Genomic DNA, 458,891 nt, shown 5'->3' on the forward strand with positions numbered 1-458,891 from the left:
CAATACCCCCGCCCATTGCGGAGAAAGGCAAGGAAACCACAAATAGTCCAGCACCAAGGACTGTTGCACCGATCAACAGAGGACGAGCAATCACCAAATCAGCTGCCATGGAAAAAGCACCAGGTGCTTCAACTGTATATAGCGGGTCACCACTGACGTTTTGTTGTGCCTGCGCCGGCAATGCCAACAAGCCCATAAGCAGCGACATGGCGGCTGCGGTCATGCGGAACGGGTTCATAGTGCAGTCCTTCAAATTATTCGGGAAAGTGCCATTAACTATAACAGCGCATTGATAATTGTCAGCGTGACGGACGTCAATCGCCGTGAAAGGCGTATTCCGGCTTTTTCGGTACATAAGGACGGAAGAACGCCAGCATCGTGGCCAGATCGGCCTTCTCGTCACCCGTTGGCTGAAAAGTCGGACCGATCACCACGCGGCGGTTCTGGTAGTCCAGCGCCCCGAGCACGATGGGCACGCCTGCGCCCAGAGCTATATGGTAGAAGCCCATCTTCCAGCGCTCGACCTTCTTACGTGTGCCCTCGGGCGAGAGCACCAGAATGAACTCGTCATGCTCGCGAAAGGCCTGAATGGCCTGTTCGACGGTATTCAACTGACGATCCCGACGAATCGCGATACCGCCCCAACTGCGCATCAAGCCACCGAAAGGCCAACTGAAGATACTGTGCTTGCCGAACCAGCGAGCGTTGAGGCACAGTACGAATTTCAGCGCGATGAAAATCACGAAGTCCCAGTTGGACGTGTGATGAGCGCCGATGGCGACGAACTTGTCGAGCTTGGGCAACTCGCCCTCGATACGCCAGCCCATCAGCTTCAGCACGCTGCGCCCAAGCCATTCGGCGGCCGGATTGGGCGGCAAGTAGTTACCGGACATCGATCAACCTCGGTATTTCTTGTTCTTGTATCTGTGTAGGGCGGGTGCAACCCGCCATTGGCATTGCGGCGGGTTACACCCGCCCTACGGTTTGATCAGGCGCGGGCTCGCTCAGCGTTGGCACTTGGGACAGTACACACTCGCGCGCTGCCCCAGCTTGACCTCACGCAGCGTGCTGCCACAGACCTTGCAGAACTCGCCGCCGCGACCATAGGCGAACAGTTCCTGCTGGAAGTATCCGGGCTGACCATCGCCACCGACGAAGTCGCGCAGCGTGGTGCCGCCACGCTCGATGGCATGGGCGAGGATACGTTTGATCTCCTCGGCCAGGCGCAGGTAACGCGCACGCGAGACTGAGCCTGCCTCGCGGCGTGGATCGATGCCGGCAGCGAACAGCGCTTCGGTGGCGTAGATGTTGCCCACGCCCACCACCACGGCGTTATCCATGATGAACGGTTTGACCGCCATGCTGCGCCCACGCGACATCTGGAACAGACGCTCACCGTCGAACAACCCGCCCAACGGCTCCGGCCCGAGTTTGCTGAGCAATACGTGAGTCAGCGGGTCCTCACTCCACAGCAGTGCACCGAAACGCCGCGGATCGGTGTAACGCAGGGCAAGGCCGGACTCCAGCTCGATATCCACATGCTCATGCTTGGCCGCAGCCAGGCCACATTCGACCAAGCGCAGACTGCCGGACATGCCCAAGTGACTGATCAGACTGCCGACTTCGGCCTTGATCAGCAGGTACTTGGCACGCCGCTCGACGCACTCGATTCGCTGGCCGGACAGGCGCACGTCCAGGTCTTCGGGGATCGGCCAACGCAGGCGGCGCTCACGCACGATCACGCGGCTGACGCGTTGGCCCTCCAGATAGGGGGCGATACCGCGGCGGGTAGTTTCGACTTCAGGCAATTCGGGCATGGCAATACGGCAGAGAAACGGCGGTGCGCCACCTTAGCAGGAGCGACCCGCAAAGCGGTAGAGCGCCGCCGCGCGAACGCTGGCACAGCGCGAAGACTCAGAGCACGGCTAGATCGCGGATGCTCTCACGCAGGTTTTCGAAGTCGTACTCCGAGAGCCCCACATACTCCAGGATCGGCTGCGAAATGTACTGCCACTCCATGTCGACGGCCTGCCCCCCCAGCACACGATGGCTTTCGCAGATATGCTCGGCCATCTTCAGGATGCCCAGCAGCGTCTTGAGCTGCGCTTCGCGTCCGGAGTCATCGCTGAAGATCGACAGGGCGTTGTGGTGGTTGGCGATGACCTCGCACAGGTGCCCCGGCAACCGCCAGGAACGCGCGGTGAAGTAACCCACTACCGCGTGGTTGGTGGTCAGCAGACGGTTCTCGGTATCGACCACACGACGCTCGTCGCTGGTACTGGCGTAGGCTTCCTCCAGCACCTGCATGTAATTGGGGAAGCGCTTGAGCATCAGCGGAATGCCGCAATCGTGGAACAGCCCCAGACTGTAGGCCTCGTCAGGCGAGTGATAACCGAGGCGCTTGGCCAGGGTCAGGCAGGTCATTGCCACATCCTGGGCGCTGTCCCAGAAACGGTTCAGCACCAGGATCGCCTCGTCGGTCAGCTCACCTTTGATCGACTGCGCGTTGATCAAGTTGATCACGGTGTTGCAACCCAGCAGGTTGACCGCCTGCTGGATCGACGCGATGCGATTGGCCAGGCCGAAATGCGGGGAGTTGACGATTTTCAGCAGCGAGCCAGACAGCCCCGGGTCCTGACTGATCAGCTTGGCGATGCTACGCAGATCCGGACTGGGCATGATCTGCTCCATCTGCAGGTCGACCATGATCTGCGGTTGCGGCGGTACGCTGATCCCCTGCAGGACTTGCTGGATCTGTTCGGCGGTGAGTTCGTAGGTCATGGAAAGGGGATCGTGCAGGATGAGAAGTAGGGCACAGTCTAGCCAAAGCACCGACCTGCTCGCAGCCGACTTTTGTAAACGCCGGCCCGGCGCGCAAACCGCTATAATCCCGCTCTTTTCCCCGCGGAGCCCGAACTCATGTCTTCCCTGCCCAGTCTGCGCCTGAAAGCCAACGCCGACCGACGCCTGCGCGCCGGCCACCTGTGGGTATACAGCAACGAGATCGATGTCGCTGCCACCCCGCTGCATGGTTTCGCTGCCGGCGACCAGGCAGTCCTGGAAGCGGCCGGCGGCAAGCCGCTGGGCATCGTCGCCATGAGTCCGAACAACCTGATCTGCGCCCGCCTGCTGTCGCGCGACGTCAAGCACGTGCTGGACAAGTCACTGCTGGTGCATCGCCTCAACGTCGCCCTGAGCCTGCGCGAGCGCCTGTTCGATCAGCCCTGCTACCGCCTGGTGTATGGCGATTCCGACCTGCTGCCGGGGCTGGTAGTCGACCGCTTCTTCGACATTCTGGTGGTCCAACTGGCTTCCGCCACCATGGAGGCGCACAAGGATGACGTACTCGCCGCGCTGATCCAAGTGTGCAAGCCCAGCGGCATCCTGTTCAAAAACGACTCCGCCGCACGCGACGCCGAAGGCCTCGAGCGCTACGTCGACACCGCCTTCGGCGTGGTGCCGGAGTGGGTCGCCCTGGAAGAGAACGGCGTGAAATTCGAAGCACCGGTGATCGAAGGGCAGAAAACCGGCTGGTTCTATGACCACCGCATGAACCGTGCGCGCCTGGCGCCCTACGTCAAAGGCAAGCGCGTACTCGACCTGTTCAGCTACATCGGCGGCTGGGGCGTGCAGGCCGCGGCGTTCGGCGCCAGCGAAGTGTTCTGCGTAGATGCCTCGGCCTTCGCCCTCGACGGCGTTGAGCGTAATGCCACGCTCAACGGTTTCGCCGAGAAGGTCACCTGCGTCGAAGGTGATGTGTTCGCCGCGCTACGCGAACTGAAATCCGCAGAAGAGCGCTTCGACGTGGTGATCGCCGATCCACCCGCCTTCATCAAGCGCAAGAAAGACATCAAGAACGGCGAAGCGGCCTATCGTCGTCTCAACGAAACCGCGATGCGCCTACTGAGCAAGGACGGCATCCTGGTCAGCGCCAGCTGCTCTATGCACCTGGAGGAAGACAACCTGCAGAACATCCTGCTGACCAGCGCTCGCCACCTGGACCGCAACATCCAGTTGCTCGAGCGCGGCGCCCAGGGCCCGGATCACCCGGTACACCCGGCCATCAGTGAGACCCGCTACATCAAGAGCCTGACCGTACGCCTGCTGCCCAACAGCTGAGCAAGCTGCACCTGCCGAGTGCGTGTCGGCAGGTGCCTCTTCCCCCTTCCGCTGTTACCTCCTCTCACACCCCGCCTCGCATCTCGCCCAGCATGGACTAGGCTTGAGCATGCATAGCAGAGCGCTATCAGGCAGTCAGCCGTAATCTGGCTTGCTTATTGCTTTTAGCTATCGACATAACGATCGCCTCCCACGAAGGGGGTGAATCGACTCAGAAGTTGGAGCCTTGGCCACGAGCTGACTCCACATTGCGGATAGCGGGGAGGACTATGACTGCGCAGGCTGGGAACGACGCGTTCCTGCGATTCACCAACGTCAAGAAGACCTACGATCACAAGACCCTGGTGGTCAAGGACTTCAACCTCAATGTGGCCAAGGGCGAATTCATCACCCTGCTCGGCCCCTCCGGTTCCGGCAAGACCACCTGCCTGATGATGCTAGCCGGCTTCGAGGACGTGACCAGCGGCGAGATCCTGATCAACGGCCGCAACGTCACCAGCATCGCCCCCTACGATCGCAACATCGGCATGGTCTTCCAGCAGTACGCGCTGTTCCCGCACATGACCATCCGCGAGAACCTGGCCTACCCGCTGAAGATCCGCAAACTACCCAAGGACGAGATTCGCGCCAAGGTCGAGGAGTACCTCGCCCTGGTCGAACTGCAGGCCTTTGGCGGTCGCTACCCCGGCCAGCTCTCCGGTGGCCAGCGCCAGCGTGTGGCACTGGCCCGCGCCCTGATCTTCGCCCCGGACATCGTGTTGATGGACGAGCCCCTCGGCGCGCTGGACAAGAAGCTGCGCGAGCAGATGCAGTTCGAGATCAAGCGCCTGCACGAGCAGCTCGGTTTCACTGTGATCTATGTGACCCACGACCAGACCGAAGCGCTGACCATGAGCGACCGTATCGCCGTGTTCAACAACGGCGTGGTGCAGCAATGCGCGCCGCCCCACGTACTTTACGAGCGCCCGGCCAACATGTTCGTCGCCGACTTCATCGGTGAAAGCAACAAGCTGCCCGGCGTGATCGAGAGCGTTGGCGAAGAGCGCGTCGAAGTGCGCCTGCAGGATGGCGGCCTGGTCAGCACCTTGAAGGCCAACTGCACGGAAATAGGCCAACCCACCACCGTCTCGGTGCGCCCGGAAAAACTCAACTTCACCGACTGCCTTGGCGCCGCCGGCAATCAGGTCAAGGCCCGCTTCGTCACCCGCCACTACGTCGGTGAATACATCCGCTACCACTTCGAAACCGCCAGCGGCAGCGAGCTGGTGGTGAAGAACCTGAACGACAGTTCAGCCCCGCAACTCAACACTCAGGAAGAGGTCGCCCTGGCCTGGCTGCCGGAAGACAGCCAGGCCCTGGATTGATCGGAAGTCCCCACCCACAACTAGTAGAAGCAAATGGAGCACAGCAATGGCTAGATCACTGACTACCAGCGTTTCCACCTTCGCCCTGGTGGCGGCACTGGGACTGGCAACGGGCAGCGCCACCGCCCAGGACAGCCTTACCGTGGTTTCCTGGGGCGGGTCCTACGGCGCCGCGCAGAAGAAACACGTCATCGACCCGTACCAGGCGGAATCCGGCGTCAAGGTCCTGTTCGAGGACTACTCGGGTGGCGTTGCCGAGATCAAGGCTCAGGTCGAATCCGGCAACATCCAGTGGGACGTGGTTGACTTCGAAGTGATCGACCTCGAGCGCGCCTGCTCCGAAGGCTTGCTGGAAACCCTCGACCACAGCGTGTTGCCGGCCGGTATCGACGGCACCGCAGCAGCACAGGACTTCATTCCCGAAGCACTGGCCAGTGAGTGCGCGGTGGGCAACATCGTCTGGTCGGTGGTGTTCGCCTTCAACGACAACACCATCGGCGGCACCAAGGCCACCAGCATTGGCGACTTCTTCGACACCACCAAGATTCCGGGCAAGCGCGCCATGCGCAAACGCCCGCAGGTGAACATGGAGTGGGCGCTGATGGCCGATGGCGTTGCGCCTGAGGAAGTCTACGAAGTACTGGCCACGCCGGAAGGCCAACAACGCGCCTTCGACAAGCTGGCCAGCATCAAGAAAGACATCGTCTGGTTCGACTCTTGGTCGCAGGCGCCACAACTGCTCAACGACGGCGGCGCAGTGCTGGTGCAGTCGGCCAATGGCCGCTTCTACGACGCCATCGTGCAGGAGAAGAAGCCCTTCGAAATCGTCTGGGACGGCCACGTCTACGACCTCGACGCCTGGGCCATCGTCAAAGGCTCGAAGAAGAAAGACCTGGCTATGGAATTCATCAAGTACGCCACTGGCTCCAAGCCGCTGGCCGGCATGCCGGACGTGGCCTACGGCCCGACCCGCAAGTCGTCCATGCCACTGGCTGACCAGAACGCTGCGCCGCACCTGCCGACCGCCCACCTGGACAAAGGCATCCAGGCCGGCTCCGAGTTCTGGGCTGACTATGGCGAGTCGCTGGGCGAGAAGTTCAACGAGTGGCTGTTGAAGTAAAGGCCATCAGCTCCCCTCTCCCACTTGTGGGAGAGGGGTTGGGGGAGAGGGTGAATCTGTCACCCTCTCCCCAGCCCTCTCCCGTAAACGGGAGAGGGAGCTACTGATCGACACTTGCTGTGCGCCCTGTTTTACGGAGTAACACCTTGTCATCCCTGACCACCAGCGAAGCCGGCCAAGCCGCCAGCGCCCGTCGCAAGAAACGCCTCGCCGCCTTTCTCTTCGTGGTGCCGCTGCTGCTGTTCATCATCGTCACCTTCGTCGCCCCCATCGGTACCATGCTGTGGCGCAGCGTGTATCACCCGACCGTGGCCGAACTGATTCCGCAGACCCTGGCCGAGCTCGAACGCTGGGACGATCACAAGCAACTGCCGGACGAGAAGACCCTGCAGGTATTCGTCAGCGAACTGCACGCGCTAAACGAGCAACGCCTGTCAGGTAAGCTGTCCGAGGAGTTCAACCGCGCCTATACGGGCATGTCCAGCGTGGTCAAATCCACCGTGCGGCGCATCGGCCGGATGGATGCCGAAGCGCTGTCCTCCGAGGGCGTCGAAGCCCTGCTCGCCAGCCATCGCAACTGGAGCAAACCCGAGCTGTGGTACGCCATCGAGCGTTCCGGCAAGGTCTACACCTACGACTACTACCTGACGGCCCTGGATCTGGAACTGCACCCCGACGATGGCATCCAGGTGCGGCAGGACACGCAGATTTACCTGCAGCTGTATTCCAAGACCCTGAACATGGCGCTGGTCATCACCCTGCTCTGCGCCCTGCTCGGCTATCCGCTGGCCTACTACCTCGCCGGCCTGCCGTCGAACCGCGCCAACCTGCTGCTGGTGCTGGTGCTGCTGCCGTTCTGGACCTCGCTGCTGGTGCGCACCACCTCGTGGATCGCGCTGCTGCAGACCAACGGCGTGATCAACTCCTTCCTCATGGGCATCGGTATCATCAGCCAGCCCTTCGAGATGCTCTACACCTCGTTCGCCACCGTGGTGGCGATGACCCACATCCTGCTGCCGTTCATGATCCTGCCGCTGTACAGCGTGATGCGCGGCATCGACCCCAGCTACATGCGCGCCGCACTCAGCCTGGGCGACAAGCCAATACCGGCGTTCGCCCGCATCTACTTCCCGATGACCCTGCCCGGCCTGAGTGCCGGGGCGCTGCTGGTGTTCATCATCTCGGTCGGCTACTACATCACCCCGGCGCTGGTCGGTGGCACCGACGGGCAGATGATCAGCAACATCATCGCCTTCCACATGCAGCGCTCGAACAACTGGGAGCTGGCCGCCGCGCTGGGCTCGCTGCTGCTCGGGCTGATCCTGCTGCTGTACTGGGTGTACGACCGCTTCGTCGGCGCCAGCAACATCAAGTTGGGATGATGAGACGATGAAGATCCCCGCCTACTACGGTTTCTGGCACCACCTCGGACACTGGCTGCTCAAGGCCAGCTCCCGGCTGGTGTTGCTGTTCCTGATCCTGCCGATCCTGGTGATCGTGCCGCTGTCGTTCAACGCCGAGCCGTTCTTCAGCTTCACCGAAGGCATGCTCACCCTCGAACCCGAGGCCTATTCGCTGCGCTGGTACCGGGAGATATTCAACGATCCGAAATGGATACTGGCGATCAAGAACAGCTTCTTCATCGGCATCCTCTCGACCATCCTCGCCACCATTCTGGGCACCTGCGCCGCCATAGGCCTGGCCCGCGATGAGATGCCGTTTCGCCGCTTCATCACCGCCCTGCTGCTATCGCCAATGATCGTGCCGCTGATCATCACCGCCGCCGGCATGTTCTTCTTCTACTCCAACCTCGGCCTGGCCGGTGGCTACCTCGGGGTGATCCTGGCGCACGCCGCGCTGGGCACGCCGTTCGTCATCATCACCGTCACCGCCACGCTGACCGGCTTCGACTACAGCCTGGCACGCGCAGCGCTGAACCTCGGCGCCACACCGATTCGCGTGTTCTTCGACGTGATCATGCCGCTGATTCGCCCCGGCGTGATTTCCGGCGCACTGTTCGCCTTCATCACCTCGTTCGATGAAGTGGTGGTGATCCTGTTCATGGCCGGGCCACAGCAACGCACCATTCCGCGGCAGATGTTTTCGGGCCTGCGCGAGCAGATCAACCCGAGCATCCTGGCCATCGCCACCCTGCTGATCCTGGTCTCCATCGCTCTGCTGGTCACCCTGGAACTGCTACGCCGACGTGCCGAGCGGATGCGCGGGATCGAAATACCGCATTGAGCCGTCACGGACCTGCGCACGACCGGCAACCTTCCCCCGCCAGCCCTGGCGGGCGTAGAATCGCCCCATTCCCCGCCCGGCATCCTCCGGCGGGCCTGTGAGCCCCGGCCGTACGAACGGTGATCCCGTTTCGTCATGCAGCCTCCTGACACCGCGGCGATCTGCCGCTCGACGACGCTCACCGCACACACAACCGAATTAGTCGCAGGAATACCGTCATGCCCGATTACCGCTCGAAGACCTCCACCCACGGCCGCAACATGGCCGGCGCCCGCGCCCTGTGGCGCGCCACAGGGATGAAGGACGAAGACTTCAAGAAACCGATCATCGCCATCGCCAACTCCTTCACCCAGTTCGTGCCCGGCCACGTGCACCTGAAGGACCTGGGTCAGCTGGTCGCCCGCGAGATCGAGAAAGCCGGCGGCGTGGCCAAGGAATTCAACACCATCGCCGTCGACGACGGCATCGCCATGGGCCACGACGGCATGCTCTATTCGCTGCCGAGCCGCGAGATCATCGCCGACTCCGTGGAGTACATGGTCAACGCCCACTGCGCCGACGCCATCGTCTGCATCAGCAACTGCGACAAGATCACCCCCGGCATGCTGATGGCCGCCCTGCGCCTGAACATCCCGGTGGTGTTCGTTTCCGGCGGGCCGATGGAAGCGGGTAAAACCAAGCTGGCCAGCCATGGCCTGGATCTGGTCGATGCCATGGTCATCGCCGCCGACTCCAGCGCCTCCGACGAAAAGGTCGCCGAGTACGAGCGCAGCGCCTGCCCGACCTGCGGCAGCTGCTCCGGCATGTTCACCGCCAACTCGATGAACTGCCTGACCGAAGCACTGGGCCTGTCCCTGCCGGGCAACGGTTCGACCCTGGCCACCCACAGCGACCGCGAGCAGCTGTTCCTGCGCGCCGGCCGCCTGGCCGTCGAGCTGTGCCAGCGCTACTACGGCGAAGGCGACGAGTCGGTACTGCCGCGCAACATCGCCAACTTCAAGGCGTTCGAGAACGCCATGATGCTCGACATCGCCATGGGCGGTTCGACCAACACCATCCTGCACCTGCTGGCCGCCGCCCAGGAAGGTGAAGTCGCCTTCGACCTGCGCGACATCGACCGCCTGTCGCGCAAGGTGCCGCAGCTGTGCAAAGTCGCACCGAACATCCAGAAGTACCACATGGAAGACGTGCACCGCGCTGGCGGCATCTTCTCTATCCTCGGCGAACTGGCCCGTGGCGGCCTGCTGCACACCGATGTAGCCACCGTCCATAGCCCGAACATGGCTGAGGCCATCGCCCAGTGGGACATCACCCAGACCAACGACGAAGCGGTTCACCACTTCTTCAAGGCAGGTCCAGCCGGTATCCCCACCCAGACCGCGTTCAGCCAGAGCACCCGCTGGGACAGCCTGGATGATGACCGCGAGAATGGTTGTATTCGCAGCGTCGAGCACGCTTATTCCCAAGAGGGTGGACTTGCGGTGCTGTACGGCAACATCGCCCTCGATGGCTGTGTGGTGAAAACCGCTGGCGTGGACGAATCCATCCACGTCTTCGAAGGCTCCGCCAAGGTCTTTGAAAGTCAGGACAGCGCGGTGCGCGGCATCCTCAATGACGAAGTGAAGGAAGGTGACATCGTCATCATCCGCTACGAAGGTCCGAAAGGCGGCCCGGGCATGCAGGAAATGCTCTATCCGACCAGCTACCTGAAGTCCAAAGGACTGGGCAAGGCCTGCGCCCTGCTCACCGACGGGCGTTTCTCCGGCGGCACCAGCGGCCTGTCCATCGGCCACGCCTCGCCGGAAGCGGCAGCAGGCGGCGCCATTGGCCTGGTCAACGACGGCGACAAGATCCTCATCGACATCCCCAACCGCAGCATCAACCTGCTGGTCAGCGACGAAGAACTGGCCACCCGCCGTGCCGAGCAGGACAAGAAAGGCTGGAAGCCGGCCGCACCGCGCACCCGCAAGGTGACCACCGCGCTCAAGGCCTACGCCCTGCTCGCCACCAGCGCCGACAAGGGCGCGGTGCGCAACAAGGCGATGCTCGACGACTGATTCGTCAGCGTTGCTGCAGCGAAAAGCCCGGCCTGGTTTGCCGGGCTTTTTGTTGTCGGAGGGTTTGCACCTGACGCTGATCGCCAGCAAGCTGGCTCCTACATCTCATGCTCAGGACCTCATCATGCGCATTGGTCTGATCGCCGACACCCACAACCTGCTGCGCCCCGAAGCGCTGGCAGCGCTGCAAGGCGTCGATCATCTGATCCATGCCGGCGATATCGGCGGGCCGCACATCCTGACCGAACTGGAACGCATCGCGCCGCTGTCGGTGGTGCGCGGCAATAACGACCAGGAGGCTTGGGCCGATGACATTCCCGAGACGCTGACGCTGCGCTTCGAAGACACCACGCTCTATGTCCTGCACGACCTGAAGCAACTGAACATCGACCCCAGAGCGCTTGAAATCGATGTAGTAATCGCCGGCCATTCGCACAAGCCACTGCACGAAGAGCGCAACGGCGTGCTCTACCTCAACCCCGGCAGCGCCGGGCCACGGCGCTTCAAGCTGCCCATCGGCGTGGGCATCCTGCATATCGAGGATCGGCGAGTACAGGCCGAGCTGATCACGCTGCCGGTCTGATGACCATCGTGGACGACGCTTCATCCGTCCACCGCCCCGCCAACCTTCGCTCTGACACGGACCGGAGGAGCGCCTAGGCGGCAGTCCGTTTCAGCCGCGATGCTTCGCGCCCTCAAGCCAATCGCGCCTGAAGCCGCTCCTACAAACGCCCCGGCATCGCTGCTTGATCAAGGTCACGCCCTTGAAAAACGTGGCCACCGCGCCCATATAGCTAGATAGAGCCTTTTCCCGCCTGATGGAGAACCCCATGACCCTCGACGAGCTCAACGCCATCCCCGGCGTGACCGCCAAGCCCGACGTTGCCACCGCCGACTTCGTCTACAACCACACCATGATCCGCGTGAAGGATCTGACCAAATCGCTGGATTTCTACACCCGCGTGCTGGGCTTCACCCTGCTGGAGAAGAAGGACTTCCCTGACGCTGAGTTCAGCCTGTACTTCCTCGCCCTGATCAACGACAAGTCGCAGATCCCGGTTGACCCGGCTGCTCGCCATCAATGGCGCAAGTCGATCCCCGGCGTGCTGGAGCTGACCTACAACTACGGCACCGAGAAAGACCCGGAATTTTCCTACCACAGCGGCAACAGCGACCCACGTGGCTTCGGCCACCTGTGCGTGTCGGTGCCGGACATCAAGGCGGCCTGCCAGCGCTTCGAAGACCTCGGAGTGGATTTCCAGAAACGTCTGACCGACGGCCGCATGCGCGATATCGCCTTCATCAAGGACCCGGACGGCTACTGGGTCGAGATCATCCAGTTCACCGAAGTGATCTGATTCTCGCCTCCGCGAAAACCAACGAGGGGCTGCCTCCAGCGAAGCAGCCCCTCGTTCGTTGCCGGGTTCAACTGACGCCGACGTAGCGGTCCGCCCGGTGATTGATCGCCAGCACCAGATTGAGCACTACCGCCCCCAGCACCGAGAGCAGCACCTTGTCTGGCGACACCACGAAAATCGCCGCCAGGACGATGCTCGCGTCGATGGCCATCTGCACGGTGCCAGCGCGGAAACCGAAGCGCTCCTGCATATACAGCGCGAGAATGTTAACCCCGCCCAGGCTGGCGCGGTGGCGGAACAGCATGAGCAAGCCCAGCCCCATCGCAGCGCCACCGAACAGCGCGGCATACACGGCGCTTAGATGAGCGAAGGCGACCCAGTGCGGCGTCAGCTCGGCCAGTAGCGAAACCAGCATCACCGCGCAGCCCGTGCGCAAGGTGAAAGCCCAGCCCATACGCCAGATACCGAGCAGGTAGAACGGCAGATTGACCAGGCAGAACACCAGACCGAACGACCAGCCGGCCTGGTAATTGGCCAGAAAGGCGATGCCGACAGTGCCACCGGTGAGCAGGCCGGCATGCGTGTAAAAGGCGATACCCAGCGCCACCAGCGCGGTGCCGAACAGCAGGGCCAGCGCATCTTCCCAGAGTGGATGGCGCACGAAGAGTGCAGCGACGGCGCTCGGGCGCTCGTCGACGGGCGATTGCTCAGACATGTAAAAACCTGCATCAGGATGCACGAAAGAAAATTACGGCAGAGGCAAGGCAGTGGCCGTCCCGCCGCGCAGGAGAATCTGGCGGCAGAAATGGCCGGAACGCCAGGCAGGATTATGCGCCGCGGCGCTCCCACACTTCGAAGGCGTAAGACGGTGTCTCGGCCGAAGCCGGGTGCTCGACGCTGGAGGTCATACGCCAGGTGGCCTCGTCGACCTCGGGGAAGAAGGCATCACCCTCGGGATCCAGGCCGACACGCGTCAAGTAAAGACGATCAGCCTGGGCCAGGCCCAGCTCATAGAGCTGCGCGCCGCCGATCAGCATCAGTTCCTCGGCATTCTCTTCACGCGCCCAGGCGTCAGCTCGTTCGATAGCCTCTTCCAGCGTCGCGAATACCTCGGCACCTTCCAGGGTCAGGCCGGCCTGACGGCTGACCACGATATTGAGCCGGCCCGGCAACGGGCGCCCGAGCGAATCCCAGGTTTTGCGCCCCATGATGATCGGCTTGCCGAGCGTCATCGCCTTGAAGTGCTTGAGATCCGCCGGCAGGTGCCAGGGCAGTTGGTTGTCGCGGCCAATCACGCGGTTGTGCGCGAGCGCGGCGATCAGAGAAAGAGGTAGAGTCGTTTTCATGGCCGCGAGCATAACAGAGCCCCCAGCGGCCTCGCAGCCCATCAGTGGCTGCAGCAGCGCTGTCGTCGTATCGTCATATTCGCCGTAGCAGGCTAAGGGCTGACTCTACGAGCAAGGAGCCAGCATCATGTCGACATCACTCTCTGCCTGGGTATTGGGCGTCACTCTGCTGCCACTGGCGGTCTTCGCCAGCCCGACTCCGGATAACATCCAGGCCGCCATCGACTGGGCCCAGCAGCAGCCCAGTGCAGGGCAACCCCAGACCTGGGACAGCAAGGCGCCACTGGTGATCGCCCACCGGGGCGCCAGCGGTTACGCGCCCGAGCACACACTGGCGGCATACGCGCTGGCAGCCTTTCAAGGCGCCGACTACATCGAGCCCGACTTGGTGATGACTCGCGATGGCCAGTTGGTCGCCCGCCACGACAACGAACTGGGGCTGACCACCGACGTGGCGCAGCGCCCCGAATTCGCTGACCGCAAACGCACCCAGAGCGTCGACGGGCGCAGCCTGGAAGGCTGGTTCAGTGAGGACTTCACCCTGGCCGAGCTGAAAACCCTGCGCGCGATCGAACGTATCCCGCAGCAGCGGCCGGACAATACCCGTTTCGATGGCCAGTTCGAGATTCCCACGCTGCAGGAGATCATCGATCTGGTGAAACGCCTGGAAGCCCTTCAGCAACGGCCCCTGGGTTTGTACCCGGAAACCAAGCACCCCACCCACTTCCAGCGACTAGACCTGGCCATGGAAAAACCGCTGCTGGCGGTGCTCGAACGCAACGGCTATGACAGCGCCGACGCGCCCGTTTTCATCCAGTCCTTCGAAGTGGCAAACCTCAAGACGCTGAGCACGCTGACACCAATCCGCCTGGTGCAGCTGCTGTGGGTAGAAGGCCGACCCTACGATCAGCAGGTACTGGGCAGTGACCTTGGCTATCAACAGATGATCACGCCAGAAGGTCTGAAAAACATCGCGCGTTACGCCAGCGGCATCGGCCCGGAGAAAGGCATGATCATCCCGCGTGATACCACCGGTAACCTCACAGAGCCGACCAGCCTGGTACGTGACGCCCATGCGGCCGGGCTCAAGGTGCATCCCTACACCTTCCGCGCTGAAAACGCCTTCCTGCCCACCCGTCTGCGTAACGGCAGCGAACCGAGCGAGCGCGGCGATATCAACGCCGAGCTGCGTGCCTTCCTCGCCACCGGTATCGATGGCCTGTTCATCGACCAGCCGGATATCGCCGTGCGTTTGCGCGAGCAGCGCTGATTCGCACCGAAGCGTATCAGGGGTTATTCTCAACCCCTGATACGAATGACGAGACGCCCCGTGACAGACGCCTCCTCCCCTACCCCCTTCCAACGCCTCTGGCTCAGCGAAACCATTCGCCTGCGCGAGGACCATGCCGGCCCGCTCGAAGACAGCGAGGCCAATCGCCTGGCCCGTGCCGAGCAGGTTGACCTGGCCGAGCGTATCCAGCATCGCGCCCTGCACCTGGCCCGCCGTGATGGTCAGTGGCAGGCGCTGTTGCACTGGTTGCAGGGCGCACGCCTGGCCGGTGTGCTGCTGGCACTGCTGGCCCTGCTCAGCGGCTTCGGCCTGGCCCTGGCCGCACTCGGTGACGGCAGCCGCCCGATCAACGTGTTCTGGGCACTAGGCAGTCTGCTCGGGCTCAACCTGCTGATGCTGCTCGGCTGGCTGCTGGGCCTGCTGCTGACCCGTGACAACCCAGGCGCGCTGGGTCGCCTGTGGCTGTGGCTCAGCGAAAAACTGGCGCGTGATGCCAGCGCTGCGCAACTGGCCCCGGCTCTGCTGCTGATGCTGCAACGCCAGCATCTGACCCGCTGGGGACTGGGCCTGATGGTCAACGGTCTGTGGGCGCTGGCCATGCTCGCGGCGCTGGCCACCCTGCTATTGCTACTCGCTACGCGCCGCTACGGCTTCGTCTGGGAAACCACCATTCTTGGTGGCGACACCTTCATCGCCCTGACCCAGGCCATCGGCGCCCTGCCCGCGCTGCTCGGCTTCAGCTTGCCAGACATCGACGTCATTCGCGCCAGCGGCGATGCCGCTATCGCCAGCGAAGCAGCCCGGCAGAGCTGGGCCGGCTGGCTGGTCGGCGTGGTGCTGGTCTACGGCCTGCTGCCACGCCTGCTACTGACACTGCTATGCCTATGGCGCTGGCAGTCCGGCAAAGGCGCGCTGCGCCTGGATCTCGACCTGACCGGCTATGGCCTGCTGCGCCAACGCCTGCAACCGGACAGCGAACGCCTGGGCATCTGTGACCTGGCGCCCGCCGCCCTGCACCAACCGCAAGGCGGCGCCAGCGCGCAACCTAGCAGCGGCGCGCTGCTGCTCGGCATCGAACTGGACGAGCGCCGCCCCTGGCCGCCTGCGTCGCTGCCCAAGGGCGTGGCCGATGCCGGGGTGATCGACAGCCGCGAACAGCGCCGTCAGTTACTCGAACAGCTGACCCGCTTCCCGCCCGAGCGCCTGGCCATCGCCTGCGACCCGCGCCGCTCACCGGATCGTGGCACCTTGGCGCTGATCGGCGAACTGGCGCGCTCGGCCTCGGCTACGCGCATTTGGCTGCTGCCGCCGACACCCGGTGAGAGCCTGGACAGCGCCCGCCTGACGGACTGGCATCAGGCGATCGCCAGCCTGGAACTGCAGCATGGCGATACGGCACCGCTGAACTGGCTGGAGAGCGGACATGACTGAGCCACTGAAACTGGCCCTGGTCGGCCACACCAACGTCGGCAAGACCTCGCTGTTGCGCACCCTGACCCGCGACATCGACTTCGGCGAAGTCTCGCCCCGCGCCAGCACCACCCGCCATGTCGAAGGTGCGCGCCTGTCGGTGGATGGCCAGGCGCTGCTGGAGCTGTACGACACCCCAGGCCTGGAAGACGCTATCGCCCTGCTCGACTACCTGGAACGTCTCGACCGCCCCGGCGAGCGGCTGGACGGCCCGGCACGTCTGGCGCGTTTTCTCGAAGGCAGCGAGGCGCGCCAGCGCTACGAACAGGAAGCCAAGGTGCTGCGCCAGCTCATGGCCTCCGACGCCGGCCTGTATGTGATTGATGTGCGTGAGCCGGTGCTGGCCAAGTACCGCGACGAACTGGCGGTGCTGACCATGTGCGGCCGGCCGCTGCTGCCGGTGCTCAATTTCGTCGCCAGCGCCAGCCATCGCGAAGGTGAATGGCGCGAAGCCCTGGCCCGCCTCGGCCTGCATGCTCTGGTGGCGTTCGACAGCGTGGCACCACCTGCAGACGGCGAACGACGTCTGTACGAAAGCCTGGCCCTGCTACTGGAGCGTTCGCGCCCGCAGCTGCAACGACTGATCGAGGATCACGAAGCCCAGCGCCAGGCCCGGCGCCAGGCCGGCAACCGTCTGATCGCCGAGCTGCTGATCGACTGCGCCGCCTGCCGCCGCAGCGTCGCCGCCCAACCCGTGCTGGAGCAGGGCGCCATCAGCGAGCTGCGCACGGCCATTCGCCAGCGCGAGCAGCGTTGCGTCGAGGCCCTGCTACGCCTGTACGCTTTCCGCAGCAGTGACGCCAAAGCGGCTGACCTGCCGCTGCTCGACGGCCGCTGGGGCGATGATCTGTTCAACCCGGAAACACTGAAGCAGCTCGGCATCAAGGTCGGCGGCGGCATGGCAGCCGGCGCCGCCACGGGCGTCGGCGTCGATCTGCTGGTCGGCGGCCTCACCATGGGCGCAGCTGCCGCATTGGGCGCAGTGATCGGCGGCAGCGCGCAGACCCTGCGTAACTACGGGGAGCGCTTGAAGGGAAAACTCAAGGGCCAGCGCGAACTGACCGTCGACGACGCCGTGCTGCGCCTGCTCGCCCTGCGTCAGCAGCAATTGCTGGCCGCACTGGACGTGCGCGGACACGCCGCGATGGACGCCATCAGCCTCAACGTCCCGCAGGAAACCCTGTGGCGTCAGGGCAAGCTGCCTGCCCCGCTGAACGTGGCACGCGCTCACCCGCAATGGTCATCGCTCAATCCCGGCGCGCGCCTGGAAGAGGCCGAACGCGCCGAACAGGTAGAGCGCCTGCGCAGCGACCTTTCCATGCAACCGCTGGGCTGAAGCGGAAAACGCGCAGCCCCCGCTTGCCTACACTGCCACCGGCGCCTTGATATGCGGGTGCGCTTCGTAATCCACCAGTTCGAAGTCCCCGAATTTGAAGGCCAACAGGTCCTTCACCTCAGGATTGAGCTTCATGGTCGGTAGCGGCAGCGGCTGGCGGGTCAGCTGCAGGTCGGTCTGCTCGATATGGTTGGCGTACAGGTGGCAGTCGCCGCCGGTCCAAATGAACTCACCCGGCTGCAAGCCGCAAACCTGCGCCACCATCAGCGTCAGCAGCGCATAACTGGCGATGTTGAAGGGCACGCCGAGGAAGATGTCGGCCGAACGCTGATAGAGCTGACAGCTGAGCTTGCCGTCGGCGACGTAGAACTGGAACAGCGCGTGGCACGGTGGCAGCGCCATCTGCTCGACCAACGCGGGGTTCCAGGCCGAGACGATCAGGCGACGCGAATCCGGGTTCTTCTTGATCATCTCGATCAGCTTGGCGATCTGATCGATGGACTCGCCGTTGGGCGCCGGCCAGCTGCGCCACTGGTAACCGTAGACAGGGCCAAGGTTGCCATTCTCGTCGGCCCACTCGTCCCAGATGCTGACGCCGTTGTCCTTGAGGTACTTGATGTTGGTGTCACCCTGCAGGAACCACAGCAGCTCGTGGATGATCGAGCGCAGGTGGCACTTCTTGGTGGTGACGATGGGGAAGCCGTCAGCCAGGTCGAAGCGCATCTGGTAGCCGAACACGCTGTAGGTGCCGGTGCCGGTGCGGTCTTCCTTGAAGGTACCGTGCTCGCGCACGTGGCGCATCAGGTCGAGGTACTGTTTCATCAGACGGCTCCTTGTACGGGCTGGCGCTTGTAGGCGTAGGCAATCAGGCCGATACCGCCGAGGATCATTGGCAGGCAGAGAATCTGACCCATGGTCAGCCAGCCCCAGGCCAGGTAGCCGAGCTGAGCATCGGGCACACGGACGAACTCGACGATGAAGCGGAACACCCCGTAGCAAGCGGCGAACATGCCGGAAACGGCCATGGTCGGGCGCGGTTTGCGCGAATAGAACCAGAGGATGATGAACAGCGCCACGCCTTCCAGGGCGAACTGGTAGAGCTGCGACGGATGACGCGCCAACTGCTGCGGGTCGGTAGGGAAGATCATCGCCCAAGGCACGTCGCTGGCCTTGCCCCACAACTCGGCGTTGATGAAGTTACCGATGCGCCCGGCACCCAGACCGATCGGCACCAGCGGTGCGATGAAGTCCATCAGCTCGAAGAAGCTCTTGCCGTTGCGCTTGCCGAACCACCAGGTCGCCAGCATCACCCCGATCAGGCCGCCATGGAAGGACATACCGCCCTCCCAAACCCGCAGGATCTTCGCCGGTTCGGCGATATAGGCGGCAAAATCATAGAAAAATACATAGCCCAGACGCCCACCGAGAATCACCCCCATGGCCACCCAGAACACCAGGTCGGACAGCTTGTCCTTGGTCCAGGTCGCATCGAAACGCTCCAGCCGGCGCGATGCCAGTAGCCAGGCACCACCGATGCCGACCAGGTACATCAGGCCGTACCAATGGATTTTCAGGGGGCCGAGGGCAATGGCCACCGGGTCGATCTGCGGATAAGGCAGCATCCAGGACTCCTTAGATGAAAAAACTCAGGCCCACACTGAACAGCAGCAGGGCGAACAGACGCTTGAGCAACAGTGGCGACAGGCGATGGGCCAGGCGCGCACCCAAACGGGCAAAGAACATGCTGGTCACAGCAATACCCAGCAACGCCGGGAGATAGACGAAACCGACACTCCACGGCGGCAGATGCGCATTCCCCCAGCCGGTGAACATGAAACTCAGCGCACCAGCGATGGCGATCGGCAATCCACAAGCCGCCGAGGTTGCCACCGCCTGTTGGATCGGCACGCTGCGCCAGACCAGATAGGGCACGGTCAACGAACCACCACCGATTCCGAAAATTGCCGAGGCCCAGCCAATCACTCCGCCGGCCACCGTCAGCGCCGGCTTGCCTGGGACATCGCGGCTGGCCTTGGGTTTCAGGTCCAGCGCCATCTGCACCGCCACGACAATGGCGAACGTACCGATGATCTTCTGCAACAACGGCCCCTGTATCAACGCCGCCGTCATCGCACCTAACGCTGCACCGAGCAGGATACCGACGGCCAGCCAACGAAACAGCGGCCAACGCACCGCGCCGTTGCGATGATGTTCGAGCAACGAATTGATCGAGGTGAATACGATGGTCGCCAGGGACGTGCCCACTGCCAGATGGGTGAGGATTTCCGTTGCCATTCCCTGGGAGGTGAAGCTCAACACCAGCACCGGCACGATGATCAGGCCGCCACCCACGCCGAACAGGCCGGCCAGCACACCGGCAGCCGAACCCAGCACCAGATAGAGCAGCAGTTCCATCGACACCCCCAAAAACAAAGCGGCATGGTAGCGGAAATGCCCACTCAACGGCATACGGGTCGACGGAACGGTTGCCGCCCCTGGCTGAGCTCGCTAGCCTGCCAGACTCCGCCACCGGAGGAATGCGCATGTGCCTGATCGTCTTTGCCTGGCAGCCCGAAAACCAGACGGTGCTGCGCCTTGCAGCCAATCGCGACGAGTTCTACGAGCGCCCCAGCGCCGCACTGGGTGAATGGCAGGACGCCCCTGGCGTATTTGCCGGCCGCGACCTGCAGGCCGGCGGCACCTGGCTCGGCGTTACTGCGCAAGGTCGCTTCGCGGCGCTGACCAACATCCGCGACCCCAGGCAAAAAGCCGGGCCGCGCTCACGCGGTGCGCTGACGGCTGACTACCTGCTGGGCCAGGAGTCGGCACCGGCCTATCTCGACAGAATCATGCGCGACTCGGCAGCCCATGCCGGATTCAACCTGCTGGTTGGCGACCGCCACCAGCTCTGGCACTTCAACTCTGCGGAAGGCCGGCCCCGGCAACTGCAGAGCGGCATCTACGGCATGTCCAATGCCAATCTCGACACGCCCTGGCCGAAGCTGCTGCGTGCCAAGAATGCCTTGAGCGATCAAGTCGAGAGCGGGGATGAAGCGCTATTGGGGCTGCTGAGCGACGGTAGCCAGCCGGACGATCAGCTGCTGCCGGATACGGGCGTGGGGTTGGCCACGGAGCGCCTGCTGTCGAGCGTCTTCATCGCCAGCGCCGCCTATGGCACTCGCGCCAGCACGGTGCTGAGCCTTGAGCGCAATGGCGGCTGGAGCATCATCGAGCGCAGTTTCGGCCAGCATGGCGCCGTGCTAGGCGAGGTCGCCTTAAGCGGGTAAGCAGCGCGGCGGGAGCGAGCCCTGCTCGCGAATCCTGGGGCACAAAAGCTTCGCGAGCAGAGCTCGCTCCTACAGACGAATCAGGCCTGGATATTGGACGCCGGATTGATCACCCGGCCCAGGCCGAGATTGCGCAACGCCAGGTGCAGGGTGCTATAGATCAGGTGCGGGTTATCCATGGTCATCACCTGGCCCAACAGTTCCTTGGCCTTGCTCTGGGTGATCTGCCGCAGTAGCCATTTCACCTTGGGCAAGTTGGTGGCGTTCATGGACAGCGAATCGAAGCCCATGGCCAGCAGCAGCACGGCCGCCGCCGGATCCCCGGCCATCTCGCCACAGATGCTCACCGGCTTGCCTTCCAGATGGGCGTCATGCACCACCTTCTGCAATGCCTGCAGCACCGCCGGGTGAAGGAAGTCGTAGAGGTCGGCGACCCGCGGGTTGTTACGATCCACCGCTAGCAGGTACTGGGTCAGGTCATTGGAACCCACCGAGAGGAAATCCACCTGCCGCGCCAGCTCGCGGGTTTGGTACACCGCCGCGGGAATTTCAATCATCAGGCCGATGGGCGGCAGCGGTACATCGGTGCCTTCGTCACGCACCTCGCCCCAGGCTCTGTGGATCAGGTGCAACGCCTCTTCCAACTCCTGAATGCCGGAAATCATCGGCAGCAGGATGCGCAGATTATTCAGCCCCTCGCTGGCCTTGAGCATGGCGCGGGTCTGCACCAGAAAGATTTCCGGATGGTCGAGCGTGACGCGGATACCGCGCCAGCCGAGGAAGGGGTTCTCTTCCTTGATCGGGAAATAGGACAGCGCCTTGTCACCACCGATATCCAGGGTGCGCATCGTCACCGGCAGCGGGTGGAAGGCCTGCAACTGTTCGCGGTAGGTAGCAAGCTGCTCCTTCTCGCTGGGGAAGCGCTCGTTGATCATGAACGGCACTTCGGTGCGATACAGGCCGACACCCTCGGCACCACGCTGCTGGGCACGGGCCACGTCGGCGAGCAGGCCGGTGTTAACCCATAGAGGCATGCGATGGCCATCGAGCGTTTCGCAGGGTAACGCACGCAGGGCGTCGAGGCCCTCGGTGAGCTGGCGCTCCTCCTCGACCACATCGGCGTACTGCTTGCTCAGCAGCTCGCTGGGGTTGGTGAAGACTTCGCCGTGGTAGCCGTCGACAATCAGTTTGATGCCGTCGATCTTCGAATACGGCAGGTCGACCACGCCCATCACCGTGGGAATACCCATGGCGCGGGCGAAGATCGCCACATGGGAGTTACCCGAGCCAGTCACCGAGATCAGGCCGACCAGCTTGCCTTCCGGGACTTCGCCAAGCATCGCCGGCGAAAGCTCCTCACTGACCAGAATGGTGTTGTCGGGATAGACCAGCGAGGTCTTGCGCTCTTCCTGCAGGTAGGCCAGCAGGCGGCGACCCAGGTCGCGCACATCGCTGGCGCGCTCGCGCAGGTAGGCATCATCCATCAGCTCGAAGCGCTTGACGTGGTCGAGCACCACCTGGCGCAAGGCGCCCTGCGCCCACTGGCCGGTGCGGATGATCTTGCGCACCTCGTTACCCAGTGCGGCGTCCTCGAGCATCATCAGGTAAACGTCGAATAGCGCGCGCTCTTCCTTGCGCAGTTGGGTGGCGAGCTTCTCGGACAGCTCCTGCATGTCCTCGCGCACCCAACCCAGCGCCTTGTCGAACAGTTCCAGTTCGGCGGCTATGTCATCGACGCTTCGGTCTGGAACTACATTGAGATCGGCCGGGGGCAGCACCACGACAGCGGTTCCGACCGCTGCCCCCGGCGCACCCGGCACGCCGACGAACTTGGCCTCCTGCACGCCTTTGCCCTGGCGCCCCAGGCCGCGAATCGAACCGGTCGCCTCGGCATGGGCGATGACCCCGGCGAGCTGCGCGCTCATGGTGACCAGGAAGGCTTCTTCGCCCTCGTCGAACTGGCGGCGCTCCTTCTGCTGCACGACGAGCACGCCCATCACGCGGCGGTGGTGGATGATCGGTGCACCGAGGAAGGATGCATAGCGCTCCTCGCCGGTCTCGGCGAAGTAGCGATAGCGCGGGTGGCCTGCGGCATCTTCGAGGTTCAGGGGTTCCTCGCGGCTACCGACCAGGCCGACCAGACCCTCGCTGGGCGCCATGCTGACCTTGCCGATGGAGCGCTTGTTGAGGCCGTCGGTAGCCATCAGCACAAAGCGGTTGCTTTCCGGATCGAGCAGGTAGACCGAGCAGACCTGACTGCCCATCGCTTCCTTCACCCGTTGCACAATGATCGTCAATGCCGCCTTGAGATCCTTGGCGGCATTCACTTCCTGGACGATCTTGCGCAGCGTATTGAGCATGCTCGATTGGGGTCCGTATCAGTCGCGCACTATCAGGCGCGGGGCGAGTTCCTTGAGCGCACGGCGATACACCTCGCGCTTGAATGTGACCACCTGACCCAGCGGGTACCAGTAACTGACCCAGCGCCAACCATCGAATTCGGGCTTGCCGGTCAGGTCCATGCGTACGCGGTCTTCAGCTCCGGTCAGACGCAGCAGAAACCACTTCTGCTTCTGTCCGATGCACAGCGGCTGGCTGTGCGTGCGCACCAGACGCTGCGGCAAACGATAACGCAACCAGCCTCGGGTGCAGGCGAGGATATTCACATCCTGCTCTTCGAGCCCGACCTCTTCATTCAGTTCACGGTAAAGCGCCTCTTCCGGCGATTCACGATCATTAATGCCGCCCTGGGGAAACTGCCACGCATCCTGGTTGATACGCCTGGCCCAGAGCACCTGGCCGAAATCATTGGTCAGGATGATGCCGACATTCGGGCGGAAACCATCAGAATCGATCACGGCAAGCAACCTCGTACACGCAAGTTCCGGCATTGTTCCACAAAGCCGGCGACAGCAGCAACGCGGGTTTAGGTGCAGTTTGAAACCCCCGGCAAAGCGGCTATTCTGGCGCGCCTCCCCTTTCTACAGAACAGGTAACGAACCGTGCGCTTGGCCCTTTTCGATCTCGACAACACCCTGCTGGCTGGCGACAGCGACCACAGCTGGGGCGAATTCGTCTGCCAGCGCGGCCTGGTCGACGCAGCCGAGTACCTGGCACGCAACGATGCCTTCTATGCCGATTACTGTGCCGGCAAACTGGATGTGGTGGCCTATCAGAATTTCAGCCAGGCCATTCTCGGCCGCCACGACATGGCGCAACTGGCGCAGTGGCACCGCGAGTTCATGGCCGAGGTGATCGAGCCGATCATTCTGGCCAAGGGCGAGGCACTGCTGGCCGAGCACCGCGCCGCGGGCGACAAGCTGGTGATCATCACCGCCACCAACCGTTTCGTCACCGCGCCCATCGCCGAACGTCTGGGCGTGGAGACGCTGATCGCTACCGAATGCGGCATGCAGGACGGCCGCTACACCGGACAGATCACCGGCACGCCGTGCTACCAGGACGGCAAGGTGACGCGGCTGAACGAGTGGCTGGCAGAGACGGGGTACAACCTCGACGGGGCCTACTTCTATAGCGACTCACGCAATGACCTGCCACTGCTCGAAGCGGTGGCCAATCCCGTGGCAGTCGACCCGGACGACGTGCTGCGCGCCACCGCCATCGAGCGCGGCTGGCCGGTGATCTCGCTGCGTTGAGATGAAGCACTGAACACGCAGCTGTAGGAGCGGCTTCAGCCGCGAAATCTTTGATAGCGGCAATCGCGGCTGAAGCGCAATGCCGCCCTGCCGCCCTGCCGCTCCTGCAGGCGAAAAGCAGACGCAGCCGGTAAAACGTAGGGCGGTCTCGCGAGCGAAGCGAGCAGCCCGCCGACCTGCTCAAGCCGGCTTGGCTCCCATCAACGCCATGATGGCGATCAGCAATACCAGAATCAGTCCGGCATAGATCAGGCACAGACGCTTCAACGCTGTTGGCGCTGGCGCATCACCCAGCGCGCGCCAAACGGCCAGGCGACCGGCCAGCAGCAAACCGAGCAGCATCATCAGTGCATAGAGAATGCTGCCCAGCAGCAGCCAGGTCTGCCCCAGCGGCCAGCCGGCAGTGTCCACCAGCCAGTAGCCAGTGACCGGCAGGCTCAGCGCCAGCACGGCGAACGCTGGAAAGCTGAACAGCAGTGTGACCCGCAGTTTGCGCGCCAACACAGCCGCATCACCACCACGCTGCGCCTTGAACAGCATGACGCCATGAGCGATCAGGCCGAGCAGCAGCAACACGCCCGGGGCGCTGTGGAGAATACGGACCAGCAGATAGTGTTCCATCAGGGGCTTCCTTGGTTATCAGGCGATTACGTAGGGCGGGTGTAACCCGCCAGCGCGCTTTGGCGGGTTACACCCGCCCTACGGTTCGAAGGCAGCTTTCAACCCAGAAACAGGCGATAAGCGGGGTTGTCACTTTCATCCCAGTAGGGATAACCGATGGCGTCCAGCGCCGCCGGCACCAGATGGCGTTCGTCCGCTGGCACCTGCAGGGCGGCCAGCACGCGGCCATCGGCAGCGCCGTGATTGCGGTAGTGGAACATCGAGATATTCCAGCGCCCGCCCAGTTTCTGCAGGAAATTGAACAGGGCGCCCGGCCGCTCGGGGAATTCGAAGCGCAGCACCATCTCGTTACCGACACCAGCGGCATGACCACCGACCATATGGCGGATATGCAATTTGGCCAGTTCGTTATCGGTCAGGTCCAGCACCGGGAAGCCCTGCGCACGCAGGCCCTCGACCAACGCCTGGCGTGGGTCGTTCTCCGGATGGGTCTGCACGCCGACGAAGATGTGCGCCTCGCGGTCAGTGTGATAGCGATAGTTGAACTCGGTGATCTGGCGCTTGCCCACTGCCTCGCAGAAGGCCTTGAAGCTGCCCGGCTGCTCGGGGATGGTCACGGCGATGATCGCTTCGCGCTTCTCGCCCAGTTCGGCGCGCTCGGCGACATGGCGCAGGCGGTCGAAGTTGACGTTGGCGCCGGAATCGATACCCACCAGCACTTCGCCATTGGCGCCCTGGCGCTCGACGTACTTCTTGATCCCGGCCACGGCCAGCGCGCCGGCCGGCTCGGTGATCGAACGGGTATCGTCGTAGATATCCTTGATCGCCGCGCAGATTTCGTCGGTGCTGACGGTGATCACCTCGTCGACGTGATGCTTGCAGATATCGAAGGTGTGCTGGCCGATCTGCGCCACCGCCACGCCATCGGCGAACAGCCCGACGGTCGGCAGTACCACGCGCTCACCCGCCGCCATCGCCTGCTGCAGGCAGTTGGAGTCGTCCGGCTCGACGCCGACCACCTTGATCTCCGGGCGCAGGTACTTCACGTACGCGGCGATACCGGCGATCAGGCCGCCGCCACCGACCGGGACGAAGATGGCATCGATATGCCCCTGGTGCTGACGCAGCACTTCCATGGCCACGGTGCCCTGCCCGGCGATCACCAGCGGATCATCGTACGGGTGGATGTAGGTGTAGCCCTTCTCCTCCACCAGCTTCAGCGAATGTGCCAGCGCCTCGGGGAAAGCATCGCCGTGCAGCACCACCTTGCCACCGCGCGAACGCACACCCTGCACCTTCAACTCCGGCGTGGTGCGCGGCATGACGATGGTCGCTTTCACGCCCAGGTGCTTGGCCGCCAGGGCCAGGCCCTGCGCATGATTGCCAGCCGAGGCGGTGACCACGCCGCGCGCCAGCTCTTCCGGGGACAGTTGCGCCAGCTTGTTGTAGGCGCCGCGAATCTTGAACGAGTACACCGGCTGCAGATCTTCGCGCTTGAGCAGAATCTGGCTACCCAGCCGCTCACTGAGCTGACGGGCGGGTTGCAGCGGGGTTTCCACCGCGACGTCATAAACGCGCGAGGTGAGGATCTTCTTCACGTACTGTTCGAGCATGGCGATTTCGCAGGTGTTCGGGCTTTGAGAGGACTGCCGAGTCTACCCCAGCGCCGCGCCGGACGACCATACGAAAGGCGCGGGTTCTGCCCCGTCAGCACACCACTTGCGGCTATAATTCGCGGCTTAACTCTCTACCTTCCCAGGCATTCCCCCGCGATGAACCAGGATCAGTTGAAACAGGCCGTGGCCCAGGCCGCCGTCGACCACATTCTCCCGCGCCTCGACAGCAAGAGCATCGTCGGCGTCGGCACCGGCTCCACCGCTAACTTCTTCATCGACGCGCTGGCCAAGCACAAGATGGACTTCGATGGCGCCGTCGCCAGCTCCGAAGCCACCGCCGCACGCCTGAAAGGCCATGGCATCCCGGTCTACGACCTCAACAGCACCGCCGAACTGGAGTTCTACGTCGACGGCGCCGACGAGAGCGACGAGCGTCTGCACCTGATCAAGGGCGGCGGCGCAGCGCTGACCCGCGAAAAGATCGTCGCCGCCGTGGCCAAGACCTTCATCTGCATCGCCGACGCCAGCAAGCTGGTGCCGGTGCTGGGCAACTTCCCACTGCCGGTCGAAGTCATTCCCATGGCCCGCAGCCATGTGGCGCGCGAGCTGGTAAAGCTGGGCGGCGACCCGGTATACCGCGAAGGCGTGCTGACCGATAACGGCAACGTCATCCTCGACGTGCACAACCTGTCGATCAACGATCCGGTAAAACTGGAGGCGGACATCAACGCCATCGTCGGCGTGGTCACCAATGGCCTGTTCGCCGCCCGCCCGGCCGATCTGCTGCTGCTCGGCACCGCCGAAGGCGTGAAGACGCTCAAGCGCTGAATCGGTGGGAGGCGCTTCAGGGGCGATTGTCGCGGCTGAAGCCCCTCCCACAGAGTCCTTTGTTCCACCCACTCTGATTTGCGCAGTCGGTGGCCCGAGTGCAATCCGAGTCTGCTGCGATTCGCCATGCGCACCGGAAACTGGCTACGGGTCGGGTGTTCACTTGCGCAACAAGCGCAAGCCGTTGAACACCACCATCAGGCTCACGCCCATGTCGGCGAACACGGCCATCCACATGGTCGCCTCGCCCGTCAGGGTCATGACCAGGAAAACGGCCTTGATGCCCAGCGCCAGGACGATGTTCTGCACCAGGATGGCGTGGGTCTGCCGCGACAGGCGCACGAAGGCCGGAATCTTGCGCAGATCATCGTCCATCAATGCCACATCGGCGGTCTCGATAGCGGTATCGGTGCCGGCAGCGCCCATGGCGAAGCCGATCTCGGCCTTGGCCAGCGCCGGAGCATCGTTGATGCCATCGCCAACCATGCCCACTACCTTGCCTTGTGCCTGGCGCGCCTCGACCCAGGCCAGTTTGTCCGCGGGCAGCAGATCGCCACGCGCCTCGTCGACACCCACCTGTTCAGCGATGGCCGCCGCGGTGTGGGCGTTGTCACCGGTGAGCATGCAGGTGCGTACGCCCAGTTCGTGCAGTTCGGCGACCGCCTCGCGGCTGGTCTGACGCACCGTGTCAGCGACGGCGAAAAGCATCAGCGCGCGCTGTTCGTCGCACAACACCACCACGCTCTTGCCCTGACGCTCCAGCGCCTCCAGACGCTCTTCCAGCTGCACAGAGCAGAGCCCTAGGTCTTCGACCAGGCGATGGTTGCCTATATAAAGCAGCGTGCCATCGACCATGCCCTTGGTACCGCGCCCAGGCAGCGCCTCGAAGTCCTTGACCTCGTGCAGCGCCTGCCCTTGCTCTGCGGCGTGCTGAGCCAATGCCCGGGAAACCGGATGGTCGGAGCGCGCGGCCAGGCTCGCTGCCCAGGCGGCGTGCAGCGGCTCATCCACTTCCAGCAGATGGAAGCTGTCGGTTTGCACCGGCTTGCCGTGAGTCAAAGTGCCGGTCTTGTCCAGCGCCAGCAGCGCCAGATGCCGGCCGTTCTCCAGATACACGCCGCCCTTGATCAGGATGCCCTTGCGCGCAGCGGCCGCCAGACCACTGACAATGGTCACCGGCGTGGAGATCACCAGCGCACAGGGGCAGGCCACCACCAGCAGCACCAGGGCACGATAGACCCAGTCGAGCCAGGCACCGCCCATCAGCAACGGTGGCAGCACGGCGACAGCCAGGGCGAAAGCGAACACTGCCGGGGTATAGATGCGCGAGAACTGATCGACGAAACGCTGGGTCGGTGCACGCGAGCCCTGCGCCTCCTCGACCGCATGGATGATCCGCGCCAGGGTGGTGTCGCGTGCCGCCGCCGTTACGCGGAACTCCAGCGAGCCGGCCTCGTTGATGGTGCCCGCGAACACCGGATCGCCGACACCCTTCTCTACCGGCAGGCTTTCCCCGGTAATCGGCGCCTGGTTGACGGTCGAGCTGCCGCCGACCACCTCGCCATCGAGGCTGATGCGTTCACCGGGGCGTACACGCACCACCGTGCCCAGGCCGATGGACTGTACGTCCACGTCCTGCCAGGCACCATCGGCCTGCTTTACCGTCGCGCGAGGTGGTGCCAGATCCATCAGCCCGCGAATCGCATTGCGCGCCCGGTCTAGCGAGCGTGCCTCGATCAGTTCGGCCAGGGTGAACAGCACCATCACCATCGCCGCTTCCGGCCACTGGCCGATCAGCACGGCGCCGGTCACGGCGATGCTCATCAGGGCATTGATGTTGAGGTTGCGATTCTTCAGGGAGATCCAGCCCTTCTTGTAGGTGTTCAGCCCGCACATCAGGATGGCGGCCACCGCCAGCAGTGCCACCAGCCAGTCCGGACCGAGCTCGGCAAAATGCACGACCTCGGAAGCGGTCGCCACCACCCCGGCCAACGCCAGCGGCCACCAGGGCTTTTGCACGGGTGGCGCCGCGGACTGATCAGCGGTGCTTTCGTCCTCTACCTGCGCAGTGAAGCCCAGCGCACGAATCGCCGGCACCACCTGCGCCAGCGCCCCTTCGCCATGGCTGACGGTAAGCACGCGCTGCAGCAGGTTGAATTGCAGGCCCGCCACGCCCGGTAGCCGACCCAGTGCATCACGGATCAGGCGTTCTTCCGTGGGACAGTCCATCTGCTCGATACGAATGCGGGTGTTCAGTGGGCCACTCAGCGGCTCGTCCATGGACTGCTGATGAGCATCGTGATCATGCCCGGCGTAGTCGTGGGCATGGTCGTGGTGGGCAGGCGGCTGTTCGTGCGAGTGGTCGCAGCAACGGCTCATGGCAAGTCTCCGTCGGGTATCTGTTGCCGAGTACACACCCTGTAGTCACTATAGGGTCAAGCACTCACGAAGGCGAACCCATGAAAATCGGAGAATTGGCGAAAAAGGCCGGCTGCCAGGTGGAAACCGTGCGCTATTACGAGCGCGAAGGGTTACTCCCGGCGCCCGCACGCAGCGAAGGTAACTACCGCCTGTATGGCGCTCCGCACCTGGAGCGCCTGGTATTCATCCGCAACTGCCGGACGCTGGACATGACCCTGGAAGAGATCCAGCGGCTGCTGGCCCTGCGTGACCTGCCGCACGAGAACTGTGCCGGGATCAACAGCCTGGTGGACGAACATATCGAACATGTTCAGGCGCGAATCGACAGCCTGCAGGCGCTACGCGGCCAACTCACCGAGTTGCGCGACCGCTGCAACGGCCCCAAGGAGGCGGAAGACTGCGGCATCCTGCGCCAGCTCAACGTCAGCGGTGGCGTGCAACCACTGCCGGACGATGGCCATACCCATGTCGGCAAGAGCCACTCGCATTTATGAACTACGCTTGCAGGGCACCGCTCCGGTATCTCACCGGACGCTCAGGGAGAAACGAAAATGGCTGGAAAGTTCGAACTGAAGAAGGCCAAAGACGGCCAGTTCCACTTCAACCTGCTGGCGAGCAATGGCCAGGTCATCCTCAGCAGTGAGATGTACAAGGCCAAGGATTCAGCGCTCAACGGCATCGAATCGGTGAAGAAGAACTCACAACGCGACGGCGCCTTCGAGAGCAAAACCTCGAGCAACGACAAACATTACTTCCTGCTCATGGCCACCAACGGCCAAGTGGTCGGGCAAAGTCAGATGTATGCCAGTGCCGCCAGTTGCAAGAATGGCATCGAGTCGGTGCAAAACAATGCACCGGGCGCGCCGACCGACGACCAGACGAATTAGTCGCTCTGCTTCTTGAACACGTAGAACAGATTCGGCTCGCTGATCAGGTACAGGTTGCCATCGTCGTCCGTTGCCACGCCCTCGGCCTGCGGCACGCCGCGCTGCAGGCCATGTTGCCCACGCAGCAGCGACAGGGTGCTGACCGGCTTGCCATCGGCGTTCAGCTCGATCACCAGGCGTGATTCGTCCGACAGCGCCAGCATGTGGCCCGTTGCCGCATCGAAATCAAGGCTGGAAAGATCGCGCACGAACAAGCGGGCATCACGCTTCGGGTCGGTATTGACCTGCAGCGCCAACGGCTTGCTCTCATCGACGTGGGGGAAACCAAGCACCTCGAAGATACGTACCGGATCGCGCTCCTTGGCCACCAGCAGACGCTGATTCTTCGCATCGTAGGCCAAACCCTCGAAACCCTTGTTGCCGTTGCGGCCGATCCCCAGGGAAAGCTGCTGGAAGTCAGCGGCATCGATCACTCGCGTGGCGTCGTCTATGCGTACCTTGACCAGACGCTGCTCGCGCTCGTCGGCGATCACGTAGACACCGGGCGCCACGTACTCGATAGCCTCAGGATCACCAAAACCCTCAAGGTCGATAGTACGCTTGAGCTCACCGTCCAGGCTCATCTCGATCACCTTGGCCGGCTTATTGGTGACACTGAACAGGCTGCGCCGATCCGGATCGTAGGTCAGCGCCGAGACATCACTGATATCGGCAATAGGCTTGGCCTCGATCACCACGCGGTAGTCGCCTAGCCACAGTGACTGCTCGCGCCACTGCGCACCGTGCTGCCACTCTTGCACGGAGAACCAGGCTCGCTCGAACAATCGATACTGCTGGCCCAGCACGACTCCAATCAACAGCACGAACAACAGCAGATAAAGCCAGGGGTTGATGGAGAGCAGACGACGCATGATGAGTTTCTCTGACTACCACGGAAAAGCCCGCCACGGGCTTAACGTGGCGGGCGGGCGGGATATCGCGATCAGTTGATCAGTTCGACGCGATCGACATCGATCTCATGACTATTGAGGTCCTTGTCGACTTCACCGGTCAGGCGCACCTTGGCGGTTTCAGAAACTTTCTGGCCCGGCCAGTCTTCGTCGTCGATTTCCACCTGGATGGTGCCAGTAGCGTCCTTGAACTCGTAGAGCTCATCCTGCAGGCGCTTGACGATCTGCCCTTCCAGAACAACATGGGTGTCGTCAGCAGCTTCCAGCGCGGCAGCCACGGTAGTGACCTGCGGGGTGGCGCCAGGGCCGGTGTAACCAGTGGCGAAAGCAGCGGTGCTGAGCAGCGGCAGAACCATCAGAGCGAGAGCAGTACGTTTCATGGTGTGAACCTCGTTGTTCGTAAGTGACGGGGTCAGATTAGTGTCGCTAGCTGAAGCCAGACTGAATCGACGCTTAAGCGAAACTGAATCCGTCACGGGCGCTCATCCGGCATCCGGCACCGGTTTACTGAAGACATAGAACAGGTTGGGCTCGGCGACGATATAGATGTTGCCCTCTTCATCCATAGCCACCCCCTCGGCCTGCTTGATGCCTTGCTCCAGACCATTGAAACCCGCATTGAGACTGAGGAAGCTGACCGGCTGACCAGCGCGATCGATCTCCAGCAACATGCGCGACTCATCGGAGAGCACCAGCACGTGGCCCGTGCGCTCATCGACGCTCAATGAGGAAATGTCGCGCAGGCCGAGGTTACCGGATGCCAACGGGTGCAAGCCCCCAACGTCATCGTCAGCTCCCGGGAACGGCATGCTGAATAACCCCAGCGGACTGCGCTCCTTGCCAAGCAGCAGGCTATGGCTACGTGAGTCCCAGCCCAGCCCTTCGAAACCCTTGTTGCCTGACTCGGCGAAGCCCAGGTCGAAGCCGGGAAAATCGGCCGCATTCAATTCAAGATCGTCGTCGCCCAGGGTGAACGTGGTGAGCTGACGACGCCGCTCATCGACGATGGCCATCCGACCGTTGTCCATCATCTCCACGCCCTCAGGGTCGGCGAAACCCTTGAGCTCGATGCGCCGCAGGACTTCACCCTCACGCGACAGCTCCACCAGCAGAGGATTCTTGCCGGTGACGGTGAACAAGGTGCCGGTCTGCGGGTTATAGGTCAGCCCCGAGGTCTCGTCCTTTTCCAGGCCGGCCAGTGCCTTGGCCTGGATCACCGCGCGGTAACCCGGCAACCAGACACTGGCCAGGCGATCAACCAATGGCGTCGAGCGTTCCTGCAGCCATAACTGGGCGCGGTCATCCCAGTGCTGGGTCTGCGTCAGCGCACCCAAGGCGACGACTGCCAGGCCTGAAAGCCAGTAGCGGGGGCGGCGAATCTTACGAAGGAGAGCGGACATCGGCTACGGCTCGGCTGCATGATGGCAATCCGACATCCGCTGTCGAGAGGAGTTCCGCCGTCCAGAGAGGAGGACGGCGGCTGGCTTCAGCGCTCAGGCGCTGAGCGCGTCTTATAGCACGCGGCTGATGAAGCGACTGTGACCGACCAGCTCCAACACCAGCTCGTCGCCCTTGTTCAGCGCACCCACGCCGACCGGCGTACCGGTGAGGATGACGTCGCCCGGCTGCAGGGCAAAGTGCCCGGCCATGTGCTGGATCATCGACACGATGGGGTTGAGCATGTCGCGGCTATTGCCATCTTGGCGGGTTTCACCGTTGATCACCAGGCGAATGCCGATATCGGCCAGATCCTCGATGGCATCGCCAGGCACGAAAGGCGCCAGCACGCAGGCACCGTCGAAACTCTTGGCGATTTCCCAGGGATAGCCCTTCTCCTTGAGCTTGGCCTGCACGTCGCGCAGGGTCAGATCCAGCGCGGGGGCGAAGCCGCTGATGGCGTCTCGCACTTCCTCGGCGTCCGGCTTCTTCGACAGCGGCTTGCCGATCAGTACAGCGATCTCCGCCTCGTAATGCACCGAACCGCGATCATCGGGAATGCTGAAACCGCCATCGAGCGGCACCACACAGGAGCCCGGTTTGATGAACAGCAAGGGTTCGCTGGGCACCGGGTTATTCAGTTCCTTGGCGTGCTCGGCGTAGTTACGGCCGATGCACACGACCTTGCCAAGGGGAAAGTGGACGGTGGTTCCGTCGACGTACTGGTGCTGATAGCTCATCACCGACTCCTGTGTTGTTTATATTGTGGGCATGGCGGCTTGTGGCCGGTGCCGTACCTTAACCGACGCAGGGCCGGATACGAAAACGCCCGCTGTCAGGCGGGCGTCTGCGATCAGGCGAAGATCTTGCCGGGGTTCATGATCCCGTTGGGATCGAACACCGCCTTGATCGCCTTCATATAAGCAATTTCGGCAGCCGAGCGGCTGTATTGCAGGTAATCGCGCTTGGTCATGCCAACACCGTGTTCGGCGCTGATCGAGCCGTTGTATTTCTCGACGATCTCGAACACCCACTTGTTGACCACCGCGCACTTGGCGAAGAAGTCTTCCTTGGCCAGCGCTTCGGGCTTGAGGATGTTCAGGTGCAGGTTGCCGTCACCGATATGGCCGTACCAGAGCACGTCGAAATCCGGGTAGTTGGCCGAAACGATATCGTCGATGTCCTTGAGGAAGGCCGGTACCTGGCCGACGGTGACGGAGATGTCGTTCTTGTAAGGAACCCAGTGGCTGATGGTCTCGGAGATGTATTCGCGCAGCTTCCAAAGGTTCTGCAGTTGCTGCTCACTCTGGCTCATCACGCCGTCGAGCACCCAGCCCTGCTCGACGCAGTGCTCGAAGGTCGCCAGTGCTTCGTTGGCCACATCCTCGTTCAGCGCCTCGAACTCCAGCAGGGCATAGAACGGCGTGCGGCTCTCGAACGGCGCCGGCACGTCACCACGGCCGAGGATTTTCTCCAGGCAGCGGTCGGAGAAGAACTCGAAGGCGGTCAGGTCGAGCTTGCCCTGGAAGGCGTGCAGCACCGGCATGATCGAATCGAAATCCGGCGTGCCGAGCACCATCGCGGTGAGGTTCTTCGGCGCACGCTCCAGGCGCATGGTGGCCTCGACGACGAAGCCCAGCGTGCCTTCGGCGCCGATGAACAGCTGGCGCAGGTCGTAGCCGGTGGCGTTCTTGATCAGGTCGCGGTTCAGCTCAAGCAGTTCGCCAGTGCCGGTGACCACTTTCAGGCCGGCGACCCAGTTACGGGTCATGCCATAGCGAATCACCTTGATTCCACCGGCATTGGTGCCGATGTTGCCACCAATCTGGCTGGAACCGCTTGAGGCGAAATCCACCGGGTAATAAAGGCCCTTCTCTTCAGCGAACAGTTGCAGCTGCTTGGTCACCACGCCCGGCTGGCAGACGACGGTGCGGTCGTACTCGTTGAACTCGACGATGCGGTTCATGTAGTCGAACGACACCACCACCTCGCCATTGGCAGCCACCGCAGCGGCGGACAGCCCCGTGCGGCCGCCCGACGGCACCAGGGCGATCTTGTGCTGATTGGCCCAGCGCACGATGGCCTGCACCTGCTCGGTGGTCTTGGGGAAGACGATGGCCGAAGGTGCCGGAGCGAACTGCTTGGTCCAATCCTTGCCGTAGGTTTCCAGGGAATCGGCGTCGGTCAGTACCTTGCCGGGTTCAACCAGGGTCTTCAGCTCTTCGATCTGGGCAGGGGTGGTCATCTACTGAACTCTCAAAGGATTCATGGTCGCCCTGAGAACCATTCAGGTCGCAACCGAGCATTGAAAAAGGCGAACATGCTAGCATACGCACCCCGTGAATCGAGCTATGCGGTGATCTACGGGCGCTGGCTGAGCTTCTCAGCCCTTCCCTGAAAACATCCCTGGGACAACAGGTACTCCGATGAGCAAGACCTCTCTCGACAAGAGCAAGATCAAGTTCCTTCTTCTCGAAGGCGTCCACCAGAATGCCGTGGACACTCTGAAGGCCGCCGGCTATAGCAACATCGAGTACCTCAAGGGCGCGCTGTCAGGCGAAGAGCTGAAAGAAAAGATCGCCGATGCGCACTTCATCGGTATTCGCTCACGCACCCAGCTGACCGCCGAGGTCTTCGACTGTGCGAAGAAGCTGGTCGCTGTCGGTTGCTTCTGCATCGGTACCAACCAGGTCGACCTGGACGCTGCCCGCGAGCGCGGTATCGCCGTATTCAACGCGCCCTACTCCAACACCCGATCGGTGGCCGAGCTGGTACTGGCCCAGGCCATCCTGCTGCTGCGCGGCATTCCCGAGAAGAACGCCTCCTGCCACCGTGGTGGCTGGATCAAGTCGGCGGCCAACTCCTTCGAAATCCGCGGCAAGAAGCTGGGCATCGTCGGCTACGGCTCGATCGGCACCCAGCTCTCGGTACTGGCCGAGGCTCTCGGCATGCAGGTATTCTTCTACGACACCGTGACCAAGCTGCCGCTGGGCAACGCTACACAGATCGGCGATCTGTATGAGCTGCTGGGTCTGTGCGACATCGTCTCCCTGCACGTACCTGAGCTGCCATCCACCCAGTGGATGATCGGCGAGAAGGAAATCCGTGCGATGAAGAAGGGCGGCATCCTGATCAACGCCGCACGCGGCACCGTGGTCGAGCTGGACCACCTGGCCAATGCGATCAAGGACGAACACCTGATCGGCGCGGCCATCGACGTGTTCCCGGTCGAGCCCAAATCCAACGACGAAGAGTTCGAAAGCCCGCTGCGTGGCCTGGATCGCGTGATCCTGACCCCGCACATCGGTGGTTCCACCGCCGAAGCTCAGGCCAACATCGGCCTGGAAGTAGCCGAGAAGCTGGTCAAGTACAGCGACAACGGCACCTCGGTGTCCTCGGTCAACTTCCCGGAAGTGGCCCTGCCGGCGCACCCGGGCAAACACCGCCTGCTGCACATCCACAAGAACGTTCCGGGTGTGATGAGCGAGATCAACAAGGTGTTCGCCGACAACGGCATCAACATCTCCGGCCAATTCCTGCAGACCAACGACAAGGTCGGCTACGTGGTGATCGACGTCGACGCCGAGTACTCCGACCTGGCTCTGGAGAAACTGCAGCACGTCAACGGCACGATCCGCAGCCGCGTTCTGTTCTAAACCGGAGCGGCTGCGCGTCGGCGGTATGCAGAAATGAACAAAGGGAGGCTTTGGCCCAAGGCGTTGGCTTAATCTGTTGATGCAGATCGCTAACGTCATGATCTGAAAGCCAAAAAGCAAAAGTCCCCAGCAGAAAATATCTCGGCTGGGGATTTTTGCTTATAGGGCCCCTAACCGCAGGCCATCGGGGAATCTTTCAACAGATTTCCCCAACGGCTAGCCTTCGGCCTCCCTTTTCTTTATCTGCAACACGTCAGCGGGCAGACCTGTAGGAGCGAGCTCTGCTCGCGAAGTGGACCATGTTCGCGAGCAGAGCTCGCTCCTACGACTCTAAAGCGCCGCCTTTTTCCAAACGCGTCAACTCGGCGGCCGCTTCGTGCAACTGCATTTCGTTGTACACCTTCACCCCTGCTCGTTTCAGCAGGGCTGCTGTCACACCTTCGCCCGGCACCCGCACACCACTGAAGCTGCCGTCGTAGTTTTCAAGATTGCCGCACGAAGGGCTGCGCGCCTTGAGCAGGGCAAGCTGGATGCAGTGTTCACGCACCAGCGCCAGCGCCTGTTCGGCGCCATCGACGAACGCAACCGTGACATCCTCGCCCTCGATCGTCAGTACTGGCAGCCGACCATCCAACACCGCACTGCCCCGACCACCGCTTACCTCCGCAGGTGCACGTGGCGTCGGCAGGCCGCCCGCCACCTCTGGGCACAGCGCCACCACCCGCCCCTCGTCCAGCCACTGCTGAAGCTGATCGAAGGGACCATGTGCACCACCGTCGTAACGCACCCGATGCCCAAGCAGGCAGCGGCTGACCAGTATCTTCTGCATCGACGTCCTCCCGCGCGCTCAGAGCACGTCGGTGCCGCGGCGCCTGAACCAGCCAGTCAGCGAGCGGCGCTCGCGGGTGGCCGGCAGCACTTCATGGGGTATATCGCCGGAAAGGAACAGCGCCAAGGTGCCGGCCTGCGGCAATACGTCATGCTCACGCCCATCACTCAGATACAGGCGCAACGCGCCACCCTGGTCGGCCTGCCAGCTTTCATTCAGATAAAGCACGGCCGAGACCGTGCGCCGATCGTCGTCGCGGAAACGGTCGAGATGGCGCAGGTAGAAGGCACCCGGCTCGTAGGAGGCGAAATGGCACTCGAAATCCTCGAGCCCCAGAAACAGCTCTCGATTGAGGGCCAGGCGCAAATTATCCATCAGTTGCAGATAGCGGTCACAGGCCTCGCTCTGGCCCGTCTCCAGCCATTGGATGCGGTCACCACGAATGCCCTCCTGCACCTGCTGCGCGCTGCCACGACCAACGCTGGCAGCACTCAGCTCGCCGCTGCGCTCACGCTTACGGCACTCGGCGGCCAGTTCGCGGGTCAGAACCTCTGGGGCGAATAGCTCCAGCAACGACCAACGCTGGCTGGCAAGGTCGTCGATAAGATTGGCAAAGCTGTGTTGCAGGTCAGTGTCGTTCATGGCGCGATTGTACAGCGGCGGAAGGCCCGCTAGACATAGCTCGACAAGCCCCTTTCAGCCACCGAAAATAGCGGGCCGCAGCACCCTGCGGCCGGCCAGGAAAGTTTGCCAAGGAGTTCTCGATGCGCGTTCTGTTTGCCCTGTTGCTGATTGGCCTGACCTTGCCGGCCCTGGCAGACGACCACCTGCGCCTGTATCAGGCTGCCGGTTGGCCGCAACAGCGCGAACATTTCAACCAGGCACTCGACGCCGCCCAGCAGCGCTACCGCAGCACCCTGCCACCGGCGGTTTTCCAGGCCCTGGTGGATAACAGCAATCGCCGCTTCGCCGCTGCCGCCATCGACCAACGCGCGCAGCACAGCCTGGGCATGGAGCTGGCCGACCCGCAGCCGGCGCTGGCCTTCTTCGAATCCGAACTGGGGCGCAAGATCGTCGCCGCCGAAACGCTGGCCACGCGTCGCGATCAGTTGGCCAAGTACGAGAATGGCCTGCCGCGCACCGACGCGGATGCCACCCGGCGCCTGCTGATTCGCCATCTGGCACAGGCACTGCCAGCCAAGGAAGCCGGCGCCGAAGTCAGCCTGGCGCTGGCCGGCGTGGCGGCCGACAGCCTCAGCCAGATGCTTCCCGGCCTGCTCGGTGGCGGCCAGGCCCAGGGGCTGCTCAATGGCCAGCGCGAACGCCTGATGACGCAGATCGAACAAGACCTCGACAACACCCTGCTGCATGTCTACCGCGAATTGAGCGACCCCGAGCTGGAGCAGTTCGTCGAATTCGCCCAGTCGGATGCGGGCAAAGCCTATTACCAGGCCGCGCTGCAGGCTCTGCGTGCCGGCCTCGCCGTGGGCATGAGTACCAATTAGCTGGCGCCAGCGCCGCAGGGCATCTAAGCCAGGCGCTCGCGCAGGAAATCGAAGTACCGCTGGCGCAGCCCCTCGTTCTCATTGGCCAGGTGGTGACGCGCCTCTGTCAGGCGCAGGATCTGCGGCTGATTGAATTTGCTCTGCAGCACCTCAAGGTTGTAGCGCCAGTCCACCGTCATGTCCGCCTCACCCTGAATGATCAGCGGGCTGTGCGCGCTGCGCCCGGCCGCCTCGATATGCGGCACCCACTTGGCCAACGCCCCCACCCAGGCAGTGGGCAAACTGCGTGGCTGCAGGGGGTCGAGGTTGTGCACGAAGTCGATGAAGGTGGCGTCGCTGGAGTTATCGCTGAAGCGCCGTGGAATTTCCCGGACGAACCGGCTGAGCACCCGATAGCTGAGTTTCGACCAGCCCCAGGCACGCGGTCGCACCAGCGGCGCCAGGAGAATGCTTTGCCCCAGTTCCGGACGCTTGCCGTCCGCGAGCAGATAATCCAGCAGGATCGCCCCGCCGGTGCTCTGCCCGCACAGGTGCCAGGGCTGCGGCAGCCCCAGCTCGCTGGCCTGCTCGAACAAGCCGCCCAGCACCTGCTGATATTCGGCGAAATCACCGATGCTGGCGCGCGCGCCGCTGGACAGTCCGTGCCCCGGCAAGTCGCAGGCGAGCACGGCGAAGTTCATGCTCAGCGCCCAGTCGACCACATGCCGGTACAAGCCCATATGGTCGTAATAGCCGTGCAACAGCAGCAGCGTGCCGCGCGGTTCGGCCGGCGCCCACAGCTGCACGGCGATCTGGTAGCCGGCGGCATTGAAGCTGCCGAGGCGGTTGTCCAACCCGGCAAAACGCGCAGCCAGGTCAAAACCGTAGAAGCTGCGGTACGCCTGCAACGCCGGCAAGTCCAGACGCGCTGCGGCCAAGGGTCGCAGCAGGGGGCGCAATTGATCGGGCTGAAACGGCTCTGACATAGGGCTTTCCATAAGTTGCGCGAGGCGCGCGGTCGATACCGACGCCATCGTCTCGAATGCTGCGATATTCAGCTGCCCGACGCATCGTGGCAAGCTACACGCCCTTTTTACCCCCGGCCCGCGCCATGCCCCGCCTGTCCCGCAAGAACCTGCTCATCACCCTGCTCGCCCTGGCCTGGCTGGCCGGCATGGTGCTGGCCTACCGCTGGTTCGAAACGCGTTACCTGCGCACCTTCGACGAGCGCGCGGCGGTGTTCTCCGGCGCCGAACTGCAGCTGCCCACTGCACTGAGCGGCCCCGGTGCGATCCGCCTGGTGCATTTCTGGGACCCGGCCTGCCCATGCAATGTCGGCAACCAGCAGCACCTGGCCGAGCTGATCGAACACTACACGCCACAGGGCGTGCAATTTCACGTCGTCCAGAAGCCCGGCAGCCAGGGCCGCCTGCCCGCCGAACTGGCCGCGCTACAGGTCATTGACGAGCTGCCCGGCAGCGCCAACCTGCCAGCCAGCCCCGCCGTGGCGATCTGGGACAAACAGGGCCAGCTGGCCTACTTCGGCCCCTATAGCGAAGGCCTGGTCTGCAACTCGAGCAACAGCTTCATCGAACCCATACTCGAAGCGCTGGCGGCTGGGCGCAAGGTGAATGCCAGCAATACCCTGGCAGTGGGCTGCTTCTGCGAATGGGCCAAGCCGAGCAACGACTGACCTCGGGGGGGGGGTTAGCCACGCTTCAGGTGAATCGAGAAACATCGCGCAGGTGGGGCGTCGCGTAACCCACCAGACGGTAGATCGCCTTGCGCCGGCGGTGGGTTACGCCGCAGCTAATATGGCGAGTCGACTGATAAACGCAACAGGCGGCTAACCCACCCGGAAGCGCCTCAACCGCCATTCGAGCCGTGGCGCGATACCAGACCACGTGGCGTGCCGCCCTGCCAGCGGCGAAACGCCCGATAGAACGGCGACAGCTCGGCAAAGCCGCAAGCCCGCGCCACTTCGCGCACACCAAGCCCCTGATCCAGCAGGCGCAACGCACGCAGACGCCGCACTTCGTCGTGCAATGCACGAAAACTGCTGCCCTGCTCGCTCAATGAGCGCTGCAAGGCGCTGCGATTGCTGCCCAGGGCCAGCGCACAGGCCTCCAAACTGCAGGTAGCACTACCCAGGTTGACCTCAAGCCAATAGCGCACCCGTACCAGCAACTGGTTTTCCACCAAACCGGCCAACTGCTTCTCGGCTTCCTCACTGAGCACTTCGAACAGTCGCGGGCTGGCACTGCGCGAGGGCCGCGAGAGCAGCGCCCGGGGCAGGATCAGCACGTCGTGCGGCCGCGAGAAAAGCGGCTCGACACCGAGCAGGCGACGATGCTCGGCAAGTTTGCGCGGCGCGCGATGGCGAAACTCCACCCCCAACAGCGGCAGCTCGCCGCCTGCGGACGCCAGCATTTTAGTCAGCAGCACGGCCAGGCATTCCATCTGCTGACGTAACGAGCCCACCTCGCGGTAGTTGAGGTCGATCACCAGCCGCGCTTCATCGCCCTGCTCCTCCAGCCGTGCGGCAAAACCGCCTGAGAGGATGTGCTGGAAGCGCACGAAAGCCTGCAGGCCCTGACGCAGATCACGCGCCGCCAACAGCAGGTAGCTGACCACATCCATCGGCCGTGGCTGCATCACCTCACCCAGGTGCAGGCCGATATCGACATCCCCGCTGATGCCCTCCAGCGCCTGCCAGAAGCGCGGCGCGTTGTCGTGCTCCTCTCGCGCGTCCAGCAGCGGTGCCGCCAGCGCCACGCCGGCGTAGGCGCGGCGGTAGGTGTCGGTCGGGTCGAACCCCAGCGCGGCCAACGCCTCGTAGAGCAGGCGGCGCAAGGTAGAGGAGTGCGTGAGGGCGACGAACGCGTTATCGGGCATGGGGACTCCAGCAGGCTTTGACCATAGACTTTCAGCATCGAGGCATATGGTCAATGCCGACACCAAGGCGCCCGCGCAAAATGCTCGCACGCTTGCCCCACAACAATAAGGATCGCTGGATGAAACGCTCCCTGACCGCCCTTGCCCTGCTGGTTGCCGCCGCAGCAGGCGGCCTGACCTGGTACCTGCACGACAAGCAACCGCAGCGCGATGGCGAGTTGGTACTCGCCGCCCTGCAGGCGCCGGTCACGGTCGACTACGACGAACGCGGCGTGCCGCACATCCGCGCCGAGAGCGAGGCGGACATGTACCGCGCTCTGGGTTTCGTGCACGCCCAGGATCGTCTGTTCCAGATGGAGCTGCTGCGGCGTCTGGCGCGCGGTGAACTGGCCGAAGTGCTCGGCGAAAAGCTGGTGCCCACTGACCGTCTGTTCCGTACCCTGGAAATCGGCCGCCATGCCGATGCCTATGCCGCTCGGCTGGATCCCAACAGCCCGTCCACCCAGGCGCTGAAGCACTATCTGGAAGGGGTCAACCAGTACCAGGCCAGCCGCCCACGGCCACTGGAGTTCGACCTGCTGAGCATCGAGTCGCGCCCGTTCACCGCAGCCGATACGCTCAGCGTCGCCGGTTACATGGCCTACAGCTTCGCCGCAGCCCTGCGCACCGAACCGCTGATGACTCATATTCGTGACGAGCTGGGCGCGGACTATCTCAAGCTGTTCGACCTCGACTGGCATCCGCAGGGCGTGCTTGGCACCTCCCTGGCCGCCGGCGACTGGCAGGATCTTTCCGCCCTCGCCCAACTCAGCAACAGCGCTCTGGAGGGCACTGGCCTGCCGCAGTTCGAAGGCAGCAATGCCTGGGTGGTATCCGGCAGCCGCACCGCCAGCGGCAAACCGCTGCTGGCAGGCGACCCGCACATTCGCTTTTCGCTGCCGGCCGTCTGGTACGAAGCGCACCTGCAGGCGCCTGGTTACGAGCTGTATGGCTACTACCATGCACTGATTCCCAGCGCCATGCTTGGCCACAATCGTGACTTCGCCTGGAGCCTGACCATGTTCCAGAACGACGACCTCGACCTGATCGCCGAGCGCACTAATCCAGACAACCCCAACCAGGTCTGGTACCAGGGCAACTGGGTCGACCTCGAACAACGTACGGAGAGCATCAAGGTCAAGGGCGCCGAGCCGGTGCAAATCACCCTGCGCCGCTCGCCGCACGGGCCGATCATCAACGACGCCCTGGGCCAGACCAGCGGTAGCACGCCGATCGCCATGTGGTGGGCCTTCCTCGAAACCGACAACCCGATGCTCGACGCCTTCTACCAGTTGGGCCGCGCCGACAGCCTGGACAAGGCCCGCGCCGCCGTCGAGAAGATCGAGGCCCCCGGCCTCAACGTGCTCTGGGCCAGCGCCAGCGGTGACATCGCCTGGTGGGCCGCGGCCAAGCTGCCGCTGCGCCCGGAGGGCGTCAACCCGACCTTCATTCTCGATGGCGCCAGCGCTGAAGCGGACAAACTCGGCTATCACCCCTTCAGCGCCAACCCGCAGGAAGAGAACCCAGAGCGCGGCTATATCCTCTCGGCCAACTACCAGCCCGTACCGGCCAGCGGCATCGAGATTCCCGGTTACTACAACCTGCCCGATCGCGGTCAGCGCCTCAACCAGCGCCTGAGCGATGCCTCGGTGAAATGGGACACGCAAAACAGCCAGGCACTGCAGCTCGATCCAGGTACCGGCTATGGTCCGCGCTTGCTGGCGCCGATCCTCGACGAGCTGCGCGCAGCAGCGGCGAACGATGAGGAGCGCGCACTGGTGGAGCAACTGGCCAAGTGGAATGGCGACCACGAGCTCGACTCCGTGGCCGCCACCCTGTTCAACCAGCTGACCTATCAGCTTGCCCACGAAGCCATGGCCGACGAGCTGGGCGAGGTGTTCTTCGACAGCCTGCTGCAGACCCGCGTGCTCGACACGGCCCTGCCGCGCCTGACCGCCAATGCCGATTCACCCTGGTGGAATCGGCAGGGCAGCGAGCAACGCGAGAGCCGCGCGCAGATCGTCGCAGAGTCGTGGCGCGCCAGCCTGGAGCACCTGCGCAGTGTTCTCGGCGATGATCCCGCAGCCTGGGTCTGGGGCCGTGGTCATACCCTTACTCATAGCCACCCGCTTGGCCAACAGCAGCCACTGGCCTGGCTACTGAACGTTGGCCCGCTGGCCGCACCGGGCGGCCATGAGACGCCGAACAACCTGTCGCACAAGGTAGGGCCAGCGCCCTGGCCTGTGGTTTACGGCCCCTCGACCCGGCGTCTGGTCGACCTGGGTGATGCCGGCAAGGCTCTGGGTGGCATCCCCGTGGGCCAGAGCGGCGTGCCGTTCGATGCCCACTATGGCGACCAGGCGGGCGCCCACGTGGCGGGCGAATATCAGCCACAGCACCTGAGCGACGCCGACGTCAAAGCCAACAGCCAGGGCACCCTGCAGCTACTGCCGCGCTAACAGCGGGAACACAGCGTGGTGCGCCAACGGTGCATTACGCTGCACGCTGGTGCACAGCGGCGCTGAGAATAGCGCCGCAGGCCCTCGCCCGAGGGCCTCAACCCCGAAAAACCGCGACTTGCGGCGCTGGTAATAAAACTGGCACACGCCCTGCATAGGCTAAGGCAATCCCAGTTTCGGGGACCTTGGTACAGGCAGGCCGGGGAATCCCCTTCTTTATTCGACGCCACCGCGCGTCATGTGTAACGCGCCACTGCTCGGCCAACGAGCACGGCGCCACCCGTTTCGGGGACCTTGGTACAGGCAGGCCGGGGAATCCCCTTCTTTATTTGGGACGCAGTGTCAGTCGCGCACGCCAACGTCCATCCTCTTGCGCACTGCGCCACTCCCCGTCCAGCGGACGGGGCGATACCAGCACCAGCAGCAGATCCCGCCCGTCGCGCTCCACCCGCCAGTTCACCAGGCCCAGCGGCAGTTTCAGCTGCCCCTCGCGCACCCGCCCGTAGGCATCTTCATAGCGATACACCAGAGCACCGTCGACATGCTCGGCCTGGCCCACCGGCTCACGGTTGAACCAGAGCTGCAACCCCTGCTCCCAAGCCTCGACGTCCTCGATACGCAGGCGCGGCGGATCGAATACCCGGCCGATCATCATGCCGACGAGAAAGGCGATCAGCATCACCGATGCCATAAAACGCCAGCGCAAACGCGGCCGTGGATCTTCAGGCGGCGTAGAATGGCGCTCGTCCCAGCGCTCGGAGTGTTGCATGTTCCACGTCATCCTCTTTCAACCGGAAATTCCGCCCAATACCGGCAACATTATCAGGCTGTGCGCCAACAGCGGCTGCCAGCTGCATTTGATCGAGCCACTGGGCTTCGAGCTGGATGACAAACGGCTGCGCCGCGCCGGCCTGGACTATCACGAATACGCCACGCTCAAGCGCCACCCGGACCTGCAGAGCTGCCTCGAGAGCCTCGGCCAGCCGCGCCTGTTCGCCTTCACCACCAAGGGTTCGCAACCGTTCCACGAGATCGCCTACCAGCCCGGCGACGCCTTCCTGTTCGGCCCGGAAAGCCGTGGCCTGCCAGAAGAGGTGCGCAACGCCCTGCCACCCGAGCAGCGCGTACGCCTACCCATGCGCGCCGGCTGCCGCAGTCTGAATCTATCCAATACCGTGGCCGTTACCGTTTACGAGGCCTGGCGGCAGAACGGCTTCGCTGGCGCCGACTAAGGCCGCGAGCGGACACAAAAAAGCGCCCCGAGACAGAGCGTGTGAAAACGCACTGACGCCAGAAAAATCCAACGCCCCGACTGGTTCGGGGCGTTGGTGTTTTTGATGCTTGGAAATGGAAGGCGGGATTTACCCCAACAGCTCGATCAGCCGACGGGCACCCATCACATTGATGGCACGCTTCAGGTTGTAGGCGTTGACCGCCAGGGCCATTTCCGTCCGAGCGCCCTGCAGTTGTCGGAGCAGGAAGCGACCATTACCCAAAATCCATTGCTTCAGGTTGCCGAAGGGATGTTCGACGATGGATCGGCGCCTGACCATCATCTCTGGATGCGCCTGCATCCGCTGATGCATGCGCTCGAATGCGGCCTCATGGACATGCCGAGTCACGTGTCGACGTTTAGCCTTGGTGCAGCGTGATTTCAATGGACAAGCCGTGCAGTCGCCGCGTAGAGCATAAATGCGCTGTAGGCCGTTTACCTGCTTGAGCGGTAACCATTGGCCTGCAGGGCATTGGTACTGGTCGTTTTCTGCGTCGTAGCTGAAGGCGCTGCGATCGAATAGCGGCGTGTCGTCGCCCTTGTTATTTATGCCCCGATTCTCCGGCACATAGGCCGTAATCCCAGCATCATCACACGCTTGAAACTGCTCACCATTGGAGTAGCCGGCATCGGCTGTAACCGTCAGCTCTTCCTGCGCCAGGATCGCCTGGGCAGCCTTGGCCATAGGTTCCAGTTGTTGGTTATCGCTGCCATCCTGAGTGACAGCATGATGCACGATCAGCCCATGCTCGCCATCCACCGCGTTTTGCACGTTATAAGCCACGCGAGCCCCCTGGTGGGTACGCATCATGCGCGCCTCGCTCTCACCCACGACGAACTGCTCCAGCCCCTGTACCTCCATCAACGCCTGGGCTGTCAGGTTATCGGCATGTCGGCTCTCCAGCTGCTGCAGCGCAGCCTTGACCGCACTGCGATCAACCACTTCAGCGGCCTCACTGCGGTCAGCCTCGTCCAGTTCGGCCAGATAACGGGCGATCTGCGCCTCCAGCTTGCCTTGTTGACGCTTGAGCTTCGTCAGGCTCAGATGCTTGCGTTGCGACGCTACCGCCTGAAACTTGCTGCCATCGATGGCCACGAGTTGCCCGCTGATCAGCCCCACCTGGCGACAGAACCGGACGAAGGTGCGGCAGGTCGCCTGAAAAGCAGCGCTGTTGTCCTTGCGAAAATCAGCAATGGTCTTGAAATCCGGTGCCAATCGGCCCAGCAGCCACATCACCTCGACATTGCGTTGGCACTCAGCTTCCAGGCGCCGGGAGGAGCGGATGCGCTGGAAGTAACCGTACAGATAAAGCTTGAGTAGATCCGCTGGATCATAGCCAGGACGTCCAGTCTTGAGTGGTTCGGCCTTGCTGAAACCCAGAGTCTGCAGATCCAGGCGGGCGACATAGGCCTCGATCACCCGTACCAGGTGATCCTCCGGCACCAGCTCCTCCAATGTGGGAGGAAACAGGCTGCTTTGCTGACGACCTTCGCCCTGGATGTAGCCCATAAACGACAATGCCCCCATCGACTGATGGAGGCATTGTCTTCAGCTTGCTCTCAGACTGCTAGGTTTTCACACAGTCTGGAGAGGCGCTTTTTCATGCAACCGAGCCGCACTTAGTGAGCAGTGGTTTCGCCGGCTTGCTGCATGCGCTGCAGCTCCTGGGCGTACAGCGCGTCGAAGTTCACCGGCGACAGCATCAGCGCCGGGAACGAGCCACGGGTCACCAGGCTGTCCAGCGCTTCGCGAGCGTACGGGAACAGGATGTTCGGGCAGAAGGCGCCGAGGGTGTGGCTCATCGAGGCAGCGTCGAGGCCCTTGATCAGGAAGATGCCAGCCTGCTGCACTTCTGCGATGAAGGCGACTTCTTCGCCATTCTTCACGGTCACCGACAGGGTCAGCACGACTTCGTGGAAGTCACCTTCCAGCGCTTTCTGGCGGGTGTTCAGATCCAGGCCAACGCTCGGCGTCCACTCCTGGCGGAAGATTTCCGGGCTTTTCGGCGCTTCGAAGGACAGGTCCTTGACGTAGATGCGCTGCAGGGAGAATTGCGGATTCTGCGAATCGTCAGCGGCTGCGCCGCTGTTGGCTTGCTCGGTCATGGCGTTTGCCTTCCTTAACGTTGAGGTTTCAAGCGGGGCTCTGCAGCAGCGCATCGAGCTTGCCGGCGCGCTCCAGGGCATAGAGGTCGTCACAGCCACCCACATGGGTGCTGCCGATCCAGATTTGCGGCACCGAGGTGCGCCCGGCCTTGCGGGTCATCTCCGCGCGGATGGCCGGCTGGCCGTCGACGCGGATTTCCTCGAAGTCCACCCCTTTGCTGGCCAGCAGTTGCTTGGCACGCATGCAGTAGGGGCACCAATCGCTGGAGTAGACGACCACACTGGCCATGTCACTTCACCAGCGGCAGGTTGTCGCCACGCCAGGTGGCGATACCACCGGACAGCTTGGCGGCGGTAAAACCGGCCTTCTTCAGTTCGCGGGCGATGCTGCCGGCGTGCTGGCCCATGGCGTCGACCACGACAATGGTCTTGGCCTTGTGCTTCTCCAGCTCGGCGATGCGTGCCACCACCTTGTCGTAGGGGATGTGCAGGGAGTCGACGATATGGCCGGCGGAGAAATCCTTCTGCGCACGCACGTCGAGCACCACGCCCTTGTCGCTGTTGACCAGCGCAGTGAGCTCGCGGCTCGACAGGCTCTGCCCGCCCTTGCGCATTTCGGTGACGATCAGCAACACCAGCAGAACGGCGAACATTCCACTCAGTACGTAGTGGTTGATGATGAATTCAATCAGGTTGGCGAACATCTATATGGCCCAGGACGGTAAAATGCCGGCCAGTATACACAGGCCCACAGGTCGGCCAAACCCCGTCTGGCAGTGACGCGCCAGGCGCTTGGCCCTAAAATGTCGGGCTGTTCCATTGCCCCCTCAGACGCAGAGCGAGCCAGTTTAATGAGTGCCACGCCAAAACCCTTGGTTCTGATCATCCTCGACGGCTTCGGTCACAGCGACAAACCCGAGTACAACGCCATCTACGCTGCCAACACGCCGGTGTACGACCGCCTGCGCGCCACCTACCCGCACGGCCTGATCTCCGGCAGCGGCATGGACGTCGGCCTGCCGGACGGGCAGATGGGCAACTCCGAAGTCGGCCACATGAACCTCGGCGCTGGCCGCGTGGTGTATCAGGACTTCACCCGCGTGACCAAGGCGATTCGTGACGGTGAGTTCTTCGACAACGCCACGATCAACCAGGCCGTGGACAAGGCCGTGGCCGCCGGCAAGGCCGTGCACATCCTCGGCCTGCTCTCCGATGGCGGCGTGCACAGCCACCAGGATCATATCGTCGCCATGGCCGAACTGGCCGCCAAGCGCGGCGCCAAGAAGATCTACCTGCACGCCTTCCTCGATGGCCGCGACACCCCACCGAAAAGCGCGCAGCCATCCATCGAATTGCTAGACGCAGCCTTCGCCCGCCTCGGCAAGGGCCGTATCGCCAGCCTCACCGGCCGCTACTTCGCCATGGACCGCGACAACCGCTGGGATCGCGTGCAGCAAGCCTACGAGCTGATCGTCGACGGCGCTGGCCAGTTCAACGCCGCCACTGCCGTTGAAGGCCTGCAGGCTGCCTATGAGCGCGGCGAGAGCGACGAATTCGTCAAGGCCACCACCGTCGGCACGCCGGTACAGGTCGAGGACGGCGACGCCGTGGTGTTCATGAACTTCCGCGCCGACCGCGCCCGTGAGCTGACTCGCGCCTTCGTCGAGCCCGGCTTCAAGGAGTTCGAGCGCAAGCGCGCGCCGCAGGTCGGTTTCGTCATGCTCACCCAGTACGCGGCGAGCATCAAAGCGCCCAGCGCCTTCGCCCCGGAAGCGCTGACCAACGTGCTCGGCGAATACCTGGCGAAGAACGGCAAGACCCAACTGCGCATCGCCGAGACAGAGAAATACGCCCACGTCACCTTCTTCTTCTCCGGCGGCCGCGAAGAGCCGTTCGAGGGCGAAGAGCGCATTCTGATTCCGTCGCCGAACGTCGCCACCTACGACCTGCAGCCAGAAATGAGCGCGCCGGCAGTCACCGACAAGATCGTCGATGCGATCGAAAATCAGCGCTATGACGTGATCATCGTCAACTACGCCAATGGCGACATGGTCGGCCATACCGGTGTGTTCGAGGCGGCGGTCAAGGCCGTGGAAACTCTCGATACCTGCGTCGGCCGCATCACCGAGGCGCTGGAGAAGGTCGGCGGCGAGGCGCTGATCACCGCCGACCACGGCAACGTCGAACAGATGGAAGACGAGTGCACCGGCCAGGCGCACACCGCGCACACCTGCGAGCCGGTGCCGTTCATCTACGTCGGCAAGCGCCCGGCGCGCATCCGCGAAGGCGGCGTGCTGGCCGACGTGGCGCCTACCCTGCTCAAGCTGATGGGCCTGGAACAACCGGCCGAAATGACCGGCAAGACCATCGTCGAGCTGCAGTAATCGGCATAAAACAAGAAACGCCCCGCGCCATCAGGCCTGGGGCGTTTTTTTTGCCCGGCAGCACGGGCATACTAGGCCTCAATTCGCCCTCCGGTGTCGCCTCGCCCATGCTTCGCATCCTAGCCCTGATTCTGCTCAGCAGCCTGATCGCTCCGGCCATCGCCGACGAGCGTGCCGATACCCAGCGCCAGCTGGAAGCAGCACGTCAGGACGTGGCCGAGTTGCAGAAGCTGCTGAAAAAGCTGCAGGAGGAAAAATCCAGCGTGCAGCAGCAGTTGAAGAAGACCGAGACCGAGATGGGCGACCTGGAAGGCCAGGTCAAGGAACTGCAGCGCGAACTCAAGGGCAGCGAGCAGGAAATCCAGCGCCTGGATCAGGAGAAAAAAAAACTCCAGGGCGCGCGCACTGAACAGCAACGGCTAATCGCCATCCAGGCCCGCGCCGCCTATCAGAGCGGCCGCCAGGAATACGTCAAGCTGCTGCTCAACCAGCAGAACCCGGAAAAATTCTCGCGCACCCTCACCTATTACGACTACCTCAGTCAGGCCCGCCTCGAGCAGCTCGCAGCATTCAACGAGACGCTGCGCCAACTGGCCAACGTCGAGCAGGAAATCACCAGCCACCAGGCCCAGTTGCAGGCACAGAAGGCCGGCCTGGACGAGCGTCACGCCAAGCTTGCCGAGGCGCGCAAGGAGCGCCAGCAGGCCCTGGCCAAACTCAACAGCGACTTCGCCACCCGTGACCAGCGACTCAAGGCGCGCCAGCAAGAGCAGGCCGAACTGGGCCGCGTGCTGAAGACTATCGAGGAAACCCTGGCCCGCCAGGCGCGCGAAGCAGAGGAAGCGCGCAAGCGCGCCCTGGCAGCACAACAGGCAGAACAGGCGCGGCCTGGCAGACAGCAGAGCAGCCAACCAAGCGGTCCGCTGGTGACGTCCGGCGCCATCTACGGCGGACCTTTCGCCAGCGCACGCGGCAAGCTGCCGTGGCCCGTCGACGGTCGATTGGTAGCACGCTACGGAACCCCACGTGGCGGCGACGCTCGTACTAAATGGGACGGCGTACTGATCGGCGCACCCGCCGGCAGCCAGGTACGCGCCGTGCATGGTGGTCGAGTGGTATTCGCCGACTGGTTGCGTGGCGCCGGTCTGTTGGTCATTCTCGACCATGGCAATGGTTATCTGAGCCTGTATGGCCACAACCAGAACCTGCTCAAGAGTGCCGGAGATGTGGTCAAAGCCGGCGAGCCCATCGCCACCGTTGGTAGCAGCGGTGGTCAGGATACATCGGCACTGTACTTCGCCATTCGCCAGAACGGTCGTCCGAGTGATCCGGCACAGTGGTGCCGCGCGCAGGGATAATCAGGTTGCAGCCTGGTGGCGCCTCATTTACCTAGGAGTTGTCTTCATGTCTCATCGCTTCCGCCCCACCTGCCTGGCCCTGGTCCTCGGGCTGCTGCTCGGCGCTCCAGCCCTGCATGCCGCCGAGCCGGCCACTGCGCCGGCAGCAACGGCGAGCGGCAAGGCTCCGCTGCCACTGGATGATCTGCGCACCTTCGCCGAGGTGATGGACCGCATAAAGGCCGCCTATGTCGAGCCGGTGAGCGACAAGACCCTGCTGGAAAATGCCATCAAGGGCATGCTCAGCAACCTCGACCCGCATTCGGCCTACCTTGAGCCGGAAGCCTTCGCCGAGCTGCAGGAAAGCACCAGCGGTGAATTCGGCGGCCTGGGCATCGAGGTCGGCATGGAGGACGGCTTCGTCAAGGTGGTTTCCCCCATCGACGACACGCCAGCCTCGAAAGCCGGCATCCAGCCTGGCGACCTGATCGTCAAGATCGACGGCCAGCCGACCAAGGGCCTGTCGATGATGGAAGCCGTGGACAAGATGCGCGGCAAGGCCGGCAGCAAGATCGAGCTGACACTGGTGCGTGACGGCGGTCGCCCGTTCGACCTGACCCTGACCCGTGCGGTGATCAAGGTGCGCAGCGTGAAGAGCCAGATGCTCGAAGACGGCTACGGCTATCTGCGCGTCTCGCAATTCCAGGTCAACACCGGCGAGGAAGTGGGCAAGGCGCTGACCAAACTGCGCCAGGAAAACGGCAACAAGAAGCTGCGCGGCCTGGTCATGGACCTGCGCAACAACCCGGGCGGTGTGCTGCAGGCAGCAGTGGAAGTGACCGACCACTTCCTCAAGAGCGGCCTGATCGTCTACACCGAAGGCCGCCTGGCCAACTCCGAACTGCGTTTCAACGCCGACCCGGCCGACGCCAGCGAAGGCGTACCACTGGTGGTGCTGATCAACGGCGGCAGTGCCTCGGCCTCGGAAATCGTCGCTGGCGCCCTGCAGGACCACAAGCGCGCGGTACTGATGGGCACCGACAGCTTCGGCAAGGGCTCGGTGCAGACCGTGCTGCCGCTGAACAACGACCGCGCGCTGAAGCTGACCACGGCGCTGTACTTCACCCCCAACGGCCGCTCGATCCAGGCTCAGGGCATCATCCCTGACATCGAAGTGGCGCGCGCCAAGCTCACCCGCGAGCAGGACAGCGAGGGCATCAAGGAAGCTGACCTGCAGGGCCACCTGGGCAATGGCAACGGCGGTGCCGACCGCCCGAGCAAGGCCGCACAGGCCGCGCGCGCCGAGCGCCCGCAGGACGACGACTACCAGCTGAGCCAGGCACTGAACCTGCTCAAGGGGCTGAGCGTCACACGCGGCAACTGAGACGATACGGCAATACGAAAAAGCCCGGACAACTGTCCGGGCTTTTTCATGTCGACGCGCTTTGCGCGCGACCTACACACCTCGTAGGGTGCGCTATGCGCACCGAGCCCGACGCCAGGGCCGGGGCTCTAGAGCCACAGAGGTTACAGATAGCTCTCGGTAATATCGTCGATGAAGCCTTCGCTGCGCAGCTCGTCCAGCGCCTTCTGCAAACGCTCGACCACCTCGTCCGGGGTGTCCTTGTTCAGGGCCAGATACAGCTCGGCATCCCTGAAGCGCAGCACAGTATTGAGACCGGTGACGTCCTCCTGCTTGGCCAGATAACGGCCAACCGGGTCGGTAGTGGCCCACAGGTCGATTTGCCCACGCACCAGCTTCTTCACGTTCTCCTGATCACGCAGGGCGTTGATCGGCGCCAGGCCCTGGCTCTCCAGGTTCTGGCTGACGGCATCGTTCTTGTAGGCACCGATACGATACTTGGCCGCGTCCTGCAGACTCGACACCTTGATGTCGTTGCCCGGCGCAGCGAGCAACACCCAGCCGGTCTTGGCCAGCGGGCCAACCCACTTGAACAGCGGCTTGCGCTCCTCGGTGTAGGTGGTGGAGAACAGACCGTAGTTGGGTTTGTCCAGCGTCAGGCGATACAGGCGGTCCCAGGGGAAACGCAGGGTCAGGGTGTAGCCAATGCCGGCACGCTTGAACATCTCACGCACGATGTCGGCGCTGATGCCGTCGATGCCGTCGTCACGGGCGAAGTTCTTGTCGTCCACCGCCATGTTGAAGGGCGGGAAATTCTCGGTCAGCAGCACCACCTTGTAATCCTGCGGCAACTCCGCATGCGCGGAACCACAGAGCATGAACAAGGCGACAAACAGGCTTTTCTTCAGAGTATTCAGCATAAGACGTACCGCTCGCATGATTTTGGTTATGGCTAGCGACATCCTTGCATGGGCCCGAGCCCGATCATTGGCACTCAGTGGCTCTGCCATCCATGGCAAGCGACCGGCTCGTGGCCGGTCGCGTGTTCAGTGCTTACAGGTAGTTGTTCAGCGTCGCGTCGACGAAGCCTTCGCTGCGCATCTGATCCAGCGCCGCCTGCAGCTTGGCGACGATCTCGTCAGGCATTTCCTTGTTCAGCGCCAGGTACAGCTCGGCGCTGTCGAAGCGCAACACCGTGCGTAGACCGGAGACACCCTCTTGCTTGGCCAGGTAGCGGCCGGCAGGGTCGCCCGTGGCCCAGAGGTCGATTTGCCCGGCCACCAGCTTGCGTGCATTTTCCTGGTCACGCAACGAGGTGCTGTGCTCCACGCCCTTGTCGGTCAGGTATTCGGAGATGGCATCGCCTTTATAGGCACCGATGCGATACTGCTTGGCCTCATCCAGGCTGGTCAGATTGATCGAGCTGTCAGCCTTGGCCAGCAGTACCCAGTCGTCAGGACCGATAGGGCCAACCCACTTGAACAGTTGCTCACGCTCCGGCAGGCGCGCGGTAACGAACACGCCATAACCCGGTTTTTCCAGCGCCAGCTTGTAGATGCGATCCCAGGGGAAACGCAGGGTCAGGTTGTACTTGACCCCGGCACGCTTGAACATCTCTCTGACCACATCCGCGGCGATGCCGTCGATATTGTCTTCCTGAGCGAAGTTCTTACCGTTGATCGCCATGTTGTAGGGCGGGAAGTTCTCGGTCAGCAGGACCACGGTGTAGTTTGGGTCCACTTCGGCGCGCACCGCACCAGCGAGCACCATAAGGGTGCCAGCGAACGCGGTCAGCAGACGTTTGAACATGACATTTCTCTTTCTGTGAAAAGGCAGACCGCATCAGGATAACCGCCGTGCCCTCCCCGGCCCAGCGATTACTGGCAGTTTGCCTCAGTAGCGCGCCTCGATATTCTTCAGCGCACCCTCGGCTCGCAGCGAATCCAGTGCACTTTGCAACTTCTGCACCAGCTCGTCAGAGGTCTGCAGGTTGAGCGCCAGGTAGAGATCGGCAGTGTGCAGCTTCTGCACCATCTTGAGGTTCTCCACGCCTTCCTGGCGCGCGACGAAACGCCCCGCCTGATCAGAAGTGACCCACAAATCGATCTGCCCGCGCTCCAGCTTGCGCACGTTCTCGGTATCACGCAGCGCCGTTTGCACCTCTATGCCCTTGTCGAGCAAAAAACGAGTCTTGGCATCGCCCTTGTAGCCACCAATGCGGTAACGCCGGGCATCCTCCAGCGAGCCCAACTGGATGGCGCTGTCACCCTTGGCGAACAGCACCCAATCGTTGCTCGCGATCGGCCCGACCCACTTGAACAGCTTTTCACGCTCGGCCGTGCGCGCCGTCGAGAACAGACCATAACCGGCATCATCCAGGGTCTGCTGGTAAACGCGCTGCCAGGGGAAGCGCAGGATCAGTTTGCAATCGACTTCGGCTCGCTCGCAGACGGCGCGCAGGATATCGGCACTGATACCGGTAACGTTGTCGTCACGCGCGAAGTTGTTACCACCAACCGACATGTTGAACGGCGGCAGGTTCTCTGTAAGCAGTACCAGCGGCTCTGCGCGCGCCAGGCTGAGGCCGCAGGTAAGGGCCAGGATGGTCACGAATCGAAGAAGGAACATGCAGACTCCGTGTCGAAAATGTTCAGCAAAAGATGACCCTCCGCAATCGCGGGAGCCAAGGATTCAGGGATGTGAAGTCAATGGTAGCCAGATCGCTGGCACTTTGCCGTCGACTCGCCCGCAGCTTTGCCCGAAAGCAGCGTCATTCGGGCGATACGGGGCGCTCAGAGCCGCTTGCGGCCCGGGCGCCACATACCGATCAGCGCACCACGATACCGCGACTGGCCAGGTAGGCCTTGGCTTCGGGCACGGTGTATTCGCCGAAGTGGAAGATGCTCGCAGCCAGCACGGCATCGGCCTTGCCTTCCAGGATGCCGTCGGCCAGGTGCTGCAGGTTGCCGACGCCGCCAGAGGCGATCACCGGCACGCGCACGGCCTCGCTGATGGCGCGAGTCACGCCCAGGTCGTAGCCGCTCTTGACGCCATCCTGATCCATGCTGGTGAGCAGGATCTCACCGGCGCCCAGCTCTTCCATCTTGCGCGCCCACATCACGGCATCCAGGCCGGTCGGTTTGCGCCCGCCATGGGTGAAGATTTCCCAGCGGCCCGGCTCGCCCGGCGCGGAAACACGCTTGGCGTCGATGGCGACGACGATGCACTGCGAGCCGAAACGTGCAGCGGCTTCACCGACGAACTCAGGGTTGAATACGGCGGCAGTGTTGATCGACACCTTGTCGGCACCGGCATTGAGCAGATTGCGAATGTCCTGCACGGTGCGCACGCCGCCACCAACGGTCAGCGGGATGAATACCTGGCTGGCCATGCGCTCGACGGTGTGCAGGGTGGTGTCACGGCCATCGACGCTGGCGGTGATATCGAGGAAGGTGATCTCGTCGGCACCCTGCTCATCGTAGCGACGAGCGATTTCCACCGGGTCACCGGCATCGCGGATGTTCTCGAACTTGACGCCCTTGACCACGCGGCCGTTGTCCACGTCCAGGCAAGGAATGATGCGTTTGGCCAATGCCATGCTGAAACCCTCTCTAACCGGCTGCGCCGCACATCCGCGGCGTTGCGTGGCGCTCGCTCCTCGCCGTACTACAGTACTGTCTCGTCGCTGCGCGCCACGCGCCTTGCGTCTGAAGCGGCTCGCTCGCTTAGCGAGGGCTTCAGAGCGTGCTTAACCCTTGAAGCTGTCGCAGAAGGCCTGGGCCTCAGCCACATCCAGGGTGCCTTCGTAGATGGCACGGCCGGTAATGGCGCCGATGATGCCGGGCGAACGCGCCAGCAGCAGCTTCTCGATGTCGCCGAGGTTGTGGATGCCGCCGGAAGCGATCACCGGAATCTTGCTGGCGGCAGCCAGCGCAGCGGTGGCTTCGACGTTGCAGCCCTGCATCATGCCGTCTTTGGCGATGTCGGTATAAACGATGGCGGACACGCCGTCAGCCTCGAAGCGCTTGGCCAGGTCGGTAGCCTGCACGCTGGAGACTTCCGCCCAGCCATCGGTGGCGACGAAACCGTCCTTGGCATCCAGGCCAACGATGACCTTGCCGGGGAAGGCCTTGCACGCCTCGGTGACGAACTCCGGCTCTTTAACCGCCTTGGTGCCGATGATCACGTAGCTGACGCCGGCACGCACGTAGTGCTCGATGGTTTCCAGGGTGCGGATGCCGCCGCCGATCTGGATTGGCAGGGTCGGGTAGCGCTTGGCGATGGCGGTGACGACTTCGCCGTTGACCGGCTGGCCTTCGAAGGCGCCGTTCAGATCGACCAGATGCAGACGACGGCAGCCACCCTCGACCCACTTGGCGGCCATGCTCACCGGATCATCGGAAAAGACGGTGGAGTCTTCCATGCGGCCTTGACGCAGACGCACGCAAGCGCCGTCCTTGAGATCGATAGCGGGGATAATCAGCATCGGTTGAACCTGCTCAAGTTTGAATTCGGTAAGACGCTCAGCTCTTTTCGAGCGCCCAGAGGTCGCTCTCGATGCTTTCGAACCTGTCTTTCAGGTGCGCCTGAACATCGAGAATCGCCTTGTTGTAGTAGTGCGGTGCCAGCTCGCGGGTGATCTGGTCGAGCACTTCCTGCACTTCGAAGGTGCCCAGTTGCAGCTCGAAACGCTCGTCGAGAAAGCGCTGCAGCATCAGCAGCGCGGCCTGCTCCTGGGCAGGCTCGAGCGCGAGACTGGGGACCTTGTTGCGCGCCATTACCAGCGACCATCCCAGGCGGCGAAGTTCTGCAGCAACTGCAGGCCGTGGGTATGGCTCTTCTCCGGGTGGAACTGCACGGCAAAACGCGAGCCCTCGGCCAGCGCGGCGGCGAAGTCCTTGCCGTAGTGGCCACGACCGACCACCTGCTGCGGCTTGCCGGCCTCGATGTAGTAGCTGTGCACGAAGTAGAAGCGCGCCTGGTCGGGAATGTCGTGCCAAAGCGGGTGCTTCACCGCCTGGCCAACCTCGTTCCAGCCCATGTGCGGCACCTTCAGGCGCTCACCATCTTCGTTCAGATCCTTGCCGAAGAAGCGCACCTGACCGGGGAACAGACCGATGCAATCGACGCCGTCATTCTCTTCGCTGCGCTCGAGCAGCGCCTGCATACCGACGCAGATGCCGAGAAACGGACGGTCAGTGCTGACTTCACGCACCAGCTCGTCGAAACCCAGGCGCCTGATCTCGGCCATGCAGTCGCGAATCGCGCCGACGCCAGGGAACACCACACGGTCCGCCTCGCGGATCACCTTGGCGTCCGAGGTCACCAGCACGCGGCCGGCGCCAACGTGCTCCAGCGCCTTGGCCACCGAGTGCAGGTTGCCCATGCCATAGTCGATTACGGCTACCGTCTGCATTTACAGACAGCCTTTTGTAGATGGCATCTGCCCAGCCATGCGCGGGTCCAGCTCCACGGCCATGCGCAGCGCGCGGCCGAAGGCCTTGAACACGGTTTCGATCTGGTGGTGGGTGTTGTGCCCACGCAGGTTGTCGATGTGCAGGCTGACCAGCGCGTGATTGACGAAGCCCTGGAAGAACTCCTGGAACAAGTCGACGTCGAAGTTGCCGACCACCGCGCGGGTGAACGGCACGTGCATCTGCAGGCCGGGACGACCGGAGAAGTCGATCACCACGCGCGACAGCGCTTCGTCCAGCGGCACGTAGGAATGGCCGTAACGGGTCATGCCCTTCTTGTCACCGATAGCCTTGGTGAAGGCCTGGCCAAGGGTGATGCCGACGTCCTCGACGGTGTGGTGGTCGTCGATATGCAGATCGCCCTTGCACTCGATGTCGAGGTCGATCAGACCGTGACGGGCGATCTGGTCGAGCATGTGCTCGAGAAAGGGCACACCGATATCGAAGCGCGCCTTACCGGTGCCATCCAGGTTGATCGAGACCTTGACCTGAGTCTCCAGGGTGTTGCGCTCGACGAATGCCGTACGTTCGGCCATCACCAGCTCCACAAATTGCCAACGGAAAAAGGCCAGCATTATAGGCGGGCCGGGGCAGCAACGGCTACCGGCGATGGTCGGACGGGCAGAAACGAAAAAGCCCGCACAGGCACGAGGCCTGAGCGGGCTTTTTCAGAAGCGCAGCGTTACTGGAACAGCACGAGCGTCTTCTGCAGGGTGATCCACACACCCCAGGCCAGCGGAACACCCACCACCAACCAGGCGAACGCCACCACCGGCTTGCTCGACGGGTCAGCCGACCACTCCAGTTCGCTCGCTGCCGGTGCCGATTTCTCGCCATGGGCGCGCTCGGCGGCCAGCTCGGCCTCGGTCATGAAGTACTTAGGCGCCACCGGACGCACCAGGGCGTTGCAGATGAAGCCCAGCACCAGTAGACCGGCAAGGATGTACAAAGTGATGTCGTAGGCCGCAGCCTTCTCCACACCGATGCTCAACTGGTACTCGCGCAGGTAGTTGACCAGCACCGGGCCGAGCACACCAGCCACCGCCCAGGCAGTCAGCAGGCGACCGTGGATCGCACCAACCATCTGCGTGCCGAACAGGTCGGCCAGGTAGGCCGGCACGGTGGCAAAACCACCGCCGTACATCGACAGGATGATGCAGAACGCCAACACGAACAGCGCCAAGCTACCCAGCTGACCGAGCATCGGCACCGACGCGTAGAGCGCGAAACCCAGGCCGAAGAACACGAAGTAGGTGCCCTTGCGCCCGATGAAGTCCGAGCAGGAAGCCCAGAAGAAGCGGCCACCAATGTTGAACAGACTGAGCAGACCGGTGAACCCGGCGGCGATGGCGGCGATCTCGACCAGTTGCGCAGAGCTGAGCTCGTTGAACGACAGGTCGACACCGATCAGCTTGCCGGCGAAGACTTCCTGCAGCAGCGGCGAAGCCATGCCGATGATGCCGATACCGGCCGACACGTTCAGGCACAGCACGGCCCAGACCAGCCAGAACTGCGGGGTCTTCCACGCGGTGTTCACGTGCACGTGACCCTTGGTGATCATCGCGTTGTTGGCCTTGGTAGCCGGCGCGGTCCAGCCCGCCGGTTTCCAGCCGGTCGGCGGTACGCGGTAGGACAGCGCACCGCCCATCATGAAGATGAAGTAGATCACCGCCATGACCACGAAGCTCTGCCAGACGCCAACACCTTCAGCCGACGCGAAGTGATTCATCAGAATCGCCGCCAGCGGCGCACCGACCATCGCACCACCGCCGAAGCCCATGATCGCCATGCCGGTGGCCATGCCGCGCTTGTCCGGGAACCACTTGATCAGGGTCGAAACCGGCGAGATGTAGCCCAGGCCGAGACCGATACCGCCGATTACCCCCGAGCCCAGCCATAGCAGCCAGATCTGGTGGGTATAGATACCCAGCGCGGAAATCAGCAGACCGCCGCACCAGCACAGCGCGGAGACCACGCCCGCCTTGCGCGGGCCAGCATGCTCCAGCCAGCCACCCCAGATGGCAGCCGAGCAGCCGAGGAAAACGAAGAACAGGGTGTAGATCCAGCCGAGCATGGAGATCTGCCAGTCGCAGTTGCTGGCGAAAATCTGCTCGAAGAAGCCCATTTCCGGGGCACAGGCCGTGGCAGCGGTGATACCGACCGCCTTCGACAGCGGCAACCAGAACACCGAGAAGCCGTAGGCCATGCCGATACACAAGTGAATGGCGAGAGCGGCTGGCGGAACCAACCAACGGTTGAAACCGGGGCGCGCGATGATGCGCTCCTTGGACAGAAATGCAGGCTTCGCCGCATCGCCGTCCAATACAAAGGCGTCAGTCATAGATAGGTCTCTTTTTATGGTTACGAGCAAGCAAGGGCAATCGCATAGACTCGCCGAGGTAAAAGCTTGCGGAGAGTAGCACCAGGGCGCGACAAATCGCCGCGCAAGAAGTCAATTTTTATCAATTTATGCAGATTTTTTGCTTTTTACGCAAAAACCTAAAAGACCTCATCTATTGCGTGATAGACGGCGTCGATCCGGCCGCCAATCCGCTGCACGGCGCAGCTGCGGGGAACCGCTCGAACCTATTCCGATCCAAGCTCGAGCCGATCCCTGTTCACCGCCTCAAGCAGGCGCCTGGACATGGCGGCATGACGCTATAATCGGCAGTCTTCTGCACACCGCCATTCCAGCTCTCGAAACCAAGGACCCGTTCATGAAAGCGTTAGGCAAGATCCTGGGCCTTTTCTTTCTCGGCTTGCTGCTGATCGTAGTGGCGCTGCTGTTCGCCCTGACTCATCTGTTCGACCCCAACGACTACAAGGACGAGATCCGCCAGATCGCCCGCGACAAGGCCAACCTCGAGCTGCAGCTCAGGGGCGACATCGGCTGGAGCCTGTTCCCCTGGCTGGGCCTGGAGCTGACCGACGCCACCCTGGCCAGCGCCGACACGCCGGACAAGCCGTTCGCCGACCTGCGCATGATCGGCCTTTCCGTCCGCGTGATGCCGTTGCTGCGCAAGGAAGTGCAGATGAGCGACATCCGCGTCGACGGTCTCAATCTCAACCTGCAGCGCGACGACAAAGGCCGTGGTAACTGGGAAGGCGTCGGACGCCCCACCCAGGCCAGCGTGCCGCAGCAAACACCCAGCGAGCCAGCGCCGAGCGAAGAAACACCGCCGAGCCAGCCGAGTGACAAACCGGCCAGTCAGCCGGTCAAGCTGGATATCGACAGTCTGACTCTGAGCAACTCGCGCATCGACTACAGCGACGCGCAGAAAGGCCAGCAATTCACCGTCGAGAATATCGAACTGAAAACCGGCGCTATCCGCGAAGGCGCCAGCATCCCGGTCAAACTCAGTGCCTTCTTCGGCACCAACCAGCCGGTACTGCGCGCACGCAGCGAGGTTGAAGGCCAGCTGCGCTTCGACCGCGTGCTCAAGCGCTACCAGTTCGAAGACCTAAAACTGGCTGGCGAAGCCTCGGGCGAGCCGCTCAAGGGCAAGACCCTCAACTTCTCCGCCCAGGGCCAACTGCTGGTCGACCTGGCCGCCAACGTCGCCGAATGGAATGGTCTGAAGCTCTCCGCCAACCAGCTGCGCGCCCTCGGCGAGATCAAGGCACGCGAGCTGGGCAAGGACGCCAAGATTTCCGGCGGCCTGTCCATCGCCTCGCTCAACCTGCGCGAGTTCCTCGAAGGCGTGGGCGTCGAACTACCGGCCATGCAGGCCAGCGATAGCCTCAACCAGTTCGAACTGGTCAGCCGCCTGAATGGCTCGAGCAAGGGCATGATGTTCGAAGAGCTCAACCTCAAGCTCGACGGCAGCACCTTCACCGGCAAGCTCGGCGTGAGCGACTTCGCCAAGCAGGCGCTGCGCGCCGATCTCAAGGGTGACAAGCTCGACCTGAACCGCTATCTGCCGCCCAAAACCCAGGACAGCGCCGCTGCAGCGCGCAAGGCGGAGGTCAAGGACAGCATCGCCGGCGCCGGCAAGGACGGCTCCACCCCACTGCCCAACAAACCCACCCAGCAGGCCTGGAGCGACGACAAAGTGCTGCCGGTGGATCAGTTGCGCAAACTCGACCTGCAACTGGCGCTCAGCCTCGCCCAGCTCACCTACGACAAGCATCAGTTCAGCGACGTCAATCTCAAGGCCAATGGCCGTGGCGGCCTGATCACGGTGGAAGAGGCGCGCGGCAAACTGCAAGGCGGCAGCTTCGTCAGCAGCGGTCGCATCGATGTGCGTCAGGCCGAGCCGATGCTCAGCCTGGAACAGCGCCTCAGCCGCATGCCGCTGGAACCGCTGCTGAAGAAGGATGACCAGCCCTCGCCGATCAAGGGCCAGCTCGACCTCGACGCCAAGTTCAACACCCGCGGCAACAGCCAGAAGGCCTGGATCGAAGCGCTCAATGGCAATGCCAGTTTCGTCCTCAACGACGGCGTGCTGGTCGACGCCAACCTCGAACAACAACTGTGCCGCGGCATCGCCACCCTCAACCGCAAGGCGCTGAGCAACCCGCCAACCGGCAAGGACACCCCCTTCCGCGAACTCAAGGGCAGCCTCAGCGTGCGCGACGGCGTCGCCCACAACCCGGACCTCAAGGCCCAGGTGCCGGGCCTGGCGGTCAGCGGCAATGGCGACCTCGACCTGCGCGTGCTCGGCCTCGACTACAAGGTCGGCATCACCCTGGAAGGCGACCAGCGCGAGATGCCGGACCCGGCCTGCCAGGTCAACGAGCGCTACGTCGGCATCGAATGGCCGCTGCGCTGCCGCGGCCCACTGGAACTCGGCGCCAAGGCTTGCCGCCTGGATCAGGACGGCCTCGGCAAGATCGCCGCGCGCCTGGCCGGCAACAAGCTGACCGAGAAGCTGGAAGAGAAGCTCGGCGACAAGGTCAGCCCGGATCTGAAAGACGCACTCAAGGGCCTGTTCAACCGATGAGCCCCGAGCAGTTCAACGGCGCCGTGCTGGCCTGGTACGACCAGCACGGGCGCAAAGATCTGCCCTGGCAGCAGAACATCACGCCGTACCGCGTCTGGGTTTCGGAAATCATGCTGCAGCAGACCCAGGTCAGCACCGTGCTCGGCTACTTCGACCGCTTCATGACCGCCCTGCCGACCGTGAAGGACCTGGCCGAAGCTCCCGAGGATGAAGTGCTGCACCTGTGGACCGGCCTGGGTTACTACACCCGCGCGCGCAACCTGCAGAAGACCGCGCAGATCGTCATGCGCGAGCATGGCGGCGAGTTCCCCCGCAGCGTCGATGCCCTTAGCGAACTGCCGGGCATCGGCCGCTCCACCGCCGGCGCCATCGCCAGCCTGAGCATGGGCGTACGCGCACCGATCCTCGACGGCAACGTCAAGCGCGTATTGGCACGCTACGTGGCGCAGGAGGGCTATCCCGGCGAGCCGAAAGTGGCCAAACAGCTGTGGGACGTGGCCGAGCGCTTCACCCCGCACGAGCGGGTCAACCACTACACCCAGGCGATGATGGACCTCGGCGCCACCCTCTGCACCCGCAGCAAACCCACCTGCCTGCTGTGCCCGGTGCGCAGCGGCTGCCAGGCGCACCTGCTCGGCCTGGAAATCCGCTACCCGGTGTCCAAGCCGCGCAAGGCACTGCCGCAGAAACGCACCCTGATGCCGCTGCTGGTCAATGACGCCGGCGACATCCTGCTCTACCGCCGCCCCTCCACCGGGCTGTGGGGCGGACTGTGGAGCCTGCCGGAGCTGGACGACCTCGCCCAGCTCGACGAGCTCGGCAGACAACAACAGCTCCAACTCGGCGAGCGCCGCGAGCTGGAAGGCCTGACTCACACCTTCAGCCACTTCCAGCTGGCCATCGAACCCTGGCTGATCGAGGCAACCGAACAGCCAGGTCGCGTGGCCGAGGCCGACTGGCTCTGGTATAACCTCGCCACCCCGCCGCGCCTGGGCCTCGCAGCCCCGGTGAAGAAGCTGCTGAAACGCGCGGCGCAAGTCATTACCGCTGGAGAACCGACATGACCCGCACCGTACAGTGCCGCAAATACAAACAGGAACTGCCCGGCCTGGATCGCGCGCCCTACCCCGGCCCCAAAGGCGAAGACATCTTCACCAACGTGTCCAAGCAGGCCTGGGACGAGTGGCAGAAACACCAGACCATGCTGATCAACGAGCGTCGCCTGAACATGATGAACGCCGAGGATCGCAAGTTCCTGCAAGCCGAAATGGACAAGTTCCTCTCCGGCGAGGAATACGCCCAGGCCGAAGGCTACGTACCGCCGAGCGAGTGACGGCACCTGTGGGAGGGGCTTCAGCCGCGACAAGGACTGGTATCCCCGCACACCAGCCGCCAGGCTCTCGATAGCGGTGCGCACGGCGCACTCTACCCGTCACGAGCCTAAGCGCCCGAAATAATTAAATATTTTTCAAACCCGCGCTTGACACTGATCCTTCAAATCCGTCTAATAGCGCCCCGTTGGCCCAGGTAGCTCAGTTGGTAGAGCAGGGGATTGAAAATCCCCGTGTCGGCGGTTCGATTCCGTCCCTGGGCACCATATACAGACTTCAGATGGTTTAAGCACCTTCTGAAGGCAATAAAAAACCGGCCTTTGAGCCGGTTTTTTATTGCCTGCGTTTTCACGGGAAGCCGCCTAAGCCAGCGGCCCCGCCACCATCACTCTTCGGCGAAATAGTCGCTGTCGAGCTGCTTCACCTCGTACACCTGCTTGACGCTCACCCCCAGGTTGTTCTCCACCATCAAGCGCGCCAGCTCAACGCCGTCGATCAGCACCACTTTGATATCCAGCCCCAAGGCTGCTTCGCGTGCGCCCGTGGAGAAGTCCGAAGTAGTTATGAAAACACCCTTGCGAGCTCGCTGGCGCGTCAGAGCACCGATGAACTTGTCGATTTCGGGCCGGTGTACGGTGTTGCTCCAGCGCTTGGCCTGCAGATAGATCACGTCAAGGCCGAGCTTGTCTTCCTTGATGATGCCGTCGATACCATCATCGTTGGTGGCCTGGGTCGCCTTGCCGGCTTCCTTGCGCGAGCCGCCGTAACCCATGGCCAACATCAGATCGACCACCAGCTGCTCGAAGAAGCCTGGCGTCGCCGCCCGCACCTGCGCCAAAAGCTCATCGGCCAGCGACTGCACAAGAGCCTGATGAGCCTCGGCCAATTGCTCATCCGGCGTCGTCTCTGCGGCATCGAGCGCCAAAATGGCCGGTGCATCAGTAGCCTGCGGCTTGGCGGTATGGAAGTCGGCGAACTCAGGGAATTGCTTCAACCAGCTCACAGTGATGCGCTGCGGACCGCTGAGAAGGGTATCCCGGCCACGCGCGGTAATCTGCACCATGCCCTTGGCCGGAATACACAACAGGCCGGCCTTGTTCAGGTAGGTACGCGCCCAGCCCACACGGTTGTTGATCACCGTCTGATGGCCTGAGGGAAGGCGCTCCTTGCGCTCTTCCTCGGTCAGCTGAAAATGCTCGGCCACGCGCTCACGCAACTCGTTGAGCGGCAGCGGCGCACCATCCTGCACAGTGGCCAGCACGGGGCGCATCACGCTCTGAAAATCCGGAATCGCCATCTCTACTCCCTTTCCCCCGTCGGCGCTCACACACCGCGCAGGTGGCTTTCTTCCAAGCCAGTCTGTTGCGTCAGCATCTTCAAAATCACCAACGCAAACGCCCGGTTCTTGGTCTCGTTATCCAGCACTTCCAGCGACATCTTTTCGTTGTCGGTCATGGCATCCAACACGGAGTCCAACACACGCTTGGGGAACAGGCCATGCATCACCTGCTCGACCGAGTGGTTGTTGACCTGAGCCATCACATCTTCCTGGCGGCTGATGCGCCTGGCGATGCCAGTGAGGAACTGCAGCTGGTCTTCATCGCTCACCTCCGCACCGAATATATCGTTCAGCGCATCGATGATTTCCGATAGCCGCCTTTTCTCCGGGTCATGGGCCTTGCCACTGCCTAGCGCACTCGCTGGGTCGAGCCCGTAATGGCCTTGCTCCTCGCTCAGCCGCAACTGATGTTCGGCGCGTTTGCGAAGGCGGTAATGGCTCAACTGCAGCTCACCAAGGTCTACGTCATCCTGATCCAGGCGATCAATACGCAGCAGCGGATACAGATGCTTGGCATACACGCACAGTTGCTCCAGCTCGCGATCCTCATAGGGAATGATCTGCGAGAGGAACTCGTACAGGCGCACGAAGCTCTGCAGGTTCTTCCGGAACAGATCGAGCTGATCGATCTGCTCGCCGGCTTCCTTGATTGCCGCCTCAGCCTTCTTCAAGCCCACGCTGTCGCCGCTGCGCTCGGCGGTACGTTTGAAGTCCAGCGCATGCTGGCGTGACTCCTGGGCCAACTTGTAGCGCTTGGCAAAACGCTCCTTGGCCGGCGCGCAGTAATAACTGAGCTTGCTGGCGGCGGCCTTGGGGTCGAAAAAGGCGATGGCGAACGCCGCCACTTCTTCCCAGTGGTAGACGCCCTCGGCATCCAGCTTCTTCTGCAGGTCATAGATGAGCTGCGGGTCGGTCACATCGGTCAGCTCGGCCTTGGTGTAGTACGGCAGGAAGGCCTCGAGAATGTCCTTGGCGTCGTTGAAGAAGTCGAGGATGAAGGTCGGCTTGCTGTCGCCAAAGGTACGATTCAGGCGCGACAAGGTTTGTACGCAGTCCACGCCTTGGAGCTTCTTGTCCACGTACATGGCGCACAGCTTGGGCTGATCGAAGCCGGTCTGGTACTTGTTGGCGGCGATCATCACGTTGAAGTCCTGGGTCTCGAAGGCTTCCGCCAGATCACGCCCGTTCAGGCCGGGATTGAGCAGGCTGCTGCTTTCCGTCACCTCGTCGGGGATCACCCCATCCGGCAGCACGCTGCCGGAGAAGGCCACCAGCGGATGCACGTCGCCGTAGCCCATCTGCTTCACGTAGGCCTGCACCGCCAGTTGGTAGCGAACCGCCTCCTGCCGGCTGCCGGTGACCACCATGGCCTTGGCCTGGCCGCCCAGCAGGTGGCGGATATTGGCGCGGAAGTGCTCGACGATCACCTCCACTTTCTGGCTGATGTTGTACGGGTGCAGGCGCACCCAGCGCGCCAGTTTCATGCGCGCCTTTTTCGAGTCCACTTCCTCGTCGTCGCCATCCGGGTGGGCGATCTTCCAGGCGGTGCTGTAGGTGGTGTAGTTGCGCAGCACATCGAGGATGAAACCTTCCTCGATAGCCTGGCGCATGGAGTACAGGTGAAAGGCCTCGGGCTTGTTGTCGGCACTGGGCGGCAATGTCGGGTCGGGTACGCGCCCGAACAGCTCCAGAGTCTTGGGCTTGGGCGTAGCGGTAAAGGCGTAGTAGCTGATGCGCTCGCTGGGCGCACGCGCAGCCACAGCGGCGTCTAACAGTTCTTCGGCGCTGATCTCCTCAGGTTCTGCTTTATCAGAGCCGGAGGCATCGCTGCCGAGAATCTGCTTGAGCTTGCTGGCCGACGAGCCGGTCTGTGAGGAATGCGCCTCGTCGGCGATCACCGCATAGCGGCCGCTGGCCAGCTTGGGATATTTGTCCAGTGCGTCGAACAGCGCCGGGAAGGTCTGGATGGTGACGATGATGATGCGCGTCTGCTCGACCAACGCCTCGGCCAGTTGTTCGGACTTGCTCAGGCTGCCGACATCGCGGGTGATGCATTTGACCACGCCCTGGGCATGCTCGAACTGGTAGATGGTGTCCTGCAGTTGCTTGTCCAGCACGGTGCGGTCGGTAATCACGATCACCGAGTTGAACAGGCGCTGGCCCTCCGCATCGTAAAGCGAAGCCAGTTGATGCGCCGTCCAGGCAATGGAGTTGGACTTGCCCGAGCCGGCGCTGTGCTGGATCAGGTAACGCTTGCCTGGCCCCTCATTGCGGGTGGTCTCGATCAGCCTGTTGACCACTTCCCACTGGTGGTAGCGCGGGAAGATCAGGGTCTCCTTGGTGATGCGCTGGCCGTCGGCATCTTCCTTCACGCTCTTCTGCAGGTGCAGGAAGCGCCCCAGCACCTTGAGCCAGGCATCGGGATGAAACAGGCGCTGCCACAGGTAGCCGGTGGCGTACTGGCTGTCATCCGGCGCAGGCGGGTTGCCGGCACCGCCGTCGAGGCTGCCCAGGTTGAACGGCAGGAAGAAGGTGTCCTTGCCGGCCAGCTGGGTGGTCATCGCCACCTCATCCTGGCTCACAGCAAAGTGCACCAGCGCACCGCGCTTGAAGCTCAAGAGCGGCTCGGGCTTGCGCGTCAGCGGGTCTTTCACCGGGCGGTCGTAGCGGTACTGGCGTTTGGCGTTTTCCACGCTCTGCTTGAACTCGCTTTTCAGCTCCAGCGTGGCGACGGGGATGCCGTTGACGAACAGCACCAGATCCAGACGGGGGTTGTATTCACCCTCGCGATAGTGAGGCGAATAGGACACCTCCGGCACCACGCGCAGGCGGTTGCACTGGTAGCGCTTGAGGGTGTCCGGGTTCATGCCGTGGTCGGGCTTGAAGCTGCACACCTCAATCTTTACCCCCGGCAGCTTGAAGCCATGACGCAGCACATCCAGGGTGCCGTCCTGCTCCAGCTCGCGCACCAGCTTCTGCACCAGCACCGTTTCCGGATTGTTCGGGTTGGCTTTGGCGAACTTGTCCCAGCGCTCCGGCCAAGCGTCCTTGAAGTAGCCGAGAAAGTCCTCGGTATACAGCGCCGTGCGCCGTTCATAGCCGCTGGCCGGGCCGGTGAGCCAACCCTGGGCGACCATGGCGGTGATGATGTCCTGCTGGAACTGGGCTTCCTTGCTGTCCGCCATTTATACGGCCTCTGCTACTTCAAATTCTGGGGCTTGAGTGCTGACCGGGGGCTGCCAGCCGCGCACATCAATCTTGCCGGTGACGGCGGCGGAGATTAGGGCGGAGCGGCGCTCTTGGAGTAGCTCGACAGTCAATACAGCCACAGCAGTTAGCTCCTCATGCCTAATGCGGTCTGCTTCGAGATAAGTCAGGATTTCCAGTTGCTCCTTCTCGGAAGGAATCGGTAACGCCAGACTCATGACATTACTTGCGGATATGGACGCAAGATTGGTGCTCTGCTTAGAGTTCAAATAAAAATAAGTCCGCGCCTGCTCTGCCTGCGTAAAGGCTGCCAACCATTCTGCTCTCAGCAAACCATTAGGCCGGATTGCGAACACATGATTTTGGTGGAGACATGGATCTATTTGAGCCTGCCAAACCGTGCCGCGCCCTAACTTATCGTTGTCGCCGCCTTCGTTCATAAGCACGTCACCAGCTCGAAGCCTGTAACGCTCGACCTCAGATTCAAGTACGGCTATTTCTTTTACCTCAGCTAAATCCACGTAGCCATTCTGCACATTTGCCACGCGCAGGTAGGGCATAACCACGGTTTCGCGCCCCTCATAATCCTTACCCTTTGCCACACCTCCCTGGATGGTCGCGTACCAACGAAGAGTGCCAACATTCCAGTGCGCCGGCACCTCGCCCAGCCACTCCACGCCGGAGTCTTTCATCGGCACCGTCGGGTCGAGGCCTTTGGTGACGGCGTGGGAGATCACAGCCTGGCGCTTTTCCTTGAGCAGTTCGATCAGGCGCTGCTGCTCTTCGATCAGCGCGTCGATGCGGGCAGTTTCGTGGTCAAGGAAGAGGGCGATTTTGGTTTGTTCTGATCGTGATGGCCTGGGAAAGAAAAAGTCTTTGAATTCCTCTGCTGGTAACCGCCAGCGTCCAAGGTGTGCAGATCCCTGTCCGAATGGAAAGAACAGCTTTTGGTGGTAAGCGTTCTGAAGCAATCGCAACATGAATCTAGGGCTATCCAACTCGGGATGTGCGGCACTAAAAACACGGTAATCAGGGCTTGTCACGCCATCAAATGCTGAGATATCTACATAGCCTGTAACCAAGTCCATGTGATTCATTGCGAACTCACCCTTCATGACTAGCTGATACTTGCTGTAGTCACTAGAAAGCTGGCCGTCACCGCTTTCTATATCTTTAACCTTTACCCCTTTATTGGTAATGGAAAGAACGTCAAAACCAAGCTTCCCGGCAATTCTCTTTTGAATTAAGAAGATATTTCTCAGGCGAACAACATCCCAGTGCTCTGGGACATTACCTATCCACTGAACCCCGGAATCCTTGTAAGCCGGATACGTCGAAAAGCTCATGCCGACAGCCCCTCGATCATCCGCTTGATGCGGTCGGTACAGGCTTTCAGGTCGCGGTCGATTTCCTCCAGCGGACGCGGCGGCTGGAACACATAGAAGTGACGGTTAAAGGGAATTTCGAAGCCAACGATGCCGACTTCGCCATCCTGATCATCCCGCTTGCTCTCGTCGATCCAGGCATCCGGCACATGGGGTTTCACTTCGCGCTCGAAGTAGTCGTACACCGACTCGCCCAGCGGCACGTTCTCGTTATCGCGCAGGCCGGCATCGGCTTCCGGCTGGCCTTTGACCATGCAGATATCGGCTTCCGGGTCGCGCTCGCTCAGGGCGCTGAGGATGGCTTTCAGCTCCGGTGTGCTGGGGAATACGTCGTGGGCGTTGAGTGCCTTTTTCAGCAGTTTGCTGAACTGCTCGCGATTGCGGTGCAGCACGCTGGCGTCCATGGCCTGCAGGGCTTCGATCAACCGCTGGCGTGCCGGGGCGTCCATCTTCTCGATGGCTTTTTCTGCCAGCACCTTTTCGATGCGCTCGGGACTGGCCTGGAAGTTCAGGCGCAGCGGACGCTCGACGGTGATGCGCCGGTAGCCGAAGGCTTCGACGGGGAAGATCTTGCTCTGCGCGGTTTGCTCGAAGCGGCCATACAGACGCACCAGTTCGTCGATCTGATCCTCGGTGATGTACTGGCGCTTGCTGCCGAGGGACTTGCGCATCTTGGCGAAGTGCTGGCTACCGTCGATCAGTTGCACCTTGCCTTGGCGCACGGAGGCCTTGTGGTTGCTCAGCACCCACACATAGGTGGCGATACCGGTGTTGTAGAACATATCGGTGGGCAGGGCGATGATCGCTTCGACCAGATCGTTCTGCAGCAGGTAGCGGCGAATTTCCGACTCGCCCGAACCGGCGCCACCGGTAAACAGCGGCGAGCCGTTGAGGATGATGCCGATACGCGAGCCACCCTCACGCGGATCACGCATCTTGCTGACCAGGTGCAGCAGAAACAGCAGCGAGCCATCAGACACACGCGGCAGGCCCGGACCGAAGCGGCCGTTGAAGCCCTTCTCGCTGTGCTCGTCGGTGATCTGCTTCTGTACCTTCTTCCACTCCACACCGAATGGCGGGTTGCTGAGCATGAAGTCGAAGCGGTGCTCGGGGCCGGCCAGTTGGTCGTTGGACAGGGTGTTACCGAGCTTGATGTTCTCGACCTTCTGCCCCTTGATCAGCATGTCCGCCTTGCAGATGGCGTAAGACTCGGGGTTGAGCTCCTGACCATGCAGCGACACGGTGACCTGGTCGCTGATCGACTGAATGTACTCGTCGCCCTCGGAGAGAAAGCCGCCGGTGCCCGCCGTCGGGTCGTAGATGGTGACGATGCGGTTGGGCGCCAGCTTGTGATCCTGATCGGCGATCACCAGCGAGGTGGTCAGGTGCACGATATCGCGCGGGGTGAAGTGCTCCCCGGCGGTTTCGTTGGAGCTTTCGGCGAACTTGCGGATCAACTCTTCGAAGATGATGCCCATGCCGAAGTTGCTGATGCGCTGGGGGCTGAGGTCGGCGGCGGCGAAACGCTGGGTTACCTGGTACAGCAGGTTGCCGCTGGCCAGCTGCTGGACGAAGTCCTCGAAATGGAAGTGCTCGAATATCTCGCGGGCGTCCTTGCTGAAGGACTGCACGTAGCTCAGCAGGTCGTCGGCCGTCTGTTTGTCCGAAAGCGTGTCGAGGGTCAGTTTCGAGGCGTTGAAGAAGGGCTGGCCGGCGGCGCGCAGGAGAAGCATCTCGCGCACATGATCGGGGCGACCTTCCTGCGCATAAGACTCACGAACCACTGCCTCCTTGGTCGGCTCCAGCACGCACTCCATGCGCCGCAGCAGGGTGAACGGCAGGATGATGCGGCCGTACTGCGACTGCTTGAAGTCACCGCGTAGCAGGTCGGCAATCGACCAGAGAAAGGCGGCAGTCTGGGAATGATTCTCCGTGTTCACGCAACAACTCCAAATACGCGGAAAAATAAAACCGCAAGACTACCCGCTGACCTATCGGCCGCCCAGCCTTAAATCCAGCGTAGTGCCAGGGGCTGGCCGCCCCGTAGCCAGCAGCCGAATAATCGCTATCTCGCCTCAAATACGGGTGAGCTCAGCGGCATATACAGGTGACTTACCCTGTAAATACGAGTGACCTCTCCAACGCATTGCTCAAAACATGAGCAGCATCTCGATAACGGGTCGAGCTGTATTTGAACGACGCAAGCTGATCGACCCGTTTTGCATCTGCGCGACAACCTGCTGTAACCAGGCGACACCCTGACCGCAGAGCAAGCCATAGGCCAGCAAACGGCTTGGCGGTCACGGAAACGCTATGCTAGCTTGGCCGCCAGCCAGGACGGCCCGCCGTACGCCGGAGTGCATTCGAAGAAGAAGAGGACACCACCCCATGGCCGAGGCGACGCCCGCGCTGGAAATCCGCAACCTGCACAAACGCTACGGCGATCTCGAAGTGCTCAAGGGTATTTCCCTGACGGCCAAAGACGGCGACGTCATCTCCATTCTCGGCTCCTCCGGCTCCGGCAAGTCCACCTTCCTGCGCTGCATAAATCTGCTGGAAAACCCGCATCAGGGTCAGATTTTCGTCGCCGGTGAAGAGCTCAAGCTCAAGGCCGCGAAGAACGGCGATCTGGTTGCTGCCGACAACAGGCAGATCAATCGCCTGCGCAGCGAAATCGGTTTCGTCTTCCAGAATTTCAATCTGTGGCCGCATATGAGCGTGCTCGACAACATCATCGAGGCGCCGCGCCGCGTGCTCGGCCAGAGCAAGGCCGAGGCCATCGAAGTGGCCGAGGCGCTGCTGGCCAAGGTTGGCATCGCCGACAAACGTCACGTCTACCCCAACCAGCTTTCGGGCGGTCAGCAGCAGCGCGCAGCCATTGCCCGTACCCTCGCCATGCAGCCGAAGGTAATCCTGTTCGACGAGCCGACCTCGGCACTTGACCCGGAGATGGTACAAGAAGTGCTTAATGTGATTCGCGCGCTTGCCGATGAGGGTCGCACCATGCTGCTGGTTACCCATGAAATGAGTTTCGCTCGCCAGGTTTCCAGCGAGGTGGTGTTTCTCCACCAGGGCCTGGTCGAGGAACAGGGGCCACCCGCTCAGGTGTTCGACAACCCGAACTCGGCACGCTGTAAACAATTCATGTCCAGCAATCGCTAACACGGAGCAACATGCATGCAGAACTATAAGAAGATCCTGCTGGCCGCAGCCGCTACCCTGGCTTTCGGCACCAGCGCTGTCGCAGCTGACAAACTGAAACTCGGCACCGAAGGCGCCTACCCGCCCTTCAACCTGATCGACGCCAGCGGCAAGGTCACCGGCTTCGACGTGGAAATCGGCCAGGCGCTGTGCGCCAAGATGCAGGCCGAATGTGAAGTGGTCACCTCCGACTGGGATGGCATCATCCCGGCGCTGAACGCCAAGAAGTTCGACTTCCTGATCGCTTCGATGTCGATCACCGAAGAGCGTAAGGCCGCGGTCGATTTCACCGAGCCGTACTACACCAACAAGCTGCAGTTCATCGCACCGAAGTCGGCCGACTTCAAGACCGATGCCAGCAGCCTCAAGGGCAAGGTGATCGGTGCGCAGCGCGCTACCATCGCCGGCACCTGGCTGGAAGACAACCTGGACAAGGTGGTCGACATCAAGCTGTATGACACCCAGGAAAACGCCTACCTCGACCTGTCCTCGGGCCGTCTCGATGGCGTGCTGGCCGACACCTTCGTCAACTGGGAATGGCTCAAGAGTGATGCCGGCAAAGAGTTCGAATTCAAGGGCGACCCAGTATTCGACAACGACAAGATCGGCATCGCCGTGCGCAAGGGCGACCCGCTGCGCGAGAAGCTGAACACCGCTCTGCAGGCCATCATCGAAGACGGCACCTACAAGCAGATCAACGACAAGTACTTCCCGTTCAGCATCTATTGATGACCTGAAGGCACTGCGCCGCCCATTGGGCGGCGCAATTGCCCGAGCCCTCCGATGATTTTCGAACTCCACGGATTCGGCCCCGCCCTGGCCGCCGGCACCCTGATGACCATCCAACTGGCGCTTTGCGCGCTGGCTGTAGGTCTGGTGCTTGGCTTGCTCGGCGCACTGGCCAAGACTTCGCCGTACAAGCCACTGCAGTGGCTCGGCGGCAGCTATTCCACCATCGTGCGCGGCGTACCCGAACTGCTCTGGGTGCTGCTGATCTATTTCGGCACGGTTGGCCTGATGCGCAGCCTGGCTGACCTGCTCGGCGTCGAGAGCCTTGAGCTCTCCGCCTTCGCTGCGGGCACCATCGCCCTCGGCCTGTGTTTCGGCGCCTACGCCACCGAGGTGTTCCGTGGCGCCATCCTGGCCATACCCAAGGGCCACCGCGAAGCCGGTCAGGCACTCGGCATGTCCAAGGCGCGCATTCTCTGGAAGTTGATCCTGCCGCAGATGTGGCGTATCGCCCTGCCCGGCCTGGGCAATCTGTTCATGATTCTGATGAAGGATACAGCGCTGGTATCAGTGATCGGCCTGGAGGAGATCATGCGCCGCTCGCAAATCGCGGTGACCTCCAGCAAGGAGCCCTTCACTTTCTATATGGTTGCGGCCTTCATCTACCTGGGCCTGACCGTTCTCGCCATGATCGGCCTGCATTTCCTCGAGAAGCGCGCTAGCCGCGGCTTCGTCCGGAGCGCCTCATGAACTGGGAAGTCATCATCAAGTGGCTGCCGCGCCTGTCCGAAGGCGCGCTGCTGACCCTGGAGCTGGTGGCCATCGCCGTCATCGCCGGCCTGATCCTCGCACTGCCCTTGGGTATCGCCCGCGCGTCCAAACACTGGTATGTGCGCGCCCTGCCCTATGGCTACATCTTCTTTTTCCGCGGCACGCCGCTGCTGGTGCAGCTGTTCCTGGTCTACTACGGCCTGGCGCAATTCGACGCCGTGCGCCAAGGCCCGCTCTGGCCCTACCTGCGCTCGCCTTACTGGTGCGCGATCATCACCATGACCCTGCACACCGCCGCCTATATCGCCGAGATCCTGCGCGGCGCCATCCAGGCCGTGCCGCCCGGTGAAGTGGAAGCGGCGCGCGCACTGGGCATGTCGCGGGCCAAGACCATGTTCTATATCGTCCTGCCGCGCGCTGCGCGCATCGGCTTGCCGGCCTACAGCAACGAAGTGATCCTGATGCTCAAGGCAAGCGCCCTGGCCAGCACCGTGACGCTGCTGGAACTGACCGGCATGGCACGCACCATCATCGCGCGCACCTATCTGCCGGTGGAGATTTTCTTCGCTGCCGGCCTGTTCTACCTGGCCATCGCCTTCGTTCTGGTGCGCGCCTTCCGCCTGCTGGAGCGCTGGCTGCGCGTCGACGCCTGCCAGGGTCGCTAAGCCAACCGGGCGGCCACTTGGCGGCCCGGCTCAACCAGACGCATGAGCGCCATGTCCGAGCCCATTCTTACCTCAGGCGATCTGCTCGCCCGTTTCCAGGCCCTGGACAGCTTTCTCCTGCAGCACCAGGCTCTGTGGCGCCCACGGCCGTTTCATTACCTGCAACTGCCCTGGGAAGCGGAGCTGGCGGAACTGGCTATCTGGCTGCGCAGCCGCTCTCTGGAACAGGCTGAAGCCAGCGACAACAGCCCCTTCGCCCTCCCTGCACCAGCGCCCTTTACCGACCTGGCCCACCAAGCGCAAGCGCTTAGCCTGCTGGGCGAGATTCCGAGCCTGGACAGTCCGCCGCGTGCACACGCCCTCAGCGTCGATGTGCCCGGTAGAAAGCTGGCGCAGATACAGGCCTTTGCCAGCCACCTACAGTTTCGCCAGCGCCCCACGCACTGGCTCGACTGGTGTTCCGGCAAGGGCTACCTCGGTCGTTGGCTGACTCAGGATGATCAACACCTGACCTGCCTGGAGTACGATCTGGCGCTGATCGAGTCTGGTAACGCACTGAGCAAACGCCTGGGACTGGACGCCGCACACCTACAGCAGGATGTGCTGGCCGATGATTGCAGCCAGCGGCTGACGAAAGAACACACCCCGGTGGCCTTGCACGCCTGCGGCGACCTGCATGTACGTCTGCTGCAGCTGGCCAGCCGCAACGGATGCTCACAGCTGGCGGTCGCGCCCTGCTGCTACAACCGCATCGCCGCCATGCAGTACCAGCCGCTGTCGACGGCCGCGCAGGGCTCGGACCTGCTGCTATCACGCGACGACCTCGGCCTGCCGCTGAGCGAAACCGTCACGGCAGGTGCCCGCGTGCGCAGACAACGCAATCAGTCGATGGCCTGGCGCCTGGCCTTCGATCTGCTGCAACGCCAGCTACGCGGCATCGATGAATACCTGCCAACGCCATCGCTACCCAGCGACTGGTTCAGCAAACCTTTCGCCAACTTCTGCCATGACCTCGCCGAGCTGCGTGAAGTACCGTCGCCTGGCGAGCAGGACTGGCGCGCACTGGAGGCGCGCGGCTGGCAACGCCTGGCTGAAGTGCGCAATCTGGAGTTGCCGCGCAACCTGTTCCGCCGGTCGCTGGAACTCTGGTTGCTGCTCGACCGTGCCCTGTATCTGCAGGAGCAAGGCTACAGGGTGAAGCTGGGTACCTTCTGCGATTACCAGTTGAGCCCGCGCAACCTGCTGCTGCTGGCCGAGCGCGCCTAAGTTGCACACAGAAGCTGTGGATAACTCTGTTGATCCTTTCTGGGCAAATGCTGCAAAGCCACTTGGCAATTGCCTCGTAGACATCTGATCATTTTTCGAACAGCCTTCGAAGCCCTAGCAAAAACAATAACTTGCGAAAAATAGTGATCGAATGCACAGAGCCGGTGCGCGACCGTCGCGCGCGCCTTCTCTTTGTGCATAAGCCAAAAGCTGCTGATAGCCGAGTCCGGAAAAACCTAGCTCGAAGGTGGCTTTACTCAGGCCGATGAATGGATATAATGGCGCCCCCACCTAGCCGGTATAGCTCAGCTGGTAGAGCAACTGACTTGTAATCAGTAGGTCCCGGGTTCGACTCCTGGTGCCGGCACCATATAAAACAACGACTTAGGCTCACCTCGCGGTGGGCCTTTTTCGTTTTTGGGCATTTCAGGGACCACTACAGGGACCACTTCTCAAAAGCACTCCGAACTGGCTTTACCTGCATTACAGGTGGCGATGCCGATCCTGACGTCATTCAGCGGCCCGGTGGTGCTAATGTCAGAGGCGCAACCTAGCCACCTGGAAGCAGCAATGGACAAGGCAGACAACCGAGCCAAGGAGAAGGAAGGCGGCAAGCCGGATGATCTGTCTTACCTCGGCAGGCCAACGATATACACCGGGCCACGCACGATACCGACGCCACCGTCACGATTCATGGCCTGGCTACGAGGCATCTTTCGAGGACGGGCCAAGTTCTGACAGGCCTCGGTTCCTGATTTCCGGTACAAAACAAAACAACGATTTAGACTCACCGCACGGTGACCCTTTTTCGTTTCTGGGCCGATAGCAAAACGACACTATCTCGGCTTAGTATTTGTTTCTGTCCAGAACGACCGTGCCACTCTCAAAAATTCATTATCTTTAAGCGATTCCCACATGAATCATATTTATCGTTTGGTATTCAATCGTTCCCTCGGTCACCTGCAGACGGCTTCGGAAGTCAGTGCTGCGCATGGCAAATCCGGTAGCGTGGGTGCTGTCGCCATATCGCTATCCCGGTCTACCGAAATCCCTATGTCGCGAGTGCGATATATAGTCGCGGCGACCACGTTGGCGCTCGGCGGCCTCTCTGTACCCGCTATGGCTGACACCACACTTACCACGGGCGGCGCTCAGACGCTGACTCAGGCTGGAAGCACGTACGGCTTGCCGGATGGCGAGACAATCAGCGGCACGATGGGTACTACCGGGGGTAACGCCAGCGGCAACTTAAGTACAGCCGGTAATGGTACCGATGGTGGTGTAGCGCTGACTGGTATCGATTACGTGCTGGCCAATTATGGCCACGTTGTTGGTGGCACAGGCGGGAACGGCGGTATCGCATCTGGCATCTTTAGCCGCAGCGGAAATGGCGGGACGGGCGGCGCTGGGGTTTCCGGCACAGACTTCAATCTCACCAATACCGGTACGGTAAGTGGTGGTCTAGGCGGCAGTGCCGGCGGTTCTGGCTGGGGCTACGGCGGTGATGGTGGCAACGGTGGTGCGGCTGTTAGTGGTGCCGGGTTTACGCTGATCAACTCAGGCATTATCACCGGAGGCAATGGTCTGGGAGGCGGCAACGCATCTTTCGAAGGTGGTAAAGGTGGCAATGGTGGTGCCGGTGTCGTTGCGACAGGTAATGCGACGATTTACAACGCGGGCACCATCAATGGCGGTACGCCGGGAAACGAAGGTCCCGGTCAGATTAACGCGGGTGCCGGCACTGCCGGCAGCGCGATTGAGTTGTCTGGTGGTGGCAACACTCTGGTGCTGCAGGACAATTCGGTCATTACCGGCAACCTTGTTAGTACCAGCGGCAGTATCAACGGCGGAGATGCGCTGATTCTGGAAGGTACCCAGAGCAATGCTCTCGATGCGACGGGCATTCAGGGTTTTGCGAGCTATACCAAGCGCGGCATCGGTACATGGTCTCTGACAGGCGCTCCCGCTCCAATCGTTACCATGACCACGGTAATGGTTCCCATGGACCCCATGGACTGCAGTATGTTTGGGCCTCCCTGTCCGGACACTCCAACCCAGGTGCCCGTGTACTTGCCTAACGTGACCTCCTGGAATATTGAGGCGGGTACGCTGAGTATCGGCAGCGACTCTAACCTCGGCGATGTCAGCGGTGGCCTGACTCTGAGCGGCGGCACATTGTTGACCACGGCCGATGTCAGCAGCACGCGCGATATTACGCTAACGCAAAACACGGTCAGCAGCATCGATAACGGTGGCCATAACGACATCTTCGCTGGGGAGATCTCCGGGGGGGGGGGGCTGACTTTTGCCGGCAGTGGCAAGACCACACTGACTGGAGGGAACACCTATGCTGGTACGACCAGCATTTCCAACGGAACATTGTTTGGTGGCGCCACCGATACGTTCAGCGCCTCCAGCGCGACAACGGTCAATGCGGCTGGCGTCCTCGACCTCGGTGGCTTCGCGCAGACGATCAACAGCGTTGCCCTCCTCGGCGATAATACAAATCCGGGCGGAACAATCCAAAACGGCTCTTTGACCGGCGCTATCACTTCGACAGGCGGCAACGTCAACAGCATCGGAGGCTCAGCCAGCCTGACGGTGGCGGTGGGAAACACTAGTCTGACGGGCGCGAACACCTATACCGGGACGACAACCGTCAACAACGGCGTGTTGATGGCCTACGGTGTGAACGCCTTCAGTGCGGCCAGCGCGACGACAGTGAACGCGGGCGGCACGCTCAATCTCAACCAGGATGCGCAGACGATCAACAACGTCACGCTGGCGGGCGGCACCATCACCAGCGGTGCGTTGACGGGTGCCATTTCCTCGACGGGCGGCACGCTCGATAATATCGGCGGCAGCGCAAATCTGACGACGACAGCGGGCACGACGCTGCTCGGGGCAAACAGCTCCTTGGGCGCCGTCACCGTTGGCGGCGGCACGCTGCGGATGAATCAAACCGGTGTGCTCACGGCAGCGAGCTATACGACCGCGAACGGCGCGACCACTGCTATGGGCGCTGCTTCGCAACTCAACGTGACCGGCATCTTCACGCAGGCTGCGGGTTCGACGCTGAACGTCGCCATTGGCGCGAACGATCCAGCGATCACAGCCGCGACTGCAGCTCTCGACGGGACGCTGAATGTCTCCGGCTATGCGGGCACGCAGTTCACGGTGCTCCACACCACGGGCGGCATCACCGGCGATTTCTTCGGCGGTCTGAACATCGGCGGGGCGTCGGCCTCGTCGGTGGACTATCTAAAGGTGAGCGGGAGCAAGACCGCCAACGGCAATGACTATGTCGTCGATCTTGGCCTGAGCTGGAACGCCACCCCGGCCGACGCGCATGGAACCTTCACTCTGGCGAGTGCCAGCGAAACCTTCACGGTCTCCGAAGGGCTCGGCAACCGGAGCGGGATCATCGGCGGCTGGGGCGGCGAGAGCCTGCACAAGGCCGGTGCCGGCACGCTGATCCTCTCGGCGGACAACACCTATACCGGCGACACGACGATCTCGGCGGGCAGGCTGCAACTGGGCGACGGCGGGACGAGCGGCTCGATCCTGGGCAACGTGCTCAACGATGGGACTCTGGTGTTCAACCGCTCCGATGCACTGACCTTTGCAGGCGTGATCTCCGGCAGTGGCGCGGTCGAGCAGATCGGTAGCGGCACGACCCTCATGACGGGTGCCAACAGCTATACTGGAGTGACCTCTATCAGCGGCGGCACGTTGGCGATTGGTGCGAGTGCAAGCGTCATCTCAAATGTCGTCAACCATGCGGCCTTCGAGAATGCGGGCACGGTGGGTGGCAGCGTCAGCAATGGCGCCGGCGCTACCTTCACCCAGACCGGCGGCAGCGTGGCAGGCGGCCTGAGCAACAATGGTACGGTCAACGCCAATGGCGGCACGCTGGATGGGGCCATCGCCAACAACACCGACGGCCGTTTCACGGTTGGTGGCGTGGTAACGAGCAACGGCGTCTTCGACAACACCCAAGACGCCATCTTGGAGGTGCTTAACGCCGGTGACTACCGGCTCGGAGGTCTGTTGACGAACGCCGGCGATGTCACCATCTCGGCCGGCGGCACCTTGACGGCGGGCGGCATCCGCAACACGGCCAGCGGCAGCATCACCAATGACGGTACGGTCAACGACGATCTCGACAACGCGGGCCTGTACACCAACAACGCAATTCAGAATGCTCGGGTCGCGTCCAACACCGGTACCTTGGTCAACAGCCAGGGCGCAACCTGGACGGGCGATTTCGCCACGGCGGGCATCGTCAACAATGACGGCACTATCAACGGCAGCCTGACGCAGAGCGCGGGCACCACCACCAACAATGGCCGCATCAGCGGGGCAGTACTGATCAATGGTGGCCTCTATAGTGGCAGTGGCTCCACCGGGGCGTTGACGGTCGGCAATGGCGCGACCTTCCAGCCGGGCAGTGGTACGGCGGGGAGCAGCGCGACGGTGAATGGCGAACTTGTCTTCCAGTCCGGCTCTACCTACCGGGTGAACCTCGATACGTCGGGTGCTTCTCTGACGACGGCAACCGGCTTGGCGACCCTCAATGGGGGCACGGTCGATGTGCAGGCGGGCTCGGGCAACTACGCGCCGGCCACAGGTTACACCATCCTCAGCGCCAATGGCGTGACGGGTAGGTTCGCAGATGTTTCGTCCAATCTCGCGTTCCTCACCCCCTCGCTGAGCTACGCTGCCAACAGCGTTACGCTGCAGATGACCCGCAACGACACCGGTTTCGCAACGGTCAGCGACACGCGCAACCAGCGGGCGGCAGCGGGCGCGCTCGACCGGCTGGGGATGGGCAATCCGGTTTATGACGCGGTGGTCCAGCTCGACGCCGCCGGCGCCCGGCAGGCGTTCGACCAGCTCGGCGGGGAAGCGCACGCTTCGGCGCAGACGGCGCTGATTGAGGACGGCCGGTTCGTGCGTGAAGCAGCGTTGGATCGGTTGCGTCCAGGGGCGTGCGGTATCTCCGGCGCCACTACCACGCTGGGGGCTAATGACCGCGAGAGCACGGTGGATACCGGGTGCGATGCCGACCAGAGCGTGACCTGGATGCGGGCCTTCGGTTCCTGGGGCAGCGTTGCTAGCGATGGCAACGCTGCCGGGCTCGACCACTCGACCGGAGGCGTGCTGCTGGGCGCCGATCGGGAGATGGAAAACGGTGCGCGCATCGGCGTGCTCGGCGGTTTCAGTCACACCAATATCGATGTGAACGATCGTCATACCTCGGGCAAGAGCGAGAACTACCATCTGGGTGTCTATGCCGGGAAGCAGTGGGGCGCTCTCGCTCTGCGTTCTGGCGTGGCCTATACGTGGCACGACCTTTCGAGCCGTCGCTCGGTCGAATTTGGCGGCTTCAGCGACAGTCTAAGGAGTGACGACCACGCCGAGACGGCGCAGGTATTCGGAGAATTGGGCTACGCGTTGGAAGCCGGCGTCGTGACGCTGGAGCCCTTTGTCAACCTGGCCTACGTGGGCCTGCACACGGGCGGTTTTACCGAGCGGGGTGGGGCGGCGGCTCTATCGGCCAAGGGCGGGAACAGCGACACCACCTTCTCGACGCTGGGCCTGCACGGCTCCACTGGGCTCGACCTCGGCGGGGTCAGGACGAATGCCACCGGCTCGCTGGGCTGGCGTCACGCCTTCGGCGACACCACGCCGACCTCGAGCCTGTCGTTCGCCAGCGGCTCGTCGTCGTTCTTCACCGCCGGTGTGCCGATCGCCAAGGACGTAGCAGTCGTTGATTTGGGGTTGGACTTCAGCGTCGGCAAGAACACCACCCTCGGTGTCTCCTACAGCGGCCAGTTTGGCAGTGGGGTCACCGATAACGGTGTGCGGGGCAACTTCAAACTAGAGTTCTGATCGTAGTCGATATTTCCTTTGTTCCGCGACGAAGCGCCCTGGGTGGTCTGTGCGCAAGGCCATAGCTAGACGGAGCTGACTGTGCCAAACCACCCTGCCTCCGGGCAAGGTGGTCAAGGCCAATCCAAAATGGTGGTCATGGCAAGGCATAAGCTGAATAGATTCTCTTGCTTAAAAGCACAGAGTTTTGTTAATAGGGGGCTCACTATCGGGGGGCCGGGCAAACGTGAGGTAAAGGTGGCTTCTAGGACACGCTTGGACCAGCAATAGCAATGGTCGCTAACCGGTCCAGAGTGTGTAAAAACGTCCGGAGAAAGAGGTGGCCAGAGCAGTACTCGTGATTCCCTGGTATGTAGAGAACAGGGCAGGAGAAAACCTCGACGGCCCAGTCGACGCACCTCCCTTTCATATGAATGTCGCCTGCGAGCACTACCACATCAGCATCCATGACAGGCGGCTCGAAGGGCTCAAATTCGAGGTGTAAATCTGACAGCAGATAAATCCGCATCCAGCTACTCCATGGCTTAAATCAGGCATGTGATGGTGTCGGCGCTGGCACTCTTACGAGAGGCGGGGCCCAATAGCAGGTACACCGAGTTGAGCGTCTTGAAATGAAACCCCTTGCTGAGCTGATGCAGTAGCGAGGTTCTCACGAAGTCGCCCACGTCCCATCGTCGCCCGTTCTCGAAGACAACCTGGTGCGCATAGATCAAGGCCGGCTGGCGTTGTGTTTTCTCCAGCGCGTGGCGTTGCGCATCGGTGGTCTCTATATCGAGCCACAGCCAGTCACGCACCAGGCAAAAATTTCCATAGGGAAAGTTCTTTCGGGCATAGCTGAGCGCCTCTTCGTCGGACATGGGGCTGCCGGGCATGGGCGCTCTCGCTGCGTACAACAGCTCTGTGATTTCTCCCAGTGAACTCATGGTTGATCGATCTGCGCCCCCTGAGGATGACTGGTGACATTCCGGGTAGTAGCTGGGGTAGCTAGCTGCCCAGTACGGCTCATGCCGTCTGCTGCATGTTGCAGGCCTGACGATGCTGCTGCTCCAAGTCGATGCCACAGAGCAGGGCGGCGAAGTCCGCATCAGGTAAATGCATACGTTGTGTGTGACGTGCTGGTTGGCCATCGCGATTATCGACGAATACCTGGCCGGACCGCCTGAGCAGTTCACAGAGAGGGAGGCGGAGCAGCTGCTCGTGAATATCTTCCGCCCCCTGCTGGACGAGATGCAGCTTCACCAAAAGGAGATCTGTTCGAACCTCGACGGTAAGCACGCTATTAACTTCCGCCAGCATATTCTGATCGACTTTGAGCGAGTGGTTATTGTTGGCTTCAAAAGCTACATCGCAGGCTATCCCTTCAAAGGCTTTGTCAGCGCCGAATACATGGTTGGTGGCGTTTTCTACGCATTATTGTCCCAGTCCGCTGTTGGTGATGACACGGAAAGCCAGCTAGTTCTGGATGCTCTCCGCCGATCTAGTACCGCCTTGACTGGTGCAGGGGAAAGCGAACTGGGTGAATACCTGCGTGGTCTTTCGCCGGAAGCGCTGAGAGGTGTTGGGGCGAATGTGAAGGGTATTTATCACGAGCTGCTCTTCGTTCATAACTACAACGCCGCCCATACAGATACATATGCCGAGGTCTTTGGCGCAACTAATCATCCTGGAGCAGATATCCAGATCCGGGATGCTGATACGCAAGAGCTCGTTGAGGAGGTTCAGCTTAAAGCGGTTATGGCTGCAGCCAAGATCGATGAGCACCTTGAGAAATATCCGGATATCTCAGTGCTGGCGACTAACGAAGTGGCAGAGCAATTCGCCGATGTACGTGTAGGCAGCAGCGGTCATGACAACGAGGCCCTGCAGGGGCAGATCAGTGGGAACTTTGCAGCCTTGGCAGAAAACTCCATCGGCAATCGCGGAGGCGATGCCGCCCTGATGGCAGCTGGTATCGCCTCAGCACGCGAACTGATGGAAATGCTGCGCGGAGAACGGAATTTTCCGGATGCCACAATCAACGTTGTGAAGCATGCAGGCACTGCTGGGGCGGCGACAGTGCTGACGGCCTATCTGTTCGGGTAGATTCCTCTACACGCGCTTCACCTGCAGTCGAGCGGCGGGCAACCCGCCAGCTAGTTTTTTATTGAGTAGGCTCACTGAGAGCGTTGCAGCGAGCACGAACCGAAACTAATCAAGAAGGCTCAGTGAATATTTAACCGGCTGACACGATCTACCATGCGGGATGAGCACTGGCCGGTTTCGCCCTTTTTGACGAGCTCGCCGGGTTATTAGCCGCGAGCCACGATGATTCATGCTTATGCTGCCTGGCTGGCCATTCATCCGGTTTTATTCACGCAACAGGTTTCGGCGGCTGCTCTCCTGCTCGCGCAGTTCCTTTGCCAGTTCTCTTAGCAGTGGCCGGCAACCACCTTTCCAGGCATTGCACGATGAGGTGCTCTTACCCTCTGGGCTTTTTGGCCCGGTGCTGTTTTGCCATGGACTCCATTGCCTGATCAGCGCTGCCTGACGAGCCCTTCGCTCGGGTGTCCAACCGTTTGCCATGCTGCACCTCCAATAGTTCGTTTGGCGCTTTTGAGTTTTTCCGCGTGCGCGTACGCGCGGTGCTGCTGTCGTTATTGACCTGCACTTGGTTGCCAATATTGGCCTGCTTGACGAATGCGACCTGCTTCGGCGCCTTCAGCTCACCCAGGGTTTGCAGGGTTGCCCGCGCCTGGTTTTGCGCCTTGAGCGCAAGACGCATGTAGGACTCCAGGTCATCAAGTTGCCGGGTGCGCAGCGCTCGGCCGGCAAACTGGGCAAATAGGCTGTCCAGTGTATGAGCCTGCGCAAGCAGCATGGACTCCGCGCGGCTCATGTCGCCACTGTTAAGCGCAGCGGTCTGCAGGCGTAGCTCATCCACGACCGCAGTGACATCAAGCGCGCCCATCATCTTGCTATCGAGAAGCACCATTGCACTGAGACATTCAGGCGTCAGACTCACACGGGCCATGGCCTGTGAAGATGTTTCACCTTCGCGCCGGGATATCTTGGACTTATCGCTCATACATTCGCCTTCTCTGAAATGCTGTTGTAGTTGTGGCGCAGGTCCCTGCCGTTAACGCAGTAGCGCTCTGAAGGCGCATTACAGGCCCGACAGGTTGTCAGGTGCTGATAGAAATGGTCGCGCGCGCGCAACCACTCCATCGACGCAGTTACGCTGGTATTTGCCGCGTGCTGGTGTTCGGCATTGCCCTCAAACACCATCACAGCCTCGGGCGACACGAAAGGTTTTGCGCGCTTGATCCAGGCAGGGCTGCTCCGAATCGCATCGGCCGCCAGAGACGCATTACTGCCAGCCAACTCAACAAGATCGTGCGACTGTAGATACCCACCATCCAGCAACTCGGCCGGACGAGTACCGAGCAAACGGGCAACTCGGGCCAGCCAGATACTCGACGGCTGAGGTAGAGGTGCTGGCGCAGCTAGAGTGCCGGCCAATGCTTCGGCGATCTCTGACTTACTGAGCGGTCGTTCGTAGTCTGGAACAGCTAGCACTCTGAGCAGTTCATTCCCGAATCGTCGTTTGGCGTCATCCTCAACGATGACAGTGGCTTGCTCGCCGCATCGCTGGATCACGCGACCATCGGCAAAAACCAGTAGGTGAAGCCAGCACTTTGGCTGCGGGTCGTTGGTGGTGACCACTAGCTCAACCTGTTTTTTTTCCAGGAAATTGCCGGCCGGCGTACAGACAAAACTGACACAACCCGGTTCTGTCGGTTTTGTCGGTGCATCGCCAGGGAGTTTTCGTGCGTTCTCAAGCCAACGGCCCATCGTTGCCAGCCTCCCCAATCCAGCGGTATGCCTTAGTCGGACGACCACCTATCGCAGTCGACGAAACCTCCATTTCCAGCAGAAACCCGTAATCGACCAGGACCTCCAATGCGCTGGCGACTTCTTCGGGTGATGAGAGACCAGGCCACCCTTTACGCTGAATCTCTCGACCCTTGAATGGGTTTGATAGCTTCGCCTTGCGTTTCAGGATCAGCCGCGCGCCCTCGATATCACCCTGCGTGGCAGCGCTGTAAAGACGGTTGGCATGACCACGCAGATAGTCAGCCCATTCCAGTGCTCGAGCCGTCGCGATCTCGCTGACCGCCTCAGTGCCACCCTCGAGCAACTCAAAGAGCAGTGCCAGCCCTGCAACGGTCTTGGGCATTTTAAGTAGATGACTTTGCACCGCCTCCGGCATGTCACCGCTTCGAGCCTCGGCCTGAAGCTCTTCCATCCATTCAATGAACATGGTCTGTGCCTGCGGGGTGAAGTGCAGGCAGGGGGGGCCATCCTCATTGCACGGCAGCTCTAGGTTATGAAGGCGCTCGAATGCATCGAAGTAGCGGGTGCGGGCACCTGGATCTGGTGCTCGATCAATCCAGCGCCAGTGTTTCTTCGGGTCAGGCCAGACGGCGAGTTGCATGCGCTGAATCAGACCGTCATCGGCGGTACCACGGACTGCACCGCGCACCAAAGACGTGATCTTGCTTGGCTGAATGCCGCCAATAACCGACAAGGTGCAGTGCTCGATTCGAACCGTCCCACGACCGATGCGGTCATAGGTGAAGCTGGCGTTACCGTTGAACGCCTCCAGGAAGAAAGCCCGATCAGACTGATGATCCTCCTGCATCATTAGGCTTATCCAGCCCGATAGTTCGTCGCGCACCAGAAGCAGGCCGTTCGGGTTTTCCCGCAGCCTCTCGCCCAGCGCTTCGACCGAGGCGTCGTTGACGATGATACGAGGCAGAGCAGGTGCATCTTCGATGCTATCGGCGGCTGCCAAGTACATTACGGCCTCTTCCTTGCGACCATCCTCGATAAGTTTTTTGGCAGTACGTTTGGCCAGTCCAGCTTCAATGTCTGCTGCCTCGGCCTCCGCCTTGTGCAACTTGATCCGCTCACCCCACTCGGCAGCCGCGCTCGATTCGATGCCCTGAACCGGCTTGATCATCTCTGCCAGGCTCGGGGATTTCATGGTCGACGGGCCGCCAATTACAGCGCCCCAAGCGGTAGGGGTCACAGTCCAGTCGTCATATTGCTTGGGACGAATCAACACCTTGCGTCCCAGCACCGCCGATAGTGCGCAAACGGCCACTACTGCCGCATAGTCAGGGGCGGACTGCATACGCTGCGAAACGTCCATCACATAGCCGCGAATAGTCTCGGGCAGCATCTCAGGGTCAAAAGACGGTACAGGCGGCAAGGAATCAGGCAGAGGACGCGGCTCAGGCCATGGTGAAATTTTCTCCGTCATCAGAGAGGCGCTCATAACCGGCCCTCCAGCCACAGGGCCAGATCATTGAAGTCACTCAAATGATCAGGTGCATCCTCCGGCCAAGCCGGCAGCACGTATGCACAATTGAGCCGGCTCGCAGCGTTAATCGCCGCCAACTTGCCTGCGTTGGCCTTACCCTCGGTTTCCTTGGCACGGTCATCGTCGCCAGCAATTACCAGTACGGCATTGGGATAGCGATGCCGTAGCTCCTCACCAACAGGCAACAGATTCCCGGCACTCATTGCAGCGGCCACCGGCTGGCCGGTTTGCTCGTGCAAGGTGGCTGCGGTGGCTATGCCCTCGACGATCAGAAGCTCGACGCCAGCCTCGATACGCCCGAACGGACAGTAGCAGCCAGTGATCCGCCCACCGGGCAGAAACCGCTTGGAGCCATCGGCGGTGATGCGCTGGAGATTCACCAAGCATCCACGCCGGAAGATCGGGGCGAGCAGCACGTCACCGAGCTGACGCAAGGGGCCGGGCTTAATACGCTTGCGTGTTAGGTACGGGTGATCAGGATCAGGCGAACCAGCAATAGAAAAGTCCTGACATGCTCGGCCGGCGGAGCGATCCCATCTGGCTTGGCGCTCCACATCGGCTTTGTGCTGGCGCTGGTCACGCTGAAAGACGATGCGCTGCCGCTCGGCTTCCTCAGCGAGCAGGTCGCGCTTGGGTAGGTCGCCGCCGAACGCCACCCCGAGTTGAGCGGCGATCATGCGGGCGGCATCCATTTGCCGGCAACCGCGAAGGTAGGCCATCAGCGAAACAAGATCACCGCCTTTATCGCCGCTGGCGAAGTCGTGCCAGGTGCCTGTGGTCGTGCTGATGCTGAAGCTGCCCGGTTGGCGGTCGCCACGAACTGGATTGATCGGCCAGTATTCTTTGCCCTTGCGGGTACCATCCGGTAACCAGTCGGCGAGTAGGATGTCGGCTTGCTGAAGGGCAGCATCGGCGATTCGCTGAATCTCGAAGTGAAGACGCGTCATTGCAGCCCCTCCAGCAAAGCGACCGCTGCGGCAGATATCCGCAGATCGGCAGACAGTGGACGAAAGTGGAGCCTGGCTGCGGCTTTCTCCTGGCCGAACGCTGCAGGCCCGCACAGTATTGCGGGTTGCTGGATGCGCATGGGTTACGGCTCCTGCTGAGTCAGGAAGGCTTCAACGGCGTTGCCATCCCAGCGAACCGAGCGGCCGAAACGCAAGGCACGCGGGAATTTTTCATCTTGCGACCAACGCCACCAGGTTGTACGACTTACTTGATAACGCTCACACATCTGAGCGGTGGTGGCGAAGGCACCTGGGATTGGTAAGTTGGGTACTACGAGACTGAGTGAGGTTTCGGTAGTAACGTTGACGTGCGACTGGCTGCGTTTCTCTTCGGGGATCGTGGCCTTTTTCATTTCAGACCACCCCGCCCAATTTCGTGGCGATCCATACCTCGATTTCCCGCGAATCCCAGCCGATAGCATGTGCGCCTGCCATGCGATGGGACTTCGGAAATCGGACTTTCCTGCATCAAATCATAATTTGTGGTTTGCCCCAGACGTGCGCGAGCCTGCCCAGTAGGCAGGCGGTAGATACAGCGGAGGGGTTGAACGGTTGCGGCCATCGTCGTTACCTCTTGGTACCCCCCCCGAAGTAGGGCGGACGATGTGCAAGATATGCGGCATGAAATGCCAGAAAAACTCACCTGCCGTAACGGATATGGGGTTATCCGTAATGAAAAATGGGTTATCCGATACGCTCAGGGGGTTTTTCGGGGGCGGCCACCTTTACGCGCATAGCTAGGCGCGATTGCTTTAATCCAATCCTTGATGCCCTCGGGCAGTTCAGGCAGCAACGCGGTAAGGCCCTCATCAACGAGAACCCCATAAACCTTATTTGCCATCTCCCCAGTTCGGATTCTCTGCGCAGTGTCAGCCAGCCACAGTTCGGTGGCGATAGCTCGAGCACGAGCGATAGCGGTGGTCTTTGCACTGTTTAAAGCCTGGAGCCCAGCCATCCTTTTTCGAGCATCTTTTTTCCTGACAGCATCAATCAACCGCATAGAGCGCTCGACTTCTTTTCTCGCCATCAGCTTATCTTCCAGTTCAGCTGACCTCTTTCGCTCCTCGTAAAACCGCTCAAGAACATTCGCATAAAGCATGTGGCTGGCGGCAATTTCTGCAATTTCTTTCGGCGTATGCTCCCCCTGAAGCTCGTCAGCCAACATGCTGATCACTTGGCTGTATTCTTCCTCAGTCGTGATATCTACACTCTGCCACCACTGTTGCCGATGCTGCTTCTCCATCCGCCACGTCCTCCCAGACGCTCCCACTTCCTGAATAGATCGACTGGCCAAGCGGGTCGTATATCCGCTTTTCGCCCCGGTGGGCTAGGCCAGCCAAATGCGTTAAGCCTTACGTTTGAGACTCACTTCTTACGCACCAGCCTAACCACGTTGTCGGCCGGGGCCTCCCCCAGCACCTTGGCGAGTGCCCGTTCGAACAATTCGACGGCGCGCCGCTTCTCCGGCAATGCCGCCTCGGGGTTGTTGCGATAGTGCAGATTCGCCACGCCGGTCTGCCCATGCGCTTGCAGCAGGTCGGACAGTTGGTCACTGATACCGTGCTTCTGCATTAGCTGGGTGCAGGTGCGGCGCAGATCACGCGGCGAGAAGCTGGGTATCTGCTGGCCTTCGATAATCGCATGCTCGGACTTCAGCCAGTCGGCCACCGCATGAGTCGGGCTGCCGACGACGATGTGCTGCTTGCCGGTAGTAGTCCACGGCCAAGGGTGGCAACCGTTGATCTCTCTCACGCGCTCCAGAATGGCGACAGCACGCGGCGACAGCGGTACAAGGTGTGGCCTGCTCATTGTCTGGCCACCGCGCCCCTTGCGGTGGATCAGGCGCACGGTGCCTGCCTCCAAGTCGTAATCGTCCCAAGTGGTTTGGCAGATATTGAAGATGCGCTGTCCACCCGTGGCGATGACGAACTTGAACAGCATCGCCATAACCGGCCCGACGCCTTGAGTGTGCCCGATGGTTGCCCAGAACTGGCGCAGTTCAGCATCAGACAACGCTCGTGTGGCCGGTGCCGATACCTTATCGACCGCAACCACAATTGCCGGGTTGCTCTCTAGGTTGTAGCTCTTGGCACTCGACCGGCCGACCGCGTTCTCGGCTTTCAGCCCATAATTGAATGCCGCCGACAGGAACGAACGCATGCGCTCGGCCTGAACCTTTGCGCCGCGCTCCCATATCGGATTGAGAATGGCCAGGATATGGTCGGGGCGAATATCGCGCGCTTTCATCCTCATGATGATCGGCTGCGGCCCAAGCATGTTTTTCTGATAAAGCCGCTCCAACTCCTTGACGACTCCGGTCGTAGCCTTCTCCCGGCGCGACTCTATGTAGTCAAGGAACAGATCACCAAAGGTGCCACGTGATGCTTCGATCTCGGCCAGGCGCTGCCGCTCGGCCCGCCCTGCAGCTACGACAGCTTCCTGCTCCTCGATGTACGCCTTAACGTTGCCGTGCTCTTTGGCAATCAAAGCCAGTCGCTGCGCCTCTTCACGAATGATGGACAAGGTCAGGCCGGCATCCCGACTGCCAGCCTTGAAGTTACCTATCGGGTACTTCAACCGCCTTCCGTCACACATGTAGCGATAGACGGCCGTCACCACGCCAGACTGCAGACGCTCGAATAGGACCGCACCATTACCGCGCCCTGGCACAGAGTCAGTTGCTGTTTCGCCAGGCTTGAGCGCTCGTAGTCGCGCATCCGTAACCAGCTTGGCAGAGTTGCTAGCGCTTCCCATTTTGACCTCGCATTCCCGACCACTAGAGGGACCACTACAGGGACCACTTCTCTTGAAATCGAAGGGTACAAGTTGAAACGAAGGAAAACAATAAATTGCCTGAAAGGCCCGTATATCAAGGATCTAGAGGCATAATTGGCAACTCTGAGAAACGCAAAAAAACATCAAGAAAAGCCGCTTGTAATCAGTAGGTCCCGGGTTCGACTCCTGGTGCCGGCACCATTTACATCAAGCCTACGGGCTTTGGAATTTCCTAACCCCGTAATCATATGTTCCCGAGGCAGAGTTTCGGTACAGCCCCGTACCGAGTACACCTCGGAGAACATATGGCGACCCTCGTAAACCCCTTCTGACACCTGGAAAGCAGTCATCCGCAAGACTGGCTGGGCAACCTGCTCCAATTCCTTCCGAACCAAGCGTGATGCCGAAGACTGGGCACGCCGCACCGAAGACAAGAGGGGCGTGGCGTCTATATCGAGCGCAGCAGCTCGGAGTGCATGGCGAGCGCCCCCATCGCTACCTCACCGACGCCTTTTGGGTCCCAGATTCCCCTATACCTTGACCTAGCTGGTTAGCTGTATGTGATGGCGTTCGAGCGATTTGCACCGCTCACCCTCGGCTAGACAGCTAGCACCATTATGAGAAGCAAGACTTCACGTTCAGCATGGTCGCCATGCTGCGCGCCGGTGGACTGATCCATCAAGCGGCCATGCCAGAATGCCTCTAAACGCCACAACAAGCGGCTGGCAGAGACGGCGTCGAGTCTTCATTTGGCAGTACGGGCGACACTTACAACAAAGCCGTGGTTAAGGCCCTTAAATGTACAAGGCCGGGCTGGTTGTCGCTTAGGAGGAGCCACGAGACAACTAGTAAAACTACCGACGCCTCCTGAACTCAAAGCGACAACTTCGCCTGTGGAGGCGAGCCCAACCCCGCTAGCAAAAAAACAACAAACAGGTCAGGCCTTAGTGGCCTGACCTAAACAAATAAACCTAAAAATCCGGAGCAACTCAAATCCAACCGTATATTACAAAACCCTTCTCTTATTCTGATACCTGACTGACTGTCGCCTTTTTCAATTTTTTTTATTCTTTTTCTTCCAAACAGGCAAGTACATCACACGCAAAAAACTAAATCGCTTAATAAATTCACCAATCAGCAAGGAAGCAATCACGGTAAACACAAGCGCAATAGCGGCACCTAAATGGTCAGGAACAGAAAACCATCTCAGCAAGGCGAAGCTTTTGTTTTGAATCTCACCATGGAAGATCAGGATAATCAGAGTCGATTGCCCGATATATGTCATAGCTTTGGAAAGCCAGCTCCAATGTGTCATCAGACCTGACAACGCCCAACAGATATACACCCCCAGAACCGCCAACAACGTGGTCCACAGCCAATGATCATAACGTCGTTGCGCCAAATCCATAGTGACGGGATGAAAAAAGAAAATCATGCCGAACAATACGACGCTGACTAATAGACCTATCACCGAGGTTTTATGTGCACGCAGAGCCGAGCGTAATAGATAGCCAAGCAAGAAGTATGCGCTACTGATAAAAACAACATCGGCACTGAACGGCAGCCCAGGTATGCTATAGGAGTGGCCCAAAAAGGTGACCGGCGAATGCCACGACCAGCCAAGCAGCCAGATTCCCAGCAGCATCTGAACGACCACGACAAGCCACATGATCAGAGCGGGGCACCGCAACGATTCAAGCAGGCGCAACAACAACCAGCTGTATAGAATTGCCAACCAGAAGTGCGGCAGGAACCATAATGCTTGCCAGGGCAGTGTGCTGACCGAGGCATAGAACAAGCCTCCGATATCCGGTAGCAGGGGCTGCCCTCGCAACACATCACGCACCACGACATACAACAACATCGTGAAGAAGAAAGGTTTGAGCAGAGCATCGGCCTTGCCAATAGCCGTTTCAGCGAAGGTACCAGTGGTTTTGAAGAAAACCCCAGAGAGAAAGAAAAACAGCGGCAGAATGAAGGACGCCAGCAGCGGATAGAGAAAATCCGGCGAGCTGGCCACGAACCATCCATGCCCGAACACAATGATCAGGATACCCACGCCCTTGGCGATATCCATCTGAATCCAGCGCTGCTCCACCCTGCTTCCCCTTCAAGAAAGCCCGCTACGGGGCTCTGACTGTTCGTGTGTGTTCGTGAGACGTACCCGCACCGCTCAGGCGACACGCCAGGGCCGCAGTATCAATGCCATGCCGGCGAGCGTCGCCGCCGCGAACAGCGTACTCAGCCCCAGTTGCAACCAGGTGTCTGCCACGCCGAAAAGACCTCCTGCGCTGATACCCAGCAACAAGCCCGCGCACAGCCAGTACCGCACCCAGGCCAACTGGCCCAGAAGCGCCTGGCGGCGCATGAGCGCCAGGGCCGTGACCAGCACGCCTGCCACGGCTGCCAGCGGTATGCCGGCCAACCCCAGCCACCAGGGCAGCGCCAGCAACAACAGCGCGTTGACGCCGCTGCCCAGAAGTTCGCAGTACAGCGGCTGAACCGTGTCGCCGGTTGAATAGGCATAACGGGCGAGCAAGGCATTCCAACAACCGAACACCAGCGGCAGGGCAAACCAGGCAAGCAGCGCCGGTAGCGGATCAGCCCCCAGCGATGACGGCAGCAGCAATGCCACCAGCGCAGGGGCGGCGCCCACCAGGCCGATGCCGGCCGGCAACGCGAGCAGGCTTGCCGTCTCGACCCCACGTCTGAGCAGAGGAATACGCTGCGTATCGGCTCGGCTACTCATCAGGCCCAGCAGCACCTGATTGAGGCTCATCAATGCCACAAGCGGAAGGTTCACCAGCTTGCGGGCCAGGTTGACCCAGGTAACAGCGCCCTCCCCGAGCAGCGACGCGACTGAACGCTCAAGCAGGGCAAGCCCCTGGCTAGCCGCGTTGCTGCCAACCAACGGCAACATGCGCTGCCCCAGTAGCCGAAGTGCCTGCAGGGAGCCGTTGCTGCGCCATGGCCTCCAGCCCTGTTTCCATTGCCAGGGCAGCAGCGAGCCGGCCATCAGCACGCTGCCCAGCACGCAGGCCTCGGCTACACCGGAGACACTGCTTTGCGCCCCCATGCTTGCCAGATAGACCACGGGCGGTGCGTTGAACAGCACCGAGCCCAATCCCGCCATCACGAAGCGCTCGCTGGCCTGCAGCGGCACACTGAGCAGCGCATGCAGCACGAAACCCGGTATGCACCACGCAAGCAGCCGCAAGGTGTCACCTGCCTGGACCTGCCCGGCATCGCTCAGGCCCAGGCCGATCACACCGACAATCCATGGAGCCGTAACGAGCACCAGCAGCGCGACGGCCAGACCGATCAACGCAAGCTGCGGCAACAGCGCCCCCATCCAGCGACGACGCCCCACCTCGTCCTCGGCCAGATAAAGAGGCAACGCGGCGGCACTGAGCAGCCCACCGGTCAGCGACATGCGAACCGCCTCCGGCAGAAACAGTGCGACAAGGAAGGCATCGCTCTGCGCGCCAGCGCCCCATGCGCTGACCAGCAGCCACTCACGGGCAAAGCCCAGCGCCAGGCCGAACAGGGTAACCAGGGTGAGCGACGCGGCGGAGCCAAGCATGGTCGCCCTCAGCCTCGCTCGTTGACCACGACACCCAGGCGCTGGCGCTGCAATCCGCGATGGAGCTTGCGAGCAGGGAACAGCCGCCTGGCCTCCAGCAGATTGATACCCACCAGCAACCAGAACACGCCGATCATCACCACCGCGAAGCTGAAGTAATGGTCGAACAGACCGCTTATCAGCGCTGCCAGCACACCACCCAGGCTACCCAGCCAGATCGCATTGTCCCGCGTCAGCACGATAGCCCCCTGCTCAGGCCGGCTCTCGCGCCACCAGCACCAGGTGACGGCGATGAACAACAGCATGCCGCCAAGCCCCAGCTTGTACATGAAGTTGAGCCACAGGTTGGAGATGCCGATCAGGTCAGTGCCTTCGATAGGCGGCTCCAGCTTGAAGCCCAGACCGAACGGGTAGCCAAGCACCGCCCTGGGGAACATCCGGTATTCGTCGAATCGCTCCTGTGTACTGGCGTTATCCGAGGAGAAGATCGTCGCCAGGCGTTCCTGCAGAGGCGGGTAACTCATCACCAGCGCAACGACAAGCACGGCACCGAGCATCAACAGGCGACCGGTATAGGGAACTCGCCGTCCCGCCATCCAGATCAGTACCACGGTCAGGCTCAGCATCGCCCCGCGCGAACTGCACAGCAGCAGTGCCGCAGCCCCCAGCAAGGCGACGCACAGCCCCAGCCAGCGCCGCCAGCCTTCATTGGCAAGGCCAAAACACAGCGCCAGGGGCAACAACAGCGCCATGATGCCGCCCGTGGCATTGGGGTGCATCCAGGGCGAGCCCATGCGCGATGAAAGCGCATTCAGGGCGAAGCCGAGCATATCCAGGTTGCCGTAACTGAAGAACGTCAGCACCGGCAGCATGCCGGAAGCCGAGCGGGTCCTCAGGAATACCGCGATCGACAGGAGCAGCATCGCCAACGTGCCGAGCAACAGGCAGACAACCAGCAACTCCCGGTTTTTGCGCTCCTGCAGCAGCTTGGCAGCGAGGAACACGACGGAAAGGTTGAGCAACCAGCGCAGCCAGTTGGACAGACCGCTGGCGGTGCCTTGTGTGGTGAGCTGCCCCACCACGAAGGGCAGGATACTGAACAGCATCAGCACCATGAGCCAGCGCTCGGTGGTGCCGGTGACCGCGACCCGGGAGGCCGGGGAAATGAACGCCTGCCACAGCAAGGCACCCCAGGTCAGCGCCAGCAGCGCCTCGCTGACGGTGGTACGAATTCCCAGGTTGACCGTCGCGTAGGGCATGAAGGTGGCAAGCAGCGCGAACAGCAGCAGCCCCCACAACGGAAAGCGCAGTACGCTCAGGGCCACCGCCACGGCGAAGACGGCCGCCACGGCCTTGACCGGGGACAGAAACAGCAGCAGCGCACCAAATACGGCGCCAACGACGATGGCAATTAGCTTTCCTGGCATTACGAACTCACTTCCGCGATCAATTCAATCAGGCGATTACGATAGGTTGCCGGGCCGAATCGCTCAGCCCACTGACGCAACAGTTGTGGGTCCTCGGCCGGCTCCGCAGACAGCCCTAGCATGAGCTGTACCAGTGCCGGCCCATCACTGGGCGAGAAACGCGGGCTGTTCGCAGGCGCCACCTCTTCGAGGGAGGAGCCGCGAGCCACGGCCACCGGCACCCCCAGGCTCAAGGCCTCGACAACCGGCAGACCGAATCCTTCGGCGTATGAGGGCTGCCAGAGCCGCTGCGCTCGCGCATACACGGCGTGAAGCTGCGCATCATCGAGTCCCGACAAGGCATGCAGGCCTGGCAGGTCACGCTGCGCCTGAGGCAAGTGGTCCAGGCTGCCGACCATCATCAGATCAGGAGTTTCAGCAGACTCACGCCTGGCCTGCGCCCAGGCTTCGACGAACCATGGGATGTTCTTGCGCAACTCCCGCGTGCCCACCACCAGCCAGTAACGTGAAGGCAATGGCCGGGCAAGCGCCGCAGGTTGCCCACTGAAACCTTCTACCAGGTTGGGCAGCACCCGAACCTTGTCGGCTACGCCAGGAAACAACCGCACCGCCTCGTCGGCAGTGAAGCGCGAAGGAGTCCAGATCTGATCGGCCGCCCGCACCGCATAGCTGATCGAAAGGCGGTCGCAGGCACGGTAGACCGCAGCCTTGAAAGCGTTGGCGTGGTAATTCTTGAGCGTGATCTGAAACAGATCGTGCAGCAACAGCGCGTAACGCGTGCCCTTGGGACGCGGAGGCAGGGGCAGCCCCATGTTGAAGTTCGCGATGTACAGATCTATACCCTGCCTGCGCAGTTCGCCCGGCAGAAAACAGGCCTCGAAGCGCAGCCGGTTGTGAGGCTGGTGCATCGAAGCCGAGGCGCAATCCCAGGGCGGACAGCAAACCTGCTGGCGCAGCTCGGCCCCTGACGGCGCAACGGCATAGCGGGTGAGGGTTACATCGGGAAGTTCGCGCAGCACGCGCTCCATCGCCAGCACCTGACGACTGATGCCCGACATCGGCGCAGACGCCACCATCCGATAGTCGAGGCCTATGCGCATGACGCCTCCGACACCGGCTGGCGCGCCAGGTCTTGGTAGATGGCCTGCAACTGGCTGGCAGCGACCGCCCAGTCGTGATGGACACGGACATACTCGCGCCCGGCCTGGCCGAGTCGCGCGGCATCCGCCGGCTGGTCCAGCACCTCGGACAACGCCACGGCCAGTTGCTGCGCCGTCTCGCCAGCCAGATAGTCGCGCCCCGGCTCCAGCGCCAGGCCGGAAACCCCCTGCGCGGTACTCACCAGCGGCAGGCCGGCGGCAAGGGCCTCCAGCACTTTGAGCTTCGAGCCACCGCCATGGCGCAACGGGGCAAGAAACACCGACGACTGCGACTGCAGCGCCGGGAGATCGCGGACGAACCCCTGCCACTCGATTCGCTTGTCAGGCCAGCGCTCAGGCCATTGGGCCGGCAGCGCATGCCCGCAGATGCTGATGACGGCACGCGGGTTGCGTTGCCACAGCAGCGGCATGATCTCGTCCAGCGCCCACCGCACGGCATCGACGTTCGGCGAGTACTCGTAATTGCCGAGAAACAGGACCCTCTGGCAAGCATTGTCGGGCGTTGCGCCAGCGAACTGAGCGCAGTCCACGCCATTCACCACCACGGCCACCGGTTGCCCCGCCAGACGCTGCATCACGGCCGCATCCGCTTCGGTCACGGCGACCACACGTGCCGCCTGCCTGAGCACCTGGCGCTCCCAGCGCCGGTAACGCCACTGGTCGAACCAGACGAAAGGCCGCGCCCAGCTCGGAAAGCGGGAATAGGTGGCCGCCCCCAGCGATGACTCGACATTGTGCTCGGTCAGTACGAACGGCTGCCGGTGTTCACGGAGCGGCTTTCGCAACGGCTCGATGGTATAGCTGTGCTCCACCTGCACGACATCCCATCGTTGCTGCAGCAACTCGACGAACGCGGCCTGCATGCGTGGGGCATAGCCATTCACGCCAGCCAGCAGAGGGGCTGGCGCGAACAGCGCCACGAACAGGCTTGCGAAGCTGCGCAGCGGGCGGCGCGGCACGACGATCAGTTGCTCGAGCAAAGGCTCGAGCATCGCCCGGTCGTCGGCGCTCAGTGGTTCCTTGCTCTGCACCAGCAACGTGATGCGGTGCCCACGTTCGGCCAGACTGCGCAGCAGGTTGTACTGGCGGGTCTTGCCACCGCTGGTGGTGGGCCAGGGCGAATAAGGGAGAACCCACAATAAACGCATCTAGGTTCAGTCCCAGGTCAGTATCTGCAGCGACGGTTTGGTCTTCACCTTCACCCAGCTGCCATTGCCGAGCGCCGTTTCGCGCCCCGTGAGCGGATCGTGGAGAACGGCGCGAGTGACTCCCGGAAGCTCAAGCTCAGCGCCCTTCTCCGCCCAGAACATCAGCAGGTTGCGTCCCTTCTCGTCCTTCCAGGCGATGTTGTAGAGCCCGTCGATCTTCTTTGCGATCTGCGGAGGCTCGGCGGGTACCAGGCGCGGCCCGGTGATTTTCAGGAACCGTTGCAGCGCCAGGTAGACGGGCTTGGGATTGCCTTCAAGATCAAGCAACCCATAGTCACGGTCCCTGACGGTTGCGCGGGTGTCGAGGTCATTGAGGGTGAAGAGAAACACCCGGTCGAAATCCTGCGTACTCATCAAGGCCAGACGCCGCAGAACGTAATCGGCCTGGCCGTTTCGGCCGATGATGTCCTGGGCCTCCTTGGGCCCCGAATAGCTGGACCAGCCCCACTCCGTCGCCCAGATGGCGGGTACACCGGAGCGGCGCAACACATCGTTGAGCTCGCGTGTGCGCAGGGCGAAATCGTTGCTGCCGCGCATGTTGCCTTCCGGCAGCTGGGTGTAGGGGTGATAGGCAACGATGGTGTTCAGCCGCTGCACACCCAGTTGGCCGAGCTGCTCGAACATGCTCGCGCCACCGGGCAGATCGCTGAAGAATGCCAGCCCGGCGCCCACCACCGGTTTGTCGGGGGCGACGCTGCGCAGAGCCCGGGTGCTGGCTTCGAGCAGGCGGGCGTAGCCAGCCGCATCTGCCTCGGGGCGCCAGAAACCGATCAGATTCGGTTCGTTCCAGACCTGCCAGGCATCGACACTGGGGTAACGCATGGCCAGCAGCGCCATGCGCTGGGCGAAAACCTCCGGGTCGCGCGGCGGATACTGATCCTGGTACGGAGACTCCGGCGGGGCCGTGGTGATGAAGCGGGCCGAGCCCACCAGATAGAAAACGGACTTGAGCTGCTGGCGCTCCAGATCACGTACCAGCACATCCAGGGCCGCGACGTTGTATTGGTCCTCAGCCAGTTCGATCTGGTCCCAGTGCAGATCCAGGCGCACCCACTGCAAACCAAGCGCCTTCAGACGCTCCATCTGCTGGTTGTACCGCTCCGGGCTGAACCACAGGAACTGTGCATTGACGCCCAGGAAATCCTTCCAGACCACCTCACGCGGCGCCTTGAGCGCGTGCATCTGGGCATCCACCCGCATCCCCCACATCAGCAGGCTTCCAAGCAGAACGATCATCAAGGCGGCGGCTATCTTTCTCATGGCATCGGCTCCTGTCTGCACAGTTCGTCGAAGTGCTCGTGAAAACGCCGCCCAATATTGCTCCACCGGCGCTCACGCCCGATCGAGCTTGCCCGGTCCGCCCAGGCCGCAGCCAGTTGTGGCTGACGAGCGATACCCTGCAACGCCTGCGCGAGCGCCTCGACATTTCCCTGAGCATAGGTCATGCCGTTTCCGCTACTGACCTCTTCGGCAAATGCCCTGGCGTCCGAGGTAATCGCTCCACGACCGCAGGCCGCAGCCCAGGAAAGTGCACCACTGGTGCCACGTTGCTCACCCAGGATGCGCAGCTTCTGCGACTCCCGGTACGGCAGCACCATGACATGGTGCTGCTGAATGACTTGGGCGATTTCCTCGCGCGGCAGGTCCAGGCGCCAGTCGATGCTGTCCTGCAGTTGAAGGCGACCGATCAACTCGCGAAGCTCGTCGAGGTAGTCGTTACGCCCGCCAAATGCCATCTCGGCTGCGGTACCGCCAGCGAGCGTGAGGCGCAGGCGTCCGTGCAGCGACTCGTCGGCCTGCAGAACCCTGGCCAGGGCCTGCAGAAGATCCTCGATGCCCTTGCCCCGGTAGATGAAGCCGAAATACAGCAGACGTATCACTCCCAGCTCCGGCAGGGCAGCCGGCGCTATGTCGAGATTGCCGTGCGGGACCACGGCGACCCGCCCGTCGGCAAGCCCCATGCGCTGGCGCAGGCAGGATGCGCCGAGCCCTGTCAGGGTGAACAGGCGATTCATGCCGTGCGCCAGCTTGCGCTCCTGACGCAACGTGAACGGGTCATTCAGCACCACCGCCGCCTGCTGCAGCAGGCCCGGAAAACGTTCCGTCCAGGCCAGGACGCGCGGCAACTTCGCCGGGCGCCATACCAGGCGCTCGGGATCGTGGATGGTCGCCGTCAACGGCAGCGCGGGATAACGCATGCGCAGCAGCTCCAGCGCATGGAACTCACGCAGACGCCCACCGCCAAGCTCGCCATGAACCAGGTCGACGCCGCTCCAATCGAACGATGACACCCGGGCATTGACGGCCTCCGGCTCTGCGCCACACCCGGCCAGCGGGGTCAGTACTTCGACCCCGTCGGCTTCCAGCGCCGCCTTGAAATGCCCCGCGTAATCGGCAATGCCGTTCTTCTCGGGGGGCAACGGCGCCAGCAGGGCAATGCGCATCAGAACGCGCCTCGGAAACGATCGATCACTTTCAGAACCTTGCCCGGCACCTCGAAGCAACGACGGTTGATGATGATGCCGTCCACCTTGCCGAACGCGGTGGTGAGAATCGACAGCACGTGCTGGACCACTGGAATGGAGCTTTGTCGTGCCTCTACCACCAGCGCGATCATGTCCGCGCGGCGCAGCGTGACAAACGCCTCGCGGCTGTCGAGCAGAGCAGACGCATCGAGCAGCACGACCTCGCCGGGTTGGGCCGGCTCTGCGCCGCCTACGCGTACATTAAGGCCATTCTCTTCAAGCAACTGACGCATCTGCTCGATGACGAAGCCGACCCCTTCGCCATGACGTGCCGAGGTCAGGCCAAGCATCAAACCATCGCTGGCGATGCGCTTGAGCGGCATGAAACCATACAGCCGGTAGACACTGGCAGCGAAGGCATTGCTAGTCTGGGCACTGGAATTGTTCCGCTCGGGAAGCGTCGTCCACAGGGGCAGGCCAAAGCGCGACTCCACTAGGCCGCCATCATGGATGCGCTGATCCAGCAAGTAGCACACATAGACCACCAGCAAGCCCACCAGCGCCGAGAATGGCAAAGCCAGCAGCAGCATCACCAGCGTCTTGGGGAAGACCCGGGCAGGGTTTAGCGTCGCGGCCTCGATGACTGCGATGTTGCTGATCTGACTGTTGTCCAGTTCGCGATCAATCCGGGACTTCTCCAGGCTGTCGGTATAGAGCACATAGTTCTTCTCTGCCGCATCCAGCTCACGCTGCAGGCGAGCCACTTCAGGCTCCTCGCGCATCGCCTCGTTGCGCTGCGCCTCGAGTTCATGCAGTTGAGATTCCTGAGCCGCGAGCTGAGCGCGCAATGCCTTGTTATTGCTGGTTTCGTCGAGCAGAACACGCTGCAGGTGAATGGACAGCGTATTAGGGGCACGGTCCTCGGAGCTCTGCACCGTATCCCCCTCATCGGCCACCTGCTTCTCCAGCGAGGCGATCGACTCGTCGAGCGCCCGCACGGGCTCGGCGGTGGTCATATAGGTGCGCAGCATATCGACGCGCTCGAGACGCTTCTGATTGAGCAGACGACGCAGGTCCTGCTGGGCCGGGTTCAGGGCGATCTGACGAACCGTTACGACCTCCTGAGGCAGCCCCTTCAGTTGATTGCGAGTGTTTTCCAGAACGCTGTCCGAAGAACTGATCAGGCGCTGGGTATTGAAGCGTTCGCCACGCAGGATGTTGATACGCTCCGACAGGTCCTCCAAACGGTCGGTGATGCTGGCGGCGCCGAGCCCGGTCATCTTCTGCAGCAACTGTTCTTTGTAGCTCTTGATCTGCAGGGCACTGGCCGCACTCTGCGCTTCGTAGAACGTGAACAGGCTCTTTCGGCCAAGCGCATCGGTACGCTGGCGCTGATAGATTTCGATCCAGTGCTCGACGATGGCTTGCGCCACATCCGGCTCGTTCCAGGTGAAGCGAATCTCCATAACGCTCGAACCCAGCGCATGGTCGACCTCGAAGTTCTTCTCCAAGGCACGTGCCAGACGCTCGACGTCGGTCTGTTCCTCGATCACGCCGATGGTTTCGAAGACCGTGCGCACCCCATCGATAACCGCACCGACAACGCTCTTCACTTCATATTTAATGCGCTTCCATACCCACGGCGGAGGCGGCTGGTTGGCCAGCACTTCCAGGTAATGCTCAGCCACCTCGCGGACGATCGGCCGGCCGGTGAGCATGCGCTCTTCGTCGACAATCGGATCACGCTGGCTGATGGGCATCACCATAGCCTGGCGATCGCTGATTTCCAGCGGTAAGGCAGCATCACGCCCCGGCTTCACCAGCAATCGCGCATTGGACTCGTATTTGGCGGGCAGCAGGAATGCGCCCAGCAGGATCACAACCAGGGTTATCCCCATCGCCCACTTAAATTCTCGCAAGAATATAAACAGCAGACGCAGCAGGTCGCGAAAGGAACGAATTTCGATCATGAGTGTGTCGCTCCTCAGCGATTGATTGTGTAACTGGCGCCGATTCCCATCGACTTGGTAAAAGGAATGAGCTGGTTCAGATAGACGTCCACGCCCTCGATTCGCTCGCCGACCGCCGACTTGGGCACGAAGACGATATCGCCGCGCTGCAGCCCGACTGTCTTGCGCCCGTGCTCTCCGGTGACGAGCAGTTGGCTGTAGTCGAGGAAATAGGCGTGATAGGCCCCCTCGGAATCCTCTCGCAGCAAGGCGACCTTGCGGCTGTCCGCCGTGGGAAGCACGCCACCGGCCCCGATGATGGCCTGCTGGATGTTGTTGGCCGCCGGAATCGGCACGGCAGAGGGATTGCGCACCGCACCACCGACGAAAACGGTATTGCCCGGCGCGTTGTTGATGTTCACCGTTACCTTGGGCTGGCGGTAGACCTCCTTAAGCCGCTCGGTGAGGGATTCGGCGATTTCGCCGGGCGTGCGACGCGCCGCCTGCACGTTGCCGATGAACGGGTAATAGATTGAACCGTCATTGAGTACGGTGAACAGCGTCAGCTCGTAGATGGTGCTGACATTGAAGGCAGATAACGTCGGCATCTCACCGGCATCGCGGACGATGCGTAACGTATCGCCCACCCGCACACGCTCTTGCGGTGGTGGCACCAGGGCAAGCTGATCGAGCGCCTGCTGCCCGGCCTCTATGGTGTCCGTATCAGGCAGCATAACCCTCGCAGGTGTGGTGCATGCCCCCAGCATCACGACGGATAACAACAAGATCACATGTTTCATTTATCGAACTTCCTGTAGCAAAGTAGGGGCTAACGCCAGTACCCGGAAAACATACTGACGCGACGCTTGAGGGTTGATGGCAAAGACATTTCCACCTGACCAAGACGGTAACCAGTCAGCTTCATCGCACTGCGCAGAAAGACTTCAGGCAAACGGTAGAGACAGCCGGCCGCGCGCAGCGCTGCCATCTCGGCCTTCACATAACGCATGCCTTCGCCACCGGCCGAACCGAACGCCTGCCTGATCCAGCGCTCACGTCCGTAAAAAACACCGATATCGAAGTAACGACGAAACTCCTCGAGCACGCTGTAATCGTGCGAGTGATACACCTCGGCGGTCGCTGCATAACGCACGGCATAACCGCCGAGCAGCATGCGGGCCGCAACGTAGGCGTCTTCGCTGCCGATCACGTCCTCGGGAAAGCCGCCCACGGCGACCAGCGCGTCACGCCGGTAGGCCGAAAACGAATCGGAGCTGAAACAGGTTTTGATCCCCAACTCAGGTGCATCACTCATGCGCTTGGTGCGGCTCTGCGGCGGATAGTTGAAACGACGCGACTGCGCGCCCAGCAGGCCTGCATCCGGGTGCGGCAGTTGTCGCCCATAGGCAACCCCGATATCGGCCTCGCCCTGCAGGTCGGCGATGATGTTGGCGAAGGTACCGGCGTCGGCCGGAATCGCGTCCTGGGTCAGGTAGATCAGCGCGTCCGCGTCGACCTGCTCGCTCGCCCAACGGCGGGTACCGCCATGATTGAACTGCGCCGGTTCGATCACCTCGACCTGCGCACCAGCAGCGCGAAAGCGCGCCACCGTATCGTCACGCGAGGCGCTGTCGACCACCAGGAACTCGTCCGGCTGCAACGTCTGCATGGCGAGCGCCGGCAGCAGGCGATCAAGATGAGCGCCAGCGTTGCGGGTCGGGATGATCAGGGCCACACGCATCAGCTGGTTTTCTCGCTCGCGGGTGCACGACCGTAGATATCGTTGAAGCGGACAATGTCGTCCTCGCCCAGATACTCGCCGCTCTGCACCTCGATCATCACCAGATCGATCACTCCCGGATTGACCAGGCGATGGCGGTGGCCGGCCGGGATGAAGGTCGACTCATTGGTATTCAGCAAAAAGTCGCGTTCACTGTTGACCACCCGTGCCATACCACTGACGACGATCCAGTGCTCACTGCGGTGATGATGCATCTGCAGTGACAATGACTCGCCAGGGCGCACCATGATGCGCTTGATCTTGAAGCGCGCACCCTCCTCCAGCACGGTGTAGGTGCCCCACGGACGGGTCACGGTGCGATGCAGGCGATAGGCTTCGTGGCCTCGCTTCTTCAGTTCCTGGGCAACGTACTTGACGTCCTGTGTGCTGTTGGCATCGGCGATCAGCAGCGCATCGGGCGTGTCCACCACAACCAGGTCACGCACGCCCACGGCGCCAATCAGGCGCTTGGGCGAGTCGATATAGCAGCCCTGCACGTTGTGCAGCACCACCTCGCCATTGATCTGGTTGCCGTTGGCATCGGCGGCGGTGAGTTCGCGCAGCGCCTGCCACGAACCGATGTCGCTCCAACCCAGGTCACAGGGCACCACGGCCACCTTGGGCGAGCGCTCCATCAGGGCGTAGTCGATGGAAATGTCGGTCACTTCGGCGAAGCTCGCCGCGTCCAGCTCGCACTGCACGCCCTGCTTGCCTGCCGTGGGCACGCTCAGAGCCAGGCATTTCTCCACGCCTTCGACGACCTGCGGCGCATGCTCGCGCAGCTCGCGCAACAGTACGTCCACGCGGAAACAGAACATGCCAGCGTTCCACAGATGCCGGCCACCGGCCAGGTAGGCCTCGGCCGTCGCCATATCGGGTTTCTCGACGAAACTGGCGACGCGGTAACCGCCCTCCAGGCTCTCGCCTTGCTGGATATAGCCATAGCCGGTCTCGGCATGATCCGGCTGAATACCGAAAGTCACCAGCCAGCCGGCCTCGGCCAGTGCTCGCGCCTGTGCGATAGCGGCGACGAAAGCAGCCTGATCGCGAATCAGATGATCGGCAGGCAACACCAGTAACTGGGCCTCCTCGCCGTAATGATGCGCGACGTGCAACGCTGCAGCCGCAATCGCCGGAGCGGTATTGCGCCCCGTGGGTTCGAGGAGAAAGTCCAGCCCCACACGCCCCCGATTCTGCGCGCGATAGTCATCCAGCGTGCGAAACAAAAGATCCCGGTTGATCACCGTCAGCAATCGGGCAACGTCATCCAGGCCGGCGACGCGCTCGAAGGTCTTCTGCAACAGGCTGCGGCCATCGGCCAGGCGCATGAACGGCTTGGGCATGGCCTCGCGGGAAACCGGCCACAGGCGCGTGCCGGCACCACCGGCAATGATACAGGGGATCAGGACGCTCATTCAGTAGGCCTCGCGGGTGAAGATGACCGCAGGCAAGGTGCGGAAGAGGATGTACAGGTCGAACCAGACCGACCAGTTCTCGATGTACTGCAGGTCAAACTCGACACGTTTCTCGATCTTTTCCAGCGTATCGGTTTCGCCGCGATAGCCATTGATCTGCGCCCAGCCGGTAATACCGGGCTTCACACGATGCCGGGCGGTGTATTCCTTCACCGCATCTTCAAAAAGGATGCCAGCCGCCTTGGTCGCCGTGGCATGCGGGCGCGGGCCAACCATGGACATGCTGCCGAGCAATACGTTGAACAGCTGCGGCAACTCATCCAGGCTGGTCTTGCGGATAACGCGCCCGACTCGAGTGATGCGGTCGTCATTGCGCGTGGCCTGCCGCTCTGCGTTGGCGTCGGCGCGGTCACAGTACATAGAACGAAACTTGAACACTTCAATCAGCTTGTTGTTGTAGCCGTAACGTTTCTGGCGAAACAGCACAGGCCCAGGGGAGTCGAGCTTGATCGCCAGCGCGACCAGGATCATCAGGGGTAGAGCGAAAGCCAGAGCCAGCAGCGCCAAAAGCAGGTCCTCACTGCGCTTGATCAAAGGCGACCATCCGTCGAGCGGCCTTTCCGAGACGTTGAACATCGGCAGCCCGGCCACCTCGGTGATGCGGTTGCGCGCATGCCGGAAAGCGAGCATGTCCGGCACCAGCAGAACGTTTACCGGAAGTTTGCGCAATTCGCGCACGATCTGGCCGATGCGATTCTCGGCTGACCAAGGCAGTGCGACCAGCACTTGCGTCACTCGCTCATCCCGCACCAGGCGCTCCAAGGCATTGCTGTCGCCCAACAACGGTAGACCACCCAACGTATCGGGCAAGCGACCGATACGGTCATCTATAAAACCGATCAAACCAGAACGAATGTCGCTATGGCGCTGCATGAATTCCGATAGCCGCAGGCCATTCTCGGTCGCCCCGAGGATGACCGCGCTCTGCAGAAATTGTCCGGCACGCATCCAATACCGATAGAGAGCGAGCAACGCCAAACGCTCGGCGCCGAACGCGAAGAGGCTGGCCAGAAACCAGAGGCTGAGGAAATGCCATTCCATGAAGCTGAACATTGCCAGCGCCTGATGCATGAAGAGCAACAGACAGAACGCCGCAGACCAGGCAAAGAACATCATGCGAAAGCGCAACAGGCTACTGAATATCTCCTCGGAGTAAACGCCCAGGGCTTGAAACATCATTACCGTAAGAACGCCAAAGAAGAGCAGTACCGTGGCGTAGCTTTGTGTCAGCACGGGCTCGTCCGATAGCCATACCAGAAGCGCAAACCCAGGCAAAATGGCGGTAATGCCATGAACCAGGCGAATGGCCGCCAAGAAATATTCGATGAACCCAGGACGCGCCAGCAAGGAACCACCGGCTGATTGCAGAAGCATGAAAAGTCACTCCCCACCTTAATTTTCGCTCATGAACATCCGGTGTCGTCAAAAAACAGGCAGAAAATGCAAAAAATAAAAATTTCCGACAAAATATCGTCAAATTGTTTTATGCCGTGACTTAACCACTTTTATGATGGCATTTCAATATACGCACTGATGAATAACACAGTTAATTTCTGGCGCCAGAAAGCCAGCAAAAAAGCAGCTTTGTTGAAGAACGCCATGTGCTCGTACTACCGCCAAAAAGACTCGCGCAACCGAAACGGGTTGATGTACAAAATGCGCCATCAACCATTCAGGCTTATGGCTATTGAGCCTCTACGTGGCCTGCTGCGCCACGGCTTCCGCGACTTTCAATTGATCCAGGGCCTCGCCTGCCGTCACTCATTGCCAAGGACACAGTAAATGCGCATTCTTGTTACCGGCGGCGCCGGCTTCATCGGTTCGGCTCTGATTCGTCATCTGATTCAGAACACCGAACATGAGGTACTCAACCTCGACAAACTGACCTACGCCGGCAACCTGGAGTCGCTCACCCCCGTTGATGACAACCCGCGCTACCGCTTCGTCCAGGGCGACATTGGCGACAGCGAATGCGTTGCGGCGATACTGGCCGAGTTCCAGCCGGACGCCATCATGCACCTGGCCGCCGAGTCCCACGTCGACCGCTCCATCGATGGCCCGGCCGCGTTCATCCAGACCAATATCGTCGGCACCTATGGCCTGCTAGAAAGCACCCGCGCCTACTGGCTTGGCCTGAGCGCTGAGCGCAAGGCGGCCTTTCGCTTTCATCACATTTCCACCGACGAGGTGTATGGCGACCTGCATGGCGTCGACGATCTCTTCACCGAAACTACCCCCTACGCGCCCAGCTCGCCTTATTCGGCGAGCAAGGCGGCGTCCGACCATCTGGTGCGCGCCTGGCAACGCACCTATGGCCTGCCGGTGCTGATCACCAACTGCTCGAACAACTACGGCCCCTACCATTTCCCCGAGAAGCTGATTCCACTGATGATCCTTAACGCCCTGGCGGGCAAACCGCTGCCGGTGTACGGCAACGGTCAGCAGGTACGCGACTGGCTGTACGTGGAAGACCACGCGCGCGCCCTGCTCAAGGTGGTCAGCGAAGGACAGGTCGGCGAGACCTACAACATCGGCGGCCATAATGAGCAGAAGAATCTCGACGTGGTGCTCGCCATCTGCGCATTGCTGGAGGAGCTGGCACCACAGAAACCCACCGGTATCGCGCGCTATGAAGACCTGATCACCTATGTGCAGGATCGCCCGGGCCACGATCTGCGCTACGCCATCGACGCCGGAAAGATCGAGCGCGAGCTGGGCTGGGTACCGCAGGAAACCTTCGAAACCGGCCTGCGCAAGACGGTGCAGTGGTACCTGGACAATCTCGACTGGTGCCGCCGCGTGCAGGATGGCAGCTATCAGGGCCAGCGACTCGGCGCACTCTAAGGAGCAGGAACAATGAAAGGCATCATCCTCGCCGGCGGTTCTGGCACTCGCTTGCACCCCATCACCCTCGGTGTGTCCAAGCAGCTGCTGCCGATCTATGACAAGCCGATGATCTACTACCCGTTGTCGGTGCTGATGCTGGCCGGCATTCGCGAGATTCTGATCATCTCCACCCCCGAGGATTTGCCCAACTTCCAGAAGATGCTGGGCGACGGCAGCCAGTTTGGCATCGAACTGCAATATGCCGAGCAACCCTCTCCTGATGGTCTGGCCCAGGCCTTCCTGATCGGCGAGTCGTTCATTGGCGACGACTCGGTGTGCCTGATCCTCGGCGACAACATTTTCCACGGTCAGCATTTCACCGAGAAACTGCTGCGCGCAGCCACCCACAATAGCGGTGCCACAGTCTTCGGCTACTGGGTCAGCGACCCGGAGCGTTTCGGCGTGGTCGAGTTCGACGCCGCCGGCAATGCGCTGTCGATTGAGGAAAAGCCGGCAAAACCCAAGTCCAGCTTCGCCGTGACCGGCCTGTATTTCTACGACAACGACGTGGTGCAGATCGCAAAGGCGGTGAAACCCTCGCCACGCGGTGAGCTGGAAATCACTGACGTCAACAACGCCTATCTGGCCCGCGGCGACCTGCGCGTGGAGCGTTTCGGCCGTGGCTTCGCCTGGCTCGACACCGGCACCCACGACAGCCTGCTCGATGCCTCGCACTACGTGCAGACAGTGGAAAAGCGCCAGGGCCTGAAGGTCGCCTGCCTCGAAGAGATCGCCTATCAGCAGGGCTGGATCGACCGCGACCAACTGCTCGCGTGCGCCAAGGCGCTGGGCAAGACCGGCTACGGCCAGTACCTGTACAAACTGGCGGAGGAGTCGCTGTGAAAGTGATCGCAACCGCACTGCCGGAAGTGCTGATTCTCGAACCCCAGGTATTCGGTGACGAGCGTGGCTTCTTCTACGAGAGCTTCAACGCACGGCGCTTTGCCGAAGCCACCGGGGTAACCCGCGAATTCGTCCAGGACAACCATTCGCGCTCCGCCCGCGGCGTGCTGCGCGGCCTGCACTATCAACTGCAGCAGGCCCAGGGCAAGCTGGTGCGTGTCAGTGCCGGCGAGGTCTATGACGTCGCGGTCGACGTACGCCGCAGCTCGGCGAATTTCGGCAAGTGGGTCGGCGTGCATCTGTCCGCCGAGAACAAGCGCCAGCTGTGGGTGCCGGAAGGCTTCGCGCATGGCTTCCTAGTGCTCAGCGAATACGCCGAGTTCCTCTACAAGACCACCGACTACTATGCCCCGGCCCACGAGCGCTGCATCCGCTGGGATGATCCACAACTGGCCATCGACTGGCCGCTCGACGGTCTGACGCTGCAACTCTCGGCCAAGGACCAGCAGGGTATGAGCCTGACCGAAGCCGAGACCTTCGCATGAAGATTCTTATCAGCGGCCACACCGGCCAGGTCGCCCGTGAACTGCAACTGGCCTTGCGCGAGCACGAACTGATCAGCCTCGGCCGGCAGGCATTCGACCTGTCGCGCCCGGACAACCTGCGCGAAACCATGCTGCGCGAGCGTCCCGCGCTGGTGATCAATGCCGCCGCGTACACCGCCGTCGACCAGGCCGAACAGGAGCGCGAGCTGGCCTTCGCCATCAATGCCGAGGCGCCACGTGCCATCGCCGATGCCTGCTTCGAACTGGACATTCCGCTGATTCACTACTCCACCGACTACGTCTTCGATGGCAGCAAGGCCAGGCCTTACCGTGAAGCCGATACGCCACATCCGTTGGGCGTCTATGGCGCCAGCAAGGCGGCCGGTGAACAGGCGCTGCGCATCAGCGGCTGCGATCACCTGATCCTGCGCACCAGCTGGGTCTACTCACAGCACGGGCGTAACTTCTTGCTGACCATGCAGCGCCTGCTGCAGGAGCGCGACGAGCTCAGCGTGGTCGACGACCAGATCGGCGCACCGACCTGGGCTGGCAGTATCGCCAGCGCTACCGCAGAGCTGATCGACAAGTGGCAGCAGGGGCGTCATCACTGGGGCACCTACCACCTGACCTGCCAAGGCGAGACCAGCTGGTTCGGCTTCGCCAGTGCCATCGCCGAGCGCCTGCGTGCAGCCGGCAAGCCCTGCGCCAGGCTGCGTCCTATCCCCAGCGGCGAGTACCCGACGCCGGCGCAGCGCCCACTCAACTCACGCCTGGATGGCAACCGCCTGGAGCAGGATTGGCAGGTTCGCCTACCGGACTGGCACACCGCCCTGGACGCCTGCCTGCAACGCATGAACTGAGCCCCTGCGTTTCATCCGCGCGGCCAGTGCCCATCACCGGCCGCGCGCTTAACGTGCATAATGCGCCGATCATTTCTGCACGGTTTGCCATGAGCACGAACACTGCCACTCCCCGTCGCCTGCGCTGGCGCAGCCTCGTGCTGTTGGCGCTGCTGCTTGCGCCACTGCTGTGGCCGGTCCACTTCCTGGCCGAGCGCTACTACCGCGAAGTGCTGATCGAACAAAATCGGCAAACCCTCGATCTGTATGTGGCCAACCTGCTCGGCACGCTGCGCCGCTACGAAGTGCTGCCGCAGATTCTCGGCGATCTGCCAGGCCTGCGCGCCGCCCTGCATGCCCCTGAAGACCCCGGCGCGCTGGACAACGCCAACCGCTTGCTGGCCCGCGTGAAGAGCCAGACCGGCGCCGACGTGATCTACCTGATGAACCCGCGCGGCGTCACCCTGGCCGCCTCCAACTGGGACAAACCCGACAGCTTCGTCGCCGGCAACTTCGCCTTCCGTCCGTATTTCCGCGAAGCATTGGCCGGGCGCCTGGGGCGCTTCTTCGGCCTGGGTACAACGTCTGGAAAGCGCGGTTACTACTTCGCCTACCCGGTGCGCGAGGACGAGCACAACATCGGCGCACTGGTGGTCAAGGTCGACCTCGACCACACCGAGACCCTCTGGGGTAACACGCCGGAACAGTTGCTGGTGACCGACACCAACGGCGTGGTCATTCTTACCTCGCGCCCGGATTGGCGCTTCCACTCCAGCCGTCCGCTGGACCGCGTCGAGCAGTCGGCCATCGCCGCCAACCAACCCTACCCGACCCAGGCACCGCCCGCACTCGACCTTGATCCCAATGCCTGGTTGACGCAAAGCCGAGCCCTGGAAGAAACCGGCTGGACGGTAAGTATTCTCGCCCCACGCATCCTGCTCGATCGCCCCGTGCGCAGCGCCGTGGCCGTAGGAGCGGCTGCCCTGCTGGCCCTGCTGCTGCTGCTCGGCCTGATGATCCTGCGCCGCCGTCACTACCTCGAACGCATCGCCCTCGACGCTCGCGCCAAGGCCGAACTGGAGCAGCGCGTCGCAGAACGAACGCATGATCTGGAACTGCTCAACAGCCGCCTCAAGCAGGAAGTGCTCGAGCGTGAACAGGCTCAGCAGGAGCTGGTGCGCGCTCAGGACGAGCTGGTCCAGGCCGGTAAACTGTCGGCGCTCGGCACCATGAGCGCCAGCATCAGTCACGAACTCAACCAGCCGCTCGGGGCGATCCGCAGCTACGCGGAGAACGCCAGCACCCTGCTTGACCATCAGCGTAGCGACGATGCTCGCGCCAACCTCAAGCTGATCAGCGAGCTGACCGAGCGCATGGCTTCGATCATCACCCATTTGCGCTCCTTTGCCCGCCGCGACCGCCACGCGCCGGAGCGGGTTGCCCTGCAACCAGCGCTGGACGATGCCCTGGCGCTACTGGCCAAACGCCGCCGGGCGATGGATGTAGAGCTGATCCGCGACCTGCCGGACGCCACGCTCTGGGTCCAGGCCGGCGAGACGCGCCTGCGCCAGGTGCTCGGTAATCTGCTCGGCAATGCGCTCGATGCGCTGATCGATAAAGCCCCTCCTAGGCGCATCTGGATCAGCATCGAGCCTCAAGCCGAGCACCTCCACCTGCTGCTGCGTGACAATGGCCCAGGCTTCTCGCCCGAATCACTGGCGCGCGCGCGCGAGCCCTTCTTCACCACCAAGACCAGCGCCCAGGGCCTGGGGCTGGGCCTGGCCATCTGCGATAGTCTGGTGCGTGCGCTGGACGGCGAACTGCTGCTGGCCAATCATCCGGCCGGCGGTGCACTGATCACCCTGCGCCTGCGCCTGGCCAGCCCCGGCGTCAACCTGCAACCTTCAGAGGACCCCTCGCCATGACCAGCGACAGCGCCATCGACAGCCGCATTCAGGTACTGCTGGTCGACGACGACGCCCATCTGCGCCAGGCACTCAGCCAGACGCTCGACCTGGCCGGGCTCAAGGTCATCAGCCTGGGCGATGCGCAGGGCCTCGCCGCGCGCATTCCCGCTGGCTGGCCAGGCGTGGTAGTCAGCGATATCCGCATGCCCGGCATCGATGGCCTGCAACTGCTGCAGCAATTGCGCGAGCGTGATGCCGAGCTGCCCGTGCTGCTGATCACCGGCCATGGTGACGTGCCGCTGGCCGTGCAGGCGATGCGCGCTGGCGCCTACGACTTCCTGGAAAAACCTTTCGCCAACGATGACCTGCTCGACAGCGTACGCCGTGCGCTGGAGCTGCGCCGCCTGGTGCTGGACAACCGCAGCCTGCGCATGGCGCTCAATGACCGCCAGCAACTGTCCAGCCGCCTGGTTGGCCAATCGCCGGCCATGCAGCGCCTGCGCGAGCAGATCGGTGCACTTGCCAGCATCGCCACCGACGTACTGATTCTCGGCGAGACCGGAGCCGGCAAAGAGGTGGTCGCACGCGCTCTGCACGACCTGTCCAACCGCCGCGAAGGCCCCTTCGTCGCCATCAACGCCGGTGCACTGGCCGAGTCGGTGGTGGAAAGCGAGCTGTTCGGTCATGAGGCCGGCGCCTTCACCGGCGCGCAGAAGCGGCGCATCGGCAAGTTCGAGTTCGCCAACGGTGGCACCCTGTTCCTCGACGAGATCGAGAGCATGAGCATGGATGTGCAGGTCAAGCTGCTGCGCCTGCTGCAGGAGCGCGTAGTCGAGCGCCTCGGTGGTAATCAGCTGATCCCACTGGATATCCGCGTGATCGCCGCGACCAAGGAAGATCTGCGTCAGGCCGCCGATGCCGGGCGTTTCCGCGCCGACCTTTACTACCGCCTCAACGTCGCACCGTTGTCCATCCCACCGCTGCGCGAGCGCGGCGAGGACGCCCTGCTGCTTTTCCAGCACTTCGCCGATGGGGCGGCCGCCCGCCACGCCTTGGCGCCGCGAGAGCTCCAGCCGGGACAGCGCGCCTTGCTGCTGCGTCATCCGTGGCCAGGCAACGTGCGTGAGTTGCAAAACGCCGCCGAACGCTTCGCCCTGGGCCTGGAGCTGGCGCTCGACAGCAACGCGCCAAATCTGCCGCCGGTCAACGGCGGGCTCAGCGAACAAGTCGAAGCCTTCGAACGCGCCTTGATCGCCGCAGAGCTGAGTCGCCCGCACGGTTCGCTGCGCAGCCTGGCCGAAGCTCTGGGCGTGCCGCGCAAGACCCTGCACGACAAACTGCGCAAACATGGGTTGAATTTCTCAGGCGCTGGCGGAAGCTCGCCAGAGGACTTCGACTGACTGGCGGCAAACCGCCAGTTCCCTCCCTGCCGATCTGTCGCTGGCGGGTTCATACGCCCGCCCGATGCTCGGCAAAAAGCCATCAAAACCCACTGCCATGGGCCTTTGCACGGCACGCAAGGTTGGCGCATAGCAGACTGGCACAAGGGTTGCTCTAGGCTAACCTCAAGCGAACCCACAAGTACAAGTCCAGGCCTCGCTGATGCCAACGGCGTTTTTCCCCAAGCCGCCTAGACTTGCTCTTGTCCGTTCGCCAGCAGCGCCCCGGCGCAAATGCGATAAACACAACAAGAGGAAGCATCCGCATGTTCAAACTGACTGCCAAGGCGCTGGCTTGCGCCCTGTCCCTGTCCATCGCTGGCGTGGTTCACGCTGCCGACCCGATCGTCATCAAGTTCTCCCACGTGGTTGCCGAGCACACCCCGAAAGGTCAGGGTGCCGTGCTGTTCAAGCAACTGGCAGAAGAGCGCCTGGGCGACAAGGTCAAGGTCGAGGTCTATCCGAACTCCTCGCTGTTCGGCGATGGCAAGGAAATGGAAGCGCTGCTGCTCGGCGACGTCCAGATGATCGCCCCGTCCCTGGCCAAGTTCGAGCATTACACCAAGCAGCTGCAGGTATTCGATCTGCCGTTCCTGTTCGACGACATGGCTGCAGTCGACCGCTTCCAGAAGAGCGCTGAAGGCCAGAAGCTGCTGACCTCCATGACCGACAAGGGCATCACCGGCCTGGCCTACTGGCACAACGGCCTGAAGCAGCTGTCGGCCAACAAGGCGCTGCTGGAGCCGAAAGACGCCCGCGGCCTGAAATTCCGCGTACAGGCTTCCGCCGTACTGGAAGAGCAGTTCAAGGCCGTGCGCGCCAACCCGCGCAAGATGAGCTTCGCCGAGGTTTACCAGGGCCTGCAGACTGGCGTGGTCAACGGTGCCGAGAACCCCTACTCGAACATCTACAGCCAGAAGATGCACGAAGTGCAGAAGTACATCACCGAGTCCAACCATGGCCTGCTGGACTACATGCTGATCACCAACACCAAGTTCTGGGACGGTCTGCCGGCTGACGTACGCGACGAGCTGAACAAAATCATCGACGAGGTCACCGTCGAGGTGAACAAGCAGGCTGACGCCCTCAACGAAGGCGACAAGCAGCGCATCGTCGATGCAGGCAGCACCGAAATCCTGACTCTGACTCCGGAGCAGCGTAACCAGTGGCGCGAAGCCATGCAGCCGGTGTGGAGCAAGTTCGAAGGCGAAATCGGTGCCGACCTGATCAAGGCAGCCCAAGCCGCCAACCAGCAGTAAGGCCGGAGAGCCGTAGGGTGGGCAGTATCGCCAGATACTGACCCACCGCGGCGTCACCGACGCCGACATGCTGCAACTGGTGGGTCGGCCGCATTCGTACCGCCCCACCCTACGCCCTTTCCATTCGGGAGAACCGACCATGAACGCCTTGCGGCGCGGCTGGGAGCACTTCGAGGAAGGCTTTATCGCTTTCCTCCTGGCGACCATGACGCTGATCACTTTCGTCTACGTGATCCTCAACAACTTCTACACCCTGTTCTACTGGCTGGGTGACTATTTCGGCGGTAACGAGACCCTGCTCGCTATCGGCGACTCCATTCTCGACATGGCCCAGGCGATGACCTGGAGCAATGCCCTGACCAAGGCGCTGTTCGGCTGGCTGATCTTCTTCGGCCTGGCCTATGGCGTGCGTACCGCCGGCCACATCGGCGTCGACGCTCTGGTCAAACTCGCCCCGCGCGGCATCCAGCGCATCATCGGTGTGATCGCCTGCTCGGCCTGCCTGGGCTACGCCGGCCTGATCGCCGTTGGTAGCTTCGACTGGGTGCGCACCCTGTTCACCGCCGGTATCGGCGCCGAAGACCTCGGTCACTACGGCATCCAGCAATGGCATATCGGCATGATCGTGCCCTTCGGCTACGCCATGGTGTTCGTCCGCTTCCTGGAAATCCTCGTCCGTATCCTGCGCAACGAGCAGACCGGCCTCGGTCTGGCCGACGAAGCGGCCGATGCCCTGAAGGTCAATGAGCACGAGGAGCCCAAGCAATGACCGTCCTGTTCCTCTTCCTGCTGCTGTTCCTGCTGATGTTCATCGGCGTGCCGATCGCCGCGTCGCTCGGCCTGGCCGGTTCGATCACCATCATGCTGTTCAGCCCCGACTCGGTGCGCTCGCTGGCGATTAAGCTGTTCGAGACCAGCGAGCATTACACCCTGCTGGCGATTCCGTTCTTCCTCTTGTCCGGTGCCTTCATGACCACCGGCGGCGTGGCCAAGCGTCTGATCGACTTCGCCAACGCCTGCGTCGGCCACATCCGTGGCGGCCTGGCCATCGGTGCGGTGCTGGCGTGCATGCTGTTCGCCGCGCTGTCCGGCTCCTCGCCAGCCACCGTGGCGGCGGTCGGCTCGATCGCCATCGCCGGCATGGTGCGCTCCGGTTATCCGCAGGCGTTCGGCGCCGGCATCGTGTGTAACGCCGGTACCCTGGGCATCCTGATTCCGCCGTCGATCGTGATGGTGGTGTACGCCGCCGCTACCGAGCAGTCGGTGGGCAAGCTGTTCATGGCCGGTGTGATCCCGGGCGTGATGCTCGGCCTGGCGCTGATGATCGCGATCTACATCGTCGCGCGCATCAAGAAGCTGCCAGCCCTGCCGCGCGCCAGCTTCCGCGAGTGGCTGCGCGCCGCGCGTGAGGCGTTCTGGGGCCTGCTGCTGATGGTGATCATCCTCGGCGGTATCTACACCGGCATGTTCACCCCGACCGAGGCTGCGGCCGTGGCGGCGGTCTACGCCGGCTTCGTCGCCCTGTTCGTGTACAAGGACCTGACCATCCGCGAGTGCCCGAGGGTGCTGCTGGAGTCCGGCAAGCTGACCATCATGCTGATGTTCATCATTGCCAACGCCATGCTCTTCGCCCACGTGCTGACCACCGAGCAGATCCCGCAACAGATCACCGCCTGGGTGGTGGATCTGGGCCTGCAGCCGTGGCAGTTCCTGCTGGTGGTGAACATCGTGCTGCTGATCGCCGGTGCCTTCATGGAGCCGTCGGCGATCATCCTGATCCTGGCGCCGATCCTCTTCCCGATCGCCATGCAACTGGGCATCGACCCGATCCACCTGGGCATCATCATGGTGGTGAACATGGAGATCGGTCTGATCACGCCACCGGTAGGGCTGAACCTGTTCGTCACCTCGGCGGTGACGGGGATGCCGCTGACCTCGGTGATCAAAGCGGCCTGGCCGTGGCTGATGCTGTTGCTGAGCTTCCTGATGATCATTACCTACATCCCCGCCGTGTCCATGGCCTTGCCGAATCTGCTCGGCATGTAGCCGCTCAAACCAACGCTGCTACTTCGGTACCTCGTGTACCCACTCCGCCCGGCCTTAGTGCCGGGCTTTTTTTGCTCGAAACAATCTGACGAAAAGTGCTGTAGCCATTTCGCCGACCACGCACACGGGCAAGACTGCCCAGAATTGCCGTGCCTGGCGTAAAGTCACCGCCAAGATCGTCAAGGAAACCGCTACATGCTCAGACGCAGCCTGAAATCCGTCGTTACCACCTGGCTGACGGGCCTCCTCGCGCTACTGCCGCTGGCACTGACCCTGGCATTGCTTGCCTGGATATTCAGCCTGCTCAATCGCCTGGTCGGACCTTCGACCCTGATCGGCCAATTGTTCGCAGCCCTCGGCCAACCCTTCTCCAGCAATAGTTATCTGGCTTACATGCTGGGCAGTCTGGTGCTGCTGGCCAGCCTCTACCCACTTGGCCTGGCGGTACAACTGGGCTTGCGCCGCCCGCTGTCCTGGCTGATCGATCGCACCCTGCGGCGTACGCCGCTGATCGGCAATTTCTACAACCTGGCTGATCGATTCGTTGGCCTGCTGGACAAGAGCAAGAACCCCGATATCACCACCATGGCACCGGTCTGGTGCTTCTTCGGCGGCGACGGCGCAGCGGTGCTCGCCCTGCGCCCGAGTTCGGAAAGCGTCGAACTGGAGGGCCGCGCCTACTGCGCCATCCTCATCCCCACCGCGCCGATTCCGGTCGGTGGCGGCCTGCTTTACGTACCAGAAGAATGGATACGCCCTGCCGACATGGGCGTCGATCAACTGACCAGCATCTATGTGTCCATGGGGCTCACGCCACCCAGCAGGCGCAACGTCGAGCAATCGTCGCCAGTGGTGATCAAGCCTTAAGTGAGCGGCAGGCTGGTGGTGGACTTGATCTCCGATAACGCCACGATCGAGTTCACCTCCTGGATCCCTGGTACCAGCGACAGCTTCTCGAAGAAGAAGCGCTCATAGGCCTCGATATCGCGGGTGACGATGCGCAGCATGAAGTCCACCGCGCCCATAAGCACGTGACACTCCAGCACCTCGGGAAACTCGCGCATGGCTTCGGCGAACTCGGTCAGGTTGGAGCGCCCGTGGGCGTTGAGTTTGACCTGGGCGAACACCTGCGTATGCAGGCCGATGCGCTTGCGATCGAGCAGGGTCACCTGCTTGCGAATCACCCCTTCCTCCTTGAGCCGCTGGATACGTCGCCAGCAGGGCGACTGCGACAGACCGATGCGCTCGGCGATCTCCGCCGTGGAGAGGCCTGCATCCTCCTGTAGCAAAGCAAGAATGCGTTGATCGTAGGCATCCAGCGAAATGGACATAAAAATTCCTCACCAGCCACTTATTCAGGTAAGTCTATCCACATAAACGCCATCAACACAGCAAACCAGGCAGAACTTTTGCCGAAATAAGGCGGAAACTTAGGCAAAACCTGCCTGAGCTGCCGCCATGCCTGATACCACGCCATTTCCGTCCGCCCATAATCGCCGCGATCCCTGGCAGGATCGCCCCGATGCTTGTGTCGAATACCAACTGCGCACCGACGCCGAGGCCGACGTCATGTGCCGGCTGCTCGGCCTGTTCGCACAATTGCAGTTGCTCCCCGAAGCCCTGCACATGCAGCGCCTGCAAGATGACCTGCATATCAGCCTGCGCCTGCCTGGTATCTCGCTGCATCGAGCCGGCGTGCTGGCCCAGAAACTGCGCGGCCTGGTGTGCGTATGGGAGGTCACCTGGCAGCACCTGGATCACAACCTGGTGACGGAGGTGGCCTGAAGCGGGCGATCGATCACGTCGGGCACTTCGCCCTGGTGCCACTTTTCGGGCATCCTAGCTCGGCTAAAAGGTCGTTGAAGAACGACCTGCTACCCTTGTTCAGGCCGACCCCGAGGAGCCCGCATGTCCGCCTTCACTGCCACTGCCCCCGACCGTGTACTGGATCTTGGCGACCTGCTGCGCGAGCTGGTGGCCCAGGGCCGGGTGGATCAGGATGTAGCTGAGCAGTGCCTGGCGATCCGCCGCAGCTCACTGAACAACGCCCAGCATCCACTGGAGTTTCTGGCCGCGCAGCAGGTGGACGATCAGCAAAAGCCGGGCAAGAAACTCGACCTGGAAACCCTCACCATCTGGCTGGCCAACTTCGCCGGGCAACCGTACTTGCGCATCGACCCGCTGAAGATCGACGTGCCGGCCATCACCCCGCTGATGTCCTACGCCTTCGCCCAGCGTCACAAGATCCTCGCCGTGGCAGTGGACAGCGAAAGCGTTACCATCGCCAGTAGCCAGCCACTGGTGCATAGCTGGGAAGCCAACCTGGTACACGTGCTCAAGCGCCCGATCAAGCGCGTGGTAGCCAACCCCAGCGACATTCAGCGCTTCACCACCGAGTTCTATCGCCTGGCCCGCTCGGTCAGCGGCGCCACCGCCACCGACCAGAAGGTCAGCGGCGTCGGCAACTTCGAACAACTGCTCAGCCTCGGCGCCCAGGACCAGGAGCCGGACGCCAACGATGCGCACATCGTCAACATCGTCGACTGGCTGTTCCAGTACGCCTTCCAGCAACGCGCCAGCGATATTCATATCGAGCCGCGCCGCGAACAGGGCACCGTGCGCTTTCGCATCGACGGCGTGCTGCACACCGTCTACCAGTTCCCCGCGCAGGTCACCATGGCAGTGGTCAGCCGCCTGAAGAACCTCGGCCGCATGAACATCGCCGAGAAGCGCAAACCGCAGGATGGCCGGGTCAAGACCAAGACCCCGGATGGCAACGAAGTGGAGTTGCGCCTATCCACACTGCCGACCGCCTTCGGCGAGAAGATGGTGATGCGTATCTTCGACCCGGAAGTGCTGCTGAAAAGCCCGGATCAACTCGGGTTTTCCCCCGAGGACCTGCGCCGCTGGGCCAGCATGACCAGCCAGCCCAACGGCATCATCCTGGTTACCGGCCCCACCGGCTCGGGCAAGACCACCACGCTCTACACCACGCTCAAGCAGCTGGCGACCGAGGAGGTGAACGTCTGCACCATCGAAGACCCGATCGAGATGATCGAAGGCGCCTTCAACCAGATGCAGGTGCAGCACAACATCGACCTGAACTTCGCCAGCGGTGTGCGCGCGCTGATGCGCCAGGACCCCGACATCATCATGGTCGGCGAGATCCGCGACCTGGAAACCGCGGAAATGGCCATCCAGGCGGCGCTGACCGGCCACCTGGTGCTGTCCACCCTGCACACCAACGATGCCCCCAGCGCCATCACCCGCCTGCTCGAACTGGGCGTGCCGCACTACCTGCTCAAGGCCACCATCCTCGGCGTCATGGCCCAGCGCCTGGTGCGTACCCTGTGCCCGCACTGCAAGGCGCCCGTGCAACTGGACGAAGACACCTGGAACGGTCTGACCCGGCCCTGGAGCTCGCCGCCGCCGAGTCAGGCGCATCACGCCGTCGGCTGCCTGGAATGCCGCGAAACCGGCTACCGGGGTCGCGCTGGCGTCTACGAGATCATGCTGATCAACGATGCCATCAAGCCACTGATCAACGCTGACACCGACCTTACCGCCCTGCGCCGCGCCGCGTTCAAGGACGGCATGCGCAGCCTGCGTCTGTCCGGCGCGCAGAAGGTCGCAGCTGGGCTGACCACCATCGAGGAAGTGCTACGCGTCACTCCGCAGAGCGAGCAACGCTGACGCTCGCACAATCGCGATAGCGCTCATCGCTTATCTGAGGATGCCAGGCGAACAGGTACTGGCCATCCTTGAGCTGATCCACCAACACCCGAATCACCTACTGCTGCACCGCAGGACAGCCCAGGCTACGCCCCATGCGCCCGTGTTTCTCGGCCCAGGCCGGCGCCACGTAATCAGCACCATGGATCACCAGCGCCCGGGCTCGCGCCTGATCATTCAGGCCGGGCTCCAGACCATCGAGGCGCAGCGAATGCCCATGCCGCCCCTTGTAGCTTTCAGCGCCGCGAAACAGGCCTAGGCTGGTCTGATTACTGCCAGGCAGATTGGAGAAATGCTCGGCAAACGATTCACCAGACTGGCGACCATGGGCCACGAATTCACGCTGCAGCAGGCGCCCGCGCGCCAGATCGAAAACCCATAGGCGCCGCTCCAGCGAAGAGCGCGAGTAATCGATCACCGCCAACCGTCTGCCTTCACCCGCACCTTCGCGCTCGGCGCACCGCAGCGCCTGTAGCGCTCCCTGCAACGCACGCGGCTCCAACTGCGGCGCTGCACGGTGCAGGGCATTCAGCAGCTCACCGGCCACAGTGCCCTTTCCAGCCAGCAACAGAACGCTAAGCAAAAACACCATCAGCGAACGCGTAAACATGCCCCGGCTCCCACGGATGACCTGGCATCTGACAACCTTGCGAAGGGGTCGGCGGCAGAGCCCAGGCGACTGTGCTTAGATTGATTAATCTGGCAATGGAGTCTATGCGATGCACACCGAAGGGCGATCAGCGAACAGTCTGAGTATGGGTAGCCGCGCCTTCCCATGATCACCTACCTGCAACATCTGTCGTTCTGGGACTGGCTGGCCCTGGCCACCCTGCTGCTGATTCTCGAGGTGTTCGGCGCCGGAGGCTACTTGCTATGGATCGGCCTGGTAGCCGTCGCGGTCGGTGCACTGACTTATCTGTTCCCGGACCTGCCCTGGGTTTGGCAATTTCTGCTGTTCGGCGCACTGGCAATACTCTCGGCATTGCTCTGGTGGCGCCACCAGCATCGGGCGCGCAAGCTCAGCAACTGATCGGCCTGGCAACCGGCCATCGCCTGTAAGGAACCACCAGCGGCTTGCGCGACTCCTAGGAGAGGAGCCACCCCTAAGGAGTTTCATCATGCGTGTAACGAGCCGTGCCGCACTGGCGTTCAGTGCCTTTCTGATCGCCCAGACCGCAGCAGCCGATGGCATGCTGCGCGACATTCTTTCGTCAGGCGCAACCACCGCCTCGACCTACCTGACCTTCAAGGATCGCAAGCTGGTCGCCGCGGCCGAAGAGGACGCGAGCAGCTTCGTCGCCAGTAACGGCGAAATCCGCGGCCCGCACCTGGAAGCCGCGATGCAGCAACTGCGTAGCGCCAACCCGCAGTTGCAGAAGGCCGACGACATGGCGCTGGCCAGCGCCATTCTCGCGACTTCGGCAGCACCAGTTGACAGCCCACGCTGAGCCATCCCGGTCGCGCATAAAAAATGCCCGCATCCATAGGATGCGGGCATTTTTGATTGGCTTTCGGGACTCAGGCCTTGGCAAGCCTCCCGAAACCTTTCGTCTTACATCAGCGGCAGGGTGTAGCTGACGATCAGGCGGTTCTGGTCGGCGTCGGTTGCGGCGTTGCCACGCAGCACGCCATAACGCCAGCCCAGACCCAGGCCTTTCAGAGCACCCTCCTGGAGCACGTAGTCGACGGCAACATCGCGTTCCCACTCTTTGTTCTGCTCACCGTTGGCACGCTGGATGTTGGTACCTTTCAGATAAGCAACCGAAGCCTTCAGGCCAGGCACACCGACACCAGCGAAATCGTAGGTGTATTGACCGAAGGTAGTACGCTCACCGGCGCGGGTGAAGCTGTTGGCCAGACGGTCAGTCAGCAGATAGACGCTGGCGCCTGCGGAACCTTCAATGCCACCCTGGTTCAGCTGGACGAAGTTGCTATTCTCGGAAACACGCTGATAGCCCAGCATAAGCGCATGGCTCTGCAGGGTGTAGGTGAAGGCTGCGCTCCAGGTGTTGTTGTCGACCTCACCAGTGCCATCACCAAAGGTAGTGTTAGCTGTATAGCCTGCAGCACGCCCGGCCGCGCTACCGTTCTTGCCGTCGGATGTAGTGCGGAAATAGCGCAGATCGGTTTTCAGACTACCTTCACCCAGTGCCAAATTGTGGCCCAAACCGGCGAAGTGCTGCTTGTAGAAATCGTCCAGATTCGCGTAGTAGTACTGGGCAGTCAGATCTTTGGTGACTTTCCAGTCCCCGCCGCCGAAGTAGAATTTGTTGGAGTCAGCCTGGCCAACAGCACGGCCATCGATCGACAAACTGGTGCTATTGCTCGAGGCACGGCCTACGGCGTGCTCAATCTGACCCGCGGTCAGGGTCAGGTTGTCGATCTCGTTGGAGGTGATCATGCCGCCTTCAAACATCTGCGGCAGCAAGCGACCGTCGTTGGAGGTCAAGATCGGCAGCTTAGGCATCAGGGTACCGACGCGAGCCTCGGTCTTGGAGAAACGAACTTTGGCGGTAGCACCGGCCTTGCTGAAATCATCAACAGCGCTGTTGTCGGTCTCGCGTGGAAAAAGCTGACCCGGGGTGCGATCCCGATCAACCTTACTGCTGCGACCACCACCATCCAGACGCACGCCCAGCATACCTACTGCATCAAGACCAAAGCCCACGGTGCCTTCGGTAAAGCCAGAGGTGTAGTTGAGAATAAAACCTTGACCCCATTCACGAGCTGCGGAGTTGTTTTTGTAGTTGGCGTCGGTAGTGCTGCCAGTGCTGACGGTGTTCTTGACGTCATTGTCGAAGTAGAAATTGCGCATGGTCAGGCTGGCTTTGCTGTCACCGATGAAATCGGCAAAGGCTACTTGGCTCAGGCCCAGGGTGCTGGCGGCTACGGCCAGTGCCAGGGAGGTCTTTCTCATTATGTTTCTCTCCAGTGTGTTTAAGGTGACGCATCGTCCGGCGCAGACTTCGGCACGAAGAGGCAGGCCGGAACGAATAGGGCACACACGCCCATGAGCCATGGCACGGCAAAGCCGGGCTCGAATGGGCGCATGAAAATTCAGGAAGAACGAAACAACGGCGAACGCAGCGGGACGGCCGGAATGAGGCGGGCAGAGTGGCGCATGGTGAGTGCTCTCGTCGTTGTTATTGTGCGCCGACATTCTAGCCGGCATCTTTCGGGGCCTATGCAGATAGCGCGCCAGCTTGGCAAAGTCGGCGCACAAGGCTTCTAGAACAGTAGGTTACATTTTTTCGACAAGTCGGTGGCTAACCGATGACAGCACATGATCGGCAATTTTCCGCCCATGAGAACCAGGTATCAGGCGAAAAACCGCCAACCATCACCCTAGCACGATCTGATTCTTGCCTTGGCGCTTGGCCATGTACATCGCCGCATCGGCGCGCGCGTAGAGCGCATCGAGGCTGACATCAGTGGCTAGCAGGCTGGTCAGCCCCTGACTGACTGTAATGCCGAAGTGCCGACCTTCATGCTGGAAGCCGAGGCGTTGCACCTCGCGCTGTAGCCGTTCAGCCACCTGCAATGCCACATCCTGCTCACAGCCGGGGAACAGCGCCGCGAACTCCTCACCACCGATACGTCCGAACAGATCGCCGCGCCTCAAGGCATTGCTGCCGCACTGCGCCAGGCGCCGCAACACCTCATCGCCAATCTGGTGGCCGTACTGGTCATTGATCGTCTTGAAGTCATCGAGATCGAGCAGCAGGAAAGCCAACGGGCTGCCGAACTTGCGCGCGTGCTCGAACTCACGGCGAGCGCATTCGAAGAAGTGCCGCCGGTTGCTGCTCTGGGTCAGCACATCGGTGGTTGCCAGGCGATGCAACTCGCCCTCCAGGCGCTTCTTCTCGGTGATGTCTTCAGCAATACCGACGATCACATGCCCCTGCTCGGTGCCCAGCCGGGGGCTGACGAAACACTTGTCGCTGAGCCAGCGCAATTGGCCATCGGCGCGAATGATGCGGTACTCACGCGACTCCACCGCGCCAGTTTCCAATACCTTGGCCAGGCTTTCAGCGGCGTAGTCGATATCGTCGGGATAGATGCTGTTACGCCACTCGCCATAGTCGGCCAACAGTAACGCGGCGGAACGACCGAAGATTCGCTCATAAGCAGGGCTGACATAAATCATCCGCTGCTCGCTCCAATCGAAGGCCCAGAGCACGGCATTGACGCTGCCAAGCAAGCTACTGAACAGTTGCTCGCGCGCACCCAGACGCTCCACTTCGGCACGGCTGTGCAGTAGAGCCAAGGTCAGTTCTTCCAACTCGGAAACAGCCTTGCCTTGATCGTCCATTACAGCGGCCATCCGTCCTTCGCCTCGCATTGAAATTGAGCATAGTGCGAGGCGTTGGACAAACACAAAGGCCCGCCAGTTCGGCGGGCCTTTGCTTGTAACGAGCGGCGGTCAGGCAGTGGCGCTGGACGGTCGCAGCGAGTAGGTCTTGAGCTGCTCGGCGAACTCGCGCAGCGACTGGATGCCGCTGGCCTCGGCCTCGTGGACCCACTGCTTCATGGCTTCGAGCATGTCGTGGCCGTTGCTGCTGGTCTTCACCCAGATTTGCTGCAGCGCCAGGCGCTTCTCGTAGATCACCTTCAGTGCCTGGCTTTGCGCCAGCATATCGGCGATGTGCGCATGATGCTGCTCTTCCAGCAGGCTCGGTTCACGTGACAAGAGGCGTTTCGCTCGACGGAAAAGGTGACGAACGGACTCGTCGGCCTTGGCCACTTCCTGCTTGACCAACGGCACGATCACCAACTTGCGGTATTGCGCCATGATCTGGAAACGGTTGTTGAGGATGGCCATGGCAGTGTCCATGTCCAGACTGGCCTTGCCCTCGACCCGATGCGCAATCGGCGCCACGCGCTGCACCTTCGCCAGGCCGAGGAAGCTGAACAGCTTGATCCAGGCCCAACCCATGTCGAACTCCCACTTCTTCACCGACAGCTTGGCGCTGTTAGGGTAAGTGTGATGGTTATTGTGCAGCTCCTCACCGCCGATCAGGATGCCCCAGGGCACCAGATTGGTGGCAGCGTCGCGGCATTCGAAGTTGCGATAGCCGACAGCATGACCAAGACCGTTGATGACACCCGCGGCCCATACCGGAATCCACATCATCTGGATCGCCCAGACGGTGATGCCGGCCACACCGAACAGCAACAGGTCGATCACCGCCATCAGCGTCACACCACCGATGGGGAAACGGCTGTAGACATTGCGTTCGACCCAGTCATCCGGGCAGTTCTTGCCGTAAATGCGCAGCGTTTCCTGGTTCTTCGCCTCTTCCTGATAGAGTTCGGCACCTTTACGCAGCACGGTGCTCAGCCCCTTGATGACCGGGCTATGCGGGTCGTCAACGGTTTCGCACTTGGCGTGATGTTTACGGTGAATCGCGGTCCACTCGCGGGTGTTCTGGCCCGTGGTCAACCACAGCCAGAAGCGGAAGAAATGCTTGAGCGCGGGGTGCAGTTCCAGTGCACGGTGCGCAGAGTAGCGGTGCAGATAGACAGTCACGCTGACGATGGTCACGTGTGTCATCAGCAAAGTCGCAGCCACCAGCTGCCAGACCGACAGGTCGAGTAAACCGTTGTACCACATGGGCGCTATTGCCTCTTGAAGGGGGAACGCGATTTGTCCTACAAGGACGAACCTGTTCACATTATCCCTGACCCATGCCAGAAAACCAGTTGGTCTTTTAGATGAGAATGTTTCAGCCCAACCCTCTTCTATACTGACCCACATTAACAGGGAGCGTAGTAGCCCACCCATGCGTATCGACACCGCCGCCCTGCGTTTTACTCTGGGCTATCTGTTGCTGGCCTGCCTCTGGATACTGCTGAGCGACCGACTGCTGACAGCCCTCGGCCTGTCCATGGCGCAACTGGAGCGCTTGCAATCTTTCAAGGGCCTGCTGTTCGTCGCGCTCACCAGTTCACTGCTTTATCTGGTGCTACACCGTCACGCTCAACAATATCGACGCGCGCGCCTGGCGCTGGCCGGCAACGAGGAGCGCCTGCGCCTGGCGCTAGATGCCACGCGCGACGGCCTGTGGGATTGGGACGTGAGCAACCGCCGAGTGTTCTTCTCCGAGGGCTATGCCAGGCTGCTAGGCCTCACCCCGCAAACCCTGGGCAACACCCGCGAAGATTGGGCCGCACGCCTGCATCCGGATGACGTGGAGCGCGCGCTGCATGCGCTCAACGCCGAGTTGAGCGAGCAGCCCTATGAAAACATCTACCGTCTGCGCCACGCCGACGGCAGCTATCGCTGGATTCATTCACGCGGCCGCCTGCTGCGTGACGAGGAAGGCCAACCGCAGCGCTTCATCGGTATCGCCAGCGACATCACCCAGCAACGCGCCACCGACGATAGCCTGCGCCAGGCCGCTGCGGTGTTCGATGCGACTCAGGAAGGGGTACTGGTCACCAATGCCGAGCAGCGCATCGTTCACGTCAACCCGGCCTTCAGCCGCATCACCGGCTACAGCAGCGAGGAAATCCTCGGCCAGCACCCCGGCCTGCTCAAGTCCGGCCGCCATGACGCCGCCTTCTATCAGAGCCTGTGGCAGGCACTGCAGAACCGTGGAGCCTGGAGTGGCGAGGTGTGGAACCGGCGCAAAAGTGGGGAGATTTACCCGCAGTGGCAGTGCATCCGAGTCATTCGCGATGAACAAGGGCGAGTCAGCCACTATGTGGCGGTGTTCTCCGACATCACCGCACTCAAGCGCTCGCAACGCGAGCTGGACTACCTGGCCCACCACGACCCGCTGAGCAACCTGCCCAACCGCCTGTTGTTCACCGAGCGCGTCGCTCATGCGCTGGAGCGCAGCAAGATCGAGGCGCTGCGCGGCGCAGTACTACTGATCGATCTGGACCACTTCAAACACATCAATGAAAGCCTCGGCCACAACGTCGGTGATCTGTTGCTCAAGGCGGTCGGCGAGCGTTTGCAGCAAGGTTTACCCACTGGCACCACCCTAGCCCGGCTAGGCGGCGACGAGTTCGGCCTACTCAGCGAAAACTGCGCCGACGCCGCCCAGGCAGCCGAACTGGCACAAAGCCTGCTGCGCAGCCTGGAAACATCCTTTCGTCTCGACGGCCACGAGCTCTACATCGGCGCCAGCATCGGCATCAGTCTGTTCCCCGAAGATGCCGACAGCGTCGAGCAAATCCTGCGTAACGCCGACTCGGCGCTGTTCAAGGCCAAGAACAGCGGTCGCGAAGGCTATGCCTTCTACGTGCAGGAGCTTACCGACTACGCCCGGCAGCGCGTGGAGCTGGCCAGCAGCCTGCGTCATGCATTGGACAACAACGAGCTGCGCGTGTACTACCAGCCGCTGCACGACCTGCGTGACGGTCGCCAGGTAGGCATGGAGGCGCTGGTGCGCTGGCAACACCCGCAACGCGGGCTGATTCCCCCTGGCGAATTCATTCCGATTGCCGAGGACAACGGCATGATCGGCGCTATCGATACCTGGGTTCTGGAACAGGCCTGCCGCCAGATGATGCGCTGGAACGCCGAAGGGCATGCGCTGAGCTTCGTTGCAGTGAACGTCTCCAGCCGGCTGTTCAGTCGCGGTGAACTCGATATGAAAGTGGCACAGGTACTGGCAGAAACAGGCCTGCCGCCTGAGCAGCTGGAGCTGGAGGTCACCGAGAGCGCGATCATGGAAGACCCGGATGCAGCGCAGAAACTGCTCATCAGTCTGCGTGCCCTGGGCGTACGCCTGGCCATCGACGACTTCGGAACGGGGTATAGCTCTCTGGCGCGCCTCAAGCGCCTGCCCGTGGACAAGCTCAAGCTCGATCAGAGCTTCGTGCGCGGCCTGCCCAACGACGCTGAAGACGCCGCCATCGCTCGCGCCGTGATCGCACTGGGCAAAAGCCTGGGCCTCAAGGTCCTTGCCGAAGGTATCGAACAACCAGCCCAGGCCGATTTTCTGCGTGAGCTAGGCTGCAACTATGGTCAGGGCTATCACTTCGGTCGCCCACAGCCGGTGCCCGTCAACACCGCTGACGCCAACACCCCAGGTGAAACGCAGGGCAGTCACCCCAGCACCAGGAACTGAGCATGCGCGTGCTGATTCTCGAAGACGATCCCTGGATAGCCGACCTGCTCAAACAGATCGTCCTCAGCCTGTGCCCAGGCGCCCAGGTCGACTGTCAGAGCCGCGTCGTCGATGCCCTTGCAGCCTGGAAGCGGCAGGCGGCCCAGTTGGTCATCGCCGACTGGCACCTGCCCGACGGTAACGGCACCCAGTTGCTGGAAGCTGTGCGTCAACGCAGCCAGGATATCCCGCTGGTCATGGTCACGGCCCGCGCCGACCGTGACAGCGTGCTAGCCATACGCCCGTTGAATATCAGCGCCTTCATCAGCAAGCCCTTTCAGGTGCCCAAGGTGATCGCCAGCCTGCAGCCACTATTGGCGAATGCCCAAAGCATCGCCGGTGAAGTCGACCACGCTGGGGATTTCCTCCAGCAACTTGCACGCCTGACCGATGACGCACTCGAACTGCCGCTGCGTGAATCCCTGTACCAGCGTCTGCGCGATGTGCCTCAACCCTTCGATAACCTGCAACAGCTTGGCGACCTCTGGCAGAACGACCCAGCCGTTCACGCGCGGTTGATCGCAGCGGCCAACAGTGGCAACTACAACAGCGCCGGGCAGCCCTGCGTCACCCTCAACGAAGCCGTGCAACGCCTCGGTCAGGCCACTGCAATCAATCTGGTTCAAGGCCTCGCGCTTCGGCCGCAGGCGGTACTGAGCGACCCCGAGCTGCAGCGCCAGGGCGATGCGCATTTCGTTCATGCCCTGCGCCTGCGCAAGCGTATTGCTGAGCTGGCGCGTAGCAGCCGGGTTGATCCGGCGCCGCTGCACAGCGCCGCACTGCTACAACGCATGGGCGAACTGGCCCTGCTGGATCAGGCGCAACGCTGGCGCAGTGCCGGCCGAGAGCTGGACGAACAGACCCTGAACACCGCCCTGCAGCGTCATAGCAGCCAACTGGCCAATCGACTCAAGGCGCACTGGCGCCTGCCTATCGCGCTACGCGAGTTGATCGGTGCCTGCTACGCCCTACCCCCCGGCAATACACGACGTGACACGGTGGTGATGCGCCTGGCCAGTGCCGAACTGCTGGGCGCCGAAGCGCCGGAAATCGAGCGTCTTAGGCGTCTCGCTGGCCTGGCGCGGACAGGCGCACGATGACCAGCAATTCGCGGCCGATTGCCATTCGCTGGATCGTGGTCGGCGGCAGTCTTTGTCTGGCGCTGCTCTTCGCCTTCCTCGGGCGCCAGGCACTGCACGAGCGTGAGGCGCTGTGGCAATTGCAGATGAACAAGCAGGCCGAGGCGCAACGTCTGGCACTGCAAAGCGTTCAGCACGGCCTGCGCGAGCGTGCACAGTTGCTGGCCGAGGCCATCGCCGCCGACGCCTGGGTAGCCGAGCTGGTGCGTCAGGCGTCAGTCCTGCCCAAGGATGACCAGGGCGGTCTGGCCAGCATCCGCAACCAGCTCTACACCCGCTTGGCGCCGCGCTGGCGCAACATGCAGGTGCACCGGCCGTTTCGCCTCTACGTCCATCTGCCAGACGACGCACGCATCCTGCTGCGGGTACACGAGCCGCAGCGTTTTGGTGACACCCAGGAGGCCATGCGCCCGTTATTGCTGCAAGCCCTGCGCACTGGCGACAGCCGTGCAGAACTGAACCTTGCTAACAAAAGCATCGGCATTCGTGCCGCGGCGCCGCTGCTGATCGATACGCAAAACGGTCAGCGCCAGGTTGGCGCCATCAGCGTGGCAATGGATGTGCTCGAGGATCTGCTGCAACTGGATCGGGATCTCGGCGCCGGCATCGCGCTACTACTCAACGCAGCGGCCGAGGTCGGTACGCAAGCCGATCACGCCCCCGCCTGGCGCCTGATCGAGCAGACACGCCCGCAGGCGCAGATCTGGCTGCAAGCGGATCTTCTGCCCTCTCCCAGCGAAGGTAACAGCCAGCGTCTGCTGGAGGATGGCGGGCAACACTACCTGCTCAGCCAGCTGTCGATGGCGACCTCGCCACAGCCCGGCTCTGCGGCCATGGCCACGGTGCTGACCTGGCGTGACGTCAGCGAACTCTATGCCGTGCATGAACGCGACAAGCGCTGGCTGGTAGTCAAATGGCTGCTGGCCTGGTGCGGCGCCGAAGCCTTGCTGATGATCCTGCTACACGCGACACATCGCAGTACCCAGCGCCTGATGCAACGCCAACAGAGCGCGCTGCACGCGCTCAACGAGATTTCTGCGCTATCGAGCCTGAGCAGCAAGGAACAGCTGCGCGAAGCGCTGCGCATGGGGGCCAACTATTTCGACATGCCGCTCGGCGTAATCGGCATGATTGACGCCGATCACTATCGCGTCCTGGTCCAGGTCTGTCCTGACACGCAGCTCGAGGACGGCCAGACCTTCGCCCTCAACGAAACCTATTGCAGCCTGACCTACGCCCAGGACGACATTCTCAGTATCGAGCGCATGGCCAGCTCACCTTATCGAGAGCACGCCTGCTACACCCGCTTCGCCCTGGAAAGCTATATCGGTACGGCGATCTGGGTCGATGGCCGCAGAGTCGGCACTTTGGCCTTCTGCGACCAGCGATCCCGTGACCGCCAGTTCGACGAGAACGAGCGCGAATTCCTGCGCCTGTTCGCTCGCTGGGTCGGCGCCACCCTGGAGCGCGAGCAGCAGCAGCAGGCACGGCAAAACCTGCTCGAACGCCTTGCCAGCATCATCGAAGGCACCGACGTCGGCACCTGGGTGTGGAATGTGCAGAGCGGCGCCACCGTGTTCAACGAGCGCTGGGCGCAGATGCTCGGCTACCAACTCCAGGAACTGCAGCCCACCAGTGTCGAAACCTGGAAGCGCTTCTGTCACCCGGATGATCGCGAGCCCAGCGAACGCATGCTGCGACGCCACTTCGCTGGCGAGTTAGCCTTCTACAACCGGCAGATACGCATGCAGCACCGAGACGGGCGCTGGCTGTGGGTACAGGTGCGCGGCCGCCTCTCCAGCCGCGACGAGCAAGGCCGGCCGCTGCTGATGTATGGCACCCACACGGACATCAGCGCAGCGCGTCAGCGCGAGGATGCGGTGATCGAGGCGCGAGCGTTCCTGCAGACCGTACTGGATTCGGCCAGCGGCGTTGCCATCATCGCCACCGACCCGAACGGCCTGGTCACCCTCTTCAACTCTGGCGCAGAGCGCCTGCTGGGCTATAGCAGCGACGCCGTGATCGGCCAGATGACACCCGAACGCTTCCATCTGCCCAGCGAAATCGACGCTCGGGCCGAGCAGCTCAGCATCAGTTGCGGGCATCTGGTCAGCGGCTTCCAGATCTTCACTCACAACGTACGTAATGGCGAGTCGGAAACCCGCCAATGGACATACGTGCACAAGGACGGCAGCCAGCGCCTGGTCAACCTCACCACCAACGCCATCTTCGACGCCAGCGGACAGATCACCGGTTTTCTCGGCATCGCCAGCGACATCAGCGCCCTGCAGCAGGCCACTCGCGCACTGCAGCAGAGCGAAAGTCGCTTCCGTGGCCTGGTCGCCAACCTGCCCGGCGTGGTCTATCGCTGCGCCAACGACAGCGACTGGAGCATGCGTTACGTCAGCGACGAGATTCTCAGCCTGACTGGCTACCCGCCCAGCGACTTCATCGACAATCGCGTGCGCAGCTTCTCCAGCATCGTCCATCCCGACGACCTGCCGAGCACCTACCTCGCCAACGAAAGCATCGCTCGCCAGGAAACCTTCGAGTTGACCTACCGCCTGCGTCATGCCGATGGCCACAGCGTCTGGGTGCGCGAGAAAGGTCGCGGCGAGCACGACGCCCAGGGGCGCCTGATCTGGGTCGACGGGTTCATCTGGGACATCAGCGAGCGCAAGGTCATGGAAGACGACCTGCGCCTGAGCCAGCAGCTGTTCAGCAGCGCCTTTGCCACCGCGCCGCAGGGCATGGCGCTGGTGGCCATCGACGGACGCTGGCTGGAGGTCAACGACGAGCTGTGCCGCATGCTCGGCTACAGCCGCGAGGAAATGCTCACCCTCGATTTTCAGCGCATCACCCACCCCGACGACCTCGGTGCGGACCTGCGCAACGTCGACGATCTGCTGGCCGGGCGCATCAGCGCCTACCAGATGGAAAAGCGTTATCTGGACAAACAGGGCCAGGTGCTCTGGGTACTGCTCAGCAGCGCGCTGGTGCGCAACGCCCAAGGCCAGCCCGTGCATCTGGTCGCGCAGATCCAGGACTTCAGCGATCGGGTTGCCGCCGAGCGCGCGATTCGCGAACGCGAGCATTACCTGCGCACCCTGCTCGACAACGTCATCGATGCCATCGTCACTCTCGATGACGAGGGCCATATCGAAACCTTCAATCACGCGGCCGAACGCATCTTTGCCTACAGCCAGGCCGAGGTCGCCGGGCGTGACATCGCCACGCTGATTCCAGGCATGGCCAGTGACACCCTGCGCCAAGGCTGCGCCAGCGACCAGATTCGCGAGATGGAAGGCCTGCGCCTGGGCGGCGAACGCTTCCCGCTGGAACTGGCGATGTCGCAGATCAGCCACCAGGGCCAGGTGCGCTTCATCGCGGTGATTCGTGACATCGCCGAGCGCAAACGCATCGAGCAGATGAAGAACGAGTTCGTCTCCACCGTCAGCCACGAACTGCGCACACCGCTGACCGCCATCGCCGGCTCGCTGGGCCTGATCAACGGCGGCGCACTCGGCGCCGTGCCGCAGGCCATGGCGCACATGCTGAGCATCGCCGAGGCCAACAGCCAGCGCCTGAGCACGCTGATCAATGACCTGCTGGACATGGAAAAGCTGGTCGCCGGCAAGATGCATTTCGACCTCCAGCGCAGGCCACTCAAACCACTGCTGGAACTGGCACTGCTGCATAACCAGCCGTATGCCGACCAGCATCAGGTACGCCTCGAACTGCACGCAGAGCATGATGTCGAAGTCCGGGTCGATACCCAGCGCCTGGCTCAGGTGCTGGCCAATCTGCTGTCCAACGCCGCCAAGTTCTCACCGGCTGGGGCCGTGGTGCAGGTGAGTCTGGAGACAATGGCTGACAAGCTGCGAGTCAACGTGCGCGATCATGGCCCGGGTATCCCTGCGGCATTCCATTCGCGCATCTTCGCCAAGTTCTCTCAGGCCGACGCCGGCGATACCCGGCAGAAAGGCGGCACCGGCCTGGGTCTGGCGATCTGCAAGGAAATCATCGAGCGCATGCACGGGCGTATCGGTTTCCACTCGGTGCCTGGCCAGGGCGCGACCTTCTGGTTCGAACTGCCGCGCGTCGATGAAGGCGAGACATGACGCCTACGCAAGGCTAACAAAGCTGTACCACACTGCAGATAGCAGCCAACGGCCGGGGAGACCGTGATGACTGAGCTCAAACGCATCCTGCATGTCGAGGACGATCCCTCGATCCAGGCCGTGGCCAAGGTCGCGCTGGAGGCCGTCGGCGGCTTTCAGGTATTGAGCTGTGCCAGTGGCCAGGAGGCGCTCGACCAGGTGCAGGGCTTCGCGCCGGATTTCATTCTGCTCGACGTGATGATGCCCGACATGGATGGGCCCAAGACCCTGGAGCTGATTGGCCAGCTGGTCGATACCGCACGCATTCCGGTGGCCTTCATGACCGCCAAGGTGCAGCCTGACGAGGTCGCCCACTACCACAGCCTCGGCGCCCATGGCGTGATCATCAAACCATTCGACCCGATGCAGCTCGCCGCTCAGGTACGGCAGATCTGGAACCAGCGTAATGGATAAACACGAAGGCAGCGCCATCCCGCAGGCGCTGCAACAACACTTGCAACAGCTCGGTCAGCAATTCAGTGAGCGCCTGAGCCAGGAGCTGCCCCAGCTGGCGCAACAGGCAAGGCAACTGCTGGAGGCCGATGAAGCCGAACGCACCCGCCTGCTGCAGGAGCTGCGTGATCAGTTGCACCGTCTGGCTGGCAGTGCCGGCACCTTCGGTTTCAGCCAGCTTGGCCAGCAGGCGCGCGAACTGGAGCAGCATGCCGAGCGCTGGATGGAGCGTCTGCTACGGCAACAACAGAGCCTCAACGAGTTCGTCGCTGCCTTGCAGGCACTCGGTGAGCAGCCGACCAGCGCTGGGGCCGTCACTGAACAGGCAGGCAAAACGCGCAAGCTGCCGCGCCAGGAAGACGGCAGCCGCACCATCTACATCCTCGAAGGCGAAGCCGCGTTTGGCGAGAACATGCGCCAGACGCTGAGCAACTTCGGTTACCGCGCCGAGCATTTCAATTCCACCGCAGGGCTCGACGCCGCGCTGCAGCAGCACCTGCCCGATGCGCTGATCATCGACGCCAAGCTGCCCGGCGAAGCCAGTTGCGGTCTGGATTACGCCCACCAGTTGCGCGAACGCCTGGACGAACCACTGCCGCTGCTGGTGCTCACCGACCAGCAGGATGACTTCGCTACCCAGCTGCATGCGGTGCGCGCCGGCGCCATGGGCCTGTTCAGCAAGCCGGTGGACATCCCGCAGCTGGAAAGCCGCCTCGAACGCTGCTTCTCGCAACAGCACGGCGAACCCTACCGCGTGCTGATCGCCGACGACGACCAGGACCTGGCCAGCCGCTACAGTCTGGTGCTGCGCGATGCCGGCATGCTGGTGGAGATACTCAGCGAACCGGCGCGGATCTTCACCCACCTGCGCGACTTCAACCCCGAGGTGGTGCTACTCGACGTCAACATGCCGCACTGCACCAGCCCCGAACTGGCGCAGATCATCCGCTGCAATGACGACTGGCTGCGCATCCCGATCATCTACCTGTCGGCGGAAACCGATATCGGCAAACAGATGAACGCGCTGATCAAGGCCGGCGACGACTTCGTCACCAAACCGATTTCCGACAATGCTCTAGTGGCTACCGTGTTCTCCCGTGCCCAGCGCGCACGCTTGCTCTCCGACGCCCTGGCGCGCGACAGCCTCACCGGCCTGCTCAAGCACGCCGACATCAAAGAGCAAGTGGCCATCGAACTGGAGCGCGCCCTGCGCAGCGGTGACCGCGCCAGCGTGGTGATGCTGGATATCGACCACTTCAAGCGGGTCAATGACGAGCACGGTCACGCGGCCGGCGACAACGTCATCCGCGCCCTGGCCAACCTGCTGCGCCAACGTCTGCGCCGGGTCGACAGCCTGGGCCGCTACGGCGGCGAGGAGTTTCTTGCGGTGCTGCCGGACTGCACACCGCAGCAGGCAGGTTTGATCGTCGACGAGATTCGTCAGCGCTTCGCCGAGCTGCGCTTCATCGCCGATGGTGGCGAATTCTCCTGCACCCTGAGTGCCGGTATCGCCGGCACCGATGTGCACAGCGATGCCGAGCAACTGCGTGAGCGCGCCGACAAGGCGCTGTATGCGGCCAAATACAACGGGCGCAATCAGGTGCAGATAGCGGCGTCGGAAGAACATCGCGGCTGAAGCCGCTCCTACGGAGCACAGATGCAACTGTAGGAGCGGCTTCAGCCGCGAAACTCTACGCTATTCAGGCGCAGGTCACGCCTCGGCGCGCTGCATCAGGCGGCGCTGACGCCACTCCATGAAGGTCTTGAGGAACAACGTGAGCAGCGCCATGCAGGCCAGCAGACCTGCCGCGGTGAAGGCTGCCGCGGGCTTGTAATCGTTGTTGAGCTGGTCGACCAGCAGCGGCAGGGTCAGGGTTTGGTTGATGATGCTGCCGGACACCACCGACACCGCACCGAACTCACCGACTGCGCGCGCGTTGGTCACCACCACGCCATACAGCAGCGCCCACTTGATCTTCGGCAGGCTGATGCGACGGAAGATCTGCCAGCCGCTGGCCCCCAGGCACATTGCAGCAGCTTCTTCGTCCTGACCCTGAGCCTGCATCACCGGAATCAGGATACGCGCCACGTACGGCGCAGTGACGAACACGGTGACCATGACGATGCCCGGCCAGGCGAACATCAGTTGCATGCCGTTATCGTAGAACCAGCGGCCGATGAAGCTCTCCAGGCCGTAGACCACCAGGTAACAGAGACCGGCGACCACTGGCGACACCGCGTAGGGAATGTCGATCAGTGTGGTCAGCAGCTTGCGCCCGCGAAAATCGTAGTGGGTCACGCACCAGGCCAGGCAGATGCCGAAGCACAGGTTCAGCGGCACGGTGATCACTGCCACCAGCAGGGTCAGGCCGATGGCGTGGAGCATGTAGTCCTCGCCGAGGTTGCTCCACAGCAGGTCGAGCCCGCCAGCCAGCGCCTTGCTGAAAATCAATGCCAGCGGCACCAGCAGAATCAGCGCCACCACCAACAGACCGAGGGTTACCAGCGCCCACTGGCGCCAATCTTGGGGCTTTTTCATCGACCTTGCCGTTGCCAAGCGAACAGACGCCCCTGCACGACCTGCAGGAGGAAAAGAAGAGCCAGCGACGCGAGCAGGATCACCGAAGCGATGGCCGCCGCCGCCGGATAATTGAATTCCTGCAGACGGACGAAAATCATCAGCGAGCTGACCTCCGTCTGATAGGGAATGTTGCCGGCGATCATGATCACCGCGCCGAACTCACCGAGGCTACGAATGAATGCCTGCGAACCACCGGTGACCAGTGCCGGCGCCAGGGTCGGCAGGATCACCTTGCGGAAGGTCTGCACGCGGCTGGCGCCGAGGGTGCGCGCGGCCTCTTCGTATTCCGAGCCTAGGTCCTGCAGCACCGGCTGCACCGTGCGCACCACGAAGGGAATGCTGGTGAACACCATCGCCACCACGATACCGGCGTAAGCATAGGCCACCTTGAAGCCCAGCCACTGGCCGATCCAGCCGTTGGGCACCAGCAGCGCGGCGAGGGTCAGGCCGGCCACCGAAGTCGGCAGGGCGAACGGCAAATCGATCAACGCATCGACGATACGCCGGCCGGGGAAGTCGTAGCGGGCGATGATCCAGGCCAGCAGCAGGCCGATCACCAGCACCGCCAGGGTCGAGTAGAACGCCGCCGAGATGGTCACCTTGTAGGTCTGCACCACACGCGGGTCGCTGATCGCGAACCAGTACTGAGCCCAGGTCATGTCGCTGACGTACAGCAGCAGCGCAGACAGCGGCAGCAGGATCACCAGCGAGAGGTACAACACGCTGACGCCGAAGCTCAGGCCGAAGCCTGGCAGCAGCGGAGTCTGCAGGAAGAACAGCGTTGGTTTACTCACGAAAAGCTCGGCTCTACAAATGCAGTTGGCCGCCAATAAGGCGGCCAATTGACCATTACGATGCTCGCATTCATGGCTGGCGGGTTGCACCCGCCCTACGCCAGACCGCCGCTATCAGCGACCCTCTGCGAGAAGCTGGTCAAGAATACCACCGTTGTCGAAGTGCTTGGCGGTGATGTCATCCCAGCTACCGAGGATCTCGTTCGGGTTGATCAGACGCACCGGCGCGAACTGAGCCTTGGTCGCCTCGACCACTTCCGGGTTGTGCACACGGTAGTTGTAGCGGGTCAGCAGTTGTTGAATGTCCTTGCTGTACTGGAAGTCGAGGAAGGCCTTGGCCTGCTCGCGGGTACCGCGCTCGTCGGCAACCTTGTCGACGATGGCGACCGGGAACTCGGCCAGCACGCTGACTTCCGGCACCACGATTTCCAGGTTGGCGGATTTGAACTCGTCGCCCTTGGCGATGTTGATCACTTCCGATTCGAAGGTCAGCAGCACGTCGCCCTGGCCGTTCTGGGCGAAGGCCACAGTGGCGCCACGACCGCCGGTGGGGAAGTTCTCGACGTTCTTCAGCAGCTTGCCGACGAAGGCTTTGACCTTCTCCTCGTCACCGTTGAATTTCTCGTTGGCGAACAGCCAGGCGCCCAGGTAGCTGTAGCGGGCATTGCCGGAGGTTTTCGGGTTGGGGAACACCAGTTTCACGTCATCGCGAATCAGATCGTCCCAGCTCTTGATGTTCTTCGGGTTGCCTTCGCGCACCAGGAAGGCGGTGGTGCTGTAGTACGGCGAGGCGTTGTTGGGGAACTGCTTGGCCCAGTCTTCGCGCAGCAGGCCGCGCTTGGCCAGGATGTCCACGTCGGAAACCTGGTTGAAGGTCACCACGTCGACCTTCTTGCCCTGGATGATGTCCTGCGCCTGGCGCGAGGTGCCGGCGAAGGACTGGATGATCTTCACTTCCTTGCCGCTCTGCTGCTTCCAGTGCTCGACGAACAGCGGGTTGATCTCGCCGAACAGTTCGCGGGCGATGTCGTAGGAAGCGTTGTGGAACGGGGTGTCGGCAGCAGCATGGCTCAGCGAGCCGGTAAGCAGGGTGGCGCTGGCCACGGTGGCCAGAACGATCTTCTTCAGCATCTATGGCGTCCTTCTTATCGCGAGAGGAACCTGCAGGCAGGCTATTTGATGGCGCGATTCTGCAGAAAAATCATATAGCTGAAAAATATCTTTTTATTCGCCTCTTATAACCAGTATCTCTTTGCCTGCGAAAACACCCTGCAGCTCTCGTATCCGAAGGCTACTTAGGCAACCACTCTTAGAACCTGTTCACGATCTTTATGTGCCTGAAAACTACAAGGCAAAAGCGTCCGGTGAATATGTAGGAGGGGCTTCAGCCCCGAGCTTTATTGGGGCGCAAAGAGCTCGCGGCTAAAGCCGCTCCTACAAGATCGCAAGTGCCTTATTTCGCCAGTTGGCTGCCAAAATCGACGAAAATTGGCTGAAAAATATGAAAAGGTTCTTATAGCTTGGCGATGGACACTTCGGTGGATTTCACGAAGGCGATCACTTCGCTACCCACCTGCAGTTCCAGCTCACGCACGGAGCGGGTGGTGATCACCGAGGTGACGATGCCGGCAGCGGTCTGCACGTCGATTTCCGACAGTACGTCGCCGATGACGATTTCCTTGATGTTGCCCTTGAACTGGTTACGCACGTTGATGGCTTTGATGGTCATGGTGTTTCTCCTCAGGTCGTTTTACAGGTAGCCCGGTGCAATCCGGGAAATTCTCGAGCCGCTCCCGGGTTGCCTCCGGGCTACGGCGTCAAAGCGCCCAACGCAATTGCGTGGGCAGGGGTGATACGGGTTCGGGCGGTGTCGGTAATTCCGGCTGCGCCAGCACGCGGTCGAGCACGCGCGCCTCCAGTGCCGCCAGTAGCGGCGAGCCATGTGGACGCGGGCGTACCAGTTGCACATCGAGGTCAAGGCCGATCTGACCGTCCTCGATCAGGATCACCCGATCCGCCACGGCCACGGCTTCGGCCACGTCGTGGGTGACCAGCAGTACGGTGAAGCCATGCTGCTGCCACAGGCGTTCGATCAGTTGCTGCATCTCGATGCGGGTCAAGGCATCCAGTGCTCCCAGCGGCTCGTCGAGCAGCAGCAGGCGCGGCCGATGGATCAATGCACGGGCCAGGGCCACGCGCTGCTTCTGTCCACCGGACAGTGCTGCCGGCCATTCATTGGCGCGATCCGCCAGGCCGACCGCCGCCAGCGCTTCCTCGGCCTGCTGGCGCCAGTTGCCGGAAAGACCAAGGCCGACGTTATCGATCACCCGTTTCCAGGGCAGCAGACGCGAGTCCTGGAACATCAGGCGAATGTCTTCACGCACCGCGTTGAGCGAGCCATTGCCGGCCAGCAACTGACCGCCGCTGGGTTGATCCAGCCCGGCCAGCAGACGCAGCAAGGTGCTCTTGCCACAGCCGCTACGGCCAACCACGGCGACGAACTGACCAGCCGGGATATGCAGGTCGATGCCCTTGAGCACCTGGCGCTCGCCGAAGGACTTCTCGATGTTCTCAATCGCCAGCGGAACGCCGCCCGGCGGAATGCCCTGACGAATGTTATGCAGCGCTGTCATTGGCCACCTGCCTTGGCCTGATAGGCCGGGTGCCAGCGCAGCCAGACGCGCTCAAGACCTCGGGCGGCGACGTCGGCCAGCTTGCCGAGCACCGCGTAGAGCAGGATCGCCAGCACCACCACGTTGGTCTGCAGGAATTCACGGGCGTTCATCGCCAGGTAGCCGATGCCGCTGCTGGCGGAAATGGTCTCCGCGACGATCAACGTCAGCCACATGAAGCCGAGGGCGAAACGCACGCCAACCAGGATCGACGGCAACGCACCGGGCAGGATCACCTGACGGAACAGCGAGAAGCCGGACAAGCCATAGCTGCGCGCCATTTCCACCAGCGCCGGGTCGACGTTGCGGATGCCGTGGTAGGTGTTGAGGTAGATCGGGAACAGGGTGCCGAGCGCGACCAGGAACACCTTGGCCGCCTCATCGATGCCGAACCAGAGGATTACCAGCGGGATCAGCGCCAGGTGCGGCACGTTGCGGATCATCTGCACCGAGCTGTCGAGAAAGCGCTCGCCCCATTTGGACAGGCCGGTGATAAAGCCCAGCAGCAGGCCGATGCCACCACCGATGGCGAAGCCGATCCCGGCGCGTTGGCCACTGATCGCCAGGTGCTGCCAGATTTCGCCGGAGGCCAGCAACTGCCAGCCGGCGGCGAGCACGGCACTGGGCGCCGGCAGGATGCGGCTGGACAGCCAGCCACTGGCCACAGCCAGTTGCCAGGCGGCCAACAGCCCCAGCGGCAAGGCCCAGGGCGCAGCGCGCAGCGCCAGTTTGTGAAGAGTCGTGTCGCTCATGGTTGCCTCGAAAAATTCTGTGTGTCTGTTCCCCGGATTGCATCCGGGCTACATCTGCCCTCTCCCCCAGCCCCTCTCCCGCAAGCGGGAGAGGGGAGCCGAGCCGTACCACAGGGCAACCCAGCGGCGCCGATCAGCCCCCTCTCCCATTCATGGGAGAGGGCTGGGGAGAGGGCGCTTTTCAGTACGTAGCCTGGATGCAAGCCGGGAAACCTATGCCTGCGCCACCCTCAACTCGCCGAAGCCGCCTTAGGCAGGATGTCGCTGGAGATCATTTCGCCGAACGGGCTGACATAACCGCGACTTTCCGGACGCTGCGGCTGGGCCACATCCAGATGCGGGAACAGCAGTTCGGCGACCCGGTACGACTCCTCCAGATGCGGGTAACCGGAGAAGATGAAGGTATCAATGCCGAGGTCGGCGTATTCCTTGACCCGCGCCGCCACAGTCGGGCCATCGCCGACCAGCGCAGTGCCGGCGCCGCCGCGCACCAGACCGACACCGGCCCAGAGGTTCGGCGACACTTCCAGGTTGTCGGTCTTGCCGCCGTGCAGGGCGGCCATGCGCTGTTGGCCGACCGAGTCGAAGCGCGCCAGCGACGCCTGGGCGCGGTCGATGGTGTCCTGATCCAGATGGCTGATCAGACGATCCGCCGCGGCCCAGGCTTCCTCATTGGTCTCGCGCACGATCACGTGCAGACGAATGCCAAAGCGCACTTCGCGGCCCTGCGCAGCAGCCTTCTCGCGCACCTGAGCGATTTTCTCGGCCACGGCGGCCGGCGGCTCGCCCCAGGTCAGGTACAGCTCGACCTGCTCGGCGGCCAAGTCTTGCGCGGCGTCGGAGGAACCACCGAAATACAGCGGCGGACGCGGCTGCTGGATCGGCGGGTAGAGCAGCTTGGCGCCCTTCACCTGGATGTGCTTGCCGTCGTAGTCGACGGTTTCGCCTTCCAGCACACGGCGCCAGATGCGGGTGAATTCGACAGATGCCTCATAGCGCTCGGCATGCGACAGGTGCAGGCCATCGCCGGCCAGCTCGTCCGGGTCGCCACCGGTCACCAGGTTGAACAGCGCACGACCGTTCGACAGCCGATCCAGAGTCGCTGCCTGGCGCGCAGCCACGGTCGGCGAAATGATCCCTGGACGCAGGGCGACGAGGAACTTCAGGTTCTGCGTGAGCGGGATCAGCGAGGCTGCCACCAGCCAGGAGTCCTCGCAGGAACGCCCGGTGGGAATCAGCACGCCACCGTAACCGAGGCGGTCAGCCGCCTGGGCGACCTGCGCCAGGTAGCCGTGGTCGACTGCGCGCGCGCCCTCGGAGGTGCCCAGGTACTTGCCATCACCATGGGTAGGCAGGAACCAGAAGATGTTGAGGCTCATGGAGTTGTCTCCTTGGATTCGCTCCCCTCTCCCACCGGGAGAGGGGCTGGGCTAGGGTTTACTGGGCCTGCGCGACCTTGGCCGGCGGATTCCAGATCACATCCCTGATGGTCAGTTTCTTGGGGATCAGCTTCAGCTCGGTGAAGGTGTCGGCGATCTTCTGCTGCGCCTCGACCACCTCCGGGGTGATGAACTGCGCGCCGTAACCCTGGCGCTCAACGGCCTGACGGGTGATCTCCGGGGACAGGCCGATCAGCGGCGCGACCTGGTCGGTGGCCTCGTCGAGGTTGCCCTTGACCCACTCGCCAACGCCGCGGATTTCCTCGACCAGCGTGCCGATCACCTGTGGGTGCTGCTCGGCATAGGTGCGGGTCGCCAGGTAGAACTGGTGGTTGTCCACCAGGCCAGTGCCATCACGCAGGCTGCGGGCCTGCAGTTGCTTCTCGGCGGCGGACTGGAACGGGTCCCAGATCACCCAGGCATCGACGCTGCCACGCTCGAAGGCAGCGCGGGCATCGGCCGGCGGTAGGTAGACCGGGGTGATGTCGCCGTATTTGAGGCCGGCGTCTTCCAGTGCACGCACCAGCAGGTAATGCACGTTGGAACCCTTGTTCAGAACGACCTTCTTGCCCTTGAGCTCGGCTACCGATTTGATCGGCGAATCTTTCGGCACGAGGATCGCCTCGCCCGTCGGAGCCGGCGGCTCATGGGCCACGTAAAGCAGGTCGGCGCCAGCCGCCTGAGCGAATACCGGCGGGGTTTCACCAGTGACGCCAAAGTCCACGGAGCCGACATTGAGGCCTTCGAGCAGTTGCGGGCCGCCCGGGAACTCCGTCCACTTGACCTCCACGCCCTGCTCGGCCAGGCGTTTTTCCAGGGTGCCCTTGGCCTTGAGCAGCACCAGGGTGCCGTATTTCTGATAGCCGATACGCAATGTCTCGGCTTGAGCTTGAGTGATGGCGCCGAAGGAAATGGCCGCGGCAAACAGGGCGACCAGGCTTCGACGCAAAGTAATGGTGCGCATGGCGCTCTCCCTTTGCGGTGATGTCTTGGTTGGCTACCTGCTTGCCTGTTGGCGGGCGAGTAAGGCGGGGTATTACAGATGGATCAGATGCTCCAGCGGGCGTTCACCAGCCGGTCGTTCAATACGTTCGGATCGATCGGCCTCGGCCGTCGCGCCAGAGCTGCGCCCAGTTGTTCCAGTGCCTCGTCGAGGCGTTCGCGCAATTCGTCGTCGATCTGCGCGGGCCTGTCCCCTTCCGGGTAGGCAATCTGTTTGTCCACGGCGAACACGCCGGAGAGCATTTCCTGCGCCTTCAGCGCGGCCAGTACCGGCTTGAGCGCGTAGTCCACCGCCAGCAGGTGCGCCGGGCTGCCGCCACTGGCCAGTGGCAGAACCACCTTATGCGCCAGAGCGCGCTCGGGTAGCAGATCCAGCAGCACCTTCAAGGCACCGGTGAACGACGCCTTGTACACCGGCGTACCGACCACCAGACCATCAGCGCTGGCCACCACGGCCTGCAACTGCTGCACTGCCGGGCTGTCGAAGCGCGCATGCAGCAGATCCTCGGCGGGGAAGTCGCGCACCTTGAGCAGGCTCACTTCCACCTGCTGCGCCTCCAAGCGCTGGTGCACGTAATCCAGCAGCACCTCGGTGCGCGAACGCGCCGCAGGGCTGCCGGAAAGCAACACAACATGCATGATCGATCCTTAGCGATGGTCTGAAGTAGTCGTCATTCCCGCGCAGGCGGGAAACCAGCCCCCGCAGTACATGGACTCCCGCCTGCGCGAGAGTGACGAGGTATAGCTTTTTTCAGCGTTTCATTAGCGATTCGGCTGCGGGGTCAGGCGCAGATAGGGTTTCACCGCGCGATAACCTTTCGGGAAGCGTTGGGCGATCTCGGCTTCGTCCTTCAGCGACGGCACGATCACCACCTCATCACCATCCTGCCAGTTGGCCGGGGTGGCCACCTTGTAGTTGTCGGTCAATTGCAGGGAGTCGACGACGCGCAGAATTTCGTTGAAATTGCGCCCGGTACTGGCCGGATAGGTGATGGTCAGGCGCACCTTCTTGTTCGGGTCGATGACGAACAGCGAACGCACGGTCAGGGTGTCGTTGGCATTCGGGTGGATCAGGTCGTAGAGGTCGGACACCTTGCGGTCGGCATCGGCGATGATTGGGAAGTTGACCGCCGTGTTCTGCGTCTCGTTGATGTCGTCGATCCATTTGATGTGCGAATCCACCGGGTCGACGGACAGGGCGATGGCCTTGACGCCGCGCTTGGCGAATTCATCCTTGAGCTTGGCAGTGAAGCCCAGTTCGGTGGTGCAAACCGGGGTGAAGTCAGCCGGGTGGGAAAAGAGGATGCCCCAACTGTCGCCCAGCCACTCGTGGAAACGAATGCGGCCTTCGCTGGAATCCTGTTCAAAGTCGGGGGCGATGTCGCCCAGGCGGATGGTCATGATCGTGCTCCTTGGCAGTAGATTGCGTGGCGCTCACTATGCTCAGGAACAAAGAGAAACAAAAAGAATAAATAATGATTTATTTATAACCAAAACATCTTTAAAAAAGACCGTCATGACCTCTCCAACCTTGCACGAGATTCCCAGCGAACAGGCGCCCATGGCGCTGCTGCTGGAAGCCGATCCCAGCACCGCCCTCATCGCCGGTTATTTACAGGACGGTCATTGTGTTGTCGCGCGCCAGAGCGACGTAACCGTTGGCGTCTACGTGATCAAGGCACTGGCGGCCAACACCTGGGAACTGATGAACATCGCCGTGGCGCCCGAGCGCCAGGGCGAGGGCATCGGCGCCCTGCTACTGCGCCACGCCATCGACCAGGCCCGGCAATTGGGGGCGAAGCGTCTGGAACTAGGCACCGGCAGCTTCGGCCATCAACTGACGTTCTACCAGCGCGCCGGCTTTCGCGTGGTGGCGGTGGAACCGGACTACTTCCTGCAGCACTACCCCGAGCCGTTGTTCGAGAATGGCCTGCAGCATCGGGATCGCTTGCGTCTGGCGTTGACGCTATAGCGCCAAGTGCACCGTCAGGCCGACCAGCGCACAGGCCACCAACGTCTCGATCACCCCGCGTTTGAAGCCCAGCAACGCCACGCCCGCACCCAGGGTGATCAATGCCGACACCCAATCGAACGCCCCAGCGAAACCCTGCGGCCAGAGCACGTGATAACCAAAGAACAGCGCCAGATTGAGGATCACCCCGACCACGGCGGCGGTGATTCCGGTCAACGGCGCGGTGAACGTCAACTTCCCATGGGTCGACTCCACCAGCGGCCCGCCAGCGAGGATGAACAGAAACGACGGCAGAAAGGTGAACCAGGTGACCAGCACCGCCGCCAACGCCCCACTGACGAAGGCCGAATCGCCACCGAACACCGGCTGGCCGTAGGCACCGACGAAAGCGACGAACGCCACCAGCATGATCAGCGGCCCCGGCGTGGTTTCACCCAGCGCCAGGCCATCGATCATCTGCCGGGGCGACAGCCAGCCGTAGTGCTCGATGGCGCCCTGGTACACATAGGGCAGCACCGCATAAGCGCCACCGAAGGTGAGCAGCGCCGCCTTGGTGAAGAACCAACCCATCTGCGTCAGCGTGTCCTGCCAGCCGAACGCCAGGGTCAGCAGGCCCATCGGCAGCAGCCAGAGCACCGCACCGGCCAGCAGGATCAACGCCAGCCGGCTGGAGCGAAAATGCGTGTGCGCCAGGCGCGTCTCATCATCGATCAATGCCGGCGCATGCACCCCACCCGCCTCGCCATGCCCGGCGCCGACCGCGAAGTGCTGCGGCGCTAGCCGCCCACCGAGGTAACCCACCAGCGCGGCACCGAGCACGATCAGCGGGAACGGCAGCTGCAAGGCGAAGATGGCGACGAACGCCGCCGCCGCGATGGCCCACAGCCAGGCATTCTTCAACACCCGCCCGCCGATACGCCAGGCCGCCTGCAGCACGATGGCCGTCACCGCCGGCTTGATGCCATAGAAAATCCCGGCCACCAGCGGCACATCACCGAACACCAGATAAACCCAGGACAGCGCGATCAGGATAAACAGCGACGGCAACACGAACAGCGCACCAGCGATCACCCCACCCCAGGTGCGGTGCATCAACCAGCCGATATAAGTGGCCAATTGCTGCGCCTCCGGCCCTGGCAGCAACATGCAGTAGTTCAGCGCATGCAGAAAGCGCCGCTCGGACAACCAACGGCGCTTCTCCACCAGTTCCTGATGCATGATCGAAATTTGCCCCGCCGGCCCACCGAAACTGATCAGCCCCAGCTTCAACCAGAACCAGAAAGCCTGCAGCAAACTGACCGGGGTGGGACGTTCAGACGAGTCGGACATTAGAGGCTCCAGCGGCTGCAAATCGACCGGCCACTATAGCCACGAAACATGACAGTCGCGCGACACCGCACGAAAAATCACCAGCCAAGCGCAGCCCTTGCCCCACCTGGCCTGGACGAGTTTTCCCGCATCTTATCCACAACGCTTTCCCCAGATTCTGTGCACGACACCCGGCAACCCACTCCCGACCTGCCCTGCTGTTGAAAACTCGAGCCAAGTGATTGATTAAACGCGATATTCCGCCTGGCGATAACGCCAGCAGAGCGTCATTGGATAAAAACTGAACGGCCTGCCGAGGCCCGCTTGAATGCTAGGCGCGGAGGGCTTTTGCAAAGGTTATCCACAGCGGTATTAACAGAATTTGTGGGCGGGGTTGGGAAGGGCCTGGATCGCACCTCTGGCACGAGAAACGCGTAGGACGTACCGGTACGCCGGCCGCTCGGAAGCAGTACGCCGATGATGTGTTGGACGCAGGTTACTGTCTCGGTACGGCCTGGCGGGCTGCTCGCTTCGCGAGCGAGGCCGCCCTACGTCAGGCCACTTTACTCGGCGAGGCATCCTCGAAACGGTCGACCTTGCGCAGGCTCTTGAAGCCAAGCATCCAACCGCCGGTCACGGTCAGGGTGCAGGCGCAACCGATCAGCGCAGCCGGCACCACGCCGAACCAGGCGGCGCTGGTGCCGGCACGAAATTCGCCCAGTTCGTTGGAAGAGCCGATGAACAGCATGTTCACCGCATTGACCCGACCACGCATGGCGTCTGGGGTGGAGAACTGCACCAGCGAGGAACGGATGTACATGCTCACCATATCCGCGCCGCCAGCCACCACCAGCGCGGCGAACGACAACCAGAACAGGCTGGACAGGGCGAACACCAGATTGGCCAGGCCGAACAACGCCACCGCGCCGAACATCACCAGGCCGACATGGCGGTTGAAGGGCTTCATGCTCAGGTAAAGGCCGACGGAAACCTCACCGATGGCCATGGCGCTGCGCAGCAGGCCGAGGCCCGTCGGGCCGACTTCCAGCACTTCCTGGGCGTAGATCGGCAGCAAGGCCACTACGCCGCCAAGCAGTACGGCGAACAGGTCCAGCGAGATGGTGCCGAGGATGATCGGTCGTGTGCGGATGAAGTGAATACCGGCAGTGAAGCGCGCCCAGGCGGTGGATTCCAGCGCCTGCATCTTCTCGGCATAGCGCACCGGCACCCGCTGCAGCAGCACGCAGCCGGCGAGGAAGCAGGCCAGGCACACCGAGTAGGTCAGCCCACCGCCACCGATGGCGTACAGACCACCACCGATCACCGGCCCGGAAATGGTCGCGCCGCGCATGATCATGCTATTGGCAGCGATGGCCGCAGCCAGGCGCTCGCGCGGCACGATCTGCGGCAGCAGGCTCGACAGCGCCGGGCCGGTGAAGGCGCGGCCACAGCCGTACAGCACCAGCACGGCGTAGTACCAGGCGACCGGTGCGCCACTCAGCGACAACCATAACAGCGCCCCGGCGCACACGCCTTCGACCAGCCAACTGAGCATCAGGATCAGCTTGCGATCGTAACGGTCGATCAGATCGCCGGCCGGCATCAACAGCACCAGCATGGGAATGAATTGAGCCAGGCCGACATAGGCCAGCGACAGCGGGTCGCGCGTCAGGTCGTAAACCTGCCAGGCCACGACGATGGCCTGAATCTGTACGGCGAACACCACCACGATGCGGGCAATGAGAAACGGCAGGAAACCGGGAAGCCGGTAGACGGAAACGGGGGCAACGGACACGGCAGAAACCTCGAGGCATGACCGGCCAGTGCCGGTCGAGGTGAGCCGGCCAATTTACGTCATGGCCCTGCGGTGGGGCAAACGGATGAACAGCCTGTTGCGCAGATCGAACCCAAGGAAACCCGGAGCGTTCGTAGAAGTGAACCGTGGGTGATGACTGTAGGAGCGCCGCCCCGGCGCGAAGATGGATGCAGCCATATCGCAATATCGAGTTGCCGGCTCCGTTCGCCGCGGGGCGCGGCTCCTACAGATGTTGGCAGCGCGGGCGGATGCGGGAGGTCATCCTGCCCGCCAATATCCAGGCTAGACGAATGCCTGATCGCCGAAACCGCGCGGCAGGCGCTGGCGCCCCGGCAAGGCTGTCAGGCGCGCCTCCCAGGAGGTGCGCCAGTCATTGACGGCACGCGCGGCTTTCTCACGGCGGGCGGCCCGGCGCGCAGCGTTACGGGCGTTACGACGAGCTTCGGTGAAGACTTCGGTCTTGCGGCAATTGCGGCATTTGACCTTGCCCAGCTCGGTGGTGGAAGGCAGTTTTTCACCATGAGAGCCACAGGCAAGGTGGCCAGAGACTTTGTAGTGCGTAACCATCGCGTTATCTCCTTGATTGTGGGCGCCCGGCTGCAGCCAGCCGATTTACACCCCTCGGAAAATGTGACTATTAAAGCGCAGCGGTGGTTCATTAACGGCCAGGAGACATAAGCCGTCTCGCTAGCCACCGGTCCCCCGAGCGGGTCTAATGCCTCCTTTTGCCGGAACATCGCGATGCCCCTGAGCCCCGACGAACTCGCGCAGATCAGCGCCCTCACCCTGGCCCACTACCAAAGCAGCGCCGAGGATTTTCGCGAGGGCACGCGCGACCATGACGTGAGCCAGAACATCGCCGCGCTGCTGCGTCATATCGAGGGCGAAAAGCCCTGGCGCATCCTCGATTTCGGCTGTGGCCCAGGGCGTGATCTGCGCACCTTCAGCGGCCTCGGCCATACCGCCATCGGCCTCGATGGCTGCGCAGAGTTCGTCACCATGGCTCGCGCCGACAGCGGCTGCGAAGTCTGGCAGCAAAGTTTTCTAGAGCTGGATCTGCCGGCCGGCCACTTCGATGGCATCTTCGCCAACGCCAGCCTGTTCCATGTGCCCGATCAGGAGCTGCCGCGCGTGCTCGGTCAGTTGCAGGCAGCGCTGAAACCAGGCGGCGTGCTGTTCAGCTCCAACCCGCGCGGCGAGAATCAGGAAGGCTGGAACGGCCCGCGCTACGGCAGCTACCACGACCTGGAACGCTGGCGCGCGCGGCTCACGGCGGCGGGCTTCGTCGAGCTGGAACACTACTACCGCCCCGCCGGCCTGCCACGCGACCAGCAGCCCTGGCTGGCCAGCGTGTGGCGGCGTGTCGATTAATGGGACTTCAGCGACGGCAACAACGCAGTGAGGATACCCAGCAGCGGCAGGAAGGAGCAGATCAGGAACACCTCCTCGATGCCGTGGATGTCCGCCAGGTAACCGAGCAGCGCCCCGCCGATGCCGCCGAAGCCGAACATCAGGCCGAAGAACAGCCCGGCAATCATGCCGACGTTGCCCGGCATCAGTTCCTGGGCGAAGACCACGATGGCGGAGAACGCCGAGGCGAGGATGAAGCCGATCACCATGCTCAGCACGCCCGTCCAGAACAGGTCGACGTGCGGCAGCAGCAGGGAGAACGGCGCCACGCCGAGGATGGAGAACCAGATCACCTGCTTGCGCCCGATACGATCGCCAATCGGCCCGCCGAAGAAGGTGCCGGCCGCCACCGCGCCGAGGAACAGGAACAGGTAGAGCTGCGAGCTGGCCACCGACAGGTCGAACTTCTCGATCAGGAAGAAGGTGAAGTAGCTGGTGAAGCTGGCCATGTAGAAGTACTTGGAGAACACCAGCAGCGCCAGGATCAGCAGGGCGAACTTCACCCGCCCGGCTGACAGGCCGTGAGTGGCCACACCGCCCTGCTTGAGCTTGAACAACGTCAGGTGGTGGCGATACCAGCGGCTCAGGCCGTACAGCACGACGATGGCGAAGGCGGCGAACAGGCCGAACCAGGCGACGTTGCCCTGGCCGTAGGGAATGATGATCGCCGCCGCCAGCAGCGGGCCGAAGGCGGTGCCGGCATTGCCGCCGACCTGGAAGGTGGACTGTGCCAGCCCGTAGCGCCCGCCCGAAGCCAGACGAGCGATGCGAGACGCCTCGGGGTGGAAGGTCGACGAGCCGACGCCCACCAACGCCGAAGCCAGGAGGATCGCCGGGAAGCTGCCAACGAAGGCCAGCATGAGGATGCCGACCAGGGTGCACAGCGAGCCGGCCGGCAGCAGCCAGGGCTTGGGATGGCGGTCGGTGTGGTAGCCCACCCAGGGCTGCAGCAGCGAGGCGGTGAGCTGAAAGGTCAGGGTGATCAGGCCGATCTGGGCGAAGCTCAGGCCGTAGTTGAGCTTGAGCATCGGGTAGATGGCGGGCAACACCGCCTGGATCAGGTCGTTGATCAGGTGCGCCAGGGCGCAGGCGCCGATCACGCGCATCACCAGAGGGCTGGCCTGGCTGACGGGCGACGCGCCGGCCAGGGAGGTAGCGGCAGGGCTGCTGGACATGCTTGAAGCTTCCGAACGAGATGAGGAACGCCGCTATGCTAGGCTGCGCCCAACCGCCTGTCTCACGAAGATAGGGAAACAACCCTCGCAAAAAAGGCAGCCTCATGCGCTTAGCCGATAAATTACTGGCCGAGATCGACGCATCACCCTGGCTGGTCAGCAGCAGCGCCACCGATTACCCGGTCAACGCCGTCATCGAGCCGCACTCGCACCGCAACAAGCACCAGCTGATCTACGCCATTTCCGGGGTGATGGTGGTGACGTCGGCGCTGAACCAGTGGACGGTGCCGCCGAGCCGCGGCATCTGGATGCCCTGCGGCCAGGTGCACGCGATTCGTTGCATAGGCAGCGTGCGGATGCGCAGCGTCTTCGTACGCCCCGACAGCCTGCCGGACATGCCCGCCGAGTGCCGCGCCGTGGCCATCTCGCCGCTGCTGGGCGAGCTGATCCGTGCCGCCGTGGACATCACCCAGCCCTACGCCGACGACTCGCGCGAGGCACGGGTGATGCGCCTGATCCTCGATGAGCTGCGTATCCTGCCGACCCTGCCGCTGCACCTGCCGCAGCCGGCCGACCCTCGCATCCAGCCAATCTGCACGACACTGCAGGACGACCCCGGCGACGCCTCCACGCTGGCCGACTGGAGCATCCGCCTGGGCCTGGACGAGAAGACCATTCAGCGCCTGTTCCAGAAAGGTACCGGCATGACCTTCGGCCAGTGGCGCCAGCAGGCGCGCCTGTTGCTGGCGCTGGAGCGCATCGCCCTGGGTGAGAAGATCATCGATATTGCCGGGGAGCTGGGCTACGACAGCCCCAGCGCCTTCACCACCATGTTCAAGAAGCAGTTCGGCACCACGCCCAGCCAGTTCTTCAAGTAAACCGGGCAAGAGCACTCAAGACTTCATGCGCAGGATGTCAGGGGTTATGCCCTGTAAGTTCGTTTGCCCACAGAACGCCATGGATAGGTCGAGCTCTTCCCGAATGATGTGCAAGGCCTTGCTGACACCCTGCTCTCCAAGAGCTCCCAGCCCGTAAAGCATGGCTCGCCCGATATAGGTGCCTTTGGCCCCCAGAGCGATGGCCTTGAGCACGTCTTGGCCGCAACGGATACCGCTATCGAAGTGCACCTCCGTCTGTCCACCCACCGCATCCACGATCTCCGGCAGAGTCGTGATAGATGAGGACGCACCATCCAGTTGGCGCCCGCCGTGGTTGGACACGACCACGGCATCGGCACCGCAACTCACCGCGAGACGAGCATCCTCAGGGTGCTGAATGCCCTTGATGATCAGTCGGCCGCTCCAGCGCTTGCGTATCCACTCGATATCCTGCCAAGACAAGGTCGGGTCGAATTGCTCACGCGTCCACTCCACCAACGACTGGATGTTATCAACACCCTTGGCATGGCCAACGATATTGCCGAACTGACGATGCTGCGTACCCAGCATTCCCAGACACCAGCGCGGCTTGCTCAGCATGTTGGCGATGTTGCGCAGGGTCGGCTTGGGGGGCATGGACAGGCCATTCTTCTTGTCCTTGTGGCGCTGACCGAAAACCTGCAGATCCATCGTCACCACCAGCGCCGAACAATTGGCGGCCTCGGCCCGAGCGATGAGGCTCTCGACGAATGCGCGATCACGCATGACGTAGAGCTGAAACCAGAACGGGTGATGCCCGGTCGCCTTGGCCACCGCTTCAAGCGAGCAAATACTCATGGTGGACAGGGTGAAGGGAATGCCGAACTGCTTGGCCGCTCGTGCGGCGAGAATCTCGCCATCGGCATGCTGCATACCGGTCAAGCCCGTTGGCGCGATGGCCACCGGCATGCTGACAGGTACGCCGACCATGGTGCTGGCCGTGTCGCGATGGGTGATATCACAGGCAACCCGCTGGCGGAATTCGATACGCTGAAAGTCCACCTCGTTGGCTCGGTAGGTGTACTCACTCCATGAGCCGCCATCGACATAATCGTAAAACATTCGCGGCACACGCTTTCTCGCCAGGCGGCGCATATCTTCTATGCAGGTTATTTCAGCCATGACATGCCTGTATGTTTATATCGCGGACAATCGAAACTGCCGAAGCTGACAACTTCGGCAGCACGCAAGGTTAATGATGATACTTGCCAGCCTGGCTTCAGACCTTGTCGTAAGCCATATAGGCGTTTTGCAAGACAATATGGTCTGCAATGTACTTGGCGTCATGCCAAACACCATAAATGAAGGACGAGGCACGATTCACCAAATTAGGCAAGCCAACAAAGTAAATGCCACTTTCCGCAGAGATGCCGCGCTTGTGAAACGGCATGCCCTTGTCATCGAACGCGTTGACTTTCAGCCAACTAAAATCGAACTTGAAGCCCGTCGCCCAGATGATGGAGGTGATGCCGGCCTGCTCCAGATCCAGCTGGAGAATCGGATTCTTGATGCACTCAGGGTCCTCGAGCAGGTTCCAGGCCTCCGGCTCGGGCGGGAATGGCAGACCGTTCTGCTCGATGTAGGCATCGGCCTCTCGCAGTACATCGAAATAAGCCTGATCACCATCTGCGATGTTCTTCGCCAGGCCTTCTTGGAACTCTACAACACCGTCATTCCAGGCCTTGGTCAGACCTACCAGGGTGATGCCGGAATGAGCAAGGCGGCGGAAATCCACAGTCTTGCCACCTTCGTAGCCACTGACGGCGAAGGCGACATGCTCTTTCTTCGGACGGATCTTGACCTCATCCCACAGGCCCAGCGCCCCCAGCCACCAGCAATAGTCACGGCCGCGGTAGGAGCGCGGCGGCCGGTAATGCTCGCCAACCGATAGGTAGACACGTTTGCCCGCACGCTGCAGCTCCTCGGCGATCTGCGAGCCCGAGGCACCTGCCCCCACGACCAGAACAGCGCCATCGGCCAACTGCCCGGGGTTCTTGTACAGCGACGAGTGCAACTGCTGAACCTTGGCACTCTGCGGCACGATCTGCGGGAAGGTAGGCTTCTGGAACGGGCCGGTTGCCGCCACCACATTCGCCGCCTCGATCACACCCTCCGAGGTGGTGACCTTGAAACCGGGACGGGCAACGAGTCGCTCCACCTGCAAGACCTCCACCCCCGTACGAATGGGGGCCTTGAGCATCGCGGCATAATCCTCGAAGTATTTCGCCATGCGCTCTTTCGGCGGAAAGGCCTCGGGCGAGATGTTGTCGAATTTCATGCTAGGAAAACGGTCATGCCACGCCGGGCCATTGGCCACCAGAGAATCCCAGCGTTCCGAGCGCCAGCGCTCTGCAATGCGGCTGCGCTCCAGAACGACATGGGGCACGTCCATCAGTGAGAGATGTTCACTCATGGCAATACCGGCCTGGCCGGCACCGATCACCAACGTGTTGATTTTTTCAACGGACATTTGCGAATTTCCTAAAGGGCGTCGAGCCTGTGAAATGTTGTTGGCGCCTGGAGCCAACAGACGGTCGAAGAAGTACAGGCGCCCCATACAAAGCATTCAACGACCGTAATAAGTCTGCGTAAGTCTGAAACTTTTGAGAATCACGCTTTTTAAATGCAACGCTTCAGAAAAAAAGAAGCGCGCCACTAAATCCACCCGCTTTTATTGCTCTAACTTATTTATTTCAGGCAGCCGAGCGGGCCACAGCGAAGTTAAACTTCAGTGCGGTTTGAATCACATGCGAAACATAGTGGTCAGCCGTTCGAGCATGGCATCACATGCCTCAAGTTGCGTGGCATGAATGAACTCATCGGGTTTATGCCCCTGGTCCATACTGCCTGGGCCACAGACCACGGTGGCGATACCAATGCTGTCGAACAACCCGCCCTCGGTACCGAAAGCGACCGTGGTGAAGTCGTCCGAACCACAGATGTCTGCGATCAGCCGCGCCGCATCGCTCTGCGCATCCGTGGTAAGCCCCGGATAGGCGGAGAGCTCGGCAAAGCGAATGTCGCTTCCTGCCGCCACCGTACGCATTCTTGGCAGTACTTCCTGCTGCGCATAGCGCTGCAACTGCTGCGCGACAGCTTGTGGATCGGTATCCGGCAGTGCGCGTACCTCGAAGTCGAAGCGACACTCTGCCGGCACGATGTTCAACGCCTTGCCACCGCTAATAACGCCCGTCTGCACCGTGCTGAAGGGCGGGTCGAAACGCGAATCGCACAACTCTGGCGCCTGCAACTGGCGACCAATACGGCCCAGCTCGCTAATCAACTCCGCGGCGTATTCGATGGCATTGACCCCTTGCGGGGCATAGGCGGAATGACAGGCAGCACCGTGCACGTCGCAGCGCATGGCCAGCTTGCCCTTGTGGCCGAGCACCGGCTGCAATTGGGTCGGTTCGCCGATGATGCACAAGCGAGGTTTGCAGGGCAGCTCGGCCAGGCGCGCGATCAGATCACGAACACCCAGACAACCGACTTCTTCGTCGTAGGACAGCGCAATGTGAATGGGCAGGCGCAGTGGCTGCGCCAGACACCCCGGCACGGCCGCCAACACGCTGGCGATAAAGCCCTTCATGTCGGTAGTGCCGCGGCCATAGAGCTTGCCGTCACGCTCGCTCAACTGGAACGGTGGCACCGACCAGGCCTGACCATCTACCGGGACGACATCGGTATGCCCGGACAAGACGATACCGGGCACGTCGGCCGGTCCGATGGTGGCGAAGAGATTGGCCTTGCTGCGCTCTTCGTTGAAGATCAGCTCGCTGGAAACGTTCAGCTGCGCCAGGTACTCACGCACGAAGGCGATCAGTTGCAGGTTGGATTCACGGCTCGTGGTGTCGAACGAGACCAAGGTGGCCAGTAGCTCTTTGCTGTTCATTCACTCGTCTCCAGGAACCCCGTAGCTAGGTGCTTTGGTCGGGTCGAGCGCGCGCGTGATGTAGTCCTGCATCTGTGGCTGATAGGCGCGCCACAGCTGCTCCAACGCGCCAATAGGGTCCTCGTCGGCCCAGTCGACGCGCAGGTCGACGATGGGCCATGCCTGCTCACCCACCACGATCAGCGCGGCCGAGTGCACCGGCCCAGCCTCGCCGCCTGCGGCCATGGCTGCCTGCATCGCACTGAGCAGGCGCTCGGCCAGGCAGCCTTCACTGGTTTCGAAGCCCCGCACCAGGGCCTCGATGACCGCCTGATTGGCCAGCAGGTTACCGGCACCGACGCACTGCTCCCCGGAGACGGCATGGTGGCAACCCAGGGTCTCGCTACCACTGAAATGTGCGGTACGCCCCTGATGGTCGATCAGCGCCAACTGGCGGTACTGGCGGTACTCGTCACTGGCCAATGCCAAGTCACGCGCCTGTTCCGGCGAGCAGCCAAGTGCGAGTTGCTCCAGTGCCCGATCGCCCAGAGCCGGCAGAGTGACGTTCTGCGTGGAAACCGCACCCACGCCTGGACGCAACCAGGGGCAGCGGGCGCCCACCGCGATACTCGACGAACTGATGGCGATACCCAGTTGCCCGGTCTTGGCGCAGCGGCCGGTGATGGAGAAGGTCATGGTCTGCGGTGATCCTGTTGGTAATTGATTCTGTCGGGGCCAGAAGCGGGCTGCGAAAGCCCGCGCAAGCGAGCGTCAGCGTGGCGACTCGACATTCAGCACTCGTCCAAGGCCAAGAAAGCGGTTGGCCAATGTCAGCAGGGAGGCCGTCGTGGCGATGTAGATCACCGACAGCGCCGCCAACGTAGGGTCGGCGAACTCACGCACGTAGTTGTACATGGCCACCGGCAGCGTCTGAGTCGCCTGCGTAGTCACGAACAGCGAGGCGGTGAACTCGTTGAACGACAGGATCGCGGCGAATAGCCAGCCACCGAACAAGCCAGGCAGCATCAGCGGCACGGTGATGGTCCAGACGACACGTAGCGGTGAGGCACCCAGACTGGCAGCAGCCAACTCGATCCGCTGCTCCAGGTTGTGCAACGACACGTAGAGGCTGCGCAGCACGAAGGGCAGCACCAGCACCACGTGACAGAAGATCACCAGGGCATAACCACGGCTCAGGTCGAGCTGCGCCACCAGCATCAGCAGGCCGAGACCGATGGTGAAATGCGGAATGAACAGCGGCGACATCAGCACGCCTTCGATCAGGCTCTTGAAGCGAAACTCGTAGCGATTGATGGCGATGGCCAGGGTCGTACCGATCACCACCGCCAGAGTCGAGGCCCAGGCGGTGACGATCAGCCCGGCATAGAAGCCGTTCTTGAAGTCGCTGTAATTCAGCGCCCGCTCGAACCAGCGCAGCGACCAGCCCTTGGGCGGGAAGAACAACACCGAGGTGCTGCTGAACGAGGAGATGAACACCACCACCGTCGGCAGCAGCACGAACATCAGGATCAGCGCGACCAGCAGTCGGCCCGCGTATCCCAGCCATTTATCGTGATTGGAACGCGTCATCTCAGTGCTCTCCAACGCGCTGCAGCGAGCGGCTCATGCGTTTCAGAGCAGCCAGCAGCAACAGGGTCATGATCAGACCGGCGACGCTCAAGGCCGCGGCGAACGGGAAGTTCAGCGAGGAGAAACCCAGTTGGTAGACCAGTGTGGCTACCGTGCTGACCTTGCCACCACCGATCAGCTGCGGTGTGGCGAACGCACTGAAGGTCCAGGCAAAAGCAGTGGTAACGCTGGCGACGATACCCGGCAGGGAAAGCGGCAGAGTGATGGTCAGGAACGTGTTGATCGGGCCAGCCCCCAGACTGGTGGCCGCCTTCTCATACGCGGTGTCGATGTGGGAAAGGCCGGTGGCGAGCATCAGCACCATGATCGGCATGGTCACATGCACCAGCGCCAGCACCACGCCGGTGTTGGTGAACATCAGTTGCAGCGGTTTGTCGATCAGCCCCATCGCCATCAGCAGGCTGTTGAGGAAGCCGCTGTTGCCCAGGACGATGATCCAGGAATAGGTGCGGACCACCTCGCCGAGAAACAGCGGGGTAATGGCGATGATCAGGATGCAGGACTTCAACCATGCGGTCTGGGTACGCACCAGCGCATAGGCCAGCGGATAACTCAGCAACAGACCGAACAACGCAGTCTTGAAGCTCAGGACGACCGTGTTGATGAAGGCATCGGCATACAGGCTCTTGAGCATGCCCTGGAAGTTGGCCAGGGTAAAACCACCGACCTCCAGCGAGCCTGGAATGTATGCGCGGACGCTGTACTGCAGCACGGTCAGCATGGCGATCGTCAGACCAAGAGCGGTCAGCGCCGATGGCAGCACGAACCACCGGACAAACGCAGGATTACGAGTCATGGGCGTTTCCGTTGAAAGCGGCCACATGCAGTGGCCGCGCAAAAGGACTCAGAGAAAGAAGGCGCGGGCATCGCCCGCGCCTGGACTGGCGATCAATGCGCCATGACGTTCTCAGAGAACCACTTGCGCCATTCAGCGGTTTTTTCCGCGCGCAGTTTCGGGTCGATATTCAGCGTCGCATCCCACTGCTCGGCCGTGGTCAGCATGCCCGGCAGCTTGGCGATTTCCGGGTCGACGGTGGCATTGGTGACCACCGGGCTGCCGCGGTTGATCTCGGCAATCTTCGCCTGTACTTCCGGCGACAGGGCGATGTTCATGAAGGTGTAGGCAAGGTCAGCGTGCTTGCTGCCCTTGTTGATGCCCATGGCATCAACACCCAGCACCGCGCCTTCCTTGGGCATGGCCAGCTTGATGTCCACGCCTTCCTCGATCATGTGATAAGCGTTCATCGACAGCAGCACCTGTACCGGGGTTTCACCAGTGGCGATGAGCTGCTGACTGTTGGCGTCGTTGGTGTAGAACGACTTGATGCTGGGCACCAGCGCCTTGAGCTTGTCCTGGCCTTTTTCCCAAGTGCTGGCATCAGCCCCGGACAGCTTGGCGGACACCGCGATGATATGGCTGGGATCGAAGTCAGGCAGCGCCAGGGTGGCCTTCAGCTCGGGCCGCCACAGGTCTGCCCAGGTCTCGAAGGTCTCGCCTTCCGGCACCAGATCCGGACGGTAACCGATGGTGTAGACGTAGCCCCAGACACCGATGTGGTTCGGGCTCAGTTGCGCCTGATGCACCAGGTTCTTGGCGTTGGGGATCTTGGCCATGTCCAGGTCTTCGAACAGCCCGTCGTTGGCGTACAACCAACCGACATGCGAGGTGGTGAAGGTCAGGTCGCTCTCGGCGGTGCCGGCCAGCTTGGCCTTGTTCAAGCGGTCGATGGTGCCGCCAGTGACGTACTCGACTTCGACGCCAGTCTGCTTGGTGAATTCGCGGCCGATGGCCTGATCGATCAGGTCACGGAAACTGCCGCCCCAAGTGCTGACAACCAGTTTGTCTGCAGCACTGGCGCTCACGGTCGCCAGCAAGCTGGCACTCAGCACGGTCAAGGCAAGGGCTTTACGCATCATTTTTCTGCTCCGGTTATGGGTCGTGCGTTCTGGCTTGTAAGGACATCGCGACGCGGTCTGATCTTCGTGCGGATCGGTTAGCGCCAGCGCCGCCCCGAAATGGGGCACAGGTAGGCATAACGTGGTGAATTCATAATGGCGGGGGCGTTCATTCGGGTAAAACAACCTTTACCCGTGCTCTTGCGTAAGAATTTCCTATGCAGCCACAAGCTGCGATCTGACAAGCTTCCAGGCCTGTCGCAGGCATATCCGCCAATGGCTCGGCAGTGAAATCAGCCTTTCTACCGCTCAGGCCACCGGCACGGACCTTGCGTTAGTGAGCGCTGACCAAGGCGCTGCCTGGTTCTGCCAAACCATTGCTCAGAGAGTTCTTATGCTTAGTCGAATCACCCAACGACAACTGGAGTACTTCGTCGCGTCAGGCGAGGCCGGCAGTCTGCTCGGGGCATCGGAACGCCTCCATGTATCGTCCCCGTCGATCTCGGCGGCAGTCAGTCACATCGAGTCAGAACTGGGTGTGCAGCTGTTCGTACGCCATCATGCCCAAGGCGTTTCACTGACCGCGGTCGGCCGTCAGGTGATGAAAGAGGCCAAGCTGATCCTCGACCAGGTGAACAACCTGTACACCATCGCCTCGGAGTCGCTGAACAGCATTCGCGGCCCCTTGCGCGTCGGCTGCCTGGAGTCGCTGGCACCGATGATCACGCCAGACCTGGTGTTCGGCTTTGGCCGCGCATTTCCCGGCGTTCGTATCAGCCAGTACGAGGGCAACCATGAGGAGCTACTGAGCAAACTGCGCAACGCCGATATCGATATCGCCCTGACCTATGACCTGACCGCCAGCGACGACATTGAATTCCAGGCACTGGCGCAGCTGCCGCCCTATGTGATGGTTGGCGAACACCACCCACTTGCGAACCTGCCCGCAGTGACGCTGGACGATCTGGAAACCCACCCGATGGTCCTGCTGGACATCCCGGTAAGCCGCGAATATTTCCTCGGCCTGTTCATGCCCGCCGGTGTCACGCCAAACATCGTGATGCGCTCGAGCAACCTCGAGGTAGTAAGGGCGATGGTCGCCAATGGCGTGGGCTACAGCATCGCCAACGTGCGACCGAAGGCCAATCTGTCACAGGATGGCAAGCGCCTGATCCGCGTCCGCCTGGCCGGTGAGCATCGGCCCATGCGCCTGGGCTACGCGGTGACCAGGAACACGCAACTGTCACGTGTCGTCAGCGCCTTCGCCGAACGTTGCCGGATGTTCATTTCCGATCAATACATCCCAGGCATGGCGGCACCGAGCTTTTTCGACCCGCACTCGGTGCGCATGCTCAAGGATGTGAGCTGATCACGGCCTTGGCAGACCCTAGTAGCCGCGTGCAGGGTCGACCTGATGCAGCACTGCCTCGCCACGCTGAAGACGCAGGATATTGTCGGCAATCTGCCTGGCCGCCGACTCGGGTATGGCCACAGAGGCCAGATGCGGAGTGATCAGCACATTTGTCATCCCCCAGAGCGGATCTTCAGGCGGTAATGGCTCGCGATCGAAGACATCCAAGGTCGCCTCGGCGATCCGCCCACTCCCCAGCGCCTCTGTCAGCGCCTGCTGATCGACCACGGCCCCGCGCGAGACATTGATGAAGCAACTGCCAGGCGGTAGCAGCGCGAGCCGGCGAGCATCCAGCAAGCCACGAGTCTCCGAGGTCAGCGGCAGCATCACAACGAGTATTTCACTATCAGCGATGAAGCTGTCCAGGCAATCCAGACCGCTGTAGCAACGCACGCCTTCGAGCTGCTTGGCCGAACGCGACCAACCACTCACAGTGAACCCCTGACGCACCAACTCAGCGGCGGCGTAGGCGCCCAGTTCACCTAGACCAAGTACACCGACCCGCACGCTTTGCGGCAGGCGTGGGTGCAGATAATGCCAGCGCCGCTGACGCTGAGCCTGTTCGAAAGCCGGGATGTCACGGGTATAGCGCAGTACGGCGAACAGCACATAGCTGGCCATCATGCGCCCCATGTTCGGGTCGGACAGGCGAGTAATCGGAATGGCTGGGAGATCGTCTCGACCGACCAGCGAGTCGACACCTGCGCCCAGGTTTATCAGCAGTTGCAGGTTGCGGTAACGGGCGAAGAAACCCAGAGGCGGCTTCCAGGCAAGGGCATAGAGCACGCTGTCCGGATCCTCTACATCCTGCTCCTGACAGATGCGTATCTCCGGTAGCAAGGGTGCGAGCAACGCCTGCCATTGCTCGAAACTATCGAACTGACTGTAGAACACCAATGTCGGGCTCATGCCTGTTCCTCCAGCAGTTCAGCCACGCTGGACAACGCCAGGCGATAGCCCCGCACGCCCAGACCAGCGATGACACCTGTAGCAGCCTTGGACACATAGGAGTGATGACGAAAGCTCTCGCGCTTCCAGATATTGCTCATGTGCACCTCGATGATCGGTCCCTCGAAAGCAAGCAGCGCATCGAGAATCGGCACCGAGCTGTAAGTCAGCCCAGCAGCGTTGATGATGACGGCGTCGGCACTCAGGCGTGCCTCCTGAATCCAGTCCACCAGCACACCTTCATGGTTGCTCTGGCGAAACTCCAGTTGCAGCCCCAGCTGCGCAGCGTGGGCCTGGCAACGTTGCTCGATGCTGGCGAAGCTCTCGCTGCCATAGGTGCCGTTCTTGTCCAGCCCATAGAGGTTGGCATTCGGGCCATTGAGGAAAAATACGCGGTACAACATGGACACTCCTGGGTCAGGCCACCGGCCGGGTGGCAAACATGGCCGGGTGTTGTTCAAATTCGGCGAACCACTTGGCAGTGGCCGGGTGCTCGCTGCGCCAGTCGAACTCGGCGAAACGGAAGTCCAGATAGCCCAGCCCGCAACCAATGGTGATCAAGCCGATGTCATCCGGCTCGCTGCGCCAATGCGCGGCTTGAGTTTCGATCTCACCCAGGACGGCGTTGATCTTGCCCAACTGGGCCTCGACCCATGCGGACCAGTGTTTTTCCGGAGGTCGGGCAGTAGCCTCGTAACGGGCCAGCAGCGCCGCATCGAGCAGGCCATCACCCAGTGCCTGACGAACCAGACTGGTCCAGCGCTCAGGTCCTTTGGCGGGAAACAAGGCACCGTCGACCGAGGCGTTCAGGTATTCGCAGATCACCCGGCTGTCGTACAGCGACACACCGTCGGGGGTCTGCAGGGCCGGGATCTTGGCCAGCGGGTTGAAACGCGCGATGCGCTCGTCACGCTGGATCGGATGAGCCGCCGAGTCGAGTTTCTCGATTTGCTCAATCAGGCCCAGGACGTGGGCGACGACCATGACCTTACGCACATAGGGGGAGGTCGAGGCGTAATACAGTTTGTACATGGGGGTTCCTGTCGTAAGCCGACGTTGCGGGCCGATCCTGTTACAGCGAATCCGGGATCAGTAGCACCTTGCCGATGTTCTCGTTCGCTTCCAGCACGCGATGAGCTTCGGCCGCCTGCTGCAAGGGCAAGCGAGCATGAATCAGCGGACGCACCTTGCCTGCTGCCAGCCAGGGCAGCATCTGCTCGGTGATGGCAGTAGCCAGGCGCGCTTTCTCGGCGCTGCTCTTGGGCCGCAAGGTCGATGAGGTCAGGCTGAGGCTCTTGCGCATCAGCAGCAGCAGATCCAGCTCGATCTTCGCCCCCTGCATGAACGACAGACTGATATGACGCCCGCCCGCCGCCATCGCAGCCAGGTTGCGCGCCACGTAGTCGCCGCCGACGTTATCCAGCACCACGTCGACGCCATGGCCCTCGGTGCACTGCTCGACCACTTCGACGAAATCTTCCTCGTAGCGGTCAACGGCCCGCCACACGCCCAGCGCTTTCAGTGCCTCCACCTTCTGCGCCCCACCTGCGGTGGCAATCACCTTGGCACCTGCCGCATGGGCACACTGAATGGCAAAGGTGCCGACGCCACTGGCTGCGCCATGAATCAGCAGCACCTCGCCGGCTTGCAGGCGGCCTAGCTCGAACAGGTTGTGCCAGACCGTGAATGCAGCTTCCGGCACGCCGGCGGCCTCTGCCAGATCTAGCTCTGCCGGAACAGGCAAACAGTGTGCAGCCGTGGCAATGCAATATTGCGCATAGCCGCCACCGTTGAGCAGCGCCATGACCCGGTCACCCGGAGTAAAGCCGCTCACGCCCTCGCCTACCGCGACCACTGTGCCTGCAGCTTCGAGCCCGAGAATATCGGGCGCGCCAGGTGGCAACGGTGCTCCGCTGCGCTGCATCAGATCCGGGCGATTGACCCCCGCAGCCGCGACCTTGATCAGCAGCTCGCCGGCGCCCACTGCAGGTAACTGGCGCAGCACGCCATCGAGCACTTCAGGACCACCCGGCTCGCGGGCAATCACGGCGTTCATCGTTTCAGCAATCACAGGACTGTCCATTTCAATGGGTAGGCTGGGTTTCAGCCGCGAAGGCGCAGACGCCTTCGTTATCGAACGCCAAACCACTGACCGCACCAACCGGCCAGCGGGTGAGGGATTCCAGACCGGACTGGCGCACGAACAGGCGCGTATTGCCCAGCGACGGAACATCCAGATGGATATCGACGTGATCGCCCTGGAACACATGATTGACCACCGTGCCACTGAGCAGAGCCTCAGCGCCTAGCGGCACCAGGCGGATATTCTCCGGCCGCGCGTAGACGTCCAGACGCGAGCCGACCGGGCCATGGACATGCGTGGCAGGCAGGCGCAGGGTGGCGTCACCCAGTTCCACACAGGCGCTGTCATCACGACTCAGGTAACGGCCAGGCAGAATGTTGGCATCGCCGACGAAGCTGGCCACGAACGGATCTTCAGGGTTGCGATAGATCGCGTCTGGCGTGCCGATCTGACGGATATGACCAGCCGACATGACCACCACTCGGTCGCTCATGCTCAAGGCTTCACCCTGATCATGGGTCACGAATACCGTGGTTACGCCCAGCTTGCGCTGGATGTCCTTGAGCTCGATCTGCATCGACAGCCTGAGGTTCTTGTCCAGTGCCGAGAAAGGCTCATCGAGCAACAACACCTTGGGCCGAATGACCAACGCACGGGCCAGCGCGACACGCTGCTGCTGACCACCGGAGAGCTCACGCGGCTTGCGCTCGCCGTAACCACTCAGCTTCACCAGTGCCAAGGCCTGTTCCACACGCTCGGCGATTTCGGCCTTTGCCACACCACGCATGCGCAGGCCGTAGCCGACGTTCTTCGCCACGTTCATATGCGGAAACAGGGCATAGTTCTGGAAGACGATGCCGATCTCGCGCTGATAAGGCGGCGTCTCGGTAACCAGTTGGCCATCGATGAATATCTCGCCGTTATCGGCCTCGGCGAAGCCTGCCATGAGGTTCAACAGCGTGGTCTTGCCACAGCCGGATGGCCCCAGGAGGGTGATGAATTCCCCTTCCTGGATTTTCAGGGACACTTTCTGCAGGGCAATCGAATTGCCGAAGCGCTTCAACACACCATCGAGCTGAACCGCGACATTGCTACTGGGCGCCGTGGCTGCTTCGGTATCGGGTGTTGGATAGAGAGTCTTGATCTGTGCAGTCGCCATGGGCGCTCCGATTTACGAATGGGCTAACGAGTCAGGCTACGGGCCAGTCATCCGGGATAACGGCAATCACATCGATCTCCATCAGCCACTGCGGCTGGGCGAGCCCCGACACCACCAGCCCGGTGGAGATCGGAAAGACGCCCTTGAGCCATTTGCCGACCTCCTTGTAGACGGCCTCGCGGTATCGCGGGTCGATGATGTAGGTGGTCGTCTTGACGACATGGGAGAGGTCCGAACCCGCTTCCTCGAGCAGTTGCTTGACGTTCTTCATCGCCTGTTCGGCCTGAGCCTGCGGATCTCCAAGGCCAACGAGATTGCCTTCGAAGTCGGTACCGACCTGACCGCGCACGTAGACTGTGTTGCCGGCACGCACGGCCTGGCACAGGTCGTTGTCGAGCGACTGATTGGGGTAGGTCTGCTTGGTGTTGAACATGCGAATACGGGTATGGGTGGGCATGCCTGGCGACTCTGCTATGACGTGTTCAGCCAAGCTTCACATTGCTGACAGACCAGAGAAACCAGCATTTGCCGCGAGTGGTGATTAGGAAAATCTGAACCGCACTCGCACCGTAGCGCATCGGATCTACGCCATCGCCAGAGAGCAGGGCTAGGACAGCCCCAGCGCCTTCACCGCCCTGTTCGGTCAGCCTGGCGGCCAGCCAGTTCTTCAAGTGATTCGCGGTGGGCGGTTCTTGAGCGGCGCTTGTCGCGGCTACGACTGCATGGATGCAGGAGGTAGAGCGAAGCAGGATGCCAGAGCCGAAAGCCCCTCCCACACTGCACGCGTCAACACCGGAACGCAGCCGCTCAAGCCTCCTACGTCATACGTCCAGGCTGTCGCCGGATGGCGGCTCGGGGGAGAGGTAGCTGACCAGTTGCCGCGCATGGGATGACAGTACCTCCCAGCTGCGCACGCACAGGCGTAATTCGCGGGTGGCCCAGACATCCTCCAGCATCACCACCGTCACCGGCAGTTCCTGGGCGAAGCGGGTCGCGGCCACCTCGGGCAGCATGGACACGCCAACGCCCTGCGCCACCAGTTGGGCGATGGCGTCGAAGCTCGGCGCGCGCACGCGCACCTTCAGCGGCAAGGCGTTGCGCACCGCCATGTACTCGATGAAACGCTGCATCGCGCGCTCGGCGGGCAGGCAGACGAAGGGGTAGTTGAGTGCACTGCGCAGCGAGGCCGGGCGTTGCTCGATCAACGCATGGCCATGCGGTACCAGCAGCACCAGGCGGTCGTTGCGAAATGGCAGCGACAGCAGGTCATCGGTGGCCAGGTTGCCGTCGTAGACACCGATGTCGATGCTGCCTTCCCGCGCGGCCTGCAGCACATCCTTGCTGTTGTACTCGGCCAGTTGCAGATCCACCTCGGGGTAGTCGGCCAGGAACGGTCCGAGCGCCGCCGGCAGGAAGGTGCTGTTGGCCACCGTGGAGGCCGCCAGGCGCAGGGTGATGCGCCGCTCGCCGTTGAGTTCCTGCAGGGTTTCGCTGAACTGGCGGGCCTCCTTCAGCACGCCCTGGCAGGCTTCCAGCACCAGGCGTCCGGCGGGGGTCAGGCTCATGCCATCGCTGCTGCGCACGAACAGCGTCAGCCCGCAGCGTTCCTCGAACAGGCGCAGGCGGGTGCTGGCCGCCGACACGGCAACGGGAAAGGTCGCCGCCGCCTTGCTCAGGCTGCCGGTTGCAGCAACCGCCGCGATCAGGCGGAGGTCGGGCAAGTCGAAATGCATGAAGCCTTCTCCAAAACAGAAAGCCATCTTCGTGAAATTGCGATTCTGGCCGCGTAGCTTTCCACTCAGAATAACAGCTCACTCCCCTGCCGCAGCCCTGCTCATGAATGCTCTGACCGCCTCGTACCGACGCAGCCTGGACAACGGCGTGCTGTTCGCCGTGCTCTCGGCCACCGGCTTCAGCCTGAAAGCCGTGTTCGTCAAACTCGCCTACGCCGCCGCGCCGGTGGACGCCATCACCGTATTGAGTCTGCGCATGGGCCTGGCCCTACCACTATTCGCCTGGCTGCTGTGGCTGAGCCGTGGCACCGGGCAAGCGCGGCTGTCAGCGAAGGACTGGGCGCACGTTCTGCTGCTGGGGATGCTCGGTTACTACCTGTCGAGCCTGTTCGACTTCTACGGCCTGCAATACATCAGCGCCGGGCTGGAGCGGCTGATCCTGTTCACCTATCCGACGCTGGTGCTGCTGTTGCAGATGCTGGCGCTGGGCGAGCGACCGGGCCCGCGTACCTTCCTGGCCATGGGCCTGTGCTACCTGGGCCTGGGCATCGCCCTGGTGCATGACATCCGCGTGGAAGGCGACAGCGAGCAGATTCTGCTGGGGGCCGCCTGGGTGTTCGCCAGCGCGGTGACCTACGCCTTGTATTACCTGGGCACAGGCGTGGTGATTCGACGGGTCGGCTCTATGCGCCTGGCCGGGCTGGCCGGCGGCTCCTCGGCGATCATGGTGCTGATCCACTACGCCATCAGCGGTGAGCCGACGCAACTGGCGAGCCTGCCGAGCCAGGTATGGCTGTACAGCGCGCTGATGGCGGTGCTGTCGACGGTGCTGCCGATCTACTGGATGGCGCTGGCCATCCAGCGCATGGGCGCCAGCCATACCGCGGTGTTCGGCAACCTGGGCCCGGTGCTGACGATGTTCGCCGCCTGGACGCTGCTCGGCGAGGCCATCAGCCTGTACCAGATCGCCGGCCTGGCGCTGGTGCTATTGGGTGTCTCGCGCCTGTCGGCGAGCAAGCGCAAGACGGGCTGAGCCAGGGTCAGCCCTGGCGGATCAGATCGGCCGCCTTCTCGCCGACATGATGTACGACGCGTTGGTGTTGCCTTTGATCAGCGTCGGCATGATCGAGGCGTCGGCCACTCCGTCGCGCAGCAGGCGCTCGACTTCGCAGCGGTGCGCACGAATATCGTCCACGGGAACAGACCTCAATAGCGCTATATACAAAAAAACATAACGATGTAGGATTGCCGCATTCAGACCTGCCGCCAGGGTCGAGCCAACACCCGATAACGATAAGGAATTCCCATGCTCAAGCCTCTCCAGCACGGTTTACTCGCCCTCGGTCTGATCTTCACCAGCGGCGCCATCGCCGATGAAGTGAAGGTCGCGGTCGCCGCCAACTTCACCGCCCCCATGCAGGCCATCGCCCCGGCGTTCGAGAAAGCCACCGGGCACAGCCTGGTGGCCTCCTTCGGCGCCACCGGGCAGTTCTATGCGCAGATCCAGAACGGCGCGCCGTTCGATGTGCTGCTCAGCGCCGACGACACAACACCGGCCAAGCTGGAAAGCGAAGGGGTGACGGTGCCCGGCTCGCGCTTCACCTACGCCATCGGCAGCCTGGTGCTGTGGTCGGCTGACGCCCACTACCTCGACGGTACGGGCGCGGCATTGAAAGCCGGGCAGTTCAAGCACCTGTCCATCGCCAACCCGAAGGCCGCGCCCTATGGCCTGGCGGCGACCCAGGTGCTGGCCAAGCTAGGGCTGAGCGAGGCGGTCAAGGGCAAGCTGGTGGAAGGCCAGAACATCACCCAGGCGCACCAGTTCGTCTCCACCGGCAACGCCGAACTGGGCTTCGTCGCCCTGTCGCAGGTGTACAAGGGCGGTCAGGTCAGCAGCGGCTCGGCCTGGATCGTCCCGGACGATATGTACGACCCGATCAAACAGGACGCGGTGATTCTCAAGCAGGGCGCGAACAATCCGGCAGCGGCGGCACTGGTGGAGTACCTGAAAGGCCCGGAAGCGGCCAAGGTGATCAAGTCGTTCGGTTATAAGCTGTAATAGCCGTGGCCCGGATCGCATCCGGGCCACGTCTGCCACTTCCGGAATTTCTGCATGACGCTGTCGAAGAATGACCTCGACGCCATCCTCCTGACTCTGGAGTTGGCCTCACTGACCACCGTACTGCTGCTGATCATCGGCACGCCGATTGCCCTGTGGCTGGCGCGCACCGACTCCTGGCTCAAGCGCCCGGTCGGCGCGGTGGTGGCGCTACCGCTGGTGCTGCCGCCGACGGTGATCGGTTTCTACCTGCTGGTGAGCATGGGGCCCAATGGTTTCTTCGGTCAGCTGACGCAGAGCCTCGGTCTCGGTACCTTCACCTTCACGTTCACCGGCCTGCTGATCGGCTCGATCTTCTATTCGCTGCCCTTCGTCGTGCAGCCGTTGCAGAACGCTTTCGAGGCCATCGGCCGTGGCCCGCTGGAAGCGGCCGCGACCTTGCGCGCCAACCCCTGGGACAGTTTCTTCAGCGTGGTGCTGCCACTGGCCCGCCCAGGCTTCATCACCGCCGCCATTCTCAGCTTTGCCCATACCGTCGGTGAGTTCGGCGTGGTGCTGATGATCGGTGGCAACATCCCCGGCAAGACCCAGGTGGTGTCTGTGCAGATCTACAACCACGTGGAAACCATGAACTACGCCCAGGCGCACTGGCTGGCTGGCGGCATGGTGGCGTTTTCCTTCATCGTTCTGCTCACGCTGTACAGCGGGCGCAGTAGCCGGATGAGGGCACTGTGATGTTCGGTTTCGGCAAAGCCCCACCACCTGCCGTTCACGACGACGGGCGCATTCGCGCGCGCTTTGTGGTCAAGCATCCGGGCTTCGCTCTGGATGTCGATCTCGACCTGCCTGGGCGCGGCGTCAGTGCGCTGTTCGGCCACTCCGGCTCGGGCAAGACCAGCTGCCTGCGCTGCTTCGCCGGGCTGGATCGCCCGCAGCAGGGCTACCTGCAGGTAGCCGGTGAGCTCTGGCAGGACAGCAAGCGCGGTTTCTTCCTCCCCGCGCACAAGCGCGCCATCGGCTACGTGTTCCAGGACGCCAACCTGTTCCCGCACCTGAGCGTGCGCAAGAATCTGGAATACGGTCAGCGGCGCATCCCTGCCTCGCAACGCAAAGTGGCGCTGGAGCAGGCGCTGCAGTTGCTGGGCATCGGCCACCTGCTCGAGCGCATGCCCTCGGCGCTGTCCGGCGGCGAACGCCAGCGCGTCGGCATCGCACGCGCGCTGGTCACCAGCCCGCGCCTGCTGCTGATGGACGAACCGCTGGCTTCGCTCGACCTCAAACGCAAGCACGAAGTCCTGCCGTATCTGCAGCGGCTGCACGAGGAGCTGGACATCCCCGTGCTCTATGTCAGCCATGCGCCAGACGAAGTTGCGCGCCTGGCAGACCATCTGGTGCTGCTCGACGAAGGCCAGGTGCGCGCCAGCGGCCCGCTCAAGGAGACCCTGTTGCGCGCCGATCTGCCGTTCGCCAGCGATGACGAGGCCGAAGCGGTGATCGACGGCCAGGTCTGTGGCCACGATGCCGCCTACGATCTGCTGCAACTGAACCTTCCCGGCAGCGAAGCCCGCCTGCGCCTACCCCATGCAGCGCTGCCCAGCGGGCATCGGGTACGGGTGAAGATCAAGGCGCGCGACGTCAGTCTCAGCCTGCAACGTGCCGAAGGCAGCAGCCTGCTCAACCTGCTGCCGGTGCGGGTCGATGGCTGGCAGGCGCTGGACGCGCAGATGCTGTTGACCCTGCGCATCGGCGATCAGCGCCTGCTGGCGCGAATCACCCGCTACTCCTTCGATCAGTTAGGCATTCACGCCGGCCAGGCGCTGTGGGCGCAGATCAAGTCGGTGTCGCTGCTGGCGCCGTAATTCTTGGCTGTGCGACCGCGGAGCCCCCGGTGCGCATGGCGCACCCTACGCTGAAGCCGTCACACCCCGTAGGGTGCGCCGCGCACACCGGCCACGCGTAGGTTGATAGCTCCCACGCGCAGCGCGAGGAAGCTCGGCCTCACCCATTCATTACGCAATACCCGGCAGCTCCAGATGCTCCGGCCCGATTTCAGCGTTCCCCGCCAGCAGCAGGGCGAAGTGGATGACGTTCTCCAGCTCGCGGGTATTGCCCGGCCAGCGGTGCGCCTCCAGCACTGCCTGCGCCGCCGGACTGATCGACGGAATGGCCAGGCCCAGGCGCAGGGCGTGGATGCCGAGGAAGTATTCGGCCAACGGCAGGATATCGCCGACGCGCTGACGCAGCACCGGAAACAGCAGCTGGCCATCGCACAGGTAGGCGTACAAGCGCTCATCGAAAGTGCCGGCGGCCACCGCGCGGGATAGCTCAATGCTGCTCGCCGCCACCAGGCGTACATCCACCGGCAACGCCTGGCTGGCGCCAACGCGATACACCTCGCGGGTTTCCAGCGCGGACAGCAGCTTGCTCTGCAACGGGCGCGCGAGGTCGGCGATCTCGTCGAGGTAGAGCGTGCCGCCGTTGGCCGAACCGAACCAGCCGGCACGGCTGCTGGCGGCGCCGACATGAGCGCCGCCAACATGACCGAACAGCTCGGCCTCGCCCCATTGCGGGCTGATCGCCGCGCAGCTCACCGCCACGAACAGGCCAGCACGCTCACTGTGGCGATGGATATAGCGCGCCAGCAACTCCTTGCCGGTACCGGTCTCGCCAAGGATCAGCAACGGCTGGCCGTTACCCGCCAGCGCCTCGGCGCGCTCGCGCAATTGACGCGAACGGGCGTCGACGAATACCAGCGCCTTGGCCCGAATGCTCAGTGGGCTCTTGTCCGAATCGGCGAAGGTCAATGGCGGTGGGAAGCCTGGTGGAAAACTCATGACGTGCAGCTCCTGAGCCACACCTCACCGGCGCAGCCTGTACGCGAATAAAAAATTGCCTTGAGCAACTGCTCCGCAACGGCTCGAAGGGTGGCCGCCATGGCTGGCAGGCGATAAAAAAGAGCGGGCGGCTGCCTGGCGCGACCCCGCTCTGAAAATGGTGTGACGTGGTGACCGGCTCAGGCGCGCAAGCGCGACTGCTGTTCGATGCGGCTCTGCAGGCGATACAGATAACCGAAGCCCTGCTCCCAATATCGATGCCCGGACTTCACGTTGATATGCCCGGCACCGGTCAAGATCGCTGCCTCGCTGCCCCAGGCCCGCGCCAGTTCCATGGCACGCAGGGCACTGGCCGCCGCGTCGTTGTCGGAGCCCACTAGCAGGCTGGGAAAGGGCAGCAGATCACGCGGTATCGGCGCGAAGTTCTGCAACGGTACGGGGCAGCCTGGCCGCTCGACATCGGCCGGCGCCACCAGCAGCGCGCCGCGCACACGGCGCAGCAACTCGACCGGCGCCTGCGCCGCCCAGTGCGCCACCGTCACGCAGCCCAGGCTATGAGCGATGAGGATAATCGGGCGCGGATCAGCGGCAATCGCCTGGTTCAAGGCAGCAACCCAATCGCCCCGTTGCGGGTTGAGCCAGTCCTTCTGTTCGACCCGCGCACTGTTGGGCAGGCTGCGCTGCCAGTGGCTTTGCCAGTGTTCCTCGGATGAGCCCTGCCAGCCCGGCAGGATCAGATAACGGATTGCTTCGCTGCCCATGACGGCACTCCTTGAATCGAATGGCGCCAGTCTAGGCAGCGCAAACCGACTACAAAAAGAATAAGAATTTATTTGCTTATTCCATAAATGCAAAGCAAACACGCGACGTCTTATATTTCAAAAAAGAATATAAATGTTCTTAAACAGTATTTTTAAGAATATTTCAGCCTCTCTACTATCCGCTCCACGCCAGCGTCGGTAGTCCATCCCGCCGCCGTGGCGACCTATTCATAAGGAGCCTGGAAATGACTGCGACGCTGAGAAACCTCGAAGGCCAGGATGAAGCCAGCATCCTGCGCGAGATCCAGACCGCCCTGCATGGCCTGAAATTCGGTTCGGTGGAAATCACCGTGCACAACGGCCAGGTCGTGCAGATCGAGCGCAAGGAAAAGATTCGCCTGCAACAACCGAACACCAAGAACAGCTGACAGAACACCGACCTCATGATGCAGCCCGACTGGACCACCAGAGGGCTCGAAACAGTTCGCCTCGCCTGACACCCAATACGCCAACACAAGAATTCAACAGTTAGGAGCTGCACCATGTCCATTCGTCGTTTCGCCCTGGCCGCCCTGGCCAGCACCCTGATCGCCGGCCCGGCCATCGCCCAGCCGCTGCTCAACGTGTCCTACGACCCGACCCGTGAGCTGTACGTCGAGTACAACGCCGCCTTCAACAAATTCTGGCAAGCCAAGGGCAACCCCGCCGTCGCCATCCAGCAGTCCCACGGTGGCTCGGGCAAGCAGGCCCGTGCGGTGATCGATGGCCTGCGCGCTGACGTGGTGACCCTGGCCCTGTCCGGCGACATCGACGCGATCAACCTCAACCAGCAGCTGATCGACCCGAACTGGCAGGCGCGCCTGCCGGACAACAGCACCCCCTACACCTCGACCATCGTGTTCCTGGTGCGCAAGGGCAACCCGAAAGGCATCAAGGACTGGGATGACCTGGTCAAAGATGGCGTGGAAGTCATCACCCCGAACCCGAAAACCTCCGGCGGCGCACGCTGGAACTTCCTCGCCGCCTGGGCCTATGCCCGCGAGAAATTCGGCAGCGAAGACAAGGCCCTGGAGTTCGTAACCGAGCTGTACCGTCACGCGCCGGTGCTGGATACCGGCGCACGCGGCTCGACCATCAGCTTCGTCCAGCGTGGCCTGGGTGACGTGCTGCTGGCCTGGGAAAACGAGGCCTACCTGTCGCTGGCCGAAGAAGGCGGCGATCAGCTGGAGATCGTCACCCCGTCGCTGTCGATCCTCGCCGAACCGCCGGTTGCGGTGGTCGATGCCAACGTCGACCGCAAAGGCACCCGCGCCGTGGCCGAAGCCTACCTCGAGCACCTGTACAGCGAAGAAGGCCAGCGCATCGCCGCGAAGAACTTCTATCGCCCACGCAACGAGAAGGTCGCCGCCGAGTTCAAGGACCAGTTCCAGGACCTCAAGCTGGTGACCATCGACAAGGATTTCGGCGGCTGGAAAGAAGCCCAGCCGAAGTACTTCGGTGACGGCGCGGTGTTCGATCAGATCTTCACCAAGATCAACCAGTAATCCCGGTTTGATCGCTCAGGCTCTCCACCCTCCGGGGTGGAGAGCCTTGTTTAGCGCCGGCTAAAAGTCTCGCGAACCAGCGCCAGTTCCAACACCGCATGGCCAAGACGCAGCAGACTTTTAACCAGCTCTTGTCGCGGACCTGAGCCAAAGGACACCCCATGTCTCGTCGAACTTCCTCGGTCATACCCGGCTTCGGGCTGACTCTGGGCTACACCCTTACTTACCTGGCGTTGATCGTGCTGATTCCGCTGGGTGCAATGTTCCTCTTCTCCTTCCAGCTGACCAGCGAGCAATGGTGGGCCCTGCTCAACAACCGTCAGTTGCAGTTCTCGCTGAAACTGTCGTTCGGCACTGCTCTAGCCGCCGCCGTACTCAACGGTATTCTCGGCACCATAATCGCCTGGGTGCTGGTGCGCTACAGCTTTCCTGGCCGGCGCATCATCGACGCCATGGTCGACATGCCCTTCGCCCTGCCCACCGCCGTGGCCGGTATCGCGCTCACCGCGCTGTACGCACCCAACGGTCTGATCGGCTCGCTGTTCCCGTTCAAGATTGCCTATACCCCGCTGGGCATCACCCTGGCGCTGGTGTTCGTCACCCTGCCATTCGTGGTGCGCACGCTGCAGCCGGTGCTGGCCGACATTCCCAAGGAAGTCGAAGAAGCCGCCGCCTGCCTGGGTGCCAAGCCGTTGCAGGTGTTCCGCCACGTACTGCTGCCGAGCCTGCTGCCGGCCTGGTTGACCGGTTTCGCCCTGGCCTTCGCCCGCGGTGTCGGTGAGTACGGCTCGGTGGTGTTCATTGCCGGCAACATCCCGCTGAAGACCGAGATCCTGCCGCTGCTGATCGTCTCCAAGCTGGACCAGTACGACTACCCGGGCGCCACCGCCATCGGTGTGATCATGCTGGTGGTCTCGTTCATCCTGCTGCTGCTGATCAACATCCTGCAGCGCCGCATTCAGCCGCAACTCTGAGGAGCCCGTCATGAGCCTTGCAACCCTCGGCAAGAACGCGGCTGCGCGTCCGGCCAGTCGCTCCCCCGGCGCCATCGCCCTGATCGTCATCGCCTGGGCGGTGTTCGCGGTGATCCTGCTGCTACCGCTTTATATGGTGCTCAGCCAGGGCCTTAGCCGTGGTCTGGAGTTCTTCTGGCAGGCGATCAGCGAGCCGGATGCCATTTCCGCACTCAAGCTGACCTTGCTCGCCACCGCCATCTCGGTGCCGCTTAACCTGGTGTTCGGCGTTGCCGCTGCCTGGGCGGTGACCAAGTTCGAATTCCGCGGCAAGAGCATCCTGATCACCCTGATCGACATGCCGTTCTCGGTGTCGCCAGTGGTCGCCGGCTTGATCTACGTGCTGCTGTTCGGCTCGCAGAGTTTTCTCGCGCCGTATCTCGACTCGCAAAACCTGCAGATCGTCTACGCCGTGCCGGGCATCGTCCTGGCCACCATCTTCGTCACCCTCCCCTTCGTCGCCCGCGAGCTGATCCCGCTGATGGAGGAACAGGGCACCACCGAGGAAGAGGCCGCGCGCCTGCTCGGTGCCAATGGTTGGCAGATGTTCTGGCATGTCACGCTGCCTAACGTAAAATGGGCGCTGATTTACGGCGTGGTGCTGTGCACCGCGCGGGCGATGGGCGAATTCGGCGCAGTTTCGGTGGTTTCCGGGCATATTCGCGGGTACACCAACACCCTGCCGCTGCACATCGAGATTCTCTACAACGAGTACAACATCGTCGCCGCCTTCAGCGTGGCGATCCTGCTGCTCGTCATGGCCCTGGTGGTGCTGCTGCTTCGCCAATGGAGCGAAGCGCGTCTGAGCCGCCAGCTACAAGCCAACCGAGAAGACTGACAGCCGTAGCGCCGCCTGAAAGCGGCCCGGCCCACGGAACCACCAGGGGTAAGCCATGAGTATCGAAGTCAAAGGCGTCAACAAGCAGTTCGGCCAGTTCAAGGCGCTGAACGAGATCAACCTGAGCATCCAGAGCGGCGAGCTGGTCGCCCTGCTCGGCCCATCCGGCTGCGGCAAGACCACCCTGCTGCGCATCATCGCCGGCCTGGAAACCCCGGACAGCGGCACCATCGGCTTCCACGGCGAGGACGTGTCCGAGCACGATGTGCGTGATCGCAACGTCGGCTTCGTGTTCCAGCACTACGCGCTGTTCCGCCACATGACGGTGTTCGACAACGTCGCCTTCGGCTTGCGCATGAAGCCCAAGCGCGAGCGCCCGAGCGAAGAGGTGATCCAGCAGAAGGTGCACGAGCTGCTCAACCTGGTGCAACTCGACTGGCTCGGCGACCGCTACCCGGAGCAGCTGTCCGGCGGCCAGCGCCAGCGTATCGCCCTGGCACGCGCCCTGGCGGTAGAGCCGAAAGTATTGCTGCTCGACGAACCCTTCGGCGCGTTGGACGCCAAGGTGCGCAAGGAGCTGCGCCGCTGGCTGGCGCGCCTGCACGAAGAAGTGCACCTGACCAGCGTATTCGTCACCCACGACCAGGAAGAAGCCATGGAAGTGGCCGACCGCATCGTGGTGATGAACAAGGGCGTGATCGAGCAGATCGGCACCCCGGCCGAGGTCTACGAGCACCCGGCCAGCGATTTCGTCTACCACTTCCTCGGTGACGCCAACCGCCTCTACGTCGGCAATGACCACCACGTGCTGTTCCGCCCGCACGAGGTCGACCTGTCCAGCGAACCGAGCCCGGAGCACAAGGCCGGCGAAGTGCGCGACATCCGCCTGCTCGGCGCCATCACCCGCATCACCCTCAAGGTCGAGGGCCAGGACGAGCTGATCGAAGCGGAAGTGGCCAAGGACCACGCCAGCCTGGACAACCTGGCGCGCGGCACCACCCTGTACTTCAAGCCCAAGGGTGGCAAGCCGGTCAGCGCCCAGGCCTGAGAGCCGCGAACGGCTCTAGCGCCTACTCCAGGGCGATCGCCATGATCGCCTTGCGTCCTTGCGCTGATACCTGCAGGGCACGCGAATCCTGGCTGCGCTGCAGCCAGCCGTGCCCTTCGAACAGCGCCAGCAATGCCGCGCCCAGCGCGCCACCCAGATGCGGCTTGCGCTCGCTCCAGTCGGGGCAGGCACACAGACGCTGGCGGCGCTGCCGTTGCACCTGCGGCCAATCGATCCCCAATGCCTGCAGGTGCTGTTCGCCCGTTGCCGTGACGGCCAGCGCGCCATCCTGCTCCAGCAGCCAGTCGGCTGCGCACATGCGCGCAAACATCCCCACCGCCAGCTCGCCGGCCAGATGGTCGTAGCAGGTGCGTGCCTCACGCATCGCCTGCGGCGTACCGCGCGACGCCGGCAGCGGGCGAGCCTGACGTGGCTGTGCGGCGAGCGCCGCATTGGCCAGCGCCTCCACCAACTGACCCACTTCCGGCCCGGCCAGGCGGTAAAAGCGATTACGCCCGTGGCGCTGTTGCACCAGCAGGCCGCCCTCCACCAGCTTGGCCAGGTGCGCGCTGGTCGACGAAGGCGACAGCCCCGCCAGCAAGGCCAGCTCGCCGGCCGGCCGTGCACTACCGTCCATCAGTGCCCAGACCATGCTGGCGCGTCCGGCATCGGCGAGCAGCGCGGCAATCGAACTGAAACCCGGTGCGTATTCCATCGTTCACCTCATGACGAAACATGGCGTGCAGTAAATGTGGATACTGGCAGGCAATGTCCGTCAGAGCCAGCCAGGGAGAAACCGATGCTCGCCGTGATCTTCGAAGTTGAGGCCAAGCCAGGCCTGCAGCAGGACTATCTTGACCTCGCCGGCGAGTTGCGCCCGCTACTCGCCGAGCAGCCGGGCTTCATCTCCATCGAACGCTTCCAGAGCCTGACCCAGCCGGGGAAGATCCTGTCTCTGTCGTTCTGGCAGGACGAAGCCTCGGTCCAGGCCTGGCGCCAGCGCGATGAACACCGACGCGCACAGACGGCAGGACGCGACGAGGTCTTCAGTCACTACCGTCTGCGCGTGGCCCAGGTGCTGCGCGACTACGGCATGCAGGAACGCAACGAGGCGCCTGCCGACAGCCGGGCGATCCACGAACAGGGGGCGGCACGATGACCGAGCATTTGCCGCTTATCCTCGTCACCTTCCTGCTCGCCGGCATGGTCAAGGGCGTGGTCGGCCTCGGTCTGCCGACCATCGCCGTCGGTCTGCTCGGCTTGGTGATGGCGCCATTGCAAGCCGCCGCACTGCTGATCATCCCATCGATGGTGACCAACATCTGGCAGCTATGCGACGGCCGCAGCCCGCTACCGATGCTGCGCCGGCTGTGGCCAATGCTGCTGGGGATTCTGTTCGGCACGCTGCTGATCGCCGGCTTGCTGCAGAGTCTCGACCTGCCCGGCGCCACCCGCTGGCTGGGCGTCGCCCTGGTGCTCTACGCAGTGCTTGGCCTGGCCAAGGTGCACTTCCGCGTGGAACGGACCAAGGAAGGCTGGCTGAGCCCGGTGATCGGCGCCATCACCGGTGCGATTACCGCGGTTACCGGCGTGTTCGTGATTCCCGCCGTGCCCTTTCTTCAGGCCATCGGCCTGGAGAAGGACGATCTGGTTCAGGCCCTGGGGCTGTCCTTCAGCGTCTCCACCCTGGCCCTGGCGGCAGCGCTCGGTCACAGCGGTGAACTGCTGCAACCGGCGGTGCTGGGTGTATCGGCCCTGGCCCTGCTGCCCGCGCTGCTGGGCATGGCCGCCGGCCAGTGGTTGCGCAAACGCATCAGCGCGGAGCGCTTCAAGCGCTGGTTCTTCGTCGGCCTGTTGCTGCTCGGCGCCGAGCTGGCGCTGCGTGGTCTCTGAGACGACGCCATCAGATCACGGCAGCCTGCGAGTGCTTGAGGCCGAACCACTGCAGCTCGGCCAGCAGCCCGACCGCCAGCGCCTGAGCGATGACGAAGGCGTAACCGAACAGGTTCGGCGATACCCAGCCGATCACCAGTAGCAGCAGGCTGTCGATCACCCACAGCGCGTTGACCGCGATCACCGCCCAGATGGCCTGGCGGCTGATTTCAGCGCGGTTGGACAACCACACCAGCAGCGCGGCGAAGGGCAACAGCGCGCTACCGGCGACCAGCAACAGCAGGCGCGGCAGTTCGAGGAAGGCGCCCAGCCAGCCGGCCGCCAGGACCAGCAGCAGACCGGTGACGCCGCTGAGCAGGCCATCGAGCAAGAGAGCGTTGCGCAGCATCGGGGTGGGTTGCAGTGCGTTCATGGCAAATCCTCCGTAGGGGCACCGGACTGGTGCCTGGCCTACAGATTTCGCCGAAACGCGCGGGGCGTCGATTACCTGCCAGGTAATGGCCGACATGACCTGGCTGAACTATCGTGCTGACCATGAACACTACCCAGACCGCCGGCGCCCTGTTGCGCCAATGGCGCCAGCGGCGCCGCCTGAGCCAGCTCGACCTCGCCTGCGAGGCGGAGATATCCACCCGCCACCTGAGCTTCGTCGAAACCGGACGCGCCCAACCCAGCCGCGAGATGCTGCTGCACCTGGCCGAGCAGTTGGATATCCCCCTGCGCGAGCGCAATCGCCTGCTCAGTGCCGCCGGCTTCGCCCCGCTGTACAGCCAGCACGAGCTGAGCGATCCGGCACTGGCTCCAGCCCGCCAGGCCATCGAGCAATTGCTCAAGGCCCATGAGCCCTATCCGGCACTGGCCATCGACCGACAGTGGAATCTGCTGGCAGCCAACGCCTCGGTCAGCCCCTTTCTCGCCGGCATGCCGGATTTCCTGCTCGGCCCGCCGCTCAATGTGATGCGCCTGTCGCTACACCCTGAAGGCCTGGCCCCGCGCATCGCCAACCTGGCGCTGTGGCGCGCGCACCTACTGATGCGCCTGCAACGTGACGCGGAGATCAGCGGCGACGAAGCCCTTTTCGCGCTGCTCGATGAGCTGCGCGGCTATCCAGCGCCGGCGGAAGTCCCTGCGCCCCCGAGCGAGGCCGTACTGGTGCCGCTGCAACTGCACAGCGAGCAAGGCGTACTCAGTCTGATCAGCACCATCACGGTGTTCGGCACGCCGAATGACGTGACCCTGGCCGAGCTGGCACTGGAGACCTTCTTCCCCGCCGACGCCTGCACCGCCGAGTACCTGCGCAATCTGAATAAAAGCCCCTGAACGGTAGCGATTTCCGACGAAATCACTCTTTCGGGTCATGCTCCGCTACGCTTGGCGCAGTAGTCTTGGCGCTGCGTCGTTGACGCTGCCAATGCATACCTGCTCAAAACAATAACAAGGAGCACCCCGGATGCGCTGTAAAGCACTGTTGCGTCATGCTTTTCTCTGGTCGCTCGGACTTTTCGTCGGGCTCTCGCCAATGGCCTTCGCCGAGGCCGTCAGCCCGCAGGAACAGATTCAGGTACACGCCAGCCGTGCCACCAGTAGCCTGATGCTGTTACGTGGTGAAGGCTTCCAGAAGACCCATCAGCAGCGCCTGGAAGCCGACCTGGCCGCGCTGGCCGGTGCCATGCAGAGCCTGCCGCAGGGCAGCGCCGAACTCACCAACGCCCATCAGGCACTCGTTACCCAATTGCGCAACGGTGTTTCCTATGGCCCCGGTGACGAGAACGTGCCCTGGCGCTTCCCCGAAGACCTAAGCCGTGCCCTGCGCGATTTTCTCAGCGCAGCCCGGGCCCTGCCGAGCGCCGAAGGCCAGAGCGAACTGGCGGCCAAGGTCGAGTACCTCAGCGTGCAATACCTCAGCCGCTCCTACCTGGGCACCTTCGAGATCGCCCGGGAACAACCCGGCACCTACCTCGGCCAGGACGAACGCCTGCTGCTGCCGGCCATCGACAGTGAACTGCAGGCACTCAAGGACCAATCCGACCCACAGGTGAGCAAGCTGCAGACACGCTGGAGTTACCTGCGCGCCGCGCTGGCCGACATGAACAGCCAGAGCAACACCCTGCAGAGCGTTTCCGGCCGTCCCTTCGCCCCCATCACCGTGGATCGTCACGCACGCTCGATGACGGCGCAGTGGATGGAGATGTTCTAGAAAGGCTCGCGGCTAAAGCCCCTCCCACAAAACCGAGGGAGCGTGGGGGGGCTTTAGCCGCGACGAACAGCAGCAGCTCAGGCTCAGGCCAGCGCCTTCTTCTCGCGGATGCAGGTCGGGCCGGCGATCTCCACCACGGCATGTTCGACTTCCTTGCGCAGGCCGAGCAGGAAAACCAGTTCAGCGGCCACGAACAGCGGACCAACGATCAGTCCCATGACGTCATCGACGAACGCCGGCTTGCGCCCTTCGTAGTAATGGCCGACGAACTGGATCACCCAACCGACCACGAACAGACCAATGCCTGCCGTCAGCCACAAAGCCGTGGAGGCGACCGCCAGGCTGGCACCGGCCCACAGGCACAGCCCCAGCAGCACAGCCATGAGCAGGCCGAAGCGGGTATCCAGACGCAGATAGAACACGGCGGCAGCCAGCGCCGTCAGCGTGGCAGGCGCCAGCCACAGGCCAGCGATTTCGAAACCTGGCCGCGACAGCAGCACGGCGACGGCCAACACGATCATCGGGATGCCGATGAAATGACTGGCGATATTGCGTCGGTCGCGGTGGTAGGCGGCATACTGCGCCAGGTGATCGACGAGGGTTTTCATTGTTATCGTCCTCATGTGTGAAACGGGCCCGAGCATGATCACCTCGCCGTGGCTCGTCGCACTGTCGGCTAGCCGACAATGGCAGGGAAGGCCACACCGCCGCGCAACCTCACAGGAGCCGCAATGCCCGATCCCCGCCATTACCTCAGCCAACTGAACCAGGGGCACTGGTTCGCCGCCTTGCCAGCCGCGCTGAGCCAGAGCCTTTTGGACATGGCCCAGGTGCAGCGCCTGGACGCCGGCCAGCGGCTGTTTCGCCGTGGCGACAAACCCAGCGGGCTGTATGCGGTGGTCGAAGGCGCCGTGCGCGTCGGCGCAGTCAGCGAGAACGGCAAGGAGGCGCTGCTGACACTGGTCGAGCCTCCTTACTGGTTCGGCGAGATTTCCCTGTTCGATGGCCTGCCGCGCACCCACGATGCCTTCACCGAAAGCGCCAGCACCCTGCTGCTGTTGCCACAGGCCGAGCTGCTCGCCCTGCTCGAACGCCAGCCGCAACACTGGCGCGACTTTGCCCTGCTGATGAGCCACAAGCTGCGCCTGGCCTTCCTCGCCCTGGAAGACATGAGCCTGCTGCCCGCCGCGCCGCGCCTGGCCCGCCGCCTGCTGCTGATCGCCGAAAACTACGGTGACAGCCAACCTCGCCGGGTGCTGCACCTGGCCCAGGAACAGCTGGCGCTGATGCTCTCACTGTCACGTCAGACCACCAACCAGATCCTCAAGGAGCTGCAGGCACAAGGCGTGGTGCAACTGACCTACGGCGAAATCGAAATTCTCGACATCGAGCACCTGCGCCAGCTGGCCTCCTGAACCGCTGGCGTCCTGCCACTGTCCAACCCCTGTTGATTTATCCGCAGGAAGTACCGTGCCGATGCCAGACAATGCCTCCGCTCCGCTGCCCGATGTGCTCGCCGGCCCGCTGCTGCGCCGCCTGGAGCCCGGCCGCCTGGTACTGTGGCTGGTGGCGAGTCGCGAGCTGAGCCTGCAACTGTGGCTGCAGCCCGAAGGCCAGACGCAGCAGACACATGCACTGGACGAACACTGCCAGCAACTGCCGCTCGGCCGACACGCCGTGCTGCATCTGATCGACCTGCCCCTTACGCAGGTCCTGCCGCAAGACGTACGCATCGCCTATGACCTGCAGATCGTCGCTGACGATGATCCGCAAGGCATGCGCGACTGGGCACCGCACCTGATGCATGACGGCGCCGAGTATGCCGATTTTGTCCTGCGCTCGCGTGTCGATCACCTGCTCCATGGCTCCTGCCGCAAGCCGCACCACGCTGCCGATGACGGCCTGCTCTGCGCCGACCGCCTGCTGGCAAGTCAGCCCGAAGCCAAGCAGCGCCCGGCCCTGCTGCTGATGAGCGGCGACCAGGTCTATGTCGACGATGTCGCCGGCCCGCTGCTGTGCGCCATCCACCAACTGATCGCCCGCCTCGGCCTGTTCGACGAATTTCTCGAAGGTGCCGTGGTCGAGGACAGCCAGGCGCTCTACGCCAACCCGGTCGGCTACTACCAGCGCGCCGAACTACTGCCCGCGGTGAAGAGCAACCAGACCCTGCGCGACAAGTTCTTCGGCGGTGTGGAAAAGCCGGTCTTTACCAGCAACAGTGCCGACAACCACCTGGTGACCTTCGCCGAGATGATCGCCATGTACCTGCTGGTCTGGTCGCCGGTGCCCTGGACACTGATCAGCGAAAAGCAGCCGCCGCTGGATGAAGAACAACAGCAGCGTTACGCCAACGAGCGCGAGCGTATCGATGCGTTCCGCCGGAATCTCGGCCAGGTCGCGCGGGTATTCGCCCACCTGCCGACATTGATGATCTTCGACGACCACGACGTCACCGATGACTGGAACCTCTCCGCGCGCTGGGAGCAGACCGCTTATGGCCATCCGTTCTCCAAGCGCATCATCGGCAACGCCCTGCTTGCCTACCTGCTGTGCCAGGGCTGGGGCAACAACCCGGACGTGTTCGAGGAACCGCTGCAGGCCTTTCGCGAACTGCTTGAGCAGCGCCAGGACGACCATCTGCAGGCCAAGGCGCAGGATGCGCTGATCGACCAGTTGCTGCATTTCGAACAGTGGCACTACGTGCTGCCGAGCACGCCGGCGCTGCTGGTACTGGATACCCGCACGCGGCGTTGGCGCAGCGAAGGGCACCTGTCGAAACCCTCGGGGCTGATGGACTGGGAAGCGCTGTGCGACTTCCAGCAGGCACTGCTCGATCACCCCAGCTGCATCATCGTTTCAGCAGCGCCCATGTTCGGAGTGAAACTGATCGAGGGCATCCAGAAACTCTTCACACTCGCCGGCCACCCGCTGATGGTCGATGCGGAAAACTGGATGGCCCATCGCGGCGCGGCCAGCGTGATGATGAACATCTTCCGCCATTCGCGTACGCCAAGGGATTTCGTCATCCTCTCCGGCGACGTGCACTACTCCTTCGTCTACCGCGTGAACATCCGCCACCGGCGCGCCAGCCCGACCATCTGGCAGATCACCAGCAGCGGTATCAAGAACGAATTCCCGGCCGACCTGCTGGACTGGTTCGACCGCCTCAATCGCTGGCTCTACGCGCCCTGGTCGCCGCTCAACTGGCTGACCAAGCGCCGCCGCATGCGCGTCACCCCGCTGATCCCCGACCGTAGCCGCTCGGGTGAACGCCTGTGGAACAGCGCCGGCCTCGGCCAGGTGTTCTTCGACGAACAGGGCCGGCCCAAGCGCATCCTGCAGCTCAACGCCGATGGATCGAAGCCGGTGACGTTCATCAGCGAACGCGAAGAGCAGCCGGCCCACGCCACTACGCCTCGCAGTCGCAATGCTGCGCCTTAGGCTATGCACGAAAAGGGCCTGCGTTTGGTGATGCTGCGTTGAAAACGGGCTCGTGCGTGAGCCCGAGCAATCAGCTCGACGACCTCTCGCCCAGCCCTCAGGAAAACTACCCATCACAGGTGAGGGCTTGCGGCACTCAGCGCAGCTTCTCCAGCATCTGGTAGTACCACATGCCCGCCGCCAGCATCGGGTTGCCGAGCTGGTCACCCAGCGGCACCTTGATGTGTTTGCAGGCGGCGAAGGTGTCGTACTGCTCCAGGTCGCCGGTGATGGCCTTGGCCATGATCTCGCCCATAATGTGCGTGGTGGCCACGCCGTGGCCGGAGTAGCCCTGGCAGTACCAGACGTTGGACGAGAGCTTGCCCAGCTGCGGGATGCGGTTCATCACGATGCCCATGGCGCAGCTCCACTGGAAGTCGATCTGCACACCCTTGAGCTGTGGGAAGGTGCGCTCGATGCACGGGCGCAGTTCACCGGCGATGTCGCGCGAGTCGCGTCCGGAGTAGTTGGCGCCGCCCCCGAACAGCAGGCGGCCGTCACCGGTCAGGCGGTAATAGTCGAGCACGAAGCGGCAGTCGTACACCGCGAGGTCATGCGGGTTGATCGCCTCGATCAGCTCGGCGCCCAGTGGCGCGGTGGTGACGATGCCGCCCATGGCCGGGAAGATCATGCCCTTGAGCTTGCGCCGCTCCAGCTTGTGGTAGACGTCACCAGCCAGCAGCACCTGCTTGGCCTCGATACGCCCGCCCCTGGTGACCACCGCCGGGCGCGGCCCGTGGACGATATCCAGCACTTCGGAGTGCTCGAAGATCAGCGCGCCCAGGCTCTCGGCGGCCTTGGCCTCGCCGAGGCACAGGTTGAGCGGGTGCAAATGCATGTTGCGGGTGTTCTTCAGCGCACCGCAGTACAGCTCGCTGCCCAGCTGCGCACGCACGCCAGCCGCGTCGAGCAGGGTGACATCGGCGCCCATACCGCGACGCAGCGCTTCGTCGTAGGTCGCCTTGAGCTCGTCCATATGGCTGGCTTTCATCGCCGTATGCAGATGACCGTGCTTGAGGTCGCAGTCGATGCCGTACTTGGCCACGCGGTTCTTGATGATCTCGTGGCCGCGCCAGCGCAGGTGCCAGATGAAGTCGTCCACCTCGTCGCCGAGGGTGTTGCGCATCTGCTTGCGCATGGCCTCGTCGCCGGAGAGGCTGCCAGTGACCTGGCCGCCGTTGCGCCCGCTGGCGCCCCAGCCGACCTTGTTGGTTTCCACCACGGCGACCTTGAGGCCGCGCTCGGCCAGCTCCACCGCCGTGGCGATGCCGGTGAAACCGCCGCCGATGATGGCCACGTCTACGGTCACACTGCCCTGTAGTGTCGGGTAGTCGCTCTCGAAGTTGAGCGAGGCCGAGTAGTAAGACGGCGCACGTTCGGCGGCGGGTTTGACGGGTTGCTTGATCGCGTTCATTGCATGTCCTTGGGGTGCGTTTGCACCGATGAATCTGGGATCGCGGCTGAAGCCGCTCCTACGATTCCGACGTGGTAGGAGCGGCTGGGCGGTACTTCGCTTCAGCCGCGATGCTGTTCAGTCAGGCGTTGCTCAGGTACCAGCGCCAATCCTGCTCACCGACTTCACCCATGAACTGGCGATACTCGGCACGCTTGACGGCGAGAAAGACCTTGAGGAATTCGGCACCAAAGGCATCACGCGCCCAGCTGGAGCGCTCCAGCGCCTGGATCGCCGCCGACCACTGGGTCGGCAGGTACTCCGTGGCCTGGGCATAACCGTTACCTTCGATCGGCGCACCGGGATCGAGGTGGTCACGAATGCCACGGTGAATCCCGGCGAGGATCGCCGCAGCCGCCAGATAAGGGTTGGCATCGGCGCCACAGATACGATGCTCGACATGCCGGGTATTGGCGGGCCCGCCCGGCACGCGCAGGCTGACGGTGCGGTTGTCCACACCCCAGGTCGGCGCCAGCGGCGCATAGCTGTTGGCCTGGAAACGTCGGTAGGAGTTGGCGTTGGGGCAGAACAGCAGCAGCGAGTCGAGCAGGCTGGCTAGCATGCCGCCCACTGACTCGCGCAGCAGCGGCGTACCTGCCGGATCCTCACTGGCGAACAGGTTATTGCCCTGCGCGTCGGCCAGGCTCACATGCATATGCATGCCGGTGCCGGCCAGGTGGTCGAACGGCTTGGCCATGAAGCAGGCCTGCATGCCATGACGGTGCGCCACACCCTTGACCAGGCGCTTGTAGCGTACCGCCTGATCCATCGCCGCCAGCACCGGGCCGTGCTCCAGGGTGATCTCCACCTGGCCGGGGGCGTATTCGGAAATCGCCGTGCGCGCGGGAATGCCCTGCGCCTTGCAGGCGGCATAGAGGTCGCGCAGGAAGGGTTCGATCTGTTCCAGTTCGCGCAGGCCGTAGACCTGGGTCTGCCGTGGACGGCCACCGTCGGCGTCCAGCGCCGGCTGTGGGCGCCCCTCGGCATCACGCTTCTGGTCGAGCAGATAGAACTCCAGCTCGCAGGCCATCACCGGGTAATACCCCTCGGCTTCGAGCTGCTCGATCACGCGGATCAGCAACTGACGTGGATCAGCCGGCGTGGCCGGCAGGCCTTCAGTCGGGTGCATCGACACCTGCACGGCGGCGGTGGGCATCTGCCGCCAGGGCAGGCGAACCAGGCTGCCGGGCAGCGGATAGGCGCGGCAATCGATATCGCCCACCTCCCAGACCAGGCCGGAGTCCTCGACATCCTCGCCCTGGATGGACAGGCCGAGCATGGTGCTCGGCAGCGGCCGGCCGCTCTGGTACAGCGCCAGCAATTCCTCGCGGTGCAGCAGCTTGCCGCGCGGCACGCCATTGGCGTCGAGAATGAATAGCTCGATCAGCTCGATATCGGGATTGTTCGTCAGGAAGTCCTGAGCTTCCTGCACGGTGGCGAAAGTCGTCATGTTGCGCTCGCTTGCGCCAGTTCGGCGCTCGGTGTCCGCACGGCCCGTTCGATTCGTGAACAGGTTGCACAGGCAGACAAGGTGATAGCAGCGGCTGCGGGCATGGCGCAGCCATCGGTATTCAGCGGGCGGGGACGGCGTCCGGCGGGCGGGCGTGGCGGCAATGCCACAGCGCCCAGAAGGCGAGAATGATCGTCAGCAGCGGGTTTAACCGCTCCAACAAGCGCCGCCGCGCGGGAGCGCGGTACAGCGGAACATGGACTTGGCAGGCCAGGGAGATCATGGTTTGGCAGCGTCGCACAGGGTTTGAGGTGCGTTAAATCGGGTTTTTCATACGTTTGGTTATGCGCCAGCTAAACAATTCACCGACTAACCGACACCGCCCCGTAGGGTGCGCCGTGCGCACCGGCCTTCATTGCACGATAGATCGCGGCGCGAGCCCTACGGCTCCGGCCGATAGCCCAGACGCAAACCGCCCCAATGCTTGCCCAGCACCATGATCGGCACTGATAAGTCGTGCATCAGCTCGCCGGTATCGCGCATGTAGGTCTGCAGCAGCAGCGCCTGCTTGTGGCTGCCGCAGCGGATGCCGGTGCGGTCGTTGAACAGGCGTTTGCCACGGCTGCGGGTCGCGTCCACCGCCGGGTCGCCGCTGGGCGGATGGTTGAACGCGGTGTTATGGGTCGGCACATAGCCTTCCGGAGTGGTGGAGATGGCGAAAACCAGCCCTTCATGGCGCTTGAGCAAGGGCTCCTGCAACGCCGGCAGCACCTGATCGGCATACTGATCAAAGCGCGTGCGGTACTTCTGAGGCTGGGTGCCGGCGATCGGCTGGTAACGACGATCGAACAGGTCGTCGAGGCCGATGCGACCGGCCTGCAGGTCCTGCTCGAACTGCGCCGCGATGGCAGCGGCGCCTTCACGGGCCAGGTCAAAGGCGCGCTGGTGGTAATCATCCAGGCCCACTTCGGCGAGCTGCTCGCTGACCGTCTCGGCCTGGCCGACCAACTGTTCGGCAGCATCGGCCAGTTGCCGCGTCTGCCCTTCGCTGCCCTGCACGTCGTCCTGCAATTGCAGCGCAGCAGCCGACAGGCTGGCCAGACGCTGGTGGTTGTCCGCCGTGCCGGCGCTGATCTGCGCCACCTGCTGCTCGACTTCCTCGGCCTGGTCGGCAATACCGTGCAGGCGGCTGCCGGCCGTCTCGATCTGCTGCGCCGCCAGCTCCAGCTCGACGCTCTGACGCTGGATATGCGCAACCACCGCCGTGCTCTGCTGGCGAATGTCGGCGATCATCTGGCTGACTTCCTCGGTGGCACTGGCGGTGCGCGCAGCGAGGTTGCGCACCTCGTCGGCGACCACGGCAAAGCCCCGGCCCATCTCACCGGCGCGCGCGGCCTCGATGGCCGCATTGAGTGCCAGCAGGTTGGTCTGGCTGGCGATGGACTGGATCACCTGGGTGACCTGTTCGATCTGTTCGGTACGGCTGCCGAGACCGTCGATCAGCTCACGGCTGGCCAGGGTCTGCGCGCTGAGTTGCTGCATGCGTTCGATGGCCTGATTGAGTTCGGCCTGACCGTTAGCGCTGGCATCACGCACATGGCGGGCCGCACTCAAGGTGTGCTCGGCACGAGCGGCGCTGTCCTGCTCGGTGTGGGTGATGGCCTCGGCGGCCTGGCTGACCTGCTGCACCGCCGTCAGTTGCGATTGCAGGCGTCCGGCCAGGTGCTTGACCGCATGGGCCACCTTGGCTGCTGACAGCGCGTTGTGACAGGTATGGCGCGACAGCCCGCGGCTGAGCTCGACGAAGTCAGCGCTGGCGACCTGCTCCGTGGCAGGCGAACCGTCGTCGCGGCGCTGCCATGGTCCCAGCCAGGGCCACAGCGCCAGCAGCAGGAAAGACAACACGCTGACATAGGGCGGTAGCTGCACCTGCTGGTAGACCAGCATCAAAGCAGCCAGCCCCAGGGCGTGGAGAAGACAGGCAACAGGTGAACGGACAAAGGCAGCTTGCATGACCGACCTCAGAGTTCTTGTTCTGGTGCGCGGCGAGGCGCTGTAGGCGGACGGGGTCACGGCGGGTTCTCTCCTTGAATATCCCACGCAACCTGGGCAGCAGGCTACGTGTACGACAGGCCCGACGGAAAATCAGCGTATGCAGACCGGGCACCATGACCGGGATTCGAGCAGCTTGGAAGCACCAGCACCATAAAACTTTGGTAGCACACTGCCATGAATTTAGACGGTCAGGCCCGTGGTAGGCTGATAGAACACGCCGCCAGCGCAACCTTTGCCAGGTGTCCATCCACTGTATCGACGCCTAACCGTGCGACATTAGCGAACGGCGGCAAGAGCAATGCCCCTCGGCTTCCATGGCCGGCTACCCCACCATGCGATGGCGTTTCACGAAACGCCGGTCCAGCCAGTCCTTGCAATGACCGTACAGCTGCCCGCCTGCACTCCAGTCGTGCCACCCGAGCAGCGCTCCGCCGTCGCCAGTGGCGAGCAGAGCCAGACTCTGCCACTGCGCGCGATATGGACGTAACGGACGCCCCTGAAGCGCGGCCTGCAAATTGAAGCTCAGTACCGGTGCCTGGCGCACCGCGAAACGGCCGCTGCGGCGCATACCATCGAGGCTGGCGCTATCGCCGACGGCGAATATCTGCGCGTGGGACTCGCACTGCAGGGTCGGACGAATGGCGATGAAGCCGGCGGCGTCGCTGGCCAGTTGGCTCGCCGTCAGCCATGGCCATGGGCGTGCACCACTGGCCAGCAACAGGCGCCGTCCACGCCACACCGGTTCATCGCCGCTGAGCAGCCAGTCGTCTTCGATGCGGCCGATTGGGCAATGCTCGCGCACCTGCACGCCGCGCTGGCGCAAGTGCCCCAGCGCGCGCAGGCGCAGCCCGGGGGCCAGCCCGTCGAGCAACGATCCGCCACAGAACAGCGCCAGCGCCGGCACCTTGTCGGCCAGCGCCAGGGCCAGTTCCACCCCACCAGCGCCACCACCGAGAATCGCCATGCGGCGTGGCTCGGCCTGCCACTGCTGCCAGCCTTCGAGCAGCCGCTCGATGGGTCTGGCAGCCAGCACCTGCATGCCATCGCCCTGCTGCGGAGGAATGGCCATACCGGCACCGACGTTGAGCGACAACCACTCGCTCTGCAGGCTACGACCATCGCCGAGTTGCAGGATGCGCGCATCGGCATCGAGCGCAGCGATCTCGCCCTCGATCAGGTCTACCTTGGCCGCGCGGCACAGTGGCTGCAGCTCCACGCGGCAATCTGCCGGGCTGAAACGGCCACTGATCAGCCCCGGCAGCATGCCGGCGTACCAGGCTTCCGGGCCCGGGCTGAGCAAGGCGATACGGCCTGGCGGGCGCTCCACCAACGCCCAGCGGCGCAACACACCAAGGTGGGCATGGCCGGCCCCGGCCAGAATCAGGTCGTACTGGGTCATGCGTTAATTGCATCCGTCGCGGTACTGGCTCGGCACTTGTCCGGCACAGCATTTGAAAGCTCGATAGTCCAATTCATGCTCGTGCAGCAGGGCAGACCATTCTGCGGGCTCTGACGCCTGCCACGACACAGCAAAGTCACACTCGGGCAAAGAGAGTGTCGTTACACCTGCGTAACCGCAACCGTTGACCGCAAGAAACTTGTGACGTGCTGTAAGCCGTCATTCGTCGCGCGATCCAGACGGATGAGACTCGCAGCGCAATCATCACGCCAGTAGTCGGCTAGAATCCACATGCGCCCGACCGCTCCTCAGACAGAACAGTGTCCATCGGACTTCGGCGCCCTCGTAGTAGCCATGAGGCGCCCTGGATGCTCCGCCCGTTTCGCTCACTGCTATTGCTGCTCTGCCTGGCCTGCGTCATACCTGCCTGGGCGGATAACGCGCTGCCGTTGCTCAAGCTCAGTGCCGCCGACCTGGTATCGCCAGTGAGCATCGAGCGCAGTGTGCTGCTGGAAGACCCCAGCGGCCATTTGACCGCCAGCGAAGTATTGCAGCGCATCGGCAAGGAAGGCCAAGAGGTGCACGGCACTGCGCGCATCGGCTACACCCGCAGCGCCTGGTGGCTTGCCGTGCAGTTGCAGACACCGCCGGCAGAACGTTTGCAACTGATCATTGGCCAGACCTTCCTCGATGACCTGGAGATCTGGCTGTTCGACGGCGACACGCCGCTCGGCCCGCTGTACAGCGGCGCAAAACGTCCGTTCGCCCAGCGTGGCGAGCCCTATCCCCAGTTCCTGCTCAACCTGCCACGTCTGGGCGAAGGCCCTCACAGCCTGCTGCTGCGCGTAGAGAGTCATTCGGCGATCAACCTGCCGCTGCAGGTAGTCGGCGCCGCACAGGGCCAACAACTGATCGCCTACAGCTGGCTACAGAGCGGCCTGCTGATCGGTGCACTGCTCGCCCTGGCGCTGTTCTATCTGGTCAAGTACAGCACCTTGCGCGAAGCGCAACTGGCCTACTTCAGCCTCACCTCGTTGTGCGTGGCGCTGTACAACGCCAGCCTGTACAACCTGGCCGGCCTGCTCTGGCCGCAGTGGTCACTGCTGCCCAAGTTGCTGGTCAACCTGCCCACCGCCGGGATGATGATCTTCAGCTCACTGTTCATCGCCAGTGCCCTGGGCCTGCACCTGGGTCGTTTGCGCTGGCTGCGCAACGTCTTGTTCGCGGCCACCTTGCTGGTCAGCCTCGGCGGCGTCTTCGTCGACCACCCCCACGCCTATCAGACCCTCAACCTGCTGACCCTGGCCACCGGGCTGTACCAACTGCTGCTGATGGTGCTTGGCGTCCATCAGCGCCGCCCCTACGCGCCCGGCTACCTGGTGTGCTGGAGCGCGGCGCTGGTGCTGATGCTGCTGGTGCCGCTGAGCCGCGCCGGACTGATTCCGCTACCTGCTGGCTTCTATGCGCTGTATGCCTACCTGCCAGCGCTAAGCATGCTGCTGTTCGGCGCCCTGCTCGACAAGCAGCTGGAACGCGTACGCCGCGTGCTGCTGAGCAGCCAGGAGCAGGCCATCGACAATCTGGAGCAGTACCAGGCGCTGTTCCGCCACAGCGGCGAAGGCATCTTCCGCTGCCAGCGCGACGGCCAGTTGCTGGAAGCCAACCCGAGCCTGGCGCGCCTGCTTGGCAGCGAGACCCTGCCGGACGATCTCAGCCAGCTGTCCTTGCAGAGCCTGGTGGGGGAAACTCAGTGGCGCTGGTTGCTGCTGCAACTCGACGTGCAGGCCGGCGCGGTCAGTTGCGAATGCCAGCTGTACGACCTCGAGCAGCGCCCCCGATGGGTCTACCTGTCGCTGCACCTGCGCCCGCATCAGGAGTCCATCGAAGGCATCGTGGTCGACCTCAGCGAGCGCCGGGCGCTGGAAGAACGCCTGCAACAGCTGGCCGCCCACGATGCCCTGACCGGCCTGCTGAATCGTCGCGAGCTGGAAAGACTGCTTTCGGAAACTCTCAGCGGCGCAGCCAAACGGCGCTTCAGCCACCTGCTGCTGCTGGGGCTGGATCGCTTCAAGCAGGTCAACGACCTGTTCGGCCATTCGGCCGGCGACCAGTTGCTGAAACAGCTGGCCGGCCAGTTGCTGCACCAGCTACCGCGCCATGCCGAGCTGGCCCGCGTTGGCGGCGACGAGTTCGCCATTCTCCTGCGTGAAGTCGATGACGACGCTGCGCTGAGCCAGGCCGAGCAGTTGCGCCGCGCCGTCGAACAGTTCGTCTTCACCTGGCAGGGCCGACCCTTCCGCCTGCACGCCAGTATCGGCATGCTCGCGCTCAGCTCCGGCGTACGCGACTGGGAAACCGCGCTGAACTGGGCCAGCAGCGCCAGCCAGTTGGCCAAGCATCAGGGCCGCAACCGTGTGCAGCAGTTCAACCCGGCCGACGGCGCCCTGCTCGAACATCAACGCCAGCTGCAGTGGATCACCCGCCTGCGCGAGGCCACCGAGCGCGGTCATTTCGAGCTGTTCTTCCAACCGGTCCAGGCGCTGCAGAACGCGGCCAGCGGCCTGCACTATGAAGTGCTGCTGCGTTACCGCGACCCACAGAGCGGCGAGTGGATCAGCCCGGCGCAGTTTCTCGACGCGGCGGCGCGCTACGATTTTCTCGGCGCCATCGACCGCTGGGTCGTCCAACATCTGTGCGCCTGGCTGGCAGCCAACCCACGGCACCTGGCACAACTGGCCCAGGTCAACGTCAACCTCAGCGCCAGCTCGCTGCTCGACTGCACCTTCCATCGCCTGCTGCAGGACGAACTGCAGCACCACGGCTTGCCGCCCGGCAAACTGTGTATCGAGGTGACGGAAATGGTCGCCCTGGGTGAGCTGGGCGTCTCCGCGCAGTGGATCGAGGGGCTACGCAGCAAGGGGCTGAAAGTCGCCCTGGATGACTTTGGCAGCGGCTTCGCCTCCTACGCTTATCTGCGTCACTTGCCGCTGGATATTCTCAAGATCGACGGCAGCTTCATCAGTGGCATCGAGAACGACCCGATCAACCAGGCCATGGTCGGCTCCATGCGCCAGATCGCCGGACAACTGGGGCTGCTCACCGTCGCCGAGTTCGTCGAAACCCAGGCCAGCCTGGACTGCCTGCGCCGCCTGGGTATCGACTACGCTCAGGGTTACTTCGTTGGTCGCCCGCAGCCCTTGCGGCAACTGGCCGACGATGCGCGTCGCCACGGCACTCAGGAAGCCTGATAGAGGGCCGCCGGCAGGCGCTCGAGCAGCGCAGGGTCCAATCGCAACATGCGCACGCAACGCGCCTCGACCAGGCTTTTAGGGGCTTCGCTGGCCGGCAGCGCCAGCAGCAAGCCGCTGAGGTTGAGCACCAGTGCCTCACGCGAGAACACGCCACTGCCCAGGCCGTAGAACGCCGCGATCAACTCGCGCAGACCGAAGGGCAGACGCCAGCGGATACGCAAGGCCGAGCCGAAGCTCGCCGAGCGGCGCGGCATCGCATCGGCGATCTGCTCATCGCTCAACTCACCGCCAGCTTCCTGCCAGTCCTGCAGGCTGCGCAGCAGCGCCAGCTCCCCCAGGTTGTGCAGCAGGCCAGCGGTGTAACACAACTCCGCATCCAGCTTCAGCTCCAACGCCAGCCAGCGCGCCAGCTCGGCACTGCGCCGCGCCTGTTGCCAGGTGTGGCTGGCCAGCTCGGCCAGGCGCGGGTCACGCAACTGGGCGTTGCGCTGCACCGCCAGACCGAGCACCAGGTTCAGCGTGCGCGCCACGCCCAAACGATGCAGTGCCTGGGCCAGGGTATGACAAGGCACGCCCTGATGCTGCGCGGCGCTACTGGCAGCGGCGATCAGCAACGCGGTGATCTGCGGGTCACTGCCGAACACGGCCTCCAGCTCGCCAAGGTCCTGCTCGCCGGTCTGCAACCCCTGACTCACGGCATTGCGCACATCGCTGAGCAACGGCGCACCCTGCCCCTCTTCGCGCACAGTATCGAGAAAGTCGCGCAGGTCGCTGACCAGCAGCGGCTGATGCACCACTACCGCTGCCGCTGGCGAGGGCAACAATGCCAGCAGACGCTGACGCAGGCTTTCAGCATTGAAGGGTTTGCCCAGGTAAGCACTGGGCGCCAGCGGCCTTGCGGCCCGCACGCTGCTGGCATCCAGGCGGCCGCTGATCAGTACGAACGGCAGCACCGGTGTACGTGGATGCCGACGCAGTTGTCGCAGCAACTCCAGACCATCGAGCCCCGGCAGCTCGCCATCAGCGATCACCAGATCAGGCAGGCGACGTTTGCAGCGCGCCAGTGCTGCCTGGCCATCGCTGAACTGCAGCACGTGGGCATCACTGCACACGTCGAGCACCAACTGCTGCAACAGGTTGGACGTCCAGGGGTCAGCCTCGGCGATCAGAACTTCCACACGGTGAGCTGAAGCGGTCATGCGAGCCTCTGGACGATAGCGAAGGGGGAGCGCTTGCGCCGGCACTCCGTGCAAACCTGAGAAAGAGGTCAGCTCCATGGTAGCGGCGCAGTCTAAACCGCGGCTTTACGCGAAGTCAGCCAGCATTGGCAGACTGCCCTGAAAATTGCCCAACGACAAAAACCTCAGGCATAAAAAAGCCCGCCGAAAAGGCGGGCTTCTTCGTCAGGCAGCCGATCAATTACTTGATCTTGGCTTCCTTGTACATCACGTGCTTGCGTACGACCGGATCGAATTTCTTGATTTCGATCTTGTCGGGGGTGGTGCGCTTGTTCTTGTCGGTGGTGTAGAAGTGGCCGGTACCGGCGCTGGACACCAAACGGATCAGTTCACGCATGACTCTCTCCTTAAACCTTTTCGCCGCGAGCGCGCAGCTCGGACAGCACTACATCGATGCCACGCTTGTCGATAACACGCATGCCTTTGGCAGATACGCGCAGACGCACGAAGCGCTTCTCGGACTCGACCCAGAAGCGATGGTGCTGCAGGTTCGGCAGGAAACGACGACGGGTTTTGTTGTTTGCGTGGGAAATGTTGTTCCCGGTTACCGGACCCTTACCGGTAACTTGACAGACTCTCGACATGCCTCAGCCCTCTAAAACCACATGCCCAACCCGGCATGGGTTGGCCGCTTAAACTCAATGTCATTGGCGCTCGGCGCCGCGTTTCTCGAGGGTCTTACCGGGCGCACTGGATAGCGCAAGAACCGGGCCCCTAGAAAAGAGCGCTGCTTTATACCAGAAAGCCCTGGGAGCAACAAGGAAAACTGCAGGATAAAACACAACCCCGGGTCAGCAGACCCGCCGGGGGCCGGCCCGTTGGGGCCTGATCAAGATTTGACCGCTCGTCGCCTCGATCAGGTATTCAGCGCCCGGCAAATCGACTAGGGTTGCAAGCTTGCCGTCAACGCCAGGAATGAGGACCTCACCATGCGCCTGTTGCTCGCTGCTCTACTGTGCACCCCGATCCTGACCCAGGCTGCCACCCTCAGCGTATGCACCGAAGCCAGCCCAGAGGGTTTCGACGTGGTGCAGTACAACTCGCTGACCACTACCAATGCCTCGGCAGACATGCTGATGAACCGCCTGGTCGAATTCGACGCCGAACAAGGCAAGCTGCTGCCGAGCCTGGCGCGCAGCTGGTCGATCTCCGCCGACGGCCTGGTCTACGACTTCACGCTGCGCGACGACGTGCAATTTCACCACAGCGCCGACTTCACGCCCAGCCGCCACCTCGATTCTCAGGACGTGCTGTTCAGCTTCCAGCGTATGCTCGACGAGCAGCACCCCTGGCATGCGGTGGCCGCCAGCGGTTACCCACACGCCCAGTCGATGCAGTGGCCCAGCCTGATCGCCAAGGTCGAGGCGCCGGATGCCCACAGCGTGCGCATTACCCTGAATCGCCGCGACGCCACCTTCCTCGCCACCCTGAGCATGGGCTTCGCCTCGATCTATTCCGCCGAATACGCCGACAAGCTGATGGCCGCCGGCACCCCGCAGAAGCTCAATAGCGCGCCGGTGGGCAGCGGTCCGTTCGTCTTCGAGCGTTTCCAGAAGGATGCCGTGGTGCGCTACCGCGCCAACCCGGACTACTTCGCTGGCAAGCCGGGGGTGGACCGAGTGATCTTCGCCATCACCCCGGATAGCAACGTGCGCCTGCAGAAGCTGCGCCGCGGCGAATGCCAGATCGCCCTGTCACCGAAACCGCAGGACGTGCAGGCCATCGCTGGCGACGCCAAGCTGAAAAGCGCGCAGACCGCCGCCTTCATGACCGCCTTCGTCGGCATCAACAGCCAGCATACGCCGCTGGACAAGCCGCAGGTGCGCCAGGCGATCAACCTGGCGTTCGACAAGGCCAGCTACGTCAAGGCCGTGTTCGAAGGCAGCGCCGAGCCGGCCAACGGCCCCTACCCACCGAACACCTGGAGTTACGCCAGCGAACTGCCCGGCTACGCGCACGAGCCGGCAAAAGCACGCGCCTTGCTGGCCGAGGCAGGCCTGGCTGACGGTTTCAAGACCACCATCTGGACGCGCCCCAGCGGCAGCCTGCTCAACCCCAACCCGAGCCTCGGCGCGCAATTGCTGCAGGCAGACCTGGCCAAGGTCGGCATCGACGCGGAAATCCGCGTGATCGAGTGGGGCGAACTGATCCGCCGCGCCAAGGCCGGCGAACACGACCTGCTATTCATGGGCTGGGCGGGCGACAACGGCGACCCGGACAACTTCCTCACTCCGCAGTTTTCCTGCGCTTCGGTCGAGTCAGGCCTGAACTTCGCCCGTTTTTGCGATGAGGCGCTGGACAAGCTGATCGCCGATGGCAAGACCAGCAGCGACCAGAGCGAGCGCAGCCGCCTCTATCACCAGGCGCAGCAGATCATTCAGGAGCAGGCGCTGTGGCTGCCGTTGGCCCACCCGACCGCCTTCGCGCTGCTCAGCAGCAAGGTCGAGGGCTACAAGGTCAGCCCGTTCGGCCGGCAGAACTTCGCCTCGGTGCAGATCGCACCATAAGGCGCCATCGTGGTGGGATACGACACGTAGGGCGGGTGCAACCCGCCACCCTCAATGCGGCGGGTTGCACCCGCCCTACGCCCCCGCTACATCCAGCCCAGCTCGGCCATCGACAGCGGCTCGCCATCGCCGACGATAAAGTGGTCGAGCACGCGCACCTCGACCAGCGCCAGGGCATCCTTGAGCCGCTGGGTCAGCACGCGGTCAGCCTGACTGGGTTCCGACACGCCCGATGGGTGGTTATGGGTGAGGATAACGGCGGCGGCATTGTTGGCCAGCGCCCGCTTGACCACCTGCCTGGGATATACGCTGGCGCTGTCGATGCTGCCGCGAAACAACACCTCGAACGCCAACACCCGATGCTTGGCATCGAGAAACAGGCAGCCGAAGACCTCGTGCGGTTCGTGACGCAGTTGCGCCTTGAGGTAATCGCGCACGGCCTGCGGGCTTTCCAGCGCTGAGTCACGACGCAGGCGTTCGGCCAGATGGCGCCGCGACATCTCCAGCACTGCCTGTAGCTGTGCGTACTTGGCCGGCCCCAGACCAAGGTGTTGGCTGAACCCAGCCAGATCGGCTTCGAGTAGCGCTCTCAGGCTGCCGAACTCGCTCAGCAGATAGCGCGCCAGGTCCACCGCACTCTTGCCGGTCACTCCGGTACGCAGAAAGATCGCCAACAGTTCGGCATCGGTCAGCGAGGCCGCGCCCTGCTCCAGCAATTTCTCCCGCGGGCGCTCTGCCGCGGGCCAGTCGCGAATGCTCATGTACACCTCCCTATTGAGCCAGGCGCCCGCTGTTCCGCTGCGGGCGCTGTGCTATCGTAGCCCATCTTGTGCGACACGTTGAACGTGTCGTGCTTGGTTTGGTTAATGCGCCTAGGCACCTTAATCCCTTGCTATCAGGGGGTTTTAAGCCCGAAAAAGCATTCAATAAACCGGCTCAGCCTGGTTAATCCACACCCTGGAAACGCTTCGTTTTGGCGGGGATGGATAACAAAAGCTGTATCTGTTCAAACCCTAAAATGGGTCAATGAGCGGTTACAGAAACAGGACAGTAACGTTCAGCTATCACCGAATTGTTACTAAAAATGTCTGACCCGAGGGCGAATTTGCCCTCCGGGCAGAACTCATCCTCGCAAGTCTGGCAGTGAGCCAATTCACCGTCGTGAGACGTTGGGGGGATGTTGAACCAAGCACGGAGCGAAAAGCTCCGAATCGCATTGCTCAACTTCGCTTGCATAGGAAGTACCGAGCCTGGCATGTACCTGCCAGTTCATTAGATCGGCATGCGTCAGGGGCCAACCCTGGGGTGTGAAGCCCGATTAACAATGTCTCGCTCTTATGAAGGTGTTATCCGGTGACGGAGAACGCTATACGTCCGAATTGCACGGACGTAACGAGGCTAATGACCCAACCCGCATGGCTAACGCATGTGAATCGTCGCCTGAACCTTCGTAACTACGGATAGGCCTACGGCAATTATTGGCCTTAGCCAAAAATCGGCATGTAGTCGGACAGCGCAGTGGGATGATGCGCTGCGGTACCAATACGACTACCGGGGGAAAGACGAAGCCTAAACGGGGAATAGATGCGACTCGGGGAACGTGGCAATCCCGACCACTCGCCTGCCCAGCAACATCGGGCAGGCAGGCAAACCGCAAGGGGCGCTGATGGGTGTGGGGAATGGGAGGATGCAAGAAGCGAACGGTCGCCTGTAACGGGTGGCATACCGGTTGGAACATTACCGGCAGGGGATAACTCTGGCTGACGTGCATCTGGTCTACGAGCGCAAAAACAGCCGCTGATTCCAGCGATAACCAAAAACGACCCTATGGGCGAACTACTGCCCATAGGGGAGTAGTCCGTCCTGAGTGTCGTTCATCTCGGGAGGACTGTATGAAAACGCAACCAGCAACACCGGAAGCGTCTGCGTCCTCAGGCGGAGGGGCGAACTGGCACGATCTCGATTGGGCCAAAGTTCAACAATCCGTTCGGAGAACGCAGCTGAAGATTGCGCAGGCAACACGGGAAGGTAACTGGCGCAGGGTTAAACGCCTGCAACGGATGCTGACTCGCTCGTTTTACGGTCGCTGCTTGGCTGTAAGGCGAGTCACGGAGAACCGGGGTCGCAAGACTCCGGGCGTCGATGGAGAAACCTGGGGTACGCCCCTAGCCAAGTTCCATGCCGTGAAACGTCTGTCGAAACAACGAGGCTATCGGCCCAAACCGCTACGGCGGGTCTGGATACCGAAGCCCGGCAAGCAGGAAAAGCGCCCACTGGGTATCCCGACGATGTTGGATCGGGCCATGCAAGCGCTGTATCTGCAAGCGTTGGAGCCTGTAATAGAAAGCACCAGCGATCCGAAAAGTTATGGCTTCCGGCCTGACCGCTCGACCGCTGACGCCATGGTTGAACTCTTCCACCTGTTGTCGCCCACCGTGGCGCCGACCTGGATTCTGGAGGGGGACATCAAAGGCTTCTTCGACAACATCAATCACGAGTGGCTGTGCCGAAATGTCCCGATGGACACGAAGGTGCTGCGCAAATGGTTGAGAGCCGGGGTCATCGACCGGCGACAACTCATGGCTACGGAAGCCGGGACGCCACAGGGCGGGATCATCTCGCCCTGTCTGGCCAACGCCACCCTGAACGGCCTGGAAACTCAGTTGAAGCGCCACCTGGCGAAGAAGCTGGGAATCAAGAAGGCCGAGAAGACCAAGGTGCAATGTGTACGGTATGCGGATGACTTCGTGATCCTGGCAGCCTCGAAAGAGCTGTTGGAGGAAGAGGTTAAACCCTGGGTAGAGCAATTCCTGTCGGTACGAGGGGTTGAGCTGTCCCGGGAGAAAACGCACATCACGCACATTCACCAGGGATTCGATTTCTTGGGGTGGAACTTCAGGAAGTACGTGCCGAAGTCACCGCACCGGAAAGCCAAGCTGCTGATCAAGCCCTCGAAGAAGAACGCCTCTGCGTTTTATCGGAAGGTACGCGAGATCATCAAAAGCAGCGGGGCTATGACGCAGGAAGCGTTGATCGGCCAACTGAACCCGGTACTGAAGGGGTGGGCGCAATATCACTCCCCGGTCGTGGCAAAGGAAACCTTCAGCAAGCTGGATCACCTGATCTTTTGGCGAATCTGGAGGTGGGTGAAGCGTAGGCATCCGAGGAAGTCAGCTGACTGGATCAGGAATAAATACTTCCGATCCATAGGCGGGCAGAGCTGGGTGTTCGCGTACCCCTACAAGAATGGTAAGGGAGAAAAGCAGTACCGCCGGCTATACCTGTTGGCGGGAACCGCAATCGTGCGCCACAAACGTCTTCCGGGGGACTACAACCCCTACGACGCGGAACACGAACTGAAGTGGGAGGCACTGAGAGTCCAGCGAATGCAGCACAAGCTGCGTTATCGAGGACAAATCCTCAGCCTCTTCCGCAGACAGCGGGGTGTTTGCGCCTCGTGCGGGCAAGCGGTGAGCAAGGAAACCGGATGGCATGACCATCACGTCATAAGACGTGTGGACGGCGGTTCGGACAATCTGCAAAACCGCGTATTGCTTCATCCAAACTGCCACGCGCGGCTTCATAGCCAGCAAAAAGATACACCTCTACGGTTTAGCGGTTTATAGCTGTAGAATCCGACGCACCTCCGTACGTTGCCGGCCAAGCTACTTGGTTTCACGTAGGCTTGAGCCGTATGCGGTGAAAGCCGCACGTACGGTTCTTAGGGGGGGATGGGCCAGCAATGGCCTATCCCTACCCGACTTTACACGGGGCCGGCCTGGGGAGGCGTTGGTCACGTGGCGCACATCCACCGGTTTATAAAAGGCAAGCCTATGCAGCGGCTGTATCGCAAACGCATCATCGTCGGCGTCGGGGGCGGTATTGCTGCCTACAAGAGCGCCGAACTGGTTCGCCGACTCAAGGATCAAGGCGCCGAAGTCCGCGTGGTGATGACCCAGGGCGGGCGCGAGTTCATCACCCCACTGACCCTGCAGGCCCTGTCCGGCCACCCTGTGCACCTCGACCTGCTCGACCCCGCCGCCGAAGCCGCGATGGGCCATATCGAGCTGGCGCGTTGGGCCGATCTGATACTCATCGCGCCGGCCACCGCCGACCTGATCGCCCGCCTGGCCCAGGGTGTGGCCAACGACCTGCTGACCACGCTGGTGCTGGCCACCGATGCGCCGATTGCCCTGGCTCCGGCGATGAACCAGGCTATGTGGCGCGACGCAGCCACCCAGGCCAACCTCGAACTGCTGCAAAGTCGCGGCATGCGCCTGTTCGGCCCAGCCTCCGGTAGCCAGGCCTGCGGCGATGTCGGTCTCGGCCGCATGCTCGAGCCCAACGACCTGGCCCTGCTGGCCGCCGATTGTTTCCAGCGCCAGGCGCTCGATGGCCTGCATATCCTCATCACCGCCGGTCCGACCCAGGAAAACATCGACCCGGTGCGTTACATCACCAACCACAGCTCCGGCAAGATGGGCTTCGCCCTCGCCGAGGCCGCTGCCGAGGCCGGTGCGCGCGTAACCCTGGTTAGCGGGCCGGTGCACCTGCCAACGCCGGATCGAGTCAGCCGCATCGACGTGGTCAGCGCCCGCGACATGCTCGCGGCCTGCGAAGCCGCCATGCCCTGCGACGTGCTGATCGCCGCCGCCGCGGTGGCCGACTACCGCCCGGAAGTGGTCGCCCAGCACAAATTGAAGAAAGACCCCACCAGCGGCGAAGGGATGCTCCTGCAAATGGTGCGCAACCCGGATATCCTCGCCACCATCGCCGGCCGCGAGGATCGCCCGTTCAGCGTGGGCTTCGCCGCCGAGACCGAGAACCTGCTGGAATACGCCTCGCGCAAACTGCGCGACAAGAATCTCGATCTGATCGTCGCCAATGATGTAGCCAACCCCAGCATCGGCTTCAATAGTGAAGAGAACGCCATCACCGTGATCGACCGTGGGCTGCAGCCAACCAGCTTCGCCCAGACCAGCAAGGGCAAGATCGCCCGCCAGTTGATCACCCTTATCAAAGAACGACTGAACAAGAACTGACCATGCACGCTCTGCAAGCCAAGATCCTCGATCCCCGCCTCGGCCAGGAATTCCCGCTGCCGCAATACGCCACGCCGGGCTCCGCCGGCCTCGACCTGCGCGCCATGCTCAAGGAAGAGATCGTCCTCGAGCCAGGCCAGACCGTGCTGATTCCGACCGGCCTGTCGATCTACATCGGCGACCCAGGCTTGGCGGCGATGATCCTGCCGCGTTCGGGCCTCGGCCACAAACACGGCATCGTGCTCGGCAACCTGGTCGGCCTGATCGACTCGGACTACCAGGGGGAGCTGATGGTGTCGTGCTGGAACCGCGGCCAGACGCCCTTCACCATCGCCATCGGCGAGCGCATCGCGCAGTTGGTGCTGGTACCGGTGGTGCAGGCGCATTTCGAGCTGGTCGAGCAGTTCGACGAGACCCAACGTGGTGCTGGCGGCTTCGGCCACTCCGGTAGCCACTGATTCACACCCCACAGGACGACCCGCCGAGGAGCACCCACGTGAAACTCTTCAAGCGTACTGCCAAGGAAGCCGACACGGCTGCCAGCCTGGCGCCGAGCAAGCCCAAGGGCAAAACGGCGAACCCCTCGCTGGGCGCACTGCTACCCGGCTTGCTGGCTGCCCTGATCGGCGGCGCCGCAGGCGCCGCGCTGTTGTGGTTTGCCGACAACAGCAGCAGCCAGGCACGCCAGGCAGAGCTGGTGCAGGCCATCGGCACCAGCCAGGCCGCTGCCGTGCAGCAGGCGCTCAAGCAATTGCAGGCCGACAGCCTCGCCGCGGCTCGCAACCCTGAGCTGTTGCAAGCACTGCAGAGCGGCGACAACCTGCGGGTCAGCGAAGCCGAACGGCGCCTGGGCTACTGGGACGGCGTGATCGATGCCCACCTCAATCGCCGCGGCGAAGCGGTACAGAACACCTCCCGTGCCGCGCCGATGAACTTCGCCGGTCTGGATATGCTGCGCCGCACTGAAAGCGGTCAGCAAGCCGCCACCGAAGCCTATCGTGTGGGTGAGCGCTGGCTGGCCTATAGCGCCGTGGCACTACGCCTGAGTGAGAGCCAGCCGGCACAGGGTACGCTGCTGTTGGCCTTCGACCTGCAGCGCGTACTCGCAGCTGTGCCGGCGTTACCCGCCGAGTATGGCCAGGTGCAGCTGGTGCAGCAGTTCGCCAACACGCCGGCACAGGTGCTCCTACAGCGCGGCCAGGCAGGCGACGCCGCCGCTGCGCAGACCTTCTCTACCGGCAACCCTTACTGGAAGATCAGCTTCACCCCCGGCCCCAGCCTGACTCAAGGCAGCATCGCTCCGGCAATGCTCGGCCTCGCGTTCCTGCTTGCAGTGGGCGGCGCCCTGATCGGCATGATCCTGGTTCAGGGCGCGCTGCAGCGGCGCGTCAATCTCGACGCCCAGCAGCTTGGGCAAATGCTCAAAGAACTCTCTGCGGGTAAGAACGTCAAAGCCTTCAGCCTCAGCATTCCGGCGCTCGATGCGCTGGCTCAAAGCCTGGCGCGATTGCCGCGCCGCAACAGCCCTGAAGGCAGCAGCACCCCCACTAAAGGAACAGCCGCGGCCCCCGCCGCTCAGCCGGCAGCCAAGCCAGCCGAGCTGGTCGACCCGCTGTTTCAGGACACCGATATCCTCGATATCGACATTCTCGATGAAGACCAGGATCTCCTGGGACTGGAGCAGAGCCCCGCAATGAGCACTAGCCAAAGCGCCCCGAAACTTCCCGCCGACATTTTCCGTGCCTACGACATCCGTGGCGTAGTGGGCGACACCCTGACCGCCGAATACGCCTACTGGATCGGCCGCGCCATCGGCTCGCAGAGCCTGGCTCAGGGCGAGCCCAAGGTCATCGTCGGCCGTGACGGCCGCCTCTCCGGCCCGGAACTGCTGCAGCAACTGGTACAAGGTCTGCTCGACTGCGGCTGCGAAGTGACCGATATCGGCATGGTGCCGACTCCAGTCGTCTACTTCGCCGCCAACGTGCTGGAGGGCCGCTCGGCCGTGATGCTCACCGGCAGCCACAACCCACCGGACTACAACGGTTTCAAGATCATCATCGCTGGCGACACCCTGGCCAACGAGCAGATCCTCGCGCTGAAGACCCGCCTGGACAACAACGACCTGGCCACAGGCGTCGGCAGCGTGCAGCAGGTCGATGTGCTGCCGCGCTACTTCAAGACCATTCGCGACGATATCGCCCTGGCCAAGCCGCTGCGCGTAGTGGTCGACTGCGGCAACGGCGCCGCGGGCGTGATCGCCCCGCAACTGATCGAAGCCCTGGGTTGCAGCGTGATCCCGCTGTTCTGTGACGTTGACGGTACCTTCCCCAACCACCACCCGGACCCAGGCAAGCCGGAGAACCTGGTCGACCTGATTGCCCGTGTGAAATCCGAGAACGCCGACCTGGGCCTGGCCTTCGACGGCGACGGCGACCGTGTCGGCGTGGTGACCAACACCGGCAATATTGTCTACCCCGACCGCCTGCTGATGCTGTTCGCCAAGGACGTGGTGTCGCGTAACCCCGGCGCCGACATCATCTTCGACGTCAAATGCACCCGTCGCCTGACCCCGCTGATCAGCGGCTACGGTGGTCGCCCGGTGATGTGGAAGACCGGCCACTCGCTGATCAAGAAGAAAATGAAGGAAACCGGTGCCCTGCTGGCCGGCGAGATGAGCGGTCACATCTTCTTCAAGGAGCGCTGGTACGGTTTCGACGACGGTATCTACAGCGCTGCCCGTCTGCTGGAAATTCTCAGCCTCGAAAAACGCAACGCCGAGCAGGTGTTCAGCGCCTTCCCCAGCGACATTTCCACACCGGAAATCAACATCAAGGTCACCGAACAGACCAAGTTCGGCATGATCGAGCGCCTGCAGCGTGAAGGCCAATGGGGCGAGGCGAACATCACCAGCATCGACGGTGTACGCGTCGACTACCCCAAGGGCTGGGGCCTGATCCGCGCCTCCAACACCACACCGGTGCTGGTGCTGCGCTTCGAGGCCGACACCCAGGAAGAGCTGGAGCGCATCCAGGACGTGTTCCGCGCGCAACTGCTCAAGGTCGCCCCCGACCTGCAACTGCCCTTTTGACCGATTTGTTCCAGGAGCCCCTGCATGACCCTCGAGCGTGACGCCGCCGCCCAAGTTGCCAAGGTACTGTCCGAAGCCCTGCCCTATATCCGCCGCTTCGTCGGCAAGACCCTGGTGATCAAGTACGGCGGCAACGCCATGGAAAGCGAGGAGCTCAAGCAGGGCTTCGCCCGCGACATCGTGCTGATGAAGGCTGTCGGCATCAACCCGGTGGTGGTGCACGGCGGTGGGCCGCAGATCGGTGATCTGCTCAAACGCCTGTCCATCGAGAGTCACTTCATCGACGGCATGCGCGTCACCGATACCGCCACCATGGACGTGGTGGAAATGGTGCTGGGTGGGCAGGTCAACAAGAGCATCGTCAACCTGATCAACCAGCATGGCGGCAGCGCCATCGGCCTGACCGGCAAGGATGCCGGCCTGATCCGCGCGCGCAAGCTCAAGGTCAGCCGTCAGACACCGGAGATGACCCAGCCGGAAATCATCGATATCGGTCATGTCGGCGAGGTCACCGGGATCAACACCGACCTGCTCAACATGCTGGCCAAGGGCGACTTCATCCCGGTCATCGCGCCCATCGGCGTCGGCCCGGATGGCGAGTCCTACAACATCAATGCCGACCTGGTGGCCGGCAAGGTGGCCGAAGCACTGAAAGCCGAGAAGCTGATGCTGCTGACCAACATCGCCGGCCTGATGAACAAGCAGGGCGAAGTGCTCACCGGCCTGAACACCGAGCAGGTCAACGAACTGATCGCCGACGGCACCATCTACGGCGGCATGCTGCCGAAGATCAAATGCGCCCTGGAAGCGGTACAGGGTGGCGTGACCAGCTCTCACATCATCGATGGCCGTGTACCTAATGCCGTACTGCTGGAGATCTTCACCGATATCGGCAACGGCACCATGATCAGCAACCGCAAACGCCCCTAAAAGCAAGCCGCGAACGCGGCTTTCTGATGCCCCTCTCCCTCCGGGAGAGGGTGCCCGCAGGACGGGAGAGGGAAGTGGGCACCACGAATCCCCCACGCCTGCACGCATGGCGACCCGAGCGGTGCGCATAGCGCACCCTACCCAAACCATCGAGCGGTCTTATCGCAAGCCATCCGCACACCGACTCGAACTTGCCGCAACCCTCCTCAACATGCACGCTCACCAGGTACCCCTGACAAGGAACCCCCATGAGCAGCTTGCCCGAACCCAGCCAGTTCAGTTTCTTCCACTCCTTACGCGTGCGCTGGGCCGAAGTCGATCCGCAAGGCATCGCCTTCAACGGCCACTACCTGACCTACGCCGACGTGGCCATCACCGAATACTTCCGTGCGCTGGGAGTCGCCTACCCCGGTGACCTGGCACAGGACGGCGGCGATTTTTTCGCAATCCGCACCTTGCTCGAATACCGTGCTCCGGCGCGCTTCGACGACCAACTGCAGATCGGCATCCGCAGCGCGCGTCTGGGCCGATCCAGCCTGACCTTTGCGCTCGGCATCTGGCGCGACGGCGAGCTGCTGACCAGCGGCGAAATCGTCTATGTTCACGCAGACGGCGCGACACGCAGCAGCGCACCGCTGCCGCAGTGGCTCAGGGAAAAGATCGGGAGTTTCGAGAAGACTCAACCGCAAGGCTGAATAGCCAAGTCCTAGGGCTTTTTCTGCGGTTCGCCAAACAACTCGGCCAAGCGCGCGCGATCAGCGCTGAAACCAGCCTCGGCTTGAGTGCGGATCTCCTTGTAGCGGGCGATATCGCGCTGCAGACGCTGCTGCTCTTCCTTGAGGTTATTGATCTGCGCCAGCAAATGCTCCGGCACCTGGCGCCCGGCTCGCTCGTGGTCGGCGGCCTGGCTCTGCAGGTTGGCCTGCTGGGTACGCACCGACTGCAGGTTGCCGCGAGCGACACTGGTGACGCTGTCGAGCTCGGCCAGCTTGCGCTCGCGGGCACGGTCGACATCATCAAGATTGGTGTACAGCCGCAGCAATTGAGCATCGCTGCTGGCGCGTGCCTTGTCCGCCTGTATACGGGCGAACTCCTCAGGCGTCGGGGCCGGCGGGATCACCCGCACGACACGGCCCTGATCATTGAGTACCTCATAACCCTTTCCGATGAACTCAGGCGGCACACCCTGACGACTGAGCACCGTCACGCCCTTGTCATCAACGTAGCGATACAGCTCGGCAGCCACTCCAGACAGCGGCAGTAGCAAGCTACAGAGCAGCGTACAGCGGGTCAGGAACGGTGCAGGCATCAGGACTACCTTGTGCTAGGGCTAGATTCCGTACTTGGCGCGATAGGTTTCGACAGCCGGCAGATATTGCTTCAGTTCAGCATCCCCTGCCAGATATTCCAGTACCTGTTCGAGTGACACGATGCTCACTACGGGCATGCCGAAATCGCGTTCGACTTCCTGGATGGCAGAAAGATCGCCCTGGCCGCGCTCCTGGCGATTCAGCGCGATCAGCGTGCCGGCGGCCTGGGCGCCCTGGCCCTGGATGATCTGCATCACTTCGCGGATCGCGGTACCGGCGGTGATCACGTCATCGACGATCAACACACGGCCCTTGAGTGGCGCACCGACCAGGGTGCCGCCCTCGCCATGGTCCTTGGCTTCCTTGCGGTTGAAGCACCAGGGCAGATCGCGCTGATGATGCTCGGCCAGCGCCACGGCAGTGGTCGCCGCCAGCGGAATGCCCTTGTAGGCCGGGCCGAACAGCACGTCAAAATCAATGCCGCTGTCGACGATTGCCGCCGCGTAGAAACGCCCCAGCTGCGCCAACGCCAGACCGCTGTCAAACAGGCCGGCGTTGAAGAAATAGGGGCTGGTGCGCCCGGACTTGAGGGTGAACTGGCCAAAACGCAGAACCCCGCGCTCGATGGCAAAACGAATGAAATCGCGCTGGTACGCTTGCATGAAAAGTCCCGGACGGCACGGATTTAGCTAAATGAGGTGAGCTCGGGTATCATACATGCATGTGTTTTTGGGGGCCATTTATGCGGATCATCAGTGTGAACGTGAATGGTATTCAGGCTGCGGCCGAGCGAGGTTTGCTCAGTTGGCTGCAAGCCCAGAATGCCGACGTGATCTGCCTGCAAGACACCCGTGCCTCTGCCTTTGAAATGGACGACCAAGCCTTCCAGCTGGATGGTTATTTCCTCTATGCATGCGACGGTGAAGTGCCCAGCCAAGGTGGCGTGGCACTCTACTCGCGATTGCAACCCAAGGCGGTGATCAGCGGCCTCGGCTTCGAGATGGCCGATCGCTACGGGCGCTACCTGCAGGCAGATTTTGACAAAGTCAGCATCGCCACCCTGCTTCTGCCCAGTGGGCGGGACGGTGACGAGAGCTTGAATCAGAAATTCAAGTTCATGGACGACTTCACCCATTATCTGGACAAGCAACGGCGCAAGCGTCGCGAGTACATCTACTGCGGTTCGCTGCATGTAGCGCACCAGAAGCTGGATGTGAAGAACTGGCGTGACTGCCAGCAATCACCAGGTTTCCTGGCGCCCGAGCGCGCCTGGATGGACGAGGTGGTTGGCAATATGGGTTATGTCGATGCCCTGCGCGAAGTCAGCCGTGAAGGCGACCAGTTCAGCTGGTGGCCGGATAACGAGCAGGCGGAAATGCTTAACCTGGGCTATCGCTTCGACTACCAGTTGCTCACGCCGGGCATGCGCCGCAGCGTGCGTAGCGCCCGTTTGCCGCGCCAGCCGCGCTTCTCTCAGCATGCGCCGCTGATCGTCGATTACGACTGGATTCTCAGCGTCTGATCGACGGGCAACAGGTATGAAAAAGCCGGCTGATCGCCGGCTTTTTGTTGCGCGCAGGTTTACTTCACCAAACGCCAACTGAAGGGGTAGCGATAGCTCTGCCCTTCGTTGGCCTTGATACCGGCGATGATGGTCAGCACCAACGCGGCCAGACCCAGCAGCATCAGCAGCGGGAAGCCGATCACCACCACCATCAGGATGAAGCAGACCACGGCGGCCAGCGCCACGCTGATCTGGAAGTTCAGCGCTTCCTTGCCTTGAGCATCGACGAAGGGGTCGAAATCCTTCTTGATCTGCCAGACGATCAGCGGGCCGAGCAGATTACCGAAAGGGAACACCAGGCCGAGAAACGCGGCGAAGTGACAGAACATGGCCCACTGACGCGCTTCCTGACCGGGCGTCGGCAGCGGGTTTTGCATATCGTCATTCATCCTGGTGCTCCTTGCTCGTTACGAGTTTCAGTCGACCAGAGCGGCCTTCTGCAGTTCAAAGATCTCGTTCATGCCCTTCTGCGCCAGGGCCAGCATGGCGTTGAATTCGTCAGGCTGGAACGGCGCGCCTTCGGCAGTGCCCTGTACCTCGATGAAGCCGCCGGCGTTGGTCATCACCACGTTGAGATCGGTCTCGGCGGCAGAATCTTCCAGGTAGTCCAGATCCAGCACCGGCTCGCCCTGGTAGATGCCGACAGACACCGCTGCGATCATCTGCTTGAGCGGCTCACCTTTCAGCGCGCCACGCTTCTTCAGCACTTTCAGGGCATCGATCAGCGCCACCATGGAACCGGTGATGGATGCGGTACGGGTACCGCCGTCGGCCTGGATCACGTCGCAGTCGACGTACAGGGTGTTCTCGCCCAGCTTGCTCATGTCCAGCGCCGCGCGCAGCGAGCGACCGATCAGGCGCTGGATTTCCAGGGTACGACCACCCTGCTTGCCACGGCTGGCCTCGCGCTGGTTACGCTCGCCGGTGGCGCGCGGCAGCATGCCGTATTCGGCAGTCAACCAGCCCTGGCCCTGCCCCTTGAGGAAACGCGGCACGCCAGATTCGACACTGACGGTGCAGATCACCTTGGTATCGCCGAACTCCACGAGCACAGAGCCCTCGGCGTGCTTGGTGTAGTTGCGGGTGATGCGAATCGAGCGCAACTGATCGGCGGCGCGGCCACTGGGACGTTTCATCGAGCGATACCTACTTCATTAAGTAAAAACAGTGCGCATTATAGAGGTCGGGCGACTGCGGCGACATGCCGAATTGGGTAGGGTCGATTCACTGCGCTACAATCTTGCGTTTTTCGAGCCGACTTCCACGAGGTATCCCATGGTTCATAGCATGACGGCCTTTGCCCGCAACGAGCAGGCAACCGCCCACGGCACCCTGAGCTGGGAACTGCGCTCGGTCAACCACCGTTACCTCGAGCCGCACCTGCGCCTGCCGGAAGCTTTCCGCGACCTCGAAAGCGCGGTGCGCGAAGCCCTGCGCCAGGGTCTGTCGCGCGGCAAGGTGGAATGCTCCCTACGCTTCGCCGAAGAAAGTGCCGGCAAGCAACTGCAGGTCGACAGCGAGCGCGCGCGTCAGTTGATCAACGCCGCCGAGCAGGTCGCCGCACTGATCCAGCAACCGGCTCCGCTCAACCCGCTGGAAGTGCTGGCCTGGCCTGGCGTGCTGGTGGCCGACTCGGCCGACCCGCAGACACTCAACGCCGCTGCACTGAAGCTGTTTGACCAGGCGCTGGGCGAACTCAAGGCCGGCCGCGCCCGCGAAGGTGCCGAACTGGCCAAGCTGCTCAACGAGCGCCTCGACAGCATCCTCGACGAGGTCGCCGCCTTGCGCGAACTGGTGCCGCAGATGCTCGCCGGCCAGCGCCAGAAGATCGAAACCCGCTTCGCCGAGATGCAGGCCGAGCTCGATCCACAACGTCTGGAGCAGGAGCTGGTGCTGCTCGCGCAGAAGAGCGACGTGGCCGAGGAGCTGGATCGCCTCAGCACCCACGTCAGCGAAGTGCGCCGCGTGCTCAAGGCCGGCGGTGCTGCCGGGCGACGCCTGGACTTCCTCATGCAGGAACTCAACCGCGAGGCCAATACCCTCGGCTCCAAGGCGTTCGATACACGCAGCACACAGGCTGCGGTCAACCTCAAGGTGCTTATCGAGCAGATGCGCGAGCAAGTGCAGAACATCGAGTGAAAACTGCTGCGCTAGGCTATACCGCGTTTAAATCAGGTTCGAAATGCTCATTTACCGTCGTAAACTCCGCTTTCTCACCTGATTTCGCCTTGCCTAGCCGTCGCTCGCTACGTTTTCACGCCCACCAAGATTTGCTCAGGAAGCTCTAATGGCCACCATCGGCACCCTCTACATCGTTTCCGCACCCTCCGGCGCCGGCAAGACCAGCCTGGTCAAGGCCCTGATCGACAGCGAAGCGCAGATTCGCGTTTCGGTCTCGCACACCACTCGCGCCATGCGCCCGGGCGAAGTGGATGGGGTGAACTACCACTTCGTCGACCATGCGCAGTTCAACGCCATGCTCGAACGCAGCGAGTTCCTCGAACATGCCCAGGTATTCGATAACCTTTACGGTACTTCGCAGAAATGGGTCGAGCAGACGCTGGCCGAAGGCTTCGACCTGATTCTGGAAATCGACTGGCAGGGCGCGCAGCAGGTGCGCAAGCTGATGCCGCAGGCCAAATCCATCTTCATCCTGCCGCCGACCCAGGAAGCGCTGCGCCACCGCCTGACCAATCGCGGACAGGACAGCGGCGAGATCATCGAGCGGCGCATGCGCGAAGCAGTCAGCGAAATGAGCCACTACGTCGAGTACGACTACCTGGTGATCAACGACGACTTCAACCACGCCCTGAGCGACCTGAAAGCCATCTTCCGCAGCAACCAGTTGTCGCAAACTCAGCAACAACAGCGCCATGCCGGCCTGCTCAGCGAACTGCTGGCGTAAAACAGCGCTTCCATTGTCGCTGGTGATTTTTTAGACTATTCAGTCCGCTCGCCCGCTCGGGCCAAGCTTATCCGCACACGTTACGAGGAACACCATGGCTCGCGTTACCGTCGAAGATTGCCTGGACAACGTTGATAACCGCTTCGAACTGGTCATGCTCGCGACCAAGCGTTCGCGCCAGCTGGCCACCGGCGGCAAAGAGCCGAAAGTGGCTTGGGAAAACGACAAGCCCACCGTAGTTGCCCTGCGCGAAATCGCTGCCGGCCTGGTGGACTATGAAGTCGTCGCCCAGGAAGACATCGTCGAAGAAGAACCGCTGTTCGCTGCCTTCGAGGAAGAGGCCAACGAGCCTCTGTAAGTCGATGATGCCGGGTCGAAGTCACGCGGCGCAGGGCCACAGCTGCCAACGGGAGAGTCTCCCATGGCTGGCATAGACGCTCTCGCCGACCGACTTTCGGCCTATCTCGGCCATGACCAGGTCAACCTGGTACGCCGAGCCTACTTCTACGCCGAACAGGCGCACGATGGCCAACGCCGCCGCAGTGGCGAAGCCTACGTGACCCATCCGCTGGCCGTGGCCAGCATCCTCGCTGAAATGCACATGGATCATCAGAGCCTGATGGCCGCCATGCTGCACGACGTCATCGAAGACACTGGTATCGCCAAGGAAGCGCTCAACGCGCAGTTCGGCGAAACCGTGGCCGAACTGGTCGACGGGGTCAGCAAACTGACCCAGATGAACTTCGAGACCAAGGCCGAGGCGCAGGCCGAGAACTTCCAGAAGATGGCCATGGCCATGGCCCGCGACATCCGCGTGATTCTGGTCAAGCTCGCCGACCGCCTGCACAACATGCGCACCCTCGATGCCATGCCGCACGAGAAGAGCCGGCGCATCGCCAAGGAAACCCTGGAAATCTACGCCCCCATCGCCAACCGGCTGGGCATGCACAACATGCGCGTGGAGTTCGAGGACCTGGGCTTCAAGGCCATGCACCCGATGCGCTCCGAGCGCATTCGCGCCGCTGTGCGCCGCGCTCGGGGCAACCGCAAGGAAATCGTCGCCAAGATCGAGGAATCGATCCAGATGTGCCTGCAACGCGAGGGCATGGAAGGCGAAGTGATCGGCCGCGAGAAGCACCTCTACAGCATCTACCAGAAGATGCGCGGCAAACGTAAGGCGTTCAACGAGATAATGGACGTCTACGCCTTCCGCATCATCGTCGACAAGGTCGACACCTGCTACCGCGTACTCGGCGCCGTGCACAACCTGTACAAGCCGTTACCCGGGCGCTTCAAGGATTACATCGCGATTCCCAAGGCCAACGGCTACCAGTCGCTGCACACCACGCTGTTCGGGATGCACGGTGTGCCCATCGAGATCCAGATCCGCACCCGCGAGATGGAGGAGATGGCCAACAACGGCATCGCCGCGCACTGGCTGTACAAGTCCAACGAGGATGAAGCGCCCAAGGGCAACCACGCCCGCGCGCGCCAATGGGTCAAAGGCGTGCTGGAGCTGCAGCAACGCGCCGGCAACTCGCTGGAATTCATCGAAAGCGTGAAGATCGACCTGTTTCCGGACGAGGTCTACGTGTTCTCGCCCAAGGGCCGCATCATGGAGCTGCCCAAAGGTTCCACCGCGGTCGACTTCGCCTATGCAGTGCACACCGACGTCGGCAACACCTGCATCGCCTGTCGCATCAATCGTCGCCTGGCGCCGCTATCGCAAGCGCTGGAAAGCGGCTCGACGGTGGAAATAGTCACTGCACCGGGCGCGCGCCCGAATCCGGCCTGGCTCAACTTCGTGGTCACCGGCAAGGCGCGCACGCACATCCGCCACGCCCTCAAGCAGCAGCGCCGCTCCGAATCCATCAACCTCGGCGAACGCCTGCTGAACAAGGTGCTGGCCAGCTTCGATACGCACCTGGAGAAGATTTCCCCCGAGCGCATTCAGACAGTGCTCGGCGAATACCGCCAGGAGGTCATCGAGGACCTGCTCGAAGATATCGGCCTGGGCAACCGCATGGCCTATGTCGTCGCCCGCCGCCTGCTGGCCGAGAGCGGCGACGAGACCCTGCCGAGCAGCGAGGGCCCGCTGGCGATTCGCGGCACCGAAGGCCTGGTGATGAGCTACGCCAAGTGCTGTACGCCAATCCCAGGCGACCCCATCGTCGGCTACCTGTCCGCCGGCAAGGGCATGGTGGTGCACATGGAGACGTGCCGGAACATCGTCGACATCCGCCACAACCCGGAAAAATGCATCCAGCTCAACTGGGCCAAGGATGTCACCGGCGAGTTCAACGTCGAGCTGCGCGTCGAGCTGGAGCACCAGCGCGGCCTGATCGCGTTGCTGGCCGGCAGCGTCAACGCGGCCGATGGCAACATCGAGAAGATCAGCATGGACGAACGCGACGGCCGCATCAGCGTCGTGCAACTGGTGGTCAGCGTGCATGACCGTGTGCACCTGGCCCGCGTGATCAAGAAACTGCGCGCCCTCAAGGGCGTGATGCGTATCACCCGAGTACGCGCCTGACACAATTCCCCTGTTTCCAGTCTGTAGACTGGGCGCTCGACCCAGCCAGTTCTCACAAGGAGCGATTCATGAGCAAGACCGTCATCACCAGCGACAAAGCCCCAGCCGCCATCGGCACTTACTCCCAAGCCATCAAGGCCGGCAACACCGTCTACATGTCCGGCCAGATCCCACTGGACCCGGTGAGCATGGAGCTGGTCGAAGGCTTCGAAGCACAGACCGTGCAGGTGTTCGAGAATCTCAAGGCCGTTGCCGAAGCCGCCGGCGGTTCGTTCAAGGACATCGTCAAGCTGAACATCTTCCTCACCGACCTCTCGCACTTCGCTAAGGTCAACGAGATCATGGGCCGCTACTTCGAACAACCCTACCCGGCTCGTGCCGCCATCGGTGTTGCCGCTCTGCCGCGTGGTTCGCTGGTGGAAATGGACGCTATTCTGGTTCTGGAATAAGCGCCGCAGCGGGGCCTGAGGCCCCGCTCTTCCCTCCCCTCCCAGCATGGAGATCGCCATGCGTCTGCTTCCCCTGCTGCTCTGCGCGGCCCTGCTGGCCGGCTGTGCCAGTAAGCCCAACAACGACCCGAGCGGAACCTGGATCAACCAGGCAGCCATCGATGCCGCCCGCGAAAGCGGTCGCCTGCGCGAAGCCCTGCTCGCCTACGGCCCCAACCTCGAATGGCACATCGCCCCCGAGCGGCAGCAGGCCAGCTACAGCAATGGCTTCGAGCTGGCCGAGGGCAGGCTGCAGAGTGCTGGAGAGGGGCGCTGGCAGGTGACCTTCTACGGTGATTACAACGAGCAGCTCGCCATGCAGAATGGCGAACTGGTGCAGATCACCAGCGAATACTGGCCCGAGCAGCACTTTACCCGCGTCGACAACCCCAGCGAACCCAGGGCCCTGGGCAGCAGCTTTGAACAGGCGTTGTACCGCGACTACCTGGGCGGCGAGTGGCTGATCGAAGAAGGTTTGGGTCAGGGCGGCCTGGTGCGCTTCAATAGCGACGGCCAGGTGCAGGGCCTGCCCGGCGCCGAACGCTTCGCCCTGTGTTTGGCGGGGGACTGCGCGGCCATGAGCGGCGAACATGACAGCCTCTGGCTGCAGGCTGGCGACCAGGGTAGCCCCTGGCTATTCGTGCATGAAGGCAATCAGCTGCGCATCTTCGAAGCACAGAACCGTGCCCAGTTCGACGAAATGCCCGAGTACCAGCCCGGCCCACAACGTTGGTTACTCAAACGCCGCTGATCAGTGCAGGCCTGACTTTTCATTGGTCCCGCAGGATCGCCGCATAGCCCTCGCGGTAACTGGGATACTGCGGCGTCCAACCCAGCGCGCGAGCGCGGGCATTGCTGCAACGCTTGCTGCCGGCGCGGCGCACGCGCTGCTCGTCACTCCAGTGGCTGACGCTCAGTTGCCCACGCAGCCAACCTACTACCTCGTGCAGTGGCGCCGGTTCATCGTCGACGCCCAGGTAGCAATCGGCCAGGAGCACGCCAGCGGCGTCGGCCTTTAGCAGCGTTGCGAGCAGCCCCGCTGCATCATCGACATGAATGCGGTTGCCGTACAGCGGCGGCGTCTCGCTAACGCGATAGCCACCACGCACCTGGCTCAGCAACCACTCACGGCCGGGGCCATAAAGGCCGGTCAAGCGTACCGTGGTCGCCGGCAGGCCACTGTCCAGCGCGACGCGCTCGGCCTCACGCATGATCACCGCAGAGAAACTCTGGGCCTCGGCCGGAGAATCTTCGTCGATCCATTCGCCCTCCTGCTGCCCATATACCCCGCTGCTGGAGGCGAACAGGATGCGCCGTGGTCGCTGGCCATGCTGCTCCAGCCAGCCCAGCACGCGGCGCAGGCCGTCGACATAAGCGGCGCGATAGCCCGCTTCGTCGTGCTGGATGGCCGCCGCGCAATACACCAGGTAACCCAGCGGCCCCTGCGGCCAATCCGGCGGACAAGCATCGGCATGCAGGTCGCCCGCCAACGGTTCGATGGCAGCTGGCAATGCGGCCACGTTGCGGCGCATGCCCAGAACGCGCCAGCCCTGTTCGGCCATACGCAGACCAAGACGGGTACCGACATCCCCGCACCCGGCAATCAGCAACCTGTTGCATCCCGACATGCTTTTCTCCACGACTTCTAGGCGACGGCGCAGTGTAACAGGCCGCTTGCAGCCGTCAGCGCAGCACATGGACGCCGGAGGTAGGGCGATGCACACGCCAAAGGCGAGATAGTTTTGCAACAGCCTATTAGCCCGGTTGGTTCATCTGTTTGCAAAGGCTATGCTTGTCGGCAATTTAATGGATAAACACTATGACCCTCACCGAACTGCGGTACATCGTCACCCTCGCCCAGGAACAGCATTTCGGCCGCGCCGCCGAGCGCTGCCACGTCAGCCAACCGACCCTGTCGGTGGGCGTGAAAAAGCTGGAGGACGAGCTTGGCGTGCTGATCTTCGAGCGCAGCAAGAGCGCCGTGCGACTGACCCCGGTCGGTGAAGGCATTGTCACCCAGGCGCAGAAGGTGCTGGAGCAGGCCCAGGGTATTCGCGAGCTGGCCCAGGCCGGCAAGAACCAGTTGGCTGCGCCTCTGAAGATCGGCGCCATCTACACCGTTGGCCCCTACTTGTTCCCGCACCTGATTCCACAGTTGCACCGGGTCGCCCCGGACATGCCGCTGTACATCGAGGAAAACTTCACCCATATCCTGCGCGACAAACTGCGCACCGGTGAACTCGACGCCATCATCATCGCCCTGCCGTTCCAGGAGGCCGATGTACTGACCAAGCCGCTGTACGACGAGCCCTTCTACGCCCTGCTGCCAGCCGGCCATCCCTGGGCGGAGCTGGAGACCATCGACACCAAGCTGCTCAACGACAAGAGCCTGCTGCTGCTCGGCGAGGGCCACTGCTTCCGCGACCAGGTGCTGGAAGCCTGTCCGACCCTGCGCAAGGGTGGCGACGACCACGGCAAGCACACCACGGTAGAATCCAGCTCGCTGGAAACCATCCGTCATATGGTCGCCTCCGGCCTTGGCGTATCGATCCTGCCGTTCTCGGCAGTCGACAGCCATCACTACGCGCCGGGCGTGATCGAAGTGCGTCCGCTCAGCGCGCCGGTGCCGTTCCGTACCGTGGCCATTGCCTGGCGCGCCAGCTTCCCGCGCCCCAACGCCATCGAGGTGCTGGCCGACTCCATCCGCCTCTGCTCGGTCGCCCGTAGCCCGCAGACCAAGGCAGTCTGAGGCAGGACGTGAGCGAACTGGCAGCGGTTTCCGTCACCGCGCTCAAGGGTGTGGGTGCGGCCCTGGCCGAGAAACTGGCCAAGGTCGGCCTGGAAAACCTGCAGGACGTGCTGTTCCACCTGCCGCTGCGCTACCAGGATCGCACGCGCATCACCCCCATCGGCGCGCTGCGCCCGGGGCAGGATGCGGTGGTCGAGGGCATCGTTGCCGGCGCCGATGTGGTCATGGGCCGGCGGCGCAGTCTGCTGGTACGCCTGCAGGACGGCAGCGGCACGCTGAGCCTGCGCTTCTTCCACTTCAGCCAGGCGCAGAAGGACGGCCTCAAGCGCGGCACCGCCCTGCGCTGCTACGGTGAAGTGCGCCCCGGCGCTACCGGCCTGGAAATCTACCACCCGGAGTACCGCGCACAGAGCGGCGACGAGCCTGCCCCGGTGGAGCAGAGCCTGACGCCCATCTACCCGACCACCGAAGGTTTGACCCAACAGCGCCTGCGCCAGCTCAGCCAGCAGGCACTCGCGCGTCTCGGCCCGCGCAGCCTGCCAGACTGGCTGCCCGAGGAATTGGCCCGCGACTATCGCCTGGCGCCGCTGGACGAGGCCATCCGCTACCTGCACCGGCCGCCGCCGGACGCCGATGTCGAAGAACTCGCCGAGGGCCGTCACTGGGCGCAACACCGCCTGGCCTTCGAAGAGTTGCTGACTCACCAGTTGTCCCTGCAGCGCCTGCGTGAACAGGTACGCGCGCAACAGGCACCGGCGCTGCCGCCGGCAACGAAGCTGCCGCAACAGTACCTCGCCAACCTCGGCTTCGCCCCCACCGGAGCGCAGCAGCGCGTGGGCGCCGAGATCGCCTACGACCTGGCGCAGAGCGAACCAATGCTGCGTCTGGTGCAGGGTGATGTCGGCGCCGGCAAGACGGTGGTCGCGGCGCTGGCTGCGCTGCAGGCGCTGGAGGCCGGTTATCAGGTGGCGCTGATGGCGCCGACCGAAATCCTCGCCGAGCAGCACTTTCTAAACTTCAGCAAATGGCTGGCACCGCTTGGCCTGGAAGTCGCCTGGCTGGCCGGCAAGCTCAAGGGCAAGGCCCGCGCCGCCGCTCTGGAGCAGATTGCCGGCGGCTGCCCGATGGTGGTTGGCACCCACGCTCTGTTCCAGGACGAAGTGAAGTTCAAGCGCCTGGCGCTGGTGATCATCGACGAACAGCACCGCTTCGGTGTGCAGCAACGCCTGGCCCTACGCCAGAAAGGCATCGACGGACGTCTCAGCCCGCACCAGTTGATCATGACTGCTACGCCCATCCCACGCACCCTGGCGATGAGCGCCTACGCCGACCTCGACACCTCGATCCTCGACGAACTGCCGCCAGGGCGTACACCGGTCAACACCCTGGTGATCGCCGACAGCCGCCGCATCGAGGTGGTCGAGCGCGTGCGCAACGCCTGCCAGCAGGGTCGCCAGGCCTACTGGGTGTGCACGCTGATCGAAGAGTCCGAGGAACTGACCTGCCAGGCTGCGGAAACCAGCTACGAGGAGTTGTCCGCCGCACTTGGCGAGCTGCGCGTCGGGCTGATCCACGGGCGCATGAAACCGGCCGAAAAGGCCGCAGTGATGGAAGAATTCAAGCAGGGCAGCTTGCAGCTTCTGGTGGCGACCACGGTAATCGAGGTGGGCGTCGACGTCCCCAACGCCAGCCTGATGATCATCGAAAACCCCGAGCGCCTTGGCCTGGCCCAGCTGCACCAGTTGCGCGGCCGGGTTGGTCGGGGCAGTGCGGCCAGCCACTGCGTGCTGCTCTACCACGCACCGCTGTCGCAGCTCGGCCGCGAACGCCTGGCGATCATGCGTGAAACCACCGATGGCTTCGTTATCGCCGAGAAGGATCTGGAACTGCGCGGCCCCGGTGAAATGCTCGGTACCCGGCAGACCGGTCTGCTGCAGTTCAAGGTCGCCGACCTGATGCGCGACGCCGATCTGCTGCCTGCAGTTCGCGATGCCGCACAGGCACTTTTGGAACATTGGCCACAACATGTGGCTCCATTGTTGGAACGCTGGTTGCGTCATGGCCAGCAATACGGTCAAGTGTGAACCTGTTCACAGGACAACCGTCGCCACGAACCATTGCGCAAATCCTCGCTGGTTATACTCCGAGGCACATGCGCCAACGCTGGATATCGATATGACTGAAGCTGCCCTCGCCGCCAACGCCACTCCGCAACCGCCCGCCGTGATCGTGCAACTGCTGGAGAAACTCGCCGTACCCTACCAGGTGCGTGCGGAGCGACCGGGCCAGCCGAGCGAGGCGCGCCTGCAGGCCGTGCTGGTGGACGATGCCGTCGGTGCCCTGCTGGTGCTCTACCCGCGCAGCCACTTGCTGGATCTGTCACGCCTGGCGGAACTGACCGGGCGCCAGCTCACCGCAGTCAAACCCGAACGCCTGGAGCGCATGCTCGGCAAGCACGATCTGGCCGCCCTGCCCGGTTTGCCGCCGCTGACCAGCTCACCCTGCCTGTATGAAGAACGCCTGTTGCAGGTACCCAACCTGCTGATCGATTCCGGCCAGCCCGGCGTATTACTGGAAGTCCCCACCGAAGCCTTCAAGACGCTGCTCAGCAAGGCCAGTGCGGCGCGTTTCGGCGAGCCGGTGAGCGCGATCAAGCCGAACCTGGATCGCCCGCATGATGACCGCGCGGAGATCACCCAGGCCGTGCAAGCCTTTACCGCGCGGCGCATCCAGCAGCGCCTGGAAGAAACCATCGAGATTCCGCCACTGCCGGAAACCGCACAGAAGATCATCAAGCTACGGGTCGATCCCAACGCCACGGTGGACGACATCACCGGCGTGGTCGAAACCGACCCGGCATTGGCTGCCCAGGTGGTCAGCTGGGCAGCCTCGCCCTACTACGCCGCGCCCGGCAAGATCCGTTCGGTGGAAGATGCCATCGTCCGCGTGCTGGGCTTCGACCTGGTGATCAACCTGGCGCTAGGCCTGGCGCTGGGCAAGACCCTGAGCCTGCCCAAGGACCAGCCCCAGCACGCCACGCCCTACTGGCAACAGGCGATCTACACCGCTGCGGTGATCGAAGGACTGACACGGGCCATGCCCCGCGCACAGCGCCCGGAAGCCGGCCTGACCTACCTCGCCGGTCTGCTGCACAACTTCGGTTACCTGGTTCTGGCGCACGTCTTCCCGCCGCACTTCTCGTTGATCTGCCGCCATCTGGAAGTCAACCCGCATCTCTCGCACAGCCATATCGAGCAGCACCTGCTGGGTATCACCCGCGAGCAGATCGGCGCCTGGCTGATGCGTCACTGGGATATGCCTGAAGAGCTGTCCAGCGCCCTGCGCTTCCAGCACGACCCGTCCTATGCCGGCGACAGCGCGGCCTTCCCCAACCTGGTGTGCCTGGCCGTCAGCCTGCTGCGTAACCGCGGTATCGGTGCCGGACCTCAGAGCGAGATCCCGGACGAGCTATTCGAGGCCTTGGGCCTGAGTCGGGAAAAAGCCGAGGATGCCGTCAGCAAGGTACTCAGCGCCGAAGTCGCACTGCGCGAGCTCGCAGCGCAGTTTCAGCACCCGCACTGACAGGCGCCCACCTCGGTCATTACGGCTGGCTCGCCGTCTTGCGCAACTGCTCGCGTCGCTCGGCGAACAGCTGCGGCAACACCTCCAGGCTGACGGTGAGCAGCTGGCTGACGCTGGGGTGCTCGTATAGCGCCGCATACTCCGCCAACTGATCGCTGGGCATCTGCCGGTAGGCATAGAACATGAAGGTTTCCACCGCCTGCCCGCTGGACTGGCGTATGGCTTCGGCCTGCTTCTGTGTCTGCGCCTGCAACTCGGCCTCGCTGAGGCTCTCCCCCCGCGCTCTTAGCGCCAGCAGAGCCTGGGTCTTGCCGACTTCGTAACGCAGCAGGCTGGCCAGTTCGGTGGTGCGTGCAGCGGCATCGAGACGTTTGACCAGATCATGACGCGCGCCTCGTGGCGGCTGTGCCTGCAACCGCTCGCGGTATTCAGCCAGCCCATCGGGTTGCTCACCGACTGCACGCTCGGCAGCGGTGAAGCGCTGCGCCAGCGGACTGTCGAGACGTTCATGAGCCTGCTCGGCTTGCGTAACATCGAAACGGGAGCCGACCCGTTCAGCCAGATCGAGACAGAACGCCTCGCCCGCAAACAGTTGCGCAAGGCGTTTCTGTTCGGCATCACCCTGACCACGCTGCAGCAACGGCGCACTCTGCTCGCAGAGTAGATGGATACCCGCCAGCTCGAATAACGGCAGCAGGGTTTTGGCGGAGGCCGGCTCGGCTCGCGCCGTGGCGGTGGCCAGCAACAGCAGGGGCAGGAGGAAAAGGCGCATGCTCAGGCTTTCCACAGGAACATGCCTGGCAGCCTAACCAAAGCGCAGCGTCGCGGCCAGCCGCGACGCGAATCGGTGCTTATCAGGCAGCCTTTTTCGGGGCCTCGGTCTTCTTCTTCGGCATCAGGTACTTGGTCAGCCCCTGGAACCACATGACCAGTGCCGGATTGCCCTGGATCTGGATGTCCTTGTTCTGGATACCCTGCATGAAAGCCAGCTGCTTGTTCTTCGCAGTCATGGTCTCGAAGCCATAGGCCGCGTCCTTGAAACCAAGGGCGAAAGCAGGCTCCTTGGCAGTACCTCGCTTGCTGGTGACACGTTGACCGGCCACGATGAAATGGCGGGCAACCTTGCCGTCCAGGGTGTGCAGTTGAAAGACCATGTCGCGACCTTCGAGCTGCTGGCGGAAGGCTGGATTTTCACGGCTGGCCTTGGCCATCAGGCGGCCCAGCATCCACAGAAGAAAACGAAATTTCATGCACAGGCCCTCGTGATCGAAGATGATGGCCGCGCATTGTAGTGGTTTTCTTGCAAGACTACAGCCTGCCAAAAGCACGGCGGGCACAACGCGTTTGACAGCCTAGCGGCGGTGGGGAACCCGGAGCCGAGCGGCTCCGGGTAGCGGGCTCAGTTGACCGCGTCTTTCAGGGACTTGCCCGGTTTGAAGGCCACAGTGTTGCTGGCCTTGATCTTCACCGGTTGGCCGGTTTGCGGGTTTTTGCCCGTACGGGCGCCACGATGGCGCTGGACGAAAGTACCGAAGCCAACCAGGGTGACACTGTCCTTGCGGTTCAGTGCACCGGTGATTTCTTCCAGTACGGCGTTGAGTACACGATTGGCCTGATCCTTGGTCAGATCAGCCTTTTCGGCGATGGCGGCGGCGAGTTCCGGTTTACGCATAGATGCCTCTTTGACGGTTTTTTGTTGTTGTGTCCGTGCTGTTCTTCCAGAACAGCGCCCAAGGCGCCGCAACAGCTCTGCGCTGCGGCAGACCCTTGGGAGAATGGCATGCCGCATCGCGCTGCGCCAGTCTCGCCCGCCACTTTAACCAGGCAAATTCGTGGCGTATCCGACAGAACGGCAGGCAATCATGCCAGCAGCGCGGGCAATTCCTTGTTCAGGGCCAGTTTCTCCTGCACCGCGGCGCCGGTCAGTGCATAACCGAGCAACGCGCCGGAAGCCTCACGGCAGAGCGCCTTGATGTCGCTGCCACTGCCCTCGACCGTCCACTCTCCCTGACTGCCGCGCGGTGGCGGCGAAACCACCAGCGGACATACCGGCGTCTTGACCGTTATCGGCATCGGCCCGTAGCTGACCGCCGTCGGCTCGCCGGCCAGGGTCTTGGCCAGCGCTCGGGCGCAAGCCATCAGCGGCATGACGTAGAGCAGGTTGAGCCCATCGACCTCGGCGCAATCACCCAGAGCGTAGATATTGGCGTGCGAGGTCCGCAGATGGCGGTCGACCATCACGCCACGGTTGATGTCGAGACCCGCTGCCGCAGCGAGCGCGGTGCGCGGACGCAGACCCACAGCCGAGACCACCGCGTCGCACTGGATCAGGCTGCCGTCGGACAGCGAGGCCTGCAGCGCATCCCCCTGGCGGTCGAGACTCGCCAGCACCGGGCCGAGATGAAAACGTACACCCAGCCCCTCCAGACCGGCTTGTACGGCAGAGGCCACCGCCGAATGCAGCAGGCCGGGCATCACCTGCTCACAGGGCGCCAGCAGCTCTACTTCATAGCCGCCGGCACTGAGGTCGTTGGCAAACTCGCAGCCAATCAGACCGGCGCCGAGAATCAGAACGCGGCGCTTGCCGGCCACGGCGCTGCGAAAGCGCGCGTAGTCTTCCAGGTCATTGATCGGGAACAGTGCATCCTGGGCATCACCCTCTACCGGGACGCGAATAGGCTCGGCGCCCCAGGCCAGTACCAGGTCGCGGTATGGCACGGCTTCCTCACCGATCCACAAGCGTTTGTGGCCGGGGTCGATTCCGGTGATACGGGTATGGGTGCGAATTTCCGCGTTGAGCTGCTCAGCCATGGCGCCGGCTTCGGCCATGGCCAGTCCGTCGGCATCCTTGTTCTTGCCGAAACCGGTGGACAGCATCGGCTTGGAGTAGGAGCGGCCGTCGTCAGCGGTGATCAGCAGCAGAGGCGTCTGGGTGTCTAGCTTGCGCCATTCCTTGGCCAGGTTGTAGCCGGCCAGGCCGGTGCCGATGATGACGACGGGTGCACTCATGCGCTCTTTCCTCACGATGAAAACGACGCGACGACCCACCGGCCGCCGCCCCAGATAGCGGGATGACACCCTACTGGATCAGGTACGCGCTGGCCAGATGAGGTTCAGTCAGCCATTCGGAGGTTAGGGGAAAGATGCAATGCGGCAATCAGGGTGGACCGCCTGGCAGACCAGGCGGTCCAGGAGGCGCTTAGAACGCCAGGCCTACGCGCAGGCCGACTTGCTCCTGCTTGAGCTTGCTGCGCTCTGCAACAGCACTGTTGCTGTCGAGCTCATAGCGGGTCTGGGTGTAGTACAGGCTGGTGCTGATCGGCAGGCTATTGATGCCCTTGTTCCACAGCACGGTCAGCTCGCCGTAAGGATTGACCTTGTCCTTGAGGTCCACGGAGTCGCTGTCGCCATCGACCTTCAGACGCGCTTCGGAGTTGATGGAATAGCGCGCACCCACTTCCAGGCGCAGGGTGTAGTCCGGCGTCAGGTAGTTGTAGCCGAGGCCAGCCTTGGCGAAGGGCGACTTGCTGGTCAGCTTGACGTTGCTGTCGAGCGGGCCGACGTTGTCCTGCTCGATACGGCCCCAGTCATAGCCGCCACCGACGATCACGTCGACGTAGTTGTTGGTGCTCAGCGCAGCACGCAAACCGAGGTCGATATCGGCACGCGCGGACTTGTATTCCACATCGTCCTTGTCACGGTACTGGCCTTCGATGCCCGCCTGGTAGATGAAGCCTTCCTGCCCGGTCAGCTTGTTACCGAAGTGGTAGAACAGGCCGCCCTGGTTGAGGCGCTCCTTGTCGCTTTCATCGTCCACGGTGAGCTTGTACTGATTGTGCGAAGCAATGACACCGAAGGTGGAGATCGGGTCGGTGACCGAGTCTGCATAGGCCTGCGAGGCGCCCGCCAGGCACAGGGCGAGTGTTGCTTTGGGGGTTATGCTGGACAGCTGCATGACGATTTCCTTGGCAATGAGTGGATAACGCCGTCCACCGGAGGTGGAACGCAAGTACCTAGACTGTCGATGCAGGGAGTGATTCGCCAAACCTGACGAGCGGTCGCGAAACTGAACAGGCCCTGAACGGGCCTGGTTTTACGGAAAAATACTGACCAAGCGGACAGTGCCTTTTGGCCTCTTCACCGAGTGAGGCACCATCTGTTGGCGCCTTGCAGACTCAGTCCAGCTTGACCACCTTGGCGAGGACCACCTTCGGCCCTTTCATCTTCTTGACGATGATGCGCAGGCCATCGGTTTCCAGCACTTCCTCCTCCTCGGGCATGCGCTTGAGGGTCTCGTAGATCAACCCGGCCAGCGTCTCGGCCTCGATGTGGTCGAGGTCGACGCCCAGCAGGCGCTCGACCTTGGCCAGCGGCGTGTCGCCACGCACCAGCAGCTTGCCCGGCTGGTAGGCAAGAATGCCGCGCTCGGCCTTGCGGTGTTCGTCCTGAATATCGCCGACCAGCGCTTCGAGCACGTCCTCCATGGTCAGGTAGCCGATCACCTTGCCGTCGGCCTCCTCGACCAGGGCGAAGTGCGCGCCGCCCTGGCGGAACTGCTCGAGCAATTGCGACAGCGGCATGTGCCGGCTGACGCGCTCGAGCGGGTGCATCAGATCCGCCAGCTTGAGCGCCGACGGCAACATTTCCAGCAGTGACAGGTGCAACAGCAGATCCTTGATGTGCAGCACACCGACGAACTCGCCCTTGCTCTCGTCAAAGATCGGGTAGCGGCTGTACTTGTGGCGGCGGAAGGTGGTGAACACCTGATCCAGGCTGGCATTGAGCTCGAGGAAGATCAGGTCTTCACGCGAGTTGGCCCAGTCCACCACCTCCAGCTCGCCCAGCTCGACCGCCGAAGCCAGCACGCGCAAATCCTGGTCGTTGTCGCTGGTGGCACGGCTGGAGTGCAGTATCAGCTTGAGCTCGTCGCGGCTGTAATGATGCTCGTGGTGCGGCCCCGGCTCGCCCTGCCCAGCGATACGCAGAATGGCGTTGGCGCTGGCGTTGAGCACGAAGATCGCCGGGTACATCAGCCAATAGAAGGCGTACAGCGGCGCGGCCGTCCACAACGACAGCAGTTCCGGTTTACGAATCGCCCAGGACTTGGGCGCCAGCTCGCCGATGACGATGTGCAGGTAGGAAATGATCGAGAACGCAGTGAAGAAGGCGATGCCGTGAATCAGCTTCGGCGACTCCACGCCAACGGCTACCAGCAGCGGCGTCAGCAGCTCGGCGAAGGCCGGCTCACCGACCCAACCAAGGCCCAGCGACGCCAGGGTGATACCCAGCTGACAGGCCGAGAGGTAAGCGTCCATCTGGTTGTGTACGGTGCGCAGAATATGTCCGCGCCAGCCATGGGCTTCGGCCAGGGCATCGACCTTGGTCGCGCGCAGACGCACGATGGCGAACTCCGCGGCGACGAAAAAGCCGTTGAGCAGAACCAGAAACAGGGCGAACAGCATGAGGCCGAAATCGGCGAAGTAGGCAGAAGCGGGGAGACTCGTGGAGGGGTCCATGAAGGTTCGGATTGGCCAAAGATCGCTAGAGGTTGGAGCTTCGCCGCGTCGAATGCAAGCACTCAGCGCGCGCGCTGCACCACCTGCGCCGGGGCGAAATGGCAGGTAAAGGTGCTGCCCTTGCCGAGAACGCTGCTGATCTCCAGATTGCCCCGATGACGCAACAGCACGTGCTTGACGATGGCCAGGCCCAGCCCGGTGCCACCGGTATTGCTGGCACGGCTGGAGTCGACCCGATAGAAACGCTCGGTCAGGCGTGGCAAATGCTTGGCCTCGATGCCCATGCCGGTGTCGCTGACCGCCAAGTGCGCACCCTGCTCGTCACCCCACCAGCGAATGCGGATATCGCCACCGGCCGGAGTGTACTTCACGGCGTTGAACACCAGGTTGGAGAAGGCGCTGCGCAGCTCCGCCTCGCTACCTTTGAGCTTGAGATGTGCATCGGCCTCCAGGCTGATGCGATGCAACTGGTCGCCGGACAGTGCCTGGGCATCGTTCTTGATCGACAGCAGCATCAGGTCGACCGCCACCGGCTGGTTGTCCGAGGGGTAGTCGGTGGCTTCCAGCTTGGCCAACAGCAGCAGGTCGTTGAGCAGGGTCTGCATGCGCGCGCCCTGTTGCTGCATCTGCTGCAACGCTCGCAGCCAGCGCGGATTGATCGCTTCGACGTTGTCCAGAAGCGTCTCCAGATAGCCGGCGATCACCGTCAGCGGCGTGCGCAGCTCGTGGGAGACGTTGGCGACGAAGTCCTTGCGCATCTGTTCCAGCTGATAAAGGCGGGTGACATCACGCACCAGCAGCAGATGCTCGCGATTACCGTAGCGGGTGATATGGAACTGCAAGCGGCGGCGATCGTTGATCGGAGAAGGAATCTCCAACGCATCGGCATAATTGCCACGCTCGAAGTACTCCTTGAAACGCGGGTCGCGCACCAGGTTGGCCAGTTGCTGGCCACTGTCCTGCGGCGTCTTGAGACCCAGCAGGGTCTCGGCGGCGCGGTTCCACCACTCCAGGTTGCCCTGGCTGTCGAGCATCACCACGGCGTCCTTGAGCGCCGCAGTGGACTCCTGCACCCGGTCGATCACTGCCTGCAGGCGGCCGCGAGCCTTCTGGTTGCGGCGCTGCAGGTGATAGATGCTGTCGAACACCTCGCCCCACAGGCCATAGCCATCCGGCGGCGGCTCGTCGGGTTTGTGCTCGCGCAGCCATTTGTGCAGGCGCAGCAACTGGCTGAGGGTCCAGCCCAGATGAATGGCCAGACCGCAGGCCAACACCCAGGCGTACTGGCCGGTGATGAAGCCCAGCAGCAGGCAGGCACCGATCAACAGCAACAGCCGGCGCACCACGGCGCCACGCCAGTCTTGATTCACGATGGAGCGCATCCTTGTCGAGCGGCTGGCGCACATTCGCGCCAGCGATTAACCCTTAGTGGAGAAACGATACCCAGTCCCGCGCACGGTTTGTACCAGGTTTTCGTAGGCGTCACCGAGCGCCTTGCGCAGGCGACGAATATGCACGTCTACGGTACGCTCCTCGACGTAGACGTTGCCGCCCCAGACCTGATCGAGTAGCTGACCCCGGGTGTAGGCGCGCTCCTGATGGGTCATGAAGAACTGCAGCAGACGATATTCGGTCGGGCCCATCTCGGCCGGTTTACCGTCGATGGTTACACGATGACTGATAGGGTCGAGCAACAGGCCGCCAACTTCGATCGGCGCCTCGCCATCACTGGGACCGGCACGGCGCAGCACGGCCTTGAGGCGGGCCACCAGTTCACGCGGCGAGAACGGCTTGGTGATGTAGTCGTCGGCACCGACTTCCAGCCCCTGGATCTTGTTGTCCTCTTCGCCCTTGGCGGTGAGCATGATGATCGGGATATCACTGGTCAGCTCGTCACGCTTGAGCCGGCGCGCCAACTCGATGCCGCTGGTGCCGGGTAGCATCCAGTCGAGCAGGATCAGATCGGGTTTGCGGTCGACGATCACGGCGTGGGCCTGCTGGGTATTTTCCGCCTCCAGGCACTCGTAACCGGCCATCTCCAAGGCCACCGCAATCATTTCGCGGATCGGTGCTTCGTCATCGACGATCAGGATATTCTTGCCAACCATGGGGCCTTAGCCTCTATTCGTTCTCTGTCTGCGCCGCATTAGATAACGAAATTATTGCAACGATATGACAGATGCGCGGCAGCACTTAACGCAACGCGTAATCCAGCACGATCCCGATGAAGATCGCCAGCCCTGCCCAGTGGTTGTGCAGGAAGGCGTTGAAGCACACCAACGGCTCGCGACGGCGGGTCACGTGGAACTCCCATGCGAAGCAGGCGGCGGCCACCAGCAGACCGAGGTGGAAGTACAGGCCCAGCTCGAAGCGCGCGCCAGCCAGCAGCAGGCAGAGCAGTGTGAGCCCCTGCAGGATGGCGATGATCAGCCGGTCGGCGTCACCGAACAGAATGGCCGTGGATTTCACCCCAATCTTCAGGTCGTCCTCACGGTCGGCCATGGCGTAGTAGGTATCGTAGGCCACGGTCCACAGCAGGTTGGCGATGTACAGCAGCCAGGCCTCCGGCGGCAGGCTGCCGGTTTCGGCGGTGAAGGCCATCGGCATGCCCCAGGAGAAGGCCGCGCCGAGCATCACCTGCGGGTAGAAGGTGTAGCGCTTCATGAAGGGGTAGCAGGCAGCCAGGGCCAAGCCGCCGAAAGACAGCCAGATGGTAGTGGCATTGGTGAACAACACCAGCACGAAACTCAGCGCCACCAGCACGGCGAACAGCGCCAGCGCCTCGCGCGGCTTGACCTTGCCGCTGGCCAGAGGGCGCGCCTTGGTACGGCTGACGTGGCCGTCGAAGTTGCGGTCGGCGTAGTCGTTGATCACGCAACCGGCGGCCCGCATGAGGATCACGCCGACGACGAAAATGAACAGGTTCTTCGCGCTCGGCACGCCTTCGGCCGCCACCCACAGCGCCCACAAGGTCGGCCACAGCAGCAGATAAATGCCGATGGGCTTGTCCAGGCGCATCAACTGAATGAAATCCCAGGCGCGCGGGTGCAGGCGGGTGGTCGATTGCAGCAGGCGGGTGTACATCGAGGCGTCTCCGTGCAGGTAGCGCGGATTATACGAGGAAGCGTGTGCGGGAGGCGCTTTAGCGGCGATGCTCACCGCCACAAGCGGTTCAACGCGTAGAGCATACTCGGCTTTGGCTTCCTGCGTCGCTTTACCTCCCGCATCCATGCAGCGTGTAGGGCGTACTCGCGAAGCAGTACGCCATGTGCCTGACAAACAACAGGCATTAGCCTGAGTAGACAATGGTAATGCGAACGCTAGGCCTCGATGCCCGCCGCTCGCCAGAAGTCTGGCAGGAATACCTCTGCTACCAGCACCCCCAACGGCCCCCGGCTGAAGCACGAACGCCGCGCCCACAGGCGCTCTTCGCGCACCTCCTGCGGCAGCCAGGCCGCTGGATAACGGCAGGCTTGCAACTCGCCCCGATCAAAGGCCCGGTCACTGAACAGCAGCTCGCCCAGCGAGCGACTGCCCAGCTCGGCCAGATTCAAGCCGGAACCTTCCAGCGCACTGCGTGCGGCAACGCTACGGGCGAATACCCAGGCTTGCCCATGGCCACGCAGATACACCTCGCGCACCCAACCCTGGCTGCCATCGGCCACGCCGAGCAGTGCGCACTCGTCACTGCGCAGGCACTGCCAGCCTTCCTGCAGCGGCGTCACCGAGAAGCCGTCGTCGGATAGCGCGGTCAGGCGCCGGGTCAGCGAATCCTCGTTGAACAGCCAGTCGCGCACACCGGCACAAGGCTGCGGATGCAACTGGGCATTGGTGAGCCAGCGCGGCGGATGGGCGAGAGCGGCGTGAGGCACGGCAAGAAGTCACTACAGATCGAAAGCGCGCGAGTCTAGCACGGCACGCCGCACTGGCCGCCTATCTGGCTTGAAGTAAGAAGAACGACGTAAAAAGATATCAACTAACCTGCAGGGCAAGCTGTTCAAGAGGAATCAAACGCCGGCATCCCTTAGATGCGGGCCATGCGCCCCGCGATAACCGCGCCTTGGCCGGTACCCCAACGTGATGGCCTAAGCGTGCTTTCCGCGCTGCAAAGAAGAAACCCCAGACCGCTTTCGCGATCTGGGGTTTCGTATAGGAGCTTGACGATGACCTACTCTCACATGGTGAAGCACCACACTACCATCGGCGATGCGTCGTTTCACTACTGAGTTCGGGATGGGATCAGGTGGTTCCAACGCTCTATGGTCGTCAAGCAATTCGGTTGGGATGTCGTCGCGAGACGCTATCCCTTGGATACGTGATAGATGATTTGTAGTTCTTGCAAATTTTCGGCTTTCTGTCGACTTCACCATCGACACCCTCTGCTTTGAGGGCAGATTGTTTGGGTGTTATATGGTCAAGCCTCACGGGCAATTAGTATTGGTTAGCTCAACGCCTCACAGCGCTTACACACCCAACCTATCAACGTCGTAGTCTTCGACGGCCCTTTAGGGAGCTCAAGGCTCCAGTGAGATCTCATCTTGAGGCAAGTTTCCCGCTTAGATGCTTTCAGCGGTTATCTTTTCCGAACATAGCTACCCGGCAATGCCACTGGCGTGACAACCGGAACACCAGAGGTTCGTCCAACCCGGTCCTCTCGTACTAAGGTCAGCCCCTCTCAAATCTCAAACGTCCACGGCAGATAGGGACCGAACTGTCTCACGACGTTCTAAACCCAGCTCGCGTACCACTTTAAATGGCGAACAGCCATACCCTTGGGACCGGCTTCAGCCCCAGGATGTGATGAGCCGACATCGAGGTGCCAAACACCGCCGTCGATATGAACTCTTGGGCGGTATCAGCCTGTTATCCCCGGAGTACCTTTTATCCGTTGAGCGATGGCCCTTCCATACAGAACCACCGGATCACTAAGACCTACTTTCGTACCTGCTCGACGTGTCTGTCTCGCAGTCAAGCGCGCTTTTGCCTTTATACTCTACGACCGATTTCCGACCGGTCTGAGCGCACCTTCGTACTCCTCCGTTACTCTTTGGGAGGAGACCGCCCCAGTCAAACTACCCACCATACACTGTCCTCGATCCGGATAACGGACCAGAGTTAGAACCTCAAGGTTGCCAGGGTGGTATTTCAAGGATGGCTCCATGAGAACTGGCGTCCCCACTTCAAAGCCTCCCACCTATCCTACACAAGCAAGCTCAAAGTCCAGTGCAAAGCTATAGTAAAGGTTCACGGGGTCTTTCCGTCTAGCCGCGGATACACTGCATCTTCACAGCGATTTCAATTTCACTGAGTCTCGGGTGGAGACAGCGCCGCCATCGTTACGCCATTCGTGCAGGTCGGAACTTACCCGACAAGGAATTTCGCTACCTTAGGACCGTTATAGTTACGGCCGCCGTTTACCGGGGCTTCGATCAAGAGCTTCGCTTGCGCTAACCCCATCAATTAACCTTCCGGCACCGGGCAGGCGTCACACCCTATACGTCCACTTTCGTGTTTGCAGAGTGCTGTGTTTTTAATAAACAGTCGCAGCGGCCTGGTATCTTCGACCGGCATGGGCTTACGTAGTAAATACTTCACCCTCACCGGCGCACCTTCTCCCGAAGTTACGGTGCCATTTTGCCTAGTTCCTTCACCCGAGTTCTCTCAAGCGCCTTGGTATTCTCTACCTAACCACCTGTGTCGGTTTGGGGTACGGTTCCTAGTTACCTGAAGCTTAGAAGCTTTTCCTGGAAGCATGGCATCAACCACTTCGCATTCTAAAAGAACGCTCGTCATCAGTTCTCGGCCTTAAGATCCCGGATTTACCTAAGATCTCAGCCTACCACCTTAAACACGGACAACCAACGCCGTGCTGGCCTAGCCTTCTCCGTCCCTCCATCGCAGTAACTAGAAGTACGGGAATATTAACCCGTTTCCCATCGACTACGCATTTCTGCCTCGCCTTAGGGGCCGACTAACCCTGCGTCGATTAACGTTGCGCAGGAAACCTTGGTCTTTCGGCGTGCGAGTTTTTCACTCGCATTGTCGTTACTCATGTCAGCATTCGCACTTCTGATACCTCCAGCAAGCTTCTCAACTCACCTTCACAGGCTTACAGAACGCTCCTCTACCGCTCATCCAAAGGATGAACCCGTAGCTTCGGTGTATGGTTTGAGCCCCGTTACATCTTCCGCGCAGGCCGACTCGACTAGTGAGCTATTACGCTTTCTTTAAAGGATGGCTGCTTCTAAGCCAACCTCCTAGCTGTCTAAGCCTTCCCACATCGTTTCCCACTTAACCATAACTTTGGGACCTTAGCTGACGGTCTGGGTTGTTTCCCTTTTCACGACGGACGTTAGCACCCGCCGTGTGTCTCCCGTGCTGACACTTGCTGGTATTCGGAGTTTGCATCGGTTTGGTAAGTCGGGATGACCCCCTAGCCGAAACAGTGCTCTACCCCCAGCAGTGATACACGAGGCGCTACCTAAATAGCTTTCGAGGAGAACCAGCTATCTCCGAGCTTGATTAGCCTTTCACTCCGATCCACAGGTCATCCGCTAACTTTTCAACGGTAGTCGGTTCGGTCCTCCAGTCAGTGTTACCTAACCTTCAACCTGCCCATGGATAGATCGCCCGGTTTCGGGTCTATACCCAGCGACTAAAGCGCCCTATTAAGACTCGCTTTCGCTACGCCTCCCCTATTCGGTTAAGCTCGCCACTGAATATAAGTCGCTGACCCATTATACAAAAGGTACGCAGTCACCCAACAAAGTAGGCTCCCACTGCTTGTACGCATACGGTTTCAGGTTCTATTTCACTCCCCTCTCCGGGGTTCTTTTCGCCTTTCCCTCACGGTACTGGTTCACTATCGGTCAGTCAGTAGTATTTAGCCTTGGAGGATGGTCCCCCCATGTTCAGACAAGGTTTCTCGTGCCCCGTCCTACTCGATTTCATTGATAAGAGCGTTTCGTGTACGGGGCTATCACCCACTACGGCGGCACTTTCCAGAGCCTTCCACTACACTCAAATCAACTTAAGGGCTAGTCCCCGTTCGCTCGCCACTACTTAGGGAATCTCGGTTGATTTCTTTTCCTCAGGGTACTTAGATGTTTCAGTTCCCCTGGTTCGCCTCTTGCACCTATGGATTCAGTACAAGATACCCGGCTTATGCCGGGTGGGTTCCCCCATTCAGAGATCTCTGGATCACAGTCTGTTTGCCGACTCCCCAAAGCTTTTCGCAGGCTACCACGTCTTTCATCGCCTCTGACTGCCAAGGCATCCACCGTATGCGCTTCTTCACTTGACCATATAACCCCAAGCAATCTGGTTACTGTCTCAATCGTGAAGACGACATTCGCCGAAAATTTGCGTCTTGAGAACTACAAATTTTACCTTGACCAGATCAATTGCCAGTGAAAGCAATTAATCAGTCACTTCTATCACATATCCAAATTTTTAAAGAACGATATTCGTACCGGTCAAAAGACCAGAAATCAGCACTCGCCAGGTCTACCCTGAAGCGCTCATTTCTGAACTCTTTCTCTTCTCACCGTAACCGCGTAGAGAGTGGTGGAGCCAAGCGGGATCGAACCGCTGACCTCCTGCGTGCAAGGCAGGCGCTCTCCCAGCTGAGCTATGGCCCCGTATTCTTCTGCACCAAGCAATTGGTAGGTCTGGGCAGATTTGAACTGCCGACCTCACCCTTATCAGGGGTGCGCTCTAACCAACTGAGCTACAGACCTATAACAGGGTCGCGTTACAGCATCGTCTTCGACTATGAATCAAGCAATTCGTGTGGGAACTTATGAAGAAGCTGATGTCTTCGATTAAGGAGGTGATCCAGCCGCAGGTTCCCCTACGGCTACCTTGTTACGACTTCACCCCAGTCATGAATCACTCCGTGGTAACCGTCCCCCCGAAGGTTAGACTAGCTACTTCTGGAGCAACCCACTCCCATGGTGTGACGGGCGGTGTGTACAAGGCCCGGGAACGTATTCACCGTGACATTCTGATTCACGATTACTAGCGATTCCGACTTCACGCAGTCGAGTTGCAGACTGCGATCCGGACTACGATCGGTTTTATGGGATTAGCTCCACCTCGCGGCTTGGCAACCCTTTGTACCGACCATTGTAGCACGTGTGTAGCCCTGGCCGTAAGGGCCATGATGACTTGACGTCATCCCCACCTTCCTCCGGTTTGTCACCGGCAGTCTCCTTAGAGTGCCCACCATAACGTGCTGGTAACTAAGGACAAGGGTTGCGCTCGTTACGGGACTTAACCCAACATCTCACGACACGAGCTGACGACAGCCATGCAGCACCTGTGTCTGAGTTCCCGAAGGCACCAATCCATCTCTGGAAAGTTCTCAGCATGTCAAGGCCAGGTAAGGTTCTTCGCGTTGCTTCGAATTAAACCACATGCTCCACCGCTTGTGCGGGCCCCCGTCAATTCATTTGAGTTTTAACCTTGCGGCCGTACTCCCCAGGCGGTCAACTTAATGCGTTAGCTGCGCCACTAAGTTCTCAAGGAACCCAACGGCTAGTTGACATCGTTTACGGCGTGGACTACCAGGGTATCTAATCCTGTTTGCTCCCCACGCTTTCGCACCTCAGTGTCAGTATCAGTCCAGGTGGTCGCCTTCGCCACTGGTGTTCCTTCCTATATCTACGCATTTCACCGCTACACAGGAAATTCCACCACCCTCTACCGTACTCTAGCTCGCCAGTTTTGGATGCAGTTCCCAGGTTGAGCCCGGGGCTTTCACATCCAACTTAACGAACCACCTACGCGCGCTTTACGCCCAGTAATTCCGATTAACGCTTGCACCCTTCGTATTACCGCGGCTGCTGGCACGAAGTTAGCCGGTGCTTATTCTGTCGGTAACGTCAAAACAGCAAGGTATTAACTTACTGCCCTTCCTCCCAACTTAAAGTGCTTTACAATCCGAAGACCTTCTTCACACACGCGGCATGGCTGGATCAGGCTTTCGCCCATTGTCCAATATTCCCCACTGCTGCCTCCCGTAGGAGTCTGGACCGTGTCTCAGTTCCAGTGTGACTGATCATCCTCTCAGACCAGTTACGGATCGTCGCCTTGGTGAGCCATTACCTCACCAACTAGCTAATCCGACCTAGGCTCATCTGATAGCGCAAGGCCCGAAGGTCCCCTGCTTTCTCCCGTAGGACGTATGCGGTATTAGCGCCCGTTTCCGGACGTTATCCCCCACTACCAGGCAGATTCCTAGGCATTACTCACCCGTCCGCCGCTAAATCAAGGAGCAAGCTCCTCTCATCCGCTCGACTTGCATGTGTTAGGCCTGCCGCCAGCGTTCAATCTGAGCCATGATCAAACTCTTCAGTTCAATACTGCTTGGGTTTTGAGAAAACCCTAAACTTGGCTCAGCAATCGCAAAACTTTCAAATTAATGAAAGGTAACTCTCGAATTAACGAGTGTTGCTTTGTGATGCTGATAATCAGTTGACTATCAGTCTTACCTCACAAGCACCCACACGAATTGCTTGATTCAGTTGTTAAAGAACAGTTGGTTAAGCCTTTCGTCTCAACCGAGGCGCGCATTCTACAGCAGCCTCTCTATCTGTCAAGCTGTTTTTCGAATTTGTTTCCGGAGAAACTTCTTTCTACTCAACCACTTGCGCCTTCGATCTGAACTTCTTCTCTCCAGCGGGAGGCGCATTCTACAGCGTTCAAAACCGCTGTCAACACCTCTTTTCTACCGCTTTCGATCCATTCGACCGAACCTCCAACAGAGCCTTACCACCGCCCTGTCGACCGGCGCGCACTCTACACGCCAGATCCAGTTTTGCAAGCCCTTCATTCAACTTAACTTATTGATTAACAAGAAGTTTTTGAAGCGCTTCACCGCTGAAGTGGCGCGCATTCTACATGAGCACGACGAGCTGTAAACCCCCTGACGTGCAAATAATTACGTAAATCGAATCAACTACTCTGCCGACTATATATAGAGGCTCAGAGAACCCCTGCCTCGCGTAACTCGGCAATCTGCGTCTCACTCATGCCAAGCAACCTCTGCAGCAGGCTATCGGTGTGCTGGCCCAGCAGTGGCGGAGCCGAACGATAGGCCACTGGCGTTGCAGACAGGCGCAGCGGACTGGCGACCTGCGGAGTCCGACTCCCCAGCGCGTTGGGCAGATCGAGACGCAGCCCCCGCGCCTTAACCTGAGGGTCGGCGAACACCTGCTGCAGATCATTGATCGGCCCACAGGGCACGCCAGCCTTTTCCAGCAACTCGATCCACTGCGCCGTAGTCTTGAATACCGTGGCCTGGCGCAACAGCGGGATCAACTCGGCACGATGGGCAACCCGGGCCTTATTAGTGACAAAGCGCGGGTCATCGGCAAGAGTCGCAATACCCGCCACCTCGCAGAACTTGCGGAACTGCCAGTCGTTGCCCACCGCCAGGATGAAGTTGCCATCGGCACTGGGGAAATCCTGGTAGGGCACGATATTGGGGTGGGCATTGCCCAGGCGCTTGGGTGATAGGCCTGTCGTCAGGTAGTTCATGGCCTGGTTGGCCAGGCAGGCGACCTGCACGTCGAGCAACGCCACATCTATATGCTGGCCGATACCGGATTGCTCACGCTGATTCAACGCAGCCAGAACACCCACGCTCGCATAGAGCCCCGTAAGGATGTCGGTCAGCGCCACGCCGACCTTCATCGGCCCGGCACCCTCTTCATCTTCCGGCCGTCCGGTCAGGCTCATCAAGCCACCCAAGCCCTGGATCATGAAGTCATAACCAGCGCGCTTGGCATAGGGCCCGGTCTGGCCGAAGCCAGTAATGGAGCAGTAGATCAGCCTTGGGTTGATCACCTTCAGCGACTCGTAGTCGAGCCCATAAGCCGCCAGGCCGCCGACCTTGAAGTTTTCCAGCAGTACATCGCACTGCGCGACCAGCTCACGCACCAGGCGCTGACCTTCGGGCTGAGTGAAATCGAGAGTCAGCGACTGCTTGTTGCGATTGGCGCTCTGGAAGTAGGCCGCCTCACGCGAATCACTACCCTCGGCATCCTTTATATAAGGAGGCCCCCAATGCCGGGTGTCGTCGCCCGAGCCCGGACGCTCGACCTTGATCACCTCAGCACCGAGGTCGCCGAATATTTGTCCGGCCCAAGGGCCAGCTAGCACCCGAGATAGATCAAGCACGCGGATATGGGATAGAGCACCGGACATGAGCTTCTCCGTAGGGTGCGCCACGCGCACCATGGATCAGTGAGAGGCGCGAGCCTTCAGAAGAACGCCTGAATGCCGGTCTGCGCGCGACCGAGGATCAGCGCATGCACGTCATGGGTGCCCTCGTAGGTATTGACCACTTCAAGGTTGACCAGGTGACGGGCAATGCCGAACTCGTCGCTGATGCCGTTACCACCGAGCATGTCGCGCGCCATGCGGGCGATGTCCAGCGCCTTGCCGCAGCTGTTGCGCTTCATGATCGAGGTGATTTCCACCGCAGCAGTGCCTTCGTCCTTCATTCGTCCGAGGCGCAGGCAGCCTTGTAGAGCCAAGGTGATTTCGGTCTGCATATCGGCCAGCTTCTTCTGAATCAACTGGTTGGCCGCCAGCGGGCGACCGAACTGATTGCGATCGAGCACATACTGGCGCGCGGTGTGCCAGCAGAACTCGGCAGCGCCCAGCGCACCCCAACTGATGCCATAGCGCGCAGAGTTCAGACAGGTGAACGGGCCGCGCAAGCCACGCACATCAGGGAAGGCGTTCTCTTCAGGGCAGAACACGTTGTCCATGACGATCTCGCCAGTGATCGACGCGCGCAGGCCGACCTTGCCATGAATCGCCGGGGCAGAGAGGCCTTCCCAGCCTTTTTCCAAGACGAAGCCGCGAATCTCGCCAGCATCATCCTTGGCCCAGACCACGAAGACATCGGCGATCGGGCTATTGGTGATCCACATCTTGCTGCCGGTCAGGCGGTAGCCGCCTTCGACCTTCTTGGCGCGCGTGACCATGGCGCCAGGGTCGGAACCATGATTCGGCTCGGTCAGGCCGAAGCAGCCGATGTACTCGCCGCTGGCCAGCTTGGGCAGGTACTTCTGCTTGGTCGCCTCGCTACCGAACTCATTGATCGGCACCATCACCAGCGACGACTGCACGCTCATCATCGAGCGGTAACCAGAGTCGATGCGCTCCACTTCGCGCGCGATCAGGCCGTAGCACACATAATTCAGACCACTGCCGCCGTAGGCTTCGGGGATGGTCGCTCCCAGCAAGCCGGTTTCGCCCATCTCACGGAAAATCTTCGGATCGGTCTGCTCATGACGGAAGGCTTCCAGCACACGCGGCGCCAACTTGTCATCGGCGAACTGCTGGGCGCTGTCGCGCACCATGCGCTCTTCTTCAGTCAGTTGCTGATCCAACAGCAGCGGGTCGATCCAGTTGAAGCTTGCCTTGGCCATTACGAGAAACCTCGAAGCAGGGTGTGAGCGGTCGATCCAGCCGACCCGGAATGTCATTGATCCTAGGCCGGCCTCAGGCAATGGACAAACGCAGATTTTGCACAGACCTGTGCTTTTTTCTCACTTCGAGCTAGCTTAACAAGCCATAAATACCGCTCATGAGTGAGGCTTTTGCATCAATGCGTCGCAAGATCCCCAGCACCGCCGCCCTGGTCGCCTTCGAGTCCGCCGCCCGTCACCAGAGCTTCACCAAGGCGGCCGATGAGCTCAACCTCACGCAGAGTGCGATTTGCCGGCAAATCGGCGGACTGGAGAGCTTTCTCAGTGTGGAACTGTTCCGTCGCTCGCGACGCGGTGTGGTCCTGACCGAAGCGGGCGTCGCCTACAGCCGCAAGGTGGCGGCACAACTCGATGCCGTGGAGCGCGACACCCTGGCGCTGATGGGCACTCAAGGCACCACCAGCATCGAGCTGGCGGTGGTGCCGACCTTTGGCACCCAGTGGCTGCTCCCGCGCCTGCGTGCCTTTCAGCAGTTGCACCCGGAAGTGACAGTACACCTGACCAACCGTACCCGGCCCTTCCTGTTCGCCGACACCCACTTCGATGCAGCCATCTATTACGGTGATGCCGAGTGGTCAGGTACCGAGGCCCACTTTCTGATGCACGAACACCTGCTGCCGGTTTGCAGCCCCGCATTGCTGAGCGAAACCCCGGCGACAGTCGAGCGCATCGCCGCGCTACCCCTGCTGCAGCAGACCACCCGCCCCTATGCGTGGCGCCAGTGGTTCGCCGCCCAAGGCATCAGCGTGGCTCGCGACATGACCGGCCCAAGACTGGAACTGTTTTCCATGCTGGCGCAGGCCGCTCAGCATGAAATGGGTATTGCACTGATCCCACCCTTCCTGATCCAGCGCGAACTGGAAGAGGGTAGTCTGGTGATTGCCTTCGACCGCGCCGTACCAAACAACGACCGCGCCTATTACCTGATGGTGCCAGAGCGCAAGGCCGAGTCTGCTGCACTGAAGGCCTTTCGAGACTGGCTCCTGGCCCAGGCCGCCGCCTATCGAGACGTATGATCATCGTCAGAGCACGATCTCTTTAAGCTCAATGTAAATAGATACGCCCAAAATCAGAACACGTAGCAAGAAAACAGTCACGCTACAAAGATTATCCAGGAAAAGTGCATAGAAACCACTACTTTCGGGCTATAGCACTATTTTGAACAGATCGTTCATTACTCTCCACACGCCTCCCGATTCGACCAGCGGTCATCCTGTGCGTGACTGCCTATGCCGCCCTATAAGCTGCGCGGAACTTGCTGCCAGCCTTAACCTGCGCGGGCTGCGGGCAGTATAAAAATCCCTCATAGACCCATTACTTGTAGTAATGAATTTTTTTTACTCCATAACTTCTTGTAAGGGTTTGCGTTCGATTGCACAATCGCCGCGCTCGCCACCTCCGGCGGGTTATGTGCTGATCCCCAATCGCCGGCGCGCCAGCGCAGTGCCCCGGTTCACAAAAAAGATCACGCAGGAGATTAGAAGTGCACATCGGTGTTCCTCTCGAAACCCATGCCGGGGAGACGCGGGTTGCCGCGACCCCAGAGACCATCAAGAAGCTGGTCGGCCAAGGTCATCAGGTGACCGTCCAGGCCGGCGCAGGCATCAGCGCCAGCATTCCAGACAGCGCTTACGAGGCCGCTGGCGCGACCATTGGCAACGACTCTGCCGCGTTTGGCGCAGACCTCGTGCTCAAGGTGGTCGCACCGACCGACGCCGAGCTTGCTCATATGAGAGCCGGTGCAGTGTTGGTTGGCATGCTCAACCCGTTCTGCAACGAGACCATCGCACGCATGAACGCTCGCGGCGTCACCGCCTTCGCCCTGGAGGCCGCACCGCGCACCTCTCGTGCGCAGAGCCTGGACGTACTGAGTTCGCAGGCCAATATCGCCGGCTACAAGGCCGTACTGCTGGCAGCCCATCACTATCCGCGCTTCATGCCGATGCTGATGACTGCTGCCGGTACCGTTAAGGCCGCGCGTATTTTGATTCTCGGTGCCGGTGTTGCCGGTCTGCAGGCCATCGCCACGGCCAAGCGCCTGGGCGCAGTGATCGAAGCCTCCGACGTGCGCCCGGCAGTCAAAGAGCAGATCGAGTCGCTCGGCGCCAAGTTCGTCGACGTACCGTTCGAGACCGACGAGGAACGTGAGTGCGCGCAAGGCGTGGGCGGCTATGCCCGGCCGATGCCGCAGTCCTGGATGGAGCGTCAGGCCAAGGCAGTGCACGAACGCGCCAAGCAGGCCGATATCGTCATTACCACTGCACTGATTCCGGGCCGCAAAGCACCGACGCTACTCCACGAGAGCACAGTGGCCGAAATGAAGCCCGGCTCCGTGGTCATCGACCTGGCCGCCGCACAGGGCGGCAACTGCCCGCTGACCGAAGCCGACAATGTGGTGGTCAAGCATGGCGTGACCTTCGTCGGCCACACCAACCTGGCTGCATTGGTGCCGGCAGACGCTTCCGCCCTGTACGCACGCAACCTGCTGGACTTCCTCAAGCTCGTGATCGACAAGGAAGGCCAGTTCCAGCTCAACCTCGAAGACGACATCGTCGCGGCCTGCCTGATGTGCAATGCCGGCGAAGTCGTGCGCAAGAACGGCTAAGGAGTAGGGACATGGATCTGATTTCCGACGGCATCTACAACCTGATCATCTTCGTGCTCGCCATCTATGTCGGCTACCACGTGGTGTGGAACGTCACCCCGGCCCTGCACACCCCGCTGATGGCCGTGACCAACGCCATTTCCGCCATCGTGATCGTCGGCGCCATGCTGGCCGCCGCGCTCACCGTCACCCCACTGGGCAAGACCATGGGCACCCTGGCCGTGGCACTGGCCGCAGTCAACGTATTTGGCGGCTTCCTGGTCACCCGACGCATGCTGGAAATGTTCAAGAAGAAAGCGCCCAAGGCGCCTGTGGAGAAACACTGACCATGAGCATGAACCTGATCACTGTTCTCTACCTCGTCGCCTCGGTGTGCTTCATCCAGGCGCTCAAGGGCCTGTCGCACCCGACCACGTCGCGGCGCGGCAACCTGTTCGGCATGATCGGCATGGCCATCGCCGTGCTGACCACCGTCGGCCTGATCTACAAACTCGGCAGCGAGCTGGCCGTTCAGGGCCTGGGCTTCGTCATCGTCGGCCTGCTGGTCGGCGGCAGTGTCGGCACCATCATGGCCAAGCGCGTCGAGATGACCAAGATGCCGGAACTGGTCGCCTTCATGCACAGCATGATCGGCCTGGCGGCTGTGTTCATCGCCATTGCCGCTGTCGTCGAGCCGCAGTCGTTGGGCATCGTCGCCGCGCTGGGTGATGCGATTCCATCCGGTAACCGCCTGGAGCTGTTCCTCGGCGCCGCCATCGGTGCCATCACCTTCTCCGGTTCGGTGATCGCCTTTGGCAAGCTGTCTGGCAAGTACAAGTTCCGCCTGTTCCAGGGCGCGCCTGTCGTGTTCAAGGGGCAACACCTGGTCAACCTGGTGATCGGTCTGGCGATTCTCGGCCTGGGCCTGTATTACACCTTCACCGGCGACATCACCGCCTTCGCTGTGCTGGTGGCCCTTGCCTTCGTCATTGGCGTGCTGATCATCATCCCTATCGGCGGCGCCGACATGCCGGTGGTGGTGTCGATGCTCAACAGCTACTCGGGCTGGGCCGCCGCCGGTATCGGCTTCTCGCTGAACAACTCGATGCTGATCGTAGCAGGGTCCCTGGTCGGCTCTTCGGGCGCCATCCTCTCGTACATCATGTGCAAGGCGATGAACCGTTCGTTCTTCAACGTCATCCTCGGTGGCTTCGGTGCCGATGCTGATGCCGGTGCCGCTGGCGGCAGCCAGGAACAGCGCAGCGTCAAATCGGGCTCTTCCGACGACGCCGCCTTCCTGCTGACCAACGCCGACACCGTGGTCATCGTGCCCGGCTACGGCCTGGCCGTGGCCCGCGCCCAGCACGCACTGATGGAACTGGCCGAGAAACTGACCCACCGTGGCGTGACTGTTAAGTACGCGATCCACCCGGTCGCCGGCCGTATGCCGGGCCACATGAACGTGCTGCTGGCCGAGGCCGAGGTGCCTTACGAGCAGGTGTTCGAGATGGAGGACATCAACTCCGAGTTCGGTCAGACCGACGTGGTGCTGGTGCTCGGCGCCAACGACGTGGTCAACCCAGCGGCGAAGAACGATCCGAAGTCGCCGATCGCCGGCATGCCGATCCTCGAGGCGTACAAAGCCAAGACCGTGATCGTCAACAAGCGCTCGATGGCCAGCGGCTACGCCGGCCTGGACAACGAACTGTTCTACATGGACAAAACCATGATGGTCTTCGGCGATGCCAAGAAGGTCATCGAAGACATGGTCAAAGCCGTGGAATAAGCTCTGACCAGTCAGACAGGAAACCCGGCCATGCGCCGGGTTTCCTGTTTATGAAGCCAGCAAAAAAGCTGATTTTCAGGTCAATCATCGCAACAGATCAATTCCAAACTGTACTGCTTTAAATGCCAAGATAAATGGGTTGCACCTAGTGAATAATCTCGCCTCAAACGGTTGCACCCAGTCTTTTCACTTATGGACAGTACAGTTATATCGATTCCTGACCGAACAGTTACAAAGCAACCTATCTAATAGCACAACAATTTCATTCAGCTGTGACTACTGAGCCATCACTGCGCTCGGGATAATTTGCCCATCGAAAGCAAACACCAGCGCCGCCACAAGCGGAAGGATGCCCACCATGGAACGTACCCTCAGTTCCGCCCTGCTCCAAACCCACAGTGCTGCCAGCGACAAATCGGCCTGGCTGCTCCGCGCTATCGCCACCCTCAGCCTGTGGCAGCGCCGCATCGTCAGCCGTCGTCAACTGGCTCGACTGGATGCCCGCCTGCTCGCTGACGCCGGCATCAGTGAAAATCAGCGTTACGTCGAACTGCAGAAGCCGTTCTGGCGTTAACTCCCTCGCTTTGCTCCATCCCAAGTTGGGATCTTCTGAGAGCTCCACCGTCTCTGCTGCGGTGGGGCTTTCGTTTTATCTGCAACAGTCATCGCCCGAGCGAGCAGTACAGTTGCCATAAAACCGCCACTGCCCCCGCACAATTCCCCCCGGTTGTATCTGCTCGTTTACGAGCGCTTGCGAGACCATGAGCTGCCACCCTTGTCTCTCGACAGGAGAACGCCATGGACCGCACTCACGAACAATTCTCGCACCCTGCACACAACAAGCCCCTGCACTGGCTCGGTTTCTACTCGACGCTGCGTCACTGGCAACGCAACCGCCGGACTCGTCGGCAGCTTGCCTTGCTCAATGAGCAACAACTGGCTGACGCCGGCATCAGCACAGCTCAGCGTGAGCAGGAACTGGCCAAGCCCTTCTGGCGCTGAGCCAGCGATGGAGCTGGGAATGCCGTTGGGCTAAGCTGCGGATGCGGGCAGAATAGCGTCCCGCCCTACCGGAGTTACCCCATATGCACCTGAACAAATTCCTGATTGCAGCGCTTCTTTCATTAGGGCTGGCAGGCACCGCCTGCGCCAGCAGCCTGGTCGCGACCACTGATACCCTGGGAGCAGCCTTGGCCGGCACCGTCGAGGGCACATCGGACGCGACCAGCTCGCTGCGCGACATGAAACAGCTGCGCGCGGCCCGTGATGACGCCGCCAGTTTCGTCGCCAGTGATGGGGCGATCCGCAGCGCGCGGCTCGAGGCGGCCCTGGCGTATATCCGCCGTCACGATGGCGAGCTGGCGACAGCGGATGACCTGGCCCTGGCTCAGGCCATCCTCAGTCTGTGAAAACTTTGCACACGTCTACCGATCAGCTCGCTGCTGACCGGCGCTGCCTGGCCCCGTAAACTTCGTCTACCTGCCTGGTCGCGGGGAACCGCGCCGGCCTGTCCGCGTCAAATCGTCCGTTCTGCAGTTCTCGGAGCTACTTATCATGCGTCGTTCATTCGTCATCGCCGTCGCCGCCTGCGCCCTGTTCAGCGGCATCGCCCAGGCACAATCCGTGGTCGCCACCAGTAACATCGTGGTGCGCGCCCTGGATCGCAGCATCAACTTCACGTCCGACACCACCACCTCGCTGCGCGACATGAAAGCCGTGGTGCAGGCCCGTGACGATGCGGCCAGCTTCGTCGCCAGTGCCGGTGAGATTCGTGGCGCACAACTGGAAGCTGCGCTACAGACCATCCGCCAGCAGCTGCCACAAGCGCAGACCGCCAGCGATCTGCAACTGGCCGAAGCTATTCTCGCTCTGTGATCCACCTCGCCGCCTGGTGCTGCGTCGCGCTGCTGGCGCTTGCCGCAGGCGGCGCCCAGGCGCAGCTGCGTCTGACGCTGGACGACAGCGATCTTGATCCTGCCGAACGCCAGGCAAGCCAGACCCTGCTTGACGAGGCCATGGCGGCATTGCCCCCGCGCTTCGTCCAGCGTCTGGACCGTGAAGTGAGGGTCCGCTGGCGCACCGCAATGCCCGCAGAGGTCTACGGCCAGGTCGGGCGCTTCAGCGGTATTGAGCTCAACGCCGAACTCCTGCCGAAGCTGGTCGACGGCTCGGCGGCAGAAAATCGCACCGGTCGCCCACATGGCACCCAGCGCCAGGAACTGCTGGCCACCCTGCTGCATGAACTGACCCACCTCTACGACCGCGCCCGACTCTGGTCTGCGGCCGAGCGCCGCCATATCACTCAATGCCGACATCGCATCAGCTCCACGGGCCCAGTTGGGCTGCCGGAGGACTGTCGTGGCCAGACCGAGCGACGCTTCACCCTCAGCGATGACCCGCGCCTGCTCGATCTGGCCGGCTGGCAGCAACGTGTCGGCCAGCGTGGCGCGCGCGATCTGAACAACGGCCAGGTCGCGCGCAGCCCGGACAGCTACGAGCTGACCAATGCGCTGGAATTCGTCGCGGTCAACCTCGAGTACTTCCTGCTCGACCCCAGCTATACCTGCCGCCGCCCCTCGCTGGCGCGCTACTTCCGCGAGCACTTCGACTGGGCGCCCTCCAGCGAGGCCTGCACCAGCGACTACCCCTACCTCAATGCCGGTCGTGACTTTGCCGTTCAGCCCCTGGGCCGACTCGACCCGGAGCACGTATATGAAGTCGACTACCTGCTCGCCGAGGCCAACGATGCCTGGATGAGCCGCTGGGGCCACAGCATGCTGCGTCTGGTAGTCTGCGCACCGGGCCGACCGCGTGGCCCGGACTGCCGCCTGGATCTCGAGCACCACCTGGTACTGTCCTACCGCGCCTTCGTCGGTGACCTGCAACTGTCGAGCTGGGACGGCCTGACCGGCGTCTATCCATCACGCCTGTTCGTTCTGCCCCTGGAGCAGGTGATCGACGAATACACCAAGGTCGAGCTGCGCAGCCTGGCCTCGGTGCCGCTGCGCCTGTCGCGCGACGAGGTCAAGCAACTGGTGGCACGCGCTGCCGAACAGCATTGGAGCTATGACGGCGACTACTACTTCGTCTCCAACAACTGCGCGGTAGAAACCCTCAAGTTGCTGCGCAGCGGTACCGACAACCCACGCCTGCATGCACTCGATAGCATCCTGCCCAACGGCCTGCTGGAATTGATGGATGCCCGTGGCTTGGCTGATACCACCGTGCTCGACGATCCGCGCGAGGCGCTACGCCTGGGCTATCGCTTCGACTCCTTCCGCGAGCGTTACCAGGCCATGTTCAAGGTGCTGCGAGAACGCTTGCCAATCACTCAGGACAGCGTCGAAACCTGGCTGGAACAACCAGCCGAAACGCGGCGCAACTGGTTCACCCAGGCCGACCTGCGCGCCAGCGCCGCCCTGCTGCTACTGGAGCAGGCCGCGCTGCGCCGGCAACTGCTGCTGGCTCAGGACGAACTCAAGCGCCGCTACCTCACAGGCCGTGCAGCTGGAGACCCGAGCCTGAACAAGGCCGGTGCCGCGCTGGAGCAAATTCTCGCCAACAGTGGCTTCCTCAGCCGCCCGGCCGAACTGCTCGAAGGTGGCTACGGCTTGCCGCAACAGCAGGAATGGGAGCGTCTCGAGGCCAGCAGCCGTGACCGCCAGCAGCAGTTGCGCCAGCTCAGCGACGAGCTCGACGGGGAAGTACGCAACCTGCTGCAACCCGAGCGCCTGGCCGAACTGGAAGCCAACGAGGCCAACCTGGTCGCCCTCGGCGAACATCTGCGCGCCCTGCACAAGGCCAGTGGTGGGCTGGAGCTACCCTGAATCAGCTACCTAGCAGCTTGCCCATCGAAGGCAGGCCCAGCTGCTGCAGCGGATTAGCAGGCACCTGTTGCTGAGGCTTGAAGCGACCAATCGCCGATTCGCACTGAGCCAACAAGCCTTTGCTCGTAGTGCTTTGACATGATTGATAGGCCTGTTGCGCCTTGACCACCCGCTCTCCTTGCAGGTGCACGGAAATCTCCAGTGGCGTCATCAGTTGATCGCCCCAATGTGCCTGGCCACGTTGCAGATAGCGCTCGGCCTGAGCCTGCCGGTCGAGACTGAGCGACAACGTGATGATCTGGTCATAGCTGGAGAGGGACGCATACTGCCATTCGCTTTCTGGAACCTGCTCCAGATTGGCGAGTGCATCCTTGTAACGTCTTTGCTGAACCGCCAGGACGAACTGCAAGGTTTGTGCACGCATGCTCCTGGCAGCCGGTCCACTCGCCACTTCCTTGGCCAACTGGCGTGCCTCGTTCAGATCGCCCTTGTCGAGGGCCTTGGTCGCACGATTGATCAGCACCTGTCCGGCGAGAATCTTGCCGCTCTGACCACCAAGGAGGTGCCGCTGATACCTGGCAAGCTGTGGGTTTCTGCGTCGCTCGCTGCGATACTCGCTGGCGATATAACGCACCAGCGCCTCCTCCCGCTGGGCAGGCAACTGGTGGGTCTTGCCAAAGTCCGTCCATACATCCACCGCTGCCAGCTGCGCAGCGGTCACCCCGCTCTGGATACCCTGCTCGAGCAGACCGCCGATGCCCTTCTTCTGCATCGCCTGGCTGAACAGCTGTTTCTGCATGGCCTGATACCGTTGCAACTGGCTGATATTGCTACCTTCGAAGCTTTGTAGCCGCTGGATGCCATGTACCGCACCACGCGGAGAGTAACCCGCACGACTGAGCAGATCGACGGATAGCAAATCAGCCTCATCCTCCTGCGCACGCGTCCAACTGCTGTTCCAGAAATTGTCGGATACGGCCTTGAGGAGAGTGCCTGACAGACTGCTTTGCACGATTGTCTTGCCCACTGCGTCGGGATCACCCACAACCAGTTTGCGTGACGTACCGCTCTTCTGGCTTTCCAACCCGGCAACCGTCACTCCCAGGTTGACCGCCGTCACCGATGCGTCCAGCAGCTTCTTCTGCTGATTGAAGAAATGCTCGCGATCAAGGTGTCCCAGCAACAAGTGGGCCGCTTCGTGCCCGAGCATCGCCGCTAGTTCATCCTCGCTCTCAATGGCCTGTAGAGTGCCTAAATTGAGGTAGATGACATTTTCTGCGGTAGCGCGCGCGCCAAAACTCTCCGAAGCACTGAAGCGCACTTTGATGTCTGGTTTGGCATGCGGCCAGTGTGCCAGCAAACGACTCAGCACCTGATCGCAGTACGCCTGCAGTTCCGGCACCTGAAAGCTTTCGACCTGGGCCATCTGCTCGGTCAGGTCTACCTTGCCGAACCCGCGAATCTCATCCGGATCGCTGACACCGGCCAATCGATCAACCAGAGCATTATTCAACCAGGCGCTGTTAGTCACCGGCTGCAGTGCCAGCGGGCGAGCACGCGGACTGTCAATGAACTTGCCTTCAACTTGCACATTGCCGGTTGAAGGCATCTGCTGGCATCCGAACAGCAGAGAACAGGCAATTGCCAATGTCACTTCCTTACGCATGAATCCTCCTTGATTCACTTCCCGCAGGCCTTCGAATAGCCCATCACCGCATTGGTCTTGCTGTCTGCCAGAAGGCTGGTCTCGGCGACCTTGCGGCAATCGAAGGCAACTGTCTTACCCTGATTGAGTTTCACATCCAGCGGATCAAGCCAGACCTGGCGCTCACCAACGGCGATCAGCAGCAGGTTCTTGGCTTCGCTGAAGCTGATAACCTGCACGTCTGGAACAGGGAGCTGATCACGACTCATATCGCCGAGAAACTCGCCCTGTTCGTCATACAGCGCGACCTTTTCCAATGGGTAACCGGTAATTTTCAGCGGCTCCTGCGCCCATGCAGACACGCTACACAGCAACAGCCCGAATACTGTGGCTCTGAACATTGCTAGATCTCCCTTTCAGTTGACGTACGACCCCTGCGCTGATGCCACCACTCGGCGACCCTGGCCTCCCCCAGGTAGGCGTAGAACAGGCCGATCATCAGCAACAGTCCCAGCCAGTCGAATGGCGCGATATGCATCCGGCGCGAGAGATAGAGACTGATCAGCAATGCGAGACTGCTGAGCAGAACGAACCAGGACAGGTAATGGCTCGCACAGCGATAGAGGCGCCCACCCTTGGCTGCTGGTTGTGACGGAATCCAGAGCGCCACCAAGCCCGCCAGCAGCAGCAAGGCGATCTCCAGCCAGTCGCTCAAACTGATACCGAGCCAACCATCTGGCGCCGCTCGCCAGTAGCTGTGTCCCTGCGTCAGCAGGTTGTCCAGAGCCATCGCATGCACGTATACGCCCGGCAACAGCCCCTGCACCGGGCTGCTGACAAAATCCGGGATGCCGCGGATATGCGCCCCCAACAGCACATGCTTGCCACGCAAGACTTCGGCGACACTCGGGTCACGCAGCTGATTGGCATACAGGGTGCGGGTATAGGGACAAGGCTGTGGTCGCTCAACCTCACTGGCGATGCGCTGCGAACGGAATGCATCGGCGGCCAGCATACTAAACACCTGTCTCCAGTCCCCCCGCTGCCCACGCAAATCACAACCGCTCAGGTCGACGAAATCCTGCATACCCGCGTCACTCCAGTAACCCCAGCGCACCAATAGCGGTGCACCGAAGCCTTCCTGAGAGCAGTCCAACTCCAGGCAAGCCGCCTGGTACAACTGCAACGCAGGTGTGCGCAGCGTCCCCTGAGGGCTTGGCAAAAGTAGCGGATAGCGCTCGCCGTAGCCGCTCCAATGGGTCGGAGCGGTGTTCGCCATGGCGGCGAATTCGGGCAATACCAAAGAGCGTCCCTGCGCATCGTGGTAATCGGCAAGAATCAACGGCACGCCCTGTTCGCGAAAACTGCTCAAGACCCGTTGCAGGCTCTCGGTGGGACCGCCGTCGTAACGTCGCTGGGTGTATAGCAGGTCAACGAATAGTGATTTGGGCTGGTAGCTGAGCAATTGCCGCAACAGGCGCGCCTGCTCGCCATAACGCAACGGCCAGCTAGCCCCCAAGTCTGTCAACGCCTGATCATCTATCAGCACCACTACCACGTCTTGCTGCCCAGACTCAGGGTAGAAAGGCGCCAGCATGCGCAGCAGCCAGGTTTCGCTATGATGGTCGGAGGCATCGCGCAGACCGAACGGATTGAAGAACGCGACGAAGAGCATCAACAACAAACCTAGAACAGCGCCGGGTTTGTTGAGTAAAGGAGCAAGAAAAATTTGCCTGAGGCGCATCCCTGAAAGCACAAGAACATCCTTGATATCGCTTGGCTCAGGAATGTGACACAGCTCACAAGCAAAGCAAACAAGAATTTGACATCAAAATAGTGGCACACAATCCTACAGCTACCTGCTCACGGAATGTCTTCTTCGTCTTCTCGTGGCAATTGCTCGTCCAATCGCAGCCACGGTAGCCGGCTGCCCACCCAGATATGCCGGTCCGCCGGAGCCTGTTCCGGCTCGTCCAAGGTGGCGACGGTGACGTCCAGCGTGTGCGGGCTGAGCGACGTGAACAGCGCCAGATGTGCGCCGCAGTCCGCACAGAAATAACGCGTACAACTGGCCGACGACTTGAAAGCCTTCGGCGTGCCGCTTAACCAGTGAAACGTCTCACGGAGCACGGTGACCCAGGCGGTGAGAATCCCGCCCGTGCTCCGCCGGCAGACCGAGCAGTGGCAATGAGCGATGTCCTCCAGCGGCGCATTGATCCGATAACGCAGCGCACCGCACTGGCAGCCCCCCTGATGTTCAGACTTCATCCCGCCTCCGCCTTGCATTGCCCCGCTCCGCTGACCAAGATAGGCGCTCACCACCACCGGGGGTTCCCGTGATAGACCTGTTGCTGGCCTTGTGGCCGCTGTTCGCCATGATCGTTGCCGGCTACTGGCTGCGCCTGCGTGAGTTCCCGAGCGAGGCCTTCTGGCCGGGGGCCGAGCGCCTCAATTACTTCATCCTGTTCCCTGCCCTGCTGTTCTCCAGCCTGGCTCGTGCACCGTTGAACAACCCCGCCTTGCCGCGCCTGGCGCTGGCGGTGCTAATCGGTCTGGGCATCGCCTGGCTGACGCTGCTGCTGGTACGTCGCCTGCGTGGCTGGCCAGCGGGGCGTTTTGGCGCATTCACTCAAGGCATTCTGCGCTTCAACACCTACCTGGGCCTGGCTGCGGTCGGCAGCCTGTTCGGCCAGGAAGGCCTGACGCTCGCTGCCCTGATGCTGGCCCTGATGGTGCCGACGGTGAACGTGTTGTCGGTCTGGTCGCTGACGGCCGAACGCGGCATCAGTGCGCGCAGCCTGCTGCTGCCGATCATCAAGAATCCGCTGATCCTCGCCTGCCTCGGCGGTGCGCTGTTCAACCTCACGGGCATCGGCCTGCCGGGTGGCACCGACCGCCTGCTCAGCCTGCTCGCCGCCGCCAGCTTGCCTTTGGGCCTGCTCTGCGTCGGTGCGGCACTCAAGCCGGAACAACTGGGCGGAGAAATTCCTGCACTGACCTGGAACAGCGCCCTGCGCCTGCTGGCGATGCCGCTGCTGGCCTGGGGCGTGGCCTGGGCACTGGCCCTGCCAGCCATGGAGAGCGCGGTTCTGGTGCTGTTCTTCGCCCTGCCCACCGCACCGACCGCCTACGTGCTGACCCGCCAGCTCGGTGGCGACAGTCAGCTGATGGCCGGCATCATCACCCTGCAGACGCTGTTGGCGGCCGGCAGCCTGGTGGCAATCATGATGTTCCTGGCCTGATTGGCCAGCACGGGCGCTACTCCACGTAGCTCTCGATCAGCCGCTGATATTCGCCGCGGGCCTTGAGCGCCTCGAGCCCACGATTGAAGCGCTCGATCAACTCGGTAGCACGCGGATGCTGCCGCGAGACGATAAAGTGCAACGTACTGCTCTGAAACGGCACCCGTGACCGGTGAAACTGCGCCAGTTCAGCGCCAGCACTGTGCAAAGCACTGCCCCCCAGGTTACGGTCGGCAATGAACAGGTCGTCACGTTCGAGCAGCAGCAGCCGTGCGCATTCCTGCAAACCCAGTGGAGAATGACGGCGCAGCACACCCTGCTCGACCATTTGCTGGATCGCCGCCGGTGGCTGCCAGCCCAGCGGATAGCAGAGTCGCCGGCCGATCATGGCGGGCAGATCATCGAGCTCGATGTGATCACCGGCCCGGCTGAAGATGTATGGTTCGGCCACATAAATGGGCGCCGAGTAGAGAAACTCCGCCTCGCGCTCGGCAGAACGGATGTAGGGAAAGGTGGCGTCGTACTCAACGCGCTTGGCTTTCAGGTAACCGCGGTTCCAGGGCAGCCAGTCGAGCGTGATCGCCGTGCCCTGCTCGGCCAATGCCGCACGCACCACCTGGGTAAGCATGCCTTGGCCGGGCAATGCCTTACCGGTGAACGGTGCGTAGTCGTCGCCGGTAGCCAGGTGCAGCACCTCCGCTCGCACCGATGCGCACAACAGCAGGCCCAGCAGAGCCGCCCCCCAGAATCCCACCATCAAGCTCCAATAACTGGCGTGCATGCGCCTTACTAACCCTGATCATTGACTCTCGCTGTCGCAAGCCAGGCTGTCCAGTACAACCCGGTTATAGGGCGACAATTCATCAGGTTCTCTTGATACGGAACATGAGGCATTGCAAGACTACGACTATCCTTGCTGCACCACGAACCGACTGCGACACGCCGATGAATGACACCAGCGCCAACGACCAGCCCGATGTTTTCCCCTACCTGCAGCTGATGCATCAACATGCCGGCTCAGACCTGTTCTTCAGCGTCGGCGCGCCGCCGCACATGAAGGTCGAAGGGCATAGCCAGCCCGTCGGCCAGCGCATCATGAAGGTCGGTGAGGTGCAGCAGCTGGCCTATCAACTGATGACGCAGAAGCAGATCGCCGAGTTCGAACGCGACCTGGAGATGAACCTGGCCGTCGGCCTGCAGGGCGCCGGGCGTTATCGGGTCAACGTCTATTACCAGCGCGGCGAAGTGGCCATGGTGGTGCGCCTGATCAAGAGCGAGATCCCCAGCTTCGAGGCACTTGGCCTGCCCAGGCTGCTGGAGAAACTGGCCATGCAGGACCGCGGGCTGATCCTGGTCACCGGCGCGGCCGGCTCGGGCAAGTCCACCACGCTGGCGGCGATGCTGGATTTCCGCAATCGCCACAAGAGCGGGCATATCGTCTGCATCGAAGACCCTATCGAGTTTCTCCACAGCCATCAGCGCTCGATCATCGACCAGCGTGAAGTCGGCCTCGACACCCACAGTTTCGACGACGCCCTGCGCAACGTGCTGCGCGAGGCGCCGGACGTGATCATGCTCGGCGAGATCCGCGACGCCCCGACCATGCAGCATGCCCTGCACTATGCCGAAACCGGCCACCTGTGCGTCGCCACCCTGCATGCCACCAGCAGCAGCCACGCCATCGAACGTATCGCCCGCTTCTTCCCCGACGACGCTCGCAAGCAGGTACTGGCCGACGTCGCGCACAACCTGCTCGCGGTGGTCGGCCAGCGCCTGGTGCCCGGCATCGAACAGAAGCGTGTGGCGGCGGTGGAGCTGATGTTGGGCACGCCCTATATCCGCGACCTGATCCAGCGAGATGAACTGGAGGAGCTGCGCGAGGCCACTGCGCGGGCTTCCGAACAGGGCCTGCAGACCTTCGATCAACACCTGTTCGCCCTGCTCGAAGCCGGACGCATCACCCTGGCCGAAGCGCTCAAGTTCGCCGACTCGCGTACCGACCTCAGCCTCAAGTTCAAACTCGAGCGCGGTTTCTCCGCCGACGATGCCGAACTCAAGGTGCTGCGAGACGGTTGACTGGCTTTCTGAATGATTTCGGCCGATGCTCATCTATACAGGCCGAAACCATAACGTCTAATCGGCCGTCTTTCAGGGGGCCGATTTATGCTGACCCTGCTGCATTTGCTGTCAGCCATTGCCCTGTTGGTCTGGGGCACACACATCGTACGTACCGGCATCCTGCGCGTGTTTGGTTCACAACTGCGCAAGGTGCTCAGCCACAACATCAGTCGTCAGCCGCTGGCGTTCGTCGCCGGCATCGGCGTCACGGCGCTGGTGCAGAGCAGTAACGCCACCGCGCTGCTGGTCACCTCCTTCGTCGCTCAGGGCCTGATGGCACTGGCGCCGGGGCTGGCGATCATGCTCGGTGCCGACGTCGGCACCGCGCTGATGGCACGCGTGCTGACCCTCGACCTGAGCTGGCTCAGCCCGCTGCTGATCTTCCTCGGGGTGATCTTCTTTCTCTCGCGACGGCAGACCCGAGCGGGGCAACTCGGCCGCGTGGCCATCGGCCTGGGGCTGATGCTGCTGGCGCTGGAGTTGATCGTTGCCGCCGCCACGCCGATCACCGAGGCACGCGGGATTCGCGTGCTGTTCGCATCGTTAACCGGCGATCTGTTGCTCGATGCCCTGGTCGGCGCGATGTTCGCCCTGCTCACCTATTCCAGCCTGGCAGCGGTGTTGCTCACCGCGACCCTGGCTGGCGCCGGGCTGATCAGCTTGCCGGTGGCCATCGGGCTGGTGATTGGCGCCAATATCGGCAGCGGCCTGCTGGCCTTTCTTACCAGCAGCCTGCAGAACCCGGCCGGGCGCCGCGTGGCGCTGGGCAGCCTGATCTACAAGCTGATCGGGCTGTTACTGGTACTGCCTGTGCTGCAACCACTGGCCGATTGGCTGGACAGCCTGAACTGGCGCCCGGCGGAGCTGGTGATCTTTTTCCACCTGCTCTACAACAGCCTGCGCGCGGTGCTGATGTTGCCCAGCGTCGGGCTGATGGCGCGCTTCTGCAACTGGCTGCTGCCGGACCGAGCCGACGATAGCGGCATCGCCCGACCACGCCACCTCGACCCAACGGCGTTGGCCACGCCGAGCCTGGCGCTGGCCAACGCCGTGCGCGAAACCCTGCGCGTGGGTGACAAGATCGAAGCCATGCTCAACCGCCTGCTACCGGTGCTGGAGCAGAACCAGCCAGCACTGAACAAGGAGCTGCGCAGCCTCAATGACGATGTCGCCAGTCTGTGCCGGGCGGTCAAGCTGTACCTCGCACAAATCCCCCGTGAGGACCTAAGCGAGTACGAAAGCCGGCGCTGGGCAGAGATTCTCGAGCTGGCAGTCAACCTCGAGCAGGCTGGCGATCTGATCGAGCGCATGCTCGGCAAGATCCAGAACGAGAAGACCGCGCAACGCCGGGCCTTCTCCCAAAAGGGGCTGGAGGAGCTCACCAGCCTGCACGGACAACTGATGGCCAACCTGCGCCTGGGCCTGAACGTGTTCCTCAGCGCCGACCACGCCAGCGCCAGCCAGCTGCTGCGCGAGAAGCGCCGCTTCCGCGCGCAGGAGCGACGCCTGGCCCACGCCCATATCGGCCGCCTGCAGCGTCAAGTGGTGCAGAGCATCGAAACCAGCTCCCTGCACCTGGAGCTGATCGCCGACATGAAGCGGCTCAACTCGCTGTTCTGCACCAGCGCCTACGTGGTGCTCGAGGGCGGCGAAACCGGCGCCCTCAAGCTCGAAGGCGGCGAGTGACTCAGTCGGCGCCGGTCACGCGTTCGGGCTCGGCCGGCTCGACGCCGCGCCAGGCGTACCAGGCGAAGAACAGCGCCATCAGCAGATAACCGTGGACGAAGTCTGGCGCGGCGTACCAAGCCAGCTTCGGCGCGTGCATCAGGCCAACGAAGGCCATGGCCGCCGCCACCAGGGCGAAGGTGGTGGCCTGGCGGAACTGGCGATCGATCACCGCCACGCACATCGCGCCCAGCAGGATGGCGCTGAACATGGCGCCCTGCCCTAGCGCGCCGATGGCGCTGGAAATGCCCTCGACCACTTCAGGGGCACCACGGTTGAAGCGGGTCGCCAGGTAGTTGGCGAAGTACGGCAGCATCGCCAGCGCCACTGCCGGGTAGTAACGGGCGTGGTTGCTGTTGAACGCGGTGGCGATCATCGACATGCCGACGAACACCAGGATCGGCGCCACCACCGATACCGGAATCAGCGCGGCGATGAAGGCGATCAGACCGAACATGGTCGCCAAGCCGTACACCGCGCCATTGAGCAGGCTGTAACCACGCCCGGCGCCCATCCACTTCGAACCCACTGTGGCGATGTACACGGTGGTCGGGAACACGCCGCCGAACAGCGCCCCGAGCGAGGTGCCGAGTCCGTCTACCGCCTGACACTCGCGCACGCTGTAGCTGTCACCGGCGGCACTCATGGCCTCGACGTTGTTCATGGTCTCGATGGCGTTGTACAGGGTGATCGGCAAAATTACCGTCATCAGCGCCAGCAGAGTGGTGAACAGCAGGCCCAGGCCTTCGTACCAGGCCAGGTTGGGCAGCAGCGGGTAGAAACCCAGGTGGGTGAAGGCATCGCTGAACTTGCCGCCGTCAGCCGCGCCGATCAGGTAGGCCAGCGCGGTGCCGACGACGATGGCGAACAGCGAGGCAGGGAGGCGGAACGGCATGCTCACCCGCGCCACCAGGCCGACGATGGTGATGGCTAGCACCAGCAGGCCGATCACCGGAATTTCCAGAGTCTTGAACAACATTTCCCCAGCGATGAAGGTCAGTGCCACCCCGGCCACCGCGCCGAGCATGGCCGCACGCGGCAGATGACGCTGCACCCAGTTGCCGATGAGGCTGATGGCGGCCTCGATCAGACCACTTATGAAGCACGCGGCCACGGCCACCTTCCAGGCCAGTTCTGCATCGCCGGTGAGGTTCTTCGCCGGCAACAGCACGCCGAACAGGAAGACGAACATCACCGGCGTACTGATGCCATAGGACAGCGCCGTCACGTCGGCACGGTTCTCCTTGCGCGCCAGTCGCGCGGCACTAAAGGCGTAGTAGAAGTTGCCGGCCATCACCGCCACCGCCGCGCCCGGCAACACCTGACCGAACACGATCTCGGCGGGAAAGCCCATGCCCAGCATGCTGATGGCGATGATCACGAAGTTGGCAATGTTGTTCTGGAATAGGGCGAAAAAGGCGTCGGTGTCTTCCTTCTTGTACCAGGGATAGTGCACGCGTGGCGTCGACATGCTGGCTGCGTCCTTGTTGTCTGAGTGGTCAGGCCGGCGAGTCTAGCAATCCGCCGCGAGGGCATAAACGAACAAGGCAGCCGGAGCTGCCTTGTTTTCAGTGCCAAGCCCGCTATGCGGTCTGCGCCAGCTTGCGACGGCGCTGCAGCAGTACCACGAGACCGAACAGCAGGAAGCCCGGAATCCACATCAACTCCTTCATCCAGCGGTCGGTCGGTGCCCGCACGCTGAGGATCTGCTGATCGAACTCGAGACCGGCATCGGCGGCCAGGCTGCCGAAGGTTACGCTGTCCACCAGCACCTTGTCGCCTTCCTCATAGAGGTTCAGGCCGAGCTTCTCCAGGCGCGCCTGGCCCGAAGCGCCATCCGGCACCGGCAGCAGCACGGTGAACTCACGCGGGTCGCCCACGGCGTTCTCGCCGAGAATGCGCAGGCGCAGCGAGCTACCGTCCTCTACCCCATCGAGCGCTTGCGCCAGCTCAGCCGGCGGCACTTCCTGATAAGGATCGTGCAGCATGTCCATCCAGAAGCCGGGGCGGAACAGGGTGAACGCCACCAGCAGCAGCAACACGCTCTCGTATAGGCGGCTGCGCACCAGGAAGAAACCCTGGGTGCCGGCAGCGAATATCAGCATGGCGATGGTCGCCACGATGAAGATGATCACGCCGTGCCAGAAGTCGACGTCGATCAGCAGCAGGTCAGTGTTGAAGATGAACAGGAACGGCAGCGCAGCGGTACGCAGGCTGTAGAAGAACGCCACGATACCGGTCTTGATCGGGTCGCCCTTGGACACCGCAGCGGCAGCGAACGAGGCCAGCCCCACCGGCGGGGTCACGTCGGCCATGATGCCGAAGTAGAAGACGAACAGGTGCACCGCGATCAGCGGCACGATCAAGCCGTTCTGCTGCCCCAGCGCCACTACCACCGGCGCCAGCAGACTGGACACCACGATGTAGTTGGCCGTCGTCGGCAGGCCCATGCCAAGAATCAGGCTGAACACCGCCACCAGCACCAGCATCAGCAGCAGGTTGCCCATCGACAGCAACTCGACCAGGTCGGCCAGCACCAGGCCAACGCCGGTCTGCGACACCGCACCGACGATGACACCGGCCGCCGCGGTGGCGATACCGATGCCGATCATGTTGCGTGCACCGGCGATCAGGCCTTCGCGCAGATCGACCACGCCATCGATGAAGGTGCCGTGCTCGTGACTGCCGTCGCGGCGCATCCAGCTCAGCAGCGGGCGCTGGGTGAGCAGGATGATGATCAGCATCACGCTGCCCCAGAAGGCCGACAGGCCGGGGGACAGGCGCTCGATCATCAGGCACCAGACCAGCACCACCACCGGCAGCAGGAAGTGCAAACCGGAGAGCAGCACCGCGCGGGTCTGCGGCAGCTCCTCCAGGGGCGCATTGGGATCTTCCGGCGGCAGCACCGGCACGCTGGCGGCGACTTTCAGCAGCGCCAGGTACACCACCGCGAGCAGCACGCCGATCACCGGCAGGGCATATTCGCCGAGCGCCGGCTTGAGCCAGCCGAGGCCGTAGTAGACCGCCAACGACAGGCCACTGATCAGCGCTGCTCCGAAGGCGAAGCCGGTCAGGCGACGCAGCCAGGGCTTGGGCTGATGGCCGCCAATAGGTTGCAGGCCGAGCTTCAGCGCCTCGAGATGGACGATGTAGAGCAGCGCGATATAGGAAATCGCGGCAGGCAGAAAGGCATGCTTGATGATCTCGACATAGGGCATGCCGATGTATTCGACCATCAGGAAGGCCGCAGCGCCCATCACCGGCGGCATGATCTGGCCGTTGACCGAAGACGCCACCTCGACCGCGCCGGCCTTCTCCGAGGAGAAGCCGGTGCGCTTCATCATCGGAATGGTGAAGGTACCGGTGGTGACCACGTTGGCGATCGACGAACCGGAGATCATCCCGGTCAGGCCGGAGGCCAGTACCGCCGCCTTGGCCGGGCCGCCGCGGAAGTGGCCGAGCAGGCTGAATGCCAGCTGGATGAAGTAATGCCCGGCACCGGCGCGCTCGAGCAGAGCGCCGAACAAGACGAAGAGGAAGACGAAGCTGGTGGACACGCCCAGGGCGATACCGAACACGCCTTCTGTGGTGATCCACTGGTGGTTGGCCAGCGCGTTGAAGCTGACCCCACGGTGCGCCAATATCCCCGGCATATAGGGGCCGGCCAGACTGTAGATGAGAAAGACCAGGGCGATGATTGCCAGGGGTGGGCCGAGCGCGCGGCGCGTGGCTTCCAGCAGCAGGGGAATACCGATGCAGGCGGTAACCAGGTCGCCCGTGGTCAGGCTGCCGGGGCGCAGGGCCAACTGCTGATAGAAAATGAACAGGTAAGCAGCACTGGCCGCGGCGACCAGGCCTAGCGCGATATCCATCAGCGGTACGCGATCACGCGGCGAGCGCTTGAACGCCGGGTAGGCGAGAAACGCCAGCAGCAGGGCGAATGCCAGGTGAATGGCACGGGTCTGGGTATCGTTGAGGACGCCAACGCCGAAGATGAACGGCAGTGGCGAGGCGATCCACAATTGGAACAGCGACCAGAGCAAGGCAAGGCCGGTGATCACCTGGGCCATCGGGCCGACGGGCATACGCGCGCCGACATCCTGGGCGATCAGTTCCTCGGTGGAAAGTTGCTTGTCATGCATGGGGCGAACCTGCATTCGAGTAATCGGAGAACGGCAAAACCCGCGGGCCTGCGCCTGCGGGTTTGTTTAACACTAGAAGCGAATCGAGTGATGCGCCTGGCGACGCATCACTAATGGCCCTGGCGGATCGACCGGCAGAGCCAGAGGGCTTACAGCCAGCCGCGCTCTTTGTAATAACGCTCGGCGCCCTCGTGCAGCGGGGCAGTCAGACCGACCTTGATCATGTCCTCTTCCTTCAGGTCAGCGAAGGCCGGGTGCAGACGCTTGAAGCGATCGATATTGTCGAATACCGACTTGACCAGCTGGTAGACCACCTCCGGGTCAGCCTTGGCGCTGGTGGACAGCACGGCCTTGCCGCCGATGGACGGAGTCGGCTGGTCGTTGCCCTTGTACAGACCGCCAGGGATGTCGGCCTTGGTGTAGTAGGTCTTCTCGGCCAGCAGCTTGTCGATCTCGGCGCCGGTCACCGGAACCAGGACGGCGTCGGTGGTGGTGGTGGCTTCCTGGATCGCGCCGTTGGGATGACCGACGAAGTAGGTCATGGCATCGATGTTGTTGTCGCCCAGAGCACTGGCCTGTTCAGCCGGCTTCAGCTCGGCAGCCAGGGCAAAGGCGGAGCGATCCCAGCCTTTGACGGCCATGATCTCTTCCAGGGTGTCACGCTGGCCGGAACCCGGGTTGCCGACGTTGACGCGCTTACCCTTGAGGTCGTCGAAGCTGGTGATGTTGGCGCTACGACGGGCGAGGACGGTGAACACTTCGCTCTGCAGCGAGAACACCGCGCGGATGTCGCTCATTGCACCTTCGGCTTCGAACGGCGCAGCGCCGTTAAGGGCCTTGAACTGGTGGTCAGACTGCATGATGCCGAAGTTGAATTCGCCGCTGCGAATGCCATTGACGTTGGCCACACCGCCGCCACTGGCTGGCGCGTTGCACTTAATACCGTGCTCAGCCGAGCCACGGTTGAGGAAGCGGCAGATGGACTGGCCGGCAACGTAATAGACGCCTGTCTGGCCGCCGGTGCCGATGGTGACAAATTTTTCTTCAGCCTGTGCCATACCACTCAGGGCAGTACCCGCGAGCGCGGCGGACAGGACCCATGCCAAGGATTTGCCTTTCATGGGATATCTCCTTTTTTCTGTTGTTTTGAGCGAGCGTGCCTTGTGAGCGACGTCCGGGTGGGAAGTCTAACCGCTTGCGGCGAATATGCACGCCTTGTTGGTCAATCGGTCGTAACCGCTTATGTGAGGCGCGGGCTATCGCCCTGCCCCGCGCGCTGTGCCAGAAGCCCCTGATCCAGGCCAACCTGCCGCTGCAGCAACTGCTGCGTCAGCATGCCGAAACGCTGCTCGCCCGCTTGCCGAGCGCAAGCCTAAGCGCGCGGGTTATCGGCCAGCTCGGCGAACAACTGGCGCATGGCGAGCCCGATCGCGCAGAACTGGCCCGTCCGCTGAACCTGAGCGAACGCACCCTGCAGCGCAGGCTGGCCGAAGAGGGCTGCAGCTACCAGCAACTGCTGGCCGACACGCGTCGCCAACTGGCCGAACAACACCTGCGCGACGGCCGCCTGCCAGCGGCGGAAATCGCCTTGCTGCTGGGCTACTCCGAGCCCAGCGTGTTCTTCCGTGCCTTCCGCCAATGGACCGGCCTGACGCCTGGCGAGTACCGCACCCAGCACGGCGCAGGCTCGCTCGCCAACACGGCTATACGCGGGCCATGCGGCCCATCATGGCCAGGCCGTCCGCGCCGCGAACAGCCTGCCACGGTATCAGCACATCACCTGCGTCGATGATGACTATGCCTGCGCTTGGCGTGCGCAGCCTGAACCGGAGAGGTTAGAGTAGCCGGCCACGCAACGAGGAGACTCCCTATGAGCCGACTGGCCTCCATCAAGCTCTCCACCCTCGACTTGGCGCCGATTCGCGACGATGGTGATGCCGCTCAAGCCCTGCACCATTCGCTGGCGCTAGCCCGCCATGTCGAGAGTCTCGCCTTCGAAAGATTCTGGGTGGCCGAACACCACAACATGGACGGCATCGCCAGCTCCGCTACCTCCGTGCTGCTCGGCTACCTGGCCGCCGGCACCTCGAAGATCCGCCTTGGTTCCGGCGGGGTGATGCTGCCCAACCACGCGCCGCTGGTGATCGCCGAACAGTTCGGCACCCTGGCCACGCTCTACCCTGGGCGGATCGAGCTGGGTCTGGGCCGCGCGCCCGGCGCCGATCAGTACACCGCCCATGCCCTGCGCCGTAGCCGTGATGGCAGCGCCGACGACTTCCCCAATGACGTCGAAGAACTACAGGCCTACCTCGGGCCGCGCCAGGAAGGACAGCGGGTGATCGCCATGCCTGGTGCAGGGACCAATGTGCCGATCTGGTTGCTCGGCTCCAGCCTGTTCAGCGCTCAATTGGCCGGCATGAAAGGCTTGCCCTACGCCTTCGCCTCGCACTTCGCACCGCGCTATATGCACGAGGCGGTGCGCACCTACCGTAACCACTTCCGCCCCTCGGCAGTGCTGGACAAACCTTACGTGATGCTCGGCGTGCCGCTGCTGGCAGCCGATAGCGACGAGCAGGCACAGTACCTGGCCACCTCCGCGTTCCAGCGCATCCTTGCGCTGATCCGTGGCCAGAGCATGGTGCAGCGCAAGCCGGTGCCAAGCATGGACGGCCTATGGCTGCCGCACGAGCGTCAGGCCGTGGGCGAGTTCTTCGGCCTGGCCGCCATCGGCGGGCCGCAGACCGTGCGCCAGCGCCTGGAACAGTTGCTGGAGCAGACCGAAGCGGACGAGCTGATCTTCACCTGCGACATGTACGACTTCGCCGACCGCCTGCACGCCTTCGATATCCTCGCCGAGCTGCAGAACAGTTGAAGGCGAACTTTGTGTGCGTTACCGCCCTCTGAATCAGAACAGGCCGCCAGACCGGCGGCCCCGTTCATACGATGGGAGACGCACATGAAGAAGACAGCTTCAGCCCACTGGCAAGGCGGTATCAAGGACGGCAAAGGCACTATCTCCACTGAAAGTGGCGTCCTCAAGGAATCGCCTTATGGCTTCAACACCCGCTTCGAGGACAAGCCCGGCACCAATCCCGAAGAGCTGATCGGCGCCGCTCATGCAGGCTGCTTTTCCATGGCACTGTCCAAAGAGCTGGGCGACGCTGGCATGACTGCCGAGAGCATCGACACCAAGGCGCAAGTGACCCTGGAGAAGGTGGAAGGCGGCTTCGAAATCAGTACCGTGCACCTGACGCTGCGCGCGGAAATTCCAGGTGCAGATCGCGCCGCCTTCGAGAAAGCGGTGGAAGCGGCCAAGACCGGCTGCCCAGTCTCCAAGGTACTGAAGGCCACGATCACCCTGGAAGGCATACTCGAAGCCTGACCTCGCAGCGGCGGCGCACCCGATGATCAGCGGCGTGCGCCGTGCGCAACAGCCTCGGCCTAGATGGCTGTCCCACAACGCATTACCTCACCCCGCGCCAGCACATTGCGCTGCTCGTCATACAGCCACGCCTGCGCCTTCATCAGCTGTTGGCGTGCTTCGACGCGGTAGCGCTGGCCGGCCGCAAAGTCGTCGTAACGCAGGCGAATCTCGCAGGTCATGCGCAATGGCTCGCTCTGCATACCTATCGAGCCACCACTACGCACCTCGAACTGAAAGCGCGTTTCCAGCTCATGCTTGCCGGGCGTCACCTGGAAGTAGCGGCCATCCGGCCAGCGCTTGCCGTCCAGGCGGTCGGCCATCAGCAAGGTATCGGCGCTGGAATACAGTTCGACCCAGGCCTGCTGCGGGTCCGGCTTGGGCAGGGGAGAAGCACAGGCCCCGAGCATCATCAGGGCGGGAGCGAGAAACAGGGCGCGCATGGCGACCTCCACGGTAGGGTTCATACACCAGCCTACATCGGGAAGCAGGCAAAACCGAGGCGCAACGGGCGTATTCGAACCAGTGGGGCTGGAGACAACCCCTGCGATCAGCTAGCGTGACGACATGCCCAACGCCTTCCCTAAAGACCTGCTGCGCCGCTATGCGGTTCCCCTGCTCGCCCTGCTGCTGGGCGGCTGCTCGACCCTCGATTACTACGCCCATCTCGGCCAGGGCCAATGGCAATTGCTGCAGGCGCGCCAGCCAGTCGAACGGCTGCTAAGCAACCCTGCGACAGACCCCGACCTGGCCAGGCGCCTGACGCTGAGCCAGCAAGCGCGGGACTTTGCCAGCGCGCAGCTGCAGCTGCCCGAGAACCGCAGCTATCGCCTGTACGCCGACCTGGAGCGTCCCTTCGTGGTGTGGAATGTCTTCGCCACGCCGGAGTTTTCCCTCGACCCCGAGCTGCATTGCTTCCCCATCGCCGGTTGCGTCGCCTACCGCGGCTACTACCAGCAGGGTCGCGCCCACGGTGCTGCCGCGCTACTGCGCCAAGAGGGCCTGGATACCTACATCAGCGGCGTCGAGGCGTACTCCACCCTGGGCTGGTTCGATGACCCACTGCTCAACACCATGCTGCGCTGGAGCGACGAGCGCTTCATCGCGGTGATCTTCCACGAGCTGGCGCACCAGCAGTACTACCTGCCGGGCGATACGGCCTTCAACGAGTCCTTCGCCACCTTCGTCGAGCGCGAGGGGCTGCGTCAGTGGCATTCGGCCCGCAATGAAACACCGCCGGCCAGCGATGATCGCCAACGCCAGCAGTTCATCGAGCTGGTGCTGGCAAGCCGCGAGCGCCTACAACAGCTCTACGCCAGCGACCTGCCGGAGTCAGCCATGCGCATCGCCAAACAGGCCGAGTTCGAGCGCCTGCGCCGCGACTACCGTGCCTTGCGCCAGCGCGAATGGGGCGGCCAGGGTCGCTATGACGCCTGGATCGAGAGCCCGCTGAACAACGCCAAGCTGCTGCCCTTTGGCCTCTACGATCAATGGGTGCCGGCTTTCGCAGCACTGTTCGCCCGGGAAGAACGGGACTGGCGCGCGTTCTATGCCGCAGTCGCAGCACTCGGTCGGTTGCCGCAGGCAGATCGTCGGGCCGCGTTGGAAAGCCTGATGCAAGACGACCAGAACTGATTGGCACATTGCCAGTCCAACCTATTCAGGTTTTCGCCCAACACCGGAGGTACAAGCGATGCAACGACTGATTCCCGCCCTGGCCCTGATGCTCCTTGCTGGCGGTGCGCTGGCCGCGCCCAAGCCCTGCGAAGAACTCAAGCAGGAAATCGAAGTGAAGATTCAGGCCAACAACGTGCCCAGCTACACCCTGGAAATCGTGCCCAACGCCGAAGTTCAGGATCAGAGCATGGTCGTCGGCAGCTGCGACGGCGGCACCAAGAAGATCGTCTATCAGCGCAACGGCTGATACACCCTGTAGGAGCGAGCTTGCTCGCGAAGCTTTCGCTTTCATTCGCGAGCAGAGCTCGCTCCTACAGTTTCAGCAGATGAAGGCCTGACGCATTTCCTCCAGCGTTTCGAAGTGGAAGTCCGGCGCCTCGCCGAGCAACTCCTCACGACTACCGAATCCGTAACCGACCGCCACCGCCTGCAAGCCATTGCTGCGCGCGCCGATCAGGTCATGCTTGCGGTCGCCGATCATCAGCGCCGAGCCGGGCGCCAGTCCTTCCGACTCCAACAGATGCGCCAGCAGCTCCACCTTGTTGGTGCGGGTGCCATCCAGCTCACTGCCATAGATGCGCGTGAAGTAGCGGTCGAAGCCGAAGTGCCGGGCTATTTCCTCGGCGAACACCGTCGGTTTGCTGGTCGCGATATACAGCGTGCGGCCCTGCGCCACCAGAGCCTCGAGCAGCGTCTCTACGCCATCGAACACACGATTCTCGTACAGCCCGGTCACCCGGAAGCGCTCGCGGTAGTGATTGACCGCCTGCCAGCCGGTGGCCTCATCCAGCGCGTAGGTGGCCATGAAGCACTGCAACAAGGGCGGGCCGATGAAATGCTCCAGCGCGGTCAGGTCCGGCTCGTCGATACCCAGCTTGGCCAACGCGTACTGCACCGAACGGGTGATGCCCTCACGCGGGTCGGTCAGGGTGCCGTCGAGGTCGAAGAGAATGGTGGAGTGATGCATGGCGGGCGCCTATTCGCAATCGGAACGGCCGCGAAGGATACCCGCCTTTGTCAGCTGGTTCACGCCTGAGCGGCCTGCGCGCGGTAGCCCCAACGCAGCCCGAGGCGAGTGAACGGCCACAGCAGCGCCAGTTGCAGCAGGCTGAAGAACAGCATCAATACAAGAGCGTCGCCCAGTCCAAGCCAAAGCAGCGCTAGCAGCACGATGCCGCAAAGCAGTGCACTGCCTATCCACATTGACAGGGTGATCGCCACCGCCGCGGCCAGCTGTCCGCCATTGAATCCTCGCACCTGCGCCGGCAGTGCCGCACGTGCGGTGAAGAACGCGACCAGCAGATACAGCCCGGCATTCACCAGGTTGACCAGTGCCTCCCAGCCCTGCAGCTCGTACCCGTAGGCCATGCCGCTCAGCAGCTGGGTGGTCATTCCGGCTAGTTGCAGGGATGCCACCACGACGGCGAGCGCGAAGCACCAGGCCAGTGTCGCCCCCGGCACCTGCAAATCGTCAGCGACTACTTCGGCCTGGTGTCGAAACAGGTGCAGCAGCAGCCAGAGCGGTAGCAGCACCTCGAGGCAAAAGGTCAACAAACCGACGCCCCACCAGCCGAAGCCCATCAGCAGGCGCCCACTGCTGTAGGTATCCGTCTGCTCATACAACCACATGTACAAATGCCCCGAGGCGTACCCCAGCCCCCAGCTCAGCAACAGATACAGCACCCCATAGCTCACCAACAGCACTGCCGGCTGCCGGTAACTCGCCAAGCTGTGGCGCTCCATATAGAAATTGGCCAGCCAGTAGACACCCAGCCCGGCCATCAGCAAATGGGTTAGCCAGTAGCTGGCGACGTAACGCAGCCAGAACATGGCATCGGTGGCGATATCGTTCATCAGCCACCCGATCAGCGTGACAGCAATGCTGACCACGCTTATCAGCAGCGCCACACCCACCAGATGCAGCGGCAACACCGGCAGTTGCCTTGCGCCCAATGTCGGCGCGAGCGGTTCGGGAGCGAAGGGATTGGGTTCGGTCATGGGGCGATCCTTGTCGTCGAAACAGTCCGTTGGAGGTAGTCGGAGAATAACTACCTTGTTGACGCTGGAAAGTGCAAAAGCCCATTTGCGTGCTGCAGTCGATGCAGACACCAGGCTACTCATCCGCCTTACTAGCGCGTGCTTATCAGTCCAGCAAACTACGAAACATCACATGGCAATCCACCAATCCATGCCGGGCGTGGCGGTAGGCCTTGGGCAAAGTGCCGACTATCGCGAAGCCGTGTTTCTGCCACAGCGCGACCGCGACCTCGTTGGTGGCCACCACGCTGTTGAACTGCATGGCGCGGAAACCCAGCTCGCGTGCCACCTGCAGCGAATGGGCGCAAAGGCGGCTGGCGATGCCGCGGCCACGGGCGGCCGGGGCGGTCATATAGCCGCAGTTGCACACGTGATCGCCGGGCCCAGCGGCGTTGGCCTTGATGTAGTAAGTGCCGAGAATCTGCCCGCCCTGCTCGGCAACGAAGGTCGCGCGGGGCAGTTCGACCCAGGTTTTCCAGGCCGTTTCGCGATCCATGTTCGAGTCAAAGGCGTAGGTTTCCTGCGCCTGCACCACGTCACGGATGATCGGCCAGACCTGGTCGAAATCGGCCGCTTCGATGGGGCGGATGATCAGTTCATCGCTCACTGGTCGTAACCTTCGGCCAGGTGCAGATCCTTGAGTTTCACGTAGTTGCCGGCCGTGTAGCTGAAGAAGTTGCGTTCCTTGTCGGTCAGCGGGCGGGCCTGTTTCACCGGGCTGCCGACGTAGAGATAGCCGCTTTCCAGGCGTTTGCCCGGCGGCACCAGCGAGCCTGCGCCGATGATCACCTCGTCCTCGACCACCGCGCCGTCCATGACGATGCTGCCCATGCCGACCAGAATCCGGTTGCCCAGGGTGCAGCCATGCAGGGTGACCTTGTGCCCGACGGTCACTTCATCACCGATGATCAGCGGGTAACCATCGGGGTTGAACGGCCCGGCGTGGGTGATGTGCAGCACGCTGCCGTCCTGCACGCTGGTGCGCGCGCCAATGCGGATGCGGTGCATGTCGCCACGGATCACGGTCATCGGCCACACCGAGCTGTCCTCACCCAGTTCGACATCACCGATGACCACGGCGGAGGCGTCGACGAAGACGCGCGCACCCAGTTGGGGGAGGTGTTGCTGGTATTTGCGAATCGCCACGATAGAGACTCCTGGGCTGCGGGAAAGCTTGATTGTAATTAAGATGGCCCCCATATCGACTGCAATCGTCCTGGGATTTTCCCCGGCGCAGCCTCTCTTCCTTCGCCACAGGTGCCTCGTCGTGACCGCGAACAATCCCCTGCTGCAAGACTTCGACCTGCCGCCCTACTCGCAGATCAAACCGGAGCACGTCGAGCCCGCCGTCGACCAGATCCTGGCCGACAGCCGCACGGCCATCACCAAGCTGCTTGAACAGCAGCAGACCAATCCGAGCTGGGATGGCCTAGTGCTGGCGCTGGACGAGCTGGGCGCGCGCCTGGGCCGCGCCTGGAGCCCGGTGAGCCACCTCAACGCGGTGTGCAACAGCCCTGAACTGCGCACGGCCTATGAGGCCTGCCTGCCCAAACTGTCGGAATACTGGACGGAAATGGGCCAGAACAAGCCGCTGTTCGAGGCCTATGACGCACTGGCCAAGAGCCCGGCTGCGGCCAATTTCGACGTGGCGCAGAAGACCATCCTCGAACACGCGCTGCGTGACTTCCGCCTGAGCGGCATCGACCTGCCGGCCGAGCAGCAAAAGCGCTACGGCGAAATCCAGATGCGCCAGTCCGAGCTGACCAGCAAATTCTCCAACCAGCTGCTCGACGCCACCCAGGCCTGGACCAAGCACATCACTGATGAAGCGCGCCTGAACGGCCTGACCGACTCGGCCAAGGCACAGATGAAACAGACCGCCGAGGCCAAGAGCCTGGACGGCTGGCTGATCACCCTGGAGTTCCCCAGCTACTACGCGGTGATGACCTACGCCGACGACCGCGCGCTGCGCGAAGAGGTGTATGCCGCCTACTGCACCCGCGCCTCCGACCAGGGGCCGAATGCCGGGCAGAACGACAATGGCCCGCTGATGGCCGAGATTCTCGACCTGCGCCAGGAGCTGGCGCGCCTGCTCGGTTTCGCCAACTACAGCGAGCTGAGCCTGGCCAGCAAGATGGCCGAATCCACCGACCAGGTGCTGAGCTTCCTGCGTGACCTGGCGGTACGCAGCAAGCCCTTCGCCGAGCAGGATCTGGCCGAGCTGAAAGCCTTCGCCGCCGAACAGGGCCTGGATGACCTGCAAAGCTGGGACGTCGGCTACTACAGCGAGAAACTGCGCCAGCAACGCTACAGCATCTCCCAGGAAGAGGTGCGCGCCTGGTTCCCGGTGGACAAGGTGCTCACCGGCCTGTTCGCCATCGTGCAGAAGCTCTACGGCATCGAGATTCGCGAGCTGAAAGACTTCGACACCTGGCACCCGGACGTACGCCTGTTCGAGATTCAGGAAAACGGCCAACACGTCGGCCGCTTCTTCTTCGACCTCTACGCCCGCGCCAACAAGCGTGGCGGCGCCTGGATGGACGGCGCCCGCGATAAGCGCCGCGACGCTAAGGGCAAGCTGATCGCCCCGGTGGCCAACCTGGTGTGCAACTTCACCCCGCCGGTCGGCGGCAAGCCGGCGCTGCTGACCCACGATGAGGTCACCACCCTGTTCCACGAGTTCGGCCACGGCCTGCACCACCTGTTGACCTGCGTCGAGCATGCCGGCGCCTCGGGCATCAACGGTGTGGCCTGGGACGCGGTCGAGCTGCCCAGCCAGTTCATGGAGAACTGGTGCTGGGAGCCGGAAGGCCTGGCGCTGATCTCCGGCCACTATGAAAGCGGTGAGGCGCTGCCGCAGGCCATGCTGGACAAGATGCTGGCGGCGAAGAACTTCCAGTCCGGGCTGATGATGGTGCGCCAGCTGGAGTTCTCCCTGTTCGACTTCGAGCTGCATGCCACCCACGGCGACGGCCGCAGCGTGCTGGACGTGCTCGAAGGCGTGCGCGCCGAGGTCTCGGTACTGCGCCCACCGGCCTACAACCGCTTCGCCAACGGCTTCGCACATATCTTCGCCGGTGGCTATGCGGCCGGTTACTACAGCTACAAGTGGGCCGAAGTGCTCAGCGCCGATGCCTTCTCCAAGTTCGAGGAAGAAGGTGTGTTCAACGCCAATACCGGCCGCGCCTTCCGCGAGGCGATCCTGGCCCGTGGCGGTTCGCAGGAGCCCATGGTGCTGTTCGTCGACTTCCGCGGTCGTGAGCCGAGCATCGATGCCCTGCTGCGCCACCTCGGCCTGAGCCAGGAGGCCGCATGAGCGACGCCCCGGTGAACAGCACGCCAAAACGCTTCATCGCCGGCGCCGTGTGCCCGGCGTGCAGCGAGACCGACAGCATCAAGATGTGGAACGTCGACGGCGTGCCGCACCGTGAATGCGTCAAGTGCGGCTATGCCGACACCCTCGACGCACGCGGCAACTCGGTGCCCAAGGAGATTCCCACGCGGGTCAACGTCAGCGGTCTGAAGCCCAAAGTGGCCGATCCCAACGTGCAGGCGGTGCAGTTCTTTCCTAATCCCAAGCTGAAGAAACCGAGCGAGCCCACCTAGTCCGGGCATTCTCGGGTGGGTTAGCGGTGCCGAGCGCCGATGCTGCAGGCGAGTTGCACCCGCATGACTTTACTCGCGGAAAAACTCCCCGGGCGTCGCACCGAACTGGCGGCGAAAGGCAGCGATAAACGCCGATAACGAGTCGTAGCCGCAGGCCAGCGCCACGTCGGTGACACGCTCGCCCTGCTCCAGCGGGGTGAGCGCATCGAGCAGGCGCTGGCGCTGGCGCCACACGCGAAAGCTCAGGCCCGTTTCACGCAGGAACAACCGGCTCAGGGTCTTTTCCGACACCCCCAGGCGCTCGCCCCATTCGGCCAGCCCCAACTGACGCAGCGTGGCATCCTCCAGCCCCTGACACACCTCGCGCAGCCGCGCGTCTTGCGGCAACGGCAGCATCAGCGCCACGTCCGGTGCAGCGCGCAATTCGTCCAGCAACACCGCAGCCAGCCTGCCCGGCGCGCCCTGCTCGTCATACTCGGCCGGTAACGCACTGAAGCCGCGAATCAGCTCGCGCAGTAGGGGGCTGACCGCCAGCACCCGGCATTCGGCCGGCCCCCAGGGCACCGCGCTACCGTCGATGTACAGACTGCGCATCTCGGTACGCGGCGAGCTGAACACCTGATGCTCGACACCTGCCGGTACCCACACCGCGCGCTGTGGCGGAGCGACGAAGCGCGCGCCAAGAGTCTGCACCTCGAGTACCCCGGCGATGGCGTAGGACAGTTGCACCCAAGGGTGCGTATGGCGAAAGGTCAGGGCGCGGTTGGTCAGCGATTCAGTGCGGCCATAGAGTGGCCGAGGCAGGCTCGGCAGCTCGGGCAGGCTGCGATGCAGGGTGGCGGGCTGTCTGTTTGTCGACACTTGCTGGCTCTTTAGCGTTAGCCGGAAATTTTCGATGACGATAGTCTGGCGCCCTCCTGTATCGCAAGTCCGAGATTCGCCATGTTCCTGCGCCGCCTGCTGCCCGACAATTTCACCCTGACCCTGCTCGCCGTGGTACTCGCCGCCACGTTGCTGCCTGCCAGCGGCCAGATCGCCACGATCTTCGAGTGGATCACCAACCTGGCCATCGCCCTGCTGTTCTTCATGCACGGCGCCAAGCTGTCGCGCCAGGCGATTCTTGCGGGTGCCGGGCACTGGCGTCTGCACCTGCTGGTGTTTGCCTGCACCTTCATCCTCTTCCCGCTGCTCGGCCTGGCGCTCAGTCCAGCACTGGAGCCGCTGCTGGGCAAAGAGCTGTACCTGGGCATGCTCTACCTGTGCGCCCTGCCGGCCACCGTGCAATCGGCCATCGCCTTCACTTCGCTGGCGCGCGGCAACATCCCGGCGGCGATCTGCAGCGCTGCAGCCTCCAGCCTGCTGGGTATCTTCCTCACCCCGCTGCTGGTGGCCTTCCTGATGGGCGTGCACGGCGACAACGGCTCGACCCTCGACGCCGTCGGCAAGATCAGCCTGCAGTTGCTGCTACCGTTCGTTCTCGGCCAGATCGCTCAGCGCTGGATAGGCGGCTGGGTAAACCAGAACAAGAGCTGGCTGAAATACGTCGACCAGAGCTCGATCCTGCTGGTGGTCTACACCGCCTTCAGCGCCGCGGTGATCGGCGGCCTGTGGCAGCAGGTACCGCTGGCCACTCTGCTACTGGTGATTGCCGCCTGCTGCGTGTTGTTGGCGCTGGCCCTGATGTTGACCCACCTGCTGGGCAAATGGATGGGCTTCAGCCTGGAAGACCGCATCACCATCCTCTTCTGTGGCTCGAAAAAGAGCCTGGCCACCGGCGTGCCGATGGCACAGGTGCTGTTCGCCGGCAGCGCCATCGGCGTGCTGATCCTGCCGCTGATGCTGTTCCACCAGATCCAGTTGATGGTCTGCGCGGTGCTGGCACAGCGTTACGCCAAACGCGAGGAGGCACCGCAGACCGCGGCCGTCTGATCGGCACCACGATAGAAGGGACTTGCTCGGGCGCTAAATAACTGTATTTTTATACAGTATATTTTGGAGTCCGAGCATGTCCGTCAGCCTGCCGCCACGTGGCCGTGGCACCGCCAGCAACCCGCACAACCGCTATGCGCCAACCCGCTCGCAGCAGGAAGACGACGGCTGGTATCAGGACGAAACACCACCAAGTCGCGCCACCGAAGTGCGCAAGGAGCAGGCGAAGACGGCGATCACCCGCAACAACTCGCCGGACGTCGGCTTCGACCGCTCGGTGAATCCCTACCGCGGCTGCGAGCACGGCTGCATCTACTGCTTCGCAAGGCCAACTCACGCTTACTGGGACATGTCGCCAGGCATCGACTTCGAAACCCGTCTGATCGCCAAGACCAACCTGGCCGAGCGCCTCGAAGAGCAACTGCAGAAACCCGGCTACGTGCCGCAGCCGATTGCCCTTGGCATGAATACCGACGCCTACCAGCCCATCGAGCGTGAACAGCGCCTGACCCGCCAGACCCTGGAAATCCTGCTGCGCTACAAGCACCCGCTGCACCTGATCACCAAGGGCTCGCTGATCCTGCGCGACCTCGACCTGCTCAGCGAGCTGGCCCAGCACAACCTGGTCAGCGTGGCCTTCAGCCTGACCACCCTGGATGACGAACTGAAACGCATCATGGAGCCGCGTACCGCCGCCCCAGCTGCTCGCCTGCGTGCCATGCGCACGCTGCACGAGGCAGGTGTTCCGGTGAGCGTGATGTGCGCGCCGATGATTCCACAGATCAACGACATGGAGCTGGAGGCGCTACTCGAAGCCGCCCGTGATGCCGGCGCCCGCTCGGCCGGCTACGTGCTGCTGCGCCTGCCGTTGGAGATCGCCGGGGTGTTCGAGGAGTGGCTGCAGGTGCACTTTCCGGATCGCGCCGCGCACGTGATGAGCCTGATTCGCCAGAGCCGCGGCGGCAAGAATTACGACAGCCGCTTCGGCAGCCGCATGCGTGGCGAGGGCCTGTTCGCTGACCTGCTAGAACAGCGTTTTCGTCTGGCGCGGCGCAAGCTCGGCCTGGATCGGCGCGGCAGCGTGATGCTGGACTGTTCGCAGTTCTGCCCGCCCGGTGCGCAATTGAGCCTGCTCTGAACGCACGCCCCGCTCTGCCCTCTAAAAGCAGATAACCCGGCCACTGACGCTGCGCATCAATTGCAAAGATCTGCAGGTTGTCGCGCCGTTTGGCGCAGGAGAAACTTGCCGTGTGACTCGCGCAGCGCAGCGACAGTCGTTTTAGCAGCGTATTTTCGATAACAAAGAGGTTCAGGGCATGCCTTACAAACACCAGGTGATTCCGCTTCAGACCCACGAGGGCACCGAAACCGCCGATCAGGCGCTGCACAGCATCGTCGATGGCTTCAAGCGCTTTCGCAACGAGGTCTTCCCGCAGCAGGAAGAGCTGTTCAAGAAGCTCGCCACCGCCCAGAACCCCCGCGCCATGTTCATCACCTGCGCCGACTCGCGCGTGGTGCCGGAACTGATCACGCAAAGCTCGCCCGGCGACCTGTTCGTCAACCGCAACGTCGGTAACGTGGTGCCGGCCTATGGGCAGATGATGGGCGGCGTTTCCACCGCCATCGAATACGCGGTGATGGCCCTGGGCGTGCAGCACATCGTCGTTTGCGGCCACTCCGACTGCGGCGCGATGAAGGCCGTGCTCAACCCGGCATCGCTGGAAACCATGCCCACGGTAAAAGCCTGGTTGCGCCATGCCGAAGTCGCCCGCAGCGTGGTGGCAGAGAACTGCAACTGCAGCGACGACAAGGAAACCCTGGCAGTGCTCACCGAAGAAAACGTGGTGGCGCAGCTCAACCACCTGTGCACCCACCCTTCGGTAGCAGCCAAGCTGGCGCGCGGCCAGCTGTTCATCCATGGCTGGGTGTACGACATCGAAACCAGCCAGATCAAGGCCTACGATGCCGAGCTGGGCAGCTTCCTGCCGCTCGACGGCGACAAGATCCCGATGGCCACACCGCGCTCGCGCTTCCCGCAGGACTGAAACGCGCCGGCCGGAGTCAAGGCTCCGGCCGGCTGAAGGGAAAAGGCCATGCCCCGCGCAAGCGGTGCTGATCGCCTGCGCTGTACTTGCGCACCTGGGGCATGACCAGAGAACTGCAGTAAAAAAAGGAGCCTTGCGGCTCCCGGGTCTCAAACCCTGTGGCGCCTCATGCGAAGCGCCTGCGAATAAAAAAGGAGCCCGGGTTACGCCCCGTCAAACTTGCCCATCCAACAGGCCGGGCTCCATAGAGGTTAACCTTCGATTTCCACCAGTACTTCGCCCGGATTGACGCGGTCGCCCTTGGCCACGTGAACGGCCTTGACGGTGCCGGCAATCGGCGCCTGTACTTCGGTTTCCATCTTCATTGCTTCGGTGATCAGCACCGCCTGACCCGCCTTGACCGTGTCACCTTCCTTGACCAGTACATCGACGATGTTGCCTGGCATGGTGGTGGAGACGTCGCCCGGTGCAGCGGCCTGTTTACGCTTGCCACCGCTGCCTGCGACGAAATCGTTGAGCGGCTCGAACACCACTTCTTCCGGCATGCCGTCGATGGACAGGTAGAAGTGACGCTTGCCGTCGCCCTTGACGCCAACACCAGTGATGTCCACACGGTAGCTTTCGCCATGCACGTCGACCACGAACTCGGTTGGCACGCCCTCACCGCCCACCGGCGCGGCCTTGCCCTGACCATTCGGCATGGGCAGCAGCTCTTCCGGTTTGAGGGTGCCGGCCGCGCGCTCTTCGAGGAACTTGCGCCCGATATCGGGGAACATGGCGAAGGTCAGCACGTCCTCTTCGGACTTGGCCAGGCTGCCGATCTCTTCACGCAGGCGCGCCAGCTCGGGTTTGAGCAGGTCGGCCGGGCGCACGTCGATCACTTCTTCGCTGCCGATGGCCTGCTTGCGCAGTTGCTCATCGACCTTGCCCGGCGCCTTGCCGTAGCGACCCTGCAGGTACAGCTTCACTTCGTTGGTGATGGTCTTGTAGCGCTCGCCGGCCAGCACGTTGAAGAACGCCTGGGTGCCGACGATCTGCGAAGTCGGCGTCACCAGCGGCGGGAAGCCGAGGTCGGCACGCACGCGCGGAATCTCTTCCAGCACTTCGTTCATGCGGTTCAGCGCGCCCTGCTCCTTGAGCTGGTTGGCCAGGTTGGAAATCATCCCGCCCGGCACCTGGTTGACCTGCACGCGGGTATCCACGCCGGTGAACTCGCTCTCGAACTGGTGGTATTTCTTGCGCACGGCATGGAAGTACATGCCGATTTCCTGGATCAGCTCCAGATCCAGGCCGGTGTCGAACTCGCTGCCCTTGAGCGCGGCGACCATCGACTCGGTGCCCGGATGGCTGGTGCCCCAGGCCAGGCTGGAGATGGCGGTGTCGATGTGGTCGGCACCGGCTTCGATGGCCTTGAGCTGGCACATCGAACCGAGACCGGCGGTGTCGTGACTGTGGATGAACACCGGCAGGTCGACTTCGCTCTTCAGCGCCTTGACCAGTTCGAAGGTGGCGTACGGCGTGAGCAGGCCGGCCATGTCCTTGATCGCGATGGAGTCGATGCCCATCGCCTGCATGGCCTTGGCCTGGGCGACGAAGGCCTCGTTGGTGTGCACCGGGCTGGTGGTGTAGGCGATGGTGCCCTGGGCATGCTTGCCGGCAGCCTTGACCGCCTCGATGGCCACGCGCAGGTTACGCACGTCGTTCATCGCATCGAAGATGCGGAACACGTCGATGCCGTTGACCGCTGCCTTGGCCACGAACGCCTTGACCACGTCATCGCTGTAGTGGCGATAGCCGAGCAGGTTCTGCCCGCGCAGGAGCATCTGCAGACGGGTGTTGGGCAGCGCAGCCTTGAGCTGGCGCAGGCGCTCCCACGGGTCTTCCTTTAGGAAGCGCACGCACGAGTCGAAGGTGGCGCCGCCCCAGACTTCCAGCGACCAGTAGCCGACGCGGTCGAGCTTGTCGCAGATCGGCAGCATGTCTTCGGTGCGCATGCGCGTGGCCAGCAGCGACTGGTGGGCATCGCGCAGGACGGTATCGGTAACGGTGATCTTCTTGCTCATGATGTCCCCTACAGGCCCGCGTGGGCAGCGATGGCGGTGGCGATGGCGATGGCCAGGTGCGACGGGTTGCGCTTGATCGAGTACTGGGTCAGTTCCGGGTGGCTTTCGACGAAGCTGGTATTGAACTGGCCGCTACGGAATTCCGGGTTACGCAGGATTTCCTGGTAATAAGGCGCGGTGGTGCGCACGCCCTGCACGCGCATGTCGTCCAGTGCGCGCAGGCCGCGGTCCATCGCCTCTTCCCAGGTCAGCGCCCAGACGATCAGCTTCAGGCACATCGAGTCGTAATAGGGCGGAATGGTGTAACCGGTGTAGATCGCCGTGTCGGTGCGCACGCCAGGGCCGCCGGGCGCGTAGTAACGGGTGATCTTGCCGAACGAGGGCAGGAAGTTGTTCTTCGGGTCTTCGGCGTTGATCCGGAACTGCAGGGCATAACCGCGGTGGATGATGTCTTCCTGCTTGACCGACAGCGGCAGGCCGCTGGCGATGCGGATCTGCTCGCGAACGATGTCGATGCCGGTGATTTCCTCGGTGATGGTGTGCTCCACCTGCACCCGGGTGTTCATCTCCATGAAGTACACCTCGCCTTCAGCGAGCAGGAACTCCACGGTGCCGGCATTCTCGTAGCCCACCGCCTGCGCGGCGCGCACGGCGAGGTCACCGATATAGGCGCGCTGCTCGGGAGTGAGCTGCGGGCTCGGGGCGATTTCGATCAGCTTCTGATTACGGCGCTGGATCGAGCAATCGCGCTCGTACAGGTGCACGGTGTTGCCGAAGCTGTCGGCGAGGATCTGCGCCTCGATATGCTTCGGATTGACGATGCATTTTTCCAGGAAGACTTCGGCGCTGCCGAAGGCCTTGGTCGCCTCGGAAATGACCCGCGGGTAGGCCTGCTCCAGCTCCTCACGGCTGTTGCAGCGGCGAATGCCACGACCGCCGCCACCGGAGGTGGCCTTGAGCATCACCGGGTAGCCAATGCGCTCGGCTTCACGCAGGGCTTCGGCCAGATCGGCGACGTTGCCTTCAGTGCCGGGGGTGCAGGGCACGCCAGCGGCCATCATGCTGCGGCGGGCTTCGGTCTTGTCGCCCATGCGGCGGATGACTTCCGCGCTCGGGCCTATGAATTTGATCCCACGTTCGGCGCAGATCTCTGCAAGTTCGGCATTTTCGGACAGAAAACCGTAACCCGGGTGCAGCGCATCGCAGCCGGTTTCCACGGCCAGGTTGACCAGCTTGCGCGGGTTCAGATAGCCAGCCAGCGGGTCTTCACCAATGCTGTGCGCTTCGTCGGCACGCTTGACGTGCAACGCATGACGGTCCGCATCGGAGTAGATCGCCACCGAGCGGATACCCATCTCGGCGCAAGCTCGCACGATGCGGACGGCAATCTCACCACGGTTGGCGATCAGTATTTTTCTTATCACGATCCAATCCTCAGCGCAGAGCTGCAAGGGCCGCTGCAACAGTTGGTTGCAAACGTGGTGAAACCCTATCCGGCTGTACGAATTAACAAAAATGAATAATTATTTGATCGTGCATAAGTAATTACTTATGAATTGATCGAACGAGGGCGAAAACGTGCGTAAAACCCTGCTGCGCATGACGCTGCGCCAGCTTCAGGTGTTCCGAGCGGTGTGCGAACACGGCTCCTACAGCCGCGCAGCCGAGGACATGTCACTGACCCAACCGGCCGTGAGCCTGCAGATTCGTCAGCTGGAAGAGCTGGTCGGCCAGCCCTTGTTCGATTATGTCGGCAAGAAGCTTTACCTGACCGAGGCAGCCGAGGCACTCAAACGGGCCAGCAGCGATATTTTCGGCCGCCTGGAGAGCCTGGATATGCAGCTGTCAGACCTGCAAGGCTCACTGCAGGGGCAGCTCAATTTGTGCATCGAATCCAGCGCCAAGTACTTCATTCCCCACCTGTTCGCCGAATTTCGCCGCCAATACCCGGATGTCATTCTTAACCTGACAGTGGTCAACCACGCCCTGGTGGTGCGCCGCCTGACCCAGAGCCGCGATGACCTGATGATCATGAGCCAGGTACCGCAGGACATGGCGCTGGACTTCATGCCCTTCCTCAACAACCCGATCATCGCCGTGGCACCGCCCGATCACCCGCTGTGCGAGGCGGACAGCCTGCAGTTGCAGGACCTCACCACCTACCCACTGCTGATCCGCGAAAGCGGCTCAGGCACTCGCCGCGCCTGCGAGGAGTACTGCCACCAGAAACGCGCACACTTCCCACATACGTTGGAAATCGGCTCGCTGGAGTCGCAGCGCGAAGCAGTGCTGGCCGGGCTCGGCATTGCCCTGCTACCGCGTGATGCGGTGCGCCTGGAGTTACAGCATGGCCTGCTGCGCGAGCTGCCGGTGGCCGAGTTGCCCTTGCAGCGCAGCTGGTGCGTGGTGAATATCCGCGGTCGCCGTCTGTCCCCGGTGGCGCAGGCCTTCGTCGACTTCATCCGCACCGAACGCGCGCGCATCGTCAAACTGGCTGAACGCTTTCAGGCCATCAGCGCAGGATCGGGCAAGAATCTCGCAGGATCGGCCTAACCCTTCTTAACTGGCATACGGGACATTGGCAGCCTGGGATCGCTCCACCAAAACCTGCCTGGGAGAAACCAATGCTGTCGGGAATCAGCGCCCTGCTCGGCGCCATCCACGCGCTCGAACACGATAACGGCCAGGCCGTGCTCGCCACCGTGGTCAAGGTCGAAGGCTCGGCCTACCGCCGCCCCGGCGCGCGCATGCTGATCCCGCTCTACGGCGGCACCGTGGGCACCATCAGCGGCGGCTGCCTGGAGTCCGAGGTAGCGAAGAAGGCCTGGTGGCTGACCGATAGTGGCGACGCCGTGATTCGCCGCTACAGCACGGCCACCCAGGACGACGATGATGATCAGGACGCCGCACTGACCTTCGGCCTCGGCTGCAACGGCACCGTGCACGTATTGCTCGAACGCCACAGCGCGGAAAAGCCGCTGGCGGTGCTCGAGTTGCTGCGCCAGGTGCGCGAAAGCGGCCAGGCCGGGGCGGTCGCCACGGTGATCGGCAGCTATCGCAACGCCCGTGTACGCGTGGGCGAGCGTCTGTATCTGCATCCATCACTGAGCGACGGCAGGCGCCTACTCGATTCCGCACTCGACGCCGAGGTTCGCGCCGATCTGCAACGAACCCTGACCGATGGCCGCTCCTCGCTGCGCAGCTACCGCGACGAGCGTGGCGAGATCGAGGTGTTCTGCGAATACCTGGCGCCGCAGCGACGCCTGGTGATCTTCGGTGCAGGGCATGATGCGCAGCCTCTGACGCATATGGCCAAGCTGCTGGACTGGCACGTCACCGTGGTCGATGGCCGTGCCCATTTCGCCCGCGCCGAACGCTTCCCCGACGCCGACACCGTGCTGCAGGTCGATGCCCGGCCACCTTACGAGCTGCACACACTCACCGACGGCGCCATGGTGGCGATCATGAGCCACAGCTACAGCCAGGATCGCCATTGGCTGGGCAGCGTGCTGCAGGGCGCGCCTGCCTATATCGGCCAACTGGGGCCACGTGACCGCACCGAACGCCTGCTGGACGAGATTCGCCAGCATAGCCCGCACTTGCCGGCACTGGAACGCCTGCACTACCCCATCGGCCTGGATATCGGCGGTGATACGCCGGAGAGCGTGGCCACGGCGATCCTCGCCGAGATGACGGCCGCCATTAACCAGCGCACAGGCGGCATGCTCAAGCATCGCCAGGCAGCGATCCATACGCCAACGCCGCAGGGCGCAAGCGATATCGAGCCAGCGACCAGACTGACCGCCTCCTGAGCAAAGCCCCGGATTGCATCCGGGCTACGGCCTGACACAGATTCGTAGGGTGGGCTTCAGCCCACCACAGCTGGCGGGCTAAAGCCCACCCTACACAATGCATGGATGCAGGATGCCAGAGCCGAAAGGACCTCCCATACAAAGCGCCTTCTCTAACCCCATCCGATCTACCGCCCGGCGCGCCCCTTGTGGGAGGGGCTTTAGCCGCGACCGGCTGAAACAAAAACGCCCGGGCAAATGCCCGGGCGTTTGTTTACCGCGTCTTCGGTCAGGCCTTGATCTGCGCCGGGAATGGCAGCTTGCGCAAACGCACGCCGGTCGCTGCGAACAGCGCGTTGGCCAGAGCTGGCGCCAGCGGCGGCACGCCCGGCTCACCGACACCGGTCGGGTTCTCCGCCGACGGCACGATGTGCACCTCGACCTTGGGCATCTCGTTCATGCGCAGCACCTGGAAGTCGTGGAAGTTCGATTGCTCGACCCGTCCTTCCTTCAAGGTGATCGCACTATGCCGGGCAGCCGCCAGGGCGAAGCCGATACCGCCTTCCATCTGCGCCTTGATCACATCCGGATTGATCGCGATGCCGCAGTCCACCGCGCACACCACGCGATCCAGACGATAGCTGCCATCGGCCTTCACCGTGACCTCGGCGACCTGCGCCACGAATGAGCCGAACGATTCATGCACGGCAATGCCACGCCCGCGCTTCTCGCCCTCGGCGCCCGCCGCCAGCGGCTTGTCCCAGCCGGCCTGCTTGGCGGCCAACTCCAGCACACCGCGATGACGCGGATGACTGTCCAGCAACGCGTGGCGGAAACTGTAAGGGTCCTGCCCAGCCGCGACAGCGGCCTCATCGATCATGGTTTCAGCGACGTAACCGGTGTGGGTATGCCCCACCGAGCGCCACCAAAGCACCGGCACCTTGATATTGGTCGGCGTGCTCAGCTCCACCTGCAGGTTGGGCACGGCGTAGGAGAGATTGGAGAGGCCCTCGACCGAGGTATGGTCGATGCCTTCCTTGATCATGAAGGGCTCCATCGAGGTACCGGTCATGATCGACTGCCCAACGATACGGTTGTGCCACGCCTGCAGCTTGCCGGCCTCATCCAGGCCGATGCGCACGCGGTGCAGGTACAGCGGTCGGAAATAACCGCCACGGGTATCGTCCTCACGCGTCCAGACCATTTTCACCGGCGCATCCACGCCCTTGTCATGCGCGGCCTTGGTGATCGCCACCGCCTCCAGCAGGTAGTCCGACACCGAACCAGCACGGCGACCAAAGCTGCCGCCGGCATACAGCTGGGTCAGCGAAACCTGCTCGGGCGTCAGGCCCAGGTAGCTGCTGATGATGGCTTGGTCGACGGTCTGAAACTGCTCGCCGTTCCAGATTTCGCAGCGGTCGCTGGCAAGCTTGACCAGGCAGTTCATCGGCTCCATCGCCGCGTGCGCCAGATAAGGAAACTCGTAGTCGGCCTCAACGGTTTTCGCCGCTTGGGCCAGCACCGCATCGGTATCGCCCTTGCTCGTGGCCGGCCGACCTGGCTTGCCCGCATCCTCGCGGTATTGCGCGAGAATTTCCTCGCTGCCAAGGGTGAAGGCCTGGCTCTCATCCCAGTCGATCACCAGCGCATCGCGCCCCTGGCGCGCCGCCCAGGTGTTCTTCGCCAACACGGCGACGCCCGAACGACCATGGGGCAGGTCACGAAACTCCACCACCTCGACCACATCACGCACGGCCTTGGCCTTGCTGCTGTCGACCGAGCGCGGCACACCGCCGAAACGCGGCGGATAGGCGACCATGGCCACCAGCATGCCGGGCAGCTTGAAGTCCTGGGTGAAGATGGCGCTGCCATCGGTCTTGCCCGGGCTGTCCTTGCGGCGCAGCTCGCGCTTGCCGATCAGCTTGAAGTCCTTCGGGTCCTTGAGCTGCACCTGCTCCGGCACCGGTAGCGAGGCTGCCGCCTCAACCAGCTCACCGAAGCCAGCACTACGGCCGGAGCCGGCGTGACTGACCACGCCCTGGCTTACGCTGATTTCACTGGCCGGCACGCCCCAACGCTGTGCAGCGGCTGCCACCAGCATGGCCTTGGCAGTGGCGCCGGCGTTGCGCATCTGCTCCCAGGAGTTGGCCATAGCGGTGCTGCCGCCGGTACCCTGCATCGGGCCAAAGGCGAGGTTGTTGTAGCGTTTCACATCGGCCGGCGCGCCTTCGACGCGCACCTTGTCCCAGTCGGCATCCAGTTCTTCGGCCAACAAGGTGGCCAGGCCCGTGTAGCTGCCCTGGCCCATTTCCAGGTGTTTGGCCAGGACGGTCACCGTGCCATCGAGGTCGATGCGCACGAAGGCGTTCGGCTCCAGCGGGCCGCCTGCTGCGGCCAGCGCATCCATGCCGCGCAGCAGCGGCGCGAAGAAAATGCCCAGCGCCAGGCCACCGCCACCCTTGAGCAGGGTGCGACGGCTGACATTGAGGATGCCGCGAGTGGCGCTATCGGGAGTTTCGATCTTGCCCATGTCTATGCGCCTCCTCAGGCCAGTTTGTCGGCAGCTTCGTGAATCGCGGCGCGAATCCGCACGTAGGTAGCGCAGCGGCAAATATTGCCGCTCATGGCCGCATCGATATCGGCATCGCTCGGCGCCTTGTTGCTACTCAGCAAGGCCGTCGCCGCCATGATCTGCCCGGACTGGCAGTAACCGCACTGCACCACGTCGAGTTGCCGCCAAGCCTGCTGGACCACCTTGCCCACGGCATCTTCGCCGACCGCTTCGATGGTGTTGATGCGCTTGCCGACCACTGCCGATACCGGGGTAACGCAGGAGCGGGTCGGCTGGCCTTCGACGTTCACCGTGCAGGCGCCGCACAGCGCCATGCCACAGCCGTACTTGGTGCCGGTGAGATTGGCGACGTCGCGCAATGCCCAGAGCAGCGGCATATCGTCGGCCACGTCCAGCTCGTGGTCCTGGCCATTGAGATTCAGGGTAATCATGGTCTGCCCACCTTGTTCTGATGGTGTCTGATGGTTCCGGCATGGCTTGCCGGTGGTCACGGTCAACCCCGCACACAGGGGGCCAGACCATCACTGTAGTGGGCACAAAAGCGCCTGTCGCCGCCGACCACAGAGATCGGCAGAACCGGGCAATAAGTTCGTAGAATCGGGCAAGCTCGCTGCCCTGCTCGCAGGCAGGACAGCGAGAGAGGATCAGGCCGCGCGGCGCGACGTGCGCTCAGCCTGCTGCGAGTAGCCGGCGGACACCAGCTCGGGGAAGTCGGCAAGTTCGCGTTGCAGCTGACACTGCTCGGCATAGTGCTCGATGGCCCGGCGATAGGCCATGCGGCGCTGGTCTTGCAGTTTGCGCCGGGTCTTGGCGTCGGGTTGGTCATGCAGGTGCGCGTCATCGAAGATACGAGGCATCTCGGTTCTCCCGGAACGAGGACTGGAGCACCCAGCTTCGCTCAGGGAGATGACGCTTTGACGGCGTGAAAATGAACAGGCGGTGAACCCGCTCTCTCAATCCTCTGTGTTGCGCAGCGACTTCGGTGACAGCCGCAAGCTGCGCAGGCTGCGCTTGACGCTCTTGAGGTGGTTGACCAGGCTCGGCCCGCGCGCCATGGCCACGCCCATGGCCAGCACGTCGATCACCACCAGGTGGGCGATGCGCGAGGTCAGGGGGGTGTAGATCTCGGTGTCTTCCTGCACATCGATGGCCAGGTTGACGGTCGACAGCTCCGCCAGTGGCGTCTGGCTCGGGCACAGGGTGATCAGACTGGCACCGGATTCACGCACCAGGTTGGCACTGATCAACAAGTCCTTGGAACGACCGGACTGGGAGATGCACACCGCCACGTCGCCCGGCTGCAGGGTCACTGCGCTCATCGCCTGCATGTGCGGGTCGGAATAGGCCGCGGCATTGAGCAGCAGGCGGAAGAACTTGTGCTGGGCATCGGCAGCCACCGCGCCGGATGCACCGAAACCATAGAACTCCACGCGCTGCGCGTTGGAGCAGGCGGCGATGGCGCGCTGCAGCGCCTCTGAGTCGAGCTTCTCGCGCACCTCCATCAGCGTATGCAGGGTGGTGTCGAAGATCTTCAGGCTGAAGTCGGCGACCGAGTCATCCTCGTGAATCGCGAACTGACCGAAGCTGGCCCCGGCAGCCAGACTCTGCGCCAGCTTCAGCTTGAGGTCCTGGAAGCCACTGCAACCGATGGCGCGGCAGAAGCGCACGATGGTCGGCTCGCTGATGCCGACGCTGTGCGCCAGTTCGGCCATGGAGCTGTGCATCACCGATGCAGGATCGAGCAAGACGTGATCGGCCACCTTGAGCTCGGACTTGCGCAGCAGGTGGCGCGACTGGGCGATGTGTTGCAACAGATTCACTGAGATAGGCTCTATGCAGAAAAGGGTCTACCGCGGCACTCGGCGGGTCATAGCTCGGTTATGATCGGCGGGCGGCGGTTGTAGTGACCTTGTAGTTATACTACATAGCTCGCGCTCGCGCACAGCCAAGCCACTGCCAATTCGCTGAACGAACTTTCCGGCATGCCCGCATGCCGAAGAACACAGGCATATCTGAGGGCGTTTTCGCGCCCCTCTCATGCGAACGCAGGCCGCTTGCAATGGCCTGCCACAACGAGTCGGAGTCCTCCCTTGAGCATCCCCTGCGACATGCTGGTCTTCGGTGGTACGGGCGACCTGGCCCTGCACAAATTGCTACCGGCGCTCTATCACCTGCACCGCGAAGGACGTCTGCACGCCGATGTGCGCATCCTCGCCCTGGCCCGCAGCACTCATAGCCGCGAGGCCTACCAAGCCCTGGCCGAACGTCACTGCCGTGCCCAGGTGGCGCGTGCCGATTTTGCCAACGAGACTTGGGCCAGCTTCGCCGCACGCCTCGACTACTTCGCCATGGATGCGGCGCAAAGCGCCGATTTCGGCCGCCTGGCCAAACGCCTGGGGCGTGATGACGAGCGCGTACGGGTCTACTACCTGGCTACCGCACCGAGTCTGTTCGAAGCCATCGCCGCACACCTGGCCAACGCCGGTCTGGCCGGCCCCGCAGCGCGCATAGTGATGGAAAAGCCCATCGGCCACTCGCTGGAGTCCGCCCGTGCGATCAACGCCGCCATCGGCGCCGTATTCGACGAAGCGCGGGTGTTCCGCATCGATCACTACCTGGGCAAGGAAACCGTGCAGAACCTGATGGCGCTGCGCTTCGCCAACGCCCTGTTCGAGCCGGTATGGCGCGCTGGGCACATCGATCACGTACAGATCAGCGTGTGCGAAACCCTCGGCGTGGAGAACCGCGGCGGCTACTACGACAAAGCCGGCGCCATGCGCGACATGATCCAGAATCACCTACTGCAGCTGCTCTGCCTGGTGGCCATGGAAGCGCCGGTGCGCTTCGACGCCGACGCGGTGCGCAATGAAAAGGTGAAGATCCTCGAGGCGCTGAAACCCATCTCCGGGCTCGACGTGCAGGACAAGACCGTGCGCGGCCAGTACACCGCCGGCAAGATCGGCGGCCATGACGTGCCCGCCTACTACTTCGAGAAGAACGTCGACAACGACAGTGATACCGAGACCTTCGCCGCCGTGCAGGTGGAGATCGACAACTGGCGCTGGGCCGGTGTGCCCTTCTACCTGCGCACCGGCAAACGCCTGGCGAAGAAGGCGTCGGAGATTCTGATTCAGTTCAAGCCCGTGCCGCATCGCCTGTTCAACGATGGCGAAGCCAACCAGTTGCTGATCCGCCTGCAGCCGGAAGAGCGCATCAGCCTGCAACTGATGGCCAAAAACCCCGGCAAGGGCATGCACCTGAAACCGGTGGAGCTGGACCTCAATCTGGCCAATGCCTTCAACCAGCAACGTCGTTGGGATGCTTACGAGCGCCTACTGCTCGACGTGATCGAAGGCGACTCGACGCTGTTCATGCGCCGCGACGAGGTGGAGGCGGCCTGGCAATGGGTCGACCCGATCCTGCAGGGCTGGCACCAGCACTACCAGAGCCCGCGCCCCTATCCGGCCGGCAGCGATGGACCAGAGCAACTGCAACACCTGCTGGAGCGTCACGGGCGGCACTGGGCGGAGTGATCCGCCCCGGTTACTTAGGCGGCGGGCCTGCGGCGCCCATGCATCAGCACGACCACCAGCACCATCATCCCTACGCTACCCGCAGCCACGAACAACCCCTCGTAGCCCAACGCCTTGGCCAGCACCCCGCTGCTGGCCCCAACGAAGCCGGACAGCAGCAACTGTGCCGAGGCCTGCAAGGTGAAGTCGGCGCCTTCGTGTTCGGGGCGGCACATGCGCATCATCGCGGCGAACAGGGCGACGGTGGACATGCCGTCGGCTACCTGTTCGAACAGGGTCACGGCATAGATCAGTCCTGTGTTAGCGCCCTGCCCCACCAGCAAGGCCAGGGCCGCGATGCCGATGGCCTGCAGGGCGCCGAACAGGATCAACGCGCGCAGCACGCCGATGCGCGCGTAGAGCAAGCCTCCGAGCAAGGCACCGCCGATGCCGGCCAGGCTGCTGATCAGGGTCAGTTGGCCTAGCGCTGCGGTGCTCCAACCTTGATCCACCAGCATCGGTTTGATCATCGGCGAACCGAGCGAGTCGCCCAATTTGAAGGTCAGTACCACAGCCAACCACAGCAGCATGCCGGGTTGCGCCAACAGGCCACGGTAGTGGTCGAACAGCAGACGTGGGCCGAGGGCGTTTTCAGCCAGAGCAGGCTGGAACGGCAACACGCGGCGCTCGGGAAACAGCCAGATCGGCACAGTCATCAGCAGGATCAGGCCGGCCACCAGCCCCACAGCCAGGTTCCAGCCCAACGGGTCGATCATCAGCAACAGGCCGCTGCCGCTGACGATCATGCCAACCTTGTAGCCGCCCACCTGCAGGCTATTGCCCAGGCCACGCCAGCGTTCGGGCAGCAAGCGTACGGTGAGCCCGTCGGTGGCGATGTCCTGGGTCGAGGCCAGCAGGTTGATCAGCAGCAGCAAACCAAGCAACAACCACAGGCCGGAGCCGAACAGCGTCTGCGGTGCCAGCAGCGCCAGTGCCGCGACACAGACGATGACTCCGCTCTGCAGCGGCAGAATCCAGCCACGGTGATGGCCTAGGCGGGCCGAGGCCAGACGGTCGATCCAGGGTGCCCACAACACCTTGAGCAGCCAGGGCAGCGCCAATAGTTTGAGCAAGCCAATCAGCGCCAGGTCGACGCCATGCTGGCGCAGCAGCACCGGTAGCGAGTGGGCGATCAGCCCGGATGGCAAACCCTGAGCACAGTAGAGCGAGGCCAGCAGCACCAGCGTGGCGTTGGACGGGCGAAGTGCAGTGGGCGACATGACGGGCGCTCGCGGCAAAAGCGCAAGCCTAGTGGTTTGCGCATGCGGGCGGCAACGAGGCGGTGGTTACAGTTCGTAGCTCGACGGGGCGCGGCTGGAGCCCATGCCACAAAAGCCTGGCCGGCCCGTGGTCTGGATGCAATCCGGGGCGCTTCAATCGCGAATGAATTCGCTCCTACACAGGGCCTGCCGCCGGACTCTCCAATGCGTGTCCTACAGGCTATTCAGGCACTCGCTCAGGCCGCCTGCCAGATTCTCCAGCAGTTGCTCGTAACCGCTGGCGTCGACCGGCAAGGTGCCGCCCAAGGCATCCAGTTCCGCCAGTTTCACCGGCAAGCCTGCGGTCAGGGTTTCAGCCAAACGCGGACGTAGCGGCGGTTCGCTGAACACGCAGCTCGGCCCCGTCTGCTGCAGGCGCTCGCGCATGGCAGCGACATGCCGCGCACCCGGCTGTACCTCGGTCAGCACGCTGAACACGCCCGCGTGCTTGAGGCCGTAGGCGGCCTCGAAATAGTCGAAGGCCTCGTGGAAGACGAAATACGGCTTGCCCTGCAAGGCGGCCAGTTGCGGGCGAATGCGGCCATCGAGCGCATCCAGGCGCGCTTCGAAGGCTTGCAGATTGGCGGCGTAACGCGCGGCGTTGGCGGCATCCAGCTTGGCCAGGTCTGCCGCCATGCGCGCGGCGATCACCTTGGCGTTGTCGGCGGCCAACCAAAGGTGGGCATCCAGGCTGCCCGGACGATGATCGTGATCATGGCCAAGGTCATCGCTGGCATGTTCGTGACCATGATCATGCTCGTCTTGGTCATGATCGTGTTCGTCGTGGCTATCGCCGAAGTGGCGCAGGGTCATGCCGGGCAGATCCTGCACCGCCACTTGAGGCTTGTCGCGGCTGCCCAGCACCCGCGGCAGAAAACCCTCCATGTCCGGACCGATCCAGTACAGCAGGTCGGCATCACGCACTCGCCGTACGTCGGACGGGCGCAACGCATAGTGGTGCGGTGAGGCGCCAGGCGGCAGCAACACTTCGGGTTCGCCGACGCCGTCCTGCACCGCTGCGGCGATCAGTTGCAGCGGTTTGATACTGGTCAGCACACGCACTTCGGCTTGGGCGCTGACGACGAAAAACAGGGTAAAGAGACAGAAAAGACGTAACACGGGGCATACTCGGATGGCATTGAACAGGTAATATAATAACGTCTCTCACTCGCTCCGTCCTTGCCCATGACCGACACGCCCCTGGCTGCACGCCCTCATGACCATTCTCGCTGCGTCAGCCATGCCCTGGCCGAGGCCGAAACCATCTGCGCGCGCCAGGGCTTGCGCCTGACCGCTCTGCGCAAACGTGTATTGGAGTTGGTGTGGGCCAGCCACAAGCCGCTCGGCGCCTATGACATCCTCGGCGTATTGAGCGATGAAGACGGTCGCCGCGCGGCGCCGCCCACGGTGTACCGCGCACTGGATTTCCTGTTGGAAAACGGCCTGGTGCATCGCATCGCATCACTTAACGCCTTCGTAGGTTGCAGCCACCCTGAGCACGCGCATCAGGGCCAGTTCCTGATCTGCCGTAGCTGCCACGCGGCTACCGAGCTGGAGCAACCGGCCATCAGCCAGGCCATCGTCGACGGGGCGGCCGGCGTCGGCTTCGTCGTCGAAAGCCAGACCGTGGAAGTGGTCGGCCTCTGCGCAGGCTGCAAGGGCGCGGCATGAGCGATGCGCTGATCCGCCTCGACGGCGTCGCTGTCAGCTTCAACGGCCAGCCTGTGCTGGACGATGTGCAGCTCAGCGTACAGCCCGGCGAGATCGTCACCCTGATCGGCCCCAACGGCGCCGGCAAGACCACCCTGGTACGCGTGGTGCTCGGCCTGCTCCAACCCGACAGCGGCAACGTGCGCCGAGCGCCACGCCTGCGCATCGGCTACATGCCGCAAAAACTCCACGTCGACGCGACCCTGCCGCTGTCGGTGCTGCGTTTCCTGCGCCTGGTGCCTGGGGTGGATCGCAAGCGCGCCCTGGCAGCACTGGCCGAGGTCGGTGCCGAGCAGGTGATCGACAGCCCGCTACAGAGCATTTCCGGTGGCGAGATGCAGCGCGTACTGCTGGCCCGCGCCCTGCTGCGCGAACCACAACTGCTGGTGCTCGACGAGCCGGTACAAGGCGTCGACGTCGCCGGCCAGGCCGAGTTGTATCGGCTGATCTCGCGGCTGCGCGAACGCCATGGCTGCGGCGTACTGATGGTCTCACACGACCTGCATCTGGTGATGAGCGCCACCGATCAGGTGGTCTGCCTCAACCGCCATGTCTGCTGCTCCGGCCACCCGGAGCAGGTCAGCGGTGACCCAGCCTTCATCGAACTGTTCGGCCAGGACGCCAAGAGCCTGGCCGTCTACCACCACCATCATGACCACGCTCACGACCTGCATGGCGGCGTGGTTCAGCCCGGCCTGACCATCCACGGCCCGGCTCACGTTCACGGCCCTGGTTGCAAACACTGATGCCCGATTTCCTCCTCAACGCCCTGCTCGCCGGCCTTACCCTGGCCCTGGTGGCCGGACCGCTCGGCTCCTTCGTGGTGTGGCGGCGCATGGCCTACTTCGGCGATACCCTGTCCCACGCGGCCCTGCTCGGCGTGGCACTGGGCCTGATGCTCGACGTCAGCCCGACCCTGACGGTGACCGTCGGCTGCGTGCTGCTCGCCGTGCTGCTGGTGACCCTACAGCAGCGCCAGCCGCTGGCCTCCGACACCCTGCTGGGTATCCTCGCCCACAGCACCCTGTCACTGGGCCTGGTGGCGCTGAGCTTCATGCATGACGTGCGCATCGACCTGATGAGCTACCTGTTCGGCGACCTGCTCGCCGTCAGCCCCACCGACCTGGCCTGGATCATCGGCGGCAGCGCCCTGGTGCTGGCACTGCTGGCCTGGCTGTGGCGACCGCTGCTGGCGATCACCGTGCACGAAGAGCTGGCACGGGTCGAAGGCCTGCCGGTAGCGGCGATTCGCCTGGCGCTGATGCTGCTGATCGCTGTGGTAATCGCCGTGGCGATGAAGATCGTCGGTGTGCTGCTGATCACTTCCCTGCTAATCATCCCCGCCGCCGCCGCCCAGCGCCACGCACGCACGCCGGAACAGATGGCCGTCGGCGCCAGCTTGCTCGGCCTGCTGGCGGTGTGTTGCGGCCTGGCGCTGTCTTGGTATCAGGACACACCAGCCGGGCCGTCCATCGTGGTCAGCGCTGCTGCGTTGTTCCTGGCCAGCTTTGCGCTGCCCAAGCGCAACAGCTGATGGCGCGCTCTGCGTAGCCGATCAAGATGAAATCAGCGGTACGAACCTGTATGATTGCACGTTTTTTGCACAATTCGAGACGCGTAGTTATGAAGTCGTTCGCTTTTCGTGGTCTTACGCTTTTTCTGGTTCTACTTCTGGCCGGTTGCCAGAGCAGCCAGCAGCACAGCCTCCCGCCGGTCGATGATCTGGTCATCGCCTTCCGCCAGCTCGACCTGAGCCTGGCCGAAGAGCGTCTCGATGATGCGCGCAGCCAACTCAACACCCTGCAGCAACGCGCCAGCCGCGACACGCGTCTGGAGCAGTACCAGCGCCAGCTGGCCGAGGCCTACATGGAACAGGGCCGCGAAGCACTGCAGCAGGGCGATCTGGATCGCGCCGCGCAGGCCTTGGGCCAGGCCCGCAGCCTGATGCCACAGGCGCCGGCTCTGAGTCACGACCTCATCCAGGCCATCGACAGCGCACGCACGGCACGCCAGACGGCCGCCGAGCAACAAGCACGTGATGCCGCCGCCAAGCTCGATGCTGAACGTCAGGAACAACTGCGTCAGCAGCGCCTGGCCAGTGAGCGCCAGGCTGCCGCCAAGGTAGCAACGGCTCAGGTAGCGGCGAGCCAGCCGACGCCCACGGTCGAGAGCACACCCAAAGCACGCCTGATCGACCCAAGCGCCGCCACCAGCAGCGTGGCCTTGCCTATGCTGGACAGCCAGGACAACGAAAACCTGCGCCGCCTGCTCGATAACGTAGCCGCCGATGTCGTGACCTTTCGCTGTGCGGTGCGCATCGAAGTGCGCGAGGCCAAGGATTACCCCTGGGTCGCGGCGCTGCTCTCGGCGCGGATCAAGAAGCTCGACCCGAGCTTCCATCCGCAGTTTAGCCAGAAGATCGCGCCACAACAGGTACCGCGCCTGCTGTTGAGCCCACAACGCAACTGAGGAAGGGCGCGCGCACTACCGCTGATCGCTAATGCCATTTTGTAATAAACATAGGCCTATAAAGATTTTCTCGGCCTAAACACTGCCGGGTAAACTAGCGCGCTTTTGCGCCCTACCCGGCGCTCGATGCGCCGGCTCGACAACACTCTGGAGCCGGCGCCTGAACACACCCAAAAGGTCGTTCGCGTGATCCAGTTTCAATCCGTCCACAAGGCCTACCGCGTCGCAGGCCGCGAGATTCCGGCACTGCAGCCCACCACGCTGCAGGTCGGCAGCGGCCAGGTGTTCGGCATCATCGGCCATTCCGGCGCCGGCAAGAGCACCCTGCTGCGCCTGATCAACCGCCTGGAAGAACCCTCGGGCGGTCGCATCGAGATCGACGGCGTCGACGTCACCGCCCTCGATGCCAATGGCCTGCGCCGCTTCCGCCAGCAGGTCGGAATGATCTTCCAGCACTTCAACCTGCTGTCGTCGAAGACCGTTGCTGACAACATCGCCATGCCGCTGCGTCTGGCCGGCGAGCTGAGCCGCGCCGAGATCGACGCCCGCGTCGCCGAGCTGCTGGCGCGCGTCGGCCTGCAGGATCACGCCAACAAATACCCCGCGCAGCTCTCCGGCGGGCAGAAACAGCGTGTCGGCATCGCCCGTGCGCTGAGCACGCGGCCGAAGATCCTGCTGTGCGATGAGGCCACCAGCGCCCTCGACCCGCAGACCACCACCGCCGTGCTGCAGCTGCTGGCCGAGATCAACCGCGAACTGGGCCTGACCATCGTGCTGATCACCCACGAGATGGACGTGATCCGCCGCGTCTGCGACCGGGTGGCGGTGATGGACGCCGGCATCATCGTCGAGGAAGGCCCGGTGGCCGAGGTGTTCCTGCACCCGCAGCACCCGACCACGAAGCGTTTCGTGCAGGAGTCCGAGCACGTCGACGAAGCCGAACAGCGCGATGACTTTGCCCATGTCGAAGGCCGCATCCTGCGCCTGACCTTCCAGGGCGAAGCCACCTACGCACCGCTGCTGGGCACTGTGGCCCGCGAAACCGGGGTGGACTACAGCATCCTCGCCGGGCGCATCGACCGCATCAAGGACACCCCCTACGGCCAGCTCACCCTGGCCCTGACCGGTGGTGACATCGACGCCGCGCTGGCGCGCTTCGCAGCCGCCGACGTGCATCTGGAGGTACTGCGCTGATGCTCGAACAACTGCTGCCCAACGTGTTCTGGCCGGAAATCTGGCAGGCCAGTCTCGACACCCTGAACATGCTGCTCGGCTCGATGCTGTTCACCGTGCTGCTCGGCCTGCCGCTCGGCGTGCTGCTGTTTCTCACCGGCCCGCGCCAGCTGTTCGAGCAGAAGGCCTTGTACGGCGCGCTGTCGCTGGTGGTGAACATCCTGCGCTCGGTGCCCTTCGTCATCCTCTTGATCCTGATGATCCCCTTCACCGAGCTGCTGGTCGGCACCTCGCTGGGCGTCGCCGGCGCCATCCCGCCGCTGGTGGTGGGTGCCACACCGTTCTTCGCGCGCCTGGTGGAAACCGCACTGCGCGAAGTGGAGCGCGGCATCATCGAGGCGACCCAGGCGATGGGCGCTACCACCTGGCAGATCATCACCCGCGCGCTGCTGCCCGAGGCGCTGCCCGGCCTGCTCGCGGCCACCACCGTCACCGCGATTACCCTGGTGTCTTACACCGCCATGAGTGGCCTGATCGGCGGCGGCGGCCTCGGAGACCTGGCCGTGCGCTACGGCTACCAGCGCTACCAACCGGACGTGATGGCGGTGACCGTGATCCTGCTGCTGATTCTGGTGCAGGTGCTGCAGATGGTCGGGGATCGCCTCGTGGTGCATTTTTCCCGTAAATGATGAAAAGCGGCGACTCGCCACCCGCGAGACCCGCGCCAACCTTCCCAAAAGGAACCTTGAAATGAAGAAACTGCTGACTGCCATCGCCGCCTGCGCGGCCTTCTCGGCCCAGGCCGAAACCCTCAACGTCGCTGCCACCCCGGTGCCGCACGCGGAGATCCTCGAGTTCGTCAAACCAGCCCTGGCCAAAGAAGGCGTGGAGCTGAAGGTACGTGTGTTCACCGACTACGTGCAGCCCAACCTGCAGGTACAGCAGAAGAACCTCGACGCCAACTTCTTCCAGCACCAGCCGTACCTGGACGAGTTCAACGCCAGCCGCAAGACCGAGCTGGTCAGCGTTGCCGGCGTGCACGTCGAGCCCTTCGGCGCCTACTCCAGCAAGATCAAGGATCTGAGCGAGCTGCCGCAAGGCGCCACCGTGGCCATCCCCAACGATGCCACCAACGGCGGCCGTGCCCTGCTGCTGCTGCAGAAGGCCGGCGTGATCAAACTCAAGCCGGAAGCCGGCATCCTCGCCACGCCGAAGGACATCGTCGAGAACCCGAAGGCAATCAAGGTGCGTGAACTGGAAGCGGCCACCCTGCCGCGCGTACTGAGCCAGGTCGACCTCGCCCTGATCAACACCAACTACGCCCTGGAAGCCAAGCTGAACCCGACCAAGGACGCCCTGGCCATCGAAGGCAGCGACTCGCCGTACGTGAACATTCTGGTGACCCGCGCTGACAACAAGGACAGCGAGGCCGTACAGAAGCTGGTCAAGGCCCTGCACAGCGCCGAAGTGAAGCAGTTCATCGAAGAGAAGTACCAGGGCGCCGTCGTCCCGGCGTTCTGATCGCCGCCGACCGCTCTTGCTGTAAACAGTGCCGCGCCGCTGCAAAGCTGCGCGGTATTTTTATGCGTGGAATCTCAGCGATCCGTAGGGTGCGCCGTACGCACTGCCAACAATACGGATCAGCGCCGCAGGCATTCCAGCAGACAATCCAGCGCCGGCTGGCGCTGCGCACGGCGCACCAGGGCAACCAACTCGCGATGGAAGGTCAGCGCGCCCAGCTCGATCACCCGCAGGCGCGTCGGCCGTTGCAGCCACAGGCCCGCACGCGGAACCAGGGCCACGCCCATACCGTTTTCCACCAGGCGCACGATGGCATCCAGTTCATCCAGCTCCAGCGCCTCACGTACGCTCAGGCGCTGCTCGCGCAGAAAGCGGCTGACCTGACGACCGCCGAACGAGGCGCGGTCGTAGCGCACGAAGGGCTGCTCCGCGAGCAGCCGCAGCGGGTCGTCGCCCGGCACGTCCAGCGGCGCAATAAGCACGAAAGGCTCCTGTGCCAGCGGCACTTCCAGGATTTCCTTGGGCAAGGCGAACGGCGGCTTGATCAACAGGGCCAGGTCCAGCTCACCGGCATCCAATTGGCTGAACAGCTGTAGGGAAACGCCCGGCACCAGCTTCAGCTCGACGAGCGGTGCCAGCTGGCGAAAACGCGGTAAAGCCTCGGCCAGCAGACCAGTCTGCAAGGTAGCGATGGCACCGACGCGCAACTCGCCCTGCCATTGATCGGCGGCCTGTGGCAGCGCCATCTGCGCATACAGCGCGAGCATCTGCTCGGCCAGCGGCAGGGCGTGGCGGCCCGCGGCGTTGAGCACAGCGGCGCGGCCACTGCGGTCGAACAGGCGTACACCCAGGTGTTGTTCCAGCACGCGCATCTGCGCGCTGACCGCCGACTGGGTCAACCCCACCTGCTGGCCGGCAGCGGCGAAGGTGCCCAGGCGAGCGACGGTGACGAAGGTTTTCAGCTCGCGCAGCATCGAGGCCTCTATTAATCAAAAATATTTGAGCTTGCGCGCAAGGATATTCGCTTTAGAACAATTTCGCTGTTGATAGGCTGGTGCAATGAACACCGATGGCGGGTTGCACCCGCCCTACCCACAATAACCAGAGGTATTCCGTGATGTCCCTTGCGCCCTTCCACCTGGCAATTCCCGTTCATGACCTGGCAGCAGCCCGACATTTCTACGGCGAGGTATTCGGCTGTGCCGAGGGTCGCAGCAGCGACCACTGGGTAGACTTCGATTTCTTCGGACACCAACTGGTCATCCACGAGGCGCCGAAGATGGCCTATCAGGAAGAGGCCGTAAGCAACCCCGTGGACGGCCACGACGTGCCGGTGCCGCACTTCGGCGTGGTGCTCGGCTGGGCCGACTGGGAAGCGCTGGCCGAGCGCCTGCGCAGCCGCGAGACGAAGTTCGTCATCGAGCCCTATGTACGCTTCAAGGGCCAGGTCGGCGAGCAGGCCACCATGTTTCTCCTCGACCCCTGCGGCAACGCGCTGGAGTTCAAGGCGTTCAAGGACATCGGCCAACTGTTCGCCAAGTGAACGCAGGCTGCCTGGGTAGCGAGCAAATGCCGTTCAATCCAGAGGATTATCGATCTGCGCACGCAGCAGCTCGGCGAAGGCGCTTGCCTCCACCGGGCGGCTGATCAGAAAGCCCTGGATCTCATCGCAGTTCTGGCTCTTGAGAAAGTCCATCTGCGTCTGGGTTTCCACGCCCTCGGCCACCACTTTCAGCTCCAGGCTGTGGGCCATGGCGATGATCGCGCGGGTGATCGCTGCGTCCTCGCCACCGGGCGAAAGATCGCGGATGAAGGTCTGGTCGATCTTCACGTAATGCACCGGGAAGCGCTTGAGGTAACTGAGCGAGGAATAGCCGGTGCCAAAGTCGTCGATGGCCAGCTTGACCCCCAGTTCGCGCAACTGGCGGAAGGTGACGATGACGCTGTCGACGTTGTCCAGCAGCTGGCTTTCGGTCAGCTCCAGTTCCAGATACTGCGGCGCCAGGCCGGTCTCTTCGAGCACCTGACGCACCAGGCTGGTGAGGTTGCCCTGGCGCAGCTGATGCACCGAGATGTTCACCGACACACGGATTTGCGCCAGCCCCTGGCGCTGCCATTCACACGCCTGCTGGCAGGCCTGACGCAGCACGAACTCGCCAATCGGCGCGATCAGCCCGGTTTCCTCGGCCAGACCGATGAACTCGCTCGGCGGCACCATGCCCTGTTGCGGATGGCGCCAGCGCACCAGCGCCTCGGCAGCATTGAGCTGGTCGTCGGCGAGGTTCAGTTTGGGCTGGTAGAACACCTCCAGCTGGCCTTCGTCGATGGCCTTGCGCAGCTGGTTCTCCAGTTGCAGGCGCTCCAGGGTGCAGGCCTGCAGGTTGTCGGTGAAGAACTGGAAGGTGTTGCCGCCCAGGTGTTTGGCATGTTGTACGGCCATATTGGCCTGGCTGATCAGCGCGCTGATCTCGCGCGCATAGTCCGGCATCAGGCTGATACCCAGCGAGGCGCTGACCACCAGCTCGTGGCCACCAACGGTCATTGGCACACGCAACTTGGCCAGTAGCCGACTGGCCACCCGCGCCAGGCTGGAAAGGCTGCCATAGGCATCAAGGATGATGGCGAACTCATCACCCGACAGCCGTGCAATGCAGTCAGCTTCCGGCACGGCCTGGGTCAGGCGACGGCTCATCTGCCGCAGCAATTGATCCGCCACTTCATGGCCGAGGCTGTCGTTGAGCAGCTTGAAGCGGTCTAGGTCGATATGCACCAGAGCGATGCTGCGGCCGCTCTGGCGGGCGCGCTGGCTGGCATCGTGCAGACGCTCCTTGAACAGACTGCGGTTGGCCAGGCCGGTCAGATCATCGTAGTGCGACAGGTAGCGCAGGCGCTCCTCGGCCTCGCGTCGCGCACTGAGGTCGGCAAAGAAGCCGACGATTTGGCTGGGCCGGCCGCTGGCGTCGCGTATCAGGTTGAGCTGCAGCCATTGCGGGTAAAGCTCGCCGCTCTTGCGCGTCTCGATCAGCTCGCCCTGCCAGGTGCCGGTGCTGTCCAGTTCCTGGCGGATCATCTGGTATTGCCGGCGCATCTCGCGGCTGCCGATCAGGCTGGTCACCGTGCGCCCGACCACTTCCTCACGGCTGTATCCGGTCACCGCGCTGAACGCGCGGTTGACCGCCAGCACACAGTAGTCGGGGTCGAGGATGAAGATGCCTTCGCTGGCCGCTTCGAACACGGTCGCCGCCAGACGCTGTTGCTGCTCCTGCTGACGCCGCGCACTGACATCGCGCCGCGTGCCGAGCATGCGCCGTACACGGCCGGCGGCGTCGCGCTCGACCGCACGGCCACGGTCCTCGACCCAGACCCAGTGACCATCGACATGGCGCACGCGGTACTCGATCTGATAATCCTCGCTGCGCCCCTTGAGGTGCCGGACCAACGCCCGGCGCAACCCTGGCAGATCATCCGGATGCAGGCGCGGGGTCAGGTCGCGCAGCATCACCTGCACCTGCTCCGGCTCCAGACCGAACAGCTCGCGCAGGTGCGAATGGTGCACCTGATCGCTTTCCAGATCCCAGTCCCACAGCCCCAGCTCACTGGCCTCCAGCGCCAGGGCCAGGCGCTCCTGACTCGTGCCCAGGGCATGAGTCGCCTCGTCCAGCTCCAGGGTACGCTCGGCCACGCGCATTTCCAGCGCACCATGGGCACCGCGCAGCTCACGTTCGGCGCGACGGCGTTGCTCAACCTCGCGCGCCAGCTCTTCGTTGAGCCCTTCGGCGCGCTGCTTGGCGCGCTCCAGGTTGCTGATCAGCGCCAGGTTATGGAACCGTTGCAGCAGGCTGCGCTGTACCAGGCGATTGACCTGCCAGGCCACGATCAGCAAGGCAAGAAACAGGATCAGCCCAAGCAGCCCCCAACCGCGTTGCAGGCTGTTGTCGGCCAGCAACAGATAGGTCACCGAAGGCAGCAGGCAGGGCAAGGCGAAGCTGAGAAAGGCCGACAGGCTGACGGCATAGGCCACGCTGGCTGAAAGAATCGCCGCAGCGATCAGACCATAGACCAGCGCCTGCTGGTAGAAGACATCGGCGGGCACCAGCACTATCACGGCGAAGGCGAGGGTCAACCCAGATGCACCGGCACCAAAAAGAAAGATGCGGCGCCAGTAGGGTTCGGCCTGGCGGGTCGGCAGCGCCGCGTTGAAGGCATTCACCTGGGTCAGACGCAGCAGCACCAGCAACACCACCCAGCCCAACCATGCTGCGAGCATGAGGGCGCTCTGCTGATTCCACAGCAACAGGCTGCAGGCCAGGCCAACCAGGAGCATGAGCAGAGTGGGCAGGCGCGAGCCCAGAAACAGCAAGCGGGTGCGCTCGACGGCAATATCCGTGGCGAACTGACGTTCAGCCTGATGCGGGTCCAGCGTCACCTCTTGAACTTCGGCGCTAGTCGTGGCGGTCATGGGCGATTTTCTTGTAATGGTTGCCTGAGGGGCTGCGGTGTTTTTCAGCTGCCTCAGCCCTGACGTCGCGGGAGAATACCCGAGACAGACGCTCTGCCCAACAATGATGTGGCCCCTTTCACAGCTTGACGCCCAACTTTTGGCGGGCACCGGCAGAGCATGATGGCCTTTGGCCGCCTGACCAGGCGCATCTGCGCCCTGACCTGCCAGTCGTCGGTTGCATCGGACGCGTTTCTCCACGCTCGGCCAACGGTTTGCCCTCCCCTGTCCGGCCCCCTAGAATGCCGCGATGCAAAATGACCTCGATCACAGACTCACTACCCTCAATCCCGCCCAGCACCACGCGGTTACCACACCGCCTGGTCATCAGCTGGTGCTGGCCGGCGCCGGCTCGGGCAAGACCCGCGTGCTGGTGCATCGCATCGCCTTCCTGATCCAGCGCCTGGACGTTTCGCCGCACAGCATTCTGTCGGTGACCTTCACCAACAAGGCGGCTGCCGAGATGCGTCACCGCATCGAAGACGTGCTCGGCCACGCCCCTGCGGGCATGTGGGTCGGTACCTTCCACGGTCTGGCTCACCGCCTGCTGCGTGCACACTGGCAGGAGGCAAAGCTAGCCGAGAACTTCCAGATTCTCGACTCCGACGACCAGCAGCGCCTGATCAAGCGGGTGATCCGCGACCTCGGCCTGGATGAACAACGCTGGCCGGCCAAGCAGGCGCAGTGGTTCATCAACGGGCAGAAGGATGAGGGCATCCGCCCGCAAGGCATCCAGGCCAGCGGCGACCTGTTCCTGGCCACCATGCGCAGCATTTATGAAGCCTACGAGGCAGCCTGCGCGCGCACCGGCGTCATCGACTTCGCCGAGCTGCTGCTGCGTGCCCTCGACCTCTGGCGCGACAACGCCGGCCTGCTGGAGCATTACCAGCGCCGCTTCCGCCATATCCTGGTCGACGAGTTCCAGGACACCAACGCCGTGCAGTACGCCTGGCTGCGCTTTTTGGCTAAGGGCGGTGAAAGCCTGATGGTCGTGGGCGACGACGATCAGTCGATCTACGGCTGGCGCGGCGCGAAGATCGAGAACATCCAGCAGTTCGACAGCGATTTCGCCGATGCCGAGATCATTCGCCTGGAGCAGAACTACCGCTCCACCGCCAATATCCTCAATGCCGCCAACGCGCTGATCGCCAACAACCAGGGCCGCCTCGGCAAGGAGTTGCGCACCGACGTTGGCGATGGCGAGCCGCTGGCCCTGTATGCAGCCTTCAACGAGCACGACGAAGCGCGCTACGTGGTCGAGACCATCGAGGACGCCCTGCGCAAGGACGGTCTCAAGCGCAGCGAGATCGCCATTCTCTATCGCTCCAACGCCCAGTCGCGCGTGCTGGAAGAGGCGCTGCTGCGCGAGAAGATCCCCTACCGCATCTACGGTGGTCAGCGCTTCTTCGAGCGTGCCGAAATCAAGAACGCCATGGCCTATCTGCGCCTGCTCGACGGGCGCGGTAACGATGCGGCGCTGGAGCGCATCATCAACGTACCGGCGCGCGGCATCGGCGAGAAAACCATCGAAACCATCCGCGAGTACGCCCGCGCCCATGACGTGCACATGTGGGAGGCGATCCGCCTGATGCTGGCGGTCAAGGCTCTGCCGGGCCGTGCCTCGGGGGCCCTGGCCGGCTTCATCGACCTGATCGACAGCCTGGCCGAGCAGGTCCTGGCCATGCCCCTGCACCAGATGACTCAGTTGGTCATCGAAAAGAGCGGCCTGCTCGCCTATCACGAGGCGGAAAAAGGCGAGAAGGGCCAGGCCCGGGTGGAAAACCTGGAGGAACTGGTCAGCGCCGCACGCGCCTTCGAGAACGATGAAGACGACGAGCTGACCCCGCTGCAGGCCTTCCTCACCCACGCCTCGCTGGAGGCCGGGGACACCCAGGCCGCCGAAAACGAAGACAGCATTCAACTGATGACCCTGCACAGCGCCAAGGGCCTGGAATTCCCACTGGTGTTCCTGGTGGGCATGGAAGAGGGTCTGTTCCCGCACAAGATGAGCCTGGAAGAACCGGGCCGATTGGAAGAAGAACGCCGCCTGGCCTATGTCGGCATTACCCGTGCCATGCAGAAGCTGGTGATCAGCTACGCCGAAACACGGCGTCTCTACGGTAGCGAGACCTATAACAAGGTGTCGCGCTTCGTCCGCGAAATCCCCGCACCGCTGATTCAGGAAGTACGCCTGAGCAACAGCGTCAGCCGCCCGGTGAGCACCAGCTCGATGGGTGACGGCAGTCTGTTCGCCGGCAGCGCCGTACCGCAAACGCCCTTCAGCCTGGGCCAACGCGTACGTCACAGCCTGTTCGGCGAGGGCACCATCCTCAATTTCGAGGGTGCTGGCGCCCAGGCGCGGGTTCAAGTGAATTTCGAAAACGAAGGCAGTAAATGGCTGATGCTGGCGTACGCCAAGCTTGAAGCCTACTAGTACACCGTATCTGGAGATAATCGATGAATCGCCGCAATCTGTTCGGCACCGCCCTGGCGCTGATCGCCGCCATCGGCCTGGTTGGCTGCAAAGAAGACAAGGCTGCCAGCGAGCAAGCCGCTGCCAAGCCGGCAGAAATCATCCACTGGAAAATGGTCACGTCCTGGCCGAAGAACTTCCCTGGTCTGGGCACCTCTGCCGAGCGCCTGGCCGAGCGCATCAACGCCATGAGTGCCGGGCGTCTGACCGTCAAGGTCTACGCCGCTGGTGAGCTGGTACCGGCGCTGGAAGTGTTCGACGCCGTTTCCCGCGGCACCGCCGAGATGGGCCACGGCACCCCGTACTACTGGAAAGGCAAGGTGCCAGCTGCGCAGTTCTTCAGCAGCGTGCCGTTCGGCCTCTCCACCCTGGAAATGAACGCCTGGCTCAGCCACGGCGGTGGCCAGGCGCTGTGGGATGAAACCTACGCACCGTTCGGTGTGAAGCCGCTGTCGGCGGGCAACACCACCATGCAAATGGGCGGCTGGTTCAATAAGGAAATCAACAGCCTGGACGACATCAAAGGCCTGAAGATCCGCATGCCGGGCCTCGGCGGCGAAGTCTGGAGCCGTCTGGGTGCGATCACCGTCAACCTGCCGGGCGGCGAAATTTTCACCTCCCTGCAGACCGGTGCCATCGATGCCACCGACTGGGTCGGCCCCTATAACGACCTGGCCTTCGGCCTGCACAAGGCTGCCAAGTACAACTACTTCCCGGGCTGGCAGGAGCCGCAGGCGGTGGTCGAGGCCATGGTCAACCAGAAGGCCTTCGACGCATTGCCGACCGACTTGCAAGCCATCGTCGTCGAAGCCGCGCGTGCCGCGACCCTGGACATGATGGACGACTACGTGTTCAACAACGCCAAGGCGCTGCAAAGCCTGAAGAGCGAAGGCGTGCAGTTCAAGCGTCTGCCGGATGACGTGCTGCAAGCCATGCGCGAGCAGTCCAATCTGGTGCTCGAGTCTTTGGCCGCCGAGAACGATCTCAACGGCCGCATCTGGGCCTCGCAGAAAGCCTTCCTGGAAGAGGCCAGCGCCATGCAGGAGCTGACCGAGAAAGAACTGTACAACTGGCGTTGAGCCAACCGAACGGGGCTGAAAAGCCCCGTTTTTCTTAGGGATTGCGCCCATGCATCTTCGTTCGCTGCTTCTACTGCCCCTGCTCGCCTTCAGCCTGATCGGCTGCAAGGAAGACTCCCCGCCGGCCAACCAGGCCACCGCTCCCGCGCAAAGCTTCCATTGGAAGATGGTCACCACCTGGCCGAAAAACGCGCCCGGCACCGGCACCGCTGCCGAACGCCTGGCCGAGCGCGTCAACGCCATGAGCGCCGGGCGCCTGACCATCAAGGTCTACGCCGCTGGCGAGCTGGTGCCGGCGCTGGAAGTATTCGACGCGGTCTCCCGCGGCACGGCCGAGCTCGGCCACGGTACGCCCTACTACTGGAAGGGCAAGGTGCCGGCGGCGCAGTTCTTCGGTGCGGTGCCCTTCGGGCTGTCCACCCTGGAAATGAACGCCTGGCTGAACAAGGGCGGTGGTCAGGCGCTATGGGACGAAGCCTATGCACCATTCGGCCTCAAGCCGCTGACGGCGGGCAATAGCACCATGCAGATGGGCGGCTGGTTCAACAAGGAAATCAACAGCCTGGCTGACATCAAAGGCCTGAAAATCCGTATGCCGGGCCTCGGCGGCGAAGTCTGGAGCCGCCTGGGTGCGGCCACCGTGGTGATGCCGGGCGGCGAAATCTTCACCTCGCTGCAAAGCGGCGCCATCGACGCCACCGACTGGGTCAGCCCTTACAACGACCTGGCCTTCGGCCTGCATAAAGCCGCCAAGTACTATTACTACCCGGGCTGGCAGGAACCACAGTCAGTGCTCGAACTGCTGATCAACCAGAAAGCCTTCGACGCCCTGCCCGCCGACCTGCAGGCCATCGTCACCGAAGCGGCGCGTGCGGCGACCCAGGACATGATGGACGACTACGTCTACCACAACGCCCTGGCGCTGGATGAACTGAAGAAGAGCGGCACGCTGCTCAAACGCTTCCCCGACGAAGTGCTGCAGGCGATGCAAAAGGAGAGCGAACAGGTGCTGGGCGAGCTGGCCGCACAAAGCGAACTCAATGGCCGCATCTGGGCCTCGATGCAGGCGTTCCAGGCGCTGGCTATCCCCATGCATGCACTCTCGGAAAAGGAGCTGTACGACTGGCGCTGAGCCGCTCAGCGCTATAGCCCTTGCCCTTGTGGGAGCCCCGCCCCGGGGCGAAGCTTTAACCCAGCTTCGCGGCGGGGCGCCGCTCCTACCCATACGGCGAACCTATCGGACTCCGTTTGTCGTTCCAGGCGCCACCTCAAGCCCTGGCGGCCATACTTCAGGGATGAAGAAAAAACCGACCGACCCCGCCCACATTCTTGATAACGCTCTGCAACTGGCCGACGTCTGCGGCTGGGAGCGCCTGCACCTGTTCGACGTCGCCGCCGCGCTCGATATTGGTCTGGACGATATCGCCCGCCATTACCGCGACAAGGATGACCTAGTGGAGGCTTGGTTCGACCGCGCCGACCTGGCCATGCTTGGTCACGCGAAAAATCCCGCTCTGCAGGGGCTGAACGCCGAACAGCGCCTGGAAAATTGCCTGCTGGCCTGGCTCGACAGCCTCGCCGCACATCGGGCCGTCACCGGCCAGATGCTGCTTTACAAGCTCGAGCCCGGGCATATCCACCTGCAGGTGCTCGGCCTGATGCGCGTCAGCCGCACCGTGCAGTGGTGGCGCGAAGCAGCCGGACGGCAAAGCCTGCACCTGCGCCGTATCGCCGAAGAAACCCTGCTCACCAGCGCCTACCTGCGCAGCTTCGTGCATTGGCTGCGTCATCCCAATGAAGACGCAGCAACCTTCCGCGCCTTTCTGCGTGGTCAACTACGCTGCGGCCCGTTGCCTCTGCTGCTACAACGCCCGTAGGGTGCGCCATGCACACCAGGGGCCGCTTCGGTACCAAGCCGGGCAGGCACGGCGCCATCCAGTGCAGGCAAAAGCCGGAAACATTCTGTCACTGGTCATGCCCCCCTATGACGGGCAAGATGCCGGCCAAGCTTTTCCATAAGAGAGAAAACCGTGATGCAGCGTTTCCTCAGTATCGCCATGGTTCTGTGCCTGGCACTGACCTTCAGTTTCGAAGCCCACGCCAAGCGTTTTGGCGGTGGCAAATCCTTCGGCTCCGCGCCCAGCCACCAGACCCGTCAGGCCACACCGCCAGCGCAATCGGCTGCCCAGGCACCCGGTCGTCAACAGCCTGCCGCTGCCGCCAGCGGTGCTTCGCGCTGGCTCGGCCCGCTGGCCGGTCTGGCCGCGGGTGGCCTGCTGGCCTCGATGTTCATGGGTGACGGTTTCGAAGGCCTGCAGATCATGGACATGCTGATCTTCGGCCTGATCGCCTTCCTGCTGTTCCGCTTCCTCGCTGCCCGTCGCGCTCGCCAACAGCCGCAAATGGCCACTGCCGGTGCGCCGTACCAGCGTGAAATGCCGAACGCCGACAACGCCCCGGCCGCTGGCAGCAATATCTTCGGTGGTCGTCTGGCCTCGGCTGCTCCGGTGATTAACGCACCGGCCTGGTTCAACGAGCAGAGCTTCATCGCCGCCGGTCGCGAGCACTTTATGAACCTGCAGCAGCACTGGGACGCCGACGAGATGGACAAGATCGCCGAGTTCGTCACTCCGCAACTGCTGGACTTCCTCAAGCGCGAGCGCGCCGAGCTGGGTGACGGCTTCCAGTCCACCTACGTCGATAACCTCGACGTGCAACTCGATGGTGTCGACGACAACGCCGAGAAAACCATCGCCACCCTGACCTTCAGTGGTGTGTCGAAGACCTCGCGCTTCGACCAGGGCGAGCCGTTCAGCGAAAGCTGGCGCCTGGAGCGCGCCCAGGGCGACAACCAGCCCTGGCTGATCGCTGGCATTCGCCAGAACTGATCGCTACGACGCAGAAAAAACCCGGGCTTGCAGACTGTGTGAAAACGTTCTGAACTGAACCGGTTCAATACAAACGCCTCGATTGATTCGGGGCGTTTGTGTTTTTACTGGTGCAATGATGCAAAGTGCAGCGCTCAGGTCAGCAGCTCGATCATGCGGCGTGCCCCGAGTACCGAAATAGCACGTTTGAGGTTGTAGGCTTGCACGGCCATCGCCATCTCAGCTCTCACCCCGCTGAAATGGCGCACTAGAAAACGACCGTTGCCCAGAATCCATTGTTTGAGATTGCCAAAAGGGTGCTCGACGATTGCTCGTCGCCGTCCCATCATCTCAGGATGAGTTTCGAGTCGTTTCTCCATCCGCGCGAACGCCTCTTCGTTGGGATGGCGGCTGATATGACGCCGTTGGGCCTGTGTGCACTTGGCTTTTAATGGGCAGTTCCCGCAGTCCTTGGCACGGGCTGCGTAAAGGCGAGTGCCACGATTGAGCTGTTTGAGCGACAGGGTCTTGCCCGCAGGACATTGGAAGCTGTCGGTCGCAGGATCGTAAGTGAAGTCCTGACGCGCAAACAGTGTGCCGCCGCCCTGGTTGTTGGGCGCGCGATTCACGGGGACGAAAGCCGTAATGCCCGCTTCTTCGCAGGCTTGAAACTGCGCCCCGTTGGAATAACCTGCATCAGCCGTGACGGTCAGCTCAGGCTGCTGCAGAACCGCATGAGTCGCTTTGGCCATCGGCTCCAACTGCTGGTTGTCGGTGCAGTCACTGGTCACTTCGTGATGCACGATCAGGCCATGCTCGGCATCGACAGCGCTCTGCACGTTGTAGGCCACGCAAGGGCTCTTGCCTGAGCAGCGCATCTTCTTGGCATCCGCTTCGCCTTCGACGAACTGTTCCAGGCCCTGCGCCTCCATCAGCGCTTTTACGGTCAAGTTATCGGCATGGCGATCCTGTAGCTGGCGTAGCGCCTGTTTCACCGCTGCCCGGTCAATCGTCTCTTGCGCGTCTTGTGCATCACCCTCATCAAGCTGGGCCAGGTACTGGGCAATGTGTTTTTCCAGCTTCGCTTGTTGACGCTTGAGCTTCTCCACACTCAGGTGCTTGCGCAGCGAAGCTACCGCTTGGAACTTGCTGCCATCGATGGCCACCAGCTCCCCACTGATCAAGCTCGCCTGGCGACAGAACTGGACGAAAGCCTTGCAAGTCGCCTGAAAGGCCACGCTGTTGTCTTTGCGAAAATCCGCGATGGTCTTGAAGTCCGGCGCCAGACGACCCAGCAACCACATCACCTCGATATTGCGCTGGCACTCCGCCTCCAATCGACGAGAGGAGCGAATGCGCTGGAAGTAGCCATATAGGTATAGCTTGAGCAAATCAGCTGGATCGTAGCCAGGGCGCCCAGTCTTGAGCGGCTCAGCCTTGCTGAACCCCAGTACCTTCAGATCCAGACGAGCCACATAGGCCTCGATGACTCGAACTAGATGATCCTCAGGAACCAGCTCTTCCAATGTCGGCGGAAACAGGCTGCTTTGTTGCCGATCTTCACCTTGGATATAGCCCATAAACGACAATGCCCCTATCGACCGATAGAGGCATTGTCTTCACCTTGCACTCAGACTGCTAGGTTTTCACACAGTCTGCTTGCTCGGGTTTTTTATTGCGGCATTTGCCGGTTATCGCGGCTGAAGCCGCTCCTACGACGTGGGAGGCGCTTTAGCGGCGACGTCCCGTCCCCATCACGACAGATCCTTAGCAGCCCGGCGCATGCCGATATGCGGGATGTCGTCCTCCAGATACACCTCGGTCACCGCCTCGAAGCCATAACGCCCGTAGTAGCCCTGCAGGTGCGCCTGCGCCGACAGATAAACCGACAAACCCGACCAACGCTGAGCACACTCGACCAGCGCCCGCTCCATCAGCCGATGGCCCAGTCCGCTGCCGCGCGCCCGCTCGGCGATCACCACCCGACCGATCACCACCTCGCCGTCCATGCGCTGCGGATCGAGCAAGCGCAGATAACCCACCAGCCCAGATTCATCACGCGCCAGCAGGTGGCAGGTGTCACCGACCAGGTCCTGGCCATCGGTTTCCAGATAGGGGCAGTTCTGCTCGACCACGAACACCTGGGTGCGCAGTGCCAGCAGTTCATAGAGGGTCGCAGCATCGAGTTCGCTGTGGTGCAGGCAGTGCCAGGTAAGAGATGACATGAAAGGCTCCGCAAAAGCGCCAGTATGCAGTGGCAACGACATGTTTTCATTCTGCCGGCCAGCTACTGTATAAAGCCGATCCCCCAAGATGAGGAGCCGACGCCGTGGAAGAAGTCATCGAACAGCTGCGCGAACTCAACGAGCCGGTACCGGTACCGCTGGAGCTGCCGGAAGAAGAGACCCTGGTGGAGATTCAGGAGCAGATCCTCATCCACTTGCCCTTCGAGCTGCGCGAATACCTGCTCAAGGTCAGTGATGTGGTCTACGGCCGCCTGGAGCCGGTGACCGCCAGTGATCCGCAATCGCACACCTACCTGCCGGAAGTCGCCTCGGTGGCCTGGGATCTCGGCCTGCCGCGCGACCTGGTGCCACTGTGCCAGGACGGCCGCGATTACTACGCGGTGGACGTGGAAGGCCAGGTCTGGCTGTGGGATGGCGACGAAGGCGAGCTGACCGACGAAAGCTGGGACTCGGTCTGGCACTGGTGCCGTGACGTCTGGCTGGAAAGCTAAGCAGACCGCCGCCGATCAGGAAACCGGCCACTGTAGGGCGGACTCAGGAGCGCAGCGAACAGTCCGCCAAATAGGGCGAGAATCGCACTCCACGTATTCCATGAGCCCGCAACGGCGTACCGCTTCGCGAACGGATCGCCGCCCGGTACGCCCTGCAGTGCGACAACATGGACAGCCGAGTCCGCCCTACGGCCATTCACACCTCGCCCTGCTCCAACGCCAGCAGGTTGAGCAGAAAGCGCGCGAAGTAAAGCAGATCCTGTTCCATCGCCTGGCGAGCGCCCTTGGCATCGCCGGCTTCGATAGCGGCAAAGGCGTCTTCATGAAAGTCATTGAGCCGCAGCGACAGGTCGGCGCCGGTGAACAGCCGGTTGAAGAAGGGGCCGATCTGCAGCCATAGCGACTCGATCGAACGCAGCAACACCGGGTTGCCACATGCACCGTACAAATGCAGGTGAAACTGGCTGTTGGCATTGAGGTAGTCCTGCACCTGGCGCTGCTCGATGGCGGCGTCCATGCGCTGCACGCAGTCACGCAGCAGGGCCAGATCGCTGCTGTCCAGGCGCGGCGTGGCCAGCTCCACTGCCAGGCCTTCCAGCGCCAGGCGCACCTGAAAGATGTTTTCGTAGCGCTCACGGGTCATCGACGGGACTCGCACCGAGCGCTGCTGCTCGCCCTCCAGCGCGCCCTCGGCCACAAGCCGCTGCAGGGCCGCGCGAACCGGCATCGGGCTGGTGCCCCATTCGGTGGCCAAGTCGCGGATCTTCAACCGCTCCCCAGGTTGGAAACGTCCGACCAACAGCCCTGAGCGGATGTTCTGATACAGCTGCTCCTGCAGATTGTCAGCCATGTGCCACCTCCATCGGAGGCGCCGGCAATTGGGCAAGGGTCAAGCTACAGTCACGCATGGGAGGCTCCGATTGAAGATGCGGCGAGTCTACGACAGGAACTGATTTTGTGTGAAAAACGGCTGAATACAAAATTTTTTGTGATCACAAATATAGATTTAAAAGCCAAAATAATCGATTCTGATCTAAGCGTTTACTATTTTGTGATCACAAAATATCATGCCGACAGCATTCAATCGAGGTATGCCCCATGACCACCGCCAGTGGCATCAGCCAAGTTGCCGTTGACCGTTTCGTCGCCACCGAGCGCGAGCGCTTCCTGTCCCGCAATCCGAAGTCCGTGGCCCTGGCCGAGCGCGCCCGCCACTCGCTGTACGGCGGCGTGCCGATGCACTGGATGGCCGATTGGTCGACGCCGGTGCCGCTGTTCGTCGAGCGAGCCAAGGGCGCACGTTTCTTCGATGTGGACGGTCACGAGTACATCGACTTCTGCCTGGGTGACACCGGCACCATGTTCGGCCACTCCCCCGATCCGGTCACGCGCGCCCTCGCCGAGCAAGCGAACAATGGCCTGACCACCATGCTGCCCGGCGAGGACGCTGTGGTATGCGGCGAGCTGCTGGCCCAGCGTTTCGGCCTGCCCTACTGGCAGGTGACCGCCACGGCAACAGATTCGAATCGCTATGTGCTGCGCTGGGCGCGCGCCATCACTCAGCGCAAGACCCTGCTGGTGTTCGACGGCTGCTACCACGGCACTGTCGACGACGTGATGGTGCGCGAGCGCGACGGCAAGACCGTGCACCGCTCCGGCCTGGTCGGCCAGGCCTATGACCTGACCGAGCACAGCCGCGCCATTCCCTTCAACGATGTCGCAGCGCTGGAAGCCGCATTGGCTCAGGGCGATGTCTGCGCCCTGCTCTGCGAGCCGGCGATGACCAATATCGGCATGGTCCTGCCTGATCCAGGCTTCATGCAAAAATGCCGCGAGTTGACGCGTAAGTACGGCAGCCTGCTGATCATCGACGAAACCCACACCATCTCCACCGACATCGGCGGCTGCACACGTCTGTGGAACCTGGATCCCGACTTCTTCGTGGTCGGCAAACCCATCGCCGGCGGCGTGCCTTGCGGCATCTTCGGTTGCAGCGCAGAGATGGCAGGCGCCATGACCCAGGCGCGTCAGCGCGCCAGCGAGGCAAGCCACGGGCACGGTCACAGCGGCATGGGCACCACGCTCTCAGCCAACGCTCTGGCCATGCACTGCATGCGTGCCAACCTGGAACAGGTGATGACCCAGGCGGCCTACGACCACATGCTGCCGCTGGCGGCGCGCCTGGCCGAGGGCTTGCGCCAGTTGATCGGCAAGCACGGCCTGAAGTGGTCGGTGACCGAGTTGGGCGCGCGTTGCGAATTCCAGTTCTGCGCCACGCCGCCGCGCACCGGCGCCGAGGCCGAGGCCGCGTTCCATGACGAACTGCAAATGGCCCTGCACCTGTACATGATCAACCGCGGCATTTTGATCACGCCATTCCACAACATGACCCTGTGCTGCCCGAGCACCACAGCGCAGGATGTGGACAAGCTGATCACGATGCTCGATCAAGCCCTCACCGAGCTGCTGGCCATCCCCGGCGCCCGCGAGTAATTCATCGATCAGCCTGTGGGAGGGGCTTTAGCCGCGACAGTCGCCGCTAAAGCCCCTCCCACGAGATAACGACTCACTGTGAGAATCACCATGCAATTCGCCAACCCGCAGGAAGCCCGCGACTTTCTCGCCGCCCACCCCGAGGTCCGCAGCATCGAGCTGATGCTGATCGACGCCAACGGCATCCCGCGCGGCAAGCTGCTGCATCGCGACGAGCTGCTGGCCATCTACGAAAACGGCCGACCGCTGCCCAGCTCGATCCTGTCGCTGACCATCCAGGGCGAGGACGTCGAGGAAAGCGGCCTGGTCTGGGAAGTGGCCGACGCCGACTGCTGGACCTACCCACTGCCCGGCAGCCTCACCCTGCAACCCTGGCGCGTGGTGCCCACCGGCCAGGTGCAGGTGAGCATGCACCCGACCCAGGGTCTGCCGGCCACGCCGGGTGATCCGCGCCATGCGCTGGTGCGCGCCATCGACGCGCTCAAGGCCGACGGCTATCACCCGGTGATGGCAGTGGAGCTGGAGTTCTACCTGCTGGACAAGCAGCGTGACGCCAATGGCCGCCCACAGCCCGCCGTACAGATGAACGGCGTGCGCCCACAGGCGCCGCAGGTCTACGGCCTGTACGAGCTGGAGCAGATGCAGCCGTTCCTCGACGACCTCTACGCCGCCTGCGAGGCGCAGGGCCTGCCGGTGCGCACGGCCATCTCCGAATACGCGCCGGGCCAGCTCGAACTGACCCTGGAGCACCGTTTCGATGCACTGCAGGCGGTAGACGAAGGCGTACGCTACAAGCGCCTGGTCAAGGGCGTGGCCAACAAACACGGCTTGCAGGCCTGCTTCATGGCCAAGCCGTTCGGCGACCTGGCTGGCAGCGGCATGCATATGCACGTATCGCTGGCCGATGCCGAGGGCAACAACCTGATGGCCAGCGAAGACCCACAAGGTACGCCGCTACTGCGCCATGCCATCGGCGGCATGATGGCCACGCTCAACGATGCCCTGGCGATCTTCTGCCCCAACGCCAACTCCTTCCGCCGCTTCCAGGCCAACAGCTACGCGCCGCTGGCCAAGAGCTGGGGGGTGAACAACCGCACCGTGTCATTCCGCGTTCCCGGCGGGCCGGCCAACAGTCGCCATGTCGAGCACCGCATCTGCGGTGCCGATGCCAACCCCTATCTGGCGGCAGCCGCGATCCTCGCCGGCATCCACAAGGGCATCCGCGAGCAGCTCGACCCAGGCGCAGCCATCGTCGGCAATGGCTACGAACAGGCCCGTGAAACCCTGCCCACCGACTGGCTCACCGCCCTGCGCAACCTGGAAGATTCGAGCTGGGCACGCGAAGCGCTAGGCGAGGATTTACTCAAGGTGTTCCTTGCGATCAAATGGGCCGAGTACCGCCAGTTCATGGGAGAGGTGGGCGAGCAGGACTGGCGCTGGTACCTGACTCACGCCTGATCGTCGCGGACGATGAGTTGGCGGCGAGCCCTGCCGCATATCCTTATCTACAGCGGCATGCAACGCCCGTTGAATCCTGCCTCGTGCGGGCCGTCGAAGCACAGCTGGCCGCGTCCATCGGGCTCGGCCAGCTGTGTCGGATGGTAGGGGTTGCGGGCATCCGGAATGTTGGCCAGCTGCTCGGCATCGAAAGGCCCCGGAGGCAGGGTCACCACCGCGGCCAGCAAGCGGCGCTTCGCCTCCAGGTCATGCAAGCGCCCGGCATACAGGCGCATGTCCGGGCCGGCGATAGCCAGCAAGATGTTGCCAGCCCGGTTGCGCATGCCGCCAACCGAGGCCGGTCCGGGAGCCGGCTCCTGCAGCGCGGCGGCGAACGCATGCGGCTCCAGCTGCGACAACTCCACGGCCCGCACATAAGGCGTCAGGCTGGCGTTGATGGTCATCTGCGGTCGGAAAAACAGTAGCAGCCCAAGGTATTCCCGGCCGGAGACGCTATCCGGCAGCTGCGCATACATCTGCGCGATACCGTAGAACTCGCGCTGCATGGGCTTGAGCAGCGAGCGCTCGGCCGCGCTGAAGGGCTCCGGAACCGACGGGCGTGGGATCAGCCCCTGGCGATAGAGACGAACCTGCCATTCCAGGTTATCGCTGATCAGCCGCCCCAGCAGCATCTTCAGAACCAGGTTGTCCGCGCGCACCAGTTGCTGGCGCAGTAGCCTGAGCTCCTCGCGCAACCCTCCCTGCGCCACATCGCTTTGGCCATCGCGGGCCATTTGCAGCATGAGCAGATCGTGCACCCGCTGGCCCGCGTACACATAAGTGAGTCGCGGTACCGGCTCGGCGACACTCACCGAGGTCAGCGTGCGGTAGTCGTCCATGTTGAGAAAATCCCAGTAGCGCCGCTGCAGAGCGAACCAATCGGGGGCGATACGGCTTCCCAGGTCGGCCTGTGCAAGCAGGCTGTCGAAGCAGCCGAGCGCCTCGATTCGGCAGAACAGTCGCCCTTCTGGCAACGACAGGCTGGCAACGGTCGGCCCCGAATAATCGCTATCGGTCACGCCGCGCCCGGCGTACCAGCGCTCGTAGTGCTGCAGACGGGCCTTACCCAGTGCCTCGGGCTGCTCATCGAAAGGCGCATCGATCCCGTTGAGGAAAAGGTACGCGCGGCTTTCGCCGGTCGCCGCCTGCACCTGCTGCTGCCAGTCCTGCACCTGAGTGCCAAGCGGCTCATCACGCAGCCAGGCGCTGCCACCGACCAGCAGCGCCAGCGCCAGAATCACAGCACCCAGCAGGCCATCCCGTCGGCTCACTGACGCACCTGCGCATCGACCTTGATGTAGTCGCCCGCCACGCTGATGCCCATGCCGCCATAGTCCTGGCAGCCATCGGCGAACACTTCCAGCACGCGCAGCGAGATTCCCTCGCGCAGCAGACTCACCGCGCAACCAGCATTCAGCGCGGCATCCTCCAGGCGCATCTGCACAGCGTCGCCGACCAGCTTGCCCTCAAGCTCACCGACGGCCGCCGGGCCGTACTCCTCGACCCGCGCCCCCGCGCGCAACGGCGCGAAGCTGGCGTGATAACCGCCGCCAGGAATCTCGCTGATCTGCAGTTCGCTCCACACCGCCTGGCCGCTGTAGCGCAGGTAGCGGCCTACCGGGCTGGCACTCAGTGCCGGGTAATCCAGCGCCTGGCTGACCTTGATCAGGTTGTGCCGCGTTGCCGAACCGTAAAGGTTGGTGTCCAGTGTCAACTGCAGCCAGGCGCGGGCCATGCCGGCGTCATCGGCGCGCAGGTTGGCCAACATCAGATTGTTAACGGCGAGCTCGAGCCCAGCTTCATCTTCGTTCTCGACGCGACGCAGCTGACGTTCGAAGGACTCGATGGCCGCCTCGAAACGACCGGCCTGATAGGCGGCCGTGCCCTCCTGGTTGCACTGCGCCGGTGTATCGCACGTTTGTTCGGCCATTACCGGCAGGGCGAGCAGGCCAAACAACATAAGGGGAATGTGGCGCAAGGGCATCATCTGGCATCCTAACCAAGCTAAACCCCATATTAGCCGGGCAACGCACAGCGCGGCAGCGCACAGCCTCCCAATTTCGGAGTCACCATGGAAGCCGGAACCGCACAACTCACGATGACCGTACTGATGACCCCAGACATGGCCAACTTCTCGGGCAACGTCCACGGCGGTACGCTGCTCAAATACATGGACGAAGTCGCCTACGCCTGCGCCAGCCGCTACGCAGGGCGCTATGTGGTGACGCTGTCGGTGGATCAGGTGATCTTTCGCGAGCCGGTGCATGTCGGCGAAATGGTCACCTTCCTCGCCTCGGTCAACTATTGCGGTCGCACCTCCATGGAAGTCGGCATCAAGGTGATCACCGAGAACATCCGCGAACGCTCGGTACGCCATACCAACAGCAGCTTCTTCACCATGGTGGCGATGGACGAGCAGGGTCGTCCGGCAGTGGTGCCCGAACTGCACCCGGACACACCCGACGGCCTGCGCCGTCAGCGCCAGGCCAAACAGCGCCGGCAGATTCGTGAAGAGCTGCAGCAGCGTTATCGGGCGTTGAGCGAGGAGAAGAACGACCCTCAGTCGTGACCGATGTAGAACAGCAGTTCGCGACGCTGCGGATGGTCCTTGAGCCAGGCGCGAATTTCGTCAGCACGGGCGATGGCGTCCTCGCCGGCGATGCGGCTGAAACGCTCGCGACGTGCCTGTTCGCTGGCTTCCTGCCGCACCTGGCGCTGCCAGGCGTCGGTGAAGATCGCCGGCATGCGCTGGCTCAGTTCCAGGGCCTTGAGCAGTTGCCATTCGCCGCTGTCCAGCCAGGCTTCGTCGCAAGTGCCGCACAGGTCCAGGCGATTGGCCCGGGTGCCACTGATCTGGAACTTGCTCATCAGCTTGGCGCACTTGGGGCAGCTCAGCGCATGGCTGGTTTCACCCACTTCGGCTTCGGCAGCCAGGGCCGTTGGCGTTTCCTCCGCTGGCTGGCGCTCGGCCCAGTCGCGGTAGTGCAGCAGGCTGACCAGTGTGCCTGCGCATTGCGGGCAGCCATGGCCAAGCAGGCCATCTTCGAGTTTTGCCGGTTGCAGACGGCTGGTGCGACAGGCGGGGCAATGCATGGTGACGTCCTTTTCGTGTGAAGTGCGCGAACGCTAATGTACAGCCGACGCAAGGGCAAGCCGGATGCTGAGAACTGGGCGGCAGATAGGCTAAGCTCTGTCTCCCGGAGACGGAGTCGCCATGATCAACCTGTTCGATGTCTTCCTGCTGATGCTGTTCGCCGCTGTCTGCGCCTGGCTATGGCGCGGCCACGGTATTCGCGAGCGTGCGCTGGCCTTCGCCAAGCAGCACTGCGCCAAGCTCGACGTGGAACTGCTCGATGGCGCCGTGGCATTGCGTCGTCTGACCATCCAGCGCGACGGCAAGGGCCACCGGCGCCTGGCGCGACTCTATGACTTCGAGTTCACCGTCACCGGCGAGCAGCGCCTGCGCGGGAATATCAGCATGTTCGGCCCGCATCTCGGCCGCATCGAACTGCAGCCCCATCCGATACTGGAGCCGCAACCCGAGCCAGTTGCGGTGCAGCAGCCAGGCAATGTCATCCGACTGGAAGACTGGCGGCGCAAGGCGCAATAGCGCCTGCCCGATTCAACCGCGCTGCAGCAGGAAAGCGGCCACGCGCTCGGCGCTGTCCGCCGGCTGCTCCTGCATGAAACAGTGCCCGCCCGGCACCACCTGACTGCGCACGTGGGCGTTGCTCGCGCACCAGCGCGCCACGGACTTGGCAACGAAGGGATAGGTGTGCGCACCGTGAATCACCTCGGTCGGCGTCGTCACCTTGGCTAGCGAAGGCCACAGGCGCCGTGGGAAAGAGCCGAATATATCGGCCTCGCGACTTGGTCTGCACTTGAGTTCGACACCGCCCTCGACGTCCTTCAGCGCATGCTCGATATAGGCGTCGAACGCTGCCTCGTCCCAGCCACGGAACATGCCGCGCCCATGCAGCGCGGCATGTGCACTGACACGATCCGGCCACTGCCGGCGACGCTTGCGCGCTTTGCTCGCCAGCGCGTTGCGCTGCGCCAGACCCACCACATCGGACAATGCCATCACCCCGATCATCGCCGGGCTGAACAGCACCGGGTCAAGCAACACCGCACGCCGGAACAGCTCGGGATGGCGCGCCAGGATCAAGCTGGTGAGCACGCCGCCGAAGCTGTGCCCGAGGGCGAAGCGCGGCACATCGCCGAACGGCCCGCGCAGGGTGTCGAAGGCCTCCACCGCCAGCTCGGCGCTGCGGTTCCAGCCATGGAAGCGGCCGCCATGATCGCTGTCACCATGGCCCTGCACATCGCACAGCCAGAGGTCGAAGTCCTCGGCCAACGCGGCCAGCATCGGCGTATAGACGCGCCCGCAATAGCCATTGCCGTGCAAAAAATGCAGCAACGGCTTGCCCGACGGCGGCGTGTGCCAGCCGCGCAGGGTGAAGCCGGCAGAGGTGTCGTGAGACCAGGGCAGCAGTTGCATGAAGGTTATCCACAGAGACGAGAGCGCGGCGAGTTTACCAGCCCACTGCCGGGATTCGGCACGCAGCGAACGAAGCGCTTAGCGTTTTGGCGGCCTGCGCCTGATCGAAGATCAATTCCAGCCGCGAGTCCTTGCGCCATTCACTCGGGGTCCAGGCTTGTAGCGCTTGCCCCTGCAAGGCATTCAACGAGTGCCAGCCTTCACCGCCATGCAGCACGGCCTTGGCCCTGCGCCAATCCATACCCTGCAGCCACTGACTGACCTGCTCGAGGTCGAAGCGCTGGCTGGGGTGCCAGCGCCAGCCAATGCTCCAGCCCACTGCCTGATCCTGCACCTGGCAGATTGGCTCCGCGACATTGCGCCAGATCTGCGCCAGGCCCACCGCAGCTGTGGGTAACTCGGCACTCGCCTCGACGGGCGAAGCCTGCGCCGCCAGGCCCGGCAGCAAGGCCAGGTCGAGCCGGCCCTGCACGCTCCAGTACAGCGGCACGGGCGGCAGGCTCGCGGCAATTCGCGCCCGGCTCGCCTCGTCCAGAGACTCGCTCTTGTTCAACAGCAGCAAACCCGCATCATCCAGCGCCTGACGCTGCACATCGGGCAGCGCTTGGCCAGCAGCCAGCGCAGCGGCGTCCAGCACCAGCAGTGCCGGTTGCACGGCCAAAACGCCTATCCAGGGCGGCTGCCGCAACTGTGCCAGCAACTGCGCCGGATGCCCTAGGCCGGACGGTTCGATCAGTAGGCGATCAGGCCTGGCCTTGCGCAGCAGGCGCCCGAGGCCGACCTGAAACGGCGCACCATTGACGCAGCACAGGCAACCGCCGGCCACTTCGGCCATGGCGATACCGTCGTCGCCCTGCTCGAGCAAGGCGGCGTCCAGACCGATCTGGCCGAATTCGTTGATCAGCACCGCCCAACGCTCGCCCGCCGGTTTTTGCGCCAGCAGGTGACGGATCAGCGTGGTCTTGCCGGCGCCGAGCGGGCCGGCGATGAGGTGGGTAGGGATTTGACTGAGCATGAATTGATGTTCGGTGGTTTGCCAGACGAGTGCCAGCACAGACTGCAAAGAAGCAGCATGGTAGATTCGCCGGCAGTTTTTCGGGAGTCGAAACGATGCGTGCATGGCTGTTGCTGTTTTCCCTGCTGCCGGGCCTGGCTCTGGCTGAAGCTTGCGTGGTGCACAGCCAGGCCGAACGCCTGGACGTGAAGGTCTGCCAGGAAAATCGCAACATCCCAGCCACGCTGTTTCGCGACGGTTTCTGCCAGCCACAGTTGCAAGGCCAGACGGTCGAGGTGGAGTTCGTCGAGCAGTGCCCCGAGGGTGCCCACGGCGTCTGCCAGAACGCACGCGCCGGCAGCGGTATGTACCTGCAGGATATCCACTACTACGGCGTGGCCAGCGACGCGTTGTATCTGGAACCCGCCTGCAAGACGCAATATCAGGGCCAGTGGATCAAGCCCTGAGGCGAGTATTGTAGGGCGGGTGCAACCCGCCACTCCCTGCCTGGCGGGTTGCACCCATCCTACGCGGAACGCTGACATCAAACTGTCACCCAACAGGCGCCTAATGACCTCGGGTACCTCACGTAACCCTCATGTCGAGTCACGCGTCGACATGATCTCTTGGTGCTTAAGGCCGGGGCAGTCGCTCCGGCCTATTTTTTGTTGCCCCATTGCAGCGTTCTCGTAGGAGCCGCGCCTCGCGGCGAATAGCGATCACGCCGCAAGGTTTCCTGAACAACCACGATCACTTCGCCCCGAACTGCACTTGAGCTACGGATCGCCGACAAGCCGGCTCCTACTCGATGCCCGGCGCTCCCCCGCAGGAGCCCGCTTGCGGGCGATATTCAGGCCAACCAATCCAGGGTCAACAACAGACGTCGCTCACCCACCGGTGGCTGCGGCGAGCGGTGGATCAATCCGCGCCCTTCGTTGCCATGCCATTTCTCGCCCTTGACCAACGCCACATGGCCGCTGTCGAGGCGCTGGATCAACGCCTCGTCCTGCGGCTCGGCACCCGGCTGACCGAGCTTGCTGCGCGGCATCACGCCCTCCTCCAGCCAATCGCTGCCGACACCGGCATAGCTGGTGATCAACCGTACCGGCACGCGGTCGACGTGAAAGCGCGGGCACATGGCCTTGTCCAGCGCGCGCAGGCGCAGGCCGATGCGCTGGGCGTCGAGCAGGCAGGCATAGGCCCGCACCAGCCAGGCTACGTCGGCGAGAAAGGCCGCCTGACCCGGCAGATCGGCGTACTGCGCCACCAGGCCATCGAGATTTGGCTCGCTGTCCGCGCGCGGCAGCTCCAGGGTCATGGACTGCGCCAGCGGCTCACCTTGCACCAGCAGCGTCTCGGCGAAGTCGGCGATCTGCGCCGGCAGGCGGCGCTGCCAGACGGCCAGGTTGACGCCGTCGTGCAGCACCTCACCCAGCACCTGGATATCCTCGCCCAGCACCTGTCGGGACACGTTCGGCAACTGCAGGGCGAACATCAGGCGGCCTCCTGCTGCCAGGCACCGAAGGGGTCAGCGAGCAGGCACCAGGCATCCGGGCCGCCGGCCATTTCCTCATCGGTAAGCAGGCAGTCGTCCAGCTCACGCACCAGTCGCGGGAAGTCGATGTTCTGGCCAATGAACACCAGCTCCTGGCGGCAATCACCAACTTCAGCGCTCCAGTGCTTCATGATCGTCTGCAGACCTTCCTCGTCCTGCGGCCAGTGCTGCTTGGGCACGAAGCGCCACCAGCGCCCGGCCAGGCCGTGACGCATCAGCCCGCCAGCCTGCGACCAACTGCCGGCCTCCTGGTATTTGCTGGCCAGCCAGAAAAAGCCCTTGGAGCGCAGCAGACGACCGTTGCGCCATTCCTGCGAGAGGAAATCGAAGAAGCGCTGCGGATGGAACGGCCGGCGCGCGCGGTAAGCGCTGGAGGCAATGCCATATTCCTCGGTTTCCGGCACGTGCTCGCCGCGCAGCTCCTTGAGCCAGCCCGGCGCCTGCGAGGCGCGGTCGAAGTCGAAGCGGCCGGTGTCGAGGATGGTGTCCAGGGCGATCTGGCCCATGCTCATGGCCTGAATGTCGGCGTGGGTGTTGAGCCCACGCAGGATGGCCATAAGCTCCTCGCGCTCGGCCTGGCTGATCAGGTCGATCTTGCTGATGAGGATGACATCGGCGAACTCCACCTGCTCGATCAGCAGGTCGGTGATTGAGCGTTCGTCCTCCTCGCCCAGGGTTTCGCCCCGGCTGGCCAGGCTGTCGGCCTCATGGAAATCGCGCAGGAAGTTCACCCCGTCGACCACCGTGACCATCGTATCCAGCCGCGCCAGGTCGGACAGGCTGCGGCCCTGCTCGTCGCGGAAGGTGAAGGTCTCGGCTACCGGCAGCGGCTCGCTGATGCCGGTGGATTCGATCAGCAGGTAGTCGAAGCGGCCTTCGCTGGCCAGGCGGCTGACCTCGTCGAGCAGGTCTTCACGCAGGGTGCAGCAGATGCAGCCATTGCTCATCTCCACCAGCTTCTCTTCGGCGCGGTTGAGGCTGACGTCTTGCTGGACGGTGGCACCGTCGATGTTGATTTCGCTCATGTCGTTGACGATCACGGCGACCTTGCGGCCTTCACGGTTCTTCAGCACATGGTTGAGCAGGGTGCTCTTGCCGGCGCCAAGAAAGCCGGACAGCACGGTAACGGGTAGACGCTGATTCATAGGGGTGTTCCTCGTTCAGTCACGGTCACGCTGATGTTTTTCGCGCTGCTCCTGACGCTCCTTGGCTTCGATGCTCAGGGTCGCGGTCGGGCGCAGCAGCAGGCGCTTGAGGCCGATGGGCTCGCCGGTCTCGGCGCACCAGCCGTATTCGCCACGCGCCAGGCGTTCGAGCGCCTGGTCGATCTTGTCCAGCAGCTTCTTTTCCCGCTCCAGCAGGCGCAGCTGCCACTGGCGCTGTTCCTCGGCGGCGCCGATATCGGCGACGTCGCTGCTGGTATCGGGCTGGCGCAGCTCGGTGAATTCCTTGTCGATGCGCACCTGCAACTCGGCTCGCTGGGTCAGCAGCAGCTCGCGAAAGAACTGCTGCTGGGCGTCGTTCATGTAGTCGTCGGCTGGCTGAGCCAGCAGTTCGGCTTCGGTGGTCGCGGTCAGGGTCATGGCAAATCGGCTGGCTTGTTTTAATTGTTATAACATAACATTTATTTCTGACCGCTACCCACGGATTTACGATGAACGAACAGCCTCTGCCGGATATTGCCGCCCAAGCCACCCACTATGACCTGCCGCTGGACTGGGTCGGCATGGCCGGCATCGCCCTGCCCATTCGTTTGGCGGACGCCGCCGTGACCGCCAGCGTCGACATCGGCGTGAGCCTCGATGATGCCGGCGCACGTGGCATCCATATGTCGCGCCTGTACCTGGCGGCGCAGCGTCTGGTGCATCAGCCATTGAACGTGCCGGCAGTGCTGCAGGTGCTGGATGACTGCCTGAGCAGTCACCAGGAGCTGTCCGACAGCGCCACCCTGACTCTGCGCGGCGAGGTACCACTCAAGCGTCCGGCGCTGGTCAGCCCGTTGAACGGTTGGAAGGGCTACCCCTTCGAACTGCGCGCCCGGCAGGACGGCCGGGGCGTGAACATCGAATTGCAGGTTGAGGTCAGCTACTCGTCCACCTGCCCTTGCTCGGCAGCGCTGGCACGGCAGTTGATCCAGCAACGCTTCGCCTGGGACTTTCCCGACCAGCAGGTGGATTACTCCAGCGTGCTCGACTGGCTCGGCTCGACCCAGGGCATCGTCGCCACACCGCACAGCCAGCGCAGCACGGCGACCTTGCGACTGCGCCTGGCACCGGGCTGCGTCGAACTACCCGTACTGGAGTTGATCGACAGCGCCGAGCAGGCCCTCGGCACGCCGGTACAGACCGCGGTGAAGCGCGCCGACGAACAGGCCTTCGCCCTCGCCAACGGGCAGAACCTGATGTTCTGCGAAGACGCCGCACGCCGCCTGCACCGCGCCCTGCGCCAGTTGCCGCAGGCCAGCGGCTTACGCCTCAAGGTCATCCATGCGGAAAGTCTGCACGCCCACGACGCGGTAGCAGAGAGCCGTTGGAACTGGAGTTGAACGATTAGCCTCCAGCTATGACCTACCAGCCCCCTCCACCGCCGCCGCCACCTCCGCCACCCGAGGAGCCGCCACCGGACGACCCACCGCCGCCCGAAGAACTGCTCGACGGCGGCGACGATGCCAGGGCCGTGGCACTGGCGAGTCCGGCGGCCAGCGCACCACTCAGGGCTTGCGGCGAGCTATAACTGCTGCGGCTGTGGTACCAGCTTGGCTGATAGTCGCGCTGTGTCGGGTCGATCAGGCCACTGGCCAGGGCCTCGCTGAAGCGCGCGCTCCATTTTTCTTCGACGCCCAGGGCCATGGCGAACGGCAAATGACGCTCATACAACGCGATGCTCATCGCCGGGGCATCACCCGCCAGGGCCAGGGCATCGCGCTCGGCCAGTTGCAGGTAGTCGCGATAGCCTTCCAGCGCATCGAGCAGGTGTCGCCCCTCCAGGGTTGGCGCCGGCAACAGGTAATAGAACGCCAGCACCAGTGCGACATAGGCGACGATCAGCAGCAACGCTGGTACGGACACCGACGCTGAGATCATCATCAGCCCTACCGGCACTGGCCAGCCGAACATCAGCGCGACCAGATACAGCCCCATCTGCTTACCGAAGCCGGGCTGATGGCGGGCCATGTTGAACACGACCAGTGCCGGCACGCCAAAGCCCAGGCTGAACACCAGTCCAGCCAGACCTGTGGCCCACTCATCTTCGCCCTGGCCACTCAAGAGCACCGTTGCGGCACATGCCAATGCGGCCCACACCAACCCCAAAGCCCAGATGCCGCGGTTGTTGGCAAACCAGGCCTTGCCCTGCTCGCCAAGCTGGCTGCTCAGCCCGGCCACCGCATCCGCCAGACGGGGCTCGTACTGAGTGCCGATGATCAGCGCAATACCAATCTTGTTGGCCGGAAACAGACGTTTGCGCAGGTCGCGATCCAGCTCGCTCATGTCACTGCCAGCGCCCTGGTCGCGGGCCAGGCTGAAGCCGCCGCCGTGCGGCTTGTCCTCGATATGCAGATGCTTGCGGATGGCCATGTCGGTGAGCCACACGCTGAAGGCCCGTGCCTCGCCGAAAGCGCCGCGCAACCCGCGATGCCAGAGATAGCCCGCCTGCACCGCGCTCATACCCTGCGGCCCCTCGAACAGCGGGATGATCACGCCCTTGCGCGGGTCGCGGCCGACACGGTTCCAAGCACGCAGGTAGAATAGCAGCAGGCCGATCAGCAACACGGCACCGATGCCTACACCCAGGTTATCCAGCACGGCGCGACTGGCGTTTTGCAGCAGGCCAGGCCGCGGTACCAACCCTGCCTGCCAGTCCACAGCCACGGTCAGGCCGTGATAGGCCGGCAGCGTCTCGGTGGTGGCCAGGCGCAGGTGATCATCGCCGCGTTCGACAATCTGGAAGTCCTGGCCTTGATCGCCCTGGGCTCCGGTATACGCAGCAAACTGGCCGATGCGCGCCCCCGCTGGCAGGCGCAGCTCCACCGAGGCCTGGCGGATGGGGAATAGCCAGCCGTTGCCGGTGACGTTCCAGTACAGCTCGTCCGTGTCGGCGTGATGCAGCAGGGCGCGCCCGACCCGATAGCGCAGCTCGTAGTGATAGCGTCCCGGCTCAAGCAGAATGTTCGGTGAGCCTAGGTAGAAGCGCACCCAGGCGCCATTGCGCTCGCTGCGCACCGACTCGGGCCGGCCATCGCGAGTCACGCCCAGCAGGGTGATCGGGCTACTCTGCTCCAGTCCCATCGGCAGCGCATAACTGACCGGCAGATCGCGGTAGATGCCACGACGAATATCCTGACCCTCGGCGCGTACGGTAATCCGTTCGCTGACCAGCAGATTGCCGTCGGCCTCGACCTGCAGGGTGACGGCAAAATCTTCGATGGCCTCCTGCGCCAACACCAGGCCGGGCAGCAGAAAACAGCTAAGCAACAGGCCACGCAACCATCCTTGCATGCTCAGAACTCCATCTTCGGCGACTGGCCTTCACGCGGGTCGTCCAGAGTGAAATATTCGGCCTGAGTAAAAGCGAACAGCCGAGCCACAAGATTGCTCGGCACCGACTCGACCAGTACGTTCAGCTCACGCACCGCGCCGTTGTAATACCGCCGGGCCATCTGGATATGGTTCTCGACCTCGCTGATGTTGCCCTGCAGCTCACGAAACTGGCTGTCAGCCTTGAGCTCTGGATAATCCTCGACCAGCACAAACAGCTGGCGTAGCTGATGACTGAGCAGCGTCTCTACCGGCGCACGTTGGGCCAGCGGCGAATCCGCCAGTTGCACCGCGCGCATGCGCTCCTGCACCAACGCCTCCAGCGTGCTCTGTTCGTAGCCCATGTACTGGCGCACGCATTCCACCAGCGCCGGAATCAGGCTGGAGCGGCGCTTGAGCTGCACATCGATGCCGCTGGCGGCTTCCGCCACGCGGTGGCGGTTGAACACCAGGCGGTTGTAGTAGAAAACCACGGCGCCGCCGAGCACCAGAAGCGCGCCCGCCAGCCACCAAAATCCCGAAACCTGCATAGCCTCTCCTTGGTTGGCCCGTGGCCGCCCGCTTTGCACTGACATCGTGGCAGCCCGTATCCTGTAGTGCCAGCCAGTCAGCGAGGCACGCATGCAGATCGAGTTGATCGAGATCCGCGACCACCTGAATCGCTTCGCCCCGTTCGACACTCTGCCGGAGCAGACTCTCGACGAGATCGCCCGCCAGGTGCAAGTGGGCTACTTCAAGGCCGGTAGCGAAATCCTCGCCGTCGGTGCGCCGATCCACGAGCTGCATTACGTGCGCAGCGGCGCGGTGGAAATCCACCGGCGTGGCGGCGAACTGCACAACCGCCTCAGCGAGGGTGACATCTTCGGTCAGGCCGGCCTGCTGCGCGGCAACAAGGTACGCCTGGGTGCCACCGCGATCGAAGACAGCCTGATCTACTTCATCCCCGGCGCGCTGTTCCATCAGCTCTGCGAGCAGTTCGACAGCTTCGCCGACTTCGTCGAGGCCGAAGGTCAGTCGCGCCTCAAGTCCGCCCTGGAAGACAGCCACGGCAAGGCCAGCGAGCTGATGAAGGTCAAGGTGCGCAAGCTGATCTCGCGCAGTGCGATCAGCGTGCCGCTGGATACGCCGATCCAGCAGGTGGCGCAGGTGATGACCGAACACAGCGTGTCCTCGGTGATCGTCGTCGACCCCGGCACGCGCTGGCCCGACCCGAACCAGGTAGATGTGGCCGAGCAGCAGAACCAGGTGATGGCCGGCATCCTCACCGACCGCGACCTGCGCACCCGCGTTGTCGCCGCCGGCCTGCCCAGCGACACACCGGTCAGCCAGATCATGACGCCCAATCCCATCACCCTGCAGGCCGACGACTCGGTGTTCGAGGCTATGTTGTGCATGCTGCGCAACAACATCCACCACCTGCCGGTGCTGCATCGCCGCCGCCCGGTGGGCGTGGTGGCGCTGGCCGACATCATCCGCTACGAGTCACGCAGCAGCCTGTACCTGGTCAACGGCATCTTCAACAAGACCTCGGTGGACGGGCTCAAGAGCCTGCTGCCGGACCTGCGCGCCACCTTCGTGCGCATGGTCGCCGACGATGCCAGCGCACATATGGTCGGTAGCGCCATGAGCGGTATCGGCCGCGCCTTCAGCCAGCGCCTGCTGGAGTTGGCCGAACAGAAGCTCGGCCCGCCGCCAGTGCCTTACTGCTTCATGGTCGCAGGCTCCATGGCCCGCGATGAGCAACTGCTGCTCACCGACCAGGACAACGCCCTGGTGCTCGACGATAGCTTCGATGCGGACGAACACGACGCCTACTTCGCCGAACTAGCGCAGTTCGTCAGCGACGGCCTGGCCGCCTGCGGCTACAGCTACTGCAAGGGCGGCATCATGGCCACCAACCCCAAGTGGCGACAGCCACTGAAGGTCTGGCGGCAGTACTTCAGCGAATGGATCGAGCGGCCCAACCCGGAAACCCTGCTCAACGCCAGCATCTTCTTCGACCTCGACGGCCTCTATGGCGAAACCGAGCTGGTGGAGAACCTCAAGGACCTGCTGGCACAGAAGGCCAGCGCCAGTCCCGCCTTCCTCGCCGCGCTGGCGCGTAACGCGCTCAACCGCACACCGCCGCTGGGCTTCTTCCGCACCTTCGTGATGGAAACCGACGGCCGCCACCGCAACATCATCAACCTCAAGGGCCGCGGCACCGCGCCGCTCACCGACCTGATCCGCGTGCACGCCCTGGCCTGTGGCTCCAAGGCGCAGAACTCGCTGGATCGCCTCGACGCCATCGCCGCCACCAAACTGCTGCCCAAGGAGGCGCTGGAGCACCTGCGCTACGCCTTCGAGTTCCTCAGCCTGGTGCGTGTACGCCACCAGGCCCGCGAAGTCGAGGCAGGCAACGCGCCGAGCAACTACATCGAGCCGGAACAGTTCAGCGCCAGCGAACGCCAGCACCTCAAGGAAGCCTTCCAGGTGATCAGCAACGCGCAGAAATTCCTGCGCTTTCGCTACCCCGCACAGCCAGCGAGCCGCCCGCGATGAGCGAGCGCGCAGCCCAGGACTGGCCACAACTGTTCGCCAGCCTCGCCGACAGCAGCCGCGACCCGCGCCTACGCGCCTTCTACGGCGCCGGCTGCGTCGCGGCTGATACGCCACTGGAGGATGTCCCGCTGGTGGCGCTGGACGTGGAAACCACCGGCCTCGACCCGCGTCAGCACGCCATCGTCAGCCTTGGCCTGGTGCCACTGAGCCTGCAACGCATCCGCTGCGCAGAAGCCCGTTATTGGGTGGTCAAACCCACCAGCGAGTTGAGTGCCGAATCAGTCACCTTCCACCACATCACCCACAGCGACATCCGCCACGCCCCACGCCTGGCCAGCGTGCTCGAAGAGCTGCTGGAAGCCCTGGCCGGCAAGGTGGTGGTCGTGCACTACCGCAATATCGAACGCAGCTTCCTCGACCAGGCCGTGCGCCAGCACCTGGGCGAAGGCCTGGTCTTCCCCATCATCGACACCATGGAACTGGAAGCCCGCCTGCACCCCAAGCGCACCGTGAGCTGGTGGGATCGCCTGCGCGGTCGTGAGCCCACCTCCATCCGCCTGGCCGACAGCCGCTTACGCTACGGCCTGCCGCTGTACTCGGCGCACCATGCGCTGACCGACGCGCTGGCTTGTGGCGAGTTGCTGCAGGCGCAGGTGGCGAGTCACTATCCGGCGAATACACCGATTGGCGCGCTCTGGAGCTGAACCCCGACTACCCGCACAACGCGTGGGTACTCTCGAATCAGAACGACACAAGCACACGCCCATGAACCGCCGCAAAAAGATCAAACAACTGCTCGAAGCCCACGCCAAGAAGGCCAATGCCAAGCTCGCGCCTAAAAGCAATAAACCCAAGTACATCAGCAAAGCTGACAGGGCGAAGTTGGAGGCTGAAGCTGCTCAAGAGCTTGTCACGCCCGCTGAGTAAAAATCGGATAAACGGATGATGCCCACGATGTGCGTCGGCCCCATCGAAAAGCCAAGAGCATCGAGGCTAAAGCCTCTCCCACACGAACGGGCTAACCCAGCACCTTGTCCGCCGTATAAACCGCCTCGTCGAGAAACACGTTAACCGCCGGGTGATCACGCTCGCCCTTGCGGTAGGCGAGGAACACACCGCGTTGGATCGCCGGCAGCAGCGGCACGGCGGTGACGCCGGGTAGCGTTCGCACCAGGCGCAGGCCGGAGACGATGGAGATGGAGTTGCCCGAGGCGACCATGGCCGCGACCATCTCGAAGCCGGCGCAGTGGGCGTTGATGCGCGGCGCGTAGCCCGAGCGGCGGCACAGGTTGGTGATGAATTCGCCGAACGAACTGCCGGTGGAGTCCAGCGCCCAGGCTTCGTCGCGTAGCTCGGCGATGGTCAGGCTGTCGCGCCTGGCCAGGGCATGGTCGATGGGCAGCAAGACGTGCAACTGGTCCTGGGTCAAGGGAATCAGCGCGTAGTTCTCGCGGTTCTCGTCGGGCTGCACGGCCAGGTCGTCGATCACCGCCACGTCGATCTGCCAGGCGCCGAGGGCGCTGAGGCTTTCCTGCGGTTCCAGTTCCAATACCACCACGTTCAGCCGCGGGTAGGCGCTGCGCAACGCGCGCACGGTTTCCGCGATTACCGCCACGGCAATCGAGGGGAAAGCCGCCACACGCAATTCACCGGCGATTTCGCCGCGCAGCAGCGCCAGCTCCGAGCGCGCTTCGTCGAGCACCATGAGAATGCGTTCGGCATGCGCCACCAGGCGCTCGCCGGCCGGGGTCAGCACCACGCCGCGCCCGCGTCGTTCGATTAGCGCCATGTCCACCTCGCGTTCGAGCTGAGACACCTGCTGCGAAACCGCCGAAGGCGTCAGGTGCAGCGACTCGGCGGCGGCCGCCATGGTGCGGCAGCGGGCCAGTTCACGCAGGGTGCGCAGGCGGGTGATGTCCATGGCGCGATCTCAATAGTTAAGGGTCGCTAACGAATAGGTTAAAAATAAATCAGTATACATAATGATATGGCCGGCCTTAGATAGAGATATCCACACGCGCTGAACCGGGCGCGTGGTTCACCCACATACAGGCACGGCTGAAAACCCGGTTTTCAGCCGTGCCCACAGAAGAAGAATCTCGCCATGGCTATCAGCGTTTTCGACCTGTTCAAAGTCGGTATCGGCCCCTCCAGCTCCCACACCGTCGGCCCGATGCGCGCGGCCGCGCTGTTCACCCACGCCCTGGAAAACCACGGCCACATGCCGCAGGTGACCCGTGTCGCCGCCGAGCTGTATGGCTCGCTGGGCGCCACCGGCAAGGGCCACGGCAGTGACAAGGCGGTGCTGCTCGGCCTCAGCGGCTACGAGCCGGACACCGTCGACGTGGATCAGGTGCCCGGCTACATCGAGGCCATCCGCCGCGACAAGCGCATCGTCCTGGCCGGCAAGCACGCCGTCGCCTTCGACGAGAAGGCCGACCTGAAGATGTTCCGCAAGGCTCTGCCGCTGCATGCCAACGGCCTGCGTTTCGCCGCCTTCGACGCCGCCGGCATTCAGGTGCACGAGGCCACCTACTACTCGGTGGGCGGCGGCTTCGTGGTCAGCGAGGCGATCCTCGCCGACGGTTCCAAGCACAAGGTCATCGCCCCGGATGCCACCAGCCTGCCGCTGCCGTTCAGCAGCGGCGCCGACCTGCTGCGCCTGGCGCGCGAGAACGGCATCGGCATTGCCGAGGTGATGCGCCGCAATGAACGTCACTGGCGCAGCGACGAAGAAACCGACGCCGGCCTGCTGGAAATCTGGAAGGTGATGCAGGCCTGCGTCGACCGTGGCTGCCGCACCGAGGGCATTCTGCCGGGCGGCTTCAAGGTACGTCGCCGCGCGGCGATCCTGGCGCGCAAGCTGGGCGGCTTCCAGCGCAGCTACCTGGAAGACCCGCTGCGCATGCTCGACTGGGTCAACCTCTGGGCCCTGGCGGTGAACGAGGAGAACGCCGCCGGTGGCCGCGTGGTCACCGCGCCGACCAACGGCGCCGCCGGCATCATCCCGGCGGTGCTGCATTACTACGCCAACGCCATTTCCGGCGCCAGCGAGCGCGGCATCATCGACTTTCTGCTGACCGCCGGCGCCATCGGCATCCTGTACAAGGAAAACGCCTCGATCAGCGGCGCCGAAGTCGGCTGCCAGGGTGAAGTCGGCGTGGCCTGTTCGATGGCGGCCGGTGCGTTGTGTGCTGTTCTGGGCGGCACTCCGGAGCAGGTCGAGAACGCGGCGGAAATCGGCATGGAGCACCACCTGGGCCTGACCTGCGACCCGGTCGGCGGCCTGGTGCAGATCCCCTGTATCGAGCGCAACGCCATCGCTTCGGTCAAAGCCATCAACGCCGCGCGCATGGCGCTGTACGGCGATGGCTCGCACTACGTGAGCCTGGACAAGGTGATCAAGACCATGCGCGAGACCGGTGCGGACATGCTGACCAAGTACAAGGAAACCGCCCGTGGCGGCCTGGCGGTAAATATCATCGAGTGCTGATGCACGACCGCCACAAACAAAAACGCCGCGGACCCTGACAGGTTCGCGGCGTTTTTGTTTGTGGCCGTGGGCGATGATGCGGCGTTGAAAGCACCCTATCGCCCAGCCCCTCTCCCATCAATCAATGGGAGAGGGGAACGAGCTGCGTAAACACTGAAAAAGCCGTCATGCCCGCGCAGGCGGGCATCCAGAACCTACGAATCATCTAGGCTCCCGCCTGCGCGGGAGTGACGATAAATAGCTTTTTCAGAACATCCCTAACGCGGCTCGCTCATCAGGCCTTTGACGATGGAAATACAGCCCACCAGCAGCACGATGGTGAACGGCAGGCCCGTCGACACAGCCATGGCCTGCAGCGCCACCAGACCGCCGCCGAGCAGCAGGGCGATGGCGATCACGCCTTCGATGCTGGCCCAGAACACGCGCTGCGGTACCGGCGCGTTGACCTTGCCGCCAGCGGTGATGGTGTCGATCACCAGGGAGCCCGAGTCCGACGAGGTGATGAAGAACACCACCACCAGCACGATGCCGATGAACGAGGTGATACCGGTCAGCGGCATTTCACCGAGCATGCTGAACAGCTTCAGCTCCAGGCCGGCTTCCTGCGCACCGGTGAAACCATCGACCAGCAGCTGGTTGATAGCGGTGCCACCGAAGGCAGTCATCCACAGCACCGACACCAGCGACGGCACCAGCAGCACGGCGACGAGGAACTCACGCACACTGCGACCACGGCTGACCCGTGCGATGAACATGCCGACGAACGGCGACCAGCTGATCCACCAGGCCCAGTAGAAGGCGGTCCAGCCCTGGCTGAAGTTGACGTCCTCACGGCCGATCGGGTTGGCCAGCGCCGGCAGGTACTGCAGGTAGGCGCCGAGGTTCTTGAAGAAGTCGGTGAAGATCACCAGGGTCGGCCCGGCGATGATGATGAACAACAACAGGGCCATGGCCAGGCCCATATTGATCTCCGACAGACGCTTGACCCCCTTGTCGAGGCCGGCGACCACCGAAGCCAGCGCGATCAGGGTGATGGCGACGATCAGCAGCACCTTGGTGGTGTCCGTCGCCGGGATACCGAACAGGTACTCCACACCCGCAGCCGCCTGCTCCGCGCCCAGGCCCAGCGAGGTGACCAGGCCGAACAGGGTGGCGAACACCGCGAGAATGTCGACCACATGCCCCGGCCAACCCCACACGCGCTCACCGAGAATCGGGTAGAAGATCGAGCGGATCGACAGCGGCAGGCCCTTGTTGAACGAGAACAGCGCCAGCGCCAGGGCGACGATGGCGTAGATCGCCCAGGGGTGCAGACCCCAGTGGAAGATGGTCGCAGCCATGCCCAGACGCACGGCTTCTTCTGCGTTGCCGGCAGCGCCGCCAAGCGGCGCCCAGTCGGTACGCACGCCATCCTCACCGACAGTGATACCACCCATCGCCGCGCTGTAGTGCGACATGGGCTCGGACACGCCGTAGAACATCAGGCCGATGCCCATACCGGCGGCGAACAGCATGGAGAACCAGCCCATGTAGGTGTAGTCGGGCGTCGCGTCCTTGCCTCCGATGCGCACCTTGCCCAGCGGCGAGAGGATCAGGCCGAGACAGAGCAGGACGAAGACATTCGCGGCACCGATGAAGAACCAGGCCATGTGATGGGTGAGCCAGTCGCGCACACCGCTGAACAGCGGTTCGATCTGGTTCTGCAGAGCCAGGGCGAGAATCACGAAGATCACCGCGACCAGCGCGGAGATGGTGAAGACCTTGCCATGAATGTCGAGGGCGAAGACGAATTGCCCTTTGATGTTGTCCTGACCGATGACGTAATCGGTGTCGATCAGGTTGGCTTCACCGGTCGGTGCCGGGATGCCTTCGTGGGTTTCCGCTACGGGTGGCGGGGTCGTGTCATGCGAAGGGACGTTTCCCATACTTGGCGTGCTCCTTGATGCGTTTGACTCGCTAGACGAGCGTGAACAGGACGGATGCCCTCCTCCAATTATAGACGACCTGCAAACGGGTCGAACCGAAAATAGTAACACATGAATTCCGCTCACTCAGACTCAAAGACACATGAAAGTCCCGAATAATTCCTCGAAAGGTGGCAATTTGCCCGACACTGCCATTCTCCAGATGCCCATGGCAGGATGCTTGCGAACGCTGCGCAACCCCCGTGGTCAGCTGCACACAGCCTGTGCAAAGGAAGACCCTGCATGCCTGCGGATTTCGGCATCCCCCATCTGCTCGCATACCTGATCGCCACCATCCACGCCCTTGGCGTACTGGCCGCGATCCACGCCGTGCTGACCGTGCGCACCGCTCAGGGCGCGCTGGCCTGGGGGTTATCGCTATTCTTCATGCCCTACCTGACGCTGCTGCCGTATCTGGTGTTCGGCCGCAGCCGCTTCGATGCCTACGTCAAGGCGCGGCGCCAGGCCGACAAGGAAATGCACCACGCCATGGCCGAGCAGGACTGGCGCCCCTGGGTCGAGGAAGCCAAGGCAGCGCACCTGTCGCCGGCCTACGACCTCCTGCGCGCGTTGCCACGCCTGTCGCATCTACCCGGCCTGACCGGCAATCGCGTCGAACTGCTGATCGATGGCGAGGCCACCTTCGCGGCGATCTTCGCAGCCCTGGCCAGCGCCCAGCAGGTAATCCTGCTGCAATTTTTCATCATCCGTGACGACAGCCTCGGCCGACGCCTGCACGACGTACTGCTGGAGCGCGCAGCCGCTGGCGTGCGGGTGCACGTGCTGTACGACGGCGTCGGTAGCCATTCGCTGTCCGCCGCCTTCATCGACCGCCTGCGCCGTGGTGGTGTGCAGATACACGCCTTCCCCACGCGCTCCGGGCTGCTCAATCGCTTTCAGCTGAATTTTCGCAACCACCGCAAGATCGTCGTGGTCGACGGTGAGATCGGCTTTCTCGGCGGGCTCAACGTCGGCATCGAATACCTCGGGCAGAAGCCGCCGCTGGCGCCCTGGCGCGACACCCATGTCGAGGTGCGCGGCCAGGTGGTGGCCAGCCTGCAGGAAGCTTTCGCCGAAGACTGGTACTGGGCCTGCAAACGCTTGCCACCGCTGCTGATGCCGAGCAAGCAGGATGAGCCCGGCCTGCTCTGTCAGGTGGTCGCCAGCGGCCCGGCCGACCCGCAGGAGACCTGCTCGCTGCTGTTCGTCGAGGCGATTCATGCGGCGCGCGAGCGGATCTGGCTGAGCAGCCCGTACTTCGTACCCGACGAGTCCCTTTTCGCCGCCCTGCGCCTGGCAGTGATGCGCGGCGTCGACGTGCGTCTGCTGCTGCCGTCACGCCCCGATCACCGCATTGTCTATGCCGCCTCCAGCCTCTACGCCTTCGAGGCGCTATGCGCCGGCGTGCGCATCTTCCGTTACCAACCGGGCTTCCTGCACCAGAAGGCTTTGCTGATCGATCACGATGTCAGCATGCTGGGCAGCGCCAACCTGGATAACCGCTCCTTCCGCCTGAATTTCGAGGTCAGCCTGCTGACCTTCGACGAGGGCTTCAATGCTCAGGTGGCGGCCATGCTGGAGGACGACTTCAGCCGCTCGCGCGAGCTGGTCAACGCCGACCGGCGCAACCTGCACCGCCTGCAACAACTGGGCATGCGCGTAGCAAGGCTGATCTCGCCGATTCTCTAAGGCGCAGCTATGGTTAGGGTGCCAGCCGCTGTTAGCTGTCAGCGAGACCCTGCCTGCCATGACCAAGTGCTTTGCCCTGCTGCTCTGTCTGCTCGCCCTGCCCGTCGCCGCGCAGGAGGACATTCGCGTCGGCGTCGAACTGCAGCCCTATCAACCGTATTCCGACGTGGAGAACGGTGAGTACCGCGGCTACGCCCGCGACCTGCTGGACGCCTTCGCCGCCGAGTATGGCTATCGCTTCGTCTACACGCCGCTGCCGGTCAGACGGCTGCTCGGCGATTTCCTGTCCGGCCGGGTCGACCTCAAGTTCCCCGATCACCCGCAATGGAATGCCGACCAGAAAGCCGGCCACGACATCCACTACAGCCACCCGGCAGCGCCTTATGTCGACGGCATGCTGGTCAAGCCGCGGCACCTCGGGCAGGGCCAACAACGCATCGAATTGCTCGGCACACAGAATGGTTTTACGCCCTGGCCCTACCTGCCGGACATTCGCGCCGGAAAAATCCGCCTGATCCAGGCCAACCAGATCGACTCGTTGCTGCGCATGGCCGCCAGTGACCGCGTCGACGCGGTCTACCTCAACCCCAAGGTAGTGGCTCACCAACTCCGGCAGATGCGCATGGCGCCCGACAGCCTGGTGCTCGACCCGGAGCTGCCACATGTGGAGGATCACTACTACCTGTCGAGCATCAACCACCCCGAACTGATCGAGGCGTTCAATCGCTTCCTCACGGAGCGAGCCGATCAGGTTGCAGCGCTGCGTTTACGCCACGGCCTGTGAACCGCCGCGCAGACGCTGTTCGGCGAGCACGCGCGAACGACGTTTCCTGGCCCAGATCACCACGCCGGTCACGGACAAGACCGCAACGGCCAGGCCCAGCAGCGACACCAGAATCCGCCCCGGCAAACCGATGATACGCCCGGAGTGCAGCGGGAACTGCGCCTGCAGGAAGATATCCCCGGCACTGCCCGTGCCAGGCACATGCGCACCGGCCAGTTCGCCACTGCGGCTGTCGACGTAGATCCAGGGATTGCCCAGCCCGGCATCGCCATGGTCATCGCCCAGCTCGTAGAAGCCGACGCCGTAGACACCGAACTCCGCCGAGTGGAACAGCCCGGCGGCAGGCGCCTCCCACCCCAGCCGCCGCGCTTCTGCGTCGGCAATGGCGATGGCCTGGCGGCGGTCGATCTGCGGCACGATCTGCTGGTCCAGAGTCACCGGTGTGCGACTGGCGAAAGGGCTTGGCGTCAACGGCGAGAACAGCTCAACCAGCGGGCGCACCACCTGGCGTTCGAGGTTCATCGATACCGAGGTGACGGCGAGGATCAGCAGCAGCAGCCAGATCCACACGCCACCGGAGCGGTGCAGGTCGAAATTGAGCTTGTAGCCGCCCTGGCGCCAGCGAAAGGCGAACGACTTGCGCCAGCTACGCAGGTTGGGAAACGACAGCCACAGCGCTATCAGGCAATCGAGGCACCAGACGATGGCGACGATGCCGAAGAACAGTACGCCCAGCTCGATGCCGAAGCCATCCGGGATGTGCAGGCTGTAGTGCAACTTGTAGAGAAACGGCAGCAGGTTCTCCCGGCTCAGGGAGATCGCCCCCCACTCGCGCTGCCCCTGGATATCGCCGTTCACCGGGTCGATGCCGAGCTGATTGAAGCCCAGATCAAAGGCCTTGCCGGTAGCCGGATCGATACGCGGGTCGACGAAGAGCCCCAACGCATGGCCAGGTTCCAGCGCCAGCGGCATGAAGCTCACCTGCAAACGTGGGTCGCGCGCCTCCAGGGCATCCACAAGCTGCAGCGGGTCCTGCGCCGGCCCTGCGCTTTGCGCGTCGAACAGGTGCGGGTTGAGCCATTCGTCCAGTTCGTGATCCCAGGAAATGACAGCGCCGGTCAAGCCGGCGGTGAACAGGAAAAGGGCGATGAACAGGCCGCACCAGCGGTGCAGCAGTACCAGAATCGGGCGCATCGGGATCTCTCATCGACGACAGGGCCGCCCACACGGGCGGCCCTGGCTGTCAGTATTTCCAGGTCAGGGTGGCGCTGACGTTACGTGGGGCACCGTAGTAGGCCTGCGTCCAGTACAGGCTGTTCAGGTACTTCTCGTCGGTGAGGTTGTTGAGGTTGGCCGACACGCTCCAGTTCGGGTCGATGTCGTAGCTGGCCATCAGGTCGACCACGGCGTAGGCCTTTTGCTTGGCGTCGGCAGTGCCAATCGAAGTGAAACCGTCATCGGCCGTCAGTGGCACGGCGATCTTGATATCGTCCTGCCAACGCACGGCGGCGCCGACCTTGAGCTTCTCCATACCCGGGATGCGGTAAGTAGCAGCCGTCTTGATCATGTGCTTGGGCGAGTAGGTCACCGCATGTGAGCCATCGGCATTGGTGATGTCGACAAAGGTGTAACCGGCGCTGAGCTGCAGACCCTCCAGCGGTTCGCCAGAGAACTCCAGCTCGTAGCCTTCGCTGGTCAGGCCTTCGATAGCGCGGTAGTAAGCCACCGAACCATTCATGCCGGCCTGCTCGGCGAAGTTGTCCTGCTCGGTACGGAACACAGCCAGGGATACGTTGACCTTGTCGTCGAACAGTTCACCCTTGATACCGGCTTCGTAGTTCACGCCCTCCAGGGGAGCCAGACGCGAGCCACTCACATCGTTCTTGGTCTGCGGGGTGAAGATCTCGGTGTAGCTGGCGTAGACCGAGTACTGATCGGTGATGTCGTAAACGATGCCAGCGTAGGGTACGACCTTGCCGCTGTTCTTCGACGACTTGGCCAGGCCGTAGTTGGTGCCGTCGCTCTTCACATCGACCACACGCGCGCCAGTGATCAGGCTCAAATCATCGGTCAGGCTCCAACGTGCTGCGCCGTAGACGCTCTTCATGCGGTCGGTGAAGTCACTGCCGTTGCTGCCGTTGTCGTTGAGGGGCTTCGGATAATTGCCGGTCCACTGCTCCAGCGGCGGCAGCATGGTGCCGGTACTGGAGTCGTACCAGGACAGATCCTCAAGTTCGGAGCGCGACCAGCTACCGCCCAAGGCCGCTTCGTGCTGACGACCGCCCAGATTGAAAGGGCCACTGGCCTGCAGATCGACAATCAGCTGCTTGTTCTTTTCGTTGTATTCGGACGGATAGGAATACAGGCCTGCACCCGTCCGGCGGTTCGGCGTGCCGTAGACATAGAACATCGAGCCATCGCTCTTCTTCTCGACACGGGTGACCACTGTCTTGGCCTGCCAGCCATTGTCGAAGGTGTGCGCCAGCTCGGCAAAGGTACGGTTTTCCTGATTGTCCCAGTAAGCCCAATCGGTCGCGGTGCTGGTAGAGCGCGAATAGTCGGTCTTGCCACCGTCCTGATAGACCAGCGGCAACGCCCCCCACATCGGCGAGTTGGCGTCGCTGGTCTGCAGTGTGTGGCCGAGGGTGAAGAGAGTGCGGTCATCCAGGTCGAACTCCAGCACACCATGGAACACGTTCTTCTCACGCGAGTAGCGGTCGAGGTAGGAGTTCTTGTTTTCGTTGGCATACACCACACGGCCGCGGATGTTGCCGGCATCGGTCAGCGCACCGGATACGTCGGTATCGATACGCCGCTTATCCCAGGAGCCGGCCGTCAGATCGACGCGCGCCTGCGGTGCCAGCGTGGGCCGCTTGCGAACGAAATTGACCGTCGCCGAGGGGTTGCCGGTGCCGGACATCAGGCCGTTGGCGCCGCGAATCACCTCCACTCGTTCATACATGGCGGTGTCCAGATCACCCTCGACGTTGCCGTAGACGAAGGGCACGGCGATGCCGTCGTACTGGAAGTTGGTGATGTCGAAGCCGCGAGCGGTGTAGTAGGTGCGGTCGGTTTCGACTTCCTGCACCTGCACGCCCGGCACCGCCTTGAGCGCATCGTTGACGCTGGTGAGCTTGAAGTCGCGCAGCTGGGCGCTGCTCAGGGTGGAAATCGACTGCGGCGTCTGCCGCGGGGTCAGGTCGAGCTTGGTCGCAGCACTGCTGGGCGTGGACTTGTAGCTGTCGACCTCGGCCGCTGCACTGTCGCCGACCACGGTCTGAGCATCGAGCTCGAGCTGCCCCTGCTCGCTGGCCACGGCGTGGTTGAAACTGCAGGCGGCCGCAATAGCCACGGCCATGTGGGTTTTTCTGCTGAACAAGGGAGGATCTCCTGATGCGCTGTCGATAACCGCTGGCAGTCCCTTCGCAGCCGAATGCCTCCCTGGCAGATATTTGCCAATCGCAAATGCAAATAATTAGCGACAAAATTCTCGCAGCAGGCGCCTCACCAAGTCAATACGAATAGTTTACATCTCCAGCTGTATCTCAGTTTCCTTTGAGAGTGGCGCAATCCGCCCCAATCCAGCGGGCTTGGCTCTCCATGCTGCTCGGCTGGCCCTTGTAGGTGCCTTTGACCTGGGTGGTGAACTCCTTGTCGCTGACGAAGCGGGTTTCCCCCTCGCCTTGCGCATCCGGGCAGGTGAAGCGGAATTTCCACAGGTTGCCGCTGCGTTCGGTGATCTGCTGGTTACAACCGGAGTTAGGGTCCTGCAGGGGAATGTCTTGCGACTTGATCTGCTCTTCGGTCAGGCAGATTTGCACCCCACCGGCCCCGAGTTTCACACCGCGCTCGGCCATCATGCCTTCCATCATCTGGCGCTGCGCCGGCGGCAGGTTCTGCATCTGCGCAAGGATCTGATCCATGCCCGGCATAGCCTGACCGCCGACTTGCATGTTGTGCGCGCTGACCTCCCAGACACCGGGCTGCAGCTCTACGGCGCTAGCCAGTACTGGGGCCAGAGCAAAGGTGAGAAACAAGGCGCAACGAGTGTGACGACGCATGGTGGTGCTCCAGTGCAATGGTCTGAAAAAGCTTAGACAGCATAAAGAACAAAACCCCCACAGGCTCACACCATGTGGGGGTTCTCTTCCTTTTCAGCCAACGCTTATGGCATCGGGAGCATGGGTCGAATAATCGACCTAACCCGCGTCAGCCGCGGGGGAGCTCAGCTCGCAGCTCCAGAGTTCCAACGCCGGCTGGCTCGCTTGTGGCGGGCCGAGCCAGTCGCTCATCGGGCGACAACGCTGGTTGAAACACAGTTGGTAATCCCCGGCCTCAGGCGTACGCCCGACTCGCAGGGGTTGCAAAGGCGGTAGCTGACGCTGGTAGTGCCAGCTGCCATTGCGCAGTTCAGCGCCGTCGGGAATTTCCATTCCGGCGCCGGAACCCTTGACCCGCGCCTCGCCGAGAACCAGGCCCTCGGCGGTGACGCGGTAATCCTCTTCCCAGCGAATCTTCTCGATGGTGTGGGTCCAGGCCAGGGTGAAGGACGGCGTGGGCAACTCTGCCCACACCGCGCCGGCCAACCCCAGGCACAGGCCGATCACGCCGTCGCCGCCTCGGCACGACGGGCGCGCCAGAAGTGCTGAGCGATGAAGATGGCACTGAGAGCGAAGCCGATTTCGTCACTGATCGGGGTGGCGAGAATCAGGCTGGCACCCGCGGCGAAGCCCAGCAGGCGCTCCCACCAGCTCAGTTTGGCCTGCAGGTAACCGGTGAAGATCGCACCGAGCAGACCGATCGCCAGCATCGCCTTGAACACGACGTAAAGCGTCGCCAGCAGGCTATCACCCTGCAGCATCAGCGCGGGCGAGTAGACCGCCATGAACGGCACGACGAAGCCAGCGATGGCGATGCGCACCGCCCAGAAGCTGATCTTCAGACCACGCTCCTTGGCGATCGGCGCTGCGGCGAAGCAGGCCAGCGCTACCGGCGGCGTGAGATCGGCCATGATGCCGAAGTAGAAGACGAACATGTGCGAAACGATCAGCGGTACACCCAGCTCCAGCAGTGCCGGCGCAGCGATCGAGCTGGTGATGATGTAGTTGGGGATGGTCGGAATGCCCATACCCAGCACCAGACAGGTGAGCATGGTCAGCACCAGCGACAGGAACAGGTTGTCCTGGCCAATGGCGAGGATGTAGCCGGCGAAGGTGGAGGCCACCCCGGTCAGCGACACCACACCGATGATCACGCCGACCAGGGCACAGGCGATACCCACCGGTACGGCATGGCGCGCACCTTCGACCAGCGCGTGCAGGCACAGGGTCAGGGTTTCACGGCCGCCTTTGACGAACCAGCAGACTGCCACCAACGCCGCGATGACGCCGAACACCACGCCTATACCCAGCTGGAAGAAGCCGGCGCAGAGCACGCCAAGGGCGATCCAGAAGGCGAAGCGCATGGCCTTCGACGAGACACGCAGGATGATCGCCGAACCGAGGATGACCATGGCGGTCAGCGCCAAGCCGACGGTACCTGAGAACAGTGGGGTACGGCCGGAGAACAGCAGGTAGATGAGGATGAACAGCGGGATCAGCAGGAACCAGCGTTCACGTACGGCCTTCCACGGGTTCGGGCATTCGTCCTTGGGCAGACCGCGCAGGTTGGCGCGCTTGGCCTCCAGGTGAACCATCCAGAACACCGAACCGAAGTACAGCAGCGCCGGGATCAGCGCGGCTTTTGCCACTTCGAAGAAGGGTACGTTGATGGTCTCGGCCATGATGAAGGCCACGGCGCCCATGATCGGCGGCATGATCTGGCTGCCCATCGACGAGGTCGCCTCGACGCCACCAGCGAAGGCCGGGCGGTAACCGAAGCGCTTCATCAGCGGGATGGTGAACTGGCCGGTGGTGACCACGTTGGCCACGCCGGAACCGGTGATGGTGCCCATCAGTGCCGAGGACACGACCGATACCTTGGCCGGGCCGCCGACCTTGTGGCCGAACAGGCCCATGGCGAAATCGGTGAACAGCTTGATCATCCCGGCCTGCTCGAGGAAGGCGCCAAACAGAATGAACAGGAAGATGTAGGTGGCCGACACATAGGTCGGCGTGCCATACAGACCTTCGGTGCCGAACGACAGCTGGTTGACGATCTGATCGAGCCCGTAGCCACGGTGCATCAGGTCGCCCGGCAGGTACTGGCCGAGCATGCCGTAGGCAAGGAACAGCGCGCAGATGATCGGCAGGGCGATACCCATGACGCGGCGCGCAGCTTCGAACACCAGCACGATCAGGGTCAGGCCGACGATCATGTCGCTGGTGGTCATGTCACCGGAACGTTGAATCAGGTCCGCTTCGAAGTACCACTGGTAGATCGCCGTGGCCATGCCGGCCAGGCCGAGCAGCCAGGCCAGCGGTTGCCACGGACGGCCCTTGCCGAGTGCCGGAAAGCTGATGAACACCAGCAGCAGCAGGAAGCCAACGTGCACGGCACGCAGAATTTGCGTCGACACCGGGTGAAAGGCCGCAGTGACGATCTGGAAGATGGAGAACAGCAGGGCGACGGCAAAGAGCGCCTTCGGCCAGTCGGACGGGCTGGCGGCCAGGCCGTTGTTTTGTTCACTCATGGAGTGCAAACCTCATGACTACTTCGATACGGAGACAGAGTCGCCAACAAAACCTACCGCCCACGGGCGCCGGTTTTATTCGCGATTCTGTGAAGACCGGACCGTGGCGCAGGCGCCACGGTCCGAGCCGTCATTACAGCGCGCCGGCTTCCTTGTAGAAGCGCTCGGCACCCGGGTGCAGCGGGATCGGCAGGTTCTTGGTAGCGGTTTCCAGCTTGATGTCCTGAGCCGCGGAGTGAGCGGTGCCCAGACGGCCGAGGTTGTCGAACATCAGCTTGGTCATCTGGTAGGCGACTTCGTCGGAAACGCCTTCATGAGTGACCAGGATGTTGGTGATGGCAACGGTGGGCACGTCAGCGTCCTGACCGTCGTAGGTGCCGGCCGGAATGGTGGCAGCCTCATAAGCGGCGTTGTCGATCTTCGCGGTCACTTCGGCCGGGATGGCGACGAAGCTGATCTTCATGGTCGAGGCCAGATCACGAATGGCAGCCATACCCAGACCGGAGGACTGCAGGGTGGCGTCCAGCTGACGGTTCTTGATCAGCTCGACCGACTCGGCGTACGGCAGGAACTCGACCTTGCCCATGTCCTTGTAGGTCAGGCCAGCGGCTTCGAAGATGGCGCGGGCGTTGAGCTCGGTACCGGACTTCGGTGCGCCGACGGAGATGCGCTTGCCCTTGAGGTCTTCCAGGGTCTTGATGCCGGATTCAGCGTTGGCAACGATCTGGATGTAGTTCGGGTAGGTACCGGCGATGGCGCGGATTTTCTTCAGCGGCGCCTTGAAGCCGGCGTCTTCGACGCCGTTCCAGGCATCGGCGACCGAGTCACCCAGAGCGAAGGCCAGCTCACCGCGACCGGCCTGCAGCAGGTTGAGGTTTTCCACCGACGCCTTGGTCGCCTGGACCGAGGTCTTGGAGCCTTCGATGCCATTGCTGTACAGCTGCGAAAGGGCCACGCCAATCGGGTAGTACACACCGCTGGTACCGCCGGTGAGCACGTTGATGAAGGTCGGGGCAGCGAGCACTGCGGTGCTGGCAGTGATGGCCGCGGCTGCGGCGAACAGGCTGATTTTCTTGGTCAGTCGCATGGAAGTATCTCCGTCGTTGTTATGGCTTTATGCAGAGTTTCACTCTAGACGACGCCACCGAGGCGGCATCGGCGGTGCGCGATCAGCAGCGCAGGGTGCAACGTTGGACAAGAGCCGCGGCAGGCGCGGTGGGGAAGCGGCCCATGCAAAGCAGCGAATGCGGCATGGCGCGAGGGGCATGGCAGTTCATGGGCTGACCTCTTGTCGTTTTTATGGTCGCCGCGTCGGCAAGATGCTGCACGGCTGTGACTGTCATAGCAGATGCCGTGCCAGGGCCTGAAACGCCCGAGATAGAGGGGTTTTATATAGAGACCGACGGGTCATTGAGCGGGAAATCGCCTACATCCGTGACAGGGTCGGCAAAATTCCGCTTATCGCGTCACGCGCCCTGTAGGAGCCGCGCCTCGCGGCGAATTGCAGCCATCCCGAAATAAAAGCTTCGCCCCGGGGCGGGGCTCCCACAGTTCAAGGTAAACCGTCATGCCCGCGCAGGCGGGCACCCAGAATCTGCCAATCAACAGGGCTCCCGACTTCGTGGGAGTGACGATAAGTGGCCTTTTCACAACATCTCAAGGTTAGCAACCCGCCCAAGATCGCCGGCAAGCCGGCTCCTACACAGGCAAGCGGTACTTTATTCCTCACCACCCGGCAGGTAATCGCCGCGCGCCAGGCCGTGTCGCTGCATTTTCTCGTTGAGGGTGCGCCGCGGCAGCTGCAGCATTTCCATCACTGCGGCGATATTGCCCTGGCATTGCAGCAGGGCGTTATGCAGGCACTGCGCCTCGAAGGCCTCCATCTGCTGCGCCAGGGCCTGGCCGGCAAAGCGCTCGGCCGGCGGTGGGCTGGAAAGCCCCAGCGCATGGCGCTCGGCGGCGTTGATCAGCTCACGCACGTTGCCCGGCCAGTCATGCCCGAGCAGGCGCGCCAATTCGCTTGGCGCCAGCGGCGGCGCTTCGCGGCCATGACGTTGCGCGGCCTCGTGGGCGAAATGCTCGAACAGCAGCGGAATGTCCTCACGCCGCTCGCGCAGCGGCGGAATGTGCAGGGTGGCGACGTTCAGGCGGTACACCAGATCCTCACGGAAACGACCGGCCTTGACCTCGTCGAGCAAGTCCGGCTTGGCCGCGCTGATCACCCGCAGGTCGACCTGAATGCTCTTGTTCGAACCCAGGCGCTCGAGGGTCTTTTCCTGCAGTACACGCAGCAGCTTGACCTGTTGCGCCAGCGGCAGGCTCTCCACCTCATCGAGAAACAGGGTGCCACCGTCGGCATGCTCGATGCGGCCGATGCGCTTGGCCTGGGCCCCGGTGAAGGCACCGCTCTCGTGGCCGAACAGCTCGCTTTCGAAGATGCTCTCGGGGATCGCCGCGCAGTTGAGCGCGGCGAAAGCCTTGCGCGCGCGCGGGCTGAAGTCGTGCAGGCTGCGCGCCACGAGCTCCTTGCCACTACCGGTCTCGCCGCGGATCAACACGTTGACCGAGGTGCCGGCGAGTTCGAGGATCTGCCGGCGCAGGTTTTCCATGGGCCGCGAAATGCCGATCAACTGACTTTCGATGCGGCCCTTGTCGGCCACCTGCTGGCGTAGCTGGCGGTTCTCGCAGACCAGGCGGCGCTTGTCCAAGGCACGCCGTACGCTGTCGAGCAGGCGCTCGGGGGTGAAGGGTTTCTCGATGAAGTCATAGGCGCCCTGGCGCAGTGCCTGCACCGCCATGGGCACGTCGCCGTGGCCGGTCACCAGGATCACCGGCAGGTCGCTGTCGATCTGCAGCAGCTTGTCGAGCAGTTGCAGCCCGTCACTGCCGGGCATGCGCACATCGCTGACGACAATACCGGGGAAGTCGCGGTCGACCAGGGCCAGGGCCTCGCTCGCACTGGCGCAGGCGCGCACCTCGAACCCGGACAGTTCCAGCCACTGCTGCACCGCTTCGCGAATCGCCGCTTCGTCGTCGACCACTATGACCTGAGCGCTCATGGCACCTCCTCTTCAGAACGGCCGCAGTGTAGGGTGGGTTAGCGCCGCGAACCAACTATCTTCAATACACCCATCCAGTGCTGCGGCGCGTAACCCACCGGGCAATCTTCCCGCGAGACGCCAATGGCGGGTTACGGCGCAGCCGGCAGCCGCAAGGTGAAGACCGCCCCCAGCTCGCCGTTGTGCGCCTCCAGGCTACCGCCGAGATCGCGCACGATACCGTAGGACACCGCCAGCCCGAGCCCCAGCCCCTGCCCCACCGGCTTGGTGGTGAAGAAGGGTTCGAACACGCGACCAAGGGTTTCCTCGGCGATGCCGCCGCCACTGTCCTCGACGCTGAGCAGGCAGCTGTCGCCTTCGCGGGCGATGCGCACCAGCAAAACGCGCGGCTCGCTCTCGGCCATGGCATCGAGGGCGTTGTGCAGCAGGTTGAGAATCACCTGCTCGATGCGAATGGCATCACCGAGCACTTCGGCGTCATCGTCGATCTGCGTGCGCAGTTCGATCTGCTCGTTGCGCATGCGCGGCGCCAGCAGCTGCAAGGCCTGCTCCAGCACGTCACCGAGGCACAGGCGCTCACTGAGGCCGGCCGGCGTCTTGCGGGCGAAGGTCTTGAGGTGGCCGGTCAGCGCGGCCATGCGCTGCAGCAGGCCGTCGATGCGCTGCAGACCGTCGCGCACCGCTTCCGGCCGACCACTGTCGAGCAGCAGGCGTAGGCTGCCGAGCTGCATCTGCAAAGCGGTCAGCGGCTGGTTGATCTCGTGCGCCAGGGCCGCCGACATTTGCCCCAACGCGGCCATCTTGGCGGCATGCACCAGGCCATCCTGGGCCTCGCGCAGCTCGGCGGTACGCAGCGCCACCTCACGCTCCAGGCGCTCGCGGATGCCCGCCTGCAAGCGCTGGTTCTTGCGCCGCTGGAAGAGGAACAGCAACAGAAAAGCGAAGGTCATCCACACCCCGGCAGCCGCCAGGCGATAGCTGCGCATACTGTCGGCTAGGCCGATCGGCTCGCTGAGCAGGTGCAAGGTCCAGCCTTCTTCAGGCATGTACAGGCGCTGCCAGAGGTAATCGCGATTGCCGTCAGGGCCGTCGACCCGCGCCCAGTCCGCATCCTTGTCGATTTGCCGATGCACCTGATGGGCCAGCGGTTGCAGCGCCTGCTCGGCATAGCGGCGCACCTCAACGAGCTCGGCACGCGCCTGTTCGTCGAGTGGCTGCAAGGCGCGGAAGCGCCAGATCGGCTTGTTGCTGAGGATCACCACCTGATAGCTGTCGGCGACCAGCAGCACGCCCGGCTGGCCGACCCATTCGCGCTGCAGGTCTTCCAGCTCCAGCTTGACCACCAGCACGCCGAGCAGCTCGCCCTTGTCATCGCGCACCACATGGGAAAGGAAGTAGCCGGGAATACCGGTGGTCACACCCACCGCGAAGTAGCGCGCACCGCCATCACGCACGGCGTTCTGGAAGTACGGGCGGAAGGCGTAGTTGTTGCCGACGAAGCTGCTCCAGTCACGCCAGTTGCTGGCCACCAGGGTTTCGCCCTGGGCATCGAGCAGATACAGAACGGTGGAGCCAGCGGCGGCGTTGAGGCGCTCCAGGCGCTGGTTCAGGGCCAGCCGTAACTGGCGATCATGTGGCGCGCGCAGCAGGCTGCGGATGTCACTGTCCAACGCCAGCACCTCGGGCACCGAGCTGAAACGTTCGACCAGGGTGCGAATGGATTGGGCATAAAGCTGCAACTGCCCGCGCGCCTCGACGCTGCGCTCGTCCCAGGCCCGCTGCTCGGCATAACGACCGCCCAGCCACAGGCTCACCAGCAAGCCGGCGGCAATCACCAGAACGGTGAGCAGGACGCGGTAGCGATAGCGGGGGCGCTGCGGCAAGGGCATGGGCGGCTCGACTGATAGAAGACGAGCTGCATCTTACTGCATCGGGCCAGCACTAACGGCGCTGCAGCATCGCCAGGAAAAACACTCCGCCGATGGCAGCGGTGACGATGCCGATGGGCAGATCCTGCGGCGCCAGCCAGGTACGCGCGGCGACATCGACCCAGACAAGGAACAGTGCTCCGAGCAGCGCCGCCACCGGCAGCACGCGGCGATGCTCGGCGCCGACCAGAAAACGCGCCACGTGCGGCAGCATCAGGCCGACGAAACCAATGGCGCCGGACAGCGACACCAGCACGCCGGTGAGCAATGAGGCCACCACGAACACCAAAAGGCGCACGCGGCGCGGTTCCAGGCCCAGGCTCACCGCACTCTGCTCGCCGGCCATCAGCGCGTTCAGCGCGCGGCCCAGGCCGAGCAGTACAGCCAACGCCAACGCCAGGCACAGCGCTGGCAACCAGAGCAGCTCCCAGCGCGCCAGACCGAGGCCGCCGAGCATCCAGAACAGCACCGAGCTGGCCGCGTGTGGGTTGCCCAGGTACAGCAGCAGATTGCTCGCCGCCATCATCACGAACGACACCGCCACTCCGGCCAACAGCAGGCGATCACTCTCCAGCCGCCCACTGCGACTGGCGATAGCCAGCACCAGCAGCATGCTCGCCAGCGCACCGGCGAAGGCCGCCAGCGGCAGGCTGAGCAGGCCGGCGAATTCGCCCAGGTAGAGCACCACGAGCACCGCGCCGAAGGCTGCGCCGGAACTGACCCCGAGCAGGTGCGGATCGGCCAGCGGGTTGCGCGTCACCGCCTGCAGCGCCGTGCCCACCAGCGCCAGCCCGGCGCCCACCAGCGCGCCAAGCAGCACCCGCGGTGCGCGCAGTTGCCAGACGATACTGTCCTGGCCAAGGCTCACCGCTGCATCGGGCACGATGCCGAACAGGTGCTGGCCGAGGATCGCCAGCACCCGCTCGAGCGGCACCTGCGCCGCGCCGAAACCCAACGAGACCGCGCAGGACAGCGCCAGCAGTACACCCAAACCGAGCAGCAACAGACGAAATCGACTCACTGGGCGAAGACCTCGGGGTGCAGCGCCGCCTCCAGGGTCTCGATGGCCGTCGCGTTCTCCAGGCTCGGCGTGACGGCCAGGTAGGACAGCACCACGAAGCGTTCTTCGCGGATCGCCGTCACGCCTTGCAGCGCCGGATGTTGCAGGAGGAAATCGCGCTTCTGCGCCGCCGTGCGCTCGCCGTAATCGACGATCAGGATCAGCTCCGGGTCCTGCTCGACCACCGACTCCCAGCCAACCTTCATCCAGTTGGCCGCCACCCCGTCCATCACGTTGCGCCCGCCGGCCGCCTCGATCAGCGGTTGCGGCATGCCCAGGCGCCCGGCGCTGAAAGGCACGTCTTCACCGCTGTCGTAGACGAACACCCGCGGCCGTGTAGGCTGCTGGCCCAGGCGCGCGTCGACTGCCGCCACACGCGCCTGCATGCCGTGCACCAGGTCATCGGCACGCGCCTCGACGGCGAAGATGCGGCCGAGGTTGCGCAGGTCGTTGTAAACATCGTCGAGGCTGGCGACGCGGCCGGGCGTGACGTGCGCGCAGGACTCGCTGAGTTCGTACACCGGAATGCCGAAGCGCTCCAGGCTGGCCGGGGTGACCTCGCCGCCGATGCGCATGCCGTAGTTCCAGCCGGCGAAGAAGAAGTCAGCGCCAGCATCGAGCAGGTTCTCCAGCGACGGATAGCGCGCCGCCAGCTCGGGCAGATCATCCAGATCGGCTTGCAGCTCGGGGGTCGGCGTCTTCCAGCCGCTGACGCCGCTATAGCCGACCATGCGTTCTTTCAGGCCCAAGGCCAGGAGCATGGCGGTCAGGGTGATGTCGTGGCTGACCGCCCGCTGCGGTGGCTGCTCGATGCTCACCTGGCGGTCGCAACTGGTGACGGTGACGGCCCAGGCGGGGCTGGCCAACGCCAGCAAAAACGCTCCTACAGATGCAACCGTGCGTAAACGCTTCATCAAACGATCCAGGTAATGCGCGGATAACCCGCCAGTGGATGGGTATCGACCAACGCCTGCACGCCGAACACCTGCTGCAGCAGCTCGGCGCTCAGCACCTCGGCGGGTGGACCGGCGGCCACCAGGCGGCCCTCATCCAGCACACAGAGGCGGTCGCAGAAGGCCGCCGCCAGGTTGAGGTCGTGGAAGCTGGCCAGGGTCGCCAGGCCCAGCGCCTTGATCTGCCGCAGCAGTTCCAGCTGGTAACGCGGGTCAAGGTGGTTGGTCGGCTCGTCGAGGATCAACAACTGCGGCTGCTGTACCAAGGCGCGGGCCAACAGCGCGCGTTGTTTCTCGCCACCGGACAGTCGCGCGAACGGCTGTTGCGCCAGGCCACCGAGGCCAACGCGTGTCAGCGCCTCGTCGATCAGACGGCGATCCTCGGCATCGTCGCCATCGAACAGGCCCTTGTGCGGCGTGCGACCCATGGCCGCCACCTCCTCCACACGCAGGCCGAAGTCCTGGGGAAACTCCTGCAGCACCACCGCCACACGCTGCGCACTCCAGCGCGGCGAGCGCTGCCACAGCGCCTCGCCGTCCAGTTCGACGCTACCGGCACTGGGCCGCTGGAAGCGGTAGGCGCAGCGCAGCAGGCTGGTCTTGCCGCTGCCATTGGGGCCAATCAGCCCCAGCAGCTCGCCGTCGCCGACCTCCAGGTCGATGCCGTCGAGCAGCGGACGCTGGCCGTCGGGCGACCAGGCCAGCTCGCGAATGCGCAGGCGCGGCATCAGAAGCTGTAGTCCGCAGTGACGAACAACGAACGCGGCGCGCCCAGGTACCATTGCTCGCCAGCACTGCTGGCGGTAGTGGTGTACTGGCGGTCGAACAGGTTGTTCAGCTCCAGGCCCAGGCGCACGTCCGGCAGCGCCTGCCAGGCGAGAGTGGCGTCGACCAGGGTGTAGCCGGGCACCTCGATCTGGTTGGCCGCATCGGCGTAGCGGGCGTCGACGTAACGCGCGCCCATGCCAATATCCACCCCACTGCCGAGCGCCTTGTTCAGCCAGAGGTTGGCGGTGCGCCGCGGCACGTTGCTCGGCCGATTGCCGCTGCGGTCGCCAGCGCCTTCGACGAAGTCGTCGTATTCGGCGCGCACGAATGCGGCGTTGGCCGACACCTGCCAGCCGCGACCCAGGGCCAGCTCCAGCGTGGCTTCCAGGCCGTCAGAGGACTGCTGACCGATCTGCTCGGTGGGCGAAGCCGGGGTTTCGCGGCTGAGCAGCTTCTTCTTGACGATGTGGTAGGCGGCCAGCGTCCATTCGCCCTGGCCATTCCAGAACAGCTGCTTGAGGCCGATTTCGCTCTGCCTGGCTTCGCTCAGGTCGAACTGCTGCTGGCTCGGGCTGAGGGTCAGCAGGTTGTTCACCCCTTCGGTACTGGTGGCGTACTGGCCGTACAGCGAGAGGTCGGGCGTCAGGGCGAAGACCAGGCCGGCGCGCCAGTTGCCGCCACTCAAGCTGCGGTCGACGCTGCTATCGCTGAGCAGATCGTCACGCTGGATATGCACCTGATCACGCCGTACTCCAGTGACCAGCGACAGGCGCTCGGTCAGCTGGGTGCGGTTCTCGGCGAACAGCGAGAACTGCCGCGCCAGGTTGCGCTCGCGTGGGGCATAACCGCGTGGATCATTGCTCTGGTACTGACCGCCACCGGAGCCGGCAGGCGGGACAGTGTCGCTGAAGCTGCTGTCGAAATCGTGCTGGCGGGCGAAGTGGATGCGGTTGTAATCCACGCCCACCACGGTGCGGCTGTCGAGGCCGAACAGACTGTGATCCAGGGTGAAACTCTGGCGGTCGCCGACCTGTTCCTGGGTGTGCTTGATCTCGTAGAAGCTGCTGCGGTTGATCAGGTCGTCCGGTTGCCAACGGTAGGTCTCGGCGTTGCGCCAGTAGCGCTGGGTCTTGATGTAGTAGAGCTGGTTGCTGGCACTCAACGCATCGTTGATGCGCCAGTCGGTGGTCAGCCGGGTAATCTGGTCGTTGTAGCGAATGTCGGCATTGGCGACGTTGTAGTTGCGATCACGAATGCGCTCGCGGTACTTGCCAGCCACCAGCGGGGTGCCGAAGTAGCGCTCGGGGCTCTGGTCGCCGTGGTCGTGGGACAGGGTGAAGCTCAGGTCGTCGCTGGCATCCCAGCGCAGCGCGGCGCTCAGCGCCAGGCTCTCGGAATCACCGCGGTCGACCCAGCCATTGCTGGCCTGCTGGTTGAGGTTGAAGCGGTAGCTCAGGGCTTCGCTCAGCGAGCCGCCGCTGTCCAACGCGGCCTGGCGGCGGTCATCGCTGCCATAGCCGAGGCGCAGGTGGTTACGGATGTCACCCGCGAAGGGCTTCTTCGGCACCACGTTGATCACCGCGCCGGTTGCACCTTCGCCATAGAGCACCGACGCCGGGCCGCGCAGCACGTCGATGCGCTCCACCGACCAGGTATCCACCGGGAAGGTCACGGTGCCGGCGCCGACGTACTGGCGGGTGCCATCGTACAGCTGCATGGTCGCCGAATGGCCAGTGAAGCCGCGCGCCGACAGCGCAGTGCCGCCATTACCTGGGGTGCCGATGCTGCTGATGCCCGGCATGCGGGTCACGGCGTCCTGCACCGTCAGATTGTTGCGCCCACGCACTTCGGCGCCGCTGAGGCTGGTGGTGCTGGCCGGCGTTTGCAGCGCCGACAGCTCCAGGCGCGAGCCGGACGTAGTAGGTGTATGCAGATCGCTCTCGCCTTCCTCGGCAGCGTGCGCCTGGACGGTGACGTCAGGCAGATCGACTGGAGAGGCGCTGGCCATGGCCGAAGCAGCCAATAGCAACGCGAACGATGCACAGGTTTGGAACAGGGGATAGCGCGCCATATTGCTTCCATCGCAAAGAGAAAAGGCACGGCAATCCGATGGAAATGCGCAACAGCAGACAGGGGCACGGCGGCGCCTTACTGGAGTCAACGCCCGCCCACCGCGGGTTGCCAGACACAAACGACTCCAGGCCGGTCTCCGGGCTCGCGAGGGTCATGAACGCATCGCCTTCCCATGCGCGGGGCGCACAGTGGCGTATCGATGCGGTCGCTCGCTTACCGTTGCGGGGGCAGCGTCGGACTTCAACCGACTTCCCGTTTCACCTCACGCGCGGCGGCGTGAGACACCTGAAGCGGGGCGGATATGACCACCCACACCCGCTCAAGTCAAGGCGCGGGCAATTGGGAGTTGGACTCAGGCGTAGAGTGGACAACGCGCAGCTTGTCCACCATGGCGACTAGTTGCCGCCCTGCTCATCGATACGCAACTCCGGCAACGCCCTACCCGCCACCAGGCGCTCGTCGACCAGACGGATCACCGCCGCCTCGTCCTTGATGCCGTACCACTCGCCCTGTGGATAAAGGCTCGCGGTCGGCCCCAGGTCACAGGGAAACTGGCACTGGCTGCGGGTGATATGCACGCCGCCCTCGCACTCCAGCTTGCCGGCGGCCTTGAGCCGCTGGCGCAAGGTTTTCCACAGGCCCAGCGCGCCCTTGCGCGTGCAGCGCGGGCCGTTGCACAGCAGCAGGCGCTGCGCATGCGGGGGAATCTGCGACCAGGCGTGGTGTTCCGGCACGCCTGGCACGTCGCTGCAGGGGATATGCGCTTCACGGCGTTCGAGCAACGCGCCCAGGCCATCGAGCCAGGCATCTTCCATGGCGCTGCAAACCACGAATACCTCGCTCCCGTTACCGCGTTCGGCGATGCACTCGCGCAGCCAGTCGCGGTGCGCGGCATCGGCGCGTGGCTCCAGATCGACCACCAGCAACGGGCGTGGCGCCTCGATGATGGCCTGCCAGAAGCCGTCCTGTTCCGTGTCATGCAGATGCGCTTCACCCAGCAGCGTTTCGATACGCTGTTGCAGACGCTCGGACGATGCACCACGCCCCAGGCCGGGGCCGATGAACAGGATGCGCGCGTAAGGGGCTTGGCTCATGACAGTCTCCAAAAGGGCCGGCAGTCTAGCAGCGCAACGGCAAGCGTAGGGCGGGTGCACCCCGCCAGACCGGCGTTGGCGGGTTTCACCCGCCCTACAGGGACAGCGCCTCGTACAGAGCGTCCAACTCCGCGAACTCACGCGTTACCGCCGGCAACTGCGGGCGACGCAACAGCAGCACCGGCAATCCAAGCTCACGGGCAACTTGCAACTTCGGCTCGGTGGACGCGCTGCCGCTGTTCTTGCTGATCAGCACGTCGCAACGCAGGCGGGCGAACAGGGCGCGCTCCTCGTCCAGCGAGAACGGTCCACGTGCACCTATGATCTCGGCGCGCGGCGGCGCCGGCTCGGCCTGCAGGCAGCGCACCGTCCAGTGCTGGTGCTCAGGAATTTCATGCAGGTGCGTCAGTGGTTCGCGCCCGGAGGTGAAGAACGGCCGCTCGAACGGCGCCAGCGCGCGGGTCAGCTCATCCCAACCGTCCACTTCGCGCCAGTCGTCATCCGCGCCTGGCTGCCAGCCAGGGCGACGCAATGCCCAGCACGGCACGTCTGCGATTTCTGCGGCGCGAGCCGCGTTGTGGCTGATCTGCGCAGCGTACGGATGGGTCAAATCCAGCAGCAGCTCGATGCCTTCACTGGCGATAAAAGCTGCCAGGCCCTCGGCGCCACCGAAGCCGCCGACGCGCACGCGGCAGGCCAGGTCGTCCGGCACCCGGCCCAGACCTGCCAGGCTGTACACCGTCTCCGGGCCCAGCCGACGCGCCAGACGCAGCGCTTCGGTAGTGCCACCGAGCAGCAGGAGTCGCGCGCTCACGGCTTGCGCACCATCAGCAGGGTAATCGGCAACGCCGCGCGCCAGGTGTCGAAGCCGCCCAGCGGCTGTGCCTGGGCCACGGTCAGACGCAGCAGTTCACCGCCATGCTGTTCACGGAAGGCGACCAGGGCCGCCTCACTCTGGATAGTCACGGCATTGGCCAGCAGACGCCCGCCCGGCTTGAGCGCGGCCCAACAATCATCGAGCACGCCTGGCACTGTGACGCCGCCGCCGATGAAGATCGCATCCGGCGCCGGCAGTCCATCCAGTGCTTCGGGCGCATGTCCAGCGACCAGTTGCAGGCCGGGCACGCCGAGAGTATCGCGGTTCTGGCGGATATGCGCCTGACGCCCTTCGTCCGCCTCGATGGCGATGGCCCGGCAGGCCGGATGCGCGCGCATCCATTCGATGCCGATGGAGCCGCAACCGGCGCCGACATCCCACAGCAACTCGCCAGGCAGCGGCGCCAGCCGCGCCAGGGTGACCGCGCGCACGTCGCGCTTGGTCAGTTGCCCGTCGTGGCGGTAGGCGTCGTCCGGCAGGCCGCAGGTCGGTGGCAGCAGTTGCGCGCCGGCGTCGGCCAGGCACGCCACGGCCAGCAGATTGAGATCGGCACCGCGTGGCAGGTTCCAGCTCGCGGCCAGGCCCTCGATACGGCGCTCGTCAGGCCCGCCAAGGTGTTCCAGCAGGGTCAGGCAGCTGGCGCCGAAACCACGTGCGCACAAGGCTTCGGCGACCTGCGCAGGGGTGTCACCATCGGCGCTCAACACCAGCAGGCGCGTACCGGGATATAGCCGGGCATTGAGCGTGGCCAGCGGCCGGCCGACCAGGGAGACCACCTCAGCCTCCTGCAACGGCCAGCCCAGGCGCGCCGCCGCCAGCGACACCGAGGACGGCGCCGGCAATACCTGCAACTCGTCGGCCGGCACCTGGCGTGCCAAGCTGGCGCCGACGCCGTAGAACATCGGGTCGCCACTGGCCAGCACACACACCGCCTCGCCACGCTTCGCCAGCAGCGGTTGCAGGTCGAAGGGGCTCGGCCAGGTTTCCCGCTCGCCCGTGATACACGGTGGCAACAGCGCCAGCTGGCGCGGTGCACCGACAATACGCGTGGCCGCCAACAGTGCGCGGCGCGCGGCCTTGCCCAGGCCGGGATAGCCGTCTTCGCCGATGCCGACCAGGGTCAACCAGGGTTTCATCCAATGTCCTCGCACAGGCCCGACGGACCGCCTGTCCGCGCTCGGGGCAAAGCGGGCATAATAGCGCCTTCGTCGGTGCCCTTGAGTCGATACGACTCAGTAAAGGGCCTAAGGAAACTCTGAAATAGTCGTCATTCCCGCGCAGGCGGGAATCCAGAATCTCAGTACCATCTGGGCTCCCGCCTTCGCGGGAGTGACGGTAAATGGCCATTTCAGAGTTTCCCCAAGAGGGAACACGGTAAAACCGTGGCTGCCCCCGCAACTGTAAACAGCGAGTCCAACGCAATCGGCCACTGGAAACAGGCCGCTGAAAAACGTAAGCGAGGCAGGCAAGACAAGGCAAAAACGACCGAAAAAGCGCAGTTTACATGTTGTAAATGAGCATTTTGAGGCCGTTTTTAACGCCGTATTGCCAACGCAGATAGTTTTTCAACGGCCTGTACCGGGAAGGCGCAGCGGATCAAGACCTGTCAGCCAGGAGACCTGCCGACGAACGCTGGTCGCGAGTGCCAACATCGGGCGGGGTGTACCGATGCCATGGAGTCCCCTATGGGATTTCGCTGGTTCGGTCGCCGCGTCGTTATCCACAGGTGACCGCTTGCCCACATCCGTCCGCCCTTCCGCCTGCCCCGGCCTGCTGCGCATCGTGCCTGCGCTGGACGGTGGCATCTGCCGCATCAAGCTGCCCGGCGGCGTGCTGCTCGGCACCCAGGCGCGGGCGATTGCCGAGGCAGCGCGGCAGCATGCCAGTGGCGTGCTGGAGCTGACCAACCGCAGCAACCTGCAGATTCGCGGCGTGCTGCCCGGTCAGGAAGCGCCGCTGATCGATGCCCTGCTCGCCGCTGGACTCGGCCCCCGGGTGGCCGCCGCCGATGACGTGCGCAACCTGATGCTCAGCCCCGCCGCCGGCCTCGACCCGCAGGCGCGGATGGACGTGCGTCCGCTGGCCAACCAATTGCTCGACCTGCTGCAGGACACCCCGGCGCTGCATGCCCTGTCACCCAAGTTCGCCCTGCAACTGGACGGCGGCGAAGCCCTGGCCATGCGCGAACACCCCCACGACCTGTGGCTGACCGCCGAGGACGACCAGCACCTGCTGCTGGGCCTGGCCGGCTGCCCCTTTGAGGCGCCTCTGGCGCGCATCGAGGCGACCCAGGCAGTCGAGCTGGTACGCCAGCTCCTGCTGCTGTTCCTCGAACTGGCGACTCCCGAGCAATCTCGCATGCGCCAGTTGCTGCAACAGATCCCAGTCGACGAACTGCTGCAACGTCTGCAGACGCGCCTGCATTTTCCCTTGCAACCGGTGCCGGTCAATTGGCAGCCCAGCGCGACGCTCATGCGCCCACCGGCAGGTATTTATCCACAAGCACAGAGAAGCCTGTGCATGGTCGCAGCCGGCGCTCAGTTGGGCCGTCTGCATGCAGAGCAACTCCTCGCCCTCGCCGATCTGAGCGAGCGGCATGGCGACGGCGAGCTGCGCCTAACCCCCTGGCAAGGCGTGCTGCTAGGCAATGTGGCGGAGCAAAAGGCCGACAAATTGCTGGTCGCGCTGGGTGAACTGGGCCTGTTGAACCATGCCGACGAGCCACTGCTTGGTCTGGTCGCCTGCACCGGCTCGGCGGCCTGCGCGCGCGGCCTGGCCGATAGCAAACACCACGCCCTGCACCTGGCAGAGTTGCTGCACGAAAGCGGTGCCCGCCCGCAGGTGCATCTCAGCGCCTGCCCGCGCAGTTGCGCCAGCGCCCGCGTGCAGCCCTATACCCTGCTGGCCAGCACGCCCGACCACTACCAGCTCTATCAACGCACGCCCGAGGCGCCCGGCTTTGGCCTCCTACTGGTGCCAGCCATGACCATCGACGAAGCCGGCGCCTGGTTCGCCCGCCAACACCCCGCAGGAACCCCCGATGCTTGATTACATCCGCGACGGCCAGGAAATCTACCGCCGCTCCTTCGCCACCATCCGCGCCGAGGCCAACCTCAACGGCATTCCCGCCGACCTGGAAAAACTCGCCGTGCGGGTGATCCACGCCTGCGGCATGGTCGATGTGGTGGAGGACCTGCGCTTCTCCCCCGGTGCTGGCGCCGCTGGCCGAGCAGCGCTGCTGGCCGGTGCGCCGATCCTCTGCGATGCGCGCATGGTCGCCGAGGGCATCACCCGCCCGCGCCTGCCGGCTAACAACCAAGTGATCTGTACCCTGCACGACGCCGGCGTACCGGAGCTGGCCCGCGAAGTCGGCAACACCCGCTCGGCGGTGGCCCTGGAGCACTGGCGCGAGCATCTGGAAGGCAGCGTGGTGGTGATCGGCAATGCGCCCACCGCGCTGTTCTACCTGCTGGAAATGCTCGATGCGGGCGCACCCAAGCCGGCGCTGATCATCGGTATGCCGGTGGGCTTTATCGGCGCGGCGGAATCCAAGGATGCCCTGGCCGCAGACAGCCGTGGCGTGCCCTACGTGATCGTCCGTGGTCGCCGCGGCGGCAGCGCCATGGCAGTGGCGGCAGTCAACGCCCTCGCCTCGGAGGTGGAGTGATGGCTGGCCGTCTGCTTGGTCTGGGCGTCGGCCCCGGCGACCCCGAGCTGCTTACCCTCAAGGCGCTGCGCCTGCTGAAATCGGCGCCCGTGGTGGCCTATTTCGTGGCCAAGGCCAAGCACAATGCCGGCCATGGCGGTAATGCCTTCAGCATCATTGAGGAACATCTGGACGCCGCCCAGCAGCGCCTGCCGCTGGTCTACCCGGTGACCACCGAGAAGCTCGCCCCGCCGCTGTCCTACGAGGATGTGATCGCCGACTTCTACGACACCTGCGCGCAGCAGATCGCCCAATTGCTGGACGCCGGCCAGGACGTGGCGGTGATCTGCGAAGGCGACCCGTTCTTCTACGGCTCCTACATGTACCTGCACGACCGCCTGGCCGAGCGCTACGAGGTGGAAGTGGTGCCCGGCGTGTGCTCGATGCTCGGCTGCGCCTCGGTGCTGGGCACGCCGCTGGTCTACCGCAACCAGAGCTTGAGCGTGCTCTCCGGCGTGCTGCCGGAAGACGAACTGGAACAGCGCCTGCGCGACGCCGAAGCGGCGGTTGTGATGAAGCTCGGGCGCAACTTCGACAAGGTGCGCCGCGTGCTGCGCAAGCTCGGCCTGGACGACCGCGCCCATTACGTCGAGCGCGCGACCATGGCCAGCCAGAAGATAGTGCCGCTGGACGAGGTGGAGCCGATGGATTCGCCGTACTTCTCCATGATTCTGGTGCCCGGCCAGAAATGGCGGGGGTGAAGCGCACGACATTCTTTTCTCCCCTCTCCCGCTTGCGGGAGAGGGGCCGGGGGAGAGGGTCTAACCGGCAACTCCGAATCGCCTGAGCCACCCTCTCCCATAAATGGGAGAGTGAGCAGTCCGTGCACTGAGGAGGCAGTTCATTTATCTCAGCACACAGGACTCAGACCGTAGCCCGGATGCAATCCGGGAAACCCATTCCCCGGATTGCATCCGGGCTACAGGATTTACCGCATGAACATCGTCATCCTCGGCGCCAGTGCGCTGGCCACTGCACAACGTCTCAAGGCGCTTTATCCACAGGCGGAGATCCACGGCCTGCGCGGGCGTGCCGACGGCGCCGAGCGCCATTACGACGAGTTCGGCGAGCACCTGCGCACCCTGTATCGCGCCGGTCAGCCGCTGGTGGTGTTGTGCGCCGCCGGGATCGTCATCCGCAGCCTTGCCGCGCTATTGGCCGAGAAAGGCGCCGAGCCGCCGGTGCTGGCCCTGGCAGAGGATGGCAGCGCCGTGGTGCCGCTGCTCGGTGGCCTGGCTGGGGTCAACCGCCTGGCCCGCGAGATCGCCGCGCACCTGGGTGTGACGCCGGCCATCACCACCAGCGGCGAGCTGCGCTTCGGCACCTGTCTGCTGGAACCACCGGCCGGCTACGCGCTGGCCGACCTACAACAAGGCAAGCGCTTCGTCAGCGACCTGCTCGGCGGCGAGACGGTCCGCATCGAAGGCCAGGCGCCCTGGCTGGAATCCGCGCTGTTGCCTGTGGATAACGCTGCCGATCGTGTAATCCACATCACCCCGCAGGCACGCCCAGCGCAGCCGGACGAACTGCTGATCCACCCGCGCAGCGCCGCCGCGCTGATCGAACGCCCCGTCACCGACCTGCCGGCTCGCCTGCACCAAGCGCTGAGCAACGCCAACCTGGCGCCACAAGCGCTGGCCGTGCTGCTGGCGGACAAAAGCTGGATGGCCAACGCCGAACTGCACGCCACCGCCGCCGAGTTGAAGCTGCCACTGCGCTTTATCCACAGCACATCCGAGCTACCGCCCGAGCACCATGCCAGCGACGGCCTGCGCCTGCTGCTGAGTGAACAACCGCTGGATATCGAACGCCTCGGCCAGCGCCGTGGCCGCCTCAGCGTGGTCGGCCTCGGCCCCGGCGCCGCCGAACATATGACGCCCGCCGTGCGCCGTGCCCTCGACGAAGCCGAAGACCTGCTCGGCTACGACACCTACGTGAAAATGGCCGGCCCGCTGCGCGCCGATCAATGCGTGCATCCCAGCGACAACCGCGAGGAGCTGCAGCGCGCCGCCCACGCCTTCGAACTGGCCGCCAGCGGCCGGCGGGTGGTGATGATCTCCTCGGGCGACCCCGGCGTGTTCGCCATGGCCGCTGCCGTAATGGAGGCGCTGGAAAACCCGCAAAGCGAGACCTGGCAAGGCGTCGAACTGGAGGTACTGCCGGGCGTTTCCGCCGCCCTGGCTACCGCCGCCAAGGCCGGCGCGCCGCTGGGTCACGACTTCTGCCTGATATCCCTGTCCGACAACCTCAAGCCCTGGGCAGTGATCGAAAAGCGCCTGGAGCACGCCGCCATCGCCGATCTGGCCATGGCCTTCTACAACCCGATCTCCAAGTCGCGCCCCTGGCAGCTCGGCCGCGCGCTGGAGTTGCTGCGCCAGCACCGCACGCCAGAAACGCTGGTGGTGCTCGGCCGCGATATCGGCCGCCCGGCCGAAGCGCTGCGCACCCTCACCCTCGGCGAGCTGACGCCGGAGCTGGTCGATATGCGCACCCTGGTGATCATCGGCTCCAGTCAGACCCACCGTTTCCCCCGCGCCGATGGCGGCGAGTGGGTGTATACACCGCGCAGTTACCCGGATATCGAGTCATGATCCTCTCTGCCGCTGTCATCCCTATTCCGTAGGAGCGTCGCCCCGGCGCGAAGCAATTGCAGCCGGCTATTCGCCACATTCGCCGCGAGGCGCGGCTCCTACAACGCGCCGCCCTGACGGCGGAAGGCGCCAGGCGCAACACCGAAGCGCTGGCGGAACAGCTTGCCCAGGTGACTGGCATCGCTGACGCCGATCTCGTCGGCAAGTTGCGCCAGGCTGTGGCTGGAGTTGAGCAGACGCCAGCGCACATGTTGCAGGCGTAGCTCATTCCAGTATTCGCGCGCGCTCATGCCCTGGCTGGCCTGAAACAGGCGATCGAGCTGACGCCGGCTGATGCCGACACTGGCCGCCAGCTGCTCGATGCCATCGGCACTGGCCAGGCCGTGGCGCATCAGGGCGATGGCGCGGTCTACATGGCGCTCGCCGCTCGATGTCGTGTGCAACGAGCGCAGCGCGTGCTGGCCGCTGCGCGTTTCGTCCACCAGCATATCGGCCAAGCCCTTGAGCGCCCGTGCCCGGCCGCTGCCCTGAGCCAGCAGTTCCACCGCCAGATCGATGGCTGCGGTGCCGCCGGCGCAGGAAATCCGCGCACCATCAAGGCAATACAGACGCTCGCGAGCCAGGCGCAGCTGCGGAAAGCTGGCGCGAAATTCCGCTTCATGGCGCCAGTGCACCGCCACCCGATAACCGTCGAGCAGGCCGCAGGCGGCGAGCAGGAAGCTGGCATTGTCGATCGCCACCAGCTTCACCCCAGCGCGAGCTGCGCGACGCAGCAGCTGCTGATAGGTCGGCGCCAGCGCGGCGGTGGCCTGCGCGTTGCGCCCGCCGAACAGCACCAGATAGTCGAAGTCAGCCAGATCGAGTTGCTCGGGTGTGGCCTCGATCCGCAGCGCAGCACCGCTGCTGGACAGCACATGCCCTGGTTGCAGGCCGAGAATCGTCCAGGTGCAGTAACGTTGGCGACTGTAGTCCTCGTCGTCGGCGCTAAAACGCAACTTGTCGAGAAAGCCACCAAACGGCAGCAGGGCGAACTGCGGCAGGGGCAACAGGAGAAAACGCAGGTCGGGGCTTTCGGCCATGTCATGTCCAGAATCAACTGCTAGATAGCCAGAATTTACCTTATTCAAGTACCTGCCGCTGACTAGACTGGCCACGCCCAAACAGGAGACCCGCATGGCCCTAGAACTCTGGCTCGTCTACTTCGTCGCCACCCTTGGCCTAGCGCTGACGCCCGGCCCCAACAGCCTTCTGGCGCTGACCCACGGCGGGCTGTACGGCGCGCGCATGGCACTGGCCACCATCCTTGGCGGTGTGGTTGGCTTCAGTACCTTGATCGCACTGGCCATGTTCGGCCTCAGTGCCTTGCTCAAGACCGCGCCCAACGCCCTGCTAGCACTCAAATGGATCGGTGGCGCCTACCTGATCTGGCTGGGCGTGCAACTGTGGCGCTCGCCGCCGATGAACCTGACCCTGGCAGACAGCGGCACCCGCCCCAGCGCCGTACGGCTGTTTCGCCAAGGGCTGCTGTCGGCACTGTCGAATCCCAAGGTGATCCTGTTCTACGGCGCCTTCCTGCCGCAGTTCGTCGATCCGCAACGCGGCCTGGCCGTGCAGTTCGTGGTGATGGCAGCGACCTTCGCCGTGGTCGAGTTCCTCGTCGAGCTGCTGCTGGCGTTGCTGGCCTTCCGCGTACGGCCCTGGCTGCAACGCGGCGGCCGCACCTTCAACCGCAGTTGCGGCGTGCTCTTCGTGCTGATCGGTGTAGCGCTACCGCTGGCGCGCTGAGCACGCCCGACATCAGGCCTTGAGCGCCTCGCCAATCGCGTAGTAGTGCCCGCCCGCGACGTGATGCAGGCTGCGCAGGCTCGGGTCGGCCGTTTCGAAATGCCAGCGGCCGTCGCGGAACACGCGCTCGTCCGCCCAGGCCGCGATCACCTCGCCGATGAACAGGTCGTAGGCCTGCTGGTTATGCGGCTCATCGATCAGCCGGCAGACCAGCCAGGCCGAGCAGCCGGCCACCAATGGCACATCGTGGCCTGCCATCTCGAACAACTCGACCCCGGCATGGGCCAGCTTCGCCGGATCATCGGCCAGGCTGGCGCTGCCCACCGCCTGGGTCAGTTGCAGCTGCGCCACGGTCGGCACCTGGATGGCGAACAGGCCGCTACCCTCGATCAGCGCGCGGGTGCGGGTGGCCTTTTCCAGCACCACGGTCAGCTTCGGCGGATCGAAATCCAGGGCGCAGCACCAGGCTGCCGCCATGACGTTATCCACAGTCTGATGACGCGCCGACACCAGCACGGTCGGCCCGTGGTTGAGCAGACGGTAGGCCTTGGCCAGGTCGACGGAATGAATGGACGCGCTCATGCAGACTCCTGAAAGCGAAAAAGGCGCCTGCATGCTGGCTCGGGTGAACCAGCATCGCAAGCGCCTGCAACAGCGGTTATGGATCAGAACTCCTGCGTGGTCGGACGCAGAACGATCTCGTTGATGTCGACGTCAGCCGGCTGCTCGATGGCGTAGGCAATGGCGCGTGCCACCGATTCCGCCGGAATCGCCTGCTTGTAGAAGTCGACGACGAAGTCGCGGCTCTGCTGGTGCGAGCTGCCGAACTTCAGCTCCGAATCCACCGCGCCCGGCTCGATGGTGGTGGTGCGGATGCTGCCGCCTACCTCGTGACGCAACCCTTCGGAGATGGCGCGTACGGCGAACTTGGTGCCGCTGTAGACGGTACCGCCCGGGCTGAACACCTTGATCCCGGCCACCGAGGCGATGTTGATGAAGTGCCCGGCGTTCTGCTGCTGGAACACTGGCAGCGCCGCGGCGATGCCGTACAGCACGCCCTTGATGTTGATGTCGATCATGCGCTCCCACTCCTCGACGCGCACATCGCTCATCGGTGCAATGGACATAAGGCCGGCGTTGTTGATCAGCACATCGACGCGGCCGAAGGTGTCCAGCGCGCCCTGGATCAGTGCCTTGACCTCATCGGCGCGGGTCACGTCGGTCTGGTAGGCCACGGCCTCGCCGCCAGCGGCAACCAGATCGCTGACCAGTTGCTCGAGACGCTCTTTGCGCCGTGCGGCCAGCACCACCTTGGCGCCCAACTTGCTCAGATGACGGGCGGTGGCTTCGCCCAGGCCGCTGCTGGCGCCGGTGATGACCACGACCTTGCCAGAAATATTGTTGCTCATGGTGATGCCCTCTATCGATTCGTTGAGTGCCCGGCGTCGCTCGCTGGACATAGCCTCACATTAGAGGCGATTTAAGTTTCAATGAATGGAAGAGTTTGGATTAGGCTATTCCACATTATGGAATACAGAGGCATCCCGACATGCTTAATCGCATGGAGATGGTCCGCATCTTCTGCAGCGCAGCCGACTGCAACAATTTCCGCGAAGCAGCCACTCGCCTGGGGGTTTCCCCCCAGGCTGTGACCCGTGCGATCAAGGCGCTGGAGGAGGAGCTGGGCGAGATCCTGTTTCACCGCAACACCCGCCAGGTGCATATCACCGCCTTCGGCGAGGCCTATGCGCTGCGCGCCCGGCAGATGCTGGAAGACTTCGATGCGCTGTTTCGCGGCCATCGCGCCGAGGCCGAATCGGCCATCGCCGGGCGCATCGGCATCACCGCGCCGCAGGCCATCGGCAAGCGCTTTCTGGTGGCGTTCCTGCAGCCCTTGCTCAAGCAGCACCCACAGCTGGTGCTGAACCTGCGCCTGGAGGACGAGATCACCGACGCGGTGGAGGCGCAGATCGACATCGGCATCCGCGTCGGCTTTCTGCGTGATAGCCGCTACGTCGCGCGCGCCTTGGCGCCGGTGCCGTTGCTGGTGGTGGCTGCGCCCGAGCTGATCGCTGCCACTGGCGAGCCGCGCAGCCTCGACGAGTTGCAACAGCGGCCGCTGTCGGTGCTGATCGACCGCAAGAACGGTCGTCCCTGGCCGTGGACCTTCGCTCACGGCCCCAGCCTGCATCCGCCCGCGCCAGCGCTGGTCTGCGATGACCAGGAAGCAGAGCTGGAGGCGGTGCTCGCCGGCCTGGCCTACGGCCAGTTACCCGCCTATCTGGCGCAGCCCTACCTGGAGAGTGGCCGCCTGCAGGCGGTGCTGACCGAGCAGGCACCCGATCCCTGGCAGCTGTTCATCTACCGCCCGCAGCAAGGCCCGGTGCCGCCAAGGGTGCGCCTGGTGTTCGATCACCTGCGCGCCTGCTTCTCCGACCCGGCGCAGTTTCCTCAGGGCTGAGGTCGCTCACGGCAACGCCGCTGTCGCCTGCGAAGCGCCCGCCCCGCACATCGCTCCGTAACCTGCCTGAAGCCGTCTAAATCAGGGATCAGGAGCGTTATATGAATGCCATGCACACGGGCCAGCAGGTCAGCCCGGCCACCTTGCACAAGGTGATCGCCGCCTCGGCCATCGGGAACTTCGTCGAGTGGTTCGACTTCGCCGTCTACGGCTTTCTCGCCGTGACCATCGCTTCGCTGTTCTTCCCACCGGGCAACCCGACCCTGGCGCTGCTGCAGACCTTTGCCGTGTTTGCCGTGTCGTTCGCCCTGCGCCCACTGGGCGGCATCGTCTTCGGCATTCTCGGTGATCGGATCGGGCGTAAACGCGTGCTGTCGATCACAGTGCTGCTGATGGCCGGCGCCACCACGCTGATCGGCTTGCTGCCCACCTACGCCAGCATCGGTCTGTTCGCTCCGCTGCTGCTGGCCGTGGCGCGTTGCCTGCAAGGTTTCTCTGCCGGAGGCGAATACGCCGGCGCCTGCGCCTTCGTCATGGAGCATGCGCCCACCGAACGCAAGGCGCGCTACGGCAGCTTCGTACCAGTCTCGACCTTCATGGCGTTCGCCTGCGCCGCCGGCTTGGTATTCGGCATGGGCTTCTGGCTGGACGAAGCGCAGATGCAGGCCTGGGGCTGGCGCGTGCCCTTCCTGATCGCCGCGCCGCTGGGCCTGGTCGGCTTGTACATGCGCCTGCGTCTGGACGAATCACCGGCCTTCCAGGCCCTGGCTGCCCAGCCTCACCCTGAACATTCGCCGCTGCGCGAAACCCTGCGCGAGCATGGCGGCACCGTGCTCTGCCTGTCGGCGTTCATCTCCGCCACGGCGCTGTCGTTCTACATGTTCACCACCTACCTCACCACCTATATGCAGGTGGTCGGCGGCGCCGCGCGGCCGACCGCCTTGCTGGCCAGCCTGATCGCGCTGTTCTTCGCCGCCCTGCTGTGTCCCTTCGTCGGGCGCTATTCGGATCGCGTCGGGCGCCGCCGCACCATCCTCACCGCCGGAGTGGCGTTGATCGTCGCGGTGTATCCGGCCTTCACCCTGGCCGCCTCGGGCACCCTGCTGGCTTCAGCCCTGGGCGCCATGCTGCTGGCAGTGGGTGCGGTGATCTGTGGCGTGGTCACGGCGGTGCTGCTCTCCGAGCAGTTCCCCACCCGGGTGCGCTACACCGCCTCGGCCTTCACCTACAACCTGGCCTACACCATCTTCGGCGGCACCGCGCCGCTGATCGCCACTTGGTTGATCGAGGCGACCGGCAACCGCATGTCGCCGGCCTTCTACCTGATCGCCATCGCCCTACTGGCCCTGGCCGGCGGCCTGGCTCTGCCGGAGTCGTCGAAGCGGCCGCTGAACTACCGGGCGGACTGAGCGCTTATCAGTACGCCACCGAGTAGCTGAGGGCGAAAGTACGCCCCGCCGCCGGCAGGCTGGAGAGCTTGCCGTAGGTGGCCTCGGCCTGTTGGCTGTAGACGCTCTTGTAGTCACGGTCGGCCAGGTTGTAGACACCGAAGCCGACCTCGCCACCGAACCAGGGCGCGTGGGCGATCAGGTCGACCACGGTGTAGCCCTGGATCTTCGCCGAGGGATTGGCGCGGATGCTCGGACTCACCGCGGCAGCCTGGGCGTCGTCGTAGGCGCGGTCGCTGCCGCCCACGCTGAGTGCCTGCAGGCGGACGCCGTAGCCATCGAGGAAATCCCAGTCGCTGTAAACGGTGGCCTTCAGCGGCGACACGCGGAAAGCGTTCAGCTCGCGCCATTTGCCGGCGGCGTCCTTGTACTGGCCGCGGGTGTAAGCCAGGGTGCCGCCCAGCGTCCAGCCCTCGGCAACCGGCACCTGCAGATTGCCCTCGGCACCCCACACGCGTTCGTCGGTATCGGCCACCGAGACGCTGTAGTCGCGGTTGAACTGCACCACCTTGTCGGAGGTGTTGTAGAACGCGGTCACCCCGGCATTCAGGCCGCGGGCATCGCCCAGGCGCCAGCCCAGTTCGTAGTTGTTGACCTTGATCGAATCGATGCTGCTGTTATCGATCGAGAAGTTGGCCGACACGTCGCGCAGCATGCGCTGGGTGTCAGGCAGGCTGAAGCCCTGGGAGAAGTTGGCGAACAGCTGCTGAGTGTCGGTCAGCTTGTACACCGCGCCGAGGTTGAACAGGGTTTCGCTGTGGCGAACGTTGCCGCCGGCCATTGTCTGCGGCTGATAACCCGGCACACGGTCGGCGGCAATCGCCTCGCCATAGGGAATGGAAGCGTCCACGTCGTTGCCAATGGTCTCGCGACGCACCCCGGCCTGCAGGCTGAGACGCTCGGTGAGCTGGTAGTCGCCCTGCAGGAACAGGCCGGTCTTGCTCACCTCAACGTCCGGGCCCATGGCATAGCGCTGGGCTTCGCGGTAGTTCAGGCCGTTGCTGGCGATGAAGGTATTGAGGTCGTAAGACTGCCCGCTCTGGCTGTCCTTTTCCCGTTCGTGATCCAGGCCGTAGGTCAGTTGCAGGTCGCGCCCGGCCAGTTCGAAGCCCTTCTGCAACGCGGTGCGTACACCCCACACATCGATATCGGTGTTGGACTGCAGCGCCACGTAGGTGAAGCCCCCCGGCAGCGCCGGGTGCACCGCGGCCGCCACGGACGGGAACCAGCGCGACTTCTCCTTGCGGTAATAGGCCTCGGCGGTCAATTGCTGGCCCCAGAACAGGTCGCGATTCAGATACTGGACGTTGGCGCCGTAGTGACGGGTACGCGGCTGATCGTCGAGTTGCAGGCCCTTGATGCCTTGCAGGCTCGGCTGGAAAGTCGCCGGGGTGAACAGCGCTGCCAGGCCTGGGCCGTAGTCCGGGCCATAGTCGCTGTCCTGCTCGTCGTCGTAATAGCGCACGCCGGCGCTCAGTTGCTGGTCATCGTCCAGGTGCCAGGTCAGGCGACCGTTGAAGTCGAAGCTGGTGGTGTCCTGGCGGTCGGTCTGGGCGATCTCCGGGCCGATGCGATCACCGTCGGCATCGCGAATCTCGCCTTGCTTGGTGTAGCTCAGCCCCGCGAAACCGCTGACCGCGCCCTGGTGGAAGGCAGCGGTCTGCGAGGCCTCGTAGGCCATGGCATCGCGCGCCGCCTTGCCGGGGGTACGCAGGCCGATACGGCTGCTGAAGTCGCTGGTTTCGTCGTCGGCATTGCGGGTGATGATGTTGATCAGGCCGCCGGTGGCGCCGGCGCCATAGATGCTGGTGGCACCGGAGATCACCTCGATGCGCTCGATCATCGCCGGGCTGATGCTGTTGAGCTGGCGCGAACCATCACGTGAGCCGGTCAGCGGCACACCATCGATCATCACCTGCACGGTGCGCCCGCGCATGGTCATGCCGTAGTTACTGGCGGTGCCGCTGCTCGGCGCCAGAGAAGGTACAAGCTGGCCGAGGATATCGGCGGTGGAACGGCCAGCGGCGGCCTGCTCGGCGACCTGCTCGCGCTCGATGCTGTACACCGTGCCGGCGATCTCGGCGATGCTCTTGGCCGAACGCGTGGCGGTGACCACCATCGGGCCGAGCTCCTTGACCTGGCTGCTCGTGGTGTCGTCGGCCTGCGCGTGGAGCGCGCCGCTCACCGCCAGGCTGAGTAAGGTGACCTGCATGGATGCCGAAAGATGCCTCATGGTTTCCCCCAGAGAAAGCGCGTCAATGATTGCCGGAGCCGGCCTGGATCGACCGGACGATAGGTTTGCAGAGCAGGACGCTGAGCACTGAAAGTGCGCCCAGCAGCAGGTAATAGGTTTCGTAGCCCAGGCCCTTGGCGACGAAGCCCGACAGCGAACCGCCGACGAAGAACACCAGCAGCTCGAAGCACACCAGCACGGTGAAGTCGGTGCCGGCCTGCTGCCGCGAGCACAGCTGCATGAACAGGGCGTAGAGGCTGGTCATCGCCAGGTAACGGATGGCCAGGAGCACCAGCACCATGGTGCCGAGCCACAGCGGTGAGCCGTCGGCCAGGCCGCTGAACAGCAGCCCGGCGACCGCCAGATAGGCCAGGCTGCGCAGCCAGCCGGCACGCAGCAGCAGGGTCGCCGCACGCTGGCGCAGCAACAAACGCGCAGCCGCCACGGCGGCGAGCAGCCCGACGCTGGCACCGGCCACCGACATCAGCAGGCCGATCTGCGTCAGCGACCACTGGCGATCCACCAGCATCGGCGTGAGCATGGCCATGGCCGGCGCCTCGACCAGGCGATAGACCAGAATCAGCAACAGTGCCCAGCGGATCTCCGGGCGCTTGAAGGTGGCGATGAAGCCCGGCTTGGCCGCCTCGGCCTGCGCCGGCAGGCGATCATCGACCCGCGCCACCGCCAGCATGGTCAGGGCACTGAGGCCGGCCAGGGTCAGCAGCGCGCTCTGCCAGCCGACCACCTGGTACAGCCACAACACGCCGGCACCGCCGAATAGGCTGCCCAGGGCCACGCCGATGCTCTGCGCCATGCTGCCGAGGCGATGATCCTCGCTGGCCAGCGACTCCACGGTGTAGCCGTCGATGGCGATGTCCTGGGTGGCGGCGAACGTGGATATCCACAGGCTCACCAGCACGAACAGCAACAAGCCGTGCTCCAGGCCGGTCAGCGCCAGCACCAAGATGCCGGCCACCAGCGCCGCCTGGGTCAGCCACAGCCAGGTACGGCGCCGGCCGAGGCTGTGCAGGTAATGCCGGTCGACCAGCGGCGCCCAGAGAAACTTGAACGCCCAGGGGACATACAGCAGCGAAAGCATGCCGATCCAGCGCAGATCGACACCCTGGCTGCGCAGAATGGCCGGCATCGCCACGTTGAAGAAGTACAGCGGCAGGGCGTGGGCCAGGTACAGCACCACGATCACCGCCAGCGCCAGCCGGGTCACCGGCGCCTGCTCAGACGGACGTTGCATGATTCACCATGCGCTCGGCGATCCAGCGATAGCCGTGCGTCCTGTCCAGGGTGACGAAATAGGGCACGCCCCAGGCGGCATGCAGCGCCGGGGTGTCGAGCCGGGCCTGTTCGTCAGCATCACAGGCGATTCGCACCAGCCCCACGCAGATCTCGCGGAACGCCGCCTTGTGCTGCTTGTACCAAACGCCCTGGATGGCCCGGTAATCCTCGACGAAGGTGCTGCCCTCGCGGGTGCTGGAGATGAAGAAGAACGGCTGGCGGCCTTCGATCAGACGCTCGATGCCATCCAGCCACTGGCGTATCTGCGCCGCATCGACTTGGTCGTGGAAGACCGCCTCGACCACCGTCGTTTGCGTGAGGAGCAAACCCATCGCTGTGTGATTCCCATGATCGTTGGTGACGCAATCAAGACGATTGCGACCTCATTGCACATGAGAATAATTCTGAACAATGTTGCGCGCTTAGGGGAAAAGAAGGAAAAATTAGCCGCAACGAAACTTCCATCGGTCAAGCCAGCATGACGGTCTTCACCTGCGGTCAGCTCAGCGATGTCGCCCACACCCTGGGCGGCAACCTGCATTTTCAGCGCGAGCTGCCGGGCGAGCAGCCAGTGCTCGACGGCGAGCAACAGGTGCAGGTGCTGAGCGAAGGCCTGGTGCTGTACTTCAGCCACAGCCGCGACCTGGTCGACGCCAGTAGCGACAACCGCCTGGCACCGGGCATCACCGCCGCCTTTCTGCTGCAGGGCGAGGCCGAAGTCAGCCTGCCGCGCCAGCGCCTGCACTTCGACGCCCGCCCCGGCGGTCAGCGCGCCATGCTGGTCAACCTGACCGATAGCGACCAGTTTCAGCGCCACTGGCGCAGCGGCCGCGAAGAAACCAAGGTGTGCCTGAGCATCACCCCGGACTGGCTGCAGCAGTTCGCCCTCGACAGCCAGCTGCGCAGCGACGCCCTGATGCGCTTTAGCCGCAGCCACTGGCACAGCCTGCCCTGGCAACCCTCGGTGGATATCCTCCAGCGCGCCCACCAGTTGCTCGAACGTGACGCGAGCCTGCCGCCGTTGATGCAACGCCTGCAACGCGAGAGCTTTGCCCTGGACCTGGCCTGCGACATCCTGCGCGGCATCGACACGCCCCAGGAGAAACGCCTCGGCAGCCATCTCGAACGCTGCCTGGCGCGCCTCAAGGAATGGCTCGACAGCGGCGAGGCAGATGCCCTGAGCATCACCGACATGGCGCGCCAGCTCGGCACCAACCCGGTCGACCTGCAGAATGCCTTTCGCAGCCGCAACGGCACCACCATCGCCGCCTACCTGCGCCGCCAGCGCCTGGCCCGCGCTTATCAGGCCATGCGCCAGCAGGGCCTGTCAGTGGAGGATGCCGCCAATCTGGCCGGCTACGAGCACCTCAGCAGCTTCAGCGCCGCCTTCAAGCGCGAGTATGGTTTTCCGCCGTCGCAAGCCCGACGCTGAGCGAAGTGGATCAATCCGAATCTGCACAATTGGATCTATGTGACTGGGCCACTGCTGCGTAGATTCATCGCTACCGGGGCAGGCCGTCACGCCATCGCACCCCTCAACGTGGATACGGATGATCACCATGAGCCAGCGCCTCGACTACTTCGCACTCGCCCCCAAGACCTCCGGCAAATACGCCGAGTTTTCCATGCTGCTGACCCGCAGCCCCTTTCTTGCGCCGCTGGCCCACCTGGTCATGCTGCGCGCCTCGCAGATCAACGGCTGCGCCTTCTGCGTCGACATGCACGTGAAGGAAGCGAAGATCCATGGCGACCGCGAACTGCGCATGCACCATGTCGCCGTGTGGCGCGAATCGCCGCTATTCTCCGCGCAGGAGCGCGCCGCGCTGGAGTGGACGGAAGCCCTGACCCAGCTGTCGCCGCACGGCGTGTCCGACGCGACCTACGCCAGCGTGCGCGAGCAGTTCTCCGAACAGGAACTGTCGGAGCTGACTTTCCTGGTGGTCGCCATCAACGGCTGGAACCGCCTCAACGTGGCCTTCCGCACCGTGCCCGGCTCCGCCGACAAGCAGTTCGGTCTGGACAAGGCCGGTCTGGCCTGAGGGTTATCCACAGGGGCGGTCACCAGTCGCGCGGCCGCCCTGCTTCTCCCTGAGCGGCCCGCTGCACAGCACGGGCAAAACCGGCATGATGTGCCCCCGCGCCAGCAGCGCGCTGGCGTGACGAATCCTCGTCGGCCTCCATCAGACACACTCGCCGCCCGCTCAACGGAGCCCTTGCATGCTGCCCCTGCCGTTTTCCCGCCAACCTGCCCGCCTCACCCTGCTCGCCCTCGCTTGCCTGAGCGGCCACAGCGCCTTCGCCGAAGAGCCCATGCAGCTCGACTCGCTGCAGGTCAGCGGCGTGCAGATGAGTGAAGTGGAGGCCGCGCGCGAGGAGCTCAAACGCGTCCCCGGCGCCACCAATGTGGTGGACATGGACAAGGTCGTGCAGGGCCGCGTGGCCGGCGTCGCCGACGTACTGGCCTACCAGCCCGGGGTCTATGCGCAGTCGCCCGGCAACGAGGGCGTGAAGATCAGCGTGCGCGGCTCGGGTATCAACCGCGGCCCCGGTTCGCACGCTTCCGGCACGCACATTCTGCTCGACGGGCTGCCGCTGACCGGCTCCGGCGGCACGCCCTACGAACTGCTGGAGCCGCTGTGGATAAGTCGCGCCGAAGTGCTGCGCAGCGCCAATGGCTTCGACCGGGGTGCGCTGGCCCTGGGCGGCGCCATCGACTACATCAGCCACACCGGCTACACCGCACCCAAACTGCAACTGCGCTATGAAGCAGGCAGCCGTGGCTACCAGAAGCGCAGCATCGCCTCCGGTCAGGTGCTGGGCGATTTCGACTACTACCTGGCGCTGACCGACAGCCACACCGACGGCTATCAGGATCAGGCCTCCGGCAAGGGCAAAGGCATCGCCGCCAACTTAGGCTATCGGCTCAACGAGAATCTGGAAACGCGCTTCTACCTGCGCTACCGCGAGACCGAGCACGAAACGCCCGGCCGCCTGACCAAGGCGCAACTCAAGGACGACCCGCGCCAGGCCGCTGCGGCCAACCGCAGCATCGACGCCCACCGCGATCAACCCGGCAGCACTTGGCTGGCCAACAAGACCACCTGGCAGATCGACGACGACGCCACCCTGGTCGCCGGCCTGGCCTACCACCACTACCCCATGGATATCACCGAGACCGCCTATCGCGGGGGCGCCTATCGCATCCGCGTGGACTACAGCGATATCAGTGGCACCCTGAACTACACCCGCCGGCACAGCTTGTTCGGCCTGAACAGCGTGACCACCCTCGGACTGCGCAGCACCACCAACCTGCCGAGCAGCAAATCCAAGGAAACCGCAGCGTTGCCAATCGACGTCAACGGCACCACCTATCCAGCGGGCACCCTGATGCGCGACTACGAACACCTGGGTTCGGACAACGTACTGCACCTCAGCAACGACACGGAGCTGGCGCCTAACCTGTGGCTCACCAGCGGCCTGGCACTGATCTACACCCGCCGCGAAGCCGAAGTGACCTGGCCGGCTACCGAAGACAGGCTCAACGAACACAGCTGGGACTACGCGCCGCGCCTCGGTCTGCGCTATCAGCTCAACCCCGACGTACAGCTGTTCGGCAATATCAGCCGCTCGGTAGAACCGCCGCATGCCTGGTCGATGCTCTGGAGTTCGCCGCTGCGCTTCCCCACCAGCAACCAGCCCTGGAGCAACCGTCAGAGCGCCGCCATAAGCCTGGATAACCAGACCGCCACCACCTTCGAGGTTGGCGGGTGGGGCGACTCCATGCTGGGCCAGTGGGAGCTGACCTACTACTACTCACAGGTGCGTCATGAACTGCTCACCGTCGAGATAGAGCCCAACGTCTTCGCCGAATCCAACGCCAGCCCCACCGTACACCAGGGCATCGAAGCCGGCCTGACCAGCCCGCTGTGGCAAGGCGGCGCGGCCGGCGCCCTGAGCCTGCGCCAGGCCTACACCTTCAGCGACTTCCACTACCGCGACGACGACGCCTTCGGCGACAACCGCCTGCCCGGCCTGCCGCGCCACTACTACCAGGCCGAACTGCGCTACGACTTCGCCAACGGCTTCTACACCGGCCTCAACACCCAGTACGCCTCCAAGGTCGCGGTGGACTACGCCAACAGCTACTACGCCGACGCCTACGCCACCTTCGGCGCCACCCTCGGCTACAACGCCCCCAAAGGCGACTGGCAAACCTGGCTCGACCTGCGCAACCTCACCAACAAACGCTACGCCGCCACCGTCACCCCCGGCTACAACGACAACGGCACCGACGCCGCCCGCTCGACGCCGGGCGAAGGCTTTGGCGTGTACACCGGGGTTTCGTGGAGCTGGTTGTAAGGATTAATCGTGGATAATATTTAGATCTACATAGTTCCTGCTGGAGCCTATTAACGGTTCTGGCAGCATGCCCTACATGGTAAGAAACCTAACGCTTCAAGCAACTCATCTGAAAGCAAATCTTCACTCATTTCAAGTTCTAAACGGTGAACGTTAAAAACAAGAATTTTAATTACCTTCTTAAGCCTTAACAGCTCCAAAAAAACATCCTTTTTTTCTAAATCTTGATCATTGGCGCGAGCGTAGATTTTATTTGCCGGAGCATAAAGATAATTACTGACACCATTAGAAACAGCAAAGCGTCGCAAAACATCAGCCTTACTGTGAATTTCAGCAATCAACTCAGACTCGGTTTTACCAACAACATTCAAAGGGGGTTCCTGTGAACCATATGAAATCTCTTTCGGATTTATCGAAACACGGAACTTGCTCCCGACATGGGCCCAAAAAATATCTACCGGCTTATCTCTATAGTTAGGCCACTCTTTCTCACAAAAAGCCTGAAACTCACTGACCTTATATGAGCCAAGCTGTGTAATCTCCGGCGGCGTCTCAAAATTCTCAAAACTCGCTCGCAAAAAATTGCATTCACTATCCTTGTGATAGCGCGGCGTGTTAACCTTCATCACATATTGAGGAACAAAAAACCTCTCTCTTTTATTAAGCTCATTTCGAATCTTTTCGATATCTATCTTTACATCACCCACCCCCCATCGCTTAATTATTTCGAGCGTCGTCCTTTGCTTATACATGAGCAATATCTCATTATTATTAAAAGTGTCACGCAAAGAAAATCGACTAAGACTCGCAATAGCTAAGCTAATATCTTTTCTTTCATCAGCACGAGCCAATCTGTCTAAAGACTTAAAGTAGTTGTACTGAGACACATAATGCATAAGCATTACCCTGCAAATAAAAATTAAATTAATTCTTTAATTAAATCCTACTTACCCCCTGCATCGTAGTCATATGTAATTGCTCCATAGTCAAAAAGAATACTAAGAGCCGAACCGTGCTGTACGCCCTCCTTTATTTCGTCAAGAATTAACGACTCGTTATCAGCACTTACTATCAGGGCCTCAGCAATGTTTTGAGATATACTATCCGTCAACAAAGTAAGTGCAGGCCGTTGAAAAGCAGTAGTCAACGCCTGAATCATTGCGCTATTTCTTTTTGAAATTCGCAAACTCAAGGTTTCGAAGTCATGCTTGTCACCTTCCATACTTGCAGCAGACAGCAATGCATATAACTTAGATTTTTTTTTACCGTTCATTTTCCGCCCTCTTAATACGCCCATCAATAATCATATATTGCTCACTAAATCCATCACTAGGACGATCAGGCAACTCAACAGAGTAATAATAATCGAGTTCATGATTATCTCTCCTAAACAAACAGTCCGACCAACTCCCCTCAGCCCGAAGACTTATACCCAATATATTATCCGCGTAAGCAGCTACCCGCGCTGCACAGTCCTTATCGTCTGAAGCTAGTTCTTTCAGCATTCTAGCGAGCACCGCCCCAACTATTTCATTGAGAATTTGTGAGCGGGGAATTTCAGAACTGATCGATACCGACCTAAGAATTCTTAAATCAGACTTCCTTATTTTCAAATTTAGTTTTGGAAATGAATCATCATTAGCTGACCCGAAAGTTTCAACCATAGATTTTCCATCTGAAAATTTCTCACGAACAATCTGGTATGTCATTTACATCCCCCTGATTTATCATTTAATACTATTAAGATTTCTTGTAAATATGAAATGCTGTAATTAAATCTCCACCAGCATGAACAATACAAGCAACACCTCTTGCTCGAATCTTTTCTAATAAGCGAATTTCGTTCTTAAGTTTCATGATTTCCTGATCAATCTCCTTCTTCCCAAGCAGCATCCTGTCGCCTTTCTCGTTGGGCTCTCCGAGATCAAGGATCAAATCCACCATGGCCGGACTGATACTGCGCTGCTGGACTCGAGCTTGAAAGTGCTGGGTAACGTTCATCTCCACCTCCTTGATTTGACCGTGAGACACAGATTATTAATCCGAATCGGATTAGTCAATATATTTATTCGGATTACTTTAATGCTGCCATGCCGAGCTCCGACGACCTAGTCGCTAGCTCGTCTAGTTACCCGCGATAAGGATTGATCTTGCCCAGATCAAGCACCACCCGTTCCAGACCTACACCTTCAGCGACTTCCACTAGCGCGATGACGACGCCACCCTCGTCTACAACGCCCCCAAAGGCGACTGGCAAACCTGGCTCGACCTGCGCAACCTCACCAACAAACGCTACGCCGCCACCGTGACGCCGGGTTACAACGACAACGGCACCGACGCCGCCCGCTCGACACCGGGCGAAGGTTTTGGCGTGTACACCGGGGTTTCGTGGAGCTGGTTGTAAGCACTGCTTGCTGGTGGACGTAGAGCGTCGAAGGCTGCATTCCCACGCGGAGCGTGGGAACGATCGGCGATCTGCCGATCAACGCAAAGCCATCCGCCAGCACCACTCACTCAGCTCTTCTGACACAGAACGATCAGCCAACACCCAATCGCCCCTTCCAGAAGGCTGAGTGCAATTGTTGTTTGCGGGGTTGAGCGGCATGGATGCCGCGACGACTACATGGATGTAGGAGGTAGAGCGACGCAGGATGCCAAAGCCGAAAGCGCCGATGGGCCAAGGATGGCCCTTCGGCGCGTGCCCCGGAAACAGCAATGGAACGAGGGAACCCGGAGCGCAGCGCAGGTCCAAACGGCAACAGGCCCTAGTAATCAATCACTTCCTCAACAAATAACTATCCATAATCCACCCATTCCTCTCCCGCGCCTCGGCCCGAGTGGCAACGATCTTTTCCGCCAGCTCATCCAACGGCCCCGCCATCAGAATCTCATCCGCCGTACCGACATAAGCCCCCCAGTAAATGGTCAGCCCCTGCCCGGTAAACCGCCGGTAGGTGTCCTTGGCATCGAGCATCACCGCCACACTGTCCACCCCCTGCGGCCAGCCTTCGGCGAGCAAGCGGCCGGTGGTGATTTCCACGGCGCGGCCGATGCTGTTGAGCGGAATGCGGTGCCGTGCCGTGAGCGCCTGCAGGCTGGTGATGCCGGGGATCACGTCATAGGAGAAGTCGCTACGGCGCGCGGCGATGGCCTCGATGATGCGGATGCTGCTGTCATACAGCGACGGGTCGCCCCAGACCATAAAGGCCGCCGTCTCGCCATCGGCCATCTGCTCGTCGATCAGTTGCTCGAACACCGCCTGTTTATCGCGGTTGAGCTCGTCGACGCTGGCGCGGTAGTCGGCGGCATCACGCTCGCGCTCCGGCTGCAGGCCTTCGGCGAAACGCGGCGTGTGGCCATCGAGAAAGCGTACGCAGATCTCGCGGCGCAGGGCGTTGAGCTTGTGCTTGGCCGCGCCCTTGTCCATCAGGAAGATCACGTCGCTACGGCGCAGCGCCTTGATTGCCTGGTAGGTGATGTAGTCCGGGTCGCCGGCGCCGATGCCGACCAGCAGCAGGGTTTTCATGGGGTTCTCCAGGTGCGCCCCGGCACGCCGGGCGCCAGGTCGTCGATATGGTGATAGTCGGCCTGCAGCGCCTGCGCCAGCTGGCGGGCGCGGCCAAGGCGGATGGGCGCGCGCTCGGTGTCGAGTAGCAGGGTTGGGCATGGCAGCGGCGCCAGATTGGGCAGGTCACGCAGGCGACCATCGGTGAGGATCAGCAGGCGCTGGCGTTCGCTCGGTTTCGCTCGTTGCCGACGCGACAGCCAGTCACCCGCCTGATTGAGCGCAGCGAGCAACGGCGTGCCGCCTCCCGCGCCCAGTTCCTGCAGCCAGCGATGCAGCTCGGCGCTGGCCTTGCGCCCCTGCCATAACCACTGCGCCTCACGGCCCCCTGCTTGCAGTACGGCCAGGCGCGCGCGCTGGCGATAGGCGCTGTCGAACAGCTCGGCGAGCACGCCCTTGGCCATGCTCAGGGCGCCGTGTCGGCGGGTCGAGGCGGAAGCATCCACTAGTACCAGCCACAGCTCGTCGGCCTGCTGGCTGCGCGGGCGCAGCACCAACTGTTCGCGGCGTTGCGGCCGGCCCTGGCGCAGGGTCGCCGCCCAGTCGATACGACCGGCCACGCCGCTACGCGCAGCACCCCGCAGGCCGCCGCCGAGTCGTCCGGGCCGGTTACGGGCATCCGCGCCAGTGGCTGTGCGCGGGCGGATGCTCAGAGCTTTTTTGGCCAACGCGGCGGCACACGCCGCTCGCCCATGGCCTGTGACTGAGCCGGCAGCTCGCCCCACTGACCTTCACCCTGGCTCTGTTCTCGCGCCAACTGCGGCGCCTGGCGCTGCTCGTCGGGCGGCGTGGCAGCCGGCGGTTGTGGCTGGCGACGGCGATGGCGCAGGACAAAGTCCTCCACCGCATCGATATCCACAGGCTCGATACCCGTCGCGCCACGCCAGGCGGCATGGGCACGGGCGGCGCGCAGCCAGACCAGATCGGCGCGCAGACCGTCGACGCCGGCAGTGAAGCAGCGCTGGCTGATCTCGCCCAGCGCCCCGTCATCCAGCGGAATATCCGCCAGGCGCTGGCGGGCATTCTGGCAACGCATCGCCAGGGCATCCTGCTCGTCCTGCCAGCGTTGCAGGAAGGCGGCGGGGTCGGCATCGAAGGCCAGACGGCGACGCACGATCTCGGCGCGCTCGGCCGGCTGCGGCTGGCCATCTAGGGCCAGATTGAGGCCGAAGCGGTCGAGCAGTTGCGGGCGCAGTTCGCCTTCCTCGACGTTCATGGTGCCGATCAGCACGAAGCGCGCGGCATGCCGATGGGAGATGCCGTCACGCTCGACATGGTTGACCCCGCTGGCGGCGGCATCGAGTAGCAGGTCGACCAGATGATCCGGCAGCAGATTGACCTCATCGACATACAGCACGCCGCCATCGGCACGGGCCAGCAGGCCAGGGGAAAACTGCGCCCGGCCCTCGCCCAGCGCGGCGTCCAGATCCAGGGTGCCGACGATGCGCTCCTCGCTCGCGCCCAGCGGCAGGGTGACGAAGCGCCCGCCATCGAGCAAGTCGGTCAAGCCACGCGCCAGGGTCGATTTGGCCATGCCGCGTGGGCCTTCGATCAGTACACCGCCGATGGCTGGATCGATGGCCGCCAGGCACAGCGCCAGCTTCAGCGAATCGGCGCCGACCACGGCGGCGAGGGGGAAGTGATGTTCGGTCATGGCAGTGATCCGAGGAGTGATGCGTGTGGGAGGCGCTTCGGCGACGAAAAGCTCGCGGCTGAAGCCCCTCCCACGATGAGCGCATCACACCCGTAGGGTGGGTTAGCGGCGCATAGCGCTGATAGTGCAGCCGCGCAGGGAATTAGCGCGCCGCGTAACCCACCAGGCGATATATCGTGTGGCGCCAATGGTGGGTTACGCCGCCATTGCGTCGGTGGATAACTCCAACTCGGTGCCGGGCGGCTAACCCACCCTAAGGGAACGAGTCGCTTCATGATTCCTCGCTATCGAGCAGCAGGTTCTCCAGCGCTTCGCGGTACTCGCCGGGATTCTCCCACAGGCCGCGCTGCTGGGCTTCTAGCAGGCGTTCGAGAATATCGTTGAGAGCGCCGGGGTTGTGCTCCTGGATAAAGTCGCGGGTGTTTTTGTCGAGCAGGTAGGCATCGGTGAGCAGCGCGTACTGGTGGTCGTCGACCAGCTCGCTGGTGGCATCGAAGGCGAACAGGTAGTCGATGGTCGCGGCCAGCTCGAAGGCGCCCTTGTAGCCGTGGCGCTTCATGCCCTCGATCCACTTGGGGTTGGCAGCGCGGGCACGCACCACGCGGTTCAGCTCTTCCTTGAGGCTACGGATGCGCGGCGTGTCCGGCTGGCTGTTGTCGCCAAAGTAGCTGGCCACCTTGAGACCGCGCAGGGTTTCCACCGCCGCTAGCATGCCACCCTGGAACTGGTAGTAGTCGTTGGAATCGAGGATGTCGTGCTCACGGTTGTCCTGGTTGTGCAGCACCACCTGCATCTGCTCCAGGCGCTCGACGAAACGCTGCCGCGCAGGCAGCCCCTCGGCGCCGCTGCCGTAGGCGTAGCCGCCCCAGTTCAGGTACACCTCGGCCAGATCCGCGCGGCTCTGCCACAGGCGTTCCTCGATGGCGTTCTGCACCCCGGCGCCGTAGGCGCCCGGTTTGGCGCCGAACACCCGCCAGCCGGCCTGGCGGCGCGCTTCGGCTTCATCCAGGCCGTCATCCTTGAGGATGAGCGACTCACGCCAGACCCGCGCCGACAGCGGATTCATGTCTTCCGGCTCGTCCAGTTCGATAACCGCCTGCACGGCCTCGTCGAACAGACGAATCAGGTTGCTGAAGGCGTCGCGGAAGAAGCCCGACACGCGCAGGGTGACGTCTACCCGTGGCCGGCCGAGCTGTTCCAGAGCCAAGACCTCGAAGCGCTCGACACGCTGGCTGCCGGGCTGCCACACCGGGCGCACGCCCATCAGCGCCAGCGCTTGAGCAATATCGTCGCCACCGGTGCGCATGGTCGCCGTGCCCCACACCGACAGGCCGAGCTGGCGCAGGTGGTCGCCTTCGTCCTGCAGGTGGCGCTCCAGCAGGCGGTCGGCGGCCTGCACACCGAGGCGCCAGGCGGTCGGCGTGGGCAGGTGGCGCACGTCGACGGTGAAGAAGTTACGCCCGGTGGGCAGCACGTCGATGCGTCCACGGCTCGGCGCGCCGCTTGGCCCGGCGGGTACGAAGCGCCCTTCCAGTGCCGCCAGCAGGCCACCCATCTCGGCATCGCCGCAGGCATCGAGCAAGGGCGCGACGTAATCGGCCAGGCCATCGAGAATCAGCGCCACCTCGGCGCCGAAGGCGTCAGTGCGCTCACCCGTCAGACGCTGCTCGATCAGTCTCAGCGCCAGCAGCTCCAGGCGCTCACGGGTGTCCCCTACGGTGCGCCACAAACTGTTATCCACAGCCTGTAGTGCTTGTGGACGCAGCCCTTCCCAGGTCTGGCCCATGTCGCAATCCAACGGATCGAGGCCCAGCTCCAGACCACGGGCCAGCGCGCGCAGCAGGCTGGCATTGGCGCCCAGGCCATCGCCCCGGGGGATGCGCAGCAGTGCCAGCAGGGTGTCGCGGCGCAACTGGCCAGCCGGCGACTCACCAAACACGTGCAGGCCATCGCGAATCTGCGATTCCTTGAGGTCGCACAGGTAGGCGTCGAGCTGCGGCAGCCAGCTTTCCGGATCATCGTTGAGTTGCAGGCCCAGCTCGCGGTCGAGACTGGCCTCGCGCACCTTGGCCAGGATCTCGCCGCGCAGCTCCACGGCGCGGCGCTGGTCGAGCTGGCTGGCCTCGAAATATTCGTCGGCCAGGCGCTCCAGATCACGCAGCGGGCCGTAGCTTTCGGCGCGGGTCAGCGGCGGCATCAGGTGGTCGATGATCACCGCCTGGGTGCGGCGTTTGGCCTGAGCGCCCTCACCGGGGTCGTTGACGATAAAGGGGTAGATGTTGGGCAGTGGGCCGATCAGCGCCTGCGGCCAGCAGCCCTCGGACAGGCCGACGCTCTTGCCCGGCAACCATTCCAGGTTGCCGTGCTTGCCGACGTGGATCAGCGCATCGGCGGCGAAGGCCGTGCGCAGCCAGGCGTAGAAGGCGATATAGCCATGCGGCGGCACCAGATCGGGGTCGTGATAGACCGCCGCCGCGTCCAGTTGATAACCGCGCGCCGGCTGGATGCCGACGAAGGTCAGGCCGAAACGCAGGCCGGCGACCATCATCCGCCCGCTGCGGAACATCGGATCGTCCTGCGGCTCGCCCCAACGCTCGCGCACCGCCTGCTGGTTGGCCGCCGGCATGCTGTGGAAAAACCTCAGGTAGTCATCCAGCGCCAGGCTCTGCGCGCATGGCCGCGCGTCGAGGCTGTCGAGGTCGTTGGTAACGCCGCCGAGCAGGCTGTGGATAAGCGCGGTGCCGCTGTCCGGCAGCCCGTCCACCGGGTAGCCCTGCGCCTGCAGGGAACGAAGAATATTCAGCGCGGCGGCCGGCGTATCCAGGCCCACACCGTTGCCGATACGGCCATCACGGGTCGGGTAGTTGGCCAGGATCAGCGCGATTCGCTTCTGATCATTGCTTTTGTCCGCGAGATTGCACCAGTTACTTGCCAGTTCGGCAACGAAGGCCATCCCCGCTTCGTGCGCCTGGTAGCACACCACGTCGCTCTGGCTACGCTCGCTGCGCCAGGCCAGGCCCTTGAAGCTGATGGCGGGCCCGATCAGCCTTCCGTCCAGCTCGGGCAGTACCACATGCATGGCCAGATCACGCGAGCCCAGGCCCTGGGCGCTGGCCTGCCATTGCGCCTGGTTGTCCAGCGAGCAGATGGCCTGCAGCACCGGAATGTCGCGGCGGAACACCCGCGCCTGCGGCGCCTCGGGGTTGGACAAGGCGAAGCCGGTGGTGTTGATGATCAGCGCGGCGCTCGTCTCGTCCAACCAGGCCTGCACCTGATCCAGGCAGGCCGGCTCCTTGAGGCTGGCCACCGCAATCGGCAGCGGGTTGAGGCCCTGGCGGACAAGGTGCTCACAGAAGGTATCGACGAAGGCGGTATTCGCCGACTGCACATGGTTGCGGTAGAACAGCAGCGCCACCACCGGTGCGCCTTGCTGCCACTGAATCTGCCAGTCGGCAAGCCGGGCCGGGCTGGCGCTGGGGTGATACAGGCCCACGCGCGGCAGCGGCTGCGGCTCTTGCCAGGTGTCGATGCGCCCCAGCCAGCGACTGCCGATGCAGCGGAACAGCTGGCGCGCGTTATCCAGCCCGCCCTGGCGCAGGTACTGCCAAAGGCGCTGGCTGTCTTCTTCGCTAACGTTGCCAAGGGCACTCAGCTCCGGGTCAGGCTTGTCGTCGCCGGGCACCATGATCACCGTGGCGCCGCGCGCGCCCAGCTCCACCAGGCGTTCGACACCGTAGCGCCAGTAACTCACCCCGCCATGCACCGAGATCAGGATGACCTTGGCGTGCTGCAGCACCTGCTCGACGTAGAAGTCCACCGAGGCGTTGTTGCTCAGTTGCGCCGGGCTGGCCAGGCGCAGGCTGGGGTAGTCCTCCGGCAGTTGCCGGGCGGCTTCAGCCAGCAGGGCGAGGTGCGAATCACCCGTGCACAGGATCACCAGCTCGGCAGGCGTCTGGCCAAGGTCGGCAATGCTGTCGGCCGGCAGTTGGGTGCCAGGCTGGGTACGCAGGAGATGCATGTTCGCTCCGAGGAAGGCGCGAATCGTGGGAGGGGCTTTAGCCGCGACTATCCGCGAATTGGATCGCGGCTAAAGCCCCTCCCACAATCACTCAGGCCAGCGCTGCTTGCAGCTCGGCTTCTATAGCCGCGCGGTCGAGCTGCTGGCCGATCACTACCAGGCGGCTCACTCGCGGCTCGTCGGCTTGCCAGGCGCGGTCGAAGTGGCGATCGAAACGCTGACCGACACCTTGCACCAGCAGACGCATCGGCTTGCCAGGGATGGCAGCGAAACCTTTCACCCGCAGGATGCCGTACTTGGCCACCGCATCCTTCAGTGCGGCCAGCAGACGCGCCTCCTCGGCTTCCGGTAGTTCCACGTGGAACGAGTCGAATTCCTCGTGATCGTGGTCTTCGTCTTCATCATCGTGATGGGTGCGGCGGCTGTCGATATGCAGCTCGGTTTCGCTGTTCAGGCCCAGCAGCACATCCAGCGGCAGCTCGCCGCCGTGCGCCTCGATCACCTTGACTGCCGGCGGCAGCTCCTCGGCCACCTCGGCGCGCACCGCGGCCAGCGCCTCGGCGTCGAGCAAATCGGCCTTGTTGAGGATCACCAGGTCGGCGCTGGCCAACTGGTCGGCGAACAGCTCGTGCAGCGGCGATTCATGATCGAGGTTGGGGTCGAGCTTGCGCTGCTCGTCCACCTGATCCGGGAAGGCGGCGAAGGTGCCGGCGAGCACCGCCGGGCTGTCGACCACGGTAATCACCGCATCGACGGTGCAGGCGTTGCGGATTTCCGGCCAGTTGAAGGCCTGCACCAGCGGCTTGGGCAGCGCCAGGCCGCTGGTCTCGATAAGGATATGGTCAAGGTCGCCACGGCGCGCCACCAGCTCACGCATCACCGGGAAGAACTCTTCCTGCACCGTGCAGCACAGGCAGCCGTTGGCCAGTTCGAAGACGCGGCCGTTGGCCTCCTCCTCGCTGCAACCGATGGAGCACTGCTTGAGAATCTCGCCGTCGATCCCCAGCTCACCGAACTCGTTGACGATCACCGCGATACGGCGGCCGCCGGCGTTAGCCAGCAGATGGCGCAGCAGGGTGGTTTTACCAGCACCGAGAAAACCGGTGACGATGGTGACAGGCAGTTTGGCGAGGGTTTTCATGAATGGCCCCGTGGCGTCGGTAAGTTCGGCGGACGGGTACGCGCAGGCGGGCACGCAGGTGCGTGCTGGCCCCGTCGGATCACCCCGTCCGAGCAAATGGCTGGTCAGTCGAGGCAGGTCTCCTGGCTCACGGTCTGCGCATTGCGCGCCCTTCACCTTCCCGCCTGACGGCAGTGGTGTACGAAGGGTTTAAGACCGTTCACAGTTGCGGGGGCAGCCAGGGCATCGACCCTGTTCCCTCTTAGCTCCCCGGCGCCGTACCGGGAAGAACCTCGAAAGCGAGAAGGCTACGCAGGCCGCGGCGGCCGGTCAATCGCGGTTGACCGGTGGGATGCGCCATGTTGAGCTACGCCGCTGCACAGCACGAGCGCCCTTGATGATGCCTAGCCCCTTGAATCCCAGCCCTGACGCCTCGCCCATGGTGGTGGCTGGGCTTGGTTGCAGGCGCGACTGCCCCCAGCAAGACCTGCTCGCCCTGCTCATCCACAGCCTGGCCCAGCATGAGTTGACTGTGGATAACCTCGTTGGACTGGCCAGCATCGCCCACAAACGCGACGAGCCGGGGCTGCATCAACTGGCAATCCACTTGAATCTGGAGCTGACGTTCTTCCCCCCCGAAGCACTCACCCTCTACCAGCCGGAAAATGCCGACAGTGCCCTCATCCGATCCGTAACAGGCAGCCCCGCTGTGGCTGAACCCTGCGCCCTGGCTCTGGCCACGCAACTGGGCAAGGCAGCTCGCCTGCTGGGCGAGAAAACCCGCACAGCCAACGCCACCTGTGCGTTGGCAGGACTTCAATAGTTTGAGCATACAGCCTTGGATTACTTCGAAAGCGTTATTAAGACTTTGCTTGAAGGTGAAGGGTATTGGGTTCGACAGTCGTTCAAGGTCAACCTGACCAAGGAAGAAAAAAGGCAGGTGGGTAAACATTCCATTCCACGCCCGGAAATCGACCTTCTCGCTTACAAGCCCAGCGAAAATAGACTTCTCGCCTTTGAAGCAAAATCCTTCCTCGACTCTCCCGGTGTCCGACTGTCATGTCTTAGCGAAATCCATGACATTCCCGAAGGCAAATACAAGCTGTTTACTTGCGAAAATTACAGGTCGATCGTTTTCCAACGACTCAGACAGGATCTTATCGATTGTGGAATGGGTGACAGTACTACCGAAATAGTTCTGGGACTCGCTGCCGGTAAGGTCTATCAATCCAGGAATGCTGAAATCAAGGAGTTGTTCTCGCGAAACGGCTGGCTGTTCTGGTCACCGGAAGATATCCGCAACAAAGTGATCGCCCTCGCCAAGCGCGGCTATGAAAACGAGCCCGCCATCATCACGGCCAAAATTCTGATGCGCCAACCATGAACAGCGCAAACTCCCCCCTGACAAGGCACACCTCATGACCGTCTACTTTATCGGCGCCGGCCCCGGCGATCCCGAGCTGATTACCGTCAAGGGCCAGCGCCTGATTCGTTCGTGCCCGGTGATCCTCTATGCCGGCTCGCTGGTGCCCGCAGCAGTCCTGCACGGCCACAACGCGGAGCAGGTAATCAACACGGCCGAGCTGCACCTGAGTGAGATCATTACGCTGCTGAGCCAGGCCCATGAGCGCGGCGAGGATGTGGCCCGCGTGCACTCCGGCGACCCTTCGCTGTACGGCGCTATCGGCGAGCAGATTCGCGAGCTGCGTGCTCTGGGCATCCCTTTCGAGATCATCCCCGGCGTCACGGCCACCGCCGCCTGCGCGGCCTTGCTGGAAAGCGAGCTGACCCTGCCGGGCATCGCCCAGACCGTAATTCTCACCCGCTACGGCACCACTTCGCCGATGCCCGAGGGCGAGCAACTGCAGGATCTGGCGCGGCACCGCGCAACCATGGCCATCCACCTCGGCGTGCGCCAGCTGCCGGCCATAGTCGGCGAACTGCTGCCGCACTACGGCGCCGACTGCCCCATCGCGGTTATCCACAGGGCCAGTTGGCCGAATCAGGACTGGGTGCTCGGCACCCTCGCCGATATCGAGACCAAGGTCGCAGCCAAGGGCTTTCGCCGCACGGCACTGATTCTGGTCGGGCGAGTGCTCGATCCGGGTGTCTTTGCCGAGTCAGCGTTATATGACTCGGCGCATCGCCATCTTTATCGCCCTGGCAACGACTGAGCCATCCGTCATCTGGCGAGAAACTGCGCAAAGCGCTGAAAGCCCCGTGATAGCTGACGCCTGATAACTTATCAACAAGATAGGCCGAAGTTTATCCAGAGCTATTGTGAATAACGATGCGACAAGGATCAGTTTTTGAACAACAGGCTGATTAGCCCGGTTTATCTGGGCTTCAGCCTGGTATCACAAGGATATCCACAAGATGATCCACGGCAACTGTTAGCAACTCACCCTCAGAGCTGCACCTCGACCCGCTTGATACCCAGAGCCCGCAGCTCCGGCATCAACTCATCCAGGCTGGCAAAGGTCTCGACCTGCTCGGCCTCATCAACCAGAAAGAAGCTACGCCCTGCGCCTTTCTTGAAAAATACGATCCACTCAGCGGGATTGGCCGGATTGACCATGACCTGGGTATCGAACACAACCCCCTCGCTCGTTCTGCGTTTCACATCCGCGCGCTTCATCCTCTCTCCTGTTCCAGCGTGACTCAGATGATCCCACTGCCTGCATACGGCAGCGGATACGGCTCATAGTGTAAAGGATGAGGTGAGCACGCCTTGCTCACTGATGATCGGTGAGTGAAATCAGTCCCATAGTTATATATGCTTCATATACGAATCATATATAAGGAGGTATCCATGGGCATCGTCAACATCGATGACGAGCTGCATGACCAAATCCGCCGGGCGAGCAGCGTCTCGGGCCGTTCGATCAATGCACAGGCGGGTTTCTGGATTCGCATCGGCATGCTCTGCGAGATGAACCCGACGCTGAGCTTCAATGAGCTGATGTCCGCCGAGATGCGTGCAGCCGGCGTGGTGGTTCCGCCAAGAATGGCGGATGCCTCATGAGCAAGACACCGCAACAGATCGCCCTGATGGCGGAATCCGGCAGGTTGCTGGCGTCCGTGTTCGGCTACCTGGATCGCCTGGATCTGCTCGGCATGTCGACCCTGCAGGTCAACGACCTTGTGGATAACTACATCGTGGGTGAACTCAAGGCGCGCCCGGCGAGCAAGGGCCAGTATGGTTTCGCCTACGCCATGAACACGTCACGCAACGAGGTGGTGTGCCATGGAGTCCCCAGCGCCGACGATATCCTGCGCGATGGCGATCTGGTGAATTTCGATATCACCCTGGAGAAGAACGGCTATATCGCCGATTCGAGCAAGACCTACCTGATCGGCAAGGTGTCGGACCAGGCTCGTCAGCTGGCCGAAGTCACCTATGAGGCGATGTGCAAGGGCATCGAAGCCGTCAGACCCGGCGCCCGCCTCGGCGATATCGGTCATGCCATCGAACGCCATGCCCGCGCCCATCGCTACTCGGTGGTCAGGGAGTATTGCGGCCACGGCATCGGCCGGGAAATGCACGAGCCACCCGAAGTACTGCACTGGGGCAAAGCCGGCACCGGCCTGACCCTGCGCGAAGGCATGACCTTCACCATCGAACCCATGCTCAACCGGGGAACGGCGGACGTGCGTACGCTGCGCGACGGCTGGACGGTGGTGACCCGCGACGGCCAGCTCTCGGCGCAATTCGAACATACCGTGGCGGTCACCCGAGACGGCGTTCGCGTCCTTACGCTGCGCCCCGAAGAGCTGCACCTGAGCAGGATTTCGGCGTGATGGAAACGCAAAAGCCCGTCCAGATGGACGGTGGATACCCAGAATATAGTTTGACATAGAGGGCCGCAAAATCCGCTAGCTTCAGCGCTAGGGCCTGCCACAACAACCGAAACATAGTTTGACACAGCCTAACGCGCCCGCCCAAAAAGCCCCACCGCAGCCAAGAATAAAGTTTGACACAGCCAGCCCCCGCCTCACACGTGCCCTACACACATGCCGCGTGCCATAAACAAGGATCGCAGCCCACTGCCGCTGGATCGAGATACCGTCCATTGAATTGGCTTAAGGGAGTACCGCGTGGGCTTGGTGATCCAGATATGGGGCCCATCATGATGGTAGTCAGCGGGTGCCAGAACCCTGAGACGGCTCAGGGGTGCCATCACTGACCACCCCTTGGACATCCTAGTGGCGATGAACCTTGTCGTTGGCTACAAAGCTCAGCATTGAATTGTCCACGCACACGATGGCGTGTGGGTATTCTCAAGAAAGTCAGGCGCCAAAGCGTGATGTCACTAGGCTACAATCAGTCGTAGTGCACACGCTCGACCATCATCAGAATCTCGTGATGCCCAGCCCGAAATACGGATATTTCAATGCCACGTCCGCCGCACCTCAACTACCTCTGTCCCCGTCGCCGAGTGCTTGTCCAGCGAGCAGGCACCTTGGCGCGCGTCGCCGATAGGAATCTCGACTGTCTATGAATTATTTCACCGAAACGGCAGCCAATATCCTTGGCAATAAAAAGCTGCGTAGCCCCCAGATCGAGGCCTATATCAAGGCGCAGGAGCATTTCGAGAACTCCAACGAGGATGCACTAATCGTCCTGCCGACAGGGACGGGCAAAAGCGGGCTGATCTCCATCGTACCTTTCGGCCTGGCAAAGGGACGTGTGTTGATCATTACACCAGGCCTGGTCACCAAGCAGAGCATTCGACGGACACAGGAGCTGCTAGAAGACAACTTCTGGATCAATTTCGATGTGATTTTCAGTGCCGAGGATCTGCCGGTCACATGCGAATTTACGTCTGATACCCATCAGGCCAGCCTTGAGCAAGCCCACTTCGTCTATTCGAACATCCAGCAGGTATACAACGAGCGCGGACAGTCACTGACGAAGCGGGTGCCGTCCGACTTCTTCGACCTCATCATCATTGATGAGGGGCACCATGCGCCGGCACGTAGCTGGCAAAAGACCCTGGCCCACTTTTCCAAGGCTAAGAAGATCTTTGTGACTGGTACGCCGTTCCGCGGCGACAACCAAGAAGTGCCAGGAAAACTGATCCATAAGACGCCTCTCTCCGAGGTGATGCGTGATCGGTATGTTAAGTGGCTGAGGAAAGAGACCGTAAATGCTCATGAGCTTTACTTCACCGTCACCGAGCAGCCAGGTGTTCGGCTCTCCAAAGAGCAAGTCCTCGAATTCAAGGACCGAGAGTGGGTAGAGCGCAGCGTAGCCTTGTCTCCAGAATGCTCAATGGACGTAATCAACCTAAGCATTCAGAAACTGGATGAGCTCCGGAAAACCTCTCCGGACGTGCCACACAAGATTCTCGCTGTCGGTTGCAGCATCACCCACGCCGAGGACCTGCGCACCTGGTATCAATCCAAGAACCTGACTGCAGCTGTAGTGCACAGCGACATGGAGTTAGCAGATATCGATGCGGCATTCCGGGTAATCGATAACCACCAGTGCGATGTCGTTATCTCCGTGAACATGTTGATGGAAGGCTACGACCATCGTTACCTCACTGTTCTGGCCCTCTTCCGTCCCTACCGAAGCGAAAATGCCTTCGCACAAATTGTGGGCAGGGTTTTGCGGGCGATCCCAGCCGACGAGATCACGGCTTTTGAGATCGATAACAACGCCGTGGTGATCTATCACCAGGAGACCGGCTTGGATTCGATGTGGACTGCCTTCCAGACTGAGGTTGATCGGGCCAAACACCAGCGCACCCGCGACTACACAATCACGGACGAGGACTACACGCGCAAAGAGCAGAACCTGGGTGGTGTTTCCAGCTCCGAAGCATTTGTGAGTGACCGTGACTCCTACCTTGGAGATCTGGACTTCAACAAGATATTTTCGGAGAAACGGGCCGAAGTCGAGTCCATCGCAACGCAGAAGGTCCAGGCGCTTCCGGGGATTGAGGGCTATGACGCGGATGTTCTTGCACAGCTCAAGAACGTCTTCCTGAGTGCTGAGACAAAGAAAGCAGCTCAGATCATAGACCCCAACCTCGTGGAGAAGCGGCCTGAAATCGCGCGTAAGCAACTCCGCGAGATCCTTACCAAGAAGGCTCAGGACGAGGTCGCAACATTGCTCAGCGATCTGCAAATCGAAGAAAAAGCTTCTACCCTTTATCCGATATTCAAAAACCACCTACCGATGGCGAAACCCAACATGCCTAACGACGGTATACTGGTGAGCTTTATCTACACCAAGCTGGTGAAGAAATTCGGTAGGGTTGCTGACCGTGACAACAGCTCACTGACCAAGTCGATTGAGTACGTGGTAGTGATCATCGATGAATTAAGGAGAATGCTGAAATGAGTCTAGAATCCATCAGAATACTGGTTGATGAGCTCTCGACTCTCCACGTAACCCGTGGCGTTCAGCCCAGCGAACTTATCGACAATCTCTTCGAAGATGACTACGTCGAGTCCTCGGCGCGAAAGACATCGCAGGGGCTGGTGTTCGAGCTGGTCTTCTCGGAGCAAGATGAAGACGGATCGTCGAGCAAGGTCACCATGCGCTATACCTACGATCGCAGCCGTTATCTGGTACTTGTCGAGCAGAAGATGACGGCCAAGCGGTTCAGTACTCAATGGGATCGTACCCACGCCGTCCTGGAGCGGCTCGGCAAACTTGAAGCGCTGCTCGCTGACCAGCTACCGCGAGAGAAAGTCGCCGCAATCCTATCAACCATGCCCCAAGACTACCTTGCCCTTGCCCCGCAACTGCGGCTGGTGGCCTAACCCTAGCCAGTCATTCCACTGCGACCGATGCTCAACCAGCCATGATATCGCCGCAGTGAATCTGCTCGACATACTTGTACTGTTGGCGCTGATGGAAAATTGACCCACCCTGCCGATTGAAATTTGACCCAGGGCGGATTGCTGATTTTGTTACCAGCAACTGTGGATAAGTCTACCAGCGCAGCTGCTTTTGAACCCACTCCCTCGCTGTCCCAGTTCAGCTGTTGAAGACCTGCCACATGCAGCCATGCAGCAGGCCGTCGTCACCATGAAATCAGAACGACTCATCGTCCTCCGGTTCCTGGCCGCCCTTACGCTTTCGCTCCCGTGATTTGATCTTGGCCTGGGCCGCCAAGCTACTGTGTTGCAGGCGATAGGACTCGTTACCGGTTTCGACGATGTGGCAGTGGTGGGTCAGCCGATCCAGCAGGGCGGTGGTCATCTTGGCGTCGCCGAACCCATGGAGATCGCAGCAATTACCCCCTAAACTCTCGGCCATACGCACTCGATTGGGTGCGACCTTCTATTGTGTCGTTATCAGGGATAGTCATCTTGAACCTACGCCCCCTCCTCTGTCTGTGCCTACCGGCCAGCCTGCTACTGGTCGGCTGCGACCAGGCACCCGCCCCCCAGGAACAGGCACCGCGCCTGGTCAAGCTGTTTACCGTGGAAGACCCCGCCAGCGAGCGCCTGCGCGAATTCCCCGCCCGCCTCAAGGCCACCGAGGAAGCCGAGCTGTCCTTTCGCATCGGCGGCCAGCTGAAGACGCTGGAGGTGCGGCAGGGCCAGCCGGTCAAGCGCGGCCAGCTGATTGCCAGCATCGAAGACACCGACCAGCGTCTGCGGGTACGTGATCGCCAGGCCAGCTTCGACCTGGCCAACGCCCAGTTCAAGCGCATTGCTCAACTGCTTGAGCGGCAGATGATTTCCCGCTCCGAATATGACCAGCGCAAGGCCGCCCTCGACTCGGCCAGCGCTGCCCTGAGCCTGGCTCGTCAGGAGCTGGACTACACCCGCATCCTCGCACCCTTCGACGGTGTAGCGGCCAACACCCATGTGGATAACTTCCAGGTGGTGCAGGCCAAGCAACCTATCGTCACCTTGCAGAGCGGCGACAGCCTGGATGTGCTGTTCCAGATGCCGGAAAACCTGCTGACCAACCTGCGCAGTCGTGAAGACAGCGTGGGCTATCACCCCAGCGTGATTCTCGACAGCCTGCCGGATCGCGAATTCGAGGCGGTGTACAAGGAACACAGCACCCAGCCAGACCCCAAGACCCTGACCTATCAGGTCACCCTGTCCATGCCTCGCCCCGAGGAGCTCAACCTGCTGCCGGGCATGAGCGCCACGGTCAAGATCGATTTCGCCAAAATCAGCCGCAACCCGGACAATCGCCTGCTGGTGCCGGTGGAGGCGGTATTCAGCCCGGATAGCGTCGCCGCCGAAGTCAAGCAGGTATGGGTGGCGCGCGAGCAGGACGGCACGTTGCGCCTCACCGCGCGCCAGGTCGAAGTCGGCCAGCTGACCCGTAACGGTATCGAAGTGCTCAGCGGCATCGAGCCCGGCGAGCAGATCGTCGCCGTCGGTGGCGCCGAACTGGAGGAAGGCCAGGCAGTGCGGCCCTGGGTACGCGAGCGGGGGCTGTAAATGGATATCGCCGGTTATTTTATCCAGCGCCGCGTCACCAGCTGGCTGGTCACCCTGGTGCTGGGCATCGGCGGGTTGATGGCCTTTCTCGGCATCGGCCGCCTGGAAGACCCCTCCTTCACCCTGAAAAACGCCATGGTCATCACCAGCTACCCCGGCGCCTCGCCGCAGCAGGTGGAAGAGGAAGTCAGCTATCCCCTGGAAAACGCCATTCAGCAGCTGCCCTCGATCAAGAAGGTCACCTCCATCTCCAGCGCCGGGCTCTCGCAGATCAGCCTGGAGCTGCACAGCCAGTACAAGGCCGAGCAGATCCCGCAGATCTGGGACGAATTGCGGCGCAAGATCAACGACCTGCAGCCCAGCCTGCCACCGGGAGTCAACCCGCCGCAGATCCGCGACGACTTCAGTGATGTATTCGGCTTCTTCCTGCTGGTCACCGGCGAAGGCTACAGCGCCCAGGAGCTGCGCGACTTCGCCGACTACCTGCGCCGTGAACTGGTGTTGCTGCCTGGCGTAGGCAAGGTCAGCCTGGCCGGCGCCCGCCAGGAGCAGGTGCAGGTGGAAATCTCGCGCAGCAAGATGAGCACCCTGGGTATCGCCCCGCAGCGCCTGGCCCAGGTGCTCAGCCAGCAGAACGTGGTGTCCAACGCCGGGCGCATTCTGGTCGGCAGCGAGTCGATCCGCCTGCACCCCACTGGCGAGCTGCAGGATGTGCGCGAGCTGGAGCGCCTGATCATCAGCGACCCGGGCAGCGCGCAGCAGGTCACTCTCGGCGATATCGCCCAGGTCAGCCGCGGCTTTAGCGAAACACCGGGCAACCTCTACCGCATGAACGGCCAGCCGGCCCTGACCCTGGGCGTTTCCTTCGCACCCAAGGTCAACGTGGTGGATGTCGGCGCGACGATCAACGCGCGCCTGGCCGAACTGGACGCCCAGCGCCCGGCCGGTATGCAGTTGCAGGTGTTCTACGACCAGGCCGCCGAAGTGCAGGCCTCGGTGCAGGGTTTCGTGATCAACTTCGTCGCCTCGGTGGCCATCGTGATCGTCGTGCTGCTGATCTTTATGGGCCTGCGCAGCGGCCTGCTGATCGGCCTGATCCTGGCCCTCACGGTGCTCGGCAGCTTTATCTTTATGCGCCTGCTGGGCATCGAGCTGCAGCGCATTTCCCTCGGTGCCCTGGTGATCGCCCTGGGTATGCTGGTGGACAACGCCATCGTTATCGTCGAAGGCATTCTGGTCGGCCGTCAACGCGGCCAGAGCACCCTGGAGGCAGCGCGGGGCATCGTCCGCCAGACCAATCTGCCGCTGCTCGGCGCCACCCTGATCGCCATCATCGCCTTCGCCCCCATCGGCCTGTCGGACGACTCCACCGGCGAGTTCTGCCTGTCGCTGTTCCAGGTGCTGATGATCTCCCTGCTGCTCAGCTGGGTGACTGCCATCACCCTGACGCCGTTCTTCGCCAGCCTGTTCTTCCGCGATAACCAGACCCTGACCGGCCAGGATCAGGGCGACCCCTACGGCGGGGTGATCTTCACCAGCTACCGGCGCCTGCTCGACTTCGCCCTGCACCGCCGTAGCCTCACTCTGGGCATGCTGGTGGTATTGCTGGTGGTGGCCATTGCCGGCTTCGGCAAGGTGCGCCAGAGCTTCTTTCCGCCGTCCAATACGCCGATGTTCTTTATCGACCTGTGGCTACCCCAGGGCACTGATATCCGCTACACCGAGCAGCTGGTGGCCGAACTGGATCAGCATGTACTGGAGCAGGAAGGGGTGACCACGGTCAGCAGCACAATCGGTCAGGGCGCCCTGCGTTTTATCCTCACCTACTCACCGCAGAAGCAGTACCCCAACTACGCTCAGCTGCTGGTGCGCACCGACAACCTGGAGCGCATCGAGCCGCTGATCAACCAGTTGGAACTGCATGTCGCCGAGCAGTACCCGCAGATCAAGCCCAAGTTCAAGCAACTGATGCTCGGCCCCGGCAACGACAGCAAGATCGAGGCGCGCTTCAGCGGCCCCGACCCCGACGAACTGCGCCGCCTGGGAGGCGAGGTCAGCCGTCTGATGCGCCAGGACCCGGTAGCCAATGCAGTGATGCACGACTGGTATGAGCGCACCAAGCTGGTCCGCCCGCAATTCGCCGAGGCCCGCGCCCGCGAACTGGGGGTGGACAAGAGTGAGCTGGATGACCTGCTGCGCATGAGCTTCTCCGGCATGAATGTCGGCCTGTACCGCGACGGCACCCGCCTGCTGCCAATAGTCGCGCGCACCCCGGACAACGAGCGGCTGAATGCCGACAGCCTGAGTGACCTGCAGATCTGGAGCAACGCCCGGGGCGGCTACCTGCCCATCGAACAGGTGCTGCTGGGCTTTAACACCGAGTGGGAAGACCCGCTGATCATGCGTCTGGATCGCAAACGCACGCTCACCGTACAGGCCGATCCTTCCCTGCTCAGCGGCGAAACCGCAGCCCAGCTGTTCCAGCGCCTCAAGCCGCAGATCGAGGCCATCCCCCTGCCCGAGGGTTACAGCCTGGAATGGGGCGGCGAGTATGAAAGCTCCCGCGATGCGCAAGGTGCAGTGTTCGGTAGCCTGCCGCTGGGTTATCTGGTGATGTTTATGATCACCATTTTGCTCTTCGACTCGTTCAAGCGCGCCACCGTGATCTGGCTCACCGTGCCCCTGGCGATGATCGGCGTGACCCTGGGCTTTCTGCTGACCGGCATCCCCTTCGGCTTTATGGCCCTGCTCGGCCTGCTTAGCCTGAGCGGTATGCTGGTGAAGAACGGCATCGTCCTGGTGGACGAAATCCAGCTGCAGCTGGCCAGCGGCAAGGATGCCCTGCAAGCCGTGGAAGACGCCTCGATCAGCCGCGTGCGCCCGGTGGCCATGGCCGCCCTGACCACCATCCTGGGCATGAGCCCGCTGCTGACCGATGCCTTCTTCCAGAGCATGGCGGTGGTGATCATGTTCGGCCTGGGCTTCGCCACCCTGCTGACGCTGGTGGTGCTGCCGGTGCTGTATTGCGTGTTCTACGGGATCAAGGAGCAGGGCGCGGCAGAGGCTTAAGAAGGTGGACAACGCGCAGTTGTCCACCCGCTCTCAAGGTCGACTCAACCCTGCCGGGCGCGTCTAAAACGGCGCCACCCCGAGCGCAGATCATCCACCGCTGGCACCAGAGCCAGGCCTACCAGCAACAACGCCAGCGGTAGGGTGGCGATATAGCCCAGGCCGTTGAAGCCAAAGGCACCGGCAATCCCACCCATAAAGAAATACAGCGCCAGCAGGCTCAACACCTGCAGGCGCTGACGGTCGACCTGGACCCGACCGTGCCTGTCGCCATGGCGGTTCCAGTACAGCAGCTTGCCCAGTTCGATACCGATATCGGTGACGATGCCGGTGATATGGGTGGTGCGGATTTCTGCCCGCGACAACTTGGTGATCAGGGCATTCTGCAGCCCCATGATGAAGCACAGCAGCATCACCGTCAGGGGCACGAACAGCCCCTCGATGGTTGCCAGGGTGGCGCCAAGCAGACCGAAGCACAGCAGCAGTGCCGCCTCACAGAGCAGCGGCAGGGCGTTTTCGCTGTGCAGGCGGCGGCGCTTGGAGTAATTGACCATCAGGGTCGAGGCGATGGCACCCAGGACAAACGACAACACCCCACCCAGCCCACCGAGCACCAGATCATAGGCACCCAGGGCGATATGGTCGGCCATGGCCGAGACAATCCCTGTCATATGCGAGGTGTACTGCTGCACCGCAAGAAAGCCCCCGGCATTGATTGCCCCGGCGACAAAGGCCAGGGCGTAACCCAGATGACGGTTGGCCACGACACTGCGTTTGCGCCCGGTCAGGCGTCGGGCATAGCGGATCGGCATAGGGCACCTAGGTGACGAAGTGGCGCGAGAGACTCACAGATGAATCTCCGCACCTTTGATGCCGAGTTGCCGCAATTCCTCGATCAGACCATTGAGGTCGGCAAAGCACTCCACCTCATCCTGCTCGTCGATCAGAAAGTAGCTGGTACCCGCATCCTTCTTGAACAGCACGATCCACTCCCGGGTATTGCCCGGGTTGGGCATCAGATGGGTATCGAACTGCACGCCAGCGGCGCTTCTGGCCCTTATATCTTCACGTTTCACAAGCGCCCCCTCACTCCACCGTTACGCTTTTTGCGAGGTTACGCGGCTGGTCGACGTCGGTGCCCTTGAGCACGGCGACGTAGTACGACAACAACTGCAGCGGCACGGTGTAGAGAATCGGCGCGAGCAGGTCATGGATATGCGGCATGGCCACCACATGAGTGCCCTCGCCGTTGCTCATGCCAGCCTGCTGGTCGGCGAAGACGATCAGCTCGCCACCACGCGCACGGACTTCCTGCAGGTTGGACTTAAGCTTTTCCAGCAGCTCGTTGTTCGGCGCCACGGTAACCACCGGCATGTCGGCGTCGACCAGGGCCAGCGGGCCGTGCTTGAGCTCACCAGCCGGATAGGCTTCGGCGTGGATGTAGGAGATTTCCTTGAGCTTGAGTGCCCCTTCCATGGCCACCGGATACTGCGCGCCACGGCCGAGGAACAGGCTGTGGTGCTTCTCGGCGAACAGTTCGGAGATTTTCTCCACGGTCTTGTCCATGGCCAGGGCTTCGCCCAGACGGGTCGGCAGGCGACGCAGTTCGTCGACTAGTTGCGCTTCCAGCGCCTTGTCCAGGGTGCCGTGCACCTGGCCGAGGGACAGGGTCAGAAGCATCAGGCCGACCAGCTGGGTAGTGAAGGCCTTGGTCGAAGCCACGCCAATTTCCGGGCCGGCCTGGGTCAGCAGGCACAGGTCGGATTCGCGCACCAGCGAGCTGGTGCCGACGTTGCATATCACCAGGCTGGCCAGGTAGCCGCCCTGCCCTGGTGCCTTCTCCTTGGCGTTGCGCAGTGCGGCCAGGGTGTCGGCGGTTTCGCCGGACTGCGAGACGCTGACGAACAAGGTGTCCGGCTGCACTACCACCTTGCGGTAGCGGAACTCGCTGGCCACTTCGACCTGGCAGGGAATCCCGGCCAGCTCTTCCAGCCAGTAACGGGCGACCATACCGGCGTGGTAGCTGGTGCCGCAGGCGACGATCTGTACGTTCTTCACATTGGCAAACAGTTCGGCGGCCTGCGGGCCGAAGGCCTGCACCAGCACGTGATCGCTGCCCAGGCGGCTTTCCAGAGTGCGTTGCACCACCTTGGGCTGCTCATGGATCTCCTTGAGCATGAAATGGCGGTACTCGCCCTTGTCGGCGGCCTCGGCACCTTCGTGGTACTGCACGGCTTCGCGCTGCACCGGCTGACCGGCTGCGTCCCAGATCTGCACGCCGTCACGGCGGATTTCGGCGATATCGCCTTCTTCCAGGTACATGAAACGGTCAGTGACCTGGCGCAGGGCCAACTGATCGGAGGCGAGGAAGTTTTCCCCCAGGCCCAGACCGATCACCAGCGGGCTACCACTGCGCGCGGCGAGCAGGCGATCCGGATGCTTGGCGCTGATCACGGCCAGGCCGTAGGCGCCGTGCAGTTCCGGGATGGCAGCCTTGAGCGCGGCCGCGAGGTCGCCGAACTGCTGCAGCTTGTGATCGAGCAGGTGGACGATAGTTTCGGTGTCGGTGTCGGAGGTGAAGACGTAACCCAGCCCCTTGAGACGCTCGCGCAGTTCTTCATGGTTCTCGATGATGCCGTTATGCACCACGGCCAGATCCTGGCCGGAGAAGTGTGGGTGAGCATTACGCTCGCTCGGCGCACCGTGGGTGGCCCAGCGCGTGTGGGCGATGCCCAGGCGCCCGGCCAGCGGCTCGGCCTGCAGCGCGGCCTGCAATTCGCTGACCTTGCCGACCCGACGACGGCGATCCAGTGCACCCTGCTCGGTCAGCAGCGCTACACCGGCGCTGTCGTAGCCGCGGTATTCCAGGCGCTTGAGGCCTTCGACCAGCACCGGGGTGATGTTGCGCTCAGCGATGGCGCCTACGATTCCACACATGAGGTTCTCCTTTAGTTTTCCAGCGGCGCGAGGATCAGCTGGATGCCGCGCGCGCGTATCTGTTCGGCGGCCTGGGCATCCAGGCGCTCGTCGGTAATCAGGGTGTGGAAGCTGCTCCAGGGCAGTTCCAGATTAGGAATGCGCCGGCCGATCTTGTCGCTCTCGACCATGACGATGACTTCGCGAGCCACCTCAGCCATGACTCGCGACAGACCGAGCAGCTCGTTGAAGGTGGTGGTACCACGCTCCAGGTCGATGCCGTCGGCGCCGATGAACAATTGGTCGAAGTCATAGGAACGCAGCACCTGCTCGGCCACCTGGCCCTGGAAGGACTCCGAGTGCGGATCCCAGGTGCCGCCGGTCATCAGCAGCACCGGCTCGTGTTCGAGTTCGCGCAGGGCGTTGGCCACATTGAGCGAGTTGGTCATCACCACCAGCCCGGGCTTGTAGCCAAGCTGCGGGATCATCGCCGCCGTGGTGGTGCCGCTGTCGATGATGATCCGCGCGTGCTCGCGGATGCGCGTCACACCGGCGCGGGCAATTGCCTGCTTGTACGGGGAAATGAACTGCGTCGGCTCGCTGATCAGTTCCTGCGGCACCGGCACCGCACCGCCATAGCGACGCAACAACAGACCATTTGTTTCCAGGGCGGCAAGGTCCTTGCGAATGGTCACTTCGCTGGTGGCGAAGTGCTGAGCCAGGGCATCCACCGACACCTCGCCCTGCTCGGCGAGCAAGGCAAGAATGGTGTGACGACGTTGCGGCGTATTGCGCTTCGACATGCTTAAGTTTCGATTCGAAAGATAACGGCGCGAATCAAAACATATGATCGAAAAGCCCGCAAGCGTCCGCCGGTCAGTTCAGCGTCAGCTTGACCCCGAAGCCGACCAGGCACAGCCCCGCCAACTTCTCGAGACCACGGGCGATACGCGGGTTGGCGCGCATACGCTCGGCGAGAAAGTGTGTCAGCAGCACGATAAGAAGGCCGTAGAGAAAGGTCAGCGCCATGATGGTCACGGCCATGAAAGCGAACGTAGTCAGTCCCTGATGGCGCTGCGGGTCGATGAACAGCGGGAAAAAGGCCATATAGAAAATGATGGCCTTGGGGTTGAAGACCGTGATCACCAGGGTTTGCCAGAGGTACTGGCGCGGCTTGATCTCCAGTGTCGGCGCCGCCCCCGGCTTGGCCAGAATCATGCGCAGGCCGAGGTAGACCAGGTAGGCCGCACCGAGCCACTGCACGACATGGAAGGCCGCCGGATAGGCCTTCAGCAGCGCAGCAACACCGGCCACCGCCAACCACAGCAGCACCTGGTCGCCGAAGATGATACCGAAGGTCGAAGCCAGCCCGCCACGAATCCCGCCCTTGCCGGTGGAGAGGATCAACGCCAGGTTACCCGGCCCGGGAATGGCCAGCAGGATGATGAAGGCCACCACGAAGGCGGCATAATCCGTCACGCCGAGCATACAGAGCTGCCTCCGACAGGTTATACACAGGCCCGGTCACCCAGGCCCGATCAGGTTCACTTCTTGGTGGGGCGCTTCCAGCCTTCGATATTGCGCTGCTTGGCACGCCCGACAGCTAGCATATCGGCCGGCACATCGCTGGTCACTACCGAGCCGGCGCCCGTGGTGGCGCGGTCGCCCAGGTTCACCGGCGCCACCAGCGCGCTGTTGGAGCCGATGAACACATCCTCGCCCATGACCGTGCGGAATTTGTTGGCACCGTCGTAGTTGCAGGTGATGGTACCGGCACCGATGTTGGTCCGCGCGCCGATCTCGGCATCACCCAGGTAGCTCAGGTGACCGGCCTTGGCGCCTTCACCCAGCACCGCGTTCTTCAGTTCGACGAAGTTACCCACATGGGCCTTGGCACCCAGTTTGGTCCCCGGACGCAGACGAGCGAACGGGCCGCAATCGGCGCCCTCGCCCATCTCGGCGCCGTCCAGGTGGCTGTTGGCCTTGACGATGGCGCCCTTGCGCAGCACCGAGTCCTTGATCACGCAGTTCGGGCCGATCTGCACATCGTCCTCGATGATCACCTTGCCTTCGAGGATGACGTTGATATCGATGGTCACGTCGCGGCCAACGCTTACGTCACCACGCACGTCGAAGCGATGCGGGTCGCGCAGGGTGACGCCCTGGGCCATCAGGCGACGGGCCATACGCTGCTGGTAATGGCATTCAAGCTGGGACAACTGGATACGGTCGTTGGCGCCGAGCACTTCCATCTCGTCGGCAGCGCGCTCGGTGGCCACGGTCAGGCCATCGGCCACGGCCATGGCGATCACGTCGGTCAGGTAGTACTCACCCTGGGCGTTGCTGTTGGATAGGCGCCCCAGCCAGTCAGCCAGACGCTTGCCCGGAACGGCGAGGATGCCGGTGTTGCCCTCACGAATCTGCCGCTGCGCCTCGCTGGCGTCCTTGTGTTCGACGATGGACTGCACCACACCGCTGCCATCGCGCACGATACGGCCATAGCCGGTCGGATCGGCCAGCTCGACGGTGAGCAGGCCCAGTTGATCGTCACTGACCAGCGCCAGCAGACGCTGCAAGGTAGCGGTTTCGATCAACGGCACATCGCCGTAGAGGATCAGCACGGTATCGGCGCTAAGCTGCGGCAGGGCCTGGGCCACGGCATGGCCGGTGCCGAGCTGCTCGGCCTGGATGACGAAATTCAGGTCGTCGGCGGCAAGGCGCTCGCGCACCTTGTCAGCGCCATGGCCGATCACCACCTGGATGCTCTGCGGCTGCAAGCTGCGTGCAGTGTCGATGACATGCCCGAGCATGGGCTTGTCGGCGACCGGATGCAGCACCTTCGGCAGCGCCGAACGCATGCGCGTGCCCTGGCCGGCGGCCAGAATGACGATATCCAGACTCATAGAAAGCTCCTTGCTGGGCAGAATTAGGCGGCGGCGGGAAAGAGCCGCAGACGAAAAGCGCTATTTTGCCAGAAACGCAAAGGGGCGACATAAGTCGCCCCTTTGCGTGATACCGCGATACGCGATCAGCGGCTGCGGCCGCCAAACTTCTTGCGCATCTCTTCGATGGTGCGCAGCTGGGCAGCAGCCTCGGCCAGGCGTGCCGAAGCACTGCCGTAGTCGAACTCGGTGCCCTTTTCGCTCAGCGCCTTCTCGGCAGCCTTGCGTGCCTCGATGGCAGCGGCTTCATCCAAGTCGCCAGCGCGAACAGCGGTGTCGGCAAGAACCTTCACCATGCTCGGCTGAACTTCCAGGAAGCCACCGGAGATGTAAAACACCTCCTCGGTGCCACCCTGCTTGATCACTCGCACCGGACCCGGCTTGAGATCGGTCAGCAGCGGGGTGTGGCCCGGCAGGATACCCAGGTCACCGAGGTGACCGTGGGCGATGACCATTTCCACCAGCCCCGAGAACAGCTCTTCTTCCGCACTGACGATATCGCAGTGGACTGACATAGCCATAACAATGCCTCGGTTGAGAGGCCGGATCAGGCTGCTGCCCGCTCCGGCCCGGACGCCCTCTGGAGGGCGCACCCGTTACTTACAGTTTCTTGGCTTTCTCGATGGCTTCGTCGATGCCGCCTACCATGTAGAACGCTTGTTCCGGCAGGTGGTCGTAGTCGCCTTTGAGAATGCCGCTGAAGCCGGCAATGGTGTCCTTCAGGGACACGTACTTGCCCGGGGCACCGGTGAAGACCTCAGCCACGAAGAACGGCTGGGACAGGAAGCGCTGGATCTTACGAGCGCGAGATACCAGCTGCTTGTCGTCTTCGGACAGCTCGTCCATACCCAGGATCGCAATGATGTCCTTCAGCTCTTTGTAGCGCTGCAGAACATACTGAACGCCACGAGCGGTCTCGTAGTGTTCCTGGCCGATCACGTTCGGATCCAGCTGACGGCTGGTGGAGTCCAGCGGGTCAACGGCCGGGTAGATACCCAGGGAAGCGATGTCACGGCTCAGTACGACGGTGGCGTCCAAGTGGGCGAAGGTGGTCGCCGGGCTCGGGTCGGTCAGGTCGTCCGCAGGTACGTATACAGCCTGGATCGAGGTGATCGAGCCTTTCTTGGTGGAGGTAATACGCTCCTGCAGAACGCCCATCTCCTCGGCCAGAGTCGGCTGGTAACCTACTGCCGACGGCATACGGCCGAGCAGTGCGGATACTTCGGTACCGGCGAGGGTGTAACGGTAGATGTTGTCGACGAACAACAGAACGTCACGGCCTTCGTCACGGAACTTCTCGGCCATGGTCAGGCCGGTCAGTGCTACGCGCAGACGGTTGCCTGGTGGCTCGTTCATCTGACCGTAAACCAGGGCTACCTTGTCGAGAACGTTGGAGTCCTTCATCTCGTGGTAGAAGTCGTTACCCTCACGAGTACGCTCACCCACACCGGCGAACACGGAATAACCGCTGTGCTCGATGGCGATGTTACGGATCAGTTCCATCATGTTCACGGTCTTGCCGACACCGGCACCACCGAACAGACCGACTTTACCGCCCTTGGCGAACGGGCAGACCAGGTCGATAACCTTGATGCCGGTTTCCAGCAGCTCGTTGGAGCCAGCTTGTTCGGCATAGCTCGGCGCAGGGCGGTGGATTTCCCACTGCTCTTCTTCACCGATGGGGCCGGCTTCGTCGATCGGGTTGCCCAGCACGTCCATGATCCGGCCCAGGGTCGCTTTACCGACCGGTACGGAGATGGCCTTGCCAGAGCTGTTGACATCCAGGCCACGCTTGAGGCCTTCGGTCGAACCCATCGCAATGGTACGTACCACGCCGTCGCCCAGCTGCTGCTGAACTTCCAGGGTGGTTTCGGCGCCAACTACTTTCAGCGCTTCATAAACACTCGGCACCTTGTCACGCGGAAATTCCACGTCGATGACGGCGCCGATGATTTGAACGATACGTCCGCTACTCATCTTTGGTTCCTCTGAATATTTGAACCGTTCTTAAACCGCGGCAGCGCCGCCGACGATTTCCGAAATTTCCTGGGTGATCGCTGCCTGACGTGCCTTGTTGTAAACCAGCTGCAGGTCTTTGATGAGCTCACCGGCGTTGTCGGTTGCGTTCTTCATCGCGATCATCCGCGCAGCCTGTTCGCACGCGCTGTTCTCGACCACGGACTGATAGACCTGCGACTCGACGTAGCGTACCAGCAGCGCATCCAGCAATTGCTGGGCGTCCGGCTCGTACACGTAGTCCCACAGACCTTTCTGCACGCCTTGTGCATCGCTCGCGGCCAGCGGCAGCAGCTGCTGCACTTCCGGCTTCTGTGTCATGGTGTTGACGAACTTGTTCGACACCAGATACAGACGATCGATACGGCCCTCGGCATAGGCATCCAGCACGACCTTGACGCTACCGATCAGGTCGTTGATGGACGGCTCTTCACCCAGCTTGCTGATGGCGGCAACCACGTTGCCCCCGTTGCTGCGGAAGAAGCTCGCGCCCTTGCTGCCCACCACGCAGAAATCAGCCTCGACCTTCTGGTCGCGCCATTCCTTCAGGCTTCTGAGCAGCGCCTTGAACAGGTTGATGTTCAAGCCACCACACAGCCCACGGTCCGAGGTCACCACGATATAACCGACGCGCTTTACATCACGCTCCACCATGAACGAGTGGCGGTATTCCGGGTTCGCCTTGGCCAGGTGACCAATCACCTGACGAATACGCTCAGCATAGGGACGACCGGCAGCCATGCGCTGTTGAGCCTTGCGCATTTTGCTGACCGCCACTTTTTCCATGGCGCTGGTGATCTTTTGCGTGCTTTTGATGCTCGCAATCTTGCTGCGAATCTCTTTTGCGCCTGCCATTTCACACCTTTTGGTTCAAGCAGGCGGGGGCCAAAGCCCCCGCTGCGGTTACCAGGTTTGGGTGGCCTTGAACTTCTCGATACCGGCTTTCAGGCCAGCGTCGATTTCGTCGTTGAAGTCACCCTTCTCGTTGATCTTCGCCATCAGGTCGGCGTGATCACGCTTGAAGAAGGCGATCAGGGCCTGCTCGAAGCTGATGATCTTGGCGACTTCGACGTCCTGCAGGAAGCCACGCTCGGCTGCGTACAGGGACACCGACATTTCGGCAATGGACATCGGCGCATACTGCTTCTGCTTCATCAGCTCGGTTACGCGCTGACCATGCTCGAGCTGCTTGCGGGTGGCTTCGTCCAGGTCAGATGCGAACTGGGCGAATGCAGCCAGTTCACGGTACTGAGCCAGAGCGGTACGGATACCACCGGAGAGCTTCTTGATGATCTTGGTTTGAGCCGCGCCACCGACACGGGATACCGAGATACCGGCGTTGACGGCCGGACGGATACCCGAGTTGAACATGGCCGATTCCAGGAAGATCTGACCGTCGGTGATCGAGATCACGTTGGTCGGAACGAACGCGGAAACGTCACCCGCCTGGGTTTCGATGATCGGCAGGGCGGTCAGGGAACCGGTCTTGCCAGTCACGGCACCATTGGTGAACTTCTCGACGTACTCTTCGGAAACGCGCGAAGCACGCTCCAGCAGACGGCTGTGGAGATAGAACACGTCGCCCGGGTAGGCTTCACGGCCTGGCGGACGGCGCAGCAGCAGGGAGATCTGACGGTAGGCAACGGCCTGCTTGGACAGGTCGTCGTACACGATCAGGGCATCTTCACCGCGGTCGCGGAAGTATTCACCCATGGTGCAACCGGAGTACGGCGCGAGGAACTGCAGGGCAGCCGATTCGGAAGCCGAAGCAGCAACCACGATGGTGTTGGCCAGAGCGCCAGCTTCTTCCAGCTTGCGCACCACGTTGGCGATGGTCGATTGCTTCTGACCAATGGCGACGTAGACGCAACGGATGCCGCTGTCTTTCTGGTTGATGATGGCGTCGACGGCCAGAGCAGTCTTACCGATCTGACGGTCACCGATGATCAGCTCACGCTGGCCACGGCCTACCGGGATCATGGCATCGACCGACTTGTAACCGGTTTGCACCGGCTGGTCGACCGACTTACGCCAGATCACGCCCGGCGCAACCTTTTCAACGGCGTCAGTAGCGGCCGCGTTGATCGGGCCTTTGCCATCGATCGGGTTGCCCAGTGCGTCAACGACGCGACCCAGCAGCTCCGGACCAACCGGAACTTCCAGGATGCGACCGGTGCACTTGGCGCTCATGCCTTCGGCGAGGGTCAGGTAACCACCCAGTACTACGGCACCTACGGAGTCTTGCTCCAGGTTCAGGGCCATGCCGTACACGCCACCAGGGAATTCGATCATCTCACCGTACATGACGTCGGCGAGGCCGTAGATGCGCACGATACCGTCGGAAACGCTGACGATGGTGCCTTCATTACGGGCTTGAGCGGATACATCAAGCGACTCAATGCGCTGCTTGATGATTTCGCTAATTTCGGAAGGATTCAATTGCTGCATGCCAGTTCCCTCAAATCAGGATTTCAACGCTTCGGCCAGCTTGTTCAGCTTGCCGCGGACCGAACCGTCGATGACCAGGTCACCTGCACGAATGACAACGCCGCCGATCAGGGCGGGATTGACCACGGGCGTGGGCTGGACGGTGCGATCGAGCCGCTTGGAAAGGGCGGCAGCCAGAGTTTGCAATTGCTCAGCACTGAGCTCGAACGCCGACTCGACTTCGACATCGAGGGCGCGTTCGGCTTCAGCCTTCAGTACAGCGAATTGTTCGAGTACTACCGGCAGCAGCGACAGTCGGTCGTTGCTACCCAGCGAGTGCAGGAAGTTGCTGAACGAAGCGTCGATGTGACCGGCACAGAGCTGCGCCAGCACATTGACTTTCTGCTCATCGGTCAACGCGGGGTTGACCAACTGCTGAGCCATGGCCGGCGCTTGAACCGCAGCAGCGGACAGCGACAGCATGTTCAGCCAGGCATCGGCCTGCTGTGCAGCACTGGCAAACTCAAACGCAGCTTTCGCGTAGGGCCGAGCGAGCGTGTTGGTATTGATCATCGCGAGCCTCGCTTAGAGTTGAGAGGCCAGTTTTGCGACCAGATCGTTGTGCGCAGCGCCGTCCACGGAGGACTGCAGGATCTGCTCGGCGCCGGTGACAGCCAGAGCTGCTACCTGTGCACGCAGTTGTTCCTTGGCACGGTTCACTTCCAGATCGATTTCGGCTTTTGCGCCAACAATCAGCTTTTCACCTTCGGAGCGGGCCTGGGCCTTGGCTTCTTCGACGATTGCGTTGGCGGTCTTGTTCGCCCGGTCGAGAATCTCGGCAGCTTGCTCTTTGGTTTCACGAAGCATCTGGGCAGCGCGTTCCTGGGCCAACTGCAGATCGCGCTCAGCGCGCCCGGCAGCATCCAGACCTTCTGCGATTTTCTTCTGGCGTTCCTGCATGGCCAGCGTCAGCGGCGGCCATACGAACTTCATGCAGAACCAGACGAAAATAGCGAAGGCAATCGTTTGACCGAACAGGGTCAGGTTAATGTTCACAGCGATTTACCTCGTGCTATCTCGTGTTCAGGGAAGAAAAGCCTGAAGAGGCAGCACTCATCATGCTGCCTCGACTCAGGAACTCTTAACCCGCGACAACGAAGATCAGGTACATCGCGATACCAACACCGATCATCGGAACGGCGTCGAGCAGACCGGCCATCAGGAAGGTCTTGGTTTGCAGCTGCGGGCCCAGCTCAGGCTGGCGAGCGGTGGATTCCAGCAGCTTGCCGCCCAGCAGGGCGAAGCCGATACCGGTACCCAGGGCACCCAGACCGATCATGATGGCAGCGGCGATGTAGACGAGTTCCATAGTTAGCTCCAGAGTTTTTAGAGGTTAAGGTTACGAGTTAGGGGTTTTCGGGTTTTTCGATGCCGATCAGTGGTGATCTTCGTGCGCAGCACTCAGATAAACCACGGTCAGCACCATGAAAATGAACGCCTGCAGCGGAATGACCAGGATGTGGAAGATAGCCCATGGCACGTTGAGACCCCACTGAACGTAGAAGGGCAGCAGCGCGATCAGGATAAACACCACTTCACCGGCATACATGTTGCCGAACAGACGTAGGGCCAGGCTCAGCGGCTTGGTCAGCAGGCCGATGATTTCCAGGAACAGGTTGAAAGGAATCAGCGCCCAGTGATTGAACGGGGTGAACGACAGTTCCTTGGTAAAGCCACCGATGCCCTTGACCTTGATGCTGTAGAAGATGATCAGCAGGAACACGCCCAGGGAGATACCGAAGGTACCGTTAGGGTCGGCGGTGGGGACGATCTTGAAGTACGGCAGGCCCATGGCATGCGCCAGGCCAGGAATGTAGTCGACCGGGATCCACTTCAGGCTGTTCATCAGGAACACCCAGACGAAGATGGTCAGGGCCAGCGGCGCAACCAGTGGGTTCTTGCCGTGGAAGGTGTCCTTGACGATGCCCTCAACGAACTCGATGCACATCTCGGCCATGTTCTGCAGGCCCGTCGGTACGCCGGTAACGGCACGCTTGGCAGCAATGCGGAACAGCGTGACGAAGATCAGGCCCATGAACAGCGACCAGCCCAGGGTGTCCACATGGACAGCCCAGAAACCCATGGCTTTCACTTCTTCCGGGGTCTGGGCAATGATCCAGCCCTTGTCCGGATGAGCGCCGTAGACCAGGTTCTGCAGGTGATGCTGGATATATTCTGCTGGGGTATCAGCCATAAACGCCTCAAACGGTCCAATGCTTCAGAAAACTTTCATGAGTAGGGGCGCACAAGCTGCTGCCAACAGGGCCAGCAGATAACCGATGAACAGCTGCATCGGTGCAAGTGGTTCAACCCCTACGAACGCCAGTGCAAACAGCACTGCCGTGATAATCCATTTACCCATGGCCCCGGCCCAGATCGACTGGACGATGGCTCGGGCCGAACGCGCGCCAAAATAACGAAAGGCCTTGAATGCAAAATACGCGTTGGCCAGCAGGGCAATCAGCCCACCCAGCAATGCTGAATAGGCCGCAACCCATCCACCACTGATGGCAAAAACCACTGCAATTGCAGCCGTCACGATGGCCTGAAAAATCAGGATCGGAAAACCTGGCTGACGATGAAACGGGGCCTTACTCGGGATGCCCATCGACCTCTCCCATAAAGCCGCCGAATCTCGGCTCATAGCCGACAAAATTGCGCGGGGAGTATATGGGCCTGCCTACGCCTGATCAACCATGCTGTAGTAGCAGTGGACCAGGACTACAGGCTGAATTGTTTCAACGAATGTGCGCCAGTACGCCCTGCAATTCGTCGAGTGAACTGTAACGGATCACCAGTTGCCCTTTGCCCTTGCTACCGTGCTTGATCTGTACCGGCGAGCCCAGACGCTCTGCGAGCTTCTGTTCCAGGCGGCTGATGTCCGGATCGGCCTTGGCCTTGGCCGGGGCCGGTTTGGCACTCAGCCACTGGCGCACCAGCGCCTCGGTCTGACGAACGGTGAGGCCGCGTGCGACAACGTGTCGCGCCGCTTCGACCTGCTGTTCCAGGGGCAAACCGAGCAGCGCACGAGCATGGCCCATTTCCAGATCGCCATGAGCGAGCAGAGTCTTGATCTCTTCGGGCAGGGCGATCAGACGCAGCAGGTTGGTGATGGTGACGCGGGATTTACCGACGGCATCGGCGACCTGTTGCTGGGTCAGCTCGAATTCCTGCTGCAGGCGCTGCAGGGCCACGGCTTCTTCGATCGGATTGAGATCCTCGCGCTGGATGTTCTCGATCAGCGCCATGGCGATGGCGGCCTCGTCGGGCAGCTCGCGCACCATGGCCGGGATCTTGTCCTGACCAGCCAGTTGGCTGGCCCGCCAACGGCGTTCACCGGCAACGATCTCGAAACGGCCGTTACCGATGGGACGCAGCACGATGGGTTGCATCACGCCCTGGGCGCGGATGGAGGCGGCGAGTTCTTCCAGCGCAGTCTGGTCCATGTCACGACGCGGCTGGTACTTGCCGCGCTGGATCAACTCCAGCGGCACGTATTGCAGCTCACGGGTGTCGACCTGGGCAGCCTCTTCCTGCAGGGCGTTGACGGTGTTGCCACCGAGCAGTGCGTCCAGACCTCGACCCAGACCTCGTTTCTTCGCAGCCATGCGGATGTTCCTTAAGCGGTAGCGGTTTTCGCGGCGGCGCGCTGACGGCGCACCAGCTCGCCGGCCAAAGCCAGGTAGGCAATGGCCCCACGGGATTGTTTGTCGTAGACCAGCGCCGGCATGCCGAAGCTCGGCGCCTCGGCCAGGCGCACATTGCGCGGAATCACGGCGTCATACAGCTTGTCGCCGAAGTGTTCCTTGAGCTGAGCGGTGACGTCGTTGGTCAGGCTGATACGTGGGTCGTACATGGTGCGCAGCAGACCTTCGATCTGCAGCTTGGGATTGAGCAGTTGGGCGATGCGCTGGATGCTGTTGACCAGATCGGACAAGCCCTCGAGCGCGTAATACTCGCACTGCATGGGGATGATCACGCCATCGGCGGCGACCAGGGCGTTGATGGTCAGCATGTTCAGCGACGGCGGGCAGTCGATGAGGATGTAATCGTAGTTCTCGCGGATCGGCGCCAGGGCATAACGCAGGCGGCTCTCCTTCATCTTCATTTCCAGCAGTGCCACTTCCGCAGCGGTCAGATCGCGGTTGGCCGGCAGCAACTGGTAGCCGCCGTGCTCGGAAAACTGCATGGCCTGGCTCAGGTCGCATTCGCCGATCAGCACGTCGTAGATCGAGTGCTCGAGGGCGTGCTTGTCGATGCCGCTGCCCATGGTCGCGTTGCCCTGCGGGTCGAGGTCGATCAGCAGCACGCGGCGCTTGGTCGCTACCAGTGAAGCAGCCAGGTTGATGCACGTCGTGGTTTTGCCCACGCCGCCTTTCTGATTGGCGATCGCGAATACCTTGGCCATCTTCTTTCCCCTTAGACCGAGCGACGCAGTATCAACAGATGGCGTTGGCCTTGGCAACCGGGAACCCGCAACACGTGCGTGGCACTGAGACGGAAGTCCGTCGGCAGCGCCTGCAGCTCGTCATCCGGGTGCACGCCCTTCATCGCAAGCCAGTGCGTGTCGGCGTTGCCAAGGTCGCGCGTCCAGTTGCTGAAATCTTCCAGGCTGCTGAAAGCCCGCGAGCTGATGCCGTCGAACGGCTGCTCAGGTCGATACGCTTCGACCCGGTTGTGGACAACCTCGAGGTTGGCGAGTTTCAGCTCCAGCTTCACCTGCACCAGAAAACGAGTCTTCTTGCCGTTGGAGTCGAGCAGGGTGAAGCGGCGCTCGGGGAACATGATCGCCAGCGGCACGCCGGGCATGCCGCCGCCACTGCCGACATCCAGCCAGTTATCCCCACGTTCGGCCACGAAGGGGACTACCGACAGGCTGTCGAGCAGATGGCGCGAGACCATCTCGTTGGGATCGCGCACCGCGGTAAGGTTGTAGGCCTTGTTCCACTTGATCAGCAGGCCCAGATAGGCGAGCAGTTGTTCCTGCTGCTGCGCGCTGAGTTCGATACCCAGCTCGCGGGCACCCTGCAGCAGTTCTTCGGCGTGACGCTGAGTGACCGACATCAGGCGCTCTGCTCCAGCTTCTGTCCCGCGCTGCGCTTCTTCAGATGAATCAGCAACAGCGAGATGGCTGCCGGCGTAACGCCGGGGATGCGCCCAGCCTGACCAAGGGTGGCGGGGCGGGTATTGCCGAGCTTGAACTGGATCTCCTTGGACAACCCGGAAATGCTGCTGTAGTCCAGGTCTTCCGGCAGCTTGGTGTCCTCACTGGCGCGCAGCTTGGCGATCTCTTCCTGCTGACGGTCGATGTAACCGGCGTACTTGGTCTTGATCTCGACCTGTTCGGCCACCTGGTTATCCACAGCCGGTGCCTCGGTCAGTTCGACCAAGGTGGCGTAGTCGATCTCCGGGCGGGCCAGCAGGTTGAGCAGGTTGTATTCATGGGCCAGCGGCGTGCCGAAACGCGCGGCGATGGCATCGCCCTGCGGCGTGCCGGGGCGTACCCAGGTGCTCTTCAAGCGCTGCTCTTCCTGGACGATGCCTTCACGCTTGGCCTCGAAGGCAGCCCAGCGCTCGTCGTCGATCAGCCCCAGCTCGCGGCCTTTTTCGGTCAGGCGCAGGTCAGCGTTGTCCTCACGCAGAATCAGCCGGTACTCGGCACGCGAGGTGAACATGCGGTACGGCTCCTGGGTGCCCAGGGTGATCAGGTCGTCGACCAGTACGCCGATGTAGGCCTCGTCGCGACGCGGGCACCAGGCCTCTTTGCCTTGCGCGCGTAGTGCGGCGTTGCAGCCCGCCAGCAGGCCCTGCGCACCGGCCTCTTCGTAGCCGGTGGTGCCGTTGATCTGCCCGGCGAAGAACAGACCGCCGATAACCTTGGTTTCCAGGCTGTACTTCAGGTCGCGCGGATCGAAGTAGTCGTACTCGATGGCATAGCCGGGGCGCACGATATGGGCGTTTTCCATACCACGGATGCTGCGCACAATTTCCAATTGCACGTCGAATGGCAGCGAGGTGGAGATGCCGTTGGGATACAGCTCGTGAGTCGTCAGGCCTTCCGGCTCGATGAACACCTGGTGGCTGTCCTTGTCGGCGAAGCGGTGGATCTTGTCCTCGATCGACGGGCAGTAGCGTGGGCCGACACCTTCGATCACGCCGGAGTACATCGGCGAACGGTCGAGGTTGGCGGCAATGATCTCGTGGGTACGGGCGTTGGTATGGGTGATCCAGCAACTGATCTGCTTGGGCTGATGCTCACGCTTGCCGAGGAAGGACATCAGCGGCGTGGGGGTGTCGCCTGGCTGTTCAGTCATCACCGAGAAATCAACCGAACGTCCATCGATGCGCGGCGGTGTACCGGTTTTCAGGCGGCCGACGCGCAGCGGCAGCTCGCGCAGGCGATGTGCCAGGGCGATGGAGGGTGGATCGCCGGCACGGCCGCCAGAGTAGTTCTGCAGACCAATGTGGATAAGTCCACCGAGGAATGTGCCTGTGGTCAACACCACGGAATCCGCATGGAACCTGAGCCCCATCTGGGTGACCACGCCTTTGACCTCTGCGTTTTCCACAATCAGATCATCAGCTGCCTGTTGAAAAATCCACAGGTTGGCCTGGTTTTCCAGAATCTCGCGCACCGCAGCCTTGTACAGCACGCGGTCGGCCTGCGCGCGGGTGGCGCGAACGGCTGGGCCCTTGCGGCTGTTGAGGATACGGAACTGGATGCCACCCTTGTCGGTAGCAGTGGCCATGGCACCACCAAGTGCATCGATTTCCTTGACCAGGTGGCTCTTGCCGATCCCACCGATGGCCGGGTTGCAGCTCATCTGGCCGAGGGTCTCGACATTGTGGGTGAGCAGCAGGGTCTTCACGCCCATGCGTGCTGCAGCCAGGGCTGCTTCGGTACCGGCATGACCGCCACCGATCACGATCACGTCAAAACGGGAAGGGAAATCCACCACGCACCTCGTGCCTGTTGAGAAGGGGTCTGAAAGAAAGGCGGCAAGTATAGGGACTTAAGCCTGCTGAATGAAGCCTTCTGCACAAAAAATAGCCAACCGGATAGCGCTGGCCTTTCCCATCGACCTGCTTAACTGATCACCCTCTGACCCGTGAGAAATACGCTCAGGCTTATAAAGAATAGAAAGAGAGAATTTTTATAAAGCTTGTTCTTTATGTTTATGTATAGAGCAAGCCCTTTCTGTGGATAACCCTCTGTAACCCTTGCTGTTAGAGGTGTATAGCGAATGATAAGCCTGTGTCGATCCTGCTCGTTTCCACTGAGAAAGCTGCTGAACCACTGTAGATGGAAGTGCCAGTTACCCACAGGGGTGGTTACGCCCAGCTTTGTCATAGGGTTATGGGCAGGGTTCAGGGGCGGTTTTCCACAGGGTTTATTTGGGCCTGAATAACTCAGTAGATGCGCAGCAGCAGCCCATTCATTGGTGATCCAGCAAGCTCGTTTGTGGGGAAATCTGCCCGGCGCGTAAGTCCAGTCAGATGTGTGAAGGAGTGGATGCCCCGCCGCGAATCAAGACGACGCGCAAGGGTTCTTAACCCGGGTGAAAGCCCGGGAATGACAAGGAGGGGAAAGATTGATGGCGGGCACGCATGCGCTTTCGCGGATAAATCCGTTCCTACAAGAGCCCTATAGGCAAGAGCATGGAGGAAGGTTTCACTTGCCGATGCAGAAGCTGGAGAAGATCCGCCCCAGCAGGTCGTCGCTGCTGAAGGCGCCGGTGATCTCGCCCAATGCCTGTTGCGCCATGCGCAGATCCTCGGCCAGCAGCTCGCCAGCGCCCATCAGGGTGAGCTGGTTGCGGCCGTGTTCGAGGTACTGCTCGGCCTGGTGCAGCGCTTCCAGGTGGCGGCGGCGGGCGCTGAAGCCGCTTTCTGCAGTCTGTTGATAACCCATGCAGGCTTTCAGGTGTTCGCGCAGCAGTTCCAGGCCTTCTGCGGATTTGGCCGACAGGCTGAGGGTGACGTGGCCATCGGCGCTGGTTTCCAGCGCGACTGCTTCGCCGGAGAGGTCGGCCTTGTTGCGGATCAGGGTGACCCGTGCTGGATCCGTACGCTGCTCCAGAAACTCTGGCCAGAGAGCAAAGGGATCGGCGGCTTCCGGCGCAGTGGAGTCCACTACCAGCAACACACGGTCAGCCTCACCGATGGCCTTGAGTGCACGCTCTACACCGATGCGCTCCACCTGATCGTCGGTATCACGCAGGCCGGCGGTGTCGACCACATGCAGAGGCATGCCGTCGATGTGGATATGTTCGCGCAACACGTCGCGGGTGGTGCCGGCGATATCGGTGACGATAGCGGCTTCACGCCCGGCCAGGGCATTGAGCAGGCTGGATTTACCGGCATTGGGTCGGCCGGCGATGACTACAGTCATACCGTCGCGCAGCAATGCGCCTTGACCCGCTTCGCGCAACACTGTGGATAAGTCGGCGCGCACGCCATCGAGCTGGTTCAGTACATGGCCATCGGCGAGGAAGTCGATTTCCTCCTCGGGGAAGTCGATGGCGGCTTCGACGTAGATGCGCAGTTGGATCAGCGATTCGGTCAACGCATGCACGCGTTTGGAGAACTCGCCCTGCAGGGAACGCAGCGCATTGCGAGCGGCCTGCTCGGAGCTGGCCTCGATCAGGTCGGCAATGGCTTCGGCCTGGGCCAGGTCGAGCTTGTCATTGAGGAAGGCGCGTTCGCTGAACTCACCAGGACGCGCCAGGCGTGCCCCCAACGCCATGCAGCGGCGCAGCAGCAGATCTAGCACCACCGGGCCGCCGTGGCCCTGAAGCTCCAGTACGTCTTCACCTGTGAAGGAGTTGGGGCCGGGAAAGTAGATGGCCAGCCCCTCATCCAGCGTCAGCTCGCTCTCGCCATAGAACGGACCGTGATGAGCGAAGCGCGGCTTCAACTCGCGACGGCAGATGGCCTGAGCCAAATCGCCGGCCAGTGGACCGGATACCCGCACGATGCCCACGCCACCACGACCCTGGGCGGTAGCGACGGCGGCGATGGTGTCTCGGGCGTGGTTCATGGCGGTTTACTCGATGTTTATGGGGCTAGTAGGCGCGCTGTAGAAGAGCTATGGATAACAGCGATTCGCGAGCAGAGCTCGCTCCTACGATAAATGCTCGGATAGCAAAACGCCCCAATCATGGGGCGTTTGCTTGATGCTTGGAAGCCTCAGCGAATCAGGCGTTGGCCGCTTTCGTTGCTGCTTCGATCCGGCGAGTAATGTACCACTGCTGGGCGATGGACAGGCAGTTGTTGACTACCCAGTACAGCACCAGACCGGCAGGGAACCACAGGAAGAAGAAGGTGAAGATGATCGGCATCAGCTTCAGCACGCGGGCTTGCATGGGGTCCGGCGGCGTCGGGTTGAGCTGCTGCTGGATGAACATGGTCGCGCCCATGATGATCGGCAGGATGAAGAACGGATCCTTGATCGACAGGTCGGTGATCCAGAACATCCACGGGGCCTGACGCATTTCGACCGATTCCAGCAGTACCCAGTACAGGGCGAGGAATACCGGCATCTGCACCAGGATCGGCAGGCAGCCGCCCAGCGGGTTGATCTTCTCTTTCTTGTACAGCTCCATCATCGCCTGGGACATCTTCTGGCGATCATCACCGTGCTGCTCTTTCAACGCCTGCAGTTTCGGCGATACGGCGCGCATGCGCGCCATCGAGCGGTAGCTGGCAGCAGACAGCGGGAAGAAGATCAGCTTGATGATGATGGTCAGGACGATGATCGACCAACCCCAGTTACCGAGTACGCCGTGGATCACTTCCAGCAGCCAGAAGATCGGCTGGGCGAGGAACCACAGGAAGCCGTAGTCCACGGTGAGCTCCAGGCCTGGCGACAGGGTGCCGAGGTGCTCCTGCAGCTTGGGACCAGCGTAGAGGATCGCACCAGTCTCGCCCTGCGCGCCGGCAGCAACCTGCACGGACGGGCCGGTGAAGCCGACGATGTAGTTACCCTGGCTGTCCTTGCGGGTCTGAATTAGGTTGGTGCTGTCCTTGCTCGGCACCCAGGCGGTGACGAAGTAGTGTTGCAGCCAGGCAACCCAGCCGCCCTGCACGGTTTCCTTGAAGGACTGCTTGTCGATGTCCTTCATCGACACCTTTTTGTACGGCTCATCGGTGGTCCACAGAGCGGCGCCAAGGTAGGTCGCGGTGCCGGTAGCGGTGGTCGAGGACGGGTCGCCACTGTTATCGCGCTTGAGCTGGGCAAACAGGTTGCCGCTCCAGGCTTGCTCGCTCTGGTTGTCGATCAGGTAACGCACGTCGACCTGATAGGCGGACGGATCGATGCAGCCAGGCTTCTTCAGTTCCTGCTCACGCGCGGAGCATTGCGGGTTGAGGCCGCGCTTGAAGCTGTAGCGCTTGATGTAGTTGACGCCGTTCTCGCTGAACGTGAGATCGACCACCAGGCTGTCCTGGCCTTCTGCCAGCTCGTAGTTCTGCTTCTCGCTGCTCCACAGGGAACGACCGCTGGATTTGTCCGGAGCGTTCTGGCCGATCAGGCCGCTCTGCGCGAGATAGGTGCGCTCGTTGCCGTTGTCGAACAGCTGGAAAGGAACGTCCGGGCGGTCCTGACGGCGCGGGTACTGCGGCAAACGCAGTTGCACCACATCACCACCACGCGGGTCGATGGCCAGGTCCAGAACATCGGTCTTGACGCGAATCAGCTCATCGCTGGTAGCGGCAGTAGGCGCGACAGCAGCTGCAGTAGGCTCGGCCACGGCAGTTGGAATGTCGTCGCCGCCGGTGTTGGCGGTTACAGCAGGTGTGTCGGGCAGGGCAGGCGTCGCCGCGGTCGAGGTACTAACCTCGGCTGGCATAGCAGCCTGGCCATAGTCCTCGTTCCATTGCAGGACCATGAGGTAGGACACGACTGCCAGGGCGACGATCAGGATCGAACGTTGGATATCCATGATTATTCGGCCATCGAAGGAGAACGGGATGTTTTAACGGGTGGAACCGGATCGAAACCGCCGGCATTCCATGGGTGACAGCGACCGAGACGGCGCGCCGTCAGCCAGCCACCACGCAGGAAGCCATGTTGTTCGATGGCTTCGTAGGCATAGCAGGAGCAGCTGGGGTAGAAACGACAATGACTGGCCATCAGCGGGCTGATGGCGTAGCGATAAACCTGGATACAGGCTAGAGCCGCTTTACGCATGGGGATTGTCGCTTGTCCCGGGGGATAAGTCTGCGTCGCGACTGGGCCGGCTTCGGGCCAAGCGTTTCCAGAGTTTGCCGAACTGCTGGGCAAGTTCGCCATTCTCCAGATCACCTAGCCCTTTGCGGGCCACCACCACGATGTCCCAGCCTGTCAGGTTGACCTGATTGAGGCGAAAGGACTCGCGGATTTGACGCTTGATGCGGTTGCGCTCGACGGCGAGCTTGACGCTCTTCTTGCCGATCACCAGACCTAGGCGGGGATGATCAAGCTGGTTATCGCGCGCTAGCAACAGGACACTTTTGCCCGGAGCTTTACCGCTTGGGGAGTCGAAGACTGCCTTGAATTGCCGGGGAGTCAGCAGTCGCTTTTCCCGGCCGAAGCCTCGACTCACCACCTGTCTGGATTAATTAGACAGCAAGACGCTTGCGGCCCTTGGCGCGACGACGCGACAGGACGGCACGGCCGTTCTTGGTGGCCATGCGGGCACGGAAGCCGTGGGTGCGAGCGCGCTTGATGGTGCTGGGTTGGAAAGTGCGTTTCATGGTGCGTTACCTGGGTGATCGACTAGGGTCGGTATGACCCCGGTTTTAAGAGACCGGTAATTCTAGAGAAAGCCGCGCGGTAGGTCAATTTCCAACCAACCTTAATTCGCTAGATAGAAATAGAAAGAAGGAAAAGGGTTTAAAGCTCTTTTTCTATGTTTATGTTGAATGGTGCTGCCCACACCTGTGGAAAACCCGCTAGCTGCCCCATACCCGCTGCTCATGCGGCGATGATAAGTCTGTCCAAAAGGCGTGGTTGGTCTGTGCGTGTCCTGCATACAGCCTGAGGATAGAAAGCAGAGTTACCCACAATGCAGTTATCCGCCCGTTCATCCCCAGAGTTTTGCAGAAGGTTATTGGGCGCTTATCCACAAGGCTCATGGGCTGCTGATAAGTCTGATGAATGTAAGTAAGGCTTTGATTTTACTTGGCCATCTAATCCCTGCTGTGTGGATAACTCGGTCGTTGGCCGTTACAATGGCGGCTGTTTTTGCATCGCCGCCTGGATAGGGGATAGTCAGTGTCAGTGGAACTATGGCAGCAATGCGTCGAGCTTTTGCGCGACGAGTTGCCGGCCCAGCAATTCAACACCTGGATACGTCCTCTGCAGGTCGAAGCCGAAGGCGACGAGCTGCGTGTATATGCGCCGAATCGTTTCGTACTCGATTGGGTCAACGAGAAGTACATGAGCCGTTTGCTCGAGCTTCTGAGTGAGCGCGCCGGCGGTCTGGTCCCTGCGCTTTCCTTATTAATAGGGAGCAAACGTGCAGCGACTGCTCGTGTCGCGCCAACGGCCCCGTTGCCTGCCGCTGCACGTGCAGCTCAGGTTCAGGCCGCCGCTGTCGTCAGCAAGCCGGTTCCGCCGCCTGCGCAGCAAGAGCCGTCGCGTGCCAGCTTCGATTCCATGGGGGGGGCCGCGCCGCAACCGCCAACTCCTGCCGTGGCGCCACGCACCGAACGTACCGTACAGGTCGAAGGTGGCCTCAAGCACACCAGCTACCTCAATCGCACCTTTACCTTCGATAACTTCGTCGAGGGCAAGTCCAACCAGTTGGCGCGCGCTGCAGCCTGGCAGGTGGCGGACAACCCCAAGCATGGTTACAACCCGCTGTTCCTGTATGGCGGCGTCGGCCTGGGCAAGACTCACCTGATGCATGCTGTGGGTAATCACCTGTTGGCGAAGAATCCCAACGCCAAGGTGGTCTACCTACACTCCGAGCGCTTCGTCGCTGACATGGTCAAGGCGTTGCAGCTCAACGCCATCAACGAGTTCAAACGTTTCTACCGTTCGGTGGATGCGTTGCTGATCGATGACATCCAGTTCTTCGCCAAGAAGGAGCGCTCCCAGGAGGAGTTCTTCCATACCTTCAACGCGCTGCTTGAAGGGGGTCAGCAGGTGATTCTCACCAGCGACCGCTACCCGAAGGAGATTGAAGGCCTGGAAGAACGCCTGAAGTCGCGTTTCGGCTGGGGGCTGACGGTGGCAGTCGAGCCGCCGGAACTGGAAACCCGCGTGGCGATCCTGATGAAGAAGGCCGACCAGGCCAAGGTCGATCTGCCGCACGATGCTGCGTTCTTCATCGCTCAGCGCATTCGCTCCAACGTGCGTGAACTGGAAGGCGCGTTGAAGCGGGTGATCGCTCACTCGCACTTCATGGGCCGAGATATCACCATCGAGCTGATTCGTGAGTCGCTCAAGGATCTGCTGGCCCTGCAGGACAAGCTGGTCAGCATCGACAATATTCAGCGCACCACCGCTGAGTACTACAAGATCAAGATCACCGATCTGCTATCCAAGCGTCGGTCGCGCTCGATCGCCCGACCACGTCAGGTGGCCATGGCATTGTCGAAGGAATTGACCAATCACAGCCTGCCGGAAATCGGTGTGGCCTTCGGCGGTCGTGATCACACCACGGTGTTGCACGCTTGCCGTAAGATTGCTGAACTTAGGGGATCCGACGCGGACATCCGCGAGGACTATAAGAACCTGCTGCGCACCCTGACTACCTGATCAAATCAATGCAGCTCCACGAGGCAAGGGACTAGACCATGCATTTCACTATTCAACGCGAAGCCCTGTTGAAACCCCTGCAACTGGTCGCCGGTGTCGTGGAACGACGCCAGACGCTGCCGGTTCTGTCCAACGTCCTGCTGGTGGTCGAAGGCCAGCAGCTCTCGCTCACCGGTACCGACCTCGAGGTCGAGCTGGTTGGTCGCGTCACGCTCGAAGATGCAGCCGAACCCGGTGAAATCACCGTGCCGGCGCGCAAGCTGATGGACATCTGCAAGAGCCTGCCAAGCGATGCGATGATCGACATTCGTGTCGATGACCAGAAGTTGCTGGTCAAGGCTGGTCGCAGTCGCTTCACCCTTTCGACGCTGCCTGCCAACGATTTCCCCACCGTCGAGGAAGGTCCGGGTTCGCTGACCTTCAACTTGCCGCAAGCCAAGCTGCGCCGCCTGGTCGAACGGACCAGCTTCGCCATGGCCCAGCAGGATGTGCGTTACTACCTCAACGGCATGCTCCTGGAAGTACAGAGCGGCCTGCTGCGTGCAGTCGCTACCGACGGCCACCGTCTGGCCATGTGCTCGATGGAGGCTGCCATCCAGCAGGAAGGCAAGCATCAGGTCATCGTGCCGCGCAAAGGTATTCTCGAGCTGGCTCGCCTGCTGACCGAGCAAGACGCCGAAGTCGCCATTGTTCTTGGGCAGCACCACATCCGTGCCAACACCGGTGAGTTCACTTTCACTTCGAAGCTGGTGGACGGCAAATTCCCGGATTACGAGCGCGTACTGCCGCGCGGTGGCGACAAGCTGGTGCTGGCGGATCGTCAGGGCCTGCGCGAAGCCTTCAGTCGCACCGCGATTCTGTCCAACGAGAAGTATCGCGGTATTCGCCTGACCCTGGCATCCGGTCTGCTGAAAATTCAGGCCAACAACCCGGAACAGGAAGAGGCCGAAGAAGAGATCGTTGTCGACTATTCGGGCAGCGGCCTGGAGATTGGTTTCAACGTCAGCTATCTGCTGGATGTATTGGGCGTGATGGGCACCGAGCAGGTCCGCCTGATTCTCTCCGATTCCAACAGCAGTGCCCTGCTGCAGGAAGCCGACAACGACGATTCTGCCTACGTTGTCATGCCGATGCGTCTTTAATGTCCCTAAGCCGTATCACGGTCACCGCGGTGCGCAATCTGCACCCGGTGACCCTCTCCCCCTCCTCCCGCATTAACATCCTTCACGGCGCCAACGGCAGCGGCAAGACCAGCTTGCTCGAGGCGATCCATCTGCTCGGCCTCGCCCGTTCATTCCGCAGCACACGCCTGCAGCCTGTCATTCATTACGAACAACCTGCCTGTACCATTTTCGGTCAGGTGCAGTTAGCTGAAGGCGGCTCAAGTAATCTGGGAATCTCTCGCGACCGTCAGGGCGAGCTGCAGATTCGTATCGATGGGCAGAACGCTCGCAGTGCTGCGCAGCTGGCTGAGCTACTGCCACTGCAGGTGATCAACCCCGATAGTTTTCGCCTGCTTGAAGGTGCACCGAAGATTCGCCGGCAGTTTCTCGATTGGGGTGTGTTCCACGTGGAACATCGCTTTCTCGGTGCCTGGCAGCGCCTGCAGAAAGCCCTGCGGCAGCGAAACTCGTGGCTGCGCCATGGTACACTTGACGGTGCTTCGCAGGCCGCGTGGGACCGCGAATTATGCAGTGCCAGCGTGGAGATCGACACCTATCGCAGAGCCTATATTCAGGCGCTGAAACCGGTGTTCGAGCAGACCTTGGCCGAGCTGCTGGAGTTGGACGGGCTGACCCTGAGTTACTACCGTGGGTGGGACAAGGATCGTGAGCTGAGCGAAGTGCTCGCTACCTCCCTCCTCCGCGATCAGCAACTCGGGCATACCCAGGCCGGGCCGCAGAGAGCGGATTTGCGTCTTCGACTTGCGGGACATAACGCGGCAGAAATCCTGTCGCGAGGACAACAGAAATTGGTGGTTTGCGCGTTGCGTATTGCCCAGGGTCACCTGGTCAATGAAGCCAAGCGTGGACAATGTATCTATCTGGTGGACGACCTACCGTCGGAACTGGATGAGCAGCATCGCCAGGCATTGTGCCGGTTGCTGGAAGATTTGCGCTGCCAGGTGTTCATCACCTGTGTGGATCATGAATTGTTGAGGGAAGGCTGGCAGACGGATACGCCGGTTGCCATGTTCCACGTGGAACATGGCCGTATCACCCAGACCCAAGACCATCGGGAGTGAAGGCATGAGCGAGAACCAAACGTACGACTCCTCCAGCATCAAGGTGCTGAAAGGACTGGACGCCGTACGCAAACGTCCCGGGATGTACATCGGTGACACTGACGATGGTAGTGGTCTGCACCACATGGTGTTCGAGGTGGTCGATAACTCGATCGACGAAGCGCTGGCAGGCTATTGCAGCGAAATCACCATCACCATCCACCCGGATGAGTCGATCAGCGTGCGTGACAACGGCCGTGGTATTCCGGTCGACATTCACAAGGAAGAAGGCGTCTCGGCGGCAGAGGTCATCATGACCGTGTTGCACGCCGGCGGTAAGTTCGACGACAACAGCTACAAGGTATCCGGCGGCCTGCACGGTGTGGGTGTCTCGGTGGTCAATGCCCTCTCCAAGGAGCTGGTACTGACCATCCGTCGTAGCGGCAAGATCTGGGAACAGACTTACGTGCATGGCGTACCGCAAGCGCCTCTGGCCGCTGTTGGCGATACCGACAGTACCGGTACGCAGATCCACTTCAAACCCTCCGAAGAGACCTTCGCCAACATTCACTTCAGCTGGGACATCCTGGCCAAGCGTCTGCGTGAGCTGTCCTTCCTCAACTCCGGCGTAGGCATCCTGCTGCGTGATGAGCGCACCGGCAAGGAAGAGCTGTTCAAGTACGAGGGTGGCCTGAAAGCTTTCGTTGAGTACCTGAACACCAACAAGACCGTGGTCAACCAGGTGTTCCACTTCAATATCCAACGCGAAGAAGACGGTGTTGGTGTCGAAGTCGCCCTGCAGTGGAACGACAGCTTCAACGAGAACCTGCTCTGCTTCACCAACAACATTCCGCAGCGCGACGGTGGTACTCACCTGGCGGGCTTCCGCTCTGCCCTCACCCGCCACCTGAACAACTACATCGAGTCCGAAGGCCTGGCGAAGAAGTTCAAGGTGTCGACCACCGGTGACGACGCCCGCGAAGGCCTGACTGCGATCATCTCGGTCAAGGTGCCGGACCCGAAATTCAGCTCGCAGACCAAAGACAAACTGGTATCGAGTGAGGTGAAAACCGCAGTCGAGCAGGAGATGGGCAAGTACTTTTCCGACTTCCTGCTGGAGAACCCCAACGAAGCCAAGGCCGTGGTCGGCAAGATGATCGACGCCGCGCGTGCCCGCGAAGCGGCTCGTAAAGCCCGTGAAATGACCCGCCGTAAAGGTGCGCTGGACATCGCCGGCTTGCCCGGCAAGCTAGCCGACTGCCAGGAAAAAGACCCGGCGCTGTCCGAACTCTACATCGTGGAGGGTGACTCCGCGGGCGGTTCTGCCAAGCAGGGCCGTAACCGCAAGACCCAGGCTATCCTGCCGCTCAAGGGCAAGATCCTCAACGTCGAACGTGCACGCTTCGATCGCATGATTTCCTCGCAGGAAGTCGGCACCCTGATTACTGCGCTCGGTTGCGGTATCGGTCGTGAGGAGTACAACATCGACAAGCTGCGTTACCACAACATCATCATCATGACCGATGCTGACGTCGACGGTTCGCACATCCGTACCCTGCTGCTGACCTTCTTCTTCCGTCAGTTGCCGGAGCTAGTCGAGCGTGGCTACATCTATATCGCTCAGCCGCCGCTGTACAAGGTGAAGAAAGGCAAGCAGGAGCAGTACATCAAGGACGACGAGGCCATGGAGGAATACATGACCCAGTCGGCCCTGGAGGACGCCAGCCTGCACGTCAACGAGAACGCCCCGGGCCTGTCCGGTGGCGCACTGGAGAAACTGGTCGGCGAATACCGTGGCGTCATGAAAACCCTGGATCGCCTGTCACGCGTGTACCCCAAGGACATCACCGAACACTTTGTCTACCTGCCGCGCATCGCCGTCGAGCAACTGGCTGACCAGGTGTTCATGCAGAACTGGCTGGAAGGCTTCGCGGCACGTCTGAAGACTACCGAGAAGTCTGGCCAGACCTACAGTGCCAGCCTGCGCGAAGACCGCGAGCGCCACCTGTGGCTGCCGGAGGTCGAGGTCAAATCGCACGGTCTTGCCAGCTACACCACCTTCAACCGCGACTTCTTCGCCAGCAATGACTACAAGACCGTCACTACCCTGGGCGACCAACTGAACAACCTGTTGGAAGAAGGCGCCTTTGTTCAGCGTGGTGAGCGCAAGAAACCGGTCAGCACCTTCAAGGAAGCGCTGGACTGGCTGATGGCCGAAAGCACCAAGCGCCACAGCATCCAGCGATACAAAGGTCTCGGTGAGATGAACCCAGATCAGCTGTGGGAAACCACCATGGACCCGGAAGTGCGCCGCATGCTCAAGGTGACGATCGAAGACGCCATCGCGGCCGACCAGATCTTCAACACCCTGATGGGCGACGCCGTGGAGCCGCGCCGCGACTTCATCGAGTCCAACGCCCTGGCGGTGTCGAATCTGGACTTCTGAAGATGGTGTCGACGGGCAGATAAATTGTCATGTTTGTGCAAGTTATTGTCATGACAATTTCTGTCACTACCCCGGCCTAGAGCCGGGGTTTTTCTTTGTAGATCAGGCTCTTAGGCATAGCAACAAAGCCCCGCATAGGTGTGCTGTGTAGCGAAGCTACAAGGAAGGGCGAGAAATCTCGTTTTGGCGGGGAGGAATTCTGGGAGATTCGGCGGGACGGCTAGGGCGCTTCAATTTATGCCAATCAAAAGGGGATCGCCCATCAGCAGTCATCACTGATGGGCAGTGCGATGCGACACGCTTGCGGCTTCTTTAAAACAAACCGCATGCTGATATCCCTGCCACCCTGCCACCCTGCCACCCTGCCTGTAGGTGGACAAAGTTATTTGCCCATTCGGACAAAGTTAGAGGGTTAGGCCAAAGTTAATGGCTCACTCCCCTCCTGCTGGTAAACCCCGGTTGACTGAAAGGTCTGCCGGGGTTTTGTCATTCAGGGGCGTTTGATTTTTCGGGCTTCAAGTGGCGTCGACTTGTAGAATCGAGCCCACATTTTTCTGATGCGCCCAGCCGGCATGGCAGCAATCGCCAGGTGCTGGGCGTCGCGCTTTGTATAGGGATTGATTTACCCATGGCTGACAAGCTGTCACTCGAAACGCTGGAGTCCTGGCTCTGGGAATCCGCCAACATTCTGCGCGGTTCCATCGACTCCTCCGACTTCAAGAACTACATCTTCGGTCTGCTCTTCCTCAAACGTTACAACGATGTGTTCGAAGAGCGCATTGCCAAGCTGATGAAGGACGAAGGCCTGAGCTTTGGCGATGCTCAGGATGAGATTGAGGATAAATGGGGCAAATTCCCGATTAGTGCCCGTTGGTTCGATCTGATATCTCGCACCGAGAATATTGGTGAAGCCCTCGACAAGGCTTTCGCGACCATCGAGGCCAACAACCCTGAGCTGCAACATGTGTTGACCGCTACGCAGTACGGCGATAAGAGGGTGCTGTCGGATGCCACCTTGCAGCGTCTGCTGCGCCACTTTAACCAGTACAAGCTGGGCAATGACGACCTCTACAAGGCCGACATGCTGGGCGATGCCTACGAGTATCTGATCAAGCAGTTTGCCGATGACGCAGGTAAAAAAGGTGGCGAGTTCTATACGCCCAAGGCCGTGGTGCAATTGGTGGTTGAGCTAATTGACCCGCAGCCCGGCCACAGTGTGTACGACCCAACCTGCGGCAGTGGCGGCATGCTGGTGGAGAGCGCCCACCATGTGTCCAATTTGCCCAATGGAACCTTGATGGGCAAGCCTAATGTTCTGCTGTACGGGCAGGAAAAGAACCTGGGCACCTGGGCCATCGCCAAGCTCAATCTATACCTGCACAACATGCATGCCGAGATTGAACGCGGCGATACGCTGGTCGAGCCCAAGCACCTAGACGGCGATTACCTGAAGACCTTCGACCGGGTGATTGCCAATCCGCCGTTCTCGGCAAAATCCTGGTGGGCACCGTTGGAGCTGAGCAACGAGAACGAGCAAGACAGTGGCAAGAAGCCCAAAGCTCCCAACTACAAGCAGGTCAGTGACCCTTATGGTCGCTTGGTCTATGGCGTCCCGCCACGGAGTTATGCCGACCTCGCCTTTGCTCAGCATATGTTGGCCAGCCTCAAGGCTGATGGCCGCATGGGGGTTATCCTGCCCCATGGCGTGCTATTCCGCAGCGGTGAGGAAGGCAAGATTCGCGAGGGGCTTCTGTTCGGTACAGATGCGGCCAACGGTAATCAGCCTGGCGATCTGATTGAGGCAATCGTCGGCCTCCCGTCTGCCCTGTTCTACAACACCGGTATCCCGGCTTGCGTTTTGATCTTGAACAAGCAGAAACCCGTTGCGCTGAAGGGTAAGGTCATCATCATCGACGGCAGCCGCGACTACCTCGAAGGGAAGGCGCAGAACAGTCTGCGCGCTGAAGACATTACGCGCATTGTGAGCACCCACAAGGCGGCATTTGAGCAGCAAGCTGAGGTCGAAAACTATTGCCGGGTAGTGACACTGGAAGAAGTCCGAAGCAACGACAGTAATCTCAATATTTCCCGCTATATCGACAACGGTGAGACCGAAGAAGTCGTGGATGTGGCCGCCACTTTAGAGCAACTGGCGGCACTCTCTGAGGAGGAGGCACAGGTTGATGCGCGGCTGAACGGCTATCTGGCCGCGCTGGGGCTGTTGGAGGTTGAGGTATGAAGCTGGGGGGTAAGTCTGGCCATCAGCAGCAGGCTACCGCTTCTAAGGATAACTATTCCTCTTGGCAGGTCGTTTCGCTAGCCGAAGTTACCAGGGAGTGTCGGTCACGGAATAACGGCCAACTGGATGACAAGTTACTTTGCGGGGTTCTTAAGTCACACGGTCTTGTTCCGATGAGGGAGCGGGTGAAAGGTGACTCTACCGACCGCTGTAAAGTCGTTGCTCCAAACGCATTTGCATACAACCCTATGCGTTTGAATATCGGATCTATCGCTCGGAACACTGCTGATCGCCGTGTAATGGTCAGTCCTGACTATGTTGTTTTTCATACTGACCCTGAGCGCTTGTTACCGAACTACCTTGACCATGTCCGGCATTCAGGTTTGTGGCGAAGCTATGTTGGCGTTACTGGCGACGGCAGTGTTCGGGTGCGTATCTATTACGATCAACTGTCGCGTTTTCAACTGCCACTTCCCCCACTCCCCGAACAGAAAAAAATAGCCGCCATCCTCACGGCGGTGGATGACAAGTTAGGCGTGATTTCCCGTCAGATTGAAGCTACACAGGCCCTAAGGCAGGGACTGATGCAAACCCTATTCAGTCGGGGTGTGGATAACCAAGACGCTGCCAACTGGCCTGTGGTGCTGCTACAGGATGTCGCGGAAGTTCGCACTGGCGTTGCAAAAGGCAAGAAAGGGTTAAAAGATCCTGTCGAATTGCCATATCTGCGCGTTGCCAATGTGCAGGACGGTCATATCGTTCTCACAGAGGTCAAAACCATTGAGGTTGAGGCGTCCCAAGTTGAACGCTATGCCTGTTGCCGCTGACCGAAAACTGACCCAGTAGAGGCTGTTCTGCCGACTGAAAACTGACCCAGGTGTTCAACTGCTTCTGCTCAATTTTTGAGCAGGAGAACACAGGGTGATCAGTATGGAAATGATGGGCAAAATTCGGCGGATGTATTTCCGCGACAAGCTGTCGCTGCATGAGATAGCCAAGCGCACCGGGCTGGCGCGCAACACGATTCGCAAGTGGGTCAGAGCACCTGAGGCCAAGCAGCCGGTGTACCAACGCCGCGCGATCTTTAACAAACTCAGCCCTTTTCACGCCACGCTAGAGCAGGCGCTAAAAGCCGATTCGCTGCGCCCCAAGCAACAGCGGCGCAGTGCCAAGGCGCTGTTGGCGCAAATCAAAGCCGATGGTTATGACGGTGGCTACAGCCAGCTCACCGCGTTTATCCGTGCCTGGCGAGGGGGACAGGGCAAGGCGTCGCAGGCCTTTGTGCCGCTGACCTTTGCTCTTGGCGAGGCGTTTCAGTTTGACTGGAGCGAGGAAGGCTTGCTGGTCGGCGGCATTTACCGGCGTATGCAGGTGGCACATCTGAAGCTGTGTGCCAGCCGTGCGTTCTGGCTTGTGGCGTATCCGAGCCAGGGCCATGAGATGTTATTTGACGCCCATACACGCTCGTTCGGCGCCTTGGGCGGCGTGCCGCGCCGGGGCATCTACGACAACATGAAGACCGCCGTCGACAAGGTCAATAAGGGCAAAGGCCGGGCGGTGAATGCACGCTTTGCGGTGATGTGCGCGCATTACCTGTTCGATCCGGACTTCTGCAACGTCGCCGCTGGTTGGGAAAAGGGCATCGTTGAAAAGAACGTGCAAGACAGCCGCAGGCGTATCTGGCTAGACGCCCAGGACTGTCAGTTTCACTCCTTCGAGGAACTCAATGCCTGGCTGGGCCAGCGCTGCCGCGCGCTTTGGAACGAGCTGACGCACCCTCAATACAGCGGGCTGAGTGTGGCCGAAGTGCTTGAGTTGGAGCGCGCTGAACTGATGCCTGTGCCAGCGCCATTCGACGGTTACGTCGAGCGGCCTGCGCGGGTCTCCAGCACCTGCCTGGTCAGCGTCGGGCGCAACCGCTACTCGGTGCCGTGTGAGTACGCGGGTAAGTGGGTCAGCAGCCGTTTGTATCCGACGCGAATCGAGGTGGTGGCTGACGACGCGCTGATCGCCAGCCATGTCCGCTTGCTGGATCGCGACCAGGTCAGCTATGACTGGCAGCACTACCTCCCGCTGATCGAACGCAAGCCCGGTGCGCTGCGCAACGGCGCGCCCTTTGCTGATCTGCCGGCGCCGCTGCGTCAACTTAAGCACGGTCTGGGGCGTCATGCCGGCGGTGACCGGATCATGGCGCAAGTTCTGGCTGCCGTACCGGTCGCCGGGCTCGATGCGGTGTTGGTGGCTGTTGAGCTGGTACTGGAAAGCGGCAGCCTGAGCGCCGAACACATCCTCAATGTCGTGGCGCGCCTGGCCGCGACCGAACCACCACCCAGCGTCGAAACCCACTTGTCGCTCAAGGAAGCCCCCGTCGCTAACACGGCGCGCTACGACCGCCTGCGTGGCCAGGCCGAGGAGGTCGGTCATGCGTGATTTGATGGCGGAACTCAAGGAGCTGCGCCTGCACGGCATGGCCACGGCCTGGGCGGAGTTAACTGCACAGGGTGAGTCGAACACAGCCTCGTCCAAGTGGCTGCTCGAACACCTGCTGGAACAAGAGCACACAGATCGCGCCATGCGCTCGGTGAGCCACCAGATGAACATGGCCAAGCTGCCGATGCACCGCGATCTGGCCAGCTTCGATTTCAACGCCTCTAGCGCCGACGCACGCCTGATCAGCGAGCTGGCCAGCCTGGCCTTTACCGACACCGCGCAGAACGTGGTGCTGATCGGTGGGCCAGGCACCGGTAAAACCCACCTAGCCACCGCGCTGGCCGTGTCCGGCATCACCCGGCATGGCAAGCGCGTGCGCTTCTACTCCACGGTCGATCTGGTCAATCTGCTGGAGCGCGAAAAACACGACGGCAAAGCCGGGCGGATCGCCCAGGCACTGCTGCGCATGGATCTGGTCATCCTCGACGAACTGGGTTATCTGCCGTTCAGCCAGGCTGGCGGTGCGTTGCTGTTTCACCTGCTGTCCAAGCTGTACGAACACACCAGCGTGGTGATCACCACCAACCTGAGCTTCGCCGAATGGTCGAGCGTGTTCGGCGACGCCAAGATGACCACCGCCCTGCTGGATCGGCTGACCCACCACTGCCACATCGTCGAAACCGGTAACGAGTCCTATCGCCTGCAACACAGTAGCTTGGCGGCCCAGGCCAAGATCAAATCACGGGAGCGAAAGCGTAAGGGCGGCCAGGAACCGGAGGACGATGAGTCGTTCTGATTTCATGGTGACGACGGCCTGCTGCATGGCTGCATGTGGCAGGTCTTCAACAGCTGAACTGGGACAGCGAGGGAGTGGGTTCAAAAGCAGCTGCGCTGGTAGACTTATCCACAGTTGCTGGTAACAAAATCAGCAATCCGCCCTGGGTCAAATTTCAATCGGCAGGGTGGGTCAATTTTCCATCAGCGCCAACAACCTGATCGGCCGCCTCGACCGTGACCCGGCCAGCCAGCGCGAACAGAAGCAGCAACTGCACTACGACGCCAGCGGGCGCATCATTGCCAGCCAGGACCTGATTCGCGGCAATCTGGAAACCTACAGCTACGACGCCGCCGCCAACCTGCTGCACCCGGTGGGCGGCGACGCCGCCAGCAGCGGCTGGGTGCGCCACAACAAACTGCTCACCTACCAGGACAAGCGCTACCGCTACGACGCCTTCGGCCGCCTGGTGGAAAAACGCAGCGGTCGTCACCAGGTGCAACGGCTGAGCTACGACGCCGAACACCGCGTGCGGGAAGTGACCAACAACGACGGCAGCCGCGTGGTCATGCGCTACGACCCGCTTGGCCGGCGTATCGGCAAAAGCCACTACGATGTCCACGGCGTACTGCTCGGTCAGACCGACTTCACCTGGGACGGCCTGCGCCTGCTCAGCGAAACCCGCAACGGCCGGCACAGCCTCTACCTCTACGACGAAGGCAGCTACGACCCGCTGGCGCGCGTCGATGGCCAGGGCGAACACGCCCGCCTGCGCTACTACCACACCGATCCAAACGGCTTACCGCAGCAACTCACCGAAGACGATGGCCGCTGCATCTGGCAGGCCCGTTATCAAGTCTGGGGCAACACCCTGGCCGAACAGCAGGAAAGCTTCTTTGTCGAAGAGCAGAACCTGCGCTTCCAGGGCCAGTACCTGGACCGCGAAACGGGGCTGCACTACAACACCTTCAGGTTCTACGATCCGGATATCGGACGGTTTATCAGCCCGGATCCGATTGGGTTGAACGGTGGTCTGAATTTTTACGCCTACAGTCCCAACCCGTTTGGGTGGATTGATCCATTGGGCTTGTCTTGCCGCCTGAACTACGTTGGCAGAACCCCTGGAAAAAACAGCCGTACGGGCAAAGCGGTGATAGCGCGGATGCGAGCCGAAGGCAAGATCATCGGTACCGGGAAAAACATGAGGTTCCAGAGTACTGATAAAAAATGGTATTCGATTAAAGACGCTGATATGGCTCATAAAACCGATGCCGTTAAGTATTGGAACTCAAAAGGCGGTTTTCATGGTGCCAAAACCAAAGAGGTGAGGGGGTGGATGCGTGACCCCGACAATTATGAGCTGGAATACTATTCCCATAACCGGTCCAAAGGCGCGCTCCTGACGGACAGGTACCGGGATCCCGGCGATTTTATTGGCCCCGCAGAAAAGCCCATTTATTAGTAAAGGACCGGCGTGATGAAAGACCTGGCAGACGTGAACTCGACACTCGCAGACGAAATAATGTGCGTCATGGCATCGGGTAACGAACTTGATGAGCAAAACAAAAAAGAACAAGCTCAAGCCCATTACCAGAAGGCTTGGGACTTGCTTCCTGAGCCCAAATTGGAGTGGACACCCTTGTCATCGTGGGTCACAGGTTCGTTTTTCAATCTGCATTTCGACAATGGGGATTTCGAGGCGGCCAAGCACTGGGCACAAAAGACCTTGGATGGGCGGGAGTCGGATATCGATACAGGGCCGTTGATTAACTTGGGAATGGTCTACTTTGAACTGGGAGACCAAGCCCAAGCCTACAAATACTTCAATGAAGCCTACAACTTTGGCAAGGCGCGAGCTTTTCAGGAACGGCCCAAAAAATACCTGAAATTCTACCTGGAAAAAAAGCCCTGAACAAAGCTTCATTTTGCGAAAAGGGGACAGATTTAATTTCGGCCACTAGTGTTGTGGTTCAATAAATAAATCTGTCCCCTTTTCGCTTAAATCCTTAGGGCGTTGTAAATAAATTATGGATATATACACAATAACCCCATGCGATAAAGAGGAAAGCTTTATATGGTTTGGGGGGTTATATTTTTAAGTCTGAATGGCCAGGAAATCCGGATGGCGAATATTTGGCACTTATACTTACTATCGACTGTAAAGAAATAAAAACAGAAACTGGATATGCCAGCCTCCCGGATGATGGGTTTATCCATGTATTCTCTACATATGACAGCAATACATATTTTCTAGACTTAATAACATATGATGACGCTCTAAAGCAGAGTACAGAGCAATCTCCAGGTTACACATTGGTTGTTCATTCTACATCTAGAGAGAAAACTTTAGCTCCTGGCATAAAAATTCCACGAAAAAATGCAGAGTTAAAACTAAAGCAAGTTGATCCGAATACCAACTATGTAGGTTCCTTGTTGGCGCAGAAGTCAGTTGGTAGGCCGCTATCTAGAGAACTTGAAACGGATTATTATTTTCTAGGGCAAATATATTCCTCTGACTGCCCAGCTCCATACCAAGACGCCTTGTATCTTACTGATGCAACGGCATGTCTACTGATGAAGAAGAAATCAGAAAGAAATGGACAAGTAGGGATGTTTTTTGTGTGTGAGTCGTAAAGCGAATATTTGGGTGGAACACGAATGTTCTGAATATTCGGGGCGCGGATAAAGAGGCAGATTTATTTTCAACCACTGGTGTTGTGATTCAATAAATCTGTCCCCTTTTCTCTGCAAACTGCGGTTGAAACGTTCGGAATACCCGGAGACATTTGGTCATATCGATGGTGCTATTAAGAAGGGACACCCCTACATTGTGACCATTCAACGTGATACCGCTAAGCTGAACCGCAAACTCAGTTTGAAAGATGTCAAGACCAAAAAAGGCAAGGATCGAGACGAATGGCCAATGGCGATGTTTAAAGAGGGTGGTAGCGGCGCGAGTGTCAAATATATCGACCCTAGCGATAATCGCGGCGCTGGATCTAGCATTGGCAATGTCCTATCCGATCTTCCCAACGGAACCAGAATTAAAATCGAGGTTTATTGATGGAAAGTAAAACACAGTCTGTAGATTTATTAATATCCCACAGCCAAATTCAATTTCGTGCGCGCCATTTCGACGAGGCGTCTAGTCAATGGGGTAAGGTTAATCTAGAGCAGGGGGCGGTTCTGCATCGTGACTACGTTGTATTTGATCCTCTGCCTGAAGACGCTTTCGGTGCGAACGTGTATTTGAGCCTAACAAATAGTTTTGCTCTAGATGAAACTGCTCAGCGTTGTATCGTTGTGCCGTTTCACGTCACAAATCCTGCACATGTGGAAGTTGCATCCGCAACTGAAAAATTCAAAGTCGAACTGGATTTGGTAAAGCGTGACTATGCGTTGTACTTTGAAGTCTGTGAAGGCGACGAGATTTTCTACAAGATAACCTTGGTCCCGGTGGACGCAAAAGTCGAACCCAAGTACTTGCTAGATGATCCATGGGGCGGCGAGAAAGATCTGTCACTCGTCGAGGGCTTTCGATAAAGGGCTAGACTTCTTACTTATATTGCCCTCGGCAGCAGGCAGTCCAAAGGGTGGTTCGCATGTTAAAGAGTAGGCTTGAATGGCCAGTACAGATTAGTTAGGAGTGAAAAGTTGTCTTTATTTTCAAGGCATGAAGAACCTTATTAAAAATAAAAAACGACTATTTGATGGCGCTGAAAGCGATTTCTACGTGTTCAGCTCAATATTGGATACGCCAGATTTCAGAGCAGTGCTCTTCGACAACCGGCAGGCCCAGTATTTATGGGAACTGGGTGAACGGCAGGCAGATGCGCTGGTAGGTCTGATTCCTGGGGCAAAAAAATATATGGATTTTCCAGGCGATACGCCCGCGTATAAGCAGGGAAATCTTGCTCTTTACGTGCAGCGCGTTACTGGTCGAGACGCCAATCATTCGGTGTTCATCGTCGTAGCTGCAGGAGAAGCGCAACCTGCGCGCTTCGTGATCGATTTGTGTGGCGTGTTTGCGGATGGTGAAAGCTGCCATGTACCAACTGATTAGCGTCAGGCTCAAGTCGTGGTTTTTTGCGGTTGCCTTTATGGCAAAAGGCTTACACGCCGAAGCGCAACGGACTTCTCCCGCCGCGGCCGTGGGCTGGCTAATCTACACACACCTACCGGGAACTGGATGTCCCGAGTCATGGAAGACAGACCGCGCCAGGACGGCAAACGACAGGATGTCGGAAGGTCAAAAAAAACCCGCTTCGGCGGTTTTTTTGTTGCCTGCAGAAAAGTCTGGCGACGCTGAACGCCGTAGCAGGGCATGACTCAGGTCTTCCAGAAGAGAGCTGTTAGCCTTCCAGAAATCACCAGTAATCCGAGCCCTTCCCTCAGTCCGCCGTAGCCAGGACCTGCGTATTACGCCCGGCATGCTTGGCGCGATAGAGCGCGGTGTCGGCCTTGAGCAGCATGCCGTAAACTCCGGCGCTAAAGCTCAAGGCGATGGTCTTGTCGTCGACCTGCACCGGGTGCTGGGTCAGGGATTGGCGGAGCTGATCGACCAGTTCTAGCGCGCCATTGGCGTCGGTGCCGGGCAGGATCAGCAGGAATTCCTCACCACCATAGCGGCCGATGCTGTCGTTACGCCGCAGACGCTGCTGAAGATGGTCCGCGCAGTGCCTGAGCACGTCATCGCCGACCAGGTGTCCGTGGCTGTCGTTGATCTGTTTGAAGTGATCCAGATCGAGCATGGCGATGGACAGCGGCGTGTGTTGGCGGCGGGCGCGCTCCAGCTCGTCGATGAGTCGTTCGAGTATCGCCAGGCGATTGGGCAGCCGGGTAAGCGTGTCGCGCAGAGCGGTCTGGCGCAGCTCCGACTCGATCCGCTCGCGCGACAGCAGTACCAGGCCGAAGGAGAACATGATGATGGTGGCGGCGCCGAGGGCGACCGATACGGTCTGCTTCAGGTTGCTGACGTCGTAGTGCATCTCCGCTGGCGCACCGCTGAGGATGACCGCCACGCGAATGCCCAGGCCGAACAGGCTGATGCCTGCGCCTAGCATCAGGATGCGATGGGCGCGCCCACCCTGCACGGCATGGAGACGGCTCAAACGCAGGATCACTAGGCATTGAGTGAACAGCAACAGGCAGGCCACCAATTGGCGGGGTTCTTCGGTGTGGATCAGCAGGCTGAGCAAAGCGCCCAATAGCAGCGGGAAAGCGAAGGCCAGCCGCCATGGCGGGCGGCGGCCATGGATCAGCGGCAGGCTGACGGTGTAGAACGCCAGCGCGGTGGACAGCAAGGTGTTGGCCAGCACATAGGTCAGCCACATCGAGGCCAGCCCGAACAGGGTAAAGCCGATGTAGGCCAGCGCATGGGAGAGCATGCCCAGCCCAGTGGTGAGCATGCCGTCGCGATGACGCAATTGGCCAACCAGGATCAGACAGCTACCCATGATCACGGCGACCAGCGCGACGGCTCCGAACAGTGTCTGGGTGTGGGCGACCATATCGGCCTTCTGGTTCTAGGGGGTTGCTTAACTCTAGTGCAATCCCCTGTCACATTGCTCGTGTTCGATCAGGCCCACCAGTAGCGCACCATATGGAAGAACACCGGTGCGGCGAAACATACCGAATCGAGGCGGTCGAGCATGCCGCCGTGGCCTTCGATCATGTGGCCCCAGTCTTTCACACCACGGTCGCGCTTGATCGCTGACATCACCAGGCCGCCGGCGAAGCCGAGGATGCATACCAGCAGGGCGAACAGTGCGGCCTGCCAGAAGGCGAACGGCGTGATCCAGCAAAGCATGGCGCCGATCAGCGTCGCCAGGGCTACGCCACCGACAAAGCCTTCCACGGTTTTCGAGGGTGAGAGATTCGGCGCGATCTTGTGTTTGCCGGCCAGCTTGCCGCAGACGTACTGCAGCACGTCGGAGAGCTGCACGACGATGATCAGCCAGGCTATCAGCAGCAGATTGCGCCCCTCGTAGCCGGGAATGTCCAGGGTCAGCAGCGCCGGTACCGAAGAGATGCAGTACACGGCGATCATCAACCCCCACTGCACCTTGGCCGCGCGCTCCAGATAGCGCGTGGTATCGCCGCCCAGCGAGGCGAGGATCGGCAGCAGCAGGAACAGGTAGACCGGGATGAAGATAGCGAACAGGCCATACCAGCCCAGGGCGATCAGCAGGTATTGCATCGGCAGGGCGAAGTAGAAGGCGGCCACCAACGCCGGGTAGTCGCTGCGCCGGGTCGGCGTCAGGGTCATGAACTCGCGCAGCGCATAGAACGACACGAAGTAGAACAGCACGACGACGCCGACGTTGCCGAACAGGAAGGCGATGCCGATTACCAGCACCATCATCCACCAGGCGTTGATCCGCGCGTTGAGGTTGTCGATCACCGGGTTGGGCTGATCGCCACTGCGCCGCTTGAGGACGAAGCCGACCAGGCTGGCCAGCAACAGCAGAGCACCGATACCGGCGAACAGCAGCAAAGTGTTGTTATCCATCTCAGGCCTCCTCGGGTGCTAGTGCCAGCAGGGCGTTACGCGCGCGTTCCAGGAAGGCATCTTTGCCCTCCCCCTCGATGGGCTCCAGTGCCGCACCGAAGCTCAGGGTGCACAGCAGCGGCAGCGGCAGCGCCCGGCCCTTGGGCATCACCCGATTGAGGTTGGCGATCCACACCGGCACCAGCTCCACGTCCGGCCGCGCCTGAGCCAGGTGATAAAGGCCGCTCTTGAACGGCAGCAACGGCTCGTCGCCGAGGTTGCGCGTGCCCTCGGGGAAGATGATCAGCGAGTCACCGCCGTCCAGCGCATCGAGCATCGCCTGCAGCGGGTTGACCCCTTCCTCCTTGCGCTCGCGGTCAACCAGCACACCGTTGAACACCTTGTTTATCAGAAAGCTGCGCACCCCCGGCTTTTGCCAGTAGTCGGCGCCGGCTACCGGCCGGGTGCGCTTGCGCAGCTCCGGTGGCAGCGACGCCCAGAGCAGGACGAAATCGCCATGGCTGCTGTGGTTGGCGTAGTACAGACGTTGCGTCGCCTGCGCGGTGCTGCCGAGCCACAGGGCTCGGGCACCGGTCAGCAGGCGAGCCGCCGAGGTGATGGCGAAAGCGGTCAATGCAGCGAGCATGGCGACTCCTTAAGCGAAAACGATGAAGAACCCGAGTACGACGATGACGATCTGTAGCAGCAGACACAGCGCCTGTTTGCGCAGCAGGCCGAGTGCGCCCTGAGAGCGAAGGCTCCAGGTGCGGCCAGCCTGCTGGGCATTTTGCAGGCCCAGATTTTGTAGGGCCTGATCCAGTGCATGAGTCTGGCTGTCGAGTTGTTCGCCGGCTTCGGCCAGGCGTTGGAACAGCTCGGCATCCAGCGCCACGCGCAGCGCCCAGTATTTTTCGGCCAGGCCGGTGATCAGCAGCACGGCACAGAGCAGCGCCAACATCAGGCTCGCGGGGGCGCCAAGCCAAGGCGCCAGGCCAAAGACCACGGCGACCAGGCTCAGCGCGCTGGAGCAATGATCGAGGCTGCGCCCCCGTCGCAACTGTGCCGCGACCAGCAGCAGATCAGCCTGCATGAGCGACCTCCAGCCCCGGTTGTGCATCGACCATGGATTGCAGCGCGGCCAGATGCTGCGGGCCGAGCACGACCTGTGGCCGAGACTGGCGAATCAGCTCTACGGCGGCCTCGACGTTCTGGCAGCGGCCGCTGTGCAGCAGCCAGGCCGCGACGGCAGTGGCACTGCGCGAATAACCCAGGGCGCAGCACACCAGCAGTGGGCCGTGATGACGCAGGCGTTCGATGGCCTCGGCGGCGCGTTGGCAGGTCAGCGCATCGGGCGCCACCAGGTCCAGTGACGGCAGGCTGCAATAGGCTGGCGGCGTGCGTTGCAGCGGCAGTTCGGCGCAGAGGTCGACCAGGCCGGCAAATCCCTCGAGATCGTGCGTCGCAGGGAGTCGACCAAGGTGGATGCCCTCGAACACCTGGCTGGGCTTTGGCCGGCGATAGGTCCACAGCCGGGAGTTGATCCAGGCACCGAGCAGATAGGGTGCGAGCAATACCGTGGCGGCCGGACTGAGGCGGCCGTCGGCTTGCTTCTGGAAGCCGGCAGCGCCAAATAGCAGGTAGTTGAGCGCGACCATCGCCAGGGCAACCGTCGGCCAGTACAGCCAGAGCCAGGCGCCGCTCAGGGTGAGCGCCAGCGCCGCGCACGCCAGGGCGCCGAGGCTGTAACGCAATGCCAGGCGCCAACGGCGTGGATCGCTGCTCAGGCGCATCTGCCGTAGCGGCGTATCGCCCTGCAGCGGTAGCAGCCACAGGCAGAAGAAGCCGGCCAGCGCCCCGGTAGGCACGTCGATGAAGTGGTGTTGCCAGGTGGTCAGCACCGAGATGCCGATCAGCGCCATCCACCCGTGCAGCAAGCCGCGCCAGAACAGCCCGCGGGTGTGATTGGCGAACATCGCCCAGATGATCACCAGCAGGGTGATATGCAGCGAAGGCGCCTGGTTGAAGGGTTTGTCGAAGCCCATCAGCACGTCGAACATCAGGCCGAAGGTGCCGTCCAGCGGCGGCCGCTCGAAGGTGAAGCGCAGCGGCCAGAGCAGAAAGCAGGCCACGCAGATGACCTGCGCGGCGAGCAGGCGCAGGGCGTGGCGATCCATCTCGCGGTGGCAGGCCGGCAGCAGGAAGGACAGACCGTAGAGCAGGTCGATCGACCAGTACGGCACGATGGTCCAGGGCCAGAGTGGGATCTGCGGCTCCCAGGCGAAGACCAGGCTACCGACGTCAGCGCGCTGCCCGGTGAACCAGTTGGCGAAGCCGTAGCTGGCGAAGAACAGCGGGCCGAGCACCAGCAGCCAGAGTACGCCGCGCTTCCACAATCCCTGTTCGCGCGCGCTGTCCATCACTTCACCCGTTGCGCCAGGGACACACTGAAGATGCCCCATTGGTCGATGCGCTGCGCCACCTTGCGAAAGCCTGCGGCCTCGACCAACTGATCCATCTCTGCCTGGCTACGCCGGCGCATGACCCAGGCCTGGCCATCGCGGTGGCTGGTCAGAGCACGGGCGATCAGCTCCAGCTGCGGGTGCCAGGGTTGGCCGGTGTAGACCAGGTAACCGCCCTCCTCGATCGCAGCCGCCAGCCCGGCCAGCGAATCACCGACCATCTGGTTGCTGCCGAACAGTTCATACAGGCCGGAGACCACCGCCAGGGTCGGCTTGGGATCCAGCGCGGCGAGATCGTCACGGTCGAAGGCATCGCCTTTGACGAAGCGGGCGATATCGCCCAGGCCCTTCTGCTGGATCAGCGCATTGCCGTCACGCACGTTGATGTCGCTGTAGTCGCGCAACAGGATCGCGTCGGGACGCTGCTCCTGACCTTCCAGCGATTCGAGGATGTAGCGACCATGGCCGGCGGCAATATCGACGATACGCACCGCCCTGTTCGCTTCACGCAGTTTGCTCATGGCCAGGCGCAGCAGCTCTTCGGCGTGCAGTTTGCGCTGACGAATGCCGCGCCAACCGATGGAGTCCAGGTAGTTCTGGTCGATCATTCGGCCCAGCGCGCCCTTGCCGGTAGGCTGATTGCGGTAGACGTAATCGAGGGTGCTGCCGGAGTCGAAGCCGGTGTCGAAGCCCAGCTTGACCCCGGCCGACAGGCTACTGCCCAGGCGCATGCTGGCACGGGTGGCGCGCCAGTAGAGGTCGCGCAGCGAGTTCCGTGGCAGCGGCGCGGCCAGCTCTTCGGCTTCGGCGCAGGTGGCGCCCAGGCGGTCGGCATCGAGCAGCGAGGGACGCGTGACCGGCTCCTCGAAGTTGCGCAGGATGAAGCGTCGCGCGCGGCTCAGGGCGTGAGCGCGGTCACGTTCACCCAGGGTGTCGTGGAAGAAGCCCGGCAACAGGTGCTTTTCCTTGCGCAGGCTGCCGAGGCGCTCGAAAAAGTCTTCCTGTGGTTTGCGGTGGACGACGAAATCGGCGCCGGAGATCAGTAGCTGGGTCGGCACCTGGATCGCCTGGGCGTCGGCGACGATACGATCAGCAGCTTCGTACAGGCCGAGCAGCATGGTCACCGAGATCGGCCGGGCGATCAGCGAGTCGTTCTCGAAGGAGGCGATACGCTCGGGATCGTGGCTGAGGAACCTCGCCTTCACGTAACTGTTGACGAAGAAGTTGCCGCGCCAGGCGTGCATCAGCTTCAAGCCGGGGCGGGCGAAGGGCACGTAGAGCTTGACCTTGAACGCCGGCGACGCGAGCACCAGGCAGCGCACCTTGGGCGCGTAGTCGTGGGCCCAAGTGGAGATGATCACCGCGCCGACGCTCTGCGCCACCACTGCCAGGTCCTCTTCGGCGATGGCGTGCTGGCTGCCGATGTGCTCGATGAAGGTCTGCACGTCACGCACGCTGGTGGCGAAGCTCGGGCTGTCGCCGCGTGCACCGGGCGACAGGCCATGGCCACGGGCATCCCAGGCGAAGACGTCGCAGTGCGGCAGATCCAGTTCGTCCACCAGGTGGGCCATGCGCCCGCCATGCTCGTGGCCGCGATGAAATAGCACCACGGCCTGGCGTGGGCCATCGGCAGGCGTCGTCGCCGGCCAGTGGCGGTAGCTCAGCTCGACGCCATCATGGGTACTGAACGTGTGCAGTTGTACGGGGCGCATGGAATCTCCTTATTCCGTAGGACAGCTCAGGCCACTTCGGCCAGGCCATGGCGAACGCGGTTGTAGAGGGTGTAGAGCAACAGGGCGAGGATCAGGCCCAGCAACAGATTGATCCACAAGGCTGGCAGCAGGCCTGTGGCGACGCCAGCGCCGATCACGCCGAAGCAGAAGGCGCGGTCGCTCTTGCCCATCGGCCCGTCGTAGCGCCGGGAGGCGCCGACCATGGGCCCGAGTACGCCAGCGTATTCGCTGATCACCGCCAGCAGCACAACAACGATCACCAGCAGTGGCGAGACGCCTGCCAGAAGTGCGAAGGGCAGATACAGGGCGCTGTCGGCGATCACGTCGCAGAGTTCATTGAGGTAGGCGCCGAGCTTCGATTGCTGGCCGAACTCGCGTGCAAGCATGCCGTCGACGGCATTGAGCGCCATGCGCAGCAGCATCCATAAGGGGATCAGGGCGAATAGCCAGACGACATGGCAGAAGGCTGCGAGTAGGGCGCCGAGCAGCACGGAGACCACGGCCGCGGCCAGGGTCACCTGGTTGGCGGTGACACCACGGGCATGCAGGCGTTCGACGCCTGGGCGCAGCAGGTTCTGGAAAGCCGGTTTGAGCTGGTAGATCGACGGCATGGCAGCGAATTCCCTTTCGTGTCCCATCTTCGGCCATTGCCGCGGGCGAGACTGTGAAACCGTCGTGGTAGAGGCGGATTTATCGGCGGCATGTAGCCGCCGGAAGGCCAATAGCAGTCAGGCGTGAGCCACAACTTATACCCTGTTACGGGATTTTCCTAGCGCAGTGGATTCGCCAGGAAAATCAGCCAGATGCGAGCGATGATGGCGCTTTGCTTGCATTTGACGCACAGCTTATCCACAGATCAGACGGTTTCGCCTAGCCGGCTCAGTTGCGGCTCTTCGCCGCGCAGTTCGGTCTGTTGCTGGCGTACCCACTGGAAGGCGCGCTCGTTGAGCTCGGCGATGGCACGCGGGCCTTCGCCCTCGGCGTACATCGGTGCGCCGATGATCACCTGAACCGTTCCCGAGCGCTTGGACCAGCCGACCTTGGGCCAGAACTCGCCGGCGTTGTGCGCAATGGGCAGCACCGGCAGGCCGGCATTCACTGCCAGGGCGGTGCCGCCACGGGAGAACTTGCCGATCTGGCCCGGCGGAATCCGCGTGCCTTCGGGGAACACCAGTACCCAGGCGCCCTGCTTGAGGCGCTCGTCGCCCTGTTTGGCCAGCTGCTTGAGCGCGGCCTTGGGGTTGCTGCGGTCGATGGCGATGGGCTTGAGCAGCGCCATGCCCCAGCCGAAGAACGGCACGCGCAGCAGCTCGCGCTTGACCACCTGCGACAGTGGCTCGAAGAAACCGCAGAGGAAGAAGGTTTCCCAGGTGCTCTGGTGGTTGGCGAGGATCACGCAGGGGCGCTCGGGAATGTTCTCCACGCCGCGCACTTCATAGCGGATACCGACGATCACCTTGGCCAGCCACACGGCGCAGTTGCACCAGGCCTGGACGACGAAGCGGTAGCGCTGGCGGAACGGCAGCAGCGGTGCGACCACCAGGCTGATCAGGCACCAGAAGAACGAGCTGGACGACAGCAGCAGGTAGAAAAGCGTGACTCTGAATGCCTGCACTAGCGCCATGAACCTTCACACCTTATGAGAGCAGTTGATCGGCGACAGCCGCCAGATCATCGAATACCAGGGTTCCTGGCGGCAGGGGCTTGGCCAGGGTTCGCTCGCCCTTGCCGGTTTTCACCAGCACAGGCTGACAATCGACGGCCAGCGCGGCCTGCAGGTCACCGCTGGTATCGCCGACGAACCAGATTCCTGGCAGATCCGCGGCGTAGTGCGCAGCGATCTGCTCGAGCATGCCCGGTTTCGGTTTGCGGCAGTCGCAGCCGTCATCCGGCCCATGCGGGCAATGCACGATCAGACCGACCTCACCGCCCTGCTCCGCCACCAGCTGGCGCAGGCGCGCGTGCATCGACTCCAGGGTCGCCAGGTCGTAATAGCCACGGGCGATACCGGACTGGTTGGTGGCCACGGCCACCGTCCAGCCCGCTTTCGACAGGCGTGCGATGGCGGTGATCGACGAGGGGATCGGAATCCACTCGTCGAGCGTCTTGATATAGGCGTCGGAGTCTTGGTTGATGACACCGTCGCGGTCGAGGATCAGTAGTTTCATTCAGTCGTTTCAGAGTCTGCCGTAGGAGCGAGCTCTGCTCGCGAACGCTTTCGCGCGCGGAGCTTGCTCCTACGAAGGCCTTAGCCCAGCACCGAAATATCCGCTACGCCGAGGAACAGCCCGCGCAGGCGGGCCAGCAAGGCGTAACGGTTGGCGCGCACGCGCGCGTCTTCGGCATTGACCAGTACCGCCTCGAAGAAGGCGTCCACCGGCTCACGCAGGCTGGCCAGCTTGGCCAGGGCCTCGTTGTACTGACGGGCTGCTGCCAGCGGTTGCACCGCGTGGTCGGCCTGCTGGATGGCGGCGTGCAGGGCGAACTCGCTGGGGTTGTCGAAGTAGTGCGCTTCGACCTGGGCGGCGACGCCACCTTCGGCCTTGCTCAGCAGGTTCGACACGCGCTTGTTGGCGGCGGCCAGGGCAGCGGCTTGCGGCAGCTTGCGGAAGGCCTGCACGGCCTGCACGCGCTGGTCGAAGTCCAGCGGCGAGGTCGGGCCCACCGCACGCACCGCCTGGTACACGGCGACTTCGATGCCTTCGTCTTCGTAGCGCGCACGCAGGCGGTCGAAGATGAACTCCAGCACCTGAGCTGCCAGACCGTCGCTGTTGATCTTGCCGGCATACTGGGCGACGGCGAAGTCGACCGCAGTGGCCAGGTCCAGATCCAGGCCCTTTTCGATCAGGATGCGCAGCACACCGAGGGCGGCGCGACGCAGAGCGTACGGGTCCTTCGAGCCGGTCGGCAGCATGCCGATGCCGAAGATGCCGACCAGGGTATCGAGCTTGTCGGCCACGGCCACGGCAGCACCGGTGAGGGTGCTCGGCAGTTCGGCACCGGCACCGCGCGGCATGTACTGCTCGTTCAGGGCCAGGGCGACGTCTTGCGGTTCACCGTCGTTGAGCGCGTAGTAGTAGCCGGCAATGCCCTGCATTTCCGGGAATTCGCCGACCATCTCGGTGGCCAGGTCGCATTTGGACAGCAGACCGGCGCGGGCGGCGCGCTGGGCGTCGCCACCGACTTCGCGGGCGATGAAACCGGCGAGCGCCGATACGCGCTGGGCCTTGTCGAATACCGAACCCAGCTGGGCCTGGAACACCACGTTGGCCAGGCGCTGGTTGAAGTCTTCGAGCTTCTGCTTCTTGTCCTGCTTGAAGAAGAACTCGGCGTCGGTCAGGCGCGGACGCACGACTTTCTCGTTACCCGAGACGATCTGCGCCGGGTCCTTGGACTCGACGTTGGCCACGGTGATGAAGCGTGGCAGCAGCTTGCCGTTCGCATCGAGCAGGCAGAAGTACTTCTGGTTGTCCTGCATGGTGCTGATCAGCGCCTCCTGCGGCACCTCGAGGAAGCGTTCCTCGAACGAGCAGACCAGCGGCACCGGCCATTCGACCAGGGCGGTGACTTCATCCAGCAGCGCCGGCGGCACGATGGCCGTGCCCTGCTCGGCGGCGGCCAGTTCGTCGACGCGGCGGCTGATGATCTCGCGGCGCTCGGCGAAATCCGCCAGCACGTAGGCGCTGCGCAGGTCTTCGGCGTAGCTGGCCGGGCTGCTGATGCGCACATCGCGGTTGGCGTGGAAGCGGTGGCCGCGGGAGACGCGACCGGCTTTTTGCGCAAGGATCTCGCAGTCGACCACGGCGTCACCGAACAGCATCACCAGCCACTGGGTCGGGCGCACGAATTCGTCGCGGCGTGCGGCCCAGCGCATACGCTTGGGAATCGGCAGGTCGTTCAGCGAGTCCTGCACGATGGTCGGCAGCAGGTTCACCGCCGGCTGACCAGGGATGTGCTGGGCGAAGCGCAGTTTCGCCCCGCTGCGGTCGATCTCGGCGATGTCCACGCCGCACTTGCGGGCGAAGCCCAGGGCAGCCTGGGTCGGGTTGCCGTCGGCATCGAAGGCAGCCTGGATGGGCGGGCCGTCGAGGTTCATGCTGCGGTCGGCCTGCTGCTCTTCGAGCTGCTCGATCAGCACCGCCAGGCGGCGCGGCGCTGCATACACGCGGCTGGCGGTGTAGCCCAAGCCGGCGCCCTTGAGGCCTTTCTCGATACCGGCGAGGAAGGCGTCACCGAGGCTCTTCAGGGCCCTCGGTGGCAGCTCTTCGGTGCCCAGTTCGACCAGAAAATCTTGTGCACTCATGCTTGCGCCTCCAGGGTGTTGCCCAGTACTTCGTCTTGCAGGAGACCCGCATCCTTGAGCTTGGCCAGTACTTCGTCACGCAGTTCGGGGGTGGCCATGGGGAAGCCGAGCTTGGCGCGCGCCTGCAGGTAGCTCTGCGCTACCGCACGGGCCAGGGTGCGCACGCGCAGGATGTACTGCTGGCGCGCGGTCACCGAGATGGCGCGGCGGGCGTCGAGCAGGTTGAAGGTGTGCGAGGCCTTGAGCACCATTTCGTAGGTGGGCAGCGGCAGCTCCAACTCGATCAGGCGGTTGGCTTCGCTCTCGTAGAAATCGAACAGCTCGAACAGCTTCTCGACGTTGGCGTGCTCGAAGTTGTAGGTGGACTGCTCCACCTCGTTCTGGTGGAACACGTCGCCGTAGGTCACGGTGCCGAACGGGCCGTCGGTCCAGATCAGGTCGTAGACCGAGTCGACGCCCTGCAGGTACATGGCCAGGCGCTCCAGGCCGTAGGTGATCTCGCCGGTCACCGGGTAGCACTCGATGCCACCGACCTGCTGGAAGTAGGTGAACTGGGTGACTTCCATGCCGTTGAGCCAGATTTCCCAGCCCAGACCCCAGGCGCCGAGGGTCGGCGATTCCCAGTTGTCTTCGACGAAGCGGATGTCATGCACTTCCGGATCGAGGCCGATGGCCCTCAGCGAACCCAGGTACAGCTCCTGGAAGTTCTCCGGGTTGGGCTTCAAGACCACCTGGAACTGGTAGTAGTGCTGCAGGCGGTTGGGGTTTTCGCCATAGCGGCCGTCGGTGGGGCGACGCGAAGGCTGCACGTAGGCGGCGTTCCAGGTCTCCGGGCCGATGGCGCGCAGGAAGGTGGCGGTGTGGAAGGTGCCGGCGCCTACTTCCATGTCGTAGGGTTGCAGCACCACGCAGCCCTGCTCGGCCCAGTAGTTCTGCAGGGCCAGGATCAGGTCCTGGAAGGTGCGCACGGCAGGCTTGGTCTGGCTCACGAAAAAATCACCTGTGGAGGCTTGCGAGGGAAAGCCGGTGAGTATATCGAAACTCGGCGCAGGCCGCAGGGTACGGCACATCGGCATCATCCCTTGTTGTTAATGACTGTATTTATATCCAGCTGTTTTGTGGTTATAGTCGCCGTTTCATCCTGACCGAGGCTTTCCGCCATGCCCCGTTGCTTCTGGTGTACCGACGATCCGCTGTACCAGGCCTACCACGACGAGGAGTGGGGCGTGCCGCAGCGCGATGCCCGGCAACTGTTCGAGATGCTGCTGCTCGAAGGCGCGCAGGCCGGGCTGTCGTGGATCACTGTGCTGAAGAAGCGCAAGCGTTATCGGCAGGTGCTGCACGGCTTCGATCCGGAGCGTCTGGCGCGCCTCAGTGACGAGGAAATCGAGGTTCTGATGCAGGACCCCGGCATCATCCGCAACCGCCTCAAGCTCAAGGCCGTGCGGCAGAACGCCCAGGCCTGGCTGCAGCTGGAGGATCCGGTGACCTGGCTCTGGTCGTTCGTCGGCGGCGCACCGAAGATCAACCACTTCAGCGACCGCAGCCAGATGCTGGCAGTGACGCCTGAGGCTGAGGCCATGAGCAAGGCGCTGAAAAAGGCCGGTTTCACCTTCGTCGGGCCGACCATCTGCTATGCCTTCATGCAGGCCACGGGTATGGTGATGGACCATACCACCGACTGCGACCGCTATGCGCAACTGAAGGGCTCATGACCACCATCACCACGCTGGATGAATTGCAGGCACTGTACGGCGAAAGCCATGAGCGCTCGCGGCGCAAGGAGTTGCCGCGGCTGATCGAACCCTACCGTGCGCTGATTGAGGCCTCGCCCTTCGTGGTGTTGGCCAGCGTTGGCCCGGATGGTCTGGATTGCTCGCCGCGTGGTGATGCGCCGGGCTTCGTGCACATCCTCGACGACCAGACCCTGCTGCTGCCGGATCGCCCCGGCAACAACCGCATCGACAGCCTGCGCAATATCGTGCTCAACCCGCAGGTGGCGCTGCAGTTCCTGATTCCGGGCGTGGGCGAGAGTCTGCGGGTCAACGGCCGTGCCGAAATCTCCCTCGACCCCGAGCTTCTGGAACTGGGCCGTGCCCAGGGCAAGCTGCCGCGCAGCGTACTGCGCATCCATATCGACAGCTGCTACTTCCAGTGCTCCAAGGCGGCAGTGCGCTCCGGGCTGTGGGATGCCTCGCGCCAGGTGGCGCGCGCCAGCCTGCCGAGCGCGGGCGATATCTTCCGCTGCATCTATGAGGAATTCGACGTCGAGGCCTACGAGCGCGATCTGCAACAGCGGCTGCGGACGAGCCTTTACTGACTGAGCTGGCCCTCGTTACGCCTTGTCTTGCCTGCCTCACCAACGGTTTTGAACGTCCTGTTAAACTGGGCGCTTTGCAGAAACGCTTGGAGTCTCTCGTGGAAAAACTCAAGGGCGCCCTGGTAGTCGGGTTCCTGCGTCTGTTCGCACTGCTGCCCTGGCGCGCCGTGCAGGCCTTGGGCAATGCCATCGGCTGGCTGATGTGGAAGCTGCCGAACGGCTCGCGCGACGTGGTACGCATCAACCTGGCCAAGTGCTTCCCGGAGCTGAGCGAGGCCGAGCGCGAAAAGCTGGTCGGGCAGAGCCTCAAGGACATCGGCAAGACCCTGACCGAAAGCGCCTGTGCCTGGATCTGGCCAGCGCAGAAATCGCTCAAGCTGGTGCGTGAAGTCGAAGGCCTGGAAGTACTGCAACAGGCGTTGGCCTCGGGCAAGGGCGTGGTCGGTATCACCAGCCACCTGGGCAACTGGGAAGTGCTCAACCATTTCTACTGCAACCAGTGCAAACCGATCATTTTTTATCGCCCGCCGAAGCTCAAGGCGGTTGACGAACTGCTGCAGCAGCAGCGCGTGCAGATGGGCAACCGTGTCGCACCCTCGACCAAGGAAGGCATCCTCAGCGTCATCAAGGAAGTGCGCAAAGGCGGGGCCGTGGGTATCCCGGCCGACCCGGAGCCGAGCCGTTCGTCGGGCGTGTTCGTGCCCTTTCTCGGTACCACCGCGCTGACCAGCAAGTTCGTGCCGAACATGCTCACTGGTGGCAAGGCGGTCGGTGTGTTCCTGCATGCGCTGCGCCTGCCGGACGGCAGCGGCTACAAGGTGATCCTCGAGGCGGCCCCCGAAGGCATGTATAGCGAGAACGTCGAAGAAGGCGTGGCGGCGATGAGCGAAGTGGTGTCGCGTTACGTGCGTAACTACCCGAGCCAGTACATGTGGAGCATGAAGCGCTTCAAGAAGCGCCCCGAGGGCGAGGCCAAGTGGTACTGAAGCTGTTTCGCCCATCTCTTGCTGATGCGGTCGCGGCCAGGTTCTAGCAGGCTGTTGAAAAACTACCTGCGTTGGCAATACTGCGTTAAAAACGGCCTCGTGCGCGAGTCCGATCAAAATGCTCATTTACAGCACGTAAACTGCGCTTTTTCGGCCGTTTTTTCCTTGTCTTGCCTGCCTCGCCTACGTTTTTCAACGGCCTGCTAGAGCTCCAGCTCCAGTCGCCGGGCCGCGAAGCCGTCCAACTGCCCCTCCAGCAGCAACTGGCGAATCCAGGGTGCCAGCAGATCCTGGCGGCCGTCGAGCATCTGTACCGGCCCCCATTGCTCTGCGCAGTCGATGAAGCGTTGATGATTAGCGCTGACAGCCTCCAGGATGCGCTTGTCCTGGCGCAGTACTACGCCGAATAGCGGCCGCATCAGCAGGCGTTTCAGCCAGCCGGGTAGCCAGCCGCGGCGGCTGGCGATACGAGCGATTACCTGCAGATGACCGGTTTCGGCGGGAACGAGCCAGGCGCTGATCAGCAGCGAGAGCCGGCCGCGAGCGTCGCGGTATTCGATTTCCGCCAGCCCCGGTAAGCGGAAGCGGCCGAAGCTCTCGCCGCGACTGCCTTCGAACAGCCGCGAGATCAGCCCGGTTTGTAGGCTCTCCTCGCTGTAACGTGCTTCGACCCCATCTTCCAGTGCGCGGATATCGGCGATCACTCGCTGGCGCTTGCTGTCGCGGCGAATCCAGCCGGCGTGCACGAAGTGCGTATGGAAGGCGTCAAGGAAGTTCTCCGCCGCTTCTTGCAGGCTGCAACGCACCTTGTCGTGCATCCAGAACAGATCCAGTCCTTCCTGCGTGGCGCTACAAGGCAATGCTGGTGCAGGCAGCGTGGCGTCGCGTACCCATATAAGACCATGGGACTCCAGCATCTGCAGCGGTTGCAGCAGAGCGGCGCTGCTGCCTTCATCGAGGCTGCCCGGGGCACGGGTGCACTGTCCGGCACCGTCGAAACGCCAGCCGTGATAGGGGCATTCGACTACGCCGTCGCGCACGCAGCCGGCGCTAAGCGGCGCGAAGCGATGTGGGCAGCGATCCGGCAATGCTGCGGGACTACCGTCACTCTCGCGAAACAGGACCAGCGGCCGGCCGTGCAGCACGCGCGCCAGCGGTTGGCGGGTGCCAAGCTGCTGGCTTGTCGCCAACGGCCACCAGTACGCCAGTGGCTGGTCGGTCGGATTCATAGTTTCAGTTTCCTCATCAGCGGCACACCCAGCCCCTGCAGGAGCGCGGCCAGGGTGCGCCAGACCAGGCGCTGGCGCAGCGGCAGATGGGCGATATGCACCATGCTGTATTCGATCTGTGGCTGGCCGCCGCGCAGACGCTTGAAGTGCGCCGCACCGGAGCTGAAGTTGAGCAGCATGCGGCGTTTGGCCGCCTCTTCCAGGCACAGCCGGGTCAATTGGCGGTAGAGCCCGGCACGCTGTGGCAGCGCGGTGTCATAGCCGACGATGGGCGCGCTGAGCACGCTGTCGCTGGCGAACCAGCCGGCGACCCCATCAATGCGCCCGCAGGCCGCGCGCAGCACGCGCAGTTCGAGCCAGCCATCACGCAGGCCCTGTTCCAGCCAGGCGGCGCTGTAGTGCGGGTTCAGGGTGCTGTATTTGTCCAGATAGAGCAGGTTGTAGAGCGCTTCGACGCGCTCGAACTCCCCGTCCACCAGGGTTTCGCCCGTCTCGATCCGGTAACCGCTGCGCCGCAGCAGCGAGGCATCGAGCCGACAATTGTGGTGATGCAGATAAGCGCTGTCGGCGCCATCGCTGCCATCGAACAGATAGACCTGGCGGCTCGGCACGGTGAGATAGCCGAGCGCATCAAGGCGTTTCAGCAATGCGCCGTTGCTCACCGGGTTGAGTGAGCGAAAACCGAAAGCATGCGTGGGAAAACGCTGGCGCAGGTGCGCCGTCAACTCATCCAGACCTTGGCCTTGCCAGTCCGAGGGATACAGATTGGTCGACAGCAGCCAGTTGTTGACCTGCACGATGCGATCGATACGGGCGCTGCGGAGCAGATACTCGACGCCAGCGACCAGCGGCTTCAGCAGGTTTGCCAGCAGCCGGCTAGGCAGGCGCCGCAACTCATCACGGGCATAGCCGCTGTAGGCGGTCAGTGGTGAGACCACATAGCAGTTGTCGGCCTGCTCGCCACCGTGGTTGATCGATACCGGCATCTGCCACTGGCCCAGATCGAGCAACTGCAGTTCGCAGAGCAGGTTGCCGATTCCGCGTTCGGCATGCTCGCGTACGTAACGCACCGCAGCGCTGTCGAGTTGTGCCAGTTGCGGATCGTCGGCAGCCAACAGCTTCATGGGTTCGGCGCTCCATCGAGCGGCTGGCCGTCCCATTCGATATCCGCGGTCGAGGCAGCCAGCAGGCCGCGCCGGCGCAGCAGTGCGCGCATGGCGATCTCGCCGACGCCTAGCAACTGGGCTGCCAGCGGGCCGAGGTCGCCGTCACGCAGGATCACGTCGCGCGCCGCGCGATAGTCGCTCCAGAACGCGCGGCTGGCGAGATGGCGTGGCGCGCCGATCAGCAGCATCGCCAACGCCACCATGCGTGGCGACGGGCTGGACAGAAGTGGCTCGCAGGCGTTGTTCAGGACGTTCACCAGCGCGGTGGGCTGGTCGTCGAACAGGTGGATGCCGCTGGTTGCGCGTGGGTTGCATTCGAGGACGTGGAAGCGCCCTTCGGCGTCGGCGATGAAGTCGAAACTGACCTGGCCGCTGTAGCCGGTGGCCTGGCCGAACGCCTCGATAAAAGTCCGCACGGCAGCAGGCTGTACGGGCTGGAAGTAGATGCCGGAGCCACGCCCGACACGATACAGCGGGCGGTAGCAGGCATGCGCGCGTAATTGGCCGTTTACCAGCAGGCTGAAGCTGCAGTGTTCGTCGCCGGCGATGAAGCGCTGCGCCACCCAGGGCTGCTCAGGGGTTGGACGTAACGCCTCGACCGCGCGCGCATCCGGGCGAATCAGGGTGCGTGAGGCGAAGCGCGAATACGCCGGTTTGTACACCCAGTTGCGACTCTCTCCGGCGAGGGCGAGACAGTCTTCGTGCCCCTGCAGCAGACGTGTCTCAGGCGCTTCCACCTGCCAGCCACGGGTCATCTCGGCGAAACGCCCCTTGTGATGCAGGTGGTGCAACAGCTCGAAATCGCTGGTCAGCACCCGGCACAGCGGTGTCAGTTGTGGCAAGCCATGGGCCAGGTAGAAGACTTCCTCGCAGGTCGGCACGATCAGATCGATAGCGTCCTGGCGGATGCGCTCGGCCAATACCTCGATCCAGGCTTGCGGGTTGCTGCGTGGCTCCGGCAGGCGGATGAAGTGGTGTGCCGACTGGCTTGAGCGAGTCAGCGGCCAGGCCAGCGAGTCGCCGACGCTGACTGTCCAGCCGCTGGCGGCGAAGGCCCGTGCCCATTCCAGGCAAGCCGGCGCACGCGCGCCAAGGATCAGTACGTGCATGGCGCTCCCTCAGGTTTACGTTGCAGCAGCAGGCGGCGGCGCTTGGCACCGGGTGCATCTGGCAGCCAGTCGCTGATGTGCAGCGTTGCGGGTTGTACCTGCTGCTGTTGAAAGAATGTCGCCAGCGCTTCGCGCAAGGCGGCTTCTGCCGCTACCCGCTCTTCTGCCTGCAGTTGCAGATGCCAGTCCATGCCATCCTGGCAAATACGCCACTGCTCCAGTTGCGCAGCTGCAGTGGCGACAGCACGGCGTAGCAGGTCGGGATAGAGCGGACGCAGGCCGCTGCCATCCAGCGCCGGCAGCCAGAAGACTTCATCGGCACGGCCTTCGATGGCAGCTAAGGTGCGTTCGGCGCGGCCGCAGGGGCACGGTGTCGGCGCCAGTTGCAGAATGTCGTTGAGGCGATAGCGAACGATGATCTGCGTGGTACGCGAGAAGTCGGTGATCAGCGGCTGGAAGCGGCGCTGCTCCTGGTCCAGCCATTCGGGTTCGATCAGCAGGTGGGTTTCGTTCAGGTGCAGGTTGCCACGCTCGCAGCTGTAGCCGAGAAAGCCTTCGCTGGCCTGGTAGATCTGCGCCGGGCGGCGGCCGAAGGCGTGCTCGATGCGCTGCGCATCTTCTTCCTCAAGGACTTCGGCGACCGATACCAGGTGCTCTGGGGCGATGTGCAGGCGCCCGGCAAGATGCGCGTCGGCCAGTGCGCGCAGCACCGTGGCTGGTGCGACCAGTACATGCGGCTGCTGACGTTCGAGCTCGCCCAATGCGGCGTCCAGGCCAAGCAGCAGGTCATGAAAGGCGAAGTCGATGCGGCGGCTGGACAGCGTGGTGTACAGCCGGCTGTTGGCGCGCAGGAAGAAGGCGATGCGCAGTGGCTCTCGCCATGGCAGCAAGTGACCGAGCAAGCGTGTCGGCAAGGTGCGCGCCAGCAGGGTGCCGGCCCAGCGTTCACGTTCCTCACGGCCGACCAGAAAGACCCCGCGATGACCGGATGTGCCGCTGGAAAGGCCGACGGTCAGTTCGCCTAACAGCGGGCTGAAATCCCGCGAATGCTCTGCTTGCAGCGCAACATCCAGAGCAGCCTGCAGCTCGATACCCCGGCTGTTGCAGGCGCTGAATTCATTCATCAACAGCGCCTTGTCCATCTCCGGCCAGTACTCCAGCGGCTGGCCGCGAAAGGCGCGCAGGCGCGGCGCCTGTGGCGCAGTTTCACGCAGAAACTGCTGTAGTTGGCGCGCTTGCCAGGCCTCCAGGCGGCGTCGGTCGGAGAAGCGCAGCCGCCAACGGCTGTGGATAAAACTGCCGGCAACGCGTAGCACGCTGCGCAGCCGTTCAAGGCCGTGCATGAAAGACCTCCGCGGCCACTTCGCAGTGCGATGGCAGGATCAACAGCGAGGGTTCGCGCCGGGCCAGTTCGCCGACGGCGGCGAAGGTCTCGCGATAGGCTCGAACGCCACTATTACTGAACCATTGCGTCGGCGCCGGTGGCAGGCGACCTTCACGACAGGCGGGAAGCGAATAGCAGGCGTCCGCCACCAGCAGCAGCGGTCCGCTACTGGCATCGGGGATGCACAGACCGAGTTGGCCGTGGCTATGGCCGGGCAGCGTGACGCCGAGCAGGTTGCCATCGCCGAACAGGTCGAAGCCATTTGTGAATGGCGCCATCCATGCTGGCAGTGACCGCTGTGGGTAATCGTCAGCCTGTTCCAGACGCGTGGGAAAGTCGTCCGGCAGCAGGCCCGGCAGGCGTCCCTGCAGCGTTGCCCGCCAGCGTTTGCCGCGTAGCGCCAGCACATGCTCGCTCTCGGCGCGCAGGGCGATGAAGCGCGCCTGCGGAAAGTCGCGCAAGCCGGCAACGTGGTCGCCGTGATAGTGCGAGATGATCACCGTGGTGATCTCCTCGCAGCGGATACCACGCGCGGCGAGCTGCGCCGGCAGGCACTCTTCGGCAGGGAGATTCACTGGTAACAGGCTGCCGTAGAGGCGTTCGGGAAAGTCGGCGGTGGCCTTGAGAAAGTGCGGCGCATAGCCGGTGTCGTAGAGCATCCAGCCGCGTGTCGGGTGGCGCAGCAGGGCGCAGTACGACGGGAAATCCACCTGTTGCAACCCTGCTCCGCGCGCGGCCATGCAGGCCAGGTGGCGGCAACTGCCGACCCGTAGCCAGTCGACTTCGACCGCCGTACTCATTGATTGCGCTCCAGCCACCAGGCCGCGTGGCGGCGAATGCCTTCTTCGAGATCGATGGTGGGCCGCCAGCCCAGCTCGCGGCGGATCGCCGAGGTATCCAGGGTCTGGCTGAAGGCGAGTACGCCAGCGCTGTAGCGGGTCAGCAGCGGTTCCTCGCCATTGCGCAGATGCGCACCAGTTTCAAGCAGACGGGCGACGCCGGACACCAGTGGCCAGGGCAGCCGGCGAGTGCGCAGCGGCAACGCGAACGCCGTGGCGACGCGCTCCAGCAGATGATCAAGGCGGATCGGTTCAGCGTTGCTGACGTTGTACAGGTTGTAACGACGCGGCAACGGCTGGGTCAGGCCGAGCCAGACGGCATCTACCAGATTGTCGATATAGGTCAGATCGAGTTCGGCCCGCCCGCCGCGCATCAGCGGGATCGCACCACGGCGCATTACGCGCAGCATGCGTGGCATCAGCGTGGCGTCCCACGGGCCGAATACGGCGCGCGGGCGCAGCACCACAGTTTGCGCGACATCGGCTTTGCGCAGCAGCACCTCGGCCATGCCCTTGGTTTGCGCATAGCGGTTCACCGGTGGCGGCAAAGGGTCGCTCTCGCGGACGCCGAGACGATCCTGGAAGTCGAAGTACAGACTCGGGGTCGACAGATGCACCAGGCGCTCGACGCCATGCGTACGGCAGGCATGAATGACCTCTTCGGTCGAGGCGACATTGGCGCGCTGAAATGCCTCGGCGCTGCCCCAAGGCGCCGATAGCGCCGCGCAATGCACCAGAGCATCGGCGCCCCGGGCCGCCTCTGCCAGCGCTGCACGTGCCTGTGGAGTGCCGTGCTCGATGGATAGAAAACGCATCGCAGCCGGCGCGTGGCGCAGTACTTCGTCGGCAGCGTCTTGGCTACGACCGCTGAACACCACCTCGCAACCCTCTGCGGCCAGACGCCAGGCGATATGCCGGCCAACGAAGCCGGTACCGCCGGTGAGCAGAATCTTCATTCCAGCTCCAGCAGCATGCCGCCGAGCGAAAGCCCGGCACCCGTGCCGAGCAGCAGCACGCGCTGACCGGAGCGGATGCGCCCGTCGCGCAGGCCGATATCGAGGGCGGTCGGCAGCGAAGCGGCGACCTGATTGCCGTACTCGGCAAAGATGTCGATCACCTGCTCGGTCGCAAAGCCCAGCCGCTTGCGCAGGTGCTCCATCGCCAGATGGCTGGCCTGGTGTGGAATCACGCGGTCGATCTGTGCCTGCTGCAAACCCGCTTCGTCGAGCAGGGACTGCAGAAATCCCGGCAGATGGGTCGAGGCCAGGCGGAAAACCGCTTTGCCCTGCATGGCGAAACGACTCAGGGCGGCGAAATTCTCGTCGCCGCGCGAGGGGTGGTGACGCGAGCCGCCCGCGGCAATCTGGCAGAGCGTGGCACCTTCGGAATAGGTGCGTAGCTGGGCCGCGAGGATGTTCAGGCGTAGCCCATCGCCGTCGCGCCCAAGCACCACAGCGGCGGCGCCGTCACCGAAGATCGCGGCACTGTGCAACTGCTGCCAGTCGAGCCCGCAGGACGCAATATCGGCGCAGACCAGCAGCACCCGACGATAACGGCCGGCAACCAGTGCCCAGGAAATCTGATCCAGAGCGGCGATAAAACCCAGGCAACTGGCATTGATGTCGAAGGCCGGGATACCGCTAGAACCGAGACTAAGCTCGCGGTGGATGAGCGCTGCGTTGCAAGGCATGCCCTGATCCATGGTGCCGCTGGCGGCGATCACGCAGTCGAGCTGGTCGGCAGTCAGGCCAGCGGCTTGCAGCGCCTGTTGAGCGGCCTGTGCGGCAAGGCCGGCGGCGCTATCTTCGGCGGCGGCTACGGCGCGGCTGCGTACGCCACTGATGCGCTCGACACTGCCATTGGGTAGACCGAGCGAATGGTCGATTTCGCAGCTTGTCAGGCGCCGCTTTGGCAGGGCATGGCCGCTACCGAGAAGTGTCAGGGCGCGGCGCGGTAAAGAGTCGATCAGCATGCACAATCCATTGTTCAGGCATCGGTGATAGCCCTGCATGATGAACCAGCGAGGCGTTTACGCCTACCAT

Annotated in this window: 411 protein-coding genes, 4 tRNA genes, 3 rRNA genes, 9 pseudogenes and 3 riboswitches (1 of these 430 running past the window's edge); of the genes and pseudogenes, 182 read left to right on the forward strand and 245 right to left on the reverse strand. The window is 62.6% G+C overall.

Translation table 11 applies throughout. The features are described 5' to 3' along the window. From AAEQ75_RS06535 to AAEQ75_RS06550, 4 genes are all read right to left on the reverse strand, one after another. Positions 1-238, reverse strand: the 5' portion of a protein-coding gene (locus AAEQ75_RS06535; RefSeq protein ID WP_179574732.1) for a multidrug transporter. 95 nt of this gene lie to the left of the window's left edge; the window shows 238 of its 333 coding nt (coding positions 1-238); the start codon lies at positions 236-238; the stop codon falls past the left edge of the window. A 76-nt stretch (positions 239-314) separates the two neighbouring features. Further along, positions 315-893: a lysophospholipid acyltransferase family protein gene (locus AAEQ75_RS06540; RefSeq protein WP_343351220.1), complete on the reverse strand. Its 579-nt coding sequence runs from the start codon at positions 891-893 to the stop codon at positions 315-317. A gap of 111 nt (positions 894-1,004) precedes the next feature. Beyond that, a complete protein-coding gene (gene mutM, locus AAEQ75_RS06545; protein ID WP_099525964.1) occupies positions 1,005-1,817 on the reverse strand; it encodes a bifunctional DNA-formamidopyrimidine glycosylase/DNA-(apurinic or apyrimidinic site) lyase in 813 nt (270 codons plus the stop codon). 97 nt (positions 1,818-1,914) lie between these two features. Beyond that, entirely contained in the window at positions 1,915-2,781 is an 867-nt protein-coding gene (locus AAEQ75_RS06550) for an HDOD domain-containing protein (protein ID WP_343351222.1), read from the reverse strand. 138 nt (positions 2,782-2,919) lie between these two features. Between AAEQ75_RS06550 and AAEQ75_RS06555 the strand changes: the two genes are divergently transcribed. The 8 genes from AAEQ75_RS06555 to gloA all read left to right on the forward strand — a co-directional run bounded on the left by AAEQ75_RS06555 (position 2,920) and on the right by gloA (position 12,262). After that, a complete protein-coding gene (locus AAEQ75_RS06555; RefSeq protein WP_343351224.1) occupies positions 2,920-4,119 on the forward strand; it encodes a class I SAM-dependent rRNA methyltransferase in 1,200 nt (399 codons plus the stop codon). A 269-nt stretch (positions 4,120-4,388) separates the two neighbouring features. Continuing rightward, positions 4,389-5,483, forward strand: coding sequence for an ABC transporter ATP-binding protein (locus AAEQ75_RS06560; RefSeq protein ID WP_343351226.1), 1,095 nt, complete (start codon positions 4,389-4,391; stop codon positions 5,481-5,483). A 46-nt stretch (positions 5,484-5,529) separates the two neighbouring features. Then, positions 5,530-6,603, forward strand: coding sequence for an ABC transporter substrate-binding protein (locus tag AAEQ75_RS06565; protein ID WP_143505183.1), 1,074 nt, complete (start codon positions 5,530-5,532; stop codon positions 6,601-6,603). A gap of 146 nt (positions 6,604-6,749) precedes the next feature. Continuing rightward, positions 6,750-7,985, forward strand: coding sequence for an ABC transporter permease (locus AAEQ75_RS06570; protein ID WP_343351229.1), 1,236 nt, complete (start codon positions 6,750-6,752; stop codon positions 7,983-7,985). A 7-nt stretch (positions 7,986-7,992) separates the two neighbouring features. Further along, the gene (locus AAEQ75_RS06575) at positions 7,993-8,847 is read left to right on the forward strand and encodes an ABC transporter permease (protein ID WP_343351231.1); all 855 of its coding nucleotides are present in this window, start codon (positions 7,993-7,995) and stop codon (positions 8,845-8,847) included. Between the two features lie 218 nt (positions 8,848-9,065). Then, the gene (ilvD, locus tag AAEQ75_RS06580; RefSeq protein ID WP_125835551.1) at positions 9,066-10,904 is read left to right on the forward strand and encodes a dihydroxy-acid dehydratase; all 1,839 of its coding nucleotides are present in this window, start codon (positions 9,066-9,068) and stop codon (positions 10,902-10,904) included. A gap of 124 nt (positions 10,905-11,028) precedes the next feature. Further along, on the forward strand, positions 11,029-11,487 hold the full coding sequence (locus tag AAEQ75_RS06585) for a metallophosphoesterase family protein (RefSeq protein WP_343351233.1): 459 nt from the start codon (positions 11,029-11,031) through the stop codon (positions 11,485-11,487). A 247-nt stretch (positions 11,488-11,734) separates the two neighbouring features. After that, positions 11,735-12,262, forward strand: coding sequence for a lactoylglutathione lyase (gene gloA, locus AAEQ75_RS06590; protein WP_343351235.1), 528 nt, complete (start codon positions 11,735-11,737; stop codon positions 12,260-12,262). Positions 12,263-12,329: 67 nt separating this feature from the next. Here gloA and AAEQ75_RS06595 read toward each other — a convergent pair whose 3' ends face one another. Next, positions 12,330-12,977: a YitT family protein gene (locus tag AAEQ75_RS06595; RefSeq protein WP_125879736.1), complete on the reverse strand. Its 648-nt coding sequence runs from the start codon at positions 12,975-12,977 to the stop codon at positions 12,330-12,332. 112 nt (positions 12,978-13,089) lie between these two features. Further along, positions 13,090-13,620 (reverse strand): dihydrofolate reductase, encoded by a 531-nt coding sequence (locus tag AAEQ75_RS06600; RefSeq protein WP_092378346.1) that lies wholly within the window; start codon positions 13,618-13,620, stop codon positions 13,090-13,092. Positions 13,621-13,735: 115 nt separating this feature from the next. On the opposite strand from AAEQ75_RS06600, the gene AAEQ75_RS06605 reads away from it, so the two are divergent. Genes AAEQ75_RS06605 through AAEQ75_RS06615 form a run of 3 tightly spaced genes read left to right on the forward strand, consistent with a single transcriptional unit; the run spans position 13,736 to position 17,705 of the window. Continuing rightward, complete coding sequence (locus AAEQ75_RS06605; RefSeq protein WP_343351239.1) at positions 13,736-14,878, forward strand: glycerophosphodiester phosphodiesterase; 1,143 nt, start codon at positions 13,736-13,738, stop codon at positions 14,876-14,878. Positions 14,879-14,923: 45 nt separating this feature from the next. Continuing rightward, on the forward strand, positions 14,924-16,330 hold the full coding sequence (locus AAEQ75_RS06610; protein ID WP_343351241.1) for a DUF2868 domain-containing protein: 1,407 nt from the start codon (positions 14,924-14,926) through the stop codon (positions 16,328-16,330). Continuing rightward, positions 16,323-17,705: a GTPase/DUF3482 domain-containing protein gene (locus AAEQ75_RS06615; RefSeq protein WP_343351243.1), complete on the forward strand. Its 1,383-nt coding sequence runs from the start codon at positions 16,323-16,325 to the stop codon at positions 17,703-17,705. Before AAEQ75_RS06610 ends, AAEQ75_RS06615 begins: the two co-directional genes overlap by 8 nt. A 27-nt stretch (positions 17,706-17,732) precedes the next feature. Here AAEQ75_RS06615 and AAEQ75_RS06620 read toward each other — a convergent pair whose 3' ends face one another. The 3 genes from AAEQ75_RS06620 to AAEQ75_RS06630 are packed head-to-tail and all read right to left on the reverse strand — an operon-like array spanning position 17,733 to position 20,120. Beyond that, positions 17,733-18,527, reverse strand: coding sequence for a thymidylate synthase (locus tag AAEQ75_RS06620; protein ID WP_343351245.1), 795 nt, complete (start codon positions 18,525-18,527; stop codon positions 17,733-17,735). Further along, positions 18,527-19,327, reverse strand: a complete 801-nt coding sequence (gene lgt / locus AAEQ75_RS06625; RefSeq protein WP_343351247.1) for a prolipoprotein diacylglyceryl transferase — start codon at positions 19,325-19,327, stop codon at positions 18,527-18,529. The genes AAEQ75_RS06620 and lgt overlap by 1 nt, the downstream gene beginning before the upstream one ends. 10 nt (positions 19,328-19,337) lie before the next feature. Beyond that, positions 19,338-20,120 (reverse strand): sulfite exporter TauE/SafE family protein, encoded by a 783-nt coding sequence (locus tag AAEQ75_RS06630; RefSeq protein WP_343351249.1) that lies wholly within the window; start codon positions 20,118-20,120, stop codon positions 19,338-19,340. Positions 20,121-20,248: 128 nt separating this feature from the next. Between AAEQ75_RS06630 and AAEQ75_RS06635 the strand changes: the two genes are divergently transcribed. After that, on the forward strand, positions 20,249-20,992 hold the full coding sequence (locus AAEQ75_RS06635) for an NRDE family protein (protein WP_343351251.1): 744 nt from the start codon (positions 20,249-20,251) through the stop codon (positions 20,990-20,992). Between the two features lie 80 nt (positions 20,993-21,072). Here AAEQ75_RS06635 and ptsP read toward each other — a convergent pair whose 3' ends face one another. Together ptsP and AAEQ75_RS06645 are read right to left on the reverse strand one after the other, a co-directional pair. Beyond that, complete coding sequence (ptsP, locus tag AAEQ75_RS06640; RefSeq protein WP_179574752.1) at positions 21,073-23,352, reverse strand: phosphoenolpyruvate--protein phosphotransferase; 2,280 nt, start codon at positions 23,350-23,352, stop codon at positions 21,073-21,075. Between the two features lie 18 nt (positions 23,353-23,370). Next, positions 23,371-23,850, reverse strand: coding sequence for an RNA pyrophosphohydrolase (locus tag AAEQ75_RS06645; RefSeq protein WP_099525994.1), 480 nt, complete (start codon positions 23,848-23,850; stop codon positions 23,371-23,373). Positions 23,851-23,994: 144 nt separating this feature from the next. Here AAEQ75_RS06645 and AAEQ75_RS06650 point away from each other — a divergent pair, with 144 nt between their 5' ends. Beyond that, complete coding sequence (locus tag AAEQ75_RS06650) at positions 23,995-24,648, forward strand: HAD family hydrolase (RefSeq protein WP_343351254.1); 654 nt, start codon at positions 23,995-23,997, stop codon at positions 24,646-24,648. Between the two features lie 180 nt (positions 24,649-24,828). Here the strand turns inward: AAEQ75_RS06650 and AAEQ75_RS06655 are convergent, their stop codons facing one another. After that, positions 24,829-25,269, reverse strand: a complete 441-nt coding sequence (locus AAEQ75_RS06655; RefSeq protein WP_343351256.1) for a DUF2269 family protein — start codon at positions 25,267-25,269, stop codon at positions 24,829-24,831. Positions 25,270-25,367: 98 nt separating this feature from the next. Then, entirely contained in the window at positions 25,368-26,882 is a 1,515-nt protein-coding gene (gene ilvA / locus AAEQ75_RS06660) for a threonine ammonia-lyase, biosynthetic (protein ID WP_343351258.1), read from the reverse strand. Between the two features lie 159 nt (positions 26,883-27,041). On the opposite strand from ilvA, the gene rpiA reads away from it, so the two are divergent. Continuing rightward, positions 27,042-27,713 (forward strand): ribose-5-phosphate isomerase RpiA, encoded by a 672-nt coding sequence (gene rpiA, locus AAEQ75_RS06665; RefSeq protein ID WP_179543721.1) that lies wholly within the window; start codon positions 27,042-27,044, stop codon positions 27,711-27,713. A 159-nt stretch (positions 27,714-27,872) separates the two neighbouring features. Here rpiA and AAEQ75_RS06670 read toward each other — a convergent pair whose 3' ends face one another. After that, positions 27,873-30,092, reverse strand: coding sequence for a heavy metal translocating P-type ATPase (locus AAEQ75_RS06670; protein WP_343351260.1), 2,220 nt, complete (start codon positions 30,090-30,092; stop codon positions 27,873-27,875). An 80-nt stretch (positions 30,093-30,172) separates the two neighbouring features. Here AAEQ75_RS06670 and cadR point away from each other — a divergent pair, with 80 nt between their 5' ends. Both cadR and AAEQ75_RS06680 read left to right on the forward strand, forming a co-directional pair. Further along, positions 30,173-30,628 carry a Cd(II)/Pb(II)-responsive transcriptional regulator gene (gene cadR / locus AAEQ75_RS06675; RefSeq protein ID WP_179574757.1) on the forward strand — a complete coding sequence of 152 codons (456 nt, stop codon included), beginning with the start codon at positions 30,173-30,175 and terminating at the stop codon, positions 30,626-30,628. 57 nt (positions 30,629-30,685) lie between these two features. Continuing rightward, on the forward strand, positions 30,686-31,021 hold the full coding sequence (locus AAEQ75_RS06680) for a YegP family protein (protein ID WP_099526001.1): 336 nt from the start codon (positions 30,686-30,688) through the stop codon (positions 31,019-31,021). Here the strand turns inward: AAEQ75_RS06680 and AAEQ75_RS06685 are convergent. The 5 genes from AAEQ75_RS06685 to AAEQ75_RS06705 all read right to left on the reverse strand — a co-directional run bounded on the left by AAEQ75_RS06685 (position 31,018) and on the right by AAEQ75_RS06705 (position 35,653). After that, a complete protein-coding gene (locus AAEQ75_RS06685; RefSeq protein ID WP_343351263.1) occupies positions 31,018-31,932 on the reverse strand; it encodes an SdiA-regulated domain-containing protein in 915 nt (304 codons plus the stop codon). The two genes, AAEQ75_RS06680 and AAEQ75_RS06685, sit on opposite strands and share 4 nt — an antisense overlap. 71 nt (positions 31,933-32,003) lie before the next feature. After that, the gene (locus AAEQ75_RS06690; RefSeq protein ID WP_125874365.1) at positions 32,004-32,351 is read right to left on the reverse strand and encodes a NirD/YgiW/YdeI family stress tolerance protein; all 348 of its coding nucleotides are present in this window, start codon (positions 32,349-32,351) and stop codon (positions 32,004-32,006) included. Between the two features lie 102 nt (positions 32,352-32,453). After that, positions 32,454-33,371, reverse strand: a complete 918-nt coding sequence (locus AAEQ75_RS06695; protein WP_343351266.1) for an SdiA-regulated domain-containing protein — start codon at positions 33,369-33,371, stop codon at positions 32,454-32,456. A gap of 111 nt (positions 33,372-33,482) precedes the next feature. After that, on the reverse strand, positions 33,483-34,148 hold the full coding sequence (locus AAEQ75_RS06700; RefSeq protein ID WP_343351268.1) for a fumarylacetoacetate hydrolase family protein: 666 nt from the start codon (positions 34,146-34,148) through the stop codon (positions 33,483-33,485). 113 nt (positions 34,149-34,261) lie between these two features. After that, positions 34,262-35,653 carry an FAD-binding oxidoreductase gene (locus tag AAEQ75_RS06705; protein WP_106733364.1) on the reverse strand — a complete coding sequence of 464 codons (1,392 nt, stop codon included), beginning with the start codon at positions 35,651-35,653 and terminating at the stop codon, positions 34,262-34,264. Positions 35,654-35,834: 181 nt separating this feature from the next. Between AAEQ75_RS06705 and serA the strand changes: the two genes are divergently transcribed. Further along, positions 35,835-37,064: a phosphoglycerate dehydrogenase gene (gene serA / locus AAEQ75_RS06710; RefSeq protein WP_106733365.1), complete on the forward strand. Its 1,230-nt coding sequence runs from the start codon at positions 35,835-35,837 to the stop codon at positions 37,062-37,064. A 322-nt stretch (positions 37,065-37,386) separates the two neighbouring features. On the opposite strand, the gene AAEQ75_RS06715 is transcribed toward serA, so the two are convergent. Together AAEQ75_RS06715 and AAEQ75_RS06720 are read right to left on the reverse strand one after the other, a co-directional pair. Then, on the reverse strand, positions 37,387-37,893 hold the full coding sequence (locus AAEQ75_RS06715; protein ID WP_343351271.1) for a DUF523 domain-containing protein: 507 nt from the start codon (positions 37,891-37,893) through the stop codon (positions 37,387-37,389). An 18-nt stretch (positions 37,894-37,911) separates the two neighbouring features. Beyond that, positions 37,912-38,535 carry a 2OG-Fe(II) oxygenase gene (locus tag AAEQ75_RS06720; protein WP_343351272.1) on the reverse strand — a complete coding sequence of 208 codons (624 nt, stop codon included), beginning with the start codon at positions 38,533-38,535 and terminating at the stop codon, positions 37,912-37,914. Between the two features lie 122 nt (positions 38,536-38,657). Between AAEQ75_RS06720 and AAEQ75_RS06725 the strand changes: the two genes are divergently transcribed. Then, complete coding sequence (locus tag AAEQ75_RS06725) at positions 38,658-39,398, forward strand: hypothetical protein (protein WP_343351274.1); 741 nt, start codon at positions 38,658-38,660, stop codon at positions 39,396-39,398. Positions 39,399-39,421: 23 nt separating this feature from the next. Here AAEQ75_RS06725 and AAEQ75_RS06730 read toward each other — a convergent pair whose 3' ends face one another. Beyond that, positions 39,422-40,363, reverse strand: coding sequence for an alpha/beta hydrolase (locus tag AAEQ75_RS06730; protein WP_143505207.1), 942 nt, complete (start codon positions 40,361-40,363; stop codon positions 39,422-39,424). Positions 40,364-40,488: 125 nt separating this feature from the next. Here AAEQ75_RS06730 and AAEQ75_RS06735 point away from each other — a divergent pair, with 125 nt between their 5' ends. Beyond that, complete coding sequence (locus AAEQ75_RS06735) at positions 40,489-41,070, forward strand: DUF6436 domain-containing protein (protein ID WP_343351277.1); 582 nt, start codon at positions 40,489-40,491, stop codon at positions 41,068-41,070. A 173-nt stretch (positions 41,071-41,243) separates the two neighbouring features. Here AAEQ75_RS06735 and AAEQ75_RS06740 read toward each other — a convergent pair whose 3' ends face one another. Continuing rightward, positions 41,244-42,272, reverse strand: a complete 1,029-nt coding sequence (locus AAEQ75_RS06740; protein WP_343351279.1) for an AraC family transcriptional regulator — start codon at positions 42,270-42,272, stop codon at positions 41,244-41,246. A 119-nt stretch (positions 42,273-42,391) separates the two neighbouring features. On the opposite strand from AAEQ75_RS06740, the gene AAEQ75_RS06745 reads away from it, so the two are divergent. Further along, a complete protein-coding gene (locus tag AAEQ75_RS06745) occupies positions 42,392-44,770 on the forward strand; it encodes a penicillin acylase family protein (RefSeq protein ID WP_343351281.1) in 2,379 nt (792 codons plus the stop codon). A 325-nt stretch (positions 44,771-45,095) separates the two neighbouring features. On the opposite strand, the gene AAEQ75_RS06750 is transcribed toward AAEQ75_RS06745, so the two are convergent. Continuing rightward, the gene (locus AAEQ75_RS06750; RefSeq protein WP_343351283.1) at positions 45,096-45,539 is read right to left on the reverse strand and encodes a hypothetical protein; all 444 of its coding nucleotides are present in this window, start codon (positions 45,537-45,539) and stop codon (positions 45,096-45,098) included. On the opposite strand from AAEQ75_RS06750, the gene trmL reads away from it, so the two are divergent. Further along, positions 45,538-46,002: a tRNA (uridine(34)/cytosine(34)/5-carboxymethylaminomethyluridine(34)-2'-O)-methyltransferase TrmL gene (trmL, locus tag AAEQ75_RS06755; RefSeq protein WP_179543706.1), complete on the forward strand. Its 465-nt coding sequence runs from the start codon at positions 45,538-45,540 to the stop codon at positions 46,000-46,002. The two genes, AAEQ75_RS06750 and trmL, sit on opposite strands and share 2 nt — an antisense overlap. A gap of 129 nt (positions 46,003-46,131) precedes the next feature. Here trmL and AAEQ75_RS06760 read toward each other — a convergent pair whose 3' ends face one another. The 4 genes from AAEQ75_RS06760 to AAEQ75_RS06775 all read right to left on the reverse strand — a co-directional run bounded on the left by AAEQ75_RS06760 (position 46,132) and on the right by AAEQ75_RS06775 (position 48,853). Next, positions 46,132-47,553, reverse strand: a complete 1,422-nt coding sequence (locus tag AAEQ75_RS06760) for an IS1182 family transposase (protein ID WP_343352342.1) — start codon at positions 47,551-47,553, stop codon at positions 46,132-46,134. Between the two features lie 110 nt (positions 47,554-47,663). Beyond that, a complete protein-coding gene (secB, locus tag AAEQ75_RS06765) occupies positions 47,664-48,149 on the reverse strand; it encodes a protein-export chaperone SecB (RefSeq protein WP_256835303.1) in 486 nt (161 codons plus the stop codon). Positions 48,150-48,177: 28 nt separating this feature from the next. Then, complete coding sequence (gene grxC / locus AAEQ75_RS06770) at positions 48,178-48,438, reverse strand: glutaredoxin 3 (protein WP_037002286.1); 261 nt, start codon at positions 48,436-48,438, stop codon at positions 48,178-48,180. Between the two features lies 1 nt (position 48,439). Beyond that, positions 48,440-48,853, reverse strand: coding sequence for a rhodanese-like domain-containing protein (locus AAEQ75_RS06775; RefSeq protein ID WP_106733375.1), 414 nt, complete (start codon positions 48,851-48,853; stop codon positions 48,440-48,442). Positions 48,854-49,000: 147 nt separating this feature from the next. On the opposite strand from AAEQ75_RS06775, the gene gpmI reads away from it, so the two are divergent. The 3 genes from gpmI to AAEQ75_RS06790 all read left to right on the forward strand — a co-directional run bounded on the left by gpmI (position 49,001) and on the right by AAEQ75_RS06790 (position 53,254). Further along, positions 49,001-50,533, forward strand: coding sequence for a 2,3-bisphosphoglycerate-independent phosphoglycerate mutase (gene gpmI, locus AAEQ75_RS06780; RefSeq protein WP_343351288.1), 1,533 nt, complete (start codon positions 49,001-49,003; stop codon positions 50,531-50,533). A gap of 107 nt (positions 50,534-50,640) precedes the next feature. Beyond that, the gene (locus AAEQ75_RS06785) at positions 50,641-51,891 is read left to right on the forward strand and encodes a murein hydrolase activator EnvC family protein (protein ID WP_256835300.1); all 1,251 of its coding nucleotides are present in this window, start codon (positions 50,641-50,643) and stop codon (positions 51,889-51,891) included. Between the two features lie 46 nt (positions 51,892-51,937). Then, a complete protein-coding gene (locus AAEQ75_RS06790) occupies positions 51,938-53,254 on the forward strand; it encodes a S41 family peptidase (RefSeq protein ID WP_343351291.1) in 1,317 nt (438 codons plus the stop codon). A 143-nt stretch (positions 53,255-53,397) separates the two neighbouring features. Here AAEQ75_RS06790 and AAEQ75_RS06795 read toward each other — a convergent pair whose 3' ends face one another. The 9 genes from AAEQ75_RS06795 to AAEQ75_RS06835 all read right to left on the reverse strand — a co-directional run bounded on the left by AAEQ75_RS06795 (position 53,398) and on the right by AAEQ75_RS06835 (position 61,048). Continuing rightward, positions 53,398-54,153, reverse strand: coding sequence for a substrate-binding periplasmic protein (locus tag AAEQ75_RS06795; protein ID WP_343351293.1), 756 nt, complete (start codon positions 54,151-54,153; stop codon positions 53,398-53,400). 133 nt (positions 54,154-54,286) lie between these two features. Then, the gene (locus AAEQ75_RS06800; RefSeq protein WP_179543701.1) at positions 54,287-55,042 is read right to left on the reverse strand and encodes a substrate-binding periplasmic protein; all 756 of its coding nucleotides are present in this window, start codon (positions 55,040-55,042) and stop codon (positions 54,287-54,289) included. A gap of 84 nt (positions 55,043-55,126) precedes the next feature. After that, positions 55,127-55,861 (reverse strand): substrate-binding periplasmic protein, encoded by a 735-nt coding sequence (locus AAEQ75_RS06805; RefSeq protein WP_296231444.1) that lies wholly within the window; start codon positions 55,859-55,861, stop codon positions 55,127-55,129. A 199-nt stretch (positions 55,862-56,060) separates the two neighbouring features. After that, on the reverse strand, positions 56,061-56,831 hold the full coding sequence (gene hisF / locus AAEQ75_RS06810) for an imidazole glycerol phosphate synthase subunit HisF (RefSeq protein WP_106733382.1): 771 nt from the start codon (positions 56,829-56,831) through the stop codon (positions 56,061-56,063). A 150-nt stretch (positions 56,832-56,981) separates the two neighbouring features. Beyond that, positions 56,982-57,719: a 1-(5-phosphoribosyl)-5-[(5-phosphoribosylamino)methylideneamino]imidazole-4-carboxamide isomerase gene (gene hisA, locus AAEQ75_RS06815; protein WP_343351298.1), complete on the reverse strand. Its 738-nt coding sequence runs from the start codon at positions 57,717-57,719 to the stop codon at positions 56,982-56,984. A 37-nt stretch (positions 57,720-57,756) separates the two neighbouring features. After that, complete coding sequence (locus AAEQ75_RS06820; RefSeq protein ID WP_072424828.1) at positions 57,757-58,011, reverse strand: DUF2164 domain-containing protein; 255 nt, start codon at positions 58,009-58,011, stop codon at positions 57,757-57,759. Continuing rightward, positions 58,011-58,649 carry an imidazole glycerol phosphate synthase subunit HisH gene (gene hisH, locus AAEQ75_RS06825; RefSeq protein WP_343351301.1) on the reverse strand — a complete coding sequence of 213 codons (639 nt, stop codon included), beginning with the start codon at positions 58,647-58,649 and terminating at the stop codon, positions 58,011-58,013. Before hisH ends, AAEQ75_RS06820 begins: the two co-directional genes overlap by 1 nt. Continuing rightward, positions 58,650-59,243 (reverse strand): imidazoleglycerol-phosphate dehydratase HisB, encoded by a 594-nt coding sequence (gene hisB / locus AAEQ75_RS06830; RefSeq protein ID WP_017675949.1) that lies wholly within the window; start codon positions 59,241-59,243, stop codon positions 58,650-58,652. 146 nt (positions 59,244-59,389) lie between these two features. Next, on the reverse strand, positions 59,390-61,048 hold the full coding sequence (locus tag AAEQ75_RS06835; RefSeq protein WP_343351304.1) for an OFA family MFS transporter: 1,659 nt from the start codon (positions 61,046-61,048) through the stop codon (positions 59,390-59,392). A gap of 376 nt (positions 61,049-61,424) precedes the next feature. On the opposite strand from AAEQ75_RS06835, the gene AAEQ75_RS06840 reads away from it, so the two are divergent. From AAEQ75_RS06840 to AAEQ75_RS06855, 4 genes are all read left to right on the forward strand, one after another. Continuing rightward, positions 61,425-63,650 carry an AsmA family protein gene (locus AAEQ75_RS06840; RefSeq protein WP_343351305.1) on the forward strand — a complete coding sequence of 742 codons (2,226 nt, stop codon included), beginning with the start codon at positions 61,425-61,427 and terminating at the stop codon, positions 63,648-63,650. Then, a complete protein-coding gene (gene mutY, locus AAEQ75_RS06845; RefSeq protein WP_343351306.1) occupies positions 63,647-64,714 on the forward strand; it encodes an A/G-specific adenine glycosylase in 1,068 nt (355 codons plus the stop codon). Before AAEQ75_RS06840 ends, mutY begins: the two co-directional genes overlap by 4 nt. Further along, positions 64,711-64,983, forward strand: a complete 273-nt coding sequence (locus AAEQ75_RS06850; protein WP_021490485.1) for an oxidative damage protection protein — start codon at positions 64,711-64,713, stop codon at positions 64,981-64,983. The genes mutY and AAEQ75_RS06850 overlap by 4 nt, the downstream gene beginning before the upstream one ends. Before the next feature lie 188 nt (positions 64,984-65,171). Then, positions 65,172-65,247, forward strand: a tRNA-Phe gene (locus AAEQ75_RS06855). 119 nt (positions 65,248-65,366) lie between these two features. On the opposite strand, the gene AAEQ75_RS06860 is transcribed toward AAEQ75_RS06855, so the two are convergent. Genes AAEQ75_RS06860 through AAEQ75_RS06875 form a run of 4 tightly spaced genes read right to left on the reverse strand, consistent with a single transcriptional unit; the run spans position 65,367 to position 72,852 of the window. Then, positions 65,367-66,278, reverse strand: coding sequence for a restriction endonuclease (locus AAEQ75_RS06860; protein WP_343351307.1), 912 nt, complete (start codon positions 66,276-66,278; stop codon positions 65,367-65,369). Positions 66,279-66,304: 26 nt separating this feature from the next. Beyond that, positions 66,305-69,505 carry a type I restriction endonuclease subunit R gene (locus tag AAEQ75_RS06865; protein ID WP_343351308.1) on the reverse strand — a complete coding sequence of 1,067 codons (3,201 nt, stop codon included), beginning with the start codon at positions 69,503-69,505 and terminating at the stop codon, positions 66,305-66,307. Then, on the reverse strand, positions 69,506-70,873 hold the full coding sequence (locus AAEQ75_RS06870) for a restriction endonuclease subunit S (protein WP_343351309.1): 1,368 nt from the start codon (positions 70,871-70,873) through the stop codon (positions 69,506-69,508). Continuing rightward, positions 70,870-72,852 carry a type I restriction-modification system subunit M gene (locus tag AAEQ75_RS06875; RefSeq protein ID WP_343351310.1) on the reverse strand — a complete coding sequence of 661 codons (1,983 nt, stop codon included), beginning with the start codon at positions 72,850-72,852 and terminating at the stop codon, positions 70,870-70,872. Before AAEQ75_RS06875 ends, AAEQ75_RS06870 begins: the two co-directional genes overlap by 4 nt. 448 nt (positions 72,853-73,300) lie before the next feature. Here AAEQ75_RS06875 and AAEQ75_RS06880 point away from each other — a divergent pair, with 448 nt between their 5' ends. From AAEQ75_RS06880 to AAEQ75_RS06910, 8 genes and pseudogenes are all read left to right on the forward strand, one after another. Further along, positions 73,301-74,074 (forward strand): ABC transporter ATP-binding protein, encoded by a 774-nt coding sequence (locus AAEQ75_RS06880; RefSeq protein ID WP_072424824.1) that lies wholly within the window; start codon positions 73,301-73,303, stop codon positions 74,072-74,074. Positions 74,075-74,089: 15 nt separating this feature from the next. Beyond that, a complete protein-coding gene (locus AAEQ75_RS06885; protein ID WP_343351311.1) occupies positions 74,090-74,842 on the forward strand; it encodes an ABC transporter substrate-binding protein in 753 nt (250 codons plus the stop codon). A gap of 54 nt (positions 74,843-74,896) precedes the next feature. Next, a complete protein-coding gene (locus tag AAEQ75_RS06890) occupies positions 74,897-75,592 on the forward strand; it encodes an ABC transporter permease (protein WP_343351312.1) in 696 nt (231 codons plus the stop codon). Continuing rightward, positions 75,589-76,278: an ABC transporter permease gene (locus AAEQ75_RS06895; protein WP_307325013.1), complete on the forward strand. Its 690-nt coding sequence runs from the start codon at positions 75,589-75,591 to the stop codon at positions 76,276-76,278. Before AAEQ75_RS06890 ends, AAEQ75_RS06895 begins: the two co-directional genes overlap by 4 nt. A gap of 51 nt (positions 76,279-76,329) precedes the next feature. Further along, positions 76,330-77,544 (forward strand): methyltransferase, encoded by a 1,215-nt coding sequence (locus AAEQ75_RS06900; protein ID WP_343351313.1) that lies wholly within the window; start codon positions 76,330-76,332, stop codon positions 77,542-77,544. Between the two features lie 294 nt (positions 77,545-77,838). After that, positions 77,839-77,914: transfer RNA gene (locus AAEQ75_RS06905), tRNA-Thr, on the forward strand. Positions 77,915-78,459: 545 nt separating this feature from the next. Beyond that, positions 78,460-78,558 (forward strand): annotated as a pseudogene (locus AAEQ75_RS21940) (ESPR domain-containing protein); the annotation flags it as partial. Positions 78,559-78,663: 105 nt separating this feature from the next. Continuing rightward, positions 78,664-83,439 (forward strand): autotransporter domain-containing protein, encoded by a 4,776-nt coding sequence (locus AAEQ75_RS06910; protein ID WP_343351314.1) that lies wholly within the window; start codon positions 78,664-78,666, stop codon positions 83,437-83,439. 316 nt (positions 83,440-83,755) lie between these two features. Here the strand turns inward: AAEQ75_RS06910 and AAEQ75_RS06915 are convergent. Together AAEQ75_RS06915 and AAEQ75_RS06920 are read right to left on the reverse strand one after the other, a co-directional pair. Then, a pseudogene (locus AAEQ75_RS06915) lies at positions 83,756-83,947 on the reverse strand (metallophosphoesterase); the annotation flags it as partial. Positions 83,948-83,963: 16 nt separating this feature from the next. Beyond that, positions 83,964-84,296 (reverse strand): DUF6957 family protein, encoded by a 333-nt coding sequence (locus AAEQ75_RS06920; RefSeq protein WP_343351315.1) that lies wholly within the window; start codon positions 84,294-84,296, stop codon positions 83,964-83,966. Between the two features lie 235 nt (positions 84,297-84,531). Here AAEQ75_RS06920 and AAEQ75_RS06925 point away from each other — a divergent pair, with 235 nt between their 5' ends. Beyond that, positions 84,532-85,521, forward strand: coding sequence for a hypothetical protein (locus AAEQ75_RS06925; protein WP_343351316.1), 990 nt, complete (start codon positions 84,532-84,534; stop codon positions 85,519-85,521). Positions 85,522-85,897: 376 nt separating this feature from the next. Here AAEQ75_RS06925 and AAEQ75_RS06930 read toward each other — a convergent pair whose 3' ends face one another. The 8 genes from AAEQ75_RS06930 to AAEQ75_RS06965 all read right to left on the reverse strand — a co-directional run bounded on the left by AAEQ75_RS06930 (position 85,898) and on the right by AAEQ75_RS06965 (position 92,430). After that, positions 85,898-86,503: a hypothetical protein gene (locus AAEQ75_RS06930; RefSeq protein ID WP_343351317.1), complete on the reverse strand. Its 606-nt coding sequence runs from the start codon at positions 86,501-86,503 to the stop codon at positions 85,898-85,900. Continuing rightward, positions 86,500-87,270 carry a hypothetical protein gene (locus tag AAEQ75_RS06935; RefSeq protein ID WP_343351318.1) on the reverse strand — a complete coding sequence of 257 codons (771 nt, stop codon included), beginning with the start codon at positions 87,268-87,270 and terminating at the stop codon, positions 86,500-86,502. Before AAEQ75_RS06935 ends, AAEQ75_RS06930 begins: the two co-directional genes overlap by 4 nt. Further along, positions 87,254-88,759: a YfjI family protein gene (locus tag AAEQ75_RS06940; protein WP_343351320.1), complete on the reverse strand. Its 1,506-nt coding sequence runs from the start codon at positions 88,757-88,759 to the stop codon at positions 87,254-87,256. Before AAEQ75_RS06940 ends, AAEQ75_RS06935 begins: the two co-directional genes overlap by 17 nt. Then, entirely contained in the window at positions 88,756-89,751 is a 996-nt protein-coding gene (locus AAEQ75_RS06945; RefSeq protein WP_343351321.1) for a toprim domain-containing protein, read from the reverse strand. Before AAEQ75_RS06945 ends, AAEQ75_RS06940 begins: the two co-directional genes overlap by 4 nt. Before the next feature lie 143 nt (positions 89,752-89,894). Beyond that, positions 89,895-90,164 (reverse strand): helix-turn-helix transcriptional regulator, encoded by a 270-nt coding sequence (locus AAEQ75_RS06950; protein ID WP_343351323.1) that lies wholly within the window; start codon positions 90,162-90,164, stop codon positions 89,895-89,897. A gap of 1 nt (position 90,165) precedes the next feature. Beyond that, a complete protein-coding gene (locus tag AAEQ75_RS06955) occupies positions 90,166-90,246 on the reverse strand; it encodes a hypothetical protein (protein ID WP_343352344.1) in 81 nt (26 codons plus the stop codon). A gap of 262 nt (positions 90,247-90,508) precedes the next feature. Beyond that, complete coding sequence (locus tag AAEQ75_RS06960; protein ID WP_343351325.1) at positions 90,509-91,054, reverse strand: hypothetical protein; 546 nt, start codon at positions 91,052-91,054, stop codon at positions 90,509-90,511. A gap of 122 nt (positions 91,055-91,176) precedes the next feature. Next, entirely contained in the window at positions 91,177-92,430 is a 1,254-nt protein-coding gene (locus tag AAEQ75_RS06965; protein WP_343351327.1) for a tyrosine-type recombinase/integrase, read from the reverse strand. A 461-nt stretch (positions 92,431-92,891) separates the two neighbouring features. Between AAEQ75_RS06965 and AAEQ75_RS06970 the strand changes: the two are divergent. After that, positions 92,892-93,065: pseudogene (locus AAEQ75_RS06970) on the forward strand (site-specific integrase); the annotation flags it as partial. Positions 93,066-93,640: 575 nt separating this feature from the next. On the opposite strand, the gene AAEQ75_RS06975 reads toward AAEQ75_RS06970, so the two are convergent. From AAEQ75_RS06975 to AAEQ75_RS07030, 12 genes are all read right to left on the reverse strand, one after another. Beyond that, positions 93,641-94,684: an acyltransferase family protein gene (locus AAEQ75_RS06975; protein ID WP_343351328.1), complete on the reverse strand. Its 1,044-nt coding sequence runs from the start codon at positions 94,682-94,684 to the stop codon at positions 93,641-93,643. A gap of 75 nt (positions 94,685-94,759) precedes the next feature. Then, a complete protein-coding gene (murJ, locus tag AAEQ75_RS06980; RefSeq protein WP_343351330.1) occupies positions 94,760-96,169 on the reverse strand; it encodes a murein biosynthesis integral membrane protein MurJ in 1,410 nt (469 codons plus the stop codon). An 8-nt stretch (positions 96,170-96,177) separates the two neighbouring features. Beyond that, on the reverse strand, positions 96,178-97,596 hold the full coding sequence (locus AAEQ75_RS06985; protein WP_343351331.1) for an O-antigen ligase family protein: 1,419 nt from the start codon (positions 97,594-97,596) through the stop codon (positions 96,178-96,180). Next, a complete protein-coding gene (locus AAEQ75_RS06990; RefSeq protein WP_343351333.1) occupies positions 97,596-98,696 on the reverse strand; it encodes a glycosyltransferase family 4 protein in 1,101 nt (366 codons plus the stop codon). Before AAEQ75_RS06990 ends, AAEQ75_RS06985 begins: the two co-directional genes overlap by 1 nt. Next, positions 98,687-99,904 (reverse strand): glycosyltransferase family 4 protein, encoded by a 1,218-nt coding sequence (locus AAEQ75_RS06995; RefSeq protein ID WP_343351334.1) that lies wholly within the window; start codon positions 99,902-99,904, stop codon positions 98,687-98,689. The genes AAEQ75_RS06990 and AAEQ75_RS06995 overlap by 10 nt, the downstream gene beginning before the upstream one ends. A 6-nt stretch (positions 99,905-99,910) precedes the next feature. Further along, entirely contained in the window at positions 99,911-101,224 is a 1,314-nt protein-coding gene (locus tag AAEQ75_RS07000) for a GH39 family glycosyl hydrolase (RefSeq protein WP_343351335.1), read from the reverse strand. Continuing rightward, the gene (locus tag AAEQ75_RS07005) at positions 101,221-102,408 is read right to left on the reverse strand and encodes a glycosyltransferase (protein WP_343351336.1); all 1,188 of its coding nucleotides are present in this window, start codon (positions 102,406-102,408) and stop codon (positions 101,221-101,223) included. The genes AAEQ75_RS07000 and AAEQ75_RS07005 overlap by 4 nt, the downstream gene beginning before the upstream one ends. Further along, positions 102,408-104,399, reverse strand: a complete 1,992-nt coding sequence (locus AAEQ75_RS07010) for a GumC family protein (RefSeq protein ID WP_343351337.1) — start codon at positions 104,397-104,399, stop codon at positions 102,408-102,410. Before AAEQ75_RS07010 ends, AAEQ75_RS07005 begins: the two co-directional genes overlap by 1 nt. A 14-nt stretch (positions 104,400-104,413) precedes the next feature. Next, positions 104,414-105,178 carry a polysaccharide biosynthesis/export family protein gene (locus tag AAEQ75_RS07015; RefSeq protein WP_003464321.1) on the reverse strand — a complete coding sequence of 255 codons (765 nt, stop codon included), beginning with the start codon at positions 105,176-105,178 and terminating at the stop codon, positions 104,414-104,416. A gap of 29 nt (positions 105,179-105,207) precedes the next feature. Beyond that, complete coding sequence (locus tag AAEQ75_RS07020; RefSeq protein ID WP_279916893.1) at positions 105,208-106,119, reverse strand: glycosyltransferase family 2 protein; 912 nt, start codon at positions 106,117-106,119, stop codon at positions 105,208-105,210. Beyond that, the gene (locus tag AAEQ75_RS07025) at positions 106,119-107,573 is read right to left on the reverse strand and encodes a mannose-1-phosphate guanylyltransferase/mannose-6-phosphate isomerase (RefSeq protein ID WP_343351338.1); all 1,455 of its coding nucleotides are present in this window, start codon (positions 107,571-107,573) and stop codon (positions 106,119-106,121) included. Before AAEQ75_RS07025 ends, AAEQ75_RS07020 begins: the two co-directional genes overlap by 1 nt. Continuing rightward, on the reverse strand, positions 107,574-109,007 hold the full coding sequence (locus tag AAEQ75_RS07030) for an undecaprenyl-phosphate glucose phosphotransferase (RefSeq protein ID WP_279922644.1): 1,434 nt from the start codon (positions 109,005-109,007) through the stop codon (positions 107,574-107,576). 408 nt (positions 109,008-109,415) lie between these two features. On the opposite strand from AAEQ75_RS07030, the gene rfbB reads away from it, so the two are divergent. From rfbB to AAEQ75_RS07080, 10 genes are all read left to right on the forward strand, one after another. Then, positions 109,416-110,477 (forward strand): dTDP-glucose 4,6-dehydratase, encoded by a 1,062-nt coding sequence (gene rfbB, locus AAEQ75_RS07035; protein WP_343351339.1) that lies wholly within the window; start codon positions 109,416-109,418, stop codon positions 110,475-110,477. A 12-nt stretch (positions 110,478-110,489) separates the two neighbouring features. Then, on the forward strand, positions 110,490-111,362 hold the full coding sequence (gene rfbA, locus AAEQ75_RS07040) for a glucose-1-phosphate thymidylyltransferase RfbA (RefSeq protein WP_343351341.1): 873 nt from the start codon (positions 110,490-110,492) through the stop codon (positions 111,360-111,362). Beyond that, on the forward strand, positions 111,359-111,907 hold the full coding sequence (gene rfbC / locus AAEQ75_RS07045; protein ID WP_074680242.1) for a dTDP-4-dehydrorhamnose 3,5-epimerase: 549 nt from the start codon (positions 111,359-111,361) through the stop codon (positions 111,905-111,907). The genes rfbA and rfbC overlap by 4 nt, the downstream gene beginning before the upstream one ends. Beyond that, on the forward strand, positions 111,904-112,767 hold the full coding sequence (gene rfbD, locus AAEQ75_RS07050) for a dTDP-4-dehydrorhamnose reductase (RefSeq protein ID WP_343351344.1): 864 nt from the start codon (positions 111,904-111,906) through the stop codon (positions 112,765-112,767). Before rfbC ends, rfbD begins: the two co-directional genes overlap by 4 nt. Before the next feature lie 89 nt (positions 112,768-112,856). Continuing rightward, positions 112,857-114,671 carry a sensor histidine kinase gene (locus tag AAEQ75_RS07055; protein ID WP_343351345.1) on the forward strand — a complete coding sequence of 605 codons (1,815 nt, stop codon included), beginning with the start codon at positions 112,857-112,859 and terminating at the stop codon, positions 114,669-114,671. Next, positions 114,668-116,053: a sigma-54-dependent transcriptional regulator gene (locus AAEQ75_RS07060; protein WP_143506970.1), complete on the forward strand. Its 1,386-nt coding sequence runs from the start codon at positions 114,668-114,670 to the stop codon at positions 116,051-116,053. The genes AAEQ75_RS07055 and AAEQ75_RS07060 overlap by 4 nt, the downstream gene beginning before the upstream one ends. 305 nt (positions 116,054-116,358) lie before the next feature. Then, positions 116,359-117,351, forward strand: coding sequence for a C4-dicarboxylate TRAP substrate-binding protein DctP (gene dctP, locus AAEQ75_RS07065; protein ID WP_343351346.1), 993 nt, complete (start codon positions 116,359-116,361; stop codon positions 117,349-117,351). A 139-nt stretch (positions 117,352-117,490) separates the two neighbouring features. Then, entirely contained in the window at positions 117,491-118,120 is a 630-nt protein-coding gene (locus tag AAEQ75_RS07070; protein ID WP_343351347.1) for a TRAP transporter small permease, read from the forward strand. Next, positions 118,117-119,397, forward strand: coding sequence for a C4-dicarboxylate TRAP transporter large permease protein DctM (dctM, locus tag AAEQ75_RS07075; protein WP_084331627.1), 1,281 nt, complete (start codon positions 118,117-118,119; stop codon positions 119,395-119,397). The genes AAEQ75_RS07070 and dctM overlap by 4 nt, the downstream gene beginning before the upstream one ends. A 195-nt stretch (positions 119,398-119,592) precedes the next feature. After that, positions 119,593-120,264 (forward strand): DUF502 domain-containing protein, encoded by a 672-nt coding sequence (locus AAEQ75_RS07080; RefSeq protein WP_343351348.1) that lies wholly within the window; start codon positions 119,593-119,595, stop codon positions 120,262-120,264. Here the strand turns inward: AAEQ75_RS07080 and AAEQ75_RS07085 are convergent. After that, positions 120,261-120,728: an Lrp/AsnC family transcriptional regulator gene (locus AAEQ75_RS07085; protein WP_343351349.1), complete on the reverse strand. Its 468-nt coding sequence runs from the start codon at positions 120,726-120,728 to the stop codon at positions 120,261-120,263. The genes AAEQ75_RS07080 and AAEQ75_RS07085 overlap by 4 nt on opposite strands. Before the next feature lie 127 nt (positions 120,729-120,855). On the opposite strand from AAEQ75_RS07085, the gene AAEQ75_RS07090 reads away from it, so the two are divergent. Then, a complete protein-coding gene (locus AAEQ75_RS07090; protein ID WP_099526646.1) occupies positions 120,856-121,182 on the forward strand; it encodes a hypothetical protein in 327 nt (108 codons plus the stop codon). A 123-nt stretch (positions 121,183-121,305) separates the two neighbouring features. After that, a complete protein-coding gene (locus AAEQ75_RS07095; protein ID WP_343351350.1) occupies positions 121,306-123,090 on the forward strand; it encodes a GspE/PulE family protein in 1,785 nt (594 codons plus the stop codon). On the opposite strand, the pseudogene AAEQ75_RS07100 reads toward AAEQ75_RS07095, so the two are convergent. Next, a pseudogene (locus tag AAEQ75_RS07100) lies at positions 123,065-123,739 on the reverse strand (murein L,D-transpeptidase catalytic domain family protein). The gene AAEQ75_RS07095 and the pseudogene AAEQ75_RS07100 overlap by 26 nt on opposite strands. A 165-nt stretch (positions 123,740-123,904) precedes the next feature. On the opposite strand from AAEQ75_RS07100, the pseudogene AAEQ75_RS07105 reads away from it, so the two are divergent. Together AAEQ75_RS07105 and AAEQ75_RS07110 are read left to right on the forward strand one after the other, a co-directional pair. Continuing rightward, positions 123,905-124,156 (forward strand): annotated as a pseudogene (locus AAEQ75_RS07105) (NfeD family protein); the annotation flags it as partial. 91 nt (positions 124,157-124,247) lie between these two features. Beyond that, entirely contained in the window at positions 124,248-124,577 is a 330-nt protein-coding gene (locus AAEQ75_RS07110; RefSeq protein ID WP_343351352.1) for a DUF2388 domain-containing protein, read from the forward strand. Between the two features lie 104 nt (positions 124,578-124,681). Here the strand turns inward: AAEQ75_RS07110 and AAEQ75_RS07115 are convergent, their stop codons facing one another. From AAEQ75_RS07115 to desA, 3 genes are all read right to left on the reverse strand, one after another. Beyond that, the gene (locus AAEQ75_RS07115; RefSeq protein ID WP_343351353.1) at positions 124,682-126,046 is read right to left on the reverse strand and encodes an OprD family porin; all 1,365 of its coding nucleotides are present in this window, start codon (positions 126,044-126,046) and stop codon (positions 124,682-124,684) included. Positions 126,047-126,469: 423 nt separating this feature from the next. Continuing rightward, positions 126,470-127,441: a GGDEF domain-containing protein gene (locus AAEQ75_RS07120; RefSeq protein WP_343352346.1), complete on the reverse strand. Its 972-nt coding sequence runs from the start codon at positions 127,439-127,441 to the stop codon at positions 126,470-126,472. A 111-nt stretch (positions 127,442-127,552) separates the two neighbouring features. Then, positions 127,553-128,743, reverse strand: a complete 1,191-nt coding sequence (desA, locus tag AAEQ75_RS07125) for a delta-9 fatty acid desaturase DesA (protein ID WP_343351354.1) — start codon at positions 128,741-128,743, stop codon at positions 127,553-127,555. A gap of 169 nt (positions 128,744-128,912) precedes the next feature. On the opposite strand from desA, the gene dibA reads away from it, so the two are divergent. From dibA to AAEQ75_RS07150, 5 genes are all read left to right on the forward strand, one after another. Beyond that, on the forward strand, positions 128,913-131,213 hold the full coding sequence (gene dibA / locus AAEQ75_RS07130; protein ID WP_343351355.1) for a phosphodiesterase DibA: 2,301 nt from the start codon (positions 128,913-128,915) through the stop codon (positions 131,211-131,213). 2 nt (positions 131,214-131,215) lie between these two features. After that, the gene (locus AAEQ75_RS07135) at positions 131,216-132,352 is read left to right on the forward strand and encodes an HDOD domain-containing protein (protein ID WP_343351356.1); all 1,137 of its coding nucleotides are present in this window, start codon (positions 131,216-131,218) and stop codon (positions 132,350-132,352) included. Then, the gene (locus tag AAEQ75_RS07140) at positions 132,349-136,512 is read left to right on the forward strand and encodes a PAS domain S-box protein (protein WP_343351357.1); all 4,164 of its coding nucleotides are present in this window, start codon (positions 132,349-132,351) and stop codon (positions 136,510-136,512) included. Before AAEQ75_RS07135 ends, AAEQ75_RS07140 begins: the two co-directional genes overlap by 4 nt. Positions 136,513-136,578: 66 nt before the next feature. Further along, entirely contained in the window at positions 136,579-136,965 is a 387-nt protein-coding gene (locus tag AAEQ75_RS07145; RefSeq protein ID WP_179574800.1) for a response regulator, read from the forward strand. Next, a complete protein-coding gene (locus tag AAEQ75_RS07150) occupies positions 136,958-138,640 on the forward strand; it encodes a diguanylate cyclase domain-containing protein (RefSeq protein WP_343351358.1) in 1,683 nt (560 codons plus the stop codon). The genes AAEQ75_RS07145 and AAEQ75_RS07150 overlap by 8 nt, the downstream gene beginning before the upstream one ends. Before the next feature lie 75 nt (positions 138,641-138,715). On the opposite strand, the gene cysW (AAEQ75_RS07155) is transcribed toward AAEQ75_RS07150, so the two are convergent. The 10 genes from cysW (AAEQ75_RS07155) to AAEQ75_RS07200 all read right to left on the reverse strand — a co-directional run bounded on the left by cysW (AAEQ75_RS07155) (position 138,716) and on the right by AAEQ75_RS07200 (position 147,645). Next, on the reverse strand, positions 138,716-139,543 hold the full coding sequence (cysW, locus tag AAEQ75_RS07155; RefSeq protein ID WP_079782487.1) for a sulfate ABC transporter permease subunit CysW: 828 nt from the start codon (positions 139,541-139,543) through the stop codon (positions 138,716-138,718). Further along, positions 139,540-140,379: a sulfate ABC transporter permease subunit CysT gene (cysT, locus tag AAEQ75_RS07160; protein WP_343351361.1), complete on the reverse strand. Its 840-nt coding sequence runs from the start codon at positions 140,377-140,379 to the stop codon at positions 139,540-139,542. Before cysT (AAEQ75_RS07160) ends, cysW (AAEQ75_RS07155) begins: the two co-directional genes overlap by 4 nt. Positions 140,380-140,493: 114 nt before the next feature. Further along, entirely contained in the window at positions 140,494-141,510 is a 1,017-nt protein-coding gene (cysP, locus tag AAEQ75_RS07165; protein WP_343351362.1) for a thiosulfate ABC transporter substrate-binding protein CysP, read from the reverse strand. A gap of 382 nt (positions 141,511-141,892) precedes the next feature. Beyond that, a complete protein-coding gene (locus AAEQ75_RS07170; RefSeq protein ID WP_003464423.1) occupies positions 141,893-142,108 on the reverse strand; it encodes a TOBE domain-containing protein in 216 nt (71 codons plus the stop codon). Positions 142,109-142,196: 88 nt separating this feature from the next. Further along, the gene (gene ssuB / locus AAEQ75_RS07175) at positions 142,197-143,012 is read right to left on the reverse strand and encodes an aliphatic sulfonates ABC transporter ATP-binding protein (protein ID WP_343351363.1); all 816 of its coding nucleotides are present in this window, start codon (positions 143,010-143,012) and stop codon (positions 142,197-142,199) included. Continuing rightward, the gene (gene ssuC, locus AAEQ75_RS07180; RefSeq protein WP_343351364.1) at positions 143,009-143,803 is read right to left on the reverse strand and encodes an aliphatic sulfonate ABC transporter permease SsuC; all 795 of its coding nucleotides are present in this window, start codon (positions 143,801-143,803) and stop codon (positions 143,009-143,011) included. Before ssuC ends, ssuB begins: the two co-directional genes overlap by 4 nt. 230 nt (positions 143,804-144,033) lie before the next feature. Beyond that, on the reverse strand, positions 144,034-145,182 hold the full coding sequence (ssuD, locus tag AAEQ75_RS07185; RefSeq protein ID WP_343351365.1) for an FMNH2-dependent alkanesulfonate monooxygenase: 1,149 nt from the start codon (positions 145,180-145,182) through the stop codon (positions 144,034-144,036). A gap of 58 nt (positions 145,183-145,240) precedes the next feature. Beyond that, the gene (locus tag AAEQ75_RS07190; protein WP_343351366.1) at positions 145,241-146,206 is read right to left on the reverse strand and encodes a sulfonate ABC transporter substrate-binding protein; all 966 of its coding nucleotides are present in this window, start codon (positions 146,204-146,206) and stop codon (positions 145,241-145,243) included. Between the two features lie 83 nt (positions 146,207-146,289). Next, complete coding sequence (ssuE, locus tag AAEQ75_RS07195) at positions 146,290-146,883, reverse strand: NADPH-dependent FMN reductase (protein WP_343351367.1); 594 nt, start codon at positions 146,881-146,883, stop codon at positions 146,290-146,292. A 123-nt stretch (positions 146,884-147,006) separates the two neighbouring features. After that, positions 147,007-147,645, reverse strand: coding sequence for a peroxiredoxin (locus AAEQ75_RS07200; RefSeq protein ID WP_343351368.1), 639 nt, complete (start codon positions 147,643-147,645; stop codon positions 147,007-147,009). Positions 147,646-147,760: 115 nt separating this feature from the next. Between AAEQ75_RS07200 and AAEQ75_RS07205 the strand changes: the two genes are divergently transcribed. After that, on the forward strand, positions 147,761-148,216 hold the full coding sequence (locus tag AAEQ75_RS07205; RefSeq protein ID WP_343351369.1) for a GNAT family N-acetyltransferase: 456 nt from the start codon (positions 147,761-147,763) through the stop codon (positions 148,214-148,216). Here the strand turns inward: AAEQ75_RS07205 and chrA are convergent. The 3 genes from chrA to AAEQ75_RS07220 all read right to left on the reverse strand — a co-directional run bounded on the left by chrA (position 148,211) and on the right by AAEQ75_RS07220 (position 151,907). Further along, complete coding sequence (chrA, locus tag AAEQ75_RS07210) at positions 148,211-149,545, reverse strand: chromate efflux transporter (RefSeq protein ID WP_343351370.1); 1,335 nt, start codon at positions 149,543-149,545, stop codon at positions 148,211-148,213. The two genes, AAEQ75_RS07205 and chrA, sit on opposite strands and share 6 nt — an antisense overlap. Positions 149,546-150,077: 532 nt before the next feature. After that, positions 150,078-151,319, reverse strand: coding sequence for an MFS transporter (locus tag AAEQ75_RS07215; protein ID WP_343351371.1), 1,242 nt, complete (start codon positions 151,317-151,319; stop codon positions 150,078-150,080). A gap of 303 nt (positions 151,320-151,622) precedes the next feature. After that, positions 151,623-151,907, reverse strand: coding sequence for a hypothetical protein (locus AAEQ75_RS07220; protein WP_041980354.1), 285 nt, complete (start codon positions 151,905-151,907; stop codon positions 151,623-151,625). A 174-nt stretch (positions 151,908-152,081) separates the two neighbouring features. Here AAEQ75_RS07220 and AAEQ75_RS07225 point away from each other — a divergent pair, with 174 nt between their 5' ends. Then, positions 152,082-152,711, forward strand: a complete 630-nt coding sequence (locus AAEQ75_RS07225; RefSeq protein WP_343351372.1) for a class I SAM-dependent methyltransferase — start codon at positions 152,082-152,084, stop codon at positions 152,709-152,711. Here the strand turns inward: AAEQ75_RS07225 and AAEQ75_RS07230 are convergent. Continuing rightward, a complete protein-coding gene (locus AAEQ75_RS07230) occupies positions 152,708-153,925 on the reverse strand; it encodes an MFS transporter (RefSeq protein WP_343351373.1) in 1,218 nt (405 codons plus the stop codon). The genes AAEQ75_RS07225 and AAEQ75_RS07230 overlap by 4 nt on opposite strands. 104 nt (positions 153,926-154,029) lie before the next feature. Here AAEQ75_RS07230 and AAEQ75_RS07235 point away from each other — a divergent pair, with 104 nt between their 5' ends. Next, the gene (locus tag AAEQ75_RS07235; RefSeq protein WP_343351374.1) at positions 154,030-154,803 is read left to right on the forward strand and encodes an AraC family transcriptional regulator; all 774 of its coding nucleotides are present in this window, start codon (positions 154,030-154,032) and stop codon (positions 154,801-154,803) included. 15 nt (positions 154,804-154,818) lie between these two features. Here AAEQ75_RS07235 and AAEQ75_RS07240 read toward each other — a convergent pair whose 3' ends face one another. The 7 genes from AAEQ75_RS07240 to AAEQ75_RS07270 form a co-directional block, all read right to left on the reverse strand. Continuing rightward, entirely contained in the window at positions 154,819-155,964 is a 1,146-nt protein-coding gene (locus AAEQ75_RS07240) for an alpha-hydroxy acid oxidase (RefSeq protein WP_343351375.1), read from the reverse strand. 97 nt (positions 155,965-156,061) lie between these two features. Continuing rightward, positions 156,062-157,312, reverse strand: coding sequence for a flavin-containing monooxygenase (locus tag AAEQ75_RS07245; protein ID WP_179543648.1), 1,251 nt, complete (start codon positions 157,310-157,312; stop codon positions 156,062-156,064). Between the two features lie 273 nt (positions 157,313-157,585). Then, positions 157,586-158,734, reverse strand: coding sequence for an acetylornithine deacetylase (gene argE / locus AAEQ75_RS07250; RefSeq protein ID WP_343351376.1), 1,149 nt, complete (start codon positions 158,732-158,734; stop codon positions 157,586-157,588). After that, positions 158,735-159,409 carry a DUF1028 domain-containing protein gene (locus AAEQ75_RS07255; protein ID WP_343351377.1) on the reverse strand — a complete coding sequence of 225 codons (675 nt, stop codon included), beginning with the start codon at positions 159,407-159,409 and terminating at the stop codon, positions 158,735-158,737. It abuts the gene before it with no gap. A gap of 75 nt (positions 159,410-159,484) precedes the next feature. Beyond that, positions 159,485-160,303, reverse strand: coding sequence for an ABC transporter permease (locus AAEQ75_RS07260; RefSeq protein ID WP_179543645.1), 819 nt, complete (start codon positions 160,301-160,303; stop codon positions 159,485-159,487). A 1-nt stretch (position 160,304) separates the two neighbouring features. Then, the gene (locus tag AAEQ75_RS07265; protein WP_045735794.1) at positions 160,305-161,159 is read right to left on the reverse strand and encodes an ABC transporter permease; all 855 of its coding nucleotides are present in this window, start codon (positions 161,157-161,159) and stop codon (positions 160,305-160,307) included. A gap of 92 nt (positions 161,160-161,251) precedes the next feature. Continuing rightward, on the reverse strand, positions 161,252-162,280 hold the full coding sequence (locus tag AAEQ75_RS07270; protein ID WP_045735795.1) for an ABC transporter substrate-binding protein: 1,029 nt from the start codon (positions 162,278-162,280) through the stop codon (positions 161,252-161,254). Between the two features lie 373 nt (positions 162,281-162,653). Between AAEQ75_RS07270 and AAEQ75_RS07275 the strand changes: the two genes are divergently transcribed. Then, entirely contained in the window at positions 162,654-163,628 is a 975-nt protein-coding gene (locus AAEQ75_RS07275; RefSeq protein WP_045735796.1) for a LysR substrate-binding domain-containing protein, read from the forward strand. 18 nt (positions 163,629-163,646) lie between these two features. Here AAEQ75_RS07275 and AAEQ75_RS07280 read toward each other — a convergent pair whose 3' ends face one another. The 7 genes from AAEQ75_RS07280 to AAEQ75_RS07310 form a co-directional block, all read right to left on the reverse strand. Beyond that, positions 163,647-164,579 (reverse strand): 2-hydroxyacid dehydrogenase, encoded by a 933-nt coding sequence (locus AAEQ75_RS07280; RefSeq protein WP_343351379.1) that lies wholly within the window; start codon positions 164,577-164,579, stop codon positions 163,647-163,649. Then, complete coding sequence (locus AAEQ75_RS07285) at positions 164,576-165,022, reverse strand: type II 3-dehydroquinate dehydratase (RefSeq protein ID WP_343351380.1); 447 nt, start codon at positions 165,020-165,022, stop codon at positions 164,576-164,578. The genes AAEQ75_RS07280 and AAEQ75_RS07285 overlap by 4 nt, the downstream gene beginning before the upstream one ends. Positions 165,023-165,035: 13 nt before the next feature. Beyond that, positions 165,036-165,650 (reverse strand): glutathione S-transferase, encoded by a 615-nt coding sequence (locus AAEQ75_RS07290; RefSeq protein WP_343351381.1) that lies wholly within the window; start codon positions 165,648-165,650, stop codon positions 165,036-165,038. A gap of 40 nt (positions 165,651-165,690) precedes the next feature. Beyond that, the gene (locus AAEQ75_RS07295; protein ID WP_343351382.1) at positions 165,691-166,689 is read right to left on the reverse strand and encodes an NAD(P)H-quinone oxidoreductase; all 999 of its coding nucleotides are present in this window, start codon (positions 166,687-166,689) and stop codon (positions 165,691-165,693) included. 13 nt (positions 166,690-166,702) lie between these two features. Beyond that, on the reverse strand, positions 166,703-167,860 hold the full coding sequence (locus tag AAEQ75_RS07300; protein WP_045735800.1) for an ABC transporter ATP-binding protein: 1,158 nt from the start codon (positions 167,858-167,860) through the stop codon (positions 166,703-166,705). 31 nt (positions 167,861-167,891) lie between these two features. Next, positions 167,892-168,317, reverse strand: coding sequence for a RidA family protein (locus AAEQ75_RS07305; protein ID WP_343351383.1), 426 nt, complete (start codon positions 168,315-168,317; stop codon positions 167,892-167,894). A gap of 364 nt (positions 168,318-168,681) precedes the next feature. Continuing rightward, positions 168,682-169,593, reverse strand: a complete 912-nt coding sequence (locus AAEQ75_RS07310; RefSeq protein ID WP_343351384.1) for a LysR family transcriptional regulator — start codon at positions 169,591-169,593, stop codon at positions 168,682-168,684. Positions 169,594-169,696: 103 nt separating this feature from the next. Between AAEQ75_RS07310 and AAEQ75_RS07315 the strand changes: the two genes are divergently transcribed. After that, positions 169,697-170,626: a DMT family transporter gene (locus AAEQ75_RS07315; protein WP_343351385.1), complete on the forward strand. Its 930-nt coding sequence runs from the start codon at positions 169,697-169,699 to the stop codon at positions 170,624-170,626. Between the two features lie 21 nt (positions 170,627-170,647). Here AAEQ75_RS07315 and AAEQ75_RS07320 read toward each other — a convergent pair whose 3' ends face one another. Further along, positions 170,648-170,788 carry a hypothetical protein gene (locus AAEQ75_RS07320; RefSeq protein ID WP_343351387.1) on the reverse strand — a complete coding sequence of 47 codons (141 nt, stop codon included), beginning with the start codon at positions 170,786-170,788 and terminating at the stop codon, positions 170,648-170,650. A 111-nt stretch (positions 170,789-170,899) separates the two neighbouring features. Here AAEQ75_RS07320 and modA point away from each other — a divergent pair, with 111 nt between their 5' ends. Genes modA through modC form a run of 3 tightly spaced genes read left to right on the forward strand, consistent with a single transcriptional unit; the run spans position 170,900 to position 173,511 of the window. After that, positions 170,900-171,652: a molybdate ABC transporter substrate-binding protein gene (modA, locus tag AAEQ75_RS07325; RefSeq protein WP_343351388.1), complete on the forward strand. Its 753-nt coding sequence runs from the start codon at positions 170,900-170,902 to the stop codon at positions 171,650-171,652. A gap of 54 nt (positions 171,653-171,706) precedes the next feature. After that, entirely contained in the window at positions 171,707-172,387 is a 681-nt protein-coding gene (modB, locus tag AAEQ75_RS07330; protein WP_343351389.1) for a molybdate ABC transporter permease subunit, read from the forward strand. Further along, entirely contained in the window at positions 172,387-173,511 is a 1,125-nt protein-coding gene (modC, locus tag AAEQ75_RS07335; RefSeq protein WP_343351390.1) for a molybdenum ABC transporter ATP-binding protein, read from the forward strand. The genes modB and modC overlap by 1 nt, the downstream gene beginning before the upstream one ends. A gap of 150 nt (positions 173,512-173,661) precedes the next feature. Here modC and AAEQ75_RS07340 read toward each other — a convergent pair whose 3' ends face one another. Together AAEQ75_RS07340 and AAEQ75_RS07345 are read right to left on the reverse strand one after the other, a co-directional pair. Further along, positions 173,662-174,486 carry a sigma 54-interacting transcriptional regulator gene (locus AAEQ75_RS07340; RefSeq protein ID WP_343351391.1) on the reverse strand — a complete coding sequence of 275 codons (825 nt, stop codon included), beginning with the start codon at positions 174,484-174,486 and terminating at the stop codon, positions 173,662-173,664. Between the two features lie 179 nt (positions 174,487-174,665). Further along, positions 174,666-175,247, reverse strand: coding sequence for an RBBP9/YdeN family alpha/beta hydrolase (locus tag AAEQ75_RS07345; RefSeq protein ID WP_343351393.1), 582 nt, complete (start codon positions 175,245-175,247; stop codon positions 174,666-174,668). 245 nt (positions 175,248-175,492) lie between these two features. On the opposite strand from AAEQ75_RS07345, the gene oscA reads away from it, so the two are divergent. The 5 genes from oscA to AAEQ75_RS07370 all read left to right on the forward strand — a co-directional run bounded on the left by oscA (position 175,493) and on the right by AAEQ75_RS07370 (position 179,690). After that, on the forward strand, positions 175,493-175,675 hold the full coding sequence (gene oscA, locus AAEQ75_RS07350) for a sulfur starvation response protein OscA (RefSeq protein WP_036998842.1): 183 nt from the start codon (positions 175,493-175,495) through the stop codon (positions 175,673-175,675). A gap of 114 nt (positions 175,676-175,789) precedes the next feature. Continuing rightward, positions 175,790-176,791: a sulfate ABC transporter substrate-binding protein gene (locus AAEQ75_RS07355; RefSeq protein ID WP_099526691.1), complete on the forward strand. Its 1,002-nt coding sequence runs from the start codon at positions 175,790-175,792 to the stop codon at positions 176,789-176,791. A gap of 161 nt (positions 176,792-176,952) precedes the next feature. Further along, positions 176,953-177,765 carry a sulfate ABC transporter permease subunit CysT gene (gene cysT, locus AAEQ75_RS07360; RefSeq protein WP_343351394.1) on the forward strand — a complete coding sequence of 271 codons (813 nt, stop codon included), beginning with the start codon at positions 176,953-176,955 and terminating at the stop codon, positions 177,763-177,765. A 10-nt stretch (positions 177,766-177,775) separates the two neighbouring features. Further along, positions 177,776-178,642, forward strand: coding sequence for a sulfate ABC transporter permease subunit CysW (gene cysW, locus AAEQ75_RS07365; RefSeq protein WP_343351395.1), 867 nt, complete (start codon positions 177,776-177,778; stop codon positions 178,640-178,642). A gap of 55 nt (positions 178,643-178,697) precedes the next feature. Next, positions 178,698-179,690, forward strand: coding sequence for a sulfate/molybdate ABC transporter ATP-binding protein (locus AAEQ75_RS07370; protein ID WP_343351396.1), 993 nt, complete (start codon positions 178,698-178,700; stop codon positions 179,688-179,690). 22 nt (positions 179,691-179,712) lie between these two features. Here the strand turns inward: AAEQ75_RS07370 and AAEQ75_RS07375 are convergent, their stop codons facing one another. Then, the gene (locus AAEQ75_RS07375) at positions 179,713-180,405 is read right to left on the reverse strand and encodes an ArsR/SmtB family transcription factor (protein ID WP_343351398.1); all 693 of its coding nucleotides are present in this window, start codon (positions 180,403-180,405) and stop codon (positions 179,713-179,715) included. 84 nt (positions 180,406-180,489) lie between these two features. Between AAEQ75_RS07375 and AAEQ75_RS07380 the strand changes: the two genes are divergently transcribed. Both AAEQ75_RS07380 and AAEQ75_RS07385 read left to right on the forward strand, forming a co-directional pair. Next, a complete protein-coding gene (locus AAEQ75_RS07380) occupies positions 180,490-180,849 on the forward strand; it encodes an antibiotic biosynthesis monooxygenase family protein (RefSeq protein ID WP_343351399.1) in 360 nt (119 codons plus the stop codon). Further along, entirely contained in the window at positions 180,846-181,583 is a 738-nt protein-coding gene (locus AAEQ75_RS07385; RefSeq protein WP_343351400.1) for a sulfite exporter TauE/SafE family protein, read from the forward strand. Before AAEQ75_RS07380 ends, AAEQ75_RS07385 begins: the two co-directional genes overlap by 4 nt. A 10-nt stretch (positions 181,584-181,593) precedes the next feature. Here AAEQ75_RS07385 and AAEQ75_RS07390 read toward each other — a convergent pair whose 3' ends face one another. Continuing rightward, positions 181,594-181,995: a hypothetical protein gene (locus AAEQ75_RS07390; RefSeq protein WP_343351401.1), complete on the reverse strand. Its 402-nt coding sequence runs from the start codon at positions 181,993-181,995 to the stop codon at positions 181,594-181,596. A 122-nt stretch (positions 181,996-182,117) separates the two neighbouring features. On the opposite strand from AAEQ75_RS07390, the gene AAEQ75_RS07395 reads away from it, so the two are divergent. Together AAEQ75_RS07395 and AAEQ75_RS07400 are read left to right on the forward strand one after the other, a co-directional pair. Then, on the forward strand, positions 182,118-182,903 hold the full coding sequence (locus AAEQ75_RS07395; protein ID WP_343351402.1) for a helix-turn-helix domain-containing protein: 786 nt from the start codon (positions 182,118-182,120) through the stop codon (positions 182,901-182,903). A 130-nt stretch (positions 182,904-183,033) separates the two neighbouring features. Beyond that, entirely contained in the window at positions 183,034-183,780 is a 747-nt protein-coding gene (locus tag AAEQ75_RS07400) for a hypothetical protein (RefSeq protein ID WP_279923001.1), read from the forward strand. Positions 183,781-183,863: 83 nt separating this feature from the next. Here AAEQ75_RS07400 and AAEQ75_RS07405 read toward each other — a convergent pair whose 3' ends face one another. Beyond that, the gene (locus tag AAEQ75_RS07405) at positions 183,864-184,388 is read right to left on the reverse strand and encodes a DUF962 domain-containing protein (protein WP_343351404.1); all 525 of its coding nucleotides are present in this window, start codon (positions 184,386-184,388) and stop codon (positions 183,864-183,866) included. 123 nt (positions 184,389-184,511) lie between these two features. Between AAEQ75_RS07405 and AAEQ75_RS07410 the strand changes: the two genes are divergently transcribed. Together AAEQ75_RS07410 and AAEQ75_RS07415 are read left to right on the forward strand one after the other, a co-directional pair. Further along, on the forward strand, positions 184,512-185,195 hold the full coding sequence (locus AAEQ75_RS07410) for a Crp/Fnr family transcriptional regulator (RefSeq protein WP_343351405.1): 684 nt from the start codon (positions 184,512-184,514) through the stop codon (positions 185,193-185,195). Positions 185,196-185,256: 61 nt separating this feature from the next. Further along, a complete protein-coding gene (locus tag AAEQ75_RS07415; protein WP_343351406.1) occupies positions 185,257-187,221 on the forward strand; it encodes an alkaline phosphatase family protein in 1,965 nt (654 codons plus the stop codon). Between the two features lie 136 nt (positions 187,222-187,357). Here AAEQ75_RS07415 and AAEQ75_RS07420 read toward each other — a convergent pair whose 3' ends face one another. The 4 genes from AAEQ75_RS07420 to AAEQ75_RS07435 all read right to left on the reverse strand — a co-directional run bounded on the left by AAEQ75_RS07420 (position 187,358) and on the right by AAEQ75_RS07435 (position 193,617). Next, positions 187,358-188,674 (reverse strand): NAD(P)/FAD-dependent oxidoreductase, encoded by a 1,317-nt coding sequence (locus tag AAEQ75_RS07420; protein ID WP_343351407.1) that lies wholly within the window; start codon positions 188,672-188,674, stop codon positions 187,358-187,360. Between the two features lie 121 nt (positions 188,675-188,795). Further along, the gene (locus AAEQ75_RS07425) at positions 188,796-190,163 is read right to left on the reverse strand and encodes a glutamine synthetase family protein (protein WP_179574842.1); all 1,368 of its coding nucleotides are present in this window, start codon (positions 190,161-190,163) and stop codon (positions 188,796-188,798) included. A 441-nt stretch (positions 190,164-190,604) separates the two neighbouring features. Then, the gene (locus AAEQ75_RS07430) at positions 190,605-192,176 is read right to left on the reverse strand and encodes a methyl-accepting chemotaxis protein (RefSeq protein WP_343351408.1); all 1,572 of its coding nucleotides are present in this window, start codon (positions 192,174-192,176) and stop codon (positions 190,605-190,607) included. Positions 192,177-192,540: 364 nt separating this feature from the next. Then, entirely contained in the window at positions 192,541-193,617 is a 1,077-nt protein-coding gene (locus AAEQ75_RS07435) for an FAD-dependent oxidoreductase (protein ID WP_099526704.1), read from the reverse strand. A 368-nt stretch (positions 193,618-193,985) separates the two neighbouring features. Between AAEQ75_RS07435 and AAEQ75_RS07440 the strand changes: the two genes are divergently transcribed. Next, positions 193,986-196,865, forward strand: a complete 2,880-nt coding sequence (locus AAEQ75_RS07440) for an EAL domain-containing protein (RefSeq protein ID WP_343351409.1) — start codon at positions 193,986-193,988, stop codon at positions 196,863-196,865. Here AAEQ75_RS07440 and AAEQ75_RS07445 read toward each other — a convergent pair. The 3 genes from AAEQ75_RS07445 to rpmB form a co-directional block, all read right to left on the reverse strand. Next, positions 196,853-198,067 (reverse strand): HDOD domain-containing protein, encoded by a 1,215-nt coding sequence (locus AAEQ75_RS07445; protein ID WP_343351410.1) that lies wholly within the window; start codon positions 198,065-198,067, stop codon positions 196,853-196,855. The genes AAEQ75_RS07440 and AAEQ75_RS07445 overlap by 13 nt on opposite strands. 220 nt (positions 198,068-198,287) lie before the next feature. Beyond that, positions 198,288-198,443 carry a 50S ribosomal protein L33 gene (gene rpmG, locus AAEQ75_RS07450; protein ID WP_003464575.1) on the reverse strand — a complete coding sequence of 52 codons (156 nt, stop codon included), beginning with the start codon at positions 198,441-198,443 and terminating at the stop codon, positions 198,288-198,290. Positions 198,444-198,453: 10 nt separating this feature from the next. Then, positions 198,454-198,690 carry a 50S ribosomal protein L28 gene (gene rpmB, locus AAEQ75_RS07455; RefSeq protein ID WP_016495372.1) on the reverse strand — a complete coding sequence of 79 codons (237 nt, stop codon included), beginning with the start codon at positions 198,688-198,690 and terminating at the stop codon, positions 198,454-198,456. A 345-nt stretch (positions 198,691-199,035) separates the two neighbouring features. Between rpmB and AAEQ75_RS07460 the strand changes: the two genes are divergently transcribed. Then, positions 199,036-200,613, forward strand: coding sequence for an ABC transporter substrate-binding protein (locus tag AAEQ75_RS07460; RefSeq protein ID WP_343351411.1), 1,578 nt, complete (start codon positions 199,036-199,038; stop codon positions 200,611-200,613). An 86-nt stretch (positions 200,614-200,699) separates the two neighbouring features. Here the strand turns inward: AAEQ75_RS07460 and radC are convergent, their stop codons facing one another. Further along, positions 200,700-201,374, reverse strand: coding sequence for a RadC family protein (radC, locus tag AAEQ75_RS07465; protein ID WP_075750716.1), 675 nt, complete (start codon positions 201,372-201,374; stop codon positions 200,700-200,702). Between the two features lie 1,131 nt (positions 201,375-202,505). Here radC and ltrA point away from each other — a divergent pair. The 6 genes from ltrA to AAEQ75_RS07495 all read left to right on the forward strand — a co-directional run bounded on the left by ltrA (position 202,506) and on the right by AAEQ75_RS07495 (position 210,368). Next, positions 202,506-204,239, forward strand: coding sequence for a group II intron reverse transcriptase/maturase (gene ltrA, locus AAEQ75_RS07470; RefSeq protein WP_256836070.1), 1,734 nt, complete (start codon positions 202,506-202,508; stop codon positions 204,237-204,239). Between the two features lie 207 nt (positions 204,240-204,446). Continuing rightward, positions 204,447-205,655, forward strand: coding sequence for a bifunctional phosphopantothenoylcysteine decarboxylase/phosphopantothenate--cysteine ligase CoaBC (gene coaBC, locus AAEQ75_RS07475; protein ID WP_343351414.1), 1,209 nt, complete (start codon positions 204,447-204,449; stop codon positions 205,653-205,655). Between the two features lie 2 nt (positions 205,656-205,657). Then, positions 205,658-206,113: a dUTP diphosphatase gene (dut, locus tag AAEQ75_RS07480; protein WP_074682220.1), complete on the forward strand. Its 456-nt coding sequence runs from the start codon at positions 205,658-205,660 to the stop codon at positions 206,111-206,113. Positions 206,114-207,348: 1,235 nt separating this feature from the next. Then, positions 207,349-208,743, forward strand: a complete 1,395-nt coding sequence (gene algC, locus AAEQ75_RS07485; RefSeq protein WP_343352348.1) for a phosphomannomutase/phosphoglucomutase — start codon at positions 207,349-207,351, stop codon at positions 208,741-208,743. Between the two features lie 24 nt (positions 208,744-208,767). Next, positions 208,768-209,673: an acetylglutamate kinase gene (gene argB, locus AAEQ75_RS07490; RefSeq protein ID WP_116620322.1), complete on the forward strand. Its 906-nt coding sequence runs from the start codon at positions 208,768-208,770 to the stop codon at positions 209,671-209,673. A gap of 248 nt (positions 209,674-209,921) precedes the next feature. After that, positions 209,922-210,368, forward strand: a complete 447-nt coding sequence (locus AAEQ75_RS07495) for an acyl-CoA thioesterase (protein ID WP_343351416.1) — start codon at positions 209,922-209,924, stop codon at positions 210,366-210,368. A gap of 11 nt (positions 210,369-210,379) precedes the next feature. Here the strand turns inward: AAEQ75_RS07495 and AAEQ75_RS07500 are convergent, their stop codons facing one another. Both AAEQ75_RS07500 and pyrE read right to left on the reverse strand, forming a co-directional pair. Then, a complete protein-coding gene (locus tag AAEQ75_RS07500; protein ID WP_343351417.1) occupies positions 210,380-210,982 on the reverse strand; it encodes a DUF4124 domain-containing protein in 603 nt (200 codons plus the stop codon). Between the two features lie 21 nt (positions 210,983-211,003). Next, positions 211,004-211,645, reverse strand: coding sequence for an orotate phosphoribosyltransferase (pyrE, locus tag AAEQ75_RS07505; RefSeq protein WP_125874719.1), 642 nt, complete (start codon positions 211,643-211,645; stop codon positions 211,004-211,006). Between the two features lie 80 nt (positions 211,646-211,725). Between pyrE and AAEQ75_RS07510 the strand changes: the two genes are divergently transcribed. After that, entirely contained in the window at positions 211,726-212,505 is a 780-nt protein-coding gene (locus tag AAEQ75_RS07510) for an exodeoxyribonuclease III (protein ID WP_039965397.1), read from the forward strand. 59 nt (positions 212,506-212,564) lie between these two features. On the opposite strand, the gene AAEQ75_RS07515 is transcribed toward AAEQ75_RS07510, so the two are convergent. Next, on the reverse strand, positions 212,565-212,936 hold the full coding sequence (locus AAEQ75_RS07515) for a DUF4870 domain-containing protein (protein WP_343351418.1): 372 nt from the start codon (positions 212,934-212,936) through the stop codon (positions 212,565-212,567). Between the two features lie 27 nt (positions 212,937-212,963). Continuing rightward, a complete protein-coding gene (rph, locus tag AAEQ75_RS07520; RefSeq protein WP_041980407.1) occupies positions 212,964-213,683 on the reverse strand; it encodes a ribonuclease PH in 720 nt (239 codons plus the stop codon). A gap of 139 nt (positions 213,684-213,822) precedes the next feature. Between rph and AAEQ75_RS07525 the strand changes: the two genes are divergently transcribed. The 6 genes from AAEQ75_RS07525 to AAEQ75_RS07550 all read left to right on the forward strand — a co-directional run bounded on the left by AAEQ75_RS07525 (position 213,823) and on the right by AAEQ75_RS07550 (position 219,224). After that, entirely contained in the window at positions 213,823-214,686 is an 864-nt protein-coding gene (locus AAEQ75_RS07525; RefSeq protein ID WP_343351419.1) for a YicC/YloC family endoribonuclease, read from the forward strand. A 148-nt stretch (positions 214,687-214,834) separates the two neighbouring features. Beyond that, on the forward strand, positions 214,835-215,452 hold the full coding sequence (gene gmk / locus AAEQ75_RS07530) for a guanylate kinase (RefSeq protein WP_143507462.1): 618 nt from the start codon (positions 214,835-214,837) through the stop codon (positions 215,450-215,452). A 94-nt stretch (positions 215,453-215,546) separates the two neighbouring features. Continuing rightward, positions 215,547-215,810 (forward strand): DNA-directed RNA polymerase subunit omega, encoded by a 264-nt coding sequence (gene rpoZ / locus AAEQ75_RS07535; RefSeq protein WP_003242550.1) that lies wholly within the window; start codon positions 215,547-215,549, stop codon positions 215,808-215,810. Positions 215,811-215,873: 63 nt separating this feature from the next. Beyond that, complete coding sequence (gene spoT, locus AAEQ75_RS07540; RefSeq protein ID WP_143507463.1) at positions 215,874-217,985, forward strand: bifunctional GTP diphosphokinase/guanosine-3',5'-bis pyrophosphate 3'-pyrophosphohydrolase; 2,112 nt, start codon at positions 215,874-215,876, stop codon at positions 217,983-217,985. Positions 217,986-218,053: 68 nt separating this feature from the next. Continuing rightward, positions 218,054-218,434: a RidA family protein gene (locus tag AAEQ75_RS07545; RefSeq protein ID WP_106735135.1), complete on the forward strand. Its 381-nt coding sequence runs from the start codon at positions 218,054-218,056 to the stop codon at positions 218,432-218,434. A gap of 58 nt (positions 218,435-218,492) precedes the next feature. After that, positions 218,493-219,224, forward strand: a complete 732-nt coding sequence (locus AAEQ75_RS07550) for a hypothetical protein (RefSeq protein WP_343351420.1) — start codon at positions 218,493-218,495, stop codon at positions 219,222-219,224. 19 nt (positions 219,225-219,243) lie between these two features. Here AAEQ75_RS07550 and AAEQ75_RS07555 read toward each other — a convergent pair whose 3' ends face one another. Further along, positions 219,244-220,101: an NAD-dependent epimerase/dehydratase family protein gene (locus tag AAEQ75_RS07555; RefSeq protein WP_343351421.1), complete on the reverse strand. Its 858-nt coding sequence runs from the start codon at positions 220,099-220,101 to the stop codon at positions 219,244-219,246. 191 nt (positions 220,102-220,292) lie between these two features. On the opposite strand from AAEQ75_RS07555, the gene AAEQ75_RS07560 reads away from it, so the two are divergent. From AAEQ75_RS07560 to AAEQ75_RS07570, 3 genes are all read left to right on the forward strand, one after another. Continuing rightward, entirely contained in the window at positions 220,293-221,222 is a 930-nt protein-coding gene (locus AAEQ75_RS07560) for a hydrogen peroxide-inducible genes activator (RefSeq protein ID WP_343351422.1), read from the forward strand. A gap of 8 nt (positions 221,223-221,230) precedes the next feature. Continuing rightward, entirely contained in the window at positions 221,231-223,306 is a 2,076-nt protein-coding gene (recG, locus tag AAEQ75_RS07565) for an ATP-dependent DNA helicase RecG (protein WP_343351424.1), read from the forward strand. A 91-nt stretch (positions 223,307-223,397) separates the two neighbouring features. Then, a complete protein-coding gene (locus AAEQ75_RS07570) occupies positions 223,398-224,804 on the forward strand; it encodes an aminoacyl-tRNA deacylase and HDOD domain-containing protein (RefSeq protein WP_343351425.1) in 1,407 nt (468 codons plus the stop codon). 19 nt (positions 224,805-224,823) lie between these two features. Here AAEQ75_RS07570 and AAEQ75_RS07575 read toward each other — a convergent pair whose 3' ends face one another. The 17 genes from AAEQ75_RS07575 to AAEQ75_RS07655 all read right to left on the reverse strand — a co-directional run bounded on the left by AAEQ75_RS07575 (position 224,824) and on the right by AAEQ75_RS07655 (position 242,766). Then, the gene (locus AAEQ75_RS07575; RefSeq protein WP_172825327.1) at positions 224,824-225,576 is read right to left on the reverse strand and encodes a hypothetical protein; all 753 of its coding nucleotides are present in this window, start codon (positions 225,574-225,576) and stop codon (positions 224,824-224,826) included. An 82-nt stretch (positions 225,577-225,658) separates the two neighbouring features. Further along, on the reverse strand, positions 225,659-226,054 hold the full coding sequence (locus AAEQ75_RS07580; RefSeq protein ID WP_013717769.1) for a hypothetical protein: 396 nt from the start codon (positions 226,052-226,054) through the stop codon (positions 225,659-225,661). 149 nt (positions 226,055-226,203) lie between these two features. After that, the gene (locus AAEQ75_RS07585; protein ID WP_003242571.1) at positions 226,204-226,476 is read right to left on the reverse strand and encodes an HU family DNA-binding protein; all 273 of its coding nucleotides are present in this window, start codon (positions 226,474-226,476) and stop codon (positions 226,204-226,206) included. A gap of 188 nt (positions 226,477-226,664) precedes the next feature. Next, entirely contained in the window at positions 226,665-227,813 is a 1,149-nt protein-coding gene (locus AAEQ75_RS07590) for an NAD(P)/FAD-dependent oxidoreductase (RefSeq protein WP_343351426.1), read from the reverse strand. Positions 227,814-228,003: 190 nt separating this feature from the next. Beyond that, positions 228,004-228,759 (reverse strand): outer membrane beta-barrel protein, encoded by a 756-nt coding sequence (locus AAEQ75_RS07595; RefSeq protein WP_045735547.1) that lies wholly within the window; start codon positions 228,757-228,759, stop codon positions 228,004-228,006. 220 nt (positions 228,760-228,979) lie between these two features. Continuing rightward, a complete protein-coding gene (locus AAEQ75_RS07600; RefSeq protein ID WP_343351428.1) occupies positions 228,980-230,320 on the reverse strand; it encodes a hemolysin family protein in 1,341 nt (446 codons plus the stop codon). 62 nt (positions 230,321-230,382) lie between these two features. After that, positions 230,383-231,702 carry a phosphate regulon sensor histidine kinase PhoR gene (gene phoR / locus AAEQ75_RS07605; protein WP_343351430.1) on the reverse strand — a complete coding sequence of 440 codons (1,320 nt, stop codon included), beginning with the start codon at positions 231,700-231,702 and terminating at the stop codon, positions 230,383-230,385. A 36-nt stretch (positions 231,703-231,738) separates the two neighbouring features. Next, positions 231,739-232,428: a phosphate regulon transcriptional regulator PhoB gene (phoB, locus tag AAEQ75_RS07610; RefSeq protein WP_024310067.1), complete on the reverse strand. Its 690-nt coding sequence runs from the start codon at positions 232,426-232,428 to the stop codon at positions 231,739-231,741. 85 nt (positions 232,429-232,513) lie between these two features. Next, entirely contained in the window at positions 232,514-233,404 is an 891-nt protein-coding gene (gene ubiA, locus AAEQ75_RS07615; protein ID WP_343351432.1) for a 4-hydroxybenzoate octaprenyltransferase, read from the reverse strand. Positions 233,405-233,640: 236 nt separating this feature from the next. Continuing rightward, a complete protein-coding gene (locus AAEQ75_RS07620) occupies positions 233,641-234,192 on the reverse strand; it encodes a chorismate--pyruvate lyase family protein (RefSeq protein WP_343351434.1) in 552 nt (183 codons plus the stop codon). A 283-nt stretch (positions 234,193-234,475) separates the two neighbouring features. Then, a 5S ribosomal RNA gene (gene rrf, locus AAEQ75_RS07625) occupies positions 234,476-234,591 on the reverse strand. A gap of 139 nt (positions 234,592-234,730) precedes the next feature. Then, a 23S ribosomal RNA gene (locus AAEQ75_RS07630) occupies positions 234,731-237,623 on the reverse strand. Positions 237,624-237,884: 261 nt separating this feature from the next. After that, a tRNA-Ala gene (locus tag AAEQ75_RS07635) sits at positions 237,885-237,960 on the reverse strand. Between the two features lie 22 nt (positions 237,961-237,982). After that, positions 237,983-238,059: transfer RNA gene (locus AAEQ75_RS07640), tRNA-Ile, on the reverse strand. An 85-nt stretch (positions 238,060-238,144) separates the two neighbouring features. Beyond that, a 16S ribosomal RNA gene (locus tag AAEQ75_RS07645) occupies positions 238,145-239,681 on the reverse strand. The 16S, 23S and 5S rRNA genes sit together here with 2 tRNA genes alongside, the layout of an rRNA operon. A 626-nt stretch (positions 239,682-240,307) precedes the next feature. Continuing rightward, positions 240,308-241,531, reverse strand: coding sequence for a CaiB/BaiF CoA transferase family protein (locus AAEQ75_RS07650; RefSeq protein WP_343351436.1), 1,224 nt, complete (start codon positions 241,529-241,531; stop codon positions 240,308-240,310). 56 nt (positions 241,532-241,587) lie between these two features. Then, positions 241,588-242,766, reverse strand: coding sequence for an acyl-CoA dehydrogenase (locus tag AAEQ75_RS07655; RefSeq protein WP_106734210.1), 1,179 nt, complete (start codon positions 242,764-242,766; stop codon positions 241,588-241,590). 179 nt (positions 242,767-242,945) lie between these two features. Here AAEQ75_RS07655 and AAEQ75_RS07660 point away from each other — a divergent pair, with 179 nt between their 5' ends. The 9 genes from AAEQ75_RS07660 to AAEQ75_RS07700 all read left to right on the forward strand — a co-directional run bounded on the left by AAEQ75_RS07660 (position 242,946) and on the right by AAEQ75_RS07700 (position 251,023). Further along, the gene (locus AAEQ75_RS07660) at positions 242,946-243,842 is read left to right on the forward strand and encodes a LysR family transcriptional regulator (protein WP_343351437.1); all 897 of its coding nucleotides are present in this window, start codon (positions 242,946-242,948) and stop codon (positions 243,840-243,842) included. Positions 243,843-244,309: 467 nt separating this feature from the next. Further along, positions 244,310-245,431, forward strand: a complete 1,122-nt coding sequence (locus AAEQ75_RS07665) for a Re/Si-specific NAD(P)(+) transhydrogenase subunit alpha (RefSeq protein ID WP_343351438.1) — start codon at positions 244,310-244,312, stop codon at positions 245,429-245,431. Between the two features lie 11 nt (positions 245,432-245,442). Then, complete coding sequence (locus AAEQ75_RS07670; RefSeq protein ID WP_058171402.1) at positions 245,443-245,757, forward strand: NAD(P) transhydrogenase subunit alpha; 315 nt, start codon at positions 245,443-245,445, stop codon at positions 245,755-245,757. A 2-nt stretch (positions 245,758-245,759) separates the two neighbouring features. Continuing rightward, on the forward strand, positions 245,760-247,196 hold the full coding sequence (locus AAEQ75_RS07675) for an NAD(P)(+) transhydrogenase (Re/Si-specific) subunit beta (RefSeq protein WP_106734207.1): 1,437 nt from the start codon (positions 245,760-245,762) through the stop codon (positions 247,194-247,196). A 358-nt stretch (positions 247,197-247,554) separates the two neighbouring features. Next, positions 247,555-247,770 (forward strand): DUF1127 domain-containing protein, encoded by a 216-nt coding sequence (locus AAEQ75_RS07680; RefSeq protein ID WP_143505621.1) that lies wholly within the window; start codon positions 247,555-247,557, stop codon positions 247,768-247,770. A gap of 224 nt (positions 247,771-247,994) precedes the next feature. Beyond that, positions 247,995-248,198, forward strand: a complete 204-nt coding sequence (locus AAEQ75_RS07685; RefSeq protein WP_343351443.1) for a DUF1127 domain-containing protein — start codon at positions 247,995-247,997, stop codon at positions 248,196-248,198. Positions 248,199-248,281: 83 nt separating this feature from the next. Next, positions 248,282-248,605, forward strand: coding sequence for a DUF2388 domain-containing protein (locus tag AAEQ75_RS07690; RefSeq protein ID WP_256834093.1), 324 nt, complete (start codon positions 248,282-248,284; stop codon positions 248,603-248,605). A 145-nt stretch (positions 248,606-248,750) separates the two neighbouring features. Continuing rightward, the gene (locus AAEQ75_RS07695; RefSeq protein ID WP_106734204.1) at positions 248,751-249,071 is read left to right on the forward strand and encodes a DUF2388 domain-containing protein; all 321 of its coding nucleotides are present in this window, start codon (positions 248,751-248,753) and stop codon (positions 249,069-249,071) included. Beyond that, positions 249,068-251,023, forward strand: coding sequence for a DUF4105 domain-containing protein (locus tag AAEQ75_RS07700; RefSeq protein ID WP_343351445.1), 1,956 nt, complete (start codon positions 249,068-249,070; stop codon positions 251,021-251,023). Before AAEQ75_RS07695 ends, AAEQ75_RS07700 begins: the two co-directional genes overlap by 4 nt. Before the next feature lies 1 nt (position 251,024). On the opposite strand, the gene AAEQ75_RS07705 is transcribed toward AAEQ75_RS07700, so the two are convergent. The 4 genes from AAEQ75_RS07705 to AAEQ75_RS07720 form a co-directional block, all read right to left on the reverse strand. Next, positions 251,025-252,689, reverse strand: coding sequence for a M48 family metalloprotease (locus tag AAEQ75_RS07705; RefSeq protein WP_343351447.1), 1,665 nt, complete (start codon positions 252,687-252,689; stop codon positions 251,025-251,027). 14 nt (positions 252,690-252,703) lie between these two features. Beyond that, the gene (locus AAEQ75_RS07710) at positions 252,704-253,069 is read right to left on the reverse strand and encodes a hypothetical protein (RefSeq protein ID WP_143505633.1); all 366 of its coding nucleotides are present in this window, start codon (positions 253,067-253,069) and stop codon (positions 252,704-252,706) included. Positions 253,070-253,071: 2 nt separating this feature from the next. Further along, on the reverse strand, positions 253,072-254,343 hold the full coding sequence (locus AAEQ75_RS07715; protein ID WP_343351449.1) for a CHASE2 domain-containing protein: 1,272 nt from the start codon (positions 254,341-254,343) through the stop codon (positions 253,072-253,074). 188 nt (positions 254,344-254,531) lie between these two features. Then, on the reverse strand, positions 254,532-254,936 hold the full coding sequence (locus AAEQ75_RS07720; protein ID WP_343351450.1) for a GFA family protein: 405 nt from the start codon (positions 254,934-254,936) through the stop codon (positions 254,532-254,534). 107 nt (positions 254,937-255,043) lie between these two features. On the opposite strand from AAEQ75_RS07720, the gene AAEQ75_RS07725 reads away from it, so the two are divergent. Beyond that, on the forward strand, positions 255,044-255,910 hold the full coding sequence (locus AAEQ75_RS07725) for an AEC family transporter (RefSeq protein ID WP_256579442.1): 867 nt from the start codon (positions 255,044-255,046) through the stop codon (positions 255,908-255,910). Between the two features lie 16 nt (positions 255,911-255,926). Here AAEQ75_RS07725 and AAEQ75_RS07730 read toward each other — a convergent pair whose 3' ends face one another. Next, positions 255,927-256,667 (reverse strand): substrate-binding periplasmic protein, encoded by a 741-nt coding sequence (locus AAEQ75_RS07730; RefSeq protein ID WP_343351451.1) that lies wholly within the window; start codon positions 256,665-256,667, stop codon positions 255,927-255,929. A gap of 188 nt (positions 256,668-256,855) precedes the next feature. Between AAEQ75_RS07730 and AAEQ75_RS07735 the strand changes: the two genes are divergently transcribed. Together AAEQ75_RS07735 and AAEQ75_RS07740 are read left to right on the forward strand one after the other, a co-directional pair. Next, complete coding sequence (locus AAEQ75_RS07735) at positions 256,856-257,986, forward strand: PilT/PilU family type 4a pilus ATPase (protein WP_343351453.1); 1,131 nt, start codon at positions 256,856-256,858, stop codon at positions 257,984-257,986. A gap of 87 nt (positions 257,987-258,073) precedes the next feature. Further along, positions 258,074-259,714, forward strand: a complete 1,641-nt coding sequence (locus AAEQ75_RS07740; protein WP_343351455.1) for a Na/Pi cotransporter family protein — start codon at positions 258,074-258,076, stop codon at positions 259,712-259,714. Position 259,715: 1 nt separating this feature from the next. Here AAEQ75_RS07740 and AAEQ75_RS07745 read toward each other — a convergent pair whose 3' ends face one another. The 3 genes from AAEQ75_RS07745 to AAEQ75_RS07755 all read right to left on the reverse strand — a co-directional run bounded on the left by AAEQ75_RS07745 (position 259,716) and on the right by AAEQ75_RS07755 (position 265,016). Beyond that, complete coding sequence (locus tag AAEQ75_RS07745; protein ID WP_179543576.1) at positions 259,716-261,224, reverse strand: NCS2 family permease; 1,509 nt, start codon at positions 261,222-261,224, stop codon at positions 259,716-259,718. Positions 261,225-261,336: 112 nt separating this feature from the next. After that, positions 261,337-263,895, reverse strand: a complete 2,559-nt coding sequence (locus AAEQ75_RS07750) for a TRAP transporter permease (protein ID WP_343351458.1) — start codon at positions 263,893-263,895, stop codon at positions 261,337-261,339. 149 nt (positions 263,896-264,044) lie between these two features. Then, positions 264,045-265,016 (reverse strand): TAXI family TRAP transporter solute-binding subunit, encoded by a 972-nt coding sequence (locus AAEQ75_RS07755; RefSeq protein ID WP_125880660.1) that lies wholly within the window; start codon positions 265,014-265,016, stop codon positions 264,045-264,047. Between the two features lie 134 nt (positions 265,017-265,150). On the opposite strand from AAEQ75_RS07755, the pseudogene AAEQ75_RS07760 reads away from it, so the two are divergent. The 3 genes and pseudogenes from AAEQ75_RS07760 to AAEQ75_RS07770 all read left to right on the forward strand — a co-directional run. Beyond that, a pseudogene (locus AAEQ75_RS07760) lies at positions 265,151-265,579 on the forward strand (helix-turn-helix transcriptional regulator); the annotation flags it as partial. Between the two features lie 186 nt (positions 265,580-265,765). Next, entirely contained in the window at positions 265,766-266,767 is a 1,002-nt protein-coding gene (locus tag AAEQ75_RS07765; protein WP_343351459.1) for an LLM class flavin-dependent oxidoreductase, read from the forward strand. Between the two features lie 84 nt (positions 266,768-266,851). After that, the gene (locus AAEQ75_RS07770; RefSeq protein WP_343351460.1) at positions 266,852-267,277 is read left to right on the forward strand and encodes an OsmC family protein; all 426 of its coding nucleotides are present in this window, start codon (positions 266,852-266,854) and stop codon (positions 267,275-267,277) included. A gap of 59 nt (positions 267,278-267,336) precedes the next feature. On the opposite strand, the gene AAEQ75_RS07775 is transcribed toward AAEQ75_RS07770, so the two are convergent. Then, entirely contained in the window at positions 267,337-267,759 is a 423-nt protein-coding gene (locus tag AAEQ75_RS07775) for a hypothetical protein (RefSeq protein ID WP_106734184.1), read from the reverse strand. 124 nt (positions 267,760-267,883) lie between these two features. Between AAEQ75_RS07775 and AAEQ75_RS07780 the strand changes: the two genes are divergently transcribed. Beyond that, positions 267,884-268,951: an aminopeptidase gene (locus AAEQ75_RS07780; protein ID WP_343351461.1), complete on the forward strand. Its 1,068-nt coding sequence runs from the start codon at positions 267,884-267,886 to the stop codon at positions 268,949-268,951. A 58-nt stretch (positions 268,952-269,009) separates the two neighbouring features. Then, positions 269,010-269,240: a DUF1161 domain-containing protein gene (locus tag AAEQ75_RS07785; RefSeq protein WP_106734182.1), complete on the forward strand. Its 231-nt coding sequence runs from the start codon at positions 269,010-269,012 to the stop codon at positions 269,238-269,240. A 72-nt stretch (positions 269,241-269,312) separates the two neighbouring features. Here the strand turns inward: AAEQ75_RS07785 and AAEQ75_RS07790 are convergent, their stop codons facing one another. The 4 genes from AAEQ75_RS07790 to AAEQ75_RS07805 all read right to left on the reverse strand — a co-directional run bounded on the left by AAEQ75_RS07790 (position 269,313) and on the right by AAEQ75_RS07805 (position 272,176). After that, entirely contained in the window at positions 269,313-269,960 is a 648-nt protein-coding gene (locus AAEQ75_RS07790; RefSeq protein ID WP_343351462.1) for an HAD family hydrolase, read from the reverse strand. A 59-nt stretch (positions 269,961-270,019) separates the two neighbouring features. Continuing rightward, positions 270,020-270,991, reverse strand: coding sequence for a hypothetical protein (locus AAEQ75_RS07795; protein ID WP_343351463.1), 972 nt, complete (start codon positions 270,989-270,991; stop codon positions 270,020-270,022). A 145-nt stretch (positions 270,992-271,136) separates the two neighbouring features. Next, a complete protein-coding gene (locus tag AAEQ75_RS07800) occupies positions 271,137-271,637 on the reverse strand; it encodes a GNAT family N-acetyltransferase (protein ID WP_343351464.1) in 501 nt (166 codons plus the stop codon). Next, on the reverse strand, positions 271,634-272,176 hold the full coding sequence (locus tag AAEQ75_RS07805) for a gamma carbonic anhydrase family protein (RefSeq protein ID WP_084341995.1): 543 nt from the start codon (positions 272,174-272,176) through the stop codon (positions 271,634-271,636). The genes AAEQ75_RS07800 and AAEQ75_RS07805 overlap by 4 nt, the downstream gene beginning before the upstream one ends. 121 nt (positions 272,177-272,297) lie before the next feature. Here AAEQ75_RS07805 and prlC point away from each other — a divergent pair, with 121 nt between their 5' ends. After that, positions 272,298-274,346, forward strand: a complete 2,049-nt coding sequence (prlC, locus tag AAEQ75_RS07810; protein ID WP_343351465.1) for an oligopeptidase A — start codon at positions 272,298-272,300, stop codon at positions 274,344-274,346. Next, positions 274,343-274,636, forward strand: a complete 294-nt coding sequence (locus AAEQ75_RS07815) for a YheV family putative zinc ribbon protein (RefSeq protein ID WP_343351466.1) — start codon at positions 274,343-274,345, stop codon at positions 274,634-274,636. The genes prlC and AAEQ75_RS07815 overlap by 4 nt, the downstream gene beginning before the upstream one ends. Positions 274,637-274,705: 69 nt before the next feature. On the opposite strand, the gene AAEQ75_RS07820 is transcribed toward AAEQ75_RS07815, so the two are convergent. Continuing rightward, a complete protein-coding gene (locus AAEQ75_RS07820; RefSeq protein WP_099526776.1) occupies positions 274,706-275,497 on the reverse strand; it encodes an AraC family transcriptional regulator in 792 nt (263 codons plus the stop codon). A gap of 81 nt (positions 275,498-275,578) precedes the next feature. On the opposite strand from AAEQ75_RS07820, the gene AAEQ75_RS07825 reads away from it, so the two are divergent. From AAEQ75_RS07825 to AAEQ75_RS07835, 3 genes are all read left to right on the forward strand, one after another. After that, complete coding sequence (locus AAEQ75_RS07825) at positions 275,579-276,565, forward strand: bile acid:sodium symporter family protein (RefSeq protein WP_343351467.1); 987 nt, start codon at positions 275,579-275,581, stop codon at positions 276,563-276,565. 76 nt (positions 276,566-276,641) lie between these two features. Further along, positions 276,642-277,703, forward strand: a complete 1,062-nt coding sequence (locus AAEQ75_RS07830) for a PA0069 family radical SAM protein (protein WP_343351468.1) — start codon at positions 276,642-276,644, stop codon at positions 277,701-277,703. A 178-nt stretch (positions 277,704-277,881) separates the two neighbouring features. Beyond that, positions 277,882-278,610 carry a carbonic anhydrase gene (locus tag AAEQ75_RS07835; protein WP_256834120.1) on the forward strand — a complete coding sequence of 243 codons (729 nt, stop codon included), beginning with the start codon at positions 277,882-277,884 and terminating at the stop codon, positions 278,608-278,610. A gap of 251 nt (positions 278,611-278,861) precedes the next feature. Here the strand turns inward: AAEQ75_RS07835 and oadA are convergent, their stop codons facing one another. Then, on the reverse strand, positions 278,862-280,673 hold the full coding sequence (gene oadA, locus AAEQ75_RS07840; protein ID WP_115290400.1) for a sodium-extruding oxaloacetate decarboxylase subunit alpha: 1,812 nt from the start codon (positions 280,671-280,673) through the stop codon (positions 278,862-278,864). A gap of 8 nt (positions 280,674-280,681) precedes the next feature. Then, a complete protein-coding gene (locus AAEQ75_RS07845) occupies positions 280,682-282,097 on the reverse strand; it encodes an acetyl-CoA carboxylase biotin carboxylase subunit (protein WP_106734162.1) in 1,416 nt (471 codons plus the stop codon). A gap of 154 nt (positions 282,098-282,251) precedes the next feature. Between AAEQ75_RS07845 and AAEQ75_RS07850 the strand changes: the two genes are divergently transcribed. Then, positions 282,252-283,226 (forward strand): LysR family transcriptional regulator, encoded by a 975-nt coding sequence (locus AAEQ75_RS07850; RefSeq protein ID WP_279922846.1) that lies wholly within the window; start codon positions 282,252-282,254, stop codon positions 283,224-283,226. A 71-nt stretch (positions 283,227-283,297) separates the two neighbouring features. Then, a complete protein-coding gene (locus tag AAEQ75_RS07855) occupies positions 283,298-284,485 on the forward strand; it encodes an XdhC family protein (RefSeq protein WP_279922847.1) in 1,188 nt (395 codons plus the stop codon). Between the two features lie 268 nt (positions 284,486-284,753). Here AAEQ75_RS07855 and AAEQ75_RS07860 read toward each other — a convergent pair whose 3' ends face one another. The 4 genes from AAEQ75_RS07860 to hexR form a co-directional block, all read right to left on the reverse strand. Continuing rightward, on the reverse strand, positions 284,754-286,994 hold the full coding sequence (locus AAEQ75_RS07860) for a xanthine dehydrogenase family protein molybdopterin-binding subunit (RefSeq protein ID WP_279922848.1): 2,241 nt from the start codon (positions 286,992-286,994) through the stop codon (positions 284,754-284,756). A gap of 14 nt (positions 286,995-287,008) precedes the next feature. Then, entirely contained in the window at positions 287,009-287,467 is a 459-nt protein-coding gene (locus AAEQ75_RS07865) for a (2Fe-2S)-binding protein (protein ID WP_296234601.1), read from the reverse strand. A 213-nt stretch (positions 287,468-287,680) separates the two neighbouring features. Beyond that, the gene (locus AAEQ75_RS07870) at positions 287,681-287,893 is read right to left on the reverse strand and encodes a PA3496 family putative envelope integrity protein (protein WP_106734157.1); all 213 of its coding nucleotides are present in this window, start codon (positions 287,891-287,893) and stop codon (positions 287,681-287,683) included. Between the two features lie 96 nt (positions 287,894-287,989). Further along, positions 287,990-288,856 (reverse strand): transcriptional regulator HexR, encoded by an 867-nt coding sequence (gene hexR, locus AAEQ75_RS07875; RefSeq protein WP_279922850.1) that lies wholly within the window; start codon positions 288,854-288,856, stop codon positions 287,990-287,992. Positions 288,857-289,144: 288 nt separating this feature from the next. Between hexR and zwf the strand changes: the two genes are divergently transcribed. Next, entirely contained in the window at positions 289,145-290,569 is a 1,425-nt protein-coding gene (gene zwf, locus AAEQ75_RS07880) for a glucose-6-phosphate dehydrogenase (RefSeq protein WP_279922870.1), read from the forward strand. Positions 290,570-290,583: 14 nt separating this feature from the next. On the opposite strand, the gene AAEQ75_RS07885 is transcribed toward zwf, so the two are convergent. After that, on the reverse strand, positions 290,584-291,828 hold the full coding sequence (locus AAEQ75_RS07885) for an MFS transporter (RefSeq protein WP_279922851.1): 1,245 nt from the start codon (positions 291,826-291,828) through the stop codon (positions 290,584-290,586). Positions 291,829-292,041: 213 nt separating this feature from the next. Next, the gene (znuA, locus tag AAEQ75_RS07890) at positions 292,042-292,986 is read right to left on the reverse strand and encodes a zinc ABC transporter substrate-binding protein ZnuA (RefSeq protein WP_279922852.1); all 945 of its coding nucleotides are present in this window, start codon (positions 292,984-292,986) and stop codon (positions 292,042-292,044) included. 66 nt (positions 292,987-293,052) lie between these two features. Between znuA and zur the strand changes: the two genes are divergently transcribed. From zur to AAEQ75_RS07925, 7 genes are all read left to right on the forward strand, one after another. Next, positions 293,053-293,538, forward strand: coding sequence for a zinc uptake transcriptional repressor Zur (gene zur / locus AAEQ75_RS07895; protein WP_125880699.1), 486 nt, complete (start codon positions 293,053-293,055; stop codon positions 293,536-293,538). Then, positions 293,535-294,323, forward strand: coding sequence for a zinc ABC transporter ATP-binding protein ZnuC (gene znuC, locus AAEQ75_RS07900; protein WP_099525159.1), 789 nt, complete (start codon positions 293,535-293,537; stop codon positions 294,321-294,323). Before zur ends, znuC begins: the two co-directional genes overlap by 4 nt. Further along, entirely contained in the window at positions 294,323-295,111 is a 789-nt protein-coding gene (gene znuB / locus AAEQ75_RS07905) for a zinc ABC transporter permease subunit ZnuB (protein WP_192984436.1), read from the forward strand. The genes znuC and znuB overlap by 1 nt, the downstream gene beginning before the upstream one ends. Positions 295,112-295,200: 89 nt before the next feature. Further along, the gene (locus AAEQ75_RS07910) at positions 295,201-296,046 is read left to right on the forward strand and encodes a PA5502 family lipoprotein (RefSeq protein ID WP_343351469.1); all 846 of its coding nucleotides are present in this window, start codon (positions 295,201-295,203) and stop codon (positions 296,044-296,046) included. A 186-nt stretch (positions 296,047-296,232) separates the two neighbouring features. Continuing rightward, a complete protein-coding gene (locus AAEQ75_RS07915) occupies positions 296,233-297,240 on the forward strand; it encodes a methionine ABC transporter ATP-binding protein (RefSeq protein WP_003464748.1) in 1,008 nt (335 codons plus the stop codon). Next, positions 297,240-297,908, forward strand: a complete 669-nt coding sequence (locus AAEQ75_RS07920; RefSeq protein WP_012020239.1) for a methionine ABC transporter permease — start codon at positions 297,240-297,242, stop codon at positions 297,906-297,908. The genes AAEQ75_RS07915 and AAEQ75_RS07920 overlap by 1 nt, the downstream gene beginning before the upstream one ends. A gap of 61 nt (positions 297,909-297,969) precedes the next feature. After that, on the forward strand, positions 297,970-298,740 hold the full coding sequence (locus tag AAEQ75_RS07925) for a MetQ/NlpA family ABC transporter substrate-binding protein (protein ID WP_179574908.1): 771 nt from the start codon (positions 297,970-297,972) through the stop codon (positions 298,738-298,740). A gap of 119 nt (positions 298,741-298,859) precedes the next feature. Here AAEQ75_RS07925 and AAEQ75_RS07930 read toward each other — a convergent pair whose 3' ends face one another. Next, positions 298,860-299,714 carry a LysR substrate-binding domain-containing protein gene (locus tag AAEQ75_RS07930; RefSeq protein WP_179574909.1) on the reverse strand — a complete coding sequence of 285 codons (855 nt, stop codon included), beginning with the start codon at positions 299,712-299,714 and terminating at the stop codon, positions 298,860-298,862. Positions 299,715-299,857: 143 nt separating this feature from the next. On the opposite strand from AAEQ75_RS07930, the gene AAEQ75_RS07935 reads away from it, so the two are divergent. Further along, positions 299,858-300,283 (forward strand): VOC family protein, encoded by a 426-nt coding sequence (locus AAEQ75_RS07935; RefSeq protein WP_179574910.1) that lies wholly within the window; start codon positions 299,858-299,860, stop codon positions 300,281-300,283. Positions 300,284-300,316: 33 nt separating this feature from the next. Here the strand turns inward: AAEQ75_RS07935 and AAEQ75_RS07940 are convergent, their stop codons facing one another. Continuing rightward, positions 300,317-303,199, reverse strand: coding sequence for an EAL domain-containing protein (locus AAEQ75_RS07940; protein WP_343351470.1), 2,883 nt, complete (start codon positions 303,197-303,199; stop codon positions 300,317-300,319). 289 nt (positions 303,200-303,488) lie between these two features. Between AAEQ75_RS07940 and uvrD the strand changes: the two genes are divergently transcribed. The 5 genes from uvrD (at position 303,489) to AAEQ75_RS07965 (ending at position 309,678) form a co-directional block, all read left to right on the forward strand. Next, positions 303,489-305,672 (forward strand): DNA helicase II, encoded by a 2,184-nt coding sequence (gene uvrD, locus AAEQ75_RS07945; protein WP_343351471.1) that lies wholly within the window; start codon positions 303,489-303,491, stop codon positions 305,670-305,672. A 23-nt stretch (positions 305,673-305,695) separates the two neighbouring features. Continuing rightward, entirely contained in the window at positions 305,696-306,790 is a 1,095-nt protein-coding gene (locus tag AAEQ75_RS07950) for a TRAP transporter substrate-binding protein (RefSeq protein WP_106734148.1), read from the forward strand. A gap of 49 nt (positions 306,791-306,839) precedes the next feature. Continuing rightward, positions 306,840-307,922 (forward strand): TRAP transporter substrate-binding protein, encoded by a 1,083-nt coding sequence (locus AAEQ75_RS07955; protein WP_343351472.1) that lies wholly within the window; start codon positions 306,840-306,842, stop codon positions 307,920-307,922. 163 nt (positions 307,923-308,085) lie between these two features. Next, positions 308,086-308,667, forward strand: coding sequence for a TetR/AcrR family transcriptional regulator (locus tag AAEQ75_RS07960; protein ID WP_343351473.1), 582 nt, complete (start codon positions 308,086-308,088; stop codon positions 308,665-308,667). A gap of 156 nt (positions 308,668-308,823) precedes the next feature. After that, positions 308,824-309,678: a Tim44 domain-containing protein gene (locus AAEQ75_RS07965; RefSeq protein ID WP_343351474.1), complete on the forward strand. Its 855-nt coding sequence runs from the start codon at positions 308,824-308,826 to the stop codon at positions 309,676-309,678. A 134-nt stretch (positions 309,679-309,812) separates the two neighbouring features. Here AAEQ75_RS07965 and AAEQ75_RS07970 read toward each other — a convergent pair whose 3' ends face one another. Together AAEQ75_RS07970 and AAEQ75_RS07975 are read right to left on the reverse strand one after the other, a co-directional pair. After that, positions 309,813-311,237, reverse strand: a complete 1,425-nt coding sequence (locus AAEQ75_RS07970) for an IS1182 family transposase (protein WP_343351475.1) — start codon at positions 311,235-311,237, stop codon at positions 309,813-309,815. A gap of 174 nt (positions 311,238-311,411) precedes the next feature. Continuing rightward, on the reverse strand, positions 311,412-311,882 hold the full coding sequence (locus AAEQ75_RS07975) for a GNAT family N-acetyltransferase (RefSeq protein WP_343351476.1): 471 nt from the start codon (positions 311,880-311,882) through the stop codon (positions 311,412-311,414). Between the two features lie 104 nt (positions 311,883-311,986). Here AAEQ75_RS07975 and AAEQ75_RS07980 point away from each other — a divergent pair, with 104 nt between their 5' ends. After that, entirely contained in the window at positions 311,987-312,394 is a 408-nt protein-coding gene (locus tag AAEQ75_RS07980) for an SMI1/KNR4 family protein (RefSeq protein WP_037005543.1), read from the forward strand. A 196-nt stretch (positions 312,395-312,590) separates the two neighbouring features. Here AAEQ75_RS07980 and AAEQ75_RS07985 read toward each other — a convergent pair whose 3' ends face one another. Beyond that, positions 312,591-313,244, reverse strand: coding sequence for a GntR family transcriptional regulator (locus tag AAEQ75_RS07985; RefSeq protein WP_106734143.1), 654 nt, complete (start codon positions 313,242-313,244; stop codon positions 312,591-312,593). A gap of 248 nt (positions 313,245-313,492) precedes the next feature. On the opposite strand from AAEQ75_RS07985, the gene AAEQ75_RS07990 reads away from it, so the two are divergent. Both AAEQ75_RS07990 and AAEQ75_RS07995 read left to right on the forward strand, forming a co-directional pair. Beyond that, on the forward strand, positions 313,493-314,887 hold the full coding sequence (locus tag AAEQ75_RS07990; RefSeq protein WP_343351479.1) for an aspartate aminotransferase family protein: 1,395 nt from the start codon (positions 313,493-313,495) through the stop codon (positions 314,885-314,887). A 90-nt stretch (positions 314,888-314,977) separates the two neighbouring features. Continuing rightward, positions 314,978-316,345, forward strand: a complete 1,368-nt coding sequence (locus AAEQ75_RS07995; protein WP_343351481.1) for a glutamine synthetase family protein — start codon at positions 314,978-314,980, stop codon at positions 316,343-316,345. Positions 316,346-316,392: 47 nt separating this feature from the next. On the opposite strand, the gene AAEQ75_RS08000 is transcribed toward AAEQ75_RS07995, so the two are convergent. Together AAEQ75_RS08000 and AAEQ75_RS08005 are read right to left on the reverse strand one after the other, a co-directional pair. Further along, a complete protein-coding gene (locus AAEQ75_RS08000) occupies positions 316,393-317,655 on the reverse strand; it encodes a hypothetical protein (protein WP_343351483.1) in 1,263 nt (420 codons plus the stop codon). After that, the gene (locus AAEQ75_RS08005; RefSeq protein ID WP_343351485.1) at positions 317,652-318,371 is read right to left on the reverse strand and encodes a tetratricopeptide repeat protein; all 720 of its coding nucleotides are present in this window, start codon (positions 318,369-318,371) and stop codon (positions 317,652-317,654) included. Before AAEQ75_RS08005 ends, AAEQ75_RS08000 begins: the two co-directional genes overlap by 4 nt. Before the next feature lie 84 nt (positions 318,372-318,455). Here AAEQ75_RS08005 and AAEQ75_RS08010 point away from each other — a divergent pair, with 84 nt between their 5' ends. Then, positions 318,456-318,953 (forward strand): acyl-CoA thioesterase, encoded by a 498-nt coding sequence (locus tag AAEQ75_RS08010; protein ID WP_003464774.1) that lies wholly within the window; start codon positions 318,456-318,458, stop codon positions 318,951-318,953. On the opposite strand, the gene AAEQ75_RS08015 is transcribed toward AAEQ75_RS08010, so the two are convergent. Then, complete coding sequence (locus tag AAEQ75_RS08015) at positions 318,944-319,477, reverse strand: zf-TFIIB domain-containing protein (RefSeq protein WP_343351487.1); 534 nt, start codon at positions 319,475-319,477, stop codon at positions 318,944-318,946. The two genes, AAEQ75_RS08010 and AAEQ75_RS08015, sit on opposite strands and share 10 nt — an antisense overlap. 121 nt (positions 319,478-319,598) lie before the next feature. Between AAEQ75_RS08015 and AAEQ75_RS08020 the strand changes: the two genes are divergently transcribed. Continuing rightward, positions 319,599-319,994, forward strand: coding sequence for a DUF3301 domain-containing protein (locus AAEQ75_RS08020; protein WP_343351489.1), 396 nt, complete (start codon positions 319,599-319,601; stop codon positions 319,992-319,994). 12 nt (positions 319,995-320,006) lie between these two features. Here the strand turns inward: AAEQ75_RS08020 and AAEQ75_RS08025 are convergent, their stop codons facing one another. Both AAEQ75_RS08025 and AAEQ75_RS08030 read right to left on the reverse strand, forming a co-directional pair. Beyond that, positions 320,007-320,885 (reverse strand): alpha/beta fold hydrolase, encoded by an 879-nt coding sequence (locus AAEQ75_RS08025; RefSeq protein WP_343351491.1) that lies wholly within the window; start codon positions 320,883-320,885, stop codon positions 320,007-320,009. A 34-nt stretch (positions 320,886-320,919) separates the two neighbouring features. Continuing rightward, positions 320,920-321,900, reverse strand: a complete 981-nt coding sequence (locus AAEQ75_RS08030) for a CobW family GTP-binding protein (protein WP_343351493.1) — start codon at positions 321,898-321,900, stop codon at positions 320,920-320,922. 95 nt (positions 321,901-321,995) lie between these two features. Between AAEQ75_RS08030 and AAEQ75_RS08035 the strand changes: the two genes are divergently transcribed. Then, positions 321,996-322,346, forward strand: a complete 351-nt coding sequence (locus AAEQ75_RS08035) for an NADH:ubiquinone oxidoreductase (protein WP_343351495.1) — start codon at positions 321,996-321,998, stop codon at positions 322,344-322,346. A 383-nt stretch (positions 322,347-322,729) separates the two neighbouring features. On the opposite strand, the gene AAEQ75_RS08040 is transcribed toward AAEQ75_RS08035, so the two are convergent. From AAEQ75_RS08040 to dksA, 3 genes are read right to left on the reverse strand one after another with little or no spacing between them, the layout of a single operon-like run. Next, a complete protein-coding gene (locus tag AAEQ75_RS08040) occupies positions 322,730-323,374 on the reverse strand; it encodes a DUF1826 domain-containing protein (protein ID WP_343351497.1) in 645 nt (214 codons plus the stop codon). Beyond that, the gene (zigA, locus tag AAEQ75_RS08045) at positions 323,374-324,579 is read right to left on the reverse strand and encodes a zinc metallochaperone GTPase ZigA (RefSeq protein ID WP_343351499.1); all 1,206 of its coding nucleotides are present in this window, start codon (positions 324,577-324,579) and stop codon (positions 323,374-323,376) included. The genes AAEQ75_RS08040 and zigA overlap by 1 nt, the downstream gene beginning before the upstream one ends. Positions 324,580-324,594: 15 nt before the next feature. After that, positions 324,595-325,017 carry an RNA polymerase-binding protein DksA gene (dksA, locus tag AAEQ75_RS08050; RefSeq protein ID WP_343351501.1) on the reverse strand — a complete coding sequence of 141 codons (423 nt, stop codon included), beginning with the start codon at positions 325,015-325,017 and terminating at the stop codon, positions 324,595-324,597. Positions 325,018-325,088: 71 nt separating this feature from the next. Here dksA and folE2 point away from each other — a divergent pair, with 71 nt between their 5' ends. Continuing rightward, positions 325,089-325,979, forward strand: a complete 891-nt coding sequence (folE2, locus tag AAEQ75_RS08055) for a GTP cyclohydrolase FolE2 (RefSeq protein ID WP_343351503.1) — start codon at positions 325,089-325,091, stop codon at positions 325,977-325,979. Positions 325,980-326,001: 22 nt separating this feature from the next. On the opposite strand, the gene AAEQ75_RS08060 is transcribed toward folE2, so the two are convergent. Both AAEQ75_RS08060 and AAEQ75_RS08065 read right to left on the reverse strand, forming a co-directional pair. Further along, a complete protein-coding gene (locus tag AAEQ75_RS08060) occupies positions 326,002-327,930 on the reverse strand; it encodes a DUF2207 domain-containing protein (RefSeq protein WP_343351505.1) in 1,929 nt (642 codons plus the stop codon). Between the two features lie 2 nt (positions 327,931-327,932). Then, positions 327,933-328,499, reverse strand: a complete 567-nt coding sequence (locus tag AAEQ75_RS08065) for a LemA family protein (protein ID WP_279922469.1) — start codon at positions 328,497-328,499, stop codon at positions 327,933-327,935. Between the two features lie 91 nt (positions 328,500-328,590). On the opposite strand from AAEQ75_RS08065, the gene AAEQ75_RS08070 reads away from it, so the two are divergent. The 3 genes from AAEQ75_RS08070 to AAEQ75_RS08080 all read left to right on the forward strand — a co-directional run bounded on the left by AAEQ75_RS08070 (position 328,591) and on the right by AAEQ75_RS08080 (position 331,437). Continuing rightward, entirely contained in the window at positions 328,591-330,510 is a 1,920-nt protein-coding gene (locus AAEQ75_RS08070; RefSeq protein ID WP_343351507.1) for a DUF294 nucleotidyltransferase-like domain-containing protein, read from the forward strand. Next, a complete protein-coding gene (locus tag AAEQ75_RS08075) occupies positions 330,507-331,214 on the forward strand; it encodes a 3'-5' exonuclease (RefSeq protein WP_343351509.1) in 708 nt (235 codons plus the stop codon). The genes AAEQ75_RS08070 and AAEQ75_RS08075 overlap by 4 nt, the downstream gene beginning before the upstream one ends. Before the next feature lie 61 nt (positions 331,215-331,275). Then, positions 331,276-331,437, forward strand: a complete 162-nt coding sequence (locus tag AAEQ75_RS08080) for a DUF2986 domain-containing protein (RefSeq protein WP_003464802.1) — start codon at positions 331,276-331,278, stop codon at positions 331,435-331,437. Positions 331,438-331,528: 91 nt separating this feature from the next. Here the strand turns inward: AAEQ75_RS08080 and AAEQ75_RS08085 are convergent, their stop codons facing one another. Continuing rightward, the gene (locus AAEQ75_RS08085) at positions 331,529-332,431 is read right to left on the reverse strand and encodes a LysR family transcriptional regulator (RefSeq protein WP_092378918.1); all 903 of its coding nucleotides are present in this window, start codon (positions 332,429-332,431) and stop codon (positions 331,529-331,531) included. A gap of 183 nt (positions 332,432-332,614) precedes the next feature. Here AAEQ75_RS08085 and AAEQ75_RS08090 point away from each other — a divergent pair, with 183 nt between their 5' ends. Continuing rightward, positions 332,615-334,003, forward strand: a complete 1,389-nt coding sequence (locus AAEQ75_RS08090; protein ID WP_003464812.1) for an L-serine ammonia-lyase — start codon at positions 332,615-332,617, stop codon at positions 334,001-334,003. Positions 334,004-334,260: 257 nt separating this feature from the next. Here AAEQ75_RS08090 and AAEQ75_RS08095 read toward each other — a convergent pair whose 3' ends face one another. Next, positions 334,261-335,928, reverse strand: a complete 1,668-nt coding sequence (locus AAEQ75_RS08095; protein ID WP_343351513.1) for a BCCT family transporter — start codon at positions 335,926-335,928, stop codon at positions 334,261-334,263. Between the two features lie 282 nt (positions 335,929-336,210). Here AAEQ75_RS08095 and cls point away from each other — a divergent pair, with 282 nt between their 5' ends. Together cls and AAEQ75_RS08105 are read left to right on the forward strand one after the other, a co-directional pair. After that, a complete protein-coding gene (cls, locus tag AAEQ75_RS08100; protein WP_343351515.1) occupies positions 336,211-337,656 on the forward strand; it encodes a cardiolipin synthase in 1,446 nt (481 codons plus the stop codon). 58 nt (positions 337,657-337,714) lie between these two features. Next, positions 337,715-338,440, forward strand: coding sequence for a substrate-binding periplasmic protein (locus AAEQ75_RS08105; protein WP_343351517.1), 726 nt, complete (start codon positions 337,715-337,717; stop codon positions 338,438-338,440). Here AAEQ75_RS08105 and AAEQ75_RS08110 read toward each other — a convergent pair. From AAEQ75_RS08110 to cbiE, 15 genes are all read right to left on the reverse strand, one after another. Next, positions 338,423-339,634: a PepSY-associated TM helix domain-containing protein gene (locus tag AAEQ75_RS08110; protein WP_343351519.1), complete on the reverse strand. Its 1,212-nt coding sequence runs from the start codon at positions 339,632-339,634 to the stop codon at positions 338,423-338,425. The two genes, AAEQ75_RS08105 and AAEQ75_RS08110, sit on opposite strands and share 18 nt — an antisense overlap. Before the next feature lie 49 nt (positions 339,635-339,683). Beyond that, a complete protein-coding gene (locus AAEQ75_RS08115) occupies positions 339,684-341,819 on the reverse strand; it encodes a TonB-dependent siderophore receptor (protein WP_343351521.1) in 2,136 nt (711 codons plus the stop codon). Positions 341,820-341,985: 166 nt separating this feature from the next. Next, positions 341,986-342,501, reverse strand: coding sequence for a DUF3617 domain-containing protein (locus AAEQ75_RS08120; RefSeq protein WP_179574940.1), 516 nt, complete (start codon positions 342,499-342,501; stop codon positions 341,986-341,988). Positions 342,502-342,639: 138 nt separating this feature from the next. Then, on the reverse strand, positions 342,640-343,047 hold the full coding sequence (locus AAEQ75_RS08125) for a DUF1850 domain-containing protein (protein ID WP_179574941.1): 408 nt from the start codon (positions 343,045-343,047) through the stop codon (positions 342,640-342,642). Continuing rightward, positions 343,044-345,071, reverse strand: a complete 2,028-nt coding sequence (locus AAEQ75_RS08130; RefSeq protein WP_343351524.1) for a TRAP transporter permease — start codon at positions 345,069-345,071, stop codon at positions 343,044-343,046. The genes AAEQ75_RS08125 and AAEQ75_RS08130 overlap by 4 nt, the downstream gene beginning before the upstream one ends. A 133-nt stretch (positions 345,072-345,204) precedes the next feature. Next, positions 345,205-346,158, reverse strand: coding sequence for a TAXI family TRAP transporter solute-binding subunit (locus tag AAEQ75_RS08135; protein ID WP_179574943.1), 954 nt, complete (start codon positions 346,156-346,158; stop codon positions 345,205-345,207). Positions 346,159-346,789: 631 nt separating this feature from the next. Continuing rightward, positions 346,790-348,130: a sigma-54-dependent transcriptional regulator gene (locus AAEQ75_RS08140; protein ID WP_343351526.1), complete on the reverse strand. Its 1,341-nt coding sequence runs from the start codon at positions 348,128-348,130 to the stop codon at positions 346,790-346,792. A 131-nt stretch (positions 348,131-348,261) separates the two neighbouring features. After that, the gene (locus tag AAEQ75_RS08145; RefSeq protein WP_343351528.1) at positions 348,262-350,019 is read right to left on the reverse strand and encodes a sensor histidine kinase; all 1,758 of its coding nucleotides are present in this window, start codon (positions 350,017-350,019) and stop codon (positions 348,262-348,264) included. A 52-nt stretch (positions 350,020-350,071) separates the two neighbouring features. Continuing rightward, entirely contained in the window at positions 350,072-351,079 is a 1,008-nt protein-coding gene (locus AAEQ75_RS08150; RefSeq protein WP_143505783.1) for a FecCD family ABC transporter permease, read from the reverse strand. Beyond that, positions 351,076-352,032 carry an ABC transporter substrate-binding protein gene (locus AAEQ75_RS08155; RefSeq protein ID WP_343351531.1) on the reverse strand — a complete coding sequence of 319 codons (957 nt, stop codon included), beginning with the start codon at positions 352,030-352,032 and terminating at the stop codon, positions 351,076-351,078. The genes AAEQ75_RS08150 and AAEQ75_RS08155 overlap by 4 nt, the downstream gene beginning before the upstream one ends. Then, positions 352,032-352,799, reverse strand: coding sequence for an ABC transporter ATP-binding protein (locus tag AAEQ75_RS08160; protein WP_343351533.1), 768 nt, complete (start codon positions 352,797-352,799; stop codon positions 352,032-352,034). The genes AAEQ75_RS08155 and AAEQ75_RS08160 overlap by 1 nt, the downstream gene beginning before the upstream one ends. After that, a complete protein-coding gene (locus tag AAEQ75_RS08165; protein WP_343351535.1) occupies positions 352,799-354,910 on the reverse strand; it encodes a TonB-dependent receptor in 2,112 nt (703 codons plus the stop codon). The genes AAEQ75_RS08160 and AAEQ75_RS08165 overlap by 1 nt, the downstream gene beginning before the upstream one ends. Before the next feature lie 112 nt (positions 354,911-355,022). After that, positions 355,023-355,216: riboswitch (cobalamin riboswitch) on the reverse strand. Positions 355,217-355,307: 91 nt separating this feature from the next. Beyond that, the gene (locus AAEQ75_RS08170) at positions 355,308-356,006 is read right to left on the reverse strand and encodes a (2Fe-2S) ferredoxin domain-containing protein (RefSeq protein WP_343351537.1); all 699 of its coding nucleotides are present in this window, start codon (positions 356,004-356,006) and stop codon (positions 355,308-355,310) included. A 94-nt stretch (positions 356,007-356,100) separates the two neighbouring features. Next, positions 356,101-356,820: a cobalt-precorrin-6A reductase gene (locus AAEQ75_RS08175; RefSeq protein WP_343351539.1), complete on the reverse strand. Its 720-nt coding sequence runs from the start codon at positions 356,818-356,820 to the stop codon at positions 356,101-356,103. Further along, on the reverse strand, positions 356,817-358,019 hold the full coding sequence (gene cbiE, locus AAEQ75_RS08180) for a precorrin-6y C5,15-methyltransferase (decarboxylating) subunit CbiE (RefSeq protein ID WP_343351542.1): 1,203 nt from the start codon (positions 358,017-358,019) through the stop codon (positions 356,817-356,819). Before cbiE ends, AAEQ75_RS08175 begins: the two co-directional genes overlap by 4 nt. A 180-nt stretch (positions 358,020-358,199) precedes the next feature. After that, positions 358,200-358,524: riboswitch (cobalamin riboswitch) on the forward strand. Positions 358,525-358,617: 93 nt separating this feature from the next. Between cbiE and cobG the strand changes: the two genes are divergently transcribed. The 4 genes from cobG to cobJ all read left to right on the forward strand — a co-directional run bounded on the left by cobG (position 358,618) and on the right by cobJ (position 363,180). After that, positions 358,618-359,931 (forward strand): precorrin-3B synthase, encoded by a 1,314-nt coding sequence (gene cobG, locus AAEQ75_RS08185; RefSeq protein WP_343351544.1) that lies wholly within the window; start codon positions 358,618-358,620, stop codon positions 359,929-359,931. Beyond that, the gene (locus AAEQ75_RS08190; RefSeq protein WP_003464850.1) at positions 359,924-360,550 is read left to right on the forward strand and encodes a precorrin-8X methylmutase; all 627 of its coding nucleotides are present in this window, start codon (positions 359,924-359,926) and stop codon (positions 360,548-360,550) included. Before cobG ends, AAEQ75_RS08190 begins: the two co-directional genes overlap by 8 nt. Next, positions 360,550-361,290 carry a precorrin-2 C(20)-methyltransferase gene (locus tag AAEQ75_RS08195; RefSeq protein ID WP_343351547.1) on the forward strand — a complete coding sequence of 247 codons (741 nt, stop codon included), beginning with the start codon at positions 360,550-360,552 and terminating at the stop codon, positions 361,288-361,290. The genes AAEQ75_RS08190 and AAEQ75_RS08195 overlap by 1 nt, the downstream gene beginning before the upstream one ends. Positions 361,291-361,524: 234 nt before the next feature. Beyond that, on the forward strand, positions 361,525-363,180 hold the full coding sequence (cobJ, locus tag AAEQ75_RS08200; RefSeq protein ID WP_343351549.1) for a precorrin-3B C(17)-methyltransferase: 1,656 nt from the start codon (positions 361,525-361,527) through the stop codon (positions 363,178-363,180). A gap of 98 nt (positions 363,181-363,278) precedes the next feature. On the opposite strand, the gene AAEQ75_RS08205 is transcribed toward cobJ, so the two are convergent. Next, a complete protein-coding gene (locus tag AAEQ75_RS08205; RefSeq protein ID WP_343351551.1) occupies positions 363,279-364,259 on the reverse strand; it encodes a GlxA family transcriptional regulator in 981 nt (326 codons plus the stop codon). A gap of 94 nt (positions 364,260-364,353) precedes the next feature. On the opposite strand from AAEQ75_RS08205, the gene AAEQ75_RS08210 reads away from it, so the two are divergent. Then, positions 364,354-364,965, forward strand: coding sequence for a LysE family translocator (locus AAEQ75_RS08210; RefSeq protein WP_125880752.1), 612 nt, complete (start codon positions 364,354-364,356; stop codon positions 364,963-364,965). A 12-nt stretch (positions 364,966-364,977) separates the two neighbouring features. On the opposite strand, the gene AAEQ75_RS08215 is transcribed toward AAEQ75_RS08210, so the two are convergent. Both AAEQ75_RS08215 and AAEQ75_RS08220 read right to left on the reverse strand, forming a co-directional pair. Beyond that, positions 364,978-365,547 (reverse strand): flavin reductase family protein, encoded by a 570-nt coding sequence (locus AAEQ75_RS08215; protein ID WP_343351554.1) that lies wholly within the window; start codon positions 365,545-365,547, stop codon positions 364,978-364,980. 83 nt (positions 365,548-365,630) lie between these two features. Continuing rightward, the gene (locus tag AAEQ75_RS08220; RefSeq protein WP_003464863.1) at positions 365,631-366,374 is read right to left on the reverse strand and encodes an SDR family oxidoreductase; all 744 of its coding nucleotides are present in this window, start codon (positions 366,372-366,374) and stop codon (positions 365,631-365,633) included. A 140-nt stretch (positions 366,375-366,514) separates the two neighbouring features. On the opposite strand from AAEQ75_RS08220, the gene AAEQ75_RS08225 reads away from it, so the two are divergent. Next, the gene (locus AAEQ75_RS08225; protein ID WP_343351557.1) at positions 366,515-367,426 is read left to right on the forward strand and encodes a LysR family transcriptional regulator; all 912 of its coding nucleotides are present in this window, start codon (positions 366,515-366,517) and stop codon (positions 367,424-367,426) included. A 101-nt stretch (positions 367,427-367,527) separates the two neighbouring features. Then, positions 367,528-368,835: an MFS transporter gene (locus AAEQ75_RS08230; RefSeq protein ID WP_343351559.1), complete on the forward strand. Its 1,308-nt coding sequence runs from the start codon at positions 367,528-367,530 to the stop codon at positions 368,833-368,835. 7 nt (positions 368,836-368,842) lie between these two features. Here AAEQ75_RS08230 and AAEQ75_RS08235 read toward each other — a convergent pair whose 3' ends face one another. From AAEQ75_RS08235 to AAEQ75_RS08245, 3 genes are read right to left on the reverse strand one after another with little or no spacing between them, the layout of a single operon-like run. Further along, positions 368,843-371,107, reverse strand: a complete 2,265-nt coding sequence (locus tag AAEQ75_RS08235) for a TonB-dependent receptor (protein ID WP_343351561.1) — start codon at positions 371,105-371,107, stop codon at positions 368,843-368,845. Between the two features lie 22 nt (positions 371,108-371,129). Next, entirely contained in the window at positions 371,130-372,359 is a 1,230-nt protein-coding gene (locus AAEQ75_RS08240) for an MFS transporter (protein WP_343351563.1), read from the reverse strand. Further along, positions 372,343-372,732, reverse strand: coding sequence for a hypothetical protein (locus tag AAEQ75_RS08245; RefSeq protein WP_343351566.1), 390 nt, complete (start codon positions 372,730-372,732; stop codon positions 372,343-372,345). The genes AAEQ75_RS08240 and AAEQ75_RS08245 overlap by 17 nt, the downstream gene beginning before the upstream one ends. 146 nt (positions 372,733-372,878) lie before the next feature. On the opposite strand from AAEQ75_RS08245, the gene AAEQ75_RS08250 reads away from it, so the two are divergent. The 3 genes from AAEQ75_RS08250 (at position 372,879) to AAEQ75_RS08260 (ending at position 376,759) form a co-directional block, all read left to right on the forward strand. Then, complete coding sequence (locus tag AAEQ75_RS08250) at positions 372,879-373,832, forward strand: helix-turn-helix transcriptional regulator (protein ID WP_343351568.1); 954 nt, start codon at positions 372,879-372,881, stop codon at positions 373,830-373,832. 118 nt (positions 373,833-373,950) lie between these two features. Further along, a complete protein-coding gene (locus AAEQ75_RS08255; protein ID WP_343351570.1) occupies positions 373,951-374,439 on the forward strand; it encodes a carboxymuconolactone decarboxylase family protein in 489 nt (162 codons plus the stop codon). 178 nt (positions 374,440-374,617) lie between these two features. Then, positions 374,618-376,759 (forward strand): TonB-dependent receptor family protein, encoded by a 2,142-nt coding sequence (locus AAEQ75_RS08260; RefSeq protein ID WP_343351572.1) that lies wholly within the window; start codon positions 374,618-374,620, stop codon positions 376,757-376,759. A 50-nt stretch (positions 376,760-376,809) separates the two neighbouring features. Here AAEQ75_RS08260 and AAEQ75_RS08265 read toward each other — a convergent pair whose 3' ends face one another. The 4 genes from AAEQ75_RS08265 to AAEQ75_RS08280 are packed head-to-tail and all read right to left on the reverse strand — an operon-like array spanning position 376,810 to position 378,760. Further along, the gene (locus tag AAEQ75_RS08265; RefSeq protein ID WP_343351574.1) at positions 376,810-377,655 is read right to left on the reverse strand and encodes a hypothetical protein; all 846 of its coding nucleotides are present in this window, start codon (positions 377,653-377,655) and stop codon (positions 376,810-376,812) included. Positions 377,656-377,702: 47 nt separating this feature from the next. Continuing rightward, positions 377,703-378,032, reverse strand: coding sequence for a hypothetical protein (locus AAEQ75_RS08270; protein WP_343351576.1), 330 nt, complete (start codon positions 378,030-378,032; stop codon positions 377,703-377,705). Beyond that, complete coding sequence (locus AAEQ75_RS08275; RefSeq protein ID WP_343351578.1) at positions 378,022-378,468, reverse strand: hypothetical protein; 447 nt, start codon at positions 378,466-378,468, stop codon at positions 378,022-378,024. The genes AAEQ75_RS08270 and AAEQ75_RS08275 overlap by 11 nt, the downstream gene beginning before the upstream one ends. A gap of 31 nt (positions 378,469-378,499) precedes the next feature. Then, positions 378,500-378,760 (reverse strand): hypothetical protein, encoded by a 261-nt coding sequence (locus AAEQ75_RS08280; RefSeq protein WP_343351580.1) that lies wholly within the window; start codon positions 378,758-378,760, stop codon positions 378,500-378,502. Positions 378,761-378,977: 217 nt separating this feature from the next. Here AAEQ75_RS08280 and AAEQ75_RS08285 point away from each other — a divergent pair. After that, a pseudogene (locus AAEQ75_RS08285) lies at positions 378,978-379,163 on the forward strand (hypothetical protein); the annotation flags it as partial. A 372-nt stretch (positions 379,164-379,535) separates the two neighbouring features. Here the strand turns inward: AAEQ75_RS08285 and cobF are convergent. The 5 genes from cobF to cobW all read right to left on the reverse strand — a co-directional run bounded on the left by cobF (position 379,536) and on the right by cobW (position 387,137). Beyond that, the gene (cobF, locus tag AAEQ75_RS08290) at positions 379,536-380,285 is read right to left on the reverse strand and encodes a precorrin-6A synthase (deacetylating) (RefSeq protein WP_343351582.1); all 750 of its coding nucleotides are present in this window, start codon (positions 380,283-380,285) and stop codon (positions 379,536-379,538) included. Next, complete coding sequence (locus AAEQ75_RS08295; RefSeq protein ID WP_343351585.1) at positions 380,282-380,992, reverse strand: vWA domain-containing protein; 711 nt, start codon at positions 380,990-380,992, stop codon at positions 380,282-380,284. The genes cobF and AAEQ75_RS08295 overlap by 4 nt, the downstream gene beginning before the upstream one ends. Continuing rightward, positions 380,974-381,978: an ATP-binding protein gene (locus tag AAEQ75_RS08300; protein WP_343351587.1), complete on the reverse strand. Its 1,005-nt coding sequence runs from the start codon at positions 381,976-381,978 to the stop codon at positions 380,974-380,976. Before AAEQ75_RS08300 ends, AAEQ75_RS08295 begins: the two co-directional genes overlap by 19 nt. A 271-nt stretch (positions 381,979-382,249) precedes the next feature. Next, entirely contained in the window at positions 382,250-385,996 is a 3,747-nt protein-coding gene (gene cobN, locus AAEQ75_RS08305) for a cobaltochelatase subunit CobN (protein ID WP_343351589.1), read from the reverse strand. A 91-nt stretch (positions 385,997-386,087) separates the two neighbouring features. Then, positions 386,088-387,137 carry a cobalamin biosynthesis protein CobW gene (gene cobW / locus AAEQ75_RS08310; RefSeq protein ID WP_280078416.1) on the reverse strand — a complete coding sequence of 350 codons (1,050 nt, stop codon included), beginning with the start codon at positions 387,135-387,137 and terminating at the stop codon, positions 386,088-386,090. A gap of 95 nt (positions 387,138-387,232) precedes the next feature. After that, positions 387,233-387,427: riboswitch (cobalamin riboswitch) on the reverse strand. 86 nt (positions 387,428-387,513) lie between these two features. Here cobW and AAEQ75_RS08315 point away from each other — a divergent pair. From AAEQ75_RS08315 to cobM, 3 genes are read left to right on the forward strand one after another with little or no spacing between them, the layout of a single operon-like run. After that, positions 387,514-387,939: a cobalamin biosynthesis protein gene (locus tag AAEQ75_RS08315; RefSeq protein ID WP_092379009.1), complete on the forward strand. Its 426-nt coding sequence runs from the start codon at positions 387,514-387,516 to the stop codon at positions 387,937-387,939. A gap of 15 nt (positions 387,940-387,954) precedes the next feature. Then, positions 387,955-388,500, forward strand: a complete 546-nt coding sequence (locus AAEQ75_RS08320) for a hypothetical protein (RefSeq protein WP_092379012.1) — start codon at positions 387,955-387,957, stop codon at positions 388,498-388,500. Between the two features lie 34 nt (positions 388,501-388,534). Beyond that, on the forward strand, positions 388,535-389,290 hold the full coding sequence (gene cobM, locus AAEQ75_RS08325; protein ID WP_090335903.1) for a precorrin-4 C(11)-methyltransferase: 756 nt from the start codon (positions 388,535-388,537) through the stop codon (positions 389,288-389,290). Positions 389,291-389,523: 233 nt separating this feature from the next. Here cobM and AAEQ75_RS08330 read toward each other — a convergent pair whose 3' ends face one another. Continuing rightward, positions 389,524-389,754 carry a hypothetical protein gene (locus AAEQ75_RS08330; protein ID WP_343351597.1) on the reverse strand — a complete coding sequence of 77 codons (231 nt, stop codon included), beginning with the start codon at positions 389,752-389,754 and terminating at the stop codon, positions 389,524-389,526. A gap of 174 nt (positions 389,755-389,928) precedes the next feature. On the opposite strand from AAEQ75_RS08330, the gene AAEQ75_RS08335 reads away from it, so the two are divergent. From AAEQ75_RS08335 to AAEQ75_RS08350, 4 genes are all read left to right on the forward strand, one after another. Next, complete coding sequence (locus AAEQ75_RS08335) at positions 389,929-390,141, forward strand: ParD-like family protein (protein ID WP_090335904.1); 213 nt, start codon at positions 389,929-389,931, stop codon at positions 390,139-390,141. Then, positions 390,138-390,917, forward strand: a complete 780-nt coding sequence (gene map, locus AAEQ75_RS08340) for a type I methionyl aminopeptidase (RefSeq protein WP_090335906.1) — start codon at positions 390,138-390,140, stop codon at positions 390,915-390,917. Before AAEQ75_RS08335 ends, map begins: the two co-directional genes overlap by 4 nt. Before the next feature lie 697 nt (positions 390,918-391,614). Then, a complete protein-coding gene (locus AAEQ75_RS08345; RefSeq protein ID WP_090335907.1) occupies positions 391,615-393,468 on the forward strand; it encodes a DEAD/DEAH box helicase in 1,854 nt (617 codons plus the stop codon). Continuing rightward, a complete protein-coding gene (locus AAEQ75_RS08350) occupies positions 393,465-393,893 on the forward strand; it encodes a hypothetical protein (RefSeq protein ID WP_055986080.1) in 429 nt (142 codons plus the stop codon). The genes AAEQ75_RS08345 and AAEQ75_RS08350 overlap by 4 nt, the downstream gene beginning before the upstream one ends. Before the next feature lie 274 nt (positions 393,894-394,167). Here the strand turns inward: AAEQ75_RS08350 and AAEQ75_RS08355 are convergent. Next, positions 394,168-394,350: pseudogene (locus AAEQ75_RS08355) on the reverse strand (ATP-binding protein); the annotation flags it as partial. Positions 394,351-394,445: 95 nt separating this feature from the next. Here AAEQ75_RS08355 and AAEQ75_RS08360 point away from each other — a divergent pair. Then, on the forward strand, positions 394,446-395,540 hold the full coding sequence (locus AAEQ75_RS08360) for an efflux RND transporter periplasmic adaptor subunit (protein WP_055986078.1): 1,095 nt from the start codon (positions 394,446-394,448) through the stop codon (positions 395,538-395,540). Beyond that, positions 395,541-398,609 (forward strand): efflux RND transporter permease subunit, encoded by a 3,069-nt coding sequence (locus AAEQ75_RS08365; RefSeq protein ID WP_055986075.1) that lies wholly within the window; start codon positions 395,541-395,543, stop codon positions 398,607-398,609. Positions 398,610-398,653: 44 nt separating this feature from the next. Here AAEQ75_RS08365 and AAEQ75_RS08370 read toward each other — a convergent pair whose 3' ends face one another. From AAEQ75_RS08370 to rpmH, 24 genes are all read right to left on the reverse strand, one after another. Next, on the reverse strand, positions 398,654-399,421 hold the full coding sequence (locus tag AAEQ75_RS08370) for a YoaK family protein (RefSeq protein WP_055986072.1): 768 nt from the start codon (positions 399,419-399,421) through the stop codon (positions 398,654-398,656). A gap of 33 nt (positions 399,422-399,454) precedes the next feature. Continuing rightward, positions 399,455-399,685 carry a hypothetical protein gene (locus AAEQ75_RS08375; RefSeq protein ID WP_055986069.1) on the reverse strand — a complete coding sequence of 77 codons (231 nt, stop codon included), beginning with the start codon at positions 399,683-399,685 and terminating at the stop codon, positions 399,455-399,457. A 10-nt stretch (positions 399,686-399,695) separates the two neighbouring features. Next, positions 399,696-401,546, reverse strand: a complete 1,851-nt coding sequence (glmS, locus tag AAEQ75_RS08380) for a glutamine--fructose-6-phosphate transaminase (isomerizing) (RefSeq protein ID WP_343351603.1) — start codon at positions 401,544-401,546, stop codon at positions 399,696-399,698. An 11-nt stretch (positions 401,547-401,557) separates the two neighbouring features. Continuing rightward, positions 401,558-402,328 carry a DeoR/GlpR family DNA-binding transcription regulator gene (locus AAEQ75_RS08385; protein WP_343351605.1) on the reverse strand — a complete coding sequence of 257 codons (771 nt, stop codon included), beginning with the start codon at positions 402,326-402,328 and terminating at the stop codon, positions 401,558-401,560. 73 nt (positions 402,329-402,401) lie between these two features. Continuing rightward, positions 402,402-403,013 carry a LysE family transporter gene (locus AAEQ75_RS08390; RefSeq protein WP_179574972.1) on the reverse strand — a complete coding sequence of 204 codons (612 nt, stop codon included), beginning with the start codon at positions 403,011-403,013 and terminating at the stop codon, positions 402,402-402,404. A 56-nt stretch (positions 403,014-403,069) separates the two neighbouring features. Then, the gene (glmU, locus tag AAEQ75_RS08395) at positions 403,070-404,428 is read right to left on the reverse strand and encodes a bifunctional UDP-N-acetylglucosamine diphosphorylase/glucosamine-1-phosphate N-acetyltransferase GlmU (RefSeq protein WP_343351608.1); all 1,359 of its coding nucleotides are present in this window, start codon (positions 404,426-404,428) and stop codon (positions 403,070-403,072) included. A 125-nt stretch (positions 404,429-404,553) separates the two neighbouring features. Then, positions 404,554-404,988 (reverse strand): F0F1 ATP synthase subunit epsilon, encoded by a 435-nt coding sequence (locus AAEQ75_RS08400; RefSeq protein WP_017676260.1) that lies wholly within the window; start codon positions 404,986-404,988, stop codon positions 404,554-404,556. Positions 404,989-405,067: 79 nt separating this feature from the next. Beyond that, on the reverse strand, positions 405,068-406,444 hold the full coding sequence (gene atpD, locus AAEQ75_RS08405) for a F0F1 ATP synthase subunit beta (protein WP_064493638.1): 1,377 nt from the start codon (positions 406,442-406,444) through the stop codon (positions 405,068-405,070). 30 nt (positions 406,445-406,474) lie between these two features. Further along, entirely contained in the window at positions 406,475-407,338 is an 864-nt protein-coding gene (gene atpG / locus AAEQ75_RS08410) for a F0F1 ATP synthase subunit gamma (RefSeq protein ID WP_072425164.1), read from the reverse strand. Positions 407,339-407,386: 48 nt separating this feature from the next. Further along, positions 407,387-408,931 (reverse strand): F0F1 ATP synthase subunit alpha, encoded by a 1,545-nt coding sequence (gene atpA / locus AAEQ75_RS08415; protein WP_072425163.1) that lies wholly within the window; start codon positions 408,929-408,931, stop codon positions 407,387-407,389. 15 nt (positions 408,932-408,946) lie between these two features. Beyond that, entirely contained in the window at positions 408,947-409,483 is a 537-nt protein-coding gene (locus tag AAEQ75_RS08420; RefSeq protein ID WP_099525061.1) for a F0F1 ATP synthase subunit delta, read from the reverse strand. 12 nt (positions 409,484-409,495) lie between these two features. Further along, entirely contained in the window at positions 409,496-409,966 is a 471-nt protein-coding gene (locus AAEQ75_RS08425; RefSeq protein ID WP_021487439.1) for a F0F1 ATP synthase subunit B, read from the reverse strand. A gap of 85 nt (positions 409,967-410,051) precedes the next feature. Beyond that, positions 410,052-410,279, reverse strand: coding sequence for a F0F1 ATP synthase subunit C (atpE, locus tag AAEQ75_RS08430; protein ID WP_003241387.1), 228 nt, complete (start codon positions 410,277-410,279; stop codon positions 410,052-410,054). Between the two features lie 66 nt (positions 410,280-410,345). After that, on the reverse strand, positions 410,346-411,164 hold the full coding sequence (gene atpB, locus AAEQ75_RS08435; protein WP_179574975.1) for a F0F1 ATP synthase subunit A: 819 nt from the start codon (positions 411,162-411,164) through the stop codon (positions 410,346-410,348). 24 nt (positions 411,165-411,188) lie between these two features. After that, positions 411,189-411,578, reverse strand: a complete 390-nt coding sequence (locus AAEQ75_RS08440; protein WP_084341357.1) for a F0F1 ATP synthase subunit I — start codon at positions 411,576-411,578, stop codon at positions 411,189-411,191. A 130-nt stretch (positions 411,579-411,708) separates the two neighbouring features. Beyond that, entirely contained in the window at positions 411,709-412,578 is an 870-nt protein-coding gene (locus AAEQ75_RS08445; protein WP_179574977.1) for a ParB/RepB/Spo0J family partition protein, read from the reverse strand. A gap of 11 nt (positions 412,579-412,589) precedes the next feature. After that, positions 412,590-413,378: a ParA family protein gene (locus AAEQ75_RS08450; RefSeq protein ID WP_108235089.1), complete on the reverse strand. Its 789-nt coding sequence runs from the start codon at positions 413,376-413,378 to the stop codon at positions 412,590-412,592. An 11-nt stretch (positions 413,379-413,389) separates the two neighbouring features. Beyond that, positions 413,390-414,037: a 16S rRNA (guanine(527)-N(7))-methyltransferase RsmG gene (gene rsmG / locus AAEQ75_RS08455; RefSeq protein ID WP_343352352.1), complete on the reverse strand. Its 648-nt coding sequence runs from the start codon at positions 414,035-414,037 to the stop codon at positions 413,390-413,392. After that, the gene (mnmG, locus tag AAEQ75_RS08460) at positions 414,034-415,926 is read right to left on the reverse strand and encodes a tRNA uridine-5-carboxymethylaminomethyl(34) synthesis enzyme MnmG (RefSeq protein ID WP_343351619.1); all 1,893 of its coding nucleotides are present in this window, start codon (positions 415,924-415,926) and stop codon (positions 414,034-414,036) included. Before mnmG ends, rsmG begins: the two co-directional genes overlap by 4 nt. Positions 415,927-416,642: 716 nt before the next feature. After that, on the reverse strand, positions 416,643-418,010 hold the full coding sequence (mnmE, locus tag AAEQ75_RS08465; protein ID WP_343351621.1) for a tRNA uridine-5-carboxymethylaminomethyl(34) synthesis GTPase MnmE: 1,368 nt from the start codon (positions 418,008-418,010) through the stop codon (positions 416,643-416,645). 157 nt (positions 418,011-418,167) lie between these two features. Then, the gene (gene yidC / locus AAEQ75_RS08470; protein WP_106734040.1) at positions 418,168-419,913 is read right to left on the reverse strand and encodes a membrane protein insertase YidC; all 1,746 of its coding nucleotides are present in this window, start codon (positions 419,911-419,913) and stop codon (positions 418,168-418,170) included. A gap of 2 nt (positions 419,914-419,915) precedes the next feature. After that, complete coding sequence (gene yidD / locus AAEQ75_RS08475) at positions 419,916-420,161, reverse strand: membrane protein insertion efficiency factor YidD (RefSeq protein WP_061238809.1); 246 nt, start codon at positions 420,159-420,161, stop codon at positions 419,916-419,918. Continuing rightward, a complete protein-coding gene (gene rnpA, locus AAEQ75_RS08480; protein WP_166432402.1) occupies positions 420,154-420,558 on the reverse strand; it encodes a ribonuclease P protein component in 405 nt (134 codons plus the stop codon). Before rnpA ends, yidD begins: the two co-directional genes overlap by 8 nt. Before the next feature lie 13 nt (positions 420,559-420,571). Then, positions 420,572-420,706, reverse strand: coding sequence for a 50S ribosomal protein L34 (gene rpmH / locus AAEQ75_RS08485; protein ID WP_002551315.1), 135 nt, complete (start codon positions 420,704-420,706; stop codon positions 420,572-420,574). Positions 420,707-421,226: 520 nt separating this feature from the next. Here rpmH and dnaA point away from each other — a divergent pair. The 14 genes and pseudogenes from dnaA to AAEQ75_RS08560 all read left to right on the forward strand — a co-directional run bounded on the left by dnaA (position 421,227) and on the right by AAEQ75_RS08560 (position 436,894). After that, positions 421,227-422,717, forward strand: coding sequence for a chromosomal replication initiator protein DnaA (gene dnaA / locus AAEQ75_RS08490; protein ID WP_143505835.1), 1,491 nt, complete (start codon positions 421,227-421,229; stop codon positions 422,715-422,717). 38 nt (positions 422,718-422,755) lie between these two features. Next, positions 422,756-423,859: a DNA polymerase III subunit beta gene (gene dnaN, locus AAEQ75_RS08495; protein WP_125834192.1), complete on the forward strand. Its 1,104-nt coding sequence runs from the start codon at positions 422,756-422,758 to the stop codon at positions 423,857-423,859. After that, complete coding sequence (gene recF, locus AAEQ75_RS08500; RefSeq protein ID WP_343351628.1) at positions 423,859-424,962, forward strand: DNA replication/repair protein RecF; 1,104 nt, start codon at positions 423,859-423,861, stop codon at positions 424,960-424,962. Before dnaN ends, recF begins: the two co-directional genes overlap by 1 nt. A 4-nt stretch (positions 424,963-424,966) precedes the next feature. Continuing rightward, complete coding sequence (gyrB, locus tag AAEQ75_RS08505) at positions 424,967-427,387, forward strand: DNA topoisomerase (ATP-hydrolyzing) subunit B (RefSeq protein WP_343351630.1); 2,421 nt, start codon at positions 424,967-424,969, stop codon at positions 427,385-427,387. Positions 427,388-428,015: 628 nt separating this feature from the next. Continuing rightward, entirely contained in the window at positions 428,016-429,626 is a 1,611-nt protein-coding gene (locus AAEQ75_RS08510) for a type I restriction-modification system subunit M (protein WP_181563349.1), read from the forward strand. A gap of 185 nt (positions 429,627-429,811) precedes the next feature. Then, positions 429,812-430,453, forward strand: coding sequence for a restriction endonuclease subunit S (locus tag AAEQ75_RS08515; RefSeq protein ID WP_343351632.1), 642 nt, complete (start codon positions 429,812-429,814; stop codon positions 430,451-430,453). A gap of 103 nt (positions 430,454-430,556) precedes the next feature. Continuing rightward, positions 430,557-432,056 (forward strand): IS21-like element ISPst3 family transposase, encoded by a 1,500-nt coding sequence (gene istA / locus AAEQ75_RS08520; RefSeq protein WP_153605164.1) that lies wholly within the window; start codon positions 430,557-430,559, stop codon positions 432,054-432,056. Then, on the forward strand, positions 432,049-432,852 hold the full coding sequence (gene istB / locus AAEQ75_RS08525; protein WP_013983804.1) for an IS21-like element ISPst3 family helper ATPase IstB: 804 nt from the start codon (positions 432,049-432,051) through the stop codon (positions 432,850-432,852). The genes istA and istB overlap by 8 nt, the downstream gene beginning before the upstream one ends. A 187-nt stretch (positions 432,853-433,039) precedes the next feature. Then, positions 433,040-433,928 (forward strand): annotated as a pseudogene (locus AAEQ75_RS08530) (RHS repeat domain-containing protein); the annotation flags it as partial. A 380-nt stretch (positions 433,929-434,308) separates the two neighbouring features. After that, the gene (locus AAEQ75_RS08540; protein ID WP_343351634.1) at positions 434,309-434,743 is read left to right on the forward strand and encodes a hypothetical protein; all 435 of its coding nucleotides are present in this window, start codon (positions 434,309-434,311) and stop codon (positions 434,741-434,743) included. Between the two features lie 167 nt (positions 434,744-434,910). Continuing rightward, positions 434,911-435,465: a DUF1963 domain-containing protein gene (locus AAEQ75_RS08545; protein ID WP_343351636.1), complete on the forward strand. Its 555-nt coding sequence runs from the start codon at positions 434,911-434,913 to the stop codon at positions 435,463-435,465. Between the two features lie 124 nt (positions 435,466-435,589). After that, on the forward strand, positions 435,590-435,895 hold the full coding sequence (locus AAEQ75_RS08550) for a NucA/NucB deoxyribonuclease domain-containing protein (protein WP_343351638.1): 306 nt from the start codon (positions 435,590-435,592) through the stop codon (positions 435,893-435,895). After that, on the forward strand, positions 435,895-436,374 hold the full coding sequence (gene comJ / locus AAEQ75_RS08555) for a competence protein ComJ (protein ID WP_196457244.1): 480 nt from the start codon (positions 435,895-435,897) through the stop codon (positions 436,372-436,374). Before AAEQ75_RS08550 ends, comJ begins: the two co-directional genes overlap by 1 nt. Positions 436,375-436,504: 130 nt before the next feature. Then, entirely contained in the window at positions 436,505-436,894 is a 390-nt protein-coding gene (locus AAEQ75_RS08560) for a hypothetical protein (protein ID WP_343351641.1), read from the forward strand. 328 nt (positions 436,895-437,222) lie between these two features. On the opposite strand, the gene AAEQ75_RS08565 is transcribed toward AAEQ75_RS08560, so the two are convergent. The 11 genes from AAEQ75_RS08565 to glyQ form a co-directional block, all read right to left on the reverse strand. Beyond that, on the reverse strand, positions 437,223-438,341 hold the full coding sequence (locus AAEQ75_RS08565) for a GGDEF domain-containing protein (protein WP_343351643.1): 1,119 nt from the start codon (positions 438,339-438,341) through the stop codon (positions 437,223-437,225). A gap of 68 nt (positions 438,342-438,409) precedes the next feature. Beyond that, positions 438,410-439,342: a phosphatidate cytidylyltransferase gene (locus AAEQ75_RS08570; protein ID WP_343351645.1), complete on the reverse strand. Its 933-nt coding sequence runs from the start codon at positions 439,340-439,342 to the stop codon at positions 438,410-438,412. Between the two features lies 1 nt (position 439,343). Further along, a complete protein-coding gene (locus AAEQ75_RS08575; protein ID WP_074938679.1) occupies positions 439,344-439,967 on the reverse strand; it encodes a lysophospholipid acyltransferase family protein in 624 nt (207 codons plus the stop codon). 9 nt (positions 439,968-439,976) lie between these two features. Continuing rightward, positions 439,977-440,411 carry a hypothetical protein gene (locus AAEQ75_RS08580; RefSeq protein ID WP_343351650.1) on the reverse strand — a complete coding sequence of 145 codons (435 nt, stop codon included), beginning with the start codon at positions 440,409-440,411 and terminating at the stop codon, positions 439,977-439,979. Then, positions 440,401-441,738, reverse strand: coding sequence for a phosphatase PAP2/dual specificity phosphatase family protein (locus AAEQ75_RS08585; RefSeq protein ID WP_343351652.1), 1,338 nt, complete (start codon positions 441,736-441,738; stop codon positions 440,401-440,403). The genes AAEQ75_RS08580 and AAEQ75_RS08585 overlap by 11 nt, the downstream gene beginning before the upstream one ends. After that, a complete protein-coding gene (locus tag AAEQ75_RS08590; protein WP_343351654.1) occupies positions 441,738-443,492 on the reverse strand; it encodes a bifunctional alpha/beta hydrolase/class I SAM-dependent methyltransferase in 1,755 nt (584 codons plus the stop codon). The genes AAEQ75_RS08585 and AAEQ75_RS08590 overlap by 1 nt, the downstream gene beginning before the upstream one ends. 26 nt (positions 443,493-443,518) lie before the next feature. After that, positions 443,519-444,124 carry a CDP-alcohol phosphatidyltransferase family protein gene (locus AAEQ75_RS08595; RefSeq protein WP_343351656.1) on the reverse strand — a complete coding sequence of 202 codons (606 nt, stop codon included), beginning with the start codon at positions 444,122-444,124 and terminating at the stop codon, positions 443,519-443,521. 245 nt (positions 444,125-444,369) lie between these two features. Beyond that, entirely contained in the window at positions 444,370-445,137 is a 768-nt protein-coding gene (locus AAEQ75_RS08600; protein WP_106734805.1) for a lysophospholipid acyltransferase family protein, read from the reverse strand. A 13-nt stretch (positions 445,138-445,150) separates the two neighbouring features. Further along, on the reverse strand, positions 445,151-445,681 hold the full coding sequence (gmhB, locus tag AAEQ75_RS08605; protein WP_343351659.1) for a D-glycero-beta-D-manno-heptose 1,7-bisphosphate 7-phosphatase: 531 nt from the start codon (positions 445,679-445,681) through the stop codon (positions 445,151-445,153). Positions 445,682-445,761: 80 nt separating this feature from the next. Then, on the reverse strand, positions 445,762-447,816 hold the full coding sequence (glyS, locus tag AAEQ75_RS08610) for a glycine--tRNA ligase subunit beta (protein ID WP_343351661.1): 2,055 nt from the start codon (positions 447,814-447,816) through the stop codon (positions 445,762-445,764). Beyond that, complete coding sequence (gene glyQ / locus AAEQ75_RS08615; protein ID WP_343351663.1) at positions 447,813-448,805, reverse strand: glycine--tRNA ligase subunit alpha; 993 nt, start codon at positions 448,803-448,805, stop codon at positions 447,813-447,815. The genes glyS and glyQ overlap by 4 nt, the downstream gene beginning before the upstream one ends. 171 nt (positions 448,806-448,976) lie before the next feature. Between glyQ and AAEQ75_RS08620 the strand changes: the two genes are divergently transcribed. The 3 genes from AAEQ75_RS08620 to AAEQ75_RS08630 all read left to right on the forward strand — a co-directional run bounded on the left by AAEQ75_RS08620 (position 448,977) and on the right by AAEQ75_RS08630 (position 451,122). Beyond that, complete coding sequence (locus AAEQ75_RS08620) at positions 448,977-449,531, forward strand: DNA-3-methyladenine glycosylase I (protein ID WP_179575007.1); 555 nt, start codon at positions 448,977-448,979, stop codon at positions 449,529-449,531. Then, positions 449,528-450,136 (forward strand): MSMEG_1061 family FMN-dependent PPOX-type flavoprotein, encoded by a 609-nt coding sequence (locus tag AAEQ75_RS08625; protein ID WP_179575008.1) that lies wholly within the window; start codon positions 449,528-449,530, stop codon positions 450,134-450,136. The genes AAEQ75_RS08620 and AAEQ75_RS08625 overlap by 4 nt, the downstream gene beginning before the upstream one ends. 98 nt (positions 450,137-450,234) lie before the next feature. Next, positions 450,235-451,122, forward strand: a complete 888-nt coding sequence (locus tag AAEQ75_RS08630) for a lysophospholipid acyltransferase (protein WP_179575009.1) — start codon at positions 450,235-450,237, stop codon at positions 451,120-451,122. 203 nt (positions 451,123-451,325) lie between these two features. On the opposite strand, the gene AAEQ75_RS08635 is transcribed toward AAEQ75_RS08630, so the two are convergent. The 7 genes from AAEQ75_RS08635 to AAEQ75_RS08665 are packed head-to-tail and all read right to left on the reverse strand — an operon-like array spanning position 451,326 to position 458,821. Next, positions 451,326-452,351 (reverse strand): Rieske 2Fe-2S domain-containing protein, encoded by a 1,026-nt coding sequence (locus AAEQ75_RS08635; RefSeq protein ID WP_343351667.1) that lies wholly within the window; start codon positions 452,349-452,351, stop codon positions 451,326-451,328. Then, positions 452,348-453,475, reverse strand: a complete 1,128-nt coding sequence (locus tag AAEQ75_RS08640; protein ID WP_343351669.1) for a GNAT family N-acetyltransferase — start codon at positions 453,473-453,475, stop codon at positions 452,348-452,350. Before AAEQ75_RS08640 ends, AAEQ75_RS08635 begins: the two co-directional genes overlap by 4 nt. Then, positions 453,472-454,626: an ATP-grasp domain-containing protein gene (locus AAEQ75_RS08645; protein ID WP_343351671.1), complete on the reverse strand. Its 1,155-nt coding sequence runs from the start codon at positions 454,624-454,626 to the stop codon at positions 453,472-453,474. The genes AAEQ75_RS08640 and AAEQ75_RS08645 overlap by 4 nt, the downstream gene beginning before the upstream one ends. Next, positions 454,614-455,969, reverse strand: a complete 1,356-nt coding sequence (locus AAEQ75_RS08650) for a F390 synthetase-related protein (protein WP_343351673.1) — start codon at positions 455,967-455,969, stop codon at positions 454,614-454,616. Before AAEQ75_RS08650 ends, AAEQ75_RS08645 begins: the two co-directional genes overlap by 13 nt. Continuing rightward, positions 455,956-456,810: an MBL fold metallo-hydrolase gene (locus tag AAEQ75_RS08655; protein WP_343351675.1), complete on the reverse strand. Its 855-nt coding sequence runs from the start codon at positions 456,808-456,810 to the stop codon at positions 455,956-455,958. The genes AAEQ75_RS08650 and AAEQ75_RS08655 overlap by 14 nt, the downstream gene beginning before the upstream one ends. Then, the gene (locus tag AAEQ75_RS08660; RefSeq protein ID WP_343351677.1) at positions 456,807-457,805 is read right to left on the reverse strand and encodes an NAD-dependent epimerase/dehydratase family protein; all 999 of its coding nucleotides are present in this window, start codon (positions 457,803-457,805) and stop codon (positions 456,807-456,809) included. The genes AAEQ75_RS08655 and AAEQ75_RS08660 overlap by 4 nt, the downstream gene beginning before the upstream one ends. Further along, on the reverse strand, positions 457,802-458,821 hold the full coding sequence (locus AAEQ75_RS08665; RefSeq protein ID WP_343351680.1) for a 3-oxoacyl-[acyl-carrier-protein] synthase III C-terminal domain-containing protein: 1,020 nt from the start codon (positions 458,819-458,821) through the stop codon (positions 457,802-457,804). Before AAEQ75_RS08665 ends, AAEQ75_RS08660 begins: the two co-directional genes overlap by 4 nt. Positions 458,822-458,891 lie beyond the last annotated feature (70 nt).

The sequence above is a fragment of the Pseudomonas sediminis genome, assembly GCF_039555755.1.
In the GTDB taxonomy this organism is placed as follows: domain Bacteria; phylum Pseudomonadota; class Gammaproteobacteria; order Pseudomonadales; family Pseudomonadaceae; genus Aquipseudomonas; species Aquipseudomonas mendocina_D.

Coding starts and splice junctions, on each gene's coding strand:
- AAEQ75_RS07690 (WP_256834093.1), top strand. CDS start 248,282: ATGCACCTGAACAAATTCCTGATTGCAGCGCTTCTTTCATTAGGGCTG.
- AAEQ75_RS07500 (WP_343351417.1), bottom strand. CDS start 210,982: ATGCCTGCACCGTTCCTGACCCGCTGTACGCTGCTCTGTAGCTTGCTA.
- rfbA (WP_343351341.1), top strand. CDS start 110,490: ATGAAAGGCATCATCCTCGCCGGCGGTTCTGGCACTCGCTTGCACCCC.
- AAEQ75_RS07575 (WP_172825327.1), bottom strand. CDS start 225,576: ATGCGCCTTTTCCTCCTGCCCCTGCTGTTGCTGGCCACCGCCACGGCG.
- mutY (WP_343351306.1), top strand. CDS start 63,647: ATGAGCCCCGAGCAGTTCAACGGCGCCGTGCTGGCCTGGTACGACCAG.
- mutM (WP_099525964.1), bottom strand. CDS start 1,817: ATGCCCGAATTGCCTGAAGTCGAAACTACCCGCCGCGGTATCGCCCCC.
- glyS (WP_343351661.1), bottom strand. CDS start 447,816: ATGAGTGCACAAGATTTTCTGGTCGAACTGGGCACCGAAGAGCTGCCA.
- AAEQ75_RS07555 (WP_343351421.1), bottom strand. CDS start 220,101: ATGTCGGGATGCAACAGGTTGCTGATTGCCGGGTGCGGGGATGTCGGT.
- cobF (WP_343351582.1), bottom strand. CDS start 380,285: ATGAAAACCCTGCTGCTGGTCGGCATCGGCGCCGGCGACCCGGACTAC.
- argE (WP_343351376.1), bottom strand. CDS start 158,734: ATGAACAGCAAAGAGCTACTGGCCACCTTGGTCTCGTTCGACACCACG.
- AAEQ75_RS06690 (WP_125874365.1), bottom strand. CDS start 32,351: ATGAAACGTACTGCTCTCGCTCTGATGGTTCTGCCGCTGCTCAGCACC.
- cysW (WP_079782487.1), bottom strand. CDS start 139,543: ATGAAAAAGCCCCAAGATTGGCGCCAGTGGGCGCTGGTAACCCTCGGT.
- rpmH (WP_002551315.1), bottom strand. CDS start 420,706: ATGAAACGCACTTTCCAACCCAGCACCATCAAGCGCGCTCGCACCCAC.
- ubiA (WP_343351432.1), bottom strand. CDS start 233,404: ATGTACACCCGCCTGCTGCAATCGACCACCCGCCTGCACCCGCGCGCC.
- AAEQ75_RS07860 (WP_279922848.1), bottom strand. CDS start 286,994: ATGGGCAAGATCGAAACTCCCGATAGCGCCACTCGCGGCATCCTCAAT.
- AAEQ75_RS07245 (WP_179543648.1), bottom strand. CDS start 157,312: ATGTCCGTTGAAAAAATCAACACGTTGGTGATCGGTGCCGGCCAGGCC.
- AAEQ75_RS07015 (WP_003464321.1), bottom strand. CDS start 105,178: ATGAAACATGTGATCTTGTTGTTATCCGTCGTGATGCTGGGGGCATGC.
- modA (WP_343351388.1), top strand. CDS start 170,900: ATGCTCAAGCCTCTCCAGCACGGTTTACTCGCCCTCGGTCTGATCTTC.
- AAEQ75_RS08275 (WP_343351578.1), bottom strand. CDS start 378,468: ATGACATACCAGATTGTTCGTGAGAAATTTTCAGATGGAAAATCTATG.
- AAEQ75_RS07410 (WP_343351405.1), top strand. CDS start 184,512: ATGCCCGATCCCCGCCATTACCTCAGCCAACTGAACCAGGGGCACTGG.
- AAEQ75_RS06950 (WP_343351323.1), bottom strand. CDS start 90,164: ATGAAAAAGGCCACGATCCCCGAAGAGAAACGCAGCCAGTCGCACGTC.
- AAEQ75_RS07085 (WP_343351349.1), bottom strand. CDS start 120,728: ATGTCCATTTCGCTGGATGCCTACGATCAACGCATTCTTGCTTTGCTA.
- AAEQ75_RS08145 (WP_343351528.1), bottom strand. CDS start 350,019: ATGCCCTTGCCGCAGCGCCCCCGCTATCGCTACCGCGTCCTGCTCACC.
- AAEQ75_RS06820 (WP_072424828.1), bottom strand. CDS start 58,011: ATGGCGCGCAACAAGGTCCCCAGTCTCGCGCTCGAGCCTGCCCAGGAG.
- AAEQ75_RS07675 (WP_106734207.1), top strand. CDS start 245,760: ATGAGCATGAACCTGATCACTGTTCTCTACCTCGTCGCCTCGGTGTGC.
- AAEQ75_RS07510 (WP_039965397.1), top strand. CDS start 211,726: ATGCGGATCATCAGTGTGAACGTGAATGGTATTCAGGCTGCGGCCGAG.
- istB (WP_013983804.1), top strand. CDS start 432,049: ATGCGTGATTTGATGGCGGAACTCAAGGAGCTGCGCCTGCACGGCATG.
- ssuC (WP_343351364.1), bottom strand. CDS start 143,803: ATGAGCGACACGACTCTTCACAAACTGGCGCTGCGCGCTGCGCCCTGG.
- hisF (WP_106733382.1), bottom strand. CDS start 56,831: ATGGCATTGGCCAAACGCATCATTCCTTGCCTGGACGTGGACAACGGC.
- cobJ (WP_343351549.1), top strand. CDS start 361,525: ATGAACATCGTCATCCTCGGCGCCAGTGCGCTGGCCACTGCACAACGT.
- AAEQ75_RS06895 (WP_307325013.1), top strand. CDS start 75,589: ATGAACTGGGAAGTCATCATCAAGTGGCTGCCGCGCCTGTCCGAAGGC.
- rpiA (WP_179543721.1), top strand. CDS start 27,042: ATGAACCAGGATCAGTTGAAACAGGCCGTGGCCCAGGCCGCCGTCGAC.
- AAEQ75_RS06655 (WP_343351256.1), bottom strand. CDS start 25,269: ATGGAACACTATCTGCTGGTCCGTATTCTCCACAGCGCCCCGGGCGTG.
- cadR (WP_179574757.1), top strand. CDS start 30,173: ATGAAAATCGGAGAATTGGCGAAAAAGGCCGGCTGCCAGGTGGAAACC.
- AAEQ75_RS08085 (WP_092378918.1), bottom strand. CDS start 332,431: ATGGACATCACCCGCCTGCGCACCCTGCGTGAACTGGCCCGCTGCCGC.
- AAEQ75_RS06990 (WP_343351333.1), bottom strand. CDS start 98,696: ATGCGCATAGGCCTCGACTATCGGATGGTGGCGTCTGCGCCGATGTCG.
- AAEQ75_RS07430 (WP_343351408.1), bottom strand. CDS start 192,176: ATGCAAGCTGCCTTTGTCCGTTCACCTGTTGCCTGTCTTCTCCACGCC.
- AAEQ75_RS07785 (WP_106734182.1), top strand. CDS start 269,010: ATGCAACGACTGATTCCCGCCCTGGCCCTGATGCTCCTTGCTGGCGGT.
- AAEQ75_RS06620 (WP_343351245.1), bottom strand. CDS start 18,527: ATGAAACAGTACCTCGACCTGATGCGCCACGTGCGCGAGCACGGTACC.
- AAEQ75_RS08565 (WP_343351643.1), bottom strand. CDS start 438,341: ATGGTCGCCCACACCCAGACACTGTTCGGAGCCGTCGCGCTGGTCGCC.
- AAEQ75_RS07110 (WP_343351352.1), top strand. CDS start 124,248: ATGCGTGTAACGAGCCGTGCCGCACTGGCGTTCAGTGCCTTTCTGATC.
- AAEQ75_RS07140 (WP_343351357.1), top strand. CDS start 132,349: ATGACCAGCAATTCGCGGCCGATTGCCATTCGCTGGATCGTGGTCGGC.
- AAEQ75_RS08070 (WP_343351507.1), top strand. CDS start 328,591: ATGCAGATCGAGTTGATCGAGATCCGCGACCACCTGAATCGCTTCGCC.
- comJ (WP_196457244.1), top strand. CDS start 435,895: ATGGAAAGTAAAACACAGTCTGTAGATTTATTAATATCCCACAGCCAA.
- argB (WP_116620322.1), top strand. CDS start 208,768: ATGACCCTCGAGCGTGACGCCGCCGCCCAAGTTGCCAAGGTACTGTCC.
- AAEQ75_RS06800 (WP_179543701.1), bottom strand. CDS start 55,042: ATGTTCAAACGTCTGCTGACCGCGTTCGCTGGCACCCTTATGGTGCTC.
- AAEQ75_RS07205 (WP_343351369.1), top strand. CDS start 147,761: ATGACCTCTCCAACCTTGCACGAGATTCCCAGCGAACAGGCGCCCATG.
- AAEQ75_RS07925 (WP_179574908.1), top strand. CDS start 297,970: ATGAAGAAACTGCTGACTGCCATCGCCGCCTGCGCGGCCTTCTCGGCC.
- AAEQ75_RS06900 (WP_343351313.1), top strand. CDS start 76,330: ATGTCCGAGCCCATTCTTACCTCAGGCGATCTGCTCGCCCGTTTCCAG.
- AAEQ75_RS08560 (WP_343351641.1), top strand. CDS start 436,505: ATGAAGAACCTTATTAAAAATAAAAAACGACTATTTGATGGCGCTGAA.
- AAEQ75_RS08220 (WP_003464863.1), bottom strand. CDS start 366,374: ATGAGCAACAATATTTCTGGCAAGGTCGTGGTCATCACCGGCGCCAGC.
- folE2 (WP_343351503.1), top strand. CDS start 325,089: ATGAACGAACAGCCTCTGCCGGATATTGCCGCCCAAGCCACCCACTAT.
- AAEQ75_RS07965 (WP_343351474.1), top strand. CDS start 308,824: ATGCAGCGTTTCCTCAGTATCGCCATGGTTCTGTGCCTGGCACTGACC.
- AAEQ75_RS06585 (WP_343351233.1), top strand. CDS start 11,029: ATGCGCATTGGTCTGATCGCCGACACCCACAACCTGCTGCGCCCCGAA.
- AAEQ75_RS08130 (WP_343351524.1), bottom strand. CDS start 345,071: ATGAGTGAACAAAACAACGGCCTGGCCGCCAGCCCGTCCGACTGGCCG.
- AAEQ75_RS08155 (WP_343351531.1), bottom strand. CDS start 352,032: ATGAAGCGTTTACGCACGGTTGCATCTGTAGGAGCGTTTTTGCTGGCG.
- trmL (WP_179543706.1), top strand. CDS start 45,538: ATGTTCCACGTCATCCTCTTTCAACCGGAAATTCCGCCCAATACCGGC.
- AAEQ75_RS08280 (WP_343351580.1), bottom strand. CDS start 378,760: ATGAACGTTACCCAGCACTTTCAAGCTCGAGTCCAGCAGCGCAGTATC.
- AAEQ75_RS07780 (WP_343351461.1), top strand. CDS start 267,884: ATGCCCAACGCCTTCCCTAAAGACCTGCTGCGCCGCTATGCGGTTCCC.
- gloA (WP_343351235.1), top strand. CDS start 11,735: ATGACCCTCGACGAGCTCAACGCCATCCCCGGCGTGACCGCCAAGCCC.
- AAEQ75_RS08090 (WP_003464812.1), top strand. CDS start 332,615: ATGGCTATCAGCGTTTTCGACCTGTTCAAAGTCGGTATCGGCCCCTCC.
- rpoZ (WP_003242550.1), top strand. CDS start 215,547: ATGGCTCGCGTTACCGTCGAAGATTGCCTGGACAACGTTGATAACCGC.
- AAEQ75_RS08650 (WP_343351673.1), bottom strand. CDS start 455,969: ATGCACGGCCTTGAACGGCTGCGCAGCGTGCTACGCGTTGCCGGCAGT.
- AAEQ75_RS08120 (WP_179574940.1), bottom strand. CDS start 342,501: ATGCGTCGTCACACTCGTTGCGCCTTGTTTCTCACCTTTGCTCTGGCC.
- ptsP (WP_179574752.1), bottom strand. CDS start 23,352: ATGCTCAATACGCTGCGCAAGATCGTCCAGGAAGTGAATGCCGCCAAG.
- ssuE (WP_343351367.1), bottom strand. CDS start 146,883: ATGCATGTTGTGTTGCTTTCCGGCAGCCCTGCGGCGCGTTCGCGCACC.
- cobM (WP_090335903.1), top strand. CDS start 388,535: ATGACCGTCTACTTTATCGGCGCCGGCCCCGGCGATCCCGAGCTGATT.
- cobW (WP_280078416.1), bottom strand. CDS start 387,137: ATGAAAACCCTCGCCAAACTGCCTGTCACCATCGTCACCGGTTTTCTC.
- AAEQ75_RS06635 (WP_343351251.1), top strand. CDS start 20,249: ATGTGCCTGATCGTCTTTGCCTGGCAGCCCGAAAACCAGACGGTGCTG.
- AAEQ75_RS06610 (WP_343351241.1), top strand. CDS start 14,924: ATGACGAGACGCCCCGTGACAGACGCCTCCTCCCCTACCCCCTTCCAA.
- istA (WP_153605164.1), top strand. CDS start 430,557: ATGGAAATGATGGGCAAAATTCGGCGGATGTATTTCCGCGACAAGCTG.
- atpG (WP_072425164.1), bottom strand. CDS start 407,338: ATGGCAGGCGCAAAAGAGATTCGCAGCAAGATTGCGAGCATCAAAAGC.
- AAEQ75_RS08250 (WP_343351568.1), top strand. CDS start 372,879: ATGACGGTCTTCACCTGCGGTCAGCTCAGCGATGTCGCCCACACCCTG.
- AAEQ75_RS08385 (WP_343351605.1), bottom strand. CDS start 402,328: ATGTCGAAGCGCAATACGCCGCAACGTCGTCACACCATTCTTGCCTTG.
- AAEQ75_RS08215 (WP_343351554.1), bottom strand. CDS start 365,547: ATGAGCGCGTCCATTCATTCCGTCGACCTGGCCAAGGCCTACCGTCTG.
- AAEQ75_RS06985 (WP_343351331.1), bottom strand. CDS start 97,596: ATGCCAGGAAAGCTAATTGCCATCGTCGTTGGCGCCGTATTTGGTGCG.
- AAEQ75_RS07170 (WP_003464423.1), bottom strand. CDS start 142,108: ATGACCATCAAAGCCATCAACGTGCGTAACCAGTTCAAGGGCAACATC.
- gmk (WP_143507462.1), top strand. CDS start 214,835: ATGGCCACCATCGGCACCCTCTACATCGTTTCCGCACCCTCCGGCGCC.
- zwf (WP_279922870.1), top strand. CDS start 289,145: ATGCTGGTCTTCGGTGGTACGGGCGACCTGGCCCTGCACAAATTGCTA.
- AAEQ75_RS08140 (WP_343351526.1), bottom strand. CDS start 348,130: ATGAGCGCTCAGGTCATAGTGGTCGACGACGAAGCGGCGATTCGCGAA.
- AAEQ75_RS06560 (WP_343351226.1), top strand. CDS start 4,389: ATGACTGCGCAGGCTGGGAACGACGCGTTCCTGCGATTCACCAACGTC.
- lgt (WP_343351247.1), bottom strand. CDS start 19,327: ATGCTGCCTTATCCGCAGATCGACCCGGTGGCCATTGCCCTCGGCCCC.
- dnaN (WP_125834192.1), top strand. CDS start 422,756: ATGCATTTCACTATTCAACGCGAAGCCCTGTTGAAACCCCTGCAACTG.
- AAEQ75_RS07025 (WP_343351338.1), bottom strand. CDS start 107,573: ATGAGCGTCCTGATCCCCTGTATCATTGCCGGTGGTGCCGGCACGCGC.
- AAEQ75_RS07715 (WP_343351449.1), bottom strand. CDS start 254,343: ATGCTCTTCGTCGCGTTCTTCAATCCGTTCGGTCTGCGCGATGCCTCC.
- AAEQ75_RS06790 (WP_343351291.1), top strand. CDS start 51,938: ATGTCTCATCGCTTCCGCCCCACCTGCCTGGCCCTGGTCCTCGGGCTG.
- AAEQ75_RS07570 (WP_343351425.1), top strand. CDS start 223,398: ATGACTGAAGCTGCCCTCGCCGCCAACGCCACTCCGCAACCGCCCGCC.
- AAEQ75_RS07670 (WP_058171402.1), top strand. CDS start 245,443: ATGGATCTGATTTCCGACGGCATCTACAACCTGATCATCTTCGTGCTC.
- AAEQ75_RS06750 (WP_343351283.1), bottom strand. CDS start 45,539: ATGCAACACTCCGAGCGCTGGGACGAGCGCCATTCTACGCCGCCTGAA.
- AAEQ75_RS07935 (WP_179574910.1), top strand. CDS start 299,858: ATGTCCCTTGCGCCCTTCCACCTGGCAATTCCCGTTCATGACCTGGCA.
- AAEQ75_RS08370 (WP_055986072.1), bottom strand. CDS start 399,421: ATGCCGATCCGCTATGCCCGACGCCTGACCGGGCGCAAACGCAGTGTC.
- ilvD (WP_125835551.1), top strand. CDS start 9,066: ATGCCCGATTACCGCTCGAAGACCTCCACCCACGGCCGCAACATGGCC.
- cysP (WP_343351362.1), bottom strand. CDS start 141,510: ATGCTGAAGAAGATCGTTCTGGCCACCGTGGCCAGCGCCACCCTGCTT.
- AAEQ75_RS07720 (WP_343351450.1), bottom strand. CDS start 254,936: ATGAAGTCTGAACATCAGGGGGGCTGCCAGTGCGGTGCGCTGCGTTAT.
- ssuB (WP_343351363.1), bottom strand. CDS start 143,012: ATGACAGCGCTGCATAACATTCGTCAGGGCATTCCGCCGGGCGGCGTT.
- rph (WP_041980407.1), bottom strand. CDS start 213,683: ATGAAACGTCCCAGTGGCCGCGCCGCCGATCAGTTGCGCTCGATTCGC.
- AAEQ75_RS06860 (WP_343351307.1), bottom strand. CDS start 66,278: ATGGCGATTCCGGATTTTCAGAGCGTGATGCGCCCCGTGCTGGCCACT.
- AAEQ75_RS08365 (WP_055986075.1), top strand. CDS start 395,541: ATGGATATCGCCGGTTATTTTATCCAGCGCCGCGTCACCAGCTGGCTG.
- AAEQ75_RS08020 (WP_343351489.1), top strand. CDS start 319,599: ATGATCAACCTGTTCGATGTCTTCCTGCTGATGCTGTTCGCCGCTGTC.
- cysT (WP_343351394.1), top strand. CDS start 176,953: ATGTCTCGTCGAACTTCCTCGGTCATACCCGGCTTCGGGCTGACTCTG.
- znuC (WP_099525159.1), top strand. CDS start 293,535: ATGAGCGATGCGCTGATCCGCCTCGACGGCGTCGCTGTCAGCTTCAAC.
- AAEQ75_RS07685 (WP_343351443.1), top strand. CDS start 247,995: ATGGACCGCACTCACGAACAATTCTCGCACCCTGCACACAACAAGCCC.
- secB (WP_256835303.1), bottom strand. CDS start 48,149: ATGACCGAGCAAGCCAACAGCGGCGCAGCCGCTGACGATTCGCAGAAT.
- AAEQ75_RS07585 (WP_003242571.1), bottom strand. CDS start 226,476: ATGCGTAAACCGGAACTCGCCGCCGCCATCGCCGAAAAGGCTGATCTG.
- AAEQ75_RS07580 (WP_013717769.1), bottom strand. CDS start 226,054: ATGAAATTTCGTTTTCTTCTGTGGATGCTGGGCCGCCTGATGGCCAAG.
- gmhB (WP_343351659.1), bottom strand. CDS start 445,681: ATGAAACTACTGATCCTCGACCGCGACGGTGTCATCAACCAAGACTCC.
- AAEQ75_RS06840 (WP_343351305.1), top strand. CDS start 61,425: ATGAAAGCGTTAGGCAAGATCCTGGGCCTTTTCTTTCTCGGCTTGCTG.
- AAEQ75_RS06940 (WP_343351320.1), bottom strand. CDS start 88,759: ATGAGCGCCTCTCTGATGACGGAGAAAATTTCACCATGGCCTGAGCCG.
- AAEQ75_RS06795 (WP_343351293.1), bottom strand. CDS start 54,153: ATGCTGAATACTCTGAAGAAAAGCCTGTTTGTCGCCTTGTTCATGCTC.
- AAEQ75_RS08585 (WP_343351652.1), bottom strand. CDS start 441,738: ATGGACAGCGCGCGCGAACAGGGATTGTGGAAGCGCGGCGTACTCTGG.
- AAEQ75_RS08575 (WP_074938679.1), bottom strand. CDS start 439,967: ATGCTCGCTGCATTGACCGCTTTCGCCATCACCTCGGCGGCTCGCCTG.
- AAEQ75_RS07000 (WP_343351335.1), bottom strand. CDS start 101,224: ATGAGAAAGATAGCCGCCGCCTTGATGATCGTTCTGCTTGGAAGCCTG.
- AAEQ75_RS07425 (WP_179574842.1), bottom strand. CDS start 190,163: ATGACGACTTTCGCCACCGTGCAGGAAGCTCAGGACTTCCTGACGAAC.
- AAEQ75_RS08570 (WP_343351645.1), bottom strand. CDS start 439,342: ATGGATAACAACACTTTGCTGCTGTTCGCCGGTATCGGTGCTCTGCTG.
- AAEQ75_RS06865 (WP_343351308.1), bottom strand. CDS start 69,505: ATGGCGGACAGCAAGGAAGCCCAGTTCCAGCAGGACATCATCACCGCC.
- AAEQ75_RS06835 (WP_343351304.1), bottom strand. CDS start 61,048: ATGACTGACGCCTTTGTATTGGACGGCGATGCGGCGAAGCCTGCATTT.
- AAEQ75_RS07115 (WP_343351353.1), bottom strand. CDS start 126,046: ATGAGAAAGACCTCCCTGGCACTGGCCGTAGCCGCCAGCACCCTGGGC.
- dksA (WP_343351501.1), bottom strand. CDS start 325,017: ATGACCCTGACCGCGACCACCGAAGCCGAACTGCTGGCTCAGCCAGCC.
- rpmG (WP_003464575.1), bottom strand. CDS start 198,443: ATGCGTGAACTGATCCGTTTGGTGTCCAGCGCCGGTACCGGCCACTTC.
- AAEQ75_RS08595 (WP_343351656.1), bottom strand. CDS start 444,124: ATGCCGTCGATCTACCAGCTCAAACCGGCTTTCCAGAACCTGCTGCGC.
- AAEQ75_RS06785 (WP_256835300.1), top strand. CDS start 50,641: ATGCTTCGCATCCTAGCCCTGATTCTGCTCAGCAGCCTGATCGCTCCG.
- algC (WP_343352348.1), top strand. CDS start 207,349: ATGAGCACTAGCCAAAGCGCCCCGAAACTTCCCGCCGACATTTTCCGT.
- AAEQ75_RS08260 (WP_343351572.1), top strand. CDS start 374,618: ATGCTGCCCCTGCCGTTTTCCCGCCAACCTGCCCGCCTCACCCTGCTC.
- AAEQ75_RS07870 (WP_106734157.1), bottom strand. CDS start 287,893: ATGCCTCGTATCTTCGATGACGCGCACCTGCATGACCAACCCGACGCC.
- hisA (WP_343351298.1), bottom strand. CDS start 57,719: ATGCTGATTATCCCCGCTATCGATCTCAAGGACGGCGCTTGCGTGCGT.
- AAEQ75_RS08110 (WP_343351519.1), bottom strand. CDS start 339,634: ATGCGCCCGATTCTGGTACTGCTGCACCGCTGGTGCGGCCTGTTCATC.
- glmU (WP_343351608.1), bottom strand. CDS start 404,428: ATGAGTCTGGATATCGTCATTCTGGCCGCCGGCCAGGGCACGCGCATG.
- ilvA (WP_343351258.1), bottom strand. CDS start 26,882: ATGCTCGAACAGTACGTGAAGAAGATCCTCACCTCGCGCGTTTATGAC.
- AAEQ75_RS08165 (WP_343351535.1), bottom strand. CDS start 354,910: ATGGCGCGCTATCCCCTGTTCCAAACCTGTGCATCGTTCGCGTTGCTA.
- AAEQ75_RS06555 (WP_343351224.1), top strand. CDS start 2,920: ATGTCTTCCCTGCCCAGTCTGCGCCTGAAAGCCAACGCCGACCGACGC.
- pyrE (WP_125874719.1), bottom strand. CDS start 211,645: ATGCAAGCGTACCAGCGCGATTTCATTCGTTTTGCCATCGAGCGCGGG.
- AAEQ75_RS08005 (WP_343351485.1), bottom strand. CDS start 318,371: ATGATGCCCTTGCGCCACATTCCCCTTATGTTGTTTGGCCTGCTCGCC.
- modC (WP_343351390.1), top strand. CDS start 172,387: ATGTTCGGTTTCGGCAAAGCCCCACCACCTGCCGTTCACGACGACGGG.
- AAEQ75_RS08510 (WP_181563349.1), top strand. CDS start 428,016: ATGGCTGACAAGCTGTCACTCGAAACGCTGGAGTCCTGGCTCTGGGAA.
- grxC (WP_037002286.1), bottom strand. CDS start 48,438: ATGGCCAGTGTGGTCGTCTACTCCAGCGATTGGTGCCCCTACTGCATG.
- mnmE (WP_343351621.1), bottom strand. CDS start 418,010: ATGAACCACGCCCGAGACACCATCGCCGCCGTCGCTACCGCCCAGGGT.
- AAEQ75_RS06685 (WP_343351263.1), bottom strand. CDS start 31,932: ATGCGTCGTCTGCTCTCCATCAACCCCTGGCTTTATCTGCTGTTGTTC.
- AAEQ75_RS06715 (WP_343351271.1), bottom strand. CDS start 37,893: ATGCAGAAGATACTGGTCAGCCGCTGCCTGCTTGGGCATCGGGTGCGT.
- AAEQ75_RS06720 (WP_343351272.1), bottom strand. CDS start 38,535: ATGAACGACACTGACCTGCAACACAGCTTTGCCAATCTTATCGACGAC.
- AAEQ75_RS07745 (WP_179543576.1), bottom strand. CDS start 261,224: ATGTCGACGCCACGCGTGCACTATCCCTGGTACAAGAAGGAAGACACC.
- AAEQ75_RS07445 (WP_343351410.1), bottom strand. CDS start 198,067: ATGACCGCTTCAGCTCACCGTGTGGAAGTTCTGATCGCCGAGGCTGAC.
- AAEQ75_RS07770 (WP_343351460.1), top strand. CDS start 266,852: ATGAAGAAGACAGCTTCAGCCCACTGGCAAGGCGGTATCAAGGACGGC.
- AAEQ75_RS06890 (WP_343351312.1), top strand. CDS start 74,897: ATGATTTTCGAACTCCACGGATTCGGCCCCGCCCTGGCCGCCGGCACC.
- AAEQ75_RS07730 (WP_343351451.1), bottom strand. CDS start 256,667: ATGGTGGGATTCTGGGGGGCGGCTCTGCTGGGCCTGCTGTTGTGCGCA.
- AAEQ75_RS06955 (WP_343352344.1), bottom strand. CDS start 90,246: ATGGCAGGCGCACATGCTATCGGCTGGGATTCGCGGGAAATCGAGGTA.
- AAEQ75_RS08015 (WP_343351487.1), bottom strand. CDS start 319,477: ATGCATTGCCCCGCCTGTCGCACCAGCCGTCTGCAACCGGCAAAACTC.
- AAEQ75_RS07910 (WP_343351469.1), top strand. CDS start 295,201: ATGAAGTCGTTCGCTTTTCGTGGTCTTACGCTTTTTCTGGTTCTACTT.
- AAEQ75_RS08035 (WP_343351495.1), top strand. CDS start 321,996: ATGCGTGCATGGCTGTTGCTGTTTTCCCTGCTGCCGGGCCTGGCTCTG.
- AAEQ75_RS07020 (WP_279916893.1), bottom strand. CDS start 106,119: ATGCGTGTGGCCCTGATCATCCCGACCCGCAACGCTGGCGCTCATCTT.
- AAEQ75_RS07655 (WP_106734210.1), bottom strand. CDS start 242,766: ATGGCCAAGGCAAGCTTCAACTGGATCGACCCGCTGCTGTTGGATCAG.
- AAEQ75_RS08400 (WP_017676260.1), bottom strand. CDS start 404,988: ATGGCTATGTCAGTCCACTGCGATATCGTCAGTGCGGAAGAAGAGCTG.
- zigA (WP_343351499.1), bottom strand. CDS start 324,579: ATGAATCAGCGTCTACCCGTTACCGTGCTGTCCGGCTTTCTTGGCGCC.
- AAEQ75_RS07240 (WP_343351375.1), bottom strand. CDS start 155,964: ATGGCTGAAATAACCTGCATAGAAGATATGCGCCGCCTGGCGAGAAAG.
- atpA (WP_072425163.1), bottom strand. CDS start 408,931: ATGCAGCAATTGAATCCTTCCGAAATTAGCGAAATCATCAAGCAGCGC.
- AAEQ75_RS08315 (WP_092379009.1), top strand. CDS start 387,514: ATGATGCCTAGCCCCTTGAATCCCAGCCCTGACGCCTCGCCCATGGTG.
- AAEQ75_RS08225 (WP_343351557.1), top strand. CDS start 366,515: ATGCTTAATCGCATGGAGATGGTCCGCATCTTCTGCAGCGCAGCCGAC.
- AAEQ75_RS07765 (WP_343351459.1), top strand. CDS start 265,766: ATGAGCCGACTGGCCTCCATCAAGCTCTCCACCCTCGACTTGGCGCCG.
- AAEQ75_RS07220 (WP_041980354.1), bottom strand. CDS start 151,907: ATGGTTACGCACTACAAAGTCTCTGGCCACCTTGCCTGTGGCTCTCAT.
- AAEQ75_RS07735 (WP_343351453.1), top strand. CDS start 256,856: ATGAATGACACCAGCGCCAACGACCAGCCCGATGTTTTCCCCTACCTG.
- AAEQ75_RS07150 (WP_343351358.1), top strand. CDS start 136,958: ATGGATAAACACGAAGGCAGCGCCATCCCGCAGGCGCTGCAACAACAC.
- serA (WP_106733365.1), top strand. CDS start 35,835: ATGAGCAAGACCTCTCTCGACAAGAGCAAGATCAAGTTCCTTCTTCTC.
- AAEQ75_RS08205 (WP_343351551.1), bottom strand. CDS start 364,259: ATGGCCGAAAGCCCCGACCTGCGTTTTCTCCTGTTGCCCCTGCCGCAG.
- ssuD (WP_343351365.1), bottom strand. CDS start 145,182: ATGAGCCTCAACATCTTCTGGTTCCTGCCTACCCATGGTGATGGCAAG.
- AAEQ75_RS07930 (WP_179574909.1), bottom strand. CDS start 299,714: ATGCTGCGCGAGCTGAAAACCTTCGTCACCGTCGCTCGCCTGGGCACC.
- AAEQ75_RS07755 (WP_125880660.1), bottom strand. CDS start 265,016: ATGAAAGGCAAATCCTTGGCATGGGTCCTGTCCGCCGCGCTCGCGGGT.
- dibA (WP_343351355.1), top strand. CDS start 128,913: ATGCGTATCGACACCGCCGCCCTGCGTTTTACTCTGGGCTATCTGTTG.
- AAEQ75_RS07120 (WP_343352346.1), bottom strand. CDS start 127,441: ATGGACGATCAAGGCAAGGCTGTTTCCGAGTTGGAAGAACTGACCTTG.
- AAEQ75_RS07225 (WP_343351372.1), top strand. CDS start 152,082: ATGCCCCTGAGCCCCGACGAACTCGCGCAGATCAGCGCCCTCACCCTG.
- AAEQ75_RS08265 (WP_343351574.1), bottom strand. CDS start 377,655: ATGCATTATGTGTCTCAGTACAACTACTTTAAGTCTTTAGACAGATTG.
- AAEQ75_RS07680 (WP_143505621.1), top strand. CDS start 247,555: ATGGAACGTACCCTCAGTTCCGCCCTGCTCCAAACCCACAGTGCTGCC.
- AAEQ75_RS08025 (WP_343351491.1), bottom strand. CDS start 320,885: ATGCAACTGCTGCCCTGGTCTCACGACACCTCTGCCGGCTTCACCCTG.
- AAEQ75_RS07095 (WP_343351350.1), top strand. CDS start 121,306: ATGTCCGCCTTCACTGCCACTGCCCCCGACCGTGTACTGGATCTTGGC.
- AAEQ75_RS07940 (WP_343351470.1), bottom strand. CDS start 303,199: ATGACCGCCACGACTAGCGCCGAAGTTCAAGAGGTGACGCTGGACCCG.
- map (WP_090335906.1), top strand. CDS start 390,138: ATGAGCAAGACACCGCAACAGATCGCCCTGATGGCGGAATCCGGCAGG.
- coaBC (WP_343351414.1), top strand. CDS start 204,447: ATGCAGCGGCTGTATCGCAAACGCATCATCGTCGGCGTCGGGGGCGGT.
- AAEQ75_RS06540 (WP_343351220.1), bottom strand. CDS start 893: ATGTCCGGTAACTACTTGCCGCCCAATCCGGCCGCCGAATGGCTTGGG.
- AAEQ75_RS06730 (WP_143505207.1), bottom strand. CDS start 40,363: ATGTCAGAGCCGTTTCAGCCCGATCAATTGCGCCCCCTGCTGCGACCC.
- AAEQ75_RS06930 (WP_343351317.1), bottom strand. CDS start 86,503: ATGAGCGATAAGTCCAAGATATCCCGGCGCGAAGGTGAAACATCTTCA.
- AAEQ75_RS06805 (WP_296231444.1), bottom strand. CDS start 55,861: ATGTTCCTTCTTCGATTCGTGACCATCCTGGCCCTTACCTGCGGCCTC.
- AAEQ75_RS07590 (WP_343351426.1), bottom strand. CDS start 227,813: ATGAGTGCACCCGTCGTCATCATCGGCACCGGCCTGGCCGGCTACAAC.
- AAEQ75_RS06630 (WP_343351249.1), bottom strand. CDS start 20,120: ATGGAACTGCTGCTCTATCTGGTGCTGGGTTCGGCTGCCGGTGTGCTG.
- AAEQ75_RS07885 (WP_279922851.1), bottom strand. CDS start 291,828: ATGTCGCCCACTGCACTTCGCCCGTCCAACGCCACGCTGGTGCTGCTG.
- AAEQ75_RS07865 (WP_296234601.1), bottom strand. CDS start 287,467: ATGATTACCCTGAATCTCAATGGCCAGGACCACGAGCTGGACGTGGCC.
- AAEQ75_RS06605 (WP_343351239.1), top strand. CDS start 13,736: ATGTCGACATCACTCTCTGCCTGGGTATTGGGCGTCACTCTGCTGCCA.
- AAEQ75_RS07345 (WP_343351393.1), bottom strand. CDS start 175,247: ATGGGCAGCGAAGCAATCCGTTATCTGATCCTGCCGGGCTGGCAGGGC.
- AAEQ75_RS06775 (WP_106733375.1), bottom strand. CDS start 48,853: ATGTTCGCCAACCTGATTGAATTCATCATCAACCACTACGTACTGAGT.
- AAEQ75_RS07315 (WP_343351385.1), top strand. CDS start 169,697: ATGAATGCTCTGACCGCCTCGTACCGACGCAGCCTGGACAACGGCGTG.
- AAEQ75_RS08640 (WP_343351669.1), bottom strand. CDS start 453,475: ATGAAGCTGTTGGCTGCCGACGATCCGCAACTGGCACAACTCGACAGC.
- yidD (WP_061238809.1), bottom strand. CDS start 420,161: ATGCGTAAAGCGGCTCTAGCCTGTATCCAGGTTTATCGCTACGCCATC.
- AAEQ75_RS08655 (WP_343351675.1), bottom strand. CDS start 456,810: ATGAGTACGGCGGTCGAAGTCGACTGGCTACGGGTCGGCAGTTGCCGC.
- AAEQ75_RS07080 (WP_343351348.1), top strand. CDS start 119,593: ATGCTCAGACGCAGCCTGAAATCCGTCGTTACCACCTGGCTGACGGGC.
- AAEQ75_RS07135 (WP_343351356.1), top strand. CDS start 131,216: ATGCGCGTGCTGATTCTCGAAGACGATCCCTGGATAGCCGACCTGCTC.
- znuB (WP_192984436.1), top strand. CDS start 294,323: ATGCCCGATTTCCTCCTCAACGCCCTGCTCGCCGGCCTTACCCTGGCC.
- AAEQ75_RS08235 (WP_343351561.1), bottom strand. CDS start 371,107: ATGAGGCATCTTTCGGCATCCATGCAGGTCACCTTACTCAGCCTGGCG.
- AAEQ75_RS08135 (WP_179574943.1), bottom strand. CDS start 346,158: ATGCGACTGACCAAGAAAATCAGCCTGTTCGCCGCAGCCGCGGCCATC.
- AAEQ75_RS06925 (WP_343351316.1), top strand. CDS start 84,532: ATGCATACGTTGTGTGTGACGTGCTGGTTGGCCATCGCGATTATCGAC.
- AAEQ75_RS06695 (WP_343351266.1), bottom strand. CDS start 33,371: ATGTCCGCTCTCCTTCGTAAGATTCGCCGCCCCCGCTACTGGCTTTCA.
- AAEQ75_RS07695 (WP_106734204.1), top strand. CDS start 248,751: ATGCGTCGTTCATTCGTCATCGCCGTCGCCGCCTGCGCCCTGTTCAGC.
- AAEQ75_RS08445 (WP_179574977.1), bottom strand. CDS start 412,578: ATGGCTGCGAAGAAACGAGGTCTGGGTCGAGGTCTGGACGCACTGCTC.
- AAEQ75_RS07200 (WP_343351368.1), bottom strand. CDS start 147,645: ATGACCATCCGCCTGGGCGACATCGCCCCCGACTTTGAACAGGATTCC.
- AAEQ75_RS07305 (WP_343351383.1), bottom strand. CDS start 168,317: ATGCCCACCCATACCCGTATTCGCATGTTCAACACCAAGCAGACCTAC.
- gpmI (WP_343351288.1), top strand. CDS start 49,001: ATGAGTGCCACGCCAAAACCCTTGGTTCTGATCATCCTCGACGGCTTC.
- AAEQ75_RS07190 (WP_343351366.1), bottom strand. CDS start 146,206: ATGCGCACCATTACTTTGCGTCGAAGCCTGGTCGCCCTGTTTGCCGCG.
- glmS (WP_343351603.1), bottom strand. CDS start 401,546: ATGTGTGGAATCGTAGGCGCCATCGCTGAGCGCAACATCACCCCGGTG.
- AAEQ75_RS07435 (WP_099526704.1), bottom strand. CDS start 193,617: ATGACCCAGTACGACCTGATTCTGGCCGGGGCCGGCCATGCCCACCTT.
- atpB (WP_179574975.1), bottom strand. CDS start 411,164: ATGGCTGATACCCCAGCAGAATATATCCAGCATCACCTGCAGAACCTG.
- dctM (WP_084331627.1), top strand. CDS start 118,117: ATGACCGTCCTGTTCCTCTTCCTGCTGCTGTTCCTGCTGATGTTCATC.
- AAEQ75_RS06995 (WP_343351334.1), bottom strand. CDS start 99,904: ATGCGTTTATTGTGGGTTCTCCCTTATTCGCCCTGGCCCACCACCAGC.
- cysW (WP_343351395.1), top strand. CDS start 177,776: ATGAGCCTTGCAACCCTCGGCAAGAACGCGGCTGCGCGTCCGGCCAGT.
- AAEQ75_RS07030 (WP_279922644.1), bottom strand. CDS start 109,007: ATGCTTCTGCAATCAGCCGGTGGTTCCTTGCTGGCGCGTCCTGGGTTC.
- AAEQ75_RS08660 (WP_343351677.1), bottom strand. CDS start 457,805: ATGAAGATTCTGCTCACCGGCGGTACCGGCTTCGTTGGCCGGCATATC.
- AAEQ75_RS08105 (WP_343351517.1), top strand. CDS start 337,715: ATGACCAAGTGCTTTGCCCTGCTGCTCTGTCTGCTCGCCCTGCCCGTC.
- AAEQ75_RS06870 (WP_343351309.1), bottom strand. CDS start 70,873: ATGAGCTTTTCGACGTATCCGGCTTACAAGGATTCCGGGGTTCAGTGG.
- AAEQ75_RS07090 (WP_099526646.1), top strand. CDS start 120,856: ATGCCTGATACCACGCCATTTCCGTCCGCCCATAATCGCCGCGATCCC.
- AAEQ75_RS07660 (WP_343351437.1), top strand. CDS start 242,946: ATGCGTCGCAAGATCCCCAGCACCGCCGCCCTGGTCGCCTTCGAGTCC.
- ltrA (WP_256836070.1), top strand. CDS start 202,506: ATGAAAACGCAACCAGCAACACCGGAAGCGTCTGCGTCCTCAGGCGGA.
- AAEQ75_RS06600 (WP_092378346.1), bottom strand. CDS start 13,620: ATGCTCGCGGCCATGAAAACGACTCTACCTCTTTCTCTGATCGCCGCG.
- dut (WP_074682220.1), top strand. CDS start 205,658: ATGCACGCTCTGCAAGCCAAGATCCTCGATCCCCGCCTCGGCCAGGAA.
- desA (WP_343351354.1), bottom strand. CDS start 128,743: ATGTGGTACAACGGTTTACTCGACCTGTCGGTCTGGCAGCTGGTGGCT.
- AAEQ75_RS07270 (WP_045735795.1), bottom strand. CDS start 162,280: ATGATGCGTAAAGCCCTTGCCTTGACCGTGCTGAGTGCCAGCTTGCTG.
- AAEQ75_RS07415 (WP_343351406.1), top strand. CDS start 185,257: ATGCCAGACAATGCCTCCGCTCCGCTGCCCGATGTGCTCGCCGGCCCG.
- AAEQ75_RS08095 (WP_343351513.1), bottom strand. CDS start 335,928: ATGGGAAACGTCCCTTCGCATGACACGACCCCGCCACCCGTAGCGGAA.
- AAEQ75_RS07815 (WP_343351466.1), top strand. CDS start 274,343: ATGAGCGACGCCCCGGTGAACAGCACGCCAAAACGCTTCATCGCCGGC.
- AAEQ75_RS08240 (WP_343351563.1), bottom strand. CDS start 372,359: ATGCAACGTCCGTCTGAGCAGGCGCCGGTGACCCGGCTGGCGCTGGCG.
- AAEQ75_RS08010 (WP_003464774.1), top strand. CDS start 318,456: ATGGAAGCCGGAACCGCACAACTCACGATGACCGTACTGATGACCCCA.
- cls (WP_343351515.1), top strand. CDS start 336,211: ATGCCTGCGGATTTCGGCATCCCCCATCTGCTCGCATACCTGATCGCC.
- AAEQ75_RS07830 (WP_343351468.1), top strand. CDS start 276,642: ATGTCCGTCAGCCTGCCGCCACGTGGCCGTGGCACCGCCAGCAACCCG.
- AAEQ75_RS07955 (WP_343351472.1), top strand. CDS start 306,840: ATGCATCTTCGTTCGCTGCTTCTACTGCCCCTGCTCGCCTTCAGCCTG.
- spoT (WP_143507463.1), top strand. CDS start 215,874: ATGGCTGGCATAGACGCTCTCGCCGACCGACTTTCGGCCTATCTCGGC.
- AAEQ75_RS07790 (WP_343351462.1), bottom strand. CDS start 269,960: ATGCATCACTCCACCATTCTCTTCGACCTCGACGGCACCCTGACCGAC.
- AAEQ75_RS07290 (WP_343351381.1), bottom strand. CDS start 165,650: ATGTACAAACTGTATTACGCCTCGACCTCCCCCTATGTGCGTAAGGTC.
- AAEQ75_RS07005 (WP_343351336.1), bottom strand. CDS start 102,408: ATGCGCATTGCCCTGCTGGCGCCGTTGCCCCCCGAGAAGAACGGCATT.
- AAEQ75_RS07740 (WP_343351455.1), top strand. CDS start 258,074: ATGCTGACCCTGCTGCATTTGCTGTCAGCCATTGCCCTGTTGGTCTGG.
- AAEQ75_RS07515 (WP_343351418.1), bottom strand. CDS start 212,936: ATGAATGACGATATGCAAAACCCGCTGCCGACGCCCGGTCAGGAAGCG.
- phoR (WP_343351430.1), bottom strand. CDS start 231,702: ATGCGCTCCATCGTGAATCAAGACTGGCGTGGCGCCGTGGTGCGCCGG.
- AAEQ75_RS08625 (WP_179575008.1), top strand. CDS start 449,528: ATGACCACCATCACCACGCTGGATGAATTGCAGGCACTGTACGGCGAA.
- AAEQ75_RS08210 (WP_125880752.1), top strand. CDS start 364,354: ATGGCCCTAGAACTCTGGCTCGTCTACTTCGTCGCCACCCTTGGCCTA.
- AAEQ75_RS08255 (WP_343351570.1), top strand. CDS start 373,951: ATGATCACCATGAGCCAGCGCCTCGACTACTTCGCACTCGCCCCCAAG.
- AAEQ75_RS08390 (WP_179574972.1), bottom strand. CDS start 403,013: ATGCTCGGCGTGACGGATTATGCCGCCTTCGTGGTGGCCTTCATCATC.
- AAEQ75_RS08170 (WP_343351537.1), bottom strand. CDS start 356,006: ATGAGCCAAGCCCCTTACGCGCGCATCCTGTTCATCGGCCCCGGCCTG.
- AAEQ75_RS07970 (WP_343351475.1), bottom strand. CDS start 311,237: ATGGGCTATATCCAAGGTGAAGATCGGCAACAAAGCAGCCTGTTTCCG.
- AAEQ75_RS06880 (WP_072424824.1), top strand. CDS start 73,301: ATGGCCGAGGCGACGCCCGCGCTGGAAATCCGCAACCTGCACAAACGC.
- AAEQ75_RS08350 (WP_055986080.1), top strand. CDS start 393,465: ATGAGTCTAGAATCCATCAGAATACTGGTTGATGAGCTCTCGACTCTC.
- AAEQ75_RS08635 (WP_343351667.1), bottom strand. CDS start 452,351: ATGAATCCGACCGACCAGCCACTGGCGTACTGGTGGCCGTTGGCGACA.
- AAEQ75_RS07265 (WP_045735794.1), bottom strand. CDS start 161,159: ATGACTCGTAATCCTGCGTTTGTCCGGTGGTTCGTGCTGCCATCGGCG.
- AAEQ75_RS07380 (WP_343351399.1), top strand. CDS start 180,490: ATGCTCGCCGTGATCTTCGAAGTTGAGGCCAAGCCAGGCCTGCAGCAG.
- AAEQ75_RS07285 (WP_343351380.1), bottom strand. CDS start 165,022: ATGTTGTACCGCGTATTTTTCCTCAATGGCCCGAATGCCAACCTCTAT.
- modB (WP_343351389.1), top strand. CDS start 171,707: ATGACGCTGTCGAAGAATGACCTCGACGCCATCCTCCTGACTCTGGAG.
- AAEQ75_RS07055 (WP_343351345.1), top strand. CDS start 112,857: ATGAGCACGAACACTGCCACTCCCCGTCGCCTGCGCTGGCGCAGCCTC.
- AAEQ75_RS07960 (WP_343351473.1), top strand. CDS start 308,086: ATGAAGAAAAAACCGACCGACCCCGCCCACATTCTTGATAACGCTCTG.
- AAEQ75_RS06680 (WP_099526001.1), top strand. CDS start 30,686: ATGGCTGGAAAGTTCGAACTGAAGAAGGCCAAAGACGGCCAGTTCCAC.
- AAEQ75_RS08590 (WP_343351654.1), bottom strand. CDS start 443,492: ATGCGCCCCGTACAACTGCACACGTTCAGTACCCATGATGGCGTCGAG.
- AAEQ75_RS07440 (WP_343351409.1), top strand. CDS start 193,986: ATGCTCCGCCCGTTTCGCTCACTGCTATTGCTGCTCTGCCTGGCCTGC.
- AAEQ75_RS06550 (WP_343351222.1), bottom strand. CDS start 2,781: ATGACCTACGAACTCACCGCCGAACAGATCCAGCAAGTCCTGCAGGGG.
- AAEQ75_RS08335 (WP_090335904.1), top strand. CDS start 389,929: ATGGGCATCGTCAACATCGATGACGAGCTGCATGACCAAATCCGCCGG.
- zur (WP_125880699.1), top strand. CDS start 293,053: ATGACCGACACGCCCCTGGCTGCACGCCCTCATGACCATTCTCGCTGC.
- AAEQ75_RS06945 (WP_343351321.1), bottom strand. CDS start 89,751: ATGACGCGTCTTCACTTCGAGATTCAGCGAATCGCCGATGCTGCCCTT.
- AAEQ75_RS07375 (WP_343351398.1), bottom strand. CDS start 180,405: ATGGAATACGCACCGGGTTTCAGTTCGATTGCCGCGCTGCTCGCCGAT.
- cbiE (WP_343351542.1), bottom strand. CDS start 358,019: ATGAAACCCTGGTTGACCCTGGTCGGCATCGGCGAAGACGGCTATCCC.
- AAEQ75_RS08540 (WP_343351634.1), top strand. CDS start 434,309: ATGAAAGACCTGGCAGACGTGAACTCGACACTCGCAGACGAAATAATG.
- oadA (WP_115290400.1), bottom strand. CDS start 280,673: ATGAGCAAGAAGATCACCGTTACCGATACCGTCCTGCGCGATGCCCAC.
- AAEQ75_RS08300 (WP_343351587.1), bottom strand. CDS start 381,978: ATGACCGAACATCACTTCCCCCTCGCCGCCGTGGTCGGCGCCGATTCG.
- AAEQ75_RS07230 (WP_343351373.1), bottom strand. CDS start 153,925: ATGTCCAGCAGCCCTGCCGCTACCTCCCTGGCCGGCGCGTCGCCCGTC.
- AAEQ75_RS07400 (WP_279923001.1), top strand. CDS start 183,034: ATGCGCTGTAAAGCACTGTTGCGTCATGCTTTTCTCTGGTCGCTCGGA.
- AAEQ75_RS07060 (WP_143506970.1), top strand. CDS start 114,668: ATGACCAGCGACAGCGCCATCGACAGCCGCATTCAGGTACTGCTGGTC.
- AAEQ75_RS08195 (WP_343351547.1), top strand. CDS start 360,550: ATGGCTGGCCGTCTGCTTGGTCTGGGCGTCGGCCCCGGCGACCCCGAG.
- atpE (WP_003241387.1), bottom strand. CDS start 410,279: ATGGAACTCGTCTACATCGCCGCTGCCATCATGATCGGTCTGGGTGCC.
- uvrD (WP_343351471.1), top strand. CDS start 303,489: ATGCAAAATGACCTCGATCACAGACTCACTACCCTCAATCCCGCCCAG.
- phoB (WP_024310067.1), bottom strand. CDS start 232,428: ATGGTTGGCAAGAATATCCTGATCGTCGATGACGAAGCACCGATCCGC.
- AAEQ75_RS07340 (WP_343351391.1), bottom strand. CDS start 174,486: ATGAGTTTTCCACCAGGCTTCCCACCGCCATTGACCTTCGCCGATTCG.
- hisB (WP_017675949.1), bottom strand. CDS start 59,243: ATGGCCGAACGTACGGCATTCGTCGAGCGCAACACCCTGGAGACTCAG.
- AAEQ75_RS08270 (WP_343351576.1), bottom strand. CDS start 378,032: ATGAACGGTAAAAAAAAATCTAAGTTATATGCATTGCTGTCTGCTGCA.
- AAEQ75_RS06885 (WP_343351311.1), top strand. CDS start 74,090: ATGCAGAACTATAAGAAGATCCTGCTGGCCGCAGCCGCTACCCTGGCT.
- AAEQ75_RS07835 (WP_256834120.1), top strand. CDS start 277,882: ATGCCTTACAAACACCAGGTGATTCCGCTTCAGACCCACGAGGGCACC.
- AAEQ75_RS06705 (WP_106733364.1), bottom strand. CDS start 35,653: ATGACCACCCCTGCCCAGATCGAAGAGCTGAAGACCCTGGTTGAACCC.
- AAEQ75_RS07825 (WP_343351467.1), top strand. CDS start 275,579: ATGTTCCTGCGCCGCCTGCTGCCCGACAATTTCACCCTGACCCTGCTC.
- rfbB (WP_343351339.1), top strand. CDS start 109,416: ATGCGCATTCTTGTTACCGGCGGCGCCGGCTTCATCGGTTCGGCTCTG.
- AAEQ75_RS06725 (WP_343351274.1), top strand. CDS start 38,658: ATGCGCGTTCTGTTTGCCCTGTTGCTGATTGGCCTGACCTTGCCGGCC.
- AAEQ75_RS06935 (WP_343351318.1), bottom strand. CDS start 87,270: ATGGGCCGTTGGCTTGAGAACGCACGAAAACTCCCTGGCGATGCACCG.
- gyrB (WP_343351630.1), top strand. CDS start 424,967: ATGAGCGAGAACCAAACGTACGACTCCTCCAGCATCAAGGTGCTGAAA.
- AAEQ75_RS06960 (WP_343351325.1), bottom strand. CDS start 91,054: ATGGAGAAGCAGCATCGGCAACAGTGGTGGCAGAGTGTAGATATCACG.
- recF (WP_343351628.1), top strand. CDS start 423,859: ATGTCCCTAAGCCGTATCACGGTCACCGCGGTGCGCAATCTGCACCCG.
- AAEQ75_RS07460 (WP_343351411.1), top strand. CDS start 199,036: ATGCGCCTGTTGCTCGCTGCTCTACTGTGCACCCCGATCCTGACCCAG.
- AAEQ75_RS08080 (WP_003464802.1), top strand. CDS start 331,276: ATGAACCGCCGCAAAAAGATCAAACAACTGCTCGAAGCCCACGCCAAG.
- AAEQ75_RS07985 (WP_106734143.1), bottom strand. CDS start 313,244: ATGGCTGACAATCTGCAGGAGCAGCTGTATCAGAACATCCGCTCAGGG.
- AAEQ75_RS07600 (WP_343351428.1), bottom strand. CDS start 230,320: ATGGACCCCTCCACGAGTCTCCCCGCTTCTGCCTACTTCGCCGATTTC.
- AAEQ75_RS07750 (WP_343351458.1), bottom strand. CDS start 263,895: ATGCATGACAAGCAACTTTCCACCGAGGAACTGATCGCCCAGGATGTC.
- yidC (WP_106734040.1), bottom strand. CDS start 419,913: ATGGATATCCAACGTTCGATCCTGATCGTCGCCCTGGCAGTCGTGTCC.
- AAEQ75_RS07405 (WP_343351404.1), bottom strand. CDS start 184,388: ATGAAAACCCTCGTCGATCACCTGGCGCAGTATGCCGCCTACCACCGC.
- AAEQ75_RS07310 (WP_343351384.1), bottom strand. CDS start 169,593: ATGCATTTCGACTTGCCCGACCTCCGCCTGATCGCGGCGGTTGCTGCA.
- AAEQ75_RS07300 (WP_045735800.1), bottom strand. CDS start 167,860: ATGGCGACTGCACAGATCAAGACTCTCTATCCAACACCCGATACCGAA.
- AAEQ75_RS06670 (WP_343351260.1), bottom strand. CDS start 30,092: ATGAGCCGTTGCTGCGACCACTCGCACGAACAGCCGCCTGCCCACCAC.
- cobN (WP_343351589.1), bottom strand. CDS start 385,996: ATGCATCTCCTGCGTACCCAGCCTGGCACCCAACTGCCGGCCGACAGC.
- AAEQ75_RS07705 (WP_343351447.1), bottom strand. CDS start 252,689: ATGCGTAAGGAAGTGACATTGGCAATTGCCTGTTCTCTGCTGTTCGGA.
- AAEQ75_RS07545 (WP_106735135.1), top strand. CDS start 218,054: ATGAGCAAGACCGTCATCACCAGCGACAAAGCCCCAGCCGCCATCGGC.
- AAEQ75_RS06615 (WP_343351243.1), top strand. CDS start 16,323: ATGACTGAGCCACTGAAACTGGCCCTGGTCGGCCACACCAACGTCGGC.
- AAEQ75_RS07370 (WP_343351396.1), top strand. CDS start 178,698: ATGAGTATCGAAGTCAAAGGCGTCAACAAGCAGTTCGGCCAGTTCAAG.
- AAEQ75_RS06740 (WP_343351279.1), bottom strand. CDS start 42,272: ATGCCCGATAACGCGTTCGTCGCCCTCACGCACTCCTCTACCTTGCGC.
- rpmB (WP_016495372.1), bottom strand. CDS start 198,690: ATGTCGAGAGTCTGTCAAGTTACCGGTAAGGGTCCGGTAACCGGGAAC.
- AAEQ75_RS07975 (WP_343351476.1), bottom strand. CDS start 311,882: ATGTCATCTCTTACCTGGCACTGCCTGCACCACAGCGAACTCGATGCT.
- AAEQ75_RS08160 (WP_343351533.1), bottom strand. CDS start 352,799: ATGCCGCGCCTGCGCATTCGCGAGCTGGCCTGGTCGCCCGACGGCCAG.
- rfbD (WP_343351344.1), top strand. CDS start 111,904: ATGAAGATTCTTATCAGCGGCCACACCGGCCAGGTCGCCCGTGAACTG.
- AAEQ75_RS07385 (WP_343351400.1), top strand. CDS start 180,846: ATGACCGAGCATTTGCCGCTTATCCTCGTCACCTTCCTGCTCGCCGGC.
- AAEQ75_RS08060 (WP_343351505.1), bottom strand. CDS start 327,930: ATGCAAGGATGGTTGCGTGGCCTGTTGCTTAGCTGTTTTCTGCTGCCC.
- AAEQ75_RS06735 (WP_343351277.1), top strand. CDS start 40,489: ATGCCCCGCCTGTCCCGCAAGAACCTGCTCATCACCCTGCTCGCCCTG.
- AAEQ75_RS07235 (WP_343351374.1), top strand. CDS start 154,030: ATGCGCTTAGCCGATAAATTACTGGCCGAGATCGACGCATCACCCTGG.
- AAEQ75_RS07525 (WP_343351419.1), top strand. CDS start 213,823: ATGGTTCATAGCATGACGGCCTTTGCCCGCAACGAGCAGGCAACCGCC.
- AAEQ75_RS08230 (WP_343351559.1), top strand. CDS start 367,528: ATGAATGCCATGCACACGGGCCAGCAGGTCAGCCCGGCCACCTTGCAC.
- oscA (WP_036998842.1), top strand. CDS start 175,493: ATGACTGCGACGCTGAGAAACCTCGAAGGCCAGGATGAAGCCAGCATC.
- AAEQ75_RS07995 (WP_343351481.1), top strand. CDS start 314,978: ATGCAATTCGCCAACCCGCAGGAAGCCCGCGACTTTCTCGCCGCCCAC.
- AAEQ75_RS07650 (WP_343351436.1), bottom strand. CDS start 241,531: ATGTCCGGTGCTCTATCCCATATCCGCGTGCTTGATCTATCTCGGGTG.
- dctP (WP_343351346.1), top strand. CDS start 116,359: ATGTTCAAACTGACTGCCAAGGCGCTGGCTTGCGCCCTGTCCCTGTCC.
- AAEQ75_RS07855 (WP_279922847.1), top strand. CDS start 283,298: ATGCTGTCGGGAATCAGCGCCCTGCTCGGCGCCATCCACGCGCTCGAA.
- AAEQ75_RS07775 (WP_106734184.1), bottom strand. CDS start 267,759: ATGCGCGCCCTGTTTCTCGCTCCCGCCCTGATGATGCTCGGGGCCTGT.
- AAEQ75_RS07260 (WP_179543645.1), bottom strand. CDS start 160,303: ATGACGCGTTCCAATCACGATAAATGGCTGGGATACGCGGGCCGACTG.
- AAEQ75_RS07355 (WP_099526691.1), top strand. CDS start 175,790: ATGTCCATTCGTCGTTTCGCCCTGGCCGCCCTGGCCAGCACCCTGATC.
- AAEQ75_RS08645 (WP_343351671.1), bottom strand. CDS start 454,626: ATGCACGTACTGATCCTTGGCGCGCGTGCGCCGGCTTGCCTGGAATGG.
- AAEQ75_RS07070 (WP_343351347.1), top strand. CDS start 117,491: ATGAACGCCTTGCGGCGCGGCTGGGAGCACTTCGAGGAAGGCTTTATC.
- AAEQ75_RS07795 (WP_343351463.1), bottom strand. CDS start 270,991: ATGACCGAACCCAATCCCTTCGCTCCCGAACCGCTCGCGCCGACATTG.
- AAEQ75_RS08330 (WP_343351597.1), bottom strand. CDS start 389,754: ATGAAGCGCGCGGATGTGAAACGCAGAACGAGCGAGGGGGTTGTGTTC.
- AAEQ75_RS07560 (WP_343351422.1), top strand. CDS start 220,293: ATGACCCTCACCGAACTGCGGTACATCGTCACCCTCGCCCAGGAACAG.
- AAEQ75_RS07390 (WP_343351401.1), bottom strand. CDS start 181,995: ATGAACGCACTGCAACCCACCCCGATGCTGCGCAACGCTCTCTTGCTC.
- AAEQ75_RS06910 (WP_343351314.1), top strand. CDS start 78,664: ATGGCTGACACCACACTTACCACGGGCGGCGCTCAGACGCTGACTCAG.
- AAEQ75_RS08030 (WP_343351493.1), bottom strand. CDS start 321,900: ATGCTCAGTCAAATCCCTACCCACCTCATCGCCGGCCCGCTCGGCGCC.
- AAEQ75_RS07420 (WP_343351407.1), bottom strand. CDS start 188,674: ATGAACGCGATCAAGCAACCCGTCAAACCCGCCGCCGAACGTGCGCCG.
- AAEQ75_RS06745 (WP_343351281.1), top strand. CDS start 42,392: ATGAAACGCTCCCTGACCGCCCTTGCCCTGCTGGTTGCCGCCGCAGCA.
- AAEQ75_RS08420 (WP_099525061.1), bottom strand. CDS start 409,483: ATGATCAATACCAACACGCTCGCTCGGCCCTACGCGAAAGCTGCGTTT.
- AAEQ75_RS08620 (WP_179575007.1), top strand. CDS start 448,977: ATGCCCCGTTGCTTCTGGTGTACCGACGATCCGCTGTACCAGGCCTAC.
- AAEQ75_RS08190 (WP_003464850.1), top strand. CDS start 359,924: ATGCTTGATTACATCCGCGACGGCCAGGAAATCTACCGCCGCTCCTTC.
- AAEQ75_RS08075 (WP_343351509.1), top strand. CDS start 330,507: ATGAGCGAGCGCGCAGCCCAGGACTGGCCACAACTGTTCGCCAGCCTC.
- AAEQ75_RS07145 (WP_179574800.1), top strand. CDS start 136,579: ATGACTGAGCTCAAACGCATCCTGCATGTCGAGGACGATCCCTCGATC.
- AAEQ75_RS06700 (WP_343351268.1), bottom strand. CDS start 34,148: ATGAGCTATCAGCACCAGTACGTCGACGGAACCACCGTCCACTTTCCC.
- AAEQ75_RS07550 (WP_343351420.1), top strand. CDS start 218,493: ATGCGTCTGCTTCCCCTGCTGCTCTGCGCGGCCCTGCTGGCCGGCTGT.
- AAEQ75_RS08040 (WP_343351497.1), bottom strand. CDS start 323,374: ATGTTCGCCCTGCAGTTGCCGAACGTGTCCCGACAGGTGCTGGGCGAG.
- AAEQ75_RS07920 (WP_012020239.1), top strand. CDS start 297,240: ATGCTCGAACAACTGCTGCCCAACGTGTTCTGGCCGGAAATCTGGCAG.
- AAEQ75_RS07950 (WP_106734148.1), top strand. CDS start 305,696: ATGAATCGCCGCAATCTGTTCGGCACCGCCCTGGCGCTGATCGCCGCC.
- AAEQ75_RS07710 (WP_143505633.1), bottom strand. CDS start 253,069: ATGTTCAGAGCCACAGTATTCGGGCTGTTGCTGTGTAGCGTGTCTGCA.
- AAEQ75_RS08440 (WP_084341357.1), bottom strand. CDS start 411,578: ATGGGCATCCCGAGTAAGGCCCCGTTTCATCGTCAGCCAGGTTTTCCG.
- AAEQ75_RS06595 (WP_125879736.1), bottom strand. CDS start 12,977: ATGTCTGAGCAATCGCCCGTCGACGAGCGCCCGAGCGCCGTCGCTGCA.
- AAEQ75_RS08580 (WP_343351650.1), bottom strand. CDS start 440,411: ATGCAGGCTGATCTGCTGCTGGTCGCGGCACAGTTGCGACGGGGGCGC.
- AAEQ75_RS06850 (WP_021490485.1), top strand. CDS start 64,711: ATGACCCGCACCGTACAGTGCCGCAAATACAAACAGGAACTGCCCGGC.
- AAEQ75_RS08600 (WP_106734805.1), bottom strand. CDS start 445,137: ATGGCGCTAGTGCAGGCATTCAGAGTCACGCTTTTCTACCTGCTGCTG.
- AAEQ75_RS08345 (WP_090335907.1), top strand. CDS start 391,615: ATGAATTATTTCACCGAAACGGCAGCCAATATCCTTGGCAATAAAAAG.
- AAEQ75_RS07280 (WP_343351379.1), bottom strand. CDS start 164,579: ATGAGCCCGACATTGGTGTTCTACAGTCAGTTCGATAGTTTCGAGCAA.
- radC (WP_075750716.1), bottom strand. CDS start 201,374: ATGAGCATTCGCGACTGGCCCGCGGCAGAGCGCCCGCGGGAGAAATTG.
- AAEQ75_RS07495 (WP_343351416.1), top strand. CDS start 209,922: ATGAGCAGCTTGCCCGAACCCAGCCAGTTCAGTTTCTTCCACTCCTTA.
- chrA (WP_343351370.1), bottom strand. CDS start 149,545: ATGTCCGACTCGTCTGAACGTCCCACCCCGGTCAGTTTGCTGCAGGCT.
- AAEQ75_RS07990 (WP_343351479.1), top strand. CDS start 313,493: ATGACCACCGCCAGTGGCATCAGCCAAGTTGCCGTTGACCGTTTCGTC.
- AAEQ75_RS07010 (WP_343351337.1), bottom strand. CDS start 104,399: ATGATCGAAATTCGTTCCTTTCGCGACCTGCTGCGTCTGCTGTTTATA.
- hisH (WP_343351301.1), bottom strand. CDS start 58,649: ATGCAGACGGTAGCCGTAATCGACTATGGCATGGGCAACCTGCACTCG.
- atpD (WP_064493638.1), bottom strand. CDS start 406,444: ATGAGTAGCGGACGTATCGTTCAAATCATCGGCGCCGTCATCGACGTG.
- AAEQ75_RS08450 (WP_108235089.1), bottom strand. CDS start 413,378: ATGGCCAAGGTATTCGCGATCGCCAATCAGAAAGGCGGCGTGGGCAAA.
- AAEQ75_RS07255 (WP_343351377.1), bottom strand. CDS start 159,409: ATGACCTTCTCCATCACCGGCCGCTGCGCCAAGACCGGGCAACTGGGT.
- AAEQ75_RS08245 (WP_343351566.1), bottom strand. CDS start 372,732: ATGGGTTTGCTCCTCACGCAAACGACGGTGGTCGAGGCGGTCTTCCAC.
- murJ (WP_343351330.1), bottom strand. CDS start 96,169: ATGCTTGGCTCCGCCGCGTCGCTCACCCTGGTTACCCTGTTCGGCCTG.
- AAEQ75_RS08065 (WP_279922469.1), bottom strand. CDS start 328,499: ATGCAGGTTTCGGGATTTTGGTGGCTGGCGGGCGCGCTTCTGGTGCTC.
- AAEQ75_RS07275 (WP_045735796.1), top strand. CDS start 162,654: ATGCTTAGTCGAATCACCCAACGACAACTGGAGTACTTCGTCGCGTCA.
- AAEQ75_RS07595 (WP_045735547.1), bottom strand. CDS start 228,759: ATGCAGCTGTCCAGCATAACCCCCAAAGCAACACTCGCCCTGTGCCTG.
- AAEQ75_RS06565 (WP_143505183.1), top strand. CDS start 5,530: ATGGCTAGATCACTGACTACCAGCGTTTCCACCTTCGCCCTGGTGGCG.
- AAEQ75_RS06760 (WP_343352342.1), bottom strand. CDS start 47,553: ATGGGCTACATCCAGGGCGAAGGTCGTCAGCAAAGCAGCCTGTTTCCT.
- AAEQ75_RS07725 (WP_256579442.1), top strand. CDS start 255,044: ATGATCGTTGCCGGCTACTGGCTGCGCCTGCGTGAGTTCCCGAGCGAG.
- AAEQ75_RS07395 (WP_343351402.1), top strand. CDS start 182,118: ATGAACACTACCCAGACCGCCGGCGCCCTGTTGCGCCAATGGCGCCAG.
- AAEQ75_RS08665 (WP_343351680.1), bottom strand. CDS start 458,821: ATGCTGATCGACTCTTTACCGCGCCGCGCCCTGACACTTCTCGGTAGC.
- AAEQ75_RS06575 (WP_343351231.1), top strand. CDS start 7,993: ATGAAGATCCCCGCCTACTACGGTTTCTGGCACCACCTCGGACACTGG.
- AAEQ75_RS06920 (WP_343351315.1), bottom strand. CDS start 84,296: ATGTCCGACGAAGAGGCGCTCAGCTATGCCCGAAAGAACTTTCCCTAT.